Source organism: Citrobacter sp. CK202, assembly GCF_030333225.1.
GTDB classification, from domain to species: Bacteria; Pseudomonadota; Gammaproteobacteria; order Enterobacterales; family Enterobacteriaceae; genus Citrobacter_B; species Citrobacter_B koseri.
This window is the reverse complement of sequence record NZ_JAOWGI010000021.1, coordinates 1-461373: the sequence shown is the minus strand read 5'-3', so window position 1 is coordinate 461373 and position 461373 is coordinate 1. Positions and strand designations below refer to the sequence as shown.

Annotated in this window: 417 protein-coding genes, 2 tRNA genes, 1 riboswitch and 1 other annotated feature (1 of these 421 only partly in view); of the genes, 184 read left to right on the top strand and 235 right to left on the bottom strand. The window is 54.9% G+C overall.

Features of this window, described 5'->3' with window-relative positions; genetic code table 11:
* From tuf to fkpA, 9 genes are all read right to left on the bottom strand, one after another.
* Window positions 1-1030, bottom strand: part of the annotated coding region (gene tuf, locus OGX84_RS07820; protein WP_200103606.1) for an elongation factor Tu (this coding region is incomplete at its 3' end). Its footprint begins 118 nt before the window's first position; 1030 of its 1148 annotated nt are in view.
* Window positions 1031-1100: 70 nt separating this feature from the next.
* Window positions 1101-3215, bottom strand: a complete 2115-nt coding sequence (gene fusA, locus OGX84_RS07815) for an elongation factor G (protein WP_012135435.1) — start codon at window positions 3213-3215, stop codon at window positions 1101-1103.
* A 97-nt stretch (window positions 3216-3312) separates the two neighbouring features.
* Window positions 3313-3783: a 30S ribosomal protein S7 gene (gene rpsG, locus OGX84_RS07810; RefSeq protein ID WP_002920113.1), complete on the bottom strand. Its 471-nt coding sequence runs from the start codon at window positions 3781-3783 to the stop codon at window positions 3313-3315.
* 96 nt (window positions 3784-3879) lie between these two features.
* A complete protein-coding gene (gene rpsL, locus OGX84_RS07805; RefSeq protein ID WP_000246815.1) occupies window positions 3880-4254 on the bottom strand; it encodes a 30S ribosomal protein S12 in 375 nt (124 codons plus the stop codon).
* 125 nt (window positions 4255-4379) lie between these two features.
* Entirely contained in the window at window positions 4380-4667 is a 288-nt protein-coding gene (gene tusB / locus OGX84_RS07800) for a sulfurtransferase complex subunit TusB (RefSeq protein WP_024131005.1), read from the bottom strand.
* A 7-nt stretch (window positions 4668-4674) separates the two neighbouring features.
* Window positions 4675-5034: a sulfurtransferase complex subunit TusC gene (gene tusC / locus OGX84_RS07795; RefSeq protein WP_012135437.1), complete on the bottom strand. Its 360-nt coding sequence runs from the start codon at window positions 5032-5034 to the stop codon at window positions 4675-4677.
* Window positions 5034-5420, bottom strand: coding sequence for a sulfurtransferase complex subunit TusD (gene tusD, locus OGX84_RS07790; RefSeq protein WP_012135438.1), 387 nt, complete (start codon window positions 5418-5420; stop codon window positions 5034-5036). Before tusD ends, tusC begins: the two co-directional genes overlap by 1 nt.
* Complete coding sequence (locus OGX84_RS07785; RefSeq protein WP_012135439.1) at window positions 5420-6142, bottom strand: helix-turn-helix transcriptional regulator; 723 nt, start codon at window positions 6140-6142, stop codon at window positions 5420-5422. Before OGX84_RS07785 ends, tusD begins: the two co-directional genes overlap by 1 nt.
* A 166-nt stretch (window positions 6143-6308) precedes the next feature.
* A complete protein-coding gene (gene fkpA / locus OGX84_RS07780) occupies window positions 6309-7127 on the bottom strand; it encodes an FKBP-type peptidyl-prolyl cis-trans isomerase (RefSeq protein ID WP_012135440.1) in 819 nt (272 codons plus the stop codon).
* Between the two features lie 232 nt (window positions 7128-7359).
* On the opposite strand from fkpA, the gene OGX84_RS07775 reads away from it, so the two are divergent.
* The gene (locus tag OGX84_RS07775) at window positions 7360-7578 is read left to right on the top strand and encodes a protein SlyX (protein ID WP_012135441.1); all 219 of its coding nucleotides are present in this window, start codon (window positions 7360-7362) and stop codon (window positions 7576-7578) included.
* A gap of 112 nt (window positions 7579-7690) precedes the next feature.
* On the opposite strand, the gene slyD is transcribed toward OGX84_RS07775, so the two are convergent.
* The 4 genes from slyD to kefG all read right to left on the bottom strand — a co-directional run bounded on the left by slyD (window position 7691) and on the right by kefG (window position 10939).
* Entirely contained in the window at window positions 7691-8278 is a 588-nt protein-coding gene (slyD, locus tag OGX84_RS07770) for a peptidylprolyl isomerase (RefSeq protein ID WP_012135442.1), read from the bottom strand.
* 94 nt (window positions 8279-8372) lie between these two features.
* The gene (locus tag OGX84_RS07765; protein ID WP_047460809.1) at window positions 8373-8573 is read right to left on the bottom strand and encodes a YheV family putative zinc ribbon protein; all 201 of its coding nucleotides are present in this window, start codon (window positions 8571-8573) and stop codon (window positions 8373-8375) included.
* A 9-nt stretch (window positions 8574-8582) separates the two neighbouring features.
* Window positions 8583-10388 carry a glutathione-regulated potassium-efflux system protein KefB gene (kefB, locus tag OGX84_RS07760; RefSeq protein WP_012135445.1) on the bottom strand — a complete coding sequence of 602 codons (1806 nt, stop codon included), beginning with the start codon at window positions 10386-10388 and terminating at the stop codon, window positions 8583-8585.
* On the bottom strand, window positions 10388-10939 hold the full coding sequence (gene kefG / locus OGX84_RS07755) for a glutathione-regulated potassium-efflux system ancillary protein KefG (protein WP_024131006.1): 552 nt from the start codon (window positions 10937-10939) through the stop codon (window positions 10388-10390). Before kefG ends, kefB begins: the two co-directional genes overlap by 1 nt.
* A 128-nt stretch (window positions 10940-11067) precedes the next feature.
* On the opposite strand from kefG, the gene OGX84_RS07750 reads away from it, so the two are divergent.
* Both OGX84_RS07750 and OGX84_RS07745 read left to right on the top strand, forming a co-directional pair.
* Window positions 11068-12969 carry an ABC transporter ATP-binding protein gene (locus tag OGX84_RS07750; protein ID WP_286457665.1) on the top strand — a complete coding sequence of 634 codons (1902 nt, stop codon included), beginning with the start codon at window positions 11068-11070 and terminating at the stop codon, window positions 12967-12969.
* A 16-nt stretch (window positions 12970-12985) separates the two neighbouring features.
* Window positions 12986-13918 (top strand): LysR family transcriptional regulator, encoded by a 933-nt coding sequence (locus tag OGX84_RS07745; protein WP_024131007.1) that lies wholly within the window; start codon window positions 12986-12988, stop codon window positions 13916-13918.
* A gap of 149 nt (window positions 13919-14067) precedes the next feature.
* On the opposite strand, the gene mdcH is transcribed toward OGX84_RS07745, so the two are convergent.
* From mdcH to mdcA, 8 genes are all read right to left on the bottom strand, one after another.
* On the bottom strand, window positions 14068-14964 hold the full coding sequence (gene mdcH, locus OGX84_RS07740; RefSeq protein WP_047460795.1) for a malonate decarboxylase subunit epsilon: 897 nt from the start codon (window positions 14962-14964) through the stop codon (window positions 14068-14070).
* Window positions 14965-15582, bottom strand: coding sequence for a malonate decarboxylase holo-ACP synthase (locus OGX84_RS07735; RefSeq protein ID WP_112001464.1), 618 nt, complete (start codon window positions 15580-15582; stop codon window positions 14965-14967). It lies immediately after the preceding gene.
* A 3-nt stretch (window positions 15583-15585) separates the two neighbouring features.
* Entirely contained in the window at window positions 15586-16545 is a 960-nt protein-coding gene (locus OGX84_RS07730; RefSeq protein ID WP_012135451.1) for an AEC family transporter, read from the bottom strand.
* Between the two features lie 124 nt (window positions 16546-16669).
* Entirely contained in the window at window positions 16670-17470 is an 801-nt protein-coding gene (mdcE, locus tag OGX84_RS07725; protein WP_071259392.1) for a biotin-independent malonate decarboxylase subunit gamma, read from the bottom strand.
* On the bottom strand, window positions 17470-18303 hold the full coding sequence (locus OGX84_RS07720; protein WP_153257914.1) for a biotin-independent malonate decarboxylase subunit beta: 834 nt from the start codon (window positions 18301-18303) through the stop codon (window positions 17470-17472). Before OGX84_RS07720 ends, mdcE begins: the two co-directional genes overlap by 1 nt.
* Window positions 18296-18595, bottom strand: coding sequence for a malonate decarboxylase acyl carrier protein (gene mdcC / locus OGX84_RS07715; protein ID WP_047460783.1), 300 nt, complete (start codon window positions 18593-18595; stop codon window positions 18296-18298). Before mdcC ends, OGX84_RS07720 begins: the two co-directional genes overlap by 8 nt.
* A gap of 9 nt (window positions 18596-18604) precedes the next feature.
* Window positions 18605-19462, bottom strand: coding sequence for a triphosphoribosyl-dephospho-CoA synthase (locus OGX84_RS07710; protein ID WP_112001462.1), 858 nt, complete (start codon window positions 19460-19462; stop codon window positions 18605-18607).
* Window positions 19462-21117, bottom strand: coding sequence for a malonate decarboxylase subunit alpha (gene mdcA, locus OGX84_RS07705; protein WP_047460778.1), 1656 nt, complete (start codon window positions 21115-21117; stop codon window positions 19462-19464). The genes OGX84_RS07710 and mdcA overlap by 1 nt, the downstream gene beginning before the upstream one ends.
* Before the next feature lie 249 nt (window positions 21118-21366).
* Here mdcA and OGX84_RS07700 point away from each other — a divergent pair, with 249 nt between their 5' ends.
* The 3 genes from OGX84_RS07700 to OGX84_RS07690 are packed head-to-tail and all read left to right on the top strand — an operon-like array spanning window position 21367 to window position 23527.
* Window positions 21367-22389: a hydrolase gene (locus OGX84_RS07700; RefSeq protein WP_110493730.1), complete on the top strand. Its 1023-nt coding sequence runs from the start codon at window positions 21367-21369 to the stop codon at window positions 22387-22389.
* Entirely contained in the window at window positions 22386-22604 is a 219-nt protein-coding gene (locus OGX84_RS07695) for a YheU family protein (RefSeq protein ID WP_047460774.1), read from the top strand. The genes OGX84_RS07700 and OGX84_RS07695 overlap by 4 nt, the downstream gene beginning before the upstream one ends.
* Before the next feature lie 53 nt (window positions 22605-22657).
* Window positions 22658-23527 (top strand): phosphoribulokinase, encoded by an 870-nt coding sequence (locus OGX84_RS07690; RefSeq protein WP_012135460.1) that lies wholly within the window; start codon window positions 22658-22660, stop codon window positions 23525-23527.
* Between the two features lie 146 nt (window positions 23528-23673).
* Here OGX84_RS07690 and OGX84_RS07685 read toward each other — a convergent pair whose 3' ends face one another.
* Window positions 23674-24078 carry an OsmC family protein gene (locus tag OGX84_RS07685; RefSeq protein ID WP_012135462.1) on the bottom strand — a complete coding sequence of 135 codons (405 nt, stop codon included), beginning with the start codon at window positions 24076-24078 and terminating at the stop codon, window positions 23674-23676.
* Window positions 24079-24385: 307 nt separating this feature from the next.
* Between OGX84_RS07685 and crp the strand changes: the two genes are divergently transcribed.
* Both crp and OGX84_RS07675 read left to right on the top strand, forming a co-directional pair.
* The gene (gene crp, locus OGX84_RS07680) at window positions 24386-25018 is read left to right on the top strand and encodes a cAMP-activated global transcriptional regulator CRP (protein ID WP_000242758.1); all 633 of its coding nucleotides are present in this window, start codon (window positions 24386-24388) and stop codon (window positions 25016-25018) included.
* A gap of 51 nt (window positions 25019-25069) precedes the next feature.
* Entirely contained in the window at window positions 25070-27157 is a 2088-nt protein-coding gene (locus OGX84_RS07675) for a YccS/YhfK family putative transporter (RefSeq protein WP_012135464.1), read from the top strand.
* Window positions 27158-27269: 112 nt separating this feature from the next.
* Here the strand turns inward: OGX84_RS07675 and argD are convergent, their stop codons facing one another.
* The 5 genes from argD to ppiA form a co-directional block, all read right to left on the bottom strand.
* Window positions 27270-28487: a bifunctional acetylornithine/succinyldiaminopimelate transaminase gene (argD, locus tag OGX84_RS07670; protein WP_047460764.1), complete on the bottom strand. Its 1218-nt coding sequence runs from the start codon at window positions 28485-28487 to the stop codon at window positions 27270-27272.
* A gap of 73 nt (window positions 28488-28560) precedes the next feature.
* Window positions 28561-29124 (bottom strand): aminodeoxychorismate synthase component 2, encoded by a 564-nt coding sequence (pabA, locus tag OGX84_RS07665; RefSeq protein ID WP_286457657.1) that lies wholly within the window; start codon window positions 29122-29124, stop codon window positions 28561-28563.
* Window positions 29125-29155: 31 nt separating this feature from the next.
* A complete protein-coding gene (locus tag OGX84_RS07660; protein ID WP_047460753.1) occupies window positions 29156-29758 on the bottom strand; it encodes a putative adenosine monophosphate-protein transferase Fic in 603 nt (200 codons plus the stop codon).
* The gene (gene ficA, locus OGX84_RS07655) at window positions 29748-29915 is read right to left on the bottom strand and encodes a FicA/YhfG family antitoxin (protein ID WP_012135470.1); all 168 of its coding nucleotides are present in this window, start codon (window positions 29913-29915) and stop codon (window positions 29748-29750) included. Before ficA ends, OGX84_RS07660 begins: the two co-directional genes overlap by 11 nt.
* Before the next feature lie 106 nt (window positions 29916-30021).
* On the bottom strand, window positions 30022-30594 hold the full coding sequence (gene ppiA, locus OGX84_RS07650) for a peptidylprolyl isomerase A (RefSeq protein WP_012135471.1): 573 nt from the start codon (window positions 30592-30594) through the stop codon (window positions 30022-30024).
* Window positions 30595-30874: 280 nt separating this feature from the next.
* Here ppiA and tsgA point away from each other — a divergent pair, with 280 nt between their 5' ends.
* The 7 genes from tsgA to OGX84_RS07615 all read left to right on the top strand — a co-directional run bounded on the left by tsgA (window position 30875) and on the right by OGX84_RS07615 (window position 43894).
* The gene (gene tsgA / locus OGX84_RS07645; RefSeq protein ID WP_012135472.1) at window positions 30875-32056 is read left to right on the top strand and encodes an MFS transporter TsgA; all 1182 of its coding nucleotides are present in this window, start codon (window positions 30875-30877) and stop codon (window positions 32054-32056) included.
* A 370-nt stretch (window positions 32057-32426) separates the two neighbouring features.
* On the top strand, window positions 32427-34970 hold the full coding sequence (gene nirB, locus OGX84_RS07640) for an NADPH-nitrite reductase large subunit (RefSeq protein ID WP_115181044.1): 2544 nt from the start codon (window positions 32427-32429) through the stop codon (window positions 34968-34970).
* The gene (gene nirD, locus OGX84_RS07635) at window positions 34967-35293 is read left to right on the top strand and encodes a nitrite reductase small subunit NirD (RefSeq protein ID WP_012135476.1); all 327 of its coding nucleotides are present in this window, start codon (window positions 34967-34969) and stop codon (window positions 35291-35293) included. Before nirB ends, nirD begins: the two co-directional genes overlap by 4 nt.
* Window positions 35294-35462: 169 nt before the next feature.
* Window positions 35463-36272 (top strand): nitrite transporter NirC, encoded by an 810-nt coding sequence (nirC, locus tag OGX84_RS07630; RefSeq protein WP_012135477.1) that lies wholly within the window; start codon window positions 35463-35465, stop codon window positions 36270-36272.
* 11 nt (window positions 36273-36283) lie between these two features.
* A complete protein-coding gene (cysG, locus tag OGX84_RS07625; RefSeq protein ID WP_275165928.1) occupies window positions 36284-37657 on the top strand; it encodes a siroheme synthase CysG in 1374 nt (457 codons plus the stop codon).
* A gap of 327 nt (window positions 37658-37984) precedes the next feature.
* Window positions 37985-43513 carry a pectate lyase-fold domain-containing protein gene (locus OGX84_RS07620; protein WP_286457670.1) on the top strand — a complete coding sequence of 1843 codons (5529 nt, stop codon included), beginning with the start codon at window positions 37985-37987 and terminating at the stop codon, window positions 43511-43513.
* 210 nt (window positions 43514-43723) lie between these two features.
* The gene (locus tag OGX84_RS07615; RefSeq protein WP_112001458.1) at window positions 43724-43894 is read left to right on the top strand and encodes a YhfL family protein; all 171 of its coding nucleotides are present in this window, start codon (window positions 43724-43726) and stop codon (window positions 43892-43894) included.
* 221 nt (window positions 43895-44115) lie between these two features.
* On the opposite strand, the gene OGX84_RS07610 is transcribed toward OGX84_RS07615, so the two are convergent.
* The 20 genes from OGX84_RS07610 to OGX84_RS07515 form a co-directional block, all read right to left on the bottom strand.
* Window positions 44116-45198: a PLP-dependent aminotransferase family protein gene (locus tag OGX84_RS07610; protein WP_112001456.1), complete on the bottom strand. Its 1083-nt coding sequence runs from the start codon at window positions 45196-45198 to the stop codon at window positions 44116-44118.
* Between the two features lie 12 nt (window positions 45199-45210).
* Window positions 45211-46515 (bottom strand): YhfT family protein, encoded by a 1305-nt coding sequence (locus tag OGX84_RS07605; protein WP_024131010.1) that lies wholly within the window; start codon window positions 46513-46515, stop codon window positions 45211-45213.
* A gap of 11 nt (window positions 46516-46526) precedes the next feature.
* Window positions 46527-46880, bottom strand: a complete 354-nt coding sequence (locus OGX84_RS07600) for a DUF2620 domain-containing protein (protein ID WP_012135484.1) — start codon at window positions 46878-46880, stop codon at window positions 46527-46529.
* A gap of 10 nt (window positions 46881-46890) precedes the next feature.
* Window positions 46891-47769 (bottom strand): phosphotriesterase-related protein, encoded by an 879-nt coding sequence (locus OGX84_RS07595; protein ID WP_286457653.1) that lies wholly within the window; start codon window positions 47767-47769, stop codon window positions 46891-46893.
* Complete coding sequence (locus tag OGX84_RS07590; RefSeq protein ID WP_275165927.1) at window positions 47766-48992, bottom strand: phosphopentomutase; 1227 nt, start codon at window positions 48990-48992, stop codon at window positions 47766-47768. Before OGX84_RS07590 ends, OGX84_RS07595 begins: the two co-directional genes overlap by 4 nt.
* Window positions 48992-50155 carry a YhfX family PLP-dependent enzyme gene (locus OGX84_RS07585; protein WP_275165926.1) on the bottom strand — a complete coding sequence of 388 codons (1164 nt, stop codon included), beginning with the start codon at window positions 50153-50155 and terminating at the stop codon, window positions 48992-48994. Before OGX84_RS07585 ends, OGX84_RS07590 begins: the two co-directional genes overlap by 1 nt.
* Window positions 50156-50239: 84 nt before the next feature.
* Window positions 50240-50602, bottom strand: a complete 363-nt coding sequence (locus OGX84_RS07580) for a PRD domain-containing protein (protein ID WP_200075936.1) — start codon at window positions 50600-50602, stop codon at window positions 50240-50242.
* Between the two features lie 20 nt (window positions 50603-50622).
* Window positions 50623-51528, bottom strand: coding sequence for a GntR family transcriptional regulator YhfZ (yhfZ, locus tag OGX84_RS07575; RefSeq protein ID WP_024131011.1), 906 nt, complete (start codon window positions 51526-51528; stop codon window positions 50623-50625).
* A gap of 237 nt (window positions 51529-51765) precedes the next feature.
* A complete protein-coding gene (gene trpS, locus OGX84_RS07570; protein ID WP_012135491.1) occupies window positions 51766-52770 on the bottom strand; it encodes a tryptophan--tRNA ligase in 1005 nt (334 codons plus the stop codon).
* Window positions 52763-53521 carry a phosphoglycolate phosphatase gene (gene gph / locus OGX84_RS07565; protein ID WP_115181039.1) on the bottom strand — a complete coding sequence of 253 codons (759 nt, stop codon included), beginning with the start codon at window positions 53519-53521 and terminating at the stop codon, window positions 52763-52765. Before gph ends, trpS begins: the two co-directional genes overlap by 8 nt.
* Window positions 53514-54191: a ribulose-phosphate 3-epimerase gene (rpe, locus tag OGX84_RS07560; protein ID WP_012135493.1), complete on the bottom strand. Its 678-nt coding sequence runs from the start codon at window positions 54189-54191 to the stop codon at window positions 53514-53516. Before rpe ends, gph begins: the two co-directional genes overlap by 8 nt.
* Window positions 54192-54208: 17 nt before the next feature.
* Entirely contained in the window at window positions 54209-55045 is an 837-nt protein-coding gene (dam, locus tag OGX84_RS07555) for an adenine-specific DNA-methyltransferase (protein ID WP_012135494.1), read from the bottom strand.
* A 72-nt stretch (window positions 55046-55117) separates the two neighbouring features.
* Window positions 55118-56404 (bottom strand): cell division protein DamX, encoded by a 1287-nt coding sequence (damX, locus tag OGX84_RS07550; RefSeq protein WP_112001451.1) that lies wholly within the window; start codon window positions 56402-56404, stop codon window positions 55118-55120.
* 96 nt (window positions 56405-56500) lie between these two features.
* Entirely contained in the window at window positions 56501-57589 is a 1089-nt protein-coding gene (gene aroB, locus OGX84_RS07545; protein WP_047460717.1) for a 3-dehydroquinate synthase, read from the bottom strand.
* A 58-nt stretch (window positions 57590-57647) separates the two neighbouring features.
* On the bottom strand, window positions 57648-58169 hold the full coding sequence (gene aroK / locus OGX84_RS07540; protein ID WP_012135498.1) for a shikimate kinase AroK: 522 nt from the start codon (window positions 58167-58169) through the stop codon (window positions 57648-57650).
* Window positions 58170-58477: 308 nt separating this feature from the next.
* Window positions 58478-59716, bottom strand: a complete 1239-nt coding sequence (gene hofQ, locus OGX84_RS07535; RefSeq protein WP_101744202.1) for a DNA uptake porin HofQ — start codon at window positions 59714-59716, stop codon at window positions 58478-58480.
* On the bottom strand, window positions 59628-60029 hold the full coding sequence (locus tag OGX84_RS07530; RefSeq protein WP_012135501.1) for a DUF2531 family protein: 402 nt from the start codon (window positions 60027-60029) through the stop codon (window positions 59628-59630). Before OGX84_RS07530 ends, hofQ begins: the two co-directional genes overlap by 89 nt.
* Window positions 60022-60492 (bottom strand): HofO family protein, encoded by a 471-nt coding sequence (locus OGX84_RS07525; RefSeq protein WP_101744201.1) that lies wholly within the window; start codon window positions 60490-60492, stop codon window positions 60022-60024. The genes OGX84_RS07530 and OGX84_RS07525 overlap by 8 nt, the downstream gene beginning before the upstream one ends.
* Window positions 60476-61015 carry a PilN domain-containing protein gene (locus OGX84_RS07520; protein WP_180961902.1) on the bottom strand — a complete coding sequence of 180 codons (540 nt, stop codon included), beginning with the start codon at window positions 61013-61015 and terminating at the stop codon, window positions 60476-60478. Before OGX84_RS07520 ends, OGX84_RS07525 begins: the two co-directional genes overlap by 17 nt.
* On the bottom strand, window positions 61015-61794 hold the full coding sequence (locus tag OGX84_RS07515; RefSeq protein ID WP_101744199.1) for a type IV pilus biogenesis protein PilM: 780 nt from the start codon (window positions 61792-61794) through the stop codon (window positions 61015-61017). The genes OGX84_RS07520 and OGX84_RS07515 overlap by 1 nt, the downstream gene beginning before the upstream one ends.
* Window positions 61795-61914: 120 nt before the next feature.
* Between OGX84_RS07515 and mrcA the strand changes: the two genes are divergently transcribed.
* A complete protein-coding gene (mrcA, locus tag OGX84_RS07510) occupies window positions 61915-64467 on the top strand; it encodes a peptidoglycan glycosyltransferase/peptidoglycan DD-transpeptidase MrcA (protein WP_047460696.1) in 2553 nt (850 codons plus the stop codon).
* Window positions 64468-64559: 92 nt separating this feature from the next.
* Here mrcA and nudE read toward each other — a convergent pair whose 3' ends face one another.
* Complete coding sequence (gene nudE, locus OGX84_RS07505; protein WP_012135506.1) at window positions 64560-65120, bottom strand: ADP compounds hydrolase NudE; 561 nt, start codon at window positions 65118-65120, stop codon at window positions 64560-64562.
* A gap of 322 nt (window positions 65121-65442) precedes the next feature.
* On the opposite strand from nudE, the gene igaA reads away from it, so the two are divergent.
* From igaA to pckA, 5 genes are all read left to right on the top strand, one after another.
* On the top strand, window positions 65443-67575 hold the full coding sequence (igaA, locus tag OGX84_RS07500) for an intracellular growth attenuator protein IgaA (RefSeq protein ID WP_049012024.1): 2133 nt from the start codon (window positions 65443-65445) through the stop codon (window positions 67573-67575).
* A gap of 81 nt (window positions 67576-67656) precedes the next feature.
* On the top strand, window positions 67657-68325 hold the full coding sequence (gene yrfG / locus OGX84_RS07495) for a GMP/IMP nucleotidase (RefSeq protein ID WP_012135508.1): 669 nt from the start codon (window positions 67657-67659) through the stop codon (window positions 68323-68325).
* A gap of 10 nt (window positions 68326-68335) precedes the next feature.
* Window positions 68336-68737 carry a ribosome-associated heat shock protein Hsp15 gene (hslR, locus tag OGX84_RS07490; protein WP_012135509.1) on the top strand — a complete coding sequence of 134 codons (402 nt, stop codon included), beginning with the start codon at window positions 68336-68338 and terminating at the stop codon, window positions 68735-68737.
* A gap of 24 nt (window positions 68738-68761) precedes the next feature.
* Entirely contained in the window at window positions 68762-69640 is an 879-nt protein-coding gene (hslO, locus tag OGX84_RS07485) for an Hsp33 family molecular chaperone HslO (RefSeq protein WP_024131015.1), read from the top strand.
* A 417-nt stretch (window positions 69641-70057) separates the two neighbouring features.
* The gene (gene pckA, locus OGX84_RS07480; RefSeq protein WP_012135511.1) at window positions 70058-71677 is read left to right on the top strand and encodes a phosphoenolpyruvate carboxykinase (ATP); all 1620 of its coding nucleotides are present in this window, start codon (window positions 70058-70060) and stop codon (window positions 71675-71677) included.
* A gap of 206 nt (window positions 71678-71883) precedes the next feature.
* On the opposite strand, the gene envZ is transcribed toward pckA, so the two are convergent.
* Window positions 71884-73236, bottom strand: coding sequence for a two-component system sensor histidine kinase EnvZ (gene envZ, locus OGX84_RS07475; protein WP_012135512.1), 1353 nt, complete (start codon window positions 73234-73236; stop codon window positions 71884-71886).
* Entirely contained in the window at window positions 73233-73952 is a 720-nt protein-coding gene (gene ompR, locus OGX84_RS07470) for an osmolarity response regulator transcription factor OmpR (RefSeq protein WP_001157751.1), read from the bottom strand. The genes envZ and ompR overlap by 4 nt, the downstream gene beginning before the upstream one ends.
* Window positions 73953-74178: 226 nt before the next feature.
* Here ompR and greB point away from each other — a divergent pair, with 226 nt between their 5' ends.
* The 5 genes from greB (at window position 74179) to feoC (ending at window position 80318) form a co-directional block, all read left to right on the top strand.
* Window positions 74179-74652 carry a transcription elongation factor GreB gene (gene greB, locus OGX84_RS07465; protein ID WP_012135514.1) on the top strand — a complete coding sequence of 158 codons (474 nt, stop codon included), beginning with the start codon at window positions 74179-74181 and terminating at the stop codon, window positions 74650-74652.
* 97 nt (window positions 74653-74749) lie between these two features.
* On the top strand, window positions 74750-77080 hold the full coding sequence (locus OGX84_RS07460; protein WP_012135515.1) for a Tex family protein: 2331 nt from the start codon (window positions 74750-74752) through the stop codon (window positions 77078-77080).
* A gap of 425 nt (window positions 77081-77505) precedes the next feature.
* The gene (gene feoA, locus OGX84_RS07455; RefSeq protein ID WP_012135516.1) at window positions 77506-77733 is read left to right on the top strand and encodes a ferrous iron transporter A; all 228 of its coding nucleotides are present in this window, start codon (window positions 77506-77508) and stop codon (window positions 77731-77733) included.
* An 18-nt stretch (window positions 77734-77751) separates the two neighbouring features.
* Window positions 77752-80070, top strand: coding sequence for a Fe(2+) transporter permease subunit FeoB (feoB, locus tag OGX84_RS07450; RefSeq protein ID WP_112001449.1), 2319 nt, complete (start codon window positions 77752-77754; stop codon window positions 80068-80070).
* An 11-nt stretch (window positions 80071-80081) separates the two neighbouring features.
* Window positions 80082-80318 (top strand): [Fe-S]-dependent transcriptional repressor FeoC, encoded by a 237-nt coding sequence (gene feoC, locus OGX84_RS07445; RefSeq protein WP_012135518.1) that lies wholly within the window; start codon window positions 80082-80084, stop codon window positions 80316-80318.
* A gap of 83 nt (window positions 80319-80401) precedes the next feature.
* Here the strand turns inward: feoC and bioH are convergent, their stop codons facing one another.
* A complete protein-coding gene (bioH, locus tag OGX84_RS07440; protein WP_012135519.1) occupies window positions 80402-81172 on the bottom strand; it encodes a pimeloyl-ACP methyl ester esterase BioH in 771 nt (256 codons plus the stop codon).
* Between the two features lie 37 nt (window positions 81173-81209).
* On the opposite strand from bioH, the gene gntX reads away from it, so the two are divergent.
* The 3 genes from gntX to gntT all read left to right on the top strand — a co-directional run bounded on the left by gntX (window position 81210) and on the right by gntT (window position 84357).
* Window positions 81210-81893, top strand: a complete 684-nt coding sequence (gntX, locus tag OGX84_RS07435) for a DNA utilization protein GntX (RefSeq protein WP_112001448.1) — start codon at window positions 81210-81212, stop codon at window positions 81891-81893.
* Window positions 81894-81951: 58 nt separating this feature from the next.
* Entirely contained in the window at window positions 81952-82527 is a 576-nt protein-coding gene (gene nfuA, locus OGX84_RS07430; protein WP_012135521.1) for a Fe-S biogenesis protein NfuA, read from the top strand.
* Window positions 82528-83040: 513 nt separating this feature from the next.
* Complete coding sequence (gene gntT, locus OGX84_RS07425; protein WP_012135522.1) at window positions 83041-84357, top strand: gluconate transporter; 1317 nt, start codon at window positions 83041-83043, stop codon at window positions 84355-84357.
* A 131-nt stretch (window positions 84358-84488) separates the two neighbouring features.
* On the opposite strand, the gene malQ is transcribed toward gntT, so the two are convergent.
* Both malQ and malP read right to left on the bottom strand, forming a co-directional pair.
* Window positions 84489-86576: a 4-alpha-glucanotransferase gene (gene malQ, locus OGX84_RS07420; protein WP_112001447.1), complete on the bottom strand. Its 2088-nt coding sequence runs from the start codon at window positions 86574-86576 to the stop codon at window positions 84489-84491.
* A gap of 9 nt (window positions 86577-86585) precedes the next feature.
* Window positions 86586-88979 (bottom strand): maltodextrin phosphorylase, encoded by a 2394-nt coding sequence (gene malP, locus OGX84_RS07415; protein WP_071259349.1) that lies wholly within the window; start codon window positions 88977-88979, stop codon window positions 86586-86588.
* A gap of 617 nt (window positions 88980-89596) precedes the next feature.
* Between malP and malT the strand changes: the two genes are divergently transcribed.
* Complete coding sequence (gene malT, locus OGX84_RS07410) at window positions 89597-92302, top strand: HTH-type transcriptional regulator MalT (protein WP_012135526.1); 2706 nt, start codon at window positions 89597-89599, stop codon at window positions 92300-92302.
* Between the two features lie 44 nt (window positions 92303-92346).
* Here the strand turns inward: malT and OGX84_RS07405 are convergent, their stop codons facing one another.
* From OGX84_RS07405 to glpE, 3 genes are all read right to left on the bottom strand, one after another.
* Window positions 92347-93105: a DeoR/GlpR family transcriptional regulator gene (locus tag OGX84_RS07405; protein ID WP_012135527.1), complete on the bottom strand. Its 759-nt coding sequence runs from the start codon at window positions 93103-93105 to the stop codon at window positions 92347-92349.
* Window positions 93106-93220: 115 nt separating this feature from the next.
* A complete protein-coding gene (glpG, locus tag OGX84_RS07400) occupies window positions 93221-94051 on the bottom strand; it encodes a rhomboid family intramembrane serine protease GlpG (protein ID WP_012135528.1) in 831 nt (276 codons plus the stop codon).
* Window positions 94052-94126: 75 nt separating this feature from the next.
* A complete protein-coding gene (gene glpE / locus OGX84_RS07395; RefSeq protein WP_012135529.1) occupies window positions 94127-94453 on the bottom strand; it encodes a thiosulfate sulfurtransferase GlpE in 327 nt (108 codons plus the stop codon).
* Window positions 94454-94655: 202 nt separating this feature from the next.
* On the opposite strand from glpE, the gene glpD reads away from it, so the two are divergent.
* Window positions 94656-96164 (top strand): glycerol-3-phosphate dehydrogenase, encoded by a 1509-nt coding sequence (glpD, locus tag OGX84_RS07390; RefSeq protein ID WP_012135531.1) that lies wholly within the window; start codon window positions 94656-94658, stop codon window positions 96162-96164.
* Window positions 96165-96300: 136 nt separating this feature from the next.
* Here the strand turns inward: glpD and glgP are convergent, their stop codons facing one another.
* The 6 genes from glgP to asd all read right to left on the bottom strand — a co-directional run bounded on the left by glgP (window position 96301) and on the right by asd (window position 107139).
* Window positions 96301-98748 carry a glycogen phosphorylase gene (gene glgP, locus OGX84_RS07385; protein ID WP_071259344.1) on the bottom strand — a complete coding sequence of 816 codons (2448 nt, stop codon included), beginning with the start codon at window positions 98746-98748 and terminating at the stop codon, window positions 96301-96303.
* Between the two features lie 19 nt (window positions 98749-98767).
* Window positions 98768-100201 carry a glycogen synthase GlgA gene (gene glgA, locus OGX84_RS07380; protein ID WP_012135534.1) on the bottom strand — a complete coding sequence of 478 codons (1434 nt, stop codon included), beginning with the start codon at window positions 100199-100201 and terminating at the stop codon, window positions 98768-98770.
* The gene (gene glgC, locus OGX84_RS07375) at window positions 100201-101496 is read right to left on the bottom strand and encodes a glucose-1-phosphate adenylyltransferase (protein ID WP_024131017.1); all 1296 of its coding nucleotides are present in this window, start codon (window positions 101494-101496) and stop codon (window positions 100201-100203) included. Before glgC ends, glgA begins: the two co-directional genes overlap by 1 nt.
* Before the next feature lie 17 nt (window positions 101497-101513).
* On the bottom strand, window positions 101514-103487 hold the full coding sequence (gene glgX / locus OGX84_RS07370; protein WP_012135536.1) for a glycogen debranching protein GlgX: 1974 nt from the start codon (window positions 103485-103487) through the stop codon (window positions 101514-101516).
* On the bottom strand, window positions 103484-105670 hold the full coding sequence (glgB, locus tag OGX84_RS07365; RefSeq protein WP_058668214.1) for a 1,4-alpha-glucan branching enzyme: 2187 nt from the start codon (window positions 105668-105670) through the stop codon (window positions 103484-103486). The genes glgX and glgB overlap by 4 nt, the downstream gene beginning before the upstream one ends.
* A gap of 362 nt (window positions 105671-106032) precedes the next feature.
* The gene (asd, locus tag OGX84_RS07360) at window positions 106033-107139 is read right to left on the bottom strand and encodes an aspartate-semialdehyde dehydrogenase (RefSeq protein ID WP_012135538.1); all 1107 of its coding nucleotides are present in this window, start codon (window positions 107137-107139) and stop codon (window positions 106033-106035) included.
* Between the two features lie 191 nt (window positions 107140-107330).
* Between asd and yhgN the strand changes: the two genes are divergently transcribed.
* The gene (gene yhgN, locus OGX84_RS07355; protein WP_012135540.1) at window positions 107331-107924 is read left to right on the top strand and encodes an NAAT family transporter YhgN; all 594 of its coding nucleotides are present in this window, start codon (window positions 107331-107333) and stop codon (window positions 107922-107924) included.
* A gap of 89 nt (window positions 107925-108013) precedes the next feature.
* Here yhgN and gntU read toward each other — a convergent pair whose 3' ends face one another.
* The 5 genes from gntU to OGX84_RS07330 all read right to left on the bottom strand — a co-directional run bounded on the left by gntU (window position 108014) and on the right by OGX84_RS07330 (window position 113173).
* Window positions 108014-109354: a gluconate transporter gene (gene gntU / locus OGX84_RS07350; RefSeq protein ID WP_047460635.1), complete on the bottom strand. Its 1341-nt coding sequence runs from the start codon at window positions 109352-109354 to the stop codon at window positions 108014-108016.
* Window positions 109354-109884 carry a gluconokinase gene (gntK, locus tag OGX84_RS07345; protein WP_047460632.1) on the bottom strand — a complete coding sequence of 177 codons (531 nt, stop codon included), beginning with the start codon at window positions 109882-109884 and terminating at the stop codon, window positions 109354-109356. Before gntK ends, gntU begins: the two co-directional genes overlap by 1 nt.
* 139 nt (window positions 109885-110023) lie before the next feature.
* Window positions 110024-111019 (bottom strand): gluconate operon transcriptional repressor GntR, encoded by a 996-nt coding sequence (gene gntR, locus OGX84_RS07340; RefSeq protein ID WP_024131020.1) that lies wholly within the window; start codon window positions 111017-111019, stop codon window positions 110024-110026.
* A 296-nt stretch (window positions 111020-111315) separates the two neighbouring features.
* Window positions 111316-112011, bottom strand: a complete 696-nt coding sequence (gene yhhW, locus OGX84_RS07335; protein WP_012135544.1) for a quercetin 2,3-dioxygenase — start codon at window positions 112009-112011, stop codon at window positions 111316-111318.
* A gap of 124 nt (window positions 112012-112135) precedes the next feature.
* Complete coding sequence (locus OGX84_RS07330; RefSeq protein WP_286457668.1) at window positions 112136-113173, bottom strand: oxidoreductase; 1038 nt, start codon at window positions 113171-113173, stop codon at window positions 112136-112138.
* 527 nt (window positions 113174-113700) lie between these two features.
* On the opposite strand from OGX84_RS07330, the gene yhhY reads away from it, so the two are divergent.
* The 5 genes from yhhY to OGX84_RS07305 all read left to right on the top strand — a co-directional run bounded on the left by yhhY (window position 113701) and on the right by OGX84_RS07305 (window position 116513).
* The gene (gene yhhY, locus OGX84_RS07325) at window positions 113701-114189 is read left to right on the top strand and encodes an N-acetyltransferase (RefSeq protein ID WP_049012102.1); all 489 of its coding nucleotides are present in this window, start codon (window positions 113701-113703) and stop codon (window positions 114187-114189) included.
* A 208-nt stretch (window positions 114190-114397) separates the two neighbouring features.
* Window positions 114398-115651: a type VI secretion system tube protein TssD gene (gene tssD, locus OGX84_RS07320; RefSeq protein ID WP_112001445.1), complete on the top strand. Its 1254-nt coding sequence runs from the start codon at window positions 114398-114400 to the stop codon at window positions 115649-115651.
* Between the two features lies 1 nt (window position 115652).
* Window positions 115653-115910 (top strand): hypothetical protein, encoded by a 258-nt coding sequence (locus OGX84_RS07315; RefSeq protein WP_012135548.1) that lies wholly within the window; start codon window positions 115653-115655, stop codon window positions 115908-115910.
* Window positions 115911-115951: 41 nt separating this feature from the next.
* A complete protein-coding gene (locus tag OGX84_RS07310) occupies window positions 115952-116176 on the top strand; it encodes a YrhB domain-containing protein (RefSeq protein WP_286457638.1) in 225 nt (74 codons plus the stop codon).
* A gap of 76 nt (window positions 116177-116252) precedes the next feature.
* Complete coding sequence (locus tag OGX84_RS07305) at window positions 116253-116513, top strand: hypothetical protein (RefSeq protein ID WP_012135551.1); 261 nt, start codon at window positions 116253-116255, stop codon at window positions 116511-116513.
* A gap of 87 nt (window positions 116514-116600) precedes the next feature.
* On the opposite strand, the gene ggt is transcribed toward OGX84_RS07305, so the two are convergent.
* Window positions 116601-118346 (bottom strand): gamma-glutamyltransferase, encoded by a 1746-nt coding sequence (gene ggt / locus OGX84_RS07300; RefSeq protein WP_110493710.1) that lies wholly within the window; start codon window positions 118344-118346, stop codon window positions 116601-116603.
* Between the two features lie 120 nt (window positions 118347-118466).
* Here ggt and OGX84_RS07295 point away from each other — a divergent pair, with 120 nt between their 5' ends.
* A complete protein-coding gene (locus OGX84_RS07295; RefSeq protein ID WP_012135554.1) occupies window positions 118467-118847 on the top strand; it encodes a DUF2756 family protein in 381 nt (126 codons plus the stop codon).
* On the opposite strand, the gene ugpQ is transcribed toward OGX84_RS07295, so the two are convergent.
* From ugpQ to livK, 12 genes are all read right to left on the bottom strand, one after another.
* Window positions 118828-119577: a glycerophosphodiester phosphodiesterase gene (gene ugpQ / locus OGX84_RS07290; protein WP_112001443.1), complete on the bottom strand. Its 750-nt coding sequence runs from the start codon at window positions 119575-119577 to the stop codon at window positions 118828-118830. The genes OGX84_RS07295 and ugpQ overlap by 20 nt on opposite strands.
* Window positions 119574-120644 carry a sn-glycerol-3-phosphate import ATP-binding protein UgpC gene (locus OGX84_RS07285; protein ID WP_112001442.1) on the bottom strand — a complete coding sequence of 357 codons (1071 nt, stop codon included), beginning with the start codon at window positions 120642-120644 and terminating at the stop codon, window positions 119574-119576. The genes ugpQ and OGX84_RS07285 overlap by 4 nt, the downstream gene beginning before the upstream one ends.
* Before the next feature lie 8 nt (window positions 120645-120652).
* Entirely contained in the window at window positions 120653-121498 is an 846-nt protein-coding gene (ugpE, locus tag OGX84_RS07280) for a sn-glycerol-3-phosphate ABC transporter permease UgpE (protein ID WP_047460601.1), read from the bottom strand.
* The gene (gene ugpA / locus OGX84_RS07275; RefSeq protein WP_286457633.1) at window positions 121495-122382 is read right to left on the bottom strand and encodes a sn-glycerol-3-phosphate ABC transporter permease UgpA; all 888 of its coding nucleotides are present in this window, start codon (window positions 122380-122382) and stop codon (window positions 121495-121497) included. The genes ugpE and ugpA overlap by 4 nt, the downstream gene beginning before the upstream one ends.
* A gap of 100 nt (window positions 122383-122482) precedes the next feature.
* Window positions 122483-123799, bottom strand: a complete 1317-nt coding sequence (ugpB, locus tag OGX84_RS07270; protein WP_024131025.1) for a sn-glycerol-3-phosphate ABC transporter substrate-binding protein UgpB — start codon at window positions 123797-123799, stop codon at window positions 122483-122485.
* A gap of 200 nt (window positions 123800-123999) precedes the next feature.
* Window positions 124000-124368 carry a type II toxin-antitoxin system death-on-curing family toxin gene (locus tag OGX84_RS07265; protein ID WP_047460595.1) on the bottom strand — a complete coding sequence of 123 codons (369 nt, stop codon included), beginning with the start codon at window positions 124366-124368 and terminating at the stop codon, window positions 124000-124002.
* Window positions 124365-124586 (bottom strand): type II toxin-antitoxin system Phd/YefM family antitoxin, encoded by a 222-nt coding sequence (locus tag OGX84_RS07260; RefSeq protein ID WP_047460592.1) that lies wholly within the window; start codon window positions 124584-124586, stop codon window positions 124365-124367. The genes OGX84_RS07265 and OGX84_RS07260 overlap by 4 nt, the downstream gene beginning before the upstream one ends.
* Window positions 124587-124724: 138 nt before the next feature.
* The gene (livF, locus tag OGX84_RS07255; protein WP_047463875.1) at window positions 124725-125438 is read right to left on the bottom strand and encodes a high-affinity branched-chain amino acid ABC transporter ATP-binding protein LivF; all 714 of its coding nucleotides are present in this window, start codon (window positions 125436-125438) and stop codon (window positions 124725-124727) included.
* Between the two features lie 17 nt (window positions 125439-125455).
* The gene (gene livG / locus OGX84_RS07250) at window positions 125456-126223 is read right to left on the bottom strand and encodes a high-affinity branched-chain amino acid ABC transporter ATP-binding protein LivG (protein ID WP_047460588.1); all 768 of its coding nucleotides are present in this window, start codon (window positions 126221-126223) and stop codon (window positions 125456-125458) included.
* On the bottom strand, window positions 126220-127497 hold the full coding sequence (gene livM, locus OGX84_RS07245; protein ID WP_012135563.1) for a branched chain amino acid ABC transporter permease LivM: 1278 nt from the start codon (window positions 127495-127497) through the stop codon (window positions 126220-126222). The genes livG and livM overlap by 4 nt, the downstream gene beginning before the upstream one ends.
* Window positions 127494-128420 carry a high-affinity branched-chain amino acid ABC transporter permease LivH gene (gene livH, locus OGX84_RS07240; protein ID WP_012135564.1) on the bottom strand — a complete coding sequence of 309 codons (927 nt, stop codon included), beginning with the start codon at window positions 128418-128420 and terminating at the stop codon, window positions 127494-127496. The genes livM and livH overlap by 4 nt, the downstream gene beginning before the upstream one ends.
* Window positions 128421-128481: 61 nt before the next feature.
* Window positions 128482-129591 carry a high-affinity branched-chain amino acid ABC transporter substrate-binding protein LivK gene (gene livK / locus OGX84_RS07235; protein ID WP_012135565.1) on the bottom strand — a complete coding sequence of 370 codons (1110 nt, stop codon included), beginning with the start codon at window positions 129589-129591 and terminating at the stop codon, window positions 128482-128484.
* Between the two features lie 545 nt (window positions 129592-130136).
* On the opposite strand from livK, the gene panM reads away from it, so the two are divergent.
* Window positions 130137-130520, top strand: coding sequence for an aspartate 1-decarboxylase autocleavage activator PanM (gene panM / locus OGX84_RS07230; RefSeq protein ID WP_024131029.1), 384 nt, complete (start codon window positions 130137-130139; stop codon window positions 130518-130520).
* A 110-nt stretch (window positions 130521-130630) separates the two neighbouring features.
* Here the strand turns inward: panM and livJ are convergent, their stop codons facing one another.
* The 6 genes from livJ to ftsY form a co-directional block, all read right to left on the bottom strand.
* Window positions 130631-131734, bottom strand: coding sequence for a branched chain amino acid ABC transporter substrate-binding protein LivJ (gene livJ, locus OGX84_RS07225; RefSeq protein WP_112001441.1), 1104 nt, complete (start codon window positions 131732-131734; stop codon window positions 130631-130633).
* Between the two features lie 206 nt (window positions 131735-131940).
* Window positions 131941-133206: a 4-aminobutyrate--2-oxoglutarate transaminase gene (locus OGX84_RS07220; RefSeq protein WP_112001440.1), complete on the bottom strand. Its 1266-nt coding sequence runs from the start codon at window positions 133204-133206 to the stop codon at window positions 131941-131943.
* Between the two features lie 224 nt (window positions 133207-133430).
* Window positions 133431-134285 carry an RNA polymerase sigma factor RpoH gene (gene rpoH / locus OGX84_RS07215; RefSeq protein ID WP_012135571.1) on the bottom strand — a complete coding sequence of 285 codons (855 nt, stop codon included), beginning with the start codon at window positions 134283-134285 and terminating at the stop codon, window positions 133431-133433.
* 258 nt (window positions 134286-134543) lie between these two features.
* A complete protein-coding gene (gene ftsX / locus OGX84_RS07210; RefSeq protein ID WP_024131031.1) occupies window positions 134544-135602 on the bottom strand; it encodes a permease-like cell division protein FtsX in 1059 nt (352 codons plus the stop codon).
* Window positions 135595-136263, bottom strand: a complete 669-nt coding sequence (gene ftsE / locus OGX84_RS07205; RefSeq protein ID WP_012135575.1) for a cell division ATP-binding protein FtsE — start codon at window positions 136261-136263, stop codon at window positions 135595-135597. The genes ftsX and ftsE overlap by 8 nt, the downstream gene beginning before the upstream one ends.
* A gap of 2 nt (window positions 136264-136265) precedes the next feature.
* Window positions 136266-137768 carry a signal recognition particle-docking protein FtsY gene (gene ftsY, locus OGX84_RS07200; protein ID WP_112001439.1) on the bottom strand — a complete coding sequence of 501 codons (1503 nt, stop codon included), beginning with the start codon at window positions 137766-137768 and terminating at the stop codon, window positions 136266-136268.
* A gap of 136 nt (window positions 137769-137904) precedes the next feature.
* On the opposite strand from ftsY, the gene rsmD reads away from it, so the two are divergent.
* Window positions 137905-138501: a 16S rRNA (guanine(966)-N(2))-methyltransferase gene (gene rsmD / locus OGX84_RS07195; protein ID WP_112001438.1), complete on the top strand. Its 597-nt coding sequence runs from the start codon at window positions 137905-137907 to the stop codon at window positions 138499-138501.
* Window positions 138491-138760 (top strand): DUF1145 family protein, encoded by a 270-nt coding sequence (locus tag OGX84_RS07190; protein ID WP_012135579.1) that lies wholly within the window; start codon window positions 138491-138493, stop codon window positions 138758-138760. Before rsmD ends, OGX84_RS07190 begins: the two co-directional genes overlap by 11 nt.
* 88 nt (window positions 138761-138848) lie before the next feature.
* Here the strand turns inward: OGX84_RS07190 and OGX84_RS07185 are convergent, their stop codons facing one another.
* Window positions 138849-139208: a DUF2500 domain-containing protein gene (locus tag OGX84_RS07185; protein WP_112001437.1), complete on the bottom strand. Its 360-nt coding sequence runs from the start codon at window positions 139206-139208 to the stop codon at window positions 138849-138851.
* Window positions 139209-139349: 141 nt separating this feature from the next.
* On the opposite strand from OGX84_RS07185, the gene OGX84_RS07180 reads away from it, so the two are divergent.
* Window positions 139350-139976, top strand: coding sequence for a lysoplasmalogenase (locus OGX84_RS07180; protein WP_012135582.1), 627 nt, complete (start codon window positions 139350-139352; stop codon window positions 139974-139976).
* Window positions 139977-140052: 76 nt separating this feature from the next.
* Window positions 140053-142251: a Zn(II)/Cd(II)/Pb(II) translocating P-type ATPase ZntA gene (gene zntA, locus OGX84_RS07175; RefSeq protein WP_047460553.1), complete on the top strand. Its 2199-nt coding sequence runs from the start codon at window positions 140053-140055 to the stop codon at window positions 142249-142251.
* 90 nt (window positions 142252-142341) lie between these two features.
* Here zntA and OGX84_RS07170 read toward each other — a convergent pair whose 3' ends face one another.
* Both OGX84_RS07170 and tusA read right to left on the bottom strand, forming a co-directional pair.
* Window positions 142342-143325: a TRAP transporter substrate-binding protein gene (locus OGX84_RS07170; protein ID WP_012135584.1), complete on the bottom strand. Its 984-nt coding sequence runs from the start codon at window positions 143323-143325 to the stop codon at window positions 142342-142344.
* A 176-nt stretch (window positions 143326-143501) separates the two neighbouring features.
* Entirely contained in the window at window positions 143502-143747 is a 246-nt protein-coding gene (tusA, locus tag OGX84_RS07165) for a sulfurtransferase TusA (protein ID WP_012135585.1), read from the bottom strand.
* 170 nt (window positions 143748-143917) lie between these two features.
* Here tusA and OGX84_RS07160 point away from each other — a divergent pair, with 170 nt between their 5' ends.
* Window positions 143918-144583: a 7-cyano-7-deazaguanine/7-aminomethyl-7-deazaguanine transporter gene (locus OGX84_RS07160; protein ID WP_012135586.1), complete on the top strand. Its 666-nt coding sequence runs from the start codon at window positions 143918-143920 to the stop codon at window positions 144581-144583.
* A gap of 72 nt (window positions 144584-144655) precedes the next feature.
* Window positions 144656-145213, top strand: a complete 558-nt coding sequence (locus tag OGX84_RS07155; RefSeq protein ID WP_024131033.1) for a DcrB family lipoprotein — start codon at window positions 144656-144658, stop codon at window positions 145211-145213.
* A gap of 3 nt (window positions 145214-145216) precedes the next feature.
* Here the strand turns inward: OGX84_RS07155 and OGX84_RS07150 are convergent, their stop codons facing one another.
* Window positions 145217-146434, bottom strand: a complete 1218-nt coding sequence (locus OGX84_RS07150) for an MFS transporter (protein WP_012135588.1) — start codon at window positions 146432-146434, stop codon at window positions 145217-145219.
* Between the two features lie 131 nt (window positions 146435-146565).
* Here OGX84_RS07150 and OGX84_RS07145 point away from each other — a divergent pair, with 131 nt between their 5' ends.
* The 26 genes from OGX84_RS07145 to nikR all read left to right on the top strand — a co-directional run bounded on the left by OGX84_RS07145 (window position 146566) and on the right by nikR (window position 169915).
* Window positions 146566-147615: an AI-2E family transporter gene (locus OGX84_RS07145; RefSeq protein ID WP_286457625.1), complete on the top strand. Its 1050-nt coding sequence runs from the start codon at window positions 146566-146568 to the stop codon at window positions 147613-147615.
* 324 nt (window positions 147616-147939) lie between these two features.
* On the top strand, window positions 147940-148317 hold the full coding sequence (locus OGX84_RS07140) for a hypothetical protein (protein WP_123907531.1): 378 nt from the start codon (window positions 147940-147942) through the stop codon (window positions 148315-148317).
* A gap of 151 nt (window positions 148318-148468) precedes the next feature.
* On the top strand, window positions 148469-149530 hold the full coding sequence (locus tag OGX84_RS07135) for a class I SAM-dependent methyltransferase (RefSeq protein ID WP_286457623.1): 1062 nt from the start codon (window positions 148469-148471) through the stop codon (window positions 149528-149530).
* 57 nt (window positions 149531-149587) lie between these two features.
* Window positions 149588-150310, top strand: a complete 723-nt coding sequence (locus OGX84_RS07130; protein WP_110493698.1) for a beta-ketoacyl synthase chain length factor — start codon at window positions 149588-149590, stop codon at window positions 150308-150310.
* A 41-nt stretch (window positions 150311-150351) separates the two neighbouring features.
* Window positions 150352-151122 (top strand): lysophospholipid acyltransferase family protein, encoded by a 771-nt coding sequence (locus tag OGX84_RS07125; RefSeq protein ID WP_228096617.1) that lies wholly within the window; start codon window positions 150352-150354, stop codon window positions 151120-151122.
* Entirely contained in the window at window positions 151103-151360 is a 258-nt protein-coding gene (locus tag OGX84_RS07120; RefSeq protein WP_024131035.1) for a phosphopantetheine-binding protein, read from the top strand. The genes OGX84_RS07125 and OGX84_RS07120 overlap by 20 nt, the downstream gene beginning before the upstream one ends.
* A 12-nt stretch (window positions 151361-151372) precedes the next feature.
* Window positions 151373-151624, top strand: coding sequence for an acyl carrier protein (locus OGX84_RS07115; RefSeq protein WP_012135597.1), 252 nt, complete (start codon window positions 151373-151375; stop codon window positions 151622-151624).
* A 6-nt stretch (window positions 151625-151630) separates the two neighbouring features.
* Window positions 151631-152212 carry a COG4648 family protein gene (locus OGX84_RS07110; RefSeq protein WP_024131036.1) on the top strand — a complete coding sequence of 194 codons (582 nt, stop codon included), beginning with the start codon at window positions 151631-151633 and terminating at the stop codon, window positions 152210-152212.
* Window positions 152209-153570: a class I adenylate-forming enzyme family protein gene (locus tag OGX84_RS07105; RefSeq protein WP_110493695.1), complete on the top strand. Its 1362-nt coding sequence runs from the start codon at window positions 152209-152211 to the stop codon at window positions 153568-153570. Before OGX84_RS07110 ends, OGX84_RS07105 begins: the two co-directional genes overlap by 4 nt.
* Window positions 153557-153910 (top strand): ApeI family dehydratase, encoded by a 354-nt coding sequence (locus OGX84_RS07100; RefSeq protein WP_049011356.1) that lies wholly within the window; start codon window positions 153557-153559, stop codon window positions 153908-153910. Before OGX84_RS07105 ends, OGX84_RS07100 begins: the two co-directional genes overlap by 14 nt.
* Window positions 153901-155592: a glycosyltransferase family 2 protein gene (locus OGX84_RS07095; protein ID WP_275165913.1), complete on the top strand. Its 1692-nt coding sequence runs from the start codon at window positions 153901-153903 to the stop codon at window positions 155590-155592. Before OGX84_RS07100 ends, OGX84_RS07095 begins: the two co-directional genes overlap by 10 nt.
* A 3-nt stretch (window positions 155593-155595) precedes the next feature.
* A complete protein-coding gene (locus OGX84_RS07090; RefSeq protein ID WP_012135602.1) occupies window positions 155596-156018 on the top strand; it encodes an acyl-CoA thioesterase in 423 nt (140 codons plus the stop codon).
* The gene (locus tag OGX84_RS07085) at window positions 156015-156620 is read left to right on the top strand and encodes a LolA family protein (protein WP_047460500.1); all 606 of its coding nucleotides are present in this window, start codon (window positions 156015-156017) and stop codon (window positions 156618-156620) included. The genes OGX84_RS07090 and OGX84_RS07085 overlap by 4 nt, the downstream gene beginning before the upstream one ends.
* Window positions 156589-158913 carry an MMPL family transporter gene (locus OGX84_RS07080; RefSeq protein ID WP_286457621.1) on the top strand — a complete coding sequence of 775 codons (2325 nt, stop codon included), beginning with the start codon at window positions 156589-156591 and terminating at the stop codon, window positions 158911-158913. Before OGX84_RS07085 ends, OGX84_RS07080 begins: the two co-directional genes overlap by 32 nt.
* A gap of 122 nt (window positions 158914-159035) precedes the next feature.
* Window positions 159036-159587: a DUF3261 domain-containing protein gene (locus OGX84_RS07075; RefSeq protein WP_286457667.1), complete on the top strand. Its 552-nt coding sequence runs from the start codon at window positions 159036-159038 to the stop codon at window positions 159585-159587.
* Window position 159588: 1 nt separating this feature from the next.
* Entirely contained in the window at window positions 159589-160758 is a 1170-nt protein-coding gene (locus OGX84_RS07070; RefSeq protein WP_012135606.1) for a beta-ketoacyl-[acyl-carrier-protein] synthase family protein, read from the top strand.
* Entirely contained in the window at window positions 160755-161231 is a 477-nt protein-coding gene (locus OGX84_RS07065) for a hotdog family protein (RefSeq protein ID WP_286457619.1), read from the top strand. Before OGX84_RS07070 ends, OGX84_RS07065 begins: the two co-directional genes overlap by 4 nt.
* Entirely contained in the window at window positions 161228-161959 is a 732-nt protein-coding gene (locus OGX84_RS07060) for a 3-ketoacyl-ACP reductase FabG2 (RefSeq protein ID WP_012135608.1), read from the top strand. Before OGX84_RS07065 ends, OGX84_RS07060 begins: the two co-directional genes overlap by 4 nt.
* Window positions 161956-163185, top strand: a complete 1230-nt coding sequence (locus tag OGX84_RS07055) for a beta-ketoacyl-ACP synthase (protein ID WP_058668238.1) — start codon at window positions 161956-161958, stop codon at window positions 163183-163185. Before OGX84_RS07060 ends, OGX84_RS07055 begins: the two co-directional genes overlap by 4 nt.
* A gap of 1 nt (window position 163186) precedes the next feature.
* Complete coding sequence (gene acpT, locus OGX84_RS07050) at window positions 163187-163774, top strand: 4'-phosphopantetheinyl transferase AcpT (protein ID WP_012135610.1); 588 nt, start codon at window positions 163187-163189, stop codon at window positions 163772-163774.
* 818 nt (window positions 163775-164592) lie between these two features.
* On the top strand, window positions 164593-166167 hold the full coding sequence (gene nikA / locus OGX84_RS07045; protein WP_114848084.1) for a nickel ABC transporter substrate-binding protein: 1575 nt from the start codon (window positions 164593-164595) through the stop codon (window positions 166165-166167).
* Window positions 166167-167111 (top strand): nickel ABC transporter permease subunit NikB, encoded by a 945-nt coding sequence (gene nikB / locus OGX84_RS07040; RefSeq protein WP_012135612.1) that lies wholly within the window; start codon window positions 166167-166169, stop codon window positions 167109-167111. The genes nikA and nikB overlap by 1 nt, the downstream gene beginning before the upstream one ends.
* Complete coding sequence (nikC, locus tag OGX84_RS07035) at window positions 167108-167941, top strand: nickel ABC transporter permease subunit NikC (protein WP_012135613.1); 834 nt, start codon at window positions 167108-167110, stop codon at window positions 167939-167941. The genes nikB and nikC overlap by 4 nt, the downstream gene beginning before the upstream one ends.
* On the top strand, window positions 167941-168705 hold the full coding sequence (gene nikD / locus OGX84_RS07030) for a nickel import ATP-binding protein NikD (protein ID WP_104868071.1): 765 nt from the start codon (window positions 167941-167943) through the stop codon (window positions 168703-168705). Before nikC ends, nikD begins: the two co-directional genes overlap by 1 nt.
* Window positions 168702-169508, top strand: a complete 807-nt coding sequence (gene nikE, locus OGX84_RS07025; protein WP_286457617.1) for a nickel import ATP-binding protein NikE — start codon at window positions 168702-168704, stop codon at window positions 169506-169508. Before nikD ends, nikE begins: the two co-directional genes overlap by 4 nt.
* Window positions 169509-169513: 5 nt before the next feature.
* Window positions 169514-169915 carry a nickel-responsive transcriptional regulator NikR gene (gene nikR, locus OGX84_RS07020; protein ID WP_012135616.1) on the top strand — a complete coding sequence of 134 codons (402 nt, stop codon included), beginning with the start codon at window positions 169514-169516 and terminating at the stop codon, window positions 169913-169915.
* A 161-nt stretch (window positions 169916-170076) separates the two neighbouring features.
* On the opposite strand, the gene OGX84_RS07015 is transcribed toward nikR, so the two are convergent.
* The 3 genes from OGX84_RS07015 to OGX84_RS07005 are packed head-to-tail and all read right to left on the bottom strand — an operon-like array spanning window position 170077 to window position 175012.
* The gene (locus tag OGX84_RS07015; protein WP_286457614.1) at window positions 170077-171201 is read right to left on the bottom strand and encodes an ABC transporter permease; all 1125 of its coding nucleotides are present in this window, start codon (window positions 171199-171201) and stop codon (window positions 170077-170079) included.
* Entirely contained in the window at window positions 171201-173948 is a 2748-nt protein-coding gene (rbbA, locus tag OGX84_RS07010) for a ribosome-associated ATPase/putative transporter RbbA (protein WP_286457612.1), read from the bottom strand. The genes OGX84_RS07015 and rbbA overlap by 1 nt, the downstream gene beginning before the upstream one ends.
* Window positions 173945-175012 (bottom strand): HlyD family secretion protein, encoded by a 1068-nt coding sequence (locus tag OGX84_RS07005; RefSeq protein WP_012135621.1) that lies wholly within the window; start codon window positions 175010-175012, stop codon window positions 173945-173947. Before OGX84_RS07005 ends, rbbA begins: the two co-directional genes overlap by 4 nt.
* Before the next feature lie 413 nt (window positions 175013-175425).
* Window positions 175426-175609: riboswitch (M-box (ykoK) riboswitch) on the top strand.
* Window positions 175610-175665: 56 nt separating this feature from the next.
* Between OGX84_RS07005 and OGX84_RS07000 the strand changes: the two genes are divergently transcribed.
* Window positions 175666-176679, top strand: coding sequence for a magnesium transporter (locus OGX84_RS07000; protein WP_104868068.1), 1014 nt, complete (start codon window positions 175666-175668; stop codon window positions 176677-176679).
* Between the two features lie 37 nt (window positions 176680-176716).
* On the opposite strand, the gene OGX84_RS06995 is transcribed toward OGX84_RS07000, so the two are convergent.
* Complete coding sequence (locus tag OGX84_RS06995) at window positions 176717-177910, bottom strand: BaiN/RdsA family NAD(P)/FAD-dependent oxidoreductase (protein WP_214143560.1); 1194 nt, start codon at window positions 177908-177910, stop codon at window positions 176717-176719.
* A 230-nt stretch (window positions 177911-178140) separates the two neighbouring features.
* On the opposite strand from OGX84_RS06995, the gene pitA reads away from it, so the two are divergent.
* Window positions 178141-179637: an inorganic phosphate transporter PitA gene (gene pitA / locus OGX84_RS06990; RefSeq protein WP_012135626.1), complete on the top strand. Its 1497-nt coding sequence runs from the start codon at window positions 178141-178143 to the stop codon at window positions 179635-179637.
* A 142-nt stretch (window positions 179638-179779) separates the two neighbouring features.
* Here the strand turns inward: pitA and uspB are convergent, their stop codons facing one another.
* Window positions 179780-180115 (bottom strand): universal stress protein UspB, encoded by a 336-nt coding sequence (uspB, locus tag OGX84_RS06985; protein ID WP_012135627.1) that lies wholly within the window; start codon window positions 180113-180115, stop codon window positions 179780-179782.
* Between the two features lie 391 nt (window positions 180116-180506).
* On the opposite strand from uspB, the gene uspA reads away from it, so the two are divergent.
* From uspA to nadS, 4 genes are all read left to right on the top strand, one after another.
* The gene (gene uspA, locus OGX84_RS06980; protein ID WP_000323571.1) at window positions 180507-180941 is read left to right on the top strand and encodes a universal stress protein UspA; all 435 of its coding nucleotides are present in this window, start codon (window positions 180507-180509) and stop codon (window positions 180939-180941) included.
* 299 nt (window positions 180942-181240) lie between these two features.
* Window positions 181241-182713: a dipeptide/tripeptide permease DtpB gene (gene dtpB, locus OGX84_RS06975; RefSeq protein ID WP_047460450.1), complete on the top strand. Its 1473-nt coding sequence runs from the start codon at window positions 181241-181243 to the stop codon at window positions 182711-182713.
* Between the two features lie 110 nt (window positions 182714-182823).
* Window positions 182824-183165: a type II toxin-antitoxin system RelE/ParE family toxin gene (locus OGX84_RS06970; protein ID WP_048902455.1), complete on the top strand. Its 342-nt coding sequence runs from the start codon at window positions 182824-182826 to the stop codon at window positions 183163-183165.
* A complete protein-coding gene (gene nadS / locus OGX84_RS06965; protein ID WP_058668245.1) occupies window positions 183162-183449 on the top strand; it encodes a NadS family protein in 288 nt (95 codons plus the stop codon). The genes OGX84_RS06970 and nadS overlap by 4 nt, the downstream gene beginning before the upstream one ends.
* Before the next feature lie 65 nt (window positions 183450-183514).
* On the opposite strand, the gene OGX84_RS06960 is transcribed toward nadS, so the two are convergent.
* On the bottom strand, window positions 183515-184018 hold the full coding sequence (locus OGX84_RS06960; protein ID WP_012135633.1) for an RrF2 family transcriptional regulator: 504 nt from the start codon (window positions 184016-184018) through the stop codon (window positions 183515-183517).
* A gap of 233 nt (window positions 184019-184251) precedes the next feature.
* On the opposite strand from OGX84_RS06960, the gene OGX84_RS06955 reads away from it, so the two are divergent.
* The gene (locus tag OGX84_RS06955) at window positions 184252-185454 is read left to right on the top strand and encodes an NAD(P)/FAD-dependent oxidoreductase (protein ID WP_012135635.1); all 1203 of its coding nucleotides are present in this window, start codon (window positions 184252-184254) and stop codon (window positions 185452-185454) included.
* Between the two features lie 74 nt (window positions 185455-185528).
* Here OGX84_RS06955 and rsmJ read toward each other — a convergent pair whose 3' ends face one another.
* Both rsmJ and prlC read right to left on the bottom strand, forming a co-directional pair.
* Entirely contained in the window at window positions 185529-186287 is a 759-nt protein-coding gene (rsmJ, locus tag OGX84_RS06950) for a 16S rRNA (guanine(1516)-N(2))-methyltransferase RsmJ (protein WP_286457611.1), read from the bottom strand.
* Window positions 186288-186295: 8 nt separating this feature from the next.
* A complete protein-coding gene (gene prlC, locus OGX84_RS06945) occupies window positions 186296-188338 on the bottom strand; it encodes an oligopeptidase A (RefSeq protein ID WP_286457609.1) in 2043 nt (680 codons plus the stop codon).
* 206 nt (window positions 188339-188544) lie between these two features.
* Here prlC and OGX84_RS06940 point away from each other — a divergent pair, with 206 nt between their 5' ends.
* Both OGX84_RS06940 and gorA read left to right on the top strand, forming a co-directional pair.
* Entirely contained in the window at window positions 188545-189387 is an 843-nt protein-coding gene (locus OGX84_RS06940; RefSeq protein ID WP_047460439.1) for a 23S rRNA (adenine(2030)-N(6))-methyltransferase RlmJ, read from the top strand.
* Between the two features lie 104 nt (window positions 189388-189491).
* Window positions 189492-190844 (top strand): glutathione-disulfide reductase, encoded by a 1353-nt coding sequence (gorA, locus tag OGX84_RS06935; RefSeq protein WP_047460436.1) that lies wholly within the window; start codon window positions 189492-189494, stop codon window positions 190842-190844.
* Window positions 190845-190998: 154 nt separating this feature from the next.
* Here the strand turns inward: gorA and OGX84_RS06930 are convergent, their stop codons facing one another.
* Window positions 190999-192393, bottom strand: a complete 1395-nt coding sequence (locus tag OGX84_RS06930) for a cytochrome-c peroxidase (protein ID WP_112001430.1) — start codon at window positions 192391-192393, stop codon at window positions 190999-191001.
* 427 nt (window positions 192394-192820) lie between these two features.
* Here OGX84_RS06930 and OGX84_RS06925 point away from each other — a divergent pair, with 427 nt between their 5' ends.
* Complete coding sequence (locus tag OGX84_RS06925; protein WP_112001429.1) at window positions 192821-194470, top strand: alpha,alpha-trehalase; 1650 nt, start codon at window positions 192821-192823, stop codon at window positions 194468-194470.
* 5 nt (window positions 194471-194475) lie between these two features.
* Here OGX84_RS06925 and OGX84_RS06920 read toward each other — a convergent pair whose 3' ends face one another.
* Window positions 194476-196065, bottom strand: coding sequence for an STY4199 family HEPN domain-containing protein (locus tag OGX84_RS06920; protein WP_104868064.1), 1590 nt, complete (start codon window positions 196063-196065; stop codon window positions 194476-194478).
* A gap of 281 nt (window positions 196066-196346) precedes the next feature.
* Complete coding sequence (locus OGX84_RS06915) at window positions 196347-197105, bottom strand: SDR family NAD(P)-dependent oxidoreductase (RefSeq protein WP_024131041.1); 759 nt, start codon at window positions 197103-197105, stop codon at window positions 196347-196349.
* 119 nt (window positions 197106-197224) lie between these two features.
* Here OGX84_RS06915 and OGX84_RS06910 point away from each other — a divergent pair, with 119 nt between their 5' ends.
* The 3 genes from OGX84_RS06910 to OGX84_RS06900 all read left to right on the top strand — a co-directional run bounded on the left by OGX84_RS06910 (window position 197225) and on the right by OGX84_RS06900 (window position 200825).
* Window positions 197225-198124 (top strand): LysR family transcriptional regulator, encoded by a 900-nt coding sequence (locus OGX84_RS06910; protein WP_012135645.1) that lies wholly within the window; start codon window positions 197225-197227, stop codon window positions 198122-198124.
* A gap of 47 nt (window positions 198125-198171) precedes the next feature.
* Window positions 198172-199200, top strand: coding sequence for an inner membrane protein YhjD (gene yhjD, locus OGX84_RS06905; protein WP_012135646.1), 1029 nt, complete (start codon window positions 198172-198174; stop codon window positions 199198-199200).
* A gap of 302 nt (window positions 199201-199502) precedes the next feature.
* Complete coding sequence (locus OGX84_RS06900) at window positions 199503-200825, top strand: MFS transporter (protein ID WP_049011539.1); 1323 nt, start codon at window positions 199503-199505, stop codon at window positions 200823-200825.
* A 59-nt stretch (window positions 200826-200884) separates the two neighbouring features.
* On the opposite strand, the gene OGX84_RS06895 is transcribed toward OGX84_RS06900, so the two are convergent.
* Window positions 200885-202945: an AsmA family protein gene (locus OGX84_RS06895; protein ID WP_286457604.1), complete on the bottom strand. Its 2061-nt coding sequence runs from the start codon at window positions 202943-202945 to the stop codon at window positions 200885-200887.
* A gap of 121 nt (window positions 202946-203066) precedes the next feature.
* On the bottom strand, window positions 203067-203834 hold the full coding sequence (gene pdeH, locus OGX84_RS06890; RefSeq protein WP_012135651.1) for a cyclic-guanylate-specific phosphodiesterase: 768 nt from the start codon (window positions 203832-203834) through the stop codon (window positions 203067-203069).
* A 232-nt stretch (window positions 203835-204066) separates the two neighbouring features.
* On the opposite strand from pdeH, the gene kdgK reads away from it, so the two are divergent.
* Entirely contained in the window at window positions 204067-204996 is a 930-nt protein-coding gene (gene kdgK / locus OGX84_RS06885) for a 2-dehydro-3-deoxygluconokinase (RefSeq protein ID WP_012135652.1), read from the top strand.
* 85 nt (window positions 204997-205081) lie between these two features.
* Here the strand turns inward: kdgK and OGX84_RS06880 are convergent, their stop codons facing one another.
* The 9 genes from OGX84_RS06880 to bcsR all read right to left on the bottom strand — a co-directional run bounded on the left by OGX84_RS06880 (window position 205082) and on the right by bcsR (window position 221116).
* Window positions 205082-206575, bottom strand: a complete 1494-nt coding sequence (locus OGX84_RS06880; RefSeq protein ID WP_112001427.1) for a M16 family metallopeptidase — start codon at window positions 206573-206575, stop codon at window positions 205082-205084.
* Between the two features lie 219 nt (window positions 206576-206794).
* Window positions 206795-208081 (bottom strand): C4-dicarboxylate transporter DctC, encoded by a 1287-nt coding sequence (dctA, locus tag OGX84_RS06875; RefSeq protein ID WP_012135654.1) that lies wholly within the window; start codon window positions 208079-208081, stop codon window positions 206795-206797.
* A gap of 157 nt (window positions 208082-208238) precedes the next feature.
* Window positions 208239-210245, bottom strand: coding sequence for a biofilm formation regulator HmsP (hmsP, locus tag OGX84_RS06870; RefSeq protein ID WP_024131042.1), 2007 nt, complete (start codon window positions 210243-210245; stop codon window positions 208239-208241).
* Between the two features lie 277 nt (window positions 210246-210522).
* Complete coding sequence (gene bcsC / locus OGX84_RS06865) at window positions 210523-214107, bottom strand: cellulose synthase complex outer membrane protein BcsC (RefSeq protein ID WP_112001426.1); 3585 nt, start codon at window positions 214105-214107, stop codon at window positions 210523-210525.
* Complete coding sequence (gene bcsZ, locus OGX84_RS06860) at window positions 214089-215198, bottom strand: cellulose synthase complex periplasmic endoglucanase BcsZ (protein WP_080975444.1); 1110 nt, start codon at window positions 215196-215198, stop codon at window positions 214089-214091. The genes bcsC and bcsZ overlap by 19 nt, the downstream gene beginning before the upstream one ends.
* 3 nt (window positions 215199-215201) lie before the next feature.
* Window positions 215202-217544 carry a cellulose biosynthesis cyclic di-GMP-binding regulatory protein BcsB gene (gene bcsB / locus OGX84_RS06855; protein WP_112001425.1) on the bottom strand — a complete coding sequence of 781 codons (2343 nt, stop codon included), beginning with the start codon at window positions 217542-217544 and terminating at the stop codon, window positions 215202-215204.
* Between the two features lie 10 nt (window positions 217545-217554).
* Window positions 217555-220161 carry a UDP-forming cellulose synthase catalytic subunit gene (gene bcsA / locus OGX84_RS06850; protein ID WP_012135661.1) on the bottom strand — a complete coding sequence of 869 codons (2607 nt, stop codon included), beginning with the start codon at window positions 220159-220161 and terminating at the stop codon, window positions 217555-217557.
* Entirely contained in the window at window positions 220158-220910 is a 753-nt protein-coding gene (gene bcsQ / locus OGX84_RS06845) for a cellulose biosynthesis protein BcsQ (protein ID WP_012135662.1), read from the bottom strand. The genes bcsA and bcsQ overlap by 4 nt, the downstream gene beginning before the upstream one ends.
* Window positions 220911-220921: 11 nt before the next feature.
* Window positions 220922-221116, bottom strand: coding sequence for a cellulose biosynthesis protein BcsR (bcsR, locus tag OGX84_RS06840; protein WP_012135663.1), 195 nt, complete (start codon window positions 221114-221116; stop codon window positions 220922-220924).
* 290 nt (window positions 221117-221406) lie between these two features.
* On the opposite strand from bcsR, the gene bcsE reads away from it, so the two are divergent.
* The 5 genes from bcsE (at window position 221407) to OGX84_RS06815 (ending at window position 227723) form a co-directional block, all read left to right on the top strand.
* Window positions 221407-222966 carry a cellulose biosynthesis c-di-GMP-binding protein BcsE gene (gene bcsE / locus OGX84_RS06835; protein ID WP_112001424.1) on the top strand — a complete coding sequence of 520 codons (1560 nt, stop codon included), beginning with the start codon at window positions 221407-221409 and terminating at the stop codon, window positions 222964-222966.
* Complete coding sequence (bcsF, locus tag OGX84_RS06830; RefSeq protein WP_012135666.1) at window positions 222963-223154, top strand: cellulose biosynthesis protein BcsF; 192 nt, start codon at window positions 222963-222965, stop codon at window positions 223152-223154. Before bcsE ends, bcsF begins: the two co-directional genes overlap by 4 nt.
* Window positions 223151-224830, top strand: a complete 1680-nt coding sequence (bcsG, locus tag OGX84_RS06825; protein WP_049009740.1) for a cellulose biosynthesis protein BcsG — start codon at window positions 223151-223153, stop codon at window positions 224828-224830. Before bcsF ends, bcsG begins: the two co-directional genes overlap by 4 nt.
* A gap of 282 nt (window positions 224831-225112) precedes the next feature.
* On the top strand, window positions 225113-226309 hold the full coding sequence (gene megL / locus OGX84_RS06820; protein WP_012135669.1) for a methionine gamma-lyase: 1197 nt from the start codon (window positions 225113-225115) through the stop codon (window positions 226307-226309).
* Between the two features lie 115 nt (window positions 226310-226424).
* A complete protein-coding gene (locus tag OGX84_RS06815; protein WP_012135671.1) occupies window positions 226425-227723 on the top strand; it encodes an aromatic amino acid transport family protein in 1299 nt (432 codons plus the stop codon).
* Between the two features lie 33 nt (window positions 227724-227756).
* On the opposite strand, the gene OGX84_RS06810 is transcribed toward OGX84_RS06815, so the two are convergent.
* The 10 genes from OGX84_RS06810 to OGX84_RS06765 form a co-directional block, all read right to left on the bottom strand.
* Window positions 227757-228959: a sigma-54 interaction domain-containing protein gene (locus OGX84_RS06810; protein WP_058668255.1), complete on the bottom strand. Its 1203-nt coding sequence runs from the start codon at window positions 228957-228959 to the stop codon at window positions 227757-227759.
* A 154-nt stretch (window positions 228960-229113) separates the two neighbouring features.
* Window positions 229114-230118: a dipeptide ABC transporter ATP-binding subunit DppF gene (gene dppF / locus OGX84_RS06805; RefSeq protein ID WP_049009744.1), complete on the bottom strand. Its 1005-nt coding sequence runs from the start codon at window positions 230116-230118 to the stop codon at window positions 229114-229116.
* On the bottom strand, window positions 230115-231098 hold the full coding sequence (gene dppD, locus OGX84_RS06800; RefSeq protein WP_012135675.1) for a dipeptide ABC transporter ATP-binding protein: 984 nt from the start codon (window positions 231096-231098) through the stop codon (window positions 230115-230117). Before dppD ends, dppF begins: the two co-directional genes overlap by 4 nt.
* Before the next feature lie 10 nt (window positions 231099-231108).
* Entirely contained in the window at window positions 231109-232011 is a 903-nt protein-coding gene (dppC, locus tag OGX84_RS06795) for a dipeptide ABC transporter permease DppC (protein WP_012135676.1), read from the bottom strand.
* A 9-nt stretch (window positions 232012-232020) separates the two neighbouring features.
* Complete coding sequence (gene dppB / locus OGX84_RS06790; protein ID WP_012135677.1) at window positions 232021-233040, bottom strand: dipeptide ABC transporter permease DppB; 1020 nt, start codon at window positions 233038-233040, stop codon at window positions 232021-232023.
* Window positions 233041-233236: 196 nt separating this feature from the next.
* Window positions 233237-234844, bottom strand: coding sequence for a dipeptide ABC transporter periplasmic-binding protein DppA (gene dppA, locus OGX84_RS06785; RefSeq protein ID WP_012135678.1), 1608 nt, complete (start codon window positions 234842-234844; stop codon window positions 233237-233239).
* A gap of 1106 nt (window positions 234845-235950) precedes the next feature.
* A tRNA-Pro gene (locus OGX84_RS06780) sits at window positions 235951-236027 on the bottom strand.
* A 91-nt stretch (window positions 236028-236118) separates the two neighbouring features.
* Complete coding sequence (eptB, locus tag OGX84_RS06775; RefSeq protein WP_112001422.1) at window positions 236119-237810, bottom strand: kdo(2)-lipid A phosphoethanolamine 7''-transferase; 1692 nt, start codon at window positions 237808-237810, stop codon at window positions 236119-236121.
* Between the two features lie 213 nt (window positions 237811-238023).
* Window positions 238024-239226 (bottom strand): L-lactate MFS transporter, encoded by a 1203-nt coding sequence (locus tag OGX84_RS06770; protein WP_024131048.1) that lies wholly within the window; start codon window positions 239224-239226, stop codon window positions 238024-238026.
* Between the two features lie 252 nt (window positions 239227-239478).
* Window positions 239479-240183 (bottom strand): autotransporter outer membrane beta-barrel domain-containing protein, encoded by a 705-nt coding sequence (locus OGX84_RS06765; protein ID WP_112001421.1) that lies wholly within the window; start codon window positions 240181-240183, stop codon window positions 239479-239481.
* Window positions 240184-240341: 158 nt separating this feature from the next.
* Between OGX84_RS06765 and tag the strand changes: the two genes are divergently transcribed.
* Window positions 240342-240923, top strand: coding sequence for a DNA-3-methyladenine glycosylase I (gene tag, locus OGX84_RS06760; RefSeq protein ID WP_012135682.1), 582 nt, complete (start codon window positions 240342-240344; stop codon window positions 240921-240923).
* Window positions 240901-241332, top strand: a complete 432-nt coding sequence (locus OGX84_RS06755) for an N-acetyltransferase (RefSeq protein ID WP_112001420.1) — start codon at window positions 240901-240903, stop codon at window positions 241330-241332. The genes tag and OGX84_RS06755 overlap by 23 nt, the downstream gene beginning before the upstream one ends.
* On the opposite strand, the gene OGX84_RS06750 is transcribed toward OGX84_RS06755, so the two are convergent.
* Window positions 241310-243643: a molybdopterin guanine dinucleotide-containing S/N-oxide reductase gene (locus OGX84_RS06750; protein WP_112001419.1), complete on the bottom strand. Its 2334-nt coding sequence runs from the start codon at window positions 243641-243643 to the stop codon at window positions 241310-241312. The two genes, OGX84_RS06755 and OGX84_RS06750, sit on opposite strands and share 23 nt — an antisense overlap.
* 166 nt (window positions 243644-243809) lie before the next feature.
* On the opposite strand from OGX84_RS06750, the gene OGX84_RS06745 reads away from it, so the two are divergent.
* The 6 genes from OGX84_RS06745 to ghrB all read left to right on the top strand — a co-directional run bounded on the left by OGX84_RS06745 (window position 243810) and on the right by ghrB (window position 249775).
* The gene (locus OGX84_RS06745; RefSeq protein ID WP_012135687.1) at window positions 243810-244472 is read left to right on the top strand and encodes an OmpA family lipoprotein; all 663 of its coding nucleotides are present in this window, start codon (window positions 243810-243812) and stop codon (window positions 244470-244472) included.
* A gap of 148 nt (window positions 244473-244620) precedes the next feature.
* Window positions 244621-245637 carry a LacI family DNA-binding transcriptional regulator gene (locus OGX84_RS06740; protein ID WP_024131050.1) on the top strand — a complete coding sequence of 339 codons (1017 nt, stop codon included), beginning with the start codon at window positions 244621-244623 and terminating at the stop codon, window positions 245635-245637.
* Between the two features lie 100 nt (window positions 245638-245737).
* The gene (locus OGX84_RS06735; RefSeq protein WP_104868045.1) at window positions 245738-246487 is read left to right on the top strand and encodes a sugar phosphate isomerase/epimerase family protein; all 750 of its coding nucleotides are present in this window, start codon (window positions 245738-245740) and stop codon (window positions 246485-246487) included.
* A 3-nt stretch (window positions 246488-246490) separates the two neighbouring features.
* On the top strand, window positions 246491-247429 hold the full coding sequence (locus OGX84_RS06730) for a sugar kinase (protein WP_286457597.1): 939 nt from the start codon (window positions 246491-246493) through the stop codon (window positions 247427-247429).
* 68 nt (window positions 247430-247497) lie between these two features.
* Window positions 247498-248778, top strand: a complete 1281-nt coding sequence (locus OGX84_RS06725; RefSeq protein ID WP_286457596.1) for an MFS transporter — start codon at window positions 247498-247500, stop codon at window positions 248776-248778.
* 22 nt (window positions 248779-248800) lie between these two features.
* A complete protein-coding gene (ghrB, locus tag OGX84_RS06720) occupies window positions 248801-249775 on the top strand; it encodes a glyoxylate/hydroxypyruvate reductase GhrB (protein WP_047460360.1) in 975 nt (324 codons plus the stop codon).
* A 93-nt stretch (window positions 249776-249868) separates the two neighbouring features.
* On the opposite strand, the gene OGX84_RS06715 is transcribed toward ghrB, so the two are convergent.
* The gene (locus tag OGX84_RS06715) at window positions 249869-250579 is read right to left on the bottom strand and encodes a DUF3053 domain-containing protein (protein WP_024131051.1); all 711 of its coding nucleotides are present in this window, start codon (window positions 250577-250579) and stop codon (window positions 249869-249871) included.
* A gap of 356 nt (window positions 250580-250935) precedes the next feature.
* On the opposite strand from OGX84_RS06715, the gene OGX84_RS06710 reads away from it, so the two are divergent.
* Window positions 250936-251226: an HTH-type transcriptional regulator gene (locus tag OGX84_RS06710; RefSeq protein WP_012135694.1), complete on the top strand. Its 291-nt coding sequence runs from the start codon at window positions 250936-250938 to the stop codon at window positions 251224-251226.
* 280 nt (window positions 251227-251506) lie between these two features.
* Complete coding sequence (cspE, locus tag OGX84_RS06705; RefSeq protein WP_000014594.1) at window positions 251507-251719, top strand: transcription antiterminator/RNA stability regulator CspE; 213 nt, start codon at window positions 251507-251509, stop codon at window positions 251717-251719.
* 115 nt (window positions 251720-251834) lie between these two features.
* Here the strand turns inward: cspE and glyS are convergent, their stop codons facing one another.
* From glyS to OGX84_RS06690, 3 genes are all read right to left on the bottom strand, one after another.
* Window positions 251835-253904 carry a glycine--tRNA ligase subunit beta gene (gene glyS, locus OGX84_RS06700; RefSeq protein ID WP_058668264.1) on the bottom strand — a complete coding sequence of 690 codons (2070 nt, stop codon included), beginning with the start codon at window positions 253902-253904 and terminating at the stop codon, window positions 251835-251837.
* A gap of 9 nt (window positions 253905-253913) precedes the next feature.
* On the bottom strand, window positions 253914-254825 hold the full coding sequence (gene glyQ, locus OGX84_RS06695; RefSeq protein ID WP_001168544.1) for a glycine--tRNA ligase subunit alpha: 912 nt from the start codon (window positions 254823-254825) through the stop codon (window positions 253914-253916).
* Window positions 254826-254920: 95 nt separating this feature from the next.
* A complete protein-coding gene (locus OGX84_RS06690; protein WP_012135698.1) occupies window positions 254921-255223 on the bottom strand; it encodes a YsaB family lipoprotein in 303 nt (100 codons plus the stop codon).
* Between the two features lie 189 nt (window positions 255224-255412).
* On the opposite strand from OGX84_RS06690, the gene OGX84_RS06685 reads away from it, so the two are divergent.
* Window positions 255413-256408 (top strand): acyltransferase, encoded by a 996-nt coding sequence (locus OGX84_RS06685; RefSeq protein ID WP_112001418.1) that lies wholly within the window; start codon window positions 255413-255415, stop codon window positions 256406-256408.
* 7 nt (window positions 256409-256415) lie between these two features.
* Here OGX84_RS06685 and OGX84_RS06680 read toward each other — a convergent pair whose 3' ends face one another.
* From OGX84_RS06680 to xylA, 3 genes are all read right to left on the bottom strand, one after another.
* Window positions 256416-256769: a YiaA/YiaB family inner membrane protein gene (locus tag OGX84_RS06680; protein WP_112001417.1), complete on the bottom strand. Its 354-nt coding sequence runs from the start codon at window positions 256767-256769 to the stop codon at window positions 256416-256418.
* A gap of 174 nt (window positions 256770-256943) precedes the next feature.
* On the bottom strand, window positions 256944-258398 hold the full coding sequence (gene xylB / locus OGX84_RS06675; protein WP_112001416.1) for a xylulokinase: 1455 nt from the start codon (window positions 258396-258398) through the stop codon (window positions 256944-256946).
* Window positions 258399-258452: 54 nt separating this feature from the next.
* Window positions 258453-259775, bottom strand: coding sequence for a xylose isomerase (xylA, locus tag OGX84_RS06670; RefSeq protein ID WP_110493665.1), 1323 nt, complete (start codon window positions 259773-259775; stop codon window positions 258453-258455).
* Between the two features lie 366 nt (window positions 259776-260141).
* Between xylA and xylF the strand changes: the two genes are divergently transcribed.
* From xylF to xylR, 4 genes are all read left to right on the top strand, one after another.
* On the top strand, window positions 260142-261134 hold the full coding sequence (xylF, locus tag OGX84_RS06665) for a D-xylose ABC transporter substrate-binding protein (protein WP_012135703.1): 993 nt from the start codon (window positions 260142-260144) through the stop codon (window positions 261132-261134).
* Between the two features lie 77 nt (window positions 261135-261211).
* Complete coding sequence (locus tag OGX84_RS06660) at window positions 261212-262753, top strand: xylose ABC transporter ATP-binding protein (RefSeq protein WP_012135704.1); 1542 nt, start codon at window positions 261212-261214, stop codon at window positions 262751-262753.
* Window positions 262731-263912, top strand: coding sequence for a xylose ABC transporter permease XylH (gene xylH, locus OGX84_RS06655; RefSeq protein WP_012135705.1), 1182 nt, complete (start codon window positions 262731-262733; stop codon window positions 263910-263912). Before OGX84_RS06660 ends, xylH begins: the two co-directional genes overlap by 23 nt.
* Before the next feature lie 82 nt (window positions 263913-263994).
* Complete coding sequence (gene xylR / locus OGX84_RS06650; protein WP_012135707.1) at window positions 263995-265173, top strand: D-xylose utilization transcriptional activator XylR; 1179 nt, start codon at window positions 263995-263997, stop codon at window positions 265171-265173.
* A 94-nt stretch (window positions 265174-265267) separates the two neighbouring features.
* Here xylR and OGX84_RS06645 read toward each other — a convergent pair whose 3' ends face one another.
* Window positions 265268-266092: a protein bax gene (locus OGX84_RS06645; protein WP_024131053.1), complete on the bottom strand. Its 825-nt coding sequence runs from the start codon at window positions 266090-266092 to the stop codon at window positions 265268-265270.
* Window positions 266093-266409: 317 nt separating this feature from the next.
* Here OGX84_RS06645 and malS point away from each other — a divergent pair, with 317 nt between their 5' ends.
* Together malS and avtA are read left to right on the top strand one after the other, a co-directional pair.
* Window positions 266410-268440 (top strand): alpha-amylase, encoded by a 2031-nt coding sequence (gene malS / locus OGX84_RS06640; protein WP_112001415.1) that lies wholly within the window; start codon window positions 266410-266412, stop codon window positions 268438-268440.
* Window positions 268441-268615: 175 nt separating this feature from the next.
* Window positions 268616-269866, top strand: coding sequence for a valine--pyruvate transaminase (avtA, locus tag OGX84_RS06635; RefSeq protein ID WP_024131054.1), 1251 nt, complete (start codon window positions 268616-268618; stop codon window positions 269864-269866).
* 35 nt (window positions 269867-269901) lie between these two features.
* Here the strand turns inward: avtA and OGX84_RS06630 are convergent, their stop codons facing one another.
* Entirely contained in the window at window positions 269902-270375 is a 474-nt protein-coding gene (locus OGX84_RS06630; RefSeq protein ID WP_112001414.1) for a 4Fe-4S dicluster domain-containing protein, read from the bottom strand.
* 117 nt (window positions 270376-270492) lie between these two features.
* The gene (gene yiaJ, locus OGX84_RS06625) at window positions 270493-271308 is read right to left on the bottom strand and encodes an IclR family transcriptional regulator YiaJ (protein ID WP_012135713.1); all 816 of its coding nucleotides are present in this window, start codon (window positions 271306-271308) and stop codon (window positions 270493-270495) included.
* Between the two features lie 218 nt (window positions 271309-271526).
* On the opposite strand from yiaJ, the gene yiaK reads away from it, so the two are divergent.
* The 8 genes from yiaK (at window position 271527) to araD (ending at window position 279175) form a co-directional block, all read left to right on the top strand.
* Entirely contained in the window at window positions 271527-272525 is a 999-nt protein-coding gene (gene yiaK / locus OGX84_RS06620; RefSeq protein ID WP_071259234.1) for a 3-dehydro-L-gulonate 2-dehydrogenase, read from the top strand.
* An 11-nt stretch (window positions 272526-272536) separates the two neighbouring features.
* Window positions 272537-273001: a YhcH/YjgK/YiaL family protein gene (locus tag OGX84_RS06615; protein ID WP_012135715.1), complete on the top strand. Its 465-nt coding sequence runs from the start codon at window positions 272537-272539 to the stop codon at window positions 272999-273001.
* A gap of 22 nt (window positions 273002-273023) precedes the next feature.
* The gene (locus tag OGX84_RS06610; RefSeq protein ID WP_049011082.1) at window positions 273024-273953 is read left to right on the top strand and encodes a DUF4862 family protein; all 930 of its coding nucleotides are present in this window, start codon (window positions 273024-273026) and stop codon (window positions 273951-273953) included.
* Window positions 273954-274058: 105 nt separating this feature from the next.
* A complete protein-coding gene (locus OGX84_RS06605) occupies window positions 274059-275378 on the top strand; it encodes an MFS transporter (RefSeq protein WP_047460323.1) in 1320 nt (439 codons plus the stop codon).
* 90 nt (window positions 275379-275468) lie between these two features.
* Window positions 275469-276974 carry an FGGY-family carbohydrate kinase gene (locus OGX84_RS06600; RefSeq protein WP_112001413.1) on the top strand — a complete coding sequence of 502 codons (1506 nt, stop codon included), beginning with the start codon at window positions 275469-275471 and terminating at the stop codon, window positions 276972-276974.
* Window positions 276971-277633, top strand: a complete 663-nt coding sequence (gene ulaD / locus OGX84_RS06595) for a 3-keto-L-gulonate-6-phosphate decarboxylase UlaD (RefSeq protein ID WP_058668274.1) — start codon at window positions 276971-276973, stop codon at window positions 277631-277633. The genes OGX84_RS06600 and ulaD overlap by 4 nt, the downstream gene beginning before the upstream one ends.
* Window positions 277626-278486, top strand: a complete 861-nt coding sequence (locus OGX84_RS06590) for an L-ribulose-5-phosphate 3-epimerase (RefSeq protein ID WP_112001412.1) — start codon at window positions 277626-277628, stop codon at window positions 278484-278486. Before ulaD ends, OGX84_RS06590 begins: the two co-directional genes overlap by 8 nt.
* Window positions 278480-279175, top strand: coding sequence for an L-ribulose-5-phosphate 4-epimerase (gene araD / locus OGX84_RS06585; RefSeq protein ID WP_012135722.1), 696 nt, complete (start codon window positions 278480-278482; stop codon window positions 279173-279175). The genes OGX84_RS06590 and araD overlap by 7 nt, the downstream gene beginning before the upstream one ends.
* An 85-nt stretch (window positions 279176-279260) precedes the next feature.
* On the opposite strand, the gene OGX84_RS06580 is transcribed toward araD, so the two are convergent.
* From OGX84_RS06580 to OGX84_RS06545, 8 genes are all read right to left on the bottom strand, one after another.
* Window positions 279261-279674, bottom strand: a complete 414-nt coding sequence (locus OGX84_RS06580) for a winged helix-turn-helix domain-containing protein (RefSeq protein ID WP_012135723.1) — start codon at window positions 279672-279674, stop codon at window positions 279261-279263.
* A 579-nt stretch (window positions 279675-280253) separates the two neighbouring features.
* A complete protein-coding gene (aldB, locus tag OGX84_RS06575) occupies window positions 280254-281792 on the bottom strand; it encodes an aldehyde dehydrogenase AldB (protein ID WP_047460312.1) in 1539 nt (512 codons plus the stop codon).
* A 210-nt stretch (window positions 281793-282002) separates the two neighbouring features.
* Window positions 282003-283154: an L-threonine dehydrogenase gene (gene yiaY / locus OGX84_RS06570; RefSeq protein WP_112001410.1), complete on the bottom strand. Its 1152-nt coding sequence runs from the start codon at window positions 283152-283154 to the stop codon at window positions 282003-282005.
* 186 nt (window positions 283155-283340) lie between these two features.
* Complete coding sequence (gene selB / locus OGX84_RS06565; protein WP_286457591.1) at window positions 283341-285188, bottom strand: selenocysteine-specific translation elongation factor; 1848 nt, start codon at window positions 285186-285188, stop codon at window positions 283341-283343.
* Window positions 285185-286576, bottom strand: coding sequence for an L-seryl-tRNA(Sec) selenium transferase (gene selA / locus OGX84_RS06560; protein WP_112001409.1), 1392 nt, complete (start codon window positions 286574-286576; stop codon window positions 285185-285187). The genes selB and selA overlap by 4 nt, the downstream gene beginning before the upstream one ends.
* A gap of 99 nt (window positions 286577-286675) precedes the next feature.
* Complete coding sequence (locus tag OGX84_RS06555; RefSeq protein ID WP_047460300.1) at window positions 286676-287284, bottom strand: glutathione S-transferase; 609 nt, start codon at window positions 287282-287284, stop codon at window positions 286676-286678.
* Window positions 287285-287458: 174 nt separating this feature from the next.
* Window positions 287459-288595: an HlyD family secretion protein gene (locus OGX84_RS06550; RefSeq protein ID WP_012135732.1), complete on the bottom strand. Its 1137-nt coding sequence runs from the start codon at window positions 288593-288595 to the stop codon at window positions 287459-287461.
* A 2-nt stretch (window positions 288596-288597) separates the two neighbouring features.
* Window positions 288598-288981 carry a DUF3302 domain-containing protein gene (locus OGX84_RS06545; RefSeq protein ID WP_071259218.1) on the bottom strand — a complete coding sequence of 128 codons (384 nt, stop codon included), beginning with the start codon at window positions 288979-288981 and terminating at the stop codon, window positions 288598-288600.
* 531 nt (window positions 288982-289512) lie between these two features.
* On the opposite strand from OGX84_RS06545, the gene mtlA reads away from it, so the two are divergent.
* From mtlA to mtlR, 3 genes are all read left to right on the top strand, one after another.
* Window positions 289513-291426: a PTS mannitol transporter subunit IICBA gene (mtlA, locus tag OGX84_RS06540; protein ID WP_012135735.1), complete on the top strand. Its 1914-nt coding sequence runs from the start codon at window positions 289513-289515 to the stop codon at window positions 291424-291426.
* Window positions 291427-291653: 227 nt separating this feature from the next.
* Window positions 291654-292802 (top strand): mannitol-1-phosphate 5-dehydrogenase, encoded by a 1149-nt coding sequence (mtlD, locus tag OGX84_RS06535; protein WP_024131058.1) that lies wholly within the window; start codon window positions 291654-291656, stop codon window positions 292800-292802.
* The gene (gene mtlR / locus OGX84_RS06530; RefSeq protein WP_012135737.1) at window positions 292799-293389 is read left to right on the top strand and encodes a mannitol operon repressor MtlR; all 591 of its coding nucleotides are present in this window, start codon (window positions 292799-292801) and stop codon (window positions 293387-293389) included. The genes mtlD and mtlR overlap by 4 nt, the downstream gene beginning before the upstream one ends.
* 12 nt (window positions 293390-293401) lie before the next feature.
* Here the strand turns inward: mtlR and OGX84_RS06525 are convergent, their stop codons facing one another.
* Window positions 293402-293611, bottom strand: a complete 210-nt coding sequence (locus OGX84_RS06525; RefSeq protein WP_012135738.1) for a hypothetical protein — start codon at window positions 293609-293611, stop codon at window positions 293402-293404.
* Window positions 293612-293901: 290 nt separating this feature from the next.
* Here OGX84_RS06525 and OGX84_RS06520 point away from each other — a divergent pair, with 290 nt between their 5' ends.
* From OGX84_RS06520 to trmL, 5 genes are all read left to right on the top strand, one after another.
* Window positions 293902-294264: a YibL family ribosome-associated protein gene (locus tag OGX84_RS06520; protein ID WP_012135739.1), complete on the top strand. Its 363-nt coding sequence runs from the start codon at window positions 293902-293904 to the stop codon at window positions 294262-294264.
* Window positions 294265-294534: 270 nt separating this feature from the next.
* The gene (gene lldP / locus OGX84_RS06515; RefSeq protein ID WP_012135740.1) at window positions 294535-296190 is read left to right on the top strand and encodes an L-lactate permease; all 1656 of its coding nucleotides are present in this window, start codon (window positions 294535-294537) and stop codon (window positions 296188-296190) included.
* A complete protein-coding gene (lldR, locus tag OGX84_RS06510; RefSeq protein WP_012135741.1) occupies window positions 296187-296963 on the top strand; it encodes a transcriptional regulator LldR in 777 nt (258 codons plus the stop codon). Before lldP ends, lldR begins: the two co-directional genes overlap by 4 nt.
* On the top strand, window positions 296960-298150 hold the full coding sequence (gene lldD / locus OGX84_RS06505; RefSeq protein ID WP_047460285.1) for a quinone-dependent L-lactate dehydrogenase: 1191 nt from the start codon (window positions 296960-296962) through the stop codon (window positions 298148-298150). Before lldR ends, lldD begins: the two co-directional genes overlap by 4 nt.
* A gap of 143 nt (window positions 298151-298293) precedes the next feature.
* Window positions 298294-298767, top strand: coding sequence for a tRNA (uridine(34)/cytosine(34)/5-carboxymethylaminomethyluridine(34)-2'-O)-methyltransferase TrmL (gene trmL, locus OGX84_RS06500; RefSeq protein ID WP_012135744.1), 474 nt, complete (start codon window positions 298294-298296; stop codon window positions 298765-298767).
* Between the two features lie 81 nt (window positions 298768-298848).
* On the opposite strand, the gene cysE is transcribed toward trmL, so the two are convergent.
* The 5 genes from cysE to OGX84_RS06475 all read right to left on the bottom strand — a co-directional run bounded on the left by cysE (window position 298849) and on the right by OGX84_RS06475 (window position 301992).
* Window positions 298849-299670, bottom strand: a complete 822-nt coding sequence (gene cysE / locus OGX84_RS06495; protein WP_012135745.1) for a serine O-acetyltransferase — start codon at window positions 299668-299670, stop codon at window positions 298849-298851.
* Window positions 299671-299747: 77 nt separating this feature from the next.
* Window positions 299748-300767 carry an NAD(P)H-dependent glycerol-3-phosphate dehydrogenase gene (gene gpsA / locus OGX84_RS06490; protein ID WP_101744172.1) on the bottom strand — a complete coding sequence of 340 codons (1020 nt, stop codon included), beginning with the start codon at window positions 300765-300767 and terminating at the stop codon, window positions 299748-299750.
* Complete coding sequence (gene secB / locus OGX84_RS06485; protein WP_003024155.1) at window positions 300767-301234, bottom strand: protein-export chaperone SecB; 468 nt, start codon at window positions 301232-301234, stop codon at window positions 300767-300769. Before secB ends, gpsA begins: the two co-directional genes overlap by 1 nt.
* Window positions 301235-301281: 47 nt before the next feature.
* Window positions 301282-301533, bottom strand: a complete 252-nt coding sequence (gene grxC / locus OGX84_RS06480) for a glutaredoxin 3 (RefSeq protein WP_047358806.1) — start codon at window positions 301531-301533, stop codon at window positions 301282-301284.
* A gap of 27 nt (window positions 301534-301560) precedes the next feature.
* Entirely contained in the window at window positions 301561-301992 is a 432-nt protein-coding gene (locus OGX84_RS06475) for a rhodanese-like domain-containing protein (RefSeq protein ID WP_012135748.1), read from the bottom strand.
* Between the two features lie 247 nt (window positions 301993-302239).
* Between OGX84_RS06475 and gpmM the strand changes: the two genes are divergently transcribed.
* Genes gpmM through OGX84_RS06460 form a run of 3 tightly spaced genes read left to right on the top strand, consistent with a single transcriptional unit; the run spans window position 302240 to window position 306046 of the window.
* Window positions 302240-303784 carry a 2,3-bisphosphoglycerate-independent phosphoglycerate mutase gene (gene gpmM, locus OGX84_RS06470; RefSeq protein ID WP_115608707.1) on the top strand — a complete coding sequence of 515 codons (1545 nt, stop codon included), beginning with the start codon at window positions 302240-302242 and terminating at the stop codon, window positions 303782-303784.
* A 33-nt stretch (window positions 303785-303817) separates the two neighbouring features.
* Window positions 303818-305077: a murein hydrolase activator EnvC gene (gene envC / locus OGX84_RS06465; RefSeq protein ID WP_230032335.1), complete on the top strand. Its 1260-nt coding sequence runs from the start codon at window positions 303818-303820 to the stop codon at window positions 305075-305077.
* Window positions 305078-305080: 3 nt separating this feature from the next.
* Window positions 305081-306046 (top strand): divergent polysaccharide deacetylase family protein, encoded by a 966-nt coding sequence (locus OGX84_RS06460; RefSeq protein ID WP_200024271.1) that lies wholly within the window; start codon window positions 305081-305083, stop codon window positions 306044-306046.
* On the opposite strand, the gene OGX84_RS06455 is transcribed toward OGX84_RS06460, so the two are convergent.
* Complete coding sequence (locus tag OGX84_RS06455) at window positions 306033-307067, bottom strand: glycosyltransferase (protein WP_114848115.1); 1035 nt, start codon at window positions 307065-307067, stop codon at window positions 306033-306035. The two genes, OGX84_RS06460 and OGX84_RS06455, sit on opposite strands and share 14 nt — an antisense overlap.
* 179 nt (window positions 307068-307246) lie before the next feature.
* Between OGX84_RS06455 and rfaY the strand changes: the two genes are divergently transcribed.
* A complete protein-coding gene (rfaY, locus tag OGX84_RS06450; protein ID WP_110493650.1) occupies window positions 307247-307933 on the top strand; it encodes a lipopolysaccharide core heptose(II) kinase RfaY in 687 nt (228 codons plus the stop codon).
* Window positions 307934-307986: 53 nt separating this feature from the next.
* Here rfaY and tdh read toward each other — a convergent pair whose 3' ends face one another.
* Together tdh and kbl are read right to left on the bottom strand one after the other, a co-directional pair.
* Window positions 307987-309012, bottom strand: a complete 1026-nt coding sequence (gene tdh, locus OGX84_RS06445) for an L-threonine 3-dehydrogenase (protein ID WP_012135756.1) — start codon at window positions 309010-309012, stop codon at window positions 307987-307989.
* A gap of 9 nt (window positions 309013-309021) precedes the next feature.
* The gene (kbl, locus tag OGX84_RS06440; protein ID WP_012135757.1) at window positions 309022-310218 is read right to left on the bottom strand and encodes a glycine C-acetyltransferase; all 1197 of its coding nucleotides are present in this window, start codon (window positions 310216-310218) and stop codon (window positions 309022-309024) included.
* A 215-nt stretch (window positions 310219-310433) separates the two neighbouring features.
* Between kbl and rfaD the strand changes: the two genes are divergently transcribed.
* Genes rfaD through OGX84_RS06405 form a run of 7 tightly spaced genes read left to right on the top strand, consistent with a single transcriptional unit; the run spans window position 310434 to window position 317703 of the window.
* Window positions 310434-311366, top strand: a complete 933-nt coding sequence (gene rfaD / locus OGX84_RS06435; RefSeq protein WP_012135758.1) for an ADP-glyceromanno-heptose 6-epimerase — start codon at window positions 310434-310436, stop codon at window positions 311364-311366.
* Between the two features lie 8 nt (window positions 311367-311374).
* Window positions 311375-312421, top strand: a complete 1047-nt coding sequence (rfaF, locus tag OGX84_RS06430; RefSeq protein ID WP_058668282.1) for an ADP-heptose--LPS heptosyltransferase RfaF — start codon at window positions 311375-311377, stop codon at window positions 312419-312421.
* Between the two features lie 3 nt (window positions 312422-312424).
* On the top strand, window positions 312425-313393 hold the full coding sequence (gene rfaC / locus OGX84_RS06425) for a lipopolysaccharide heptosyltransferase RfaC (protein ID WP_275165897.1): 969 nt from the start codon (window positions 312425-312427) through the stop codon (window positions 313391-313393).
* A gap of 18 nt (window positions 313394-313411) precedes the next feature.
* A complete protein-coding gene (locus tag OGX84_RS06420; RefSeq protein ID WP_181574528.1) occupies window positions 313412-314695 on the top strand; it encodes an O-antigen ligase family protein in 1284 nt (427 codons plus the stop codon).
* Window positions 314688-315701, top strand: coding sequence for a glycosyltransferase family 2 protein (locus OGX84_RS06415; RefSeq protein WP_047460269.1), 1014 nt, complete (start codon window positions 314688-314690; stop codon window positions 315699-315701). Before OGX84_RS06420 ends, OGX84_RS06415 begins: the two co-directional genes overlap by 8 nt.
* A 1-nt stretch (window position 315702) precedes the next feature.
* Window positions 315703-316758 carry a lipopolysaccharide core heptosyltransferase RfaQ gene (rfaQ, locus tag OGX84_RS06410; RefSeq protein ID WP_112001405.1) on the top strand — a complete coding sequence of 352 codons (1056 nt, stop codon included), beginning with the start codon at window positions 315703-315705 and terminating at the stop codon, window positions 316756-316758.
* Window positions 316759-317703 carry a glycosyltransferase family 8 protein gene (locus OGX84_RS06405; protein WP_112001404.1) on the top strand — a complete coding sequence of 315 codons (945 nt, stop codon included), beginning with the start codon at window positions 316759-316761 and terminating at the stop codon, window positions 317701-317703. It abuts the gene before it with no gap.
* 25 nt (window positions 317704-317728) lie between these two features.
* On the opposite strand, the gene OGX84_RS06400 is transcribed toward OGX84_RS06405, so the two are convergent.
* Genes OGX84_RS06400 through OGX84_RS06385 form a run of 4 tightly spaced genes read right to left on the bottom strand, consistent with a single transcriptional unit; the run spans window position 317729 to window position 321724 of the window.
* Window positions 317729-318721, bottom strand: coding sequence for a glycosyltransferase family 8 protein (locus tag OGX84_RS06400; protein WP_047460263.1), 993 nt, complete (start codon window positions 318719-318721; stop codon window positions 317729-317731).
* A gap of 37 nt (window positions 318722-318758) precedes the next feature.
* Window positions 318759-319778 (bottom strand): glycosyltransferase family 8 protein, encoded by a 1020-nt coding sequence (locus OGX84_RS06395; RefSeq protein WP_012135766.1) that lies wholly within the window; start codon window positions 319776-319778, stop codon window positions 318759-318761.
* A 31-nt stretch (window positions 319779-319809) separates the two neighbouring features.
* A complete protein-coding gene (gene rfaP, locus OGX84_RS06390) occupies window positions 319810-320607 on the bottom strand; it encodes a lipopolysaccharide core heptose(I) kinase RfaP (RefSeq protein WP_112001403.1) in 798 nt (265 codons plus the stop codon).
* Window positions 320600-321724 (bottom strand): glycosyltransferase family 4 protein, encoded by a 1125-nt coding sequence (locus tag OGX84_RS06385; RefSeq protein WP_112001402.1) that lies wholly within the window; start codon window positions 321722-321724, stop codon window positions 320600-320602. Before OGX84_RS06385 ends, rfaP begins: the two co-directional genes overlap by 8 nt.
* A gap of 422 nt (window positions 321725-322146) precedes the next feature.
* Here OGX84_RS06385 and waaA point away from each other — a divergent pair, with 422 nt between their 5' ends.
* Together waaA and coaD are read left to right on the top strand one after the other, a co-directional pair.
* Window positions 322147-323424, top strand: a complete 1278-nt coding sequence (waaA, locus tag OGX84_RS06380) for a lipid IV(A) 3-deoxy-D-manno-octulosonic acid transferase (protein WP_012135770.1) — start codon at window positions 322147-322149, stop codon at window positions 323422-323424.
* Between the two features lie 8 nt (window positions 323425-323432).
* Window positions 323433-323912 carry a pantetheine-phosphate adenylyltransferase gene (coaD, locus tag OGX84_RS06375; protein WP_112001401.1) on the top strand — a complete coding sequence of 160 codons (480 nt, stop codon included), beginning with the start codon at window positions 323433-323435 and terminating at the stop codon, window positions 323910-323912.
* 51 nt (window positions 323913-323963) lie between these two features.
* Here the strand turns inward: coaD and mutM are convergent, their stop codons facing one another.
* From mutM to radC, 4 genes are all read right to left on the bottom strand, one after another.
* Entirely contained in the window at window positions 323964-324773 is an 810-nt protein-coding gene (gene mutM, locus OGX84_RS06370) for a bifunctional DNA-formamidopyrimidine glycosylase/DNA-(apurinic or apyrimidinic site) lyase (RefSeq protein ID WP_071259180.1), read from the bottom strand.
* A 98-nt stretch (window positions 324774-324871) separates the two neighbouring features.
* Entirely contained in the window at window positions 324872-325039 is a 168-nt protein-coding gene (rpmG, locus tag OGX84_RS06365) for a 50S ribosomal protein L33 (protein WP_001051798.1), read from the bottom strand.
* 20 nt (window positions 325040-325059) lie between these two features.
* Complete coding sequence (gene rpmB / locus OGX84_RS06360) at window positions 325060-325296, bottom strand: 50S ribosomal protein L28 (protein WP_003024071.1); 237 nt, start codon at window positions 325294-325296, stop codon at window positions 325060-325062.
* Window positions 325297-325512: 216 nt separating this feature from the next.
* On the bottom strand, window positions 325513-326175 hold the full coding sequence (gene radC, locus OGX84_RS06355; RefSeq protein WP_047460249.1) for a RadC family protein: 663 nt from the start codon (window positions 326173-326175) through the stop codon (window positions 325513-325515).
* Between the two features lie 173 nt (window positions 326176-326348).
* Here radC and coaBC point away from each other — a divergent pair, with 173 nt between their 5' ends.
* The 3 genes from coaBC to slmA all read left to right on the top strand — a co-directional run bounded on the left by coaBC (window position 326349) and on the right by slmA (window position 328711).
* Window positions 326349-327569: a bifunctional phosphopantothenoylcysteine decarboxylase/phosphopantothenate--cysteine ligase CoaBC gene (gene coaBC, locus OGX84_RS06350; protein ID WP_112001689.1), complete on the top strand. Its 1221-nt coding sequence runs from the start codon at window positions 326349-326351 to the stop codon at window positions 327567-327569.
* Window positions 327547-328005, top strand: coding sequence for a dUTP diphosphatase (dut, locus tag OGX84_RS06345; RefSeq protein ID WP_006687626.1), 459 nt, complete (start codon window positions 327547-327549; stop codon window positions 328003-328005). The genes coaBC and dut overlap by 23 nt, the downstream gene beginning before the upstream one ends.
* A 109-nt stretch (window positions 328006-328114) precedes the next feature.
* The gene (slmA, locus tag OGX84_RS06340; RefSeq protein WP_012135776.1) at window positions 328115-328711 is read left to right on the top strand and encodes a nucleoid occlusion factor SlmA; all 597 of its coding nucleotides are present in this window, start codon (window positions 328115-328117) and stop codon (window positions 328709-328711) included.
* Between the two features lie 75 nt (window positions 328712-328786).
* On the opposite strand, the gene pyrE is transcribed toward slmA, so the two are convergent.
* Together pyrE and rph are read right to left on the bottom strand one after the other, a co-directional pair.
* Window positions 328787-329428, bottom strand: a complete 642-nt coding sequence (gene pyrE / locus OGX84_RS06335; protein WP_112001400.1) for an orotate phosphoribosyltransferase — start codon at window positions 329426-329428, stop codon at window positions 328787-328789.
* A 64-nt stretch (window positions 329429-329492) separates the two neighbouring features.
* The gene (gene rph / locus OGX84_RS06330) at window positions 329493-330209 is read right to left on the bottom strand and encodes a ribonuclease PH (protein ID WP_012135779.1); all 717 of its coding nucleotides are present in this window, start codon (window positions 330207-330209) and stop codon (window positions 329493-329495) included.
* A gap of 125 nt (window positions 330210-330334) precedes the next feature.
* On the opposite strand from rph, the gene OGX84_RS06325 reads away from it, so the two are divergent.
* Both OGX84_RS06325 and OGX84_RS06320 read left to right on the top strand, forming a co-directional pair.
* Window positions 330335-331198, top strand: coding sequence for a YicC/YloC family endoribonuclease (locus OGX84_RS06325; RefSeq protein ID WP_012135780.1), 864 nt, complete (start codon window positions 330335-330337; stop codon window positions 331196-331198).
* Between the two features lie 257 nt (window positions 331199-331455).
* On the top strand, window positions 331456-332073 hold the full coding sequence (locus OGX84_RS06320) for a trimeric intracellular cation channel family protein (protein ID WP_012135781.1): 618 nt from the start codon (window positions 331456-331458) through the stop codon (window positions 332071-332073).
* Here the strand turns inward: OGX84_RS06320 and ligB are convergent.
* Window positions 332070-333752, bottom strand: a complete 1683-nt coding sequence (gene ligB, locus OGX84_RS06315) for an NAD-dependent DNA ligase LigB (protein ID WP_112001399.1) — start codon at window positions 333750-333752, stop codon at window positions 332070-332072. The genes OGX84_RS06320 and ligB overlap by 4 nt on opposite strands.
* A gap of 256 nt (window positions 333753-334008) precedes the next feature.
* Here ligB and gmk point away from each other — a divergent pair, with 256 nt between their 5' ends.
* From gmk to OGX84_RS06275, 8 genes are all read left to right on the top strand, one after another.
* Complete coding sequence (gmk, locus tag OGX84_RS06310; RefSeq protein ID WP_112001398.1) at window positions 334009-334632, top strand: guanylate kinase; 624 nt, start codon at window positions 334009-334011, stop codon at window positions 334630-334632.
* Window positions 334633-334686: 54 nt separating this feature from the next.
* Entirely contained in the window at window positions 334687-334962 is a 276-nt protein-coding gene (rpoZ, locus tag OGX84_RS06305) for a DNA-directed RNA polymerase subunit omega (protein ID WP_000135058.1), read from the top strand.
* Window positions 334963-334980: 18 nt separating this feature from the next.
* Window positions 334981-337092, top strand: coding sequence for a bifunctional GTP diphosphokinase/guanosine-3',5'-bis pyrophosphate 3'-pyrophosphohydrolase (gene spoT, locus OGX84_RS06300; protein WP_047460231.1), 2112 nt, complete (start codon window positions 334981-334983; stop codon window positions 337090-337092).
* A 4-nt stretch (window positions 337093-337096) separates the two neighbouring features.
* Window positions 337097-337786: a tRNA (guanosine(18)-2'-O)-methyltransferase TrmH gene (trmH, locus tag OGX84_RS06295; protein WP_049011031.1), complete on the top strand. Its 690-nt coding sequence runs from the start codon at window positions 337097-337099 to the stop codon at window positions 337784-337786.
* A gap of 4 nt (window positions 337787-337790) precedes the next feature.
* Window positions 337791-339872, top strand: a complete 2082-nt coding sequence (gene recG / locus OGX84_RS06290; RefSeq protein ID WP_286457577.1) for an ATP-dependent DNA helicase RecG — start codon at window positions 337791-337793, stop codon at window positions 339870-339872.
* Between the two features lie 103 nt (window positions 339873-339975).
* Entirely contained in the window at window positions 339976-341367 is a 1392-nt protein-coding gene (gene xanP / locus OGX84_RS06285; protein ID WP_024131065.1) for a xanthine/proton symporter XanP, read from the top strand.
* 121 nt (window positions 341368-341488) lie between these two features.
* On the top strand, window positions 341489-343198 hold the full coding sequence (locus OGX84_RS06280) for an AsmA family protein (RefSeq protein WP_112001397.1): 1710 nt from the start codon (window positions 341489-341491) through the stop codon (window positions 343196-343198).
* 249 nt (window positions 343199-343447) lie between these two features.
* A tRNA-Sec gene (locus OGX84_RS06275) sits at window positions 343448-343542 on the top strand.
* Window positions 343543-343825: 283 nt separating this feature from the next.
* On the opposite strand, the gene OGX84_RS06270 is transcribed toward OGX84_RS06275, so the two are convergent.
* Window positions 343826-344734, bottom strand: a complete 909-nt coding sequence (locus OGX84_RS06270) for a LysR family transcriptional regulator (protein ID WP_112001396.1) — start codon at window positions 344732-344734, stop codon at window positions 343826-343828.
* A gap of 111 nt (window positions 344735-344845) precedes the next feature.
* On the opposite strand from OGX84_RS06270, the gene OGX84_RS06265 reads away from it, so the two are divergent.
* The 3 genes from OGX84_RS06265 to OGX84_RS06255 all read left to right on the top strand — a co-directional run bounded on the left by OGX84_RS06265 (window position 344846) and on the right by OGX84_RS06255 (window position 348065).
* Window positions 344846-345853 carry a zinc-binding alcohol dehydrogenase family protein gene (locus tag OGX84_RS06265; RefSeq protein WP_071259159.1) on the top strand — a complete coding sequence of 336 codons (1008 nt, stop codon included), beginning with the start codon at window positions 344846-344848 and terminating at the stop codon, window positions 345851-345853.
* A gap of 127 nt (window positions 345854-345980) precedes the next feature.
* The gene (locus OGX84_RS06260) at window positions 345981-347069 is read left to right on the top strand and encodes an AAA family ATPase (protein ID WP_012135794.1); all 1089 of its coding nucleotides are present in this window, start codon (window positions 345981-345983) and stop codon (window positions 347067-347069) included.
* A gap of 93 nt (window positions 347070-347162) precedes the next feature.
* Window positions 347163-348065 carry a carboxylate/amino acid/amine transporter gene (locus OGX84_RS06255; RefSeq protein WP_024131066.1) on the top strand — a complete coding sequence of 301 codons (903 nt, stop codon included), beginning with the start codon at window positions 347163-347165 and terminating at the stop codon, window positions 348063-348065.
* 44 nt (window positions 348066-348109) lie between these two features.
* Here the strand turns inward: OGX84_RS06255 and OGX84_RS06250 are convergent, their stop codons facing one another.
* The 14 genes from OGX84_RS06250 to dagR all read right to left on the bottom strand — a co-directional run bounded on the left by OGX84_RS06250 (window position 348110) and on the right by dagR (window position 363778).
* Window positions 348110-348748 carry a helix-turn-helix domain-containing protein gene (locus OGX84_RS06250; RefSeq protein WP_012135796.1) on the bottom strand — a complete coding sequence of 213 codons (639 nt, stop codon included), beginning with the start codon at window positions 348746-348748 and terminating at the stop codon, window positions 348110-348112.
* A 16-nt stretch (window positions 348749-348764) separates the two neighbouring features.
* Window positions 348765-349496, bottom strand: coding sequence for a fimbrial biogenesis chaperone (locus tag OGX84_RS06245; RefSeq protein WP_012135797.1), 732 nt, complete (start codon window positions 349494-349496; stop codon window positions 348765-348767).
* Window positions 349497-349506: 10 nt separating this feature from the next.
* Window positions 349507-350592 carry a fimbrial protein gene (locus tag OGX84_RS06240; protein WP_049008083.1) on the bottom strand — a complete coding sequence of 362 codons (1086 nt, stop codon included), beginning with the start codon at window positions 350590-350592 and terminating at the stop codon, window positions 349507-349509.
* A 14-nt stretch (window positions 350593-350606) separates the two neighbouring features.
* Window positions 350607-353027, bottom strand: coding sequence for a fimbria/pilus outer membrane usher protein (locus OGX84_RS06235; RefSeq protein ID WP_286457575.1), 2421 nt, complete (start codon window positions 353025-353027; stop codon window positions 350607-350609).
* 106 nt (window positions 353028-353133) lie between these two features.
* Window positions 353134-353868, bottom strand: coding sequence for a fimbria/pilus periplasmic chaperone (locus OGX84_RS06230; protein ID WP_286457572.1), 735 nt, complete (start codon window positions 353866-353868; stop codon window positions 353134-353136).
* Window positions 353869-353920: 52 nt separating this feature from the next.
* A complete protein-coding gene (locus OGX84_RS06225) occupies window positions 353921-354478 on the bottom strand; it encodes a fimbrial protein (RefSeq protein ID WP_112001393.1) in 558 nt (185 codons plus the stop codon).
* 901 nt (window positions 354479-355379) lie between these two features.
* The gene (gene nlpA, locus OGX84_RS06220; RefSeq protein WP_024131067.1) at window positions 355380-356198 is read right to left on the bottom strand and encodes a lipoprotein NlpA; all 819 of its coding nucleotides are present in this window, start codon (window positions 356196-356198) and stop codon (window positions 355380-355382) included.
* Between the two features lie 159 nt (window positions 356199-356357).
* Complete coding sequence (gene dagF, locus OGX84_RS06215; RefSeq protein ID WP_112001392.1) at window positions 356358-357101, bottom strand: 2-dehydro-3-deoxy-phosphogluconate aldolase; 744 nt, start codon at window positions 357099-357101, stop codon at window positions 356358-356360.
* Window positions 357088-358197: a D-glucosaminate-6-phosphate ammonia lyase gene (dgaE, locus tag OGX84_RS06210; RefSeq protein WP_112001391.1), complete on the bottom strand. Its 1110-nt coding sequence runs from the start codon at window positions 358195-358197 to the stop codon at window positions 357088-357090. Before dgaE ends, dagF begins: the two co-directional genes overlap by 14 nt.
* A 3-nt stretch (window positions 358198-358200) precedes the next feature.
* Entirely contained in the window at window positions 358201-359061 is an 861-nt protein-coding gene (locus tag OGX84_RS06205; RefSeq protein WP_181574527.1) for a PTS system mannose/fructose/sorbose family transporter subunit IID, read from the bottom strand.
* Complete coding sequence (locus OGX84_RS06200; protein WP_012135807.1) at window positions 359058-359807, bottom strand: PTS mannose/fructose/sorbose/N-acetylgalactosamine transporter subunit IIC; 750 nt, start codon at window positions 359805-359807, stop codon at window positions 359058-359060. Before OGX84_RS06200 ends, OGX84_RS06205 begins: the two co-directional genes overlap by 4 nt.
* Window positions 359808-359830: 23 nt before the next feature.
* Complete coding sequence (locus tag OGX84_RS06195) at window positions 359831-360316, bottom strand: PTS sugar transporter subunit IIB (protein WP_042323421.1); 486 nt, start codon at window positions 360314-360316, stop codon at window positions 359831-359833.
* Between the two features lie 11 nt (window positions 360317-360327).
* Window positions 360328-360753: a PTS sugar transporter subunit IIA gene (locus OGX84_RS06190; protein ID WP_024131069.1), complete on the bottom strand. Its 426-nt coding sequence runs from the start codon at window positions 360751-360753 to the stop codon at window positions 360328-360330.
* 226 nt (window positions 360754-360979) lie between these two features.
* Window positions 360980-363778: a transcriptional regulator DagR gene (dagR, locus tag OGX84_RS06185; protein ID WP_071259145.1), complete on the bottom strand. Its 2799-nt coding sequence runs from the start codon at window positions 363776-363778 to the stop codon at window positions 360980-360982.
* Window positions 363779-363966: 188 nt separating this feature from the next.
* Between dagR and OGX84_RS06180 the strand changes: the two genes are divergently transcribed.
* Window positions 363967-364260 carry a YicS family protein gene (locus OGX84_RS06180; protein WP_024131070.1) on the top strand — a complete coding sequence of 98 codons (294 nt, stop codon included), beginning with the start codon at window positions 363967-363969 and terminating at the stop codon, window positions 364258-364260.
* Between the two features lie 39 nt (window positions 364261-364299).
* Here the strand turns inward: OGX84_RS06180 and nepI are convergent, their stop codons facing one another.
* The 3 genes from nepI to OGX84_RS06165 form a co-directional block, all read right to left on the bottom strand.
* Window positions 364300-365493 (bottom strand): purine ribonucleoside efflux pump NepI, encoded by a 1194-nt coding sequence (gene nepI, locus OGX84_RS06175; protein ID WP_024131071.1) that lies wholly within the window; start codon window positions 365491-365493, stop codon window positions 364300-364302.
* Between the two features lie 152 nt (window positions 365494-365645).
* Entirely contained in the window at window positions 365646-366098 is a 453-nt protein-coding gene (locus OGX84_RS06170) for a DUF1198 domain-containing protein (RefSeq protein WP_012135814.1), read from the bottom strand.
* An 11-nt stretch (window positions 366099-366109) separates the two neighbouring features.
* Window positions 366110-366865, bottom strand: coding sequence for an IclR family transcriptional regulator (locus tag OGX84_RS06165; protein ID WP_012135815.1), 756 nt, complete (start codon window positions 366863-366865; stop codon window positions 366110-366112).
* 243 nt (window positions 366866-367108) lie between these two features.
* On the opposite strand from OGX84_RS06165, the gene OGX84_RS06160 reads away from it, so the two are divergent.
* From OGX84_RS06160 to OGX84_RS06140, 5 genes are all read left to right on the top strand, one after another.
* Complete coding sequence (locus OGX84_RS06160) at window positions 367109-368008, top strand: dihydrodipicolinate synthase family protein (protein ID WP_024131072.1); 900 nt, start codon at window positions 367109-367111, stop codon at window positions 368006-368008.
* A 21-nt stretch (window positions 368009-368029) separates the two neighbouring features.
* Window positions 368030-369547 (top strand): UxaA family hydrolase, encoded by a 1518-nt coding sequence (locus OGX84_RS06155; RefSeq protein ID WP_172958463.1) that lies wholly within the window; start codon window positions 368030-368032, stop codon window positions 369545-369547.
* A 63-nt stretch (window positions 369548-369610) separates the two neighbouring features.
* Complete coding sequence (locus OGX84_RS06150; protein WP_012000761.1) at window positions 369611-370921, top strand: MFS transporter; 1311 nt, start codon at window positions 369611-369613, stop codon at window positions 370919-370921.
* A gap of 54 nt (window positions 370922-370975) precedes the next feature.
* Window positions 370976-371878 carry a 2-dehydro-3-deoxygalactonokinase gene (locus OGX84_RS06145; RefSeq protein ID WP_049008034.1) on the top strand — a complete coding sequence of 301 codons (903 nt, stop codon included), beginning with the start codon at window positions 370976-370978 and terminating at the stop codon, window positions 371876-371878.
* The gene (locus OGX84_RS06140; protein WP_012000764.1) at window positions 371865-372479 is read left to right on the top strand and encodes a 2-dehydro-3-deoxy-6-phosphogalactonate aldolase; all 615 of its coding nucleotides are present in this window, start codon (window positions 371865-371867) and stop codon (window positions 372477-372479) included. Before OGX84_RS06145 ends, OGX84_RS06140 begins: the two co-directional genes overlap by 14 nt.
* A gap of 43 nt (window positions 372480-372522) precedes the next feature.
* Here OGX84_RS06140 and uhpT read toward each other — a convergent pair whose 3' ends face one another.
* From uhpT to ivbL, 8 genes are all read right to left on the bottom strand, one after another.
* Window positions 372523-373914: a hexose-6-phosphate:phosphate antiporter UhpT gene (uhpT, locus tag OGX84_RS06135; RefSeq protein WP_012000765.1), complete on the bottom strand. Its 1392-nt coding sequence runs from the start codon at window positions 373912-373914 to the stop codon at window positions 372523-372525.
* Between the two features lie 144 nt (window positions 373915-374058).
* Entirely contained in the window at window positions 374059-375387 is a 1329-nt protein-coding gene (locus OGX84_RS06130) for an MFS transporter (RefSeq protein WP_012000766.1), read from the bottom strand.
* A 9-nt stretch (window positions 375388-375396) separates the two neighbouring features.
* Window positions 375397-376899: a signal transduction histidine-protein kinase/phosphatase UhpB gene (gene uhpB / locus OGX84_RS06125; protein ID WP_071259134.1), complete on the bottom strand. Its 1503-nt coding sequence runs from the start codon at window positions 376897-376899 to the stop codon at window positions 375397-375399.
* Window positions 376899-377489, bottom strand: a complete 591-nt coding sequence (gene uhpA, locus OGX84_RS06120; protein ID WP_112001389.1) for a response regulator transcription factor UhpA — start codon at window positions 377487-377489, stop codon at window positions 376899-376901. Before uhpA ends, uhpB begins: the two co-directional genes overlap by 1 nt.
* Before the next feature lie 167 nt (window positions 377490-377656).
* Window positions 377657-378658 carry a glycosyltransferase family 52 protein gene (locus OGX84_RS06115; protein WP_112001388.1) on the bottom strand — a complete coding sequence of 334 codons (1002 nt, stop codon included), beginning with the start codon at window positions 378656-378658 and terminating at the stop codon, window positions 377657-377659.
* 251 nt (window positions 378659-378909) lie between these two features.
* On the bottom strand, window positions 378910-379200 hold the full coding sequence (ilvN, locus tag OGX84_RS06110; RefSeq protein WP_012000771.1) for an acetolactate synthase small subunit: 291 nt from the start codon (window positions 379198-379200) through the stop codon (window positions 378910-378912).
* Between the two features lie 3 nt (window positions 379201-379203).
* Window positions 379204-380898, bottom strand: a complete 1695-nt coding sequence (ilvB, locus tag OGX84_RS06105; protein WP_112001387.1) for an acetolactate synthase large subunit — start codon at window positions 380896-380898, stop codon at window positions 379204-379206.
* 107 nt (window positions 380899-381005) lie between these two features.
* Window positions 381006-381104 carry an ilvB operon leader peptide IvbL gene (gene ivbL / locus OGX84_RS06100; RefSeq protein ID WP_047460165.1) on the bottom strand — a complete coding sequence of 33 codons (99 nt, stop codon included), beginning with the start codon at window positions 381102-381104 and terminating at the stop codon, window positions 381006-381008.
* A gap of 530 nt (window positions 381105-381634) precedes the next feature.
* Here ivbL and tisB point away from each other — a divergent pair.
* From tisB to emrD, 3 genes are all read left to right on the top strand, one after another.
* Complete coding sequence (gene tisB, locus OGX84_RS06095) at window positions 381635-381724, top strand: type I toxin-antitoxin system toxin TisB (protein ID WP_047460159.1); 90 nt, start codon at window positions 381635-381637, stop codon at window positions 381722-381724.
* Between the two features lie 119 nt (window positions 381725-381843).
* Window positions 381844-382677: an EamA family transporter gene (locus tag OGX84_RS06090; RefSeq protein ID WP_112001386.1), complete on the top strand. Its 834-nt coding sequence runs from the start codon at window positions 381844-381846 to the stop codon at window positions 382675-382677.
* Between the two features lie 246 nt (window positions 382678-382923).
* Window positions 382924-384108, top strand: a complete 1185-nt coding sequence (gene emrD, locus OGX84_RS06085) for a multidrug efflux MFS transporter EmrD (RefSeq protein WP_071259123.1) — start codon at window positions 382924-382926, stop codon at window positions 384106-384108.
* On the opposite strand, the gene OGX84_RS06080 is transcribed toward emrD, so the two are convergent.
* Together OGX84_RS06080 and dsdC are read right to left on the bottom strand one after the other, a co-directional pair.
* Complete coding sequence (locus OGX84_RS06080) at window positions 384035-385096, bottom strand: cellulase family glycosylhydrolase (RefSeq protein WP_181574526.1); 1062 nt, start codon at window positions 385094-385096, stop codon at window positions 384035-384037. The genes emrD and OGX84_RS06080 overlap by 74 nt on opposite strands.
* Window positions 385097-385185: 89 nt before the next feature.
* Window positions 385186-386112 (bottom strand): DNA-binding transcriptional regulator DsdC, encoded by a 927-nt coding sequence (gene dsdC / locus OGX84_RS06075; RefSeq protein ID WP_024130072.1) that lies wholly within the window; start codon window positions 386110-386112, stop codon window positions 385186-385188.
* A 227-nt stretch (window positions 386113-386339) separates the two neighbouring features.
* On the opposite strand from dsdC, the gene dsdX reads away from it, so the two are divergent.
* Together dsdX and dsdA are read left to right on the top strand one after the other, a co-directional pair.
* Window positions 386340-387677 (top strand): D-serine transporter DsdX, encoded by a 1338-nt coding sequence (dsdX, locus tag OGX84_RS06070; protein ID WP_112001383.1) that lies wholly within the window; start codon window positions 386340-386342, stop codon window positions 387675-387677.
* A gap of 17 nt (window positions 387678-387694) precedes the next feature.
* Window positions 387695-389023: a D-serine ammonia-lyase gene (dsdA, locus tag OGX84_RS06065; RefSeq protein ID WP_112001382.1), complete on the top strand. Its 1329-nt coding sequence runs from the start codon at window positions 387695-387697 to the stop codon at window positions 389021-389023.
* A 12-nt stretch (window positions 389024-389035) separates the two neighbouring features.
* Here the strand turns inward: dsdA and OGX84_RS06060 are convergent, their stop codons facing one another.
* The 5 genes from OGX84_RS06060 to OGX84_RS06040 all read right to left on the bottom strand — a co-directional run bounded on the left by OGX84_RS06060 (window position 389036) and on the right by OGX84_RS06040 (window position 394142).
* On the bottom strand, window positions 389036-390148 hold the full coding sequence (locus OGX84_RS06060) for an anaerobic sulfatase maturase (RefSeq protein ID WP_181574525.1): 1113 nt from the start codon (window positions 390146-390148) through the stop codon (window positions 389036-389038).
* Window positions 390145-390507: a DUF202 domain-containing protein gene (locus OGX84_RS06055; protein ID WP_012000783.1), complete on the bottom strand. Its 363-nt coding sequence runs from the start codon at window positions 390505-390507 to the stop codon at window positions 390145-390147. Before OGX84_RS06055 ends, OGX84_RS06060 begins: the two co-directional genes overlap by 4 nt.
* On the bottom strand, window positions 390497-390844 hold the full coding sequence (locus OGX84_RS06050) for a YidH family protein (protein WP_049010188.1): 348 nt from the start codon (window positions 390842-390844) through the stop codon (window positions 390497-390499). Before OGX84_RS06050 ends, OGX84_RS06055 begins: the two co-directional genes overlap by 11 nt.
* Window positions 390845-390936: 92 nt before the next feature.
* Window positions 390937-392430 (bottom strand): sulfatase-like hydrolase/transferase, encoded by a 1494-nt coding sequence (locus OGX84_RS06045; RefSeq protein ID WP_058668309.1) that lies wholly within the window; start codon window positions 392428-392430, stop codon window positions 390937-390939.
* Window positions 392427-394142, bottom strand: a complete 1716-nt coding sequence (locus tag OGX84_RS06040; RefSeq protein WP_112001688.1) for a solute:sodium symporter family transporter — start codon at window positions 394140-394142, stop codon at window positions 392427-392429. Before OGX84_RS06040 ends, OGX84_RS06045 begins: the two co-directional genes overlap by 4 nt.
* Before the next feature lie 167 nt (window positions 394143-394309).
* Here OGX84_RS06040 and OGX84_RS06035 point away from each other — a divergent pair, with 167 nt between their 5' ends.
* Window positions 394310-395203 carry a helix-turn-helix transcriptional regulator gene (locus tag OGX84_RS06035; RefSeq protein WP_112001379.1) on the top strand — a complete coding sequence of 298 codons (894 nt, stop codon included), beginning with the start codon at window positions 394310-394312 and terminating at the stop codon, window positions 395201-395203.
* Here OGX84_RS06035 and OGX84_RS06030 read toward each other — a convergent pair.
* Window positions 395200-396522: a 6-phospho-alpha-glucosidase gene (locus OGX84_RS06030; protein WP_047460135.1), complete on the bottom strand. Its 1323-nt coding sequence runs from the start codon at window positions 396520-396522 to the stop codon at window positions 395200-395202. The genes OGX84_RS06035 and OGX84_RS06030 overlap by 4 nt on opposite strands.
* The gene (locus OGX84_RS06025; protein ID WP_112001378.1) at window positions 396519-398138 is read right to left on the bottom strand and encodes an alpha-glucoside-specific PTS transporter subunit IIBC; all 1620 of its coding nucleotides are present in this window, start codon (window positions 398136-398138) and stop codon (window positions 396519-396521) included. The genes OGX84_RS06030 and OGX84_RS06025 overlap by 4 nt, the downstream gene beginning before the upstream one ends.
* A 222-nt stretch (window positions 398139-398360) precedes the next feature.
* Between OGX84_RS06025 and OGX84_RS06020 the strand changes: the two genes are divergently transcribed.
* Window positions 398361-399083 (top strand): GntR family transcriptional regulator, encoded by a 723-nt coding sequence (locus OGX84_RS06020; protein ID WP_071259106.1) that lies wholly within the window; start codon window positions 398361-398363, stop codon window positions 399081-399083.
* On the opposite strand, the gene OGX84_RS06015 is transcribed toward OGX84_RS06020, so the two are convergent.
* From OGX84_RS06015 to ibpA, 3 genes are all read right to left on the bottom strand, one after another.
* On the bottom strand, window positions 399080-400741 hold the full coding sequence (locus tag OGX84_RS06015; RefSeq protein ID WP_101744157.1) for a putative transporter: 1662 nt from the start codon (window positions 400739-400741) through the stop codon (window positions 399080-399082). The two genes, OGX84_RS06020 and OGX84_RS06015, sit on opposite strands and share 4 nt — an antisense overlap.
* 234 nt (window positions 400742-400975) lie before the next feature.
* Window positions 400976-401404, bottom strand: a complete 429-nt coding sequence (gene ibpB / locus OGX84_RS06010; protein WP_047460126.1) for a small heat shock chaperone IbpB — start codon at window positions 401402-401404, stop codon at window positions 400976-400978.
* A gap of 112 nt (window positions 401405-401516) precedes the next feature.
* Window positions 401517-401930 (bottom strand): small heat shock chaperone IbpA, encoded by a 414-nt coding sequence (ibpA, locus tag OGX84_RS06005; RefSeq protein ID WP_006687722.1) that lies wholly within the window; start codon window positions 401928-401930, stop codon window positions 401517-401519.
* Window positions 401924-401996 (bottom strand) — a sequence feature (ROSE (Repression Of Heat Shock gene Expression) occurs in the 5'-region of heat shock genes and acts as an RNA thermometer to modulate expression.). Its footprint overlaps the gene before it by 7 nt.
* 240 nt (window positions 401997-402236) lie before the next feature.
* Between ibpA and OGX84_RS06000 the strand changes: the two genes are divergently transcribed.
* Window positions 402237-402569 (top strand): YceK/YidQ family lipoprotein, encoded by a 333-nt coding sequence (locus OGX84_RS06000; protein WP_012000796.1) that lies wholly within the window; start codon window positions 402237-402239, stop codon window positions 402567-402569.
* Window position 402570: 1 nt separating this feature from the next.
* Here the strand turns inward: OGX84_RS06000 and OGX84_RS05995 are convergent, their stop codons facing one another.
* The 11 genes from OGX84_RS05995 to dnaA form a co-directional block, all read right to left on the bottom strand.
* Window positions 402571-403797 (bottom strand): YidR family protein, encoded by a 1227-nt coding sequence (locus tag OGX84_RS05995; protein ID WP_024130078.1) that lies wholly within the window; start codon window positions 403795-403797, stop codon window positions 402571-402573.
* 51 nt (window positions 403798-403848) lie between these two features.
* Complete coding sequence (locus OGX84_RS05990) at window positions 403849-405186, bottom strand: MFS transporter (protein ID WP_075203724.1); 1338 nt, start codon at window positions 405184-405186, stop codon at window positions 403849-403851.
* A 78-nt stretch (window positions 405187-405264) separates the two neighbouring features.
* Window positions 405265-406413, bottom strand: coding sequence for a galactonate dehydratase (dgoD, locus tag OGX84_RS05985; protein ID WP_049008765.1), 1149 nt, complete (start codon window positions 406411-406413; stop codon window positions 405265-405267).
* Entirely contained in the window at window positions 406410-407027 is a 618-nt protein-coding gene (locus tag OGX84_RS05980) for a 2-dehydro-3-deoxy-6-phosphogalactonate aldolase (protein WP_112001376.1), read from the bottom strand. The genes dgoD and OGX84_RS05980 overlap by 4 nt, the downstream gene beginning before the upstream one ends.
* Window positions 407011-407886 (bottom strand): 2-dehydro-3-deoxygalactonokinase, encoded by an 876-nt coding sequence (locus tag OGX84_RS05975; protein ID WP_049008769.1) that lies wholly within the window; start codon window positions 407884-407886, stop codon window positions 407011-407013. The genes OGX84_RS05980 and OGX84_RS05975 overlap by 17 nt, the downstream gene beginning before the upstream one ends.
* Window positions 407883-408572, bottom strand: coding sequence for a D-galactonate utilization transcriptional regulator DgoR (gene dgoR, locus OGX84_RS05970; protein WP_049008770.1), 690 nt, complete (start codon window positions 408570-408572; stop codon window positions 407883-407885). Before dgoR ends, OGX84_RS05975 begins: the two co-directional genes overlap by 4 nt.
* A 265-nt stretch (window positions 408573-408837) precedes the next feature.
* Window positions 408838-409650, bottom strand: coding sequence for a sugar-phosphatase (yidA, locus tag OGX84_RS05965; RefSeq protein WP_012000803.1), 813 nt, complete (start codon window positions 409648-409650; stop codon window positions 408838-408840).
* Between the two features lie 201 nt (window positions 409651-409851).
* A complete protein-coding gene (gyrB, locus tag OGX84_RS05960; RefSeq protein ID WP_012000804.1) occupies window positions 409852-412266 on the bottom strand; it encodes a DNA topoisomerase (ATP-hydrolyzing) subunit B in 2415 nt (804 codons plus the stop codon).
* Between the two features lie 28 nt (window positions 412267-412294).
* Window positions 412295-413368 (bottom strand): DNA replication/repair protein RecF, encoded by a 1074-nt coding sequence (recF, locus tag OGX84_RS05955; RefSeq protein WP_012000805.1) that lies wholly within the window; start codon window positions 413366-413368, stop codon window positions 412295-412297.
* The gene (dnaN, locus tag OGX84_RS05950; protein ID WP_012000806.1) at window positions 413368-414468 is read right to left on the bottom strand and encodes a DNA polymerase III subunit beta; all 1101 of its coding nucleotides are present in this window, start codon (window positions 414466-414468) and stop codon (window positions 413368-413370) included. Before dnaN ends, recF begins: the two co-directional genes overlap by 1 nt.
* A gap of 4 nt (window positions 414469-414472) precedes the next feature.
* Window positions 414473-415876, bottom strand: coding sequence for a chromosomal replication initiator protein DnaA (dnaA, locus tag OGX84_RS05945; protein WP_060815936.1), 1404 nt, complete (start codon window positions 415874-415876; stop codon window positions 414473-414475).
* 608 nt (window positions 415877-416484) lie between these two features.
* Between dnaA and rpmH the strand changes: the two genes are divergently transcribed.
* The 9 genes from rpmH to OGX84_RS05900 all read left to right on the top strand — a co-directional run bounded on the left by rpmH (window position 416485) and on the right by OGX84_RS05900 (window position 424126).
* Window positions 416485-416625, top strand: coding sequence for a 50S ribosomal protein L34 (rpmH, locus tag OGX84_RS05940; RefSeq protein ID WP_000831330.1), 141 nt, complete (start codon window positions 416485-416487; stop codon window positions 416623-416625).
* Window positions 416626-416642: 17 nt separating this feature from the next.
* Entirely contained in the window at window positions 416643-417002 is a 360-nt protein-coding gene (gene rnpA / locus OGX84_RS05935) for a ribonuclease P protein component (RefSeq protein WP_012000809.1), read from the top strand.
* The gene (gene yidD / locus OGX84_RS05930; protein ID WP_001307474.1) at window positions 416966-417223 is read left to right on the top strand and encodes a membrane protein insertion efficiency factor YidD; all 258 of its coding nucleotides are present in this window, start codon (window positions 416966-416968) and stop codon (window positions 417221-417223) included. The genes rnpA and yidD overlap by 37 nt, the downstream gene beginning before the upstream one ends.
* Window positions 417224-417225: 2 nt before the next feature.
* Complete coding sequence (gene yidC / locus OGX84_RS05925) at window positions 417226-418872, top strand: membrane protein insertase YidC (protein ID WP_012000810.1); 1647 nt, start codon at window positions 417226-417228, stop codon at window positions 418870-418872.
* Between the two features lie 101 nt (window positions 418873-418973).
* Complete coding sequence (gene mnmE / locus OGX84_RS05920; RefSeq protein WP_112001687.1) at window positions 418974-420338, top strand: tRNA uridine-5-carboxymethylaminomethyl(34) synthesis GTPase MnmE; 1365 nt, start codon at window positions 418974-418976, stop codon at window positions 420336-420338.
* A 180-nt stretch (window positions 420339-420518) separates the two neighbouring features.
* Window positions 420519-421691, top strand: a complete 1173-nt coding sequence (locus OGX84_RS05915) for an MFS transporter (protein WP_012000813.1) — start codon at window positions 420519-420521, stop codon at window positions 421689-421691.
* Entirely contained in the window at window positions 421660-422619 is a 960-nt protein-coding gene (yidZ, locus tag OGX84_RS05910; protein WP_012000814.1) for an HTH-type transcriptional regulator YidZ, read from the top strand. The genes OGX84_RS05915 and yidZ overlap by 32 nt, the downstream gene beginning before the upstream one ends.
* Window positions 422620-422766: 147 nt before the next feature.
* Entirely contained in the window at window positions 422767-423519 is a 753-nt protein-coding gene (locus OGX84_RS05905) for a 4'-phosphopantetheinyl transferase family protein (RefSeq protein ID WP_049008775.1), read from the top strand.
* Between the two features lie 40 nt (window positions 423520-423559).
* Window positions 423560-424126: an NADPH-dependent FMN reductase gene (locus tag OGX84_RS05900; RefSeq protein WP_012000816.1), complete on the top strand. Its 567-nt coding sequence runs from the start codon at window positions 423560-423562 to the stop codon at window positions 424124-424126.
* 125 nt (window positions 424127-424251) lie between these two features.
* Here OGX84_RS05900 and adeP read toward each other — a convergent pair whose 3' ends face one another.
* Entirely contained in the window at window positions 424252-425589 is a 1338-nt protein-coding gene (gene adeP, locus OGX84_RS05895; protein WP_112001375.1) for an adenine permease AdeP, read from the bottom strand.
* Between the two features lie 164 nt (window positions 425590-425753).
* Here adeP and yieH point away from each other — a divergent pair, with 164 nt between their 5' ends.
* The gene (gene yieH, locus OGX84_RS05890; protein WP_049008777.1) at window positions 425754-426419 is read left to right on the top strand and encodes a 6-phosphogluconate phosphatase; all 666 of its coding nucleotides are present in this window, start codon (window positions 425754-425756) and stop codon (window positions 426417-426419) included.
* A 121-nt stretch (window positions 426420-426540) separates the two neighbouring features.
* Here the strand turns inward: yieH and phoU are convergent, their stop codons facing one another.
* The 20 genes from phoU to asnC form a co-directional block, all read right to left on the bottom strand.
* Entirely contained in the window at window positions 426541-427266 is a 726-nt protein-coding gene (gene phoU, locus OGX84_RS05885) for a phosphate signaling complex protein PhoU (protein WP_012000820.1), read from the bottom strand.
* Between the two features lie 13 nt (window positions 427267-427279).
* Window positions 427280-428053 (bottom strand): phosphate ABC transporter ATP-binding protein PstB, encoded by a 774-nt coding sequence (pstB, locus tag OGX84_RS05880; RefSeq protein ID WP_012000821.1) that lies wholly within the window; start codon window positions 428051-428053, stop codon window positions 427280-427282.
* Between the two features lie 110 nt (window positions 428054-428163).
* A complete protein-coding gene (gene pstA, locus OGX84_RS05875) occupies window positions 428164-429054 on the bottom strand; it encodes a phosphate ABC transporter permease PstA (RefSeq protein WP_012000822.1) in 891 nt (296 codons plus the stop codon).
* Entirely contained in the window at window positions 429054-430013 is a 960-nt protein-coding gene (gene pstC, locus OGX84_RS05870) for a phosphate ABC transporter permease PstC (protein ID WP_012000823.1), read from the bottom strand. The genes pstA and pstC overlap by 1 nt, the downstream gene beginning before the upstream one ends.
* A 144-nt stretch (window positions 430014-430157) precedes the next feature.
* Window positions 430158-431198 (bottom strand): phosphate ABC transporter substrate-binding protein PstS, encoded by a 1041-nt coding sequence (gene pstS / locus OGX84_RS05865; protein ID WP_024130085.1) that lies wholly within the window; start codon window positions 431196-431198, stop codon window positions 430158-430160.
* Between the two features lie 319 nt (window positions 431199-431517).
* The gene (gene glmS / locus OGX84_RS05860) at window positions 431518-433347 is read right to left on the bottom strand and encodes a glutamine--fructose-6-phosphate transaminase (isomerizing) (protein WP_012000825.1); all 1830 of its coding nucleotides are present in this window, start codon (window positions 433345-433347) and stop codon (window positions 431518-431520) included.
* 241 nt (window positions 433348-433588) lie between these two features.
* Complete coding sequence (gene glmU / locus OGX84_RS05855) at window positions 433589-434959, bottom strand: bifunctional UDP-N-acetylglucosamine diphosphorylase/glucosamine-1-phosphate N-acetyltransferase GlmU (RefSeq protein ID WP_058668322.1); 1371 nt, start codon at window positions 434957-434959, stop codon at window positions 433589-433591.
* Window positions 434960-435271: 312 nt separating this feature from the next.
* Window positions 435272-435691 carry a F0F1 ATP synthase subunit epsilon gene (locus OGX84_RS05850; RefSeq protein ID WP_012000828.1) on the bottom strand — a complete coding sequence of 140 codons (420 nt, stop codon included), beginning with the start codon at window positions 435689-435691 and terminating at the stop codon, window positions 435272-435274.
* A gap of 20 nt (window positions 435692-435711) precedes the next feature.
* The gene (gene atpD, locus OGX84_RS05845; protein ID WP_012000829.1) at window positions 435712-437094 is read right to left on the bottom strand and encodes a F0F1 ATP synthase subunit beta; all 1383 of its coding nucleotides are present in this window, start codon (window positions 437092-437094) and stop codon (window positions 435712-435714) included.
* 26 nt (window positions 437095-437120) lie between these two features.
* Window positions 437121-437984, bottom strand: a complete 864-nt coding sequence (atpG, locus tag OGX84_RS05840) for a F0F1 ATP synthase subunit gamma (RefSeq protein WP_047460091.1) — start codon at window positions 437982-437984, stop codon at window positions 437121-437123.
* A gap of 50 nt (window positions 437985-438034) precedes the next feature.
* The gene (gene atpA, locus OGX84_RS05835) at window positions 438035-439576 is read right to left on the bottom strand and encodes a F0F1 ATP synthase subunit alpha (RefSeq protein WP_012000831.1); all 1542 of its coding nucleotides are present in this window, start codon (window positions 439574-439576) and stop codon (window positions 438035-438037) included.
* 12 nt (window positions 439577-439588) lie between these two features.
* Complete coding sequence (gene atpH, locus OGX84_RS05830) at window positions 439589-440122, bottom strand: F0F1 ATP synthase subunit delta (protein ID WP_012000833.1); 534 nt, start codon at window positions 440120-440122, stop codon at window positions 439589-439591.
* Between the two features lie 14 nt (window positions 440123-440136).
* Entirely contained in the window at window positions 440137-440607 is a 471-nt protein-coding gene (atpF, locus tag OGX84_RS05825; protein WP_003827022.1) for a F0F1 ATP synthase subunit B, read from the bottom strand.
* A 59-nt stretch (window positions 440608-440666) separates the two neighbouring features.
* Window positions 440667-440906: a F0F1 ATP synthase subunit C gene (atpE, locus tag OGX84_RS05820; protein WP_000429386.1), complete on the bottom strand. Its 240-nt coding sequence runs from the start codon at window positions 440904-440906 to the stop codon at window positions 440667-440669.
* 47 nt (window positions 440907-440953) lie between these two features.
* A complete protein-coding gene (atpB, locus tag OGX84_RS05815; RefSeq protein ID WP_047460083.1) occupies window positions 440954-441769 on the bottom strand; it encodes a F0F1 ATP synthase subunit A in 816 nt (271 codons plus the stop codon).
* 8 nt (window positions 441770-441777) lie between these two features.
* Window positions 441778-442158: a F0F1 ATP synthase subunit I gene (atpI, locus tag OGX84_RS05810; RefSeq protein WP_012131096.1), complete on the bottom strand. Its 381-nt coding sequence runs from the start codon at window positions 442156-442158 to the stop codon at window positions 441778-441780.
* Window positions 442159-442773: 615 nt separating this feature from the next.
* Window positions 442774-443397, bottom strand: coding sequence for a 16S rRNA (guanine(527)-N(7))-methyltransferase RsmG (rsmG, locus tag OGX84_RS05805; protein WP_047460080.1), 624 nt, complete (start codon window positions 443395-443397; stop codon window positions 442774-442776).
* 102 nt (window positions 443398-443499) lie between these two features.
* Window positions 443500-445389: a tRNA uridine-5-carboxymethylaminomethyl(34) synthesis enzyme MnmG gene (mnmG, locus tag OGX84_RS05800; protein ID WP_112001374.1), complete on the bottom strand. Its 1890-nt coding sequence runs from the start codon at window positions 445387-445389 to the stop codon at window positions 443500-443502.
* Between the two features lie 372 nt (window positions 445390-445761).
* Complete coding sequence (gene mioC / locus OGX84_RS05795) at window positions 445762-446211, bottom strand: FMN-binding protein MioC (RefSeq protein ID WP_012131099.1); 450 nt, start codon at window positions 446209-446211, stop codon at window positions 445762-445764.
* Between the two features lie 88 nt (window positions 446212-446299).
* Window positions 446300-446758, bottom strand: a complete 459-nt coding sequence (gene asnC / locus OGX84_RS05790) for a transcriptional regulator AsnC (RefSeq protein WP_012131100.1) — start codon at window positions 446756-446758, stop codon at window positions 446300-446302.
* Between the two features lie 151 nt (window positions 446759-446909).
* Between asnC and asnA the strand changes: the two genes are divergently transcribed.
* Window positions 446910-447902, top strand: a complete 993-nt coding sequence (gene asnA, locus OGX84_RS05785) for an aspartate--ammonia ligase (RefSeq protein WP_112001373.1) — start codon at window positions 446910-446912, stop codon at window positions 447900-447902.
* Between the two features lie 4 nt (window positions 447903-447906).
* Here asnA and viaA read toward each other — a convergent pair whose 3' ends face one another.
* The gene (gene viaA / locus OGX84_RS05780; protein WP_012131102.1) at window positions 447907-449358 is read right to left on the bottom strand and encodes an ATPase RavA stimulator ViaA; all 1452 of its coding nucleotides are present in this window, start codon (window positions 449356-449358) and stop codon (window positions 447907-447909) included.
* Window positions 449352-450848 (bottom strand): ATPase RavA, encoded by a 1497-nt coding sequence (ravA, locus tag OGX84_RS05775; protein WP_112001686.1) that lies wholly within the window; start codon window positions 450846-450848, stop codon window positions 449352-449354. Before ravA ends, viaA begins: the two co-directional genes overlap by 7 nt.
* 304 nt (window positions 450849-451152) lie before the next feature.
* On the opposite strand from ravA, the gene kup reads away from it, so the two are divergent.
* The 7 genes from kup (at window position 451153) to rbsR (ending at window position 459083) form a co-directional block, all read left to right on the top strand.
* Window positions 451153-453021 (top strand): low affinity potassium transporter Kup, encoded by a 1869-nt coding sequence (gene kup, locus OGX84_RS05770; RefSeq protein WP_012131104.1) that lies wholly within the window; start codon window positions 451153-451155, stop codon window positions 453019-453021.
* A gap of 171 nt (window positions 453022-453192) precedes the next feature.
* Entirely contained in the window at window positions 453193-453612 is a 420-nt protein-coding gene (gene rbsD, locus OGX84_RS05765) for a D-ribose pyranase (protein ID WP_058668327.1), read from the top strand.
* 7 nt (window positions 453613-453619) lie between these two features.
* On the top strand, window positions 453620-455125 hold the full coding sequence (gene rbsA / locus OGX84_RS05760; RefSeq protein WP_012131106.1) for a ribose ABC transporter ATP-binding protein RbsA: 1506 nt from the start codon (window positions 453620-453622) through the stop codon (window positions 455123-455125).
* A 5-nt stretch (window positions 455126-455130) separates the two neighbouring features.
* Window positions 455131-456096 carry a ribose ABC transporter permease gene (gene rbsC, locus OGX84_RS05755; protein ID WP_012131107.1) on the top strand — a complete coding sequence of 322 codons (966 nt, stop codon included), beginning with the start codon at window positions 455131-455133 and terminating at the stop codon, window positions 456094-456096.
* A gap of 24 nt (window positions 456097-456120) precedes the next feature.
* The gene (gene rbsB / locus OGX84_RS05750) at window positions 456121-457011 is read left to right on the top strand and encodes a ribose ABC transporter substrate-binding protein RbsB (RefSeq protein ID WP_012131108.1); all 891 of its coding nucleotides are present in this window, start codon (window positions 456121-456123) and stop codon (window positions 457009-457011) included.
* A gap of 140 nt (window positions 457012-457151) precedes the next feature.
* Complete coding sequence (gene rbsK, locus OGX84_RS05745; RefSeq protein ID WP_112001372.1) at window positions 457152-458081, top strand: ribokinase; 930 nt, start codon at window positions 457152-457154, stop codon at window positions 458079-458081.
* 3 nt (window positions 458082-458084) lie between these two features.
* Window positions 458085-459083: a ribose operon transcriptional repressor RbsR gene (gene rbsR / locus OGX84_RS05740; RefSeq protein ID WP_080975464.1), complete on the top strand. Its 999-nt coding sequence runs from the start codon at window positions 458085-458087 to the stop codon at window positions 459081-459083.
* Here the strand turns inward: rbsR and mdtD are convergent.
* Together mdtD and OGX84_RS05730 are read right to left on the bottom strand one after the other, a co-directional pair.
* Window positions 459049-460476, bottom strand: coding sequence for a multidrug transporter subunit MdtD (gene mdtD, locus OGX84_RS05735; RefSeq protein WP_058668330.1), 1428 nt, complete (start codon window positions 460474-460476; stop codon window positions 459049-459051). The two genes, rbsR and mdtD, sit on opposite strands and share 35 nt — an antisense overlap.
* Window positions 460477-460487: 11 nt before the next feature.
* Entirely contained in the window at window positions 460488-461192 is a 705-nt protein-coding gene (locus OGX84_RS05730) for a FadR/GntR family transcriptional regulator (RefSeq protein WP_012131112.1), read from the bottom strand.
* Window positions 461193-461373: the final 181 nt, after the last annotated feature.

Below are 461373 nucleotides of genomic sequence, written 5' to 3'. Positions count from 1 at the left end.
GTTCGATGGTGCCAGTCACGTCAGTTGTACGGAAGTAGAACTGCGGACGGTAGCCTTTGAAGAACGGAGTATGACGGCCGCCTTCGTCTTTGGACAGGATATAAACTTCAGATTCGAACTTGGTGTGCGGCTTGATGGAACCCGGCTTAGCCAGTACCTGACCACGTTCGATTTCTTCACGTTTGATACCACGCAGCAGAACACCTACGTTCTCACCAGCACGGCCTTCGTCCAGCAGTTTGCGGAACATTTCAACGCCAGTACAGGTAGACTTCGCAGTCTCTTTGATACCAACGATTTCAACTTCTTCGCCCACTTTGATGATACCGCGCTCTACACGACCGGTAACAACGGTACCACGACCGGAGATGGAGAATACGTCTTCGATCGGCAGCAGGAACGGCTTGTCAATCGCACGCTCTGGTTCCGGGATGTAGGAATCCAGGTAGCCAGCCAGTTCGATGATTTTCGCTTCCCACTCAGCTTCGCCTTCCAGCGCTTTCAGAGCAGAACCACGAACGATCGGCGTGTCGTCGCCCGGGAAATCGTACTGAGACAGCAGTTCACGCACTTCCATCTCAACCAGTTCCAGCAGCTCTTCGTCATCAACCATGTCGCATTTGTTCAGGAACACGATGATGTACGGAACACCTACCTGACGACCCAGCAGGATGTGCTCACGGGTCTGCGGCATCGGGCCGTCAGTCGCAGCAACAACCAGGATCGCGCCGTCCATCTGCGCAGCACCGGTGATCATGTTTTTAACATAGTCGGCGTGGCCCGGGCAGTCTACGTGCGCGTAGTGGCGAGTCGGGGTGTCGTATTCAACGTGAGAAGTGTTGATGGTGATACCACGAGCTTTTTCTTCCGGCGCGTTATCGATCTGGTCGAATGCACGAGCAGCACCGCCGTAGGTTTTAGCCAGTACGGTAGTGATTGCAGCAGTCAGAGTAGTTTTACCATGGTCAACGTGGCCGATGGTGCCGACGTTAACGTGCGGTTTTGTACGTTCAAATTTTTCTTTAGACACGGCTATATTCCTTACTATAGTGCTCTCCCCTTCAGGAGAGAGCACGGGACTTAGGTTTTAATCCTGTGGATTATTTACCACGGGCTTCAATAACGGCCTGAGCAACGTTGCTCGGTGCATCATCATACTTCAGGAATTCCATAGTGTATGATGCGCGACCTTTGGTCAGAGAACGCAGCTGAGTTGCATATCCGAACATTTCAGACAGCGGTACTTCAGCGTGGATCTTAACGCCAGTAACTTCGGATTCCTGACCGCGCAGCATACCGCGACGACGGCTCAAGTCACCAATTACGTCACCGGTGTTCTCTTCCGGCGTTTCTACCTCAACCTTCATGATCGGCTCAAGCAGAACAGGTTTCGCTTTCTTAAAGCCTTCTTTAAAGGCAATAGACGCAGCCAGTTTAAACGCCAGTTCAGAGGAGTCAACGTCATGGTAAGAACCGAAGTGCAGACGGATACCGATGTCAACAACCGGATAGCCAGCCAGCGGGCCTGCTTTCAGCTGCTCCTGGATACCTTTATCAACGGCCGGGATGTATTCGCCAGGGATTACACCACCCTTGATGTCGTTGATGAACTCGTAGCCTTTCGGGTTGGAACCCGGCTCCAGCGGGTACATGTCGATAACAACATGACCGTACTGACCGCGACCACCAGACTGCTTGGCGTGTTTACCTTCGATATCGGTAACTTTCGAGCGAATCGCTTCGCGGTAAGCAACCTGAGGTTTACCGACGTTCGCTTCAACGTTGAATTCACGCTTCATACGGTCAACGATGATGTCGAGGTGCAGCTCACCCATACCGGCGATAATGGTCTGGTTAGATTCTTCGTCAGTCCATACGCGGAAAGACGGGTCTTCTTTAGCCAGACGGCCCAGAGCCAGACCCATTTTTTCCTGGTCAGCTTTGGTTTTCGGTTCTACTGCGATGGAGATTACCGGCTCAGGGAATTCCATACGTTCCAGAATGATCGGCGCGTCCGGGTCACACAGGGTGTCACCCGTAGTTACGTCTTTCAGACCGATAGCAGCAGCGATGTCGCCCGCGCGAACTTCTTTGATCTCTTCACGTTTGTTAGCGTGCATCTGAACGATACGACCGAAACGCTCACGTGCAGATTTCACGGAGTTCAGTACGGTATCACCAGAGTTAACCACACCAGAGTACACACGGAAGAAGGTCAGGTTACCCACGAACGGGTCGGTAGCGATTTTGAATGCCAGTGCAGAGAAAGGCTCATCATCGCTAGCATGACGCTCAGCCGGAGTATCTTTACCGTCGTCCAGGATACCGTTGATCGCAGGTACGTCAACCGGGGATGGCAGGTAATCAATTACCGCATCCAGCATCGCCTGAACACCTTTGTTCTTAAATGCAGAACCACAGGTTACCAGGATGATTTCGTTGCTCAGAACACGCTGACGCAGAGCTTTTTTGATCTCTTCTTCAGTCAGTTCTTCGCCACCCAGGTATTTTTCCATCAGCTCTTCAGAAGCTTCCGCAGCGGACTCGATCAGGTTCTGGTGCCATTCTTCAGCCAGTTCCTGCATGTCAGCCGGGATATCTTCGTAAGTGAAGGTAACGCCTGCATCTGCTTCGTTCCAGTTGATGGCTTTCATTTTCACCAGGTCAACAACACCGGTGAACGCTTCTTCAGCGCCAATCGCCAGTTGCAGCGGAACAGGGTTCGCGCCCAGACGGCTTTTGATCTGACCAACAACTTTCAGGAAGTTCGCACCCATACGGTCCATTTTGTTAACGAACGCAATGCGCGGAACTTTATATTTGTTTGCCTGACGCCATACGGTTTCAGACTGCGGCTGAACACCACCAACTGCGCAGTAAACCATTACTGCACCATCAAGAACACGCATGGAACGTTCTACTTCGATAGTGAAGTCAACGTGCCCCGGGGTGTCGATGATGTTTACGCGATGCGGTTCATACTGCTTAGCCATACCAGACCAGAATGCAGTAGTCGCTGCGGAGGTGATGGTAATACCACGCTCCTGCTCCTGCTCCATCCAGTCCATGGTAGCTGCGCCGTCATGAACTTCACCGATTTTATGGTTTACACCGGTGTAGAACAGAATACGTTCGGTAGTAGTGGTTTTACCGGCGTCGATGTGCGCACTGATACCGATGTTACGGTAGCGTGCGATGGGTGTTGTACGAGCCATTTGATTCCTCGTTTTATCTTCTAGGCGTTCAATTTAAGTAGCCCAAAGCGGGCTGCTTGCTGGAAGCGCCCGCCTGGTGACTAAAATTCCGAAGGGATTACCAACGGTAGTGTGCGAACGCCTTGTTGGCTTCTGCCATACGGTGAACGTCTTCACGTTTCTTAACTGCAGTACCTTTGTTGTCTGCAGCATCAGTGAGTTCGTTCGCCAGGCGCAGAGCCATGGATTTATCACCGCGTTTACGAGCAGCTTCAACGATCCAACGCATTGCCAGAGCATTACGACGAACCGGACGGACTTCAACTGGTACCTGATAAGTAGAACCACCAACGCGGCGAGACTTAACTTCGACAGTCGGGCGCACGTTTTCGAGAGCTACTTCGAAAGCTTCCAGTTCAGATTTACCAGAACGCTGAGCCAGGGTCTCCAGCGCGCTGTATACGATAGTTTCGGCAGTAGATTTTTTACCATCTACCATCAGGATATTTACAAATTTAGCCAGCAGTTCTGATCCGAACTTCGGATCCGGAAGAATTTTACGCTGACCAATGACGCGACGACGTGGCATGGAAATACTCCGTTGTTAATTCAGGATTGTCCAAAACTCTACGAGTTTAGTTTGACATTTAAGTTAAAACGTTTGGCCTTACTTAACGGAGAACCATTAAGCCTTAGGACGCTTCACGCCATACTTGGAGCGAGCTTGCTTACGGTCTTTAACGCCGGAGCAGTCAAGCGCACCACGTACGGTGTGGTAACGAACACCCGGGAGGTCTTTTACACGACCGCCACGGATCAGGATCACGGAGTGCTCCTGCAGGTTGTGACCTTCACCACCGATGTAGGAAGTCACTTCAAAACCGTTAGTCAGACGAACACGGCATACTTTACGCAGCGCGGAGTTCGGTTTTTTAGGGGTGGTAGTATATACACGAGTACATACGCCACGTTTTTGCGGGCATGCTTCCAGCGCAGGCACGTTGCTTTTCGCAACTTTGCGAGCACGTGGTTTGCGTACCAGCTGGTTAACTGTTGCCATTAAATAGCTCCTGGTTTTAGCTTTTGCTTCGTAAACACGTAATAAAACGGCCTCACACAATATGAGGACGCCGAATTTTAGGGCGGTGTCGAAAAGGTGTCAAGAAATATACAACGATCCCACAATCACCAGGCCATCTGGCTGGGATGCTTAACCGCAAGTCTGACGAAGTCAGTATAGTCAACCCTGACGACACTGTCTGAAATTTGACCGCTCAAACCGCGAGCATCGATATCTTCTTTCAGTGCGTAAACCGTTATGGGGGCGTTACGCAAACTTTCAAGGAAACGGCTACCTTCGATGGCCGCCGTAACGCCATCCTGTAGCAATAAAAGCGCATCGCCTTCTTTGCACACGCGAAGAAGCGCGGAAACGTCACTGAGCCATGCGGAACGATGTAATGTATGCAGGATAGTCACGTCAGAACCTCAGGATAACATCATAATTGTCCAGTTCACCGCGCAACGCTTCAGGTTCAAGCGGCGTCGCATCCACAATGAAACTCGCCCCCGTCTCCAGACCGCGCTCACGCAACGAGGCGGCGCACAGCCAGCATTGCTCGATATCGTACAGCCCCAGCAGTTTGAAGGTGGCGATGTAATCCCGCGCCAGCACGACGTCAGGCGTTTGTCCCGAAAGAATCTGAAAAACGCCGTCGCCGATAAAAAAGACGCCAGTCTCTTCCGTCAGCGCCGACGTCGCCAGTAACGCATCCAGTCCTTCGCGGCCCGACGCGCTGCCGTGCGGCGTGGTGGAAAATACAAAAGCAATACGTTTCATCAAAACTGCACCACGCGATCGCAGGTCAGGGAGGCTTCCGCCAGCGCGCCAAGCCCGCTCAACGAAAACCCTGGCTGTAAGTTGGCTGATGCCAGCGCCAGCCTTTTTGCTTCGGTCTCATCCACAATGCCGCGACGCAGCGCCGCCGCAACGCAGATATTCAACGCGACGCCATGCTGCGCGCCCAACTGCTGCCATGCGCGCACCAGGTCGAATTCATCGCTGGCCGGAGAGGTCAACTGGTTGGCGTTATACACGCCTTCCCGGTAGAAAAAGACGCTGCTCAACTCATGCCCTTCGTTAACTAAGGCATGCGCAAACTGCAACGCGCTGCTCGCTTGCTGCGTTCCGTACGCTGGCCCCGTCACCACAATGGCAAAACGCATTACTTATCTTGCCCCTGGAAGTCGCCACTTTTGAACTGACGAATATAGAGGTAGACCGTATGTTTGGAGATGTTCAGGCGGTCAGCCACCTGGTTAATCGCATCTTTAATATCGAAGATCCCCTTCTCATACAGATTCAGCACAATCTGACGATTCTTCGCGTTATTAGAGACATTGCGATCGGCGTTCACCTCTTCAATGGTGAATTCCAGCGTCTGAGTGACCAGATCCTCCACCGAGGAGGCAAAGTTCACGGCGGAACCCACTTCCGGCGTTTCCGGCGGAATAAAGGTATTCATAATCTGCGAGAACGGCACATCAAGGTTCATGTTGATGCACAGCAGACCAATTACGCGATGCTCGCGGTTGCGAATGGCAATCGTCACTGACTTCATCAGGACACCGCTTTTCGCGCGTGTGAAGTAACACTTCGATACGCTGCTATCCGCACCCGTCATATCATGCAGCATGCGCAATGCAAGGTCAGTGATCGGCGAGCCAATTTTGCGCCCCGTGTGTTCACCGTTGGCAATGCGAATGGCTGAGCATTTCAAATCCTGCAAAGAGTGCAATACGATTTCACAATGGGAACCAATGAGCATCGCTAACCCGTCCACCACCGCTTCGTAGGATTTCAGAATATCAAAGTCGGTTTGATCGAAAGGACGTTGATCCAGTAAGTCAAGCTCACTGGTTTCGTTGGTTAAAAGCGACCTGGTCATGAAAAAAAACACTCCTTTTCAGGAGCCTGTCGTTATGTTTTCAGGGCAGGCTCATTATTTACGCGGATGATTAAATTAATACAGCGGGGGTTCCGCTTTCCAGTATTAATTATATCCGGCCTGCAATAAAAAAACCGCCGCCATGACAGGCGGCGGTTCTCAGTTTTTATTTTTTAGCAGCATCTGTCGATTTGGCGTCGGCCGCTGCGTCTGGTTTCGCATCGGCTTTCGGCGCCGGTTTGATGTCCAGCAGCTCTACATCGAATACCAGCGTGGAGTTAGCCGGAATACCCGGAACGCCCGTTTTACCGTAGGCCAGATCCGGTGGGATAACCATCTGGATCTTACCGCCTTTCTTAATGTTCTTCAGGCCTTCAGTCCAGCCCGGGATCACGCCGTCCAGACGGAAAGAGAGCGGTTCGCCACGGGTGTAGGAGTTATCGAACTCTTTACCGTCGATCAGCGTACCTTTGTAGTTAACCACAACGGTGTCGCTGTCTTTTGGCGCTTCGCCAGTACCGGCTTTCTCTACTTTATAAACCAGACCTGTTGAAGAGGTTTTCGCCCCTTTCTCTTTAGCAAATTTCTCGCGGAACGCTTTACCTTTCGCTTCGTTATCAGCGGCGTCTTTTTCCATCTTCGCCTGAGCGGAGGTCTTCACGCGCGCTTCAAATGCCTGCAAGGTCTGCTCGATTTCCTGGTCAGACAGTTTGCTCTTGTCTGCAAATGCATCCTGGACACCCGCGATCAGCTGATCTTTATCCAGTTTGATCCCCAGTTTTTCTTGTTCCTTCAGGGAGTTTTCCATGTAACGACCCAGCGAAGCGCCCAGCGCATAAGCAGATTTCTGGTCGTCATTCTTGAACGCGGCTTTGCTGTCAGCAGTTGCAGCTGGTTTCGCGGCGTCCGCAGCGAAAGTGAGCGGTGCATGCAGAGCAACGGCCATCGTGGTCGCCAGCAGCGTTACTTTAAACAGTGATTTCATCCATATCTCCAGGGCCGGGGCATCTCACCCCAGGGTTAACTTACATGAGAAGCGTACTATAAAACGTTGTAGAACAAATCAACATACGGACACGCCCTATTATCACCCCTTTTCAGACTCTTTTTGTTTAAATTAGTTTCGTAGAGGGCGAATGAGTGCTGTGTAATCCGATAAAGTTCAGTAGAATCCGCCGCGACCCAAGAAGTGCCGGAGACAACAAGAGAGGTGAATCATGCAAGATATAACGATGGAAGCTCGCCTGGCTGAACTGGAGAGCCGTCTGGCGTTTCAGGAGATCACCATTGAAGAACTCAACGTAACGGTGACCGCGCACGAGATGGAGATGGCGAAACTACGCGATCATCTGCGCCTGCTGACGGAGAAGCTTAAAGCCAGCCAACCGTCGAATATCGCCTCGCAGGCCGAAGAGACGCCGCCACCGCATTATTGAGACGTAAAAAAAGCGGGATATTCCCGCTTTTTTGTGCCAGATGACGGCGTAAACGCCTTATCCGGCCTACTGTAGCCCTGATAAGCGCAACGCCATCAGGCATTACAGACGATTAATGGCAACCGCAGCCGCCGTTACCGCCACAACCACCTTTGCCATGCTCATGACCGTGGTCATGATCGTGGCCGTGGCCGCCGCAGCAACCGTCGTGACCGTGGTCGTGGTCGTGACCGTGCGCGCCGTGAACGTGGCCATGAGCCAGTTCTTCTTCGGTCGCTTCGCGGATCGCCACAACTTCCACGTTAAATTTCAGGTTCTGGCCAGCCAGCATGTGGTTACCGTCAACCACAACGTGGTCGTCTTCCACTTCGGTAATTTCTACCGGTACCGGGCCCTGGTCAGTTTCCGCCAGGAAACGCATGCCAACCTGCAACTCGTCAACGCCCATGAAGACGTCTTTAGGCACGCGCTGCACCAGGTTTTCGTCATACTGACCGTAAGCGTCGTTCGCGCCAACAGCCACATCGAATTTGTCGCCAACGTCGTGACCTTCCAGCGCTGTTTCCAGGCCAGAGATCAGGGAACCGTGACCATGCAGGTAGTCCAGCGGCGCACTCACCGGAGACTCATCAACCAACACACCGTCTTCTGTACGTACCTGATAGGCCAGGCTGACCACCAGGTCTTTTGCTACTTTCATGATATCTCCTGAGCATGGGAAGAATAGTGGCGCAGATTGTAGCGGAATTCTGCACCCGTGTACCCACTAGCTTAAAAAAACCTGCGGCATATCGCTAGTCTGGATGAAAAATCCCGATCACTTGCTCTTCTTTGCGAACGTGCTCGCGGGCCGCTTTATCGGCTTCACGCATCTGATGGCCGCACTTAACACACTCAACAATATCGACATTATTTTCGCGCCACATCGCCATTGAATCCTGCGCCTGGCAGGCCGGACACGTCGCCCCTGCAATAAAACGTTTACGAATCGCCATACCTACCCTCTACTCAAACTCATCCCAGCCATCCAGCTGGCGCCGCTCTTGCTGCATCTCTCGCTGGAAAATCTCCTCCAGTTCGCGTCTGGCTTCTCTGGCACGAGAAATTTGCACCATGTCGGTATGCATCGGAATAAGCTCCCTTAGCATACGCATATCCAGCCGACGGAAATGCAGTTGCGCACGCTGCGCCTGGTGTGGGTGCATCCCTAACGACACCAGCGTCTTACGCCCCAGCTCCAGCGCGCTGGAAAACGTCTCGCGGGAAAACTGCGTGACACCCGCCTGTAATAACTCATGCGCTTCCACACGTCCGCGCGCTCGCGCAAGAATATGCAAATGCGGGAAATGCTGCCGGCATATCTCCACCAGCTTCATGGTGTCTTCCGGTTCATTACAGGTAATGACGATAGACTCCGCCGCTTCCGCTCCTGCCGAACGCAGTAGCTCCACCTGAGTCGCATCGCCGTAATATACTTTGTAGCCGTATTTTCGCATCAGGTTAACGGCGCTGATATCGCGCTCCAGTACGGTGATGCGCATTTTATTCGCCATCAACAAACGGCCAATTACCTGACCAAAACGCCCGAATCCCACGACAATCACCTGCGGTTTATCATCATCCACCCAGGGCTTTTCATCTTCCTCTTCCGGGCCGTTAAGCTGTCTGGAGAGCCATTTATCGACGAGCTTCATCAGCAGCGGCGTGGTCATCATCGACAGCGTTACGGTGACCAGCAGCAGCGACATCTGGTCGCCCTGAAACAGCCGCTGGGACGAGGCGGTGGAAAAGAGCACAAACGCGAACTCGCCCCCCTGACTCAGCACGCCCGCAAACTGCATCCGCTCCGAACTCCGAATCCCGTACAGACGCGCCAGCAGATAAAGCACCAGCGTTTTCACCGCCACCAGCACGATGACGCTCACCGCTACCCACAACAGGTGGGTATAGAGCACACCAAGGTTTAACGACATCCCCACGGAGATAAAGAACAACCCCAGCAGCAGCCCTTTGAACGGATCGATGGCCGTTTCCAGCTCATGACGGTATTCGCTTTCCGCCAGCAGCACGCCTGCGATAAACGTACCGAGCGCCATCGACAGCCCCAGCGCATCCATAAATAAAGCAGACCCCAGCACCAGCAACAGCGTGGCGGCAGTAAACACCTCGCGCACGCCGGAATCGGCGATAAAACGGAACACCGGGCGCAGCAAATAGCGACCGCCAATCAGCATCCCGGCAAAGGCCAGCACCTTCATGCCGACCTTAATCCAGTCAAAATGTTCATCTGCCGAGCCAGCCAGCAGCGGCACCAGCGCCAACGCGGGGATCACCGCCAGATCCTGAAACAGCAGCACCGAAAAACCCAACTGGCCGGATTCGCTGCGGTTCATCCCCTTTTCCCGCATCAGTTGCAGCGCCATCGCGGTCGATGACATCGCCAGACCAATCCCGCCGATCACCGCCGCCTGCCACGAGAAATCGGTAAGCATCAGCAGCCCGGCCAGCACGACAGCGCTCAGCATCACCTGGGCCGCCCCGACGCCAAAGATAGAGCGACGCAGTTGCCAGAGTTTGGAAGGGTTGAGTTCCAGGCCGATGATAAACATCAGAAAGACAACGCCCAGCTCAGAAAAGTGGAGGATTTCATCAACGTCGCTGATAAATCCCAGCCCCCAGGGGCCAATCGCAATCCCTGCCAGCAAATATCCCAGTACCGCGCCAATACCCAGCCGCGATGCCAGTGGCACCGCAGCGACCGCCGCGAAGAGAAACATCACCCCCGCCGTCAATAAATCAGAACCTTCCATTAGCGACCTCCCGCCAGAACAGGGTTTGCCAGCCATTCGCCGTAGGCTTTCGCGTGGCTGGCCAGTTCCTGCTCACTTTGTCGCCTGGCCCAGTAGATAATAATCGGACTCATCCAGTGCATCCGGCACATCGCCGCCGTCAGCTCAAACGGCCGCAGCACATCGGTCATCGGATAGCGGTTCAGCGCATCGTAGCGATACGCGCTTTCCGGTTCACCGGTGGTAATCACGCTCCGCCAGTACTTTCCCGCCAGTTGGTTCCCCCCTGGGCCACTGGCGAAACCACGGCTGAGCACGCGGTCTAACCACTCTTTAAGCAACGCCGGACAGCTATAGGTATACAGCGGATGCTGGAAAACAATCACGTCATGTTCACGCAATAGCGCCTGCTCATGCGCGATATCGATAAAAAAATCAGGGTAGTGCGCGTAGAGATCGTGCACCGTCACATTACTGAGTTGCATGGCCGGTTTAAGCAGCACCCGGTTCGCGACCGAGTCCTGAGATTCTGGATGGGCATACAGCAGCAGTACCTTTGCTGGCTGGGACATCATCCCCCTCCCGGTTATTTTGTGTATCGTTATTGTTTTGGGCTACCATTGCGCTCCGGCGCGGCAGAATGCCCGCATATTACATTATCATAATGATAAATTAACATAGTCTGAACATACGGCGCCTTATGATTGTTTTCTCCTCGTTACAAATTCGTCGCGGCGTGCGCGTCTTGCTGGACAATGCCACCGCCACCATCAACCCGGGACAGAAGGTCGGCCTGGTGGGTAAGAATGGCTGCGGTAAATCTACCCTGCTGGCATTGCTGAAAAATGAAATCAGCGCCGATGCAGGCGGCGTGACCTTTCCCGGTAACTGGCAGCTGGCGTGGGTGAATCAGGAAACACCCGCGCTTGCACAACCTGCGCTGGAGTACGTGATTGATGGCGATCGCGAATACCGCCAACTGGAAGCGCAGTTGCACGACGCCAACGAACGTAACGACGGGCACGCCATCGCCACCGTACACGGCAAGCTCGACGCCATCGACGCCTGGACCGTGCGCTCACGCGCCGCCAGCCTGCTCCACGGCCTCGGTTTTAGCAACGAACAGCTTGAACGTCCGGTCAGCGACTTCTCCGGTGGCTGGCGCATGCGCCTTAACCTGGCCCAGGCGCTGATTTGCCGTTCTGACCTGCTGCTGCTCGATGAACCGACCAACCACCTCGATCTTGATGCCGTTATCTGGCTGGAAAAATGGCTGAAGAGCTATCAGGGCACTCTGATTCTGATTTCGCACGACCGCGACTTCCTCGATCCGGTGGTAGACAAAATCATTCATATCGAACAGCAAACCCTGTTCGAATACACCGGCAACTACAGCGCATTTGAAGTGCAGCGCGCGACCCGGCTGGCCCAGCAGCAGGCGATGTACGAGAGCCAGCAGGAGCGCGTGGCGCATCTGCAAAGTTATATCGACCGTTTCCGCGCCAAAGCGACAAAAGCGAAGCAGGCACAGAGCCGTATCAAAATGCTGGAGCGTATGGAGCTTATCGCCCCCGCGCATGTCGATAACCCGTTCCACTTCAGCTTCCGCGCGCCGGAAAGCCTGCCTAACCCGCTGCTGAAAATGGAGAAAGTGGGCGCCGGGTATGGCGATCGCATCATTCTGGACTCCATTAAGCTGAATCTGGTGCCCGGTTCACGCATCGGGTTGCTGGGGCGCAACGGCGCCGGTAAATCAACGCTCATCAAGCTGCTGGCGGGCGAGCTTGCGCCTGCCAGCGGTGAAATCGGTCTGGCGAAGGGTATTAAACTCGGTTACTTCGCTCAGCATCAGCTGGAGTATTTGCGAGCGGATGAATCGCCGCTGCAACATCTGGCGCGGCTGGCGCCGCAGGAACTGGAGCAGAAGCTGCGCGATTACCTCGGCGGGTTTGGCTTCCAGGGCGATAAGGTCAGCGAAGAGACCCGTCGCTTCTCCGGTGGTGAAAAAGCGCGCCTGGTGCTGGCATTGATCGTCTGGCAGCGCCCTAATCTGCTGCTGCTTGATGAACCGACCAACCACCTTGACCTCGATATGCGCCAGGCGCTGACCGAAGCGCTCATCGAATTTGAAGGCGCGCTGGTGGTCGTCTCGCACGACCGTCACCTGCTACGCTCCACCACCGACGATCTCTATCTGGTTCACGACCATAAAGTCGAGCCGTTCGATGGCGATCTGGAAGACTATCAGCAGTGGCTGAGCGACGTGCAGAAACAGGAAAACCAGCCTGATGACGCCCCGAAAGAGAATGCCAACAGCGCCCAGGCGCGTAAGGATCAGAAGCGTCGCGAAGCCGAACTGCGTGCCCAGACCCAGCCGCTGCGTAAAGAGATCGCCCGTCTGGAAAAAGAGATGGAAAAGCTGAACGCAAAACTGGCGCAAGCGGAAGAAAAACTGGGCGACAGCGAACTGTACGACCAGAGCCGCAAAGCGGAACTGACAGAATGCCTGCAACAGCAGGCCAGCGCCAAATCCGGGCTGGAAGAGTGCGAGATGGCCTGGCTGGAAGCGCAGGAACAGCTTGAGCAGATGCTGGCCGACTAACTTCGGGAATATGACGATGAATCCGCTGATAACCAACGATATCACCTTTCGCAAGTTAAGCATCTTCATGACGTTTATGGAGAAAGGCAATATTGCCCGGACGGCGGAGGCGCTGGATATCAGCGGGGTCAGCGTTCATCGCGCACTGCATACGCTGGAAGAGAATGTTCGCTGTCCGCTGTTCGTGCATAAAGGACGTAATCTGATCCCGCAACCGGCGGCGTGGACGCTGCTGGAGTATTGCCAGGAGGTCAGCCAGTTGATGGCGCGCGGGCTGGAAGAGGCGCGCAAAACGGCAGGGATCGGCCAGGGGCGTCTGCGCGTGGGTACGCTCTACTCTCTGACGCTGGAAACCGTCCCGCATCTGATCATGGGGATGAAACTGCGCCGACCGGATCTCGAACTGGATCTGACAATGGGCTCCAACGAAGCGCTGCTGAGAATGCTGGAAGACGGAATGCTGGATGCGATCCTGATCTCCATTTCAGAAAGCGCTATCGATCGCAACAGTCTGGAAGTGCTGCCGCTGTTTCATGACGATATTTATCTCGCCGCACCGGCGACGGCGACGCTTGACACCTCCTCGCCCGCCGATCTGCGTGATTACCGGGATCAGAAGTTTGTCTCACTGGCGGAAGGCTTTGCCACCTATGCGGGCTTCCAGGAAGCCTTTCATATTGCCGGGTTTGAACCAGAGATTGTCACCCGTGTGAACGACATCTTTTCGATGCTCAGTCTGGTGCAGGCGGGCGTCGGTTTCACTCTGATGCCGGGACGCATGAAGAAGATGTACGAGAATTCCGTACAGTTGCTGAAGCTGTCGCAGCCGTACCAGATGCAGCAGCTCATCGCCATTGTCTTCGCCCGCAACCGCGAGCGCGACCCTAATCTGCTGGCGCTGGCCGCCGAAGGGCGCATGTACGCGCGTAGCCTTAATCCGGGCGCCTGATCGCCGGATGGCGACGCTGCGCGCCTTATCCGGCCTACGGGGGTTGCATGTTGACCGGGATCGCCGGATGGCGACGCTACGCGCCTTATCCGGCCTACAACGGGTGCGAGCCGTAGGCCCGATAAGCGCAGCGCCATCGGGCAACCGCACTAGCCTCTAAGCCGTTTTGCCAGATGCACCGCGACATCCACCCCGCTGCGCTCCAGCGAAACAGACTCACCTTCCCACTCCGCCTGTCGCGTTAAGCAGGTCAACACGCCGCCGGGCGGCATTTCAATCGCCAGCCGCGCCTCGCGCTCGTTGGCGGAGATCGCCGCGTCCTGCCAGCGCACCGTCCGCGCCATGTTCATCGCCAGATCGTCAGCAATACGTTCCGGCTGCCACAGCACGCGCCCGGTACTACCGCTGAGGTATGCACAGCGCGGACGGGAGAGCGTCACATGACGGAACGCCTCCACCAGCCGCTGCGCCGGTTCCGCCAGCAGAGCGCAGTGCGACGGCACGCTCACCGCCAGACGGTGGGCTTTACTCGCGCCTTTATCCAGCGCCCGCTTCGCAACATCCGCCATCGCCTCATCGCTACCGGCAATCACAATCTGGGTTTCCGCATTCAGGTTAGCGATAAAGGTTCCACTGCCTGCAACCAGCGACTCCACCTGCGGCAAGGTCAGCCCCATAATCGCCGTCAGGCCGTAACCGTGCGGATACGCCTGCTCCATCAAATCACCGCGCAGGGCCACCAGCGTCAGCGCGTCGGTAAACTCCAGCGCTCCGGCGATCACCGCCGCTGGATACGCGCCGATGGACAGGCCGCTGACAATATCCGGCGCGACGCCGCGACGTTCCAGCTCGCGCGCCCACGCCACCCCGGCAATCAGCAAAGCAAGCTGTACCGCCCGGGTGTGTTGCAGCGCGTCCGGGGTATCAAGCGTATTCGCCTCCGCCCCCAGCACCTCGCGCGCCAGCGCTAACTCCGTTCCCGGAAGGTTTTGCAGCATACCTGCATGCTGCGTCCCCTGCCCCGGAAAGGTAAACAGGATTTTCATTTACTCCTCCCTGCGCCACGGGTCGCTGACCAGCCGCGGCCCCTGCGGCGTTTTTAACAGCGCTTTGCCATCGCGCAGCCATTCGTTCAGCGCAAACGCGCCGTACGGCGTTTCCACCTGGGTATCCGCACGGCAAAGCCCGCCCATCAGTTGCTGCCGCCATTTCTCCAGCAGCTCGCGAGAGAGCGGCTGCCGGGCGCGAATCAGCAAATCCAGATCGCTTGCGGCGTGGATCACCGGGAGCCCGGTCGCCAGCGCGTAGCCGGTACTGCCGGTAATCCCCCACGTCCACGGCCATGCCTGTTGCGTCAGTAATAAAGCCACCTGAACCGGTGGCTGCGAGATAAAGGGCGAGCGCAGCAGCATCTGTGGGTCAACCAGCGATTCCGGTGTACAGACGCGAGTAATGGCGTCCGGTTGAGCCCAGCCCGCCGCGCGCTGGTCGCGCTTTATGCCGCGAACGCCGACGGGAATGCGCCCCTGCGCATCAACATCACGCCGTACCACCACCGGCAGGCGGGTATGCCAGACGTCATCCACCCAGGATTCCGTGACACCTTCCAGCGCGCTCCGCGCGTTAAGCCAGATAAGATCGTGGGGGCGTAATGTTGTGTTCATGCTTTAGAGTCCTGAAGTCAGCGAGATAAACAACGGCAACGACAGGATACACAGGACCGAGCTTAACAGCAGCACGGCTTCTGCATCCGGCGACTGCACGCCGAAGCGATTACCGAACACCACGCCGAAGAAACCGGCAGACAGCGCAATCATCAGGATAGCGGTGATCGCCACCGAGCCATGCAGGCCGAAAATCAGCACGATCCCCCAGGCAATCGCCGGTTGAATCAGCAGCTTGGCAATGGTGGAGGTAATAACCATCGTGTTGATCTGCAACTTACGCGCAGAAAGGATCACCCCGGTCAGGAACAGCGCCGCCGCAGTAGCGGCCAGGCCCAGCGGTTTGATCGCCGCCAGCACCAGCTCCGGCATCTTGATACCGATAGCGGAGAGAATAACCCCCAGCAGCGGCCCCATCACGATCGGTTTCTTGATTGAACGCCACATCAGCACCGGCAGCATAGACAGAGTAGAACCTGAGTTACCGCCTTCCGCACGCGCTTTCTCACGCTCCAGAATCAGCAGGCAGAACGGCGTCATCAGCACAGAACCGCAGGCGATGGAAACCGCGACGGAGAGCGACGTTGACGGCCCTTCGCCCAGCACGCTACCGAGAATCGGCAGGCCAAGCGCGGCATAGTTTGGCAGAGCGACGGTCAGGGTCAGCACGGCCGCATCCTGCGGTGATTTTTTAAATACCTTCGTTGCCAGAAAATAGATAGCGGCGTAGGTGATCCACATCGCCAGCGTCAGCACCAGAATCAGCGGCGACTGCGCGACAATACCCGTCCAGGGCGTTTGTACCGTGGCGCTAAACAGCGCAGCGGGGAGTGCAAAATCCATGACGAAAATGTTGAGCAGGGAAACATTCTTGTTATCAACCATTTTGGCCTTCCCGGCCCAGAACCCCAGCAACATGATGACAAAAATCGGTGCAAGAGCATGAACAATCACGTAAGTCATAAATCACCTGTAATGAATAAAAAAGTTAGCACGGACGCGATGATTATTATTTTCAGGATGCAGGTCGCCTCACGGACGCAACGAGCGCGCCCGTGGGGTTATGCATCTGGCAGGTCTCTTTTACTTACCAGCTCGCCCGCATACGTTCGCGTACAAGAGCAGAACTACGACGATTGTCGGCACCCAGACGATTTTTCAGCGTCGGCTCTTGACGAGCATCGCTGATGGCCTGTTGCAGAGTGGCCGTCACCAACGTCAGATCGTTTGCCGAAGGAGCATCTGGATTACTGATATCCAGCAGACTGGAGAGCAGTCCCAGCGTGGCGTAGTTACTGATGTCGTACGCCATCGGCGGAATAGTGGCCGCCAGTTTTTCCAGCGACTCGACGGTACGCAGGGTGATACGTGCCGCAGACTCTTTACCCATCGCGTGGATCAGCACGCCTTTGTCGTTGAAGGCAATCAGACGGTTGGCCTGATAACCGTGCGCCAGAAACGCGCCGGACATCGCCTTGCCGACGATAAGGCCAATCACCGGATGCCCAGCCAGACGTGCATTGGCATACGCCGCTGCCGCACCGGCCAGCGCCTGGTGAATACCAAATCCCTCTTCACGGCGACCGTAGGCCTGGCTGGGCACATCAATCACTGCCACGATCGGGCGCTTAACAGCGTTATCAGCATCGGCAGCCACGGTTTCGCTGACCACTTTTGCAAGCGTCCAGCCTTCCAGCAGACCAACCTCGCCTTTTGCGGCGCGTGGGTAATGGTTGTTAGCATCCGGCACTACCGCGATAAAGCGCGCCGTTTCACCGTTCAGCTCACCGTCTGCGGCCTGCACGGAGGGGCACAGCCCTTCGAGCCGTCTGGCGTTCGGTACGAGGGCTTGCAGCCATAACTCGCCACGGCTTATTGCGTTACTCATTATTTCACCTCCCGGGCAAAGAGCGCGTTAATCTGTTCTGAATCGGCCTGTTTGCGGGTGTCGAAATGGCTCAGACGGTTCAGATAATCGTCGTAGTTATCGGTGCGGTGTTTTGCCGGAACGCCTTTCGCCAGCGCATCGTTCATCGCCGCTTTCACCGCGTTGACGCCATCGCCAACCAGCGCATCCACCAGCCCGCTTTGATAGCGCACTTCGCCACCGGTCATGCTCCAGATAAACGGGCGGTCACGGGAGTCATATTCTTCAATCCCGGCTTCCTGTTCGATAACCTGCGGGCCGTTCAGACCCAGACGCGCTTCGCGGGTGACAATCAGATAGCTACACAGCGCAGCGGCGATAGACATCCCGCCGAAGCAGCCGACAGTCCCGGCCACAATGCCGACCACCGGGGTATAACGACGCAGGTCAACAATCGCCGCGTGGATGTCGGCAATCGCCGCCAGGCCGAGGTTGGCTTCCTGCAAACGCACGCCGCCGGTTTCCAGACTCAACACCGCCTGCGTCGGAATGCCGTTACGGTTATCTTCCGCCGCTAGCTCCAGCGCCGACGCCATTTTAGCGCCGGACACTTCGCCCATACTGCCGCCCTGGAATGCGCCCTCAATCGCCACAACCACCGCCGGTTTGCCGTTAATAGTGCCTTTCGCCACGACCATGCCGTCATCGGCCTGCGGCACGATGCCCTGCGCGCCCAGCCACGGCGACATCACACCTTCAAACGGGTCGAGCAGTTCGCGGTAGCTGCCTTCATCCAGCAGCGCATGCGCGCGCTGACGCGCTTTTAATTCGATAAAACTGCGGTCATCACGCATAGCTCACCTCTTCAAATACCTGTTCGATACGAATGCGCGCTACGCCCGGCGTCGCGCCGAAGTCGTGGATGGTCAGTTTGCCTGCCGGCAGGCTGCTGACCGTTTGCAGACGGGTAAACAGCGCTTCCCAGCGGCTGCGGCTGTTATCGACGGAAGTGGTGATATCAATGGTTAACGTCTGGCCCTGGTCGGCGGTGAATAACACCTCCATATCCCCGGAGCCGACAACCCCTGCCAGCGCCCTGCCGCGTAACGCGCGGCTGGCTGGCACGGTCAATGTGATTTTTTCCATAACATCCTCTTAATGCTTTGAATAAGACGTTTCGACGCGATCGAGAAACAGGGTGGCGGCGAGCAAGTCCGCCGCGCCGCCCGGCGAGGCGTTCAGCGCCAGCATCTGACGGTCTAAACGGGCCAGCGCCTGCGCCCCTGCCGGGTGCGCGCTGCCGCCCGCATGGAGAACGGCGCGCGCCCCGTGCTGCATGGCATCCAGCCCTTCCATCCCGGCGCGAGAAAGTACGCAGGTGTCGGTCAGCGAGGTCATGATGGCCATCAGCGCATCCAGCCGGGCGTGCATTTCGCTGCTGCCGTTCTGTCGGCTTAGCCGAAGCTGCGGCAGCGCACGCTGCATAATGTGTGGAAACGCCTGCTGCGCTTCTTCTCTGGCGCCCGGTACGCGATAACGGTGGGTGGCGCGCAGCCCTTTACTGAAGACTTTCGGCGCGGCGTCATCCGGCAGTTTTGCCAGTTCAGCGGCGGTTGCCGCCACCTGCTGCGCCCTGCCCGCGCCGCCGTGCATCGCCACGGCGCTCACCAACAGCCCCAGCGCCCAAATCGCGCCACGGTGGGTGTTCACGCCGCCCGTTGCCGCCATCATCTGCTGCTCGCCTTCGCGACCGAGTCGCCCTATGGTTTGTCTGAGCGCAATATCAGCCGGACGCCGCCAGCTTTGTTGCGCCAGCGCCTGAAACGTGGAGGTCAGGCTGTGCGCCGAGCGCTCCATCAGCGCAAGCGATAAATCGTGGTGCGCGCCGTTCCCCCGACTGTCCACCAGACCGGGCTTCGGGCTTAATCGTGCTTCGTCGATCAGACACTGCGTGGCGGTTCGCGCCAGCCATTCGGCGCCGCCTTCAACCTGAATCCGGGGCAGAAGTTTCATTACCAGCTCCGAAATTTCGCAGGTGGGTTGTAGAGCCCCCCGGACCATTCCACCAGGTCGGCAACGCTACCGGCCGCCAGCAGAGAACGGGTGGCGTCGGTACGACGAATGCCCATATCTTCCGGGTAAACCACCTTGCCGCTCTGACGCAGTTCGGCGACGCGCCGGGCGTCTACACCCAGACCGATGTCGGTAATACCAGCCACCGCCGCAACCATCGCGCGACGCTCCTCCAGACTTTCCGCCCGGTAGAGATAAGCGATACCTTCTTCGGTCAGAACGTGGGTCACGTCGTCGCCGTAGATCATCACCGGCGCCAGCGGCATACCGGAGGCTTTCGCCACGTCAACCGCGTCCAGTTTTTCCACGAAGGTCGGTTTCACGCCTGCCTGGAAGGTTTCCACCATCTGCACCACCAGCTTTTTACCGCGCTGCATGGGGTCAGGTTCGGTGATCATGTTCAGCCAGGCCGGGGTAGCGTGACGGCGACCGTGCGGGTCGTGGCCCATGTTTGGCGCGCCGCCGAAGCCGGACAGACGACCGCGAGTCACCGTTGAGGAGTTAGCCAGGCCATCAACCTGCAACGTGGAGCCGATAAACATATCGACCGCGTACTGACCCGCCAGCTGACAGAAGGCGCGGTTAGAACGCATGGAGCCGTCGGCGCCGGTAAAGAACACGTCAGGACGGGCGCGGATGTACTCCTCCATCCCCAGCTCGCCGCCGAAGCAGTGCACGCTTTCCACCCAGCCGCTTTCAATCGCCGGGATCAGCGTCGGATGCGGGTTCAGCGTCCAGTGTTTACAGATTTTGCCGCGCAGACCGAGTTGCTCGCCCCAGGTCGGCAGCAGCAGTTCAATAGCGGCGGTGTTGAAGCCGATACCGTGGTTCAGCGACTGCACCTGATGCTCTGCGTAGATGCCTTTAATGGCCATCATCGCCATCAGGATATGTTCCTGTTTGATCAGGCGCGGGTCGCGAGTGAACAGCGGTTCGATAAAGAACGGTTTGTCGGCAACCACCACGTAGTCGATCCACGAGCCCGGAATATCGACGCGCGGCAAGTCGCACTCGTCATCCACCAGTTCGTTCACCTGTGCGATAACGATGCCATCGTGGAATGCGGCGGCTTCCACCAGCGCCGGGGTATCTTCGGTACTCGGCCCGGTGTAGAGGTTGCCTTTGCGGTCAGCTTTGTAACCGGCAATCAGCGCCACGTTTGGCGCCAGGTCGACGTAAAGACGGGAATAAAGCTCGATGTAGGTGTGGATGGCGCCAATTTCCAGCAGGCCATCTTCCAGCAGTTGCGAGATGCGCAGACTTTGAGTGCCGGAAAAAGAGAAGTCCAGCTTGCGGGCGATACCCTTTTCGAAGATATCGAGATGCTCGCTGCGCCCAACGCTTGGCATGATCATATGCAGGTCATGCACTATCTGCGGGTTGACCTCCGCCAGCATGCGGGACAGGAAATCTGCCTGCTTCTGGTTATTCCCTTCTAATACCACGCGGTCACCCGGCGCGATCAGTTTTTCCAGCATTGCGGTCAGGTCTGCGGTTGGCAGCACCTTGCCCTGCACCGGAACAGAAGCCAGACGCCGCTGCTTCTCGGTGCGGCGCGTGTTCCAGACTCGTGCTGGCGTTTGCCCAGATAACATTATTAACCTCCTGATTCAGCTAATCATTTTGATTGCTTAACACTGGAAAGAGTGTGCGCCCTGGTGAGAAAGTCATCAATTAAGCGTAGAGAGGAATCATTAGCCTGAGAGTAATAATTTGAGTAATGAATTGTGATTAAGATCAGCGTCAGGAAGGTGTAAATCCGCTCCCCCTGCCTCATTTTCATAAACACCAGGGGAAAGTGACGGTATAGTAGGCGGCAGATTTAAAAAAACATCGCATAATTTATGACTCAAATAACCTCCCCCGACCTTGATATCACCGGTCACGATAGTGCGGAGTTCGTGCCAATGCGCGGTATCCGCAACCGCCACCTGCAAACCATGCTGCCGCGACTCATCCGCCGCAAGGTGAAGTTCGATGCGCACTGGCAACGTCTGGAATTACCGGACGGCGATTTTATCGATCTGGCCTGGAGTGAAGATCCGCAGCACGCGAAGCACAAACCGCGTCTGGTGGTTTTTCACGGCCTGGAAGGCAGCCTGAACAGCCCGTACGCTCACGGGCTGATTGAAGCGGCGCAAAAGCGCGGCTGGCTGGGCGTGGTCATGCACTTTCGCGGCTGTAGCGGCGAACCGAACCGGCTGAACCGCATTTATCACTCCGGCGAAACGGAAGACGGCACCTGGTTTTTACACTGGCTACAGCGCGAGTTTGGCGCCGCCCCCACCGCCGCCGTCGGCTATTCGCTCGGCGGAAATATGCTGGCGTGTCTGCTGGCGAAAGAAGGCCGCGAGATCCCGATTGACGCGGCGGTCATCGTTTCCGCCCCCTTCGTGCTGGAAGCGTGCAGCTATCATATGGAAAAAGGGTTTTCCCGCGTTTATCAGCGCTATCTGCTCAATCTGCTGAAGGCCAACGCCGCGCGCAAGCTGGCGGCATACCCCGGCACACTGCCGATTAATCTGGTACAGCTCAAATCCGTGCGCCGGCTCCGTGAATTTGACGATCTGATCACCGCGAAAATTCACGGCTTTGCCGACGCGATAGACTATTATCGTCAGTGTAGCGCCATGCCGATGCTCAACCAGATCGCCAAACCGACGCTCATCATCCACGCGAAAGACGATCCGTTTATGGATCATCATGTGATCCCGAAACCGGAAAATCTGCCGCCGCTGGTGGAGTATCAGCTCACCGAGCATGGCGGGCATGTTGGATTTATCGGCGGGACGCTGCGTCGCCCGGAAATGTGGCTGGAGTCGCGGATTCCCGACTGGCTGACAACGTATCTGGAGGCGTCATCATGATGATCCCCTGGCAAGAGCTGTCTTCTGAGACGCTGGACAATTTGATCGAAAGCTTTGTGTTGCGTGAAGGCACCGATTATGGTGAACATGAACGTTCGCTTGAGCAAAAGGTCGCCGACGTCAAACGACAGCTACAGTGCGGAGAAGCTGTTCTGGTGTGGTCTGAACTGCACGAGACGGTCAACATTATGCCGCGTGGACAGTTTCGCGAATAATCCGCCGCTGACGGCCGACTATACTAAAACTTTTGTTGATTCATGGAGTTGTTATGTCTGCCAAACATCCGGTGATTGCGGTAACAGGGTCCAGCGGCGCGGGGACCACGACCACCAGCCTCGCGTTTCGAAAAATTTTCGCGCAGTTAAATCTGCGCGCAGCCGAGGTGGAAGGCGACAGTTTTCATCGTTACACACGCCCCGAAATGGACATGGCGATCCGCAAAGCGCGCGACGCCGGGCGGCATATCAGCTATTTCGGCCCTGAAGCCAACGACTTCAGTCTGCTGGAACAAACTTTTATTGAATACGGACAGACGGGCAAAGGCCAGGCGCGTAAGTATCTTCATACCTACGATGAGGCCGTGCCGTGGAATCAGGTGCCGGGGACGTTTACCCCGTGGCAACCACTGCCGGAACCCACCGATGTGCTGTTTTACGAAGGGCTGCACGGCGGCGTGGTAACGCCGCAGCATGATGTCGCGCGTCATGTCGATCTGCTGGTCGGCGTGGTGCCGATCGTCAACCTGGAGTGGATTCAAAAGCTGATTCGCGATACCAGCGAGCGCGGCCACTCCCGCGAGGCGGTGATGGATTCCGTTGTCCGCTCAATGGATGACTACATTAATTTCATTACGCCGCAGTTTTCCCGCACCCACATTAACTTCCAGCGCGTGCCCACCGTTGACACTTCCAATCCCTTCGCCGCGAAAGGCATTCCTTCGCTGGACGAAAGTTTTGTGGTCATTCATTTCAGAAATCTGGAAGGGATTGATTTCCCGTGGCTGCTGGCGATGTTGCAAGGGTCGTTTATTTCCCATATCAATACGCTCGTGGTGCCGGGCGGCAAAATGGGGCTGGCGATGGAACTGATCATGTTGCCGCTGGTTCAGCGACTGATGGAAGGGAAGAAGATCGAATAATCTGTTCGATGTTTGCCGGATGGCGGCTAACGCCTTATCCGGCCTACAGAGTGCGTTTGATATATGCCGGATGGCGCTACGCTTATCCGGCCTACAGGGTGCGAATTCGTAGGCCTGATAAGCGTAGCGCCATCAGGCAACCGGCATCACGCCGCAATCACTTCATATGAATGGGTAATATTCACCGCTTTTTCCAGCATCAGCGCCACTGAGCAATACTTCTCAGCCGAAAGATCGACCGCCCGCGCAACCGCCGCGTCTTTCAGGTCATTGCCGGTCACAATGAAATGCAGATTAATATGCGTAAACAGGCGCGGCGCTTCTTCACGACGTTCGGACGTCAGTTTCACTTCGCAATTCGTCACATCCTGACGCCCTTTCTGCAAAATAGAAACCACGTCGATTGCGCTACAACCGCCTGCGGCCATCAGCACCATTTCCATCGGGCTTGGCGCTTTATCACCGGAGTTGCCATCCATTAAAACCTGGTGGCCGGAGGCAGACTCTCCCAGAAAGGTTAACCCTTCAACCCACTTTACACGCGCTTGCATATTCGGAACTCCAATGTGTCAATTTTCCTGACAGATTACGCGCACATAACAAATCTCGCAACGGAAGGCGACCTGCGTCATGCTGAAGCGAGACACCAGGAGACACACGGCGAAAGCTATGCTAAAACAGTCGGGATGCTACAGTAATACATTGACGTACTGCATGTATGCAGAGGACATCACATTCAGGCTGCAGTACATTTTCGACAGCCCCCTTCCCAGGAATTCGGGAAACCTATTTTTGCAAACCCAGAGGCAGTGTCGTGTTCTGGCTCTGGAGACAGCTTATAACAGAGGATAACCGCGCATGGTGCTTGGCAAACCGCAAACAGACCCGACTCTCGAATGGTTCTTGTCTCATTGCCACATTCATAAGTACCCATCGAAGAGCACGCTGATTCACCAGGGTGAAAAAGCGGAAACGTTGTACTACATCGTTAAAGGCTCAGTGGCAGTGTTGATCAAAGATGAAGAAGGGAAAGAAATGATCCTTTCTTATCTGAATCAGGGCGATTTTATTGGCGAACTGGGCCTGTTTGAAGAGGGTCAGGAACGCAGTGCCTGGGTACGTGCCAAAACGGCCTGTGAAGTCGCTGAAATTTCTTACAAGAAATTCCGTCAGTTGATCCAGGTAAACCCGGATATTCTGATGCGCCTGTCTTCCCAGATGGCTCGCCGTCTGCAAGTGACATCTGAGAAAGTCGGTAACCTCGCCTTCCTCGACGTAACGGGCCGTATCGCTCAGACCCTGCTGAACCTGGCGAAACAACCTGACGCGATGACTCACCCGGATGGCATGCAGATCAAAATCACCCGTCAGGAGATCGGCCAGATCGTTGGCTGCTCCCGTGAAACCGTGGGGCGTATTCTGAAAATGCTCGAAGATCAGAATCTGATCTCCGCTCACGGTAAGACCATCGTCGTCTACGGCACACGTTAATCCCGTCGGAATGGCGCATTACCGGGTAATGCGCCATTTTTGTTTGCACCGATGTGGCGAAGACTGATTTACCATCCTGAGATCAACTACGCACTACGGCAAACGCTGGTGCTGTGCCTGCCTGTGGCTATCGGCCTGATCATCGGCCAGTTGCACCTGGGACTGCTGTTCTCGCTCGTTCCCGCCTGCTGCAACATTGCCGGTCTTGATACCCCGCATAAACGCTTTTTCAAACGCTTAATCATCGGCGGATCGCTGTTTGCCGGATGCAGCCTGATTACACAACTGCTGCTGGCGCGCGACATCCCCCTGCCGCTGATCCTCACCGGACTGACGCTGCTGCTCGGCGTCACGGCGGAAATCAGCCCGCTGCATGCAAGGCTGCTGCCCGCTTCACTGATTGCCGCCATTTTCACGCTAAGCCTGGCGGGGAACATGCCGGTCTGGGAGCCGCTGCTCATCTACGCGCTCGGCACGCTATGGTACGGGCTGTTTAACTGGTTCTGGTTCTGGCTGTGGCGCGAACAGCCGCTGCGCGAATCGCTCAGCCTGCTGTATCGCGAGCTGGCCGACTATTGCGAGGCCAAATACAGCCTGCTCACGCAGCATATCGATCCAGAAAAAGCGCTGCCGCCTCTGCTGGTGCGCCAGCAGAAAGCAGTGGATCTCATTACCCAGTGTTACCAGCAAATGCACATGCTGTCGGCCCAGCACAATAATGACTACAAGCGCCTGCTGCGCGCCTTCCAGGAAGCGCTGGACTTACAGGAGCATATCTCCGTTAGTTTGCATCAGCCGGAGGAGGTTCAGAAGCTGGTGGAGCGCAGCCACGCGGAACAGGTTATTCGCTGGAATGCGCAAACCGTCGCTGCCCGCCTGCGCATCATCGCGGATGACATCCTGTATCACCGTCTGCCCAGCCGTTTTTCGATGGAGAAGCAGACTGGCGCGCTGGAAAAAATCGCCAATCAGCACCCGGAAAACCCTGTCGGGCAGTTTTGCTACTGGCACTTTAGCCGTATTGCCCGCGTATTACGCACTCAGCGTCCGCTGTACGCACGCGACCTGATGGCCGATAAACAACGTCGCCTGCCGCTGCTGCCCGCGCTGAAAAGCTATTTATCGTTTAAATCGCCCGCGCTGCGCAACGCCGGGCGAATCAGCGTTATGTTAAGTATCGCCAGCCTGATGGGCAGCGCCTTACATCTGCCCAAGCCGTACTGGATTTTGATGACCATCCTGTTCGTCACGCAAAATGGCTACGGCGCGACGCGCGTGCGCATTCTGCACCGTTCGGCGGGTACGCTGGCCGGTCTGGTGGTGGCGGGCGTCACGTTGCACTTTCGCATTCCTGAAGGCTACACGCTGGCATTAATGCTGATCATTACGCTGGTGAGCTATCTGACCATTCGCAAAAACTACGGCTGGGCGACGGTTGGCTTTACGGTGACGGCGGTCTATACCCTGCAACTGCTGACGCTCAACGGCGAACAGTTCATCGTGCCGCGATTTATTGATACGGTCATTGGCTGCCTGATTGCTTTTGGCGGGATGGTCTGGCTCTGGCCGCAGTGGCAAAGCGGCCTTTTGCGTAAGAATGCCCACGACGCGCTGGAAGCGGACCAGGAGGCCATTCGGCTGATCCTCAGCAACGACCCGCAGCCAACGCCGCTTGCGTACCAGCGAATGCGGGTGAACCAGGCGCACAATACGCTGTTTAACTCGCTGAATCAGGCGATGCAGGAACCGGGGTTTAACACGCACTATCTGGAAGATATGAAACTGTGGGTAACGCACAGCCAGTTTATCGTTGAGCACGTCAACGCCATGACCACGCTGGCGCGCGAGCATACGATGCTGACGCCGGATCTGGCGCAGCGCTACCTGGAATCCTGCGAAATTGCGCTCCAGCGCTGTCAGCAGCGGCTGGAGTATGACGCGCCGGGCGGTTCCGGGGATGTGAATATTCTGGAGTCATCGGAGATGCTCTCCCACGGGCCGCTTAGCACGCTGGAACAGCATCTGCAACGCGTGCTGGGGCACCTGAATACCATGCACACCATTTCGTCAGTGGCATGGCGCCAGCGCCCGCATCACGGCATCTGGCTTAGTCGCCGGTTACGGGATATGAAGGGTTGACGTTGTTTGCTGTTTGTTGTTTGTTGTTTGCCGGATGGCGGCGCAAGCGCCTTATCAGGCCTACAGGGGAAACGCGATTTGTAGGCCGGATAAGCGTAGCGCCATCCGGCAATCAGCCAGCCACTTTCGCCACCGCCTGCGCAAAACGCTGCATCCCTTCGTCAATATCCGCCTCTTCCACCACCAGCGACGGAGCAAAGCGCATGACATCCGGCCCGGCATTCAGCACCATAACGCCTTCATGCGCGCCAGCGTAAAGGAAATCCCGCGCCCGGCCTTTATACTGCGGCTTCAGTTCCGCGCCAATCAGCAGCCCCATGCCGCGAATATCGCTGAAAATGTCATACTGCGCGTCAATCTTCTGCAAATGCTGAACAAACCGCTCGCGTTTAGTCTGAACACCGCTCAGCACGTCAGACGTATTGATGATATCGAACGCGGCCCCGGCAACGGCGCAGGCCAACGGGTTGCCGCCGTAGGTGGAACCGTGCGACCCAACGTGGAACGCGGACGCAATCTCCTGCGTGGTCAGCATAGCGCTGACCGGGAAGCCGCCGCCCAGCGCTTTCGCACTGGTAAGAATATCCGGCGTCACGCCGTAGTGCATATAGGCGAACAGATCGCCGGTGCGCCCCATACCACACTGAACTTCATCAAACACCAGCAGCGCCTGATGCCGATCGCACAGCTCGCGCAGGCCTTGCAGAAACGCTGGCGTTGCGGCGGTGACGCCGCCTTCTCCCTGGATCGGCTCCACCACCACCGCGCAGGTATGGTCATCCATCACCGCTTTCACTGCGTGCAGATCGTTGAAAGGAACATGGATGATATCCGCCGGTTTAGGGCCAAATCCGTCGGAATACTTCGGCTGACCACCAACGGAAACGGTAAACAGCGAGCGGCCATGAAAAGCGTTATGGAAGGCGATGATTTTGGTTTTAAACGGGCTATGACGCACGCAGGCATAGTGGCGCGCCAGTTTGAAGGCGGTTTCGTTGGCTTCGGTGCCGGAGTTCATAAACAGCACGCGCTCGGCAAAGGTCGCGTCGATAAGTTTACGCCCCAGACGCAGCGCAGGTTCGTTAGTAAAAACGTTGCTGGTGTGCCACAGCGTTTCACCCTGCGTTTTCAGCGCGTCCACCAGCGCCGGATGGCAATGCCCTAAGGCGGTAACTGCAATCCCACCCGCGAAATCAACGTACTCTTTACCCTGCTGATCCCAGACCCGGCTGCCCTTGCCTTTTACCGGAATAAACTCTGCCGGTGCATAAATCGGCAGGATAACTTCATCGAAAGTCGCGCGCGTAATTGCAGTTTGTTCAGTTGCCATCTTATGCCCATCCAGCTAAATGAAATTTCAGTCATAAAATATGCATAAAAAATCACTGGATAGCAACCACAAATCAGCGCGACAGGAAATTAGCCAGCAGTTGATGTCCCTGCTCGCTCAGAATACTTTCCGGGTGGAACTGCACCCCTTCCAGATCCCACTCCCGGTGGCGAATCCCCATAATTTCCTGCGTGTCGCTCCAGGCCGTAACGTCAAAGCAGGCGGGAAGCGTTGCAGGATCGATCACCAGCGAGTGATAGCGCGTGACGGTAAGCGGGTTCGATATCCCCTGAAAAACCCCCTGGCCGCTATGGGTGACGGGAGAGGTTTTACCGTGCATCACTTTGGCCGCCCGCACGATCGTCGCACCAAAGGCCTGCGCCATCGCCTGGTGTCCAAGACAGACGCCGAGCATGGGAAGGCGCCCGGCATAATGGCGGATTACCGCCAGGGAGATGCCCGCGTCATCCGGCGTACAGGGCCCCGGCGAGATCACGATTTTTTGCGGATTCAGCACGTCAATTTGCGCCAGCGTCAACGCGTCATTCCGCCTGACCAGGACATCAGCGCCCAGTTCGCAGAAATACTGATAAAGGTTCCAGGTAAACGAATCATAGTTGTCGATCAGCAGAATCATGGCGGCTCCGGTACGTAAGAACCGCGCTATTCTACTCAGTTTCCTGGGCTTCGCTTACCCCTTTACGAAATATTGCCTGTAATCCCGACAGGTCGCCCATCGCGCCGCTCTGGTTCGCCTGGCTCCATTCAGCCACCTGAATGCCGCTCCAGCTCAGGATATAACCGGCGTGGAGCGCCAGTTGCTCAAAGAAGATGCGCTGCGCCAGTCCGCTGCCGATGCGAAAAGGATGCAGCACATTAATTTCACAGTAGTAGTGCGCCAGACGATCGGCGAATTTCTCTTTCGTCAGCCCGACCAGATACCCCTCTTCTTCCAGATCCTGCATCAGGGCGTTACCCTCTTTTTCGATGTAGGCAAAATGGCAAAAACGGGTATCTCCCTGATATATATCGACCTCGCGCAGTTGTCCGGCCCAGTCAAAAACATCCTGATACAGCTGACGATGAATGGCGCGCAGGTGAGGCAGTCCGCGCACCAGGGGGCCAGCTTCAATCGTCGCGGCACGCAGTGCGGTCAGTTCATACGCCGCCTGCTCCAGACGCTGAACCTGCCGGATGCCTAAGCGGTTACGCATGATGTTCAGTCCGGGATACAGATAGGGGTCGCGTCCATCACCAAACTTATCGCTCATAGTGCCTCCTTAATTCTGCCAGGCGCACCAGTGCTTCTTCGGCGGTCAGGGTAACTAACGGGATGTCCACCCCTTCCAGACGTCGACTCTCCTGGAAATTGATATTTCGTCGTTGTTCCCAGAGGCGAGACTTTTGTTTATCGGTGAGTTTTTTCACGAGACCTCCCTGAATGTGCCTGCACTTGCCACAAGTATAAGCAGCAAATTCAGGTTACGCAGAGGTCAGGAATCGCGCGGGCATTGCTGGCCCGCGCAGAATGCCATTACGGCAGGACTTTGGCGGAAAGGATAACTATCGGTTTTGAAGGAACATTTTGGTAAGGGCCGACATCGTGCGTCTGCACCTGGGAGATTTTGTCAGCGACATCCATCCCTTTCACAACTTTACCAAATACGGCGTAGCCAAAATCGCGCTGGCCGTGATCCAGGAAGGCGTTGTCGGCAACGTTGATAAAGAACTGGCTGGTTGCGCTGTCTTTATCTGCGGTACGCGCCATCGCAATGGTGCCACGGGTGTTGCGCAGCCCGTTGTCCGCTTCGTTCTTGATCGGCGGGTTAGGTTTCTTTTGCTGCATCTGCTCGTTAAAACCGCCGCCCTGCACCATAAAGCCGGGGATCACACGGTGGAACGTGGTGTTGTTATAGAAACCGCTGTTGACATAATCGACAAAGTTTTGCACTGAAACTGGCGCTTTCTGGCTATTCAGTTCCAGTTCAATATTTCCGGCGGAGGTCGTCAGCAGAACATGTGGGTCACCTTTCGCTGCCAACGCTACAGGAGAGAGAGCAGAAAGAGCGAGAACAGCTGCAACAGCCGCCAGAGTCGATTTGAGCATGAGATTTCCTTAACGAGAGCAGTAACAAAAGCAAGTAGATTGATTCTAAAGAGCCTTCAAGGAGCAGGCCAGCCCTTTACCTAATTTTACGTATCTGAAACAAATGTAACCTTACGATTTTGTTGTGCTTTTCGGCATATTAATGTGATCACCATCACGTTAAAAAATGTAACGCTTACAGTAATTGCTAATAAACATTTAAATACATCACTAAAACGCCTAAAATCTGCCCGCTCACGGCGCTGTCAACGCGCTTTACACCTCTATACACAGGCCAGTCATGACTAACAGCAATCGCATCAAGCTCACATGGATTAGCTTTCTCTCCTACGCCCTGACAGGCGCGTTGGTAATTGTCACCGGGATGGTGATGGGAAACATTGCAGAGTATTTCAACCTGCCCGTTTCCAGTATGAGTAACACATTCACCTTTCTTAACGCCGGTATCCTGATCTCTATTTTCCTGAATGCCTGGCTGATGGAAATTATCCCGCTGAAAACGCAGCTGCGTTTTGGCTTTGTGTTGATGGTGCTGGCCGTGGCCGGGCTGATGCTCAGCCATAGCCTGGCGCTTTTCTCTGCGGCAATGTTTGTACTGGGTCTGGTGAGCGGTATCACCATGTCGATCGGTACTTTCCTGATCACCCAGATGTATGAAGGCCGTCAGCGTGGTTCTCGCCTGCTGTTCACCGACTCCTTCTTCAGTATGGCCGGGATGATCTTCCCGATGGTCGCCGCTTACCTGCTGGCGCGCAGCATTGAGTGGTACTGGGTATACGCCTGCATCGGTCTGGTCTACGTGGCGATTTTCATCCTGACCTTCGGCTGCGAATTTCCGGCGCTGGGTAAACACGCGCCGAAAACGGAAACGCCGGTGGTAAAAGAGAAATGGGGCATTGGCGTCCTGTTCCTGTCCATCGCCGCGCTGTGCTACATCCTCGGTCAGTTGGGTTTCATCTCCTGGGTGCCGGAATACGCCAAAGGTCTGGGCATGAGCCTGAACGACGCCGGTACGCTGGTCAGCGATTTCTGGATGTCGTACATGTTCGGCATGTGGGCCTTCAGCTTCATTCTGCGCTTCTTTGATCTGCAACGTATCCTGACGGTACTGGCAGGTCTGGCGGCGGTGCTGATGTACCTGTTCATTAAAGCCCAGCCGGAGCATATGGCGTGGTTTATTCTGACGCTCGGCTTCTTCTCCAGCGCCATTTACACCTCAATCATTACGCTGGGTTCGCAGCAAACCAAAGTGCCGTCGCCGAAGCTGGTTAACTTTGTGCTGACCTGCGGCACCATTGGCACCATGCTGACCTTCGTGGTGACAGGCCCGATCGTGGCGCACAGCGGCCCGCAGGCCGCGTTGCTCACCGCAAACGGTCTGTATGCCGTAGTGTTTGTGATGTGCTTTATCCTCGGGTTTGTTACCCGTCATCGCCAGCATAACGTGCCAGCAGCGCACTGATGATGATTTGCCCGGTGGCGCAAGCTTACCGGGCCTACATGTAACTTGTAGGCCGGATAAGACGCATAGCGTCGCCATCCGGCTTTTTAGCCCGGCTTTTTAATCCTGCTTTTTCGCGCAATTTCCCCCTCCTCCTGACGGCGTAGACCTCGCATTCTTTAGAGGTAGACCTTCTTACGCCAATAACCCCTCATTTTGTACGTTATTTGCACAACAACGAAATGTCTGACAATTCCGTGACTTATAAAAATGCTGACAAATCAGCAATATACCTCTTAAGGAGTATATAAGGCCGAATTTGATTTACATCAATAAGCGGGGTTGCTGAATCGTTAAGGTAGGCAGTAATAGAAAAGAAATCGAGGCAAAAATGAGCAAAGTCAGACTCGCTATTATCGGTAATGGTATGGTCGGCCATCGCTTTATTGAGGACCTTCTTGATAAATCCGACGCTGCCAATTTTGACATTACCGTGTTCTGTGAAGAACCCCGCAAAGCATACGACCGTGTCCACCTGTCTTCCTACTTCTCCCACCACACCGCTGAAGAGCTGTCTCTGGTGCGTGAAGGCTTTTATGAGAAGCACGGCGTTAACGTTCTGGTCGGCGAACGCGCCATTACGATCAACCGTCAGGAGAAGGTCATCCACTCCAGCGCGGGTCGTACGGTTTATTACGATAAACTGATCATGGCGACCGGCTCCTACCCGTGGATCCCGCCAATTAAAGGTTCCGAAACTCAGGACTGCTTTGTTTACCGTACCATTGAAGATCTCAACGCCATTGAAGCCTGCGCCCGTCGCAGCAAACGCGGCGCGGTGGTCGGCGGCGGCCTGCTGGGTCTGGAAGCCGCTGGCGCGCTGAAAAACTTAGGCGTCGAAACCCACGTTATCGAATTTGCCCCCATGCTGATGGCAGAACAGCTGGATCAGATGGGCGGCGAGCAGCTACGCCGTAAAATCGAAAGCATGGGCGTGCGCGTACACACCAGCAAAAACACCAAAGAGATCGTTCAGGAAGGCGCCGAAGCGCGTAAAACCATGCGTTTTGCCGACGGTAGCGAGCTGGAAGTCGACTTCATCGTTTTCTCTACCGGTATCCGCCCGCGTGACAAACTGGCCACCCAGTGCGGCCTGGACGTCGCTCAGCGCGGTGGTATCGTGATTAACGACGCCTGCCAGACGTCTGACCCGGATATCTACGCGATTGGCGAATGCGCCAGCTGGAACAACCGCGTGTACGGTCTGGTCGCGCCTGGCTACAAAATGGCGCAGGTTGCCGTTGACCACATCCTCGAAACCGAAAACGTGTTTGAAGGCGCAGACCTCAGCGCCAAGCTGAAACTGCTGGGCGTGGACGTCGGCGGCATTGGCGATGCGCATGGCCGCACGCCGGGCGCGCGTAGCTACGTTTACCTCGACGAAAGCAAAGAGGTCTACAAACGCCTCATCGTCAGCGAAGACAACAAAACCCTGCTCGGCGCGGTGCTGGTGGGCGATACCAGCGATTACGGCAACCTGCTGCAACTGGTGCTGAACGCGATTGAACTGCCGGAAAACCCGGACTCGCTGATCCTGCCGGCACATTCTGGCAGCGGTAAGCCTTCCATTGGCGTTGATAAACTGCCGGACAGCGCGCAAATCTGTTCCTGCTTTGACGTCACCAAAGGGATGCTGGTCGCCGCCATCAACAAAGGCTGCCACACCGTTGCGGCGCTGAAAGCGGAAACCAAAGCCGGTACTGGCTGCGGCGGCTGTATTCCGCTGGTTACTCAGGTTCTGAACGCCGAACTGGCGAAACAGGGTATTGAAGTGAACAACAACCTGTGTGAGCACTTTGCGTACTCGCGTCAGGAACTGTTCCACCTCATCCGCGTGGAAGGCATTAAAACCTTTGAAGAACTGCTGGCGAAACACGGTAAAGGCTACGGCTGCGAAGTGTGTAAACCGACCGTCGGTTCTCTGCTGGCCTCCTGCTGGAACGAATACATTCTGAAGCCACAGCACACCCCGCTACAGGATACCAACGACAACTTCCTGGCGAACATCCAGAAAGACGGCACCTACTCCGTGATCCCGCGTTCTGCGGGCGGCGAAATCACGCCGGAAGGTCTGGTGGCCGTAGGTCGCATCGCGCGTGAGTTTAACCTGTACACCAAAATTACCGGTTCTCAGCGTATCGGTCTGTTCGGCGCGCAGAAAGACGATCTGCCAGAAATCTGGCGTCAGCTGATTGAAGCGGGCTTCGAAACCGGTCACGCGTATGCCAAAGCGCTGCGTATGGCGAAAACCTGCGTGGGCAGCACCTGGTGCCGCTACGGCGTGGGCGATAGCGTCGGCTTCGGCGTCGAACTGGAAAACCGCTACAAAGGCATCCGTACCCCGCACAAAATGAAATTTGGCGTCTCCGGCTGTACCCGTGAATGTGCGGAAGCCCAGGGTAAAGACGTGGGGATTATCGCCACGGAAAAAGGCTGGAACCTGTACGTCTGCGGTAACGGCGGGATGAAACCGCGTCATGCAGACCTGCTGGCGGCGGATATCGACCGCGAAACGCTGGTTAAATACCTCGACCGCTTCATGATGTTCTACATCCGTACCGCCGACAAACTGACCCGTACCGCACCGTGGTTAGATAACCTGGAAGGCGGTATCGACTACCTGAAGTCGGTCATCATCGACGACAAACTGGGCCTGAACGCGCATCTGGAAGAAGAGATGACCCGCCTGCGTGAAGCGGTGGTGTGCGAGTGGACGGAGACCGTAAATACACCGTCTGCGCAGGTTCGTTTCAGACACTTTATCAACAGCGATAAGCGCGACCCGAATGTTCAGGTGGTGCCTGAGCGTGAACAGCATCGTCCGGCAACGCCGTACGAGCGCATTCCGGTAACTCTGGTGGAGGAAAACGCATGAGCCAGTGGAAAAACATCTGCAAAATCGATGACATTCTGCCGGAAACCGGCGTCTGCGCGCTGTTAGGCGAAAAGCAGGTCGCCATTTTCCGTCCATATCACAGCGACCAGGTGTTCGCGATCAGCAATATCGACCCGTTTTTTGAGTCCAGCGTGCTGTCGCGCGGATTGATTGCCGAGCATCAGGGCGAACTGTGGGTTGCCAGCCCGCTGAAAAAACAGCGGTTCCGTCTGAGCGACGGTCTGTGCATGGAAGATGAAAGCCATTCCGTCGCGCACTACGAAGCTCGCGTGAAAGACGGCGTGGTGCAACTGCGCGGTTGATGAATTTGGGGAGGCGCAACGCCTCCCTTTTTGACGTCTTTGTAGGCCTGATAAGCGCAGCGCCATCAGGCAAAAACACACCGCCGGATGGCGGCATAAATGCCTTATCCGGCCTACGGTTTTACGATTTCTTTTTTAATTTTATTGTTTTTACTTCAAGGATAATCAAATGTTTACAGACACTATTAACAAGTGTGCGGCTAACGCTGCGCGCATTGCACGCCTGTCGGCAAATAATCCGCTCGGTTTCTGGGTGAGTTCCGCAATGGCCGGCGCCTACGTCGGTCTCGGCATCATTCTTATTTTTACCCTCGGCAATCTGCTTGACCCTTCCGTTCGCCCGCTGGTGATGGGCGCTACCTTCGGCATCGCCTTAACGCTGGTGATCATCGCCGGTTCTGAACTCTTTACCGGCCACACCATGTTCCTGACGCTCGGCGTAAAAGCGGGCACCATCAGCCACGGTCAGATGTGGGCGATTCTGCCGCAAACCTGGCTGGGCAACCTGGTGGGCTCCGTGTTCGTCGCGCTGCTGTATAGCTGGGGCGGCGGCAGTCTGCTGCCGGTCGATACCAGCATCGTTCACACGGTTGCGCTGGCGAAAACCACCGCGCCCGCCACGGTACTGTTCTTTAAAGGCGCGCTGTGCAACTGGCTGGTTTGCCTGGCGATCTGGATGGCGATTCGTACCGAAGGCGCGGCGAAATTCCTCGCTATCTGGTGGTGTCTGCTGGCGTTCATCGCGTCCGGCTACGAGCACTCCGTCGCCAACATGACGCTGTTCGCCCTCTCCTGGTTCGGCCATCACGGCGACGCCTACACGCTGGCGGGAATTGGTCATAACCTGCTGTGGGTGACTCTCGGCAATACTTTGTCCGGTGTCGTATTCATGGGATTAGGTTATTGGTATGCTACGCCAAAAGCGGAGCGTCCGGCTCCGGCAAAAATCAATCAAACTGAAGCTACTGCCAATAATTAAGAGGTAATGTCGTGGACCATTTGCCTATATTTTGTCAATTACGCAATCGTGACTGTCTGCTCGTCGGCGGTGGCGATGTCGCAGAACGCAAAGCGCGGTTACTGCTGGAAGCAGGCGCTCGATTAACGGTCAACGCGCTGGCGTTTATTCCGCAGTTCACCGTATGGGCAAATGAAGGCATGTTGACGTTGGTTGAAGGGGCATTCGAAGAATCCCTGCTCGACGGATGCTGGCTGGCAATCGCCGCGACCGATGATGACGCCGTGAACCAGCAGGTGAGCGAAGCCGCTGAATCACGCCGCATTTTCTGCAACGTGGTCGATGCGCCAAAAGCCGCCAGTTTCATCATGCCCTCCATTATCGACCGTTCGCCGCTGATGGTGGCGGTCTCCTCCGGCGGCACCTCGCCCGTTCTCGCACGCTTGCTGCGCGAGAAACTGGAGTCCTTGCTGCCCCAGCACCTCGGCCAGGTCGCGCATTACGCCGGCCAGCTCCGCGCGCGGGTGAAAAAGCAGTTCGCCACAATGGGCGAGCGCCGTCGCTTCTGGGAAAAACTGTTCATCAACGACAGGCTCGCGCAGTCGCTGGCGAATGCCGATGCGAAAGCGGTGTCGGAGATCACCGAGCAGATGCTGAGCGAACCGCTGGATCACCGTGGTGAAGTGGTGCTGGTGGGCGCGGGCCCTGGCGACGCCGGGCTGCTGACGCTGAAAGGGTTACAACAGATCCAACAGGCGGATGTGGTGGTGTATGACCGTCTGGTCTCCGACGACATTATGAATCTGGTACGCCGTGACGCTGACCGCGTGTTCGTTGGCAAACGCGCGGGCTATCACTGCGTTCCGCAGGAAGAGATTAACCAGATCCTGCTGCGAGAAGCGCAGAAAGGCAAACGCGTGGTGCGTCTGAAAGGCGGCGATCCGTTTATCTTCGGTCGCGGCGGCGAAGAGCTGGAAACGCTGTGCCACGCCGGTATTCCGTTCTCGGTTGTTCCCGGTATTACCGCGGCCTCCGGGTGCTCGGCTTATTCCGGCGTTCCGCTGACTCACCGCGACTACGCGCAAAGCGTGCGTCTGGTCACCGGACACCTGAAAACGGGCGGCGAGCTGGACTGGGAAAACCTGGCGGCGGAGAAACAAACGCTGGTGTTCTATATGGGGCTGAATCAGGCGGCAACCATTCAGGAGAAGCTGATCGCGTTTGGTATGCAGGCCGATATGCCTGTGGCGCTGGTCGAAAACGGTACTGCCATCAAGCAGCGCGTGGTCAGCGGCGTTCTTGCGCAATTAGGCGAGCTGGCGAAACAGGTCGAAAGCCCGGCGCTGATTATTGTCGGTCGGGTGGTCGCGTTACGCGATAAGCTAAACTGGTTCTCAAACCATTAATAAATATAGATGCCCTATATCAGGGCATCTTTTTTTTAACACTTTAACGATCATTCATTCTTACATTACACTTTAAATAAGCTAAATCCATTCATTGCGTAAATATAAAAAAGAATAACGCCATAAAATACCGCACAAAACAGCCATTATCTCTTTTTTATTCGCCAAATAAATTCACCACGCAAATATCGACAGAATAAAGGCTGGATTGACGCCCCCTGGGTAGTCAGTGGCAAAATAGCGCCATTCATTAATTTTGCAAATAAAGGTTGTCTGTCAGGGCCGCCTTATATTTCTTATTTTATTTACAGGATGGCAACTATGTTTATGCAAAGGAAAAAACTCCTTGCAGTGGGTATTGCGATTGCACTGCAAACATATTACTGCCCGGCAATTGCGGCAGAGAATACAGAAGATGAGAAAGAATGTCCGGTAAATATTTCGTCGTTATCTCAGGCGGAGCGCAATAAGTTACCGGCGAAATGTCTGACGGCAGAGGCCGGGCAGGATAACCATTGGGCATGGGTCGCCAGTGGCGTAGCGGCTCTGGCGGCGGGCATCGCCATTGGCAATCACAGCGACGGCGATTCTCACCACCATTCAACAACGCCAGTCCCGCCAGACGACGGGGGCGACGTTACCCCAACGCCGCCGGATGACGGCGGAGATGTCACCCCAACGCCTCCCGATGATGGCGGCGACGTCACACCACCCGATGATGGCGGTGATACGCCAGTACCGCCTGACGACGCATCAGTGACGACCTTCAGCAATCAGGTGACGCTGGATAAAGGCACAGACACCCTGCACTTCGACGACATCAAGCTGGATAACGGCGAGCACCTCGGAGAAGCCACACTCAGTTATTCCGAACAAGACGCGCAGTGGCAGTTAACCACCCAGGACGGCAAAACGCTGGCGATTTCCGGCTGGAACGTTACCGACAGCAACGCGGCCGTGATTGAAGGCGCTCAGGCCAATGGCTTTTACTGGAAGTACGACAGCCGGGGCTATCTGATCCTCGCGGATAACAATACTCAGGTTGTCACCGGAGACGACAAAACGCACACCACCGATCGCGAACTGGATATCGGCGGGAAAAATCGTACCGGCGTCATTATCTCGGGCGATAACACCCGTAATACGCTGAACGGGGATTCCACCGTGACCAATGGCGCAGTTGGCCTGGTTATTAGCGGCGACGGCACCACTAACGCTATCTCAGGCAAAAGTACGGTAGATGGCGCTACCGGGGCGTTAATTTCCGGCAATGGCACCTCGACCTCGCTCTCCGGCGATATCACCATCAGCGGCGGCGGTACGGGCATCGTTATCGATGGTGATAACACCCTCATTGATAATGCGGGGACTTCCAGCATTAGCGGCGCAGGTTCTACCGGTTCCATCATTAACGGCAATGACATTCGCCTCATCAACGAAGGGGAATTAAACGTTTCTGACGGCGGCACCGGGGCCAAAATCACCGGTGACGATGCTATCGTCGATAACAAAGGCCATTCGACAACCCGCGGTGCCGGCTCTACGGGGTTGTACATTGAGGGTGATAATGCGCTGGTAATTAATGAAGGTAATCAGCTCATCGCCGATGGCGCGACGGGCGTACGCATCGATGGCGACAACGCCCGCGTACTCAATACCGGTAATATGGCCGTCGACGGCGCTGGCTCAACGATCGCCACCATTACGGGCAATAACGCTGACATGACGCAGAATGGCGACCTGCTGGTTATGAATGGCGCGACGGGCCTGACCATCAACGGCGAAGAAAGCGAACTCATAAACAGCGGCACCACCACCGTGCGTAACGACGGCTCTGTCGGCTTCGTTGTTGCCGGTACACAAAACACCTTCAACAACAAAGGTAATATCAACACCAGCCTTAACGGTACGGGAACGCTGATCAGCGGTACTGAATCGCAGGTCAGTCTGACGGGCGATATTAACGTGACTGCGGCTCAGGACAGCAGCGGCGTATTTCGTGGGGCAACCGGTCTTAACGTTTCTGGCGACACGAATACGACAACCATTCTGGGTAATGTGAACATTGAGGCTGGTTACGCGCAAGACGCTCAAATTAAAAGCGATGAGCAGTTACAAGGCATTACCGTCAACGGCAATCAAAATACGGTCAATCTGGATGGCGCGATGAATATCCATCTTGACAGTTCTGATGTCAGCTCTGGGTATTCGAGCGTTACCGGCCTCAATATCAGCGGCAGCGGTAACGCCGTGAATGTCGCCGGTGGTATAAACATCGACTTTTCCCAAAACGAAGCGTCTATTGGCTCTGAAGCTATCGGTATCAACATTGATGGTGACAACACGTTAACGCTAAGCGGTAAATCTACCGTGGATATGACCACTATCACAGGTGGCCAGGCCACGCTGGCAAACGTTAATAATGGCGGCTCTCTGCTCATTACCGATGACGCCACGATTGAAGTGAACGCCGACTATCTGAACTTAAATTACTCCACCGGAAGTAATGCCCTGCTGTCAGCGCATGGCCAGGGCTCGACAATTGAAAATCAGGGCGATATTACCACCCACGGAACAGTCAACGTTCTCCTTGCCGATAAGGGAGCGGAAGCGAGCAACAGCGGCAATATTCTCATCTACGGAAGCAGTGGCGATACGGGAGATGATCGTTCTGCCATCACCCGTGCAAATGGCGAAGATACGGTCGTACACAACAAAGCAGGGGCCGATATCACCCTCTTTTCTAACCAAACGCCAGAGTTCATTAACGGGATCAATATCTACCCGGAAAGATGGTATACCCACACGCTTTACGCCATGCTGGCGACCCAGGGCGGCAGCGTCGTTAATGATAAAGGAGCGACCGTCCATTTACAGGGCGCGGGAGCATATGGCGTCAGTGCCAGTGTAGGGACAGCGTTAAACGAAGGCGATATTTATCTGGACGGTTTTATCCCGACGCTGGACGATGAAAACAATATCATCAGCACAGACTACTGGCAGCCGACATACCTCTATTTGACCAGCTCGGCAATGGTTGCCGGTTCCTCAGACATCGGCTACGGTGACGCCACAGCCATCAACACCGGCACCATCACCGTCAACAACGCCGGGTTCGGTATGATGGCGCTCAGCGGCGGCACGGCCGTTAACCAGGGTACTATTACGCTGACCGCTGATGAAGGTGTGACCGGCGAGGAAAACCAACTGGTGGGGATGGCCGCATTAAACGGCGGCACCGTCGTGAACGACACCACTGGCACCATCAATATTGATGCCGACTACGGTCAAGCGTTCCTTAGCGACAGCAACAGCTACATCATCAATAACGGCGCCATCAACCTGAACGGCAGCCCGATGGACGAAAACGACCCACATATGGGTTCCATGCCAACCGACAAAATCTGGATACGGTCGCTGCCCGGCAGCGGCGACAGCGATAGCCAAACGTCAGAAGCGGGCTTTTTCACCACCGGAGCGCTGGCGAATTACGGCAATGAAACGCTGAACGGCGATCTCGATGTTAGCGGCTGGCTGTACAACGAAGCAGGCGCCACGCTGACCGTCAACGGCGATATGGCGATTAATAACGCTGGCAATATGGAAAACCACGGGACGATGCATGCCGATACGATCACCACGTATCACAGCCTGTTCAACCGCGCAGACGGCAGCCTGACCACTGACCTCCTGACGCTTAATGGCGATATCACCCTGTTCAACGAGGGCAGCTTTACCGGCTCAATTGCAGGAACCTCTTACGCCCAGGAAGTCGTCAATACCGGCAATATGACGGTGGCGGAAGATGGCAAATCGCTCATCAACGGCAGCTTTGCGTTTTATAACCAGGAAGGCGCAACGCTTACCAACAGCGGCAGCGCGGTAGAAGGCGGCGAAAACACCATCATCAACATGACGCGTACCAGCAGTTCCATCGCTCAGGTGAACAGCGGCACCATTACCGCCACCAACGGTTACAGCGCCATCACCACCGCGAATGCCAGCAACTCCCCGATGTGGATCTGGAACACGGAAACCGGCGTGATTAATGGTATTAACCCGGACGCCCCTCTGATCAACCTCAGCCGTGGCTATAGCTTTGGCAACGAAGGGACCATTAACGTCCAGGGCGACAATGCCGTGGCGATCAGCGGCGGCACCAGCAGTTATATCATCGACCTGGTCAACAGCGGCACCATCAACGTCGGCACCGAACAAGGGCAAATAGACGGAACCAACGGCACCGGACTTATCGGCATCAAAGGTAACGGCAACGCCACCACCATCAACAACACCGCTGATGGCGTGATCAACGTGTACGCGAATGACTCTTACGCGTTTGGCGGCCAGAGCAAAACCATCATCAATAATGGCGAAGTGAATTTGCTGTGCGACACCGGCTGCGGCATCTACGCCCCTGGCACTACGGGTACGCAGGACGATCACAACGGTACGGCGGATATCGTGATCCCGGATGCGATTGTCGCGCCGACGCAGGGTGATATTCCAGCACCTCCGGCCGATCCGAACGCGCCGCAGATGTTAAGCAACTACATTGTGGGCACCAATGCCGACGGCAGTTCCGGTACGCTGAAAGCGAATAACCTGATGATTGGCGACGACGTGAAGGTGAATACCGGCTTTACCGCAGGTACGGCAGAGACCACCGTCGTGGTCGATAACGCCTTTACCGGCAGTAATATCCAGGGCGCGGACAATATCACCTCCACCAGCGTGGTGTGGAACGCCCAGGGCAGCACCGACGGCGACGGTAACGTTGACATCACCATGACCAAAAACGCCTATGCGGATGTGGCGACGGAGAGTTCCGTCAGCGACGTCGCACAGGCGCTGGACGCCGGGTATACCAACAATGAGCTGTACAACAGCCTGAACGTTGGCACGACCGCAGAGCTGAACAACGCCCTGAAACAGGTCAGCGGCAGCCAGGCGAACACCGTCTTCCGCGAAGCCCGCGTACTCAGCAATCGCTTTACGATGCTGGCGGACGCCGCGCCGCAGGTGAAAGACGGTCTGGCGTTCAACGTGATGGCGAAAGGCGATCCGCGTGCCGAACTGGGTAACGACACCCAGTACGACATGCTGGCGCTGCGCCAGACGCTGGATCTGACCGCCAGCCAGAACCTGACGCTGGAATACGGTATTGCGCGTCTGGACGGCGACGGTTCGCAGAAAGCGGGCGACAACGGCGTGACCGGCGGCTACAGCCAGTTCTTCGGCCTGAAGCACAGCATGACCTTTAATGAGGGTCTGGCCTGGAACAACAGCCTGCGTTATGACGTGCATAACCTCGACAGCAGCCGCTCTGTCGCCTATGGCGATGTCAATAAAATGGCGGATTCTGACGCCCGTCAGCAGTACATGGAGTTCCGCAGCGAAGGGGCAAAAACCTTTAACCTGATGGACGATGCGCTGAAAATCACGCCGTATGCGGGCGTTAAGCTGCGTCACACAATGGAAGAAGGTTACAAAGAGCGCAGCGCCGGGGACTTCAACCTGTCGATGAACAGCGGCAGCGAAACGGCCGTAGATTCCGTGCTTGGCCTGAAAATGGACTACGCCGGGGAAAACGGCTGGAGCGCAAGCGCCACGCTGGAAGGCGGCCCGAACCTGAGCTACACGAAAAGCCAGCGTAGCGCCACGCTGGCGGGTGCAAGCGACCAGCGCTTTAGCGTTGACGACGGCCAGAAAGGCGGCGGTCTGAACGGTCTGGCAACGATGGGCGTGAAGTACAGCGCCCAGGACAGCAGCCTGCATCTTGACGCTTATCAGTGGAAAGAGGATGGCATCAGCGATAAAGGCTTTATGCTGAACTTTAAGAAAACATTCCGTTAATTAAATAAACACTACGGCCTGGAGAATATACATCCTCTCCAGGCCGTTTTTTATTATGCTGAATCTACGCAAAGCATATTACCCGCAGAATAAGAAGTCCTTATCTGGACTACCTCACTCCCTTATTAATTGATATGGTAACGTCCGCAAAATGGATTTTTCCATTTATCTCATACAATTAAAATTGTTTTATTTACAAGGATTTTTTTCATGTTTAAAATTGCAAAGATTGCCATTGTGGCAGGGATGCTGGCTACGCTCACCGCGTGTACGGGTCATATCGAAAACAAAAAGAATGATTGCAGTTACGATTATTTACTTCACCCGGCAATTTCTATTTCAAAAATTATTGGTGGTTGCGGCCCGGCTGCGGATCAATAATCGAAACCGTTGTCGCACGATACAAAAAAACCGGGGATTCCCCGGTTTTTTCATGTGTATCATTGTAGGCCTGATAAGCGTAGCGCCATCAGGCTTTCGTGCGCGCATACATGCCGGATGGCGGCGTACGGTGCTGTACGCTGTAGGCCTGATAAGCGCAGCGCCATCAGGCTTTCGTGCGCACATACACGCCGGATGGCGGCGTACGCGGTGCTGTGCCATCAGGCACACAGGCTTTCCCGCAAAATACGTAACACCGTTTCCTCGCCGCTGCGGTTGGGATTAATACGAATCGCATAACGCGCCAGACCCGGACGGGCCGCACGAAACGTACCGGAAAGGCGATAAAACAATGGCGGGATTTCATATTTGGACTCCGCGCCTACCGGGTAAGGCAACGCCCCGCGCTTTTGCGCCTCCTCCAGCACCTTTTCGGCAACGGGCTGGTGAAACTCCACAATCAACACTTTCGATTGCGCATTCGCAATCACCGCCTGCTTCACTTCCGGCACGACTCCACTGTTTAACAAGGCGAGTAAACGTTCCGTCACCCCGGCCTGCACTGCGTGCATCACTGGCGCGAAAACCAGGCCACGAAGCACCGCCAGCGCCTGTGCGCCCTGAATCTGGCTGCCGCCGGAATACATCGTCGCACGTATTCTGGCGATGGCTTCCGCCTCCCCCACCACCGCGCCGGTGCCTTCAGGCCCGAAGAGTTTAAAACAGGAAAACGTGGACAGCGTGGCCCCACATTCACAACCAATACGCGCCACTTTCATCACCGCATAATTATCGTCGGTCAGCGTGGGGACGACGCATCGCGCAAGCTCCGCCAGCACCCCAGCCAGAGAATAGCAATCCTGCGGTTGCTGACGCGTATGTTGCACCAGCGCCGCATGGGGCCGATGCTCTGCGATAACCTGCGTTATCGTCGCCAGATCGTTGAAATCCGCTCTGACAAGCACAATCCCCATCTGCTCGACGATCCCCTGCGTTGTGGGATAAACCGGCGCATCATGCACCAGAAGGCGTTGCCCCGGTTTCAGCAGCACAGCCAGCCCGGCCCGAATCGCGCCGGTTCCCGCGCCCTGCACCAGCACCGCGTCCTCAGCATGAAACGCCTCCGCCAGCACCTTTTCCACTTGTCGGGTGGTTCCCGGCTGGTTAAGCCCCGGACTTAACCCCAGATCGCCACCCTTTAAAAAATCCGCGCCCGGAAAATAACGACACACCGTGTCCACCAGCGCAAACTGCTTCTGCTGCGCCTCGGCGAGCGTCAGGCTTTGCAGGGGGAAGGTTTTCATTTAGACGCCTCCTCAGGCCGGAATAAACAGACCGAACCAGTAGAGAATATTCAACAAGATACCGGTAATCATCACGGCCACGACCGGCGCGGCCATCTTCTGCACCGGGCGCCCCAGCGACTCGTTGAGGAAGTAGATAGCAATCGCAATCGAGAAGCCGGTATAACCCGCCATCTTGATCGCCGCAAAAATAGAGCCGATCAGTAGCGCGGTTTCCATCAGCATATTCATCGCGTTACGGATATTGTCCGACGCATTGCGCACCGACGGGTAGCGTCCAAGCCACTTCCCAATCGAGCGCAACAGCAGCACTTCCGCAGAAATCACGACCGCCCCCAGGATGGCGGCAATCCACGGATTCGGCGCCAGATAGCCCACGGAATACACAAAGGTAAAACCGGCCACCGCATACACGCCCGTCGCCAGCGCCGTTGTGGCGATCATCGGCACAAAACCAAGCCCACGCATGAACTCCGCCAGCGCCGCCTGATGAAGCAAGGTCTGCGACTCTTCAGGCGTAACGCCAGCAGAATAGGCTTTCTCAAGGGTAAAGATCGACACCTCGCTGCCGGCAAAAATATTCATACTGGCGACCGCCGCAATCAACGCGCCGACGATCGCGATATACGGTAAGTTTTTAATAATGCGGGAGGTGCGCTCCTCAAAGACGGATAACCCACTGGTATCCATCTCCTCATCGCCACGGTGGCGCAGGTCGTGCGTAATCGCAATCGCCAGCAGCATCACCATGCCGATAAAAATCTCAATCGATTCCGGGTTCAGGTGCGGGAAGTAGCGCACCACCAGGACACGCGCCATCAGCACCACAACCGCAGCGATAAGACTGTGTTTCCAGCCGAATTGATAAAAAATCGCCACCAGCGGGAACAGCGCAAAACCGGCGACAACCGGGGAACTCAACTCGCCAAGGCTCCCCAGCACGTCAACCGGCAAGGCGGTAAGCAGATGGTTCACCGGCAGCAAACAGGTCAGAATCAGCACGCCCCAGGCAGCGCCAAGCCCAAACGCCAACAGGCTATTGATCGCCAGTACGCCAAGAATATCGGTAGGTAAAAACAGCAACCAGGCGTTAAGCAGCCCCGTTTTGAGGGTAAATGAGATCCCCACCGACGCCACAAAACCGATACTCAAACCAAACGCGATACTCCCCGCCTCCCGGCGGTTCATATAGCCTTCGATCAGCTGCGGTAAGATCGGGCGAATCCCGTCATGGAAAACGGCGGCTGAGCGATGCGCCAGTAGCGACGTCATCCCCGTCAGGCAGGCCACCACCAGAATCTGAATATACAGCTCCATAAGCATGCCTTTTATTTCAAGTGGTTAACCAGCATGGGAATCGCATGCTCAACATGTTCGACGGAGAGGCCAAACGCCACTTTCCCTTCCGCGACCATCTTTGCGATATGCTCGTCTTTCGCTTTAATACCCGGCTTAGCGATGGTGCAGCTTTTGTTGTAGCCAATCACCGCAATCGCTATCGACAACGCCGCGCCAGCGCCGGTATTACACGCGCCGATGTAATAATCCAGTTGCCCGGACTTCACTTTCATCGCCGCTTCCATATCGTTGTGAATGGACACGTCAAAGCAGCCGGGCGCCACGGTCTCGATGGTTTTTTTAATCTGCTCACGCTGTAAGCCAGCAACACCAATCTTTTTCATCTTTCTGTCCTTATTGGAAAAATTGTGAGGGGTTATCACGCAACATCGTGTCCACATCGGCCTGACTGAATCCTGACTGGCGCAGCTGTGGGATAAAGGTGGTTAACAGGTAGTCGTAGCCATTGCCGCCATTGGCTTTTAGATGGGAGCGGCGGGTAATATCCATCGAAAGCATCACGCGGTTGAGCAAACCACGCTGGCGCAGCGCATTCAGCATGTCGATGCGCTTTTCATCCGGGTAGTAGTTGTTTTTGCCGATGGTGTCGAACTGCACGTACGCGCCGAGATCGATCATCTGCAAAATGCCGTCGAGGTTATCTTTCAGATCGCAATGACCAACCACCACGTGGGAGAGATCGACGCCCTGCGCCTGCAACAAGGCCAGTTGCTCCAGCCCCATCGTACTGAACGAGGTATGGGTGGAAATGGGGCGTCCGGTTTCATTGTGGGCGCGCGCAGCGGCGATAAACACCTTCTCTTCCAGCGGCGTAATCACCCCTTCACTGGAGCCGATTTCCGCAATAATTCCGGCTTTCAGCGTCGTGTTATCAATACCGATGACAATCTCATCGATCATCTCCTGCGCAAGCTGTTCCACGCTGCGGGTCGCGACATGCTCAGGGAAAAATGCGTCCTGGTAGTAACCCGTGCAGGCCACCACGTTTATCCCGCTATCCCGCATCAAATCAAGCATGAATTGCGGGTTGCGCCCCATATAGCGGTTAGTCATTTCAATGATGTTGCGCACGCCCAACGCCCGCAGATCTTTCATCTCCTGACAAATGAGATCGTACTGATCTAACCGGCAGTCGAGGTTATTTTTGAACCCGGAGAGATCGATGTGCAGATGCTCATGGGCCCAGGTGTAGCCTGACGTATCAAAATTCATAAGGCGTCTCCTGTGAGCTGTAATGACGAAAAGAAAGAGGTGCCGTTTTGTGGCGCGGGCGCGCCAAAGAACTCACAGACCGTCGCGCCCACATCCGACAGCGTGGCGCGAAGGCCTAACTGAACAGGCTTCAGCCCCTGCCGGTAGACCAGAATCGGCACTCTTTCACGGGTATGGTGACTGTGACCTATCGTCGGATCGTTGCCGTGGTCGGCCATCACCAGCAGACAATCATCGGGTGTCATCTCGCTTGTCAGCCGCGCAAGATTACGGTCAACCACCTGCAAACGTTCCGCATAACGTGCGACATCCTGGGCGTGTCCCGCCAGATCGGTTTCCTGGATGTTGGTGCAGATAAACGCGTGCCGGGCGGCACTGAATTCATCGCGCGTGATATCCATGATGCGCTGGCTGTCCACCAAGTTTTGCCAGCTACGTCCGTGAGGGTTCGCCACGATATCCGCCACTTTGCCGATCAGCACGGTCGGCACGCCAACCTCATGCAGTTTTTGCGGCACCTGAACCCGCTCATCCACGCCATAGCCCATATGAACAACCTGAAAACCGCTCTCATATGCGCCGGATCGCGGCGAATTGATGCCAATAAAACGCCCCTCTTTCGTTTCTGCGACGTCCAGAATCCGCTGGCTGTCGTGAAGCGTGCCGCCGAATGCAATGACGCGCCCCACCTGCGCGTGTTCACGCACAATGCGGCCAATCTTCAGCACCTCGTCAAAGGCGATGGCGGAAAGGTTGGCGGTAATGTTGTAAACCTGCCCTAAATCCGCTTCGAGGTTATCGCCTATCGCCACCGACTCATTGACCCACAGGAACGCCAGTTCGCCGCCACGTCGCTCTACCTGCCAGCCCGCCGCCTTCAGCGCCAGCTCAACGCGATCAATCACCTCGCTAAACGGCATACGCAGCGGCGCCTGCGGACGCGTGCCTAAAATCTCCTGATGCCCCATGAAGGTATCCCCTCCTTCATGCTGCAATTCCGCGATCCCCCACACTGCCGATGCCGAGGGAGCCATAACGCCTGGCGCATAGCCCAGCGCGTTAATCAACCCCAGTTTCTCCAGCGTCGGCAGATGTAGCTGCGGGAGCTGACGCAGAATATGTCCGCAGGTATTCGCTCCGACATCCTGCGGGCGAACCTCCGCCACATCCTTCATTGCGCCAACGCCGAAGCTATCAATCACCAGCACCACAAAACGAGCCATTACGCCTCCAGTACGTTTCCGAGACTGTCATAACGGGCGACGATTTCCGCCGCGCCGCGCTGAATGCCAGACACCAGCACCACATCACTGCGCGTCACAAAAATTTGGGTACGAAAACAAAGCACCACGGCGCTGCTCACCGGAAACGTCCCTGCAAGCGGCAGGTAGTAGTCGATACTGCTGTCATCGACGGGTTCCAGCGTCGTCTTCGCGGGAACGTCGTTTTCCGGCGTAAAAACGAGCGCGTTGCGCGCATGTCCCCGGCGGTAATAGCCGCCGCCATAGCAGTAGCTGTTGCCACGAAAATGGTGCGAAATTTCACTCAGCCAGAGCATCGCAATGCGTTCAGGCTGATCGCCTTGCTGATTCGACGGAATAGTGCCGGTCAGCGCATGGCCCGGTTCGGCATGGGTGACGCCATACCGCGCCAACAGCGGCAAAGACGCGCAGCTGGTTGCAGAGGGCGCATTAAGCTGCTCAATGGCAATCTCCCGCTCTTCCAGTTGCTGCCTCGCCTTGACCAGAGAATGCAGATTGGGCGTCGGCCTGGTCTCGCCTGATGCGTCATCCCACAGCAGGCAGGGGAAATGCGTTAACCCCGTGACATGGAGCCCCGGCAGACAGCGAATGTCATTCACTGCCTCATCAAGGCGCGCCAGCGGGAAGCCGCTCTCCTGCCCCGGATAAAGAAAATCCTGCTCGCCGTAAATCTTCAGCATTACCGCCTGCACGCGCCCGGCCTTCACCGCCGCCGCCGATACTTCACGCGCCTTCTCCAGCGAAAAGAGCGTAATCACGTCCGTCCCTTGCTCCACCGCTTCGTCAATCTGCCGGGAGGGGATCTGCACTAAATGCCCCTGATGCGCCACCGGCAATCCGGCGCGGCGCATGACCCTGGCCTCTTTGTAATCCACCGTGACAATTCCGGCATATCCCAACGCCAGCAGCTTTTCCGCCAGCCAGGGATTGCGCCCAAGCTGTTTTGTCATCAGATACAGCGTGATGCCGTATTGATGAGCCGTATCAACCAGGCGCTTCCCGTTTTCCAGCACCTGATCAACATCAATCACCCAGCTGTCCGGGACGATCCTTCCCTGCTGCCAGAGTCGGATCGCGGCGGTAATCAGCGCCGGATTCTGGCGTTTCAATGCGTGTATAAACATCTTTGTGCCTCGGTTTCTAATCCCTGAATTAAATATTCATTTTTTTGAATATTTAAGGTGTGGTACGTTGATGTACGGTGTTCCTCACGACGCTTCGTGCGCCGCCATCCACAGCCCATATAGATTTGCCAACAAATAACCTTCCTCATTGGCATGAAGCGAAACCGCAAACTCCGCCAGCAGCGCCTGGTGCGCCAACAAAATCGCGGGCCAGTGGGGAGATTGCGTCAGTTCCGCCAACAGTTCGTGGTCCAGCGCGTCAATCACCTCTCCCCGGCGACTGCGCATTAACGCGCTGGCCATGTGGGTTATCGCCATCGTTCCCTGCTCGGTATGCACCGGCAGCTTCCACTCCTCGTCCAGTCGTCTGACGACCTGCAACATGCCACGGCAAATATCTTCGTCGATAACCCCTGCGTCACACAGCAGGCTGAGTCTGTTTTCCATTTACAATGCCTTTGATTAACTTAGTAACTGGGTTCCTGTTCACCGCTGACCACACGTTGCTGATGGGCGAGCAGCGCCTGTTTGTCCACCACGGCGCGCAGCAGTTGCTGCATCGGGTAATCGTCCGACCGGGTCAGCACCACGGCTTCGGTGGCCTGCAAGAATCGAGGATCGCGGGTGAGCGGCGTCGCTTCTAACCCCAGCAATGCCAGCTCCGCTTCCGCCACCACATTCCAGATCACCGCATCCACATCGCCTTTCACAATGCGCTGAAGACTTTCGTGATAAGAGAGGTCTATCAGCTCCACATCACTTTTGCCGAAACAGGCTTCAGTCATGATTTTCTGATCTGCCGAACGGTTATCCAGCCCCACTCGCTTCACCCGGTCGGATTCGCCTTTACGGCAGATCAACTGGTGCTCGCCGACATAGGTGTGTGGCCCCAGTTCCAGCGCGATGCGCAACCCGTTTTGCGCCAGGTAGCTCTCTGCGGCCAGACGCGACACCACGGCCATGTCGTAGACGCCATTCAGCAGGCACTCAACCCGGATATCCGCCCCACGCATGTGCGCGTAATAAAATGGAATCCCTTCAAACTGCGCTTTCAGCCCGCTCGCCAGCCCTTCATACAGACGGGTGTACGGCAGCGGCATCGCGCAAACAACGTTGCTGATGTCCACATGCGACAACAACGTTTTGTTATCCATCTCCACCAGGAAGCTGCCGTTGCGCCCACGACGCTCAATACGGATCGCCCCGGAGGACTCCAGCGTTTTTAATGCGGCCTGCGTTAACCCCACCGATGAGTGGCATTCATTAGCCAGTTCATCTATCGTTTTCAAACGGTTACCGCATTTCTCACCAAGCAGGTAGCGGGCCAGGGTCGTCAGCACGACCCCCTCTTTTTTGATAAATGTTCGACGCATCATAAATTTTCAGTAAAGTGAATATTTATATATTCATTAAAATGAAGATATCGCGCAATGACGATGTGCGTAAACGGCGAGACGCCTCACAGTTTTTCGTCACGGGTACGCAGAGAGACAAAAAAACCGGGAAATCCCCGGTTTTTTAATGTGTGGTGTCGCATCACTGTAGGCCCTCGCCGTGTTTACGCCGGGTGGCGGCGTAAACGCCTTATCTGGCCTACGGCGCGGTGCGCATTACGGCTTCGCGACAAAGCCGATCGCTTCGTAGACCGCTTTCAGCGTTTCGGAAGCACGGGCGCTGGCTTTTTCCGCCCCTTCTTTCATCACTTTCTGCAAGAAGGCTTCGTCGCTGCGGAAGCGATGATAACGCTCCTGCAACTCGGTCAGCATACCGGAAACGGCTTCAGCCACTTCACCTTTCAGATGACCATACATCTTGCCTTCGAAATGCTGCTCCAGTTCAGGGATGCTCTGGCCGGTTACGGCGGAGAGGATATCCAGCAGGTTAGACACCCCCGCTTTATTCTGGATGTCGTAGCGCACTACCGGCGGCTCGTCGGAATCCGTCACCGCACGTTTGATTTTTTTCACCACCGATTTCGGGTCTTCCAGCAGGCCGATGACGTTGTTACGGTTATCGTCCGACTTGGACATCTTTTTGGTCGGTTCCAGCAGTGACATCACGCGCGCGCCGGATTTTGGAATAAACGGCTCAGGAACGTTAAAGATATCGCCATACAGCGCGTTAAAACGCTGCGCGATGTCGCGGCTCAATTCCAGATGCTGTTTCTGATCTTCACCCACCGGCACCTGATTCGTTTGATACAGCAAAATGTCTGCCGCCATCAGAACCGGGTAATCAAACAGACCGGCGTTGATGTTCTCGGCATAGCGCGCGGATTTGTCTTTGAACTGGGTCATCCGGCTCAGTTCGCCGAAATAGGTGTAGCAGTTCAGCGCCCAGCCCAGCTGCGCGTGCTCCGGCACATGGGACTGAACAAAGATGGTGCTTTTCTCAGGATCGATACCACACGCCAGGTAGAGCGCCAGCGTATCCAGCGTCGCCTTACGCAGCTGCTGTGCATCCTGACGCACGGTGATCGCATGCTGGTCAACGATGCAGTAAATGCAATGATAGTCATCCTGCATGTTCACCCACTGACGCAGCGCACCCATATAGTTGCCAATGGTCAATTCACCTGAGGGCTGTGCGCCACTAAAAACGATGGGCTTAGTCATTTTTCGATTCCTGATTTTCGCTATGCGGAAGCCCGAGAGCGGGCAGAAGGTCATTAATAGTGTCGTAAATCACATCCGGCTGGCTAAGAGCGATTGATTCGCCATAGTTGTAGCCGTACGTGAGGCCGACCGACGGGCAGCCAGCCGCTTTTGCAGCCTGAATGTCGTTACGCGAATCGCCCACAAAGAGCATCTGTTCAGGCGCGACGCTCATCCGCTTTGCCACCAGCAGCAGCGGATCGGGATGCGGCTTTTTGTTCTGCACATCGTCGCCGCCAATAACCACGCTGAAGTATTTGGCGATATCCAGCGCTTCAAGCAGCGGCGCCACAAACGGCGTCGGCTTATTGGTCACCAGTCCAAGCGGCAGCCCTTTGGCATGCAGCGCGCCCAGCGTATCGGCTACGTGCGGGAACAGGAACGTCCCTTCTTCCGCCACATCGCCATAGTAGCGGTCGAACAGCTTACGCAAAATACGCACCTGCTCCTCGGCGGGGATCTCATCATCAACAGGCGGTTTGCCCATTGTTTTACGTAACGTAGCGCGTTCCTGTCGAGCCCAGGCGAGCGCACGCTCCATCAATACATCCGCGCCGTTACCAATCCAGGTAATTACGCGATCTTCGCCAGCGGTAGGCAGTTCCAGCGCGTATAACGCCATATCTACCGCAGCGGCTAATCCCGGCGCGCTGTCGACCAGCGTGCCGTCGAGGTCAAAGGCGACACCCCGAATATCCTGCAATTTATCCATGACTTACCTTTGCCAGTTCACTGCGCATTTCATCAATGACTTTTTTGTAGTCTGGTTGGTCGAAAATCGCGGAGCCTGCCACAAACATGTCTGCGCCCGCCGCGGCGATTTCGCCGATGTTGTTCACCTTGACGCCGCCGTCCACTTCCAGGCGAATGTCATAACCTGACTCATCAATACGACGGCGCACTTCACGCAGCTTCTCCAGCGTGTGCGGAATAAAAGACTGGCCGCCAAAACCCGGGTTGACGGACATCAGCAGGATCACATCCAGCTTATCCATCACGTAATCCAGATAACTCAGCGGCGTGGCCGGGTTAAACACCAGACCCGCTTTACAGCCGTTTTCTTTAATCAGCTGCAAGGTACGATCGACATGCTCGGAGGCTTCGGGATGAAACGTAATGATGCTGGCGCCCGCTGCGGCGAAATCCGGCACGATGCGGTCAACCGGCTTCACCATCAAATGCACGTCGATGGGTGCGGTAATACCGTATTTGCGCAGGGATTTCAGCACCATCGGGCCGATGGTCAGGTTCGGCACATAGTGGTTGTCCATGACGTCAAAATGCACGACATCCGCACCAGCAGCCAGCACTTTCGCGGTGTCCTCACCCAGGCGGGCAAAATCAGCCGACAGAATTGAGGGGGCAATCAAATACTGTTTCATCCGCTTCTCCTTGAGAATTATTTTTTCGCAGGCGTTACGACTCCTGGTTGGTACAGAGCCAGCAGTTCGTCCACCTTTTTACGTGTGCCGCCATTGCTGCTTATACTGCGACGCACTTTGACCTGAAAATGTTTCGCCGCTTTGTACCACTCGCGGGTATCGGGCGTGTCATGGTTCGAAATTAACACCGGGATCCGCTTGCTGACCAGCTTTTCTGCCATCTCCGCCAGGCGCGCCTGCTCTTTTGGGCTGAAGCTATTGGTATGATAAGCGGTGAAATTCGCCGTCGCAGAAAGCGGTGCGTAAGGCGGATCGCAATAGACCACAGAATTGCTATCAGCACGATCCATACACTCTTCATACGAAAGGCAATGAAACTCTGCATTCTGCGCTTTTTTGGCAAAATGGTACAACTCCGTTTCCGGGAAGTAGGGCTTTTTGTAACGGCCAAACGGCACGTTAAACTCCCCACGCAAGTTATAGCGGCACAGGCCGTTGTAACCATAGCGGTTCAGGTATAAGAACAGGACCGCTCGACGGAACGGCTCCCGGCTCGTATTGAACTCTTCACGGAGTTGATAGTAAACCTCGGCCTGATTCGTCTCAGGCGTAAACAGCTCGCGGGAAGCCCGCACATACTCTTCAGTACGCGACTTCACGATGTTATAGAGGCTGATAAGGTCACTATTAATATCGGCAAGAATATAACGAGAAAAGTCGGTGTTAAGAAACACCGACCCGGCCCCCACAAAGGGTTCAACCAAGCATTCACCTTTCGGTAAATGCCGTTTGATGTCATCAAGCAGGGGGTATTTCCCCCCTGCCCACTTCAGAAAAGCGCGATTCTTTTTCATGCTGACTAACTAATTACACCTTCTCCGGCTGTGGAGAAAGCTCCGACAGCATCCTGCGCTTTAACATGACTATTACTTCAGATCGGCCTGCACCTGATGCAACGGTTTTGCCCACGGGTTTTTCGCCTGCACATCGGCTGGCAACGTAGACACCGCACGTTTGGCATCATCTTTAGACGCATACACACCCGTTACCAGAACATACCACGGCTGGCCGTTACGCGTCGTCTGATACACCACATAGTTTTTCAGGTTTTCTTTCTTCGCCCAACCGTTCAGGTTGTCGTAGTTAGAAGAACTGCTGAGTTGCAGGGTGTAATGGCTGGAAGGCGCAGACTTCAGCGAACCCACGTTACCTGTGCTTTTCGTACCAGCCGCACTACCGGCTGCCGCTGTAGTTTGCGCTGGCGCTGCGGTTTGTGCAGGCGCAGCGGTGGCTTTCGGCGCGGTCGTTGCCGCTGGCGCGGAAGTTGCTGGCGCTTTCGTCGTCGCGACCGGCGCGGCAGGTTCGCTACGTTTCGGCTGCGTGGTCGGCTTCGGTTCCGCTGGCGTCGCTTTCGCGGTGGTCTGCGGTTTCTTCGGCTCAATCACAACCTGCTTACGTTCCGGGCGCGTAGTGGTCTGACGCTCGCCCGATTGCGTCGTCGCCGTCTGACGCGGCGCATTGCCGTTGCGGATTGGCGCAACGGTGGCAGGTTCCGTCGGCAGCGTGGAGTTCGCCACCACATTGTTAACCTGTTCCTGGCCCTGCGGCTGAGTCAGCGCATTGTTCAGATCGCCCTGAACTTCCACACGCTGTTGGCCTTCGGTCGCGGCAGGCGCCTGACCCTGCGTTGGCGTTGAGGCGATCGGCGGCAGAGAAACATCCTGCTGCGTGTTTCCGGCGGTCTGTTCAGCGTCTGGCGCAGACTGCGTGGCGCTTGCCTGATCGGTCGCGTTATTGCCGGAAAGATCGATGCTCTTCTCGGCAGACGCCGTTTGATCGCTGGAAGAGGAGGGTGAAGGAGCTTTCAGCGCGGAGCCAATACCGATGATCAGCAGCAGCAACACCAGAACGCCGACACCCATCATGATGTATTGACGGGAAGCGGGTTTGCTGGCGGCTTTCTTACGTTTGCGGGGACGACGCTCTACGCGTTCTTCATCCACTGCATCATCGGATTCATAATCGTCTTCGCTGTACTGCTCTTCCTCACGCGCCTTTCGCGCACGCCCTGGACGACGATCGTCCGTATCCAGGTCGACGTCATCGAAATTGATCTGTGGATCATTATCGCGTTCAGAAGATTGACGAGTACGACCAGTACGACGATCGCTGGGATCGGGTTTCAGCTCGTCTTCTGGTTTGAATTCATCCATTTAACACCCCACTCAAAGGTTAATGCTTACGACGTTGCAGTTAACCTGAATTTAAATGACCAATACCGTGCAGTATCAGTCCGACCTTTCTTGTTGTTACGCCTGCTGACAGTCAGCAATAGCGCTGAGAACGATTTCGTGCGGCACTCCGCCGCGTACTTCACTTTTCCCTATCGCCAGCGGGAGCACTAAGCGCATTTCGCCCGCCAGGACTTTCTTATCGCGCAGCATGTGTGGCAAATACGCCTGAGCAGACATCTCACGCGGCCCGTGTACAGGCAGACCTGCGCGCTGGAGCAGCGTAATAATGCGTTGCGTATCCGCAGCGCTAAACTGACCGAGACGCTCTGACGTGCGCGCCGCCATCACCATACCAGCGGCGACAGCTTCACCGTGTAACCAATTGCCATAACCCATTTCAGCTTCAATGGCATGACCAAAGGTATGTCCCAGATTCAGTAAAGCACGTAAGCCCGTTTCGCGCTCGTCTGCTGCGACAACTTCGGCTTTCAGCTCACAACAACGGCGGATACAGTACGCCATTGCCGGACCTTCCAGACGTAATAACGCGTCCAGATTGTCCTCAAGCCAGGTGAAAAATTCACCGTCAAGAATGATGCCGTATTTGATCACTTCCGCCAGACCCGATGCCAGCTCACGCGCAGGAAGCGTTTTCAGACAGTCGAGATCCACCACCACAGAAGCAGGCTGGTAGAACGCGCCGATCATGTTCTTGCCGAGGGGATGGTTTACAGCGGTTTTCCCGCCTACGGAGGAGTCGACCTGCGACAGCAATGTCGTCGGGACCTGGATAAAGCGCACGCCACGCTGATAGCTGGCGGCGGCGAAACCGGTAAGGTCGCCAATCACGCCGCCGCCGAGGGCAACCAGCGTGGTATCGCGACCGTGCGGTTTTTGCAGTAACGCGGTGAAAACCGTATCAAGTACCGTCAGGCTTTTATACTTTTCGCCATCGGGCAGGATAACGCTATCTACGTTAACCCCCGCCTGTTCAAGTACGCTACGGATCTTATCAAGGTAAAGGGGAGCCAGGGTTTCGTTGGTCACCAACATAACCTGATCGCCCGATTTCAGCGGTAAGAATGAAGCTGGTTCGTTAAACAAACCAGCCGCGATGGTGATAGGGTAACTACGTTCCCCGAGAGTAACTGTAATCCTCTCCATGACGCGACATCCACCTTAGTTACTTGTACCCGCTTACCGAGTATGTATTAAGCCAGAATCAGTTGCTTTCCAGCATATGAATAATCTGGTTTGCCACGACCTTAGCGCTCTGATCGTCGGTACGAATGGTCACGTCGGCAATCTCTTCATACAGAGGATTGCGTTCGTTGGCCAACGCTTCCAGAACTTCACGAGGCGGAGCTTCTACCTGCAACAGCGGGCGTTTCTTGTCGCGCTGCGTACGCGCAAGTTGTTTTTCGATTGTCGTTTCAAGATACACCACGACGCCACGCGCGGAGAGACGGTTACGCGTTTCACGTGATTTTACAGAGCCACCGCCGGTTGCCAGCACAATACCCTGTTTTTCCGTCAACTCGTTGATGACTTTTTCTTCGCGATCACGGAAGCCGTCTTCACCTTCTACATCGAAGACCCAGCCCACATCAGCTCCGGTTCGTTTCTCAATCTCTTGATCAGAATCGTAAAATTCCATATTGAGTTGTTGAGCTAACTGGCGCCCAATAGTGCTTTTTCCGGCACCCATAGGCCCAACCAGAAAGATATTGCGTTTCTCTGCCATTTTTTCGGTACTACTAAGACAATTCGTTAATGATAAACCCGCGTCGCAGACACCTTGCGCAGCAGGACATGAACTGAAACCTCATAAGATATTGCGAGAGTCAGACTGAAAATTATCTCAATACTCCAACGGGTTTGGCAACTGAATAAATTACCAAGACATATTGTAGACAACCCCGGAGGCAGCGTCGCCGGATAGCGACGAGAAGAACCAACTCTCAAATCGGTACTCCTTGTATGCTAAATACACCCCCACGTCAAATCCCTGAAACGTGTTCAGTGCAAAAACAGCGCGATTTCAGGCATAAATTATTCTGCCGCAACCAGTCTGGGGGTAATGAACACCACCAGTTCGCGCCGCTCGTTCTCTTTTCCATCATGGCTGAAAAGGGAACCAAGCCAGGGGATATCGCCTAACAGCGGGACGCTATCTTTAGCGGATTTGTTTTTGCGCGAAAAGATGCCGCCCAGCGCCAGCGTTTCGCCGCTTTTAACCTCGACCTGTGTGTCGATCTCCTGCTTATCGATCGCCAGCACTTCGCCATCCGCCTGCTGTAGCACCTGACCGGGAACGTTCTGGCTGATGTGAAGTTTCAGGCGAATGCGTCCCTTCGGCAAAACGGTGGGTGTCACCTCCATCCCCAGCACCGCTTCTTTAAACTCCACGGACGTCGCCCCGCTCTCGCCGCTGGAGACCTGATACGGGATTTCGCTCCCCTGCTTAATACTGGCGGGTTGCAGGTGCGAAGCCAGCAGTCGTGGGCTGGCGATAATATCAAGTTGCTGCTTCTGCTCCAGGGCGGAAAGCTCAAGATCCAACAAGCGACCGTTGATGCGCCCGATGTTAAACCCGACGCGAGACGTGGCGGCCGCGACGGACAGATCGCTGGCAAGCGACGTCACCTGCCCTGGCGACCCGGCCTGTTGCGCGTCCGCCAGCGTCCACTTTACCCCCAGCTCACGCAGGCTTTTTTCATTTATGGTGACGATATGCGCCGCCAGTTCAACCTGCTCAACGGGGAGATCCATTTGCGCCGCCCACTTTTCCAGCGCCGCCAGCGCGGCGTTGTTATCCCGAAGCAATAACCGGTTGGTGCGCTTATCTACCGTCATACTGCCTTTGGCGCTCAGCAGTTTTTCTCCCGCTTTTGCCAGTTCGGAGGCATCGGCGTATTGCAGAGAAATACTGCGATCCTCCAGCGGTAAGTTGGCCCGAAGCCTTGCCTGCTCGGCCTCCTGCCGCGCGGCGTTTTCGTTTTGCCAGTGAACCGAGTGAACATGCAGAATATTCCCCTCCTGGCGCAGCACCAGCCCGGCGCTTTTTATGACCGTCTGCACCGCCTGCTTCCACGGCACATTCGTCAGACTCAGCGACAGCGAACCGCTGACGTCAGGCGAGACCACCAGATTCTTCTTCTCCTGCGCGGCAAGCGCCTGCAACACCTGAACAACAGGAACATCATCCACCACCAGCGTCACGTTTTGCGCTTTCCCCGCCTGTACGGCGGGCATCACGGCGATCAACGCTGCGGCTATCCATCGCTTCATTCACTTCTCCTTGTCGTTGCCACCGCCACTGTGACGGTTCACAGCCTTTACCGGTCTCAAGCGTTATACTGTCTGCCGTCAGTCGGGAAATCGTCCAGCCGTTCTCCAGCACCTGATATTGTTCGACGCGCCGCCACTTCTGCTGGCTGTCTTTGAGAATGCCAGTCAGGCGCTCTCCCTGACTCACCACGCCCTGGTAACGCCACATCGGCAGTTCAGCGATCCGGCATCGGTCCTCCGGCGGTTTGAAGGGGTCGCGCATTCCGGTCAGCATCAGCAGGCAGCTACAGACCAACAGCCAGCGCTTAGTCATCAGTCAGCCGCTCCAGCTGTAGCGTCAACAGCAGCTCCGTCTCCTGCGGAACAAGCGAAAAGCGGTTAATGCGCATGCCACGCTCCGCCAGCCGACTGAACAGTTGCGGAACCGCCTCCCAGGTGGATGCCAGCGCCAGCTCGCCGCCCTGCGCGGAAGGCTGCCAGTGAAGAAGGCGTACCGGAGAGCGCTGAAAATCCAGAGGGGAAAAAGGCACGCGCTTGCTGGCCGACGCTAAACGAGACATATCCATTGATGCGGCGATCTGGCGCAGACCCCGCCACTGCCGGTCGATAGCCGCCCGCTGTTGCGCCAGCGCCGTTCGTTGCCGCTCCTGTTGCTGCGCGCCCGAAGAAAACGTGTATAAACAAACTAGTAATCCCAGCCCCAGGCTCCAGCCTAACCAGCAGAAGAGGCGGGTTCGCGGCAATAATCCGCACCAGAGGTCAAAAAGCGCGACCATCTGCGAGGCTCCTTTTTAACGGGTAATGAAATTGCCAGCGTCCCTGCGCATCCTGCTGCGTTGCCCCACTCCCGGCTAACGGGAAATCAGGATGATGACGCAACGCGGTTTCCAGCGTGTTTAACGCAAGAAATGTCGTCGCGTATCCCTCAAGTTCCAGCGTTCCCTGCTGCCAGGATAACCGGGTTAGCCACGCCTGCTCGGGCAACAGCGCCGCCATCCCTTCCAGCACGCTCTGCCAGCGCCGCGTCTGCTCATATTCCGTTTGCCGCTGCAACGCTTGCTGCCACGCGGTCTGCCGCTGCTGTAAGCGGGGTTGGATCGCCAGCAGCGCGGCGGCGCGCTCTTTTTCTGCGATCGACCACTGCGCATCCACCCGCTTTTGCGCCGTGAGCGTAACCTCATGGATGCACCCCAGCGCGATGGTCAGCAGCAGTGAACCGCTGAACATAACGCTCCAGAATCGCAGACATTCGCGCCGCCGGGACTGACGCCAGGGCAAAAAGTTGACCGGATGACTCATCAGCACGGCGCCCCCATTGCTAATCCCAGTGCGATGGCAAAGGTATGGCCTTCCGGCGGAACGGGAGGCTGGCGAATGGCAACCGCGCACCAGGGTTCGAAGCCGCCCGCGCCGCACACCGTCAGACTTTCCGGCTCAATGGACAACGTCGCGGCAAGACTGTCGGCGCAGGCCGCCTCTTGTAGCGGTTTTCGTCCCCACGCATAGCGCGTCGCCCACAGCCACTGTTCTTCGTCACGCCAGGCCAGACACTGCTGGTGCGCCAGCAGATAAGGAATAAAGCGCTGTAATGCGCAGGCATCCGGCGTAATCGCCGTCACCTGCATTTTCAGTTTTTGCGCCAGCGTTAATAAGGTCGCTACCTCCTTGCTTTGGGCGGCGGTCACGTTAAATGCCGGAGTCAGGGTATCTTCGCGATAGTCAAAGCACAGGGCGTCGGGGGGCATATCCAGCTCACGCGCCATCGCGCCGGTCAGCCACGCCGTTTGTTCACGTTCGCGCAGCGCCATTTCCGGGCGCGGAAAATGCTTTTGCAGCGTCCGGCAGGCAGGGAAAGAGAGATAAATATGATGCCGGTGAGGAAGCGAACGACGCCACGGAAGCAACGCATCGACGAGCTGTTCAGGCTCGCGAAGATGCCCGTCAACGAAGGTGCGTTCCGCCAGCGGCACCCGCCACCAGCGTTGTAAAGACCAGCCTGACGCGCCGCGAACCACGGCGACAGCCAGCGCCTCATGCTGCTGAATATGAAGGCCAATTTGCCAGAACCTGAAAGCCATTGCTTATGATCTCCTTATCAATGGTCGCTCTTACGGGTATATCAATGCGTCTGGCTTGCCTTTATACTACCGCGCGTTTGTTTATAAACTGCCCAAATGACACTAAATGGGAAATCTCCAGTGAAGTTCGTAAAGTATTTATTGATCCTTGCAGTATGTTGCATCCTGCTGGGAGCAGGCTCGATTTATGGCCTCTACCGCTATATCGAGCCGCAACTACCTGACGTCGCGACCTTAAAAGACGTGCGTTTGCAGATTCCGATGCAGGTTTACAGCGCGGATGGCGAGCTGATCGCGCAGTATGGCGAAAAACGTCGTATCCCGGTCACGCTTGACCAGATGCCGCCGGAAATGGTTAAAGCCTTTATCGCTACGGAAGACAGCCGCTTTTACGAGCATCATGGCGTCGATCCGGTAGGGATCTTCCGTGCGGCCAGCGTCGCGCTGTTCTCAGGCCATGCCTCACAGGGGGCAAGTACCATCACCCAGCAGCTGGCGAGAAACTTCTTCCTGAGCCCGGAACGCACGCTGATGCGTAAAATTAAGGAAGCGTTCCTGGCAATCCGCATTGAGCAGATGCTGAGCAAAGATGAGATCCTCGAACTTTACCTGAACAAGATCTACCTCGGCTACCGTGCCTACGGCGTCGGCGCGGCGGCGCAGGTCTATTTCGGTAAGACGGTCGATCAGCTCACCCTGAGCGAAATGGCGGTGATTGCCGGTCTGCCGAAAGCCCCTTCCACATTTAACCCGCTCTACTCGATGGATCGGGCGACGGCGCGTCGTAACGTGGTGCTGTCTCGTATGTTGAGCGAAGGCTACATCACCCAGGCGCAGTACGATCAGGCGCGCGGCGAAGCGATTGACGCCAATTACCATGCGCCGGAAATCGCGTTCTCAGCGCCGTATCTGTCGGAAATGGTGCGCCAGGAAATGTACAGCCGTTATGGCGAAAGCGCCTATGAAGACGGGTATCGCATTTACACCACGATCACCCGCAAAGTACAGCAGGCGGCGCAGCAAGCCGTGCGTAACAACGTGCTGGACTACGACATGCGCCACGGCTATCGCGGGCCGTCGAACGTGCTGTGGAAAGTAGGCGAAACCGCCTGGGACAACAAAAAAATCACCGACACGCTGAAAGCCCTGCCAACCTACGGGCCGTTGCTGCCCGCCGTCATTACCGGCGCGAATCCGCAGGAAGCCACCGCGATGCTCGCTGATGGCACCTCCGTGTCGCTGCGGATGGAAGGCGTACGCTGGGCGCGCCCTTACCGTTCGGATACCCAACAGGGCCCGACGCCGCGTAAAGTGACCGACGCCGTACAGACAGGCCAACAAATCTGGGTTCGCCAGATGGGTGATGCCTGGTGGCTGGCGCAAGTCCCGGATGTGAACTCGGCGCTGGTTTCCATCAACCCGCAAAACGGCGCGGTTCTGGCGCTGGTCGGCGGTTTTGACTTCAACCAGAGTAAATTCAACCGCGCCACGCAGGCGCTGCGTCAGGTCGGGTCGAACATCAAACCGTTCCTCTATACCGCCGCGATGGATAAAGGTCTGACGCTGGCGAGTATGCTGAACGACGTGCCGATTTCCCGCTGGGATGCTGGCGCCGGTTCCGACTGGCGGCCAAAAAACTCCCCGCCGCAGTATGCCGGGCCAATCCGCTTACGTCAGGGTCTGGGTCAGTCGAAAAACGTGGTGATGGTGCGGGCGATGCGCGCGATGGGCGTGGATTACGCCGCAGAGTATCTGCAACGCTTCGGTTTCCCGGCGCAGAACATCGTGCATACCGAATCGCTGGCGCTGGGCTCCGCGTCCTTCACCCCGATGCAGGTGGCGCGCGGTTATGCGGTAATGTCTAACGGCGGCTTCCTGGTAGACCCGTATTTCATCAGCAAGATAGAGACCGACCAGGGCGGCGTGATCTTCGAAGCGAAGCCGAAAATCGCCTGCCCGGATTGCGATATCCCGGTCATTTACGGTGATACCCAAAAATCCAACGTGCTGGAAAACAATAACGTTGAAGATGTCGCCATCTCTCAGGAGCAGCAAAACGCCACCGTGCCGATGCCAAAACTGGAGCAGGCTAACCAGGCGTTAGTGGCGCAAAGCGGAATGCAGGAATATGCTCCACATGTGATCAACACGCCGCTGGCCTTCCTGATTAAGAGCGCGCTGAACAGCAACATCTTCGGCGAACCCGGCTGGATGGGCACCGGCTGGCGCGCGGGTCGCGACCTGCAACGTCATGATATCGGCGGAAAAACCGGAACCACCAACAGCTCGAAAGATGCCTGGTTCTCCGGTTACGGCCCGGGCGTGGTGACTTCCGTGTGGATCGGCTTTGACGATCACCGTCGCGATCTGGGGCGCACTACCGCGTCCGGGGCGATCAAAGACCAGATTTCTGGTTACGAAGGTGGCGCGAAAAGTGCGCAACCCGCATGGGATGCTTACATGAAAGCCGTGCTGGAAGGGGTTCCTGAAGAGCCGTTGACGCCGCCTCCGGGCATCGTGACGATCAATATCGACAGAAGCACCGGGCAACTGGCAAACGGCGGTAACAGCCGCGCGGAATACTTTATCGAAGGCACTCAGCCAACGCAGCAGGCGGTGCATGAGGTGGGCACCACCATTATCGATAACGGTGAGACACACGAACTGTTTTGATCTTTTGCCGGATGGCGACGCCTGAGGCGTCTTATCCGGCCTACGTTTTGTTGTAGGCCAGGTAAAAGTCAGCCGCCATCCGGCAATATAAATTACAACCGCCCCTGCCCCTTCAGCCACTCACGGACCAGGAACAGCGCGCTGACGTTTCGCGCTTCACTGAAATCCGGTTCTTCCAGCAGATCCATTAAATGCGTCAGCGGCCAGCGCACCTGCGGCAGCGGTTCCGGCTCGTCGCCTTCCAGTGATTCAGGATAGAGGTCTTCCGCTATCACAATGTTCATTTTGCTGGAAAAATAGGACGGCGCCATGCTGAGCTTTTTGAGGAACGTCAGATCGTTCGCGCCAAACCCAACTTCTTCTTTCAGTTCGCGGTTCGCCGCTTCAAAAACGGTTTCGCCAGGGTCGATCAACCCTTTGGAGAACCCCAGCTCATAAGACTCCGTGCCCACGGCATATTCACGGATCAGAATCAGGTGATCGTCTACGATCGGCACAATCATTACCGCTTCACGAGTGGACGGACGCATACGCTCATAGACGCGGCGCACGCCGTTGCTGAATTCGAGATCCACACTTTCGACGTTAAACAGCCGGGATTTCGCGACAGTTTCAACTTTCAAAATGGTGGGTTTTTGTAATGATTTGCTCATCGTGAGAATCTATGCAGTGAAATCTGGTGCCATTGTGCGATATACAGCACGGTTTCGGCAATGTGAATTGCCGTTTATTTACATTTATGTAACGTGGTAAAAATTAATTCCCATTTAAAATTAAAAGTCAATAGGTTGAAATAACTCCAGGAATTTGCTGATATTCCGCTTTTGGTGGGTTTGCTATGATCCGCGTTCACTGGGATGCGCGTAAAAATGCTCAAGTTCAACTCCACGCTTGCCGATAGCCAACCACAGCATCACATTTATTCGACAGGGTGCGACTGACCACGCCTGACAGACTTAGTAAGATGGGGAAAGCATGAGCACCATTTTGATTTTCTTAGCTGCTTTGCTGGCCTGCTCTCTACTGGCAGGATGGCTACTCAGAGTAAGAGCCAGGCGGCAGAATCTGCCCTGGATCAGCGCCTTTTCAGACGCCGCGACGCGCAAGCTAACGCCGGAAGAGCGCAGTGCGGTTGAAAACTATCTCGACAACCTCAGTCAGATTCAGCAGGTGCCGGGGCCGACAGGCGCCAGCACCGCTCCCGTGTCGTTAACGCTGAATGCCCAGAGTAATAACGTCATTATTCTGACCCATTCCATTACGCGTTACGGCATTACGACCGACGATCCCAATAAATGGCGATATTACCTTGATTCCGTTGAGGTTCATTTGCCGCCGTTCTGGGAACAGTACATCAATGACGAAAATAACGTTGAGCTGATCCATACCGATACGCTTCCTTTGGTCATCTCGCTTAACGGCCACACGTTGCAGGAGTACATGCAGGAGACGCGCGGCTATGCGCTACAGCATACCTCCTCCACCCAGGCGTCGATTCGTGGCGAAGAGAGCGAGCAAATTGAACTGCTGAACATTCGTCAGGAAACTCACGAAGAGTATGCGCTCAGCCGCCCCGCGGGGCTGCGCGAAGCATCGCTGATTGTGGCCTCATTCCTGCTGTTCTTCTGTTGCTTAATTACGCCGGATGTCTTCGTGCCGTGGATTGCGGGCGGCGCAATTCTGCTGCTCGCCGCAGGTCTCTGGGGGCTGTTCGCTCCGCCATCTAAAACCTCGCTGCGGGAGATTCACTGCCTGCGGGGAACCCCGCGTCGCTGGGGGCTGTTTGGCGAAAACGATCAGGAGCAGATCAACAATATTTCGCTGGGGATTATTGACCTGATTTACCCTGCCCACTGGCAACCCTATATCGCACAGGATCTCGGGCAGCAAACGGATATTGATATCTATCTGGATCGCCACGTCGCGCGGCAAGGGCGTTTTCTCTCCCTGCATGACGAGGTGAAAAATTTCCCGTTGCAACACTGGCTGCGTAGCGCCGTTATTGCGGGCGGATCGCTGCTGGTGCTGTTTATGCTGCTCTTTTGGATCCCGCTGGATATGCCGATCAAATTCACTTTGTCGTGGATGAAAGGCGCGCAAACCATTGAGGCCACCAGCGTTAAACAGCTCCACGACGCCGGAGTTCGCGTGGGCGATACGCTGCATCTGAGCGGCAAAGGCATGTGTAATATCCATCAGTCTGGTAGCTGGACTGCGCAGCCGAACTCCCCTTTTATGCCGTTTGATTGCTCGCAAATCATCTGGAATGACGCGCGGACGCTGCCGCTGCCCGAGTCCGATCTCGTCAACAAAGCCACGGCGCTGACCCAGGCCATCAACCGCCAGCTGCACCCGAAGCCGGAAGATGACTCCCGCGTTAGCGCGTCGCTACGTTCGGCGATTCAAAAGTCCGGGATGGTATTGCTGGATGATTTCGGCGACATCGTATTAAAGACCGCCGATCTGTGCGCCGCCGAAGACGAATGCGTGCGCCTGAAAAACGCGCTGGTGAACCTCGGCAACAGCAAAAACTGGGCCGCGCTGGTCAAACGCGCGAATGCGGGCAAACTTGACGGCGTGAACGTTCTGCTGCGCCCTGTCAGCGCGGAGTCGCTCGATAACCTGGTGACGACCTCAACCGCGCCGTTTATCTCCCGTGAAACCGCGCGCGCCGCACAGGCGCTTAACAGCCCCGCGCCGGGCGGCTTCCTGATTATCAGCGATGAAGGCAGCGATCTGGTTGATCAGCCGTGGCCGTCGATGTCCCTGTACGATTACCCCGCTCAGGAACAGTGGGGCGCATTCCAGCGCCTGGCACAGATGTTAATGCAAACGCCGTTTAGCGCCGAAGGGATCGTCACCCGTGTCTACACCGACGCCAACGGCACGCAGCACATCGGCCTGCACCGCATCCCGGATCGTTCCGGTTTATGGCGCTACCTTGGCACGACGTTGCTGATGCTCACCATGCTGGGCTGCGCCGCTTACAACGGTATTCAGGCGTTCAGACGTTATCAGCGTAACCGCACCCGTATGGCGGAAATTCAGGAATATTATGAAAACTGCCTGAATCCAAAGCTGATCGCCTCCCCGGAAAGCCTCATCTGACAGCTCACGGTATGCTACCCTGTAGCGCATATCCGGCAAAAGCCGCCAGGATTTGGCGGCAATCTCATCTGGAGAATTCCCATGCATATTGATATTGCCTGGCAGGACGTCGATACCGTTTTGCTGGACATGGACGGCACACTGCTCGATCTGGCATTCGATAACTATTTCTGGCAGAAACTGGTGCCGGAAACCTATGGCGCACAGCAGGGAATCACTGCACAGGAAGCCCAGGACTATATTCGCCAGCAGTATCATGCCGTGCAGCATACGCTAAACTGGTACTGTCTTGATTACTGGAGCGAGCGGCTGGGTCTGGACATTTGCGCCATGACGACGGCACAGGGGCCGCGCGCCGTGCTGCGCGAAGATACCGTGCCGTTTCTGGATGCGTTAAAAGCCCGCGGTAAACGCCGCATTCTGCTGACCAACGCGCACCCGCATAACCTGGCGGTGAAGCTGGAACATACCGGTCTGGCATCACACCTTGATTTATTACTTTCCACCCACACATTTGGTTATCCCAAAGAGGATCAGCGGTTATGGCACGCAGTGGCTGAAGAAACGGGAATAAGCGCAGAGAAAACGCTGTTTATCGACGACAGCGAACCGATTCTCGACGCCGCCGCCCAATTCGGCATTCGTTACTGCCTCGGCGTGACCAATCCCGACTCCGGCATTGCGGAAAAGCAGTATGCACGCCATCCGTCGTTGAATGATTACCGCCGACTGATCCCCTCACTGATGTGAAGGAGACGCCATGAAAGAAAAGCCCTCTGTTGAGGTCCGACTGGATAAATGGCTGTGGGCCGCACGCTTTTATAAAACCCGTGCATTGGCCCGCGAAATGGTTGAAGGCGGTAAGGTGCACTATAACGGGCAGCGCAGCAAGCCGGGCAAGATTGTCGAGCTGAATGCGACGCTGACCCTGCGCCAGGGCAACGACGAGCGGACGGTAGTCATTAAAGGCATTACCGAGCAGCGCCGTCCGGCGAGCGAAGCCGTTACGCTGTATGAAGAAACAGCGGAGAGCGTGGAAAAACGCGAAAAAATGGCGCAGGCACGCAAACTTAACGCATTAACCATGCCGCACCCGGACAGGCGACCGGATAAAAAAGAGCGCCGCGACCTGTTACGATTTAAACACGGCGACAGTGAGTGACTGTCACCCGCAAGAGAGATGATTATGCCGCAACATGACCAATTACATCGTTATCTGTTTGAAAACTTTGCCGTGCGCGGCGAACTGGTGACCGTATCGGAAACCCTGCAACAGATCCTCGAAAACCACGCCTATCCGCAGCCGGTAAAAACCGTGCTGGCCGAGCTGCTGGTCGCCACCAGCCTGCTGACCGCCACGCTGAAATTTGCCGGTGACATTACCGTGCAGCTACAGGGCGACGGCCCGCTGAGCCTGGCGGTGATCAACGGCAATAACAACCAGCAGATGCGCGGCGTCGCTCGCGTACAGGGCGAAGTGCCGGAAAACGCGGATCTGAAAACGCTGGTGGGCAACGGCTATCTGGTGATCACCATTACGCCGGAAGAAGGCGAGCGTTATCAGGGCGTGGTCGGTCTGGAAGGCGACACGCTGGCAGCGTGTCTGGAAGATTACTTCCTGCGTTCCGAACAGTTGCCGACACGCCTGTTCATCCGCACTGGCGAGGTGGAAGGCAAACCGGCGGCGGGCGGAATGCTGCTACAGGTAATGCCCGCGCAGAACGCGCAGGCAGACGACTTCGATCACCTGGCGACGCTGACCGGAACCATCAAAACCGAAGAGTTGCTGACCCTTCCGGCTAACGATGTGTTGTGGCGTTTGTACCATGAAGAAGAAGTCACGCTCTACGACCCGCAGGACGTTGAGTTCAAGTGTACCTGTTCTCGTGAACGCTGTGCGGGCGCGCTGAAAACGCTGCCGGATGAAGAAGTGGACAGCATCCTGGCGGAAGAAGGCGAGATCGATATGCACTGCGATTACTGCGGCAGCCACTATCTGTTCAACGCGATGGACATTGCGGAAATCCGCAACAACGCCTCCCCTGCCGACCCGCAGGTGCATTAATCACTAGTAAAAAGCCTGATGGCGAATCGCTCATCAGGCTTACTCATTTACAGGTCGGATAAGACGCATCCGCGTCGTCATCCGGCCTGCCCCGCAAAATTCCGCACTTTTTGTTCATTTTTTCCTTCGTGGTGAATCGATATTTTATATGTAAGGGTTTCGTAAATTTCTTACATGAATGCGATTACACTCACAACATTCCCGCAGAATACACTCATTTTTAACGTTTTAAGAACATTTTCCACAACAAAAAAGGGTTCTCTGCCATAATAAGCGCCGCTTCGTGACAGGAGTCACAGCGTTTTCGGTCAATCGTGATTTTGTCCAGATACGTAAATCTATGAGCCTCGTCGCGGTTAACAAACCCTAAAAAACCCTACAATTTCAGGTAATACATATTGGCTAAGGAGTAGTGACATGCGCGTTAACAGCTTAACCCCGCAAGATCTCAAGGCTTATGGTATCAATGACGTTCAGGATATCGTTTACAACCCCAGCTACGACCTGCTGTACCAGGAGGAACTCGATCCTACTCTGGAAGGTTACGAGCGCGGCGTATTAACGAATCTGGGCGCCGTTGCCGTTGATACTGGTATCTTTACCGGACGTTCGCCGAAGGATAAATACATTGTCCGTGACGACACCACGCGTGACACGCTCTGGTGGTCCGACAAAGGCAAAGGCAAGAACGACAACAAACCGCTGTCCCAGGAAACCTGGCAGCACCTGAAAGGGCTGGTAACTCAGCAACTCTCCGGCAAACGCCTGTTCATCGTTGACGCCTTCTGCGGCGCTAACGCGGATACTCGTCTCTCCGTTCGCTTCATCACGGAAGTCGCCTGGCAGGCGCATTTTGTCAAAAACATGTTCATCCGTCCTGCGGACGAAGAACTGGTGGATTTCAAACCAGACTTTATCGTGATGAACGGCGCGAAATGCACCAACCCGCAGTGGAAAGAACAGGGGCTGAACTCTGAAAACTTCGTGGCCTTCAACCTGACTGAACGCATTCAGTTAATTGGCGGCACCTGGTACGGCGGCGAAATGAAAAAAGGGATGTTCTCCGTCATGAACTACCTGCTGCCGCTGAAAGGCATTGCCTCCATGCACTGCTCCGCCAACGTGGGCGAGAAAGGCGACGTCGCGGTCTTCTTCGGGCTTTCCGGCACCGGGAAAACCACCCTCTCCACCGACCCGAAACGCCGTCTGATCGGCGATGACGAACACGGCTGGGATGACGACGGCGTGTTTAACTTTGAAGGCGGCTGCTACGCGAAAACCATCAAGCTGTCTAAAGAAGCCGAACCGGAAATCTACAACGCTATCCGTCGCGATGCGCTGCTGGAAAACGTCACCGTTCGCGAAGATGGCTCCATCGATTTCGACGATGGTTCCAAAACCGAGAACACCCGCGTCTCCTACCCGATTTATCATATCGATAACATCGTTAAGCCGGTATCAAAAGCGGGCCATGCAACCAAAGTCATCTTCCTGACTGCCGACGCTTTCGGCGTGCTGCCGCCGGTTTCTCGCCTGACGGCTGACCAGACGCAGTACCACTTCCTGTCTGGCTTTACCGCTAAACTGGCCGGTACTGAGCGCGGCGTTACCGAACCGACGCCAACCTTCTCTGCCTGCTTCGGCGCAGCGTTCCTGTCGCTGCACCCGACGCAGTACGCTGAAGTGCTGGTCAAACGCATGCAGGCATCCGGCGCGCAGGCGTATCTGGTAAACACCGGCTGGAACGGCACGGGCAAACGTATTTCCATCAAAGATACGCGCGCGATTATCGACGCCATCCTGAACGGCTCTCTGGATAATGCGGAAACCTTTAATCTGCCGATGTTTGACCTGGCGATCCCGACCGAGCTGCCGGGCGTAGAGACACGTATTCTTGACCCGCGTAACACCTACGCGTCACCGGAACAGTGGCAGGAAAAAGCCACCGCGCTGGCGAAACTGTTTGTCGAGAATTTCGAGAAATACACCGATACCCCAGCCGGTGAAGCGCTGGTCAGCGCCGGGCCGAAGCTGTAAAAAAACACACCGGATGGCGGCTGCGCCTTATCCGGCCTACGGAGCATACGCTGTTGTAGGCCCGGTAAACGTAGCGCCACCGGGCGCAATGCCGGATGGCGGCTGCGCCTTATCCGGCCTACGGAGCACACGCTGTTGTAGGCCCGGTAAGCGTAGCGCCACCGGGCGCTGGGAAACAAAAAGGGAGGCATTTCGCCTCCCTTTTCTTATGCGTCTTTCGTCGAACCCGGTACGCGAGCGACCGGAATCGGCAGCCAGGCGCGAATAGAAAGCCCACCGCGCTCACTGGAGCCAATCTCCAGCATACCGTTATGGTTATCCACAATACGCTGCACAATCGCCAGCCCCAACCCGGTGCCGCTGGTGCTGCGCGCGCTGTCGCCACGCACAAACGGCTGGAACAGGTGCTTACGCTGTTCCGGCTTAATGCCCGGCCCATCGTCCTCAACCTGGAACCAGGCGCGATGCGGTTCCGTACCGCTGCTGACCTTGATCCAGCCATTGCCATAACGGGCGGCGTTGACCACCATATTGGCGATCGCGCGTTTAATCGACAACGGATGCATTTTCACCTGAATACTGCCCGGTTGCAGCGCGGTATCAATTTCCCGCTCGTAGCCGCTTTCCGCCGCAATAACCTCACCCAACACGGCATTCAGATCGGCCATCTCCATCGGCATTTCCTGACCGGTACGCAGGTAATCGATGAATTGTTCGATAATGGCGTTGCACTCTTCGATGTCCTTATTAATGGACTCCGCGAGATAGCCGTCCTCTTCACCCATCATTTCGGTAGCCAGGCGGATACGCGTCAACGGTGTGCGCAAATCGTGGCTCACCCCCGCCATCAGCAAGGTACGGTCATCAGCCAGTTGCTTCACGCCTGCTGCCATATGGTTGAAGGCGCGGGTCACAGAGCGCACCTCCGACGCGCCATACTCGCGCAGCGGCGGCGGAATCATGCCTTTCCCCACCTGCAACGCGGCATGTTCAAGATCGACCAGCGGTCGGTTCTGGATACGAATAAACAACCATGCGCCGCCTATCGCCAGCAGCATAATCGCCAGCGTATAGCGGAACAGCGGGGAGAAATCGCCCTGATGGATTTCCGTCAGCGGCACGCGCACCCAGATATTGGGCGACAGCCAGGTTTTCAGCCAGACCACCGGCGAGCTTTTGTTGACCTCAACGCGTACTTCCGTCGGGCCGCCCAGCTGCTGCGCCATCTGATGGCTTAAGAATTCATAGTGTTGCGCCCAACGCAGCCCGGCCTCTTCGGCAGCCTCGTTGGAATAGAGAGAAATCCCCAGCTCACGATAGATTTCCCGGCGGAACGCAGGCGGCACCACCAGTTGCGTGCCGTCCTCCAGTTGCAGCTTGTCGGTCATCAGCATACGAACTTCGTAGGCCAGAACCTTATTAAACTGCTGGAGGCTCGGCAGAATCGCAAAGTTCAGCACCACCAGATAAGTCGTCACCAGGCTGACGAACAGCAAGGTGACGATGAGCAGTAGCGTGCGGGCAAATGAACTTCGCGGTGAGAAGCGCATTCGCCTCATGCTTTAGAACCATCCGGTACAAAGACGTAGCCCAGTCCCCAGACGGTCTGAATGTAACGCGGATGCGCCGGATCTTCTTCCACCATGCGGCGCAGACGGGAGATCTGCACATCAATGGAGCGTTCCATCGCAGAGTATTCACGACCGCGCGCCAGGTTCATCAGCTTATCGCGGGAGAGCGGTTCGCGCGGGTGGCTGACCAGCGCTTTCAGTACCGCAAATTCACCGCTGGTGAGCGGCATCGGTTCGTCTTCGCGGAACATTTCGCGGGTGCCGAGGTTCAGCTTGAACTTACCGAAAGCGATTACCGCTTCTTCCTGCGAAGGCGCGCCCGGCAGTTCGTTCGCCTGACGGCGCAGCACAGCGCGAATACGCGCCAGCAGTTCACGCGGGTTGAACGGCTTCGGAATGTAGTCGTCAGCACCGATCTCCAGACCCACAATGCGGTCCACTTCTTCGCCCTTCGCCGTCACCATGATGATCGGCATAGGGTTGCTCTGGCTGCGCAGACGGCGGCAAATTGACAGGCCATCTTCGCCAGGCAGCATGAGGTCCAGTACCATAAGATGGAAGGACTCACGGGTCAGCAGACGATCCATTTGCTCGGCGTTTGCCACGCTTCGAACCTGGAAGCCCTGCTCGGTCAGATAACGTTCCAGTAGCGCGCGCAGGCGCATATCGTCATCCACCACCAGAATCTTATAATTCTCTTGCATTGTTTTACTCCCAAAGGTTCGCAACAATTGAATGTGTGTATTCTTAAAAAAGCTTACGTTCGTCACCAGCGAATTCTGGTATAAATTCCAGGCTAAATTGTTACAAAGCATATTTAACAGCAGCTTAAGTATACAATTAATCTTGCGACACATTATTTATTCTGCTGCGGCGATCACGTAATACGTATTGTGCGCATCGCCAAATAGTCAAAGGTAAATCAACGAGATGAAAACGCCCCTGATTACCCGGGAAGGGTACGAAAAACTCAAACACGAGCTGAATTATCTCTGGCGGGAAGAGCGCCCGGAAGTCACCAAAAAAGTGACCTGGGCTGCGAGTCTTGGGGACCGCAGCGAAAATGCCGACTATCAGTATAATAAAAAGCGCCTGCGTGAGATCGACCGTCGTGTTCGTTATCTGACCAAATGCATGGAAAACCTGAAAATCGTCGATTATTCCCCGCAGCAGGAAGGCAAAGTGTTCTTCGGCGCGTGGGTGGAGATCGAAAACGATGAGGGCGATATCCGCCGCTTTCGCATCGTCGGCTACGATGAAATTTTCGGTCGTAAGGATTACATCTCCATCGACTCGCCTATGGCGCGGGCGTTGCTGAAAAAAGAAGTGGGCGATCTCGCGGTAGTACACACGCCCGCCGGCGAGGCCAGCTGGTACGTTAATGAGATCGAATACGTAAAATAGCGCCGGAACAATCCGAAGCCCCCGCTGATGACTGGCAATTTTGCCAGTCAATCCGTATAACTATCCCCTGATTTTTTACTCAGATGAAACTAAATCCATGATGAATGATTCTTTCTGCCGCATTATCGCGGGTGAAATTCAGGCACGCGCCGAACAGGTAGACGCTGCCGTTCGCCTGCTTGACGAAGGGAATACCGTGCCGTTTATCGCACGTTATCGTAAGGAGATCACCGGCGGGCTGGATGACACGCAGTTGCGTAATCTGGAGACCCGTCTGGGATATCTGCGTGAACTGGAAGACAGACGTCAGGCCATTCTCAAGTCCATTTCCGAGCAAGGCAAGCTGACCGATGAGCTGGCTAACGCCATCAACGGCACGTTAAGTAAGACCGAACTCGAAGACCTCTACCTGCCCTACAAACCCAAGCGTCGCACGCGCGGGCAAATCGCCATCGAAGCCGGACTTGAACCGCTGGCTGACCTGCTGTGGACAGACCCGTCCCACACCCCGGAAACGGAAGCGGCAAAATACATCGACGCTGACAACGGCGTGGCGGATGCCAAAGCAGCCCTTGATGGCGCACGCTATATCCTGATGGAGCGTTTTGCCGAAGACGCAGCGCTGCTGGCGAAAGTGCGCGATTATCTGTGGAAGAACGCCCACCTGGTCGCGACCGTCGTAAGCGGCAAAGAGGAGGAAGGGGCGAAATTCCGTGACTATTTCGATCATCACGAACCGATCGCCACCGTCCCTTCACACCGTGCGCTGGCGATGTTCCGTGGCCGCAACGAAGGCGTGCTGCAACTGTCGCTGAATGCCGACCCGCAATTCGATGAGCCGCCCAAAGAGAGCCACTGCGAGCAGATCATCCAGGATCACCTCGGCCTGCGTCTGAACAACGCCCCGGCGGATAGCTGGCGCAAAGGCGTGGTGAGCTGGACATGGCGTATCAAAGTCCTGATGCATCTCGAAACCGAACTGATGGGCACCGTGCGTGAACGCGCGGAAGATGAAGCCATTAACGTCTTTGCCCGCAACCTCCACGATCTGCTGATGGCGGCGCCTGCTGGCCTGCGCGCGACTATGGGTCTCGATCCGGGTCTGCGTACCGGCGTGAAGGTCGCCGTAGTGGACGGCACCGGTAAACTGGTCGCCACCGACACCATTTATCCACATACCGGTCAGGCAGCTAAAGCTGCGGTGGCGGTTGCCGCGCTGTGCGAAAAACACAACGTTGAGCTGGTGGCGATTGGTAACGGCACGGCATCGCGAGAAACCGAGCGCTTCTTCCTCGACGTGCAGAAACAGTTCCCGAAAGTGACGGCGCAGAAAGTGATCGTCAGCGAAGCCGGAGCATCGGTGTATTCCGCTTCCGAGCTGGCGGCGCTGGAGTTCCCGGATCTGGACGTTTCGCTGCGCGGCGCAGTCTCTATCGCCCGTCGTCTGCAAGACCCGCTGGCGGAGCTGGTGAAAATCGATCCGAAATCCATCGGCGTCGGCCAGTATCAGCACGACGTCAGCCAGACCCAGCTTGCCCGTAAGCTGGATGCCGTTGTGGAAGACTGCGTAAACGCCGTCGGCGTCGATCTCAATACCGCGTCCGTACCGTTGCTGACCCGCGTGGCAGGATTAACGCGCATGATGGCGCAGAATATCGTCGCCTGGCGTGATGAAAACGGTCAGTTCCAGAACCGCCAGCAGTTGCTGAAAGTGAGCCGTCTGGGGCCGAAAGCCTTTGAACAGTGCGCGGGCTTCCTGCGCATCAACCACGGCGATAACCCGCTGGATGCCTCTACCGTTCACCCGGAAGCCTACCCGGTGGTCGAGCGTATTCTTGCCGCCACCCAACAGGCGCTGAAAGCGCTGATGGGCAACAGCAGCGAGCTACGCAATTTGAAAGCGGTGGATTTCACCGACGACAAATTCGGCGTGCCAACCGTTACCGACATCATCAAAGAGCTGGAAAAACCGGGCCGCGACCCGCGTCCAGAGTTCAAAACCGCGCAGTTTGCTGATGGCGTAGAAACCATGAACGATCTGCAACCGGGCATGATTCTTGAAGGCGCCGTAACCAACGTCACCAACTTTGGCGCGTTTGTGGATATCGGCGTACATCAGGACGGTCTGGTGCACATCTCTTCCCTGTCGAATAAGTTCGTCGAAGATCCACACACCGTGGTGAAAGCGGGCGACATCGTGAAGGTGAAAGTGCTGGAGGTTGACCTGCAACGTAAGCGCATCGCGCTGACCATGCGTCTGGACGAACAGCCGGGTGAAACCAACGCCCGTCGCGGCGGCGGCAACGATCGCGCCCAGGGCAACCGCCCGGCGGCAAAAGCGGCGAAGCCGCGTGGTCGTGACGCGCAGCCTGCGGGCAACAGCGCCATGATGGACGCGCTGGCGGCCGCAATGGGTAAAAAACGCTAATCAAGCCTTATGCTTGTAGGCCGGATGAGGTATCTATACCGCCATCCGGCCGTTATATTTGAAATTAACAATTAAATCTTACGAATTAAATTGCTTAATTCATTACCCGCCTGTTGCCAGCACTGGTAATTATCAATTCATTAACAGATGAAACCTTAATTAAACATTAGCAACGCTGAATAATGTTTAAATCAACACGTTCTTTTTAAGACGAATAAATGTTGAGCCATGTCAAAACTGACTCAATTTATTATCCATTTCTACATTCCGTCACATTTTAATCATTGATGATAAAAACCATTCTCATTATCATTGTCTTGTTGATTATTTAATCTTTCTTTCGTTGGCTAATCATCTGGTCTTATGCCGCCTCCTGAGCGCGCATGAGGTATACGTCCAGTTAGCGAGAAACAAGTAGGCCCCCTATGCAATTCATTCCAGACACGGCGTGGAAAATTACCGGCTTTTCCCATGAAATCAGCCCGGCATATCGTCAGAAACTGCTTTCACTCGGCATGTTGCCAGGTTCTTCATTTAACGTAGTGCGCGTCGCCCCATTAGGCGATCCTATTCATATCGAAACTCGCCGCGTGAGCCTGGTATTACGTAAGAAAGATCTGGCGTTATTAGAAGTGGAAGCGGTTTCCTGTTAATTCGGTGAGTCTATAAAAATGAAAAAATTAACCATTGGTTTAATTGGTAATCCAAATTCCGGCAAGACAACATTATTTAACCAGCTCACCGGCGCGCGTCAGCGTGTGGGGAACTGGGCGGGTGTTACCGTTGAACGCAAAGAAGGTCAGTTCGCAACAACCGACCATCAGGTCACGCTGGTCGATTTACCCGGCACCTATTCACTGACCACCATTTCGTCACAAACTTCCCTCGATGAACAAATCGCCTGCCATTACATTCTGAGCGGCGACGCAGACCTGCTGATCAACGTGGTGGATGCCTCTAACCTTGAGCGCAACCTCTACCTGACGCTGCAACTGCTTGAGCTGGGCATTCCCTGCATTGTGGCGCTCAACATGCTCGACATCGCGGAGAAACAGCAGGTTCGCATTGATATCGACGCGCTGTCCGCACGCCTTGGTTGCCCGGTTGTGCCGTTGGTTTCCACACGCGGCCGTGGGATTGAAGCCCTGAAACTGGCTATCGATCGCTATAAAGAAAACGAAAACGTTGAGCTGGTACATTATGCCCGGCCGTTGCTGCGCGAGGCCGAATCGCTGGCCAACGTCATGGCGGCGGATATGCCGGCGCAACAGCGCCGCTGGCTAGGCTTGCAGATGCTGGAAGGCGATATCTACAGCCGCGTTTACGCCGGTAATGCCGCGCAAAACCTTGAGGCGTCGCTCACTCGCCTGAGCAAAGAGATGGATGACCCGGCGCTGCACATCGCCGATGCGCGTTATCAGTGCATCGCCGCGATTTGCGACGTGGTCAGCAACACCCTGACGGCGGAACCCAGCCGTTTCACCGCAGCGGTAGATAAGGTCATCCTGAACCGTTTCCTCGGGTTGCCGATTTTCCTGTTCGTCATGTACCTGATGTTCCTGCTGGCCATTAACATTGGCGGCGCGCTGCAACCGCTGTTCGACGTGGGTTCCGTGGCGCTCTTTATTCACGGCATCCAGTGGATCGGCTACACGCTGCACTTCCCGGACTGGCTCACCATTTTCCTCGCGCAGGGGCTGGGCGGCGGTATCAATACCGTTCTGCCGCTGGTGCCGCAGATCGGCATGATGTACCTGTTCCTCTCTTTCCTGGAGGACTCCGGCTACATGGCGCGCGCGGCGTTCGTTATGGACCGTCTGATGCAGGCGCTGGGGCTGCCGGGTAAATCGTTCGTGCCGCTGATTGTCGGCTTTGGCTGTAACGTCCCGTCCGTGATGGGCGCCCGTACCCTGGACGCGCCGCGTGAACGTCTGATGACTATTATGATGGCGCCGTTTATGTCCTGCGGCGCACGTCTGGCGATTTTCGCCGTGTTTGCCGCCGCGTTCTTTGGGCAAAACGGCGCGCTGGCGGTTTTCTCGCTGTATGTGCTGGGTATCGTGATGGCGGTACTGACCGGCCTGATGCTTAAACACACGATTATGCGCGGCGAAGCCTCTCCGTTCGTGATGGAACTGCCGGTCTACCATGTGCCGCACATCAAAAGCCTGGTGATCCAGACCTGGCAACGCCTGAAAGGCTTTGTGCTGCGTGCCGGTAAGGTCATCATCATCGTCAGTATTTTCCTCAGCGCGTTTAACAGCTTCTCCCTGAGCGGAAAAATCGTCGATAACATCAACGACTCTGCGCTCGCGTCCATCAGCCGCGTGATTACGCCTGTCTTTAAACCGATTGGCGTTCATGAAGATAACTGGCAGGCGACCGTTGGCCTGTTCACTGGCGCAATGGCGAAAGAGGTGGTGGTAGGGACGCTGAACACCCTCTATACCGCTGAAAATATTCAGGAAGAAGAGTTTAATCCGGCTGACTTCCATCTCGGCGACGAGCTGCTGGGCGCGGTCGATGAAACCTGGCAAAGCCTGAAAGACACCTTCAGCCTTAGCGTACTGGCTAACCCAATCGAAGCCAGCAAAGGCGACGGTGAAATGGCGACCGGGGCGATGGGCGTGATGGACGCGAAGTTTGGCAGCGCCGCTGCCGCATACAGCTATCTGATTTTCGTTCTGCTGTATGTACCGTGCATCTCGGTGATGGGGGCTATCGCGCGTGAATCCAGCCGAGGCTGGATGAGCTTCTCGATTCTGTGGGGGCTGAATATCGCCTACTCGCTGTCTACCCTGTTCTATCAGGTTGCAAGCTTTAGCCAGCATCCGACCTATAGCCTGGTCTGCATTCTGGCGGTCATCCTGTTTAACATCGTGGTGCTGGGGCTGTTACGGCGCGCTCGCAGCCGGGTGGATATCGAACTGCTGGCGACGCGTAAAACGGCCAGCGCCTGCTGCGCAAGCCCTGCCGGTAACTGTCACTAAGGTTGAGAACAATGGCGTCACTTATTCAGGTTCGTGATTTACTGGCTTTGCAGGGGCGTATGGAGGCAATGCAGATTAGCCGCACGCTGCATACGCCGCAGCCGATGATCGACGCGATGCTGAATCAGCTGGAGAATATGGGCAGGGCCGTGCGGATTCAGGAAGATCCCGACGGCTGCCTGTCCGGTAGCTGCAAAAGCTGCCCGGAAGGAAAAGCCTGTCTCCGGGAGTGGTGGACGTTGCGTTAACGTTTTGCCGGATGGCGAACGGTAGCTAACCTGTAGGCCGGATAAGGCGTTTACGCCGCTATCCGGCACTGCATAGACAATAATTATATCTTCTGCTTTAACGCCATCAACGCCTGACAAAATTCGCCGGGATGCGAAATAAACGGCGCATGGGCGGCCTTTGCAAACACCTGCGATTCACTCTCCGGCCATGCGGCATCCAGCATCGGCACGACTTTGCGCGGCACCAGACCATCCAGATAACCATACAGACGCAGGAACGGCATGGTCAGCGATTTAAGCGGCTCGCGCAGGTCGGCCGTTTTCAATATCTCCAGCCCACCGTTCAGCACCGCAACCTCCGGCATCGGCAACGCCAGCACGGCACTTTTCAGCGTGCGGGCATCCTGACGCGCGGTTTCGGTGCCTAACGTTTGCAGCGCCAGAAAACGCTCCACCGTACGCTGGAAATCTTCGCTGAGCTGCTGTTGAAATCCCGCCAGGATATCCGGCTTAATACCCGGCCACGCTTCGCGAGCGCTGAAACAGGGCGATGACGCGACGGTCACCAGCGCCTGAACGCGTTCAGGATGGGTTAACGCCACCTGGCTCGCCACCAGCCCTCCCAGACTCCAGCCAAGCCAGACGGCTTTATCAGGCGCCTGTTTCAGCACATGCTTCGCCATCTGCTCCAGCGACATCGCGCCAAAACCCTGGCTGCGGCCAAATCCGGGTAAATCGACAAGATGCAGCGTGAAATGCGCGCTGAGTTCCTCACGAATGCAATTCCACACTTCCGCATTCAGTCCCCATCCGTGCAGCAGCACAAGATGGCAATTTCCCTGACCTTCAGTCTGCCACCAGATGTCATTCATCAGTTACTGTTCTCTTTTGGCTAACAAGGATGAACATATGCTAACAGTACCGGGATTATGCTGGCTATGCCGAATGCCGCTGGCGTTGAGTCACTGGGGGATTTGTTCGGTTTGCACGAGAGCGGCGCGTCGCCGCGTCAGTCTGTGCCCGCAGTGTGGATTACCCGCTGCGCACACCGCCATTCCCTGCGGGCGTTGTCTGCAAAAACCCCCGCCGTGGCAGCGTCTGGTGACGGTCAGCGACTACGTACCGCCGCTGAGTTTACTTATCCACCAGCTAAAATTCTCTCGCCGCAGCGACGTCGCCGCCGCCCTTTCACGCCTGCTGTTGCTGGAAGTCTTACACGCGCACCGCGCATCGACGCTTCCGCTACCGGATCGCTTAGTCAGCGTGCCGCTCTGGCAGCGCCGTCACTGGCGCAGGGGATTTAACCAAAGCGATCTGCTGTGTCGCCCCCTGGCGCGCTGGCTGGGCTGCGGCTGGGACAGCCGAAGCGTCACGCGCCTTCGCGCCACCGCCACTCAGCACCATCTCAGCGCCCGATTGCGCAAACATAACCTGAAAAATGCGTTTCGCCTTGAATTGCCGGTACAGGGACTCCATATGGTCATTGTGGATGATGTCGTCACTACCGGAAGTACCGTCGCGGAGATCGCGCAGCTGCTTTTGCGCAACGGCGCGGCGACTGTCCAGGTATGGTGCCTGTGTCGAACCTTGTAGAGCCTCGATGATGGGCGTATTATAACCAAGTAAAATAGTCAACTATTAGGCCATTACTATGATCCATATTTCCGATGCTGCACAAGCGCACTTTGCCAAACTGCTGGCAAATCAGGAAGAAGGGACACAAATCCGCGTATTTGTGATCAATCCCGGTACGCCTAACGCTGAATGCGGCGTTTCTTATTGTCCGCCGGACGCCGTGGAAGCAAGCGACACTGCCCTGAAATTTGACCTGCTGACCGCTTATGTTGATGAACTGAGCGCGCCGTATCTGGAAGATGCCGAGATCGATTTCGTCACCGATCAGCTGGGTTCTCAGCTGACGCTGAAAGCGCCAAACGCCAAAATGCGTAAGGTTGCTGATGATGCGCCGCTGATGGAACGTGTGGAGTACATGCTGCAATCGCAGATCAACCCGCAGCTTGCCGGTCACGGCGGTCGCGTCTCTCTGATGGAGATCACCGACGAAGGCTACGCCATTTTGCAGTTTGGCGGCGGCTGTAACGGTTGCTCGATGGTCGATGTGACCCTGAAAGAAGGGATCGAGAAGCAGCTGCTGAATGAATTCCCTGAGCTGAAAGGCGTTCGCGATCTGACCGAACACCAGCGCGGCGAGCACTCTTACTACTAAGATTCTGCCCGGTGGCGCGTCGCTTACCGGGCCTACAATGCATATCCCGTAGGCCGGATAAGGCGTTTACGCCGCCATCCGGCGTTTTGCCCGGTGGCGCGTCGCTTACCGGGCCTACAATGTATATCCCGTAGGCCGGATAAGACGTTTACGCCGCCATCCGGCGTTTTGCCCGGTGGCGCGTCGCTTACCGGGCCTACAATGTACATCCCGTAGGCCGGATAAGGCATTTACGCCGCCATCCGGCGTGATGATATCTTCCGCTTTTCCCCTTCGATAACATGACCTGCCTCTCATAATTTAAATTTTGCCTGCCAGGGTGATTCTCAATCGCTATATGTTACCCGTATCATTCATATGGGCACCAAACATCCCCATAACAGCCGACTAAACCAGATAGTGTTAAAGTCAATCAGTATTGGTGCCGTTACGCTTCTGTTCCCGGTTGGGACAAGCGGAATTTTTCGTCGACACACCGACGTTACCCATAACAAATGAAAGGCCAGGTAAATCATGCCATTAGTCATCGTCGCTATCGGTGTAATTTTGTTATTACTCCTGATGATCCGCTTCAAAATGAACGGTTTCATCGCTCTCGTCCTGGTGGCACTTGCTGTTGGATTGATGCAAGGAATGCCGCTGGATAAAGTCATTGGCTCTATTAAAGCTGGTGTTGGTGGTACTCTTGGTAGCCTCGCCCTGATTATGGGTTTCGGCGCCATGCTGGGTAAAATGCTGGCAGACTGCGGCGGTGCACAGCGCATCGCGACCACGCTGATTGCCAAATTTGGTAAAAAACACATCCAGTGGGCAGTGGTATTAACCGGCTTTACGGTAGGTTTCGCACTGTTCTATGAAGTGGGCTTCGTGCTGATGCTGCCGCTGGTATTCACCATCGCAGCGGCGGCCAGCATTCCTTTGCTGTATGTCGGCGTACCGATGGCGGCAGCGCTGTCCGTTACCCACGGCTTCCTGCCTCCGCACCCGGGCCCGACCGCTATCGCCACGATCTTCCACGCCGATATGGGTAAAACCCTGCTGTTCGGTACGATTCTGGCTATCCCGACCGTAATTCTCGCAGGCCCGGTATTTGCCCGCTTCCTGAAAGGCATCGATAAGCCGATCCCGGAAGGTCTGTACAGCGCAAAAAACTTTACTGAAGAAGAGATGCCTGGCTTTGGCGTCAGCGTCTGGACTTCTCTGGTGCCGGTTATTTTAATGGCCATGCGCGCCGTTGCAGAAATGGTGCTGCCAAAAGGTCATGCCTTCCTGCCGGTTGCTGAGTTCTTTGGCGACCCGGTAATGGCAACGCTGATTGCGGTACTGATTGCGATGTTCACGTTCGGTCTGAACCGTGGCCGCTCAATGGATCAGATTAACGACACGCTGGGTTCCTCAATCAAAATCATCGCGATGATGCTGCTGATCATCGGCGGCGGCGGCGCATTCAAGCAGGTACTGGTTGATAGCGGCGTAGACAAATACATCGCGTCCATGATGAACGAAACCAACGTTTCTCCGCTGTTCATGGCGTGGTCCATCGCAGCCGTACTGCGTATCGCGCTCGGTTCTGCCACCGTGGCCGCGATTACCGCGGGTGGTATCGTGGCGCCGCTGATTGCAACGACGGGCGTAAGCCCTGAGCTGATGGTTATCGCCGTCGGTTCCGGTAGCGTCATTTTCTCTCACGTAAACGATCCAGGCTTCTGGCTGTTCAAAGAATATTTCAACCTGACCATCGGCGAAACCATCAAGTCCTGGTCAATGCTGGAAACCATTATCTCCGTCTGCGGCCTGATTGGGTGTCTGCTGCTGGGAATGGTGGTGTAACCGAGACGGCCTGTAGGCCGGATAAGGCAAAGCCGCCATCCGGCAATGTGCGCCAGAATTGCCTGATGGCGCTGCGCTTATCAGGCCTACGTGTTGTCATCATAAAAAAGCCGGGAATTTCCCGGTTTTTTTTACTTCTTCTTCGCGGCCGCTTTTCGCCGCTTGTCCAAATCCTTAAGCAGTTTATTCACCTTGTCATCGGCAAACATCTTCTCAAGCGTCGTGGACAACTTGCGCCGCCAGTTCTTGTACTGGTCGCTGGTGCCTGGAATATTGACCGGCTCCGCCATGTCCAGCCAGTCTTCCGGCTGCAACCCCAGCAATGCGCTATGGCTGTCCGCGATATAACGCTGCATTCCACGGTTGAGGATCGGCGTCATCGACATCAGCGACGCCTTATGCCCCGCGCGTTTCGGCAGGCAACCGTATTTGTGCAGCGCGTCCAGCAGACCCTGCTTCGCCAGCTCACGATCCTGATACAGCCCACGCAATATCACTTCATCCGGGTAAAGCCCCAGCATTTTGCCGAGCGTCAGGTCGCCGCTGTCCCAGTAGCCACGCAGCGTAGGAAGGTCATGCGTCGTCGCGACTGCCATTGATTGTTCCGGGTACGCTTTCGGCGCGCGGAAGTTCTTCTCATGATCATTCTCGAAATAGAGCACTTTATACGAGTAAACGCCGCTGTCACGCAGTTTACCCACGATTTCCACCGGCACCGTCCCCAGATCTTCGCCAATCACCATGCAGCGATGACGTTTACTTTCCAGCGCCAGAATAGAGAGCAGGGCGTCCACCGGGTAATGCACATACGCCCCGTGATCCGCCGTTTCACCGTAAGGAATCCACCACAGACGCAGCATCGACATAACATGATCGATACGCAAAGCGCCGCAGTTCTGCATATTGGCGCGCAGCAGTTCAATAAACGGCTCATAGGCGCGAGCGGCGATGATGTGCGGGTCCATCGGCGGCAGTCCCCAGTTCTGCCCCAGCGGGCCGAGGATATCCGGCGGCGCGCCCACCGACGCTTTCAGGCAATACAGCTCACGGTCGCACCAGGTTTCCGCCCCGCCCTCCGCAACCCCTACTGCCAGATCGCGATACAGGCCAATCGGCATATCATAACCCTGGCATACCGCCCAACAGGCGGCAAACTGGGTATACGCCAGCCACTGTAACCAGAGGTAAAAGTCCACCTCATCGCGGTGATCTTCACAGAACTGTTTCACTTCCGGCGAGTTCACTGACTGATACGCTTCCGGCCAGACCGGCCAGCCCCAGCGCAACTCATCTTCCTTCACCTGATACGCGTGCAGCGCGTCAAATGCCGCCTGCCAGTACAGGCTGTCGCCTTCCTGGGCGACAAAGTGGCGAAACGCCGCCATCTGCTCGTCATCACGAAGCGCAAAACCTTTCCATGCCATCCGCAGGGCGGTCATTTTCAGCGCGGTAACAGCAGAATAATCAACCCATTCGGCGTCCCGTGCGCGCTGCAATGTCTGCTGCGTCGCCGGCATGTTCCACCAGGCCTGCGCCTCTTTGCTCAACCGGAAATCGTCAACGGCATTCACGTCGATATAAATGACATTCAGCCAACGGCGGGATGAGGGGCTGTACGGGCTGGCGCTCTCCGGGTTTGCCGGGTAGAGGGCGTGAATCGGGTTCAGGCCAATAAATGCGCCGCCGCGTTTCGCAACATCCGTCAGCATCGACTGGAGATCGCCAAAGTCGCCAATACCCCAGTTTTTTTCCGAACGCAGGGTATAAAGCTGAACGCACGCTCCCCATAGCTTCTGCCCGGTCAGCAGCGCCTGCGGCTCATAGCAGCGTTTCGGCGCCACGATGATCCGGCAGTGCGTGCGCTGTTCGCCCTGAGTCAGGGTCAGCGTGTGATACCCCTCCGGCAGCTTTGCCGGAAGCGTAAAGGCTTTACCGCCGGTGGCGTGCCCCTTGTGCTGTACGCCCTCCTCGGTGGTCAGCAGCCAGCTAAAATCGCCGCTGCCTTCTACCGCCAGCGGCATCTTCTTGCCTGCGGTATACACCATCACATTCGGCACTGGCGTTACCGCCACCTTCGTGGCGGCGGTGGCGCGGTGCATCGCATCAAGCAAACGCCGTTTGGTTTCGGCGCCAATCGACTGCGGTTTACCGTGGGCATTGATGTAATTGGGGCTGATCCCCGCCGCCAGCGCGGCATTATCCAGACGTTTGCGTTCCATGGCGCTTCCTTAGCGTTTTGCCTGCCAGATACGAGCCTGATAATCGCGGATGGAGCGATCCGAGCTGAACATCCCGCAACGCGCGGTGTTCAGGATCGTCGCCCGGGTCCAGGCATCCTGGTCGCGATACAGCACGTCCACCTGCTTTTGTGCCGCAACGTAGGCGGCAAAGTCCGCCATCACCAGGTACGGATCGCCCCCCTGTTTGCCAATGCTGTGCAGCATCTGATCAAAAGCGTGCTTGTCGCCGTTGCTGTATTTGCCGCTTTCCAGCTCCTTCAGCACCGCGTCCAGCACTTTGTCTTTCTTACGCCATTTCACCGGGTCGTAGCCCTTGGCCTTCAGCCGTTTCACCTCTTCCACGGTATGACCGAAGATAAAGATGTTCTCGTCCCCGACCTGTTCGGCGATCTCAACGTTCGCCCCATCCAGCGTACCGACCGTCAGCGCGCCGTTCAACGCCAGCTTCATATTGCCGGTGCCGGAGGCTTCTTTACCGGCAGTAGAGATCTGCTCAGAGACGTCCGCCGCCGGGATCAACATTTCCGCCGCCGAAACGCAGTAGTCCGGCAGGAAGACCACTTTCAGCTTATCGCCGACTTTCGGGTCGTTGTTGATGGTTTCCGCCACCTTGTTAATGGCGAAGATGATGTTTTTCGCCAGATAGTAGCCCGGCGCCGCTTTTGCGCCAAACAGGAACACGCGCGGCACGCGGTCTGCTTTCGGATTTTCGCGGATCTCTTTGTACAGAGCCAGAATATGCAGCAGGTTCAGGTGCTGGCGCTTATATTCGTGCAGGCGCTTAATCTGGATATCGAAAATCGCCTGCGGGTTGATTTCAATCCCGGTGCGCATTTTCACAAATTCGGCCAGGCGGACTTTATTCGCCTGTTTAATCTCACGATACGTTTTGCGGAACGCCGCGTCGTCGGCGAATTTCTCCAAGTTGATCAGCTGATCGAGGTCGTTAGCCCACTCTTTCTTCAACGACTTATCCAGCAGCGCCGCAAGTGCCGGGTTGCACTGTTTGATCCAGCGACGCGGCGTAATGCCGTTGGTCACGTTGTGGAATTTGTTCGGCCACAGCTGGTGATATTCCGGGAACAGATCCTTCACCACCAGATCGGAGTGCAGCGCCGCAACGCCGTTGACCGCAAAGCCGCTGACCACGCACATATTGGCCATCCGCACCTGCTTGTCGTGCACTACCGCCAGCTTCGCCCACACCTGCTTATCGCCCGGCCAGGTTTTATCAACCTGTTTCTTAAAGCGGTCATTAATCTCTTTGATGATCTGCATATGGCGCGGCAGCAGCGCTTTCACCAGTTTCTCATCCCAGCACTCCAGCGCTTCCGGCATCAGCGTATGGTTGGTGTAGGCGAACGTTTTACTGGTGATGGCCCAGGCGTCGTCCCAGCTTAGCTGGTGCTCATCGAGCAGCACGCGCAGCAGTTCAGGGATAGCGATGGTCGGGTGAGTATCGTTGAGTTGAATGACCTCATACTCCGCCAGCTCATGCAGTTTGCGCCCCGCCAGGTGGTGACGGCGCAGAATATCCGCTACCGAGCAGGCGCACTGGAAATACTGCTGCATCAGGCGCAGCTTTTTGCCTGCGGTGTGGTTGTCGTTCGGATAGAGGACTTTCGTCAGTTTTTCCGCGTCGATCCCCTGCTGCTCCGCGCGCAGGAAATCGCCGTCGTTGAATTTGGTCAGGTTAAACGGATGCGCATGCGCGGCCTGCCACAAACGCAGCGGCTGTGCGACGCCGTTCCGGTAGCCAAGCACCGGCAAGTCCCACGCCTGCCCGGCGATCACAAAACCCGGTTCCCAACGCCCGTCCTTCGTCACTTTACCGCCAATACCGACCTGAACATCAAGCTGTTCATTGTGACGGAACCACGGGTAGCTACCGCGATGCCAGTCATCCGGCGCTTCCATCTGTTGCCCATCGACAAAAGACTGACGGAACAGCCCATACTGGTAGTTCAGACCATAGCCCGTTGCGGACTGGCCTACCGTCGCCATAGAGTCCAGGAAACATGCCGCCAGACGTCCTAAACCACCGTTGCCCAGCGCAGGATCAACCTCTTCCTCCAGCAGGTCGGTCAGGTTGACGTCGTGCGTTTTCAGCACATCGCTCACCGCCTGATACCAGCCCAGATTCAACAGGTTGTTCCCGGTCAGGCGGCCAATCAGGAATTCCATCGAGATGTAGTTAACATGACGCTGGTTTTTAGCCGGTTTCGCCGCAGGTTGCGCGCTGAGCAATTCAGCCAGTGCGCCGCTAACGGCCTGCCACCACTGGCGAGATGTCATCTCATGAGCCGACAGTAAACCGAAACGCTGCCACTGACGCATCAGGGCAGCCTGAAAGTGATCTTTGTTGAAGGTAGGCTGTGACATAGAAATTCCGAATCCTCAGGTAATAAAACAACGTTATCGTTAGTTTGCCTGGCTCGATGTTGACCTTCCTCATCCCACCCGGGATTAGGCAGGGAGGAGTAGTGGGGATGAGCATAAAAGTGTGATCGCCGCCACTTGAAGGTAGTGGATTGCCGGTGAATACGTCGAATTACCGCACAGCATACCTGCGACTGCACGCCGTTTTACGCACGATGACACAAATAATTAAATCGCGGAGGTTTATTGAAAGTGAATATGTAAATGCGGAAATAGTTTCTAACCTGAAATATCAAACCCATTCAGTTATTTCCGTTCCTGAATAATTCCCTGAGTTCATTACTTCCTGACTTTCATTAAAAAGCACAGTAACCACACAGAGGAAATGGCATTATTTGGGGCAGGCAGGATCGGGCACTATCCCAGTCTCCACGCACACTCAGACCGTGCTAAACCGTTTCTTGCAATGGATATTTAGAATTGTGACAGAGTGCAAATTCAGACACACAAAAAACTTGCATAGCTTGCATTAAACCGGTTTCTGTCCGACCTTATATCTATTAATTACGAAGCGCAAAAAAAATCGCATTTCCCCATTTCCTCACAGTGAAGTGATTACTATGTTGATTCCGTCTAAATTAAGTCGTCCGGTTCGACTCGACCATACGGTGGTTCGTGAGCGCCTGTTGGCTAAACTTTCCGGCGCGAACAATTTCAGGCTGGCCCTGGTAACAAGCCCTGCGGGCTATGGGAAAACCACGCTTGTTTCACAGTGGGCAGCCGGGAAAAACGAGTTAGGCTGGTTCTCGCTGGATGAAGGCGACAACCAGCAGGAGCGATTCGCCAGTTATTTAATTGCCGCGCTTCAGCAGGCAACGGGCGGGCATTGCTCCACCAGTGAAGTCATGGTGCAAAAACGCCAGTACGTCAGCCTGACCTCCCTTTTCGCGCAACTCTTTATTGAGTTGGCTGAGTGGCATCGCCCGCTTTATCTGGTCATTGATGATTACCATCTGATCACAAACCCGGTGATCCACGACGCGATGCGCTTTTTCCTGCGCCATCAGCCCGAAAATCTCACGCTGGTCGTGCTGTCGCGTAATTTACCGCAGCTCGGCATCGCTAATCTGCGCGTTCGCGATCAGCTGCTGGAAATCGGCAGCCAGCAATTAGCCTTTAACCATCAGGAAGCAAAACAGTTCTTTGACCGCCGTCTGTCCTCGCCTATCGAAGCCGCCGAGAGCAGCCGGATGTGCGACGACGTCGCCGGTTGGGCAACCGCGCTACAGCTTATCGCCCTTTCCGCCCGCCAGAACAATAACTCCGCGCACCAGTCTGCGCGACGCCTGGCGGGAATCAACGCCAGCCATCTGTCTGATTACCTGGTCGATGAAGTGCTGGACAACGTGGACGTGAGTACCCGGCATTTTCTGCTGAAAAGCGCCATCCTGCGTTCGATGAACGATGCGCTGATCGTGCGCGTGACGGGCGAAGAGAACGGGCAGATGCGTCTGGAGGAGATTGAGCGTCAGGGGCTGTTCCTGCAACGCATGGACGATACGGGCGAATGGTTCAGCTATCACCCGCTGTTTGGCAGTTTCCTGCGTCAGCGTTGCCAGTGGGAACTGGCGACCGAGCTGCCGGATATCCACCGCGCTGCCGCCGAAAGCTGGATGGCGCAAGGTTTCCCCAGCGAAGCCATTCACCATGCCCTGGCGGCGGGCGATGCGCATATGCTGCGCGATATCCTGCTGAATCATGCGTGGGGGCTGTTTAACCACAGTGAGCTGGCGCTGCTGGAAGAGTCATTAAAGGCCCTGCCGTGGGAAAGTTTGCTGGAAAACCCGCGGCTGGTTCTGTTGCAGGCATGGCTGATGCAAAGCCAGCACCGCTACAGCGAAGTGAATACTCTGCTGGCGCGCGCTGAGCAAGAAATTCAGGGCATGATGGACGGTACGCTGCATGCGGAATTTAACGCCCTGCGCGCTCAGGTCGCGATTAACGACGGCAACCCGGATGAAGCGGAACGGCTGGCAAAACTGGCGCTGGATGAGCTGCCGATCGCCTGGTTTTACAGCCGTATTGTCGCCACCTCCGTACACGGCGAAGTGCTGCACTGTAAAGGCGATCTCTCCCGTTCACTGTCGTTGATGCAGCAAACTGAGCAAATGTCGCGTCATCATGACGTCTGGCATTACGCCCTCTGGAGCCTGCTCCAACAAAGTGAAATTCTCTTCGCCCAAGGCTTTTTGCAGGCCGCCTGGGAAACCCAGGAGAAAGCGTTCCAGCTGATTAAAGAGCAACATCTCGAACAGTTGCCGATGCACGAGTTCCTGATGCGCATTCGCGCGCAGCTTCTGTGGGCATGGGCGCGTCTTGACGAAGCGGAAGCCTCCGCCCGCAGCGGTATTGATGTGCTTTCCGCATTCCAGCCGCAGCAGCAATTGCAGTGTCTGGCGCTGCTGGTGCAGTGCTCGCTGGCGCGCGGCGATCTGGATAATGCCCGCACGCAGTTGAACCGTCTGGAGAACCTGCTGGGCAACGGCCAGTATCACAGCGACTGGATTTCCAATGCCGATAAGGTTCGCGTGATTTACTGGCAGATGACGGGCGATAAGAAGTCCGCCGCCAACTGGCTGCGTCATACGCCGAAACCAGAATTTGCCAACAACCACTTCCTGCAAGGCCAGTGGCGTAATATCGCCAGGGCGCAGATCCTGCTGGGTGAGTTTGAATCCGCAGAGATTGTGCTGGAAGAGCTAAACGAGAACGCCCGTAGCCTGCGTTTAATGAGCGATCTTAACCGTAACCTGCTGTTGCTTAATCAGCTGTACTGGCAGGCCGGACGTAAAAACGACGCCCAGCGGGTGTTGCTTGATGCGCTGCAACTGGCGAACCGTACCGGTTTCATCAGCCACTTTGTGATTGAAGGCGAAGCGATGGCGCAGCAACTGCGTCAGTTGATTCAGTTGAATACGCTGCCGGAGCTTGAACAACATCGCGCACAGCGCATCCTGCGGGAAATTAACCAGCACCATCGACATAAGTTCGCCCATTTTGACGAAGGCTTTGTGGAGCGGCTGTTAAATCACCCGGACGTACCAGAGCTGATCCGCACCAGCCCGCTAACGCAGCGTGAGTGGCAGGTTCTGGGGCTGATCTATTCCGGCTACAGCAACGAGCAAATCGCTGGCGAGCTGGCGGTTGCGGCCACAACCATCAAAACGCATATTCGCAATTTATATCAGAAGCTCGGCGTCGCGCATCGTCAGGACGCCGTACAACATGCGCAGAGGCTTTTGAAAATGATGGGGTACGGGGTGTGATGATTGCCCGGTGGCGCTTACGCTTACCGGGCCTACAATCACGATCAGCACAACTCTAACTGAATATGGTGGTCGGTAAGCACCTGCAATACCCCTGCTGGCGGCGTCATATCGGTATAGACGGCATCCACCAGGCTAATGCTGCCCATATTCACCATCGCATTACGACCAAACTTCGAGTGATCCACAACCAGCATCACATGGCGTGAATTTTCAATAATCGCGCGTTTCGTGCGTACTTCGTGATAATCAAATTCCAGCAGCGACCCGTCGCTGTCGATACCGCTGATCCCCAGAATGCCAAAATCCAGGCGGAATTGAGAGATGAAATCGAGCGTCGCTTCGCCAATAATGCCGCCGTCACGGCTGCGAAGCTCACCGCCAGCGAGAATAATGCGAAAATCCTCTTTCACCATCAGCGTGTTCGCCACGTTGAGGTTGTTGGTCACAATGCGCAGGTTACTGTGATCCAACAAGGCATGCGCCACCGCTTCCGGCGTCGTGCCGATATCGATAAACAGCGTTGAACCGTTGGGGATTTGCGTGGCGACTTTCCGCGCAATACGTTCCTTCTCCGCCGTTTGCGTCGCTTTACGATCGTGCCACGGCGTGTTTACCGAGCTGGAAGGCAACGCCGCGCCGCCGTGGTGGCGCAGGATCATATTCTGCTCCGCCAGGTCGTTGAGATCCCGACGGATGGTTTGTGGGCTGACGGAGAAATGTTCCACCAGTTCTTCAGTGCTGACGTATCCCTGCTTTTTTACCAGTTCGATGATAGCGTCATGACGTTGTGTCTGTTTCATTGTTATTCCCTGGAATTTTGCCGGATGGCGACGCCTGGCGTTTTATCCGGCCTACCGACCGTGCATTTTTAGTAGGCCGGATAAGGCGTTTCGCCGCCATCCGGCGCAACCCCAATCATGTTCGTTTTCGCGCATTCACCGTGTCAGCAAATGCCATCGCCAGCCCCACGGCCAGCCCGGCGATGTGCGCACCGTTCGCCATCGACATGCCAAACACATCAAACCACCCGGCAACAATCCAGATCAACGCAAAAGCAATAAGCCCACGCTGTAGATATATGCCGCTTTGCGGATCGCGTTCACCACGTAGCCAGGCGTAGCCCATCAGCGCGTAAACCACGCCGGAAAGCCCACCAAACCACGGGCCGCTGAACTTCTGCTGTACATAACCGCTCAGCAATGCGCTGATGACGGTAATAACGATCAGTTTTCCGCTGCCCAGACGTTTTTCCACCGCCCCGCCGATATACCACCACCACAACAGGTTGAAGAGGATATGCATTAACGAGAAGTGCATAAACGCATGGGTGAAATAGCGCCAGAACTCAAATTTCAGTGACGGATCAAACGGCCACGCCAGCCACACCATGACGCTCTGCGCGCCGACGATGCTCATCACAACGAACACCAGGATACAGGCGATCATAATAAGCCAGGTGACCGGGCCCGCCCTCTCGCGCAATGTGGCGATAAACGGGAAACGGCGATAGTGCAGCCCACTGCCGGTATGACCGGACTGCCAGCTTGCCGCCAGATAACGCGGATCGGCGGGATTTTCCAGAAAGCGCGCCAGCTCCGCCCGCACGCGCTCGGCCTGAGATTCGTCCGCCAGCCAGACATCGCTTTGATGATGTTGTTGAATCGTCAGGATAACGCCCTGCGTCGCCATGTAATCAACAAATGCCTGCGCCACGCGGGGGTTAGCAAAAGAGGTAATCATCAACATTGTTGCTGTCGCTTAGTCCACACAAAAGAGGACAGTATATAGGCCCTTCCGGCTTCAGGCTGCATCTTTGTGGGCTTATGCGCCAAATGCCACCTCTGAGGGGAAATGGCGGTGCCAGGCATCAAACCCGCCATCAATACTGTAAACCGCGTCATAACCCTGTTGTAGCAGGTACTGTGCCGCGCCTTTGCTGCTATTGCCGTGATAGCACATCACCATCACCACGGTATCGAAATCATGGTCGCGCATAAACGCGCCCAGCGTATCGTTGGTCAGATGGAACGCCTGCGGCGTGTGGCCCATCGCATAGCTTTGCGGATCGCGGATATCCACCAGCACCGCCGTTCCCTGGTGCAGCTTCTGGTGAGCTTCTTCGACATTAATACATTCAAACTGATCCATGAGTCTCTCTTTCTTTTATATGCAGGCTTTATATGCAGATGGCTATTTTACCGTTCAGTGTACGTCGCCGGGGTAAGTAAACGCCATAATGTTATATGTATCACTCTAAAATGTTTTTTCGATGTTACCACCAGCTCGTTTTTTTGCTATTATGCTCGATAACGAACATTTTTGAGCTTTAACGAAAGTGCAAGAGGGTAGCATGGAAACCAAAGATCTGATTGTGATAGGCGGGGGCATTAACGGTGCGGGTATCGCGGCAGACGCCGCCGGACGTGGTTTATCCGTGCTCATGCTGGAAGCGCAGGATTTGGCCTGTGCAACCTCTTCCGCCAGCTCTAAATTAATTCACGGTGGCTTGCGCTACCTTGAACACTACGAATTCCGCCTGGTCAGCGAAGCGCTGGCCGAACGTGAAGTGCTGCTGAAAATGGCGCCGCACATCGCCTTCCCGATGCGCTTCCGACTGCCTCACCGCCCGCACCTGCGCCCGGCATGGATGATCCGAATTGGTTTGTTTATGTACGATCATCTGGGCAAACGCACCAGTCTGCCCGGTTCAACCGGTTTGCGTTTTGGCGCAGATTCGGTGCTGAAACCGGAGATCGTGCGCGGTTTCGAATATTCTGACTGCTGGGTAGACGATGCACGTCTGGTTCTGGCAAACGCCCAAATGGTGGTGCGTAAAGGCGGGGAAGTGTTAACCCGTACCCGAGCGACCTCTGCCCGTCGTGAAAACGGTCTGTGGATCGTAGAAGCGGAAGATATCGATACCGGTAAAAAGCACACCTGGCAGGCGCGTGGTCTGGTCAACGCCACGGGGCCGTGGGTAAAACAGTTCTTCGACGACGGTATGCACCTGCCTTCACCCTACGGCATTCGTCTGATCAAAGGCAGCCACATTGTGGTGCCGCGCGTGCATACGCAGAAACAGGCTTATATCCTGCAAAACGAAGATAAGCGTATCGTATTTGTGATTCCGTGGATGGATGAGTTCTCAATCATCGGCACCACTGACGTGGAGTACAAAGGCGATCCGAAGGCAGTGAAAATTGATGAAAGCGAAATCAATTACCTGTTGAAGGTCTATAACGCGCACTTCAAGAAACAACTGGGCCGCGACGATATCGTCTGGACCTACTCCGGCGTGCGTCCGCTGTGCGATGACGAGTCCGATTCTCCGCAGGCGATCACCCGTGACTACACGCTGGATATCCACGATGAAAACGGCAAAGCGCCGCTGCTGTCGGTATTCGGCGGTAAGCTGACCACTTATCGTAAGCTGGCCGAACACGCAATGGAAAAACTGTCGTCCTATTACCAGGGCATTGGCCCGGCCTGGACTAAAGAGTGCGTGCTTCCTGGCGGGGATATCGGCGGCGATCGTGAAGATTACGCGGCCAAACTGCGCCGCCGCTATCCGTTCCTGACGGAGTCGCTGGCGCGTCATTATTCCCGCACCTACGGCAGCAATACCGAGTGGATACTCGGCGAAGCCACCTCCGTTGCCGAGTTAGGTGAAGATTTCGGTCACGAACTTTACGAAGCGGAGTTGAAGTATCTGGTGGATCACGAATGGGTACGTCGTGCGGACGACGCGTTGTGGCGCCGCACCAAAGAAGGGATGTGGCTCAACGCCGAGCAGCAGTCCCGCGTGAGCCAGTGGCTGGCGGAATATATTGGCAAACGTCAGTTGTCGCTGGCGTCGTAATGACAATGCCGGATGGCGGCTACGCCTTATCCGGCCTACAAAACAGTCCACAGGCCCGGTAAGCGTCAGCGCCACCGGGCCTTTTGCCGGATGGCCACTAACGTCTTATCCGGCCTACAGGTAGTCCTGTCCCTTGTTACAACCTTACCGAATCAATGTGCCAGATATTTTCGGCATACTCCTTGATCGTCCTGTCGGAGGAGAAATACCCCATATTGGCGATATTGAGCATCGCTTTCGCGGTCCACTCTTCGGGATGACGATACAATTCATCCACCTTATCCTGGCAATCAACATAGCTACGATAATCCGCCAGCACCTGATAGTGGTCGCCAAAGTTAATCAACGAATCCACCAGATCACGGTAGCGCCCCGGCTCTTCCGGGCTGAACACGCCGCTGCCGATCTGCGTCAGCACCTGGTGCAGCTCCGCATCTTTTTCGTAATACTCGCGCGGTTTATAGCCCTGCTTGCGCAGTTCTTCCACCTCTTCCGCCGTATTGCCAAAGATAAAGATATTCTCCGCCCCCACATGCTCCAGCATCTCGACGTTTGCGCCGTCCAGCGTACCGATGGTCAGCGCGCCGTTGAGCGCAAACTTCATATTACTGGTGCCGGACGCCTCCGTACCCGCCAGCGAAATCTGCTCAGACAGGTCGGCGGCAGGAATAATGACCTGCGCCAGGCTCACGCTGTAGTTCGGGATAAACACCACTTTCAGCTTATCGCCAATCTGCGGATCGTTGTTGATCACCTTAGCAACGTCATTGATCAGGTGAATAATGTGCTTCGCCATGTAATAGGCCGAAGCCGCCTTACCGGCAAAGATATTCACGCGCGGCACCCATTCCGCCTCAGGATCTTCCTTGATGCGGTTATAACGCGTAATCACATGCAGCACATTCATCAACTGACGTTTGTACTCGTGAATACGTTTAATCTGCACATCAAACAACGCCTTCGGATTGACCACCACGTTCAATTGCTGAGCGATGAGTATTGCCAGCCGTTTTTTGTTTTCCAGCTTCGCCTGGCGCACCGCGTGATTCACCAGCGGGAAATCGCAATGCTGCTGTAGTTCGCTTAGCTGGCTGAGATCCGTACGCCAGGTGCGCCCGATATTTTCGTCCAGCACCTCAGAAAGCGACGGGTTCGCCAGCGCCAGCCAGCGGCGCGGCGTCACGCCGTTGGTCACGTTGCAGAAGCGGGTCGGGAAGATACTCGCAAAATCAGCAAACAGCGACTGCACCATCAGGTTAGAGTGCAGCTCCGATACGCCATTCACTTTATGGCTCACCACCACCGCCAGCCACGCCATACGGACGCGGCGACCGTTGGACTCATCGATAATCGACGCCCGCCCCAGCAGAGCGGTATCGTTGGGATACTGCTCCTGCAACGTTTTCAGGAAATAGTCGTTAATCTCAAAGATGATCTGCAAATGACGCGGCAGGATTTTACCCAGCATATCCACCGGCCAGGTTTCCAGCGCTTCGCTCATCAGCGTGTGGTTGGTGTAGGAGAAGACCTGGCAGCACACCTCAAACGCATCGTCCCAGTTGAATTTGTGCTCATCAATCAACAAGCGCATCAGTTCCGGGATCGACAGCACCGGGTGGGTATCATTGAGGTGAATGGCGATTTTATCCGCCAGGTTGTCATAGGTTTTATGCAGCTGGTAGTGGCGGCTCAGAATGTCCTGTACCGTTGAGGAAACCAGGAAGTACTCCTGACGCAGGCGCAGCTCGCGTCCCGAATAGGTGGAGTCATCCGGGTAAAGCACGCGGGATACGTTTTCAGAGTGATTTTTGTCCTCTACCGCCGCGAAGTAGTCGCCCTGGTTAAATTTACCAAGGTTGATTTCGCTACTGGCCTGAGCGCTCCACAGGCGCAGCGTGTTGGTGGCGTCGGTATCATAACCCGGGATAATCTGGTCATAGGCCACCGCCAGAATCTCTTCGGTTTCAATCCAGCGGGCTTTCTTGCCTTCCTGCTGAATTCGCCCGCCGAAACGCACCTTGTAGCGCGTATTATGGCGTTTGAACTCCCACGGATTGCCGTATTCCAGCCAGTAGTCCGGGGACTCTTTCTGCCGCCCCTCGACAATGTTCTGCTTGAACATGCCGTAGTCGTAGCGAATTCCATAGCCGCGCCCCGGCAGGCCCAGGGTCGCCAGCGAATCAAGGAAGCACGCCGCCAGACGGCCAAGACCGCCGTTGCCAAGACCGGGGTCGTTCTCTTCATCAATCAGTTCTTCGAGATCCAGCCCCATCGCTTCCAGCGCCCCTTTAACATCGTCGTAAATACCCAACGATAACAAGGCATTGGAGAGGGTTCGGCCAATCAAAAATTCCATCGACAGGTAATAGACCTGACGGGTTTCCTGCGACAGTTGAGCACGGTTAGAACGCAGCCAGCGTTCCACGAGGCGATCGCGCACCGCGAACAGCGTGGCGTTCAGCCATTCATGTTTATTGGCAATGACCGGATCTTTACCAATCGTGAACATCAGTTTGTAGGCAATAGAATGCTTAAGCGCTTCTACGCTAAGAGTGGGCGATGCATAAGTAAATGGAGCATTCATATAGGTGATTCCTGGATAACTATTTCAAGCGATAGTAAAGCTCGCGGTAAGACTTCGCCGCGACTTGCCAGCTAAAATCCATGGCCATAGCCTGCCGTTGCACAAACCGCCAGAGCGAAGGTCGGGACCACAACACGAAAGCACGCCGGATCGCCCGTAACAGAGACCAGGCATTACTATCTTCAAATACAAACCCACTGGCGATGCCGTCCGCCAGGTTTTCCAGCGAACTGTCCGACACCGTATCAGCAAGCCCACCGGTACGCCGCACCAGCGGCAGCGTGCCGTACTTCAGTCCGTATAACTGCGTTAAGCCGCACGGCTCAAAGCGGCTGGGCACCAGAATGACATCCGCCCCGCCCATGATGCGGTGAGAGAAGGCTTCGTGATAGCCGATCTGCACGCCCACCTGGCCTGGGTGTTCCGCCGCCGCCGCTAAAAATCCTTCCTGCAATACCGGATCGCCCGCGCCCAGCAGCGCCAGTTGCCCGCCCTGCTCCAGCAATCCCGGCAACGCCTCCAGCACCAGATCCAGCCCTTTCTGGCTGGTCAGACGGCTGACCACGGCGAACAGCGGCGCTTTGTCATCCACTTTCAGCCCCATCGCAATCTGTAGCTGGCGCTTGTTCTCCGCTTTCTCCTCCAGCGAATCACGCGTATAGCGCGCCGCCAGCAGCAGATCCGTTTCAGGGCTCCAGATTTTCTCATCCACGCCATTCAGCACGCCGGACAGACGCCCTTCCTGATGACGCTGACGCAGCAGGCCTTCCATCCCGTACGCGAACTGCGGCTCGGTAATTTCACGCGCATAGGTCGGGCTCACCGCCGTAATATGGTCGGCGTAATACAACCCCGCCTTCAGGAATGAAATCTGCCCGTTAAACTCCAGACCATGCATGTTATAGAACGACCATGGCAGTTGGATGTCATCCATGTGATGTGCATAAAACATGCCTTGATAGGCCAGGTTGTGTACGGTAAACACCGATTTCGCCGGACGCCCGCGCGCAGCCAGATACGCAGGCGCCAGGCCTGCATGCCAGTCGTGCGCATGCACCACATCCGGGCGCCAGAATGGATCAAGCCCGCAGGCCATTTCACATCCCACCCATCCCAGCAGCGCAAACCGCAGGACGTTATCGGTATAGGCGAATAAATTCGTATCGTGATAAGGGCTTCCCGGACGGTCATACAGATGCGGCGCATCAATCAGGTAGATTCCCACGCCGTTATAATGCCCGAACAGGAGCGTAATTCTTCCCGCAAAGGTATCGCGCCGGGTCACTACCTGCGCATCCGGGATGCCCCGACGAATATCAGGAAATGCAGGAAGCAGCACACGAGCATCCACACCATCCGCAATCTGTGCCGCAGGCAACGCGCCAATCACATCCGCCAGACCACCTGTTTTTAGCAGGGGGAACATCTCTGAACATACATGTAAAACCTGCATTATCGCTCCTGTTTGACCTGCAATTTGCGCAGCATTTCACGCGTGACCAGCACAATGCCTTCCTCTGAGCGGTAGAAACGACGGGCATCTTCTTCCGCGTTTTCGCCAATCACCATACCTTCCGGGATTACGCAGGCGCGATCGATGATGCAACGACGCAAGCGGCATGAGCGTCCAACCCAGACCTCTGGCAGCAGGACTGCCGAATCGATGTTACAGAATGAGTTCACCCTCACGCGCGGGAACAGGACGGACTGCACCACCACCGAACCGGATATAATGCACCCGCCGGAGACCAGCGAGTTGAGCGTCATGCCGTGGCTGCCGGAGCGATCCTGAACAAATTTCGCAGGCGGCAGAGACTCCATGTGCGTGCGGATCGGCCAGTCTTGATCATACATGTCGAGTTCCGGCGTCACCGAGGCCAGGTCGAGATTGGCTTTCCAGTAGGCTTCCAGCGTTCCCACATCGCGCCAGTAAGGTTCAGATTCGGGATCGGACTGCACGCAGGACAGCGGGAATGGATGCGCATATGCCATACCGGCTTTGGTGATTTTTGGGATGATATCTTTACCGAAATCGTGGCTGGAGGTGTCGTCTTTGTCGTCCTCCTCCAGCAACTCATACAGATAATCGGCGTTGAAAATGTAGATCCCCATGCTGGCGAGAGATTTCGTCGCGTCGCCAGGCATGGCTGGCGGATTCGCCGGTTTTTCAACAAACTCGATGATCTTATCGCTCTCGTCCACCGCCATCACGCCAAACGCGGTGGCCTCTTCAATCGGCACCGGCATACACGCCACGGTGCAGCGCGCTCCTTTTTCGAAGTGGTCGATCAGCATGCGCGAGTAGTCCTGCTTGTAGATATGATCGCCCGCGAGGATCACCACATATTCCGCTTTATAGCGACGAATGATGTCCAGGTTCTGGGTCACGGCATCTGCCGTTCCACGATACCAGTTTTCGCCCTGCATCCTTTGCTGGGCGGGAAGCAGGTCGACGAATTCGTTCATCTCTTCGCTGAAGAATGACCAGCCGCGCTGAATATGCTGTACCAGAGTATGAGACTGGTATTGCGTGATCACGCCAATACGGCGGATCCCGGAGTTAATACAGTTGGATAAGGCAAAATCGATGATGCGGAACTTACCGCCAAAGTGCACGGCAGGTTTGGCACGTTTGTTGGTTAAATCTTTCAGGCGTGTACCACGGCCACCGGCCAGGATCAGGGCAACAGATTTTAATGGCAGCTGGCGCGCCAACATTACACGATCGTTCTTCTCTAAACTCACCATGACTAACTCCTTTTTTATCATCTCTGGAACACACACAGTCCGTGCGCAGGTCCCTGCCAGACAGCCGTAATCACCGGATTATCCTCTCCAGCGAATGGGGGAATAGCGTGCCACTCCCCTTCAGGTAAAACGATATCTGTCACCTCAAGCGTGGCGTTTATCGCGATAAGGAAGCGGTCTGAAAGCAGGATCTGCATCTGTTTCGGCCCGTTTTCCCACTCGCCCGCGCTTAAGGGCTCTGCATTTTTATTCAGCCAACGAACATTGCCGTCATTTTCTTCCCACCAGCGATTTCCCACTAATGCCGGTATCTGCTGGCGAAGATGAATCAATGCAGCGGTAAAGGTGGTTAGCCCACTGTTTGCCTGCTGCCAGTCCAGCCAGGTTAACGCGTTATCCTGGCAGTAAGCGTTATTGTTGCCGTGCTGGCTATGGCCGTGTTCATCGCCCGCCAGCAGCATCGGCGTTCCCTGAGAGAGCAACAACGTGGTCAGCAGGGCGTGAATGCTGTCGCGCCGCCGTTCAATCAGATCCAGCGTGCCGCCTAATCCCTCTTTACCATGATTATCACTGTAATTGTTGTTGGTGCCGTCCCGATTTTCCTCACCGTTCGCCTCATTGTGTTTCTGATTGAAACAAACACAGTCACGCAGCGTAAAACCGTCATGCGCGGTGATCAGATTGACGGACGCATTGGGCAGGCGATCGTGGCGTTTAAACACATCGCTGGAACCGGCGAAACGTCCGGCAAACTCACCGAGGGGCAGATTGCGTTGCAACCAGAAGCGGCGGGCCGCGTCACGGAAATGGTCGTTCCACTCGGCAAACGGCGGCGGGAAATTCCCCACCTGATAGCCGCCTTCGCCGATATCCCAGGGCTCAGCAATGAGCTTCACGCTCGACAATACCGGGCAATTGTTGATGGCGGTAAACAGCGGCGCATCCTGACGGAACGCCGGGGTGCGCCCCATCACGGAGGCCAGATCAAAACGAAAACCGTCCACATGGCATGTTTCAACCCAGTAGCGCAGGCACTCGCACGCAAACTCCACCACACCGGGATGGCTCAGATTGAGGGTGTTGCCGCAGCCGGTCCAGTTGTGATAGTCGCCATCCTCCTTGATCCAATAATAGCTACGGTTGTCGATTCCGCGCAGGGAGAAGAGCGGCCCATCGAGATCCAGCTCCGCACTATGGTTCAGCACAATATCAAGAATGACTTCAATACCGGCTTTATGCAGCGCTTTGATGGCATCGCGAAACTCATCCAGCGCCGTTTCCGGGGAGCAGGCATAAGCCGGATGCAGCGCGAACATCGCCACCGGGTTATAGCCCCAGTAATTCGACAGCCCCAGGCGCTGTAAGCGCGGTTCACTGGCAAAATGCGCCACCGGCAACAGCTCCAGCGCGGTAATGCCCAACTGCTTGAAATACGCGATCATCACCGGATGGCCCAGCGCCTTCCAGGTGCCGCGAATCTCTGACGGGATCGCCGGATGCAGGTACGTCAGCCCCTTCACATGCGCTTCGTAGATGACCGTGTTGCCCCACGGCGTGCGCGGCGCGGCGTCATCTTCCCAGTCATAGCGGTCGGCGGTGACAACGCACTTCAGGGCAACGGCGGCATTATCACGATGGTCCGGCTCGTCGTACCCGCCGTGCAGCAACGGGTTATCCTTCAGCTCTCCTTCAACGCGGCGAGCGCAGGGATCGATAAGCAGTTTTGCCGGGTTAAAGCGGTGCCCTTGCGCGGGTTGCCACGGGCCGTGTACGCGATACCCGTAGCGCAGGCCGGGTCTGGCGTCGGCAAGGTAGCCGTGCCAGACATCGCCGCTGCGCCCCGGCAGGTCATACCGCTGCTCATTGCCGAGCGCATCAAACACGCACAGTTCAACGCGCTCCGCATGTGCCGAAAAAAGCGTGAAGTTGACGCCATGACCGTCATACGTCGCGCCATGCGGTGTCGCTTTGCCGGTTGCCAGTTGCGTCATTCACCCTCCCGCACAAGCCAGATGGTGGCCAGCGGCGGCAGCGTCAGACTCAATGAGTGCTGGCGGCCGTGGCTGGCGATCTCGTCGCTGTGCACCACCCCGCCGTTGCCGGTATTGCTGCCGTGGTAGTGCATGGAATCAGTATTCACAATCTCCCGCCATTTCCCTGGCTGATTGATGCCAAAACGATAGTCATGGCGCGGCACCGGGGTAAAGTTGCTGGCGACGATGATTTCATTGCCGACTTTATCGCGGCGGACAAAAATCAGCACCGAACGTTCGTTATCATCCACCACCAGCCATTCAAAACCGTAAGCGTCAAAATCAAGTTCATGCAGCGCTTTATGGTGGCGATAGGTATGGTTGAGATCGCGCACCAGCCGTTGTACGCCGTGGTGCCAGTTGTCGCCGCCTTCCAGCAGATGCCAGTCAAGGCTGGCGTCGTGGTTCCACTCGCGCCCCTGGGCGAACTCGTTGCCCATAAACAGCAGTTTCTTACCGGGGAACGCCCACATCCAGCCGTAATAGGCGCGCAGGTTGGCGAATTTCTGCCAGGCGTCGCCAGGCATACGGTCGAGAATCGATTTTTTGCCATGCACCACTTCGTCATGCGACAGCGGCAGGACAAAGTTTTCGGTGTAGTTGTAGAGCATGCCGAAGGTCAGCTTATCGTGATGATACTGGCGATGAACCGGGTCCAGCTTCATGTAGTCCAGCGTGTCATGCATCCAGCCCAGGTTCCATTTGTACCAGAAACCCAGTCCGCCCATATCCTGTGGTCGGGACACGCCAGCGAAGTCAGTGGACTCCTCGGCCATGCTCACCGCGCCAGGCACCTGCTCTCCCAGAATACGGTTGGTATTGCGTAAGAACTCAATGGCTTCCAGGTTCTCACGCCCGCCGAACTCGTTGGGGATCCACTCGCCTTCTTTGCGGCTGTAGTCGCGGTAAATCATCGACGCCACGGCGTCTACACGCAGCGCATCAATGCCGAAACGCTCAATCCAGTAAAGCGCGTTCCCGACCAGATAGTTGCTGACTTCACGGCGCCCGTAGTTATAGATAAGCGTGTTCCAGTCCTGGTGATACCCTTCGCGCGGGTCGCTGTGCTCATACAGTTTGGTGCCGTCGAAATCCGCCAGACCAAAATCATCCGACGGGAAGTGGCCCGGCACCCAGTCAAGAATGACGTTCAGACCCGCCTGATGAGCGGCATTGATGAAATAGCGGAAGTCATCGCGCGTGCCGAAACGGCGGGTCGGCGCATACAGCCCGGTCGGCTGGTAGCCCCAGCTGCCATCAAAGGGATGTTCATTAACAGGAAGCAGTTCGAGGTGGGTAAAGCCCATCCATTTTACGTATGGAATAAGCTGATCCGCCAGTTCGCGGTAGCTCAGCCAGAAATTGTTATCGGTATGACGACGCCACGAGCCCAGATGCACTTCATAGATGGAGACTGGCGCATCGAACCGGTTGGCTTGTTTGCGCTCTTCCGTCTGCACCACTTTTTCCGGTAGACCGCAGATCAGCGAGGCCGTTTCCGGGCGCATTTGCGCTTCAAACGCATACGGGTCGGCTTTGATTCTCAGCTTGCCATGCGCATCGATCATCTCGAATTTGTACAACTGACCGTGTTGCGCGCCGGGAATAAACAGCTCCCAGATACCGCTCTCTTTGCGCAGGCGCATCGGGTGGCGACGGCCATCCCAGTAGTTGAATTGCCCAACGACGGAGACGCGCTGGGCATTCGGCGCCCAGACGGAAAAACGGGTTCCAGTAACGCCGTCCATTGTGTCGGCATGTGCGCCCAGCGTTTCATACGGGCGTAAATGCGTGCCTTCAGACAGCAACCAGGCATCCATTTCCTGGATCAGCGGGCCAAAACGGTAAGGATCGTCAATCAGATTCTGCTGCCCATGCCAGACAACAGCGAGCTGATAGCGAAAGAAATTTTTGCGTCGGGGGAGCACACCGCTAAAAAAACCGCGTGAGTCGATACATTCCAGTTTGCCGACTTTACGTCCGGTTTTTGGTTCAATCACCCACACTTCGGTGGCATCAGGCAATAGGGCGCGGACTTCCAGTCCCGCGGTGGTTTGGTGCATACCAAGTACGGAAAAAGGGTCCGCAAAATGGCCCGCAATTAGCGCATTAATCACGTCTCTATCGATACGATCGGACATGGCTGTCTTCCTGTTTTATGGTGTCACCCCTTCCAACTGATCTTCGACATCAGGTTGTGACACTTCTTTGACCTGAACGGCGCAGCACCAATGTGCATCCTCTCTGCCCCGTCCCACCTTCAGGCTAAGGCTTAATACCTCCGGTATTAAGACACCCTTAAAGAATAGCCAATGCTTTATCTTACTCCTGGTAAATATTGGAACATCTGCGCTTACTCCTGTATTACGCAAAAAAAAGGGTGACTCAGCACCCAACATTTAAACTCTGTTTTGTTTGCCGGATGGCGGCGATGCGTTATCCGGCCTGGTGATTCACGTTATTGGTGGGCCTGATAAGCGTCGCGCCACCAGGCCATCCACAATTACGCCAGCTGACGCAGCATACGACGCAGCGGTTCTGCCGCGCCCCAAAGCAGCTGGTCGCCAACGGTAAAGGCGGAGAGGAACTCCGGCCCCATGTTCAGCTTACGCAGGCGGCCAACCGGCGTGGTGAGCGTGCCGGTAACGGCAGCCGGGGTTAACTCACGCAGGGTAATGTCACGATCGTTGGGTACCACTTTCGCCCACGGGTTGTGCGCGGCCAGCAGTTCTTCCACGGTCGGAACAGACACGTCTTTTTTCAGTTTAATGGTGAACGCCTGGCTGTGGCAGCGCAGCGCGCCGACGCGCACGCACAGACCATCCACCGGGATCACGGAAGAGGTGTTGAGAATTTTGTTGGTTTCCGCCTGGCCTTTCCACTCTTCGCGGCTCTGGCCGTTATCGAGCTGTTTGTCGATCCACGGAATCAGGCTGCCCGCCAGCGGTACGCCAAAGTTATCAACCGGCAGGTCGCCGCTGCGGGTCAGGGTCGTCACTTTGCGCTCAATGTCGAGGATCGCGGAAGAAGGGGTCGCCAGCTCATCGGCTACGTGACCGTACAAGTGGCCCATCTGCGCCAGCAGTTCGCGCATATGACGCGCGCCGCCGCCGGACGCCGCCTGGTAAGTCGCAACAGAAACCCAGTCCACCAGGTCATTAGCAAACAGACCGCCCAGCGACATCAGCATCAGGCTGACGGTACAGTTACCGCCGACGAAGGTTTTAATGCCGTTGTTCAGGCCGTCGGTAATGACATCCTGATTAACCGGATCAAGAATAATGATGGCGTCGTCTTTCATGCGCAGCGAGGATGCCGCGTCAATCCAGTAGCCCTGCCAGCCGCTTTCACGGAGCTTTGGATAGATTTCGTTGGTATAATCGCCGCCCTGACAGGTCACAATGATATCAAGCGCCTTCAGCGCGTCGAGATCAAAGGCATCCTGAAGTGTGCCGCCGGGCGTACCGCCGAACGTCGGCGCTGCCTGCCCAAGCTGGGAAGTAGAAAAGAAAACAGGGCGAATGGCATCGAAGTCGCGCTCTTCAACCATGCGTTGCATGAGTACAGAGCCGACCATACCGCGCCAGCCGATAAAACCAACATTTTTCATAGCGTTTTTTTCCTGCAAAGATGTGTGCTGTGTATGCAAACCAGTGTCCTACTGGTTCTTCCTTCACCATACAAAAAGCAGCCAAAGTCGCAAGTGAAATTAATCAATGATAGCGAAGCCATCAGTAATGCGACTTATCCCGCTTCCTAAGCAAGCAGAAAGTCCGCAGTAATTATCAGGGAATTTGAGTTATGAATGAAATCATTTCAGCGGCAGTTTTATTGATCCTGATTATGGATCCACTCGGAAACCTGCCCATTTTCATGTCCGTACTGAAACATACCGAACCAAAGCGCCGCCGGGCGATTATGGTTCGCGAGCTGTTTATTGCGCTTTTACTGATGCTCATTTTCCTGTTTGCGGGCGAGAAAATTTTGGCCTTTCTCAACCTGCGGGCGGAAACCGTGTCGATCTCCGGGGGGATTATTCTGTTCCTGATCGCCATTAAGATGATTTTCCCCAGCGCATCAGGCAACAGCGCCGGACTCCCGGCGGGCGAAGAACCGTTTATCGTACCGCTGGCTATCCCTCTGGTGGCGGGCCCGACTATCCTGGCGACGCTGATGCTGTTATCGCATCAGTATCCGAACCAGATGGGGCATCTGGTCATCGCTCTGCTGATCGCCTGGGGCGGCACGTTTGTGATTCTGCTGCAATCGTCGCTGTTCCTGCGTCTGCTGGGCGAGAAAGGGGTTAACGCGCTGGAACGTCTGATGGGGTTGATTCTGGTAATGATGGCAACCCAGATGTTCCTGGACGGCATTCGGATGTGGATGAAAGGCTAGCCGGGTGGCGCTTACGCTTACCCGGCCTACGGTGTGGATATGTGCTCACTTGCAGGCCCGGTAAGCGGCGCGCCACCGGGCAACAAGACTCAGCTCAGAAGCTGGAACGCAATCATACCGACAATCGCGCCGACGGTGCCGAGAATAGTTTCCATCATCGTCCAGGTCTTCAGCGTTTGCGCTTCGGTCGCGCCAGTGAATTTACCGAACAGCCAGAAACCGGCGTCGTTTACGTGGCTGACCACGATAGAACCACCTGCGATACAGATAGACAATGCCGCCATCTGCGCGCCGGAGAAGTTCAGTTGTTCCACCACCGGCATCACCAGCCCCACCGCCGTTAAGCACGCGACGGTCGCGGAACCCTGAATGATACGCACCGCTGCCGCCAGCACGAAGCAGGTGATGGCAATCGGCAAGCCCATGCCGGTTAACGCTTCGCCCAGCGCCGGGCCAACGCCGGAATCCACCAGAACCTGCTTGAACACGCCGCCTGCGCCAATCACCAACAGAATAATGCCCGCCGGTTGCAGCGCCTGACCGCAGATCGCCATGACTTTATCTTTCGCCATCCCCTGACGCACCGCCAGGCCATAGATTGCCACCAGGCACGCCACCAGAATCGCGGTGAACGGGTGGCCGATAAACTCAAACCATTCGTAAGCGCTGGAACCTTCCGCGACAAAGCGCGCGGCGATCGTTTTCAGCCCTACCAGCACCAGCGGCAGCAGGATCAGCGAGAGACTGAAGCCAAACGACGGCATTTTACCTTCGCCCAGATGCGGTTCGGTAATGTCGTCCGGGACGTGCAGTTCCACATAGCGGCCAATGAAATTACCAAACAGCGGCCCGGCGATGATCATGCCAGGGATTGCCGCGCACAGACCAATCAGGATCATCCAGCCAAAATCAGCGTGCATTTGGGACGCCAGCAGCATCGGCGCAGGCCCGGGCAGCAGAAACGCCGCAGCCGCCGCCACGCCCGCAAACAGCGGAATGACCAGCTTCACAAGGTTTGTTCCGGTATGGCGCGCCATAGAGAATGCGACGCTGATCAGCAGCACAATGGCGACTTCAAAGAACAGCGGCAGCGCGCAAATCAGCCCCGCCAGACCAATCGCGTAATGCGCGCGGCTGTGGCCGAAAGATTTGAGCATTTTGACGGCAATCTGATCGACTGCGCCCGTCTCATGCAAAATTTTGCCGAACATGGCGCCCAGTGCGACGACAATCGCCAGGAAGCCAAGCGTACCGCCCATCCCTTTTTCCATCGTCGCCGCGATTTTATCGAGCGGCATACCGGAAAAAAGACCTGCGCCAATAGACACCACCATCAAAGCAACGAAGGCGTGCATACGCGCCTTCATCACTAAAAACAGCAGCAGTAAAACAGAACCTACTGCTGTTAAAACAAGCGTTAATGTACTCACTACTTACTGCCTTTGTTAATGACCTCAATGGTGCTTGCCACGACACCTTCCAGCGGCTGATCGATATTCACCACCAGTACATCGCTCTCGTCAGCGCCCGGCTCTTCCAGCGTGTCAAACTGAGTTACCAGCATCTGCGTTTTAAAGAAGTGGCCTTTACGTGCCTTCAGGCGGCTTTCGATAACGTCAAAATCCCCTTTCAGGTAGATGAAAGACAGGTTTGGGTTACCGTCGCGCAGCAGGTCGCGATAGTGTTTTTTCAGTGCGGAACAGACAATCAGCGATACCTTATTGGTTCGCTGCATCGCAAACGCCGCATCGTTCAGCGCCTGTAACCACGGCGTGCGGTCGTCGTCATTCAACGGCTCGCCGGAGGCCATTTTCATGATGTTGCAACGCGGATGGAGAAAATCGCCATCAAGAAACGCGGCATGCAGCTGATGCGCCACTTCGCTGGCGACAGCGGATTTGCCACTGCCTGATACGCCCATCAGAACGTAAATGTGGTGATCATGGTTAGTCGTGCTCAAAGTGGTGCCCCCACAGTACAAGGATCAGGAATTGTTACGGGTAACTGTTATCGGTAACATTGTCCGGCCGGACCAGAATAGAAGCAATATCCATTCGTGGCAGAAGTGAATAAGTGTGAGCTACTTCAAATTTGTTGGACTAAATAGATCCACCCGGTGACAAGGTGAAACCTAAATCTAACATTTTAGGCGTCACCGCTTCACCGCGTATGCGCGCCAGCAGGCGCTCTGCGCCGATACTGCCCATCCGCTCACGCGGCGTGAGTACGCTGGCCAGACGCGGTTCCATCACCTGACCAATGTCGTGGCCGTGGAAACCGGCAATCGCCATATCATCAGGAATTTTGAGCCCTAAACGCTGGCATTCGAACGCCGCCCCGACGGCAAGGTCGTCGTTGGTACAGAAAATACCGTCCAGCTGCGGGTATTCGCGTCTTGCCTGGCGGATCAGCTCAATCCCGGAAGAGTAAGACGACGATTGCTCCACCATCACGCTGTAGGGCACCAGCCCGGCGTCCAGCATGGCCTGTTCATAGCCCTTCTGTTTGATGATAGTACGTTCGTCGAGGCGCGCCCCCAGATAGGCGATATGACGATGGCCGCGCGCGATAATCGCGGCGGTCATCTGACGCGCGGCTTCAAAGTTGTCAAAACCGACGGCGATATCGAGGCATGGCGATTTGCTGTCCATCAGCTCCACCACCGGAATGCCCGCGACTTCAATCATTTTGAGCGTGCGCGGCGTATGGGTACGTTCAGTGAGGATTAACCCGTCAATGTTCCATGACAGCATCGACTCCAGACGTTCCTGTTCCATTTCCGGCTTATAGCCGTAGTGCGCCAGCATCGTCTGGTAGCCGTGGGCATCGGTGACGGTCTCAATTCCGCGTAACACCTCGGCGAAAACCTGGTTGGTTAACGACGGCAGCAGAACGCCCACCGCACGGCTGGTCGCGTTAGAAAGAATATCGGGAGCACGATTGGGAATGTAACCCAGTTCATCAAGTGCAGCAGCGATCTTGCCCCGCAGCGCGACGGAGACCTGCTCCGGGTTACGCAGAAAACGGCTGACCGTCATTTTGGTCACGCCTACGCGGTCAGCCACATCCTGAAGTACGGGTCTTTTCTTTTTCATCGTCCTGAAAGGCATAAAAGGGATAGATTTCCCCAGTTTACCACGGACGTGCATGAACCTTCGCAGAGAAAACTAAGGTTGTTTTTGTATTGTGAGAAATACACTAAATCATTCGAGTTGCATCAAGGCGGCGACGCAGTGACAAATTCGTCAGGAACGAATTTGAACAACCGAAGGTTGCCTCTGGTGAGGGACAAGGATGTCCCTCATTAAATCCCCGGAAGCGTACATCAAGTACGCGACCGGGGTAAGCCAGGAAGCCAACAAAGATGCGGCTTGAAGGATGACGTGTATTTTTAAACTGGCGGCAGGTCGAACAACAACACTTCGCTATCGCTGTCGGCATGGATGGAGATCGCCTGCTCATCCCAAATCGCCAGACCATCGCTGGTAGACGCTTTGGTGCCGTTAATGGTGACGTTACCTTTCACCACCTGAATCCAGATGCGGCGTTCGGCGGAGATCTGGTGTACCGACTGTTCGTCTTTCAGCAGCGCCCAACGGTACAGTTCCATGTCCTGATTCACTTTCAGCGAACCGTCGCGCGCATCCGGCGACAGCACCAGCTGTTTGCCCTGTACGGCGTCAAAACGACGCTGCTCGTAACGCGGCGTAATCCCGTTTTCCTGCGGCATGATCCAGATCTGATACAAACGCAGGCGGTCGGTATTGCTCGGGTTGTATTCCGAGTGACGAATGCCCGTCCCGGCGCTCATTATCTGGAACTCACCGGCAGGAACCTGCTCTTTGTTACCCATGCTGTCCTGGTGTTCCACTGCGCCTTCCAGCACATAGGTCAGGATTTCCATGTCTTTATGCGGGTGCGTCCCAAAGCCCTGGCCTGCTTCAATAACGTCATCGTTAATCACGCGCAGTGCCGAAAAGCCCATAAAGTTAGGGTCATAGTAGTTTGCAAAAGAGAAAGTATGCCAGGAATCCAGCCAGCCATGATTCGCATGACCACGGTCGTTTGCTTTGCGTAAGTAGATCATTGTATTCACCCCCCAGATGTTTTCGATGGAGTAAGTGTGAACCCAATCCAGACGGGATCATAGAGGGTGAAAATTGACTCCTCTGTTCAAAAATTATGAACAAGCCCAGAGGCGTTGATTTTGTTTATTTTGCAAGGGTTACTGTGGCCGGAGACGCCTGTTCAAACGCCCGCTCAAGGATCTCAAGGTTGGTGAGAACGTCAGATTCCTTGACGTAATTCGGCACGCCATGCGTAATGGTCTCGAACAGGGCGTCATAAACGCGGCCATAGTCGCCGACCTCCGGTTTCATCTCTTCTTTCACCGTCACGCCTTCGTCATTAACGTATTCCAGCAGGCCGACAGAATCATCCGCCGCAAACCCCGGTTCGCCGGGCATGATATTGGCCTTCAGACTGGTTTCCTGCTGGTCGATGCCGTACTTCACAAACGAGCCTCTGGTGCCGTGAACGATAAATTTCGGGTAATCGATCTTCACTAAATGGCTGGTTTTAACGATGGCTTTCAGATCGCCGTAAAACAGCTGCGCTTCGAACGTATCATCCGGGTTGGCTTTATTGCGCAGGCTGCGGATGTCATAGGCCACATGGTCCGGGCGTCCGAACAGCGAAATAATTTGATCCATCGTATGCACGCCGAGGCCGTAAAACGCGCCGTCCTGCGGCAGGCCAGGTTTGGTTTCCGCAACCGGTCGGTAGTAATCAAAGTGGCTTTCAACTTCAACAATCTCGCCCAGTTTACCGCTCTCAATCGCTTTTTTGGCAGTCAGGAAACAGGAGTCAAAGCGGCGGTTCTGGTACGGCGTGACGGTCAGCCCTTTGCTCCGCACCAGTTCGAACAACACTTTCGCCTCGGCAAGCGTTGGCGTAAACGGTTTTTCCACCAGCACGTTTTTTCCCGCCTCCAGCGCGCGCCGGGCGTAGTCAAAATGGCTGTCCGCATGGGTACAGACGATCACCAGTTTTACCTGCGGATCGTTCAGCACTTCATCAAGATCGCTGGTGAAGTGAATATGCGAGTAGATCGGCGCCTGCTCCTCCGGCTTCGCGTGACGGCGGAAGATATGCGCAACATGCCAGCTGCCTTTACGGTTAAGAACATACGGCAGATGGTAGCGGGTGGTGCTTTTACCAAAGCCAATAAATGCGCAGTGTAAGGTCATGGGAGTGTCCTTTTTGAAAGGTGATTGCATACACCATAGCGCAAACAACATGTGGGAAATAGCGGTGAAACGATCGTAGGCCGGATAAGCATAAGCGCCATCCGGCGTCACAAGAGCCATTGCCGGATGACGGCGTTGCCTTATCCGGCCTACAAAAGAAGAAGCCTCAAGATCGGTCGTCGGCGTCGCGGTCAGATCGTAGGCCGGATAAGCATAAGCGCCATCCGGCATCACAAGCGCCATTGCCGGATGACGGCTTTGCCTTATCCGGCCTACAAAACTGACCAGCAAACCAGCCCGAAACTGATCCAAAAAAAAAGCCAGCACCCGGCTGGCTAAAGTAATACTGGAAGCAATGTGAGCAATGTCGTGCTTTCAGGTTCTCCGCAAGGGTCTCCCTGAACGCAGAGCAATAATAATCATTCTCATTCGCACTTGTCCAATACTTTTTGCAAAAAAATGCAGTTGACTCCGTTTTTAAAGTCAATGATGTTTAAAAGGACTTTTAACCTGCTAAGGACACAGAAATGAGCGAGATAGTGATACGCCACGCGGAATCAAAAGATTACGACGCAATTCGTCAGATCCATGCCCAGCCGGAGGTGTATCACAACACGCTACAGGTTCCTCATCCTTCCAGTGCGATGTGGCAGGAACGGCTAGCCGACCAGCCCGGCATCAAACAGCTGGTCGCCTGTATTGACGATACTGTCGTTGGACATCTCACCATTGCGGTCATCCAGCGTCCGCGCCGCAGCCATGTCGCCGATTTTGGCATCAGTGTTGATGCGCGGTGGCAAAACCGTGGGGTCGCCAGCGCGCTGCTCCGTACCATGATCGACATGTGCGATAACTGGCTGCGCGTGGAGCGTATTGAGCTAACGGTATTTGTCGATAATGAACCCGCCGTGGCGGTCTACAAGAAGCATGGTTTTGAGATTGAAGGCACCGGCAAGAAGTACGCACTGCGTAACGGTGAGTATGTCGACGCATACTTTATGGCGCGGATGAAGTAATTTTCGCCTCCCCTCTATCCAGGAGAGGGGAATATCCCGTAATTAAAAGTAGTCCGGCCCAATTCAGAATATCCTCAATAATATTTGGCTAAAGTGAAAACATTTATTAACTCTGTATACGAATCTGAGAATAGAGCGTAAACAGATAATAAAGAAAGGATTCACGGCTAATACATTTAGCATGCCGTTATTAAAGGATAATGTAATAATGGGGAATATTGTCTACCTGACAATTGCAGGGGAGTTGCAAGGTGCTATTTCCGATGGATGTGGAACGATAGCCTCAGTGGGCAACCGCTGGCAAACCGGACACGAGGATGAAATTTTCGTATTTTCACTCTCGAATAGCATAACCAGTACTGGTAAAGGTTCTCATTTACACGGATTGCGATTTTGTAAACTGATCGATAAAAGTACACCGTTGTTTGTTAATGCTATTAACAACAACGAGCAGTTGTATATGGATTTTTATTTCTACCGCATCAATAGATTCGGTAGATGGGAGAAGTATTATTATATTCAACTGCGGGGAGCATTTCTATCAGGTATTCAACACCAATTCAGCGAAAATAATTTAGATACAGAAACAATAACCATCAGCTATGAATATATCCTCTGCAAACACCTTATTGCCAACACTGAGTTTAGCTACCTGGCCTTGCCCGAGAACTACAACCGTCTGTTTATCCCCCGTCCAAAAACACCCGCAGATAACAGCCTCAAAACGTTAAACAGCAAAGGGGTTGGCAGATTGCTTGCCGCCGGAGGTATCTACAACGGGAATATCGAAGGTTTCAGGGAAACGGCAGAAAAGTTGGGAGGAGATGCGATTAAGGGATATGATCACGTCCTGAATGATCAAACGAAAGGAACCATAATAGCCTTAGCATCAATCGCTTCTGTCTTTGGTATGGGGCGGTTAGGATTAGCTTCGGAGGTGGAAAAGTTCGGACAGGCAAAAGTCTGGAAGACACTATCAGTTCCAGATAGCATTGACACCATTACCATTGCAACAACAGGACAAAATTACCGCGCAATTGCCGCTGGTGCTGAAGACTTGAGTGTTGCACAAACAAAAACGCTGACACAATTGCCCAAAATGGGCTCAAGAATTATTGTAACCAAAGGCTTTGGGCAGAATGATTTAGCAGCGCTTAGTGCAGCTACAGGTGACGAGTTTGCAATGTTTACAACAGGTGGTAGAAGATTGATTATTCGCGGAAATGCAACCGGAGTACCAATAGGTATTGTTGAAGCTGAAGAGCTTGCTGCTAAAGGTTGGCGATGGTCCAGCCATGTTCATCCAGATGGAACATTAAGATCTTCTCTTGGTGATAGAGCGATTTTGAAGATATTTAAGGATCACAATTTGAATAGTAAGAGTTCTATATCTGATCCTTATGGACGCAGGTTCAACTTTTCACCTGATGGCGATTTAATTAGCCCAGAATGGAGACCATAGAATGAAAAAAATACCTTTAGACATTTTAGAACGAAAAGCAAAAGAAATTAGCAGAAAGACATTGGGTGATTATATATTGCCAGACAATATATTTTCACAATTGGCTTCAGGAGTAATTATTGATGGTGACGACAGAGTTTTTGTGCTGTTCATTCCTAAAGAGCTAGCAAAAGATACAATAGATATACTTAGAATAAGAATGAATATTTATTCAGGAGAAGGTTTTGTAGAATATATTGGGCTTGAGCGGAAAAAGTAGAAATCCAGATAATAAAGTTATGCGCTTTAAGGGGAATGCTAATGATCACTTACAAAGAAGCCATAAACAAAGCCAATAAGTATCTTCACGATGCAGATACTCCTGTCGTCATCACACTCCACGGAAGATTTACAGAAGGTTGGTTTTTTTGTTTCGAATCAATGGAGTATTTCAAAACCGGAGACAACGCTTCCCGTCTGGCAGGAAACACTCCTTTCATCATCGATAAAGATAGCGGTGAAATCTTTGATTTAGGTACTACCTAGCCGCTGGAGAAATATTTAAAAGACTACGAAGAGAGCAAAAAAGCACGAAGCTAAGCTTACCCGGATACAATTAACTATGATAACTGAAACTGAACTTAACGTACTAAAAGTTATGGCCGAAAAAGATATTAACTGGAACTGGATGAATCTGGATCGCACGCTTTCCATGAAAAGAATCCCGGGGTTCAGCAATGTCGTTAATATTGTGAATAAATTGGCTAGCGAGTGTCTGGTAAATATTGAAGATAGTGGGCATAAGTCCATGCCTTACTATCGCGTATCTGAAAAAGGATACAGGCTAATCAAGAATACTGATACTGACAATAACGTACCATAACCGCCGTGCAGAATAATGCTGTTGAAAAACAAGGTTACAGCCAGAACTCCCTGATAAGCCCCCTTCCACCGAAGAGGGCCGTTATCCTTAGTATCCCGCCGTTAAATCATCGACTGAGCGCGGGTCAGATGCGCCGTACAGCGAACCATCCGGCCCGACCATGATGCTCTGGGTGCTGCCCATCGCTTCTTTCAGCGCGACTTTTTGCCCACGCTGTTCCAGGAGTTTCAGCGTATCCGGGCTAAAGCCCTTTTCCACGCGCAGCTCATCCGGCAGCCACTGATGATGGAAACGCGGTGCGTTGGTCGCCTCAGCGACATTCATCCCGAAATCGATGCTGTTGACCACCATTTGCAGCACGGTAGTGATAATACGACTTCCGCCAGGGCTGCCTGTCACCAGCCAGGTTTTGCCGTCTTTCACCACAATGGTCGGCGACATTGACGACAGCGGACGTTTCTTCGGCCCTACAGCGTTAGCATCGCCGCCCACCAGACCGTAAACGTTTGGTACGCCAGGTTTCGCGGAGAAGTCATCCATCTCATTGTTGAGCAGAATTCCGGTGTTTCCCGCCACAATCCCGGTACCAAACGTGGTGTTCAGGGTGTAGGTGACGGCCACCGCGTTGCCGTCTTTATCCACCACCGAGAAATGGGTGGTCTGATTGCTTTCGTACGGCGCCAGTTTACCGGGGCGAATCTCGCTGGACGGTTTGGCTTTAGTGATATCTATCTGATCGGCAATGGATTTCGCATACGCTTTACTGGTCAGCGCCTGCCACGGCACCTTCACAAAATCCGGGTCGCCGAGATACTCCGACCGATCGGCATAGGCATATTTCTCCGCTTCAGCCATTATCTGCATGGCATCGGCGCTGCCAAACCCGTATTTCTTCATGTCGAAGTTTTCAAGGATATTGAGGATCTGCACGATATGAATGCCGCCGGAGGACGGAGGCGGCATCGAAAAGACCTGATACCCGCGATAGTCGCCGCTAATCGGCGTGCGTTCTACCGCTTTGTAAGCCGCCAGATCCTCTTTGGTGATAAGCCCCCCGTTCTTCTGCATCTCCTGTGCGATCTGGTCGGCTATTGCCCCTTTGTAGAAGGCATCCGGGCCATTCTCAGCAATCATCTCCAGACTTTTCGCCAGGTTTTTCTGCACCAGCTTGTCGCCCTTCTTCAGCGGTTCGCCGTCTTTCCAGAAAATGGCCTTGCTGTTTTCATAATTCGGCAGCACCTCACTACCGTAGGTTTTCAGGTCATCCGCCAGCGCATCGTTGACGACGAATCCCTCATCCGCAAGTTTCATCGCCGGGCGTATCACTTTGTTGAGCGGCAGGGTGCCGTATTTCTCCAGCGCCAGCGAGAATCCGGCCACGGTGCCCGGCGTACCGGTCGCCAGGTGCGACGTCAGCGATTTTTTACTGTCAGGATTGCCCTGATCGTCCAGGAACATATCGCGGGTGGCATTGGCTGGCGCCATTTCGCGGAAGTCGATCGCCGTGGTGTTCCCGTCTTTGGTGCGCAGCAGCATAAAACCCCCGCCGCCGAGGTTCCCTGCCTGCGGATGCGTCACCGCCAGCGCATAGCCAACGGCAACCGCCGCATCGACGGCATTTCCCCCTTGCTTAAGGATATCGACGCCAACCTGGGTCGCCATCGCATCCACGGATGCCACCATCCCCTGCTTCGCACGAACAGGGTGGAAAACATCCTCTTCAACACCGTATGACACCGGAGGTGGCGCAGGCGGCGCGGCAACAACACTAAAACAACTTCCTGAGAGCAGAGCAGCAATGGCTACCCGGCGCAAAAACGTCGGTTTCATCATCGTTATTCTCCAGAGATACGGGGTCAGCCCCCCACTAAGCCTGGTGCATAACTCTGAAATAATCATCGTTGCGGCGGGAAAGGAGTAAACTTAATAGATCCCCCCAGAGGAGGAAAGACGATGAAACGACTCTTAATTTTAGCGGCGCTACTGCCGTTTTCCGGCTTTGCGCAGCCCATCAACACCATGAATAACCCGAATCAGCCGGGGTATCAGATCCCGAGTCAACAGCGGATGCAAACCCAAATGCAGACGCAGCAGACCCAGCAGAAAGGGATGCTTAACCAGCAGTTAAAAACGCAGACCCAGCTTCAGCAACAGCATCTGCAAACGCAGATGAACAATAACGCGCAGCGGGTCCAGCAGGGCCAGGTGCGTGAGCAGGTTTTACCAAACAACAATGGCGGTATGTTAAGCGGTGGAACCCGCCAGAGCAGCGGTCAGCAACATCTGCTGCCCCAGCGACAGAGTGGCGATATGCTCAATAACTCGCCGCAGTAAAATCCGGCCCAATCACATCAATGGCATCGGTACAGATGCAGTCCACGCCCCAGCGCAGCAGTTCCGCCGCGCGCTGGGGTTTGTTGACGGTGTAAACCAGAATGCGCAGTCCCGCCGCCTTGAGCACTTTTACCCGCGCTTCATCAAGCAATTTATGGTTGAGATGAACAGAGACGCAGCCCAGCCGGGTCGTCAGCGTATGCCAGTCGTCACGCCAGTCATCCAGCAGTAAACCGCGCGGTAGCTCTGGCGCCGCCTTTTGCGCCGCTTCCAGCGCATCAATTTCAAACGATGAAAGCAAAGGCGCGGTCATTCCAGACCACAGCTCCCGCGCAGCCAGCGCCACCACTCTCCCCGTCAATGGCCCGGTGCCGGTCGTCGGTTTAATTTCAATATTCGCCATCATGCCGTGCTCGCGGCAGCGTTCCGCTACCTGAGACAACAGCGGCAACGGCTCGCCTTTAAACTTGCCGCTAAACCAGCTCCCGGCATCAACGCGCAGCAGATCCTGCCAGTTGACTTCCCCCGCCACGCCCCAGCCGTTACTGGTGCGCTCCAGGTTGTCGTCATGCAGCAGAAAGATCTCACCGTCTTTCGACAGCTTCACGTCAAACTCAACCATCGTGTGTCCGCACCGCGCCCCCACGTCAATCGCCGCCAGCGTGTTTTCCGGTGCGAGTTTTCCGCCACCGCGATGCGCGACGATGTGGGGATAAGGCCAGTTACTCATACTCGTTGTCCTGTTTCGCCATCGAAAAGATGCAGATGATTTTCCGGCAAATGCAGCCATAGCGTGCTGCCTGCCGTCGGGCGTTGCTGATGCGCCAGCCGCACGACCATTTTTTGATCGCCCCAGCGTCCGTGCGCCAGGTTATCCGCCCCCAGTATCTCCAACGTGTCCATCACCAGCGGTACGCCGCCTTCCGCCTGCGAGCTTAGCGCAATATGCTCAGGACGGATACCCAGCGTCATTTTCCGCCCGGCATAGCGACGATAGTTCCAGTTAACGGGCAGCGCCATCCCGCTCTCCAGCTCAAAATGGGTGCCTGCGGCGCTGATGCGCCCCTCCAGCAGATTCATCGCCGGGCTGCCGATAAAGCTCGCCACAAAGCGGCTGGCGGGTTTCTCATACACCTCTACCGGCGTACCGATTTGCTCCGCCACGCCTTTGTTCATCACCATCACCCGCTGGGCGAGCGTCATCGCTTCGACCTGATCGTGCGTCACGTACAGCGAGGTGGTTTTCAGGCGGCGATGCAGATGTTGTAACTCAAGGCGCATCTGGACGCGCAATTTAGCGTCAAGGTTGGACAGCGGCTCATCAAACAGGAAGACGGCCGGATCGCGCACAATCGCACGCCCCATTGCCACACGCTGGCGCTGGCCGCCGGAAAGCTCGCGTGGACGGCGTTTGAGCAAACCATCCAGCTCCAGAATCCGCGCCGCCTCTTTCACCCGTTCAGCAATATGCCCTTTGCCCATGCCGCGAATCTTCAGCCCCCACGCCATGTTCTCTTCTACGCTCATGTGTGGGTAGAGCGCGTAGTTCTGGAACACCATCGCAATGCCCCTGTCTTTCGGCTCCATCTCCGTAACGCGCTGGCGGTCAATCCAGATATCGCCGCTCGTTACCCGCTCAAGCCCGGCCACCATACGCAGCAGCGTCGATTTACCGCAGCCGGACGGCCCAACCATCACAATAAACTCGCCATCCGCCACATCCAGCGTTAACGGCTGTATGACCTGGGTTTTGCCGTCCCAGCTTTTGGTTACTGCCTGTAATTTCAAACCAGCCATAAAATTTCCTACTTCTCACTGTCCACCAGGCCGCGTACAAACGCGCGCTGCATGGCTAAAACGATAACGACGGGGGGAATCAGGGTCAGCAGCATCGCCGCCATCACCTGATTCCACTGAGTGGTGCCTTCCCCGGTGGCGATCATGCCTTTAATCCCCGCAACGGCGGTGCCGAGATCAACGTCGGTAATAATCAGCAACGGCCACAGGTACTGGTTCCAGCCGTAGATGAAAGTGATGACGAACAGCGCCGCGAGATTGGTTTTCGACAGCGGCAGCACGATGTCGCGGAAAAAGCGCATCGGTGAAGCGCCGTCGATGCGCGCCGCTTCAATCAGCTCGTCCGGCAGCGTCATAAAGAACTGGCGAAACAGAAAGGTGGCAGTCGCTGAGGCCATCAGCGGCAGGGTCAGACCCGCGTAGCTGTCGAGCATTTTCAGATTGGCGATCACTTCCACCGTCGGGAAAATACGCACCTCAACCGGCAGCATCAGGGTGATAAAGATCATCCAGAAAAACAGATTACGCAGCGGAAAACGAAACCAGACAATGGCAAACGCCGACAGCATAGAAACGGTAATTTTCCCCACCGTAATGCCAAAAGCCATGATGAAACTGTTAAGCATCATCAGCCAGAACGGCGCGCTGTTCACGCCCACGCCGTTAACCCAGATCGTTGCCATGTTTTCCAGCAGATGCGTTCCGGGGATGAGCGTCATCGGCGTATCGAACACCGCGCTGTTGTCCAGCGTCGCCGCCACAAAGGCGACGTACAAGGGAAACAGGATCACTACAATCCCCAGAATCAACATAGTGTGGCTGAATATCGTCAGCCCGCGACGGTTTTCAATCATTGGTAACGCACCTTACTTTCCACATAGCGGAACTGGATAACCGTCAGAATGATGACGAGGAACATCAGCACCACCGACTGTGCGGCAGAGGCGGAGAGATCCAGCCCGGCAAAGCCTTCGCGGTAGATCTTATAAATCAGCGTGGTCGTCGCCTGTACCGGTCCGCCTGCGGTAGCGGCGTCAATCACCGGGAAGGTGTCGAAGAAGGCATACACCAGATTGACCACCAGCAGGAAGAAACTCACCGGCGCAATTAGCGGTAGCGAAAGTTTAAAGAAGCGCCGAACCGGACCCGCCCCATCAATTGCTGCCGCTTCCGTCAGCGAGCGGGGAATGGATTGCAACGCGGCAAAAAAGAACAGGAAGTTGTAACTAATCTGCTTCCAGACTGAAGCGAACACCACCAGAAACATGGCCTGGCCGCTGTGTTGCGCATGGTTCCAGTCATAGCCGAACCCGGCAAGAAAATGGGTGATTAGCCCGCGCCCGGGGTTGAACAGGAAGATCCACAGTACGGCGGCCACCGCTGGCGCAACGGCGTAAGGCAGCAGCATCAGCGTTTGATACAGGCGGCTTGCGCGTACCACGTAATCCACCAGCGCGGCGAAAAACAGCGAGACCAACAGGCCGCTTACCGTCACCAGCGCACTGAATTTCATCGTCGTCCAGAAGGAGTCGAGGTAGTAGCTGTTATGGAATAAGGCGACAAAGTTATCCAGACCGACAAACTGGCTGGACAGCCCAAACGGATCGACGCTTTGCAGCGAATACCACAGCGCTTCGCCCGCAGGCCAGATAAAGAAAATGACGGTGATCGCCAGTTGCGGCGCAACCAGCAAATACGGCAGCCAACGCGAGCGAAACACCGGACGGGATGATGACATGAAGATTTGATTCCTGAACAGTGCCGGGTGGCGGCTTCGCCTTACCCGGCCTACGGTCTTGTAGGCCCGGTAAGCGCAGCGCCTCCGGGCATATCATGCGTTACGATTTCGTTGACTGCTCAAAGCGACGCAGCAGCTGATTACCACGTTCAACGGCGGCATCCAGCGCCTGCTGCGGGGATTTCTTCCCGGTCCACACGCTTTCCAGTTCCTCATCCACAATGGTGCGGATCTGCGGCATGTTGCCCAGACGCAGACCTTTGGTGAACGGCAACGGCGGCTTGTTCAGCATCTGGCGCGTGGCAATATCCGCGCCGGGGTTCTTATCATAGAATCCCTGCTCGCGGGTCAGATCGTAAGCCGCTTTGGTGATCGGCAGATAGCCGGTTTTCTGATGCCATTCAGCGGCATTTTCCGGCTTCGCCAGGAAGTCGAGGAATTTCGCCACGCCGGTGTAGGTCTCTTTGTCTTTACCCTGCATCACCCACAGGCTCGCCCCGCCGATAATGGCGTTTTGCGGCGCATCTTTGGCGTCTGCGTCATAAGGCATCATGCCTACGCCGTAATTAAATTTGGCATAGTGGCGGATATCCGCCAGAGAACCGGAAGAGGCGGTGGTGATGGCGCAATCGCCGTTGTAGAACTTCTCAGTGGATTCGTCTTTACGCCCGAAGTAGCTGAAATCACCCTTCTTGTTCAGTTCTTCCAGCAGCGCGATATGTTTCACCTGCTCCGGCTTGTTAAATTCCAGCACCGCGTCAGTACCGTCAAAGCCGTTATTTTGGGTGGCGACCGGCAGACCATGCCAGGCGCTGAAGTTTTCAATCTGAATCCAGCCCTGCCAGCCGCTAGCGTAGCCGCACTTCATTCCCGCCGCCTTCAGCTTCGCGGTGTACTCCGCCAGATCCTGCCAGGTTTTCGGCGGCTGCTCTGGATCTAAACCGGCTTTTTTGAAAGCGTCTTTGTTGTAGTACAGCACCGGCGTGGAGCTGTTAAACGGCTGGGACAACAGATGTCCGCTTTTGGAATCGGTGTAGTAACCGGACACCGTCGGTACAAACTGCGACTCATCGAAACTGATGCCCGCGTCGCTGAACACTTCATAGACCGGTTTAATCGCTTTCGACGCCATCATGGTCGCGGTGCCGACTTCATAAACCTGCAACAGCGCCGGAGCGTTGCCGGTACGAAACGCAGCGATACCTGCGCTCAGGCTCTGTTCATAGTTGCCCTTATACACCGGCACAATCTTGTAATCAGGATTGGCCGCATTGAAACGTTGCGCCAGAGAATCAACCTCTTTCCCCAGCTCGCCTTCCATAGAATGCCAGAATGGAATGGTGGTAACGGCCATGGCGTTTCCCACGAATGCCAGGCTTAACGCCAGTCCTAACGCTGTATGTCGTAACGATGTCATTCGCTTATCTCTCTTGTTGTGCCGGATGCGCGATATCACGCGTTTTATGCTCGCGAGGTAACATGACATGCGCGAATGACAGAAAAATAACTTTTTAGTTACAAATAAATGACAGCCAAACGTCAGCAGGATGATAAGAAGATGATGGAATGGTGAAGATAATATGTAGGCCCGGTAAGCGTCGCGCCACCGGGCGACGGCTACCGACGCAAACGCTGTACAATTTCCTCTAGCGACAGACGTCCTGCGGCAGCTTCGACTGTCATATCAACATAATCGGGATTAGCAGCCAGAAAGATACCGTTACGTTTGAGAAACAGCAATGTGATGAATAATGCTGTTCTCTTATTACCATCGTTAAAAATATGTCCACGAGAAATAGCGAGTAGATGCATCGCCGCAAGGATCCAGACATCGGTAATACTTTCGTATTCGTATTTATTTAAAACACGGTACAACAGCGCTTCAGCCCGCCCAGGGTCCGGCATTCCCGGAACGCCAGGCGTTACGCTCAATAATTTGTCATGAAAACGGATTATCTCTTCCGCTGAGATAAATTGAAGTGTCATTTATCGGCCAGTTCTCTTAATTCGTCGCCGTGAACGCCCATGATGGCATCAAATTCAGCATCCAGTTTTGCTGTCTGATAACGTTCAAACTCCTCTGCGCTGATGATAACCGCAGATTTATGCCCCCGACGCGTAATCGTCACCGGCGTACCCGTGGCAGCAGAATCAAGCACAGAGGCAAGGTTCTGCCGTACCTCACTATAGTTCATTGTACGCATATAGCCTCCTTTTAAGTACACATAAATTGTACAACTAAAACGTACAAAAAACAAAAAGCCGGGTGGCGGCTTCGCCTTACCCGGCCTACAGGATCGAGTAGGCCCGGTAAGCGTAGCGCCACCGGGCACACAGACGGTTTAACCTCCGAGGTATGCGCTGCGCACCGCTTCGTTGGCCAGCAACGCATCGCCGGTATCTTCCAGCACCACATGACCGTTTTCCAGCACATAGCCGCGATCCGCCAGCTTCAGCGCCTGATTCGCGTTCTGCTCGACGAGGAAGATGGTCATTCCCTGCTCGCGCAGCTGTTCGATGGTATCGAAAATCTGCTGGATAATGATCGGCGCCAGACCCAGGGACGGTTCATCCAGCAGCAGCAAACGCGGCTGGCTCATCAATGCACGACCAATCGCCAGCATCTGCTGTTCACCGCCGGACATGGTGCCCGCACGCTGGATACGACGCTCATGCAAACGCGGGAACAGCGCGTAAACCCACTTAATGCGCTCCTGAAACTGGTCGCGCTCGGCGAAAAAACCGCCCATCGCCAGGTTCTCTTCTACCGTCATACGAGAAAAAACGCGACGCCCTTCCGGGACAATCGCCACCGCTTCACGCATGATTTTCGCCGTCTGCCAGTCGGTAATGTCTTTACCATCAAACACAATCCGACCGCTGGTGGCGCGCGGATCGCCGCATAACGTGCCGAGCAGCGTGGTTTTACCCGCGCCGTTGGCGCCAATCAGGGTGACGATTTCTCCCTGACGAATATGCAGACTCACCTCGTGCAGCGCCTGGATTTTGCCGTAGTGGGCACTGACTTTGTCAAAGGACAACATGACTTTTTCCATCTTATGCGTCACCACCATTATGCTTCACCTAAATAGGCGCGGATCACGTCCGGGTTGTTGCGAACTTCTTCCGGCGTCCCGTTCGCCAGCGGCGTTCCCTGGTTCACCACGTAAATGCGATCGGAAATCCCCATCACCAGCTTCATATCATGCTCAATCAGCAGAATGGTGGTGTTGTGATGATTACGCAGCTCCGCAATTAATTCGTCCAGCTCTTTGGTCTCTTTCGGGTTCAGACCCGCCGCCGGTTCATCCAGCATCAGGATCTCCGGCTGCGTCACCATGCAGCGGGCGATCTCCAGACGACGCTGGTCGCCGTAGGCCAGGTTGCTGGCCTGGCGGTTGGCGTGCTCCAGCAGGCCGATACGCTCCAGCCAGGTAGCGGCGCGATCGAGCGCTTCACTCTGCGCCCGACGGAACGCCGGAGTCTTCAACAGACCCGAAAAGACGCCGGTTTTCAACTGCTGATGTTGCGCCACCAGCAGGTTTTCAATCACCGTCATCTCACGGAACAGGCGGACGTGCTGGAAGGTACGCACCACGCCCATACGGGCAATCTGCTGGCCCGGCAGCCCTTCCAGATGCTGATCGCGCAGCATAATGGTGCCGCCGGTCGGTTTATAGAAACCGGTCAGGCAGTTAAAGACCGTGGTTTTCCCGGCGCCGTTTGGCCCGATCAATGAGACGATTTCGCGTGGATGCAACTCCAGTTCAACGTTGTTTACCGCCAGCAGACCGCCAAAGCGCATCATCAGGCCGTTAACGGATAATAATGGCTGACTCATGCCTGCTCTCCTTTCGCTTCCCCGTTTTTCAGTTTCAACTGCGGACGGGTCATCGGCAGCAAGCCCTGCGGACGCCAGATCATCATCAGTACCATCAAACCACCGAGCATCAACATGCTGTATTCGTTGAAGTCACGCATTAGCTCGCGCGATACCACCAGCAGAATAGCGGCGAGAATAACCGCAAACTGCGAACCCATGCCGCCAAGCACCACAATCGCCAGTACAAAAGCGGATTCGGCAAAAGTGAACGACTCCGGGCTGACAAAGCCCTGGCGCGCGGCGAACAGCGTTCCGGCGAACCCCGCAAACGCGGCGCTGATGGTAAACGCCGTCAGCTTAATGCGCGTCGGGCTTAAGCCTAATGAACGGCAGGCAATTTCATCTTCACGCAGCGCTTCCCATGCCCGCCCCAGCGGCATACGCAGCAGACGGTTGATCACAAACAGCGAGAAGACGACCAGCAGCAACGCCACCAGGTAGAGCCAAATCACGCGGTCGGATGGATCGTATTTCACGCCGAAGAAGTTACTGAAGGTATCCCAGCCGCCTTCACGGGCGGTACGGCTGAACTCCAGGCCGAAGAATGTCGGTTTCGGGATCTGGCTGATACCGTTCGGCCCGCCGGTCACTTCGGTGTTATTGAGCAGCAGGATGCGCACAATCTCGCCAAATCCTAAGGTCACTATCGCCAGGTAGTCGCCGCGCAGGCGCAATACCGGGAAGCCAAGCAGGAAGCCCGCCGCCGCCGCAACCAGCCCCGCCAGCGGCAGGCAGGTCCAGAACCCCAGACCGTAATAGTGGTTCAGCAACGCGAAGGTATACGCGCCAATAGCGTAGAAACCGCCGTAGCCCAGCACCAGCAGACCAGACAGCCCCACCACCACGTTCAGCCCAAGACCGAGGATGATGTAAATCATGGTCAGCGTGGCGATATCAACGGTGCCGCGCGACACCATAAACGGCCACACAACGGCGATGACCAGCAGCGCAATCAGGAACAGCTTCTGCTTCACGGTTGAGCCATCAATCGCTGGCAGAACAAATTTAGGCCCGGAAATGCCCTTCAGGCTTTTCTGGAAAATCGGTCGCAGCAACTGGAAGAAAAAGACCACGGCAGTACCGATAAACACCCACTGCCAGCGAATATCCGCAGCAGTCCCCACCACCAGTTTGGTGCCATCGAGTTCCAGTTGAACGCCCATAAAGACGCCCGCCAGTACGAAGAACATGGCGGCAGAGAGCAGCGCCATCGCAAAATGCATCGGTTTCATACTTTCTCTACCTCCGGGCGGCCCAGGATACCGGTCGGCATGACCAGCAGCACCAGAATCAGCAGCGCAAACGACACCACATCTTTATATTCGGTACTCAGATACGCAGAGGAGAGCGCTTCGGCGACGCCCAGAATCAGGCCGCCAATCATCGCGCCAGGAATGCTGCCGATGCCGCCAAGCACCGCGGCGGTGAAGGCCTTCATCCCGGCCATAAAGCCAATATACGGGTTGATAACGCCATAGAACTGACCGAGCAGCACGCCCGCCACCGCCGCCATCGCCGCGCCAATCACAAAGGTCAGCGCAATCACGCGGTCGGTATTAATGCCCAGCAGACTCGCCATTTTCAGGTCTTCCGCACAGGCGCGGCAGGCGCGTCCCATACGGGAGTAACGGATGAACAGCGTCAGCGCCAGCATCGCCAGGAAAGTGACAATCCAGATGACCAACTGCATGGTGGTAATGCTGGCGGCGAAGTTCTCGCTGCTGCCGATAATCCACTGGCCGTTAAACAAACTGGGGAGCGCCACGTCACGCGAACCTTCGGTAAGACTGACGTAGTTTTGCAGGAAAATAGACATCCCGATCGCGGAGATGAGCGCAATCAGTCGCTTGGAACTGCGCACTGGCCGATAGGCCACCCGTTCAATACTCCAGCCATAGGCGCTGGCGATAATGATAGCCCCGACGAATCCGGCGGCGACCAGCAGCCAGCTGGTATCAATGCCCATCATCATCAGCGCGGCGATGATCATGAAAGAGACATAGCTGCCGATCATATAGACCTCGCCGTGGGCGAAGTTGATCATGCCGATAATGCCGTAAACCATCGTATAGCCGATAGCGATCAGCGCATAAGTGCTTCCCAGCGTGACGCCGTTAAACATCTGCTGCAAGAAATAGAGAAACTGCTCGGACATAAGGTAACCTTTCTCAACCCGCCCGTTTTGCGCGGGCGGAGGGATAACTTGTCTTCAGGCGTTATTTGGCAACGGTCGATGAGCCGTCGGCATGCCACTGGAAGACACCAAACTCAAATCCCTTCAGATCGCCTTTTTCATCCCAGTTCAGCGGCCCAATCACGGTATCAGCCCCGTGTGCTTTCAGATCTTTCACCAGATCGAGCGGCGCTTTGCTGCCGGTACGATCCATTGCGGTTGCCAGCGACTGCACCGCAGCGTAGGTGATCCACACGTAAGGGCCGGTAGGATCTTTTTTGTCGGCTTTAAGGGCATCGACAATGCCTTTGTTCGCCGGGTCCTGGTCATAGCGTTTTGGCATCGTCACCAGCATGCCTTCTGCCGCCGCGCCAGCGATGTTGGACAGTGAGGCATTGCCCACGCCCTCTGGCCCCATAAACTGGGTTTTCAGGCCGATAGCGCGCGCCTGGCGCAGCATCTGGCCCATTTCCGGGTAGTAACCGCCGTAATAAACGAAGTCGATATTCTCTTTTTGCAGGCGGGCAATTAGTGCGGAAAAGTCTTTCTCGCCAGCGGTAATCCCGTCAAAGAACACGATATTGGCGTTGCCCGCTTTCAGGCTGTCCTGTACGGAACGCGCCAGACCTTCGCCGTACTGCTGCTTATCATGAATAATGGCGATACGCTGCGGCTTCACTTTCTCAAGAATGTATTTCGCCGCCGTCGGCCCCTGGGAGGAGTCCAGGCCCGCCGTACGCATGATGTGTTCGTAGCCGCGCTGCGTCAGCTCCGGGTTTGTGGCACCCGGGGAGATCATCAGGATGCCTTCATCTTCATAGATATCAGACGCGGGCTGTGTGGAAGAGGAGCACAGGTGGCCGATAACGTACTGAATGCCGTCGTTGACGATTTTGTTCGCCACCGCGACAGCCTGTTTCGGGTCACAGGCGTCGTCATACTCAACGCCCACCAGCTTATCGCCTTTGATGCCGCCTTTGGCGTTGATGTCTTTAATGGCCTGACGCGCGCCGTTAAATTCCATATCGCCCCACTGCGCTACCGGGCCGGACATCGCCCCGACAACGGCGACTTTAATATCGTCCGCCATTGCCGTATGCGACATCGCCAGTGCAACCACTCCTGCGATGATCGTTTTCGCATTCCGTTTCATTTACTGAATCCCCATTCGTGACGTTATTACACTTCATCCTTCAAGCTACCCCGGTGTTAGCTACGTGCGTTCACCCCAGTCACTAACTTATGTAAGCACCTGGGGATTCACGCTCTTGCCGCCTTGATGCACCTTGAATGATTTTGTGTATATATTTTGTATTTATGTGGTTAAAAAGCAGACTGTGCTTTTTTTGAACTATGCTATTTTTACCTGTTGCATTAATGGTTTAGCACAGCTTTTTATACAAAATCAGAGTAAACACTCTATTTTTCAGTCGATTAAGAAAAGATAATATTCTGATTTCAGCTATAGATAAACAAAAAAAAGCGCGCTTGTCAGCATAAAATAACGGTACAAAGGGCGGAATAAAACGCTGCCTTCCAGGGGATTATCCTGCCTGTTTTTCATTCTCTGATGTTTCAAACTGTACTTATCGTTGCCAAAAAACTAATCGCCTGGTAAATGAAATAAAAAAGAGAAAGTGTCGGAACACATTATTTCGGTACACTGGTTCTCTCTTTGGTGATTTGGACATGCTGTCGATGAAGCTGACCATCGTTCGTTTAGAAAACTTTAGCGCCCAGGATCTCATCGATCTGGGTAAAATCTGGCCGGAATACTCCGCCTCGTCTTTAAGCGTAGATGATACTCACCGGATCTACGCGGCGCGTTTCAACGAGCGTCTGTTGGGCGCTGTGCGGGTAACGCTAAGCGGTACGCAAGGCGCGCTGGACTCATTGCGGGTTCGCGAGATCACGCGTCGTCGCGGCGTGGGGCAGTATCTGGTGGAAGAGGTGATCCGCAATAATCCGGGCGTTTCAGCCTGGTGGATGGCAGATGTCGGCGTCGAAGAGCGAGGCGTAATGGCGGCGTTTATGCAGGCATTAGGGTTTACGGCGCAGGCGGACGGCTGGGAAAAACGGTAATAAAAAAGCCGGATGGCGCTAACACTTATCCGGCCTACGTGTTTTGCAACTCTCACGCAATTTTCCAGGCATGCAGGCCGGGTAAGACGAAGCCGCCACCCGGCACTCAATTACCTGGCGTCGGTTGCCGTACCGTCGGCATGCCAGGTAAAGACGCCGAACTCAAAGCCTTTCAGATCGCCCTTCTCATCCCAGGACAACGGCCCCATAACGGTTTCCACGGTATTCGCTTTCAGGTATTTGGCGATTTCAGCCGGATCGTCGGACTGATTCAGACCCGCCTGCAATGACTGCAACGCCGCGTAGGTGGTCCACACAAACGCGCCGCTTGGATCCTGTTTCTTCGCTTTGATCGCGTCTACAATCGGTTTGTTCGCCGGAACCTGATCGTAGTTCTTCGGCTTGGTGACCAGCATCCCCTCGGCAGACTCACCGGCAATGTTAGACAGCGACACGTTCGCTACCCCTTCCGGCCCCATAAACTTCGTTTTCAGGCCAGCAGCGCGAGCCTGGCGCAGGATCTGCCCCATCTCAGGGTGGTAGCCGCCGTAATACACAAAGTCGATGTTCTCTTTCTTCAGGCGCGCCACCAGGGTGGAGAAATCTTTCTCGCCGGCGGTAATCCCGTCGAAGAACACCACGTTGGCGTTGCCTTTTTTCAGGCCATCCTGCACCGCGCGCGCCAGGCCTTCACCGTACTGCTGCTTATCGTGAATAATGGCGATGCGCTGCGGCTTCACGTTTTCCAGAATATATTTCGCCGCCGTCGGCCCCTGATCGGAGTCCAGACCGGTGGTGCGCAGGATCAGCTGATAACCGCGCGCGGTCAGTTCCGGTGCGGTCGCAGCCGGGGTAATCATCAGAATGCCTTCGTCTTCATAGATATCAGACGCAGGCTGCGTGGATGAGGAGCACAGGTGGCCGATAACATATTTAATGCCGTCGTTGACCACTTTGTTGGCTACGGCTACCGCTTGTTTCGGGTCGCAGGCATCATCATATTTCACGGCAACCAGCTTATCGCCCTTGATGCCGCCTTTCGCGTTGATATCGGCAATCGCCTGCTCCGCGCCGGTAAATTCCTGATCGCCGTACTGCGCTACCGGGCCGGACATCGCGCCGACAACGGCCACTTTGATATCCTTAGCAAACGCCATATTGCTCAAAGACAGGGCGATACATCCTGCCAATAACGCTTTACCCTTCATATTCATCCTGAGAATCCCCATTATTGTGGTTATTACGTATGTTGTGATGTTGTTGTTCAGCACTTTATTTCAATTAATGGTAAGCCGCCCGTGCTTTAGCAGCATACTCTGCTAAAACATACCCGATTTTTATGATTTTGGAATAGCTAATTTGACAGTCAGATAACAAGTTGATGACAAAACGGGACGCCGCCGCAACGGGCGGCGTCGGTTTATCGTGTCAGCGAACGCGTAATGATCTCCAGCGCTTTACGGAACTGCGCATCGGGGATCGTCAGCGGATAGAGGAAGCGGATCACGTTGCCGTAAACACCGCAGCTGAGCAGCAGCAGACCCTCCTGCAATGCGCGATCCTGCACCTGCCGGGTAAATTCCGGGGACGGCTGGCCGGTTTGCGGATTGGTAAACTCTACCGCCACCATCGAGCCCTGCGCGCGGATCTCGGCAATGGACGGGCAGGCGGCTTTCGCTTTGCTCAACACCTTAACCAGATGCTGACCAAGCTGCGCGGCGCGCGCGCAGAGATCGTCTTCTTCAATCACATCAAGCACCGCATGCGCGGCAGCCACCGCCAGCGGGTTTCCGGCGTAGGTGCCGCCAAGACCGCCCGGAGCAGGCGCATCCATCACCTCGGCGCGGCCGGATACCGCCGACAGCGGCATACCGCCGGCCAGACTTTTGGCCATCGTGATGAGATCCGGCTGAACACCGTGGTGTTCCATCGCAAACAGTTTGCCTGTACGGGCAAAACCGGTCTGCACTTCATCGGCGATCAGCAAGATGCCGTGGGTATCGCATAACGTACGCAGCGCCTGCATGAAATCCGTTGGCGCGACGTTAAAGCCCCCTTCCCCCTGCACCGGTTCCAGGATAATGGCCGCCACCTGGTCCGGCGCAATATCGGCTTTAAAAATCCGTTCGAGACTGTTCAGCGCATCCGCCGTGGTAACGCCATGCAAAGGATTCGGATATTGCGCGTGATAGACCGATCCCGGGAACGGCCCAAAGCCAGTTTTGTAGGGCGCGACCTTACCGGTGAGCGCCATCGTCATAAAGGTTCGCCCGTGAAACGCGCCGCCAAAGGTAATCAGCCCCGGTCGTCGGGTACAGGCACGCGCAATTTTCACCGCGTTTTCGACCGCCTCCGCACCGGTAGAGAAGAAAGCCGTTTTCGCCGGGCCGTTGACCGGCACGCGCTCGTTAATACGCTCGGCAAGCGTAACGTAGCTTGCATAAGGCACGATTTGATACGCGGTATGGGTAAATGACTGGAGCTGTTTTTCAATTGCCGCGATGACTTTTGGATGACGGTGCCCGGTGTTCAACACGGCAATTCCGGCGGCGAAATCAATCACCTCATTGCCTTCAATATCCCACAGCGTGGCGTTTTCCGCTCTGTCGGCATAGAAACCGCACATCACCCCAATGCCGCGCGGCGTCGCCTGCAACCGTCTTTCATTCAGTTCGTTATTTTTCACCTTCTCCCCCTAAGATGCGCACAACCCATCGGTAAGTGTTTGCCAGGGGGGAAGAATTCGCCAGAGCGGGGGAGAAAAAAAGCGTTATCCCCGTAGCCCGATAAGCGAAGCGCCATCGGGCATTTATGTTTGCCTGTTTGCCGGATGGCGGCGGTGCCTTATCCGGCCTGGAAAACAAAAAACCCCGGATTCTCATCCAGGGTTTTTCGGGCACTTCGCGGAAATTACGCTTCGATAGCGGCGCGCAGTTTCTTCATCGCGTTCTTTTCAAGCTGGCGTACACGTTCAGCAGAAACGCCATAGCGATCGGCCAGCTCCTGTAGCGTGGACTTATTGTCTTCGTCCAGCCAACGGGCGCGAATGATGTCCTGGCTACGCTCGTCCAGACCTTCCATTGCGTGGGTCAGTTTGTTTGCCGCCTGATCTTCCCAGTTATCCTCTTCAATGCCGTCGGCAAAGTTAGAGGTTTTATCCTGCAAATACAGCACTGGCGCCATCGGCTGGCTGTCAGACTCGTCGTCCGAAGACATGTCAAACGTCATGTCCTGCGCCGCCATACGGGATTCCATCTCGCGAACGTCTTTGCTGGTTACGCCCAGTTCGCGCGCCACCATTTCCACTTCATCCTGATTAAACCAGCCCAGACGCTGCTTGGTTTTACGCAGGTTAAAGAACAGCTTACGCTGTGCTTTAGTGGTTGCGACTTTAACGATACGCCAGTTACGCAATACGTATTCGTGGATCTCCGCTTTGATCCAGTGCACGGCGAAAGAAACCAGGCGCACACCCACTTCCGGGTTAAAACGGCGCACGGCTTTCATCAGGCCGATGTTACCTTCCTGAATCAGATCCGCCTGCGGCAGGCCATAGCCCGCATAGTTACGAGCAACATGAACAACAAAGCGCAGGTGAGACAGAATCAGCGTCTTAGCTGCTTCCAGATCGCCCTGGTAATGCAGCTTTTCAGCCAGTGCCCGTTCTTCGTCAGCCGATAACATCGGCCACGCGTTTGCAGCCCGGATGTAAGATTCCAGGTTACCAACAGGGGCTAAAGCTAAATTTTGCATTTCTTTGGTCATTCAAATCCTCTCAATTTATATCGTCTGGCACTGCAAATGAGCAACAAACGTGCCAGCGTTTATGAGCAACGAGAATAGCACTCACTCTTTTATCAGACAGTGATTTTATCCACAAGTTCAATGCAACGTTGTGAATAAATTACGCACAAAATGTGACACCGCTATGAAAAAACACTGTGGGCAGGGGGATGAGATGTTTTGATGCTCTTTCCCTGCGAACGGGAACTCATTGCAGGGAAAGAGTATACCACGCTTTTATTAATCGGGAGTAAAGTGACGTAAATGTTGCACAGTGGCAAGCCACGCCGCAACCCAGCCGATCATCGAGCACACCAGCAGCAGCAGCAGGCACTCATCGAACGATAAGCCATTGATATCAAACTTCGTGCCGAAAACCTGCGCCACTTCCGTCACCGCAGACGACAAGCGCATCACCAAAATTTCTGACAAAATCAGTGAAAGAAATGCCCCCGAAAAACCGAGCAGCGCGCCGCCGTACAAGAACGGTCGCAGGATAAATCCATCCGTCGCGCCAATCAGTTTCTGCACGTTGATGGTGTCACGGCGGGCGAAAATGCTCAGGCGCACGCTGTTGCCGATGACGAGGAACACCGCCGCCACCATCAGCACGCCGATCATCGCGGAAACGCGCCCTACCAGCCCGGTCAGCGCCGCCAGACGGGCAAACCAGCTGTCATCCATACGCACTTCATCAATGCCGTTAATCTGCGAGATGCGATCGCGTAGCGTATTCAGCGACTCCGTTCCCTGGAAATCCAGTTTCGGGATCACCACCGCCACTGCCGGAAGCGGATTCTCTTCCAGCATGTCCAGCGCGCCGCCAAAGCCAGACCAGTTGCGGAACTCGCCCAATGCATCGTCGCGGGAGAGATAGTTGACCTTCTCCACCCCCTGCTCGGCCTGGAGCTGTGCGACCACCCCGGCGGCCGCGTCGTCATCCAGCGTCTTTTGCAGATAAACGGTGATCTGCGGGGACGGATAGTACTGCGTCGCCGCTTGGTTGACGTTCTTATAGACCATGTAGCAGACGCTTGGCAGCGTCAGAGAGATGGCAATCACCATCACCGTCAGAAACGTCGCCAGCGGCTTGCTTTTCAGATCCTGTAACGCGCCCTGGAACGCATAGCGCACCTGCTCGTTAAAGACGTTGGTTTTACGCGAGTTCGGCTTTGGCGAGGGTTTTGCGCGTCTCGGCGCATTGCGGCCGCCGTCGCCGGACGAACCGCCAGATTTACGAAAACGATCCAGTCTGCCGCCAAACTGCCTGATTTGGTTGATAGCGTCACGCTTATTCACTGACCAGGCCTCCATGCAAATGACCTTCGCTCAGGGTGAGCATACGGTACGAACGACGGGAGATAAGCCCGATGTCGTGCGTCGCCATCAATACCGTCACCCCAACGCGGTTAAACTCTTCAAACAGACGTAAAATCCCTTCCGATAAGGCATCATCCAGGTTCCCGGTCGGTTCATCCGCCAGCAGCACCGCAGGCTTGTTCACCACCGCACGGGCAATCCCCACGCGCTGCTGCTCACCGCCAGAGAGTTGAATGGGAAAATTCCTCGCTTTGTCCAGCAGCCCGACTTTATCCAGCGCCGCCGACACACGACGACGGATGTCGTCCCCGCTGGCGCCAGCGATAATCAACGGGATCGCCACGTTGTCATAGACCGTACGATCCATCAGCAGGTGGTGATCCTGGAAAATCATTCCGATCTGACGACGCAGAAACGGCACTTCACGGTTTTTCAGGCGCGTAATGTCATGCCCGCTGAAGAAGATTTTCCCGGCGCTCGGCCGTTCAATCCCACAGATAAGCTTCAGCAGGGTACTTTTCCCCGCGCCTGAGTGGCCGGTCAGAAACGCCATCTCGCCTGGCTGCATGTGGAATGTGACTCCTTGCAGCGCTTGTCTCCCACCGAGATAGGCCTTGCTGACATGTTCAAAGCGAATCATTGTTAATCCTCTCGGGCAAAAAGTGCCTCTATAAAATCGTCCGCCTTAAACGGACGTAAATCCTCGATACGTTCGCCCACACCAATATAGCGGATAGGAATGCCAAACTGATCGGCAACCGAGAAGATAACCCCACCCTTCGCCGTGCCATCCAGCTTGGTCAGGGTGATACCGGTCAGGCCAACCGCTTCATGGAACAGTTTGGCCTGGCTTATCGCATTCTGCCCGGTGCTGGCGTCGATGGTCAGCATCACTTCATGCGGCGCATCTTCGTCGAGTTTCTTCATCACGCGAACGATTTTTTTCAGTTCTTCCATCAGGTGCGCTTTGTTCTGCAAGCGACCCGCGGTATCGGCAATCAGCACATCTACATTACGCGCTTTCGCCGCCTGGATGGCGTCAAAGATAACGGAAGCGGAATCCGCGCCGGTATGCTGGGCGATAACCGGAATGTTGTTACGCTGGCCCCAGACCTGCAACTGCTCTACCGCCGCCGCACGGAAGGTATCCCCCGCCGCCAGCATCACGGATTTGCCCTGCTGCTCGAACTGACGCGCCAGCTTACCGATCGTGGTGGTTTTCCCCACGCCGTTAACGCCAACCATCAGAATAACAAATGGCGTTTTGCCTTCAATATTAAGCGGTTCGTCAACTTTTGCGAGGATATCGCCCATCTCGTCTTTCAGCAGGCCATACAGCGCTTCGGCATCATGCAGCTGTTTGCGGCTGGCGCCCTCTGTCAGGTTAGCGATGATCTTGCGGGTGGTTTCCACGCCCACATCGGCAATCAGCAACTGCTCTTCCAGTTCTTCAAACAGATCATCGTCGATTTTCTTACCACGGAACAGACTGATAAATCCTGAACCGAGATTTTCTTTTGTTTTCAGAAGACTACGTTTCAGGCGCGCAAAGAAACCTTCTTTTGTCGGCTTATCTTGCTCCTGAATCACCTCCTCAACCGGCGTCTCTTCTTCTGCCGCCGGCACGACAACCACCGCGTCTTCCGCCGCTTCCACTGCCAGCGCCTGCGCTTCCCGTTCTTCGTCGGTCAGTTGCGGTTCGTTTTGCGCCTCTTCTTCTACCGCCTCCACGATCTCTACCGTTTCCGCTTCGGCCTGCCACTCTTCAGGCGACGTCTCTTCGACGTTCACCTCTTCCGGCAGCGGCAGTTCTTCATGTTCCACCACCGCCTGCGGCTCAACGATGTCTTCTTCAACCACGGGGTCAACAACAGGCTCTACGACAGGCTCTGGCTCAACCGGCTGCGGTTTTTCGCTTTCCTGAACCTGTTCGGTGACGTTCACCACGGCTTCGGCGAAAGCGTCGGTCTCCGCCTTGCCGTGGGCGTGCGTTTCCGCGTCGGCGTCTGCCGCCGTCTCAACCGGCGTCTCTGGCGCTAACTGTTCTTCAACACGCTGTTGTTCTTCGGTTTTTTGTTCCTGTTCCTGCTCTTTTTCACCAAAGCCCAGCCAGGAAAAGAAGCCACGTTTTTTCTGTTTTGCCATCTGCGACTGTACTCCTCGCGGTTAATATCTGGCGCTATATACATGGAAGCTAAAAAAATGATGAAATAGTCTACCACTTAACTTAATTCACATCACCGCCTGGAATGACACGTCAGCAGCGGATTGAGCAATAGAAATGAAAAAACCGAATCACTCTGGCAGCGGTCAAATCCGCATTATTGGCGGACAATGGCGGGGCCGTAAACTTCCGGTTCCCGACAGCCCAGGGCTGCGCCCGACAACCGACCGGGTTCGCGAGACGCTGTTTAACTGGCTGGCACCGGTCATGGTAGACGCCCACTGTCTGGATTGTTTCGCCGGAAGCGGCGCGCTGGGGCTGGAAGCGCTTTCCCGCTATGCGGCGGGCGCGACGTTGCTGGAGATGGATCGCGCCGTGTCACAGCAGTTACAAAAGAATCTTGCTACGCTAAAGGCAGGCAACGCCCGCGTGGTCAACGCCAATACGCTGGCCTTTCTGGCGCAGACCGGTACGCCGCACAACGTGGTGTTTGTCGATCCCCCGTTTCGCAAAGGGCTGCTGGAAGAGACGTTAAGCCTGCTGGAAACGTACGGCTGGCTGGCTGATGACGCGTATATTTACGTCGAAAGCGAAGTCGAAAACGGTCTGCCGCCCGTCCCGGCAAACTGGTCGTTGTATCGTGAAAAAGTGGCCGGACAGGTCGCATACCGCCTGTATCAACGGGAAGCACAAGGAGAAAGCGATGCTGATTAATCTGGGACGTCTGCTGATGCTGTGCGTCTGGGCATTTTTACTACTGAATATTTTCCAACCCTTTCCACGCCCGCTGAATATTTTCGTTAACGTCGCACTGGTCTTTATGGTGCTGATGCACGGTATGCAGCTGGCACTGTTAAAAAGCACCATGCCTAAAGATGGCCCGCAGATGACCACCGGCGAGAAAATCCGCATTTTCCTGTTCGGCGTCTTTGAGCTGCTGGTGTGGCAGAAGAAATTTAACGTTAAAAAATAACCTTTTGCCGGATGTCGGCTGCGCCTTATCCGACCTACAAACCCCTCAGACCGTAGGCCCGATAAGCAACACGCCATTGGGCGAAATCTTATGGCTGGGCGACAAAATCGACAAACCGCGAACCTTTGTAGCTCAGCGTGCCTTTATCCCCGACCGTTAACGCATGGTACTGTTGGGCATCCAGCCGGAACGTCTGCTCAAGCCCGCCGCGCTGCGGTTTAAAGCTAACTTCATAGCGCATACTGGTGCCCGCTGGCGTCACCTGCTGCTGACGCGAGCGCCGATCGTTGATCGGCTTTTCGCGCTTATTGCTCACCACTACCTGCTTTTGCTGCAATGGCGCAGCATCGTTATCGGCTTTTTCTCGCCGCTGCGAAACAAAGCGAAACGACGCGGCGATAACAATCAAGCCAATGATAACAATGAAAAAAAGTGGTGGTTTACTCATCATTTTAACCCATCAGAAAATGCGGAAATAAGCATACCCTGCCCGTTATGGTGTTGTCATCTGCCTGCGCCGACCTCTACACTGGACAACAGGGCCGTGAGCATACCGCTCGCGAAAAAATAACGAATTCAAGGAACTAAGATGCTTTGGTCGTTTATCGCTGTCTGTCTTTCCGCATGGCTATTTGTGGACGCATCGTATCGTGGGCCAGCGTGGCAGCGCTGGGTCTTTAAACCTCTCACCCTGATTCTCCTTCTTTTACTCGCCTGGCAAGCGCCGATGTTCGACGCGATCAGCTACCTTGTGCTGGCGGGCCTGTGCGCCTCGTTGCTGGGCGATGCGTTGACGCTGTTGCCGCGCCAACGTCTGCTGTACGCCATTGGCGCATTCTTCCTGTCGCACCTGCTGTACACCCTCTATTTCGCCAGCCAGATGACGCTGTCGTTCTTCTGGCCATTGCCGTTAGTGCTGCTGGTGTTGGGCGGGTTGCTGATTGCAGTGATCTGGACGCGTCTGGAAGAGCTGCGCTGGCCGATATGCACCTTTATCGCCATGACGCTCATGATGGTCTGGCTGGCCGGTGAACTGTGGTTCTTCCGCCCGACCGCCCCGGCGCTCTCTGCTTTTATGGGCGCATCGTTGTTATTCCTCGGCAACATCGTCTGGCTGGGCAGCCATTACCGCTGCCGCTTCCGCGCGGATAACGCTATTTCCGCCGCCTGCTACTTTGCCGGGCACTTCCTGATTGTCCGCTCACTTTATCTTTAATAACGCTTGACTCTGGAGTCGACTCCAGAGTGTATCCTCCGGTTAATGAGAAAATTATCATCAACCGGAGGATGCCATGTTGACACCCGATACTGATGGCAAAAAAGTCCCACAATTTTCATCCTTCAAACTGGCGCCAGCCCCCCGGAAGGTAGATGACTGCTGCTGTGAGGGTGCCTGCGCAACGGAAGCTCTCGTCCCCGACACCATCGAAGGGACGCGTTACACCTGGAAAGTCGCCGGTATGGACTGCGCCGCCTGCGCCCGTAAAGTCGAAAACGCCGTGCGCCAGGTCGGGGGCGTCAATCAGGTACAGGTGCTGTTCGCCACCGAGAAACTGGTGGTGGATGCGAATGCCGATATCCGCCAACACGTTGAACGCGCCGTACAAAAGGCGGGCTATACCCTGCGTGATGAACAGGCCACAGCAGAGGCGCGCGAATCCCGGCTGCAAGAAAACCTGCCGCTGATCACGCTCATCATTATGATGGCGATTAGCTGGGGGCTGGAGCAATTCAACCATCCGTTCGGCCAACTGGCGTTTATCGCCACCACGCTGGTCGGCCTGTATCCCATTGCCCGTCAGGCGCTGCGCCTGATGAAAACCGGCAGCTGGTTCGCCATCGAAACGCTGATGAGCGTGGCAGCAATTGGCGCACTGTTTATTGGCGCGACGGCGGAAGCGGCGATGGTGCTGCTGTTATTTCTGATCGGCGAACGCCTCGAAGGGTGGGCCGCCAGCCGCGCCCGCAAAGGGGTCAGCGCGCTGATGGCCCTCAAACCGGAAACCGCCACGCGCCTGCGCGATGGCGTGCGCGAAGAGGTGGCGATCAACACCCTGCAACCCGGCGACATTATCGAAGTGGCGGCAGGCGGGCGCTTACCCGCCGACGGCAGGCTGGTCTCCGGTTTCGCCAGTTTTGATGAGAGCGCGCTCACCGGCGAGTCGATTCCGGTCGAGCGCTCAACGGGCGAGAAAGTCCCCGCCGGCGCCACCAGCGTGGATCGGCTCGTCACACTGGAGGTGCTGTCAGAACCGGGCGCCAGCGCGATTGACCGTATCCTGAAGCTGATTGAAGAAGCCGAAGAACGCCGCGCGCCCATTGAGCGTTTTATTGACCGCTTCAGCCGGATTTACACCCCGGTGATTATGGCCGTCGCGCTGCTGGTCACGCTGGTGCCGCCGCTGCTGTTTGCCGCGTCCTGGCAAGAGTGGATTTATAAGGGGCTCACGCTGTTGCTGATTGGCTGCCCGTGTGCGCTGGTCATTTCCACTCCGGCGGCCATCACCTCCGGGCTGGCGGCGGCGGCACGTCGCGGGGCGCTGATTAAAGGCGGCGCAGCGCTGGAGCAGCTAGGCAGAGTCACTCAGGTGGCGTTCGATAAAACCGGCACCCTGACCGTAGGGAAACCGCGCGTCACCGCTATCCATCCGGCAAGCGGGATCGGCGAAGCGGAGCTGCTGGCGCTGGCGGCGGCGGTGGAACAAGGCGCGACGCACCCACTGGCGCAGGCCATTGTGCGTGAAGCGCAGACGCGTGAGCTGACCATTCCGCCAGCGCTGGAGCAGCGCGCGCTGGTCGGTTCGGGTATCGAAGCTCAGGTTAATGGCGAGCGCATCCTGATTTGCGCCGCAGGCAAACGCCCGGCGGAAGCCTTTGCCGGGCAAATCAGCGAACTGGAAAGCGCCGGACAGACGGTCGTGCTGGTGCTGCGCAACGACGACGTACTCGGCGTGCTCGCCCTACAGGATACGCTGCGCGATGACGCCCGCACCGCGATCGGCGAGCTTAATCAGTTAGGGGTGAAAGGCGTGATCCTGACCGGCGATAACCCACGCGCGGCAGCGGCCATTGCCGGAGAGCTGGGCCTGACGTTTAAAGCGGGCCTGCTGCCGGAAGATAAAGTCCGGGCGGTGACGGCGCTCAATCAGCACGCCCCGCTGGCGATGGTGGGTGACGGCATTAACGACGCCCCCGCAATGAAGGCCGCCGCGATAGGTATTGCGATGGGAAGCGGAACGGATGTCGCGCTGGAAACGGCAGACGCCGCCCTGACGCATAACCGCCTGCGCGGGCTGGTACAGATGATCCAGCTGGCGCGCGCCACCCACGCCAATATTCGTCAAAACATCGCAATTGCCCTGGGGCTGAAAGGGATCTTCCTCATCACCACGCTGCTCGGCATAACCGGTCTGTGGCTGGCCGTGCTGGCGGATACCGGGGCGACGGTGCTGGTGACCGCCAATGCGCTGCGGCTGTTGCGTAAAGGGTAGATTGTCGTCTGATGGCGCCAGGCTTATCAGGCCTACGGGGATCATGGTACGAACCCACGCAGGCCTGCTCATCCGGCGAAGCGAAGGCGCTTACTGCACGTCGGCAATCGCCTTCATCAACGCCTGGTGTTTTTCGCCATACTGCGCGCGTACCGGCTCGGTGGCCTTCACGAAATACGCTTTATCAATTTCGTGGAACTGCACGCCGCCAGCCTTCATCTTCGCTAATGCCTCCTGGTTGTAGGCATCCCACAATTTACGCTGCTCAAACTGCGCTTCGCGCGCCAGCGTCAGGATCTTCTGCTGCTCATCCGCAGTCAGCTTGTCCCACTTCACTTTGGAATAGAGCAGCATTTCCGGGGTGATAAAGTGCCCGCTGAGGGTGTAATTCTTCGCAACCGGCATGTAGTTATGCGCGACAAAAGTCGGCGGGTTGTTTTCCGCACCGTCAATCACGCCGGTCTGCATACCGCTAAACACCTCGCTCACCCCCATCGCCACCGAGTTCGCCCCCATGTCTTTCAGCGTATCCAGCGCCACCGGGCTTCCCTGCACGCGAATCTTCATACCGTGGAGATCTTCCGGCTTTTCCACCGGGTTTTTAGTAATCAGGTTGCGCGTCCCGGAGTCCATCCAGCCAAGAAACACCAGACGTGATTTCGGGTTGTTCGTCAGCTTATCGCCAATGCTTTTCCCGATATCGCCATCAATAATTTTGTGCATGTGGTCTTCGTCGCGGAACACATAGGGCAGCGTAAAGACTTCGATATCCGGCAGAATAGCCGCCACCGGCGCCATCGATACGCGAATCATATCAATCGCGCCGATTTGCGCCTGTTCAATCATCTGTTTCTCATCGCCCAGCACGCCGCCCGGGAACACTTTAATTTCCAGTTTGCCGTCGGTCTGTTGTTTGAGTTTTTCGCCCATTTTCTGCACGGCGACGACATTCGGGTAGCCCTGCGGATGGACATCCGCCGCTTTAATGACCTGCGCGAAAACGGAATGGGAAAACAGTATTGACGCGGTAGCCAGGCACAGGGAAGCCGCGAGCGGCTTGAGAGTCACTTTCATCGGGTCAGCTCCAGAGGTTGAGAGGGTAGCGTTAAAACATTGTTTTAGTTTTTACGCTTAAACCGTAGCCGATGCCCTGAAAGATGAAGGTGAAGTGCTTCACAAAAAAGCAGGAAAAATTGAAACGATGGTTTAAAAATGTCGCAGCGGTCACGCCGGTTTTATCCGGCTGAGACTCAATGCTTTTTACGCAGCAAATAGCGATACGGCAGCGAATCCGTCTCTTTCGCCATCAGCTCATGTTCCATAAACGTACAAAAGCCAGGAATATCGCGGGTTGTCGCCGGATCGTCGGCAATAATCAGCAGCGTTTCGCCCGTTTGCATGTTACGCACGGTTTTACGCACCATCATTACCGGTTCCGGGCAGCGTAGCCCCTGGGCATCAAGCGTATGGTCGGGGGAGGAAAACAGATCGGTCATCTTCGTCTCATTCACTAAAAAAACGGCTGTAGTTTACGCCCTGTTTGCCCGTAAGCAAATCAAGTTAACGATTGCGTGAAAAACAACCATTGCAATACGTTTTCAAAGCAGTATGATGCGGCGGTTTTATTGGGTTCCCTCACCCCAAATATCGATCAAAAAGGTACAATATGAACTCCTTTACTCAAATACAGCGCGTAAAAGCGTTGTTCTGGCTATCGCTATTCCACTTACTGGTGATCACCTCCAGTAACTATCTGGTACAGCTTCCGATCTCTGTTTTCGGGTTCCACACGACGTGGGGCGCCTTTAGCTTTCCCTTTATTTTTCTCGCGACCGACCTGACCGTGCGCATTTTTGGCGCGCCGCTGGCACGACGGATAATCTTTGCGGTGATGATCCCGGCGCTGCTCATCTCCTATGTCATCTCATCGCTGTTTTATATGGGCTCCTGGCAGGGATTTGGCGCGCTGCTGCACTTCAACCTGTTTGTCGCGCGTATCGCCACCGCCAGCTTTATGGCGTATGCGCTGGGCCAGATTCTGGATGTACACGTCTTTAACCGCCTGCGCCAGAATCGCCGCTGGTGGATGGCTCCTACGGCCTCCACGCTGTTTGGCAACGTCAGCGATACCCTCGCCTTCTTCTTCATCGCCTTCTGGCGCAGCCCCGATGCCTTTATGGCCGAGCACTGGATGGAAATCGCCCTTGTCGATTACTGCTTCAAGGTGCTCATCAGCATTATTTTCTTCCTGCCGATGTATGGCGTATTGCTGAATATGTTGCTGAAAAGGCTGGCAGATAAATCTGAAATCTCGGCATTGCAGACGAGTTAAAGGTTCATTTTCCGAGTTGTGATAAGATGGATGAATGAGCCGTTATGGCCGTTTATCGAAAGGAAGAAGTCAATGCGCAATCTGGTTAAATATGTCGGTATTGGCCTGCTGGTTATGGGGCTTGCGGCCTGTGATAACAACGATACCAATGCTCCGGCAGAGGGAACCTCTACGGAAAGCAACGCAACCGGACAACCTGTCAGCCTGCTGGACGGTAAGCTGACGTTCTCACTGCCAGCGGATATGACCGACCAGAGCGGCAAGCTGGGCACTCAGGCCAATAATATGCACGTCTACTCTGACGCGACAGGCCAGAAAGCGGTGATCGTGATTGTTGGCGATAACACCAATGAAGACCTCGCCGTACTGGCGAAACGTCTGGAAGATCAACAGCGCAGCCGCGACCCGCAGTTGCAGGTCGTGACCAATAAAGCCATCGAGCTGAAAGGCCACACGCTGCAACAGCTGGACAGCATTATCTCTGCGAAAGGCCAGACCGCGTACTCTTCCGTACTGCTGGGCAAAGTGGATAACCAACTGCTGACCCTGCAAATCACGCTGCCAGCAGACGATCAGCAGAAGGCGCAAACCGCCGCTGAAAACATCATTAACACACTGGTTATCCAGTAACGGTTAAGACGATGACACGGCCTCCTGCGATACCGCCGGAGGCCGTTTTTTTAACCGCCAGGTCAGCAACAGCGCAATCGCCACCAGACCCGCCGCCGCCAGATAGATAACCGGCACGCCCGCCCAGGTCATCAGCAGCCCCGCCAGCGGCCCGGTCACGCCCAACGATAAATCCATAAACACCGTATAGGTCGCCAGCGCCGCCCCTTGATTCTGCTGCGGCACCGCCTTTACCGCCACCACGCCCAGCGCCGGGAAGACCAGCGAGAACCCCGCCCCCGCCAGTAGCACGCCAATTTTCGCCATCCACGGCATCAGCGCAACGCCCACCAGCAGCAACCCGATAATCTCCACGCTAAAGCAGATCATCGCCACGTTTAAGCCGCCTAACCGATTGATGCCATTGGGGAACAATAAACGGGCGCCCACAAACGCACAGCTAAACAGCGTGAGCGCGAAGGCGGCGCCATCCCACCCTTTCGCGTCATAAAACAGCGTGATGAAGGTGGCGATAACGCCGAATCCCGCGGATGCCAGCGCCAGCGCCATTCCATACAGCCAGACGCGCCCAAGCACGGCGCGAAACGGCAGCGGTTTGCCCTTACTGGCTTTCACCGCCGGGCGCGGGAGCGCAAACAGCACGGCCAGCAGCGCCACGCCCATGATCGTCAACGCCAGCCCCTGTAACCCGCCCCAGGCGTAAAACAGCACGCCAAGCGGGGCGCCCATCGCCATCGCGCCATACGTGACAATACCGTTCCACGAAATCACCCGGCCAATATGCAGCGACCCCACCACGCCTACGCCCCAGAGCGTTGATCCGGTTCCGGCGAAGCTTTGTCCAATACCCAGAATGACACGCCCCAGGCATAACAGCAGCAGGCTTGCAATCGGCCAGCCGCTGGCGAATCCCGCCAGGAGATAGCTCAGGCCGCTCAGAAAGCAGCCGCACAAACCAAAGACGACAACCTTTTTTGGCCCCAGCAGGTCAGCGTAGCGCCCCGCATGAGGGCGGCTCACGAGCGTCGCAAAATATTGTAAGCTTATGACCAGCCCCGCCCAGAAGGCGCTAAACCCCATCACATCATGGACATAGCCCGGCAGGACTGCGAGCGGCAAACCGATCGTCAGATAACTGGCGAAGTTAAAAATCACAACAGAAACGATACGCAGATTGAGGCGCAATCCGCTAAGCGCCGGTTCAGCGACGGGTTCGGGCATGGGAGGTCACCACGTTTTTACAACAGTGTTTCATTTTTATCATGCTGAGTCGCGAAAATCAGTAGCAAGATTAAGAATATTGGTCTCAGGCCAGGCGCTACACTTAGAAAAAATGCAAAAAGGAAGATGACATGACAACCCCTCAACCCGACAAAACGGGGATGCATATTCTGCTCAAACTGGCGTCGTTGGTCGTCATACTGGCAGGGCTCCATGCCGCAGCAGATATTATTGTGCAGCTCTTACTGGCGCTCTTTTTCGCCATTGTCCTCAACCCGCTGGTAACCTGGTTTATTCGTCGCGGCGTTAACCGCCCGGTGGCGATTACCCTCGTGGTGGTCGTGATGCTTATCGTACTGACGGCGCTGATCGGCGTACTGGCTGCGTCAATCAATGAATTCGTCGCCATGCTGCCGAAATACAACAAGGAGCTGACGCGTAAGGTTCTGCATTTGCAGGAGATGCTGCCCTTCCTCAACCTGCACATGTCGCCGGAACGCCTGCTGCAACGCATCGACTCCGATAAACTGATGACCTTCACCACCACACTGATGACCGGCCTTTCCGGGGCGATGGCAAGCGTAGTCCTGCTGGTGATGACGGTGGTGTTTATGCTGTTCGAAGTCCGCCACGTTCCCTACAAACTGCGTTTCGCGCTGAACAACCCGCAAATTCACATTGCGGGTTTACACCGGGCGCTCAAAGGCGTGTCGCACTATCTGGCGCTGAAAACGCTGCTGAGCCTGTGGACCGGCGTGATTGTCTGGCTGGGGCTGGCGCTGATGGACATCCAGTTTGCGCTGATGTGGGGCGTGCTGGCGTTTTTACTCAACTATGTCCCTAATATTGGTTCGGTCATTTCGGCGGTGCCGCCGATGATTCAGGCGCTGCTGTTCAACGGTTTCTACGAATGCGTTCTGGTCGGCGCGCTCTTTCTGGTGGTGCATATGATCATCGGCAATATCCTGGAACCGCGCATGATGGGCCACCGCCTGGGAATGTCCACGCTGGCGGTGTTCCTCTCTTTACTGGTGTGGGGATGGTTATTAGGCCCGGTAGGGATGCTGCTTTCCGTTCCGCTTACCAGCGTCTGTAAGATCTGGATGGAGACCACCAAAGGCGGCAGCAAACTGGCGATTTTACTGGGGCCGGGTCGCCCGAAAAGTCGGTTGCCCGGATAATTAATTTACCTACCAACCAGGGTAGTTTTTATCTACGCACCTGCCCGGTAAACTGTCATGCGTTTTAAATATATGTGGCAGTTTACCTTAAATGAAATATGTCCTGCCGCCCGTTATTTAATAAATAAGAAACAGCATTCGCCGGAATAAAGCGACTTAACTCAAACAGATATAACAATATCGCATTCAGCCGGTTTTCGCGTGAAATGAAAAATGCATAAAATAAAAACCGACGCCATTATGGCTGGCGTTCGTTATTAATAAATTAATAAGCACATTATTAGTCAACTAGTTAATTGATAGGGAGTTTTCATGAAACAATTCATTAAATGGTTTGCCGCTATTGCGGTTGTGGGTGCTCTGGCGGGTTGCGCGCGTACTGCGCCTATCGATCAGGTTCACTCCAGCGTGAGCGCGGGCCATACTCAGGAGCAGGTCAAAAACGCCATTCTGAAGGCTGGCGTTCAACGCCAATGGATCATGTCTGAAGTCGGGCCTGGCGTTATCAAAGGACGTCAGCAGACGCGCAACCACGTCGCTGAAGTGCGCATTACCTACTCTGCAACCAGCTACGACATCAAATACGACAGCAGCCTCAATTTGCAGGCTTCCGGCGGCAAAATTCACAAAAACTACAACCGCTGGGTACATAACCTGGACAAAGACATCCAGGTTAACTTGTCCGCAGGCGCGGGTCTGTAATTCAGGCGGTACGCACTTTCATTCAGGCGGCATTGAGCTGAACGTTCACGCGTCAAAAGCGGCGGCCTGAAAGATGACGCGGATTATTAAAGTCGGGTCGAAGACGGCCCGATAACTCGCTTTTACCCCCTCTTAACAGGTTGTCCCCATTATGTACGAACAGGACTCGCTCAGCGCACTGGATGCCATCACGGAAGCACAACGTATCGCCTTCGCCCCCATGCTTTTCCAGGCCGCATTGTGTCTGCGTAACGCGGGTGTGCTGACATATCTGGATCGGCAGGGTAAACGCGGCGCAACGCTCGACGATATCACTGAAAACAGCAGCATCAATGAATATGCCGCCAGCGTACTGCTGGATATGGGATTAAGCGGACGTATTATTACTCACAAAGAGAGGCATTATTATCTCGCGAAGGTGGGGCATTTTCTTCTGCATGACGCCATGACCCGCATAAATATGGATTTCACCCAGGATGTTTGCTATCAGGGGCTGTTTTATCTGGAAAATGCGCTAAAGGAAGGCAAACCGTCAGGACTGAAAATATTCGGCGACTGGCCAACGATTTATCCCGCGCTGTCGCAATTACCGCAGGCGGCGCGTGACAGCTGGTTCGCCTTCGATCATTACTATTCCGACGGCGCATTTGACGCCGCGCTGCCTTATGTATTCGCCAGTCGCCCGGCAACCCTGTACGATGTGGGCGGAAATACCGGGAAATGGGCATTACGCTGCTGCCAGTACGATGAAAATATCGCGGTCACTTTATTAGATTTGCCACAACAAATTGCACTTGCCCGTAAAAATATCGAAAATGCAGGATTATCTCATCGCATAGATTTCCATGCAGTGGATATGCTGGGTGATACGCCTTTACCTGGAGAGGCCGATATCTGGTGGATGAGCCAATTTCTGGACTGCTTTTCACCGGAACAGATTATCACCATGCTCAGTAACGTTGCCCGCGTGATGAAACCCGGCGCAAGGCTGTGCATTATGGAGCTGTTCTGGGATGCGCAGAAATTTGAAGCGGCCTCTTTTAGCCTGAATGCGTCTTCGCTTTATTTTACCTGTATGGCAAATGGCAACAGCCGTTTCTACAGCGTAGAGAAGTTTTATCACTATCTGGACATGGCAGGGTTCCAGGTGGATGAACGCCATGACAACTTGGGCGTTGGGCATACTTTATTGATATGCCAAAAGAAAAAATAACAAAGTGACGTTAAAAAAACGTCACTGGTATCACCGGATTACCGCGGACGCGCGTTGATGAAATTTGCACTAAACATAACAGACTGGCAGGCCAGAGCCCCAGGACTTAGCGAAGCGACCCACTGGCAGCAGTGGTCGCGGGAGCCGTACGCCATCGATCCCGCCGCGCCGCAGGCAAAACTGCACGAACTCCCGATGATGACCGCCCGGCGGCTCAGTTCCGGCAGCAAACTGGCGGTAGAGTGCGGGCTGGCCATGCTGCGTCGCCACGATATCGACGCGGTGCTCTATACCAGCCGCCACGGTGAACTGGAGCGTAACTACCGCATCCTGCACGCGCTGGCGATGGAACAGGCTCTCTCTCCCACCGATTTCGCCCTGTCAGTACACAATTCCGCGGTCGGTAATCTGACCATTGCCGCAAAACAGCCAGTTGTCTCATCCTCGCTTTCCGCCGGGAGAGACACCTTCCAGCAAGGATTGTGCGAAGTGATGTGCCTGCTTCAGGCGGGTTATCAGCGGGTACTGATGGTCGATTTCGACGGCTTTCTGCCCGAGTTTTACCATCCGCGATTACCACCGCAGATGCCGACCTGGCCTTACGCCGTCGCCTTTATCATTGAAGCGGGGAATTCGCTGTCCTGCGCCACGCGTCCCGGCGCGCCTCAGGATGAAACACCGCTTCCGCAAAGCCTGCTGTTTTTACAGCGTTACTTACAAAACGCCGACGCCTTTACGCTACCGGGCGAGCGGGTAGAGTGGCAGTGGAGCCGCGCGTGAATACGCTTCTGGCGCGCCTGGATTGGGCATGGCGACTGGTGATGACCGGTTTTTGTTTTGCCCTGTTCGGCATCGGCGGGCTGTTGCTTTCTGTCGTGTGGTTCAACTTATTGTTACTATTGGTATGGAACCCCGTCAGACGCCGCCGCCTGGCCCGTCGCAGCATTGCGGCCAGTTTTCGCGCCTTTTTAACGGTAGCGAAAACGCTTGGCGTTCTGGACTACCGCATCGAGGGGAGCGACGTGCTGCGACAGGAGAAAGGGTGTCTGGTGGTGGCGAACCATCCCACGCTTATCGATTACGTGCTGCTGGCTTCCGTCATGCCCGAAACCGACTGCCTGGTGAAGAGCGCACTGCTGAAAAACCCGTTCGTCAGCGGCGTTATTCGCGCGGCGGATTACCTGATCAACAGCCAGGCCGACGCGCTGTTACCGGCCTGCCAGCAGCGTCTGGATCAGGGCGACACAATATTGATTTTCCCCGAAGGGACGCGAACGCGACCCGGTGAAAAAATGACGCTGCAACGCGGCGCGGCCAATATCGCCGTACGCTGCGGCAGCGATTTACGCGTAGTGACTATCCACTGTAGCGAGCATCTGCTGGATAAGCAGAGCAAATGGTATGACGTGCCTCCCGCGAAACCTCTGTTTACCGTAGAGGTGCGCGAGCGGATCGCGATCGACCCGTTTAACGATGCAAATTTACAAGAACCGGCGCTGGCGGCAAGGCAGTTGAACCGGCATCTTTTGCTTCAATTACAACCAGGTGCTACACCTCTTTCAGGAATTAATGATGCAAGCGCTCTACCTTGAAATTAAAAATCTCATAATAAATACGCTGAATCTGGACGAGCTGTCCGCTGACGATATCGATACCGAGGCAGCGCTCTTTGGTGATGGTTTAGGACTGGATTCGATCGATGCCCTTGAGCTGGGGCTGGCGGTGAAAAACCAGTATGGCGTGGTGCTCTCCGCAGAGAGCGAAGAGATGCGTCAGCACTTCTTTTCCGTCGCCACGCTGGCATCTTTCATTCACGCTCAACGAGCCTGAGGCGAGTCCGTTATGACAGAACAACATGCCATTTATGAAGAAGTCTCCGCGCTGCTGGTCAAACTGTTTGAAATCGACCCTCAGGACATCAAACCTGAGGCGCGCCTGTATGAAGATCTGGAGCTGGACAGCATCGACGCCGTCGACATGATCGTGCATCTGCAAAAGAAAACCGGTAAGAAAATCAAGCCGGAAGAGTTCAAAGCGGTGCGTACCGTGCAGGATGTCGTCGACGCCGTAGAACGCCTGCTGAAAGAAGCGTAATACGCCATGTCAGGCGCTCACGCGCGTATGGGTATTCAGTTGCTGACCGGCCTGATGCTGCTGGCCTGGCCATTTTTGATCTGGTTTGGGCTGACGCATAACAGCCTCCACTGGCTGCTGCCGCTGATGGCGTTGCTGCTCTTTTTACGCTTTCGTCAGACCCGGCGACAGGCGGGGCCGCTGCGCGTCGTCACTCAGGTGGCGGCGGTGGCGGGCATAGCGCTTTGCGTCGCCAGCTATCTGCTTAAAACACATCAACTGCTGCTGTTTTACCCGGTCGTTGTTAACGGCGTCATGCTTGCCGTTTTTGGCGGCTCGCTGTGGACATCCATGCCGATTGTCGAACGTCTGGCGCGACTGCGTGAACCTGCGCTGCCGGAAGCAGCAGTGCGCTACACCCGTCGCGTAACACAAATCTGGTGCGCCTTTTTCATCGGCAACGGCGGTATTGCGCTCTTTACCGCGCTACACGGCGACATGGCGCTATGGACTGCCTGGAACGGCATGATTGCCTATCTGCTGATGGGCGCGTTGATGGCGGGCGAGTGGCTGGTGCGCCGCCAGGTGATTAAACGAGAAACACAATGAAGCAGACCCTTCCGCTCTCCCGCTGGCTCACCGCGCCACGCCCGGATGAAACGCCTGTTGCCTGGCTGGGTGAGGACACCTGGACGCTGGGCCACCTGCGCCATGACGTCGCGCAGTTGGTGAAACACCTGCAACAGCAGGAGGGCGAGCGCTGGGCGCTGTGTTTTGAGAACAGCTATCTGTTTATTGTTGCGCTGCTGGCAACGCTGCATAGCGGAAAAACGCCCGTTATTCCGGGGCATAACCGCGTCTCTCTGCTGGATGAGCAGCGCGCGCTGTTCAACGGCGTGCTCAGCGATAAGACGTCTGGCTGGCACGGCCCGCTGCTGGTAGTCAATACATCACGACAGTTCAGCGCAGAAGCCTTCACATTCGACGATATTGCCGCCGATGCCTTCGTTGAATTGTTTACCTCTGGCTCCACCGGTCAGCCCAAGCGCATCATCAAACCCATCGCGCGGCTGGATTGCGAGGCCGAACTGCTGGCGATGCGTTTTGCCGACCGCCTGGCAGGCTGTCGCGTCGTGGCGTCAGTCGTTCCTCAGCATCTGTACGGTCTGACTTTCCGTATTTTCCTGCCGATGGCGCTCGGCCTGCCGCTTCATGCCGCAATGCTCTACTACGCAGAGCAGCTTGCCGCGCTAAGCCACGACCACCGCTATGCGTTTATCAGCAGTCCGGCGTTCCTGAAACGCCTCGACCACCGGCTCACGCCGCCGCCGGTCAACATGATCCTTTCCGCAGGCGGTATGCTGCCCTGGGGCGATGTCACGCAAACCGCCGCCTGGCTCAATATCTGGCCGGATGAAATCTATGGCAGCACCGAAACCGGCATTCTCGCCTGGCGCTACCGCCAGCAGGAGGAGATCGCCTGGCTCCCCTTCCCCGGCGTACATTTCCAGCCGGAGGGCGAAGCATTTCGCGCCTTTTCGCCGCTGATCGTGCAGCAGGACGGCCTGTTGCTCGACGATATCCTCCAGTTTGATGAGAACGGCCAGTTCCGCCTGATGGGACGCCGGGGGCGCGTCGTCAAAATTGAAGAGAAACGGATCTCGCTCAGCGAAGTTGAACAGCGGCTGCTGGAGCTGAAGGGCATCCGCGAGGCGGTCGCGCTGCCTGTTTCACGCGGCGGTCGTCAGGGCATTGGCGTTCTGCTGGTGCTGGATGACGAAACCCGCCAACAATGGCAGCGCTGCGGCGGCAAAGCCCAGGAACTGACCTGGCGTCGTTCGCTGCTGCCGTGGCTGGAGCCGGTTGCCGTACCTCGCTACTGGCGCGTGATCGACGAGATCCCGGTCAACAGTATGAACAAGCGTGTCTATGCGCAATTACAGGAGTTATTTCATGATACCCCATGAAATTGAGCGCCATCAGGCACAACCCCAACAGCTTGAGATCGTCCTGCATCTCGACCCTTCCTTGTTCTGGTTCAGCGGCCACTTTACCGTGCAGCCGCTGCTGCCCGGCGTCGCGCAACTGGACTGGGTGATGCATTATGCCACCACGCTGCTCACGCCCGGCTGGCGTTTTCACAGCATCCAGAACGTCAAATTCCAGGCGCCGCTGCTGCCTGAAACCACGGTGACGCTGACCCTGAGCTGGCAGGAAACCCGCCAGCTCCTGACGTTTAGCTATCAGCGCCACGATGGCGACGCGCGGCATACCGCCAGCAGCGGGAAGATCCGGTTATGCCGTTGACCTTCACTCCCTGCGTGCTCATCCCCTGCTACAACCACGGCGCGATGATGGCGCGGGTGCTGGCGCGGCTACAGCCGTTTAATCTGTCCTGCATTGTGGTGGATGACGGCAGTGACGAAACAACACGTCGGCAATTAGCGCAGCTGGCGGCTCAGGAACCGAACCTGACGCTGATCCGCCTGCCGGAAAACGCGGGCAAAGGCGCCGCGGTGATTCGTGGGCTACAGGCGGCCTCAGACGCGGGATTTACCCACGCGGTGCAGGTGGACGCCGACGGCCAGCATGCCATTGAAGATATTCCGAAGCTGCTCAAACTGGCGCAGGAAAACCCAGCCGCGCTGATCTCCGGGCAGCCGATCTATGACGATTCCATTCCCCGTTCGCGCCTGTACGGTCGCTGGATAACCCACGTCTGGGTATGGATTGAAACGCTTTCGTTCCAGTTGAAAGACAGCATGTGCGGGTTTCGCGTGTATCCGGTCGCCCCTGTGCTACAACTGGCGCAACGCGTCACGCTCGGCAAACGGATGGACTTCGACACCGAAGTCATGGTGCGCCTCTACTGGCAGGGCAACACCAGCTATTTTGTCCCGACCCGCGTTACCTATCCGCTGGATGGACTGTCCCATTTTGACGCGCTAAAAGACAACTGCCGAATTTCACTGATGCACACCCGCTTGTTCTTCGGCATGCTGCCGCGCATCCCGTCTTTGCTGTTTCGCCGCTCGTCGCCGCACTGGGCGCGCCAGCAGGAAGTTAAAGGGCTGTGGGGAATGCGTCTGATGCTGCTGGTCTGGCGTCTGCTTGGGCGTAAGGCGTTCTCGCTGCTGCTTTATCCGGTGGTCGGCGTCTACTGGCTGACGGCAGCGCACGCCCGCAAAGCATCGCAACACTGGCTGGCCCGCGTGCGAACGCAACTGACGTCACGCCAGCGCCCCGTTCCGTCCCGGCTGACCAGCTTCCACCACTTTCTGCGTTTTGGCGAGGCGATGCTGGATAAAATCGCCAGCTGGCGCGGGGAGCTACAGTTTGGCCGCGATGTGGTCTTTGCGCCGGGCGCAGAAGCGACGCTCAACATCACGGCGCCAACGGGCAAACTGCTGCTGGCCTCGCATCTGGGCGATGTCGAAGCCTGCCGCGCGCTGGCGCAATTGCAGGGCAGCAAAACCATCAACGCTCTGGTGTTCAGCGACAATGCCCAACGTTTTAAACAGATTATGGACGAGATGGCGCCGCAGGCCGGGCTGAACCTGATGCCCGTCACCGACATCGGCCCGGACACCGCCATCCTGCTGAAAGAGAAGCTGGAACGCGGCGAGTGGATCGCCATTGTTGGCGACCGTATTGCGGTTAACCCACAGCGTGGCGGCGAGTGGCGCGTCTGCTGGAGTCGTTTTATGGGTCAGCCCGCGCCGTTTCCGCAGGGGCCATTTATTCTGGCCTCCATCCTGCGCTGCCCGGTTCAGCTTATTTTCGCTCTGCGCCAGAACGGGAAACGGCATATCCACTGTGAACCGTTCGCCGACCCGCTGCTGTTGCCGCGCGCCGAACGCCAGCAGGCATTACAGCAGACCATCGACCGCTACGCCGAACGCCTTGAGCACTACGCGCTACAGTCGCCGCTCGACTGGTTTAATTTTTTCGATTTCTGGCAGTTGCCGGATGCCAAAAACAAGGAGTAAAGGGTGCTTAACGATCCCCGTTTTACTGCTGAAGTAGAGCTGACCATTCCGTTCCACGACGTCGATATGATGGGCGTCGCGTGGCACGGCAACTATTTCCGCTACTTCGAGATTGCCCGTGAGGCGCTGCTCAACCAGTTCGACTACGGCTACCGCCAGATGAAAGCGTCCGGCTACCTGTGGCCTGTGGTCGATACCCGCGTGAAGTACCGCAACGCGCTGACATTCGAACAACGCATTCGGGTGCGCGCCCGTCTTGAAGAGTACGAAAACCGCCTGCGCATCGGCTACGAAATTTTTGATGCGCAGACGGGAAAACGCGCCACGACGGGTTACACCATCCAGGTGGCGGTAGAAGAGAAAAGCCGCGAGATGTGCTTCGTCAGCCCGGATATTTTGTTTGAACGTATGGGAGTAACGCCATGAGATTCCTGCCGCTGCTGGCGCTGATCATCAGCCCGTTCGTGAGCGCTCTGACGCTCGACGATCTGCAACAGCGCTTTACCGAACAGCCGGTTGTCCGCGCCCACTTCGATCAAACCCGGACGATTAAGGATCTGCCGCAGCCGCTGCGATCCCAGGGCAGGATGCTGATCGCTCGCGACCAGGGGCTGCTGTGGGATCAAACCGCCCCGTTCCCGATGCAACTGCTGCTGGACGACAAACGGATGGTACAGGTGATCAACGGCCAGCCGCCGCAGGTCATCACCGCCGAAAACAACCCGCAGATGTTCCAGTTTAATCACCTGCTGCGCGCGCTGTTCCAGGCTGACCGCAGCGTGCTGGAGCAGAACTTCCGCGTCGATTTCGCCGATAAAGGCGAGGGGCGCTGGGCGCTGCGGCTAACGCCGATCACCACGCCGCTGGACAAGATTTTCGCCACGATTGACCTGGCCGGACAAACGTATCTGGAGTCAATCCAACTGAATGATAAACAAGGCGATCGCACGGATATCGCACTCACTCAACACCAACTGACGCCCGCTCAACTGACCGATGACGAACGCCAACGTTTTACCGCGCAATAACCGTAAAAGCCTCGCGCTGCTATGGGGTGTCGCCTGCCTGATTATGTTGGGCGCATTGCTGACGCTGCTGCCCCAGTCACGGCTGAACAGCAGCGTGCTGGCAATGCTGCCAAAACAGGCTTTAGGGAACATTCCGCCTGGCCTGAACGACGGTTTCATGCAGCGCCTCGACCAACAGCTGGTCTGGCTGGTAAGCCCGGGTAAACAGGCCGATCCGCAGGTGGCGCGCGACTGGCTCGCGCTGTTGCAAAAATCCCACGCGCTGGCGGACGTCAAAGGCCCGATGGACGCCGACAGCCAGCAGGCATGGGGCGCCTTTTTCTGGCAGCATCGCAACGGCCTGATCGATGAGGCCACCCGCGCTCGTCTGCAAAACGGCGGCGACGCGCAGGCGCAGTGGATTCTGTCTCAGCTGTATTCCGCCTTCTCCGGGGTGAGCGGTAAAGAGCTGCAAAACGATCCGCTGATGCTGATGCGCGGTTCGCAGCTGGCGATGGCGAAAAACGGCCAGCGTCTGCGGCTGATGGACGGCTGGCTGGTCACTCAGGATGAGCAGGGGCACTACTGGTATCTGCTGCACGGCGAGCTGGCCGGTTCGTCGTTTGATATGCAGCAAACGCACCAACTCGTCACCACGCTCAGCGCGCTGGAAGGTGAACTAAAAACGCGTTATCCACAGGCGCAGCTGCTGTCGCGCGGTACGGTTTTTTACAGTGATTACGCCAGCCAGCAGGCGAAACAGGATATCTCCACCCTTGGCGTGGCGACGGTTCTGGGCGTGATTCTGCTGATCGTGGCGGTCTTTCGCTCGCTGCGCCCGCTGCTGCTGTGCCTGATATCAATTGGCGTCGGCGCGCTGGCCGGAACCGTCGTCACCCTGCTGATTTTCGGCGAGCTGCACCTGATGACGCTGGTGATGAGCATGAGCATCATCGGCATTTCGGCCGACTATACGCTTTATTACCTGACCGAGCGCATGGTGCACGGCAACGACGCGTCGCCGTGGCAGAGCCTCGCCAAAGTGCGTAACGCCCTGCTGCTGGCGCTGCTGACCACCGTCGCGGCGTATCTGATCATGATGCTCGCCCCTTTCCCCGGCATTCGCCAGATGGCGGTATTTGCCGCCGTGGGATTAAGCGCCTCCTGCCTGACGGTCATTTTCTGGCATCCGTGGCTGTGTCGCGGGCTGCCTGTGCGCCCCGTTCCGGCAATGGTGCTGATGTTGCGCTGGCTGGCGGCGTGGCGGCGCAATAAAAAACTGTCCATCGGCCTGCCTGTGGCGCTGGCGATCTTCTCGCTGGCGGGCATCGCAACGCTGCATGTGGATGACGATATTTCACAGCTACAGGCGCTGCCGCAGCAAATACTGGCGCAGGAAAAAGCGATCACCGCCCTGACCGGGCAGAGCGTCGATCAGAAATGGTTTGTGGTTTACGGTCAGTCCGCACAGCAAACGCTGGAGCGGCTGGAAGCCTTTACCCCAGCGCTGGAACAGGCAAAGCGTGACGGGCTGCTCAGCGGCTATCGCACGCTTCCGATCAACTCGCTCGCCCGTCAGCAGCAGGATCTGAAGCTACTGAAAAACGCCGCTCCGGCGGTGAGCCGCGCGCTACAGAATGCCGGGCTTTCCACGGTTAACCCGGATCTGAACGCCATGCCGGTAACGGTGGACGCCTGGCTTGCCAGCCCGGCCAGCGAAGGCTGGCGGCTGCTGTGGCTGACGCGGGAGAGTGGCGAAAGCGGCGTGCTGGTGCCGGTAGACGGCGTGAAGCGGAGCGCCGCGCTGAACGCCCTCGCCACGCAATATTCCGGCGTGGCGTGGGTTGACCGAAAAAGCACCTTCGACACACTGTTCGCCCTCTATCGCAATGTGCTGACGGGACTGCTGTTTGTGGCGCTGGCGGTCATTGCCTGCGGCGCGATGATCAGGCTTGGCTGGCGCAAAGGACTGGTAAGCCTGGTGCCGTCAGTGCTGTCGCTGGGCTGCGGTCTGGCGGCGCTGACATTGAGCGGCCATGCGGTCAATCTGTTCTCGCTATTGGCGCTGGTGCTGGTGCTGGGGATTGGCATCAACTATACGCTGTTTTTCAGCAACCCACGCGGAACGCCGCTGACCTCGCTGCTGGCGATTACGCTGGCGATGATGACCACGCTGCTGACCCTCGGCATGCTGGTCTTTAGCGCCACCCAGGCCATCAGCAGTTTCGGTATCGTACTGGTCAGCGGGATTTTCACCGCATTTCTGTTATCGCCTCTGGCAATGCCCGGTAAAAAAGAGAAAAAAAGAAGATGATCAAACAAACAGCGCACTGGTTGAGACACCTTTTGCCGGATGGCGGCTTTGCCTTATCCGGCCTACGCCAGCGCACAAACCGCAGGCCGGATAAGCGTAGTGCCATCCGGCAGTTTTTGCTGATGACCGCAGCGCTCATTCTGACCGGATGCAGCCACTCGCAGAAAGCGCCGGAAGGCCGACCGCAGGCGTGGCTGGAACCCGGCGCGCGCGTCACGCTGCCTGCGCCGGGCATCTCTCCGGTGGTCAGTTCGCAACAACTGCTCACCGGCAGCTTTAACGGCAAAACCCAGTCGCTGCTGGTGATGCTCAATGCCGACGAGCAAAAAATCACCCTTGCCGGACTGTCGTCGGTTGGCATCCGCCTGTTCCTTGTCACCTATGATGAGAAAGGGCTGCACACCGAGCAGTCCATCGTGGTGCCGCAGTTGCCGCCCGCCAGCCAGGTTCTGGCCGACGTAATGCTCAGCCACTGGCCGATTAGCGCCTGGCAGCCGCAGTTGCCGACGGGCTGGACGCTCACCGACAACGGCGACAAACGCGAGCTGCGCAATGCCAGCGGTAAGCTGGTGACGGAAATTGTCTATCTGAACCGCAAAGGCAAACGCGAGCCGATCAGCATTGAGCAGCATGTGTTCAAATACCACATCACCATTCAATATCTGGGTGACTGATATGATCTATATTTCTGCGATCGGTATGATCAACGCACTGGGCAACGATACGGATGAGATCGCCACGAACCTGACACGCGGCGTGGCGCCTGGTATGCGCCCTCGCCCCGGCTGGCTACAGGGGCATCCACAGGCGGTGCTCGCCGGTGTTGACGGCGAACTGCCCGCCATCCCCGATGACTTTGCAGCTCACCGTTCGCGCAACAATCAGCTGCTGCTGGCCGCGCTCGCGCAGATCCAGCCCCGGGTGGATGAAGCCATCGCGCAGTATGGCCGCGATCGCGTCGCCGTGGTGCTCGGCACCAGCACCTCCGGCCTCGACGAGGGTGATGCCCATGTCAACCTGACGCTAAACGGCCAGGAAAGCCTCTCCTGGCAGTACCCGCAGCAGGAGCTGGGCGATCCGTCGCGCTTTCTCAGCCACTGGCTGGCGCTTGATGGCCCGGCGTTTACCCTTTCCACCGCCTGTTCCTCCAGCGCCAGAGCGATCATCAGCGGACGCCGACTGATCGAAGCTGGTCTGGCGGACGTGGCGATTGTCGGCGGCGCGGACACCTTAAGCCGGATGCCGATTAACGGCTTCCACAGCCTGGAGTCGCTCTCTCCAACGCGATGCCTGCCGTTCGGCCGGGATCGCAGCGGCATTACCATCGGCGAAGGGGCCGCGCTGATGCTATTGACCCGCGAACCGCAGCCTGTCGCGCTGCTGGGCGTCGGCGAGTCCAGCGACGCGTACCATATTTCCGCGCCGCATCCGCAAGGTGAAGGCGCGATTCGCGCGATTACCCAGGCGCTCAATGACGCAGGCATCACGCCGACGCAGGTGGGTTATATCAACCTGCACGGCACCGCCACGCCGCTCAACGACCAGATCGAATCGAAAGTCGTGAGTGAACTGTTTGGCGAGAATGTGCCCTGTAGCTCCACCAAACATCTGACCGGGCACACACTGGGCGCAGCAGGAATCACCGAAGCCGCCCTCAGCATGTTGATTCTGCAACGCGACTTGCCGCTGCCGCCGCAGGATTTCAGCGATTCGCCGCGTGACCCGGCGTTGCCGCGCTGCGGCATCATCGAACAACCGCGCGCGCTTGAACGCCCGGTGATCTTATCTAACTCGTTCGCCTTTGGCGGCAACAACGCCAGCATTCTGCTCGGGAGGGTTTCATGAGTCGCTATTTATCACCCGGCGAGTATCTGCCGCATGACGCCCCCATGTTGCTGCTCGAAGACGTCGAGTACGTCACGGACGAGTCCGCCGCCTGCCGCGTCACCGTGGCGCCAGGCAGCGTGCTGGCCCCGTTTCTTGACCCGCAGGGCAATCTGCCCGGCTGGTTCGCGCTGGAACTGATGGCGCAAACCGTCGGCGTCTGGTCAGGCTGGCATCGTCATCAACAGGGTCAGAGCGCCATCTCTTTGGGCATGGTGCTCGGCGCGCGTGAACTCGTCTGCGCCGCAGGCGCCCTCCCCGCCGGGGAAACGCTGACCATCAGGGCCACATTACTCATGCAGGATGAGCGTTTCGGCAGCTTTGAATGCACAATCGACGTGGGGGATAACACGCTGGCGACAGGCCGCGTAAATACGTTCCAGCCCACGCAGGAAGAACTCACCACGCTATTTCAACAGGGAGCTGCAACATGAGTCGTTCCGTTCTGGTTACCGGGGCCAGCAAAGGCATCGGTCGCGCCATCGCCCGTCAACTGGCGGCTGACGGCTTTGTTGTCGGGGTTCACTATCACCGTGACGCGCAGGGCGCGCAAGAAACGCTGGACGCCATTCTCGCCGTCGGCGGCGCAGGCCGTCTGCTCAGTTTTGACGTCGCCAGTCGCGAGCAGTGCCGCGAGGTGCTGGAGCAGGATATCGACGCGCATGGCCCGTGGTATGGCGTAGTCAGCAACGCCGGGATCACCCGCGACGCTGCCTTTCCGGCGCTGAGCGACGACGACTGGGATGCCGTGATCCACACCAATCTCGACAGCTTTTACAATGTGATTCAGCCGTGCATCATGCCGATGATTAGCGCACGTCAGGGTGGACGGATCATTACCCTGTCATCCGTTTCCGGCGTGATGGGCAACCGTGGTCAGGTTAACTACAGCGCCGCAAAAGCGGGCATTATCGGTGCGACAAAAGCGCTGGCGATTGAGCTGGCAAAACGTAAAATCACCGTCAACTGCATCGCGCCGGGGCTGATTGACACCGGCATGATCGCAATGGAAGAGGCCGCGCTGAAAGAGGCGATGTCCATCATCCCAATGAAACGTATGGGCCAGGCAGATGAAGTGGCAGGGCTGGCCAGTTATTTAATGTCGGATATTGCGGGTTACGTTACCCGCCAGGTCATATCCATCAATGGAGGGATGTTATGACGCGTCGCGTTGTGATTACAGGCATGGGCGGCGTCACCGCGTTTGGCGAGAACTGGCAGGACGTTTCCACCAGACTGAAAGCTTACGAAAACGCTGTGCGCCAGATGCCGGAATGGCAGGTTTATGACGGACTGCATACGCTGCTTGGCGCGCCAGTCGATGATTTCACCCTACCGGCACACTATACCCGCAAGCGTATTCGGGCGATGGGCCGCGTGTCGCTCATGTCCACCCGCGCCACCGAACTGGCGCTGGAACAGGCAGGGCTTATCGACGATGCGGTGCTGACCAACGGCGAAACCGGGATTGCCTATGGTTCTTCTACCGGCAGTACCGGCCCGGTGAGCGAATTCGCCACCATGCTGACGGAAAAACACACCAACAACATCACCGGCACCACTTACGTGCAGATGATGCCGCACACCACCGCCGTCAACACCGGGCTGTTCTTTGGCCTGCGGGGCCGCGTGATCCCGACGTCCAGCGCCTGCACCTCCGGCAGTCAGGCGATTGGTTATGCCTGGGAAGCGATTCGTCACGGCTACCAGACGGTGATGGTCGCCGGCGGCGCAGAAGAGTTATGCCCGTCTGAAGCGGCGGTTTTTGACACGCTGTTTGCCACCAGCCAGCGCAATGACGAACCGAAAACGACGCCTTCGCCGTTCGATGAAAAGCGCGATGGTCTGGTAATTGGCGAAGGCGCAGGGACGCTGATTCTCGAAGAGCTGGAACATGCCAAAGCCCGAGGGGCGACCATTTACGGCGAAATCATCGGCTTTGCCACTAACTGCGACGCCGCGCATATCACCCAGCCACAGCGTGAAACCATGCAGATTTGCATGGAACAATCGCTGAAAATAGCAGGCTTAAGCGCACGGGATATAGGGTACATTTCCGCCCACGGCACGGCGACCGATCGGGGCGATATCGCAGAAAGTCAGGCAACGGCCGCAATTTATAGCGATAATGTGCCGATCTCCTCGCTAAAAAGCTACTTTGGGCATACCCTTGGCGCCTGCGGGGCACTGGAAGCCTGGATGAGTCTGCAAATGATGCGTGAAGGTTGGTTTGCACCTACGCTAAACTTGAGTCAGCCGGATACCCAATGCGGCGCGCTGGATTACATCATGGGTGAAGCCCGCAAGATTGATTGTGAATTTTTGCAAAGCAACAACTTTGCGTTTGGCGGCATCAATACTTCTATCATTATTAAACGTTGGCCCTGATATGTACCGGATTGTTCTGGGAAAAGTTTCGACACTGAGCACAGGCGCGCTGCCGTCGCCACTGTACGCACAGGCGCCGCAGGGCGCTCGCCGCGCGCGCTGGCTGGCCGGTCGCGTACTGCTTTCCCATGCCCTTTCGCCATTGCCGGAGATTGTGTATGGCGAACAGGGAAAACCTGCTTTTTCTCCTGACACCCGGCTCTGGTTTAACCTGAGTCATAGCGGGGACGATATCGCCCTGCTGCTGAGCGACGAGGGCGAAGTCGGCTGCGACATTGAAGTGATCCGCCCGCGAGATAACTGGCGGTCGCTGGCCAACGCGGTGTTCAGCCTTGGCGAACATGCGGAAGTGGAAGCCGAACATCCCGAACAACAGCTGACGGCGTTCTGGCGCATCTGGACGCGCAAAGAGGCTATCGTAAAACAGCGCGGCGGCAGCGCCTGGCAAATCGTCAGCGTGGACAGCACGCTCAACTCGGCGTTGTCGGTCAGCCAGTGCCAGCTCGATACCCTGAGTCTGGCGGTCTGCACGCCGACACCGTTCACGCTGACCGCCGATTGCGTGCAGCGCCTGGAATCCATCGCGTAAATTTGTATGTCATGCCTGCCGTTAAATCTTTACGGAGAACATTTCATTCTGACGCGTGATTCCGTTCACTTTAGGTTCAGCATTTCTCTGGAATTTCATCACCCGTGAACGCGTTAAGGGGGCTATCGCTGCCCCCTTAACAATCCCCGCTCCCGGCAGGAAAATTGTTGCTTCGTAATACCCTCCGCTTATTCCTTCAGGCTACCGGGGCGGGCGCGAGGTAGCGTCCCTGCAAAACGCGCCCTGAACCCGCATCCATGCGGGTTCCTCCGGCCTTACGGAAACACGTCGGCAATTTTCAGCCGGACCCGCCCACACCTGACCATTTCCACGGTTTTTTTTTAACAGCAAAACCGGTGCGGCTGAAAATCAGAGCATTGCAGCAATGCCCCTGTTCCGGCTGAAAATCGATGAGACGTTGACGGCTGACCGGGTCCGCCCGCAGGGACGCGGGCGGAGGGGACGGCCTGCCGGGATGCAGGCTCGGCCCCGACCCGAAAGGCAGACGGAATAAGGCGAATAAACCGCGCAGCGGCGATTTTCCTTGCCGGAGAGCCAGGGTTGCAAGGGAGGCGGCGGCGAGCCTCCCTTGCACGTTCACAGGTGACGAGGCTCCAGATAAATGCTGAACCTAAAGTGAACGGAACAATATTTCAGAGTGAAATAATCTCCTCATAGAAAACATCCGCTACCATATGATTTTCGTATACCTTCCCCCTTTGACCGCCCAACTATTGATCCAGAACACGTCAAAAGTATGATGAATCTTTAGAATCGTCATACTCATTTAGTCGTACCTCTTTTTAATCGGGGCCACCATTTTGTCCAGACTACGCCGCACACTTTTTGCGCTGCTGGCCTGTGCGTCATTCCTCGCGCATGCCGCCGCACCTGACGAGATCACCACCGCATGGCCGGTAAACGTAGGGCCGCTAAACCCGCACCTTTATACGCCTAACCAGATGTTCGCCCAGAGCATGGTGTATGAACCGCTGGTGAAGTATCAAGCGGATGGTTCAGTAAAACCCTGGCTGGCAAAAAGCTGGACCCACTCAGCAGATGGCAAAACCTGGGTGTTTACGCTGCGCGATGACGTAACCTTCTCTAACGGCGAAGCATTTAACGCCCAGGCCGCAGCAGAGAACTTCCGCGCGGTGCTTGATAACCGCCAGCGCCATGCCTGGCTGGAGCTGACGAACCAAATCACCGACGTCAAAGCGCTGAGTAAAACCGAACTGCAAATCACCCTGAAAAGCGCCTATTATCCTTTCCTGCAAGAACTCGCCCTGCCGCGCCCTTTCCGCTTTATCGCCCCGTCCCAGTTTAAAAACAACGAAACGATGAACGGCATTAAAGCGCCTGTCGGAACCGGGCCGTGGGTTCTGAAAGCGTCGAAGCTCAACCAGTACGACGTGCTGGTACGCAATGACCACTACTGGGGCGAGAAACCCGCGATCCGCCAGATAACGATTAAAGTGATCCCGGACCCGACGACCCGCGCGGTGGCCTTTGAGACCGGCGATATTGACCTGCTGTATGGCAATGAAGGACTGCTGCCGCTCGATACCTTCGCCCGTTTCAGCCAGACGCCGGAATACCGTACCCAGCTTTCCGCGCCGGTTGAGACCGTCATGCTGGCGCTGAACTCCGCCAAAGCGCCAACCAACGAGCTGGCGGTGCGTGAAGCGCTGAACTATGCGGTAAATAAAAAATCGCTGATCGATAATGCCCTGTACGGCACCCAGCAGATCGCCGATACGCTGTTTGCCCCCTCCGTGCCTTACGCCGACATTGGCCTGAAACCACGCCAGTACGATCCCCAACAGGCTAACGCGCTGCTGGAAAAAGCGGGCTGGACATTGCCCGCCGGGAAAACCATTCGTGAAAAAGCCGGTCAGCCGCTGCACGTTGAGCTGGCCTATATCGGCACCGACGCGCTGAGCAAATCAATGGCGGAAATCATCCAGGCCGATATGCGCAAAGTGGGCGTCGATGTGTCGCTGGTAGGCGAGGAAGAGAGCAGTATTTATGCCCGTATGCGCGATGGCCGTTTCGGGATGATTTTCTCCCGCACCTGGGGCGCGCCGTACGATCCGCATGCGTTTATGAGCTCAATGCGCGTACCGTCCCACGCCGATTATCAGGCGCAGCTCGGGCTGCCGGACAAAGCGCAAATTGATAAAGAAATTGGCGAGGTGCTCACCACCACCGATGAGGCGCAGCGTAAGTCTCTGTATCGCGACATCCTGACGCGTCTGCATAACGATGCGGTGTATCTGCCCATCAGCTATATGTCGATGATGGTGGTGGCGAAACCCGAGCTGGGGAAAATTCCTTATGCGCCCATCACCTCCGAGATCCCATTTGAACAGATCAACCCGGTGAAACCCTGATGCTGCGTTATATTGTGCGGCGCATTTTGCTGCTGATCCCGATGATTTTCGCCGCGTCGGTGATTATCTTTTTGATGCTGCGCATGGGCACCGGCGACCCGGCGCTCGACTATCTGCGGCTCTCTAACTTACCGCCAACGCCAGAGATGGTCGCCTCCACGCGGGTTATGCTGGGGTTGGATCAACCGCTGGTCGTGCAGTACGGCTCCTGGCTGTGGAAAGCGCTGCATCTGGATTTTGGCATCTCTTTCGCCACTCAGCGCCCGGTGCTGGAGGACGTACTGAACTTTCTGCCCGCCACGCTACAGCTGGCGGGCGCGGCGCTGGTGCTGATCCTGCTCACGTCTGTACCGCTGGGGATCTGGGCGGCGCGCCATCGTGACCGTCTGCCGGACTTCATCGTACGGCTGATCGCGTTTCTCGGCGTATCAATGCCCAACTTCTGGCTCGCCTTCCTGCTGGTGATGTTCTTCTCGGTGTATTTAAAGTGGCTACCGGCAATGGGCTACGGCGGCTGGCAGCACATCATTCTGCCTGCGGTGTCGATTGCGTTTATGTCGCTGGCGATTAACGCCCGCCTGCTGCGCGCCAGCATGCTGGAAGTCGCCGGTCAGCGCCACGTCACATGGGCGCGTCTGCGCGGCCTGAACGCGAAACAAACCGAGCGCCGCCATATTCTGCGTAACGCGTCGCTACCCATGATTACCGCCGTCGGGATGCACATTGGCGAACTGATTGGCGGCACGATGATTATCGAAAACATCTTCGCCTGGCCGGGCGTCGGGCGCTATGCGGTGTCAGCCATTTTTAACCGCGACTACCCGGTCATTCAGTGCTTTACGCTCATTATGGTGGTGGTTTTCGTGGTCTGTAACCTGATTGTTGACCTGCTGAACGCCGCGCTGGACCCGCGCATTCGTCGCCATGAAGGAGCGCATTCGTGAATTTTTTTCTCTCTGCACGCTGGCCGGTGCGCCTGGCGCTCCTCATTATCGCTTTGCTGGCGATCATCGCGCTCACCAGCCAGTGGTGGTTGCCGTACGATCCGCAGGCGATTGATTTACCGTCACGTTTACTGTCGCCGGACAGCCAGCACTGGCTGGGCACCGACCATCTGGGGCGCGATATTTTCTCCCGCCTGCTGGCGGCAACCCGCGTCTCGCTCGGTTCCGTAATCGCCTGTTTGTTGCTGGTGTTAGCGCTGGGGCTGATCGTCGGCGGCAGCGCCGGGCTGATGGGCGGTCGCGTCGATCAGTTCACCATGCGCGTCGCGGATATCTTTATGACGTTCCCGACCTCCATCCTCTCTTTTTTCCTCGTGGGCGTGTTGGGGACGGGGTTGACCAACGTCATCATCGCAATCGCCCTGTCGCACTGGGCCTGGTATGCGCGGATGGTGCGCAGCCTGGTGATCTCCCTGCGCCAGCGTGAATTTGTGCTCGCCTCGCGCCTTTCCGGCGCCGGGCATGTGCGCGTGTTTATCGACCACCTGGCCGGGGCGGTGATCCCCTCCCTGCTCGTGCTGGCGACGCTGGATATCGGCCATATGATGCTGCACGTCGCCGGGATGTCGTTCCTCGGCCTCGGCGTCACTGCGCCAACGCCGGAATGGGGCGTAATGATTAACGATGCGCGCCAGTATATCTGGACTCAGCCGCTACAGATGTTCTGGCCGGGACTGGCGCTGTTTATCAGCGTGATGGCCTTTAACATGGTGGGTGACGCCCTGCGCGATCACCTCGACCCTCATCTGGTGACGGAGCATGCCCACTGATGCCACAACAAATTGAATTACAAAACATTGTGTTGCAAGCAGACAGACCGTTGGTGCACGGCGTGTCGTTAGCGCTCAGGCGCGGGCGCGTACTGGCGCTGGTGGGCGGCAGCGGCAGCGGTAAATCGCTGACCTGCGCGGCGACGCTGGGCATCCTGCCCGCAGGCGTGCGTCAGACAGCGGGCGCCATTCTGGCCGATGGTCAGCCGATTTCCCCCTGCAAGCTGCGTGGAATTAAGGTCGCGACCATCATGCAGAACCCGCGCAGCGCCTTTAATCCGCTGCACACGATGGCGGCCCACGCAAAAGAAACCTGCCTGGCGTCAGGTAAACCGGCGGATGACGCCACGCTTATCGCGGCGCTGGAGGCGGTAGGTCTGGAAAATGCCGCGCGGGTGCTGAAGCTTTACCCGTTCGAGATGAGCGGCGGCATGCTGCAACGCATGATGATTGCAATGGCGCTGCTGTGTGACGCGCCGTTCATCATCGCGGACGAACCAACAACCGACCTGGACGTGGTCGCCCAGGCACGAATCCTCGATCTCCTGGAAAGCATTATGCGCAGCCGCGCGCCCGGTATGCTGCTGGTCACTCATGATATGGGCGTCGTCGCGCGACTGGCGGACGATGTGGCAGTAATGGACAACGGCAAGATCGTAGAACTGGGTGACGTGGAAACGTTATTCCGCACCCCGCAGCATAGCGTGACGCGTAATCTGGTTTCGGCGCATCTCGCGCTGTACGGTATGGAGTTAGCCTCATGACGTTACTGACGGTAAGCGGTATTTCCCATCAATACGCGCACGCTAACCTCAGCGGCAAACATCAGCATCACACGGTGCTGAAAGAGGTATCATTAAGCCTGAAAAGCGGCGAAACCGTGGCGTTATTGGGGCGTAGCGGCTGCGGGAAAAGCACGCTTGCCCGCCTGCTGGTCGGGCTGGAATCGCCGACGCAGGGCCGCGTCTGCTGGCGGAACGAGCCGCTCTCCACGCTTAACCGGGCCAGACAAAAAGCGTTTCGCCGTGATATCCAGATGGTGTTTCAGGACTCAATCAGCGCGGTAAACCCGCGTAAAACCGTACGCGAGATCCTGCGTGAACCGATGCGCCATTTGCTGTCGCTTTCCAGAGCCGAACAAATCGCGCGCGCCAGCGAGATGCTGCGGGCGGTGGACCTGGACGACACGCTTCTGGATAAACGTCCGCCACAGCTGAGCGGCGGGCAATTACAGCGCGTCTGCCTGGCGCGGGCGCTGGCGGTCGAACCCAAATTACTGATTCTGGATGAAGCGGTCTCTAACCTCGATCTGGTATTGCAGGCGGGCGTCATTCGTCTGCTCAAAAAGCTGCAACAGCAGTTCGGCACCGCCTGTCTGTTTATCACCCACGATTTACGTCTGGTGGAACGTTTTTGCCACCGGGTAATGGTGATGGATGAAGGGCAGATTGTTGAGACGCGAACCGTAGGTGACACATTAACCTTTTCCTCTGACGCCGGGCGTGTGTTACAAAATGCGGTACTTCCCGCATTTCCCGTGCGCCGTCGCGCGACAGAAAAGGTTTAATTCAGATGCAACGTGTCACTATTACTCTCGATGACGATTTACTCGAAACGCTGGATAGCCTGAGCCAGCGCCGGGGCTACAACAACCGCTCCGAAGCGATTCGTGACATTCTGCGCGGCGCGCTGGCGCAGGAGGCCACGCAGGAGCACGGCACCCAGGGCTTCGCGGTGCTCTCGTATGTTTATGAGCATGAGAAACGCGATTTAGCCAGCCGCATCGTTTCCACTCAGCATCATCACCATGATTTGTCGGTGGCGACGCTGCATGTACACATTAATCACGACGACTGTCTGGAGATCGCCGTACTGAAAGGCGATATGGGCGACGTTCAGCATTTTGCCGATGACGTCATCGCCCAGCGCGGCGTGCGCCACGGTCATTTGCAGTGTTTGCCGAAGGAAGAGTGATTGCCTGTTTCGTTGCCGGGGGCGCTTCGCTTGCCCGGCCTACGTCCGTTTCCGTTGGTAGTTCACAGGCCGGATAAGGCGCTTCGCTTGCCCGGCCTACGTCCGTTTCCGTTGGTAGTTCGTAGGCCGGATAAGGCGCAGCCGCCATCCGGCAATAATGTTTACGCCATCGTGCCAATCGTCTTTCTGAAACGCAGTAGCGCTATCAGGAAGAAAGCGCTGCCGATCGCCAGCAGCGTCAGAAACTGTGGCCAGACGATGCCAAACCCGGCGCCGCGATAAAGTATCGCCTGCGCGAGGCTGACAAAGTGAGTGGTCGGCATCGTCAGCATGATGTCCTGCACCACCTGCGGCATACTTTCACGCGGCGTGGAACCGCCGGAGAGCATCTGCAACGGCAGCAGCACCAGAATCATCAGCAGCCCCAGTTGCGGCATCGAACGCGCCAGGGTGCCCATAAAAATGCCGATAGACGTGGTGGCGAACAGGCTTAACGCGACCCCCAGCATAAACAGCGGAATGGAGCCCTCAATCGGCACGCCGAGTGCCCCCTTCACCATCAGCATCAACGACAGCCCGGAAACCACCAGCACCACCAGCCCCATCGACCAGACCTTCGCCATCATGATCTCAAACGGGGTGATCGGCATCACCAGCAGGTGTTCAATCGTCCCGTGCTCCCGCTCGCGGATCAGCGCCGAGCCGGTCAGCACAATCGCCAGCATGGTGATGTTATTAATAATCGCCATTACGCCGCCGAACCATGCCGGGTCCAGATTCGGGTTGAAGCGCATCCGGGTTTCCAGCGAGACCAGCGGCTCGCTATTGTCGCGGTAACGCGCCACAAAGCTGTTCACCTCGCCGCTGATGATGTTCTGGATATAGCTGTTGCCGGTAAACGCCTGACTCATGCGCGTCGCATCGACGTTCACCTGAATATCCGGCTGCCGCCCCGCCAGCACATCCCGTTGGAAATTGGGCGGAATATTGACGGCAAAGGTGTAACGTCCGGCATCCAGTCCGGCGTCCATCTCATCGGCGGTGATCATCTCCGGCGGCAGGAACCACGGGCGATAGAAGCTGTTCACAATGCGATTCGACAGCTGAGACTGGTCCATATCGGCAATCGCGATTGGCGCAAGGTGCAGCGAGCCCGGCAGAACGGTGGCGGAGGAGTACACCGAAATCGAGAAGGCAAAGACAATCAGCGTCAGCATTGCCTTATCCCCCAGCAGGCTGCGTAACTCTTTGATGCCGAGGTTATAAATATTGCGTAATCGGCGCATCACCCCTCCTGTTTTTTCAGCAGCAATACGCTCAGGCCAATCACCAGCGGAATGGCGATCGCCAACGGCACGAACAGCGGCCAGAGATCCATCAGATCCAGCGCTTTCGAGAACGTACCGCGCGCGATCGTCAGAAAATGGCTGGTCGGGTAGATCTCGCCGATCCATCTCCCCGGCCCTTCCAGCGACGCCACCGGGTCGATCATCCCGGAGAACTGGGTCGCCGGGATCAGCGTAATGATCGAGGTGCCGAAAATCGCGGCGATCTGGCTTTTCATAAACGTCGAAATCAGCAGCCCCATTCCGGTGGCGATGGTGACGTAGAGCAGCGCCGCCAGGGTGAGCGTCAGGAAGCTGCCCTTATGCGGCACGCCAAAAACGAACACCGACAGCGCGCAGAGCAACAGGAAGTTCAGCATCCCCAGCGCGATGTACGGCAACTGTTTACCGAGTAAAAATTCGCTGCGGGTGGTCGGCGTCACATACAAGTTGATAATCGATCCCAGCTCTTTTTCACGCACCACGCTCAGGGCGCTGAGCATCGACGGGATCATCATCAACAGCAGCGGAATCACCGCCGGCACAATCGCTGGCAGGCTTTTCACATCCGGGTTGTAGCGATAGCGCGTTTCAATGGTCATCAGCCCGCCCTGGCTGCTGGCATTCGGCTGACGGCTCGCCACATCCTGTAGCCAGCTCTGGTGCATCGCCTGTACGTATCCCCTCACCGTTTCCGCACGACTGGGCATTGCGCCATCCACCCACACGCCAATCTGCACCGGCGTGCCGCGGGCGATATCCCGTCCAAAATTGGGCGGAAGTTCTATCGCGACCGCCACCTCGCCCGAGCGCATACGCCGGTCAAGATCGTCATAGCTGGTGAGCGGCGGCTGCTCGATAAAATAGCGAGACCCCGCCAGGTTCAACGACCAGGCCTGGCTGCTGACGGTCCGATCGCGATCGAGCACGGCAAAGCGCAGGTTTTCCACATCCATGCTGATACCGTAGCCCATGATCAGCATCAAAATGACCGTCCCCAGCAAGGCCAGCGTTGATCGTACCGGATCGCGGCGCAGCTCCAGCGCTTCACGGCGGCTGTAGCTAAACAGGCATCGCAGACTAAAACCCTGGCGCGGCGGTTTACCCGCTTTATGCACGTCTGGCGCGTCCGCTGGCGGCAGCGGTGATACTGGCGCTGGCCCTGCGGCTTCCTGTAACCAGGAGATAAACGCCTCTTCAAGACTGGCTGCGCCCCGCCGCTCTACCAGTTCCTGCGGCGTGCCGCTGGCAAGCACCTTTCCGGCGTGCATCAGCGACATGCGGTCACAGCGTTCCGCTTCGTTCATAAAGTGGGTGGAGATAAAAATGGTCACCTTATCCTGGCGCGACAGATCCACCATCAACTGCCAGAACATATCCCTGGCAACCGGGTCCACGCCGGAGGTCGGCTCATCCAGAATCAGCATTTCCGGGCGATGGATCACCGCCACCGCCAGCGACAAGCGCTGGCGAATACCGAGCGGCAGCGCCTCCGGCAGCATATCTTCGACGTCAGAGAGCATAAAACGCTCGCTCATCTGCGCTACGCGCTGCGGAATCTCTGCGTCCGGGATGTGGAACAGGCGGGCATGTAGCTCCAGGTTTTGCCGCACGGTCAGCTCGCTGTAGAGTGAAAACGCCTGCGACATGTAACCCACCCGGCGGCGGGTTTCGATATCCTTCGGGTCAACCGACTGTCCGAACAGCCAGGCTTCCCCTTCGCTGGCAGGCAGCATCCCGGTGAGCATTTTCATGGTGGTGGACTTGCCGCAGCCGTTCGAGCCCAGAAAACCAAAAATCTCTCCGCGCGGGATGCGGAAATTGACGTGATCGACGGCGACGAAATTGCCAAACCGCATGGTCAGATCTTTCGCCTCAATGGCGATCTCTTCCTGCGTCGCATCATAAGGCGGGATAACAACGGGTTTGTGCGCCTGGCGCTGCGCCTCTGGCAACAGGGCGATAAACGCCTGCTCCAGCGTGGCGCTGCCGGTTTTGTCCCGCAGTTCTTGCGCACTGCCCGTCGCCATCACTTCACCTGCGTTCATCGCCACCAGCCAGTCGAAACGCTCGGCTTCTTCCATATAGGCCGTGGCGACCAGCACGCTCATGTTAGTCTGGCGCTGACGAATGCTGTCGATCAACGCCCAGAACTGGGCGCGGGAAAGCGGGTCGACCCCGGTGGTAGGCTCATCAAGAATCAGCAGTTCCGGGTCATGGATCAGCGCGCAGCACAGCCCCAGTTTTTGTTTCATGCCGCCCGAGAGCTTCCCCGCCGGGCGATCGCGAAACGGCGCCAGCCCGGTGCTGTTCAGCAGATCGGTAATTCGCGCTTCACGCTCCGCTTTATCATGCCCGAAGAGACGCGCGAAGAAATCGACGTTCTCATACACCGACAGCGTATGGTAGAGGTTCTTTCCCAGCCCCTGCGGCATCCAGGCTATCCGTGGGCAGACATCGCGGCGGTGCGTCGCGTCGCGCATGTCGCCGCCCAGCACCCGCACATTGCCCTGTTCGATAACGCGCGCGCCGGAGATAAGCGACAGCAGGCTCGACTTACCGACGCCATCCGGGCCAATCAGCCCCACCATACAGCGAGCGGGGATATCCAGCGTGATGTTGTTCAGCGCCACCGTTGCCCCGTAATGCTGACTCACGCCGTCAAGGTGCGCCACGGGAGGAATGGGAAGACGCGCCAGGTTCGTCATTGCGGTAGCCTCACCGCCAGATCGTCAGGCCAGGGGCGCTGTTCATCCAGCCGCACCCATGCCATACCCGGCAAACCGGTTTTCACGTATTCCAGATGCTGCTGTAACAGCGCTGGCGGGATACGCGCCTTCACGCGGAACATCAGCTTCAGCCGTTCATCGCTGGTTTCGACGGTTTTCGGCGTGAACTGCGCGACGCTGGCGACAAAACTGATGGTGGCCGGAATGCGCAGGCTGGGCGCGGCATCCAGCACCAGGCGCGCTTCCCCGCCAATTTTCAGCAGGCCGGCCTGCTCGGTCGGCAGGAAGAAGGTCATGTAGACATCGCTGAGATCGACCATATTCAGCACCCGGCCGCCCGCAGACAGCACCTCTCCCGGTTCGGCAACGCGGTACTGGACGCGGCCATCTCGCGGCGCTTTTAATTCACTGTCATCGATGTCCGCCACAATGCGTCGTTCGGTAGCCTGCGCCGCGTCTACGCGGGTCTGCGCCTGAATAATGCTGGTGCGGGCCGCTTCAATCGCCGCTTTCGTCGCAGAGACCTGGGCTTTGGCGGATTCCAGCGCGGCGCGAGCGCTTTCGGCAGCGGCGCGATCGTCATCCAGCTGTTGAGCGGAAACCGCACCGCGCTGCGACAGCGAGCGGGAACGCACATGACGTTTGGAGACCGAATCCAGCTCGGCTTCACGCTGCTTCACCACCGACTGGGCGGCGCGCGTTTCGCTCTGGCGTTGCTCCAGCAGGGCGCGCGCGGCGGCAACCGCGCTTTCAGCCTCTTTGATTTGCGCGATGGCTTCCAGCCGCTGTTCCTGCAACACGCGGGTGTCCATCTTCGCCAGCACCTCGCCCTGGCGTACAAACTGCCCTTCCGACACCAGAATGGTGTCAATTCGACCGGCGATTTTGGTGGCAATATCGACTTCTGTTGCCTCAATTCTGCCGTTGCTGGCGGCAAAGCCATCCGGTACGCCAGCAGGACGTAGCATCCACCACGCTACGGCTGCTATTGCCACCAGGATGCCAACACTCCACCACACCAGATGACGCTTTATTTTGTCCATATCCGACCCGCCGTGATCCCTGTTAGCCAACAATGCGTGTCACAACACCCCCGAACACATGTTCAGCGGGATATTCCATCCGGGATAAGAAGGAAAAAAAGAAAATGGCCAGACGGCATGCAGGCGTCAGCGCGGCGCTCGCCGTAAAGGAAAGTGAATGACGGAAATGCTCGAAAAACGGGTACTAATGTTGTCATCATCAGCGTTCCTGGCCGTAAATGAAACACGCATACTCATATGTACTATCAATGAAATACTAACACCAATACCCGTGATGTCTATTCACTTCATTCTTTAATGGGTTTCGCTGGCTTTTATTGGCAGAGAGACGATGTGGTATATCAACCGTTGATAAACCATCTAAATTATAAACATTGTGAATGGTTAACATTCTCTATACTGGCGGCTCATTTTATCGATCTCGTTATGGCGAGGCTCCTGCACAAATATAAGTTACCGCCCTGCTGGTATCGAGAGAGACCACTCAGGGAAATACAGGCATCCATCGAATCAAGGTGTTGCCAAGGTAACTTCTGACGGCGTAAACACCGGACAGATACGTTGTGCAGTGCTAAAACCAGGACGTAGGGATCTGCCTGTGCTCATCCTGTCTTGTTCGCCCCTATGAGAGCTTTTTATAGGGAATTACATCAATGTCATCCATCCACGTTTGCAACGCACATCACCCGGCTCCGGCTTTTGACGGCGATGCTATCGCGCAATATATGCGTACCGATTTTATTACGCTGCCGGATCATCTCAGCGTTCATGAGGCGCGTGAATTCTTTGTGTCGCAACTCACCTCAGATGATATTCCCGGCCAGGTGTTTGTGGTTGCGGAAAAACAGCTGCGCGGGGTTTTATCCATCAAGAAACTTTTACAGGCAAGCGACACGGCGCAATCTATCCACGCCTTAATGGACAGTTGCCTGTTTCGCGTCAAACCTGACGACGAACGTCCACACATCATTGCCGAGCTGACCGAACGCCAGCTCGATCTGGTGCCGGTCGTCGATAAAGGCGAGCTGGTCGGCTGCCTGATGGAAAAAGAGATTGCCCATCTTCTGGAAGATGACGTCACTGAAGACGTGCAGCGCCAGGGGGCGACGCTGCCGCTGGAGAAACCGTATCTGGACATCAGCCCGTGGACGCTGTGGAAGAAACGTTCTGTGTGGCTGCTGTTGCTGTTTGTGGCGGAAGCCTATACCAGTAGCGTACTGCAACATTTCGAAGAGGCGCTGGAGTCAGCGATTGCGCTGGCCTTCTTCATTCCCCTGCTGATTGGCACCGGCGGCAACAGCGGCACGCAAATAACCTCTACGCTGGTGCGCGCAATGGCGCTGGGCGAAGTGCGACTGCGCGACATGGGGCGGGTCATTCGCAAAGAGGCGTCGACCTCGCTGCTGATCGCCATAACGCTGGGCCTGGCGGGTTGTCTGCGCGCCTGGATGATGGGTATCGGCGTGGAAATCACGCTGATCGTCAGCCTGACGCTGGTATGCATTACGCTGTGGAGCGCGGTGGTGTCATCGGTGATCCCGATGGTGCTCAAGCGCATCGGCATCGACCCTGCGGTGGTCTCCGCGCCGTTTATCGCCACGCTGATCGACGGCACCGGACTGATTATCTACTTTAAAATCGCCCAGTATTTTCTTGGCCTGAACTGACAACTGCGCCCGACCGCTCTCTGGTCGGGCAAACCCGTTATCCTTCGCTCAGCGCCTGCGCGCATGCCCACGCGCTCGACCAGGCCCACTGGAAGTTATAGCCCCCCAGCCAACCGGTGACATCCATCACCTCGCCGATAAAATAAAGTCCCGGCACTTTTCGGGCCTCCATCGTGCGCGAAGAAAGTTCATCGGTGTTCACGCCGCCAAGCGTCACTTCCGCCGTGCGATAGCCTTCCGTACCGTTAGGCTGTACGCGCCATTCGGTCAGCGTTTCAATCAGCACTTGCTGCTCGCGTGCGTTCAACTGTTTCAGGGAAACATCCGGGATCTGCCCAAGCTGCTGTAAACATTCCACCAGGCGCTTCGGCAACTGCATCGCCAGCGTATTTTTCAGGCTTTGATTCGGGTGCGCGCAACGTTGTTCATTGAGGAAATCATCAGGATCGACCTCCGGCAGCAAATTGATGCTGACAAATTCGCCGGGCTGCCAGAAACTCGAAATCTGTAAAACCGCCGGGCCTGACAGCCCACGGTGGGTAAAGAGCAGATTTTCACGGAATACCGTACCGTCCTGCGCCGCGATCACCGCAGGCACCGAAACGCCGGATAACACCTGAAGCTGCTCCAGCAGCGGTTTATGCAACGTGAAGGGCACCAGCCCGGCGCGGGTCGGCAGGACATCCAGACCAAACTGTTCAGCAATTTTATAACCCAACGGCGACGCGCCCAGACCCGGCATGGAGAGACCGCCCGTGGCGATCACCACTTTTTTCGCCGCGACCGTCATGCCGTTCAGTTCCAGGGTAAACCCTTCGTCATCACGCGCAATACTGAGCACTTCGCTGCGCAGGCGCATCGTCACGTTGCCCTTTTCGCATTCCTCCACCAGCATATCGACAATTTGCTGCGCAGAGTCGTCGCAGAACAGCTGGCCGAGCGTTTTTTCATGCCAGGCGATGCCGTGTTTGCCCACCAGATCGATAAAGTCCCACTGGGTGTAACGCGCCAGCGCCGATTTGCAGAAATGGGGGTTCTGGCTCAGATAGGCAGCAGGTTCGACATACAGATTCGTGAAGTTGCAGCGCCCGCCGCCGGACATCAGGATCTTACGCCCCGGTTTTTTACCATTATCGACGAGCAGCACGCGGCGCCCCGCCTGACCGGCCTGCGCCGCACAGAACATACCCGCCGCGCCAGCGCCTATAATAACGGCATCAAACCTTTCCACTTTGCGATCCTCTCTGAAAACAGGGCGTGAATTGTAAAGATTCCTCAGTGGTCGCACCAGCGACAAAATCGATGGATATGAGTATTTAATTGAATTCTATAAGATAATTCTTTAGTGGCATGACATTAAGCAGGCGTTATATCAAAAAAAGTCTATATTTCACTTTGCCCGCGCCGCGAAAGTCACTGATAATGCGCCGCGTTCATGTCCTCAAAATGGCGTAACGTCCTATGCTACATTTGTTTGCTGGCCTGGATTTACATACCGGGCTTTTATTATTGCTTGCTCTGGCTTTTGTGCTGTTCTACGAAGCGATTAACGGCTTCCATGATACAGCCAACGCAGTGGCAACCGTGATTTATACCCGTGCGATGCGTTCGCAACTGGCGGTTGTTATGGCTGCGGTCTTTAACTTCTTTGGCGTTCTACTGGGCGGTCTGAGTGTAGCCTATGCCATCGTGCATATGTTGCCTACGGATTTGCTGCTTAACATGGGTTCCGCACATGGCCTCGCTATGGTGTTCTCTATGTTGCTGGCGGCCATTATCTGGAACCTCGGTACATGGTACTTTGGTCTTCCTGCCTCCAGTTCCCATACGCTGATTGGCGCCATCATTGGTATCGGTTTAACCAATGCAATGATGACCGGCACTTCAGTGGTGGATGCGCTAAATATACCTAAAGTTATCAATATCTTTGGGTCATTGATTGTCTCCCCTATCGTAGGCCTGGTGTTTGCTGGCGGTCTGATCTTTTTGCTGCGTCGCTACTGGAGCGGCACTAAAAAGCGCGCACGTATCCACCTGACCCCTGCTGAACGTGAAAAGAAAGACGGTAAGAAAAAGCCGCCATTCTGGACGCGTATCGCACTTATCCTCTCGGCTATCGGCGTGGCGTTCTCTCATGGCGCTAACGATGGTCAGAAAGGCATTGGTCTGGTCATGCTGGTTCTGATTGGCGTGGCGCCTGCGGGCTTCGTCGTCAATATGAACGCATCCGGCTATGAAATTACCCGTACCCGCGACGCCATCAACAACGTCGAAACGTACTTCCAGCAGCACCCTGATCTGCTGAAAAAAGTCACCGGCGTGGATCAGTTGATTCCCGCACCGGAACCGGGCGCGACAGAACCCGCAGAGTTCCATTGCCACCCGGCGAATACCATCAATGCGCTTGATCGCGCGAAAGGTATGCTGGCAAATCTGGAAAGCTACGACACGTTAAGCGTTGACCAGCGTAGCCAGCTGCGTCGCATTATGCTGTGCATCTCCGACACGACCGATAAAGTCGTGAAGCTGCCTGGCGTAAGCAATGACGATCAGCGTCTGCTGAAAAAACTGAAAACCGATATGCTGAGCACCATTGAGTACGCGCCGATCTGGATCATCATGGCCGTCGCGCTGGCGCTGGGTATTGGCACCATGATCGGCTGGCGCCGCGTGGCGACCACCATCGGTGAGAAGATTGGTAAGAAAGGCATGACCTATGCGCAAGGGATGTCGGCGCAGATGACGGCCGCAGTCTCTATCGGTCTCGCCAGCTACACCGGTATGCCGGTATCCACCACGCACGTCCTTTCTTCCTCCGTCGCGGGGACAATGGTTGTGGACGGTGGCGGTCTACAGCGCAAAACGGTCACCAGCATTCTGATGGCCTGGGTGTTTACCCTGCCAGCGGCGATTATTCTGTCCGGCGTGCTGTACTGGATCTCGCTGAAGATTATCTAAGCGCGACCGTGCCGGATGGCGGCGATGCCTTATCCGGCCTACAAAAACGCAGCACGTAGGCCTTAAAGCGACGCGCCATCAGGCAAAGGAATGCAGAATCAACCGTATTGAGCGGGTCAGGAAACTGACCCGCTTTTTTTGCTCAGTGCCAAATCAACAGCGCAACCATACTGATCAGCACCAGACCGCATAATGCGCTGGTGAGGATGAACTGGCCGCGAACGCGTTCACAACGGCGGATGAATTCATCATCGTGGTGATCGCGATAACGTTGCGCGTAGATATACCACACCAGACGCATCTGTTTGTTGGGTTGACCATGCGAGGTAAAGAAGCCACCTCCATCCACATATTGGTAGAGCAATGGATCGCAACCACGCAGTACCACTAACAGCGCGCGTAACGATGAGAAATAGCGCGCCATATTAACAATGCAAACGACACATAAAGCCCAGAATAATGCGACGGTGCTTATCATACCTCCTCCCCGGCGACCCGCCCACGGAGCTCCTCTCCGGGACTACCGCTCCCCCGATACTCAGCCAGACAGTTCAGTGAAAGAGTCCTGCTAAACCGTTCACGCCAGTGCCCTGCATCCGAACGGCTCTATTAAATAGTGTAGGAGATCAGTTAATTTTTTTGCCAGAAGGTTAACCGCTATCAATGCAATTAACTGAAAATTTTGTTTAACTGATTGGCAAGCAAGGCGGATTGACGGATTATCCAGGTCGCTATAATGTAAGGATAGTCTTTACATTCACTTCTCGGCTGGGCTAGCCCCGCGCTGTAGTTCGCAGGACGCGGGTGACGTGGCGGCACAAGAAACGCTAGCTGGCTAGTCATCGACAACTTATGGAAGGAGTAACACTATGGCTTACAAACACATTCTCATCGCGGTTGACCTTTCCCCGGAAAGTAAAGTTCTGGTAGAAAAAGCGGTTTCAATGGCGCGTCCTTACAACGCGAAAGTCTCTCTTATCCACGTTGATGTCAATTACTCTGACCTGTACACCGGCCTGATCGACGTGAATCTGGGCGATATGCAAAAACGCATCTCTGAAGAAACACACCATGCGCTGACCGAACTTTCCACCAATGCCGGTTACCCTATCACCGAAACCCTGAGCGGCAGCGGCGATCTGGGTCAGGTACTGGTTGACGCGATCAAAAAATACGATATGGATCTGGTCGTTTGTGGTCATCATCAGGACTTCTGGAGCAAACTGATGTCTTCAGCACGCCAGCTGATTAATACCGTGCATGTCGACATGCTGATTGTTCCGCTGCGCGACGAAGAAGAGTAAGTTCCTGTTGTGCCGGATGGCGGCTGACGCCTTATCCGGCCAGACATTCATCAGCCCGATATACACAGCGCCCGCCAATGCGGGCGTTTTTGTTTATGCCTTCCCTCGAACACATTCCAGTACAACATTCCAGGCCACAAATCATAATTAGTGTGATCAACTAATTAGATCGAAAACCATCTCTATAATAATCTATTCATTCGGTTAATGACCGCAGTCTATAACAGAGTCAGACTTTTTCGGCGCGTTTTGGCATACGCGTTCATACTTTTCGGGATGGCATTGAAAGGCGAAGGAATATGAATACAACTGCACCTACGGGCTTGCTACAGCAACCCCGTCCGTTCTTCATGATCTTTTTTGTAGAATTATGGGAGCGATTCGGCTATTACGGCGTCCAGGGCATCCTGGCGGTTTTCTTTGTTAAACAGCTTGGCTTCTCTCAGGAACAGGCATTTATCACCTTTGGCGCATTTGCCGCACTGGTGTACGGCCTGATATCCATTGGCGGCTACGTTGGCGATCACCTGCTGGGAACTAAGCGTACCCTGGTACTGGGGGCGATTGTCCTGGCGATCGGCTACTTCATGACCGGGTTATCGTTACTGAAACCGAACCTGATTTTTATCGCGCTGGGGACGATTGCCGTCGGTAACGGGCTGTTTAAAGCCAACCCTGCGAGCCTGCTGTCCAAGTGTTACCTGCCCAAAGACCCCCGTCTGGACGGCGCGTTCACCCTGTTTTATATGTCGATTAACATCGGGTCGCTGCTGTCGCTCTCCCTCGCCCCGGTCATCGCCGACAAATTCGGCTATGCCGTTACCTATAACCTGTGCGGCGCCGGGCTGATTGTCGCGCTGCTGGTCTACTTCGCCTGTCGCGGCATGGTGAAAGATATCGGTTCAGAGCCGGACCATAAGCCGCTGAGCTTCCGTAATCTGCTCGCCGTACTGATCGGCACCGTCGCCATGATTTTCCTCTGCGCCTGGCTGATGCATAACGTAAAAATCGCCAACCTGGTACTGATCGTCCTGTCGATCGTGGTCATCATTTTCTTCTTCCGTGAAGCGTTTCGTCTGGATAAAACCGGACGCAACAAAATGTTCGTCGCTTTTATCCTGATGCTTGAAGCGGTGCTGTTTTATATTCTGTACGCACAGATGCCTACATCGCTGAATTTCTTCGCAATCAATAACGTACATCACGATATTCTCGGTTTTACCATTAACCCGGTCAGCTTCCAGGCGCTGAATCCGTTCTGGGTGGTGGTTGCCAGTCCGGTACTGGCGGCGATTTACACGCGTCTGGGGAGCAAAGGCAAAGATCTGACCATGCCGATGAAGTTTACGCTGGGCATGTTCCTCTGTTCGCTGGGCTTTTTGACCGCCGCCGCCGCAGGCATGTGGTTCGCCGATGCGCAGGGGCTGACTTCACCGTGGTTTATCGTGCTGGTGTACCTGTTCCAGAGTCTGGGTGAGTTGCTGATTAGCGCCCTGGGGCTGGCGATGGTTGCCGCGCTGGTGCCTCAGCACCTGATGGGCTTTATTCTCGGGATGTGGTTCCTGACGCAGGCGGCGGCTTTCCTGCTGGGCGGCTATGTCGCAACCTTCACCGCCGTACCGGAAAACATCACCGACCCGCTCCAGACGCTGCCTATCTACACCGGCGTGTTCAGCAAAATAGGCCTCGTCACACTGGCGGTCACCGTTGTGATGGCGATTATGGTGCCGTGGTTGAACCGGATGATTAATACGCCGGATAGCAGTAAATAAGCGTCAACTTTTAGTTCTGACCGCGAGTAACATCGCGGTTTTTTATCTGTTAACTCTTACAATGTAAGAGTATAATTTGAACAAACAGGTCATCATGGACGGACATGACCATGAACTACATTGAATTTATTGAGACTTCTGTCTTTGCCCGCCAGCGGGAAGCCCTGCTCACCGAGGATGAATATCGCGCATTTCAGGAAATGCTCATTATAAACCCGCTGGAAGGTGATTTAATTCAGGGTACAGGTGGTTGCAGGAAAGTTCGTTTTGCTCCAGCGAGCCACTGTAAGGGCAAAAGCGGCGGGATTCGTAGTATTTACTATTTTCAAAATAGCGAAGGGCGTATCTGGCTTTTCATGGCTTACCCTAAGAACAAAAAGGATAGTCTGAGCGGCGAAGAAAAAAACGCCCTCAAATCCATCATTCACCAACTAAAAGAGGGCTCGTTATGAACGATTTCTTTAAAGATCTGATGGAATCTGCAAGCGAGGCCGTTGAAATCAGCCAGGGTCGCAAACCTGCTGCCCGAATCACCCGATATGAACTTCCAGATGTCAAAGCTATCAGGAAGAAAGCCAATATGAAACAGAATGAGTTTGCACAGGCAATAGGCGTCTCATCTTCCCTGATTCAGGCCTGGGAGCAGAAAAGGCGTATCCCTACCGGAACTTATCTTAAGGTTCTTCGGGTGATAGAGCGTAATCCAGAGATGGTTAATCTTTTCAAAACAGTCTAATCGCAACATAGTCCGATAAGCACAGCGCTATCGGACATAGCCGCATCCGGCCTGCGCTTGGGCATTTACCCTTTACGCGCGTCAATCCATTCTTGCACTTCAACCACAAAGGTCTCTGGCGCTTTGCGGTACATCTTACGCGCCAGATCGAGAATGGTATGCTGCCCTAACGCTTCTTCCATACGCTGCTGCGCCATGTCCATTACCGAGCGCACGCCGCAGATACCTTCGCAGGCCCACGCCGGAGGCTGCTCATCAAAAACAGCCAGACGCTGGCGAATTTCACGGCATTCAAAGATGCGCTTGTCACCGTCAATGGCGTTGACCACATCCAGCACCGTGATGTGTTCGGCAGGCCTGGCGAGCTGAAAACCACCGCCTTTGCCTTCGATGCTGCGCACCAGGCCCGCTTTCGACAGACGGGTAAAAATCTTGGCCAGATAGTCGTAGGGCACGCTTTGCAGGTCAGCAATTTCGCGAACGCTCATATCGCGGGCGTCGCCTTTGCTGTCCACCATACACATCAGGCTATGGATGCCGTACTCAACCCCGGAACTGTAGAATGCCATGCTCTTATCTCAGCCAAAATAATTCTGAGTTATTGTAGCTTTTTCGACAGGCGCTTGCCAGACAGAGAACCACAGCACATTAGAAATTAAAATTTAATTCATTATTTATCATAATGATAACCAACAGATCTGGATCATTTTCCACTGGATCGCACAAATGACATTGCATTCATTAACTACGACAAATAAAATCCGAGTAAATAACTTCATCGTTAACATTGAGTGCAACCTAAATGCGTAAACAAATTCTGATCGTTGGTGCAGGTTTTTCCGGGATGTGGGCCGCGCTGAGCGCCGCCCGTCTGGCAGATAAACACCAGAATGACACAATTGATATCACCGTTATCGCCCCACAACCCGAACTTCGCGTACGCCCTCGCTTTTATGAAAATGCCGTCCAGACGCTGGTCGCTCCCCTGCAACCGCTGTTCGACGAAACCGGCGTCAACTTCCTGCGCGGGACGGTTGCGCAGATCCTTCCCGACTCAAAAGAGGTGAGCTGGGCAGATGCCTCCGGCAAAACGCACTTACATCGCTACGACCGTTTGATTCTGGCAAGCGGCAGCCACGTTAACCGTTCACTCGTAACGGGCGCAGATGCGCATGCGTTCGATCTGGATCAACTGGAAAGCGCCGCCGTACTGGAGCAGCACCTGAAGGATCTGGCGAACAAAGAAGAAAGCGACGCGCGCAATACCGTTGTTGTTTGCGGCGGCGGCTTTACCGGGATCGAGATGGCGCTGGAGTTGCCTGGCCGTTTACGTGATATTCTCGGCGCTGATGCTAAGACCAGAGTAGTCGTAGTTGAACGCGGCCCGCAGCCTGGCGCTCGCTACAGCGAAGAACTGCGCAACGTGATTATCGAAGCGTCGGCAGAGCTGGGCGTGGAGTGGCTGGTGAATACGGAAGTGGAAAGCGTGGACGCAACGGGCATCACGCTGAAAGACGGGCAAACCATCGCGTCGCAAACCGTCATCTGGACCGTCGGCGTTCAGGCGAACGATCTGACCGGGCAGATTGACGCTCCACGCGACCGTCAGGGGCGTTTACATGTGAATGCTCAGCTTCAGGTGGTGGGTCACGATGACATTTATGCCACTGGCGATGTGGCGTACGCCGCAACCGATGACAAAGGCAATCATGCGTTAATGACCTGCCAGCACGCTATTCTGCTGGGCAAGTTTGCCGGGAATAACGCGGCCGCTGACCTGCTGGAGGTCGCTCCTCTGCCGTATCGTCAGGAAAACTATGTCACCTGTCTGGATCTTGGCGCATGGGGCGCGGTCTACACCGAAGGCTGGGATCAGCAGGTAAAACTGACGCGTGCGGAAGCGAAAAAACTCAAGCTGTCGATTGTCAGCGAGCTGATCTATCCACCGAAGGCCGACAGAGCCGTGGCGTTTGAGATTGCCGATCCGCTGGCGCCATTTGTTTAGTCAGCCTTGCCGGATGGCGGCGTACCCTGCACTGAACCGTAGACCCGATAAGCGAAGCGCCATCGGGCAATTTGTTACTCCACCAACGCCGTACCGGCATAAATATCAAACCGGTGGCCTTTGGTGACAACCGCGTTCGGCGTGGCGACATTCGCTAACGGTGGCGCGTAATCCGGGCGCTTCACCACGACCCGTTTGGTCGCCAGCTGGCGCGCTGGCGCCAGCAAACCATCGGCATCAAGATCCGGCCCGACCAGCGACTGAAACACCCGCATCTCTTTTTTCACCAATGCGCTTTTCTGCTTATGCGGGAACATCGGATCGAGATAAACCACCTGCGGGCGCGGCGTGATATCCGTCAGCGCCGTCAGGCTGGAGGCATGGATCAACTGCAAGCGCTCCTGCAACCACGGGCCGATTTCCGGGTCGGCATACCCGCGCGCCAGACCGTCATCCAGCAACGCCGCGACCACCGGGTTGCGTTCCAGCATGCGCACTCGACACCCCACGGAAGCCAGCACAAAAGCATCGCGCCCCAGTCCCGCCGTCGCATCGACCACATCCGGCAGGTAATCGCCTTTAATGCCGACCGCTTTCGCGACCGCTTCGCCGCGACCGCCGCCGAACTTGCGGCGATGGGCCATCGCCCCGCCGACAAAATCGACAAAGATGCCGCCAAGCTTCGGCTCATCGCGCTTACGCAGCTCCAGATGCGCAGTCGTCAGCACCAGCGCCATCGGGTTGTTTTCGTCATGCTCTAACCCCCAGCGGGCGGCAAGAACAGATAAGGCGCCGTCTCCGGCGCCTGTTTCATCAACTAAGCAGATCTTCACGTACGCTATCAGCCTTTAATGCCGTAGTGCGTCAGCATCGCGTCCAGCTGCGGTTCACGACCACGGAAGCGCTTGAACAGCTCCATCGGCTCTTCCGAACCGCCGCGAGTCAGGATGTTGTCGAGGAACGACTGCCCGGTATCGCGGTTGAAAATGCCTTCTTCCTCAAAGCGCGAGAAGGCATCCGCCGCCAGTACATCGGCCCACAGATAGCTGTAGTAACCTGCCGCATATCCCCCGGCGAAAATATGGCTGAAGGCGTGCGGGAAGCGACCCCATGACGGCCCCGGCACCACGGCGACCTGTTTTTTGATCTCAGAAAGCGTCTCCAGAATTTTCGCCCCTTGTTCCGGGTTAAATTCCGCATGCAGACGGAAGTCGAACAGGCCAAACTCCAGCTGACGCAGAATAAACAGCGCCGCCTGGTAGTTCTTCGCCGCCAGCATTTTATCCAGCAGTTCCTTCGGCAGCGGTTCGCCGGTCTCGTAGTGACCGGAGATAAACGCCAGCGCGTCCGGCTCCCAGCACCAGTTTTCCATAAACTGGCTCGGCAGTTCGACCGCATCCCACGGCACGCCGCTGATGCCGGAAACGCCCGCCGTTTCGATGCGGGTCAGCATGTGGTGCAGACCGTGGCCGAACTCGTGGAACAGGGTGATCACTTCATCATGCGTGAACAGCGCCGGTTTACCGTTAACCGGACGGTTAAAGTTACAGGTCAGGTAGGCGACCGGTTTTTGCAGCGAGCCATCGGCTTTGCGCATCTGGCCGACGCAGTCATCCATCCACGCCCCGCCACGCTTGTGCTCACGCGCATACAGATCAAGGTAGAAGCTGCCGCGCAGTTCGTTGTTTTCGTCATACAGCTCGAAGAAGCGCACGTCGGGATGCCAGACATCCACATCGTTACGCTCTCTGGCCGTAATGCCGTAAATGCGTTGTACCACTTCAAACAGGCCGTTCACGGCTTTGTTTTCCGGGAAGTACGGGCGCAGTTGCTCATCGCTGATGCTGTAAAGGTGCTGCTTCTGTTTCTCGCTGTAGTACGCGATATCCCACGGTTGCAGTTCATCGACGCCGAACGTCGCTTTCGCGAAGGCGCGCAGTTGCGCCAGTTCTTTCTCGCCCTGCGGACGCGCGCGTTTCGCCAGGTCGGTTAAGAAATCCAGCACCTGCTGCGGGTTTTCCGCCATTTTGGTGGCGAGCGATTTAAAGGCATAGCTGCCGAAACCCAGCAACTGCGCCAGTTCATGACGCAGCGTGAGGATCTCTTCCATCACCGGGCTGTTGTCCCATTTACCCGCGTTCGGCCCCTGATCGGAGGCGCGCGTCACATAGGCGCGGTACATCTCTTCACGCAATGCCGGGTTGTCGCAGTAGGTCATCACCGGCAGATAGCTTGGAATATCCAGCGTCAGCAGCCAGCCTTCCTGTTCTTTCGCTTCTGCCTGCGCTTTCGCGGCGGCCAGAGCGCTTTCCGGCATACCCGCCAGTTCCGCGTCGTCAGTCACTAACTTCGTCCAGCCCATCGTAGCGTCGAGCACGTTGTTGCTGTACTGATTACCCAGCTCGGACAGGCGAGTGGCGATTTCACCATAGCGCTGCTGTTTTTCCTTCGGCAGACCAATACCGGAAAGCTCAAAATCGCGCAGCGCGTTATCAACCGCTTTTTTCTGCGCGAGGTTCAGGGTCGCGTAATGGTCGCCATCGCGCAGGTCGCGGTACGCATTGTACAGACCCTCGTGCTGACCAACCCAGGTGCTGTATTCAGACAGCAGCGGCAGCGTCTGCTCATAGGCTTCGCGCAGTTCCGGGCTGTTTTTAACGGAATTCAGGTGGCTGACCGGAGAGAAAATGCGCCCCAGCACGTCGTCCACTTCCGCCAGCGGCTGGCAGAGATTTTCCCAGGTGTACGGCGCGCCCTGCGCCACTACCCGCTCCACGTTTTCACGGCAGTCATTCAGCGCCTTTGTCACGGCAGGCACCACATGCTCAGGCTGGATTTGGGAAAACGGCGGTAGCGAGAAAGGCGTCAGTAATGGATTGGTCATAAGCGCTGTCCTGTTGAATGAGGTGAATGAAGCGCGCATCCGGCGCTGTGCATATTTTTTTCAGATGGGGGTAAGTGTAGTGAATTTCAATGGCGAGCGTAGCGGAAAAATACCCGGTAGCGCTGCGCTTACCGGCCTACGGGTAATCTGCCCTTTTCTGCTGTAAACTGTGACAAATCGTCTATTTCAGCGGAATTTAATTACCCATGCTCAGTTATCGCCACAGCTTTCACGCTGGCAACCACGCCGACGTCCTCAAACACACTGTTCAGAGCCTGATTATCGAGTCGCTCAAAGAGAAAGAGAAACCGTTTCTTTATCTGGACACGCACGCTGGCGCTGGCCGTTATCAGCTGAGCGGCGAACACGCCGAGCGCACCGGTGAATATATGGAAGGGATCGCCCGCATCTGGCAGCAGGACGATTTACCGACCGAGCTGGAGCCTTATATCGGCGTGGTAGAGCACTTTAACCGTAACGGGCAACTGCGTTACTACCCGGGTTCCCCGCTCATCGCCCGCCAGCTGCTGCGTGAGCAGGACAGCCTGCAACTGACGGAGCTGCATTCAAGCGATTTTCCGCTGCTGCGTTCTGAGTTTCAAAAAGACAGCCGCGCCCGCGTGGAGCGTGCCGACGGCTATATGCAGTTAAAGTCCAAACTGCCGCCGGTTTCACGTCGCGGCCTGATCCTCATCGACCCGCCTTACGAAATGAAAACCGATTATCAGGCGGTCGTCAGCGGCATCAGCGAAGGGTATAAGCGCTTTGCCACCGGCACCTATGCGCTGTGGTATCCGGTGGTGTTACGCCAGCAAATTAAACGCATGATTCACGACCTGGAAGACACCGGAATCCGCAAAATCCTGCAAATTGAGCTGGCAGTACGCCCGGACAGCGACCAGCGCGGCATGACCGCCTCTGGCATGATCGTCATTAACCCGCCGTGGAAGCTGGAACAGCAGATGAACAACGTGCTGCCGTGGCTGCACAGCAAGCTGGTTCCAGCGGGCACCGGGCACGCTTCCGTCAGCTGGATCGTGCCAGAGTAATCACAGCCATCGGTGGAACCTTTTAATTCCAGGTATACAATCGCGAATATTTTGGCGAATGGCATTGCGCTCATTCGCCCTACAATGAACATGAAGGAGCGGTCATGACCAAACACTATGATTACATCGCGATCGGCGGCGGAAGCGGCGGTATTGCCTCGATTAACCGTGCCGCTATGTACGGTCAGAAATGTGCGTTGATTGAAGCCAAAGAGCTGGGCGGCACCTGCGTCAACGTCGGTTGCGTCCCTAAAAAAGTGATGTGGCATGCCGCGCAGATTCGCGAAGCGATCCATATGTACGGCCCGGACTACGGCTTTGACACCACCATCAACGCATTCAACTGGGACACGCTGATTGCCAGCCGCACGGCCTATATCGACCGTATTCACACCTCGTACGACAACGTGCTGGGTAAAAATAACGTGGATGTGATCAAAGGCTTCGCCCGCTTCGTGGATGCCAGAACCCTTGAAGTGAATGGGGAAACGATCACCGCCGATCACATCCTGATCGCCACCGGCGGTCGCCCGAGCCATCCGTCCATTCCGGGTACGGAATACGGTATCGACTCCGACGGTTTCTTTGCGCTGCCTGCGCTGCCGGAGCGCGTTGCGGTGGTCGGCGCGGGTTACATCGCCGTAGAACTGGCTGGCGTGATTAACGGCCTGGGCGCCCAAACGCACCTGTTCGTGCGTAAACACGCGCCGCTGCGCAGCTTTGACCCGATGATCACCGAAACACTGGTTGAAGTGATGAACACGGAAGGCCCGACGCTTCACACCCACGCGATCCCGAAAGCGGTGGTGAAAAACGCCGACGGCAGCCTGACCCTGCAACTGGAAGACGGTCGCAGCGAAACGGTGGATTGCCTGATTTGGGCGATTGGCCGCGAACCGGCAACCGACAACGTTAACCTTGCCGCCACCGGCGTGAAAACCAACGAAAAAGGGTACATCGTCGTCGATAAATTCCAGAATACCAGCGTGGAAGGTATTTATGCGGTGGGCGATAACACCGGAGCGGTTGAGCTGACGCCAGTCGCCGTGGCCGCAGGTCGTCGTCTCTCCGAACGTTTGTTCAACAACAAGCCGAACGAGCATCTGGACTACAGCAATATTCCGACCGTGGTCTTTAGCCACCCGCCGATCGGCACCGTGGGCCTGACCGAACCACAGGCGCGCGAACAGTACGGCGACGACCAGGTGAAAGTGTACAAATCATCGTTCACAGCCATGTACACTGCGGTGACGTCTCACCGTCAGCCCTGCCGTATGAAGCTGGTGTGCGTCGGCGAAGACGAGAAGATTGTCGGTATTCACGGCATCGGCTTCGGGATGGATGAAATGTTGCAGGGCTTCGCGGTCGCGCTGAAAATGGGAGCCACCAAGAAAGACTTCGACAACACCGTGGCGATTCACCCAACGGCGGCGGAAGAGTTCGTGACAATGCGTTAATCGTCGATAAGCGCCGGATGGTGTGATGATCCTGTCGGCCGGATAGGCGTTTACGTCGCCATCTGGCGCCATGCCCGATGGCGCTATGCTTATCGGGCCTACGCGTGCGGTTTTCGTAGGCCCGATAAAACCTCAGCCGTCATCCGGCATTCTTTTATTTTCCTTGCATATACGGCGTATACACCCCGTTCAGGCTTTCCAGGAACGCGACGATATCATCAATGTCTTTCTGCGGAATCTCTTTCCCCACCTGATAACGCAACATCAGTTTCACCGCTCCGTCGAGGGTTGGCACATCCCCCCGGTGGAAATACGGCGCGGTCAGCGCAACGTTACGTAATCCGGGCACTTTCTGACGCAATTTATCGCGAACTTCATTGGTGACGTTCATACGTCCAATGTCCGCAGCGGTAATTTCGCCGAAATTAAAGTCTTTCTTCAGACCCAACGGCTCGAAGGAACGCCCACCGAGAATAATACCGCCGTGACAGGTCGCGCATTTATTCTCTTTGAACAGCTCATAGCCATGTTTCTGCTGCGCCGTCAGCGCATTTTCATCCCCTCGTAACCACTTATCGAAAGGCGAATTCGGCGTAATCAGCGTCTTCTCAAACTCGGCAATGGCATCCGTAATCGCTTCTCCGCTGAAGCCCTGCGGATATATCGCCGTGAACTGCTGTTTTAGCACCGGATCTTTATCGAGTTTCCCAATGATTTCATCCCAGGATTTAGAGGCCATTTCAATCGGGTTTAACGGCGGCCCACCAGCCTGCGCCTGCAACGTCGGCGCGCGACCATCCCAGAATTGCTCAACGTTAAAGATCGAGTTGAACACCGTTGGCGCGTTGATTGGCCCTACCGCGCCGCCCACGCCGATGGAGGTTTTCCTGCCGTCCACACCGCCCGCGTTCAGCGCATGGCAATGCGCGCAGGAGATGGTGCTGTCACCCGATAAACGGGCATCGTGGTAGAGGGTAAAACCCAGTGCGACTTTTTGATCGTCAACCGGCAGTTTTTCGGGGACAGGCTGAACCGGCTCATTACGATGCGCCGCCGCCGTATCCGCGCTGGCGTAGTAACGCTCGCGCTGTTTAGCGATCCAGCCGAGAATCTCCCCCCGCTCCGTATCACTGACCTTACCGGCCCAGTGCAGCGCGGTATAGCGCGTTGGCGGCATTGTTTCGTACTGCATCACCCATTCAATCTTATTCAGATCGCTTTGCGTGACGGGTTTATCCGCGACCAACGCGGCGCGTACTGCTTCAAGGTTGAAAGATTTATAGCCTAGTTGAATGTCATAATTCATCAACTGCTTAGCAACGGGAAAAGAGGAATAAAAAGGCAGTTCAGCAGAGGGGGTATGACAATAATCGCATCCCTTTTCCCGCAAAAAACCCAGGATTTTATTATTGTCTTCCAGCGTTGAGGCTTGCACATCAGCTTCTTTACTACGTTGATTATCGTGATACCAGACGTAACCAGATAATCCTAAATAACAAATCGCAATGCCTGCTATGGCTATCGCGGTAAGACGGGTAATGATTTTCATTATTTTACCCTCACTATAGTGAGATATTATGGCCCAGAAGATGAACATAAATCAGGCGTATGTCTTTATTAGACATAGCCATCATAGGAAATACAGGCGAAGGGTTTTTGATAAGTATCAAGCAATTACATGGGGATAAACTATCGATAAGATAGCTTTTCCCTATTATAAGAAGGGTCTTTCGGCGTCGGTATTCATAACTCGTTGCAATCGAATGTTCTGAAAGTGAAAATCTTCCTGTTACGGCTATTCCATATTTTTTATATTATTATCAGTAATCTATATTTAAAGACTCTTTTTCACGCATTAACAAAGCGTGATCTATCGCACAGTTTGCACCTCATATACCGAAGCGAATGTCTACGCTTAATAGACAGCCGGGCAACACCCGTATCATTTACGACGCAATCCGGAGGTCCTTCTCATTATGCTCAACCAGAAATTACACCCCGCCCCATCCGACGAATTAACGATCGAAATCGATCTGCTTTATGAAACGGATCCGTGCGAGTTAAAGCTGGATGAAATGATCGAGGCAGAACCGGAACCTGAGATGATTGAGGGGCTACCCGCCTCCGACGCCCTTACCCCAGCCGATCGCTATCTTGAGCTGTTCGAGCATGTGCAATCATCCCGGCTTTTTGCCGACAGTAAAACTTTCCCCGACTGCGCGCCGAAAATGGACCCGCTGGATATTCTGATCCGCTACCGTAAGGTCAGACGACACCGCGACTTTGACCTGCTGCGCTTTGTTGAAAATCACTTCTGGCTACCGGAAACCTGGTCCAGTGAATATGTCTCCAACCCGGAAAACTCACTGAAAGAGCATATTGATCAGCTCTGGCCGGTGCTGACGCGTGAGCCGCAGGATCACATTCCCTGGTCCTCGCTGCTGGCGCTGCCGCAATCCTATATCGTGCCGGGCGGACGTTTTAGCGAAACCTACTACTGGGACTCCTATTTCACCATGCTGGGCCTGGCGGAAAGCGGCCGGGAAGACCTGCTGAAATGTATGGCGGACAACTTCGCGTGGATGATTGAAAATTACGGCCACATTCCCAACGGAAACCGCACATATTATTTGAGCCGCTCGCAGCCGCCGGTCTTTGCGCTGATGGTCGAACTGTTCGAAGAGGATGGCGTGCGCGGGGCGCGGCGCTATCTGGATCATCTGAAAATGGAGTACGCCTTCTGGATGGACGGCGCGGAATCTCTGGTGCTCAACCAGGCCTATCGCCACGTCATCAGAATGCCGGACGGTTCCCTGCTCAACCGCTACTGGGACGATCGCGACACCCCCCGCGACGAATCGTGGCTGGAGGATGTGGAAACCGCCAAACATTCGGGTCGCCCGGCCAATGAGGTATACCGGGATCTCCGTGCTGGCGCGGCCTCCGGTTGGGATTACTCATCACGCTGGCTGCGCGATGCAAGCCGGCTGGCCAGCATCCGCACAACCCAGTTCATCCCCATCGATCTGAACGCTTTCCTCTACAAACTGGAGAGCGCGATTGCCAACATTTCCGCCCTGAAAGGCGACCGTGAAACCGAAGCGACATTTCGCCAGAAAGCCAGCGATCGCCGCGCCGCCGTAAACCGCTATCTGTGGGATGACGAGAATGGCTGCTATCGGGATTACGACTGGCGGCGCGAGCAAATGGCGCTCTTTTCCGCCGCCAGTATCGTGCCGCTGTACGTCGGCATGGCGACTCACGAGCAGGCAGACCGCCTCGCTAACGCCGTTCGCAGCCGTCTGCTGACACCTGGCGGGATCATGGCGACAGAGTATGAAACCGGCGAGCAATGGGATAAGCCTAACGGCTGGGCGCCGCTACAGTGGATGGCAATCCAGGGCTTCAAGCTGTACGGCGACGATATGCTGGGGGATGAAATTGCCCGCAACTGGTTAAAAACCGTCAATATTTTTTACCAGCAGCACCATAAACTGATCGAAAAGTACCATATTGCCTGCGGCACGCCGCGTGAAGGGGGCGGCGGGGAATATCCGTTGCAGGATGGGTTTGGCTGGACCAATGGCGTGGTTCGCCGTTTGATTGGTTTATACGGCGAACCATAGCGGCGTTACCGAATCACGTTATAAATGGCGGTCTGAATCTTTAACCATTTTTTGTTTTCCACGCTGGGCTCGGCCTGAACACGCAGCCGGGCCTGCTCCATATCATGCTGCTGGCGCATCACCACCGCCGGAACGGTACAAAAACTTTGCAGATACTTTTTATGCAGCGACGTCAGCGACGCTCCGTTCAGCATGGCGTGGCTCAGCGACGTCAGGAAGCGTCGGCAGGGTTTTACCTCATCCATCAGCGAAGGGTAGCGCAGCAGCAGCTGCAGCACATCGGCGTTGCCCGTCGAAAACGCCTGTTCGGTCCAGGCCAGCTGCCAGTTCATCCCGCCCTGTAAGAACAACGCCGTAACGCGCGTATCATTACGGTCGATCGCCGAGCGCATATTAAACGGGTCCCAGGTGATCCCCATGCGGCTCATGGTTTCCCGCGCGGAGGGCGCCTCAAGCCGGGCGTCATCCTGCATGACCTCGTCGCGTTGTACGGGCGCAGCAGAGGGAGGCGGTGAGCTGAACAACCAAAACGCCCCCACCAGAATCGCCAGCACCATTGCGCCAACCCCGCCCCACAACACCCCGGAAATCAGCTGCTCACGCTCTTCAGCCGTCCGCTGCTGTCGCTTGTGAGGCGGTTCAATACTCTCGCCAATTTCCTGGTTATCTCCCCCCGCCAGCGCGTCTTTTTCTCGCGCCTCCTCCCAGAATTTCTCCACCACGCCCTCATCGGACGCCATAAACGAAGCCGGATTTATGCGGGTGCGTTTTTCATTAAACGCCCGCTGTACCGAGCGGGTGATCTGGCGGAACTGACAATCCAGTAGCGACAACTGTACGGAACTGAGCGGCTGCCCGGCGATGATGCCGTTACGCGCCTGACGGCAATCCTCAAGGAACATACGCAGGGTCGTACGCGGCTCAACAAACAGCGTCAGCGCAGACGCGTCTTTGAAAAATGCGGAATAGTGACGGGCAAACGACTTTTTATCGACCACCATCAATGCCAGCTCGCTGAACAGCATCGCGCTGAGCGCATCCTGTCCTTCGCTGAGTTTTAACCAGCGTCGCAGACGATCGGCGCCAAAATGCAGCTTCAGGTAGCTATTCAACTGATGACGATCTGGCCACACCTGCGAAATAAGCGCTTTCAGCGTGAGTTCAATCGCCCGCAGCTGACGCCGGGCCTGTATTTGCGCGTCCTGATTGCCTGCATCAATATCAGTTTGATAAGTGAGAAGCGGCTGCCGCTGGCGCAGTTGTTCCAGCGACGCCACAAAACGCAGGGCGGCAAGCAGTTGGTTTTCACTGACATCCTTCCCGCTGTCATATTGCGGAACATACTGCTGGAGATGTCGCAAATGCAGCATAAACTGGCTCAGTTGCGCATCGTTTATATGTAATTTTTTTGCCACCACGCTCCAGCCGCCTAAATTAAGGCGGGCTTGATCCAGTTGTTCCATAAACCAGCGCGGTTCTTTTCCTTCCGCAACATGTACGCCCAGCAGCAGCAGGATCTCCACTGACGCCTGACGGATGATGCCCAGACAGTGTTCAAAAGGCGAATGCATCGCCTGCGAAGCGTTATTCGTCATGATCGTCCCTAAAAAAGCCCCTCCATAAAGAAGGCTTTTAATATTATTTTAATTATCTGTTTTGATAGATATAACAGATTTTTTTGGCATTACAGTGACTATAACGCAAAGGTTGAGAAATTTATTGTGGGCGGCGAGGGAAATAAAGAGGAGTCGATGAACAGTCATCGCGGAATATTAAAATTAACGTCAGGAATAAAACAGCGTTTCTGAAATAAGTTTATCCTTAATCTAAATTAATGTTGCGGGTGTAAACCACCCGCTTAATATTATCATCCTGATTATAAGAACATGCCGCCCGACACTTCGATACGCTGCGCGGTCATCCAGCCCAGTTCATCGCTGAGCAACGCGGCGATGGCATCACCAATATCGTCCGGCAAACCGACCCGTCCCAGGGCGGTTTGTGACGCGATATACGCATTCAGTTGTTCGTTGTCCCGCACATTGCCGCCGCCAAAATCAGTTTCAATGGCTCCCGGCGCAATAATGTTCACGCTAATGCCGCGCTCGCCCAGCTCTTTTGCCTGATAACGCGTCAGCACTTCCATCGCCCCCTTCATCGCGGCATAAGCGCTGTAGCCAGGCAACGCAAAACGGGCCAGCCCCGTCGACACATTGAGGATCCTGCCGCCATTCTTCAGCAGGGGTAACAGCCCCTGAGTCAGGAAAAACGGCCCTTTAAACTGAATGTTCAAAAGCTGGTCAAACTGCGCTTCAGTGAAGGTCGAATACGGCGCGTTGATGCCGATTCCGGCATTGTTCAATAAATAATCAAACGAATCACGCTGCCACTCCGTTTTCAGGGTTTCCCGCACCTTTTCAACAAACGCCGGGAATCCCGAAATATCCCCGACATTCAACTGCAATGCTGCGGCTTTCCCGCCTGATTGCGTAATTTCATGCACGACCTGCTGCGCCTCTTTTTCATTGCTGTTCCACGTCAGAATGATCCCGATTCCTCTGCTCGCCAGCTTAAGCGCCGCGTTTTTACCGAGCCCTCGGCTGCCGCCGGTCACTAATGCGATACGTTGCGTCATAAGAAACCTCATTTCAGGTGTTGTGAAGATTGAGAAAGAGCTTATTAGGTGTTAGAAAAACAATAAATGTAGCGAAATGCGCTTCACTGTTTCATTCAGAACAACACCGGGACCTCGCGATGGATAAAATTCACGCAATGCAGTTGTTCATTCGCGTCGCTGAACTGGAGAGTTTTTCCCGCGCCGCCGAAACATCAGGCCTTCCTAAAGGTAGCGTATCCCGCCAGATACAGGCGCTGGAAAACCACCTCGGCACGCAGTTGCTGCACCGCACCACCCGGCGGGTTCAGCTTACTCAGGACGGAATGGTGTATTACGAACGTGCGAAAGATCTGCTGACGAACCTGGACGAGCTGGACGGTTTATTCCAGCACGACCCGGCCAGCATCAGCGGCAAGCTGCGGGTCGATATGCCGGTTGGGGTCGCTAAGAACCTGGTGATACCGCGCCTGCCCGCGTTTTTACAGCAATATCCGGGTATTGAGCTGGAACTCAGCAGCAGCGATCGCCTGGTGGATTTGATACGGGAAGGGTTCGACTGCGTGGTGCGGGTCGGGGCGCTAAAGGATTCCGGGTTGATCGCCCGCCCGTTGGGAAAGCTGTCGGTCATTAACTGCGCCAGTCCGCAGTATCTGGCGCGTTTTGGCTACCCAGAAGGTCTGGACGATCTGGCCTCGCATGCGGTGGTTCATTATTCCGTCAATCTGGGCACGCGCCCGCAAGGCTTCGAAGTGGCAACGGCAAACGGCACGCAGTGGATTAAAACCGGCGGCATTCTGACGGTCAACAGCACCGAGACTTACCATGCCGCCTGCCTGGCGGGGCTGGGAATCATTCAGGTGCCGCGCATCGGCGTTCGCGAGGCATTGCGCGCCGGAACGCTCATCGAGATCCTGCCGCAGTATCGCGCTGACCCAATGCCGGTGTCCCTGCTCTACCCGCATCGCCGCAACCTCTCCCGCCGGGTGCACCTGTTTATGGAGTGGCTGACCGGCGTAATGAAAGACTACGTGGACTGACACGCTATACTGTTCTGAGAGTTAACAAAAGAAGGACTATCGACCTGATGACGCAGGAAAAAGACGTAAAACGCCCTATTCAGGAACTCGACCATGCGCCGGTGCCCAAAGTGGAGACGCACGATCGTGACGAACCAGAAACAAACAACAAGGCCACCCAGGCGCTCAAAACGGTCTCCACGACGGCAGCGAGAATCCAGCGTCAGCCGGTGATTGCCCACCTGATCCGCGCCGCAGAGCGTTTTAACGATCGGCTGGGCAACCAGTTTGGCGCCGCGATCACCTATTTCTCGTTTCTGTCGATGATCCCTGTCCTGATGGTGTCGTTTGCCGCCGCCGGTTTTATTCTCGCGTCGCATCCCACGCTATTAGAGGACATTTTCAATAAAATCCTGATGAACGTCAGCGACCCTACGCTGGCGTCCACGCTGAAAAGCACTATCAACACCGCCGTTCAGCAGCGAACCACCGTCGGCCTGGTGGGGCTGGGCATTGCGCTCTATTCCGGGATCAACTGGATGGGCAACCTGCGTGAAGCGATTCGCGCCCAGTCTCGGGACGTGTGGGAGCGCACCCCGCAGGATCAGGAAAAAATCTGGATAAAATACCTGCGCGATTTTGTCTCGCTGATTGGGCTGTTGGTTGCGCTGATTATCACGCTGTCCATTACCTCGATTGCCGGTTCTGCGCAGCAGATGATTATCTCCGCGCTGTATCTCGACAGCATTGAGTGGCTAAAACCCGCCTGGCGGTTGATTGGGCTGGCCATTTCGATTTTCGCCAACTACCTGCTGTTCTTCTGGATTTTCTGGCGGCTACCGCGCCACCGACCGCGCAAGAAGGCATTGATTCGCGGTACGTTTATCGCCGCGATCGGTTTTGAGGTGATCAAAATCATCATGACCTACACGCTGCCTTCCCTGGTGAAATCCCCGTCTGGCGCCGCATTCGGTTCCGTGCTTGGCCTGATGGCGTTCTTCTACTTCTTTGCCCGCCTGACGCTGTTTTGTGCGGCCTGGATAGCCACCGCCGAATACAAAGACGACCCGCGTATGCCAGGGAAAACCCACCGCTAGTTCATCATTTGATGCCGGATGGCGCGATGCTTATCCGGCCTACCGCCCGGCAGGTCGCTACGCCTTATACGGCACGCATTGCAGCATATAAATCCAGACCGTAACTTTTATTTAACCTAAAACCAGTTTTATCCTCTAAGTTTAAAATTGTGTGAAGCATTTCATAGACGTGAAATCACAGGTCTAAACATTATCCCCTTTTTGACCATTATTTGAGCGAAATCCCGCTTTGTTACAGATTGAAATGTCGCTTTTGCTGTGCGTAATATGGCCGTTCGTTCGCCAAAAAATAAGAAAATACTATGCAAGCAACCGCCACCACACTCGACAACGAACAGGAACACGTTCCGGTAAACTCGCGAAATAAAGTCGTCGTTGCCTCCCTCATCGGCACCGCCATTGAGTTCTTCGACTTCTACATTTACGCGACTGCCGCGGTAATCGTGTTCCCCCATATTTTCTTCCCGCAGGGCGATCCGGCAGCGGCAACGCTTCAGTCCCTCGCCACCTTCGCCATCGCCTTTGTCGCGCGTCCAATTGGCTCTGCGCTATTCGGCCACTTCGGCGACCGCGTCGGGCGTAAAGTGACGCTGGTGGCGTCATTGCTGACGATGGGGATCTCCACCGTCGTGATCGGCCTGCTGCCGGGCTATGCCACCATTGGCATTTTCGCCCCACTGCTGCTGGCGCTGGCGCGCTTTGGCCAGGGTCTGGGTCTCGGCGGAGAATGGGGCGGCGCGGCGCTGCTGGCGACCGAAAACGCCCCGCCGCGCAAGCGCGCGCTGTACGGCTCTTTCCCGCAGCTTGGCGCGCCTATCGGCTTCTTCTTCGCCAACGGCACGTTCCTGCTCCTCTCCTGGCTGCTGACCGATGAGCAGTTCATGACCTGGGGCTGGCGTTTACCGTTCATTTTCTCTGCGGTGCTGGTCATTATCGGCCTGTACGTCCGCGTCTCGCTGCATGAAACACCGGTATTCGCTAAGGTCGCTGCGGCGAAAAAGCAGGTGAAAATCCCGCTGGGCACCCTGCTGACCCGGCACGTACGCGTAACAGTACTCGGGACATTCATCATGCTGGCGACCTATACGCTGTTCTACATCATGACGGTCTATTCCATGACGTACAGTACCGCAGCCGCTCCTGCGGGGCTCGGTTTACCGCGTAACGAGGTGTTGTGGATGTTGATGCTGGCGGTGATCGGCTTTGGCGTGATGGTGCCAGTTGCGGGCCTGCTGGCAGACGCTTTTGGTCGCCGTAAGAGCATGGTCATTATCACGACAATGATCATTCTGTTCGCGCTGTTTGCCTTTAAACCGTTGCTCGGTTCCGGTAATCCGGCATTGATATTCGTTTTCCTGCTGCTGGGGCTGAGTCTGATGGGGCTGACCTTCGGCCCGATGGGCGCGCTGTTGCCGGAGCTGTTCCCGACAGAAGTTCGCTACACCGGCGCATCCTTCTCGTATAACGTGTCGTCAATTCTTGGCGCGTCCGTAGCGCCATATATTGCCGCATGGTTGCAGGGGAACTACGGTCTGGCGGCGGTCGGCACCTATCTGGCGTCAATGGCCGCCCTGACGCTGATTGCGCTGCTGTTGACCCACGAGACGCGCCACCAGTCGTTGTGATTTGACCGCCATCACCCGTAGGCCGGATAAGGTGTTTACACCGCCATCCGGCACTATCATCATTTCTTCATCTGCGACAAAATCGTCCGACACTGATTCGCATCGCCTTCTGACGGGGAAATCAACGCCAGAAGCGCGGCGGCTGGCGTGACTAACGTCGCCAGCGCCGCAGCGACCGCGCCTCGCGCGATCAGCGGCCCGGCTTTCACCCCCGCCTGCGGGTTTTTAAACGACCCGCGCACATACAGCGGCGAACGCAGCGTAATAATACGAATCCCTTTGCTCTCTGGATCGATGGTTAAATCCAGTTGCTCAGAGGCGAAACTCGCGGTTCCGGTGACGTTAACCAACGCATTTTCCGTATCAAAAGCAAAGATTTGCGGGCGCGCAACGCCATTAACGATGTCAAGATTAGCCGCCGCGCAGTTGACCCGTACCTCATCGTCGCCAAATATCTGCCCGACAATAAAGTTACCCACGTTCAGGCCGACAATCTCCATCAGGTTGCGGCTGATCACGCCATCGTTCATCAGCAACTTCAGGTTGCCATTACTGTTACCTAACAGCGCCGCCACTGAATTGCCGCTTCCCCGGATATCCGCGTCACCGTTCATTTCGCCCAATGTTTTCTGCACCAGTTCGACATCCGGCATCAGCGCTTTCAGTTTAAGACGACGCGCCTGGATATTCGCCCTTCCCTGCATCGGCTTTTTATCCCCTTCCAGATGAATGCTGGAGACAATGCTGCCGCCAGCCAGGCCAAACTTCAGCGGCTGCAAACCTAAATCGGCATTTTTCAGGATGATATGGGTAGAGAGATCGCTGACCGGCAGGCTGCTGCCGTGCTCAATACGCCCGCCCTTAAAACGCACGTCGGCATCCATCACGTCCCATTTATCGGTTTCAAAGCGGTCATAAGGCAGCACTTTGTCGGCAGGCTGAATGCTCTTTTCGCCCTTGCTTTGCTCGGCGCGTTTCGACTGTTGCGCCCCCTTCCCGGAATCCACGCCGATCAGCGGCCCCAGGTCAGCCAGGCGAAGCTGGCGCGACTCCACATCCCCTTCCAGTTTGGGGCGCGGCTTGCCGGTGGTGTAAGCAAGAGAGCCGTGAATATCGCTGTCGCCGATGCGGCCATTAAAATTGCGGTAGTCAAAAACCGAGGATGTCTCCGTATCGATTTTCGCCACCAGGCGACCGTCCGTTTCAAACGGCGGCGTGTCCGGCAGCAGTACGCCGGTCAGATCGTACAATTCGCCCAGCGAGTCGCCGGAAAACTTAAGCTGGAGATCGACGCCGCCCATGTTCAGCGGATCGTTGACCACCCCGGCAAAGGCCACGCGAGTATTGCCCGAGCGGAAGTCAGCCTGCACCGGGAAAGGCGCGCCTTCGCTGCGTAACGCCAGCATACCGCCAATTTTGCCCGTGCCGGTCAGCGGTTCCCCGTTATAACGCCCCTGCGCCTTAAGGCCGAAAACATAATCCCCCACGTTGTTGTTGTCGTTGTTGCTTTTGGCTCCCGTGACTTCGCTAAAAGGCAGCGGTTTACCCAGCGGATCAACCAGGATCTCGATATCGGCTTTGCTGACCTGATCGTCAATGGCGATGCGCCCCTGATCGAACAAAATCGTATCCAGACGGAACGACCAGGCAGACGGCTGCGCATTGGGATCGTTTTTCTCGTCAGCCGCAAGAGTGAAGGTCCAGTTATTGTTTTTCTCCGAGAGGCGGATAAGGCGGGCGTCAGGCTTCACCAGTTTGATCCACGGCAGCCAGACGGTTTTGGTCAGCAACGCCAGCGGCGCCAGCGTGGCTTCAACGCGCGGGAGATGCACCATCGTGACTTCGGGGATATCCGGCGGATTGCCGAGGATAATGTCTTCGGCATGAACGTGCGGCCAGGGCACCCAGCTTCGCCAGCCGGTTTCCTGTTTTTGACGTTCCCACACCACGCCCAGATCGCCGCGAATGGCGAATGGCCGGTTGAGTTCTGTAGAGACTTTCTGGTTGATGGTCGGTTTGAGGCGATTCCAGTCAAATGTCGCAATCAGGACGATGAGTACGACGATCAACAACAACAAAGTCCCTGATACGGCAGCGGTTATTTTGCCTGCTTTCGTCATGTTTTACTTCCTCACTTCTTTCCTTGCCAGTCCTAAAGATAGTCCAGCAAACGGAAAAGAGAGGCAGGCTGCGTCCTGGAATACCGCGTGAAAGACGCGCCATTCCGGGAAACAGCGGGTATTACAGCATCAGGATCACCTGTTCAAGGTTCTCCAGCGGAACAGGACGCGACAGAAAATACCCCTGCGCCGCGAAAGCGGGCGAACGTTGTACATCGCGCCACTCTTCCAGTGTTTCCACGCCTTCGACGATAACGCCGCGGCAATAGCGGTTCATCAGTTGCAGCAGCAGCGTAAAGAGGTTTCGCCCTTCCGGCGTCTGGCGCAGCATCACAAACAGATCCCGCGCCACTTTGATGTAGTCGTAACGCACTTCGCTCAGGGCAGAGAAATTCGCCATGCCGGTGCCGAAATCATCCAGCCAGAGCGGACCGAATTCACACATTGAGGCGAACGAAGAGTCTTTCGGTAAACGAATATGTTCCACCAGTTCGAATCGCAGCCAGGGCAGGCGCTCAATCGTTTTCAATACCTCTGGCTGCTGACGCATCGCGATCAGCGTCGGGCCATCGACATTGACCGAGGCCAGCAGGTCATGACGCATGAAAAAATCGGCTTTCTGCTCCAGAAACTGGAGCTGTTCTTTCACCACATCCACGCGGTGTCTTACCGCCAGTTCGGCAAAATAGCGATCCGGGGCAACGCGCCGGGAAGGGTTATCCGGGTGTACCACAACCGTCAGCAGTTCCACGGCCATCAATCGCCCGTTGGTCTGGTAGATTGGCTGATAAGTGTAAGCACGTTCGCACTGCAACCAAAAGCGCCGCTCCTGCAAGCTTTCAATGCTTGCCTCAGGAATGCTTAGCTGCTGGATAACCTGCTTTATCATCTCAGATGTCCTGTTAATGAGAGTGTGACTGCCCGGACTCGTCAAAGGTTATCGGCGCTCTGGCAAAGAACTTTATGTTCAGCGTCCCGCAAAATAGAAACAGCATGACAAAAATCAACACAGAATACGCGTTGGCTCAAAAAAATAATGGAACGATGTTTTAATATAGTTGACCGCTGAATACACCACAGCGCACACTAACGCTAATTTTTTTCAGAGCAGGTTCACGACTATGTCCAAAAAGATTGCCGTGATTGGCGAATGCATGATTGAGCTGTCACAGAAAGGCGCAGACGTTCAGCGCGGTTTCGGTGGCGACACGTTGAATACATCCGTTTACATCGCCCGTCAGGTCGATTCTGCGGCCTTGTCCGTACACTACGTGACGGCGCTGGGCACTGACAGCTTCAGCCAGCAAATGCTGGATTCATGGCAAGGCGAAAATGTCGATACCTCCCTCACTCAGCGCATGGAAAACCGTCTACCGGGCCTCTATTACATCGAGACGGACAGCACTGGCGAACGCACTTTCTATTACTGGCGCAACGAGGCGGCAGCGAAATTCTGGCTGGAGAGCGAGCAGTCTGCGGCAATCTGCGAAGAGCTGGCGACCTTCGACTACCTCTACCTGAGCGGGATCAGCCTTGCCATTTTAAGCCCGTCCAGCCGCGATAAATTACTGTCGCTGCTGCGCGAATGCCGCGCCAACGGCGGGAAAGTCATTTTTGACAACAACTATCGCCCGCGCCTGTGGGCAAGCAAAGAAGAGACGCAGCAGGTATATCAGCAGATGCTGGAATGCACGGATATCGCGTTCCTGACGCTGGATGATGAAGACGCGTTGTGGGGTGAAAAGCCGGTTGCCGAGGTCATTGCCCGCACGCACGACGCAGGCGTCCAGGAAGTGGTGGTGAAACGCGGCGCAGATTCCTGCCTGGTTTCCATCAAAGGCGAAGAGGTGATTGACGTTCCGGCGGTGAAATTGCCAAAAGAGAAAGTGATCGACACCACCGCAGCGGGCGACTCCTTTAGCGCCGGGTATCTGGCAATACGTTTAACCGGCGGCGACGCTGCCGGGGCCGCACAGCGCGGGCACCTGACCGCCAGCACGGTCATTCAGCATCGCGGGGCGATTATCCCACGCGATGCGATGCCGCAATAACCGCACTGTAGGCCGGATAAGCGTAGCGCCATCGGGCATGACATTCTCGCCGGATGGCGGCGTGACCGCCTTATCCGGCCTACTGCTACTGCGCAGCCGGGATATCCGTAACTTCCGGGTGGACATCATCGGTTTCTGCGCTTGTTGCTGCTGCTGTTACTGGCGCCATGATTTGATCCCACGTTGCCTGTAGGTCCTTCATATTCAGCTCCGGTTCGCCCTTCGGCTGAAGCAGAATCAACGCCATATCTTGCGATAGCTGCTGACGCAGGTTTTGATTCAACATCTCAACGGTCAGGTTATTCAGGAAGTTCTGCCGTAAACGCTGGTACTGTTCCGGGGCAATATCGACCACCTGATTTTGCAACGAGCGCATCCGTTGGCTGATCAAGATATCGGTATCGGTACGCGCATAAGTGGCGAACAGCTTCTGCAACTCCAGATTCTTCTGCGCCACCAGCGCGTTAAACTCCTCTTCCGGCAAGCCGTTATCACGGACTTTCGCCAGTTCACGCGCCACCAGCCCCAGGTTCAGATTCAGCTTATCGCCGGGAGATTCAACGTTGATCGCGCACTGCGCACGCAGGAACAGCACCCGGCAGTCAAAACCGAGACCAATCTCTTTGGCGTTGTTCTTGCTGAGCGCCTGCTGAACATGCCAGAACAGGGCTTCACGGGCTAAATCCGCCTGCCAGTAGCGCAGCAGCGCGGCGGACTCGCGAATGGGCTGCCACGGCGTATCCCACATGATGGAGAGACGATCCTGGCGCACGGCGTCAGTCATAATGCTGACCGCTTCGGCGCGCAGAGGGGAAAGCGTCGGCACCGGCGCAGGCGTTTCACGTTTGCCTTGCAACTCGCCGAAGGTTTTGTTGATCTGCTCAGAAACCGAACGCGCATCCACGTTGCCGACGATAATCAGCGTCATCGCGTCCGGGGTGTACCATTTCTGGTAAAACGCGTTAAGTTTCTCCACATCCACAGGCTGTTTCAGCGGCTCGGCCGGATCGTGGCCTAACAGCGCAGACCCTTTCAGACGATAGCGCCACCAGCCCTCTTTGGTGTCCATAGGCCAGGTGGTAACCATATCTTCACTATTGACTGCATGCGCAACCGTCTCTGGCGTGATGGACAGTTTGCCGGAGGTATGCGCCAGATAAGAGAGCGCCTCTTTTAGCAGATCGTTACGGGTGTTGGGCAGGCTGAGGTTATATAACGTGGAATCATAAGAAACGATAACGGGCGGCACAGGGCGTTTGGGGTCAAAGCCCTGCTGCCAGAGTGAACGTGCTTGCGCGGCGTCAAGGCCGCCGCTTTGCGTCAGCGCGATACGGGGAATGGCGTGGCTGAAACCGCTCTGTTGCGTACTTTCGGTGAGCGAACCGGTATTGACCAGCAGACGAACCTCAATACGATCGCTTGGGCGCTGCGGGGTAGCTAATACTTGCCACTGTAATCCATTTGCCAGCGTCCCCTGTTGCCATGCCGGGTCAGGCTGGAGCGCATCTGCCTGCACATAGCCGACAGTAGCCATCATCAGCAGACTGCCCGCTAAGAGTCGAATTTTTGTGCCCTGCATGTAAACCCCTGATCAACAATCCTGGTAATAAAAAGACAGCCTGGAAGGCTTATCTGAATATGACGTTAAAAACACTTCGTGTTAGACCGCGCGAACATAAAAATGTCACGCCAGAAGTGAAAAAATCCCGAAGCCACATGTTGAGTGATTCGGGTGCAGGGGTCAATTATGCGCAAACACCCGCAGTCCTGGAAGGGACTGCGGGCATAAGAGGTGAGATTAAGAGGATAATTCGTGCGTTTTGCCATCAGGCGCACGATTATTCAGCACATCATCCAGCTTTTTGTGGTCCAGTTCTTTCACCCACTTCGCCACAACGACCGTTGCCACGCCGTTACCGACCAGGTTGGTCAGCGCGCGGGCTTCAGACATAAAGCGGTCGATACCGAGGATCAGCGCCAGACCCGCAACCGGTAAGTGGCCCACCGCAGAGATCGTCGCAGCCAGCACGATAAATCCGCTCCCCGTTACCCCGGCCGCCCCTTTCGAGGAGAGCAGCAGCACCACCAGCAGGGTTACCTGATGGAAGATATCCATATGACTGTTGGTCGCCTGGGCGATAAACACCGCCGCCATCGTCAGATAGATCGAGGTTCCGTCCAGGTTAAACGAGTAGCCAGTGGGAATAACCAGCCCCACCACCGACTTACGGCAGCCCAGCTTTTCCATCTTATCCAGCATACGCGGCAGCACGGATTCGGAGGAGGACGTCCCCAGCACAATCAGCAGTTCTTCACGGATGTAGCGGATAAATTTAAAAATACTGAAGCCAGCTGCGCGGGCAATCGAGCCAAGCACCACCACCACGAACAGAATACAGGTGATGTAGAAGCAGACAATCAACTGCCCCAACTGCACCAGCGTACCCACGCCGTATTTACCGATAGTAAAGGCCATCGCACCGAAAGCACCGATAGGCGCCAGGCGCATGATCATGTTGATGATGCCGAAAATGACCTGCGAGAAGCTTTCAATCACGTTGAAAATCAGCTGGCCTTTGCTGCCCAGACGATGCAGCGCAAAGCCGAACATCACCGCAAACAGCAGAACCTGTAGGATATTACCGCTGGCGAACGCGCCGATGACGCTGCCCGGGATGATATCCATCAGGAAGCCCACGATTCCCTGGTCTTTTGCTTGTTCGGCGTAGATCGCCACCGCTTTAGCATCCAGCGTCGCCGGATCGACGTTCATCCCGGAGCCAGGCTGAACGACGTTGACGATAATGAGACCAATGATCAGCGCAATCGTACTGACAATCTCAAAGTAAAGCAGCGCAACCGCACCGGTGCGGCCCACCGCTTTCATGCTTTCCATACCTGCAATGCCGGTAACGACAGTACAGAAGATAACCGGTGCGATGACCATCTTAATCAGCTTAACGAACGCGTCGCCAAGCGGTTTCATTTGTGCGCCTAATTCAGGGTAGTAATGGCCAAGGAGGATACCAATGGCAATTGCTGTCAGGACCTGAAAGTAAAGGCTTTTGAACAGAGAGGTTTTCATAGGGTGTCCTTGAAGTAAAAACCACAGGTCTTGTAAGGTTATGGTTAACCTGCGGCCTTAAAATAACACCCACACAACATGACAGAAATGCACCTGGATCATAATTGAAACAAAAATGTTAAAAACTTTGAGCTGGCTCGCACAAGTCTGACCTTTTTTAAGTTTTGTAATCAGGCTGCGCGTTCTTCAGGTAACGTTCTTCAAACACATCCGGCGGAACCGCGCGGGCAAACAAGAAACCTTGCGCCACGTCCACCCCTGCCTGCGCCAGCCAGTCGCGCTGCGCTTCGGTCTCCACGCCTTCCGCAATCATTTTCAGGTTAAGGCTGCGCGCCATCAGGATAATCGCCGTAACCATGCTGTCATCCTCCGGCAATCCCTCAACAAACATTTTATCGATTTTTAGTATATCGACCGGCAGCGATTTCATGTGCTGAAGCTGACGCAACCCTGCGTATCCCATACCAAAGTCATCCAGCGCGATGCGTACGCCCGCGCTGCGCAGCGGGCGCAGGATGGCGACGGCGGCATGCGGGTCGTCGATGCGTCGGCTTTCCGTTACTTCCAGAATCAATGTATCCGGCTGAATACGATAGCGGCTTAGCAGCTCCAGCAGATCCGACACCATATTCGGGTGCATGAGCTGCAATGCGGAAAGATTCACCGAGAGCGGCATCATCACGCCACGCTCCTGCCAGGCGGAAAGCTGGCGACAGGACTCTTCCAGCACCCAGTACCCAACCGTCACCATCAGACCGCAGGATTCGATACGGTCAATTAACCCTTCCGGGAGTTCCCAACTGCCATCCGGCTGCTGCACGCGTAATAATGCTTCTGCGCTCAGGACCTTACCGCTGGACATCTCCACCTGCGGTTGCAGCCAGATAGCGAACTGGTGGTTATCCAGCGCGTTGAGAATATCGCTCTCTTCCGTCAATCTCTGCTGCGCGGCTTCCATCTGCGCCGGGTCAAAGAACTGAATCTGATTTTTACCTTTGCGGCGGGCGGTAAAGGCGGCGGAGACGGCGCGACCATAAAGCGCCTCGGCCGTCAGGTCGCCGTAAAACATCGCCACCCCAATGCTGCAACTGGGGCGTAGCTGGATGCTTTCGATCGGCAGCCGTTCATTAATGACAGTGAGCACTTGCTGACCTAACGTAATCGCGTGCCACGGTTCTTTTACGCCGTGCGCGATGATGGCGAAATCAAAGCCGCTCACCTGCGTCAGCACCATTCGCGGCGCCAGCACCGATTTCAGTTTTTCCACTAGCGTAAGCAACAGGATTTCCCGCTGCGTCTCTTTGAGCACGCCTGCGGTATCGCGCAGCGTTTCACAGGTGACAATCATTAACGCCGTCGTCTGTTGACGCGTCACAACCTGTTCCAGAAGCCCCATCAGAAAAGCCTTGTTGGGAAGCTCGGAAACCGGAAAGCGCATCGCATGATCGTTTTGCTCAATGCTGTGACGCTGGGCAATCTGCTGATTCAGGTTGTAGCTACGCACCAGCATACCGATCTCATCATCATGATGCAGACGCGGCAGCGCCAGCTGATGGCCTGTCAGCTCCTGCGGCGGGATATCGTTAAGCTCCCGGGCGATTTTGCGCAGAGGATGCACAATCAGGCGGTTCATACACCAGGTTATCGCCACCGTCAGCATCAGCGATAAAAGTAAGTAAATGGTCACTAACGTCGAGAGCGTGCTCATCACGAACTTATACATGCGGAACGAGTCCGCCTGGAGCACCAGATACGCCAGCGGCTGTGGGTTGGCTGGCCGCTCAAGGGAATAGACCGGCAGCGAGATCTGCACCGGCAGTTCAAACAGACGCGTCACCGTCACCGGGACGGAGCGCTCAGGAATAAAACTCATTCGTAGCGCCTGGAATTGGTTCGGCAGCACCACGTCGGCGCGGCTGACCACGCCCGCAGGCTGAATGCGCGCCAGGATGGTTTCCGCTTCAGGGATATCCGCTTTCAGGATTGCGGCAGACAGCGGTTCGCGGACAGAACGGGCGATACTTTCCAGTTGCGTAGCCGTGTTATAGCGGTTCTGCTGTACTAAATGAAACAGCAAAACGGTGCAAAAAATAAATACAAACACCAGGACAACGGCCGCAACCATTGCCATCTGCTTAATTGTTAACGAGCGGCTGACGCGCAAATTGACTCTCCATGACTATCCCCAGGCTGCCGCCAGAGTATACCCGATCGCGCAGACATAAAGAGAGGCCGTATCTGAAAAGGACTTTTCCGAATCATCAGTGCCGGATGGCGGCGTAACCGCCTTATCCGGCCTACAGAAAGCGCACACTGCCGGATGGCGGCGTGACCGCCTTATCCGGCCTACGAAAGAGCGCATTGCCGGATGACGGCGTGGCCGCAAGCGCGCGTTGTAGGCCTGATAAGACGCGAATGCGTCGCCATCAGGCGTTCGGCGCTTACCAGTCCGCGTACGGCACCAGCGGCTGCGGCGGTAAATCCATATCGCCCTGCCATCCCGCAGCGGAATAACGCACATACAGCAGGAAATGGCTCGGCGTATAATCCTTCGCTTCCTGAATATCAATTGCCGTTCCGAGGAACCAGTTAGACGTCACCCGTCGCTCGATCAGCGCCCGCGCCGTATAACCAAAGCCCTGACTGCTGCCGCCGCCATTCGTCTGCGTGGCCGCCTCTTCGCGGTAATCCGTCGGGATCAAATTCATCAGCGGATAACGCGGCATGGTTTTGGTGCGTGAATGCGACCAGGATACCGAACCGCCCAGCTCCCACGACCAGTTTTCCGTACGCTGCCGCCACATCACCGGCACGGCGAACGACACATACTCCTGCGGACTGTAATAACCGCCATGCCCCAGCGAATACCCGCTCAGGTCTTTGTCGTAGTGCCAGATCATATTGTTCAGGCCGACGGTGACGCGACGGTTATTCTCATTGATGATTTTATAGTAATAGCCCGTCATCCAGCGCACGCGCCAGTTATCCGCGACGTTCTTACCGGTCAGTTGATCGCCGCTCAGCGAAGCCCAGACGCCGTTGGCTTCACCTTTGTCATAGCTCAGGCTCACACCGCCGCCGTCCGCACGCACGCCGCCCCATTTTGTGCCCGTGTTGCTCGGCGCGTCTTTCTGCCCGCCGAAGGCCAGCAGAGAGCTGGAGATTGGCCGACGGTGCGCGTTCAGCGTATAGCCCAGCGGCCCGATATCATTGCTGTAGCTCACGCCGCCAACCACATCGACAACGTTAAAGCCCATCGGCGTGGTCCCGATATCCCAGCTCCAGGTCTCGTTTTTCCAGCCGACCGCCACGCTCGTGCCGGTATCAGACTGGCTGCGGTTGCCGCTACAGTCATGCAGCGTACAGGTGCCCCAGTTCTTGTCCCAGGTGCCGTCCGCATGGGTCGAGAAACTGCCGACATCCACGTTCACCAGGTCAGCACGGAAGAACATCCGGCCATCTGACAACGGCGCGTCAACCTGGAACATGGTGGTATGCGCTTTCAGATCGGAGTAGCCGCCGGTGCCGCTCGATCCCCAGTAATCATGCTCCAGCGTGACGTTCAGATCCTGCTGTCGGTATAAATCCGCCGCATCGCTGCGCACGCCGCGTTTTAACCAGTCATCTTTCGCGTCATTACGGGTCAGGCGAGTAAAGGTGTCATTATCCTGCGGGCGGGTCGGCGTAATGCCGGAAGCCACCATCGCGTCTTTGTACGTCTCAAGCGCCTGCTGCGGTTCGCCGTTTTGCGCCTGAAAACCCGCCGCGTCGCGCAGCACCATCGCAGTTTCCATAGAAGGCGGCTGTGACTTCGCCTGCGGCACAATCGTGTTGAAGGTCTGCTGCGCCGCGACGGTATCGCCCAGTTGCGCCTGGGCCCGCGCCATACGGCGCTGCATATTGATGGACAGCGGCTCCCCGGTTGCCGGGGCGGGAAGTTTCGCCAGTTCCGCCCGCGCCGCCGCGTTATCGCCCTGCGCAATATAGACTTCCGTCAGGCCAAGCCGGGCATCGACATTACCCGGCTCCCGCGCCAGAACCGCATCATAGGCGGCGCGCGCCGAAGAATAATCGCGCCGCTGCTGCGCCCAGTCGGCAAGGGTTAAATCAATGCGCGTAGAGGCGGGCTGTTGGCGAAGCAGCGTTTCCGCTTCCCGCTCTTTGCCGCTATCACGCAGGCGGCTGGCGGTTTCCAGCACCTGATTATTTTGCAGCCTGTCCGCCAGTTCCTGAATGTTACTGTTCCACTGGCTACGCGGCAGATTATTGATATGCGCCATCGCCGCGCGATCCTGATCGTTGCCCGCGAGGTACAGCCCATAGGCATACACCTGATCTGGGTCGTTCGGTTTCTGACGCGCCAGCGCGCGCATGTGCGCATCGGCCTGGCTGCGCTGCCCGGCGTTCCACAGATCGCGGGACAAACGATACGTTACCCAGACGCTGCCGGGATCCAGCGCCAGCCTGCGACGATGCAGTTCCGCCGCCTGCGCCCAGTTCCCCTGGTTTTCCAGCGCTTCGGCCTGCTGCGCCAGCCGGTCGTTTTCAAGGCTACGCTCAATATCATCAATACTTTGCCGCTGACGACTGGAGAGCGACGCGATAAACGCCGAGGCTTTCTCCGGGGACTGCTGACGATAGATATTCGCCAGGCCGCGCACGGCGTTGCTGTTGCCGCTGTCCATTCGCAGCGTCTGCTGATAGTAGCGCTCGGCGGCGGGATAATCTTTACGCGCCATCGCCACGTCGCCCAGCCCCAGCACGGCATAGCTGTCGGTATTGTCGATGCTCCTGGCCTGCCGGTAGAGGCGTTCCGCCTGGTCCGGGTTATTCGCTTTCAGCGCGGCGTCGCCCTGCTGAATCGCCAGCCAGTAGCGGTTTACCTTCAGCAGGCTTTCCCATTTACCGCGACTGCTGCTGTTCGGGTCCATCGCCAGCGCTTTCTGGAACTGCGCCACCGCACGGGCACGATCACCGCGCTGCGAATAGGCCTGCCCCAGCGCGCCGACGGCTTCGCTGTCGCGGTGATCCGCGCTTACCGCCTGCTGCAATTCCGTTACGGCTTTGCCGCCCTGTCCGGCCTCCACCGCCGCCAGGCCTTGCGCTCTGGCTCTGAACGCCGGGTCGGAAAGCTGTTGCTGCTGTTCACTCAACTTGCTGCGCGCGGCATTGACGCTGTCGCCTTCGCTAAACACCGTCAGGTATTTTTGCAGCGCTTTTACGCTGGCGTCGCTGGCAGGCAGATCTTTAATCTGCTGATACCAGAGAGCGGAAGCCGTCGTGCGCCCGGCGCTGGAATTCGCCATCTGCTCTAATACGGCAAATCCCTCATCGCGTCGCCCGCCGTCAAACAGCAACTGCGCCAGCGTGTTTTGCAGGGCGGTATTGCCCGGCGTACTGGCGTTAATTCTTTTAAGCTGATTAATCGCCTCGTTACGTCTCGCGGGAGATTTTGCCACCGTCGTCCAGTATTCCACCGCCAGATCGCCTTGCGGCGGATGACCTTTAAACAGCGCGTCGTAAGCGGCAATCGCTTCTTCGGTATGACCGGTGGTCGCCTGTAAACGCGCCTCCTGCAAGGACTGGCGCCCTTCCGGCGTGGAAAGCATCATCGTCGTGCGGGAGGACTGATACGCGCTGGAACTCGGCGCTAACTGGGAAAGCCTGTCGAGCTGTTTCTGCGCCCCGTCATTGTCGCCCTGGCGCAGCAGGTAGCGAAACCGGGCGGCGACCACTTCCGGGTTGTTCGGGTCGATCAGTTCCAGGCGATAAAGCGACTGGCGCACCAAATCCTCACGGTGCGAGGCTTCGCCTAACCGAACCTGTTGCAGCAACTGCTGTTGCGCGGAAGGCGCCGCCTCGGCAAACGGCATCCAGGCGATGCCGAGCGTCAGGCCGAGCACTGCCCGATGGCGACGCTTTAGCGTCTTATCCGGCCTACAATCAGCGGCATCCCGTAGGCCGGATAAGGCGTTACCGCCACCCGGCAAAAGGAGATGGATGAGACTTAATTTGAACTTGCGCATTCCTGGCCCCAGTCAGGTAGTAATTCACCTTTAGCGGTGAAGCGAAAACGATGCTGATCCCATCCTTGTCCGAAAAGCGTTAGCACATAGCTATAGTAGGCATCGCTACCGGGAAAATTGTCCGCCACGCGCTGTCGCTGCACCGCCTGAGCATCACGGTTTTGCAGGAAAGGCAATAAAGAAGCCGAAAAGCCCACCGGCCCGTCGCCCTGGGCTTTACCACTGGCGACATCCACCTTCTCTGGCGGAACGCCGTTTTTTGTCGTCAGCGTCGCCATCGGTTTCAGGCGCGTCAGCAGCCGCGCTTTTTGCGGATCGCCGTCGTGCATCATCCCCGCCCATAAATAAACGCGGATGGCATCGTAACTGCTGACCAGCGTTTTTTCCGGTTTCAGCTGCCAGCCTTTGTCTTTTTCATAGCGCACCCAGTCCGGCGAGAACCCTTTCGGGGCGGTTTCCATCAGCAAACGCATATTGGTTTCACGCAGCGTGGTCCAGGGCGCGCCAAAGCGGGTAAAATATTGCGCCAGCTGCGGGGGTAAATAGCTCGGGTTAAAGCGCCAGCGCGTCTTTTCCGCAAAACCCACGTTCCCCGGCAGCAGCATTGAACCCAGCCCCGGCACCGTTACCACCTCTTCACGCGCAATGCGTTTTAGCAGCGCGGCGCCAGTGTCGGTATAGCGCGACGTTTTCCATAAGCGCCCGGCTTCCAGCAGCGACCAGGCCATCCAGATATCGCCGTCGGAAGCGGAGTTTGCATCCAGCACCGCCCAGGTCGAGGGGTCTTTCTGCCCCCACAACCAGGCAGGCAGATGCGCCTGTAAGGAACCCTGCGCCAGGTTGTTTTGCGTCCAGTCGAGGATCAGGTCAAATGCCGGCCGATCGTTGGCGGCGAGGGCAAAGAACAGCGCATAGCTTTGCCCTTCCGACGTCGTGATTTTGCGCGCGTCGCTGGGGTCAATCACCCGTCCTTCCTGACTGATATAGTCCTTTTTGAACTGTATCCATGCCGGCCACGTACAGGCCGCCTGTACGCTGACGGTCGCCAGCATCAGGGCAGTTAACATCCATCCACGCAGCGCGTTCATCATCGATTACTCGTTATCGGGATCGAGTCGACGACGGCTGATAATGCGCAGCAGACGCCACAGAACCCAGGCCAACAGCACGACGCTAACCGCCGCCAGTACCGCCAGCAGCACCGGATGATTCGATAACGCGTACCAGAGGCGTTCGAACCACGGTAAATGCCCGACGTAGTAAATATCGCCCACCCGCAGGCTGTTGACGCCAGACTCGCGGATCACCGACACGGAGCCAAACATGGCGGCGCGTTTTCCGCTGTCGTTCATCGCTTCGGTCAGCAGTTCATACCCGCGCGGGCTGTCTGCCAGCAGCGCCACCACGCTACGCTGGTCGTTGAACGGCGACTGGAAGCCCACTACCGCCGCCATCGCGCCAGCAGAGGTGATGGTGGATTTCGCATCCGGCGCGCGGTCGGCCTCATCCGGCATGATGCTCGGGAAGGTCGTCTGGCGCATCGGCGTGTTCACCCAGCTTTGCGTCGCCTGTACCAGCAGGTCGATGCGTTTGTCATCTTTCAGTGCGTCGGGGATTGTCCCGATCACCATAATATCCGCGTCTTTACCCTGAATCTGGCGGCTATCGTCGGTGATATTCAGGTTAATCGACGGGAAACCGGTCTGCGCGCCAATCGTCCCGGTCACATCCAGCAGCGTTTCCATCTGCGCTTCGTTCGGGTTTTTCGGCATCACGGCAATGGTTTCTGAAAGGTCAGCCATCCGGCTGAACGGGAAGCCCGCATTGGCGAAGGCACGCAGATCCGGCATCGCGATAAAGTGATAATATTTCGAGAAATCAATGGTGGAGTCGTCGCCAATCACCACATGGTTTTGTACCGGCTGGAACGTCACGCAATTATCCACCGAGCCGCCCGGCATCGGGTTCATGTACTGGAAGTCAAAGCGCAGCTGGTTCATCGCCCCCAGCTTCAGCGCCGGGATCGACACGTCCGTTTTACCGTCAATCAGCCCCTGTAATACCGGCAAACGCAGCAGCAGGCGATTGCTTTCCTGGGTGCTGTTCAGGCTGAACGCTTGCAGGAACTGATCGTTCAGGCTGATATCCATACGCGAGCTGTCTTTGCTCGGCGGCGTGGTGTAACGGTAGTTGAGGTTCATATCAATACCGTTGCTGCGCAGCAAATAGAGATCCGGCGGCAGATTCAGCGACAGCGAAATCGCCGCAGGTTCCAGCCCGGTGGACTGGAGCTGCTCTTTATAGGTTTTCAGCTCGCCGAACGTCACCGCACGGTCAGTACGTACCCAGTTCGGCGCATCATAAGGTTTACGCGCCAGCAGAGGCTTCACCTCATCCACCACCACGCTGTCGCCACGGAACAGGATATTCCCTTGCGCAATGCCTTTCGCCGCCTGCAACAGATCGTTATCGTCGCGGCCAAAGACCACCAGCAGCTTCACATATGGGTTGTCCGGGTGGCTGATCATCTCAATCACCGGCGCTTTTACCGGCGGATGATCGCGCAGGAAATCAGGGCGCTTGTCGTTCGTGGCAAAGACGATGGCATTACGATCCGGCAGCGTGTTGTACATCACCGGGAAATGCTGGCCGCGCCAGCCTGCGCGCGAACCGAACCATGAAGAGACAATGGATGCCGCCTGCTGCTGCATCAGATCCGGCGAACCGGCAAAGACCACAGGCAGCGTAACCTGGCGGTTGTCCCGCGAATCAAAGAACGGCACCGGGAAGTGCGACAGATCGTTTTTCACCGGCAGGGTCTGGTACGTCAGATCCAGCACGCTGCTGCGGCCAACATCCAGCCAGAGCGTACTGCTGGCCGGGTTTTCGCAAACATCGCGATAGTGCCCGACGAACTCCAGCCGCACGCGGTTAAAATCGGTGATAAAGAGCGGGTTGATCGGCATCTGGGCCAGCGTCTTTTTGCCCAGTTGCTCTTTCGTGACCGGCAACACGCCCATCAGCTCATCATTGAGGTAGACCTTCAGCTGCGACTGGATCGGCAGCAACGACGGCGACGGGGTGTATTCCAGGTTCAGCATCGCTTTCGACACCACCTCATCGCTGCGCATACCGAACTCAATGCTGCCATTCGGGTTCACACCACGCAGCACCATGCTGCCCGGCGGCGGCGCGATTTGCGCGAAGGTCAGCTTCACATCGCGGGAAGGCCCGTTTTGCGCCACCACGGGCGCATCGGCGCCCGGCATTACCTGGCCGACCGGCTGCTCCGGCGTTTCTGGCGCAGGCGCTGTCGGCGCTTGCGCTGGCTCAGCATTGATCAATGGTTGCGTTGCAGGCGTCGCATTCGTCATGAAAGTGGGGAAAGCGCTTATCCCCATAGCCACTGCATAAACCCAGGAAAGTTTTCTTTTCATCGCGTTATCATCATTGTTGAGCCATCACCTGATCCGGCTGCCGCTCCGGGCGACGCGGAATAAACGACACAATCCAGGAAACCAGCGTCGTCAGAGAACGGAAAATTACTTTGACGGAAGACGGAGCAAATTCCGCAAGATGGCGGTAGCCACGGAAGCCCAGCTTCAGAATATCCAGCAGGCTTTCCAGCGGTTTGTCTTCCGGGAAGCTGTCCTGCCAGAGCGCCCACGTATCCGCGCGGGCAAATGTGCACTGCACAAAGTCGATATGTTGTTTCGTGGTCATCGGCAGCAATTGCAGCCCGACCTCATTGCCCAACACGCGCACGACCTGAGTAGGAAAGACGTACTCTTGCTGGCCGCGTTTAAGCAATAAATTAACCTTTTGCCCTTCCAGCACCTGCGCCTGCCCGTTGATCCGAATCCCCAGGCCGCCGTCGGAGAAGTCATGCACGGTGCATGAGAACAGGTGGCCATCTTCACGGGCAATGGCCGCCGGCATGGAGATTTCAACGCGGTGCGCCCGGCGTACCTGCTTACTTTCCACAGAGACCGCCACCGCGCCGCCCAGAATGATCAGGTTATAGAAAACCCACACCAGACTGACGATCACCGTAAGTATTTCGTTGGCGGGGCCGTAGTAGTAACGCCAGACGCCCACCACGACCCCCAGCAGGTTGAGCAGTACCAGGAAGATATAGGGCCGGGAAATCACCCAGTCGACATACTCTTCCTCTACCAGCCCGCCTTTCGCGGTAACGTTGAATTTCCCTTTATGCGGGTTGATCAGCGCCACCATCGTCGGCGGCGCGATATACCAGGCCAGCACCGTTTCGTAGATTTCACTCCAGAAGGAGTGGCGGTATTTCCCCTGAATCTTCGAGTTGGTGAGGCTGGCGTGAATCATGTGCGGCAACACAAACAGCGCAATCATCAGCGCGGGCGCATAGATGATATAGGCGTGCAGCAGCAGGAAAGCCAGCGGCGCCGTCAGGAAGATGAGCCGTGGAATACCCGATAAAAAGTGGAACATGGCGTTGACGTAACACAGACGCTGCGCCAGCTTTAAGCCTTTGCCGAACAGCGGGTTATCCAGACGGAAGATTTGCACCATGCCGCGCGCCCAGCGAATACGCTGCCCGATGTGCGCGGACAGGCTTTCCGTCGCCAGGCCTGCCGCCTGTGGAATGCGCATATAGGCCGAGGTGTAGCCGCGACGGTGCAAGCGCAGCGAGGTATGCGCATCTTCGGTCACGGTCTCAACGGCAATGCCGCCAATCTCATCCAGCGGTTTACGGCGAATCACCGCGCACGATCCGCAGAAGAACGTCGCATCCCACATGTCGTTGCCATCCTGCACCAGCCCATAAAACAGCGTGCCTTCGTTCGGCGTTTTACGGAAACGACCGAGGTTGCGTTCAAACGGGTCCGGCGAGAAAAAGTGGTGCGGCGTCTGCATCATGGCGAGCTTTTTCTCTTTCAGGAACCAGCCCATCGTCATTTGCAGGAACGAGCGTGTCGGTACATGGTCGCAGTCAAAGATCGAGACAAACTCGCCTTTCGCGTATTTCAGCGCGTTATTGATGTTGCCGGCCTTGGCGTGTTCATGCGTGGTACGGGCGATGTACTGTACGCCGACGGTCTGGGCAAACTGGCGGAACTCTTCGCGCCCACCGTCGTCAAGAATCCAGATGCTCAGCTTGTCTTTCGGCCAGTCGATGCCCAACGAGGCGTAAACGGTGTTTTTCACCACGCTGAGGTCTTCGTTGTAAGTCGGAATAAAAATGTCCACCGTCGGCCACTGCGCCATCTCTTTCGGTAGCGGCACGGGCTGGCGGTTAAGCGGCCAGACGACCTGGAAATACCCCAGCACCAGGACAATCCAGGCGTAGGTTTCCGCAAACAGCAAAATCAGCCCGCAAACCAGGCTCAGCGGGTCATCCCAGTTTAGCGTCGAGGTATAACGCCACCAGATATAACGGCATGACACCGTCAGCGACAGCACGATCAGCATCAGGGCGGAGAAACGCCCCGGTATCCGCCGCACTAGCAGCGCGACGCCCCACAGCAGTATCAGGAAGATAAACTGCGACAGCGGGTTAAACGGCTGGGTAATACAGATGATCGCCAGAATCAGGGAAAAAGTGACGATGACGCCGAGGATAAAGCGGCGCACCCCGTTGCTAAGATGGCCCAGCTCTTTTTCGCTTTCCAGGTGCGTGGTCTTTTTACTGACGCGGTCGGGCAGCGTGTCCATCCACTGATGATAGCGACCGCGCACGCCCAGCAGGCGGGAGAGCGATCGCCAGCGCGGTTCGACCTTCTTCTCTTTACGCGGCGAGAAGGCCATCAACCAGAGCGTTTGAATGGCATAGCGGGCCGGGTCCAGTGGACGCGGTCGGTTGGCGTTAATGTGCGGATAGAGCGCTTTATGCTGCGCGCGAATGCGCTGCCAGCGCGGATGCTCAAGCGGAATAAAAGTCCACGCCAGAATCACCCACAGGCAGCCCAGCATCGCACTGAACGGCGACGCGCCATGACGGCGATACCCTTGATAGCGCTCGCTCAGGCGTGCGCCGACCGGCGGAATGAGAAGCCACCGGGTCAGGATGTTCATGATGCGCTCCCGGCAGGGGCGCGATTACCCGCATAGTGCAGCAAACACCAGTTCGCCAGCGTCAGCACCTCTTCTGCCGCCAGCGAATCGCCACGGTACTCGCCCAGCGGCTGTTTCGAAGCCATACACTCCGCCATCGCTTCATCGCGATGGATCACCATCGGCAGCAAACGACGCTGGCTTTGCAGCCAGACCTGGTACAGATCGTCCTGCAACTGGCTGGCAATGCGTAAATCGTTAATCAGGATATGCGCGCCCGTGGGCAGCGCCTGTTGATGCAGCCGGATATGGCAATTGGTGTCCGCTTTTACCACCGCCAGCGTATGATCGCAGAGGCTGACCAACTGTTGCGTCAGCGGTGAGACGCCGTGGGGAAGATCCAGCAAAATCCACGAATAGCGTCGGCTCTCTTTCAGTTCGCGCAGGCCAGCGCAAATAGCTCCCAGCTTTTCCGCCCATTCCTGAGGATTCTCCCGCTCTTCCACCGTAAGCTGTCCGAACGGCAGTAGATCGAGCTGGGTGGTATAACGCAGTCCGGCATCGCGCCAGTCTTTACCGTCCAGCAGCGCCCTGGCCCAGCCGTCGCGATGGGCAAAATCGACATTGAATGACATACGCAGCAGGTTATCGGGGCTGGCATCAACGACCAGCACATTTTCCCCGAGTATTTGCAGCGCCCAGGCGAGCGCCGAAGTGATTGATGTGGTGCCTACACCGCCGCGCACGCCCTGCAATCCCAGAATGGACATCCCTGACTCCCTTATGATGGTTGTTGCGCAAATTCAGCCAATAAAGGCCAACGTTTAATCGCCGCAGCCAGCTGTTCGCGTTGGGAAATATCGGTATAGTCTATTTCGGGCAAGGAGAAAGCCTGACTTAACGCCAGAAAATCATTTTGAAAGGTATAGCCCAATGCTGAATCAAACTGAGAGTCAGGTTCGTTGTTGTTATACATTCTGTATTGTGTCCCTTTTGAATATACTCACCATGCTTCAGACAATTTTTCTGGCAGCATCCCCCCCTCTTCACTGTTAATCTTCAATGCAGGGGATCGTTCATTTCTCGCCTTTCCGTTACGCAAACTGTAAGAGTAAAGAAAACACCATGACCGAGGTCGCAAGGCTTCCTGCCCGCCGAATTGATTCATATGCTAAATCTGATGTGTTTTAATTTCAATGTTAGGTTTATTTCTGAGCTTTCGCTAGTAAACTGATAAACAGATAAAATAGCGACAAGAGGGACGCTGTGGACCCCGTATTTTCTATCGGCATCTCATCATTATGGGATGAACTACGCCACATGCCTGCCGGCGGTGTCTGGTGGGTTGACGCTGATCGCAATGAAGATGCCATCAGCCTGGTGAATCAAACGATTGCCTCGCAGGCAGGGAACGCGAAAGTCGCGGTCATTTGTATGGGCAGCGATCCGGGTGAATTAATCAAATTAGATGAATCTCACGGCCCGGAAAAAATCCAGTTATTTTCAATGCCGGATTCTGAAAAGGGGTTATACTTTTTGCCCCGCGATTTGCTTTGTTCTGTTGATCCTACACATTACTTTTTCATTCTTCTTTGCGCGAATAACGCCTGGCAAAATATATCAGGGGAACGCCTTCATCAGTGGCTGGAAAAAATGAATAAATGGACCCGGTTCCATCACTGTTCGCTTCTGGTTATTAACCCTGGAAATAATAATGACAAACAGTTCTCCCTGTTGATGGGGGAGTATCGTTCGCTTTTCGGCCTTGCCAGCTTACGTTTTCAGGGCGACCAGCATCTGTTCGACATCGCGTTCTGGTGCAGCGAAAAAGGGGTCAGCGCCCGGCAACAACTGACGCTGCGCCATAAAGATGCGCACTGGGAGCTGGCTCACAAGGAAGAGGCGAACATCCAGCCGCGCAGCGACGAAAAACGCATCCTCAGCAATATCGCCGTTCTTGAAGGCGCTCCGCCGCTGTCGGAACACTGGGCGCTTTTTGATAATAACCAAACCTTGTTCAACGAAGCGCGAACTGCACAGGCGGCGACGATCATCTTCTCCCTGACGCAAAATAGCCAAATCGAACCCATGGCGCGAAATATCCATACGCTGCGCCGCCAGCGCGGAAGCGCGCTGAAAATTATCGTCCGCGAAAATCTCGCCAGTTTGCGAGCGACCGACGAGCGACTGCTGTTAGGCTGCGGCGCGAATATGGTTATTCCGTGGAATGCGCCGCTTTCCCGCTGCCTGACGCTGATTGAAAGCGTGCAGGGACAGCAATTCAGCCGCTACGTCCCGGAAGAGATCGCCACACTCCTGTCGATGACGCAGCCCATGAAGCTGCGCGGTTTCCAGACATGGGACGTCTTCTGCGAAGCCGTACATAACATGATGAGCAACACGCTGCTGCCCGCTGACGGGAAAGGCGTGATGGTCGCATTGCGCCCGGTGCCGGGTATCCGCATCGAGCAGGCGCTGACGCTCTGCCGCCCAAACCGTACCGGCGATATCATGACTATCGGCGGCAACCGGCTGGTGCTGTTTTTATCATTCTGTCGGGTCAACGATCTGGACACTGCGCTGAACCATATCTTCCCGCTGCCGACCGGCGATATCTTTTCCAACCGCATGGTCTGGTTCGAAGATAACCAAATCAGCGCTGAACTCGTGCAAATGCGCCTGCTGTCGCCTGAACTGTGGGGCACACCGCTGCCGCTGACCCAGGGGCCGAACCCTGTGCTCAATGCCGAGCATGACGGGCGAGTCTGGCGACGTATTCCCGAACCCTTACGACTGCTGGATGACAGCGTGGAGCGCCCACAATGATGAACGTCAACGATATCATCCAGATCATCGTCTTTTGCGCGCTGATCTTTTTTCCTCTGGGCTATCTGGCGCGCCATTCGCTTCGCCGCATCCGTAACACAGCCCGACTGTTATTCGCCAGACCCCGTTATGTAAAACCCGCCGGAACCTTGCGCCGTGCAACAAACGTCAAGGCAGACAAAAAATGACTCAGCATACTCAAACCTCATCCATGCCTTCACCACTCTGGCAATACTGGCGCGGCCTTGCAGGCTGGAATTTCTACTTTCTGGTAAAGTTTGGCCTGCTCTGGGCGGGATATCTCAACTTCCATCCGTTGCAGAACCTGGTCTTCATGGCCTTTTTGTTAATGCCAGTCCCCAAACTCAGCCTGCACCGTCTGCGCCATTGGGTCGCTATCCCAATCGGCTTCGCGCTTTTCTGGCATGACACCTGGCTGCCTGGCCCACAAAGCATTATCAGTCAGGGCTCGCAGGTCGCGGGTTTTAGCGCGGACTATATGCTCGATCTGGTGACCCGCTTTATCAACTGGCAGATGATCGGCGCCGTGTTTGTGCTGCTCGTCGCCTGGCTGTTTTTATCGCAGTGGATTCGGGTCACTCTTTTTGTTGTCGCCATTATGATCTGGCTGAACGTGCTGACGCTGACAGGGCCAGTCTTTACGCTGTGGCCTGGCGGCCAGCCGACCGACACGGTGACGACCACCGGCGGCTCTGCGGCGGCGACGGTCGCAACGGCAGGAGACACCCCGGTGGTCGGCGATATCCCGGCGCAGACCGCGCCTCCAACCTCAGCCAATCTGAACGCATGGTTGAACACCTTCTATAACGCGGAAGAAAAACGAAAAACGCCGTTCCCGACGGCGCTGCCGGCCGATGCGCAGCCGTTTGAACTGCTGGTGATCAACATCTGTTCCCTCTCGTGGTCTGATGTTGAAGCCGCAGGCCTGATGTCACATCCGTTATGGTCGCATTTCGATATTCTGTTTAAGCACTTTAACTCCGCCACCTCCTACAGCGGCCCGGCGGCAATCCGCCTGCTGCGCGCCAGCTGCGGCCAGTCGTCGCACACGAATCTGTATCAACCGGCAGGCAACGACTGCTACCTGTTTGATAACCTGTCGAAGCTGGGCTTCACGCAGCATTTAATGATGGGTCATAACGGCGAATTCGGCGGCTTCCTGAAAGAAGTGCGTGAGAATGGCGGTATGCAGACGGAGCTGATGGATCAAAAAGGGCTGCCCGTCACGCTGCTGGGCTTTGACGGTTCTCCGGTTTATGACGACACCGCCGTGCTCAATCGCTGGCTGGAAACCACCGAGAAAGATCAGAACTCGCGTAGCGCAACGTTCTATAACACGCTGCCGCTGCACGACGGGAACCACTTCCCTGGCGTCAGCAAAACGGCGGATTACAAAATTCGCGCGCAAAAGCTGTTCGATGAGCTGGACGCCTTCTTTACCGAACTGGAGAAATCGGGCCGTAAAGTGATGGTGGTGATGGTCCCGGAACACGGCGGCGCGCTCAAAGGCGACAGAATGCAGGTTTCCGGGCTACGCGACATCCCCAGCCCGTCGATCACCAACGTACCGGCAGCGGTGAAATTCTTCGGCATGAAAACGCCTCATCAGGGCGCATCGATTGAGATTGACCAGCCGAGCAGCTACCTGGCGATTTCCGAACTGGTGGTGCGCGCCCTTGACGGCAAACTGTTTGTCGAAGACAACGTCAACTGGGATCAGCTCACCCGTGGGTTGCCGCAGACCGCGCCGGTCGCTGAAAACGCCAACGCGGTGGTTATCCAGTATCAGGGTAAACCGTATGTGCGTCTGAACGGCGGCGACTGGGTGCCTTATCCGCAGTAAACGAAAAAGGCCTGATGGCGCTACGCTTATCAGGCCTACAGGTCAGGCACAATCTCCTGAAATTATGCCGATTTGTAGGCCGGATAAGACGCTTTCGTCGCCATCCGGCAAAACTCGCGCAAGCGCCGCAACACGCTGGAAAGATTCTTGCCAGCTGGCAACTTTTCTGACGACCCGTAAAAAACGAAACCCACTAACTCTTTGATATATAAAAACTCCTTTTCTGGCACAGCGATTGCTATTTGAGTGTGAGCTGTTCTGTTCCGAATCAAAGGAGATATCATGTCTGACTGTCGTACTTACGGATTCAACACCCAGATCGTTCACGCGGGGCAACAACCCGATCCTTCAACTGGCGCGCTCAGTACGCCAATCTTCCAGACGTCGACGTTTGTTTTCGACAGCGCCGAACAGGGGGCCGCCCGCTTTGCGCTCGAAGAGTCCGGGTACATTTACACCCGCCTGGGCAACCCCACGACGGACGCGCTGGAGAAAAAGCTGGCGGTACTGGAAAGAGGCGAAGCGGCGCTGGCGACAGCGTCCGGTATTTCCGCCATCACCACCACGCTGCTGACGCTCTGTGAGCAGGGCGATCACATTGTCTCAGCCAGCGCGATTTATGGCTGCACGCACGCATTTTTGTCGCACAGCATACCGAAGTTCGGTATTGACGTGAGTTTCGTTAATGCCGCCAACCCGGATGAGATCCGCGAAGCCATCCGCCCGGAAACCAAAGTGGTGTACATCGAAACGCCCGCTAACCCAACGCTCTCCCTGGTCGACATCGAAACGGTCGCCGGGATCGCCCATCAGCGGGGCGTGCTGTTGGTTGTGGATAACACCTTTATGTCGCCGTACTGCCAGCAACCCCTGCTCCAGGGAGCCGATATCGTGGTTCACAGCGTCACGAAATACATCAACGGACACGGGGATGTTATTGGCGGGGTCATCGTCGGCAAGCAGGAGTTTATCGATCAGGCGCGGTTTATCGGGCTGAAGGATATCACCGGCGGCTGCATGAGCCCCTTTAACGCCTGGCTGACGCTGCGCGGCGTGAAGACGCTGGGGATTCGCATGGAACGCCACTGCGAGAACGCGCTGAAAATCGCCCGTTTCCTGGAAAGCCATCCGAAGATTACCCACGTCTGGTATCCGGGGCTTCCTTCGCACCCGCAGTATGAACTTGGCAGACGCCAGATGAGCCTGCCCGGCGGCATTATCAGCTTCGAAATCGCGGGTGGCCTGGAGGCTGGCAGACGCATGATCAATTCGGTAGAATTGTGCCTCCTCGCGGTCAGTCTCGGTGATACCGAAACCCTCATTCAGCACCCTGCGTCTATGACACATTCGCCTGTTGCGCCAGAGGAACGGCTTAAAGCAGGTATTACCGACGGGCTAATCCGTCTTTCTGTGGGTCTTGAAGATCCAGAAGATATTATTAACGACCTTGAACACGCCATCAGAAAGGCGACATTCTGACCATTACGGTCGGAGCTGGCCTGCGTCGGCTCCGGCTGTTGAGAATCAAGGCACAACGGCCTGGCTATACGCATCATCCTTCCCGGGGTGACGCGTATTTTGGGCAGGGGGCTCTATGCAGGACAACACATTACAATTAAGCAACAGTAAAGCGACCACCGCAGCGTTCTCAGGAAAACTACCGTTTACGAAATACGATTTTGGCTGGGTGCTGTTATGTATCGGCATGGCCATTGGCGCCGGAACGGTGCTAATGCCGGTACAGATTGGGCTAAAAGGAATTTGGGTCTTTATCACCGCGTTTATTATCGCCTACCCCGCAACCTATATCGTGCAGGATATTTACTTAAAGACGTTATCAGAAAGTGAAACCTGTAATGACTACACCGATATTATCAGTCATTACCTGGGGAAAAACTGGGGCGTCTTCCTCGGCGTGATCTACTTTTTGATGATTATCCACGGCATTTTTATCTACTCTTTATCCGTGGTTTTCGACAGCGCGTCGTACATTAAAACCTTCGGTCTGACCGATGCCGATCTCTCGCAGTCCATCCTCTATAAAGTGGCGATCTTCGCCGTACTGGTCGCTATCGCCTCCGGTGGAGAAAAGCTGCTGTTTAAAATCTCCGGCCCTATGGTGGTGGTGAAAGTAGGCATCATCCTGATCTTCGGTTTCGCGATGATTCCGCACTGGAACTTCAGCAATATTACGGCCTTCCCGCAGGCGTCGGTCTTCTTCCGCGATGTGCTGCTCACCGTCCCCTTCTGTTTTTTCTCGGCGGTGTTTATTCAGGTGCTAAACCCAATGAACATTGCCTACCGCAAACGAGAAGCCGACAGAGTGCTGGCGACGCGCATGGCCATTCGTACCCACCGCATCAGCTATATCACGCTGATTGCCGTGATCCTGTTCTTCTCGTTTTCGTTTACCTTCTCCATCAGCCACGAAGAAGCCGTTTCCGCCTTTGAGCAGAATATCTCCGCGCTGGCATTGGCTGCGCAGGTCATTCCCGGACAGATCATTCATTTCACCTCAACGGTACTGAATATCTTTGCGGTTCTCACCGCCTTCTTCGGTATTTACCTGGGTTTTCATGAAGCGATTAAGGGCATCATTCTCAACGTGCTGAGCCGGGTTATCGACGTGGAGAAGATCAATCCGCTGGTACTGACGCTTGGCATCTGTACCTTTATCGTTATCACGCTGGTCATTTGGGTATCGTTCCGCGTCTCGGTGCTGGTGTTCTTCCAGTTGGGCAGCCCGCTGTACGGCATTGTGTCGTGCATCATCCCTTTTTTCCTGATCTATAAAGTCACGCAACTGGAAAAACTGCGCGGCCTGAAAACCTGGCTGATTCTGCTGTATGGGATTTTGCTGTGCCTGTCGCCGCTCCTGAAGCTGATTGAATAACGCGTTCCGTGCGCCGTCGATTCCTGGCGGCGCTTAACTCACCCCTTCCAGTTGGTAGCTGCGTATTTTATTCAGCACCGTCGTGTGCGAAACCCCCAACGCTTTCGCGATATGCCGGGAGGAGACATTCTCTTCCACCATCTGCTCAATCAGCTGTCGCTCAGCATGTTGCACCTGCTCTTTGAAGGGACGGTCGGGATGCCCCGGCAACGCTTGTGACACCGTTGAAAGCCCCAAATCATCGCAGGTGATGACATCACTTTCTGACATCAGCATCAGACGGATAATGGTGTTCTCCAGTTCGCGAACGTTGCCCGGCCAGTGGTGGTGACGCAGTGACTCAAAACAGGCTTTGTCCAGTATCAGCCGCCGTTGAAACTCTTTGGCATATTTCTGTACAAAATGGCGAATCAGTAAAGTGATATCCGAAGGGCGCTCGCGCAACGGCGGAATCGTGAGCGTCAGTACGTTAATGCGATACCAGAGATCGGCGCGCAGCAGGCGCTGTTCGACCATCTCTTCCAGGTTCGCGTTGGTGGCGACAATAATACGCGCGTTAACCGGGATCACCTGCGCCCCGCCGACGCGGCGGATGCCGCCGTCCTGAAGCACCCGCAGCAGCTTGGCCTGTAAATTCAGCGGCATTTCGCCAAATTCATCAAGAAACAGCGTTCCCTTATCCGCCATTTCAAACAACCCTTTTTTCCCTCTGCCGTCCGCACCGCTGAACGCCCCTTTTTCATAACCAAAAAGTTCGCTCTCCATCAATGCCTCAGGCAGCGTTGAGCAGTTGACGGGGATAAACGGATAAAAGCGCCGCTGCCCGGAATTATGAATGGCGCGCGCCAGCAACTCTTTACCCGTGCCGGTCTCACCACGGATCAGGACGGTATATTTGCTGTCAGCGATTTTTAGCGCTTTTTCAATCAGCACCTGCATACTCTGGCTGCTACAGATAATGTCGGAGAAATAGCGCGGTCGCGTCAGTTCGGGCGTGGCCAGTTCAGAAAGATTCTCAGAGAGATAAGCGACATTAATAATGTCGGCATGTTGATTGAGGCAGGTCTGGACGCTGGAAATATCCTGCAAATGGCGGCACCAGGATTTAATCAGAATCCGACCCGGCGTGACCTTCATGGAGATAATATTAATATCGCGGCAGGAAAACTCCTTGAGGACATCCTCAACCATAGACAGACGATCGATTGTTTTAATATCCCAGCGTATCGTGACCACGTTGGCTCCAGATATTTCTGTGGCAATCAGAAATCTGCTTACATTCTAGTCGCTATGGGATAATGTTCTGCCGATGGACTCACATTGTGGAGCCAAAAAAGGATTATAAAAAAACCGGAGCACAAGGCTCCGGTTATGAGGCAATAACCAACAGTTATTGCTGTGGGTTCTCATCCTGATCGACGGCGAAACAGGCCACCAGTTGACCGCCGTAATCTTTAAGCTGCGGCTGCAACTGGGTGCAGGGGCCAAAGCGACGACGGCAACGGGCGTTGAAGGCGCAGCCCGGCGGCGGATTCAGCGGGCTTGGCAGCTCGCCGGTCAGCTTGATGCGCTCGCGGCGGTCATCCGGGTTCAAACGCGGCGTCGCGGAGAGCAGCGCCTGCGTATACGGATGGCGCGGGTTGGTAAAGATCTGCTCCTTCGTCCCTTTCTCCACGCAGCGGCCGAGATACATCACCATCACCTCATCGGCAATGTGTTCGACCACCGACAGGTCGTGCGAGATAAAGACGTAAGACAGCCCCAGCTCCTGCTGCAAATCCATCATCAGGTTCAACACCTGCGCGCGCACGGAAACGTCCAGCGCGGAGACCGGTTCATCGGCGATCACCACGTCCGGGTCAAGCATCAGACCGCGGGCGATAGCAATACGTTGACGCTGGCCGCCGGAAAACATGTGCGGGTAGCGATCGTAATGCTCGGTTTTAAGGCCGACTTTCGCCATCATCGCCAGCGCTTTTTCACGACGCTGCTCTTTGCTGAGCGAGGTGTTGATCAGCAGTGGCTCTTCCAGAATCTGCCCCACTTTCTTACGCGGGTTCAGCGAACCATACGGGTTCTGGAACACAATCTGGATTTTCTGCCGACGCAGTTTTTGCGCCTGCGGATCGTGCCTGAGCAGATCCTGCCCCTGATAATACAGTTCTCCGCCGGTCGGCGTTTCAATCATCGTCAGCAGGCGGCCCAGCGTGGATTTCCCGCAGCCGGACTCGCCCACGACCGCCAGCGTTTTGCCGCGCTCAAGGGTGAACGATACGCCATCCAGCGCTTTTACCAGGCGCTCGGGCGCAAACAGCCCCTTCTTCACCGGGTAGTGTTTTTTCAAATCGATGGCCTGCAACAGCGGCTGTTGCAAGGTGGCCTCGTGCGTACTCATAGTGTGGGCCTCCCGGCATCATCGAGTGGATAGTGGCATTTGGACTGGCGGCCGTCGCCGAGCAGATTCAGATCCGGCTCTTCGCTACGGCACTTATCCGTGGCATACGGGCAGCGCGGGTTCAACAGACAACCGTTCGGGCGGTCATATTTTCCCGGCACCACGCCCGGCAGCGACGCCAGGCGCGCTTTATCCTGCGCGAATTCCGGCAGTGCGCGCAGCAACGCCTGCGTATACGGATGACGCGGCGCGCGGAAGATATCGTGCGCCGCCCCTGTCTCTACCACCTGTCCGGCATACATTACGATGATTTTATGCGCGGCTTCCGCCACCAGCGCCAGATCGTGGGTAATCAGCACCAGCGCCATATTTTCTTTCTGCTGCAATTCCAGCAGCAGTTCGATGATTTGCGCCTGGATGGTCACGTCCAGCGCAGTGGTCGGTTCATCGGCAATCAGCAGTTTCGGACGACAGGCAATCGCCATTGCAATCATCACGCGCTGGCTCATCCCACCGGACAACTGGTGCGGGTAGACATCCAGACGCGACGCCGGATCGGGAATCCCCACCTGAGTCAGCAGGTCAATCGCCCGCTGCCGACGGGTTTTCCTGTTGCCGCCCTGATGCACCTTAATCGCTTCCATAATCTGGAAACCTACGGTGTAGCACGGGTTCAGGCTGGTCATCGGGTCCTGGAAGATCATCGCCACTTCCGCGCCCACCAGGTTGCGGCGCTCTTTCTCAGAGATGCGCTGCAAGTCCTGGCCGTTGAATTCCAGTTTTTCCGCCATCACGCGGCCCGGGAAGTCAATCAGCCCCATAATCGCCAGCGAGCTAACCGATTTACCGGAGCCGGACTCACCGACAATACCAACGACTTCGCCCTGATTTACGCTGTAGCTTACGCGGTCTACCGCGCGAAACGGCGTACCTTCGTCACCGAAGTGCACCGATAATTTATCTACGTTTAATAACGCCATCTCGAACCTCTTACTGCTTCAGTTTGGGATCGAGCGCGTCACGCAGACCGTCACCCATCAGGTTAAATGCCAGCACCGTCAGCAGGATCGCCAGACCCGGGAAGGTCACGACCCACCAGGCACTTTGTGCGAACTGCAACACGTCGGAGAGCATGGTGCCCCACTCCGGTGTCGGCGGCTGCGCACCCATGCCGAGGAAGCCCAGGGCGGCCATATCGAGAATGGCGTTAGAGAAACCGAGCGACGCCTGAACGATCAGCGGCGCAAGGCAGTTCGGGAAGATATTGACGAACATCTGGCGCATCGCGCCTGCGCCCGCCACGCGGGAAGCGGTAACGTAATCGCGGTTCACCTCCACCAGCACGGCGGCGCGGGTCAGACGCACATAGTGCGGGAGCGCCACGAAGGTCAGCGCCAGCGCGGCGTTACCGATAGAAGGGCCAAAGATCGCCACCAGCACCAGCGCCAGCAGCAGGCTTGGCAGCGCCAGCATGATATCGACGACGCGCATGATGATGTTATCAACAATGCCGCCGAAGTAACCCGCAACCAGGCCGAGCACAATCCCCATCACCAGCGACAGCACCACCACCAGGCAGCCCACCAGCAGCGACAGACGTGCGCCATACATCAGGCGCGACAGCACATCGCGACCGACATCATCCGTTCCCAGCAGGTGCGCGATACTGCCGCCTTCCTGCCACGCAGGCGGCGCCAGCAGCACATCGCGGAACTGATCTGCCGGGTTATACGGCGCGATGACGTTCGCGAACACCGCAATCAGGATCATGATGACGACATACGCCAGACCGACAACCGCACCCTTATTGCGTTTAAAATAGTGCCAGAACTCCTGCAACGGGGTCATCGGCACCGGTGCAGAGATAACTTTATTTTCAGTAACCTGTGACATGATGGCCCCTTACTTCTTATGACGAATACGCGGGTTCACCACGCCGTACAGCAGGTCGACCAGCAGGTTGACGAGAATAATCATCGTCGCTACCAGTAACACCCCGCCCTGTACAACCGGATAATCGCGTCGTTGCAGCGCATCAATCAGCCAACGGCCAAGGCCAGGCCACGAGAAGATGGTTTCGGTCAGGATCGCCCCTGCCAGCAGCGTCCCTACCTGCAAACCGATCACGGTCACGACCGGCAGCATCGCGTTACGCAGCGCGTGTACGATGATGACGCGCATCCTTGTGAGACCTTTGGCGCGCGCGGTACGGATATAATCTTCACCCAGCACTTCCAGCATGGAGGAGCGGGTCATACGCACGATAACCGCCAGCGGTATCGTACCGAGCACCATCGCAGGCAGGATCATGTGCGCGACAGCATCAATAAAGTTGCCCTCTTCGCCCCAGATAGCCGTGTCAATCAGCATAAAGCCGGTTAACGGATTGGAGTCATCAAGGAACACCATATCGCTGACGCGCCCGGAAACCGGCGTCAGGTTCCATTGCACTGATACCAGCATGATCAGCATCATGCCCCACCAGAAGATAGGCATAGAGTAACCGGTCAGCGCCAGGCCAACAGCGGTATGATCGAAAATGGAACCGCGCTTCACGGCGGCCAGCACGCCGACCGGAATCCCTACCGCAGTGGCGAAAATCATGGCGCAGACGCCAAGTTCCAGCGTCGCTTTAAAGCGAGGCACGAACTCGTCCCACACCGGCAAACGGCTTTTCAGCGAGATGCCCAAATCGCCATGCATCACCCCCCAGATGTAATGGAGGTACTGCTGCCACATCGGTTTATCCAGACCGAGTTCAGCCAGCAGTTGAGCATGACGCTCAGGAGAGATACCACGCTCACCTGCCATGATCATGACCGGATCGCCCGGGATCATATGGACGAAGGCAAAGGTGAGAAGGGTGATACCGATAAACGTGGGGATGACGAGTCCCAAACGTCGGAGGATGAACTGCAACATAACCCGGATTCTCTCTAATGACGCGCCGCCTGGTGACAGTGCGTCTGTATTGCTCACAAATCTTATCCCACGGCATACGCCGCCGTGGGGTAAAGCATTACGCCGGGTGGCGCTGCGCTTACCCGGCCTACGATCGTAGGTTCGTGCAAACGCAGCGCCGCCGGGCATGGGGTGCTCAGGCACCCCTGGCTTTTAATTATTCGACAGAGACGTTTTCGAAGTGGTGTTTGCCCAGAGGATCAACCACATAGCCTTTGACTTCTTTACGCACAGGTTCGTACACAGTGGAGTGAGCGATGATCAGCGCAGGCGCCTGGTCATGCATCACCACCTGAGCCTGTTTGTAGAGTTCAACACGCTTGTTGTGATCGTCAGTGGCGCGCGCCGGTTGAATCAAGTCTTCAAACGGCTTGTAGCACCAGCGAGAGTAGTTAGAACCGTCTTTCGCCGCAGCGCAGCTAAACAGGGTCGCGAAGAAGTTATCCGGGTCCCCGTTATCACCGGTCCAGCCCATCATCACCGCCTGATGTTCACCTGACTTCGCACGCTTGAGGTATTCACCCCACTCGTAGGTGACAATCTTGGCCTGTACGCCAATCTTCGCCCAGTCAGCCTGAATCATCTCAGCCATACGGCGAGCGTTCGGGTTGTACGGACGCTGTACTGGCATCGCCCACAGTTCAACGGTGAAGCCTTTATCCTGGCCCGCTTCTTTCAGCAGCGCTTTGGCTTTTTCTGGATCGTAGTTGTAGTCTTTAACGTCGTCGTTATAGCCCCACATGGTCGGCGGAATCAGGTTCTTGGCTTCAACGCCCGCGCCCTGATAAACCGCTTTAATGATCGCTTCTTTGTTCACCGCGTAGGTCAGCGCCTGACGGACTTTCACGTCATCAAACGGTTTCTTCTCGGTGTTGAAAGAGAGGTAGCCGACGTTCAGACCCGCCTGCTCCATCAGGTTGATGTTTTTGTCCTGCTTCATGCGCGCGATGTCCGCCGGGTTCGGGTACGGCATCACCTGGCACTCATTTTTCTGTAGCTTGGCGTAACGCACGGACGCGTCAGGCGTAATGGAGAACACCAGACGGTCGATCTGCGGCTTGGTGCCCCAGAAACCATCAAACGCTTTATACAGAATGCGGGAGTCTTTCTGGTACTGCAACAGCTGGAACGGCCCCGTACCGATTGGGTTCAGATCCACTTTCTCCGGCGTACCGGCTTTCAGCATGTTGTCAGCATATTCTTTAGAGAGGATGGAGGCGAAGTCCATCGCCAGGTCAGCGAGGAACGGCGCTTCTGGACGGGTCAGCACGAACTGAACGGTGCTATCGTCCACTTTCTTCACTTCGCTTATCAGGTCTGGCAGACCCATCCCTTCGAAGTATTCATAGCTGCCGCCAGACACTTTGTGGTACGGGTTTTCGGCATTTTTCTGACGATCGAACGAGAACACCACGTCATCGGCGTTGAAATCGCGCGTCGGTTTAAAGTCTTTGCTGTCCTGCCACTTCACGCCCTGACGCAGGTGGAAGGTGTAGGTTTTGCCGTCTTCGCTGACATCCCACTTTTCAGCGAGGCCTGGAATAACTTCGGTTGTACCGATTTTAAATTCCACCAGACGGTTATAGATAGGTACTGAGCTGGCGTCATAGGTGGTGCCGGAGGTAAACAGCTGCGGGTTGAAGCCTTCTGGAGAACCTTCTGAACAATAAACCAGAGTTTTAGCCTGTACACTTGCTGCGACGGTCATGGCCACCAGGCTCAGACCAAGCTTCAGCATCCCTGACTTCTTCAAGGAAATACTCATTCTTCTGCTCCAAATGTGATGTTGTTGTTTTACCCTTTGCAGTGGGTTTGCACCGCCTGGCCTTTTTTGTTTTTTACCCGGCCGGGTCGGCGTTAAGAGGATGGGGATTCCGTTCACATAAGCGCCTGAGTTGCAGTGCGGATTCTCCATGAAATGCCCCTCATGCCCTACAATCTGTCAACAGAATGTGAAAACGTCAATACAGGCAACCATGATTTACAACAACGGTGAGAATTCACAAACAAAGATTAAAAAAACTTCAAACGACTATTTTCAGCAGGGAAATTTGTGCTACTCCGTTAACACCAGAATTAATCGCTTCATATTTCGCAACATTTGGTGATTAACGTTTGTGCAGATTGTGAAAAATTTCTGACGAAATGCTGCATATCTGAGCGATTAATATCACGAACGCTAAAACGCACAGCGGAAAATGCTGGGCTCAGCCATAAGTAACGCAAAAAAAAATTTAAGCAAAGATAAAAAAAGACAATGGAATATGTCACAAAAACGTGAACAAACAGTGAGAAGTGATGCACATTTTTTGCCAATGGCGAAATCGCCGTAGGCCGGATAAGGCGCTTGCGCCGCCATCCGGCGTTACCGAAAATGAGCGACCGATCCTGCCTGATGGCGCAGGCCTACAATGCTGAGCCGTAGGCCGGATAAGGCGCCTGCGCCGCCATCCGGCATTGCCGAAAGTGGGCAACCGATCCCGCCTGATGGCGCTGCGCTTATCAGGCCTACAATGCTGAGCCGTAGGCCGGATAAGGCGCCTGCGCCACCATCCGGCGTTGCCGAAAGTGGGCTACCAATCCCGCCTGATGGCACTGCGCTTATCAGGCCTACAATGCTGCGCCGTAGGCCGGATAAGGTGCCTGCGCCGTCATCCGGCGTTGCCGAAAGTGAGCGACCGATCCCGCCTGATGGCGCTGCGCTTATCAGACCTACAATGCTGCGCCGTAGGCCGGATAAGGCGCTTGCGCCGCCATCCGGCGTTGCCGAAAGTGGGCGACCGATCCTGCCTGATGGCGCTTCGCTTATCAGGCCTACAATGCTGAATTCCAGACAGCAAAAAGCCAGCCCGTGGGCTGGCTTTTCTGAATTGGTCGGTGATAGAGGATTCGAACCTCCGACCCCTTCGTCCCGAACGAAGTGCGCTACCAGGCTGCGCCAATCACCGAATGCGGGGCGCATCTTACTGCTCAGGTGCGCGCCCGTCAATCCCTTAGTTTGAAAATGCCATTCAATCGGCGAGAAAGTCAGCAGACCGCTTACTGCACTACTGCATTCTGTTCAGCCGGAATATGGCACCAGTCGTTGTTTTCGTTAATTCCGCCATCTGGCGAGGTGTAGCCGAGACATCCCATCACCGTGTCATACAGCTCCACATGACGGCGCGGCGTTTTCATCGCCGCCGCCTGTTGCAGGCGCGCAAGCATCTGCGCATGCTGCGGGTTCTCCAGATACTTATCCGACATCCACACCAGCATTGGCACCCGGAACTGTTCTGGCGGCGCCATCTTGCGCGGCGTGCCGTGCAAATGCTCGCGCTCATTGATCGACTCGCCGTGATCGGCGGCGTAAAACACAATGGCTTTCTTATCGCGCAGCTGATCGAACACGCGGGTAATAAAGTGATCAACATAGCTCACCGAGTTATCGTAAGAGTTGATCATCTCCGCTTTTGTGCAACCATCGTCAACACCGACACACTCAGGCGTCCACTGCGCAAAGCTGCGGGGATACCGCTGCGTATAGTTATAATGCGACCCTTTGGTATGCATCACGATCAGGTGTTTCCCGTCAGGGGTTTGCGCTAACGAACGCTGCATTTCATCCACCAGCAACATATCATCAACCGTCTTACCCCGGTTGCGCGGCTCTGCGCCGATTTGCTCGCGGTAGGCAATGTTATCCGCCATCGTATTGCTGTAGAACCACATTTCGCTCTGCATCGCATACAGATCGGCGCTAAACCCTAACTGCTTCAGCACCGCAAAAATGTTTTGCTCTTTCAGCGTACGCTGCGGATTCTCCGACGCGCCACCCTCGCGCACAAACATACAGCGCAGCGAAAGTTTGGTCGCGGTATCACACGACTCACCCCGGAACGCCGCGAGATTTTTTTCCTGCGCCAGCTTCGGCGTCGTATTCCGCTCGTAGCCGAAGATGCCCATATGATCCCAACGCGTGGTTTCGCCGATGATAAACACAACGTACGTGTCATCAATGCCTTCTGGCGCAACATAGGTAAACTTCTTCGCCGGGTTCATCAGCGAGTTATTATCCGACGACTCATCCACCTGCGCCCAGGCGTACAGCCCTAAAGCCGACAGCCAGTTCGACGGTAAATAAGAGTTCGCCACCACGCCGCCATAGCTCGGCAAATCGATACCCGTTGTTCGTTCAACATTCTTTTGCTGAACGTCGAGCAGGCGAATCGGCGCCCACACCATCACCCCAGCCAGAACCACCGCCGCCACGCTGCGAACGCGCTGGCCCGGCGTGCGTAACTGCCGCAGCAGGGTGTAACGACAGCGGTTACTCCAGATAAAGACCAGCGGCAGAATACTCACCGCCACCAGCCACAAAATGAAGTGCCAGCCGACGACCTCTTTCGATAAATCGATATCCGTGGTCATCACGGAGGCAATAATGCCGTAGCCGATCACCACGTTCAGGAGGGTCATGTAATAGCTGGCGCTCGCGGAGAACAGCACCACCAGCGTAGCCAGAACCCGCCAGACGCGGCGACCAAACAGGGAAAGCAGACGGAGTAAGAAGAACGTGGCGAGAACCGTGGCCCCAAGTTCAACCACTGCCGAGAGGCCTTTCCAGACGGTAAATTCCTGCGCATAGCTGCCGAACCGGCGGTAAAACACTGCGCAATTCATAAACAGGCCGATATAGAGCGCAAGCAAGAAGCTCAGCTTCTGCTGCGTCATCGATTTAATGTATTTCATGCAAGCAAACCCTGGAAATCGGGATAAAAACCACCCGCAAAAGGCCATTCCAGACCGGGCAGGTGGATAAATGCGGTAACAGCAGATGTCAGACAGTCTACACGCGCGGGTATGTAGACCACAGGGAAGCGTAAAAGTGTCGGAAGAATAAGCAAGCGGCCCGGATATTTACAAAAATATCCGGGCCGGGAAGTGGTTAAATGATGAATAAAATCAGGCGTGAGCCTCTTTAAAGACGCGGCGCTGAGGCTGGCGAATCGTGGTCGAGAGCGCCAGAGAGAGGATCAGCAGAGCGAAAATAACGCAGAAGGTGACGTAGAATCCACCGAACAGCGAGGCGATAATCGACCCGCAAATACTGCCAATCCCAAAGCCCAGGTAAATCACGCCGTAGTTTTTCGCCAGGTTATTCAGGCCGAAGAACTCGCTCACCAGCGACGGGAACACCGTGATCGTACCGCCGAAGTTAAAGGCGACGCAGGCAATCGCGGCAAAGAACGTCACATCATTCAGCGGCGCGAACAGTAACGCTGCCATCCCGACCAGCGAGACAACCTGACCGAGGGTAATCACGCGGATACGGGCGATTTTGTCAGACAGAATGCCCAGCACCAGGCGGCCTGACAGGTTAGCGATGGAAATCACCGTGACCGCGTTGGCCGCCGAAGCAACATCCATATGCGCCAGCCCCTGAGCAATGTCTTTCGCCACGCCGATGACATACAGACCGCTCATGCAGGCCGTCAGGAACATCACCGCCAGCATCCAGTACTGCGGTTTACGCATGGACTGCGCCAGGGTGAAGTCGTTTTCCACCACCCCGTTTACCGCTTTAACATCCTGATTCGGCGCGTCTTTCATCAGCGTTGAACCAAAGACAATCATCACCAGCACAATCGCGCCCCAGATCATAAATGTCTTTTCCAGACCGACCGTCGCCAGCAGCTGGCTGTCGATGAATTTGAAGCCTAGGCTACCGAGGCCATAAGAACCAATCGCGAAGGCGGAAATCAGCCCTTTACGTTCCGGGAACCATTTTACGCAGTTAGACAGCGTTAACAGGTATCCCGCCCCGTCCGCCAGGCCAACCAGCACCCCGGCGCTCAGCCACAGCATCATAAGGTTGTTGGAATGCGCCGTTAAAAAGAAGCCGATGCCCAGTAAAACACCTGACGCCATCGTGACGCGTTTTACGCCGAAACGTTCCTGTAATTTACCCGCCACGGAAGAGGAGATCGCCAGTCCCAGGCTCAACAAGCCAAATGAAAAGGCCACCTGGCTGACGGGCTCATCCAGTTTCGCAGAGAGCGCGCCATTAAACAGGCTCCAGGTGTAAACAGAACCTAACGCAAATTGCGTGATGATGGTGCCGATAAGCGTCAGCCAACGGGTACGCTGATAATCAGAAGTTTTCATGGCAGTCTTCCTGCATAAACAAAGGAGAAATTCACTGCCGACAACAATAACGAAGTGCTTTTTATGCAGGGGAAAAACGGCATGAAATGCCATCAGAGCGGAATGAAATGCCTGGATTGAGGAATGAATGACGAGACAAAGACTGCGTGGCGTGATTTTTTTAAGGTCAGTTAGTACCTACTATCGCTGTATGTCTTGTTATTAAAGAGACTCAATTGTAAAAAACTTGTTTTTATTACGTGCGTATTCTCGTTAAAATCTGGCGCTAACGCCCAGGGTGTACAGGTAGTCGCTATTGCTTGCGCTGTTATCTGCCTGAGAGAGCGCCGCATACGCCGCGATATGCGGGTTCAGTAGCATATCCGCCCCCACCGTCACATCCAGCCAGTTGCCATTCTGATCCGCCGCCGTCATTCGACTCAGCCCCGACTGCGCTTTCCAGATGTTCTCGCCGTATTGCTGGTTATAGCTGATTTGCGCCCAGGGACGGATATCGCCAAACTGCGAATTCACCCGCCAGCCCAACGTACTGACGCTGGCATGCCACAGAGGGTCGGTCAGCGCCTGCGCCGTCACGCTGTCGCCAAATTCATTAAACATCGAGGTGGTTGAGCCGTCGTAATGCAGGCTGGCGACCGGCCCGGTCGTCACGCGCCCGGCAAGCGGAAAATTCCAGCCCACGCTCATGCCGCTGGCCGCATCCAGTGGCGTTTGATCGGCCAGACTCAGCACAGGGCCAGGCGCATTCTGGCTGGACCGAATCCGCTCCGCCAGAATATCGTTGTAACTTGGTTGGTGATCGCTGTCCCATGTATAGCGTTCTGTCGTATGACCCGATACGGCATCAGCGATATATTCTTGTTGCCAGGCATATGCTGTGTTAGTGAAAATTGCACAGACGATAACGCTCGCCAGGCAGCACCACACCTGGCGACCACTGCATTTTTTTATAATCATCAACGCGACTCCAGAGAAGAGCCGAATTCGGCGATATTATTGTCATTGTTTGGCGGTTCCAGGGCTTATTAGCCCTGTATTAAATATTGTCTTTTTAGCTGGCGCGTCAAGGCGGGCCGAATGAAATTTTTGCGGTAGTCAAAACAGCGAGGAAGAGTATGCAGCGTTGCGGATGGGTCAGTCAGGACCCACTATACATCGCCTATCACGACAAGGAGTGGGGCATTCCCGAAACCGACGGCAAAAAGCTGTTCGAGATGATCTGCCTTGAAGGCCAGCAGGCGGGGCTTTCCTGGATCACCGTGCTGAAGAAACGGGAAAACTATCGCGCAAACTTCCACCACTTTGATCCCGTTCGCGTCGCGGCGATGCAGGAAGACGACGTTGAGCGTCTGTTGCAGGATGCGGGCATTATTCGCCATCGGGGGAAAATTCAGGCCATCATCGGCAATGCCAGGGCATATCTCGCAATGGAGCAAAATGGCGAACCGTTTGCTGAATTCGTATGGTCTTTTGTCGAAAACCAGCCGCAGGTAACGCGCGCCGCCAGCCTGAGCGAGATCCCCACCTCAACCCCCGCGTCGGATGCGCTGGCAAAAGCGCTGAAAAAACGCGGCTTCAAGTTCGTCGGCACCACCATTTGCTACTCCTTTATGCAGGCGTGCGGGCTGGTCAACGACCATATCACGGGCTGTTTCTGCCATCCTGGAGGTCAGCATGATTCGCGAATCCCGGACTGAGGATATGGCGTCAATTTTGACGCTCTGGATGGAAAGCACGATCTATGCCCACCCGTTTATCGAAGCGCGCTACTGGCGCGAAAGCGAACCGATAGTGCGTGACGTGTACTTGCCCGCCGCGCAGACCTGGGTGTGGGAAGAAGCAGGTTTACTGAAAGGCTTTGCCAGCGTGATGGAAGCGCGCTTTTTGGGCGCGCTGTTTGTCACGCCGGACGCGATCCGCCGCGGGATTGGCAAGGCGCTGGTGCAGCATGTTCAGCAGCGCTTTACCGCGCTCAGCCTGGAGGTTTACCAGAAAAATCAGTCGGCGGTGAATTTCTACCATGCGCTGGGTTTTCGTATCGAAGACAGCGCATGGCAGGAAGATACACAGCATCCGACATGGATTATGGGCTGGCAGGCGGATTAAACGCCGTAAGCGTCAGCGAAGGGCCGGTATACTTTTCAATCCACGCCAGCGCGGTGTTGCCCGCACAGCCGTTCCCCAGTCGCGAGCTGGGGAGATCTTTGGTCAACACGTTTACCGCGCCATTTTTACAGATGCCGCCAGCCGACACCTCTAAATCCGGCCATGCCCCTTCATGAATGCAGATAACGCCGGGTCTAATGCCCTCCGTCACCACCGCGCCCGCCAGAATTTGTCCTCGGTGATTCCAGACCCGCACCGTGTCGCCGTCGGCAATGCCCCGCGTCTGCGCATCCTGCGGATGCAGAGTAATCGGTTCGCGCCCCGCCACCGCATACTGTTCACGAAGCTGGCTGTAGTTAAGCTGGCTGTGCAGACGATGCGCCGGATGGGCGGACAGCACCTGTAGCTGACCGGGTTCGGCATTGCCGTGCCATTCGTCCGGCTCCAGCCACATTGGGTGTCCTGGGCAGTCCGCATAGCCGTAGTCCGCAATTCGCCGGGAATAGATCTCTATCTTGCCGCTGTCCGTTTTCAGTGGATGCGCGTCGGGGTCGCGGCGGAAATCCGCAAAGCGGATAAACTGCGCGTTGGCCGCATTCTCCGGCATTTCAATCAGATCGTTGGCTTCCCAGAACTGTGCAAACGGCGGCAGCGTCACCTGCTGGCTGGCGCCGCGTTGCCCGGCGATGTTGTAGAAGGTTTCCAGCCACTCAAGCTCGCTTTTCCCTTCGGTGAAGCGCGCATGACCGCCCGTTTCCCAGCGCTCGCTCAGTTCGGCAAACACGTCAAAGTCATTACGGGCCTCATCACGCGGCGGCACAACCTGCTTCATCGGCACCAGATGCTGGTTGCTGTAGTCGCCGGTCATGGTTAAATCGTTACGTTCATAAGAGGTCGTGGCAGGTAACACGATATCGGCATGTTTCGCCGCGGCGGTCCAGAAACATTCGGAGATCACCACCAGTTCCGGCTTTTGCCAGGCGCGAATCAGACGGTTGGTATCCTGATGATGCGTAAAGTTCGCGCCGCCAGCCCACCAGACGAAGCGGATATCCGGGAAATGGCGGTTCATACCGTTGTGCTGATAGGGCGCGCCGGGATTCTCCAGCGCCTCGACAATGCGCGCCACCGGAATTTTGTCTACCGCATCGGTGCCGCCTGGCAGACTGCCCTGCATTGAAGCCAGTACGGCGGCGCGGCGCGTCGGGTTTCCCCCGTTGGCGAAATGGTACGAGAGGCCAAAACCGCCGCCGGGCGTGCCAATTTGCCCTAACATAGCGGCAAGCGTTACCAGCATCCAGTGTTTTTGCTCGCCGAACTGCTGACGCTGCATTCCCCAGCCAGACATCAACATAGTGGTGTTTTTATGGAAGAGTTCCGCCAGTTCGTGAATTTTAGCAGCGGATACGCCGCAAATATCTGCGGCCCATTCCGCCGTTTTCGCCACGCCGTCGCTCACGCCCAGCAGATAGTCGGCGAATGTCTCGTAACCGGTCGTGCAGCGCGCCAGAAACGCGTCATCATGCCAGCCGTTTTTCACCAGCGTATGCGCAATCCCCAGCATCAGCGCCACGTCAGTCCCCATATGCGGGGCGATCCACTCCATCTTATCGCCAAAGAACGCCGCGCTTTCCGATCGCATTGGATCGATGCAGATCAGCCGTTTCCCGCTGTTGCGCAGCGCGGCAAAGTAAGCAATGCCCTGCTCATCCGACGCATTCCAGGCAATTTTTAGCGTATTCAACGGGTTGGCGCTCCATAGCACCACCACGTCACTGTGCTCCAGCACAACCGGCCAGCTGGTCTGCTGCTGGTAGACTTCGTTTCCGCCCACCACATACGGCATGATGGCCTGCGCCGCCCCCGTAGAGTAATCCCCCAGATGCCCGGTATACCCGCCCGCCAGCGCCATATAACGCTGCAACAGGGTGGAAGCTTTATGCAGCACGCCATTCGAGCGCCAGCCATAAGAACCGGCAAAAATCGAGGACGGCCCATATGTTTCACGAATACGTTTGTGCTGGGTATGGATCAGATCCAACGCCTCATCCCAACTCACCCGCACAAATTCATCCTGACCGCGCACGCCCTGTGGCTTCTCTGGCGAGGCGAGAAATCCTTTACGCACCATCGGGAAACGCACCCGGGTAGGGCTGTGAACCTGGTCGCGCACGACGGTTTGCAGGGAATTGAGATGCGAAGTGGGCAGCGCCCCGCGAGACGCGAGAACCGTCTCGCCGTCAGTGTCGACCCGGACAGGTCCCCAGTGGGCGGCGGTTAATACCGAATAGTGCGATGGTGCGTTGATCAAAATGCGCTCCTGAATGCGATGCAGGTGTGACGGCTTATTTATTATGCCGCTCAATGTTACTTACAAATTTAAGAGTCTTCCCTGGAATTTTCTTCATGTTCGCACGTCATAATCAACCGCCACCGTCGCTGTGGCGAAAAAATAAAAAAGTCATTAAGGAACTAAGATGAAAAAACGTGTTTTGGTCATTGCTGCTATCGTGAGCGGCGCCCTGGCAGTATCTGGCTGCACAACAAACCCTTACACCGGCGAGCGCGAAGCGGGTAAATCCGGCATTGGCGCGGGCATTGGTTCTCTGGTCGGCGCAGGCGTCGGCGCACTCTCCTCTTCCAAGAAAGATCGCGGCAAAGGCGCGCTGATTGGCGCAGCGGCAGGCGCGGCGCTGGGCGGCGGCGCTGGCTATTATATGGACGTACAGGAAGCGAAACTGCGTGACAAAATGCAGGGAACGGGCGTGAGCGTGACGCGAAGTGGCGATAACATCATCCTGAATATGCCGAATAACGTCACCTTCGACAGCAGCAGCGCAACCCTGAAACCGGCAGGCGCCAACACGCTGACCGGCGTGGCGATGGTGCTGAAAGAGTACAACAAAACCGCCGTTAACGTAGTGGGCTACACCGACAGTACCGGCGGGCAGGATCTGAACATGCGTCTGTCGCAGCAGCGCGCGGACTCCGTGGCCAGCGCGCTGATCACCCAGGGCGTTGCCGCCAACCGCATCCGCACCAGCGGCATGGGCCCGGCGAACCCGATCGCCAGCAACAGCACCGCCGAAGGTAAAGCGCAAAACCGCCGCGTGGAAATCACCTTAAGTCCGTTGCAGTAATCGTTGTGCCGGGTGGCGACAGCGCCACCCGGCACATCGCCAGATGGCGGCTTCGCCTTATCCGGCCTACATTCTTATCCGGCATGAAGCGCTTGCCATCGTTGATTTTCGCGTTAAGGTGTTGTCACCAAATTCAGGGAAATCAGCGATGAGCAAATCAACACGGGCAACCATCAGCGATGTGGCGAAAGCCGCTAAAACCGGAAAAACCAGCATTTCACGCTATCTCAACGGCGAGAAGCATTTGCTGTCCGATGCCCTGCTGGCGCGCATTGAAAAAGCCATTGCCGAACTCGACTATCGCCCAAGCCTGATGGCCAGAGGCCTGAAACGCGGCCGTACCCGCCTGATTGGCCTGATCATCGCCGATATTACCAACCCCTATTCCGTTAACGTGTTGAGCGGCATTGAAGCCGCCTGCCGCGAGAAAGGGTTCACTCCACTGGTCTGTAACACCAACAATGAGGTGGATCAGGAACTGCACTATCTGGATCTGCTGCGTAGCTACCAGGTGGAAGGCATCGTGGTGAACGCCGTCGGGATGCGCGAGGAGGGGCTGAACCGCCTGCAACAGTCGGCGCTGCCGATGGTTCTGATTGACCGTAAAATCCCTGATTTCGCCTGCGATGTCGTGGGTCTGGATAACACCCAGGCGGCAACAACCGCCACCGAACATCTCATTGAGCAAGGGTTCGAGGCGATCCTGTTTCTCAGCGAACCGCTCGGTATGGTCAATACCCGCCGCGAGCGCCTGAACGCATTTCGTGCGACGCTGGCGCGTTATCCTGGCGTGGTGGCGGAAAACGCCGAGGTGCCGCTGGCGGAAAATACGCAACTGGATAACACCCTGCGCCATTTTCATCAACAGCACCGGGGGATGCGCAAAGCCGTGATCTCCGCTAACGGCGCGCTCACATTGCAGGTCGCCCGTTCGCTCAAACGCATTGGTCTTAACTGGGGCAGCGACATCGGCCTGCTCGGTTTTGACGAACTGGAATGGGCAGAGCTGGCAGGCGTCGGCATCACCACGCTGAAACAGCCGACCTGGCAAATTGGTTTTGCCGCTGTCGAGCAGGTTGTACGCCGCATTGAAGGGGGCAGCGACGCGATTCACGAGCAGGTTTTCTCCGGCGAGCTGATCGTTCGCGGCTCCACCGCCCGCTAATTTTCCTTCGTGATGGTGATCATAATTTCGACACACTGCACTTTTCTTTGGAACCGGTTCCATCTAGCGTAATAGCAAGAGCGATAGATTTGGAGTTCCCATGCAAAGAAAAATTATGGTGGTCACCGCCGCCTATGGCTACGACCAGGTGCGTGCCGCAGGCGGGCAAACCGCGATGCTGCCCATCATTGCCGGAGCGGGGGCGGATGGCGTCGAGATTCGCCGTGAAATGTTCACTGACGCCGAGCTTAACGCGCTCCCGCTGCTGGCGGCCGCCATTGACATTTTCGGCCTGCTGGCCTGCTATTCCGCGCCGGAACCGCTGTTCCTGGAGGATGGCAGCCTCAACCCCCACCTTCCCGACCTGTTACAGGAAGCCCGCACGCTGCAAGCGCGGTGGCTGAAAGTGTCGCTGGGTCATTTTGAACGCCAGGATCAGCTCGACACCCTGCGTGACTGGCTGGAGAGCAGCGGCATGGCGCTGGTGGTGGAAAATGATCAAACCGCCTGCGGGAAATTGCGCCCGATGCAACGCTTCAATGCCGCCTGTCAGGTACAGAACCTGCCCATCAGACTGACGTTTGATATGGGGAACTGGCTGTGGGTAGGCGACTCGCCGGAAGACGCCGCACGCTACCTGGCGCCCGCCGTCGGCTATATCCACGTTAAAGCCGCCACGCCCCATCACGACAGTTTCCGCGCCGTTGCGCCGGATGACGCCGATCCCCGCTGGCTGGCGCTGCTGAACGCGCTGCCTGTTGATGTACCGCGCGGTATTGAGTTCCCACTGGAAGGGCAAGATTTGACGGCGGTGACTCGTCGCTACGTCGATTTGTTACGTGAGGAGTAACGCATGAAAAATTCTCTGGATGTCATCACGATTGGTGAAGCAATGGCGATGTTCGTCGCCACGCAAACGGGCGATCTCGCGGACGTAGACGCATTTATCAAACGCGTCGCCGGGGCCGAACTTAACGTAGCGACCGGCCTGGCGCGCCTGGGGTTAAACGTCGGCTGGGTAAGCCGCGTCGGTGATGACAGTTTTGGCCGTTTTGTCCTTAAGTCGCTTGAAAAAGAAGGGATTGATGCGCAGGGCGTCACGCTGGACGGACGTTACGCCACTGGCTTTCAGCTTAAATCTAAAGTCGAAAATGGAACCGATCCCATTGTGGAATATTTCCGTAAAGGTTCTGCTGCAAGCCACCTTTCCGTGGACGATTACCACGATGCGTACTTCTCCGGCGCGCGTCATCTGCACTTAAGCGGCGTTGCGGCGGCGCTTTCCGCCAGCTCTTATGAACTGCTGGCGCATACCGCCCGAGCCATGAAAGCGCAGGGCAAAACGATTTCATTCGATCCGAATCTGCGCCCGGTGCTGTGGAAAAGCGAAGCCGAAATGGTGGAAAAACTTAACCGCCTCGCCTTCCAGGCCGACTGGGTGCTGCCCGGTCTGAAAGAGGGAATGATATTAACCGGACAGCAAACGCCTGAGGGCATTGCCGATTTTTATCTGCGCCACGGCGTGAAAGCGGTGGTGCTGAAAACCGGTGCGGATGGCGCCTGGTACAAAACCGCTGAGGGCGAGCAAGGCTGCGTCGCACCGGTGAAAGTGGACAACGTGGTCGATACGGTTGGTGCGGGCGATGGCTTTGCCGTGGGTGTGATCAGCGCCCTGCTGGAAGGCCGCACGCTGCATCAGGCAGTGACGCGAGGCAATAAAATTGGCGCGCTGGCGATTCAGGTTCAGGGCGACAGCGAAGGATTACCCACTCGTGAAGCGTTAGGCGAATAAACTTCACGCAATGATAACAGCCCCCTGTACCCTACATACAGCGGCGGCATAGTGACAGAGGCAGGCCTATGACAAGCTCAACAAATGCACCAAAACGCTGGTGGTACATCATGCCTATCGTGTTCATCACGTACAGCCTGGCGTACCTGGATCGCGCAAACTTCAGCTTCGCTTCCGCAGCGGGGATTAACGAAGACCTCGGCATCACGAAAGGGATCTCCTCCCTGCTGGGCGCCCTGTTCTTCCTCGGTTATTTCTTCTTCCAGATCCCAGGCGCGGTGTACGCCGAGCGTCGCAGCGTACGTAAACTAATTTTTATCTGCCTGATTTTATGGGGGGCATGCGCATCGCTGACCGGGATGGTGAGTAATATCCCAATGCTTGCCGCCATCCGCTTTATTCTCGGCGTCGTAGAAGCGGCCGTTATGCCCGCCATGCTGATTTACATCAGCAACTGGTTCACGAAGTCAGAGCGTTCGCGCGCCAATACGTTCCTGATTCTCGGCAACCCGGTGACGGTGCTGTGGATGTCCGTGGTTTCAGGCTACCTGATTCAGGCGCTCGGCTGGCGTGAAATGTTCATTATTGAAGGCTTCCCCGCCATCATCTGGGCGTTCTTCTGGTGGGTGCTGGTGAAAGACAAACCGTCACAAGCTGGCTGGCTGACGGAGTCAGAAAAAGCCGCGCTTCAGGCGCAGCTGGAAAAAGAGCAGCAGGGCATCAAAGCGGTACGCAATTACAGCGAGGCATTCCGCTCACGCAACGTCATCCTGCTGTGCATGCAGTATTTCACCTGGAGTATCGGGGTGTACGGGTTTGTTCTGTGGCTGCCGTCCATCATCCGCAGCGGCAGCGCGAATATGGGCATGGTGGAAGTCGGCTGGCTCTCTTCAGTGCCGTACCTGGCGGCGACGATCGCAATGATCGTTGTCTCCTGGGCATCCGATAAACTGCAAAACCGTAAACTGTTCGTCTGGCCACTGCTGTTGATTGCCGCCTTTGCCTTTATCGGCTCATGGGCCGTTGGCGCGAACAACTTCTGGCTCTCTTATACCCTGCTGGTTATCGCCGGTGCGGCGATGTATGCCCCTTATGGCCCGTTCTTCGCCATTATTCCTGAAATGCTGCCGCGTAACGTCGCGGGCGGCGCAATGGCGCTGATCAACAGTATGGGCGCGCTGGGCTCTTTCTTTGGTTCATGGTTCGTCGGCTATCTCAACGGCGCAACCGGCAGCCCGGCCGCCTCGTACATTTTTATGGGGGTGGCGCTTTTCGCCTCAGTATGGCTAACTTTAATTGTTAAGCCTGCTAACAATCAGCAATTACCGATTGGCGCACGCCACGCTTAAACCTTAACTCACGGAGATCCGCATGAAGCCGTCCATTATTCTCTACAAAGCGTTACCTGACGATTTACTGCATCGCCTGGAAGAACATTTCACCGTCACGCAGGTGCCAAATCTTCGCCCGGAAACGGTAGAACAACACGCCCAGGCTTTCGCCAGCGCGGAAGGTTTGTTGGGCTCCAGCGAAACCGTCAATAGCGCGCTGCTGGAGAAGATGCCGAAACTACGCGCGGCATCGACCGTCTCCGTGGGTTATGACAATTTTGATGTGGCTGCCCTCAACGCGCGCAGCGTATTGCTGATGCACACGCCGACCGTGCTGACGGAAACCGTTGCGGATACGGTAATGGCGCTGGTGCTAAGCACCGCCCGCCGCGTGGTGGAAGTGGCCGAACGCGTCAAAGTGGGGGAATGGACAAAAAGCATCGGGCCAGACTGGTTTGGCACTGATGTACACCACAAAACGCTGGGGATTGTCGGGATGGGGCGCATTGGTCTTGCGCTGGCGCAACGCGCTCACTTCGGCTTTAACATGCCGATTCTCTACAACGCCCGCCGCCATCATCCTGAGGCGGAAGAACGCTTCAACGCCCGGTACTGCGATCTGGACACCCTGTTGCAGACGGCGGATTTTGTCTGCCTGATCCTGCCGCTGACGGAAGAGACGCATCACCTGTTTGGCGCGGCGCAGTTTGCCAAAATGAAGTCCTCCGCCATTTTCATTAACGCAGGGCGCGGCCCGGTCGTGGATGAAAACGCGCTGATTGCCGCCCTGCAAAGCGGTGAAATTCATGCGGCGGGTCTGGATGTGTTTGAACAAGAACCGCTGCCGGTCGATTCGCCGCTGCTGTCGCTGCCGAACGTTGTGGCGCTGCCGCACATCGGCTCCGCCACCCATGAGACGCGCTACAACATGGCCGCCTGCGCGGTGGATAACTTAATTGATGCGTTACAAGGCAAGGTGGAGAAGAACTGCGTGAACCCGCAGGTCGCAGGATAATAAATGGCCGGGCGGCGGCGTTGCCCAGCCCGGCCTACAACGTTGCTTAGCCGTATGCCCGATCGACGCCAGCGCCATCGGGCATAAACAGCGTTACTGGATCGCGTTTACCGCAGTGGTCCAGGCCTGATTAAATGCCTGGTGCTGAGACGCCAGCGGCCCAATCAGCGTGTTGTACTGGCTGGCCTGCTGTGACGTCGGGAACTGAATGCCGTTCGCGACAAAGCTCACCTGCGTATCCTGCTGCGCCACAAAGTCGCCGACCTGCACCAGTTGCTGCGTGAAAATTTGCGCAGCCGGAATCAGCGGCTGTAACGCCTCCGAAGGCGCCGTCACCACTTTACTGTAAACCTGATCAAAGACCGGTTTCAGGTCGTCGGACTGTTTCAGCGCGCTGTGCGCGGCATCTGCCTGCAATTTCGCATTCTGCAACTGCTGACCCAGCACGCCCAGAGAACCATTTGCCTGACGCAGCGGCTCGCGCTGAGTGACATAGTCCTGAGGAACGCGGATCGCATTGACGCTATCCACAACCGGACGCAGACCGGAATCCATCGCCTGATTCACCTGCTGCGAATAGCCATACAGGATCGCATAATCAGACACGAACGGACCAAATTGTTTTTTCTGATCGGCGGTCAACGTCGGCAGACGCTCCCCGCTACGCATCGCAGTATTCTGCAGGAAATCAATAAACGCTTTACGCTGATCACCTTCTTTATCAAAACACCCGCTCAGGCTAACTACCATTAATAACGCCATAACAGGCGCAAACCAGCGAGAGCAGGACTTACCTGTCGCCATTTTAATACTCCTTTCACCCAAAAATGCGCACAACGATGCCGCGTGCCTGACGCTGACAAGGATAGTCCAGGACAGCCTTGCAAGATACCCTTTCTGCGTAATCTTGCCGTGGAATATTATACGAAGAAACGGCCAGCTTTTTTACGTGATAAAATTTTTGTTATCTTTACAATTGCGCGCCGTCGATCCGATATGTCGGCCTTTTTCAGATCCTTAGCCAACGCGCGATCCTGACCGGAATGCGCTGAAACGAATCCACTTCTTTGCCGCTTCCAACCGGCTTCACGTTTCCCGACTATTCTTAATGAGCTTCGATGAAATTCACGATCCCGCTGTGTGATTTATAGGAGTTCTCAATGGAATACAAAGATCCTATGTTTGAACTGCTGAGCAGTCTGGAACAAATTGTTTTTAAAGATGTATCGCAGACGATTATCCTGACAAACAAGCCCAACCCTTTTACAGAGTTTGAACAGTTACGAAGAGGAACCGGGCTAAAAACAGATGATTTTGCCCGGGCGATGGGCGTAACCGTTGCCACGGTGCAGGAATGGGAATCCAGACGGGTAAAACCGTCGAGTACCGAGTTAAATCTGATGCGCCTGATCCAGGCCAACCCAGGTTTAAGTAAGCAGTTGATGAAATAGATTATTGCCTGATTTTTTCGTTTAACGGTCCTGTTAAGGGGCCGTTTCCCGACGGACTTACCCGAAAGAAGTAAAATAAAAGTTGCATCCACAAGCGTTACATGAGTTAATGCGTCCAACGGTTTGACGTACAGACCATTAAAGCAGTTTAGTAAGGCAGTCCCCTTCAAGAGTTATCCGTTGATACCCCTCGTAGTGCGCATTTCCTTAACGCTTAAAAAATCTGTAAAGCACGCCATATCGCCGAAAGGCACACTTATTTTTTAAAAGGTAATACACTATGTCCGGTAAAATGACTGGTATCGTAAAATGGTTCAACGCTGATAAAGGCTTCGGCTTCATCACTCCTGACGATGGCTCCAAAGACGTGTTCGTACACTTCTCTGCTATCCAGAACGACGGTTACAAATCCCTGGATGAAGGTCAGAAAGTTTCCTTCACCATCGAAAGCGGCGCTAAAGGCCCGGCTGCTGGTAACGTAACCAGCCTGTAATCTTAGCTTTATAAGCTCAGAATTGAAGATCCCTGCCAATCGGCGGGGATTTTTTTTACCTTTTTCCCCATAAAAAAACCTGCCAGATGGCAGGTTTTATTTTATTGCGACAAACTTACTGCAACAGGGAAATATCCGCTACCTGCAGGAACAGCTCACGCAGTTTCGCCAGCATAGAGAGGCGGTTGATGCGCAGATCTTTGTCATCAACCATCACCATCACTTTTTCAAAGAACGTATCGACCGGTTCACGCAGCTCAGCCAGTTCGACTAACGCTTCCTGGTAACGACCTTCAGCAAACACGGGTTCAAGTTTGTCACGCAGAACCACAACTTGCAGAGCCAAAGCAATTTCCTCTGGTTCCTTCAACGTTGCCGCATTGACACGATCGTTCAGCACTTCGTCGGACTTCGCCAGAATGTTGGACACACGTTTGTTCGCCGCCGCCAGCGCGGAGGCTTCTTCCAGCGTGCGGAAGTGCGACACGGCCTTCATACGGGCATCGAAATCCGCCGGACGGGTCGGACGACGCGCCAGAACCGCCTGAATGGTGTCCACGGTGTAACCTTCATCCTGATACCAGGCGCGGAAACGACCGAGCATAAAGTCGATAACGTCATCAACCACATTCGCGTTGGTCAGCTTGTCGCCGTACAGACGCGCCGCTTCTTCGGTCAGCGTTTGCAGATCCAGATTCAGGTTCTTCTCAACGATGATACGCAGCACGCCCAGCGCGGCACGACGCAGCGCGAACGGGTCTTTATCGCCTTTCGGATGCTGACCGATACCGAAGATACCCGCCAGCGTGTCCATCTTGTCGGCAATCGCCAGCGCGCAGGCAACCGGGTTAGACGGCAGGTCGTCACCGGCAAAGCGCGGCTGATACTGCTCGTTCAGCGCGACAGCCACATCTTCCGCTTCGCCGTCATGGCGCGCGTAGTGCATCCCCATGACGCCCTGCGTGTCGGTGAACTCAAAGACCATGTTGGTCATCAGGTCACATTTCGACAGCAGGCCCGCACGGGTGGCGTGGTTAACATCCGCGCCAATTTGTTCAGCAATCCAGCCCGCCAGCGCCTGAATACGGTCGGTCTTGTCGCGCAGCGTACCCAGCTGTTGCTGGAACAGCACGGTTTGCAGACGCGGCAGGTTATCTTCCAGACGTTTTTTACGGTCGGTATTGAAGAAGAACTCGGCATCTGCCAGACGCGGACGCACCACCTTCTCGTTACCGGAGATGATTTGCTGCGGATCTTTGGATTCGATGTTCGCCACGAAGATAAAGTTCGGCAGCAATTTGCCGTCTGCGGCGTAAACCGGGAAGTATTTCTGGTCGCCCTTCATGGTGTAAACCAGCGCTTCAGACGGCACCGCGAGGAATTTCTCTTCGAATTTCGCCGTCAGCACCACCGGCCATTCCACCAGCGAAGTGACCTCTTCCAGCAGGCTCTCGCTCAGGTCAGCGTTACCGCCAATCTGACGCGCCGCTTCTTCTGCATCAGCTTTGATTTTCGCTTTACGCGCTTCGTAATCAGCAACAACTTTACCGCGCTCCAGCAGGATTTGCGGATACTGGTCAGCAGTGTCGATGGTGATTTCCGGCTCGCCCATAAAACGATGGCCGCGAATGACGCGATCGGACTGGATACCCAGAATCGTTGCCGGAATGAGCTTGTCGCCCAGCAGCAGCGTTACGGTGTGTACCGGACGCACGAAGTGAACGTCAGACGCGCCCCAGCGCATCAGTTTCGGAATCGGCAGTTTCGCCAGAGAGGTGGCAATCATGTTCGGCAGCAGCGCTTCTGCGCTTTCGCCTTTCACATGCGCACGATACAGCAGCCATTCGCCTTTGTCAGTGGTCAGACGTTCAGCCTGGTCCACGGTGATGCCGCAACCACGCGCCCAGCCTTCCGCCGCTTTGCTCGGTTTGCCTTCCGCATCAAACGCCTGGGCAATCGCCGGGCCGCGTTTTTCAACTTCGCGATCGGGTTGAGAAGCAGCAAGATTCGCCACTTTCAGCGCCAGACGGCGCGGTGCGGCGAACCACTCTACGTTGCCGTGTGCGAGGCCAGCGTTATCCAGCTCCGCAGTAACGTTCGCAGCAAAGGACTCCGCCAGGCTGCGCAGGGCTTTTGGTGGCAGCTCTTCAGTGCCGATTTCCACCAGAAAAGTTTTCTCAGACATGGCCGCCTCTTATTTGTCTTTGTTGCACATCGGGAAGCCAAGGGCTTCACGGGAAGCGTAGTAAGCTTCTGCCACTGCTTTGGTCAGGGTGCGAATGCGCAGGATGTAGCGCTGACGCTCGGTAACGGAGATGGCTTTACGCGCATCCAGCAGGTTAAAGCTATGGGCGGCTTTCAGAATACGCTCGTAAGCAGGCAGCGGCAGCGGGTTTTCCAGCGCCAGCAGTTGCTGTGCTTCTTTCTCATACTGTTCGAAACAGGTGAACAGGAAATCCACATCGGCGTATTCGAAGTTGTAGGTGGATTGCTCCACTTCGTTCTGATGGAACACGTCGCCATAGGTGGTTTTACCCAGCGGGCCGTCGCTCCAGACCAGGTCGTAAACGCTGTCTACGCCCTGAATGTACATAGCCAGACGTTCCAGGCCGTAGGTGATCTCACCGGTAACCGGCTTACACTCCAGACCGCCAACCTGCTGGAAGTAGGTGAACTGAGTCACTTCCATGCCGTTCAGCCACACTTCCCAACCCAGACCCCAGGCGCCCAGCGTCGGGTTTTCCCAGTTATCTTCCACGAAACGGATATCGTGGATAGTCGGGTCCATCCCCAGCTCTTTCAGAGAACCGAGATACAGCTCCTGGATGTTATCCGGCGATGGCTTAATCACCACCTGGAACTGATAGTAGTGCTGTAAACGGTTCGGGTTTTCGCCATAGCGACCATCGGTCGGACGGCGAGAAGGCTGCACATAGGCAGCCGCCATCGGCTCTGGCCCCAGCGCGCGCAGACAGGTCATTGGGTGAGAAGTCCCCGCGCCGACTTCCATGTCCAATGGTTGAACAATGGTGCAGCCCTGGCGAGCCCAGTAATCCTGTAAGGTCAGGATCAAGCCCTGGAAGGTCCTGGTATCAAACTTTTGCATATTATTTCGTGCTGGATACGTGTGGATTTAAAGGAAGGGATCAGTATACCCGCTGACCGCAAGATATACAGTACGAAACGGGAAAAAGGGGGAACTTAGCGCATGGAAAGATGTAAAAACTGCCCTTCTGCGTCAAAAGAGCAAACAAAACTCTCTTTGCGGAAAGTATTGCCGCGCATCTCATAGCTACCCTGGTATTGCTCAAAACCGGTCACATCAATTTTCTGCGTGCCGGTGTTATAACGCCGCGCCGCCTGCGCTTTGCACAATGCTTCCATATCCAGTGAGCGTTCCGGGTTTACGTTGACCTTCTGCGCCTTCTGAACCGGCTGCGCCGTTGTCGCGCATCCCACCAGCAGGAGGGTTAACAGCGCCGGAAAAACAGACTTCATCATCATTTTTATTACCGCCTTATTTGCCGGTCGCTCTTATTATTATTAAGGTTAGGGTTTAGCCCAAAAGACAGGCGCATTTTGCGAATCTCGCTGAGCCATCACAAGCTTTAGCGTAAAAACTCAGAATATTCCAGTGAGATACCGCGCCAATAAACAAGTCAGACCCTATTTAAAACGGAAGCAGAGGAACTGATGCAACCCAAAATATACTGGATTGATAATTTGCGAGGGATCGCCTGTTTAATGGTCGTGATGATCCACGCCACCACCTGGTACGTCACCAATGCGCAAAGCATCAATCCATTTAGCTGGGATTTTGCCAATGTTCTGAACTCTGCCTCACGCGTCAGCGTACCGCTGTTTTTTATGATCTCGGGCTATCTCTTTTTTGGCGAACGTAGCGCCCAGCCGCGACATTTCCTGCGCATTGCGCTTTGCCTGCTGTTCTATAGCGCCGTCGCGTTGGTATATATCACCCTTTTTACGTCGATTAACGCAGAGCTATCGCTGAAAAACCTGCTGCAAAAACCGGTGTTCTACCACCTGTGGTTTTTCTTCGCGATCGCGGTGATCTACCTGGTATCGCCGTTAATACAGGTTAAAAACATCAGCGGCAAAATGCTGCTGGTGCTGATGATCGTCATTGGCGTTGTCGCCAACCCCAATACCGTGTCGCAAAAAATCGGCGGATTTGAGTGGCTCCCCGTTAACCTGTATATCACCGGCGACACGTTTTACTACATCCTCTATGGCATGCTGGGCCGGGCGATTGGCATGATGGAGACACAAAAACATTCACTGACCTGGATAAGCGCCGCGCTTTTCATTACGGCGGTATTGATTATTTCGCGCGGAACGTTACATGAACTCAACTGGCGCGGAAATTTTGCCGATACCTGGTACGTCTATTGCGGCCCAATGGTGTTTATTTGCGCCGCGTCGCTGCTCACGCTGGTCAAAAATACCCTGAATACGCGCACGGTTCCCGGGCTGGCGCTGATTTCCCGCCACTCACTCGGTATTTACGGGTTTCACGCGCTGATAATCCATGCGCTACGGACGAATGGCGTGGAGTTTAAACGCTGGCCGCCGCTGGATATCGTATGGATTTTTACCCTCACCCTGGCCGGAAGTTTGCTGCTGTCGATATTGCTACAGAAGATTGATACGCGCAGGCTGGTCAGTTGACCGGCCCTTATTCGTCATCAGAATACGTGGCGTACATATCCGTACCCAACAGACTCACGCCCAGCCCCAGAAGGCACATCACTTTGACGGCGACCGGTAAATCAATATTCCATAGACCGACAAAAAGCATACCTGCGGCGAGAAGTAACAGATATTTGCACCGGGTGAGCAGACGCTCATTTCCCGTCGGCTCCTGGCGTATTAACAGGGGAAAACCACTCATCACCATTATCGCAAAAAAATAGCCCTTGTCGCTCAACGAGTGGCAAGCAGGCCACAGCCCTGTCAGATAGACCAGCGCACCGCCCGCCAGCATGATTAAACCGGCCAGACGCTTCCTGCGCACAACCTTATCGTCCATATCACTCTCCTTATGCTTTGCCGATTCACATTAAGACAAGAAATAAGAATGGAAAAGACGATAACCGGACAATAACGTGAAAATCAGAAAACACACATATTGATTTCGATATATATCGAGGCAATCAATAGGAAATAAGAATTCCTTCCGGCCACTGCCGGAAGGAATAGCGGATTAAGACATGAGCGGTAATAACTGCTGGTAAATGCGGCGGAACGTTTCGCGACGTTCAAGGTAACGCGCATGGCGTTCAGCATCAGGGAAATGCGCTTGCTCCAGCGGAAGCTGCGGTAATAAATCAGATAATGGTTGCTCTTTATTCATCGCAATTTGCGCCAGACGCGCGGCGCCCAATGCCGGGCCTACATCGCCGCCGGTACGGTAATCAAGCTGTAGCCCGCTGATATCCGCCAGCATTTGTCGCCAGTATTCACTGCGCGCCCCGCCGCCGATCAGCGTCACGCTGCCGGGTTTCACGCCACAGGCATGCACAACATCCATGCCATCCGCCAGCGCATAACCGACGCCTTCCAGCACCGCCCGCGCCAGCTCTGCGGGGCCATGCTGATGCGTAAGGCCAAAGAATACGCCCTTCGCCTGCGGATTATTATGCGGCGTGCGTTCGCCGGAAAGATAAGGCAGGAACCAGACGGCATCCGCGTTATCATCCGCCTGGCGTGCCGCGTCAATCAGCGCGGGAACAGACGCCTGACCGGTCAATTTTGCCGCCCAGTCCAGGCAGGATGCCGCGCTCAGCATGACGGACATCAAATGCCAGCGTTCGGGCAATGCGTGGCAAAAACTGTGTACCGCACTTTCTGGTTTACTGAGAAAACCGTCACTCACCGCAAAATAGACGCCTGATGTTCCCAGCGACAGCATGGCCTGACCCGCATTGATCATCCCCACGCCCACCGCGCCCGCCGCGTTATCTCCGCCCCCTGCAACAACAGGCACCGCAGGCATCCCCCAGGAGTGCGCCACCTCAGGCAACACCGTACCGGTGATGTCGCTGCCTTCGTACAGAGCGGGCATGTGCTCACGGGTTAGCTGACAAGCGTTGAGCATGATGTCGCTCCAGTCGCGCGCTGCGACATCCAGCCACATCGTTCCCGCCGCGTCCGACATATCGCTGGCAAAATCCCCCGTCATACGCAGACGCAGGTAATCTTTAGGTAGCAGCACCTTTGCAACCTGGCGGAAGATATCCGGCTCATGGCGCTGAACCCACAGCAGTTTTGGCGCGGTAAAGCCGGGCATCATCAGATTGCCGGTAATGGCGCGAGACTGCGGAACCTGCTGCTCAAGCAGCGCGCACTCTTCACCACAGCGTCCGTCATTCCATAAAATCGCCGGGCGTAGCACCTTCTGGTGTTTATCAAGCAACGTGGCGCCGTGCATCTGCCCGGCAATCCCCAGCGCCTTTACATCACGCAATGAATGCTCTCGCCCCAGCGCTTTTACGGCGCGATCCGTCGCCAGCCACCACTGTTCGGGATCCTGCTCCGACCATAATGGATGCGGGCGAGAGACGGACAGTTTCTCCGTCTGCGAGGCCAGCACGTCTCCCTGCTCATTCAGCAGGATGGCTTTCACACCGGACGTGCCCAGATCTATCCCGATATACATCGTGACCACTCCTTTATCGATGCGCCGCGTTGGCTAAACGCGGCGCAATGGCGATTACTTGTCGAACAGATAATGATTCACCAGATTTTCCAGCAGTTCCTGATGGCCGCTTTGATGCACCGGCGCCAGATTACGCTGTTCAGCATAGTGCGCGACGTCACTCAGGGATAACTGGCCTTTCAAAATTTGCTGGCCCAGTTCGCTATTCCAGCCGGAATAACGTTTCGCCACGCGTTTATCCAGTTCGCCATCTTCAATCATGCGCGCTGCCACTTTTAATGACAGCGCCATCGTGTCCATCGCGCCAATATGACCATAGAACAGATCGTATTTGTCGGTGCTCTGGCGACGAACCTTCGCGTCAAAGTTCAGCCCGCCGGTCGTGAAACCGCCCGCTTTCAGGATTTCATACATCACCAGCGCGTTCTCTTCGACGCTTACCGGGAACTGGTCGGTATCCCAGCCCAGCTGCGCATCGCCACGGTTGGCATCCACAGAACCAAAAATGCCCAGCGCAATGGCGGACGCAATCTCATGATGGAAAGAGTGGCCCGCCAGCGTAGCGTGGTTGGCTTCAATGTTCACCTTGATCTCTTTTTCCAGGCCGAACTGCTTGAGGAAGCCGTAAACCGTTGCCACATCGTAGTCATACTGGTGTTTTGTCGGCTCCTGCGGTTTTGGCTCGATCAGCAGCGTGCCCTGGAAACCTGTTTTATGTTTATGTTCCACCACCATCTGCATAAAGCGGCCAATCTGCTCGCGTTCCTGGCGCAGATCGGTATTCAGCAGGGTTTCATACCCTTCACGGCCCCCCCACAGAACGTAGTTTTCACCACCCAGTTTGTGCGTGGCGTTCATCGCGTTCACCACCTGCGTCGCCGCCCAACTGAAGACTTCCGGGTCCGGGTTCGTCGCCGCCCCGGCGCCGTAACGCGGGTTGGTAAAGCAGTTCGCGGTGCCCCATAACAGCTTCACGCCGCTCTGTTCTTGCTTCGACTCCAGCACATCGACCATTTGCGCAAAGTTGTTTTTATACTCTTTCAGCGAGGCGCCTTCCGGCGAAACATCCACATCGTGGAAGCAGTAGTAAGGCACGTTCAGCTTATGGAAAAATTCAAACGCCACATCCGCCTTGCGCTTCGCCAGTTCCAGCGCATCGCCGGGCTGTTGCCACGGACGGCTGAACGCGCCTACGCCAAACATATCCGCGCCGTTCCAGCAGAAGGTATGCCAGTAGCAGGCCGCAAAACGCAGATGATCTTCCATGCGTTTACCCAGTACGATTTCATCTGGATTATAATGGCGGAAAGCTAACGGATTAGTGCTTTTAGGGCCTTCATAACGAACACGATCGAGTTGGTCAAAATAAGCCTGCATAATGAACTCCATAATCAGGTAATACGGCGAGGGATGGGTAATGGCGTAATATTGGTTACTCGATTCACATTGCTCAATTATGTTATTTCACTCTGCTATTTAGATAATTCGTAAGTGTGCGCTGCCTCGCAAAATAAAAGTAACCGTCTGCAAAAAATGGTTATTCATCAACAACGAAATGTAACGGGCGTAATGCGTCATTAAAAGTACGATCTCGGTCATAATTCCCGAAATAAACCAAAAATCGTAACTGCAAGATAAAAATCTATAATTGCCTTCCGCGTATTAACTGCTAAAAATCTGCTACGTCTCACGCTGTGATTGTTACTTTTACCGCTGTTCCCTCTAACAAAAGGCATCACGATTATGAAGATAAAAAACATCTTACTCACCGTCTGCACTTCACTCCTGCTCACCAGCATAACGGGACATGCCAAAGAAGTTAAAATTGGTATGGCTATCGATGACTTACGTCTGGAACGCTGGCAAAAAGATCGCGATATTTTCGTGAGCAAGGCCGAATCCCTCGGCGCAAAAGTATTTGTACAATCTGCCAATGGTAATGAAGAAACCCAAATGTCGCAGATTGAAAACATGATCAACCGTGGCGTTGATGTTCTGGTCATTATTCCTTATAACGGACAAGTATTAAGCAATGTCGTAAAAGAAGCGAAACAAGAAGGAATAAAAGTATTAGCGTACGACCGTATGATAAATGATGCCGACATCGATTTTTATATTTCTTTTGATAACGAAAAAGTCGGCGAATTACAGGCTCAGGCGTTGGTCGATAAAGTGCCTGAAGGGAATTATTTCCTGATGGGCGGCTCGCCGGTAGATAATAATGCGAAATTGTTCCGCGCCGGGCAAATGAAAGTATTAAAACCTTATATCGATTCAGGAAAAATTAATGTCGTTGGCGATCAATGGGTAGACGGATGGTTGCCTGAAAATGCGCTGAAAATTATGGAAAATGCACTGACCGCAAACAATAACAAAATTGACGCGGTTGTCGCTTCCAATGACGCGACCGCAGGCGGTGCGATTCAGGCGCTCAGCGCTCAGGGATTATCAGGAAAAGTCGCTATTTCCGGCCAGGATGCCGACCTTGCGGGCATTAAACGTATTGTCGCAGGCACGCAGACCATGACGGTTTATAAACCCATCACGCTACTGGCGAATACCGCCGCCGAGATCGCCGTCGAGCTGGGTAACGGGCAACAACCTAAGGCCGACGCCACGCTGAATAACGGTCTGAAAGATGTCCCTTCCCGCCTGCTTACTCCAATTGATGTTAATAAAACCAATATTGACGAAACCGTGATTAAAGACGGGTTCCACAAAAAGAGTGATCTGTAAACGTTGCGCCCTCTACAACAGCGGAGGGCGTCAAACCCTCCATGCCGGGTTCTCGCATTGGCTTATGTGGAGTAGTTATGCCCTATCTACTTGAAATGAAAAACATTACCAAGACCTTCGGCGCAGTGAAGGCAGTTGATAACGTCAGCCTCAGGCTTAATGCCGGGGAAATCGTTTCATTGTGCGGTGAAAATGGTTCGGGTAAATCAACGTTAATGAAAGTGCTGTGCGGTATTTACCCTCATGGCTCTTATGAAGGTGAAATTCTGTTTGCGGGAGAAACACTGCAAGCCAGTCATATTCGTGATACCGAACGTAAGGGCATTGCTATTATTCACCAGGAGTTAGCGCTGGTTAAACACTTAACCGTGCTGGAAAATATCTTCCTGGGCAGCGAAATCACCCGTAACGGCATTCTTGATTACGACATGATGACGCTACGCTGCCAGAAGCTGTTAGACCAGGTCAGCTTGTCTATCTCACCGGATACCCGCGTGGGCGACCTGGGCCTGGGGCAACAACAGCTGGTAGAAATTGCCAAAGCGCTTAATAAACAAGTTCGGCTGCTGATTCTCGATGAGCCGACGGCCTCCCTCACGGAACAAGAAACCACCGTGCTGCTGGAAATTATTCGCGATCTGCAACAGCATGATATTGCGTGTATTTATATCTCACACAAGCTCAATGAAGTTAAAGCTATCTCGGACACAATCTGCGTGATCCGCGACGGCCAACATATTGGCACCCGCGCAGCCGCCGGAATGGAAGAAGACGATATCATCACTATGATGGTCGGTCGCGAGCTGACGGCGCTCTATCCTAATGAACCGCATGCTACCGGGGAGGAGATTTTGCGCGTTGAGCGCCTTACCGCCTGGCATCCCGTCAACCGTCACATCAAACGCGTCAATGATGTCTCCTTTTCTCTGAAACGGGGCGAGATTCTCGGCATTGCAGGGCTGGTCGGCGCGGGCCGCACGGAGTTAGTGCAATGCCTGTTCGGCGTCTGGCCCGGGCGCTGGGAAGGAAAGGTCATGATCGATAATCAGGCCGTGGATATTCGTCATTGCCAGCAAGCGATCGCCCATGGCATTGCAATGGTGCCAGAAGACAGGAAACGCGACGGCATTGTGCCGGTTATGGCCGTCGGGAAAAATATCACGCTGGCGGCGCTCGATCGGTTCACCGGGAAGATAAGCCATCTTGACGATGCCGCAGAGCAAAAATGCATTCTGGAATCGCTGCAACGCCTGAAAGTGAAAACATCCTCGCCTGATTTAGCGATTGGGCGCCTTAGCGGCGGGAACCAACAAAAGGCCATACTGGCGCGCTGTCTCCTGCTGAACCCGCGCATTCTCATCCTCGATGAACCCACCCGAGGAATCGATATCGGCGCGAAATATGAAATCTACAAACTCATTAACCAGCTTGTTCAGCAAGGTATTGCTGTCATCGTCATCTCGTCGGAACTCCCCGAGGTTCTTGGATTAAGCGATCGCATCCTGGTGATGCACGAAGGAAAACTGAAAGCCAACCTGGTGAATCATAACCTGACTCAAGAACAGGTGATGGAAGCCGCATTGAGGAGCGAATATCATGTCGAAAAACAATCCGTCTGAAGTGAAACTCTCAGCCCCTCTGACGGGCGGTTTTCCTGGGTTAAAATCACTGAACCTACAGGTGTTCGTCATGATCGCGGCGATTATTGTGATCATGCTGTTCTTTACCTGGACCACGGAAGGCGCATACCTGAGCGCGCGCAACGTCTCCAACCTGCTTCGTCAGACGGCGATCACCGGTATTCTGGCCGTGGGGATGGTTTTCGTGATTATCTCTGCGGAAATCGACCTCTCCGTTGGCTCAATGATGGGGCTATTAGGCGGCGTCGCGGCAATCTGCGACGTCTGGCTGGGCTGGCCATTGCCGCTTACGATTGTTGTCACGCTGGCGCTGGGTTTACTGCTCGGCGCCTGGAACGGGTGGTGGGTCGCCTACCGGAAAGTCCCTTCGTTTATCGTCACCCTGGCCGGGATGCTGGCTTTCCGTGGCATTCTCATTGGCATTACGAATGGTACAACCGTCTCGCCCACCAGCTCGGCGATGTCGCAGATTGGTCAGAGCTACTTATCCAACGGTCTGGGCTTCACAATAGGCGCCATCAGCTTAATGGCGTTTATCGGCTGGCAATGGCGCGGGCGTATGCGTCGGCAGGCTCTGGCGCTTAGCACCCCGGCTTCTACTGCGGTAGTCGGTCGCCAGGCGCTAACCGCCGTCATTGTCCTGGGCGCAATCTGGCTGCTGAACGATTATCGCGGCGTTCCAACGCCCGTACTGCTGCTGGTATTCCTGCTGCTTGGCGGTATGTTTATGGCGACGCGAACGGCGTTTGGCCGGAGAATTTATGCGATTGGCGGCAATCTGGAAGCCGCTCGTCTCTCCGGCATTAACGTTGAGCGAACCAAACTGGCGGTCTTCGCCATCAACGGCCTGATGGTGGCGATTGCAGGGCTGATACTCAGTTCGCGCCTCGGCGCCGGATCGCCTTCCGCCGGGAACATTGCCGAGCTGGACGCGATTGCCGCCTGCGTGATCGGCGGAACCAGCCTGGCGGGTGGCGTGGGTAGCGTCGCGGGCGCCGTCATGGGGGCGTTTATTATGGCCTCTCTTGATAACGGAATGAGTATGATGGACGTGCCCACATTCTGGCAGTACATCGTGAAAGGTGCGATCTTGTTACTGGCAGTATGGATGGACTCAGCAACTAAACGTCGTTCCTGAATTCCAGAAAAGGGGTCATGCTCAATGCCGGTCAACACGTACCGGCATTGTCCTTTATGACTGATTCAGCAGGGAAAGAACTATGTTTGAGAAACGCCACCGTATCACACTGTTATTTAATGCAAATAAAGCCTACGACCGTCAGGTAGTGGAAGGCGTGGGTGAATATTTACAGGCATCGCAATCGGAATGGGATATCTTCATTGAAGAAGACTTCCGCGCGCGAATTGATAACATCAAAGAGTGGTTGGGCGATGGCGTCATTGCCGACTACGATGACGATGACATTGCTCAGGCGCTTGCCGATGTGGATGTGCCCATTATCGGCGTCGGCGGTTCTTACCACCTTGCTGCACATTATCCATCCGTCCATTATATCGCCACCGATAACTACGCACTGGTGGAAAGCGCCTTTCTGCACCTGAAAGAAAAAGGGATCAATCGCTTCGCCTTTTATGGCCTGCCCGCCTCCAGCGGCAAGCGCTGGGCGGCCGAGCGTGAATACGCATTCTGCCAACTGGTTGCACAAGAAAAATACCGTGGCGTGGTCTATCAGGGGCTGGAAACCGCACCGGAAAACTGGCAGCACGCGCAAAACCGGCTGGCGGACTGGCTGCAAACCCTGCCGCCGCAAACCGGGATTATCGCCGTTACCGACGCCCGGGCAAGACATGTGCTGCAAGTTTGCGAGCATCTGCATATCCCGGTTCCCGAAAAGCTGTGCGTCATCGGTATTGATAACGAAGAACTGACCCGTTATCTGTCGCGGGTCGCGCTGTCATCGGTCGCTCAGGGAGCCAGGCAGATGGGCTATCAGGCGGCAAAACTGCTACACCGCCTGCTGGATAAGGAAGTGCTGCCGCTGCAACGTATTCTGGTTCCGCCTGTGCGCGTCGTTGAGCGTCGCTCGACGGACTACCGCTCATTGACCGACCCGGCCGTCATACAGGCGATGCATTTCATCCGTAACCATGCCTGCAAAGGTATTAAAGTCGATCAGGTGCTGGACGCGGTCGGTATCTCCCGCTCGAACCTGGAGAAACGGTTTAAAGAAGACGTCGGGGAGACCATTCACGCCGTTATTCATGCTGAAAAACTGGAAAAAGCGCGCAGCCTGTTAATTTCAACCACGCTGCCGATTAACGAAATATCACAGATGTGCGGCTACCCATCCCTGCAATATTTCTATTCTGTTTTCAAAAAGGAGTATGACACGACGCCAAAAGAGTACCGCGATCGGTACAGTGAGGTGTTGTTGTAGCGGGGTCTTTTGTAGGCCCGGTAAGCAAAGCGTCACCGGGCGTTTGTGCCGGATGGCGGCGCAAGCGCCTTATCCGGCCTACAAAATCGGGTCATTACATATGCGCGGCGATTAAACGCTGGTTATCCTGATACATCGCGAACAGATAGTTGTTGTAGCTCTGCCCTTTCGTCGAATAACCCTTCAGCTTATGAATCATCGCGCTTGCGGTAACTTCCTGATCCGCCTTACGCAACTGGGCGCGAGACTTACGGAAAGACGAGTAAGCAGGATGCGTGTTCAGGTTAATCACGTACGCGTTAACCGACTCTTTAACCGAGCCGAACTGCGAGTAACCTTTCACTTTACCCGGCGCATTGGTACAACGCCCTTTTCCGCATTTCATGCCGAACAGGTTATTGTTGTTGCGCGCCAGTTTAGAGGTTCCCCAGCCGCTTTCCGCCGCCGCCATCGTCGCCACCATACTGGTCGGGATGATGTCTACGCGTTCCAGCAAGGTATTCCACGGAATGTTACGCGTGTTGCCAGACCACTTTACCTTGTAGCGCGCTGCGATATCTTTCATACGCGTACGCTCAGAAGGCGACCAGCGATTCTGGTACTGTTTTGAAATCAGCCAGTTACGATCCGCAGTAATCGCAGCATTTTGACTGGTGATAAAAGGCATAACCGTCCGGAGAAACGCTTTTTTCCTTGGTGTTCCAGAAGGGTATTTTCGCAAATCAGGAAGTGAACTACTCTTTGCACTATTGCGAGAATACTCTTGTTTACTGCTTACCTGTTTATGACCTGTCTTGGTTACGTGGGACTTTTGACTCGTTGTTGTCGTGTGCGCCTTCGCCAGCACCTCACCCGAAAATACTACGGTGAGTAACATAAGAATCATTGCCCCATATCGTCGTATGGGCGTCAATATCATTAGGTCTCCTGGTCGGATTTATACATTCCAACGCCTTATATTTTTCAAAAAAAATGAGAGATGAATCTCAAATCATATCAAAAATAACCGTCAAGAGCACCCCAAGGAATAGTCCAATTCCGAAACCCTGTCACGCAATAATGGCGAAGAACGCTATTAATACGAAGAAAATGTGGTGGTTATCGCAAAACATGGCTATTTTCTGCGCACGATCGCTCACCCTCGCGCCTCAGCCTGGCGGAATACGCCAGAGGGATGAGTTATCCGCTATCTTTCAACGGCATACTGGCTAAAATCGCAGCAATAAGGAAAGCGTAATGAAACTTACCGCTTTTGTGCTGGCGCTCATGCCCGGCATCGTATTCGCCTCATCATGGACATCTCAGGGATTCCCGCCCTTTACGGCGGAAGGTACAGGTAAGTTTGTCAGCCATGCCGCGTTGACGAAAGGTACGCGCCCTTTGACGCTGCATATTGACCAACAGTGCTGGCAACCTGCTGATGCCATAAAACTCAATCAGATGCTGTCGCTCAAACCGTGTGAAGGCACGCCGCCGCAGTGGCGACTGTTTAAAGACGGCGACTATTCGCTGGAGATTGATACCCGCTCCGGTACGCCAACGCTGACGCTGTCGATAAAAAGCACCGCCGATCCCGTCGCCAGCACGGTGCGCCAGTGCCCGACGTGGAACGGCTCGCCGCTGACCCTGGAGGTGAGTCACACCTTCCCGGAAGGCGCGATCGTGCGCGATTACTACAGCCAGCAAACCGCTACCGTTAAGAACGGTCAGATTACGCTGCAACCCGGCGCGACCAGCAACGGGCTTTTGTTGCTTGAACGCGCGGAAACCAACGCGCCCGCCGCATTCAACTGGCATAACGCGACGGTCTACTTTGTGCTGACAGACCGTTTCCAGAACGGCGATCCGACGAATGACCAAAGCTATGGCCGCCACAAAGACGGCATGGAGGAGATTGGCACTTTTCATGGCGGCGATTTACGCGGGCTGGCAAACAAGCTGGACTATCTGCAACACCTGGGGGTGAATGCCCTGTGGATCAGCGCGCCGTTCGAGCAAATCCACGGCTGGGTCGGCGGCGGTACGAAAGGGGATTTCCCGCATTATGCCTACCACGGCTATTACACCCAGGACTGGACCACGCTGGACGCCAATATGGGCAGCGAGGACGACCTTCGCGCGTTAGTCGATGGCGCACACCAGCGCGGCATCCGTATTCTGTTTGATGTGGTGATGAACCACACGGGCTACGCCACGCTGGCGGACATGCAGACATTCCGGTTTGGCGCGCTGTATCTGCAAGGCGATGAGCTGAAAAAGACGCTGGGCGAACGCTGGACTGACTGGAAGCCCGCCGCCGGGCAAAGCTGGCACAGCTTTAATGACTACATCAACTTCAGCGACAAAGCGGCATGGGAAGCATGGTGGGGGAAAGAATGGATTCGCACGGATATTGGCGATTATGACAATCCAGGCTTTGACGATTTGACCATGTCGCTGGCCTTCCTGCCCGATATTAAAACGGAATCCACAACCCCTTCCGGCCTGCCGGTGTTCTATAAAAACAAACCGGATACCCGTGCAAAAGCCATTGAGGGCTACACGCCGCGGGATTATCTGACCCACTGGCTCAGTCAGTGGGTGCGTGATTACGGCATCGACGGGTTCCGCGTAGATACCGCCAAACACGTCGAACTTCCTGCCTGGCAGCAGTTGAAAACCCAGGCCAGCGCGGCGTTGACCGAGTGGAAACAGGCCAACCCGGAAAAGACGCTGGACGACACGCCTTTCTGGATGACCGGTGAAGCCTGGGGCCACGGCGTCATGCAGAGTGATTATTACCGCCACGGCTTTGATGCGATGATCAACTTTGACTACCAGGAGCAGGCGGCAAAAGCGGTCGATTGTCTGGCGGATATGGACGCCACCTGGCAGCAAATGGCAGAGAAATTACAGGATTTCAACGTGCTGAGTTATCTCTCCTCGCACGACACGCGCCTCTTTCGGGAAGGCGGCGATAAGGCCGCAGAGCTTCTGCTGCTGGCGCCCGGCGCCGTGCAGATCTTTTATGGCGACGAATCCGCACGCCCCTTTGGCCCGACGGGTTCCGATCCGCTGCAAGGCACCCGTTCTGACATGAACTGGCAGGATATCAACGGTAAATCCGCCGCCACCGTCGCCCACTGGCAGCGAATCAGCCAGTTCCGCGCCAGACACCCTGCCATCGGCGCCGGTAAGCAAACCACGCTCTCACTGAAGCAGGGGTACGGTTTTGTGCGCGAGCACGACGACGATAAGGTCATGGTCGTCTGGGCGGGTCGCCCTTAATCCTGCCTGACGTCCGGCGTGCCCATCCGCCGGACGTCTTATCAAAACAAAACACCAGCCAGATAAAAATCTTCAGCATAAAGCATCACCCACGGCGTTAACGCCTGATTTGCACCCTGCCATAGGTAGCGCTATGGTTAGCCACTTTGATAATGAGTTCGACAGACCACCTGCTATGACATTCTCACTTTTTGGCGACAAATTTACCCGCCATTCAGGCATTACCCGCCTGATGGAAGACCTCAATGACGGCTTACGCACGCCCGGCGCAATCATGCTCGGCGGGGGTAATCCAGCGCAAATCCCGGAAATGCAGAATTACTTCCATTCGCTACTGGGCGAAATGCTGGAAAACGGCAAAGCCACTGATGCGCTTTGTAATTATGACGGTCCGCAGGGAAAAACGGAGCTACTGACAGCGCTCGCGTCGCTGCTGCGTGAGAATCTGGGTTGGGATATCGAACCACAGAATATTGCACTAACAAACGGCAGTCAGAGCGCGTTTTTCTACTTGTTTAATCTCTTCGCCGGACGCCGCGCCGACGGGACGACTAAAAAAGTGCTGTTCCCGCTGGCGCCGGAATACATTGGTTATGCCGATTCCGGGCTGGAAGAGGATCTTTTCGTTTCCGCTCGCCCGAATATCGAGCTATTGCCGGAAGGTCAGTTCAAATACCACGTTGATTTTGAACATCTGCGCATCGGGGAAGAGACTGGCATGATCTGCGTGTCGCGCCCGACTAACCCAACAGGTAATGTGATCACCGACGAAGAGCTGATGAAGCTGGATACCCTTGCCAATCAGCACGGCATCCCGCTGGTGATCGATAACGCCTACGGCGTTCCCTTCCCGGGCATTATTTTCAGCGAAGCACGCCCGCTGTGGAATCCGAATATCATCCTGTGCATGAGCCTCTCCAAACTGGGGCTGCCCGGCAGCCGCTGCGGCATCATTATCGCCAATGAAAAAATCATCACCGCCATCACCAATATGAACGGCATTATCAGCCTGTCGCCTGGCGGTATTGGCCCGGCAATGATGTGCGAAATGATCAAGCGTAACGACCTGTTGCGCCTGTCGGAAACGGTAATAAAACCGTTCTACTACCAGCGCGTACTGGAGACAATCGCGACCATTCGCCGGTATTTACCGGAAAATCGCTGCCTGATCCATAAGCCGGAAGGCGCTATTTTCCTCTGGCTGTGGTTCAAAGATTTGCCGATTTCAACTGAATTGCTGTACCAGCGTCTGAAAGCGCGCGGCGTATTGATGGTTCCCGGCGACTACTTCTTCCCGGGGCTGGACAAACCCTGGCCGCATACGCACCAGTGCATGCGGATGAACTACGTTCCCGATCCGCAAAAAATTGAGGCAGGGGTGAAAATTCTTGCTGAAGAGGTTGAGCGCGCCTGGCGCGAAGGCTAACAGCCTCCCCGGTCATCGCCTGACCGGGGTGACACTCAGACGGGTTGCGCGTACAGTCGTTGTCGCTGCACGTTTTCCACATCAAGGCACTGCAACGCGTCAGTCGGGCAGGCCTCCACGCATGCCGGGCCCGTTGCACGGTGCCAGCAGAGATCGCATTTAATCGCCTGTACGCGTGAGGTTCGCGACACAACGTTCATCGCGCCGAACGGGCACGCCAGCATACAGCTTTTACACCCGATACAGCGCGCTTGTTCCACGAAGATGTGCCCATGATCGCGACGAATAGCCTGCGTTGGGCACACGTTCGCGCAGGGGGCATCTTCACACTGGCGACATGCCGCCGCCGTGGTAAACGCATCGTCTTTAATGACCCGGATGCGGGAGACAAATTCCCCGGACGACACCGCCGCACAGTCCTGGTTCTCCTGATGCGCCACTACGCAGGCAACCTCACAGGTACGACAGCCGATACATTTCGCCGCATCCGCCATGATAAATCGGTTCATTGCCCTCTCCACCTGCGTAAAACCCCAGAGTGCCAGAGAGGGCGCGATCGCTGCTTTGATCCGACGAGGGAAACGATTAAATTTTGTCAGATGCCCATCATCTTCCGGGCGCCTGCCTTAAGCGCGCACGGTAAAACCCAACTCATTCGAGATCGCCTGCGCGGTGTCACGCAGGGGCTTGAGCAGATTCTTCTCGCCAATTTGCTTAAGCCGGGACGTCGAAAGCGAAATAGAGATGGCGTATGGCACCCGATGGTGAATATCAAACACCGGCACGGCAATGCAGGAAACGCCCAGCTCATTCTCTTCGCGATCCATCGCCATACCGCTTTCACGAATTTGCGCCAGCTCGTCATACATCGCCGGCAACCCGGTAATGGTGTTACGGGTCAACGGCTGGATCTGATCCTTGTGGCTTTCCCAATAGGTTTCCACATAGTCAGGATGGCCGAACGCCATGTAAATCTTCCCCATCGCAGAGCAATACAGCGGCATATGCTGACCGATATAGGCGCGGGTGCGCAGCATGCCAGTGGTCGGCTCCAGCTTATAGATCAGGATGGCATGATCGTCTTCACGGCTGGAGAAGTTGACGGTCTCGCCAGTGGCGATATTCAGCGTCTCAAGATGCGGTGCAGCCACATGAATGATATTCAGCGATGACAGGGCTTTCTGCCCGACAGCGATAAATTTAGTGGTCAGACGATAGCTTCCGGCGGCAGGCGCGGGGGTAACATACCCGCAGGACTGCAATCCCTGTAGCAGTCGATGCACGGTACTTTTGTTCAGCCCTGCCAGTTCAGACAAGTGCGCCAGCGGGCATCCGTTCGGGTAGTTACTGAGGATCTCAATCAGCATCAAACCACGGAACAGGCTCTGACTACCGGCTGGCCTCTCTTTTTCTTGCGTCATTTCGCTCTCTTTTATGCCCATCGCTTCCGCTCCCCTTTTCGTCGCGCTCTGATGGTAGCGCAAAGTGTGTTTCAGTTCACGATCTGAACCGAAAAAACACAACTATTTGATTTTGATGATTTTAAAAAATAGACCACCCCGTTGATCTGTCAAAATTTGATCGCTATATTTGAAATCAGATTTCGCATAGTGAAATTTAAAGATAAAAAAGCGGTCAAAAATAAACGGGAGAAGCAGGAATGAAAGTGACTTTTGAGCAGTTAAAAGAGGCGTTCAATCGGGTGCTGCTGGCGCGCGGCGTTGCGGCGGAAACGGCTGACGCCTGTGCAGAGATGTTTGCCCGTACTACAGAATCCGGCGTCTATTCGCATGGCGTGAATCGCTTTCCCCGTTTCATTCAGCAACTGGATAATGGCGACATCATTCCTGATGCCAGACCGCAGCGCATCACCAGCCTTGGCGCCATCGAGCAGTGGGATGCTCAGCGATCCATCGGCAATCTGACGGCGAAAAAAATGATGGATCGCGCCATTGAACTGGCTTCCGACCACGGCATCGGCCTGGTGGCGTTACGCAATGCCAACCACTGGATGCGCGGCGGCAGCTACGGCTGGCAGGCGGCGGAAAAAGGCTACATCGGCATCTGCTGGACCAACTCTATCGCCGTGATGCCGCCGTGGGGGTCAAAAGAGTGCCGCATTGGCACGAACCCGCTGATCGTCGCCATCCCTTCATCGCCAATCACCATGATCGATATGTCGATGTCGATGTTCTCCTACGGCATGTTAGAGGTAAACCGGCTGGCGGGACGTGAGCTGCCGGTAGACGGCGGGTTCGACGATGAAGGCAATTTGACCAAAGAACCTGGCGTGATCGAAAAAAATCGCCGCATTTTGCCGATGGGCTACTGGAAAGGGTCAGGTCTGTCGATTGTGCTGGATATGATCGCCACCCTGCTTTCCGACGGCGCTTCCGTTGCCGAAGTTACCCAGGAAAACAGCGACGAATACGGCGTTTCGCAGATCTTCATCGCTATTGAGGTCGATAAGCTGATTGATGGCGCCACGCGCGATGCCAAACTCCAGCGCATTATGGATTTCGTCACTACCGCTGAGCGCGCCGATGAGAACGTGGCAATCCGTCTGCCAGGCCACGAATTTACCCGGCTGCGGGATGAGAATCGCCGCAACGGCATCACCGTCGATGACAGCGTATGGGCCAAAATCCAGGCGCTGTAAGGAGGCATAGCATGATATTTGGACATATCGCACAGCCCAATCCGTGTCGTCTGCCAGACGCGATTGAAAAGGCGCTCGATTTCTTACGTACCACCGACTTTCGCACGCTGGACCCTGGGGTGGTGGAAATCGACGGCAAAAATATTTTTGCCCAGATAATTGATTTAACCACCCGCACTGCGGCTGAAAATCGTCCAGAAGTTCATCGCCGTTATCTGGATATTCAGTTTCTCGCCTGGGGTGAAGAAAAAATAGGGGTTGCCATCGACACCGGTAATAACCAAATCAGCGAATCGTTATTAGAACAGCGCGATATTATTTTCTATCACGACAGTGAACATGAATCTTTCTTTGAAATGGTTCCGGGAAGCTACGCTATTTTTTTCCCGCAGGATGTTCATCGCCCTGGCTGCAATAAAACGGTCGCGACACCCATACGGAAAATCGTCGTTAAAGTGGCAATATCCGCTTTATAAAACGTTATCTTTGGAGCACAACATGAAAACGAACAATACCGGTTATATTATCGGTGCGTATCCCTGTGCACCCTCATTTCACCAAAAGAGTGAAGAGGAAGAGAAGGAATTCTGGCGGCAACTCTCCGATACTCCTGATATTCGTGGGCTGGAGCAACCCTGCCTTGAACATCTTCACCCACTCGGCGACGCGTGGTTATTGCGCCATACGCCAGGCAACTGGCAAATCGTCGTGACGGCGATTATGGAGACCATGCGCCGTCGCGGTGAAAACCGCGGCTTTGGGCTGGCCTCCAGCAATGAAGATCAGCGTCAGGCCTGTGTGGCGTACTATCGCCACCTTTACCAGAAGATCACGACAATCAACGCGGCAAGCGCCGGGAAAGTGATCGCGCTTGAGCTGCACGCCGCACCGCAGGCCGATAACCCAAACGTCGCACAGGCAACGGACGCATTTGCCCGTTCAGTGAAAGAGATCGCTGGCTGGGACTGGCCGTGCGACCTGGTGCTGGAACACTGCGACGCGATGACCAGCGCCGCGCCGCGCAAAGGATTCCTGCCTCTGGACAACGTGCTGGAGGTGATTGCCGACTACGACATCAGCGTTTGCATTAACTGGGCGCGTTCCGCCATTGAAGGACGCAACACCACCCTGCCATTGACCCATACGCAGCAGGTAAAACAGGCCGGTAAACTCGGCGCGCTGATGTTCTCCGGTACAACGCAAAGCGGTGAATACGGCGAATGGCAGGATTTACATGCGCCTTTCGCGCCTTTCTGCCCTGACAGCATGATGACGCAGGAACATGCCCGTGAATTACTGACCTGCGCAGGAACAGACGTTCTGCAATTCACGGGTATTAAGTTACTGGAAATTAACGCTAATGCCGACGTCAGTCACCGCGTAGCGATATTACGCGACGGCATTACGACATTAAATAACGCCAAATAATAAGACGTTGCCGGATGGCGGCGTAAGTCTGATAAGCAAAACGTCATCAGGCATTAAATAATTTACTTTTCATCGCCAGAATACTTACTTTACGAGAATACGAAGATGAATATGACCTCTCGCCCTACAGAAAAAGATATACCTCGTCAGCGTTGGCTGCGAATTATTCCGCCCATTCTGATTACCTGTATTATTTCTTATATGGACCGCGTGAATATTGCTTTCGCGATGCCTGGCGGAATGGATGCCGAATTAGGTATTTCCGCCACTATGGCCGGTCTGGCTGGCGGGATTTTCTTCATCGGCTATCTGTTCTTACAGGTTCCCGGCGGCAAAATCGCCGTTCACGGCAGCGGCAAGAAATTTATCGGCTGGTCGCTGGTTGCCTGGGCGGTTATTTCCGTCCTCACAGGCTTAATCACCAACCAGTATCAATTGCTTGCCCTGCGTTTCTTACTGGGTGTGGCGGAAGGCGGCATGCTGCCCGTCGTACTGACGATGATCAGCAACTGGTTCCCGGACGCTGAACGCGGTCGTGCGAACGCCATTGTGATTATGTTTGTGCCGATTGCCGGGATTATCACCGCCCCGCTCTCCGGCTGGATAATCACCGTACTCGACTGGCGCTGGCTGTTCATTATTGAAGGTCTGCTCTCTCTCGTCGTGCTGGTGCTGTGGGCGTACACCATTTATGACCGGCCGCAGGAAGCCCGCTGGATCTCCGGGGCGGAAAAAAACTATCTGGTGGAAACCCTCGCCGCAGAACAGAAAGCCATTGCCGGAAGCGAAGTCAAAAACGCCTCTCTCAGCGCGGTCCTTTCCGACAAAACCATGTGGCAACTTATCGCCCTGAACTTCTTCTATCAGACCGGGATTTACGGTTACACCCTCTGGCTGCCAACCATTCTCAAAGAGCTGACCCACAGCAGCATGGGGCAAGTCGGCATGCTCGCCATTTTGCCGTACGTCGGCGCGATCGCCGGGATGTTCCTGTTCTCTTTCCTTTCCGACCGCACGGGTAAACGCAAACTGTTTGTCTGCCTGCCGCTGATTGGCTTCGCCCTGTGCATGTTCCTGTCGGTGGCGCTGAAAAACCAAATCTGGCTGGCCTATGCCGCGCTGGTCGGCTGCGGCTTCTTCCTGCAATCGGCGGCGGGCGTTTTCTGGACGATCCCGGCACGTCTGTTCAGCGCCGAGATGGCGGGCGGCGCACGCGGCGTTATCAACGCGCTTGGCAACCTCGGCGGCTTCTGCGGCCCCTACGCGGTTGGCGTACTGATCACGCTGTATAGCAAAGATGCGGGCGTCTATTGCCTGGCGATCTCCCTGGCGCTGGCCGCGCTACTGGCGCTGTTGCTGCCCGCGAAATGCGATGCGGGTTCGACACCGGCAAAGACAATGAGTCCGCGTAAACACGCCGCGTAACACCATGCCCGGGGCGCTGCGCTTACCGGGCCTACAAAACCCGTAGGCCGGATAAGCGTGGCGCCATCCGGCAAAAATGAGACATGAAAGATGAGAGAGAAAGAGGCCTTCTGGCTGGGCATCGATTGTGGCGGTACTTATCTGAAAGCCGGTTTGTATGACGCCAAAGGTCATGAGCATGGGATCAACCGGCAGTCGTTACAGACGGCAACGCCACTGCCGGGTTACGCCGAACGCGACATGCACCAGCTCTGGCAACAGTGTGCAGCCACCATTGCCGGGCTTTTGCAGCGTACAGGCATCTCCGGCGAGCAAATTAAAGGCGTCGGTATCTCCGCTCAGGGTAAAGGACTGTTTCTGCTCGACAGGCAGGATCAGCCGCTGGGCAGCGCCATTCTCTCTTCCGACCGCCGGGCGCTAAAGATAGTCCAGCGCTGGCAGCAGGACGGCATTCCTGAACAGCTTTACCCCGTTACCCGTCAGACGCTGTGGACCGGGCATCCCGCCTCTCTGCTGCGCTGGATTAAAGAGAACGACCCTCAACGTTACGCACAAATTGGCTGCGTGATGATGGGGCATGACTATCTGCGCTGGCGCTTAACCGGCATAAAAGGGTGCGAAGAGAGCAACATTTCTGAGTCCAACCTCTACAACATGAGCAGCGGGCAGTATGACCCGCGCCTGACCCAATGGTTGGGCATCAGTGAAATCAACGATGCGCTGCCCCCCATTATGGGGTCAGCCGAAATATGCGGGGAGATCACTGCTCAGGCAGCCGCCATCACCGGTCTGAAGGCGGGCACGCCCGTCGTCGGCGGTCTGTTTGACGTGGTTTCCACCGCGCTCTGCGCCGGTATTGAAGATGAATTCACCCTCAACGCGGTGATGGGCACCTGGGCGGTGACCAGCGGGATCACCGAGGGGTTGCGCGACCACGAAGCGCACCCTTATGTCTATGGCCGCTACGTCAACGACGGGCAGTACATCGTTCACGAAGCCAGCCCTACCTCATCCGGCAATCTTGAATGGTTTACCGCCCAGTGGGGCGAACTCTCTTTTGACGAGATCAACCAGGCCGTCGCCAGCCTGCCGAAAGCGAGCGGCGAACTCTTTTTCCTGCCGTTTCTGTACGGCAGCAATGCCGGGCTGGAGATGACCTGCGGCTTTTACGGCATGCAGGCGCTGCACACCCGCGCGCATCTGCTACAGGCCATTTACGAAGGGGTGGTGTTCAGCCACATGACCCATCTCAACCGTATGCGCGAACGCTTTACTGAGGCGCACACCCTGCGCGTGACCGGCGGCCCGGCGCACTCCAACGTCTGGATGCAGATGCTGGCGGATGTCAGCGGCCTGCGCATCGAACTGCCGCAGGTTGAAGAGACCGGCTGCTTTGGCGCCGCGCTCGCCGCCCGCGTCGGCACCGGCGTATATCGCAGTTTCAGCGAGGCTCAGCACGCCTTACGGCACCCGGTACGCACGCTGATGCCCGACATGGCCGCGCACCGTCTTTATCAGCGCAAATACCACCAATACCAGGATTTGATTCAGGCATTACAGGGCTACCACGCCCGCATTAAGGAGCACGCATTATGAGCCGACCATTACTGCAACTGGCGCTCGACCACACCAACCTTCAGGCGGCGCTTCACGATGTCGCCCTGTTACAGGACCACGTCGATATCGTTGAGGCTGGCACCATCCTCTGTTTAACCGAGGGGCTGGGCGCGGTGAAAGCGCTGCGCGCCCAGTGCCCGGATAAAATCATCGTTGCCGACTGGAAGGTGGCCGATGCGGGTGAAACGCTTGCGCAGCAGGCTTTTGCCGCAGGCGCCAACTGGATGACGATTATCTGTGCGGCGCCGCTCGCCACGGTGGAGAAAGGCCATGCCGTCGCGCAATCCTGCGGCGGTGAAATTCAGATGGAGCTGTTCGGCAACTGGACGCTGGACGATGCCCGTGCCTGGTATCGCACCGGTGTACGCCAGGCGATTTATCACCGTGGGCGCGACGCGCAGGCCAGCGGACAGCAGTGGGGAGACGCGGATCTGGCGCGGATGAAGGCGCTTTCTGACATTGGCCTGGAGCTGTCGATTACCGGCGGCATTACGCCTGCCGATCTTCCGTTGTTTAAAGATATTCGCGTCAAAGCATTTATCGCCGGACGCGCGCTGGCAGGAGCGGCGCATCCGGCACAGGTTGCTGCCGGGTTCCACGCGCAAATTAACGCCATCTGGGGAGAGCAGCATGCGTAATCATCCGTTAGGTATCTATGAAAAAGCGCTGGCAAAAGACCTCAGTTGGCCGGAGCGCCTGGTGCTGGCGAAAAGCTGCGGCTTTGACTTTGTCGAAATGTCGGTGGATGAGACCGACGAACGCCTGTCGCGCCTGGACTGGAGCCCCACGCAGCGGGCGTCGCTGGTGACCGCCATGCTGGAAACCGGCGTGGCCATCCCGTCAATGTGCCTGTCCGCGCATCGTCGCTTTCCCTTCGGCAGTCGCGATGAGGCCGTACGCCAGCGGGCGCACGACATCATGACCAAAGCGATTCACCTGGCGCGCGATCTGGGTATCCGCACCATTCAACTGGCGGGTTATGACGTCTATTACGAAGAACATGACGAAGGTACGCAACAACGCTTTGCCGAAGGGCTGGCGTGGGCGGTGGAGCAAGCCGCAGCGGCGCAGGTGATGCTGGCGGTGGAGATCATGGACACCGCCTTTATGAACTCCATCAGCAAATGGAAAAAATGGGACGCGCTGCTCGCCTCGCCGTGGTTTAGCGTTTACCCGGATGTCGGCAATCTCAGCGCCTGGGGCAACGACGTCGCCGCTGAGCTGAAGCTCGGTATTGACCGCATCGCCGCCATCCACCTGAAAGACACGCAGCCGGTGACAGAGAACAGCCCCGGTCAGTTCCGCGACGTGCCGTTCGGCGAAGGGTGCGTGGATTTTGTAGGCATCTTCAAAACGCTGCATGAGCTGAACTACCGTGGCGCGTTTTTGATTGAGATGTGGACGGAAAAGGCCAAAGAGCCGGTGCTGGAAATTATCCAGGCGCGGCGCTGGATAGAAGCGCGTATGCAGGAAGGAGGATTCACATGTTAGAGCAGTTAAAAGCCGAGGTGCTGGCAGCCAATCTGGCGCTTCCGGCACACCATCTGGTGACATTCACCTGGGGTAACGTCAGCGCCGTAGATGAAACGCGAAAACTGATGGTCATTAAACCTTCCGGCGTTGAATATGACGTCATGACCGCCGACGATATGGTGGTGGTGGAGATCGCCAGCGGCAAGGTCGTTGAAGGCAGCAAAAAGCCCTCGTCCGATACGCCGACGCATCTGGCGCTCTATCGTCGTTATCCGCAGATCGGCGGAATTGTGCATACCCATTCCCGCCATGCAACGATCTGGTCACAGGCGGGTCTTGACCTGCCCGCCTGGGGCACCACGCATGCCGACTATTTCTATGGCGCAATCCCCTGTACCCGGCTGATGACCGTGGAGGAAATTAAAGGGGAATACGAATACCAGACGGGCGAGGTAATCATCAAAACCTTTGAAGAACGCGGTCTGAACCCAATGCAGATCCCGGCGGTATTAGTCCATTCACACGGGCCATTCGCCTGGGGGAAAGACGCCGCTGACGCCGTGCATAACGCCGTGGTGCTTGAGGAGTGCGCCTATATGGGGCTGTTTTCCCGCCAGCTCACGCCGCAGCTACCGGATATGCAGCCAGAATTGCTCGACAAACATTATCTGCGTAAACACGGCGCGAACGCCTATTACGGGCAATAAGACAATAAAAAAATCCCTGGGCGTAAAACGTCCAGGGTAAGAATCCGAAGGCGACATCACGCTACGGAATAAACGGTTACTGACCTCAGCGATATCGGTATTGATAATCTACATTGTCCACCACACTATAAAGCGGTTGAATATCATCCAGTGCCAGTATGTATCCACTTCCTTTCACGCAGACAATTGAATTCTTCGGTAGCCCCAGCAGACTTAATTTATTATTTAGATTTTTGACGACTTTAGATAAACGCTGCGTGGAAGCACATAATTCATTTTTTTCCCAAACGTTGATGAGTAATTCATCCTTTGAGACATATTGAGAACGTGCATTGACCAAAAGGTAAACAAACAGATGGAGCATTGTCCGATTAAAAAACACTCCACAGAAAGAGATGACGCTATCCATTTTATTAACCGGCAGCCGGAAAATTCGAGCTTCGTTAATATCAAGGAATATTTCCCTGCCAATCATAAATCCATGTAACTGATATTCCATACTTTAGATACTCACGTTGAGCTAAACCAGAGATACCTGCTCATGTTCACCTCCTCCTTGATTATTGTGTAAGCCTCAAGTGTAAAAAAAAGCAATTTATTTTCAATAGTTAACCGACACAACTCTTTTCCCACACCTTTCTGATGGGGTATAGGTTTAATAGCTGAAAAACATATTTGTATAAATTAATGTAATTACTAAAGACAAACGATTAGCAGTATAAGCTAAATAGACAGGGCCGGTGCATGTGACAATTAAATATTATATATTTATCTCAAATTACAGTTAATAATCCTGCGACGGGTTCCCTACGACCGAACAGCGGCTTCACTCTCCCCGGCAAATCTGCCCGATGGCGCTGCGCTTATCGGGCCTACATGTGCGATTTCCCGTAGGCCGGATAAGGCGAACCTCATGCCCGATGGCGCTGCGCTTATCGGGCCTACATGTGCAGTTTCCCGTAGGCCGGATAAGGCGAACCTCATGCCCGATGGCGCTACGCTTATCGGGCCTACATGTGCAGTTCTCCGTAGGCCGGATAAGGCGAAGCCGCCATCCGGCAACGTGGTTATACGGCGCTTAAAACAGCCCCAGCGGTTTATCGGAATAGCTCACCAGCAGACACTTAGTTTGCTGATAATGCTCCAGCATCATTTTGTGGGTTTCGCGGCCAATCCCCGACTGCTTATAGCCGCCGAACGCAGCATGCGCCGGGTAAGCATGATAGCAGTTGGTCCATACGCGTCCCGCCTGAATACCGCGCCCCATTTTGTACGCCAGGTTGCCGTTACGACTCCAGACTCCGGCGCCAAGCCCGTACTGGGTGTCGTTAGCCAGTTCCAGCGCTTCCTCCATCGTCCTGAAGGTCGTCACCGCCAGCACCGGGCCAAAAATCTCCTCCTGGAAGACGCGCATATTGTTCTTACCAAACAGGATGGTCGGTTCGAGGTAATAGCCCTCTTTCAGCTCTCCTTCCAGCTGCTTGCGCCGCCCGCCGGTTAACACATCCGCGCCTTCTTTCTTACCGATATCAATGTAGTTGAGGATGGTTTCCAGTTGGCCCTGGGAGACCTGCGCGCCCATCTGCGTAACGCTGTCGAGCGGGTTACCGCTGCGAATGCTTTCGACGCGACGAATGGCCCGCTCCATAAAGCGCTCATAAATGGACTCCTGTACCAGCGCGCGGCTCGGGCAGGTACAAACTTCGCCCTGGTTAAAGGCAAACAACGCAAAGCCCTCCAGCGCCTTGTCGAAAAACGCATCCTCTTCATCCATCACATCGGCGAAGAAAATATTGGGGGACTTACCGCCCAGCTCCAGCGTTACCGGGATAATGTTTTGTGTCGCGTACTGCATGATCTGTTGCCCGACTTCCGTCGAACCGGTAAACGCCACCTTCGCGATCCGCTTCGACGTCGCCAGATATTCGCCGATCTCTCCGCCCGCGCCGTTCACGACGTTGACCACGCCCGGCGGGAGCAGGTCGCCAACGATTTCCATCAGCAACAGAACCGAAAGCGGCGTCAGACGCGCAGGTTTGAGCACCACGCAGTTCCCCGCCGCCAGCGCCGGGGCCATTTTCCAGCTCGCCATCAGCAGCGGGAAGTTCCACGGGATGATCTGCCCCACCACGCCCAGAGGTTCATGGAAGTGATAGGCCACCGTTTCGCTGTCAACTTCGCTGATACCGCCCTCTTGTGCGCGGATACAGGACGCAAAATAGCGGAAATGGTCGATCGCCAGCGGCACGTCGGCGGCGCTGGTTTCACGGATGGGTTTGCCGTTATCCCAGGTTTCCGCCGTTGCCAGCAGTTCCAGGTTTTGCTCCATGCGATCGGCAATCTTAAACAGAATCGCGGCGCGATCCTGCACGGACGTATGCGCCCACTGTTCTTTCACGTTATGCGCGGCATCCAGCGCCAGATCGATATCTTTTTTGCCGGAAGAGGCGACTTCACACAGCAGTTGCCCGGTCACCGGCGTCAGATTCTGGTAATACTCGCCGTCTACCGGTGCGACCCAGTCTCCGCCGATAAAGTTGTCGTAGCGGGCTTTTAATTTCAGAGGAAAACCATACTCGCCGGGCTGAATACGCGTTGAAGGGGGATTATTGGTCATGACCGTCTCCTTACTGTAGGGGTACTACAAAGGTTAGACGGGACTGGCGAAATCTTCGCCAGCCTTTTACTGCTTTACGACTGCGGTCACGATATAGACAAGCGGATGTTTAAGCCGTTTCACCTTACCGCACAGTGTAGGCCCGATAAGCGCAGCGCCATCGGGCATGACGCCGGAATGACACGATGCGTATATCCGGCAATCACTCAATTACATCGCCGCGTGGTAAATCGCCATGATCTCGTCGTGGGTCGCCTGAATAGGGTTGGTCAGGCCACAGGCGTCTTTCAGCGCATTGGTCGCCAGCACCGAAATATCTTCTTCTTTCACATTCAGGTCGCGCAGACCCGCCGGAATGTTGACCTGCTGCGCCAGCTGACGGATAGCGTCAATGCACGCTTTCGCGCCGTCGGCTTCACTCATCCCGGTTACATTAACGCCCATCGCAGCCGCACAGTCACGCAGACGGCCTGCCGCGACCTGGCTGTTAAATACCTGAACGTGCGGCAACAGCACCGCATTACATACGCCGTGCGGCAGATTGTAGAAGCCGCCGAGCTGGTGCGCCATCGCGTGGACATAGCCCAGAGAAGCATTGTTAAACGCCATACCAGCCAGGAATTGCGCATAGGCCATCGCTTCGCGCGCCTGCGCGTTGCTGCCCTCTTCCACGGCAATCGCCAGGTTTTCCGCAATCATAGAGATGGCTTTCAGCGCGCATGCATCAGTAATCGGCGTTGCGGCAATAGAAACATAGGCTTCAATGGCGTGGGTTAACGCATCCATGCCGGTCGCGGCGGTCAGCGATTTTGGCATCCCCATCATCAACGAAGAGTCATTCACGGAGAGCAGCGGCGTAACGTGTTTATCCACAATCGCCATCTTAATATGGCGCGCTTCATCGGTAATGATGCAGAAGCGGGTCATTTCTGATGCCGTTCCCGCCGTCGTGTTGATGGCAATCATCGGTAGTTGAGGTTTCGCGGAGCGATCCACGCCTTCATAGTCGCGGATGTCGCCGCCGTTCGCCGCCACCAGCGCGATGCCTTTCGCGCAGTCGTGCGGGGAGCCGCCGCCCAGCGAAATTACGCTATCGCACCCGTGTTCTTTCAGGAGTTTCAGCCCGACAGCCACGTTTTCGGTGGTCGGGTTCGGCTGCGTGCCATCATAAATAACGCTGAAAATATCGCGTTCCTGCAACGCTTTCTGAATATCTCCAGCCATGCCTAATGTTGTTAACATGCTATCCGTGACAATTAATGTACGGCGAAAACCATATTCCGCCATAGTATTCATTGCTTCTTTTAATGCACCAGCGCCGATTACATTCACGGAAGGAATAAAAAATGTTGAAGCAGCCATTGTACCATCCTTAATTACTGAAATAAGGCTGGCAGCATACGGATGAACCTGTCGTGAAAATATGATCGCTGTTGTTATTTTCCCATTATAAAATATAAAAAAGCACATTAGGTTCATCGCCTGCTGTGCTTTATATAATTCAAGAAAACAATTGTATTAATTCATTTTCTATTTTAATAATTCGTATCATTCTTTTGCCGGAAATAATAACGCATCGCGTAATAAATGATCGTTTCCGCGACGGCGCGTGAATCCTGTCCGGTCAAAATACTCCAGAATCTGAATGGCGAGTTTTCGTCCAACATTCAGCCGATCGCGAAAATCAGCGGCGCAGGTCGAGCCTCTCTCCTGATCCAGTTCGCGGATCAGGTTCGCAAAAGCGACAATCCGATCGTTACGGTAATAACGATCTTTCACGATCGCGGTAATCATGCCCTGCTGTGCCGCCTGTCGCAGCACCTGCCGCATAACCTGCTCGTCCACGCCCTTTTCTTTCGCCAGATCGCGCACCCACCAGGGGTCGTCGCCAAACAGCGGCTCAATGTTTTGCCAGACGGCCTGCTGCTCGTCGCTGAAACCGGCTTTGTGATCCGGTAAATGCAACCAGCCGTGGTGGCTGTGAATCACGCCGCTTTCATGCATACGGTCGATGAGCAGCAGCACCAGCGCTTCGTCTTCCATCGGGAGCGCCATGCGCCGCAAACGCTCGCGCCCCGGGCCGGGTTCATCGCGATGGTGTTCGTGGTACATCGCGAGCGTATCCAGAATCTTACGCTGCCAGCGCGCGGCAACAGGGGCGTTCAACAGGCTGTAACCCGCCTGAATAAAACCATGCTGTTCAATAAGCTGGCGCATACCGTCGCCGTTGAGCTGCCGCGCCCACACGAAATCAGGAATATTCACCGCGCCGCGTTCGAGATGCGTCGCCAGCGCGGCGCTGTCATCCCTGGCGTTTTCCAGCGCCGACAGCCATTGCAGATATTCCGGTTTACGTTTACCGCGACGCGGCGAGTTGAGCGTCACCACACGTGCGCCAGCAAGCGTGGTTCGGGCAGAAATATCGCGTAGTACCAGCCGGTCGTTATCGGCAAGCCATAGCGGCGTATCGAACACCAGCTCCGCCAGCGTACCCTCCAGCAGGGAAATACGTCCGGTGACATGGCTGGCGGCGTGGTGAATATGCAGCGGTTGCCATTGCACGAGCGGCGCAGCATGTTCTAACGAAACGATGACGCGTGAAAAGGCATCCGGCGGTACGTCAGAGAGAAGCCAGTCGCCACGATTAAGCTGCTCTTTTTCCGCATCGCCCGCGATATTCAGCGCAATACGCTGTCCGGCATGAGCGTGTTCAGTCGCCTGATTCTGCGCATGCAGGCTGCGCACGCGCATGGGCTTATTCACACCGGTAAGCCACAGCGTATCGCCAACGTTCACTTCACCGCTGAGCGCCGTACCGGTCACCACCAGCCCTGCGCCTTTCACCGTAAACGCGCGATCGATCGCCAGGCGAAAGCTCTGATGGCCGGGATGCGCGCGGCCCGTCAACTGCCGTAAATGCTCGCGCAATGCCTCAATACCACGCCCTTCATTCGCGGCGGTGACAAACAGCGTCGCGTCGGCAAACCCGTAATGGCCCAGCGTCGCCAGAATCTCTTCCCGCACCTCTTCGATTCGCGCTTCGTCCACGCGGTCGGCTTTGGTCAGCGCAACCGTAAGCTGTGGATTGCCCGTCAGTTGTAAAATTTGCAGATGCTCGCGGGTCTGCGCCATCACGCCGTCATCGCAGGCGACAACCAGCAGCGCATGATCGATACCGCCCACGCCCGCCAGCATGTTGGAGAGAAACTTTTCATGACCGGGAACGTCGATAAATCCCAGTACGCGGCCATCCGGCTGCGGCCAGTAGGCATACCCCAGATCGATAGTCATACCGCGTTTTTTTTCTTCCGGCAGGCGATCGGCATTCACGCCGGTAATCGCCTGTAATAGCGTTGTTTTTCCGTGGTCAACGTGTCCGGCGGTTGCAATAATCATTTCAACATCATCTCCATAAACCGGGTCTCGTCTTCAAGGCAGCGGATATCCAGCCACAGGCGACCATCGTAAATTCGGCCAATGATCGGGACGGGCAGCGCGCGCCAGCGAGCCGCCAGCGCCTCAAGACGGCTTCCGCGCCCGTCATGCGGCGTAAAGGTCAGTGCCGCGCTGGGCAGCCGATCAACCGGCAGCGAACCGCTGCCGATCTGCGACAGGCAAGGCATCACGTTTACCGCGAACTCCGCGCTAAAGCGTGCGGCAAGCGCCGTCTGTAGCCGCTGCGCCTGCGCCTGAATCGCCGCTTCACTGCGGGTTAACAGCCGCAGCGTCGGCAGTTTCTCCGCCAGCGCTTCCGGGTGCAGATAAAGTTGCAGTGTTGCCTCCAGCGCCGCCAGCGTCATTTTGTCGGCACGCAGGGCCCGCTTCAGCGGGTGGCTTTGCAGTTGCGCAATCATCTCTTTCTTGCCGACAATGATCCCGGCCTGCGGCCCGCCCAGCAGCTTGTCGCCAGAGAAGCTGACCAGGCTGACGCCTGCGGCAATCAGCTGCTGCGGCATCGGTTCTTTCGGCAAGCCGTACTGACTGAGATCCACCAGCGAACCGCTGCCCAGATCCGCCACCACCGGGATATCCAGCTCCAGCCCAATAGCGGCCAGCTCTGCCTCATCCACCGCTTTGGTGAAGCCTTCAATACTGTAATTACTGGTATGCACTTTCATCAACAGGCCGGTGTTTTCATTCACCGCCTGACGATAATCTTTCGCGTGAGTCCGGTTGGTGGTGCCCACCTCATGCAGCGTACAACCCGCCTGACGCATCACATCAGGAATACGAAACGCGCCGCCAATCTCCACCAGTTCGCCACGCGATACCACCACCTCTTTACCGTTCGCCGTCGCCGCCAGCATCAGCAACACGGCCGCCGCGTTGTTGTTCACAATACAGGCGTCTTCCGCCCCGGTAATGCGACACAACAGATCCGCCAGCGCCCGATCGCGGTGCCCGCGCCCGGCGCCATCCAGATCATATTCCAGTGTGACCGGAGCGCGCATTGCCTGCGCCACTGCGTCAATCGCCTCTTCCGCCTGCTGCGCTCGCCCCAGATTGGTGTGCAGCACCGTTCCCGTCAGGTTAATCACCGGACGCAGCGCGCTTTGCGCCTCTTTCGCCAGCCGGATATTCACCTCTTGCGCCCAGTTCTCGCACCACGCGGGCAGCGCCTGCGTATCGCGAATCGCTTCCCTTGCTTCATCCAACATCTGGCGAAGCAGATCCACCACCCTGGTGTGCCCGTGGGTGTCACGTAAAGAGAGAAAAGTGCTGTCACGCAGTAAGCGATCGATAGCAGGAAGCTGGCTGTAGAGTGAACGCGTTTCGGTTGTCATGAAAAAGGCCTGGCTGTTGGTGGCCCCCTCCGGTGCGGAGAGGGATATCGACATGAGGGGGATTGTACCGTGAGTTTGCTCAGGCGGACATAATGCGCATCAAGCCTTTGGCGGTTCCGTGCGGGCAAAGCTTTCGCGTTGAAAGAGCGTTTCCACCAGTTTGACTAAGTGCGGTCTGTCCACACACCAGCCCGGCGCCACGCGGCGGAAATTGAGGTAGCCCACGGCGCAGGCAATGGCGATGGTTGCCAGATTCACGGTATCGGTCTTAATCGTCCCGTCCACCAGATAACCTTCCAGCGCGTCCAGACTACGGTTGATTTTCTCGCGCTGGCGCAACAGTTCCGTTTCAGACTGCTGCGCCGCCGGGCGCGCCTGTTCACGCACGGAAACCAGACCGGCATCCATAATGCCGTCCGCCAGCGCTTCAATCTGCCTTACTTTCAGTGAGGCCAGCGGTTCACGCGGAATCATCACCGGAGCAATATCCAGTAACTCAATATATTCGGCGATTATCGGGGAATCGAACCAGCACTCTCCCTTATCCGTCACCAGCGCGGGGACTTTGCCAAGCGGGTTGTACTGCGCCACGCCGTTTTCCGCGTTGTAGGGAAGTTCATTCACAAATTCGAAAGTGATGCCCTTTTCCAGCAATAAAACCGAAATCTTTCGCACAAAAGGGCTGGTATAGCTGCCGATGAGTTTCATGCCGTGTCCTTTTTGCCAACAAAAAATAAAGTGGTATCAATAAATCCTGCCTTAGTTTTGCCGGATGGCGGCGCAAGCGCCTTATCCGGTCTACACATTGCAGACATTGTTCCTGTCGGTCTGATAAGCATAGCGCCATCAGGCGTTTTTACTAAAAAGCAGGTGACGACCCGCTTAATGATCCAAATAAAGATAGTGCATCCAGCTGGTCATGCGCAGTAGCACCTTACGCATCACGGAGACATGGGCGAAGTGATCGGAGTAAACCGCAACCTGGGCGTAAATGCCGTCAGGCAGGGCATCCACATCGCTATTCGGCTCCAGCTCAATCAACGCAAGCACGCCGTCCATCCCCGGCGTTACGCTTAAGGACTGTAATGTTCCCTGCGCCTGGTAAGAACCGCCGGGCACGACCGGTAAAATACTCAACAACTTGCCCTGGAATACCTGGCCGGGCAGCGCATTGAACACCACTTCGGCCTCATCTCCCGCCTCAAGACGTAATAATGAGTTCTGCCGGAACTGGGCGACAATTTGCCGTTTTTGTTCGGGAATAAAAACCATTACCGGGCGCAGCGGCAGCGCGGCGGCATAGCTACCGGGCCGGATAAGCACCTGGGTCACATAGCCATTGCTCGGCGCGCGAATAACCGTCTGTTCAAGATTGTATTTCGCCTCGGCCAGTTGCGCCCGCAGGCTGACGATTTGCGACTGCTCGCCATCGACCATGCTGTCCAGTTGGCTCTGGATCTGCGTTTGCTCAGCAACAGAACCTTTTACCATCGCATCCTGCGCTAAATAGTTTTGCCGCGCGTTATCGATATCGCTTTCAGAAAACGGATTCACCCTCGCCTGACTGCCTTTCAGATAGCGCTGATAATCCTTATAGAGGCGGTCGCGTTCTGCGGACACCCGCGTGGTATTGGCCTGAGCCTCCGCTAATTGCGCCTTCAGGGTATGTATATTATGCGTGGCCGTGACCAGGTCAGCCTGTAACCTGTCGACCCGCGCCTGATACCGCACAGGATCGATTTTGAATAAAACATCGCCTTTTTTAATCAGCTGATTATTTTTATCCGTTACCTCACTCACAATACCTGTTACCTGCGGCGTAATGGGAATAGAAATAACCGCTTTCTGCGCCGTAAAAGTATAGGGGTGGTTATAGTTCATTAATAATATAAGTCCGCTAACTAAAAATACCCCGCCTAATGCCGCCGTGGAAAGTGTCCATTGATTCACCGGAATCCTGAATATTTTAAATACCGCCCAGGCTAATGCTACGTAGGTCAAAACAATCAACAGATCCATGATTAGCTCTCCGACGGGGGAATATCAGGGGACTGTACCTCAGCCAGCTTTCGCTCCAGCGCTTCCACACGTTTCGACAAGGCGATAAGTTCCGGGTCAGGCTCCGGTTCTGGCCCCGGCTCAGGTTCCTTTTCCTGCGGTGAAACATGCGCTTGCATGCCCCAGCCCCGTTCGGGCTGATAAAGCGTGGCCCAAATCCACAGAAACGGCCAAATAACATGCAGCGTAAACAGACTGACCCAACCAGCAGTATGAATAGCATCAGCATGGGGGTGGTTTCGTTTTTTAGCGATCAGATAAGGGATGTCATGAATCATGATGATTCCATAAAAAATCACCAGAAAAACAAAGATCAATACTCCTAACGCGAAATAATTTAGAAACATACCTGCTCCGGCTTCACGCTAATAAGAGTGTTAAATGACAGGCGGCGTATTACGATTCCACCGATATTTTGAACATAATTCGAGTCCGCCATTTTCGCCATCAAACCAAAAGATAATTTTGCACGGCGAGAGGTTGCTCAATTACACATCAGAATGAAGCATGAGGCGGAATCTGCTTAAGATCACACCACACAGGTTTCGGATGAAAATATCTTGTGATTTAGATCACAAAAATTCAACAAACCCTCAAATCAAAAATGTGAAACAGTTCACATTTAAACGCTATTTCCATCGGTGATTCCAGGTTTGTTGTTTTTTTACACAGCTGTTTTGTGATCAATATCACATCAATAACCACCATCTACCCTATATTCATGTGACCTAAATCACACAACAAGCCAGCAACTGGACAGTTGAACGATTCAGTGCCAGATTTCGCACTATCTACAGGGTCCGGCTACCTCTGCCGCTACATTAACAAACCTCGGGCTTCGAGCCTGCGCGACAGCAAACATAAGAAGGGGTGTTTTTATGTCATCCGATATTAAGATCAAGGTGCAAAGCTTTGGTCGTTTCCTCAGCAATATGGTGATGCCAAATATCGGCGCGTTTATCGCGTGGGGTATTATCACCGCATTATTTATTCCAACAGGGTGGTTGCCTAACGAAACGCTGGCAAAGCTCGTTGGTCCGATGATCACCTACCTCCTGCCGCTGCTGATCGGTTATACCGGTGGTAAGCTGGTAGGCGGCGAGCGCGGCGGCGTGGTCGGTGCTATCACCACGATGGGCGTTATCGTCGGTGCGGACATGCCGATGTTCCTCGGCTCAATGATCGCAGGCCCGCTGGGCGGCTACTGCATCAAGAAATTCGATAGCTGGGTAGACGGTAAGATCAAATCCGGTTTCGAAATGCTGGTGAATAACTTCTCCGCTGGCATCATCGGGATGATCCTCGCGATTCTGGCGTTCCTCGGCATTGGCCCGGCGGTTGAAGTCCTGTCCAAACTGCTGGCAGCCGGCGTTAACTTCATGGTTGTCCATGACATGCTGCCGCTGGCGTCTATCTTCGTTGAACCGGCGAAAATCCTGTTCCTTAACAACGCGATCAACCACGGTATCTTCTCGCCGCTGGGTATTCAGCAGTCCCATGAGCTGGGTAAATCCATCTTCTTCCTGATCGAAGCTAACCCAGGCCCGGGTATGGGCATCCTGATGGCGTACATGTTCTTCGGTCGCGGCAGCGCAAAACAGTCTGCTGGCGGTGCGGCAATCATCCACTTCCTGGGCGGTATCCACGAAATTTACTTCCCGTACGTGCTGATGAACCCGCGTCTGATCCTGGCCGTTATCCTCGGCGGTATGACTGGCGTGTTTACGCTGACCATCCTGAACGGCGGTCTGGTTTCTCCGGCGTCTCCGGGTTCTATCCTGGCGGTACTGGCGATGACGCCAAAAGGCGCCTACTTCGCTAACATCACGGCGATTATCGCTGCTATGGCGGTCTCCTTCATCATTGCCTCCATTCTGCTGAAAACCAGCAAAGTGAAAGAAGATGATGATATCGACGCGGCAACCCGTCGCGTGCAGGACATGAAAGCGGAATCTAAAGGCGCATCCGCGCTGTCCGCTGGCGATGTGACCAACGACCTGAGCCATGTACGTAAAATCATCGTTGCCTGTGATGCCGGTATGGGTTCCAGCGCAATGGGTGCGGGCGTACTGCGCAAAAAAGTTCAGGATGCGGGTCTGAGCCAGATTTCCGTCACCAACAGCGCGATCAACAACCTGCCGCCGGATGTCGACCTGGTCATCACTCACCGTGACCTGACCGAGCGCGCCATGCGCCAGGTTCCGCAAGCGCAGCACATTTCGCTGACCAACTTCCTGGATAGCGGACTGTACACCAGCCTGACCGAACGTCTGGTTGCCGCGCAGCGCCACAACACCAACGAAGAGAAAGTACGCGATCATCTGAAAGACAGCTTTGATGAAGGGGATAACAACCTGTTCAAGCTGGGCGCAGAAAACATCTTCCTGGGTCGTAAAGCCGCCACTAAAGAAGAAGCCATTCGCTTTGCGGGCGAGCAACTGGTGAAAGGCGGTTATGTTGAGCCAGAATACATCGACGCCATGCTGGAACGTGAAAAACTGACCCCGACTTATCTGGGTGAGTCTATCGCCGTACCGCACGGCACCGTGGAAGCCAAAGACCGTGTGCTGAAAACCGGTGTGGTGTTCTGCCAGTACCCGGAAGGCGTTCGCTTCGGTGAAGAAGAAGACGATATCGCCCGCCTGGTCATTGGTATCGCGGCGCGTAACAACGAGCACATCCAGGTCATCACCAGCCTGACTAACGCGCTGGATGATGAGTCCGTGATCGAGCGTCTGGCGCATACCACCAGCGTGGATGAAGTGCTGGAACTGCTGGCCGGTCGTAAGTAAGTCCGTTGCCCGGTGGCGCTCGCGCTTACCGGGCCTACGATGTGCAGTTCCCGTAGGCCGGATAAGGCGTTTACGCCGCCATCCGGCATCATGTCCGGTGGCGCTGCTACCAGGCCTGCGGTGTACGGTTTCCTCTCCCGCAAGGGAGAGGGTTTGGGTGAGGGGGGAAGCCATGCGGTCCCTCACCCCAGCCCTCTCGGGTAAAAACATTAATGAAGGTTAACACTATGAAAGCATTACATTTTGGCGCAGGTAATATCGGTCGTGGATTTATCGGCAAACTGCTGGCTGACGCGGGGATACAACTGACGTTCGCGGATGTAAACCAGGTCGTGCTCGACGCCCTGAATGCCCGTCATAGCTATCAGGTTCATGTGGTGGGTGAAAATGAGCAGGTTGATACGGTTTCCGGCGTTAATGCCGTGAGCAGCATCAGCGATGACGTGGTTGAGCTGATTGCGCATGTCGATTTGGTCACCACCGCCGTTGGGCCGGTGGTACTGGAACGCATTGCTCCGGCCATCGCCAAAGGCCTGGTTAAACGTAAAACGCAGGGGATTGAAGCGCCGCTTAACATCATTGCCTGCGAAAACATGGTGCGCGGCACCACGCAATTGAAAGGTCATGTGATGAACGCCCTGGCGGATGAAGACAAAGCCTGGGTTGAACAACATGTCGGTTTTGTCGATTCCGCCGTCGACCGTATCGTGCCGCCTTCCGCCTCCGCCACGAACGACCCGCTGGAAGTCACCGTGGAAACCTTCAGCGAGTGGATTGTCGATAAAACGCAGTTCAAAGGCGCGCTGCCAGATATTCCAGGTATGGAATTAACCGATAACCTGATGGCATTTGTCGAACGTAAACTCTTCACGCTGAACACCGGGCATGCTATAACCGCGTACCTCGGAAAATTAACCGGTCATCAGACCATCCGTGACGCGATTCTCGATGAGAAAATCCGCGCTGTGGTAAAAGGGGCGATGGAAGAGAGCGGCGCGGTGCTGATCAAACGCTACGGTTTTGATGCCGACAAACACGCGGCATACATTCAGAAAATCCTCGGTCGTTTTGAAAACCCGTATCTGAAAGATGACGTTGAGCGTGTTGGCCGCCAGCCGTTGCGTAAACTGAGTGCGGGCGACCGTCTGATCAAACCGCTGCTGGGCACGCTGGAATACGGCCTGCCGCACGTTAACCTGGTCAACGGTATCGCTGCCGCGATGCACTTTACCAGCGAAGACGATCCGCAGGCCCAGGAACTGGCTGCGCTGATCGCAGAGAAAGGGCCGCAGGAAGCGCTGGCGCAAATTTCCGGGCTGGATGTAAACAGCGAAGTGGTAGCGGAGGCGGTTAACGCATACAACGCGACCAAATGAGGCAAAATACGGCGCAGGTCATCCTGCGCCCGAATGACAGATTGTCAGATATGCAGGCAATAATGGAACAAACCCAGGCCTTTGAAAACCGCGTGCTTGAGCGTCTGAATGCTGGCAAAACCGTACGAAGTTTCCTCATCACCGCCGTAGAGTTACTCACCGAGGCGGTGAATATTCTGGTACTTCAGGTGTTTCGCAAAGACGATTATGCGGTGAAATACGCAGTGGAACCGTTGCTCGACGGCGATGGACCGCTGGGCGATCTCTCGGTACGTCTGAAACTGATCTACGGTCTGGGAGTACTCAGTCGCCCTGAATACGAAGATGCGGAACTGCTGATGGCGTTGCGTGAAGAACTGAATCATGACGGTAATGAATATGCGTTCACCGACGACGAAATTCTCGGGCCGTTTGGCGAACTGCACTGCGTGACGGCGTTACCGCCGCCGCCGCATTTTGAGACCTCTGACCCGGGTTTATACGCCATGCAAATTCAGCGCTACCAGCAAGCGGTACGCTCAACGATGGTGCTTTCCCTGACCGAGCTGATTTCTAAAATCAGCTTAAAAAAAGCCTTTCAAAAATAGACCGTCAACCACTTACTGTTTTTCTTCCGGCTGCGGCTGATAGAGCTGGCGATAATATTCCAGACGTTGCAGGTACATCTGCGCATTTGCCTTCGGCACCTCATCAGGAACCATATCGCGCGGCGGCGTTTTATTCAGATACTCCCGAAATGCCTGACTCGAAGCCATAAAATCTACAGCCTTATCAATAAGAAGCGGAACGTTGTCACCTATTTTAACCATGATGATATCTCCATGTATTCTCCGCGTCGGGGAATGCGCGGCCGCTAATTTTAGTTTAGGCTCAGACAGGGTTTTCTATTGGGGAAAACGTGCTTAATCGCAAACCGCCATACAGAAACCGTTAACATCACGTTTTGTTTATTAAATAAGTATTAAATCAATACGTTACATAATCTATTAGCATTATAATACTTGCTTTATTTGATTATTTTTATCCCATTAGTTGTGAATAATCCCGCTCTGCGCGCATACTATAGAAAATTCATCCTGGTTCCATCAGAAGCTATCCCATGAAAGAAGTCGAAAAAAACGAAATTAAACGTCTGAGCGATCGCCTGGACGCCATCCGCCACCAGCAGGCCTCGCTATCCCTTGTCGATGCCGCTGACAAATATGCCGAGCTGGAAAAAGAGAAAGCCACGCTGGAAGCCGAGATCGTGCGCCTGCGTGACGTTCACAGCCAGAAGCTGAGTAAAGAAGCGCAAAAGCTGATGAACCTGCCGTTTCGCCGCGCGATTACCAAAAAAGAACAGGCCGATATGGGCAAGCTGAAGAAAAGCGTGCGCGGTCTGGTTGTCGTCCACCCAATGACGGCGTTAGGCCGTGAAATGGGTCTGAAAGAGATGACCGGTTTCGCAAAAACCGAGTTTTAACCTTCTGCCGGGTACGCGCACGCTTGCCCGGCCCGCCCTTTCCCTCCCCTCCCCCAATTGGCCCAACCAATTATCCCTTAATCCGATCACTGGTTCACAGTTCATTAAAATTCACCTACACTAGCGTTGCCAATAAGCAACATTTAATTAACCATTCATTGTCATTACCCCTACATCCCAATATTGGCAGGGCCACTTTTACACATAATGTGACAAAGAGATGAGCAAAAGACTCATTGCATTATGCGTGTGACCCTCAGGAGACCTGCAATGAATCTCTGGCAACAAAACTACGATCCGGCCGGTAACATCTGGATTTCCAGCCTGATCGCATCGCTTCCGATCCTGTTCTTTTTCTTCGCGCTGATTAAGCTCAAGCTGAAAGGCTATATCGCCGCCTCCTGGACGGTCGCAATCGCGCTGGCTGTCGCGCTGCTGTTTTACAAAATGCCGGTGGATAACGCTCTGGCTGCGGTGGTGTATGGCTTCTTCTATGGTCTGTGGCCGATTGCCTGGATCATTATCGCCGCCGTCTTTGTCTATAAAATCTCTGTCAGAACCGGGCAATTCGATATCATCCGGTCATCAATATTGTCAATCACCCCTGACCAGCGTCTGCAAATGCTGATCGTCGGCTTTTCCTTCGGGGCATTCCTTGAAGGGGCAGCGGGCTTTGGCGCGCCAGTGGCGATTACTGCGGCTCTGCTAGTCGGCCTGGGCTTTAATCCGCTGTATGCGGCGGGTTTGTGCCTGATCGTCAACACCGCGCCGGTCGCGTTTGGCGCGATGGGGATTCCGATTCTGGTGGCCGGTCAGGTCACCGGGCTGGACAGCTTTGAGATCGGCCAGATGGTCGGCCGTCAGTTGCCGTTCCTGACCATTATCGTACTGTTCTGGATTATGGCGATTATGGACGGCTGGCGCGGCGTGAAAGAGACCTGGCCTGCGGTGATGGTGGCGGGTGGTTCATTTGCTATCGCCCAGTACCTCAGCTCTAACTTTATCGGCCCGGAACTGCCGGACATCATCTCGTCGCTGGTCTCGCTGGTCTGTCTGACGCTGTTCCTGAAACGCTGGCAGCCGGTACGTATTTTCCGCTTTGGCGATATGGGCGCTTCACAGGTCGATCAGACGCTGGACCGCACCCATTACACGGTTGGTCAAGTCGTTCGCGCATGGTCGCCGTTCCTGTTCCTGACAGCGACCGTTACCCTCTGGAGCGTTCCGCCGTTTAAAGCGATGTTTGCCCCAGGCGGCGCGCTGTACGACTGGGTGATTAATATTCCGGTTCCGCATCTCGATAAGCTGGTTGCCCGTATGCCGCCAGTGGTGCATGAGGCAACCGCCTACGCTGCGGTCTATAAGTTCGACTGGTTCTCCGCTACCGGTACGGCCATTCTGTTCGCTGCGCTGCTGTCCGTCGTCTGGCTGAAAATGAAACCGTCTGCCGCAATCCAGACATTTGGCAGCACGCTGAAAGAGTTAGCGCTGCCGATTTACTCCATCGGGATGGTGCTGGCATTCGCGTTTATCTCTAACTACTCCGGGCTCTCCTCTACGCTGGCGTTAGCGCTGGCGCATACGGGCAGCGCCTTTACCTTCTTCTCGCCGTTCCTTGGCTGGCTGGGCGTATTCCTGACGGGGTCTGATACCTCATCAAACGCGCTGTTTGCCGCCCTGCAGGCGACGGCCGCCCAGCAAATCGGCGTCTCTGACGTGCTGATGGTGGCGGCGAATACCACCGGCGGCGTAACCGGTAAGATGATCTCTCCGCAGTCTATCGCCATTGCCTGTGCGGCAGTGGGTCTGGTAGGGAAAGAGTCCGACCTGTTCCGCTTTACCGTTAAACACAGCCTGATTTTCACCTGCATGGTGGGTGTGATTACCACACTTCAGGCCTATGTCTTAACCTGGATGATTCCGTGATTGTGATGCCAAAACGCCTGTCAGACGAGGTCGCTTCTCGTGTGCGGGCGCTGATTGAAGAACAACAGCTGGAGGCGGGCATGAAGTTGCCCGCCGAGCGCCAGCTGGCCGTACAACTGGGCGTGTCGCGCAATTCTCTGCGCGAGGCGCTGGCGAAACTGGTCAGTGAAGGCGTGCTGATCAGCCGCCGGGGCGGCGGAACGTTCGTTCGCTGGCAGCATGAAACCTGGTCCGAACAGAATATCGTTCAGCCGTTGAAAACGCTGATGGCGGACGACCCGGACTACAGCTTCGACATTCTGGAAGCCCGCCACGCCATTGAAGCCAGCACCGCGTGGCACGCTGCAATGCGCGCCACACCCGCTGATAAAGAGAAAATTAAGCTCTGCTTTGACGCCACGCTCAGTGAAGACCCGGACCTCGCCTCTCAGGCGGATGTTCGCTTCCATCTCGCGATTGCGGAGGCCTCGCACAACGTCGTGCTGTTGCAGACCATGCGCGGCTTCTTTGATGTCCTGCAATCATCCGTGAAGCAGAGCCGCCAGCGTATGTATCTCGTTCCGCCGGTGTTTTCAAAACTGACGGAACAACATCAGGCGGTGATGGACGCCATTCTGGCCGGTGATGCCGACGGCGCACGTAAAGCCATGATGGCGCACCTCAGTTTCGTCCACACCACCATTAAACGATTTGATGAAGACCAGGCCCGCCAGGCGCGTATTACCCGCCTGCCCGGTGACCATAATGAGATTTCCAGGGAGAACAAAGCATGATCATTTCAGCAGCCAGCGATTATCGCGCCGCAGCCCAACGCATTCTGCCCCCTTTCTTGTTCCACTACATCGACGGCGGCGCCTATGCGGAATACACCCTGCGTCGTAACGTGGAAGACTTGTCAGAGGTGGCGCTCCGCCAGCGCGTGCTGAAGAATATGTCCGACCTGAGCCTGGAAACCACCCTGTTTAACGAAAAGCTGTCGATGCCGGTTGCACTGGCTCCGGTTGGCCTGTGCGGAATGTATGCGCGTCGCGGTGAAGTTCAGGCCGCCGCCGCCGCCGATGCGAAAGGGATTCCGTTTACCCTCTCCACCGTTTCTGTCTGCCCCATCGAGGAAGTCGCGCCGACGATTAAACGCCCGATGTGGTTCCAGCTGTACGTCCTGCGCGATCGCGGTTTTATGCGTAACGCGCTGGAGCGCGCCAAAGCGGCGGGCTGCTCCACGCTGGTCTTTACCGTCGATATGCCAACGCCTGGCGCGCGTTACCGTGACGCCCACTCCGGGATGAGCGGCCCGAATGCCGCCCTGCGCCGCTACTGGCAGGCTGCGACCCATCCGCAATGGGCCTGGGATGTCGGCCTGAACGGTCGTCCGCACGATCTGGGCAATATCTCCGCCTACCTTGGCAAACCGACCGGGCTGGAAGATTACATCGGCTGGCTGGCGAACAACTTCGATCCGTCGATTTCCTGGAAAGACCTGGAGTGGATCCGTGAATTCTGGGACGGCCCAATGGTGATCAAAGGGATCCTCGATCCCGAAGACGCCCGCGACGCGGTACGCTTTGGCGCTGACGGCATCGTGGTCTCTAACCACGGCGGCCGCCAGCTCGACGGCGTACTCTCCTCCGCCCGCGCCCTGCCCGCCATTGCCGACGCGGTGAAAGGCGATATCGCCATTCTGGCGGACAGCGGAATTCGTAATGGTCTGGACGTGGTACGCATGATTGCGCTTGGAGCCGATAGCGTACTGCTTGGCCGTGCGTATCTGTACGCGCTGGCGACGGCGGGTCAGGCTGGCGTGGCGAACCTGCTGGATCTGATCGAAAAAGAGATGAAGGTCGCCATGACGCTGACCGGCGCAAAATCAATCAGCGAGATCAGCCGTGATTCGCTGGTGCAGGAACTCGGTAAGTCTGTTCCGGCTGCGCTGGCGCCACTATCGCAGGGTGATGCGGCGTAGGCTGGATAAGGCGTCAGCCGCCATCCGACAATGTAATGTGCATCAGGGAGCCTGATGGCGCTACGCTTATCAGGCCTACTACAGGGTGAGGGTGAACGTATTTTCTGCTATTCTGCCCCCCGCACTTAAGGGGGCAGTTAAGCATGTTGAATATCGTATTATTCGAACCAGAAATCCCACCAAACACCGGCAATATTATTCGTCTTTGCGCCAATACCGGTTTTCGTCTGCATATTATCGAGCCGATGGGCTTCACATGGGATGATAAACGTCTGCGCCGTGCGGGGCTGGACTATCATGAGTTTGCCGCCGTACAGCGCCATCACGATTACGCCGCCTTTGTCGCCGCCGAAAACCCACAGCGTCTGTTTGCTCTGACCACCAAAGGCACCCCTGCCCATAGCGCGGTGAGCTATCAGGATGGGGACTACCTGATGTTTGGCCCGGAAACGCGCGGTTTACCGGCGACCATTCTCGACGCGCTGCCCGCAGAACAAAAAATTCGTATTCCAATGATGCCGGACAGCCGCAGCATGAACCTGTCGAACGCGGTGTCGGTCGTGGTGTATGAGGCATGGCGCCAGTTGGGGTATCCTGGCGCGGTATTGCGTCGTTGATTTTTGTCGGATGGCGGCTGACGCCTTATCCGACCTACGGATCTGGTAGGCCCGGTAAGCACAGCGCTACCGGGCATAAAGTCAGATGCCGTCGCCGTATTCGAACGTATGGTGAATCCCGTTAAAATGCTGATCCATATCCATTGACGGCTTATCGCTGTCGGGCTTGCCGACAATCCGCGCCGGAACGCCCGCTGCGGTGGTGTGTGGCGGTACAGGCTGCAAGACCACGGAGCCCGCGCCAATCTTCGCGCCGCGCCCCACTTCGATATTGCCAAGGATCTTCGCCCCGGCGCCAATCATCACGCCTTCACGAATTTTGGGATGACGATCGCCGCTGGTTTTCCCGGTCCCGCCAAGCGTGACCGATTGCAGGATCGAGACATCATTTTCGATTACCGCCGTTTCACCGACCACAATCCCCGTCGCGTGATCGAGCATAATGCCGCGTCCAATTTTCGCCGCCGGGTGAATATCGACCTGGAAGGTGACAGAAACCTGATTTTGCAGGAATATCGCCAGCGCGCGGCGGCCTTCATTCCATAACCAGTGGCCGATACGGTAGGCCTGGAGAGCATGGAAGCCTTTCAGATACAGAAGCGGCGTCGAGTATTTGTCTACCGCCGGGTCGCGGGTGCGTACCGCCTGAATATCACAGGCAGCAGAGGCGATCATTTCCGGGTCGGCGGCGTAGGCCTCTTCCACCACTTCACGGATGGCGATGGCAGGCATAATCGGAGATGCGAGTTTGTTCGCCAGCATATAGCTCAGCGCACTGCCCAGGTTTTCATGCTTGAGTAGCGTCGCGTGGTAGAAACTGGCCAGCATCGGCTCACAGTCCGCCAGAGCCCGGGCTTCGGCTTTAATATTGTTCCAGACGATATCCAGTTCTTCACATGACATTGCTGACTCCAGGTATCAGGCTAACGACCGGCCCGTTCTTCGCGGGCCGGGTCATTTAATAAAACAGATCCTTACGGCTAGTGGCGACTACGCTCGTCCTTGCGTGCACGACCTAATAACGTCAATGCTGCCTCGCGCGCGTTTTTTCCGCAATACAATACTTGATAAATTTCCTCGGTTATTGGCATTTCGACACCAAAACGGTGCGCCAACTCACGAACTTCTTTTGTATTACGGTAGCCTTCAACCACCTGACCAATTTTGTCCTGCGCGCCCTGAACATCCATGCCCTGACCGAGCATCATGCCAAAACGGCGGTTACGCGACTGGTTGTCAGTACAGGTCAGAACCAGGTCGCCCAGACCAGCCATTCCCATAAAGGTGGTCGGATCGGCCCCCAGCGCCGCGCCAAGACGCGACATCTCCGTCAGCCCACGCGTGATCAGCGCGGTACGTGCGTTTGCGCCAAAACCGATGCCGTCAGACATGCCTGCGCCAATCGCAATCACATTTTTCACCGCACCGCCCAGCTGCACGCCGATGAAATCGGGGTTGCTGTAGACGCGAAAACTCTTACCGCAGTGCAAAAGTTCCTGCAAATCATCCGCGAAGGTTTCGTCCGTCGACGCCAGAGAAATTGCCGTCGGCAAACCCGCCGCCAGTTCTTTAGCGAACGTCGGGCCGGATATCACCGCCAGCGGGATGTCATCGCCCAACGCTTCACGGGCGACATCCTGCAACAGGCGCCCCGTTTCCGCTTCCAGACCTTTGGTCGCCCAGACCAGGCGCGCATCAGGACGCATCAGCGGTTTAATCTGTCGCAGCACCTCGCCAAAGACATGGCTTGGTACCACCACCAGAATGTTACGGCTGGCCGCCAGCGCGGTGGCTAAGTCGCTTTCAAGGCGTAGCGTATCGGGAAAAGGCACATCAGGGAGGAACGCGACGTTGCAGCGGTCTCGCTCAAGGGTCGCGACATGTTTAGGATCGTGGCCCCACAGGACAACCTGGTGGCCGTTTCTCGCCAGGGTGATGGCAAGAGCGGTGCCGTACGAGCCAGCACCGATCACAGTCATTGAAGCATTACTTTGGTTCATCAGGCATCCTGATGTTCTTCAGTACCTTCGCCAGCCTGCTGCTGTAAATAGTTCATGAACAGCGCATCGAAGTTAACCGGCGCAAGATTCAGTTGCGGGAACGTGCCGCGTGAAACCAGGCTGGTGATGCATTCGCGGGCATACGGGAACAGAATGTTCGGGCAGTATGCACCCAGGCAATGCGCCATCTGAGTTCCTTCAATACCACTGATGGAGAAAATGCCGCCCTGCTGAACTTCGCACAGGAAAGCGGTCTCTTCGCCCAGGGAAGCCGTTACGGTAACACGCAGTACCACTTCGTATACGTCATCTGCCAGTTGAGTAGACGCCGTATCAAGATCAAGTTTAACCTCTGGCTGCCAATCTTTCTGGAAAACATGCGGCGCATTTGGCGCTTCGAAAGACACATCCTTGGTGTAGATACGTTGGATCTGGAAAGCCATTTCGGTGTTATTTTGTTCTGACATGTGTAGAAAACCCTTTAGTGTTGTCCTTAAAATACTTGCGGCATGTTTTAACGCAGCAGGGGATCCAGTCCACCACGCGCATCCAACGCATACAAGTCGTCACAGCCGCCAATGTGCTGTGCATCAATAAAAATCTGCGGAACCGTCGTGCGGCCACTACGCTTGATCATCTCTTCACGTTTTACGGCATCGCCGTCAATCGGAAGTTCCTGGAAACTCACACCCTTACTGCTCAACAGCGCTTTTGCACGATGGCAAAACGGGCAGGTTGCTTTGGTGTAGATCTCGATGTTGGCCATGACTTATCTCCCGTGTTGAGTAACGCGTTATTTCCCGCGCACTAATGGCAGGTTCTCACCGCTCCAGCCCGCAACGCCTTCTTTCAGCACAAAAACTTTCTCAAAGCCCGCTTTGATCAGTGCGTTTGCGGATTCCTGACACTGCATACCGGAACCATCAACCACGATCAGAGGCTTATCTTTGTGCTTTTCAAGCTCGCCAACGTTGTTGGCCTTGATTTCGCTCGGCAGCAGGTTAGTCGCGCCCGCGATATGGCCTTTGCGGAAGTCGTCACGCTGACGTAAATCCACCACAACGGCGTCTTCTTTGTTGATAAGACGCGTCGCTTCGCCGCGAGTAATAACCTTAACTTTAGACATCAGGCCTTTGAAAGTGGTGAACAACACCGCCACCAGTAACGCAATCCAGGCGATACTCAGTATGGGATGGCGGCCAACAAATTGCATAATTTCTTGCATGGGGGGTAACAACTCCCGACTCAGTGATTAAAAAACCAGGAAAGGAGTATACCTGCGCGTTGGCGCAAATACAGCCAGAGCGTGCAATGGATTGCATTTTTGCGGGGCGCTACGGAAAAAAAACGTCGATCCGCGCCGTCCCCGGCTCGCTCTCTGCCCCATTCTTTGATCTTCTGAGGCTATTTTATCGATTCAGCTGTAGTAAAATTACGCAATTATTTTGTCTATTGAGTGTGAGGTTGTCGCAATGTCGGTTTCTAAAAAACCTATGGTACTGGTGATTCTGGATGGCTATGGCTACCGTGAAGACAGCCAGGATAACGCCATTTTGAATGCCAAAACCCCGGTAATGGATGCTCTGTGGGCAAAACGTCCGCATACCCTGATCGACGCTTCCGGTCTGGAAGTGGGTCTGCCGGACCGTCAGATGGGCAACTCCGAAGTGGGTCACGTTAACCTGGGCGCGGGCCGTATCGTGTATCAGGATCTGACGCGCCTGGATGTTGAAATTAAAGAACGTACCTTCTTCGCTAACCCGGTACTGACGGCGGCGGTCGATCAGGCGAAAAATACCGGTAAAGCCGTGCACATTATGGGCCTGCTGTCTGCGGGCGGCGTGCACAGCCACGAAGATCACATCATGGCGATGGTCGAACTGGCCGCAGAACGCGGCGCAGAGAAAATTTATCTGCACGCCTTCCTTGATGGCCGCGATACCCCGCCACGCAGCGCGGAATCCTCGCTGAAAAAATTCGAAGACAAGTTTGCCGCGCTGGGCAAAGGCCGCGTAGCGTCCATTATTGGTCGTTACTATGCAATGGACCGCGACAACCGCTGGGATCGCGTTGAGCAGGCCTATGACCTGATGACGCTGGCGCAGGGGGAGTTCCAGGCCGATACCGCCGTTGCTGGCCTGCTGGCCGCTTACGCGCGTGACGAAAACGACGAATTTGTGAAAGCGACCGTCATTCGCGCGGAAGGTCAGGCCGATGCCGCGATGGAAGACGGCGACACGCTGATTTTCATGAACTTCCGTGCTGACCGCGCCCGCGAAATTACCCGCGCGTTCGTTAATGCTGATTTCGACGGCTTCACCCGTAAGAAAGTGGTTAATCTGAACTTCGTCATGCTGACCGAGTACGCCGCTGATATCAAAACCGCCGTAGCTTACCCACCGGCATCGCTGGCAAACACCTTCGGCGAGTGGATGGCGAAGAACGACAAAACCCAACTGCGCATTTCCGAAACGGAAAAATACGCCCACGTCACCTTCTTCTTCAACGGCGGCGTAGAAGAACCGTTTGCAGGCGAAGAACGCATCCTGATCAACTCGCCTAAAGTGGCGACCTACGATCTACAGCCGGAAATGAGTTCCGCAGAACTGACCGAAAAACTGGTTGCGGCTATCGGGAGCGGCAAGTATGACACCATCATCTGTAACTACCCGAACGGCGATATGGTCGGTCACACTGGCGTGATGGAAGCGGCGGTTAAAGCGGTTGAAGCACTGGATCACTGCGTTGAGCAGGTTGCTAAAGCGGTTGAGTCCGTTGGCGGCCAACTGCTAATCACCGCAGACCACGGCAACGCCGAGCAGATGCGCGATCCATCCACCGGCCAGGCGCACACTGCGCATACCAACCTGCCGGTTCCGCTGATTTATGTCGGCGCGAAAAGCGTAAAAGCGGTCGAAGGCGGCAAACTTTCTGATATCGCACCGACGATGTTGACGCTGATGGGTATGGAAATCCCGAAAGAGATGACTGGTAAGCCGCTGTTCATCGTGGAATAATCCTTCCCCATGAGGGGAAAGGCGTTTAATTCCATTACACGGGTCGTGAAACCACGCAGGTTTTCAGTCAGGCCCATGATTTACGCCAGCGTGTTGAGCGCTGGCGTATTGTTGTGCGCCTTTTCCGCCCATGCGGATGATCGCGATCAGCTCAAATCCATCCAGGCGGATATCGCCGCCAAAGAGCGCGCCGTGCGCCAGCAACAGCAGCAACGTTCCAGTTTGCTCGCACAGCTCAAAACGCAGGAAGAGGCCATCTCCGCCGCCGCGCGTAAACTGCGTGAAACCCAGAATACCCTTGCCCAGTTGAATAAGCAGATCGACGCGATGAACGCGTCTATCGCGAAGCTGGAACAACAAAAAGCCATTCAGGAACGCAGCCTTGCTGCGCAGCTGGATGCGGCGTTTCGCCAGGGCGAGCATACGGGGATTCAGCTCATTCTTAGCGGTGAAGAGAGCCAGCGCGGGCAGCGTTTGCAGGCCTATTTCGGTTATCTGAACCAGGCGCGCCAGGACACCATTGCCGAACTGAAACAGACGCGTGAAGAGGTGGCGTCTCAGAAGGCGGCGCTGGAAGAGAAACAGAGCCAGCAACAGACGCTGCTGTATGAACAACGCGCCCAACAGGCGAAGCTGGAGCAGGCGCGTAATGAGCGTCAGAAAACGATCGCCGGTCTTGAGTCGTCAATCCAGCAGGGGCAACAGCAGTTAAGTGAATTGCGAGCGAACGAATCCCGCCTGCGCAACAGCATCGCGCGCGCAGAGGCGGCCGCCAAAGCCCGGGCGGAGCGAGAAGCCCGCGAAGCGCAGGCGGTGCGCAATCGTCAGCAGGAAGCCACCCGCAAAGGCACAACCTACAAACCAACCGAAAGCGAAAAATCGTTGATGTCCCGTACCGGCGGTCTGGGTTCACCGCGCGGCCAGGCATTCTGGCCTGTTCGCGGCCCAACGCTGCATCGTTATGGCGAACAGCTGCAAGGTGAGCTACGTTGGAAAGGGATGGTTATCGGTGCGTCTGAAGGTACTGAAGTCAAAGCAATTGCGGACGGCAGGGTGATTCTGGCGGACTGGTTGCAGGGCTACGGTCTGGTCGTCGTCGTGGAACACGGTAAAGGCGATATGAGCCTTTACGGGTATAACCAGAGCGCACTGGTCAGCGTTGGCACACAGGTTCGCGCAGGCCAGCCTATTGCGCTTGTAGGCAGCAGCGGCGGTCAGGGCCGACCGTCACTCTATTTCGAAATTCGTCGCCAGGGTCAGGCCGTCAATCCACAGCCGTGGTTGGGAAGATAAGTTTTGCCTCACTTTCGTCGCACAATATTCTCACTCGCCAGCCTGCTGGCATTCGCCGCCCCTGTTTTTGCTGGCAAACTCGCCATCGTAATCGACGATTTTGGTTATCGTCCGCACAATGAAAATCAGGTGCTGGCGATGCCGTCCGCCCTCTCCGTTGCCGTCCTGCCCAATGCCCCACATGCCCGTGAAATGGCAACCAAAGCGCACAACAGCGGGCATGAGGTGCTGATCCATCTGCCGATGGCGCCGCTGAGCAAGCAGCCGCTGGAGAAAGATACGCTGCGCCCGGAGATGAGCAGCGACGAAATTGAACGCATTATTCGCGATGCGGTGAATAAGGTGCCGTATGCCGTGGGTCTCAACAACCACATGGGCAGCGCGATGACCTCCAGCCTGTTTGGCATGCAAAAAGTGATGCAGGCGCTGGAGCGTTATAACCTTTACTTCCTCGACAGCATGACCATTGGCAACAGCCAGGCGATGCGTGCCGCCTCCGGGACGGGCGTGAAGGTGATTAAGCGCAAAGTGTTCCTTGATGATACGCAGAACGAAGCGGATATTCGTCGCCAGTTTAATCGCGCCATTGAGTTAGCCCGTCGCAACGGGTCCGCTATCGCGATTGGGCACCCGCATCCATCAACGGTGCGAGTCCTTCAGCAGATGGTCTATAACCTGCCTGCGGATATTACGCTGGTGCGTCCGAGCAGCCTGCTCAACGAGCCGCAGACAGATACCTCTACGCCAAATCTGACGCCACCGAAAAACGGTACGCCGGATGCACCGCGAAATCCGTTCCGCGGCGTGAAGGTGTGTAAATCGAAGAAACCGTTAGAACCTGTCTACGCCAGCCGGTTCTTTAGCGTGTTAAGCGAAAGCATTACGCAGAGCACGATGGTGAACTACTTCCGGCATCAGTGGCAAGGCTGGGGCAAGATCGCTGCCCCCCAGAACGCTAACGCGGATTAATCGCTTTACGGGCAACGCGGTGGTGCGAGGCCGTTTTATCACGCCACCGGTATAACCGACCCGACCACAACAGCGCCTGATAAGCCGCCTTCGCGCTTCGTATGTTAAGCATCATGCGCTTATACATGCCGGAGGCAAATATTTCGGCGATCATCCGCTGGCGAATAAGCGTGTCCTGCTCCTTACGCACCGCATGACACACCCGCAGCGCTTCCCAGGTAATTTGTTGCTTAAATTCAGGATAGACGGGAATGCGATCCGCATAATCACTATTCAACTTTTCTAATAAACGCGTGATTTTAATGTAGTGTCGCTGGTAATGCAGATTACGCTCACCTTGTCGTTTCAGGCGGCTAACAGACTGATCGTGAAGAAAATATTTATACAACGCCTGTTCGGTATAGCGTACGCGCGTGGCATTGAACATCACTTCTGTGGTCCACAGAATATCCTGATGATGTAATCCTGGAACAAAGCTAATCGCGTGTTTTTCAATAAGGGCGCGCCGATAAACGCCCATCCAGACAACATGCGTCCAGCGGCGTGAAGCCAGCCCCATACGCAGCCAGTCCGGGCCGGTTAATACCCCTGTCGACCGAATGCGATCCGTGGGGATGGATGGCCAGGTATGCCCCGTCTCAAGAATGCACCAGTCTGCATTACACTGCGCCACATCCAGGTCATCCTGTAGCGCCATGGTCATCAGCGTTTCATACATGTTCGGATACACCAAATCATCGGCATCGACAAAAGCAACGTAGTCGCCGGTCGCCGCAGCCAACCCCCGGTTGCGGGCCACGGACGCGCCTGCATTATCCTGATGCAACAGGTGAACATGTGAATGGGTATCGGCAAAATGCCTTGCGATATCAACGGAGTTGTCGGTAGACCCGTCGTTAACAATGATGATCTCCAGCGCATTCCATGTTTGTGCAATCAAAGATTCCATGCATGCCTGGAAGCTATTACCCGCATTGTATAACGGAATAATAACACTCAGTGTACTTGTGCTGCTTTTCATAGAATGGCCCGTCAGTCTTTAATACATTGGCCTTTTCTACCGTGCTTTCATTAAGAAATTATTAAGTCCAGTGGAGATAATGGTTAAGGCGCACAAAACACCCTACAGATGAGAAGCCTCACCATGTATACTACGCCTTTGTATTATACGTATTTAGAATACTTATCTTGAGGGAAGTGATGACCATCAGTAAGACACATGAAAAGGGCTATACGGTCTATTACAAAGAGGAAAATAAAGACCTTAAGTCCCTGATGGATAAGTATATGAATAACGAAATCAGTGGCAAACCGCTGAACAGCGGCAACGAATTCCGCAGCGTAGAACTTGTTGAATACCAGTCACGGAAGTTCATCATCAAAAACGATCGCGAAATAGACCCACGATTTGAGAAAAAGATTCAGAATTTTCTCTCCGGGCCTTTTTATTCTCAGCTGATCCAAAAACTGGACAGCCTGGCGCCACAAGTGCGTGCCTGTACCGCCGATCTCTACTGTGTGGCCGAGAAAACACGTTTTCGCCAGTGCTATGATGTGTATACCCTTCATGAATATATTGAAGGGGAGCCATTAAATGATATTAATGAAAGCAATAAAGAAGATATTAAGGCGTGTATTCAGCAACTGCACCGGGCAGGTCTGGCCTCCAATGATATTCATGCCGGAAACTTTATCCGCACACCTTCCGGGGAATTGCGCATCATCGATTTATCCTGCAAAGGAAGTCTGAAAATTTGCCAGGCAAATGATATTTTAGTATTACAAAATAAATACCATATGAATATTGAAGGTCAGGGTCTGGTTTATAAGCTTATTCAGCTTAAAGAGAAATTCAGACGCTTATCCCGCAAGATGCGCGGAAAATAAAAACGCCATTTTACGGCCAGGTTCGGGAAAACCTGGCCGCCAGCAGGATGCTATCAGTCCCAGCTCAGAATCACTTTTCCTGACTGGCCTGAACGCATCGCATCAAAGCCTTTCTGGAACTCATCGATGGAGAAACGGTGGGTGATGATCGGAGACAGATCCAGACCAGACTGAATCAGCGCCGCCATCTTATACCAGGTTTCAAACATCTCACGACCGTAAATACCTTTAATAAACAGCCCCTTGAAGATCACCTTCGTCCAGTCGATAGACATATCCGAAGGCGGAATCCCCAGCATCGCGATACGACCGCCGTGGTTCATGGTATCCAGCATGGCGCGAAACGCAGGCGGCGCACCGGACATCTCCAGGCCGACATCAAACCCTTCAGTCATGCCCAGATTAGCCATCACGTCGGTCAGGTTCTCTTTCGCAACGTTCACCGTGTGGATGATGCCCATTTTACGCGCCAGTTCCAGACGGTACTCATTCACATCCGTGATCACGACATGACGCGCGCCCACATGTTTCGCTACCGCCGCCGCCATGATGCCGATCGGGCCGGCACCGGAAACCAGCACATCTTCACCGACCAGATCGAACGACAGCGCCGTGTGTACGGCATTGCCGAAGGGGTCGAAGATAGAGGCTAAATCATCGGAGATGTTATCCGGGATCTTAAAGGCGTTAAACGCCGGAAGTACCAGATATTCCGCAAAACAACCGGGACGGTTAACACCGACACCCAGAGTATTGCGGCACAAATGCGTACGGCCACCGCGACAGTTACGACAATGGCCGCAGGTAATATGGCCTTCGCCGGAAACGCGATCGCCAATCCTGAAGCCTTTAACTTCCTGACCGATACCGACCACCTCGCCGACATATTCATGCCCTACCACCATCGGAACTGGGATGGTTTTTTGCGACCATTCATCCCAGTTATAGATGTGAACGTCAGTGCCGCAGATGGCTGTTTTACGGATTTTAATCAGCAGATCGTTATGCCCGACTTCCGGTACCGGAACGTCAGTCATCCAGATGCCCTCTTCCGCTTTCAGTTTGGATAACGCTTTCATCTCACATCCTCAGGCAATAACGCCCAGTTGTTTACCAATACGTGTGAACGCCTCAACCGCACGCGTGATTTGCTCAGGGGTATGCGCCGCAGACATCTGGGTACGAATACGCGCCTGACCTTTCGGAACAACCGGATAGAAGAATCCGGTCACGTAAATCCCCTCTTTTTGCAGTTCGCGGGCAAATTGCTGCGCAACCACCGCATCACCCAGCATCACTGGAATAATAGCGTGATCGGCGCCAGCCAGCGTGAAGCCCGCAGCGGACATTTGCTCACGGAACTGACGCGCATTCGCCCACAGGCGATCGCGCAGTTCGCTCCCCGCCTCAACCATCTCCAGCACTTTAAGGGAGGCCGCCACAATGGCAGGCGCCAGGGAGTTAGAGAACAGATACGGACGGGAACGCTGACGCAGCCACTCCACCACCTCTTTACGCGCCGCCGTATAACCGCCAGATGCCCCACCCAGCGCTTTGCCTAACGTACCGGTAATGATGTCCACGCGTCCCATTACGTCACAGTATTCGTGAGAACCGCGACCGTTCTCCCCGACAAAACCGACAGCATGGGAGTCATCAACCATCACCAGCGCGCCGTAAATGTCTGCCAGGTCACAGACGCCTTTCAGGTTGGCGATAACGCCGTCCATCGAGAACACGCCGTCGGTGGCGATCAGCACATGACGAGCGCCAGCTTCACGGGCCTCTTTCAGACGCGCTTCCAGCTCCTGCATATCGTTGTTGGCATAACGAAAACGCTTCGCTTTACACAGGCGAACGCCATCAATAATCGAGGCGTGGTTTAACGCATCCGAGATAATCGCATCTTCTGCGCCCAGCAGGGTTTCGAACAAGCCGCCGTTGGCGTCGAAGCAGGAAGAGTACAGAATAGCGTCTTCCATACCGAGGAAGTCCGCCAGTTTTTGCTCCAGCTGTTTATGGCTGTCCTGAGTGCCGCAGATAAAGCGCACTGAAGCCATGCCAAACCCGTGAGAATCCATTCCCGCTTTTGCTGCCGCAATCAGTTCGGGATGGTTAGCCAGCCCCAGATAGTTGTTGGCGCAAAAGTTGATGACGTGGCTTCCGTCTGCCACGGTGATGTCCGCCTGCTGCGCAGACGTGATAATGCGCTCTTCTTTAAACAATCCTTCCGCACGGGCGGTTTCCAGATCGTTGGTTAACTGCTTATAAAAATCCCCACGCATTGCGATTCTCCAGACTGGGCAAATTTCAGCACATATTACCCAAAGCTATACATTGATACGAGATGACGCATCATCACTTCTTGAAAATGCAGCATAAATCACGCGTACCCGCACAGCTTATCGGTGAATGGCTGAAGCCTGGGCCGTGTAGTGATATGATAAGAAGTATTCGTGTCTGAGATTGTCTCTGACTCCATAATTCGAAGGTTACAGTTATGATCATCGTTACCGGCGGCGCGGGCTTTATCGGCAGCAACATCGTTAAGTCCCTGAATGATAAAGGCATCACCGATATCCTGGTGGTGGACAACCTGAAAGACGGCACCAAGTTCGTCAACCTGGTGGACCTGAATATTGCTGACTATATGGATAAGGAAGACTTCCTGATCCAGATTATGGCCGGAGAAGAGTTCGGCGATATCGAAGCGGTTTTCCACGAAGGCGCCTGCTCTTCCACCACCGAGTGGGACGGCAAGTATATGATGGACAACAACTATCAATACTCCAAAGAGCTGCTGCACTACTGCCTGGAACGTGACATTCCGTTCCTGTATGCCTCCTCTGCGGCAACTTACGGCGGTCGCACCTCTGACTTCATTGAGTCTCGGGAATATGAGAAACCGCTAAACGTTTACGGCTACTCTAAATTCCTGTTCGACGAGTATGTGCGCCAGATCCTGCCTGAAGCCAGCTCGCAGATTGTGGGTTTCCGCTATTTCAACGTTTACGGACCGCGTGAAGGCCATAAAGGCAGCATGGCGAGCGTCGCTTTCCATCTGAATACTCAGCTCAACAACGGTGAAACGCCGAAACTGTTTGAAGGCAGCGAAAACTTCAAACGTGATTTTGTCTACGTCGGCGACGTGGCTGATGTAAACCTGTGGTTCTGGGAAAACGGCGTGTCCGGCATCTTTAACCTGGGCACCGGGCGCGCGGAATCCTTCCAGGCCGTGGCGGATGCCGCGCTGGCTTATCACAAGAAAAGCGATCTTGAGTACATTCCGTTCCCGGAAAAACTGAAAGGCCGTTACCAGGCGTTCACGCAGGCGGATCTGACCAATCTGCGCGCCGCAGGCTATGACAAACCGTTCAAGACCGTTGCCGAAGGCGTAACGGAGTATATGGCCTGGCTGAATCGCGACGCGTAAGAAGAAACATGAAAATACTGGTGATTGGTCCGTCCTGGGTAGGCGACATGATGATGTCGCAAAGTCTCTATCGCACGCTCAAGGCGCGCTATCCCCAGGCGATAATCGACGTGATGGCGCCCGCGTGGTGCCGCCCGTTATTGTCGCGTATGCCGGAGGTCAACGACGCGATCCCCATGCCGCTTGGCCACGGGGCGCTGGAAATTGGCGAGCGGCGCAAGCTCGGTCATCGTCTGCGTGAAAAGCGCTATGACCGCGCCTATGTTTTGCCGAATTCGTTTAAATCCGCGCTCGTTCCTTTTTTTGCCGGCATCCCGCATCGCACCGGCTGGCGCGGCGAGATGCGCTACGGCCTGCTCAACGACGCGCGCGTGTTAGATAAAGAGGCCTGGCCATTAATGGTGGAACGCTATGTGGCGCTGGCCTACGACAAAGGCGTTATGCGTACTGCCCAGGATCTGCCGCAGCCTCTGTTATGGCCGCAGCTACAGGTGAGCGAGGGCGAAAAGTCCCTCATCTGCAACGAATTTTCTCTTTCCGCTGAACGTCCGATGATTGGTTTTTGCCCCGGCGCGGAATTTGGCCCGGCGAAACGCTGGCCGCATTATCACTATGCGGAACTGGCAAAGCAGCTCATCGATGAAGGCCACCAGATCGTCTTGTTTGGCTCAGCAAAAGATCATGACGCCGGAAATGAAATTCTGGCTACACTGAATACTGAGCAGCAGGCCTGGTGCCGCAATCTGGCGGGAGAAACGCAGTTGGAACAAGCTGTTATCCTTTTATCCGCCTGCAAAGCAGTTGTCACGAATGACTCTGGTTTAATGCATGTCGCCGCTGCGCTGAACCGTCCGCTGGTCGCGCTGTACGGCCCCAGCAGCCCGGACTTTACTCCCCCACTTTCGCATAAAGCGCGGGTTATCCGTCTGATTACGGGTTATCACAAGGTGCGCAAAGGGGATGCTGCGGAGGGGTATCATCAGAGCCTGATTGACATCACGCCGACGCGTGTCCTGGAAGAACTCAATAGTCTGTTATTACAAGAGGAAGCCTGACGGATGCGGGTTCTGATAGTCAAAACATCATCAATGGGGGATGTGTTACACACATTGCCCGCACTGACTGACGCACAGCAAGTCATCCCGGGTATTCAGTTTGATTGGGTGGTAGAAGAAGGATTCGCGCAAATTCCATCCTGGCACGATGCTGTCGATCGCGTGATTCCCGTCGCTATTCGCCGTTGGCGTAAGGCCTGGTTTTCCGCGCCCATCAAAGCTGAACGTAAAGCCTTTCGCGATGCCGTACAGGCACAGCAATACGATGCGATTATTGATGCCCAGGGGCTGGTAAAAAGCGCGGCGCTGGTCACAAGACTGGGACGCGGCATAAAGCACGGCATGGACTGGAGTACGGCCCGGGAGCCCCTGGCCAGCCTGTTTTACAACCGAAAGCATCACATCGCTAAAGCGCAGCATGCCGTTGAACGCACCCGCGAGCTGTTCGCTAAAAGCCTGGGGTACAGCAAGCCACAGTCCCAGGGCGATTATGCGATTGCGCAACATTTCCTGAGCAATCTGAATGCAGACGCAGGGCAATATGCGGTATTTTTACACGCGACCACCCGAGACGATAAGCACTGGCCGGAAGCAAACTGGCGAGATCTGATCGGCCAACTGCGTGATGCGGGTGTACGCATTAAGCTGCCCTGGGGTGCGCCCCATGAAGAAGCACGGGCAAAAAGATTAGCGGAAGGATTTGATTATGTGGATGTTTTACCACGAATGAGTCTGGAAGAGGTCGCACGCGAGTTGGCGGGGGCAAAATTTGTAGTGTCCGTTGATACCGGGCTTAGCCATTTAACCGCCGCCCTTGATCGACCTAATATCACGCTGTATGGCCCGACCGATCCGGGACTGATTGGGGGATATGGGAAGAATCAGTGCGCGCAAAAGAGTCATTCAGGGAAGATGTCAACTCTGAGTGCGGATGCCGTCAAAGTATCATTGCTTGATTTTAATTTGCTATAACTTTTAAAGAGATTAATCATGCTTCGTGGACACACGTTTTCTCGCTTTATCCGCAGCACGCAAAATAATCCGTTTAACGTTATCTATTTTTTATTTTATGCCGGGTGCCTGACGACCCTGGCGATGCTGCTGATCAATCCAGACGAAGCTTTAAAAGTTTTTATTGCATGTGCGGTTCTGTCGCTACCGATTATCGGTAAACACAGCAAGTCACTTCTGAGTGATAAGAAAAACCTGCTGTTACCCGTGATGCTGCTGCTCTTCGGTTTAGTACAAATTATTTGGGTTGAGATCTTTAAAGAACCGGGCTCATCCTTTACTGGCGCTTATCGCTCATACCAGAATGGCGGTAAAGTGATGATCTTTGCCGCACTGATTGTCACAGCCCTGCAATCGCCAATCGCATGTGCGATGAAAGATCGTATAACCCACTACTGGGTGATTGCGACGGCTGTTGGTTTGTATCTTTTTGCGGGTTATCAACTCCTCACCTCACCAGATCCGCTTAACTACCGTGTCGAACTGGGTTTTGAACATCCGACAGGAGCGGCTTATGCGTTGACGTTTGTCGCATTGCTCGCGTCACAGGCCATCATCAACTTGCGGCTGAAGCATACAATCCTGCTCTATTTATTACACTTTTTGGTATCACTGGCGGTTATCACTATAACGCAAACCCGCGCCGCCATTCTGGTCTATCCGGTTCTGAGCATAGGGCTATTTTTCTTACACTATCGGCATAACCGTACCGTTTTGCTGCGTACGTTACTGGCCTTTATTGTTCTCGCGGGGCTGGCGGCAATCCCTTTAAAATCGGTGATTGAAAAGCGCTATAACAGCTTCGTAACCGATATGCATTCTTACAGTAAGAAGAACAGTAATACCTCGATTGGCGCCCGACTCGCGATGCAAAGAGCGGGTATTGATGCTGGAAAAAACCACTACTGGGGCCAATCACTTGAACAACGCGATGCTGGAATGCGGGATTTTGCCCGACAGGATACCTCGTTAAGAGGAGCACTTGGGTTCGTCGACATCCATTTGCATAACGAATTCATTGATACTTTTTCTCTTAAAGGGATTTCTGGCGTCATCGCTCTGCTCTTTTTGTATCTGGCGATGTTTTTAAAAGCTTATACACAACGTAGCCCTCTGTTATTCATCATTTCCAGTGCTATAGTTATCTATGGTTTAAGCGACTTATTATTATACGCCAAAGGTGAAACTCTGAGCAGTATGCTGGCATTATGCGCGGCGATGATGCTGACACCAGGCACGATGAGAGAGTTATGCCATGATTAACGCTTCAGATTATTTGCTGAGCATTATTATACCGGCATACAACAATGCCGAATTCATTACGGATACGCTGGCGTCTTTACATCAGGGCATCACTAATGAGGTAGAAGTAATCATTATTAATGATGGCTCAACGGATTTGACTGAAGAACGCATAAATGCGTTTTATCGCGAACATCATTGCAACAACGTGAAATACATCTACCAGGAAAATCATGGTGTTGCGATTGCTCGCAACGTCGGGCTTTCACATGCGACAGGGAAGTATATTGGCTTTGTTGACAGCGATGACATTATTAGCCCGGATTATTTTTCGGTTCTTCTCCCTAAATTAAGAGAAGAGAAATATGATATCGTTGAATTCAACTTAACCCGTGACATTAATAATCTCTATCAATGCCAAAAAGATAAGCCGGACGCAGTAAAACAGAGTGAAATCACGTTAACGGATGAAAATTTAACGCAGTTATTACCCACTTTCCGTGCGGGTCAATGGCACCTTGTAACAAAATTCTTTCGCCGTGACATTATTGGGCAAGACCGCTTTGAAGAACATCATCGTTATGAGGACATTATTTTTTGTCCATTTCAATACTTTAAATGCCATAAGATCTTAAAAATAGATAACAAGCTATATTATTATCGAATAAACGATCGGAGCATTACCGAGAATATTCTTGAAAATGATGCGCAATATATTTTCTTCGCCATGCGTAAAATGTGTGACTATATAAAAGAAAATGATGAAAAACGAACTGTAGCCACATTAATGATCATTAACTGCTTCCTTGAGGGACGCAAGTTGCTGCGCAAGAAGAAAGGTTATTATCGCTACGAAGAAGATATGATCAGTGACATTCAAGATGCACTAACATGCTGTGATACAAGCATCGTTAAAAGAAAAGTTATTTATAAAATGAAGTACCCACACATTGATCGTTTTATTTCAAAAATACGATTTAAAGCCATAAACGCTTGCAAAATGTTATTTGTTAGCAAGGAAAGTTAATATGTTTGATAAAGTAGAAAGAATTCTTATTTGCAAGCTTAAGTTTTATGGCGATGTTCTGCTCATTACCCCTGTTATTGCCAGTCTCCAGGCACGTTATCCACACGCAAAAATTGATCTTCTTCTTTATAAAGACACCAGGGCAATTTTGGCTGCTGATGAGAGAATCAACAACTTTTACCTTATTGAAAAAAAGAAAGGTCTGCTGGAAACCATTAAAAATTATATATCGGTACGCCGCCAGCTGAAAAAAAACCACTATGACCTTATTGTCAACTTAACCGAGCAATGGCCTATTGGCGCACTTATCGCTTCCCTACGCCGCCCCTCTATTGCCTTTAAAAGGGACAAGAAGCAGTGGAATTGCCTTTTTACAAAAGTCACACCAACAACCGGAACTCATATTGTTGAGCAAAACTTATCCATTCTAAAAGGCCTCGACTTTAGTGAAAGCGAGCTCAAAAAAGAGATGTTGCTCTGCTATCGCGAGAGTGACTATCAATATTTACTAACTCAGCTTCCCGCGCTTCCCACGCAAAAATACGTTGTGATTCAACCCACTGCAAGACAGTCCTTTAAGTGCTGGGATGACGAGAAATTTGCGCATGTCATAGATTATTTGCAGCAACGCGGTCTGCATGTTTACCTGACCTGTGGGCCCGCAGTACAAGAACAGCAGCAGGTAGCGCGTATCGCCGGACTGTGTCAATCACCACCAGACCTGACGGTGGCAGGTAAAACGACCTTCCTGCAACTGGCGGCGTTAATCGATCATGCTGTGCTGTATATCGGCGTGGACTCCGCCCCCATGCATATGGCTGCCGCATTAGGTACGCCGCAGGTATGTTTGTTTGGCGCCACAAATTATCAACAGTGGAAACCCTGGTCAGATAAAGCTGCGCTGATCTGGGCAGGCGATTATCATCCAATGCCGACCCGGGCAGAACTGGACAGATCCCGGAAATACCTGACCTGGATACCAGAACACGCAGTTATTGACGCTATCGACACTGTGCTCCATGATAGCAACCCGGTTGAAGGAAATGAGACAGCGTAAATGGATAACAAAACTAACGTAATTAATATTGCCTACTGCACAGATGCTAATTATCTGGAGTATGTTGCCGTATCCATTATGTCTGTCATAATGAATAACCCTGAGCAATCTCTCGCATTTTTTGTCTTTGTCTATGATGTCAGTGATGAAGATATTGCGAAGCTACAGTCGACCAGCAATAAAATTCAGGTTATCACGATCGATAAGGCTGATATTGAAAAATATAACAATGATTTTGCGATAAAACATCTCAATCGCTCAACTTATATGCGTCTGGCTGTGCCCCGTTTACTTCAAGACAAAGTAGAACGTTTTATCTATCTTGATGCCGATACGCTATGCTTTGACTCACTCAGTGAGATTAACAGCGTTGATATTGATGATGTTGTTTGCGCCGTCAGCCATGACTCTCTCAACATTCATGATAATAAACACGCCCGGCGATTAGGGCTGAGCATCGATCACTATTTTAACGCTGGTTTCCTCTATATTAATGTCGCAAACTGGATTAAGCATGACATTGAACATAAAGCAAATACCGTGTTATTTGAGCAAGGAAAATCATTGCCTTACTTTGATCAGGATGCACTCAACATTGCAATGAACGGCAATATTACGTTTATTGATAACCGCTGGAATTTCCTGTTTAACTGGTTTACTGACGAACAGAAAGAAAATTTCTTCTATCACAGTGACACGCTGCCAAGAATCATTCATTTTACGGGCGGAAGAAAGCCGTGGTATAAAGAACATACGGGACTGTCGCAACAGCTTTATATTTTCTACCACCATTTCACGCCCTGGCGGAATGCAGAGTTACGCTCTTATGCCCCTCGTATGAGGCCTACCGATTATCGGGTGTACTCCCGTCAGGCGGCAAAAAAAGGTAATTATTTTACCGCCATAAAATGGTACGCAAAGTACCTCAAAACCAAGATTCATTAAAAAAAGCTCCCCGAGGGGAGCTTTTTTACTTACCTTTGACTTTTTCGGCCAGATAGCCTATGTAGCTGATAATTGAAGCAATATATTTACCCTGTAGCCTTTCATGACGTGACTTCTTCTTATACTGCTTTGGCGTTCTGGCAGGCAACAACGGCACATTCGCCCATGGTGAAGCCTTCCATGCCTCCACAAAATACTGTGCAGACGGATAATTTGCCCAGGAATTCCAGGGTTTAGTTACCCCAATATAGTGAATAAGAATGGTATCCGCCGTTATATATTCTTTATAGCGTGATATATCTTTGCTTTTTAACTCTTGTTTTATACCATATATCGCATTGTAGATACGCGGTAAAAAGATCACCTTATTTAAGAAAAGAATATTTAAAACATCCTGATCGGGGAAAGAGAGTTTCTGATTTTTATCCAGGAGGATATCAAATGCAGCACCAATAAAGTTCTGCTCTTTCCACTTTTTAAGATTCGCATAGATCACACCAGAGTTAAAATAATCACTATTTTTCTCAATATCTCTGGCAGGACTATCATCGACGTCCCTTACTACCGCAGCAACATGCTCATCAAGGTTGAGATGACTCAATTCAACAAGTGAGCCTTTGCATATCACGTCTGCATCAATGTACAGGAGTGAATCAACTTTTTCACCTAAATATTCAAATGCGATAAAACGGAAATACATCGCATGAGACCAGGCATTACCGCTGGGCAATACCTTTAGCCCCTCGGCATCCATAACATATATTGAGATGTTAGTAGAGAATTGCTGCGCCAGCATACTTATTTTCTGTTGATAATCATCATCCACATAATCAGTAAAAAGATGGAAATGGATATTGATGTCTTTATTATGTATCAACACTGATGTCATCGAAATCGCGGCGCCAAACATGAAATTTTTATCAACACCCCAGGCGATATTGAGCTGTGGGCTCTCCCCGGCTGGTGCTTGATTAAAATCAAGTATCTTTTTTATAGACTGATGGCAATCAAAAATCATTCACTACACCTATTTAAATTTATTTTCAACAAGCCACTCAATGCACTTTAGCGCCGTGTAGCTTATTTTTAATATACATTATATGGCTAAATATAGAACGAATATATTTTCGCTGTATCCTTTCATGGCGTGACTTGCGCTTATATAATTTTGCCGTATTTGCATTGAGTAACGATTTTTCTGCCCATGCCGATTTTTTATAAGCCTCAATAAAGTACTTAGAAACCGGATAGTTAGCCCACGTATGCCACGGTTTTGTCACGCCGACATAATGAATTAATACCGTACTCTCAGTGATAAAGTCCTGATAACGATATTCATTTTTATTCTTCAGCTCCTGGTCTACGCCATAAATACAATTAAAATCACGCCTCAGCAGGATCACATGCCCAACAAATAAGATATTCAGGATATCCTGGTCAAAATAAAGAAGTTCTTTCTGACGCTCATGCAAAACCTCAAAGGCTTTGGATAACAGTTTTTTTTCTCTCCAGACATGGAGATTAGCGAATACCACCCCTGAATTAAAATAGTCACGAGCTAACTCAGGAATACCCAGCCTCTGCCCGGATTTTAAACGTACTCGATCAATATCATTAACAACAGCCGCATATTCTCCGGCAAAATGAATATCCGTCAGTTCCCGCAGCGAATTTTTACAAACGATATCGGCATCCAGATACAGCACAGAATCCAGTTCACGACTTAAATACTCGAACGCAAAATAGCGATAGTACATCGCATAGGTCCATGCTTTAGTACTCGGCAACTTGCGAAACGCCTCATTATCGAAAACTAAGACCGTTACCGTTGTACCATACATTTGCGTGAGTCGTTCCACGCTTTCCAGGTACTCATCATCAACATAGTCCGTCACAACATAGAAATGGATATCAATATCAGGGTTGTTCACCAACACTGATGTCATTGAAATTCCAGAGCCAAATAAAAAATTTCGATCTACACCATATGCAATATTCAACTTTTTGCTTTTCTGGTGTGTAGCGTTGTCGATAACCTTTTTTTGAATTATTACGTTTTCAAAATCAATGTTCATGATGAGATCACCTCAAACCCTGTATGTGATTTTATAACGCTTTTCTTATCGTTCTTTGTTTGATTTTTTGTGCTTTCTCCGCCGCTTGCTCAAGCAAACTGGCTTCCTTGCGAAGAATTTCACGCAGTGGCATCGAGAAATAAACGCGTAAAAAACGATAAATATCTCTCGAGGTCAGGCCAATTTCGAGTGAGGAGAAATAGAGTCCAATCAGATCCTTATCACGCCAGCGACGCGGCACCCGGCGACGAATTTGCGCGCGATGCAGATCAATCACGGAAAGTTTTATATCAGCCACATCAGCCGGTAATGGTTGCTGTAGTAAAAAATGGCAAATATAACAATCCCGATGATTCACCCCACCACGATGCATTTTCCCCACCATCTCCGCCAGTCGGGTGATAATGGTTCGTTTTAAGGTAAGGTCAGGACGTTCTTCACTCCACCTGGCGCAAAAGTCTTCAAGGCTTATTGCCGGCGAGAGATCTTCCGTGATGATAAACGATGTCCGCTGCAACGGATTAAACCCTTTTTGCCCAAACGCGACGCCGGTCATGGTATCAACATTCAGTGATTGCAGACGGTGAATAGCCAGCCACTCGCGATCCGCGCCAAGAACGGGCATACGCAAGGAAATAAGGTTTTTTAGCACTTCTTTCAGCGTGGTTCCGTGATGGTATTTCAGGAAATACCCTTTACCCATCATCTCAAAACGCAGCGTCCGCCGGGTCTCCAGAGCGCGGAAAACCTCTCCGTCCAGTTTCGTTACTTCGACAAACGGATCTTTACCTTGCCACTGCGTAGCGAATGGCTCTTTTAATTCAATCATTCTCAAAACCTAAAATGATATCAGCCGCTTTATCAGCCAGACTGTAGAGATCTTCTGTATCGGCAAAGTGTCTTGCATGACTTGCCCATTCACTTCGCTGCTCACCTTTCTCCAGCGCATCGCAGAGGGAAGCATTCAGGACTTCCTGTGCAAAAGGCTCCGGTATAACAACGCCACACTGCGCAGCATTGATATAGTGCGCATATCCACAAACTTCGGTAGTCAGCACGGGTAGCCCGGCGACAATCGCCTCTAATAATACGATTCCGGCCGCTTCCTGAACGGCAGGATGAAGCAGCAAATCAGCAGCAGACATCAGCGCTGAAATATCATCGCGCCCTGAAAAAAACTGCACCTGCTTCTCAATCCCTAGTTGACGCGCCTGGGCCTGATACCGGTCGGCCTTGTCTTGCCCGACAACCATCAATTGCGTACATTGACGTATTGCTTCAGGTAAAGAAGCTACCGCCAGTAACGTTCTTGGTACGCCTTTGCGTTTAAAATCCGAACCTACCTGCAAAAGCAGGAACTGATCTAACCCAATGCCATTTTTTTCTCTGACAATCTGTCTGCTGTTTTCAGGTTGCTGGCTGTATTTCCTGTCCGGGTATATCCCTGGCGGCAAAATATGAAAACGACGATCCTCAGTATGATAATGATGCTTAAAGTCACCGATTTGCTTATTTGTTAACATCAAAAGCTCGGTATGAGCACCTTGCTGGAAGGTCGCTTTTTCAAAAGCTGCATAGTGCTTATAACGACTGGTCAGCTTATAAAAGAAACCCTTTTCACGGGCGACTTTTTCCGCGTAGCACACATCTGCCGCATAATAGACATCAAGCCCGGGCATTTTATTAAACCCAACGACGCGATCGACGGGATGTTGGCTCAGGAAACTCTGAACCCACTGATAATACTGTTCATTTTTTCCATGATTAGTTCTGGCAGTCACCGGAACAAGGATAATTTCAAGGTCGGAGGGACGTTCGCCCTGCCACTGCTGAGTCAATACCTGAACATGATGGCCACGCGCCGCAACCGTATGCGCTATTCGCAGGAAATCACGCTGCAACCCGCCATAGGGAAAATATTTGTACAAACAAAAAGCAATGGTCATGCAATAATATCCGCGTTACGTCGCCAAACATCCCAGGCCAGGCAGGTAAAAGCGCCGTAATCTTTGTCTGCAAACAAAGACTACCCTCCATATTCCCGGCGCCCTGAAGGCTGATGGCTGCCTGAATTTGCGCAGTAGTATACCATTGATTAGCTCCCGAACCGAAATGAATGTTTTTTAAGCAAAAAGTTAATTTTTAATTTCAAAACAATAAGATGTAAACCATTACTATTGAAGGACAGAGTACGATTTCACGCGTTATTCGGCGTTAACAGCCTGTTTTGATGTATCTGGAGAAAAACACCTACCGCAAATAATGTATTGTCAATTCAGGTGTTTTAGTGCAACAAGGATAAAAATGATGGTAAAGCCCAGGCTAAATACATAGAATCCCCAGCACATCCATCAGTCAGCTATTTACTATGCTCGAATTGCTTTACACCGCCCTTCTCTACCTTATTCAGCCCTTGATCTGGATACGGCTTTGGGTGCGTGGACGTAAAGCGCCAGCCTACCGTAAACGCTGGGGCGAACGTTACGGTTTTTACCGTCATCCGCTTAAACCTGGCGGGATCATGCTGCATTCCGTCTCTGTGGGTGAAACACTGGCGGCAATTCCTTTAGTTCGCGCCCTGCGACACCGTTATCCTGATTTGCCGATTACCGTCACCACCATGACGCCTACCGGCTCAGAGCGCGTACAGTCCGCATTTGGCAGCGATGTTCAGCACGTCTATCTTCCTTATGATTTGCCCGATGCGCTCAACCGTTTCCTGAATAAAGTTGACCCTAAACTGGTGTTGATTATGGAAACCGAGCTCTGGCCGAACCTGATTGCCGCACTGCATAAACGTCATATTCCGTTGGTTATCGCCAACGCGCGCCTTTCCGCCCGGTCGGCTGCTGGCTATACAAAGCTGGGGAAATTTGTTCGCAGACTGCTGCGCCGCATTACGCTAATTGCGGCGCAAAATGAAGAAGATGGCGCGCGTTTTATCGCGTTGGGTGCGAAAAATAACCAGCTCACCGTCACCGGCAGTCTGAAATTTGATATTTCCGTGACGCCACAGCTTGCAGCAAAAGCGGTTACGCTGCGTCGCCAGTGGGCGCCACACCGCCCGGTGTGGATCGCCACCAGTACGCATGACGGCGAAGAGAGTATTGTTATCGCCGCCCATCAGGCATTGCTGCATCAATTCCCTAACCTGTTGCTGATTCTGGTTCCTCGCCATCCAGAGCGGTTCCCGGATGCGATTAACCTCGTGCGCCAGGCAGGGCTCAGCTATACCACGCGTTCCTCAGGAGAGGTGCCGTCCGCCAGTACCCAGGTTGTTATTGGCGATACAATGGGCGAATTAATGCTACTGTATGGTATTGCGGATCTCGCATTTGTCGGCGGTTCGCTGGTTGAACGCGGAGGACATAACCCGCTGGAAGCTGCCGCACACGCGATACCGGTATTGATGGGCCCTCATACCTTTAACTTCAAAGATATTTGCGCCCGACTGGAGCAAGCAAGCGGGCTGATTACCGTAACCGATGCCACAACGCTGGTAAAAGAGGTTTCGTCTTTACTGACCGACGCGGATTATCGTAATTTCTACGGTCGACATGCCGTTGAAGTGCTGTACCAAAACCAGGGTGCGCTACAGCGTCTGTTACAACTGCTGGAACCTTACCTGCCACCGAAAACGCATTGAGGGCTGTCATGCAAAAACGGGCGATTTACCCAGGAACCTTCGATCCGATCACCAACGGCCATATTGATATCGTGACGCGCGCGACGCAGATGTTCGATCACGTTATCCTCGCCATTGCCGCCAGCCCCAGCAAAAAACCGATGTTTACCCTTGAAGAGCGTGTAGCGCTGGCGCAACAGGTGACGGCGCACCTCGGCAACGTGGAAGTCATGGGATTCAGCGATTTAATGGCCAACTTCGCGCGCATTCAGCAGGCAAATATTTTGATTCGCGGCCTGCGCGCCGTGGCTGATTTTGAATATGAAATGCAGCTGGCGCACATGAATCGCCATTTAATGCCGCAGCTTGAAAGCGTCTTCCTGATGCCTTCAAAAGAGTGGTCTTTTATCTCTTCTTCGCTGGTAAAAGAAGTGGCGCGCCATCAGGGCGACGTTACCCACTTCTTACCGGAGAACGTTCATCAGGCCTTGATGGATAAGCTGAAGTAAAACGCTTTTGCCGGATGGCGCGTCAGCGCGTTATCCGGCCTGCAATCCATCTTATTTCTGACACTGACGGCAGTAGAACGTCGCCCGTTGCGCGTGTTTAGTTGCAACGATCGGCGTACCGCAAACCCGGCACGGTTCCCCTTTACGTCCGTAAACCTGCAACTCCTGAGCAAAATAGCCCGGCTTACCATCGCTTTGCAGAAAATCTTTCAACGTTGTACCACCCTGCTCGATGGAACGCAGTAAAACGGCCTTAATCACGCGGGCCAGCAGCTCACACTCAGCCTGCGATAATGACGACGCCAGACGGTCAGGATGGATGCCAGCCGCAAACAACGACTCGCTGGCGTAGATATTTCCCACGCCCACCACCAGTTTGTTATCCATCAGCCAGGGTTTAATTGCCGTTTTCTTCTTCGCACATTTCTGCTGCAAATAAGCCCCGTTAAAATCGTCGCTCAGCGGCTCCGGGCCGAGATGCGCCAGCACGTTATGCCCTTCCAGCTCTTTCGTCCACAGCCAGGCGCCGAAGCGGCGAGGATCGGTGTAGCGCAGGACTTTGCCATTGCTCATCACCAGATCAACGTGGTCATGTTTTTCAGCGGGAAGTTCTTCAGGAAGGATACGCAAACTGCCCGACATTCCCAGATGAATGATGATCCAGCCATCCGGTAACTCCAGCAGCAAATATTTCGCACGGCGTTGAACGCTGAGAACGGGTTTATCGCTCAGGCGGTAGATCTCTTCCGATACCGGCCAGCGCAGACGTCCATTACGCACATTGGCATGCAGAATGGTTGCCCCAACCAGATGCGGTTCAATGCCGCGGCGGCTGGTTTCAACTTCAGGTAATTCAGGCATAACGTCTCCGGCTCTGTTTCAGGTCTCATTAATATGGGGACGGCCAGAAAACAAAAAACCCCGCCGAAGCGAGGTTTTTCACTACATCAAAGCGAGAATTATTTGATTTTCGCTTCTTTGTAGATAACGTGCTGACGGACAACTGGATCGAACTTTTTCAGTTCCAGTTTTTCCGGCTTAGTACGTTTGTTCTTCGTGGTGGTATAGAAGTGACCAGTACCAGCAGAAGAAACCAGCTTGATTTTCTCACGAATACCTTTAGCCATGATTTATTTCCTCTAAGTACTTAGTACTTTTCGCCACGGGCACGCAGTTCGGACAGAACTGTTTCGATGCCTTTCTTATCAATTACACGCATACCTTTAGCAGATACACGCAGGGTGACAAAACGCTTCTCGCTCTCAACCCAGAAACGGTGAGAGTGCAGGTTAGGCAGGAAACGGCGTTTAGTCGCGTTCAGTGCGTGGGAACGGTTGTTACCGGTCACCGGACGCTTGCCAGTAACTTGGCAGACTCGGGACATGTCTATTCTCCAAAAATCAAATTAGCTCGAGCTTCGTATGGGGTATTGGCGCCTCGTCAGGCTTCTCAGCCTGGTTATCGCAGTTCATTGTGAACTCTCGATTGCCAGGCCCAAATGCCAAACCCGAGATTCTCAAAGGTGGCGTAGTATACGCTGTGTAAGCGATGTGCTCAAGTCCCGAACAGACAAAGATCCCGATGGATCGCGCGAAGTGTTCTAAATCCAACCACGTTCGGCAAAAGAAACGTACTCTCCGCGCCCAATCACAAGGTGATCCAGTACTCGTATATCCATGAACTGACAACATTTTACGACACGTTCGGTGATGAGTTTATCCGCTTTGCTCGGTTCTGCACACCCCGAGGGGTGATTATGCGCAAGGATCACCGCAGAAGCATTTAATTTTATCGCCTCGCGGATAATCTCGCGCGGATGCACCTCGACATGATTCAGCGTGCCGGAAAAAAGACGGCTGTGTTTAATCACCCGGTGCCGGGCATCCAGAAAGATCACAAGGAAGATCTCCCGCTCTTCCCCCGCCAACTGGCTTTGCAGAAACTCACGCGTCATTTCCGGGCTCAACAACGCGTTTTCCTTCATCATGCGCGCCTTGTAATAGCGCCTTGCCAGTTCGGCAATCCCCTTAAGCTGCGCATACTTAGCGATACCGATACCTGTACCGCGAAATTGCGCGAAATCCGCAGACAGCAACCCATAGAGCGACCCACTGCGTTGCAGCGTTTCATGCGCCAGAGCCATCACATCTTTTCCTGGCACTCCTGTACGTAAAAAGAGCGCCAGCAGTTCAACATCCGTCAGCGAACCAATTCCTGACTTCAACATTTTTTCCCGGGGCATTAAACGTTCCGGCGCATCCATACGTTCACCTCCTTAAGCACGCCTCATGGTGGCATAGCTCCTGGGGTGAATCGACGCCCGTATTTCACTCCTGCGTAGCGCCTCGCAAAGTGAATTACGGGCAACTGCACGACGGGATTCAGGATTGTGATAAAATGTTCGCCTTCTGGTGCAATCCAACAGGAAAGATCATGATGAGCCTGGCTGGCAAAAAAATCGTTCTCGGCATGAGCGGCGGCATTGCTGCCTATAAAGCCCCTGAACTGGTGCGTCGTTTACGCGAACGTGGCGCCGACGTTCGCGTGGCGATGACCGAAGCGGCAAAAGCCTTTATCACGCCCCTGAGCCTACAGGCGGTGTCGGGTTATCCCGTCTCTGACAGTCTGCTTGACCCTGCCGCAGAAGCCGCGATGGGCCATATTGAGCTGGGGAAATGGGCGGATTTAGTTATCCTCGCGCCAGCCACGGCAGATCTGATCGCTCGCGTCGCTGCCGGTATGGCCAACGATCTGGTTTCAACGATTTGTCTGGCGACACCCGCCCCGATTGCCGTGCTTCCGGCCATGAATCAGCAAATGTATCGCGCCGCCGCCACGCAACATAATCTGGATGTACTCGCGTCACGCGGAATGCTTATCTGGGGGCCGGACAGCGGCAGCCAGGCGTGTGGAGACGTGGGGCCAGGACGCATGCTCGACCCGTTGACCATTGTGGATATGGCGGCAGCGCATTTCTCCCCTGTCAACGATCTGCAACATCTCAACATCATGATTACGGCGGGCCCGACGCGCGAGCCGCTCGATCCGGTGCGTTATATCTCTAACCACAGCTCCGGTAAGATGGGATTTGCCATTGCCGCCGCCGCCGCACGACGCGGCGCCAACGTTACGCTGGTTTCCGGCCCCGTTGCGCTGCCCACGCCACCTTTTGTTCAGCGCATTGATGTGATGACCGCGCTGGAAATGGAAGCGGCAGTCCAGGCAGCGGTTCAGAAGCAGCATATTTTCATCGGCTGTGCTGCGGTTGCTGATTACCGTGCAGCCGCCGTCGCCAGTGAAAAAATTAAGAAACAGGCGACGCAGGGCGATGAATTAACAGTAAAAATGGTCAAGAACCCTGATATTGTCGCCGGGGTCGCCGCACTCAAAGACAAGCGTCCTTATGTCGTTGGGTTTGCCGCGGAAACAAATAATGTGGAAGAATACGCCCGGCAAAAACGTATCCGCAAAAACCTTGATCTGATCTGCGCGAACGATGTTTCGCTTTCAACTCAAGGATTTAATAGCGACAGCAACGCATTACACCTTTTCTGGCAGGATGGAGATAAAGCCTTACCGCTCGAACGGAAAGCGCTCCTGGGCCAATTATTACTCGACGAGATCGTGACCCGTTATGATGAAAAAAATCGACGTTAAGATTCTGGACCCGCGCGTTGGGCAGCAATTTCCGCTTCCAACTTATGCCACCTCCGGCTCCGCCGGACTTGACCTGCGCGCCTGTCTCGATGACGCCGTAGAACTGGCGCCTGGCGCAACAACGCTGGTGCCGACCGGTCTGGCGATTCATATTGCCGATCCGTCTCTGGCGGCGGTAATGCTGCCACGTTCCGGCCTGGGCCATAAGCATGGTATTGTGCTCGGCAATCTGGTCGGCCTGATCGACTCTGACTATCAGGGTCAGTTAATGGTTTCCATCTGGAACCGTGGCCAGGACAGCTTTACCATTGAGCCAGGCGAACGTATTGCTCAGATGGTTTTCGTACCGGTTGTACAGGCCGAATTTAATCTGGTGGAAGAGTTTGAAGCCACCGACCGTGGTGAAGGCGGCTTCGGCCATTCTGGTCGCAAGTAAGACATTTACGCATCCTGATAACGACATAACATCGCCGCAAACGCTGAGTTTGCGGTCATAGTGTGGATGCTCGCCTGGCAAGTGCTTATTTTCAGGGGTATTTTGTAACATGGCAGAAAAACAAACTGCGAAAAGGAATCGTCGCGAAGAAATACTTCAGTCTCTGGCGCTGATGCTGGAATCCAGCGATGGAAGCCAACGCATCACAACAGCGAAACTGGCAGCCTCCGTCGGCGTTTCTGAAGCGGCGCTGTATCGCCATTTTCCCAGTAAGACTCGCATGTTCGATAGTCTGATTGAGTTTATCGAAGACAGTCTGATTACCCGTATCAATCTGATCTTAAAAGATGAGAAAGACACCAGCGCGCGTCTGCGTTTAATTGTGTTGTTGATTCTGGGCTTCGGCGAACGCAACCCAGGCCTGACGCGTATTCTCACCGGTCATGCGTTAATGTTTGAACAAGATCGCCTGCAAGGACGAATTAACCAGCTGTTTGAGCGCATTGAAGCGCAGCTGCGTCAGGTTCTGCGGGAAAAAAGAATGCGCGAAGGCGAAGGGTACGCCACGGATGAAACCCTGCTGGCAAGTCAGTTGCTGGCGTTTTGTGAAGGGATGTTGTCCCGCTTTGTACGCAGCGAGTTCAAATACCGCCCAACGGACGATTTCGACGCCCGCTGGCCGTTGGTTGCCGCGCAATTGCAGTAACAGCGTAGCCGGATGGCGGCGATGCCTTATCCGGCCTTACAGGCCCGGTAAGCGCTACGCCGCCGGGCAATTTACTTAAACCCCGTACGCTTCCCGATACGCGCGCACTGCCGCCAGATGTTCCGCCATCTCTGGTTTCTCTTCCAGATACGCAATCAGGTCTTTCAGCGTGATAATCGAGATCACCTGACACTCGTAATCGCGTTCCACTTCCTGAATTGCGGAAATCTCGCCACGGCCACGCTCCTGACGATCCAAAGAAATCAGCACCCCCGCCAGACTTGCGCCATTCGCCTGGATAATCTCCATTGATTCACGAATCGCAGTACCCGCAGTGATCACATCATCCACCAGCATCACGCGTCCCTGTAATGGGCTCCCGACCAGACTTCCGCCTTCACCGTGGTCTTTGGCTTCCTTACGGTTAAAGCAGTACGGCAGGTCTTTGTCATGGTGTTCCGCCAGTGCAACAGCGGTGGTCGTCGCAATCGGAATACCTTTATAGGCCGGACCAAACAGCAGATCGAAACCGATACCCGAATCCACCAACGCTTCGGCATAAAAACGTCCCAGCAGAGCCAGATCGCGCCCGGTATTAAACAGCCCGGCGTTGAAGAAATAGGGGCTTTTGCGCCCGGATTTCAGCGTAAATTCGCCAAACTTTAGTACCTGCTTGTTAAGCGCAAACTCAATAAACTGGCGCTGATACGGTTTCATGGATTCGCTCCTCATTTCACTTTATTACAGACAAAAAAAAGGCGACTCGCTGGTCGCCTTAAAATCAATTTTCTAACGCTGCTTTCTGCGTCGCTACAATGGATTCGATTCCCCCTCGGGCTAATGCCAACAAGGTAAGGAGTTCTTCGTGACTGAACGGCTCGCCTTCTGCCGTTCCCTGCACTTCAATAATTCGACCGTCTTCGGTCATTACCACGTTCATATCGGTTTCAGCCGCGGAGTCTTCAACGTACTCCAGATCGCAGAGCGCTTCACCATTCACGATGCCGACGGAAACCGCAGCCACCATCCCTTTCATCGGGTTGGTTTTCAGCTTACCGTTCGCGACCAGCTTGTTCAGCGCATCGGCCAGCGCAACGCAAGCCCCGGAGATAGATGCAGTACGCGTACCGCCGTCCGCCTGGATCACATCGCAATCCAGAGTGATAGTAAACTCGCCAAGCGTTTTAAGATCGACAGCAGCGCGCAGCGCGCGGGCGATCAGACGCTGGATTTCCATCGTGCGGCCGCCCTGCTTGCCTTTCGCCGCTTCACGCGCGTTACGAGTATGCGTAGCGCGTGGCAACATGCCATATTCTGCGGTGATCCACCCTTGGCCCTGCCCTTTCAAAAAGCGCGGTACGCCTTCTTCGATGGATGCCGTGCACAGCACTTTGGTATCTCCAAATTCGACCAGCACCGAGCCTTCAGCGTGTTTTGTATAGTTACGGGTCAGGGTTACGGGACGCACCTGATTAGCGCTACGGCCTGCTGGACGCATATTGAGATCTCCGGCTTGAAACGAATGTGGCTGCGCATTATACGGACTTCCGGCGGTTATTCCTATCCTGACAAGGCATGGATGGCTATAATCCTTCCATCTCTCCTTTAAAAACAGGAACGTCTATGATCCGCAGTATGACCGCCTACGCCCGGCGTGAAATCAAGGGTGAATGGGGTAGCGCTACCTGGGAAATGCGCTCGGTAAACCAGCGTTATCTGGAAACGTATTTTCGTCTGCCGGAACAGTTCCGTAGCCTTGAACCTGTTGTACGCGAACGCATTCGTACACGCCTGACGCGCGGAAAAATCGAATGTACTTTACGCTTTGAACCCGATGCCAGCGCGCAAGGCGAACTCATTCTGAATGAGAAGCTGGCAAAGCAGCTCGTTGCCTCCGCGAACTGGGTCAAAATGCAGAGCGATGAAGGGGAAATCAACCCGGTAGATATCCTGCGTTGGCCGGGCGTCATGGCCGCCCAGGAACAGGATCTGGACGCGATTGCCGCAGAGATCCTCGCCGCGCTGGACGGGACGCTGGATGACTTCATTGTCGCCCGGGAAACCGAAGGTCAGGCTTTGAAAGCGCTGATTGAGCAGCGTCTGGAAGGCGTCAGCGCTGAGGTAGTGAAAGTCCGCGCCCATATGCCGGAAATCCTGCAATGGCAGCGCGAACGTCTGGTAGCAAAACTGGAAGACGCACAGGTACAACTGGAAAATAACCGCCTGGAGCAAGAGCTGGTGCTGATGGCACAGCGCATTGACGTGGCGGAAGAGCTGGATCGTCTGGACGCGCACGTCAAAGAAACCTACAACATCCTGAAGAAAAAAGAGGCGGTTGGCCGTCGTCTGGACTTTATGATGCAGGAGTTCAACCGCGAGTCGAACACGCTGGCCTCCAAATCCATCAATGCTGATGTCACCAATTCTGCAATTGAGCTGAAAGTATTGATCGAGCAAATGCGCGAGCAAATTCAGAACATCGAGTAAACCTCATTCCCACGTAGCCCGTCGCGATGCGATGGTGCTACGTGCTTCCTTTACACTCCATACTGCCCTCGCCACTTTCGGATTACTTTTTCTTATCCATTTTCTAATCCATTAAAAATGAATAACGCATAAATAGCGGATGAATCGCAATATCAGCATAAAATATAGTTATTAAAATTGCTTCACCTTAGAAAATCTCAATCGTGATATTACGCACAAATCGTTAGTCTCTGCCCTCAGTAAACCAGGGGGAAGACATGCTGTTACACGTTCTCTACTTAATTGGCATTACTGCCGAAGCCATGACCGGGGCGCTCGCTGCGGGTCGACGCCGCATGGATACATTTGGCGTTATTATCATTGCCACCGCGACAGCAATTGGCGGCGGTTCCGTACGCGATATTCTGCTCGGTCACTATCCGCTCGGTTGGGTACAGCACCCTGAGTACGTGATTATTGTCGCTTCTGCTGCGGTTCTGACGACGATCGTCGCCCCTGTAATGCCTTACCTACGCAAACTGTTCCTTGTACTTGATGCGCTGGGCTTAGTGGTCTTTTCTATTATCGGCGCTCAGGTTGCGCTGGATATGGGGCATAGCCCGGTCATCGCTATTGTGGCGGCTGTCATTACCGGCGTATTTGGCGGCGTATTGCGTGACATGTTCTGCAAACGTATTCCGCTGGTCTTCCAGAAAGAGCTGTATGCTGGTGTTTCCTTTGCGTCTGCCGTGTTGTACATCGCGCTACAACACTACGTATCCAACCAAGACGTCGTGGTTATCTCCACGCTGGTTTTTGGCTTTACCGCTCGCTTGCTGGCGCTGCGTCTCAAACTTGGCCTGCCGGTGTTTTACTATCGCCACGAAGGTCACTAAGGGCTAAAGCCGTTAATATGCCGGGCAGCCAGCCAGTTGCCCAGCGCCCGTATTTCCGGGTTATCCCGCCACTGGATGACCCGCCTGGCGCGCCCCTCCCCTGTCGTCGGAAGCTGTTGCCAGTATTCTGCCGTGCGTGCCAGTAACTGCCCCCATGAACGATCGCCGTTGGCCTTAAGCGCCCCCTGCGTTAACGGTATGCCCATCGCCATCACCCAGCGGATAAATGGCCGATGCCGCACCAGGTTAAACTGATGCCACAACTGCTTGCTTTTTTCTTTACTAAACCCAGGTGTCGCCTGTAGTTGTTCCTGCGTTAACGCGAGCCAGGAGAAAATATGCTCGAAACGATGCGCCTGGTGAAGCACACGCCATCCTGCTTCCCCCATCCCGTCAACCTCCAGCGCCTCCTTCGACCCCAGCCAGACCAGCCTGGCGATGAACTGCTCCTGGCATACCTCGGTCGCATAAAAACAGGTTAATGCGTGATAGCGATTCCCGGGCGGTGCGGGCTTATCCCGTTGAGTGCTACGCCAGACAACCTTATCAATACGCGGAATCCCCTGTCCGGCAAGGCTGACAAGAATGTGGTCACCTGGCGCAATGTCCCACTCCTCCCAACGCCTGACAGACCCTACATTTACGCGCTTCACCCGTTTATCATCCAGCATTACTGGCGCAAGCGACGCCACAACCGAGATTTTCCCGCTCTTGCCGACAGCGAACTGAACCCCGGTGACTTCAGCTACTTTTGCGACCGGAGGATACTTCCAGGCAACCAGCCAGTCGCCCTGCCCGGGCATCCAGTGTCTGGCCTCAGGTTCTTTACCCGTTCTTACCACGACTCCATCAGTAACGAACGGTAATCCCGTTGTCCACCATGCTGTACGCACGCGTTCAACATCATCAGCGCTTTTCACCGGTTGAGAATATTGTTGTGCAAAGCCAAATCCTGCCCCGGACAGTTGACGCAAGCGCTCAGGCATCGTTGCCGGGCCATCAGGCCATGCCCAGATGAAAACAGACAGCGACTGGAGCGACGAGGTGTTATTCTGGCGCATCATCATTCCGGCGACCTTCGAGCGGGCATTCATTCCTCCCATCTGCCGCTGAATATGGTTGTCGCGCAGCAAAAAAATCTCACCCTGCAACGTGCTATTGGCAAGCGCGCCTTTTGTGCTTTGCGGTACTGCGGGTATTAAACGCACCTTCTGCGTCCAGTCCTCGCCTTTAAGCCCGCTTCCCCGGCTAATCGCGCTGACCAGGCGCCCATCCCGGTATACGAGAGTAACCGCCACTCCATCCACTTTCGGTTGCACCCACAAATCGCTGCGCTTACGCATCCACTGCTGCACCGCCTGTTTGTCCGCAAGCTTTCGCACACCCGTATGCGGAACAGGATGGGGCAATGAGCCGCTCACTGGCGGCGCCAGTTCTGCCCCGGTATCACCGCCAAAGCAGCGTTGCCACTGCACCAATTGCGCGCTGAGCTGATCGTAAACACTATCGTCTACCGCACTAACCCCCTGCTGCCAGTAACTGTCGTTCCACTGGGCGAGCTGCTGCTGTAGCCGGGCGATTTCGTCATTCGCTCTGGCTGGCGACCAGTCAGGGCAAGCCGCCCATACCGGGAAATGCCACAGCAACAGACTCAGCACGATACTTTTCCCTCTTCTCATCAGTACCTCCGCTGTAGATTGCGGGCCAGGTATAACGCGGGGCGTCATCAAAACCGAGAGGCAAAAAGCGATCGTGCGAACACGCTTCCAGACATTTTCATTGATTGCAGTAACTACACGGTAAATCAGGAAACAGGTACGCAAAACGCAATAAACTGACGCAAAAAGTGTGACAAAGGCTACGTCACATAGCGGCGACGTGTATAATAAGCTCGTATGTAGGCTCTCTTTCGATAATCACATACATAAGATACTCATGGCTCAAGGCACGCTTTATATTGTTTCTGCCCCCAGTGGCGCGGGTAAATCCAGCCTGATTCAGGCGTTGTTAAAAACCCAACCGTTGTATGACACCCAGGTTTCTGTTTCACACACCACGCGCGCACCGCGTCCGGGTGAAGTGCATGGCGAGCATTATTTCTTTGTCGATCATCATGAGTTCAAAACCATGATTGGCAGAGATGCGTTTCTGGAGCACGCTGAAGTGTTTGGTAACTATTACGGCACATCGAGTGAAACCATTGAGCAAGTGCTGGCAACGGGTGTGGATGTTTTTCTGGATATCGACTGGCAGGGCGCACAGCAAATTCGTGAGAAGATGCCGCAAGCGCGCAGTATCTTTATTTTACCGCCGTCCAAAATTGAGCTGGACCGCCGCCTTCGCGGGCGCGGTCAGGATAGCGAAGAAGTAATCGCAAAACGTATGGCGCAAGCTGTTGCAGAAATGAGCCATTACGCCGAATATGATTACCTTATTGTGAATGATGATTTCGACACCGCCCTGGGCGATCTGAAAACCATTATTCGCGCCGAACGTCTGCGCATGAGCCGCCAAAAGCAGCGTCATGACGCTTTAATCAGCAAACTGTTGGCAGACTGAACCCACTTTCAGTATTATGCCCAGTCATTTCTTCACCTGTGGAGCATTTTAAATATGGCACGCGTAACTGTTCAGGACGCTGTAGAGAAAATTGGTAACCGTTTTGACCTGGTACTGGTCGCCGCGCGTCGCGCTCGTCAGATGCAGGTAGGCGGCAAGGATCCGCTTGTACCGGAAGAAAACGATAAAACTACCGTAATCGCGCTGCGCGAAATCGAAGAAGGTCTGATCAACAACCAGATCCTCGACGTCCGTGAGCGCCAGGAACAGCAAGAACAGGAAGCCGCTGAATTACAAGCCGTTACCGCTATTGCTGAAGGCCGTCGTTAATCACAAAGCGGGTCGCCCTTGTATCTGTTTGAAAGCCTGAATCAACTGATTCAAAACTACCTGCCTGAAGACCAGATAAAACGTCTTCAGCAGGCGTATCTCGTTGCACGTGACGCTCACGAGGGTCAGACACGTTCAAGCGGTGAACCCTATATCACGCACCCGGTTGCGGTAGCCTGTATTCTGGCCGAGATGAAACTCGACTATGAAACGCTGATGGCTGCGCTGCTGCATGACGTGATTGAAGATACTCCTGCGACCTACCAGGACATGGAACAGCTTTTTGGTAAAAGCGTTGCAGAGCTGGTAGAAGGGGTATCCAAGCTTGATAAGCTTAAGTTCCGCGATAAGAAAGAAGCGCAGGCTGAAAACTTTCGCAAGATGATTATGGCGATGGTGCAGGATATCCGCGTCATTCTCATCAAACTTGCCGACCGCACTCACAACATGCGCACGCTGGGCTCATTACGCCCGGATAAACGTCGCCGCATCGCCCGTGAAACCCTTGAGATCTACAGTCCGCTGGCGCACCGTTTAGGTATTCATCACATTAAAACCGAGCTGGAAGAGCTGGGTTTTGAAGCGCTGTACCCAAACCGCTATCGCGTGATTAAAGAAGTGGTAAAAGCCGCTCGCGGCAACCGCAAAGAGATGATTCAAAAAATCCTCTCTGAGATCGAAGGGCGTTTGCAGGAAGCAGGCATTCCGTGTCGCGTGAGCGGGCGTGAAAAGCATTTGTACTCTATCTACTGCAAAATGGTGCTCAAAGAGCAGCGTTTTCACTCCATCATGGACATCTACGCCTTTCGCGTGATCGTGCATGATTCCGATACCTGCTATCGCGTACTCGGCCAGATGCACAGCCTGTATAAGCCGCGTCCGGGGCGCGTAAAAGACTATATCGCCATTCCAAAAGCGAACGGCTATCAGTCTTTACACACTTCGATGATCGGCCCGCACGGCGTTCCGGTTGAGGTACAGATCCGTACCGAAGACATGGACCAGATGGCGGAAATGGGGGTTGCGGCGCACTGGGCTTATAAAGAGCACGGTGAAACCAGCACCACCGCGCAAATCCGCGCCCAGCGCTGGATGCAAAGCCTGCTGGAGCTGCAACAGAGCGCCGGTAGCTCGTTTGAATTTATCGAGAGCGTTAAATCCGATCTCTTCCCGGATGAGATTTACGTTTTCACACCGGAAGGGCGCATTGTTGAGCTGCCTGCCGGTGCCACGCCGGTCGACTTCGCCTATGCCGTACATACCGATATCGGTCATGCCTGCGTAGGCGCGCGCGTCGACAGGCAGCCATACCCGCTGTCACAGCCGCTCACCAGCGGTCAGACCGTCGAAATTATTACCGCCCCTGGCGCACGCCCGAATGCGGCATGGCTTAACTTTGTCGTCAGCTCAAAAGCTCGCGCCAAAATTCGCCAGTTGCTGAAGAACCTCAAGCGTGATGATTCCGTCAGCCTGGGGCGCCGTCTGCTCAACCATGCCCTCGGCGGCAGCCGTAAACTGGCTGAAATCCCGCAGGAGAACATCCAGCGCGAACTGGAGCGTATGAAGCTCGCAACGCTGGACGATCTGCTGGCGGAAATTGGTCTGGGCAATGCGATGAGCGTGGTGGTGGCGAAAAATCTTCAGCAAGGCGAAGCCGCCGTACCTGCCACAACGCAGTCCAATCATGGGCATTTGCCGATTAAAGGCGCGGATGGCGTGCTGATCACCTTTGCGAAGTGCTGCCGCCCGATTCCAGGCGACCCGATCATTGCGCACGTCAGCCCAGGTAAAGGGTTAGTGATCCACCATGAATCCTGCCGCAACATCCGTGGTTACCAGAAAGAGCCAGAGAAGTTTATGGCTGTGGAATGGGACAAAGAGACGGAGCAGGAGTTCATCACCGAAATTAAGGTGGATATGTTTAATCACCAGGGGGCGCTGGCCAACCTGACGGCGGCAATCAACACGACGACCTCCAATATTCAGAGTCTGAATACGGAAGAAAAGGATGGTCGCGTCTATAGCGCCTTTATTCGCCTCACCGCGCGCGATCGCGTGCATCTGGCGAATATCATGCGCAAAATCCGCGTAATGCCGGACGTGATAAAAGTCACCCGTAACCGAAACTAGTTTTATGAACTTACAGCGTTATGCGCGTATCTGCGAGATGCTCGCCAGGCGTCAGCCTGATCTGACGGTCTGCATGGAGCAGGTCCACAAACCTCATAATGTCTCGGCGATCATTCGCACCGCCGACGCAGTAGGCGTACACGAAGTTCACGCCGTCTGGCCGGGCAGCCGTATGCGCACCATGGCGTCGGCGGCAGCGGGCAGCAATAGCTGGGTACAGGTGAAAACCCACCGTACCATCGGCGATGCAGTCAGCCACTTGAAGGGCCGGGGCATGCAGGTTCTGGCGACTCATCTCTCTGATAAAGCGGTTGATTTCCGCGAAATCGATTACACGCGCCCAACCTGCATCCTGATGGGGCAGGAGAAAACCGGCATCACCCAGGAAGCCTTAGACCTGGCGGATCAGGACATCATCATCCCGATGATCGGCATGGTGCAGTCACTTAACGTTTCCGTCGCTTCCGCTCTGATTCTCTACGAAGCGCAGCGCCAGCGGCAGAACGCAGGCATGTACCTGCGTGAAAACAGCATGCTGCCGGAAGACGAACAGCAGCGCCTGCTGTTTGAGGGCGGCTATCCGGTGCTGGCGAAAGTCGCCAAGCGCAAAGGTCTACCCTACCCTCATGTAAACATGCAGGGTGAGATCGAGGCCGACGCCGCCTGGTGGTCCACGATGCAGGCGGCAGGGTAATCACATGAAAGGCCGTTTGCTGGATGCCATCCCGCTCAATTCCTTGACCGGCGTTGGCGCGGCGCAAAGCAGCAAACTGGCGAAAATTGGCCTGCACACCGTGCAGGACCTCCTGTTACACCTTCCCCTGCGTTATGAAGATCGCACCCATCTTTACCCGATTGGCGAACTGCTGCCGGGCATTTACGCCACTGTTGAAGGCGAAGTGCTGAACTGCAATATCACCTTCGGCAGTCGCAGGATGATGACCTGTCAGATTAGCGACGGCTCCGGCATTCTCACCATGCGCTTTTTCAACTTCAGCGCGGCAATGAAAAACAGCCTGGCGACCGGGCGGCGCGTACTGACCTATGGTGAAGCCAAACGCGGGAAGTACGGCGCGGAGATGATTCACCCTGAATACCGCGTGCAGGGCGATCTCAGTACGCCGGAGCTTCAGGAAACGCTCACGCCCGTTTATCCGACCACCGAAGGCATTAAGCAAGCCACGCTGCGTAAGCTCACCGACCAGGCGCTGGACCTGCTTGATACCTGCGCCATTGCCGAGCTTCTGCCGCCTGAACTTGCGCAAGGAATGATGAGCCTGCCGGAAGCCTTGCGCACGCTGCATCGCCCACCACCGTCGTTACAGCTTAGCGATCTGGAAACCGGGCAGCATCCGGCGCAGCGACGCCTGATTCTGGAAGAACTACTGGCGCATAACCTGAGCATGCTGGCGCTGCGTGCCGGCGCGCAGCGTTTTCACGCCCAGCCGCTTAGCGCGAACGATTCACTGAAGAATCAGCTGCTGGCCGCATTGCCGTTCAAACCAACGGGTGCGCAGGCGCGCGTGGTGGCGGAGATCGAACGTGACATGGCGCTCGATGTGCCAATGATGCGTCTGGTGCAGGGCGACGTCGGTTCCGGTAAAACGCTGGTCGCCGCGCTGGCTGCGCTACGCGCCATTGCGCACGGCAAACAGGTGGCGTTGATGGCGCCGACAGAACTGCTGGCCGAGCAGCATGCCAGTAACTTCCGCAACTGGTTTGCACCGCTTGGTATTGAAGTGGGTTGGCTGGCAGGTAAACAGAAGGGGAAAGCGCGCCTGGCGCAGCAGGAAGCCATCGCCAGCGGGCAGGTACAGATGGTGGTCGGCACCCACGCGATTTTCCAGGAGCAGGTACAATTTAACGGGCTGGCGCTGGTGATTATCGATGAACAGCACCGCTTCGGCGTCCATCAACGTCTGGCGCTGTGGGAAAAAGGTCAGCAGCAGGGGTTCCACCCGCATCAGTTAATCATGACCGCAACGCCGATCCCCCGCACCCTGGCAATGACCGCCTATGCCGATCTCGATACCTCCGTGATTGATGAGCTACCGCCGGGTCGCACACCTGTCACTACCGTTGCCATCCCGGACACCCGTCGTAGCGATATTATCGATCGCGTCCGCAATGCCTGTACCCAGGAAGGCCGCCAGGCATACTGGGTCTGTACGTTGATTGAAGAGTCAGATTTGTTAGAAGCCCAGGCTGCGGAAGCGACATGGGAAGAGCTCAGGCTCGCCTTACCGGAGTTGAAGATTGGTCTGGTTCATGGGCGGATGAAACCCGCAGAGAAGCAGGCGGTGATGGCGGCCTTTAAGCAAGGTGAGCTGCACCTGCTGGTCGCGACAACGGTGATTGAAGTCGGGGTGGATGTCCCCAACGCCAGCCTGATGATTATCGAAAACCCGGAACGGTTAGGTCTGGCGCAATTACACCAGTTGCGTGGACGCGTGGGCCGTGGCGCGGTGGCCTCCCATTGCGTACTGCTCTACAAATCACCGCTCTCGAAAACCGCGCAGAAGCGCCTTCAGGTCTTACGGGACAGCAACGACGGCTTTGTGATTGCGCAAAAGGATTTAGAGATTCGCGGCCCCGGTGAACTGCTGGGCACGCGTCAGACGGGTAACGCCGAGTTCAAAGTGGCGGATTTGCTGCGCGATCAGGCCATTATCCCGGATGTTCAACGCATTGCCCGTCACATTCACGAACATTATCCGCAACAGGCAACCGCCCTGATTGAACGCTGGATGCCCGAAACCGAGCGTTATTCCAACGCCTGATAACCCCTGCCCGAGACCGTTTGTAAAATTTATAAATGCAATCGTTTGCTTTTACCATCTGGTCAGATAAAATCACCGCTTTTCCACCATGGGATTGCCTCTGATGTCTGTTAACACCGTCGAGTCGGCAAATGCGCAACCGGTTGCGCAGACGCAAAACAGCGAACTGATTTACCGTCTTGAAGATCGCCCGCCGCTCCCTCAAACCCTGTTTGCCGCCTGTCAGCACCTGCTGGCAATGTTCGTCGCGGTCATCACGCCAGCGCTGTTAATCTGCCAGGCGCTCGGTTTACCGGCACAAGATACTCAACACATTATCAGTATGTCGCTGTTCGCCTCCGGTGTGGCCTCAATTATTCAAATCAAAGCATGGGGTCCGGTCGGTTCAGGGTTGTTATCTATTCAGGGCACCAGTTTTAACTTTGTCGCCCCGCTGATTATGGGCGGCACCGCGCTGAAAACCGGCGGAGCGGACGTCCCCACCATGATGGCGGCGCTATTCGGCACGCTGATGCTGGCAAGCTGCACTGAGATGGTTCTCTCCCGCATACTGCATCTGGCGCGCCGCATTATCACACCGCTGGTCTCCGGCGTGGTGGTGATGATTATCGGTCTGTCGCTGATCCAGGTGGGTTTAACATCCATTGGCGGCGGCTATGCCGCAATGAGCGACAACACCTTTGGCGCGCCCAAAAACCTGATGCTGGCAGGCGTCGTACTGGCGCTGATCATCCTGCTTAACCGCCAGCGCAACCCCTACCTACGCGTGGCCTCGCTGGTGATCGCGATGGCGGCAGGCTATCTGCTGGCCTGGTTTATGGGGATGCTGCCGGAAAACACCACACCGGCAACACAAGACTTAATCATGGTGCCCACGCCGCTGTACTACGGTCTGGGCATTGACTGGAACCTGCTGCTGCCGCTGATGCTGGTCTTTATGATCACCTCACTGGAGACCATCGGCGATATCACCGCCACCTCCGATGTCTCCGAGCAGCCGGTCTCCGGGCCGCTGTATATGAAGCGTCTGAAAGGCGGCGTGCTGGCTAACGGCCTGAATTCCTTTGTTTCCGCCGTGTTCAATACCTTCCCCAACTCCTGTTTCGGGCAGAATAACGGCGTGATTCAGTTGACCGGTGTGGCCAGCCGTTATGTCGGCTTTGTGGTAGCGCTGATGCTGATCCTGCTCGGCCTGTTCCCGGCAGTAAGCGGCTTTGTGCAGCACATTCCTGAACCAGTGCTCGGCGGCGCCACGCTGGTGATGTTCGGCACCATCGCCGCTTCCGGCGTGCGTATCGTCTCTCGTGAACCGCTGAACCGCCGCGCTATCCTGATTATCGCGCTGTCGCTGGCTGTCGGCCTGGGCGTTTCTCAGCAGCCGCTGATCCTGCAATTTGCGCCAGACTGGGTGAAAAACCTGCTCTCCTCCGGCATTGCCGCTGGGGGCATCACCGCTATCGTTCTGAACCTGATTTTCCCGCCAGAGAAGCCGTAAGCGAAATGCGGCGATGATCGACAATCATCGCCGCTGTAACGCTCTTTCACCATTCCCGCCTTGAGGATTGCGCGTAAATCGTGCATAACTCAGATGTGTGCACTTCGCGGGATGGAAGACCATGAAATTTATTGGAAAGCTGATTCTCTACATATTGATTGCCCTTTTGGTGGTGATCCTCGGCCTCTATTTTCTGCTGCAAACCCGCTGGGGCGCGGAGCATGTAAGCGCCTGGATATCAGAGAACAGCGGGTACAGCCTGACATTTGATGTCATGGATCACCGCTTTTCCGCACCGTCCCACGTTTTGCTTGAGAACGTCACGTTTGGCCGGGATGGCCAGCCCGCCACGTTAGTCGCGAAAACGGTGGATATCGGCCTGAGCAGTCGCCAGATAACCGATCCCCTGCACGTCGACGCCATCCTGTTGCAGGACGGCACGCTCAATATCTCCCCGCAAACCGCACCGCTTCCTGTTCAGGCTGACCGCCTGCAATTACAGAACATGGCGCTTAACAGCCCGGGCGGTGAGTGGAACCTGAGCGCTCAGCGCGTTAACGGCGGCGTGGTTCCCTGGCGTCCCGAAGCGGGCAAGGTATTGGGGAATAAGGCACAGATCCAGCTCAGCGCCGGTTCACTCACGCTGAATGATGTTCCCGCGACCAACGTGCTGATTGAAGGCAGCATTGATAAGGAACAGGTAATCTTAAGCAACATTGGCGCAGACATTGCGCGCGGCGCCTTAACCGGCGTGGCGCGACGCAACGCGGACGGCAGCTGGGTGGTGGAAAATCTGCGTCTGAACGACATCCGGCTGCAAAGCGATAAATCGCTGACCGACTTTTTTGCCCCGCTCACCGCTATCCCGTCTCTGCAAATTGGCCGTCTTGAAGTGACCGATGCCCGCCTGCAAGGCCCGGACTGGGCAGTAACCGACCTCGATCTCAGTTTGCGCAACCTGACGTTCAGCAAAGATGACTGGCAGACGCAAGAAGGCAAACTGTCGATGAATGCCAGCGAGTTCATCTACGGTTCGCTGCATTTCTTCGATCCCATTCTGAATGCCGAATTCTCACCGCAGGGCATTGCGCTACGCCAGTTCACGACCCGCTGGGAAGGCGGTATGGTCAGAACATCCGGCAACTGGCTGCGTAACGGCAAAGCGCTAATCCTCGACGATGCCGCCATTGCCGGGCTGGAATACACGCTGCCGGAAAACTGGAAGCAGCAGTGGATGAAACCTCTGCCTGGCTGGTTAAACAGCCTGACGCTGAAAAAATTCAGCGCCAGTCGCAACCTGGTGATTGATATCGACCCGGCTTTCCCGTGGCAGCTCACCGCGCTGGATGGTTATGGCGCAAATCTGGGACTAGTGCAGAACCATCAATGGGGCGTATGGAGTGGGAACGCAACGCTTAACGCGGCAGCCGCGACGTTTAACCGAGTGGACGTGCGTCGCCCCTCCCTGGCGCTGGCGGCAAACAGCAGCACAGTTAACATCAACGAGCTGAGCGCATTTACGGAGAAGGGGCTGTTAGAAGCCACGGCCAGCGTTTCACAACTCCCCCAGCGCCAGACAAAAGTCAGCCTGAACGGACGCGGCGTGCCAATGAACGTCTTGCAGCAATGGGGATGGCCTGCGCTGCCCATTTCCGGCGACGGCAACATCCAGCTTACCGCCAGCGGTAATATCCAGGCGGACGCCCCACTGAAGCCAACGGTAAACGGCCAGTTGCACGCGGTAAACGCCGATAAACAGCAGGTGACGCAAACAATGCGGGCAGGCGTTGTGTCAGGAGCGGAAGTCACGCAACCACAGCCTGCGCAATAGTGTGTTTTGCCCGGTGGCGCTACGCTTACCGGGCCTGTGACAGGTTTTCTCACGAAACGTCGCATGGACGCTATATGAACTCATAATTCCCAAAAGATATGAAAACAGGTAACTCATGGATTTTGTGAAGATTTATATGAAACCGATCATAGTAAGGCGAAAGGCTGATGAAAAAAGTGAGTGGGGGGATGTGGAAACCTTGAGAAAGTAGCTATAATGCGCCCCGCCTCCATGTAGCAATGTGGGCGCGGAAGATCGTCGTCTCCGGTGAGGCGGCTGGACTTCAAATCCAGTTGGGGCCGCCAGCGGTCCCGGGCAGGTTCGACTCCTGTGATCTTCCGCCAAAGTTCCTCACTCTTCCCCTGGGTCTTAAGCCAATTCCCCAAATTCATTCCTTCATTGCGACCTGATCTTTAAATGCCCTCGCCCACTATCAAGAAATCGATCATAGCTGTATCGTCCTGACGGCCTGGAGCGAACGGGAGAAAACATTGCCTGGTGAACTAAAAGAAGCACAACCGCAGTTAAAAGGGATTAAGAGCGCGCTGATTCCCCTCGTTATATTGTGCGCCGGATGGCGCTTACGCTTATCCGGCCTACACACTACAAACGGCAACGCGTATCGCCTCACATCGGGGGGAGTTCCAGTCTTTCGCAGCGCGCTTTTACCGCTTCGTGCAGCAGGCGGACTGCCGTCGAAAGCTGTTTGCGGTGCGGGCAGATCATGTTCAGCGGGACTTTCTCTCCCTGATAATCTGGCATCAGGCGCTGCAATCGCCCGTCACGCACATCTTCAGAGACATCAAGCCAGGCTTTATACGCCATCCCCTCTCCGGCGATAGCCAGCCGCCGGATAACTTCAGCATCGTCGCTCATCATGGTGCCGTTGACCTGTACGCTGCTGACGTCACCGTTGCGGATGAACGTCCAGCGGTCATGCAGGCGTCCGCGCAACACGAACGTTAACGCATTCAGATTCGCTAAATCATCGGGATGACGTGGATCGCCGTGTTGCGCGACCCAGTCCGGCGAGGCCACCAGCACACGCCGGTTATCGGGGGAGACGGGCAGCGCGATGTAAGAAGCATCTTCCGTATTGCCGTAACGGAACGCGACATCAACCGGATCTTTAAATACATCGGCAACCTGATCGGAGAAAAACACCCGCAGGCGCAACGCAGGGTGGCGACGGCGAAACGACTGGAATACCGGGAGCAGTAAATTGCGCCCAAGATCGGAGGGCACGGCGATTTGCAGCGTACCGGAGATCTCATCTTCCGGCGTCTGAATTTTTTGCAGCCCGGCGTGCATCACCTCAAGCATCTGTCTGGCGTAAGGCAACCAGACCTCGCCTTCCGGCGTCAGCCGTAAGCTGCGGGTCGAGCGTGCGAACAGGCGAATGTTTAACGTAGACTCCAGCCGTTTGATGGCGGAACTGACCTGGGCAGGCTGTACCCCGGCTTCCCGCGCCGCATCGCTAAAACTGTTTAGCGCCGCCGCGCGAACAAACAACGTGAGATCTTCAAGCCGGAACATTTTCACTCCCCGAATATAAGTCCTGTCGTCGTGAGGCTATTTTTCCCGTTCTGCTGGCGGTTTACCATCGAATTATACAAACGATAAACCTGTTCCCACACCGGAGACATTATGAAAGCCATCGCAATTACCCGCGCCGCGCCAGAAGGCAGCAATATTGAGTTTTTACAGGACATTGACCTCCCTGTTCCGGTCGCCGCCGGACATGACCTGCTGGTTGAGGTGAAAGCCATCTCCGTTAACCCGGTCGATACCAAAGTACGCGCGGGTTTTAACGCAGAGACCCCGCGCGTGCTGGGCTGGGATGCCACAGGCGTAGTGAAATCAGTCGGCGAGGCGGTGACATTGTTCGCACCGGGGGATGAAGTCTGGTATGCCGGCGCGTTGGGCCGTCCGGGAAGCAACAGCGAGTTCCAGCTTGTTGATGAGCGCATCGTCGCGTTGAAACCCAAAACGCTGGATAATGCCGCCGCCGCAGCGCTGCCGCTGACCTCGATCACCGCATGGGAAATGTTGTTTGACCGCCTCGGCGTTGAAGAAGGCGGCAACGAAGGAGATACGTTGCTGATTGTCGGCGCCGCAGGCGGCGTGGGCTCCATCCTGACGCAGCTGGCCCGCAAACTCACCCGACTGACGGTGATCGGCACCGCGTCGCGCCCGGAAAGCCAGAAATGGGTACGCGAAGCCGGTGCGCATCATGTCATCGACCATAGCAAACCGCTGACGGAAGAGCTGGCGCGGATCGGCATCAACGCGGTGACGCACGTCGCCAGCCTGACCCACACTGATAAGCATTACCCGCAGCTCATCGAAGCCCTGGCGCCGCAGGGTAAGCTGGCGCTGATAGACGATCCAGCAACGCTCGACGCACGACCGCTGAAAACAAAGAGTATTTCGCTGCACTGGGAGTTTATGTTTACCCGCTCAATGTTTGAAACCGACGACATGATCGCCCAGCATCAGCTACTGACCCGCGTGGCGCAGCTCATTGATGCTAAGGTGATTCACACCACGCTGGGCGAGCATTACGGAGCCATCAACGCGGCAAATATTCAGAAAGCGCACGCACAGCTTGAAACGGGCCGCTCCGTCGGCAAGATTGTGCTGGAAGGCTTCTGATAAGCCCCCCAGGGGCGAGAAAGTCGCCCCTGCTTTTTTATGCGCCGCGTAAAACTATATGAACGGGTTGTCTCTTCCGGGACGAAATCGCTATGCTTGCCGCATCGCCCCTCTACCGCTAACGCCCATGATCAAAACGCTGCACATCGAAAACTACCGCTCGATTCGCCATCAGTCTCTGGAACTGGAACAGCTCAATATCGTCTTCGGCCCTAACGGCACCGGAAAGTCGAATATCTATAAGGCGATTCACCTGATGCACAGTGCGGCGCAGGGGCAGTTCTCACAGGCGCTGGCGAACGAAGGCGGTATTCTGAAGGTATTCTGGGCCGGGAAAACGCGCAGCGACCAGTTGCGGCGCATGACTCTGGCGGTAGAAACAGAAACCTATGAATACGAGTTACAGGTAGGGTTTGTCGAGAAGCTCCCCTACCCGTCGCAGTTCGATCTCGACCCGGTCATCAAAGAGGAGTCTGTCTGGTTGAGCGGGCACGCTCGCCGCCCCTCCTCACAGTTGATGAAACGTAAAAACCAGGTCGTATTCCTCAATAATATCCATCACGAGAAAGTCACCCACAGCGGCACGCTGTATGAGAACGAGTCGGTATTCGGCCAGTTGGGAGAGCCACACCTCTACCCGGAGGTATCGCAGATGCGAGAAATGCTGCGCAACTGGCGCTTTTATCATGAGTTTTCAGTCTCGTCTGGTTCTGCGATTCGTGTTCCGCAGGTGGGATTCCGCTCACCGGTTCTGGCCAGCGACGGAGCAAACCTGGCGGCAGCGTTCCAGACAATCGTCGAGATTGGCGATGAACTGCTGCTGATGCGGATTCTCGATCGGGCATTTCCCGGTTGCGTGTTCTACAGCGATAACAGCGGCGGCCGCTTTCGCCTGATGATGAAACGCGAAGGGTTGACCCGTCCGCTGGAACCTGCGGAGTTCTCGGATGGCACGCTACGTTTCCTGTGCCTGGCCGTAGCGCTGTTAAGCCCGCGACCGCCAGCTTTTATCGCGCTCAACGAACCGGAAAACAGCCTGCATCCGCAGATGTTGCCCGCCCTCGCCCAACTGATCGCCGAAGCCAGCCGCCATTCGCAAATCTGGCTCACCAGTCATTCGCCTGAACTGGCCAATCTGATCGAGAAACATGCCGCGTTTTCGCTGTATCAACTGGCGATGGAGGACGGTGAAACACAGCTTACCCGACTGTCGTAAAAGTGGGCGATGCTAACGCCCGTCTCGTTTGTGCCGCCATCTCTGCTATGATGCCTGCACATAAAAAAGACAAAACACCATGTTGAGGAAAAAATGGGGTCCACCAGAAGAGGGATGCTGAACGTCCTGATTGCCGCCGTATTATGGGGAAGTTCAGGAGTTTGCGCGCAGTACATTATGGAACAAAGCCAGATGTCGTCGCAGTTTCTGACCATGACGCGTCTGATATTCGCCGGGTTGATTCTGCTGATGCTCTCGTTTGTTCACGGCGACAAAGTATTCTCCATTTTCAAAAACCGCCAGGACGCCCTAAGCCTGCTGTTCTTTTCCATCATGGGGGCGCTTACCGTACAGCTCACCTTCCTGCTCACCATTGAGAAATCCAATGCCGCCACCGCAACGGTGCTGCAATTTTTATCGCCGACGATTATCGTGGCGTGGTTCTCGCTGGTACGGAAAGCGCGCCCCGGCATTCTGGTGCTGACGGCCATTCTCACCTCTCTTATTGGCACCTTTTTGCTGGTAACACACGGTAATCCGACATCGCTGTCTATCTCGCCTGCCGCGCTATTCTGGGGGATTGCCTCCGCGTTTGCCGCAGCGTTTTATACGACCTGGCCCTCTACGCTGATCGCGCGTTACGGCACGCTTCCTGTCGTTGGCTGGAGCATGTTGATCGGCGGCGTGATATTGCTGCCCTTCTATGCCGGGCAGGGAACGGATTTTGTGGTCAGCGGCAGCCTGATTCTGGCGTTTTTCTATCTGGTGGTCATCGGCACATCGCTGACTTTCAGCCTGTATCTGAAAGGGGCGCAAATGATTGGCGGGCCGAAAGCGAGCATTCTGAGCTGCGCGGAACCGCTAAGCAGCGCGTTGTTATCGCTGCTGTTGCTGGGCATCAGCTTCACCCTGCCGGACTGGCTTGGTACATTGCTGATCCTCTCGTCGGTGGTGCTGATTTCAATGGATTCCCGCCGTCGCGCCCGGGCGGCATAAGGCAAAAGAGTGGACTCCAATAATCTGGTCCACTCTTTTATCGCTTATAATGTCGCGTTAATGTTTATTAGCCTTTTGTATAATCTGCAATTTTTCTGGTCGATAAGCTTACGCGTCAGCGCCCAGCGCTCCCGATAAACCAGTTTATCGCTCACATTTAATTCCAGTGCGATTTCTTTAACCGACATGCCTTGTAAGAGATGAAACACAATTTGCTGCTCACGCAGCGTGAACAAGAAACTACTTGAACGGCATTTTCTATTACCATTAATCACCGCATTACAATGCACCATGAAAGCATCCATGCGCTCCCTGACCGCCGTAAGGCCATGCAGTCCGGCAACCGAAAGAAAAGAGGTATGGTCAGGGTTATACATATCGACAAAAAAGAGTATATGATTAAAACGCATTCGCTTTATCTCTTCCCCTTTTGCCGAGAGGGTAATATCGTGTTCGAGCGTGCGACTGCGTTGTTTATACGTCGCATCAAACCGCAATGAAAACGGAATAAAATTACTGTACTTATCGATCAGGTGAAAGGGTATATCTTCATTAAGCCCCATTTTCAATCCTGATTCATGCAGGGCATCTTCAAAAAGTGTATGAATGGCAATACCATCATAAATATTTTTCGTCAGGTAAATAAATTTAAAACGTAAGGATGAAGGGTTAAAATTAAGCATAACGTTATCCTTCGCATTAGTAGTTATAGGTATTGACCACGCCATAATCATCAATCCATGAGAGTGTTTTGACTGTGCCCTCCCCTTTTGTGTTTTTGGGTAAAACAACCGTTTTAGTTGACAATGGTGCCCAAAGACCATCATCAGGTAATTGCTTTATTTCTGTACCGTCATTCAACGTAAGATCCATTAATGTTACGTACAAAGGTGAGTTATTCTTTACTAACAGGCAGCGTTTTCCTCCACAATCAGATAAAGAGATGTGTAATTCTTTTATACTTTCCTCAAGGGTGATTGCTGCCAGTGCAGTGGGCCGCCAGAATAACTTCACCCGAGTACGAAAAGCGACCTGTAGCGCGCCCTTCTCCGCTTTACTATCAGCCACAGGAGGGACTTCCAGCGTGTTCAGCCAGAATAAAGATTCTCTGTCAGCAGGTAATGTATGCTGGTCGCCAGTAAACTGCACCCGCACCGCCCGGGATGTTTTTCCTTCAAGCCGAAAAATCGGAGGTAAAATGATAAACGGTGTTTTAATCTCCTCGGGACGATCAAAAATATTGTCTTTTTCAGTCCACAACTGCAATAAAACGGGTTTCAGCCCTTCATTGTAAATAGTAAATGATGTTTCGCGCGCCTTTTCATTAATTATCACTCGCGTGTAATTAATATACGTTGCCGACATAGCCGATGACGGCAATAAAAGTAAAATCAGGAAGTGGTTCAGAACATATTTTAGCCGTTTCGCCATGCCCCCTCCTCTATTTATAGACAAGGGTGAATGTCACTGCACCTCTGACATCGCCAGAAGAGACATTTGCCGCAGTCTGATATAAACCGGCACGTAGTGGCACGGTATAATTCGCATTGTCCTGAGCCGGATCATAATCCGTCAGGAGATATGCCGTATTAAACGACAGAGGGATATTCTGATCGTCCAACAACTGGATACCCACGCCACTCGCCGTTGAGGTGCTCGCCAGCGCAAAAACACCGTTGGCGTTATCAATAATGGCCGTGGTCGGCGTAAACAAATAGCTGATGCTCGATAACCCTGCCGGGCATTTTGTAAAGTTCAGATTAAAATCAGTACGCGCAGCGGTATAACCTATGCCACTAAAATCAGTTCGGCTAACAGCCGGTAAATTAACCGTAACATCCGACGTCGTACAGGTTCCCCCGGTGGTGGATATGATCAGCCCTCCCGCCAGAAAATCAGCGATCATATAGGTGCCGCTGCCAACAGACGTACTGCCCCCGTATGTCTGGTAGTGTCGCATATACATCGGGTCAAAGACGGAAGTGCTGCCTGCGGTTAACGATGTCGAGGTTTTTACAAAACGGATTTGGACATCCACGCCGAGATTCCATGAACTTCCATCGCCTGTCACCGTAAATAACTGCGAAGGCGTCTGCTGCCCTCCGGTCGCAATAGTAAGAGGATACCAGTCGCTGGTTTGCCCTTTTACCGTATAGCGCCAGCGAGCGATATACCCCAACCCGGTTTTTACCGTCGTGTTATAGACAGTATACGTTTGCCCATCGACCTGGGTAGTTCCCCAAACGGTGTAGGGGGGATACCCCTGTACCGCCATCGGGATGGCGTAGCTTTGATAATTGGTACGATGAGAGCAGGTCCATGCCGTCGGGTTGTAAGAGGTCGCCCAGGTCCCCAGCAAATCACCGACGGCAGCATCTTTACCCACCTGTACGGTCGTAGAGTCAAAGTACTGGTAGTAGCCATTGGTACGCTCACAGTTCACCCACGTCCCGTCCGCTCGCGCCACGCCGCACATCGCCGCCAGTGCCAGAAAAGAGAGGGCAATGCCCGTTACGATAGTTTTCATCTTTCACTCCTTAATTACTGGCATACCGCATCAGCCCGACGTAAGTCGGCGACATCTGCGCTTTTCTGCTCTGATAAGCGGTAACTGAACTGGCACTCCTGACCCGATCCACTTCCCCATTTCACGCGCAATTTGCCCGCCAGATTCTTAACGCGCGCAAAACTTTGCCCACCCTGGGCGATGTAACCGACAGTATTGCCGCTCTCATCGACCACATCGGCGCCAAAAGGCAGCACATCACCGGCATGGCGGAGAGTGAAAAGCACGGAATACCCTGTATCCGTGGCGTATTTCATCAACACCACGGCACCTGCGGTAGGGACGCTGTTCTGGCTGGTGACGTCCAGGGAGATATCATTCGATAGCCCCCGAGGGTCGAGCTCAATCGTGTTCTGGCGATAGGGTGAGAGGTAAGGCACTGCGGCATTACCATTGCGGTTAAGGCTAAGGCTGCTGTTGTTTGCCACCTTTGCGCCTCCCGCATGTTCCGCTTCAATGACCGCCATGGTGTCCCCCATGATCGGCGTCAGCACAACGCCATTTTGCCAGGCGACAACACCGCCAGAGAGGTTCATGCCGTATTGCTGGTAGCCCTGGCCTGCTGAGAAACTGCCGCCCATGCTGGTCCACGGCGAAGTCCAGTTACCACTGACGCCGCCCGTGGTTTTATTGCTGCTATGGTCGTAGTCATCCTGATTGACGAACGCGCCCCAGTTATACTGACGGTTCTCCCCGGAGGTGCCGGCGATTGAGTTTTGCAGCCCCCGATGCCCGCTTTCCTGAACATAGGTGGTACTGAGATAAGCCGAGCGCGCGCTGTTCCCTAACGGCAGGGAAATCCCTATCGCGATTTTGTTATCCCATTTGTCTTTCACTAAATCGCGGGTACGGCTGGCGTTGAGGTTAAAATTGAACCACTTGAACGCATTGGTGTAACCCAACTGATACTCGGTATCACGCCCGCTTTTGTTCCAGTAATCCTGAGTGCTGGCACTGAGATTAATGCTCCCAAGCGTCTCGGAAATAGTCTGCGTTGCGCTGAGTTGCAGACGATTCTTGCGGTTAATGCTGCTGGAATAAGCCCCTTTATTTGTCCGCTCTAAATCACGCATCAACATCGCATCGTCAATATCGTAATAACCGGAGCTGGAATAACGATAGCTCGCCAGGGTGATATTGGTATCAACGACGGGCAGAATCCTGGCAAATGAAAAGCGGATGCTCTGGCCTTCACGCTTACTGTTATCCGCAAGCGTCGTTCGCGCATGTGTTATGTCAGCAGAAAGCGCGCCAATGAGCGTATTGAGCGCGACGCCACCTGCGACCGATTGATAATCCTCCCCGCCCATCGCACCGGTGTAAGTGGTCAGTAAGTTAGTAAAACCATGACGGAATGTCCCCATCGCAATCTGTGGTTTCTCATTCACGGAGGTATTCCGATAGCGCCCCGCCATCAGCGAATAGCGACTGGTTCCCGGGCGGAGCAGTTCAGCGATGGAAGCATAGGTCACGGTAAAGCTGTGCTCACTCCCATCTGCCTCTTTAATCGTTACCAGCAGATCGCCGCCAGTGCCATTGGGGTACAGGTCATCAATACGGAACGCGCCAGGCGGAACCGTTGTTTGATAGATACGCGCGCCGCGCTGACTCACGCTGACGAGTGCGTTGGTGTTTGCAACACCGCTAATGACTGGCGCATAGCCTCGCTGGGAATCCTCATACATACGATCGTCAGAAGTCAGCATTACGCCCCGAAAACCAACGCTGTCGAAGACCTGGCCATCCGTGGTGGAATCACCCATCACCAGTTTGCTGCGCAGCGGAATAATGCCGCGCTCAAGATAAGTGCTGGTTGAGTCATAATGCCAACCCTGATCGTTGTTCCAGTTGAAAACACCGCGATAGCGTAAGCGCCAGGCATCCCAATTGAGCCCTCCCATCAGGCTCAGATACTGAGATGACATAGAGTCCGTTCCAGACATCTCTGCATGCCATGCGTTGTAATCATATTGCAACGTCGCAGCAGGAATACCGTTATCCCATAATTCAGGATTAACATAGCCGCGAACCTGGCGAAGCAGCCATATCTGAGGCGCCTGCACATTGATGCGCTGTGTCGTCACATCGTAATAAGCTGTTAAATCAGAAGATATATCACCAATACGCACACAACTTTCATTATTCTTTAACGACTGGCGCAGCATTGGATCAATTTTATCAATATCGATTCCCAGCGTTGATATCAGCTTCAGCGTAAAACACGGTTTGGCTACCACGGCATTGCTTTTATCATTTTCGAACTTAACTTCACCACGCCCTCGCCATTTGTCGTTCACATACAGATCGACATTATATTGTCCCTGCGGAACCGGGTTTCCCTGAGAATAGTTGCTAACATCAATCGCTGAGCGTAAAAAATCGCTATTAAATTGCACTTCATCATTTTCAGCGAAGGCAACCTGAACAGAAATAAAAGATAAAACAACGAATTGAGCAATGCGGGTTAATCTCAGAGGACAAGAAATAACGTTATGGGCTACTTTATAATTTTTGCTCATTTGTTGTTTCTCCACCATAATCATTTATTACACTGTAAAAAACTGAAGCACCGCTCAATTGCGTCGATTTTTTATTAGCGAGCGGAAATACTATTTCGCTTTTTGGCTTCACCATACGCTGGGGGAAGTTTTCTACAGCAGCTAATACAGCTGACCCTGTTGTTCGACGAATCTCAACCTTGCTGAAAGTGATGTAATAGGGAGAGTCGTTTACTACTTTTATGTTGTTCCCTTGTTGGAATATTTTTAATTCTTTATAAGACTGTAATGGTGTTGGTTGCAGATTATCCGGGCGGTAGAATAATTTTATTCGGGTACGAAATGCCAGTTGCATATGTGTTTTGCCCGACGTTGAATCCTGTGCTTTTGGCGGAATTTCCAGCATATTGAACCAAAACAAGGACTCCCTGTCCTGCGGCAATGACGGGTTCGTCGCCATGATTCGCACAGCTTGCCCTTTCGCCGGATCAATACGAACAACGGGAGGAGCAATGAGGAACGGAACCGTGATCTCCCCAGGCTTTGCATTTGGGTTACCATCATCCATCCATATTTGTAAAAGATAAGGATTATTCCCCCGGTTTTTTAACTGAACCGTTGATTCCTTGTCTTTTGCATTAAATACAATGCGTGTTCCGTTAATCACAACGTCAGCCATAGCATTCAGTGAGAACGCCGAAAATAACAATACCAGCCCGGAAGATAATATCTTTAACATCTCATCACCTCATAATCAGGAGTAAAGGACGCCGCCTTTACTCCTGTCTTTATTACTCGTAAACCATGGTGTAATCGACCTGAGTCGTTACAGAACCCGCAGTAGATGCGCCAGTAGCATAATATTGCGCAAAGTAATTCAGCGTACCGTTTCCAGAAGAGATATCGACAGGGATATCATTCTGGCCATTCGCTACTGAAGCCCCTGCAACAATGGCGTTACGATCGGCGTTTAATAATTGAACCTGCACGTTAGTCGCTGCATCTGCCGCTGCTGAATCAATGTTCAGACGACCGGTTGTGCTATCAACATAAGCGCCAGGTTCGAAGTAGGTGCTGGCGGTATTTAAAGATGTTCCTGAGCAGTTACTCAGCGAGATAGTGAACGGCGTAGCACCTGCCGTTGCGCCTGCTGCGCCGAGCGTAGTAGACGAAACGGTTGGCAGCGTTACCGTTGCATCATTACTGCCACCGTCGACAGAAATAGTACAAGTTGTATCAGTAATTTGTCCGTTAATTGTAATAGTTCCATCCACTGCAAATGCTGAAGCAGTAAATGCTGAAGTGATAACCATTGCTAACGCGGATAACGCATAATTATATTTACGCATAATAAATTCCCCTGGTGTTGTTGATATAAATGAACGACGTATTGAATGTGTTATTAAGGCAAAACAAACCTCACCCCATTATCAAAAATGAGTACTGAATAACACCTTCCGGTTCCATTGACATAATATACGCAAAACTTTCATCCGCAATATTAGGATTTTTCAACCAAAAGAAATCAAATCCAAATGCTTACAGGAAAATAAAGTACCGCATAATATCTGCGCTATTCACCATGCAAAATATATCGATAACCAGGTTTTTATAAGACAGTATCAGTTAAAAAAAGATAAAATTTTATAAATCAAATAAATTGATCCAGATCACTGCACGACCCAAAACAGTCGAAATTTAAACATATAAAAAACACAATAAAAACCAAATATCAAACAAACAGGAACAAAACGATCACATTTATTGCTGCATTATTAGCCAGAAAACACCACTTTTAGAATTACGAGAATAATCCTGACAATACGACTAAAGTATTTTATATAATTTATTAATAATTAATGAGTTATTACAAACAAATCATTTTTTTAATTTTTTGCAAGAATAATCCTATTTAGATTCTAAACGTAACTATTGTTAAGCCAAGGTTACAATACATACCATTTCCAGGAATTTTACCGGAACGATCTTTTCTTTTAATCACCTACTATTTCTCAGTATAAAAATCTAAAGATTGCTTACCACAACCTTACAAAAAAGGACAATCCACTATTAGAATCGGCTTTTTTGAGCACAAAAAAGAATGGAAGGGGAAAGTTTGTTGAAAACTCCGAACGGGGAAAAAAGAAGAGAAATTTCGCTATTGTCGTTAAGCGGGAAATACCATGCTGCATGTTATCGCCAGAAAAGAGTCTCTGGCGATAAAGTTCATTTAACTTAAAGCGTTACCGATCACCACCCCGGCACCGCGCCACCGTTAAAGATAGTCTCTGCGGCTTTCGCAACTTCCGGCGACTGATAAGACTGTAAAAACGCTTTCACATTTTCAGCATCTTTGTTGTCTTCCCGCGCCACCAGTATGTTCACATACGGCGAGTTTTTATCTTCGATAAAGACGCTGTCATGTACCGGCGAAAGTCCGGTTTGCTGGATGTAGGTGGTGCTAATGATCGCCACATCCACTTTCGCATCGTCCAGTACGCGCGGCAGCTGCGCGCCTTCCAGCTCCATAATATTCAGATGACGTGGGTTGTCGGTGATATCCAGCGCCGTTGGTAACAGACCTTTCCCCTCTTTCAGGGTAATCAACTTCTCTTTTTGCAGCAGCAGGAGCGCACGCCCGAGGTTAGTCGGATCGTTAGGAATGGCGATCGTCGCCCCGTCTTTCAGTTGATCAACCGTTTTAATTTTTTTCGAGTAGCCCGCCATCGGGAAAACAAAGGTGTTGCCTACCGCTACCAGCGTGTAGTTATGGGCTTTGTTATCTTGTTCGAGGAACGGTCGATGCTGGAACACGTTGGCGTCCAGTTCGCCGTGATTGGTCGCATCGTTAGGCAGCAATGAACCGCTGAATCCTACCAGTTCCACATCAAGACCGTACTTCTCTTTGGCGACTTTCTTCGCGACTTCCGCCACATCCTGCTCGGCGCCGTTAATCACGCCGACTTTGATGTGTTTCGCATCGCTGCTTTGCTGATCGCACCCCGCCAGCAATATGCCCGCCAACAGTACCGCCGCCCCTGCCCGTAAATGAGGTATCGTCAATTTCACGTTTTTATCCTTATTAAATAACCATCTGATGGGTAATGAAATGACTATAGCGGGAAGGCCGCTGCGGTTTAAAAAACGAAAAGGCATCAGCAAGAAGAAAAAGGCATATACAAAAGCCCGGTGGCGCGAACGCTTGCCGGGCCTACGTAAACTACGCCATCAAACCAGCGCTTTCACGATCTCCATTAACCTGACGATATCGTCAGGCCGGGTGTTTCCGGTTTGCGGATCGATAATCGAGCTGTAAACATGCGGCATCACGCGCGGCACGCCCGCCTCCAGACAGGTTTGCAAAATAACGCCGAAATTTTCCAGGGAAATGCCGCCGGTCGGTTCGATCAGCGTCATCCCGTTGCGGGCTGCGCTGGTTGCCAGCACATACAGCTCCGGTAACGACGTCTCGCCGCCCATCGGGAAAAACTTCGCCGCGTGCGCCCCCATATCCTGCATCATGCGTACCGCTGCATCGCAGGAAACGCGGGCCGGCGTCCCCTGGCTGCTGCAAACGCCAGTGGAGATAAGCACCTCGCCCGGCGTGCCTGTCGGGCTGACCAGCGCGTTGATATGCGTTTTCTCGCCGCCCGTTGCCGCCAGCGCGCCAGCGGCAAAACCACATCCGGTAAAGGTCTGGTTGACGTGCGCCGGGTGTACCTTTGCAGCAATCATCGCCGCCTTATAGTATTGCGCCGGATCGCCCGCTCCCAGCCCCACGGAGATGCACGGCACCTCTGCCATCCAGCGTTTTACCTCCTGAACACCGTCCTCCACTGAGGCAAACTGTGCGGAGAGGACGCCGATCGCCGCATGGCCTTCGGCAGCATCATAGATTTCCCTGGCATTGGCGATATCTTTCGCCAGTACGTTAATCGCCACACGATTACGATAAAAATTAATCTGCTGCATGGTCGGCAATCTCCTTCAGTCGCGCCACGATTAACGCCATTTCCCCTTCTGCGACCGTTCGCGGGTCGAGGCTGAAAACGCCCTGGTGGAGGTTATAGCGACGGGCATAAATGGCGATATCGCCGCCGCGCAGCTGAGCTTCGACTTCGCGGGCATCCCGCCCCAGTTCACGGGCATTCACCCGAATACGAATACGCCAGATCGCGCGCCCGGCCTCATCCTGCTCGATATCCGCACTCAACCCACGAATCGCTGAAATGGCGTCGGCTACCGGCTGAAGCTGTTCGGCGGTGACTATCGTCTGCCCCTGGTGATAATTCTCCAGCGCATATACCAGCCCGACCATATTCTCCTTACCGATCTTCATCGCTCTGGCGATGCCGTGATGCTGCGCTTTGCAGGCGGCGATCCACGTTCTCTTGCCGGTGATAAATCCAGAGGTTGGCGCATTGAAGGCTTTCGCGCCGCTGTAGACAACCATATCCGCGCCGCTCGCCACCCAGACGTGCAAATCCTCCTCCGCAGCAGCATCAACAATTAACGGCAGGTTGTGGATCTGCGCCACCTGGACGAAGTCTTCAATGCCCAACATCCCCTTTTGCACGCAGTGATGTGATTTCACATACAGCAGGGCAGCGGTGTCATCGGTAATCGCACTCTCCAGTTGCCAGCGCGCGGCCAGGTTGCTCGACCCCACTTCCACTACGCGCCCGCCACCCAGACGGATTGCGCTGGTGATCGGCGCGCCGTAATCCACATTATGCCCACGCAGCATCACCACTTCATTGGCCATACCGGAACTGTCCGGCATCTGCGTGACCCGGGCCCGATCGCCACGGGTAATAGCGGCGGCAACGGCAATCGCAATTCCCGCCGAGGCGCATGAGGTGACATAACTGTCTTCCGCGCCGGTATAGCGGGAGACCCGCTCACCGGTTTTTTCTACCAGCTTGTCGATCTCGACAAAAGCGGAGGCCGCACGCGCCGTGGCGTGCATCACCTCCGGCGCGACGCTGGAGACGCCAAGAATCGTCATCTTGCCGCAGGCGTTAATCACCTGCTTTAGCCCCAGCTGTTGATAGATATTCTGTGTCATGGCTTACAACACTCCCAGCAGCGAGCAGACCACGCTAAGCGCCACAATCGACAGCAGAATGGTGGTATAACGCGGCCCTTTCTTCACCAGAAAGATATAGATGGCAAATACTGCCGCCAGCGGCAGCAGGCCAGGCGCAATCGAATCGAGGATCTGCTGAACCACCACTTCAGAACCTTTCAGGGCGCTGATTTTCAGCGGGGTGGTGATCTTGACGTAGCTCGCCGACAGCGCCCCCATCATGATCAGCCCCAGCACGTTAGCGCCGTAGATCAGTTCCTTGATTCGCCCCCCTTGCAACAGCCCGACGATGGAATCACGTCCCAGCGTATAGCCTTTGTGAATCAGGCCGTAGCTGATCGCCAGCGTAATGGCCGGATAGAGAATCAGCGGCGCAATACCCCCGAATGCGCTGCCATTGGCGGCGAACGGAATAAAAATCGCAATCAACAGCGGCATCACCGCCGCCCAGACGATGGAATCACCCATCCCGGCCAGCGGCCCCATCAGGCCGGTTTTAATCCCGGTGATGGAGGCGTCGCTGATCGGTTCGCCACGCGTTTTCTGCTCTTCCATAGCGATGGAGATGCCCTGGATCACCGCGCCAAAGGTCTGTTCTGAGTTAAAGAAGTTCAGATGGCGCTTCAGCGCTTCCACCTGTTCCTCTTTTTGCGGGTAGAGTTTTTTGATGATCGGCGTCATCGAGGCGCAGAAAATCAGGCTCTGTAAACGTTCATAGGAGTTAGAAACCTCCGCGCCCAGCCAGTAGATAAACCACGCCCTGGTGATGTCCGCTTTGGTCAGCGATCCGGTTTCCCGCGCACGCTCAACCAGTTCATGTTGCATTACGTCGCTGCTCATCATGCTGCTCCTTCATTTTTCGCCAGGCCTTTAATCAGGAAGGCCACACAGGTGCCGAAGATTGCCATCGCCATGATGTCAACCTTGAGGTACAGCACCGCGAAGAATCCACCGATAAACCACGGCAGCAGACTCTTTTTGCCGATCACCATAATGGTGATGGCGAAGCCCAGCGCCGGGAGAATCCCGCCCATGATTTCAAAGGAGTGGGTCAGCCAGTGCGGCATCAGCTTGAGGAAGCTTTCCACTACGTTCTGGCCGAAATAGTTGGCGGCGAACACTACCGGGAAACGCAGCGCCAGACCGAGTAACGCCGGGTAAAGGAAAGCGCAGCGCATAATGCCCGCCATGTTTGCCGTTTCCGCGTGTTTGTCGGCCATATGTACCCAGGCGGCGTTCAGCGTACGGCGTAGCTGGTCGAGGAATACGCCGATCACGCCAAACGGAATCGCCAGCGCAATCGCCAGGTTGGGGTCCATTCCGGCTTTAACCGCAATGGGGATCGAGATACAGGCCGCCAGCGCCGGATCTGACGGCACATTCCCGCCCGGCGTCGAGGTCACGCCCAGATAGACGAGCTGCATACCCGCCCCGATGATCATCGCCGTCTGCATATTCCCGAGCAGCAGCCCCACAAAGACCGCGACAACCACCGGCTGAAGCAGCATGGCGGAGAAGGTGTAGCCAAGGCGTAATCGGGCAAACCAGTAATACAACCCCATCAGGCTTGCAAAGACTAAAGTATCCATAGTGTTATCCCATTATCAGAGGGTTAGAATTTTTTCAGGATATCGTCCAGCGACTGTGGTTTATCTTCCGGGATAGTCTGGAAGAACACCTGAATCCCACGACTTTTCAGGTCGTTAAGAATGCCAACGTCTTTTTCATCGAGCGTAATGTTCTGGAAAACCGCTTTGCGGTTTGGCCCGCCGCCTAAGCCCCCAACCTGAATGGTGGTGACATCAAATCCCTGCTGCACGGCCTGTTGAATGGCCGCCAGAGACGGGAACAACACCAGCACATTGCCGTCGCCGAGTTGGTTTTCTTTCCACGATGCCGCAAAGCTCTGGTTGCTGTAGCAATCCACTTTGATGTTTGGCGGCGCGGCCATCAGGTAGATGTTTTTCATAAACGGATCGGCGTCCAGTTCGTCACTGACCACGGCAATCCGGTTCGCCTGGGATTGTCCGACCCACTTCGTCACGACCTGCCCATGAATCAGACGGCTGTCGATGCGACATAACACGATGTTTGCCATAATGATTTTCCTTATTGTGATTGTTGTAATTGACGAACATGGGCGACGACATCCAGACAACTGCTGCGCCCGGCTTCCACCAGACCGCTCACGCAGGCGGTAAGCGGGCCGTGTTCGCGCCGATCCAGCGCCTCCAGCAGCAGCGAGGCGTTCAGCCCGGAAACCACCGCCACCGGATAATCCGCACTCAGTCGTGCCGCCACATTGGAGGTCGTGCCGCCAACAAAATCGGTCAGAATAAGTGAGCCTTCCGGCATGGTTTTCACCACGGCTTCGACACGTTGATAAAACTCGCCCAGCGTATCCACGGGCATGAGCGCAATTTCTGTTACGCCTTTAATTTCCCCCATCACCATGCGAAGGCTGTTGCAGAGTTGTTGTCCCCAGCCGCCATGCGTCAGCAGCAGGATCTGGGGCAAGGATTCAGTGGTAGTCAAAATGGCCTCCTGGCTCGATTACATGAGACTGGCAATGCCCGATAGCGCCATCCGGCACACATTGCCCGGTGGCGCTACGCTTACCGGGCCTACGAACCGGGCCTACGAATAGCAAACGCCATCCGGCAAAACTCATCAGAGTAAGAGCAAAGGCTGTGCCAGGATTAGTGTCACGCGAGGGGAGAAGAGAGGTCTGGCGAGGCGCAGCGCCACGCCAGATAAGGGATCAGCTATAGAGTAATTCGTAGATATAAAAATATTCCGCGTCCGATAAACGGATGGCATAAGCCTCTTCAATCGGCAGGAAAGCCGATTTGATGACACTAAACGCGCGGGCATCCAGATCCGGTTTGTTTTCCAGCGCCATCTGTAACGGTTTTCGGTTAATCACGATACGCTCGACCATGCAGCAGCAGTGGATCAGGAAGCGCAGTGTCACCTGGCGGCTTGGTTTCAGCGAAAGCGCGGTGGTCAGATGGTTAAGCACCCCTTCCATTTCTTTCAGAATGCGCTGCGGGTTAAGCACTGAAATATGGTTGATGATGCTCTCCATCGTCAGCGCGCTGATAAAGCGCATTGCGCTACGTTCCATTTCCAGGCGGCGTTCAGCGCTGGTGAGGTCCGGCGTTAACAGGCTCAACACCAGTTCCGGCCCTTGCTCAGAGAACAATTCCTCCAGCGAAATGAATGGAATATCCGGCAGCCCCGGCTGGAAAGTGCCAACAATACCCGCCAGTCGTTCACTGGCATGCAGCGACTGCTGGACGCGCTCCAGGCTGCGAACATCGTTGTAATCGAGGATCACCATCCGCGTGTCCTGCGACATCAGCTCGCCAAAACTCTCCTCCAGCACCTTTTTGATTTTTTCCGCCGTGCCCATGCCGGTAATACAGGAGATAACCAGCACTTTGCCGCCGTTTTCCTGCTGTGGCGTACAAAGCTGGCAGGGGATGCTTTTACCCTGCATTAACGCCGCCAGCTGCGGCAGGTCGCTGGTTTCATAGCTTAAATCCAGCCCCACCTCCAGCAGGCTGGTCAGGGTTATATTTGGCATCAGCAGAACGTCAATCTGGAATAATTTGCTGATCGTACTGCCAAAATGTACCAGCGAGCCGATGTCCACCATCAGGATCAACCGCTGATAACGTCGGGTCTGAATCATCTGGGTCAGGGTTTCCAGCGTGTCATGCACCGACTGCTCAAACGGCATATCGATAGCACTGAACAACTCGCGCTCCAGCACCCGATTCACATACTGCGCCATGCTTGTGGCCGTTGTTGCGCCGTGAGCAATCAGGATCACCCCGCAGTCCGGGCTGGCGTCGATACGCTGACGATAATGACGACACTCTTTGAGGAACAGACACAGCCAGACCACTTCCGTCGCCGGACACTGAATATGCAGCAATTCATTGATTTTTCGGCACAACAATGTGGCGTTGTCGTACTCATCTTTGCAACGATCGAGGATCAGGCTGGAAGAATAAAGCTGCGGGATCAGGCCGCGCTGAACGTAGCCAATCAGCGCCAGAAAATGTTTACGCAGCGGATTTACCAGGTTCTCCGGCAGCGTAAACGTAAGCACCTGCTCCACGCAGCCAATAAGCAGCGTCACGCGTTCCTCAATCTGGTCGCCATAACGCGGCGGATGCGCAATATTGTCGCGACTGTAGAGGCCATATTCAAAAATCGAGCTGAGCTTATTTTTCAGGATCGCCAGCGTTTCCGCCGGAGGCACGTTACTGTTGCGCAGATTGACGTATTCGCGGGTCAGGAAGCTGTAAAAAAGATCGCTCTCTTCAATCTCAGCGCCCGTCGCCAGCGACGTTTTCAAGGCGGGCAACGTGCGCGCGTCAACGTTCAAGCGCTCTTTGCCATCAAACAGCGTGTCCACCAGCAGACGTTGCTCCGGCGTGGCGTTAAACGGCATTTCCGCCAGCCGTTTATCCAGTTGCAGCGTATCGTTATGCTCCGTCATCCCCGACGCCCACGCCTGAGCGCAGAGGAACTGGATATCACTCTTGAGCTGGCCGATGTTGCCTTCCAGCGGCTTATTCAGCAGCCAGAGCAGCAGCGTCTTGTCGATACTCACCGTGCGCTCAATTTTGCGACTTTCACGTTGCAGAAAGCCGACAATCAGCTCCACCTGTTCTTCGATTGAACGCTGGCGAATGCCCGGCAGATCGATACAGACCTGAATACGCCGCTGAAAAGTACGCAACAACGCCGAACTTACCGGTTCTGTCGTCGCGCAAATCAGGCGTACCGATATCGAACGCGCCTTGCTGCTTGCCCCCAGCGGACGGTATTCACCTTTATCGAGAATGGAGAACAGCTTTTCCTGCCCTTCATATGGCAGACGGTGTACCTCATCCAGCAGCAGATAGCCGCCGTCCGCCTGCTCCACCAGGCCAGGTTTATTCTCGCTCGCTCCGGTAAACGCCCCCTGTCGATGACCGAACAAGTGCGAAGAGAGCAGTTCCGGGTTATGGGCATATTCCGCACAGTTAAAATAGACCAGCGGCGGCGGGGAGCCTGCGGCGTGCTCGCAGGCAAAGCGGTGCATCAGTTCAGCAAAGAAGGTTTTACCAACGCCGGAAGGTCCGGTCAGCAACACATGCAACCCGTGGGGGTAAAGCACTGCGGCGCGGCCTTTTTCTACTGCATCGCGCAGGCTGCGATCGTAGCCAATCAGACCGGTAAAGGGATCGTCGATTGTGTGCCCTTCCTGACGCGGCAACAGATCGGCAATCGTACGTACTTCACGTTCGGCGTCATCCAGCTTACGCCCCAGCAGCGTTTCCAGCGCCTGACGGTGCAGGAAAAACACCGGGCGGCCCCGGCTTTTGATCGCCAGACCATCATTGCAGAGTTGATTGAGATCTTTACTGACCGAGTTGCGCGCCAGCCCGAGGTTAAAGCCAATGGCTTCCGCCGTAAATGCCGTCTCCTGCGCCAGATCGGCAAGATTCAGCCCGCGCGTCAGCCGTTCGAGTTCCCCCAGTATTACCTCAATCCGTCTCATCTCTTTACCGCTTAAGAAATAAATGATTGTTCAGAACATACACTATTCTGCTGCGCAAGAAAGTGAGAGAGCGGGGAGAATCCGCCTACAACTTACAGACGAGACGGTTTTGCGAAGTAATGCGGACCGCTGAGAGAGTCGTGTTCTGTCTATACTTATGCTTAAACTTTGAATACTGGATGATGACGATGAAACAAACCGCTCTGCTGCTCTTTACCGCCCTTCTCGCGCTGCCAGGCATTGCGTTGGCTAACTCGCCTTATAGCTCGCTTCAGACCGCTAACGAAAAAAGCACCGTCCTGAAAGAGCTACGCAAAATGTGTACGCCGCAGGCATCGCTGTCGGATGAGGCATGGGAGAAAATGATCATGTCGAATGAGAGTAATCAACAGCACATCCGCGAAGCCATCGTGGCGATAGAAAGGAACAACCAGAATAACTACTGGGAAGCGCTCGGCAAAGTCGAATGCCCGGATATGTAAAACGTCATGGGTGACCGAATCGTCACCCCTTTTGATGTATTATCGCGTCGTTTGTATGCGAACTTTTACCGTCACCAGCAGCGCCGTCAGCAACATCAGGCTGCCGGAGAGCGCCAGCGGCGACAGCAGACCAAGGTTATCAAGCGCATAGCCGCCAACAGCCGCACCGCAGGTATTGGCAAGCTGGATCACCGCAACCTGAACGGACCCGGCTTTTTCCGCCTGATCGGCAAGCGTACGGGTGATCCACGTTGACCACCCTACCGGCACCAGCGCAAACGACAGCCCCCAGACAATCGCGATCCCTGCCGCCACCACTTTTTCGCTTCCCCACAACGTCAGCACCAGCGCGCTGACGGCCAGAACCAACGGCGCGCCTGCCAGCGCCAGTTTGACCGAGCGTTTAAGAATAAAAGAGGAGAGCGACGTTCCCACAAAACTGGCGATGCCAAAGCTCAGCAGCACCAGCGTCAGGCCATCGACATCAAAACCCGCCAGATTCATATACACCGGGCGGATGTAGGTAAAGAACGCGAACTGTCCGGCAAAGGACATAAAGATGGCGATCATCCCCGCCATTACGCCGGGACGTTGCAACAGACTGAAGATATTTTGTTTTTGGTGAGACGGTTCGCCAGGCAGCGAAGGTAACGATTTCACTACCCAAATAACACACAGTACGCCCATCACCGCCGCTGCGTTAAAAACATGACGCCAGCCAATAATCCCACCTAAAAAACTGCCCAGCGGCGCGGCGATCACCAGCGCGATGGAGACCGCGCCAAAAATAACCGACAACGCTTTAGGCACGGTACGCGGCGGCACCAGACGCATCGTCAACGAAGCCGACATCGCCCAGAATCCCCCCAGCGCCAGCCCCAGGCAGGCACGCCCGGCCAACAGCAGCGTGAAGGAAGTTGCAAACGAGACCAGCAAACAGGAAAGCGTTAATAAAACGGCAAACAGGATCACCACATAGCGACGATCGGTCGCCTGAATAATTTGGGTGATAAACAGGCTGGCAAACATGGCGACAAACGCCGTTACCGTTACCGACTGCCCGGCGACGCCTTCAGAGATTCCGAGGTCCTGCGCCATCGGCGTCAGCAGGCTGACGGGCAAAAACTCAACGGTGATCAGGCAGGCAACACAGAACGCCACAGCGAAAACAGCCGACCAGTTTGGCCGGATAATCGTCTCAGCATGGGATTGTTCTTCGATTCTTGCACTCATTTCGTTACCTGCGTCTTTCTCTGCCAGAAAAGCCGTGCAGTGTAACATCTAAAGTGTGACGCATTTAACGTTTTAGCAACTATATTAATAGCCGGATGGCGCTGACGCTTATCCGGCCTACAGATTCATCGTGCCTGCGGGAATGGACGACCTCAATGCAACCAGTGCACGCCATCTTCAGGTTGAAAAAGGGCGTTGTAGCGTATCTGGAAGGCGTTAATCTCTTGCATATCCGGTTCTATTTCGCGCAGAAACCCCAGCGCCAGGCGTACCTGCGCGTCAGTAATTGGCGCGGCCAGACGCGTTTTTTGCAGCTGACGATACCACTGTTGCAGGTTCTGATCGCTGCCATCCACAATCACGATCTGCCAGATCAGCAATATCTGGGCGGCATTTTGCAGATGTGATTCATCAGGACGATGCAGGTACTGTAAAAACGCCTCTCCAGGCGCTTTGCCCATCTGGTCGATCATTGATTCCACCGGCACCACGCTGATGCCCAGACGCTCGCTTAACCGACGAATCGCACGCCGGGCCCCCGAGGTGAGCACCCTGAAGCCAACAATAAACACCACGACCAGCGTGGCCAGCATGATCCAAATCATAACCTGCCCTGTTAAACCAACTTTGCAGAAAGCGCCTGACAGGCTTCACGAACCCACTGCGAATATTGTGGAATGCACTCTTTTGGCATTTGCAATTCAACACCGCTGATACTGATCGCAGCAATCACCTCATGATTACGATTAAACACCGGCGCAGCGATACAATAAATACCTGGGGAATCTTCCGCGTTATCAAAGACCCATCCTTGCTCACGGATTCTGGCAAACTCCTTTAGCAAGGCTTTCTTACTGGTGATGGTGGTCTCAGTGTATTGCGGTAACTGCTCATCCGGCAAAAGTTCGTCCATTTTGTCCTGCGGTAACCAAGCACAAAGCGCTTTCCCCACGCCGGAACTGTGCATCGGCAGCTTTTTACCGACCCAGGTACGAATACCGATTGGCTGAGTGTTCTCAAGCTTCATCAGGTAAATGGGCGCGACTTCATCCAGGATACCCAGATGGCAGGTCAGATCAGTTTGCTCACGCAATTTCTCCAGAACAGGCAGAGCAACGTTGCGGATATCAAATTGCTCCAGCGAACGATTACCCCATTCGTACAATTTCAGGCCCAGGAAAAAGCGCCCCTTTTCCAGACGCAAAAGGTGATGTTCGACCAATGCGTTTAACAATGATGACGTGCTGCTTTTAGGTAATGCTAAATCTTGTTGGATCTGGCTGAACGTCGCCCCTGGTGTATTGAAGAGGTAATTACAGATTTTTACCGTCTTATCCAGTGCGGGAACAGAGGTCGTAATATCCTGGCTCATACGAAATTAATCTTTTCTATTCATAGACTCCTCTCAGTATACCGCAATCACTTTCCTCAGGAATGCGGCTTTTTTGCGCATAGAGGAAGCACAGGCAATTCCTGAAATGTTAACCACCTAAATCAGATCGCTATCACAATTGTTCATTTGTTCTGCAAAAATCATTGACGAATGATTTGGATATTTGCTGTACTAATTTCAATATACAGAACATTAGTTCCATATACTGAACAAGAGGTAGCAATGTCGAACGTATTTAAAGGTATCTTTCCGCCAGTCCCAACCATTGTTGACAATCATGGCGAATTAGATCGCGCCGGAATGGCCACCATGATTGACCATGTCATTAACAACAGGGCTGACGGAATGCTGATTCTGGGCAGCGGCGGCGAGTTTTCACATTTTTCCACTGAGCAGAGAAAACAGATCGCCGAATTCAGTCTGCAATATGTTGCAGGAAGAGTACCAGTGTTAATTGGTATTGCCTGCGCCAGCACCGCAGAAACCATCCAGTTAGGTGAACACGCACAAAACGCAGGCGCTACGGGCGTACTGGTGGTGAATCCTTACTATGCGAAACTCAGTGATGACGCGCGTTTTACGCATTACAAACGCATTGCCGAAGCACTCAGTATACCTGTCTTTTTGTATAACTTCCCTGAGTTAACTGGCCAGGATATCGGTCTGGACGTGATCACCCGACTCGCCCGTGAAGTGCCTAATATTGTAGGAATTAAAGACACCATTGATAACATCAGCCACACCCGGGAAATTATTAATCGCGTCCACCCATTCCGCCCGGAGTTTATTGTCTTTAGCGGTTATGACGAATATTTGCTTGATACGCTATTGTTGGGCGGTCACGGTGGAATCCCTGCAACATTTAACTTTGCCCCACACATTACCAGAGGCATATATCAGGCATTTATTCGTGAAGACCTCACTACGGCTAAAGCACTACAGCAGCAACTGGCAACGCTTTCTCCTCTGTATGCATTAGAACAGCCTTTTTTTGGCGTCATCAAGACAGCTATCAAATTAACTGGAGTGGATATTTCAACTGCCGTAGTTCCACCAGCCTTACCACTCAATGAGGAAAAAACAGCCCTTGTTCGAAATATTCTGGCCCGTATTACTCTGTAAATCAGCATGAGAGCAATGATAATGAACATCAACCCTGTACTAAAACTCAATCCAAAAGATGATGTGGTTATCGCAAGACAGTGTGTTCCCGCTGGCACCTGGCTTGAAGAAGAACAAATTACAGTTATCAGCGACATTCCCGCAGGACATAAAATTGCCCTACGCTCACTAAACATCGGGGAGGCAGTGAAACGGTATGGGCAGATTATCGGTTTCGCTACCCAACCTATTCAAGCCGGCGAGCATATACATATGCACAACCTGGGCATGGGCGATTTTGAGCGTGATTACGCCTGGGGCGTGGATCGGCATTCCCCCACACCCGCCGAACATCAGGATATATTTCAGGGAATTCGTCGCGCTGACGGGCGTGCCGCCACGCGTAACTATATTGGCATTTTAAGTTCGGTTAACTGTAGCGCGACGGTCGTCAGAGCGATTGAGGATCATTTTCGTCTACACGGTCTGGCCGATTACCCAAATGTCGATGGCGTGGTGTCGCTTCCACAAAGTTTTGGTTGCGCGATTGGCTCTAAAAGTGAGTCCATGGCGGTCATGCGGCGCACGATGGCAGGTTACGCCACACACGCCAACTTTGCTGGTGTCATTATTATTGGGCTGGGTTGTGAGTCCAGCCAAATCAAAGACATGATGAATGCCCATGGGTTGGAAGATGGTCCAATGATGCACAGCTATACTATCCAGGACGTTGGCGGAACACGGCATGCCATTCAGAAAGGGATTGATCTGGTAAATCAAATGCTTCCCCTCGCGAACCAGGTCATCCGCGAACCCATTCCCGCCTCGGAAATTATTCTGGCGCTGGAATGCGGTGGCTCTGACAGCTATTCCGGTATTTCCGCCAATCCAGCGCTCGGCTATGCGGTGGATAAGCTGGTACAGCAGGGTGGCACGGCCATTCTGTCTGAAACATCAGAAATTTATGGCGCAGAACATTTATTGACCCGCCGCGCTGTCTCGCGCGAGGTTGGCGAAAAACTGATTGCGCGGATTCACTGGTGGGAAGACTACTGTCGTCGCAGCGGAAGCGAAATGAATAACAACCCTTCAGCAGGTAATAAGGTTGGCGGACTTACCACGATTCTGGAGAAATCCCTCGGCGGTATTGCCAAAGCCGGAACCACTAATCTGACAGAGGTTTATGAATACGCAGAACCAGTTACAGCAAAAGGGTTCGTCTTTATGGATACCCCCGGCTATGACCCTATTGCCGTTACCGGGCAAATCGCAGGCGGCGCGAATCTGCTTTGCTTCACCACTGGCCGGGGTTCGGCATTTGGATCCAAACCAACGCCCAGCCTGAAACTGGCTACCAACAACGCGCTCTGGCTGCGCCAACAGGAAGATATGGACATTAACTGCGGCACCATTGTCGAAGGTGAAGAGACGATCGCAGAAGTCGGTGAACGTATTTATCAAATGATCCTTGATATGGCATCCGGCAAAAAAACAAAAAGTGAAGAATTTGGCTATGGTAGTCAGGAATTTGTCCCCTGGACAATTGGCTCCATAATGTAACGCTCCACAATATAACAATACCTCGTACCGCCATGCTCACTATGAGCATGGCAAGGAGTTCCTATGTCTATTGTTAACGTAAATACTGAAGAAGAAAAATTAAAGGCTACAACAGTAAGATGGCGAATATTTATTATTATGCTTTTGTTGGGTGCGATTAATTATATTGATCGCACATCGCTTTCTATTGCCATGCCCTATATTACCGATGAATTTGGCATTACTGATACCCGGGTTGTCGGTGTTATCCATAGCGCTTTCTTCTGGGCTTATGCACTGATGCAAATTCCCAGCGGCGTGATTGCAGATAAGTTCAAAGCCAGAAATATTATCGCACTGGCTACCATCTTATGGGGAGCATTCCAGGCCGTTGCCGCCTTATGTCACTCCATTTTCACGCTTTCACTTTCCCGTCTTGGTCTGGGCGTCACAGAATCCCCTATCATGCCCGCAGGCGCAAAATTAATGGGGACATGGTTAACGCCAACTGAGCGTGGGCGCGGCTCAATGTTGCTCGATGGCGGCGCGCCATTAGGAACCGCGCTGGGTGCGGTCATCATCGCCGGGTTGATTGCCTTTTTCGACTCGTGGCGTATGGCATTTGTTGTCGCGGGGGTTGGCACGATGCTCGTCGGTTTACTGGCATGGTGGTATATCCGTACTTATCCGTCAGAACACCCACGTATTAACCAGGCGGAACTGGACCATATCACCGCGGCAAACGGCCCAGCCACCAACAGTAAAAAATACCGTCTCGCTGATATCAAACCTTACCTCAAGCAGCGCAATGTGCTTGCGTTGATCGGCGGATGGGTATGCTACAGCTTTGTGTTCTATGGCCTGATGACCTGGCTGCCGCTCTATTTCCAGGCCACTTATGGCTTTGATATTAAGTCGATGGGTGGCGCGATGGCGCTGATCTTCCTGCTGTGCTTTATTGGTCAGCTCACAGGCGGTTACATCATGGATAAATGGCGCAGTAAAGGCGCAAAAACCAGCCGCGTTATGCATACCATGTTGGCAATTTCCGCCACTACCGCAGGGGTAGGGATTTTTCTGTGCGCCCAAAGTTCAACACCAGCCATTGCGATTACGTTGCTGACAATCGCGCTCTTCCCGTTACGTTGGGCCAGTGTCTACTGGTCAATACCGGGTCTGCTGGGAGCACAATCGGTAGCAGGGACTATCTGTGGCACCATGAACTTTACCAGTAACCTGTTCGCTGCCATTTTGCCTATTTTTATCGGCTTCCTGGTGCAATCTACCGGTAATTACTATGCCGCGATGATGTTCTTTGCGCTGGCCGCAGTGGGTTACCTCATCTGCTCGCTGCTCATTAACTTCGATAAAAAAATGGATATTGCTGAAAAGTAATTACCCGTCTCCGGCCCGCTCGCGGGCCATTTTTTATGGCATCAGGAACGAAGTATGTTCAATTCAGAGAACTTTATTGCCGTCGACTGGGGCTCCAGCAACCTACGCCTGTGGGTTTACCAGAAGGGGAGCTGTGTCTGGCGTCACGCCAGTCATGATGGGGTGATCAATCACCATGCAGGGCAGTTCAAAGATATTTGGCTGACATTGCTCGAACAGTGCCCACACACTCTGGCAGATAATACGACGGTTATCATGAGCGGCATGATTGGCAGCAATATTGGCTGGGTAGACAGTCACTATTTACTCTGTCCGGTTTCCCTGCAAACCCTGTCGCAGCATCTCACTCAAGTTCATGACGCGGGCCATCTCCCTGTATTCATCATTCCTGGTTTGCAGTTAGCGGGATCTGAAACCTGTAACGTGATGCGCGGTGAAGAAACACAGCTTCTTGGCGCGTTATCAGAAAATAGCTGGTATGCCTTCCCTGGCACCCACAGTAAATGGGTACGCATGGAGAACGATACGGTCCGTGATTTTCAAACCATCATGACCGGCGAATTTTTCCACCTGCTGACCCGACACTCCATCGTGGGAAAACACGCAACGGTACAACAGCACAATGTCGATGCTTTTTTAGCGGGCGCAAAACGTGGTCAACATGAAAACTGCCTTTCTCGCGGCGTCTTTGATCTCAGAGCACGAACACTAAGTCATATCCTTCCTCAGGACGCGCTTTTTGATGCCTTATCCGGTCTGCTGATCGGCCATGAAATCGCACAAATGCTGCAACATTACGCAATCCCTGCACACGAAGAAATTGTACTGGTCGGCAGCGACGAGCTGCTCGTCCGCTACCAGACCGTATTCCAGCTTTTTGGCCAGCGCTGTCGCCTCCTCAACGGTGAAACAGCATTCATTAACGGCATCAGGAGTGTTTTACATGAACATCCGTAATCCTTTAGTCGCAATACTACGAGGTATAACGCCCGATGAAGTTCTGGCGCATATTGATGTACTCGCAACAGCAGGTTTTACCACCGTAGAAATTCCGCTGAATTCCCCCGACTGGCAAACCAGTATCGCCATAGCCGTTGCACACTATGGTCAGACGATACATATCGGCGCAGGAACCGTGACCGCCGTTAGCGAAGTTAACCTGTTATCCGCATTCAAGTGCTCGTTTATTTTGACGCCGAATACCGACCCGTCAGTTATTGACGCGGCACGAGATGCCGGAATGACGACCTGTATCGGCTGTCATACCGCCAGCGAAGCGTTTGTCGCGATCCATCACGGCGCCAGCGCATTAAAAATTTTCCCGGCAGGCGAACTGGGGCCAGGATACATCCGCGCATTAAAAGCCGTTCTACCGACGCATATTCCACTCTATGCCGTCGGTGGCATCCGTCCCGACAATCTGGCTGACTATCTGAATGCAGGATGCATTGGCGCAGGATTAGGCAGCGATCTGTACCGCGCCGGACAAACCGTAAACCAGACGGCAAAAAATGCCCAAGCCTTTATCGAGGCGTGGAACGCCTGTAAGCAGCAATAAAAAAGCCCGGCGCCAGGCCGGGCAAAACGTTACCAATACACACTTAAGCGACTTTCAGTTGCTGTATTTTTTTCTCGCGGCGAATTTTGCGTTCTTCCAGCACCGCGACCATCGCCATCAGGCAGATGCAGCTAATGGCAGCGGCATCCAGCGCGGCGAAGGTACCCGCCCAACCGGTCAGACCAAAGACTGGCGTACCGTCGGCAATCATCCCCAGCCCCAGCTTGGCGAAGCTGTCGCCGATCAGGTAAGCGAAGGTGCCTTTAATGCCGTCCGCCGCGCCGATCGCTTTTTTCGGAACGAAGCCGACAGCCGCCACGCCGATCAGCAACTGCGGGCCAAACACCAGGAAACCGAGCGCGAACAGGGACGCCAGGTAGACGTACTGGTTGCTGGCATGCTGGTAAACGCCGAGGGTGGCGATAATCAGCGCCAGCGCAACGCAGGCCACCAGCGCGCGACGACCGTTCGCCAGATCCGACAGCCAGCCCCACAGCAGCGTGCCGACCAGCGCGCCCACTTCAAACAGGGTAAAGCCCTGAATCGCCACTTCTTTTGAGAGTTTCAGTTCCTGGAACGCGTAAACGGTGGACCACTGGTCGATACCAATACGCACCACGTACAGGAAGATGTTGGAGAAGCACAGCAGCCAGATCACTTTGTTTTTCAGGACGTATTCCACAAAGATCTGCCACTTGGTCATCTCATTTTCTTCGGTCTCTTTGTCCTCTTCGCTGATCTCTTCGCCGAACAGCTCTTCCGCCTTACCAAGACCATAAGATTCCGGGGAGTCGCTGCCAAAGCGCAGGCCGATGAAGCCCACAATCAGCGCGATGATCGACGGGAAGATAAACATGCCGATCACATGGCCGTCGAACAGGTAGTTCGCGCCGAACAGCGCCACGCCTGCCGCGCCAGCGCCGCCGAGGTTGTGGGAGATATTCCAGAAGCCGAGGAAGGTGCCGCGCTTACGACGGGGCGTCCATTTGGTGATGGTGGAGTAACTGCACGACCCGCCGGTACTCTGGAAGAAACCGCTCAGCGCGTAGAAGGCGATCATCAGGAACAGGCTAACGGAACCGCTCCCCATGCTGGCGCTGAAACCCAGCATACAGATAGCGGAAAGAATCAGCATAAACGGCAGGAACTGCTTGGTGTTTTTGCCGTCGGCATAGTAGGAAACCAGCGTTTTGCCTACGCCATAGGTGATCGAGAAGCCCAGACCAATCATCCCCAGTTGCGTCATGCTCAGCCCGTAGGTGGAGATCATGTCGTTCTGGGCGATGTTGAAGTTTTTGCGGATCAGGTACATGGTCAGGTAGCCGATAAAGACCACCAGATAGGACTGCATGAACGGTTTGAACCACATTTTGCGCCGTACATCGAGCGGCAGATCCAGGGTCGGCTTACGCACCTGGTTTAAGAAGTTCAGCATGGGACGGGTATCTCCTGATTTTTTAAGCCTGCTTTATTGCAGGCATTGTAAAAATCAGTCGCCCAACCAGCCTGAGACAGCGTCCAGGCGAAACCGGGAAAATTTCTTAGTTTTGCCCCACTCGGGGTAAAAAGGTGAAGTCCGTCACGTAATGCTGGCCTCGCGCGGCGCCTGCGCGTTCAAAAACGGCAGCAGCAGCAGGGCGGAAATGCCCGCCGCAATGGCAATCACCACAAAGAACCCGGTCCAGTGCCAGGTTTCCATCACCTGCGCCAGCGGCCAGCCGGAGAGCGATGCGCCAAGATAGGCAAACAGACCGACAAAACCGGTTGCCGCCCCCGCCGCCTCTTTGTGCGAACATTCCGCAGCCGCCATGCCGATCAGCATCTGTGGGCCAAAGACAAAAAAGCCGGTGGTGAAGAAGCACGCCGCCTGCATCACGTAACTGGCGAACGGCATCAGCCATAACGAACCGACAGAGAGCAGTATTCCGGCAGCGAAAATCAGGTTCATTGGCCCACGGTTGCCGTTGAACAGTTTATCTGAGCCCCAGCCCGCCACCAGCGCGCCGATAAACCCGCCCAGCTCGAACATCGTGACCGCCGTGTTGGCGGTGACCAGATCGACACCCAGCGTCTCCGACATATACAGGTTGCCCCAGTCGTTGATCGCCGCGCGTACCACGTACACCAACACATAACACAGCGAGAGCAGCCAGATATAGGGATTCAACAGCACGTATTTGGTCAGGATCTCTTTGCGGGTCAGCCCCGCGCCCTCCTGCTGCTGAGCGATTTCCAGCTCATCATGCCGCCAGTCCCCGACCGCTGGCAAACCGATAGCCTGTGGCCTGTCGCGCAGCCGCCAGCAGAGAAAAATGCCGACGATAATCGCCAGCGTTCCGGCAATCATCATCCCGGCGCGCCAGCCGTAATGCAGAGCGGCAGCAGCCATGACGATCGGAATCAGCGCCCCACCGACGTTATGCGCGGTATTCCAGATAGCCCACCACCCGCCACGCTCATTACGCGAGTACCAGGACGTCAGCAGACGGGCGCACACCGGCGCTCCCCAGCCCTGGAAGAAGGCATTCAACGCCCACAGTAATGCAAAGGCCCACAGCGACGTGGAGAAACCGAACAGGATATTCACCACGCCGGTGGCGATCAGCCCAATGCCCATAAAATAACGGGCGTTGGAACGGTCGCTGACAATGCCAGAGACAAACTTCGACAGGCCATAGGTGATGTAAAACAGCGTCGCCAGCAGGCCGATATCACTGCGGGTCAGCACGCCGCTGACGAGGATCTCCGGCACGGCGGCATTAAAACTTTTACGGGTGAAATAGAACAGCGCGTAGCCAAGCCAGATGGTAAGTAAGATCTGTCGCCGCCAGTAGCGGTAACGCGCATCGACTTCGTGTTTATCGGTTATCAACGGCGCATTTGCCGGAGCTTTCAGAAACGTCAGCATCGCCGCTCCTTAAACGTAACGCAGAGGCAACGACACGCTAACGCGCGTGCCGTGCGTACAGGAGATGGCCAGCACGCCGCCAAGCGCCGTCACGCGCTCGCGCATCCCGGTCAGACCAAAGCCTTGCTGGCCGGAATCCGGCGGCAGGCCGCTGCCATCATCTTCAATCACCAACATCAGCCGCTCATCCTGCTGCCAGCCCTGTAGCGTAACCGCGCTGGCATTAGCGTGTTTCACAATGTTGTTCAGCCCTTCCTGACAGACGCGAAACAGCGTTACCCGCTGGCTTTCGCTGAGCGCAGACTCGTCTATTCGCCAGTCGAGATGGCTGATAATGCCGCGACTTTCCAGCTCCATTTCCCGCATCAGCGAACGGATAGCCTGTTCCAGCGTCAGGTCATCCAACTGGCGTGGACGCAAGCGCCCCAGCAGGCGACGCACCGCGTCATACACGCCCAGCGACAGTTGCTCAATGTGCGCCCCGCTCTGTTTTACGCCGCCATTATCCGCCGCCAGCCGCTGTACAATTCCCGCCTGAGTGCGAATGGCGGTGATGGTCTGACCGATGTCGTCGTGCAGTTCCCGCGCTACGTCGCGCCGCACGCTCTCTTCCGTTTCCAGCAGGCGTTCCGCCAGACGATGGTTGCGCGCCAGCTCATTTTGCAGCGACTGGTTGAGTTCGCGCAGGCGCTGAATCCCCGCGCCAAGCAGCAGCCCGGTCAGGCTTTGCGCCAGCAGAGAAAGCAGTAAATCAACGGGATGATCGTGCCAGGTCTGGCTGGCAATCAGCGCGATGGCGTTCATCAACGTCGCGATCAGCGCCCCTTGCCAGCCATAATGCCAGGCGAGCGCAATAATCGGCAGCGCAAGGCAGAACGGCGTAAAGCGTGACAGCTCAGCCGGTAGACCCAGCTGTAGCCACAGGCTGACGGTGAACAGCAGCAGATACCAGACCAGATGCCGCCCGCGCCAGTTCACCGGCTGCGAGACCAGCGCCGGGCCGAGCGGTAACCAGGTGGTGCTGGTCAGGTAATGCCAGAACACCAGACAGATGGGCGCCAGCGTCAACCCGCCGGTAAGCGTCAGCAGCAGCGCGTTTAACGTCTCTTCCCCCTGGCCTAACCAGGGCAGAGACTGTAACAATGCCGCCGCCGTCAAGGCCGCGCCCTGTAACAGCAGGGTGCGCCAGTCGCGCTGATGGCGATAGCGGGAGATTAATGCCACAGGCAGCAGCGTCAACAGGCTTCCGATCATCAAAAGCGGTAGATGCGCCAGCGCCACTTCCTGCGCCAGCCACCAGACCAGCAGCCATTCCGCGCCCAGCAATACCGGCCAGTAGCTGCGCGGACACTGCAACATCAGCCCCAGGCGTAAACCGAACGGGAACAGCAGTACCGCCAGCTCCGGGCGCTCAACCAGGTGCAGGCTGATGCTCCACAGGCAAAACCACGCGGCGGAGAAGATAAAAAAGCAGGCAATAACGGTAATTAACCGGGAGAGGATGGTTTTCATCACCAGCTATCAAACATGCGGCGCGCCAGTTCAACGTCGTTGCTGACGCCCAGTTTTTCCAGAAGATTGGCGCGATGTACGTGTACCGTTTTTGGCGACAGCCCCAGCTCGGCGGCGATCTCTTTCACCGCCATTCCCTGCGCCAGCTTTTCCGCCACCTGGCGTTCACGTCTGGTCAGCGGGTCCTGCCGTCCGGCCGCCAGTTTAACGGCGATATCCGGCGTCAGGTAACAGCCGCCCGTCGCCACCGTGTGTACCGCGGCAATCAGCTCGTCAGGGCTACAGCGCTTGGAAAGGAAGCCGCGCGCACCGGCGTTCAGCGCCTGTTCCACCAGCGCCGGACTGTCATGTACCGACAGCATTATCGTCGCCATCCCTTTAGGAAGCTGACTTAATAACTCCAGCCCGGAGATATCCGGCATGGAGATATCGCAGATGCAGACCTGCACGCCGCGCCCCGGTAATCCCGCCAGCGCCTCCTGCCCCGAGCCAAACTCGGCCACAACCTGTAAATCAGGTTCCAGCCCCAGCAGCTGCGCAAAGCCGGAGCGGACGATAAGGTGATCGTCAATAAGGGCGATGGTGATCATGGTTCTGTCCTGGTACTTGAAAGTGCCTGATGGCGCTGCGCTTATCAGGCCTACGGGCGGGAGCCGTTGTAGGCCGGCCATCCCACAAAGCGCTTACCTTAACGATAAGCGCATGGCTGTTCAAGCCGTGAGCAGTATTCAATGCGTCTGGCGGGCGTACGACTCCGTTACGGTTCCATACTGTCCAGGTCGCAGATACGCACTTTGTCGCTATCAGAAAAAAGCGCAAAGGAATCCCGAATATCGGGCCGGATCAGGGTGGTTTTGAGCAGTGTGATGTAAACATTCTCTAATTTCATCACATTAAGCTGGCAAGTGCTTGCAAACCCAAAGACATTCACTCTCTGGTAAGCCGAGGATAACTGGCAAATATAATCTTCAGAAATGGCGTTCAGCGTAATTTCCGTCATGCCAAACACCTGCTGGCTGTACTCTCTTGGGTGCCTGAGGTACTGGAGTGAAGGATAGTGCGCTGCGAGCGTCTTTATCTTATGAATCAACGCAATAAGGTTGGAATCATTTTTCACATCAAGGATATCTTTAAATTTCGAGCCCACAAAAACATTGATCTCCCCGGCATAGACAGGCGCACTGCGCTCAGCATGCAAGCGCAGTTTCTCCTCTGAGAGAACATCAATATAAACAATATCGCAGTCTACATTTCTACTTTTGCTTTTATGCTTTACGATAGAGAAATGCAGTTCACTTCTTTTCGCGATATCCCTGATATTATAATGCTGACCAAGCCACATCCGCGTTAACTTACGACCGGGGCCTTTTCGTAGTTTTATTTGTTTATCAAGATAGCCTGCGGAGTTGATACTCAGAATGCCATCATCAAACGTTCTAATCTTAACGTCATCAGACAACATTTTTAGAATGTATTGCACTGAAAGATGGCTGATATTTGCCATATAGACATAATGGATTGTCTTATGAGAAAGAAAGCGATTGATTTTCAGCATGTTAATAAAGCCATAATCCATACTGGCGACTAAGCCAGAAGAGAATTCATTATTAACTGTTTCATATATATAGGACTTTAACTCTACCTTTGTTTTAAGGTAGATGATATGAAAACGCGCGTGTTTATACCTCGCTTTAATCTTAGAAACAATTCTGAGCTGAAGCGGGGAGCAAACAATAAAAAGATGCTCAACGATTTCCATTAGTTATTCGCTCTGAATCACAGCAACCCGGCGCATAATATCATTGCAATATGACATCGTAAAGAAGCGCCCCAGACGCTCAGGCGAGTATTGGTCACTTTGTCCGAAAAGATACTTTCTATACTGCAAATAAGACAGTTCATAAACCGGATAATAAAGACACGTCACGTCCGAAAATATTACTTATAGTTATATAACACTCTCGAATAATTAACCTGAACAAGGGTTTCCCCTTGTTCAGATAGCCATTATTACTCAAAGAAAACCGAGATTTTATTAAACATTGACGGATCGGACTGATTGCGCGCCACTTTCACCACATCTTCCAGTTTATCGATCTGACTAATCATCTGCTCCAGACGCTGATCGTCGTTGACCAGTAGCCAGATGCGGCTCTGGTCGCTGCTCTGGATGGGTAGACACAGAATCCCTTCCACGTTGAAAGCGCGACGGGCGAACAGCCCGCAAACGTGCGTCATGACGCCGGGGTGGTTACGGACGGTGAGTTCCAGGATAACGTTCTCATGTGATTGTTTCTGCATGGTTTATTCCCCCACCATCTCAGTATTGGCCGCACCCGGCGGCACCATCGGATAAACTTTTTCGTCTGCATCAATACGTACATGGATCAGCGCCGGTCCTGGGCGGCTGATGATTTCCCGCAGCGCCGCTTGCGGATCGGCTTCATTATTTAAATCACAGGTTTCCAGACCAAAACCTGCGGCAATCTGCATAAAGTTGATCATCCCCGGATAGGTAGCAGCAAACACGCCCTGCTTGTAGAACAGGCTTTGTTGCTGATGCACCAGCCCCAACGCTTCGTTATTCATCAGGATAATTTTTACATCCAGTTGGTTTTCGCTGGCGGTCGCCATCTCCTGAATATTCATCATCAGGCTGCCGTCGCCGGAGAAGCACAACACTTTCTTGTCCGGGTTCGCCAGCGCCGCGCCAATCGCCGCAGGCAAGCCAAAACCCATCGTCCCCAGCCCGCCGGAAGTCAGCCACTGACGTGGACGGTTGAGCGGATAAGCCTGTGCGGCCCACATCTGGTGCTGGCCTACGTCGGTCGTGATAATCGCGCTGTCATCCACGCAGGCGGCAACGGCATTAATCAGCCCGTAATGGCTGAGCGGATCGCTGGCTTCAGGGATCGCGCACGGGAACTCGCGCTGCAAATCCGCCACCAGTTGATGCCACTCTTCGCGTGGCTGAGCCTCAATGTGCGGAATCAACTGCGCCAGAACGTCATCAACATCAGCCTGAATGGCAACGTGCGGTTGTTTAATTTTACCCAGTTCCGCGCGATCGATATCCACATGGATGATTTTGGCATTCGGGCAGAACTGTTCGGTTTTGCCAATCGCCCGGTCATCAAAACGCGCCCCCAGAACCACCAGCAGATCCGCCTCTTGCAGAATATAGTTTGTGCTGCGCGCGCCATGCATGCCCAGCATCCCCAGAGAAAGCGGATGCGCCTTCGGCAGTATGCCCAGCGCCATCAGAGTCATAGTGGTGGGCAGTCTGGCTTTTTCCGCCAGTTCACGCACGCGCGCAGGCGCGTTAATCACGCCGCCGCCAAGATACAGCACCGGGCGCTTCGCGGCGTTGATCATCGCCGCCGCATCACGAATGCTCTCAGCGCTGAATTCCGGCGCCGCCATTTTTTCAGCCGGAGCAGGCAACGCTTCAATGTCAAACACCGCCGTCTGTATATCCTTAGGAATGTCTATCCACACCGGCCCAGGGCGCCCGGACTGGGCAAGACGAAACGCATCGCACATTACCTGTGGCAACTCATTGATATCTCTGACCAGATAGTTATGTTTTGTGATGGGGATAGAGATGCCGTAGGTGTCGACTTCCTGAAACGCATCGGTGCCGATCATCGAGGCCGGAACCTGACCGGTGATGCATACCAACGGAATGGAGTCGAGACGCGCGTCGGCAATGGCGGTGACCAGGTTAGTCGCGCCCGGCCCGCTACAGGCCATACATACCGCGGGTTTACCGTCGGTTCGCGCCATCCCCTGAGCGATAAACCCCGCCCCCTGTTCATGGCGCGCCAGGATGTGGCGAATTTGCGTACTTTGGCTTAAGGCGTCGTAAACGGGGAGAATCGAACCGCCCGGAATGCCAGTGACGATGTTAATGCCCTGACGTTCCAGAAAATGAACGATAAACTCTGCGCCCGTAAAGCGCGTACGCAGGGATGTTGATGTTGTGCCCGAACTTGCCATGCTCCAGTCCTTTTATTCTGGGCCGACTTGCCGGGAAGGTATCTTAAACGAAAAACCCCGCCCGGTTTGCGCCGGCGGGGTTTTGGAATCGTGTGTTGTTCCAGTCCCTACGGCGCATTGCCGACCACCACCACCACACGCACGACGACCACTGCGGCAGGTTGCGCAGTTTTTAGTAGGGTCGCAGTCAGCATGGAAGGGTTCATTAGGGACCTTGTCTGTTTATGGATTAACAGGTTTTATACAAGCACAGCTTTTCAGGCATGACAACGGAAAATTTTTCATCTGCACAAAAATGCGTCGACGATCACGCTTTGCCAGATGCCGACGCAGGCCTGCAAAACAAAAAACCCCGCCGGAGCGAGGTTTTTATCAGCGTTATGCGGTTGGTTGCCGCAAAGCACACTGTGTTATATCAACATCAGAAGTATACGCGTTCCGCGAAGAACACGCAATTTCGGCACGAATTTTGACGCATTTGAGTATGGATCAGAAGTCGCGATCCGTCCACAAAACACTGTTCATTCATACAGTATTTATCTATAATATCACTGTACGCAATGTGTTATAGGGGGCCGCATCGTAACCGGCGCAACAAAGTCCTGGCTGAAACGGGTGGTGCCGTCAGCGCCTTAACCCCCGTGTGAGCACACTGTGTTATGTCAACAAAAGGTGCTGACAACAGGCGGCGGAGAGGTACGTCAGCACCGTGCTCCTTTTACCAGAAGGAGAGCGTATGAGCCTCGTGGATATCGCTATTCTTATCCTGAAACTCATTGTTGCTGCACTGCAACTGCTTGATGCCGTTCTGAAATACCTCCGGTAATTCAGATTCAAGCCGCACCGAAGGGGAGCGGGCAACCGCTCCCCTTTCATCATCTGCCTGGTGCTTGTCCATCGTCGATATGTTACGTTTTTATGACAACCACTGACGATACCTGAACCATGACCCTTTCCATTTTCTGCATTTTACTGTTCGCCGCGCTGCTGCATGCCAGCTGGAACGCCATCGTGAAGGCGGGAAATGACAAACTTTACTCCGCAATCAGCGTCAGTGGTTCCGCAGCGTTGATGGCGCTGGCGTGTCTGCCCTTCGCCCCGCCCCTTCCCGCCGCCAGCATCCCTTTTTTAGCCGCCTCCACCGCCTTACAGGTGGTTTATACCGTGCTGGTCGCCAAAACCTATCAGGTTTCGGATATGAGCCAGACTTACCCCCTGATGCGCGGCACCGCACCGCTGCTGGTGGCGATAATTAGCGTCCTGTTTCTTGGCGATAGCCTTTCCACAATGGCCTGGCTCGGTATCGCGGTAATTTGCCTGGCGATTCTCGGCATGGCCTGTAACGGTCGTGCCCGCTCCCGGCGGGGTATCACGCTGGCGCTGATCAACGCCTGCTTTATCGCTGGCTATACGCTGGTGGACGGCACGGGCGTGCGGGTGTCGGAAACCGCGCTGGGTTATACGCTGTGGACCTTCTTGTTGAACGGCACCTGTCTGCTTGGCTGGGCGATGATTGCCCGGCGGCGGGAAGCCTCGCGCTATCTGGCGCAGCACTGGAAGAAAGGCGTTTTTGGCGGTATCGGCACGATGGGTTCCTATGGGCTGGCGCTGTGGGCGATGACTCAGGCGCCGCTGGCCGTGGTGGCCGCACTGCGTGAAACATCCATTCTGTTCGGCGCGCTGATTGCCTGGCTGCTGCTCAATGAGAAAGTCGCCGGGCTACGGTTGGTCGCGGCTGGCGGGATTGCCGCCGGGGCGATATTGCTGCGTTTATCCTGATTGCCGGATGGCGGCTACGCCTTATCCGGCCTACGGGAGCCGCCGGGCACCATCAAACTGCGGTAAAATAATCTCTCGGCAACAATTGTTGCCGCTTTTTGTTTACATATCCTGCCGTTCGGCTCCCGCGCTATTCCCGCCGTGAATATGGCCTTCTTTTTTTAGTGTGGTAGATTCCACTCGCATTCATGGGAATGCGTAGCACCTTATTCTTATTTTTTTCTTTTTTTAAAAGTAATCAGCGAAATGAAAAGGCAGAGAAGCGTCAATTTGTTGTTGATGTTGGTATTACTGGTGGCCGTCGGGCAGATGGCGCAAACCATTTATATCCCCGCCATTGCCGATATGGCGCGTGAACTGAACGTTCGTGAAGGGGCAGTACAAAGCGTCATGGCCGCTTACCTGCTCACCTACGGCGTATCGCAACTGTTTTACGGCCCGCTTTCCGATCGGGTAGGGCGCCGCCCGGTGATCCTCGTCGGGATGTCCATTTTTATGCTGGCTACGCTGGTCGCGATTACCACCCACAGCCTGACGGTATTGATTGCCGCCAGCGCGTTGCAGGGCATGGGCACCGGCGTCGGCGGCGTGATGGCGCGTACGCTGCCGCGCGATCTGTATGAAGGCACGCAGTTACGCCACGCTAACAGCCTGTTGAATATGGGGATTCTGGTGAGTCCGTTGCTGGCGCCGCTGATTGGCGGACTGCTGGATACCGTCTGGAACTGGCGCGCCTGTTACGTTTTCCTGCTGGTTCTCTGCGCAGGCGTCACCTTCAGTATGGCGCGCTGGATGCCGGAGACGCGCCCCACAGGCGCACCACGTACCCGCCTGATCGCCAGCTACAAAACATTATTCGGCAACGGCGCATTTACCTGTTATCTGCTGATGCTGATTGGCGGACTGGCGGGAATCGCCGTCTTTGAAGCCTGCTCCGGCGTGCTGATGGGAGCGGTACTGGGTCTGAGCAGCATGGTGGTGAGCATCCTGTTTATTCTGCCAATTCCGGCGGCGTTTTTCGGCGCATGGTTTGCGGGTCGCCCGAATAAGCGCTTCTCAACGCTGATGTGGCAGTCGGTATTTAGTTGCCTGTTGGCGGGCGTCATGATGTGGGTCCCAGGTCTGTTTGGCGTGATGAACGTCTGGACGCTGCTGATCCCCGCCGCGCTGTTCTTCTTCGGCGCCGGAATGCTGTTCCCACTGGCGACCAGCGGCGCGATGGAACCTTTCCCGTTCCTCGCCGGAACGGCTGGCGCGCTGGTGGGCGGCCTGCAAAACATCGGCTCCGGCGTGCTGGCGTGGCTCTCCGCGATGCTGCCGCAAACCGGGCAGGGTAGCCTCGGCTTTTTGATGACGCTTATGGGGCTACTGATTTTACTGTGCTGGCTGCCGCTGGCGTCGCGTGTGCCGCATCAGGGGCAGACGATTTAATCGAATGATGGCCCGGTTTCCCGCCGGGCTTTTCACATACCGGCGAGATCATCGTGGTCAGGAGCGGCTCCAGCGCCGGGCGCCACGCCCCTTCTTCCCCGTCATAAAACTGCGTATCCGCGTTAATCGCATACGGAATATTCACCCTTTGCAACTCGCACGCCATAAATCGGGCAAACGCGAGCTGCGAAGCGGAAGGGCTATTTTTGATTGATTCGCCCGGCGCCCAGCCGCCAACCCAACTGACATGGCCGGTTTTTTGCTGCCAGCGCGCGGCGGCGTTAATTCGCGCGCGAATCGCCGCTTTCTCCGCCGCCGTGCCCGACGTCCACGGGTATTTACCGTTATTTTTCAATGGCCCCCACGGAAAGATATGCCACTCCGCCAGCACATAATTCTGGCTTTGCGGGGGCAGTTTTAGGGCCGACAACGCTTCCGGCGCGGCGCGCAGACGAGGCGCGACAAAAATCATGCGTTGGGGGTCAATCGCGTGAAGGGTGCGGATGGTTTTGTCATATACCCGGTTCAGGGAAGACTGGCTGTGGTTGAGTTTCTCCGCCGGTTCATAAATCAGGTCAAACCCCAGCAGCGGCGAACGTTGCGCAAAATAGTGCGCGACGGCTACCCACCAGTTGATCACCTCTTGTTCATTGCCGGGGCTGGGGTCGTTTTTATACTCATCGGCCTGATAAGCAATGATCGGAATCACGCCATACTGCTCACACGCCTCTACCAGTTTTCGCAGGTGGATGAGTCGCGCTTCCGTCGGCTCTCCCGCGACGCGTATGCGCACATGCTTAAATCCCTTCGCCTGAAAATCACGCACCACCAGAGGATCAAACTCCCGGATACCCCGTTCGGTGCGCGCCCAGTCAACGTCCATCCCCACACCAAGCTGCTGCGCATAGCGCGAAGCGGTCAACGGCGGCTGAGCCGCGCACACCGTGGCGCTGACGAGCAGGAAGAGAGAAGCAAGCGGCTTTAACACGATTGTCCTTAAGCAAATCATCAGGAGTCATATCACGTATTTAGCACGCTTTCTGGCTTTACATGCAATAAATCTTCGCGTGGCAAACGCTACGTCGCCTGCTCCTGCAACCAGCCGATAAACGCCTCGATTTTCGGCCACTGTCTGCCAGGCAGCGTGGTCACATAATAGTGCTGGTGGCATTTCAGCGTCATCTCGCCGAAAGGCGCAATCAGTTCGCCGCTATCAAGACGCTTTTGCACCAGCCGTTTACGCCCCATCGCCACACCGATATGGTTCATTGCCGCAATAACGGCTAAATCGGAACGATCGAAGCCAATGCCCGACGATGTCGGCAGATTCACGCCAAAATGCTGCGCCCAACTGTGCCATTCATCAGTGCCGGAGTCGTTGCTCCATGCCTGTCGGTCATGCAGGAGCGTACAGTGGCGCAGGTTAACCCGCGCATTCGTTAAGTCATGATGACGGGCATATTCGGGGCTGCACACCGGCAGAATGGCCTCATCCATCAGGAAGTGATGCGTCAGCTGCGCCGAGGGCGCATCATCAAAATAGATCGCTAAATCAATCCCTGCCCGCTGGAGATTCACGTTGTCATTACCGGTCAACATGGTCAGCGAGATGGACGGATAGCGGCGAGTAAAGTCTCCCAGCGCAGGCACCAGCCAGCACTGAGCAATCGAAGGCCGCGAATAGACGGTCAGCGTCCCTGACAACTCCTGATTTTTAATATCGAGGATTTCCTGATTCAGCGTATCCAGCGACGATTTCAACGCCCAGAATACCCGCTTGCCCTCATGGGTGAGTTCCACTTTGCGGTGCGAACGGACAAAGAGCTGAATCCCCAGCTCCTCTTCCAGTTGATTAATTCGATGGCTGACCGCGCTGGGACTTAGCGACAGCTCATCCGCCGCCAGCGCAAAAGACTGATGCCTGGCCGCCACTTCAAAGGTGTACAGCTTTGATAATTGCCAGCCGTTGAGTAAACGGTTTCTGCCGTCGCGTAAGGGTTCCATCGCCGCCTCTGTGACCTCTTTTTGGCTTTGCAGTGTAAAAAAATGCGCCTGGAAAATCAGCGCAAAGATGAATCAAAGTGAACCATATCGCATAAACAGACCATTATTGGATGCAAATCACCCTTTTGATTCAATCTGGCTCATGCGAAGGGCAATTTATATCGTTTGTCAGCAAGTGCCGTTTTTTCGTCCAATACGCCTATGTTAATCACAGGGTAAGGTGAGATATGCACTCTCAAATTTGGGTTGTGAGCACGCTGCTGGTAAGCATCGTGCTAATCGTGCTGACCATCGTGAAATTCAGGTTCCACCCGTTTCTGGCACTGCTGCTGGCCAGTTTCTTTGTGGGCGCGATGATGGGCATGGGGCCGCTGGAGATGGTCAATGCGATTGAAAGCGGTATTGGCGGCACGTTAGGCTTCCTCGCCGCCGTCATCGGTCTCGGAACCATTCTCGGCAAAATGATGGAAGTGTCCGGCGCGGCAGAACGGATCGGCCTGACGCTCCAGCGTTGCCGCTGGCTTTCCGCTGACGTGATCATGGTGCTGGTGGGGCTGATTTGCGGCATCACGCTGTTTGTGGAAGTGGGTGTGGTGCTGCTCATCCCACTGGCATTTTCGATAGCGAAGAAAACCAACACGTCGCTGCTGAAGCTGGCTATTCCGCTGTGTACCGCGCTAATGGCGGTGCATTGCGTGGTGCCGCCGCATCCGGCTGCGCTGTTTGTGGCGAATAAGCTGGGCGCGGATATCGGTTCCGTTATCGTCTACGGTTTGCTGGTTGGGCTGGTGGCGTCGCTGGTCGGCGGGCCGCTATTCCTGAAGTTCCTCGGCAACCGCCTGCCGTTTAAGCCGGTGCCGGGGGAGTTTGCGGATCTCGAAGTGCGCGATGAAAATACGCTGCCTTCTTTACGCGCGACGCTGTTTACCGTCCTGCTGCCGATTGGCCTGATGCTGGTAAAAACCGTTGCCGAACTGAATATGACGCAGGGCGGCACGCTGTATACGCTGCTGGAGTTTATCGGCAACCCGATCACCGCAATGTTTATCGCCGTTTTCGTGGCCTATTACATTCTCGGCCTGCGTCAGCATATCGGTATGGGTACGTTGCTGACCCATACCGAAAACGGCTTTGGCTCGATTGCTAACATCCTGCTGATTATCGGTGCAGGCGGCGCGTTCAACGCTATCCTCAAAAGCAGCGGTCTGGCGGATACGCTGGCGGTGATCCTCTCCAATATGCACATGCACCCGATTCTGCTGGCCTGGCTGGTGGCGCTGATTCTGCACGCCGCAGTGGGTTCCGCAACGGTCGCGATGATGGGCGCGACGGCGATTGTCGCGCCGATGCTGCCGCTCTACCCCAACGTCAGCCCGGAGATCATCGCCATTGCCATCGGTTCCGGCGCGATTGGCTGCACGATCGTGACCGACTCCCTCTTCTGGCTGGTGAAGCAATACTGCGGCGCCACCCTGAATGAAACATTTAAGTACTATACAACCGCGACATTTATCGCGTCGGTTGTTGCTCTGGCGGGCACATTCCTGCTTTCCTTTATCATCTAAGCGCAAAGAGACGTATTATGGAAAACGCTAAAATGACTTCACTCATCGCTCAGTATCCTCTGGTAGAGGATCTGATCGCCCTCAAAGAAACGACCTGGTTTAACCCAGGCACCACCTCTCTTGCGGAAGGTTTACCCTATGTTGGTCTGACAGCGCAGGATGTACAGGATGCGCATGCCCGCCTGGCCCGTTTCGCGCCGTATCTGGCAAAAGCCTTCCCGGAAACCGCCGCAACCGGCGGGATTATTGAGTCTGAACTGGCGATCATCCCCGCAATGCAGCAGCGGCTGGAAAAAGAGTACGGACAGAAAATCAGCGGCGAACTTCTGCTGAAAAAAGACAGTCACTTACCGATTTCCGGCTCGATAAAAGCCCGTGGCGGGATTTATGAAGTGCTGGCCCACGCGGAAAAACTGGCGCTGGAGGCGGGTCTGCTGACGACCGAAGATGACTACAGCGTAATGCTTTCACCGGAGTTCAGGCAGTTCTTCAGCCAGTACAGCATTGCCGTGGGTTCAACCGGTAATCTGGGGCTGTCGATTGGCATTATGAGCGCCTGTATCGGCTTTAAGGTGACGGTGCATATGTCCGCCGACGCCCGCGCCTGGAAGAAAGCCAAACTGCGCAGCCACGGCGTAACGGTAGTGGAATACGAAGAGGATTACGGCGTAGCGGTTGAGCAAGGGCGCAAAGCGGCACAGTCCGATCCAAACTGTTTCTTCATTGACGATGAAAACTCCCGCACGCTGTTTTTGGGCTATGCGGTGGCCGGGCAACGCCTGAAGGCTCAGTTTGCGCAGCAGGGGCGCGTGGTGGATGCCGACCATCCGCTGTTTGTCTACCTGCCGTGCGGCGTTGGCGGCGGCCCTGGCGGCGTGGCTTTTGGTCTGAAACTGGCATTTGGCGACAACGTCCACTGCTTCTTCGCCGAACCAACCCACTCTCCGTGCATGTTACTGGGCGTGTATACCGGCCTGCATGATGCCATTTCCGTCCAGGAGATTGGCGTCGATAACCTGACGGCAGCAGACGGCCTGGCGGTGGGGCGCGCATCCGGGTTTGTAGGGCGGGCAATGGAACGTCTGTTGGACGGGCTGTACACCCTCGACGATCGGACGATGTACGACATGCTGGGTTGGCTGGCGCAGGAAGAAGGCATTCGCCTGGAGCCGTCCGCACTGGCGGGAATGGCCGGGCCGCAGCGTGTTTGCCGTTCGACGGATTACCAGCAGATGCACGCCTTCAGCGCTGAGCAGCTTAATCACGCCACGCATCTGGTGTGGGCGACCGGCGGCGGTATGGTGCCGGAAGGAGAGATGGCGCAGTACCTGGCGAAAGGGCGCTAAACGTCACTAACCTTAACGCAGCATCGCCATCAGCTCCATCGGTGAGCGATGCTGTTTAATCAGATCCCGCATGACGCGCATATGCGGCGACGTGTGGTTAATAAACGCTTTATACCCGCCGCACAGCACGCTTTTCCCGCTTAAATCCCGATGCTTTGGACAATCACCGTTGCAGAATCGCAATAAGGCACAGTCCAGGCAATCCGCCCCCAGCGTTGATTTTTTCTGCTGTCCAAATTCACTCGCCTGCGGGCTGGCATTCAGCATATGTAGTGGCGTTTGATGGATATTACCCAGCCGGAACGCCGGGTAGACATAGTGATCGCACTGATAGAGATCGCCGTTTGCTTCCAGGGCGAACGCGTGACCGCAGGTTTCGCTAAGCGCGCACATTTGTGCCGGATGCCCGCTCCACACGCCCAGCATCGAATCAAACAGTTGCACAAAAACGCGCCCAATATCTTCCCGAACCCAGAGATCAAACACACCGTTGAGAAAACGCCCCCAGTCTTCCGACGTCACGGAATCAGCGGTCAGTTTGCCGCTATCGTCACGTTCAACCAACGGAATGAACTGAAGAAAAGGCGTGCCAAGCTGGCGAAGATAGCGATACATACGCGCAGGCTGCTGGCTGTTCAGCCGATTCACCACCACCAACAGGTTGAAGTCCACGCGATGGGCAACCAGCCTTGCTATCGCTTCCACCACCTTATGATGCGTTGGTTTTCCACTACGGCTAACGCGGTAAGCATCATGTAAATCGGCGGGGCCATCCAGTGAGATACCGACCAGCCAGCCGTTATCGCGTAAGAATCGGCACCACTCGTCACTGAGTAAAATGCCGTTGGTCTGGAAGGTATTCTGGATGCGTTTCCCCTCTCCATAGCGTTTTTGCAACGCGACCACGCGGTGAAAAAAATCGAGTCCACACAGCGTCGGCTCTCCGCCCTGCCAGGCAAACAGCACATCATCAACCGGCTGCGCGGCAATATGCTGGCAAATAAAAGCCTCTAAGGTCGCGTTATCCATAACGGGTTGAGAGGGTTTATCGATATAAAAACAGTAATGGCAATCAAGGTTACAACGTGAGCTGGCCGGTTTAGCCATGACCTGACATCCTGTCATGCAACATCCCTAATAAAGACGATAAGTTGACGAATATGCGTTACAGCAAACAGTATTGCGAGGGACAACACCGCGAGAGAGATCAAAAATTTGTCACGCACGGCGCGAGATTCGGAAAAATCACTGTGCGCCACATCCATCAGGTTACGGCTGCGGGTATAGCGCCAGAGGATGAGCGCGACAATCGCCAGCACGCCAATAGAAACCCAGAACAGAAACCCCGCCTGATGCCAGTTATGTTTCAGCGCCAGCGCCATCAATGCGCCATAGCCTAACAGGGTACGAAACCAGGCCAGCGACGTGCGCTCCGGCTGTAGACCGGGATCAACCTGACGGCGGGCTTTGCGGCTATCCGGCATACAGCACCAGCGCCATGACAATCACCGCAACAATCATCAGCATCAGGCTGATTATCAGCAGACTATGGGTGTACGGCAGGTCTTCTTTCAGACGCATCGCTTTTTCGTTGCGTAGCCAGCGCAGATAGCCATAAATCGCCAGGCCGCCCGCAAAGAGACACAGCAGCAGCGCCAGCAGTTCGCGAATTACCGGCGTGGCGAAGTCCGGCGCGAGTTGGTCAAGCCCGACGCCCGCCGCCAGAAACCCCAGCGCGGTGCGAATCCACGCCAGAAAGGTACGCTCATTTGCCAGCGAGAAGCGGTAATCCGGCGCTTCTCCGAGGCGGGAAATCTTCATGACGGCTCCTTTAAATTATTGCCGGATGGCGGCGTAAACGCCTTATCCGGCCTACGGTGTTGTGCTTTTGTAGCGCCACCGGGCATAACGCATCAAAACTTCTGCTTTTTCTCTTCTACTTTCACGCCTTGCGTGGGCAAACCGGTATCGTAATCACGTACCACCGGAGAATAACCGTCTTGCGGGCGTGGGCGGAATGCCCCCATCCAGCGCGGCCGGGCATCTTTACGCCACGGACGCAGGCTCCACTGGTACGTACGGAACGGGTCGCGGATTTTATCCATGTAATCCAGCAGCGCGTCGTGCATCTGACTGCGAACACCGGCAAATTCCGGCGCAGCAATCAGATTATGCAGTTCATCCGGGTCATTACGCCTGTCGTACAGCTCATCGCTGGTAAACAGGTTCAGCACCAGCTTCCAGTTATCCGTCACCCAGCAGCGCACCGGAATAAAGCCGCCAAAGCTGTCATGCTCGATCTCATAGCGGTTGAACTCCACCATCACCCCGCGCGGCGCTTCAACGGCCAGGATGTTTTCACCCGGAAGAATATCGGGCTTATCAATCCCCGCCAGCGCCATCATCGTAGGCAGCAGGTCAATATGGCTGACTGGCGTATCGATCTGCTGCGGCGCTCCCTGCGGCGGGCGCATAATCAGCGGGATGCGGGTAATGTCATCATACATTGCCGCCCCTTTGCTGATGAGTTTGTGCGCCCCCATCATTTCACCGTGATCGGAGGTATAAATCACCCAGGTATTCTCACGTTGTTCCGGGGTTAACGCATTGATCACCCGCCCAATCTGATCGTCAACAAAGTCATTGCAGGCAAAGTAGAGCGGATGATGATAACAGCCATCATCGCCCACCGGGGACGGCATCGCCTGCGCCCATAGCCGATGGTGCTCAGGTTTATTGCTCAGCGAATCCTGCGCCTTCGCGCCCAGGTCATAATAAAAATCCTGATACTTCTCCAGATACTCAACCGGACAGGTAAACGGATGATGCGGCTCATCATAAGAGACCACCATCAGGAACGGTTCGTCATCTCTCGCTGGCTGATGGAGAAAATCAACCGCCCGGTTGCTGATGCGATACGCCCAGGTAAAGGTCTCATCAATATTATTGGTCTGCAAATCCTCAATACTGTTCAGTCCGTTACGCCACAGGCTGATTTCATTCTCCGTCAGTTCAGAAAGGTAGTTCGCGCCGTCATACCAGTAGTCGGCATCCCACTCAGGCGGGCACTCGCCGGTGCCAAAGTAATCGTGCCCGTCGAGGTGCCATTTGCCGATATAGCAGGTGTGGTAGCCTGCATCCTTAAAATAACGCCCCATCGTGGAGATGTTCTTCCCCGGCGCGACGTTGTTCGTCCACGGGCCGGACTGATTGGCATAAATACCGGTAAAAAGCCCCGCGCGGGCTGGCGTACACACCGGCGAGCAGGTATACGCGGAGTTAAAGCGAATCCCTTCAGCGGCCAGACTGTCAATATGCTGCGTGTTCAGCGGCTTACCGCTATAGCAACCCACCATATTGGTCGCCTGTGTATCGGTCATAATGAACAGAAAATTCGGACGGGTCATGCTTTATCCTTAGCGTCAGAAACATAAACCACAGGCGCGGAATGGCGCGTCTGCCATGAGCTGTAAATCAGGTAAACAACCACCGCAGCGGTGATGGCGTAGCTGAGAATGGTCAGCCACCGGGTCTGATAGCCACCGAACTGCGCCAGACCAGAATAGACGCCAACCATCGCGAACAGGACGCCAACGGCGGCGATCTTCACGTTTTTCCACGGTTTCATGTCAACCGCAAACGCATCATGAAATTTAAACGGCGTTGCACGCGGCTTAATCACGCCAATGAGCAGCATCACCACGACGTTGATACAGAAGGTGCAGGCCAGCACATAGAGGAAATGAAAATCAAATTTCACCAGGTAGTTGATGGTGATGTAACTGACAATACCGAGTCCCATTGCGACCTTCGCGGCCAGCGCCGGAATACGCGGGAAGAAGAAGCCCATAATAACAATGGTCACCAACGGCACGTTATAAATCCCGTTGAGTTGTTTCATCCAACTGTAGAGCCCTTGCGGCGCATAGGCGATCCACGGCGCCACCAGCACGGAGATCACGGCCACAATAAAGCCAAAGCGACGACCAACAGTGACCAGTTTATCGGGGCTGGCCTGTTCATTAATCAGTCGGCGATAGATACCGAGGCTAAACAGGGTCGAAGCACTGTTCAAAAAACCGCAGAATGCGCTGATAATCGCGCCAAACAGCACCGCGCTAAAAAAGCCAATCAGCGGCAGCGGCATCACTTTGTTCACCAGCGCCGGGTAGGCCATGTCTGCTTTCGGTAGATCCTGAAAGAGATGAAAAGCGATAACGCCCGGCAGCACCAGAATCAGCGGGTCCAGCATCTTCAACACCGCCGTAAGCAGCGCCCCTTTTTGCCCTTCCGATAAACTCTTTGATGCCAGCGTACGCTGAACGATCCCCTGGTTGGTGCACCAGTAGAACGTATTGACCAGGATAAGCCCGGTCAACGCCGCGCCAATCGGCACCGGGTCGTTGCTGCCGCCAATCGAGTTCAGCATCTGGCTGTGATCCTGGGTTAAGCGCGTAATACCTTCGCTCAGACTGCCTTTCCCCATCGCCATCAGACCAAACAGCGGCACCATCAGGCCGCCAATCACCAGGCCGATACCGTTAATCACATCGGCAATGGCAATCGCCCGCATCCCGCCGACGACAGCATACAGGATGCCGCTAATCCCCAGCACGACAGCCATCAGCCAGATCGCCGTATGTTGTGAAATACCAAAGGTTTCAGTGACATGAAACATGCTGTTAAAGGCAAGCGCGCCGGAATACAGAATGATGGGTAAAAAACAGATTCCCGTCGCAATCAAAAAACAGCAATCAATAATGATGCGGGTGGTTTTGTCATAGCGCTCTTCAATAAAATCCGGGATCGTTGCAATGCCGCGTTGCAGATAGCGTGGCAGAAAGATCAGCGCCAGAAAAATAAGCGGAATTGCGGAGATGACTTCCCATGCCATTACCGACATACCGCTACGGTAAGCCTGGCCGGTTAATCCCACCAGTTGTTCCGTTGAGAGGTTAGTTAACATCAGCGAGGCGGCAATAACCGGCGCTTTTAATGAACGTCCCGCCAGAAAATATCCCTGCTGCGAACCGGTATCCGCTTTTCGTAACTTCCACCAGGTGATAACCGCCACCAGTAGCGTAAAACCAACAAAGCTCAAAATTTGTAGCGTATTCATCTCATAGCCCTTGTTTTTCATTATGTCCCGGCAGCGGTAGGGTCAACACGAGGTAAAGCGTGCCGGGTCAGGCAGTCAGATTTCTTAATTACAAACATCGCCTCCCTGAAGCATTCACTTTCTGTTATGTTCAGGTTGTGGGCATCATTCTCCGGCGAGAAAATAAAATGAATGGAAACTTGCTAAGTTCGCATGTAAAAAACGAAACTACGTACAATATTCCCCTGTTGATTAATGAAAATGTGATCTCCAGCGGAATTTCATTGATCTCGCTGTGGCATACCTACGCTGACGAAAATTACCGTGTTATATGGCCGCGAGATAAGAAAAAGCCGCTAATCGCCAATTCGTGGGTCGCGGTCTATACCGTACAGGGGTGCGGGAAAATCCTGCTGAAAGACGGTGAGCAAATTACATTAAACGGCAACTGCATTATCTTTTTAAAACCCACCGATATACAGTCTTACCATTGCGAAGGTTTATTGTGGGAGCAATACTGGATGGAGTTTACCCCAACCAGTATTATGGATATTCCTATCCGACAACAAAGCATTATTTATAATGGTGATGTTTATAATCAGGAACTGGCCGAAGTTTCACAATTAATTACCCGCCCGGAACCGATTAAAAATAATCTCGCCGTCGCGTTTCTCACGAAAATTATTTATCAGTGGATTTGTCTTATTGACTCAAACGGGAAAAAAGACCCACAACGCATACAGGTTGAAAAGTTAATTGCAGCGTTACATGCCAGCCTGCAACGCCGCTGGAGCGTGGCGGATATGGCAGCCACGATCCCCTGTAGCGAAGCCTGGCTGCGTCGTCTGTTTTTACGCTATACCGGGAAAACACCGAAAGAATATTATCTGGACGCCCGGCTGGAACTGGCATTATCGCTGTTAAAACAGGAAGGGAATACGGTGGGTCAGGTAGCGGATATGCTCAACTTCTTTGACTCATTTCATTTCAGCAAAGCATTTAAGCATAAATTTGGCTACGCGCCGTCGGCGGTGTTGAAACATCCTGACCGGCACCCGCTGGATGCCGGTCAACAAGATTAGTGCAGTTCAGGCCAGTATTCTTTGTTGGCTTCAATCAGATCATCAAGAATCGCTTTGGCGACAGACGCGCTCGGCACGGTTTTGGAGAGCGTAATCGCCTGCCACAGACGCTGATAGGAGCGATGCTCCCAGGCATCGACCACCAGTTTCTCGACGGCCACCTGCTGGCTCATCAGCCCTTTCTGGAACTGCGGAATATCGCCAACCGTCAGAGGCTCCGGCCCGTTATGCCCCACCAGGCAAGGGATCTCCACCATCGCTTCATCATCAAAGTTATGAATCGCCCCGTTGTTTGGCACAATCAGCAGCATCCGTTCCTGCGTATTAAAGGCGATTGCCGTTGCCAGATCGACGATATAAGACGCGTGTTCATCAATTTCCAGCTCGCCAGCGGAGGAGTGGCCCGCTTCAATAATCGCGCGGCAGGAGCCAAATACCTGTTTTTCACGGTGATCCATCACCTCATTAGCACGCGTGCGCGCCGGGTTCGAGTGCTGCACCACATAGTCTGGGAACAGATAGTATTTCAGATAGGTATTCGGCATGGTGTCCGGGTCCAGCGCCTGCACATCCTTCGCTTTGGCGAACGTGTCATTCCAGCTCGCTTCAGTATGCGGATCGTTAGATGGCGGAACATAACCGTGTTTCGCGACATATTCCCGCAGTTTCGGCATCAGGTCGTTACCCTGCAAGTCCTCAATCGACGTCCACCAGCCAAAGTGGTTCAGCCCGTAATAACGCACGCGCATTTGCTTACGATCTTGCAGGCCGACAATCTGCGCCATCCGCCCTTCAATGCCGATCGGCATATCACAGATATTGAGGATTTTGGCGTTCGGGCGCAGACGTCGCGTCGCCTCGGCCACTATCGCCGCCGGGTTGGAGTAGTTCAGCATCCACGCGTTCGGGGAGTATTTCTCCATGTAATCCACCAGCTCCAGCACGCCGCCAATAGAACGCATCCCATACGCAATCCCGCCCGGACCACAGGTTTCCTGGCCTAACACGCCGTGGCGCAGCGGGATTTTTTCGTCTTTTTCCCGCATCGGGTATTTGCCCACGCGGATATGCGCCATCACGAAATCAACATCGGTAAACGCTGCTTCGGGATCGGTGGTGTAACTAAACTCAATCTCCGGCGCCTGCTCTTTAAGGATGATTTTGCACGCTTCGGCAATCACTTCCTGGCGAGCGCCGTCGTTGTCATAGAATTTCAGCGCGCGAAGCGGAAAACGGTCCTGGTTTGCCAGCAACATCAATACGATGCCCGGCGTAAATGTGCTGCCGCCGCCTGCGATAACCACTGAGAATTTTTTCATGATACTGCCTCCGTCATGGGGATTTGTTCGGTCGATAAGGGGGATTTCATTAGCGTTTCAAGCTGGTCACGCACCTGGGGCACATGCAGGCCTACAATCACCTGGATGCCATTGCCACGGCGAACCACGCCGTGCGCACCCAGTGCTTTAAAGACGTCATCACTCTGGGTCTGCGCCATATCGTGGAGCGCGATACGTAAGCGCGTGGCGCAGTTATTAATGCTTTCGATATTGCCCGCGCCGCCCAGCGCCTGGAGGAACCCGGCTGCCTGCCCAAGTTTTGCGTCCGGCGCGGGCGCCGTTGTCTGTCCACGCGCGGCCTTGTAATCCGCTTTGCTGTAGAGTCTGACTTCACTCTCTTCACGACCCGGCGTTTTCAGATTGAAGCGCAGGATCAGGGTGCGGAAAACCACAAAATAGAGGGCGGTGAATGCCAGCCCGATGCCTATCTGGGTAAACATCATTCCGGCATGGTTGTGGAACATCGGGATCCAGTTTTGCGGTAAGAACTGATCCAGCAGTCCGCCGCCCATATTTCCTACCACGCCGCAGATATACATCACCGTCGCCATTGAGGCCGCCAGCACCGCGTGTACGACAAACAGCAGCGGAGAGATAAACAGGAAAGTGAATTCCAGCGGTTCCGTGATGCCCACCAGTACAGCGGTTAACGTGGCGGGGATCAGCAAACCGGCGACCTTCACCCGGTTTTCTGGCGATGCGGTGTAATAGAGCGCCAGCGCAATCCCGACGGAGCCAAAGATTTTTGAGTTACCGTGCAGGGCAAAACCGCCTTCCGGGAATAACGTCTTCAGCGATTCCGTGCTCTGGCTGAACGCCTGCATGTGTTGCGCCCAGTAAACCTGAATGCCACCTTCTACCGCCGCCGGGCCAAAAATGAAGGGGCCATAGACGAAGTGATGCAGCCCTGTCGGGATCAGAATACGTTCGAGGAAGGTGTAGACCCACACGCCCAGCGCGCCCGCTGAACGCAGGAAAGCCTGTAGGGATTCAATGCCCATCTGCACTTTTGGCCAGCCGAGCAGCGTCAGCCAGGCGCAGGGGATCATCACCAGGAACGCGATAATCACCACAAACGACGTGCCCTGAAAAATACCGAGGAACACGGGCAACGGCTTATCGAAATAGCGGTTGTGCAGCGCGGTGACGATGCCCGAAATCATAATGGCGCCGATAATGCTGGTATCGAGCGTTTTTATTCCGGCCATCATCGTCAGACCGCTGCCTGCCGTCGGGTCTACGCTGAAGTCCACGCCGAAGAAATGCCCCCAGGTCATGCCCATGGCATTAATGAAATAGTTCCATGTCAGGAAGCTGACCAGCACCGCCAGACAAGCTCGGCCTTGCGCCTGTTTAGCCAGGCCAATCGGCAAGCCGACGGCAAAAATCAGCGGCATATTACGGAAAACCGTCCAGCCGCCCTCTTCAATAATATGAACGAGTTGCGCGAATAAACTGTTGGGATCGGTCAGCGCTTCGCCAACAAAAAGCGGGTTGCGCAGCATGATGGCGATACCCACGACGATACCGGCGAACGGGAACAGCAGTACCGGGGTAAACATAGCGCCGCCAAAGCGTTGTATTTGACTGAGCATTTTTACATCCTCATATAACAACCAGTAGGGAGAGGCCTTTTTTGTAGTGATTGCTGGCCTGATACGAGAATAGGTAGTTGCGATTCTGAGAACATGACGCGCCGCTTCGATTCGTGATCGCATTCATGGTTTTAATTCAGTCAATGATGTCTACTTTTTACATAAAAGTTAGACATCAAAAGGTTCGTAGCGCGGAAATTAAAGGGAAAAAGAGGTCTGGTAGTGATCTATAAATCAATAGCGGAACGACTAAGAATCCGGCTCAACTCATCTGATTACAACATCGGTAGCCCGTTGCCTGGTGAAAAAAAGCTGGCGGAAGAGTTTGCTGTGTCACGAATGACCATCCGCAAAGCCGTCGATATGCTGGTGGGATGGGGACTGGTGGTGCGGCGGCACGGGAGCGGCACATACGTGGCGCGTAAAGACCTTCATCATGAAACCACCAACCTGACCGGATTGGCGGAAGTGCTGCGGCGTCAGGGAAAAGAGGTCACCAGCCAGGTGCTGGTATTTGAAGTGATGCCTGCGCCCCCCGCCATTGCCAGCCAGTTGCGGATTCAGATCAACGAACGTATCTACTTTTCCCGCCGCGTGCGCTATGTGGATGGCAAACCGCTGATGCTGGAAGACAGCTATATGCCCGTCAGGCTGTTCCGTAACCTCTCGCTGATCCACCTGGAAGGGTCGAAATTTGATTATATTGAGAAAGAGTGCGGCATCACCATCAGTGGCAACTATGAAAGCCTGACGCCTGTACTGGCCGATAAACAGCTCTCCGCGCAAATGAACGTCCCCGAGCAAACGCCGCTACTGCGGATCACATCGCTTTCTTACAGCGACAGCGGGGAGTTTTTGAATTATTCGGTCATGTTCAGAAATGCCAGCGAATACCAGGTGGACTACCATTTACGGCGCGTCCACCCGGATGCAAACCTGACCTAGCCTAACCCCCAGAAAAGCACCGCCAGCAGTTGCGGGGTGATAATCCGCAGGAACATTACCAGTGGATAAACAGTGGCGTAGGAGAGCGCCGCCGCACCGCTGGTGGCATGCAGGTTGTTAGCGAACGCCAGTGCAGGCGGATCGGTCATTGACCCCGCCAGCATCCCGCATAGCGTCAGGTAGTTCATTTTGGCAAAGATACGCGCCAGAAGACCGACGGTAATCAGCGGAATGGCAGTAATAAAGATGCCGTAACCAATCCAGCTCAGACCATCACCCTGAGTCAACGTATCAATAAAGTCACCGCCAGATTTCAGCCCGACCACCGCGAGAAACAGCACGATCCCCAGCTCACGCAGCGCCAGGTTGGCGCTTGGCGGCATAAACCAGTACAGCTTGCCGATGCTGCCGATACGTCCCAGAATCAGCGCCATGATCAGCGGCCCGCCCGCCAGTCCCAGCTTTAACGCTACCGGGAATCCAGGGACAAACAACGGAATCGACCCCAACAACACGCCCAGACCAATACCGATAAACACCGGTAACATCTGCACCTGTTGCAGTTTTTGCTGGGCGTTACCCACAACATTGGCCACCGCATCAATTGAAGAGGGACGGCCAACCAGATTGAGGATGTCACCGAATTGCAGGCTGGCGTCGCTACTGGCCACCAGCTCTACGCCCGCACGGTTCAGACGGGAGATCACCACGTCATAGCGCTCTTTAAAATGGAGGTCGCGAATGCGTTTTCCGAGCACTTTTTCGTTAGTGACCACGACGCGTTCAACGCGCAAATCCGTCCCTCGCGTTGAGAGCGAGGTGTCCACCTCCTGACCAATGACCAGCTGCGCGTTATGCAGATCGGCGGGCTGTCCCACCAGATGCAGCAGGTCGCCCGACTGGATGATCGTTCCCGGTGAAGGCACCATCAGCGTCTCGTCGCGTTTCAGACGCGAACAGATGATTTTATCGCTGTTCAGGATAGGCACATCCTGGATCGCCATATTGTTGAGATTCGGGTTCTCAACACGGATATTCATGGTCTGGATTAACGAGTGTCCATTGCTAAGCGTGTCTTCATGCTGCTTCGCTTCCGCCTCCACGTTGACGCGAAAAATCATCCGCATCAGCCACATGGTGAGCAAAATACCGCAAATCCCGAAAGGATAGGCCATCGCATAGCTCATCCCCATCTGGTCCACCGCTTCCATTGGCGTTCCCAGATCGCGCAGAATTTGCTGCCCTGCCCCCAGCGCTGGCGTATTGGTGACCGCGCCGGAGAAAATCCCCAGCACCACCGGTAGCGGGATAGCGAAGATTTTATGCAGAATGGCGGTAACCAGCCCACCGATAATGACAATCAGGATGGCAAAGAGATTAAGGCGCAACCCTGAGACGCGCAGAGAGGCAAAGAACCCCGGCCCCACCTGGATACCAATGGTGTAAACGAAGAGTATCAGGCCGAATTCCTGGATAAAGTGCAGCATGTCACTGCTCAGCGTCATCCCGGCCTGATCGACAAAGTGGCCGACGATAATCCCGCCGAACAGTACGCCGCCAATGCCAAAACCGACACCCCGCACCTTGATATTGCCGATCCACAACCCGACAACCGCCACCAACGCCAGAACGCTGACCGTCAATGCTATATCACTCATCTTCTTTTCCCTGTGAATAACATTATTAATTAAATGGATTCTCGCAGAGTACAAGCGGTATGTATGGGTGGTAAAGCACAAAAATGCCCCGTCATTGCTGGCGGGGCGGTTTGTTGAAAAGCATGATGCCGGACCTACAGGTTCGGCGTCGCTTTGTAGGCCCGGTAAGCATAGCGCACCGGGCGATTTGCCGGATGGCGGCTACGCCTTATCCGGCCTACAGGTAGTCCTGGATTAGCTATTTAATGCGGGACGTTCGCTAATGGCGATACGCTGCGGAGCGATGGTTTCCGGCTCGTTGCGGGTTAAATCAATGTGCAATAACCCATTGGTGAAGGTCGCGCCGCTGACCTCCATATTTTCTGCCAGAGTAAAACTCAGACTGAATGGCTGTGTCACCAACCCCTGATGCAACCATTTGGTTTCTTTTTCCGGCTGCGCTGGCGTGCCTTTTACGGTCAGGCGCGTGCCTTCCAGCTGAATATCCAGATCTTCCTGACGGAAACCGGCTAACGCGAGGGTAATGCGGTAGTGGTTGTCATCGCTTTTTTCAATGTTATAGGGCGGGAAGCTCTGGCTTTCGCCGGTGTTTTGCAGGGCGTTGGCCAGTTTGTCAAAACCGATCCATTGACGCAGCAGTGGGGATAAATCGTAATTACGCATGATAATAATCTCCTTCTAAGAAGCGAGTAATACCCAGCGAATCCTCAGATTCGCATATGCTCCCTGACGGCGAGCACGGGGATAACAGGCCGCCGACGGCGACCTGACTGAATCAGTTAATTTCGATACGGCGCGGTTTGTTCGCTTCTGGAATCACGCGCTCCAGGTCGATATACAGCAGACCGTTCACCAGGTTAGCGCCGCGAACATGAATGTTCTCTGCTAACTGGAATTTGCGTTCAAAGTTACGCTCTGCGATGCCCTGGTAGAGATAGGTACGTTCTTTTTGCTCATCCGCGTGAGCGCCTTTTACCACCAGCAGATTATCCTGAGCGGTAATTTCCAGTTCGCTTTCCGCAAAGCCTGCAACGGCAATCGCAATGCGGTAATGGTTTTCATCCACCAGTTCGACGTTATACGGAGGATAACCGCCATTACTCTGGCTCTGGTTGTTTTCTAAGAGGTTAAACAGACGATCAAAACCAATGGCAGAACGGTACAGCGGGGATAAGTCAAAGTTACGCATAATGAATAGCTCCTGAAATCAGCGAGAATAGTTGACCTTCCATCATGGACAGGTCAGGTAGCCAGAACACCCATCAGGCGTGCTCTTTATTTGCCTACACCCTAAAAATGGGTCTGGAAATGAACTTTTCAAGCGCTTGCAGGGGACTTTTTTTGCAGTTTGTTGTCTATCGCATAGACTGGGTGAACAGCACACATTGTTAAAGTGCGATAAGCGCCACAGTGCGACGTGATGGTGATGTTATTTTTCGCGACGGATCGCTATAACTCATCATGCAAACATCGATAATCAACAGATGAATAAATCATGATAAAAAATGTGTTGTTAACGCTGATGATGTGCAGTGGATTGGTTTTACTGGGTGGCTGCTCCAGCGTAATGTCACATACCGGCGGCAAAGAGGGGACCTACCCCGGCACACGCGCCAGCGCCGAAATGATCGGCAGCAGTGATACAAACTGGGGCACCAAATCGCTGGCAATCCTGGATATGCCCTTTACCGCCGTCATGGATACGATACTCTTGCCGTGGGACTTCTTCCGCACAGACAGCTCAGTGAAGTCGCGAGTGGAAAAGAGCGAGGAGAAAACGAAGATGACCAACGCCGTTATCCCCCCGGCAAGAATGCCCGCTCACTGATTTATCGTTCGGTTTCCGTCACCCAAAGCTGGCGGAAACCGTCAACCTCTTCCATCCACGCGATTAACGCCCCATCCGGCGAAAAAACAACGGCGTCCGCGGAAGGCGGGCTGTCATGACTCGCCGTTAAAAAGGCGATTGCTCCGCTCTGCGCGTCGCAGCAGGCAATGCGGTTTTCCAGCACAAACCCCAACCACCGGCCTGACGGGTGCCAGTTGAACGCTGACTGAATATCGGTCGCGTTATGCGTAAGCTGGCGCGGCTCTCCCCCCTGCGCCGGGATCAGCCAGAGCTGAACAATACCGCGATCATCGCGCATCAAAAACGCAATGTCCGTGGCTTGCGGGTTACTCCGCACCCAATGTCGCGGAACGTTTACCAGCCCAGGGAAAACGCGATCGTGCGTAAAGGTCAGACGGCGCTGAACAACGCCCGCAGGCGGCGCAGGCAGCGTTGATTCTGTTCCGGTCAGCGGCATATCGCCTGCCTGTTTCCAGCCTTTTTCATCCTGCGGCAACGCCACCAGAAACAGCTCCGGCACTTTTTCACCCTTCGCCGACAAGGTATCGCCAATAAACGCCAGCGCATGATCGCCTACCCAACCCTCTTCGTAGGCGCGGTTAATGTCATCGCTGCCTGGCCGTGGCGCCGGCGTGGTCTGGCTCACTAACACGCACCAGTGGCTGCCGCTGTACTCCCGAGGATGCTGAACCGCCACCGTAACCGGGCCATACGGCACCGCAACGCCGACGTTACGCAAGTCCAGCGCCGGATCGCGCTCACGCAGTACATGGTCGTTATAGGTGAAGCTGACACGCTCGCCGTTCGGACTGAATACATGCACATGGCTGCCGCCGCGCAGCGCGCCGGGCGTATACGGCACGGTGATGTCCATTGCATCCAGATTCGTCACGCGGTTTTGCGCCGCTATCACGCCGCGACGATGGTGGAAATCATAATGCCACGTCTCGTCCGGGTTCTCCGGGCCATGAATGAACACATAGCGATCGTCTTGTGGATGAACGGTCACCACGCCAACGTGCGCGCCCTGCGTAGCGCGATAAATGACCTCAATCTCGCCAGTCCGTACGTTGACGCGCTCAATCGTCTCACCGGTAAACGAGGCGCCTGACGGACGCACATCAAAAACCAGCCACTGGCTGTCCGCCGTCCAGGTGTTGGTATTCGTAAGCTGATGATGACGCGAAGCGAAAGTGATTTGTTTCATGGAGATACCCTGATGCGCGGTTTTCGCATCAGGGTATAGCATTGGAAGAAATTAGCCTACCCGTTTAACGTCGCCGACCAGCAGGATATAAGAGAGCGCGCCAATCAGGGCAACAGCGGAGATATAGACCAGCGCCGGGCCAAAGCCATAATCCTGCGCAAGGTAGCCAATCACCAGCGGCACGGTGATGCCGCCCAGTCCGCCAACAAAGTTAAACACGCCGCCGGTCAGGCCAATCAGACGCATCGGTGCGAGTGAAGAGACCAGTGACCAGGTGATAGACGCAAAACCATTGCCGAAGAACGCCAGCGCCATCAGAGTCATAATCCATACGGGATCGTTAGTGTAGTTCGCCCCCATGATGCAGGTAGAAATCAGCAGCCCGCAGATAATAGGCGTTTTACGCGCAACACCCAACGAGAACCCTTTTTTCACCAGCTTATCCGCCAGCCAGCCGGAGAGCAGCACCCCAAAGAAAGCGGCAAGGAACGGTACGGTCGTCATAAAACCCGCCTTCAGGGCGGTGATCCCTTTCTCCTGGGTTAAATAGTTCGGGAACCAGGTCAGGAAGAACCACAGCGTAGAAGTAACCGCAAATTGCCCCAGGTAGACCCCGACAAGTTTGCGGTGAAACACCAGTTTCCAGTCAGCTTTGGTCAGTGGCTGACGCGCCTCTTTTTTGACTGGCGCATCGCCGTCCACCAGACCGCCGCCATCGCGAATATAGTCCAGCTCAGCCTGGCTGATGCTTTTGGTCAGGCGCGGCGGCTGATAAACCTTGAACCAGATTAGCGACCAGATAATCCCGATTCCCCCGGTAACGATGAACACCCAGTGCCAGCTCAGCATCTCCTGAATCCAAATCAGCAGCGGCGTCAGAAACGCCAGGCCGACAAACTGCCCGGAGGTGTAGAAACCGACGGCGGAGGCGCGCTCATGTTCCGGGAACCAGCTGGTAACCATCCGGTTATTGGTCGGAAATGCGGGCGCCTCAAAAATCCCGGTGATGGCGCGAAGACCAATCAGCGACATTAATCCGGTGGCGAACCCCTGAAATAGCGTTGCAACAGACCAGCCCAAAATAGCGATAAAGTAGGTCAGTCGCGATCCCACACGGTCAAGGAACCAGCCGCCTGGAATCTGGCATAGCGTATAAAGCCACGCAAAAGCCGAAAAGACGTAGCCCATTTCCGCTTTGGTGATACCGAATTCTTCCTGAATATGCGCCGACGCCACGGCGAGGTTCGCGCGGTCAACATAACAAATAACCACGGTAATAAAGATCATAATCAGCGTCAGATAACGACGACGCCCTGGTTTTGCAGCTGTAACTGAAATATCCATCGCAATCTGTCTCCAGATTTTGGGCATAGCGAGACCGCTCACCATGCCCTGTAATTTACAGAGGGTTATATTTTTGTATGTAAGGTTTTTGCCCGGTGGCTTACCGGGTCTACGGGATGGCGATTACCATTCCGCTACGCTGCCATCTTCATGACGCCACAACGGGTTGCGCCAGTCCGGCGCGTTTTTACTCAGTTCAATGACTTTAGCTTCGTCAATGTCCACGCCAAGGCCCGGTTTAGTTAACGGTTTAAAGAAGCCGCCTTCCATACTGAAATCATCCTTGTTTTTCACGAAGTCGAGCAGCTCCGCGCCTTTGTTGTAGTGAATGCCCATGCTCTGCTCCTGGAATACCGCATTGCGCGATACGAAGTCGATATGCAGACAGGCTGCCAGCGCAATCGGCCCCAGCGGACAGTGCGGCGCCAGCGCCACGTCGTAGGCTTCCGCCATCCCGGCGATTTTGTAGCATTCGGTGATACCGCCAGCGTGCGACAGATCCGGTTGCAGAATCGCCAGCCCGCCCGCTTCCAGCACGCGTTTAAACTCAAAGCGTGAGAACATGCGCTCGCCTGCGGCAATCGGAATATGCGTCTGCGCCGCCAGCTTCGGATAATATTCCGCCTGCTCCGCCAGCACCGGCTCCTCAATAAACAGCGGACGATATTGTTCCAGCTCTTTAATTAAAACCTTCGCCATCGGGGCGCTGACACGACCGTGGAAGTCGAGACCAAATTCAATTTCGTTACCAAAAGCCTCACGGATTTGCGCTACGGTATTGACTGCCGCATCCACCGCGCGTGAATTATCAATCACGCCCATCTCTTCACAACCGTTCAGTTTGAAGGTGTCGAAGCCAATAGCGCGCAGTTTCCTGATGCCGTCGATCACTTCCGCCGGACGGTCGCCGCCCACCCAGCTGTAGGCTTTAATTTTGTCGCGAACCAGACCGCCCATCAGTTGCCATACCGGCGCGTTCAGCACTTTGCCTTTGATATCCCACAGCGCCTGGTCGATACCGGCGATGGCGCTCATCATTATTGGGCCGCCGCGATAAAAACCGGCGCGGTACATCACCTGCCACAGATCGTTGATACGCGCCGGGTCCTGACCGATCAGATAGTCGCCAAACTCATGAACCGCCGCTTCGACGGTACGCGCGCGCCCTTCTATAACCGGTTCGCCCCAGCCAACCACGCCTTCATCCGTTTCGATTTTCAGGAACATCCAGCGCGGGGGTAAACGGTACGTGGTGATTTTGGTTATTTTCATTTCACTGCCTCTCGATACGCTTTAACAAATGCCGTCGCCTGCTGCGCGGTACGCTCAACGGACTGCCCGGCGCAATAGAGATCGCTGCCCAGCCCGGCGCCTGCGCAACCCGCGCTAATCCATTGCGCCAGGTTTTCCGGCGTCACGCCCCCCACGGCAAACACCGGGACATCAGCCGGAAGCACCGCTTTCAGCGCTTTGATGTAGTCCGGGCCAAATGCCGATGAGGGGAATATTTTCAGCGCCTGCGCACCCGCATCCAGCGCGGTAAAGGCCTCGCTGGCGGTCGCGCATCCAGGGCATACGGTCATGCCATAACTCACCGCGCGACGAATCACCTCGGGCTGAATATTTGGCGTGACGATCAGCTTGCAGCCCATTTGCGCTAACAGGTCTACCTGATCGGGCTGAAGTACGGTGCCCGCGCCGATCAACGCCTTATCGCCATACACATCCACTATCGCCGGGATACTTTTTTCCCACTGCGGGGAGTTAAGCGGGATTTCCACCGCATCAAAGCCAGCCTCGATGACCGCGCCAACATGCGCCAGCGCTTCATCGGGCGTCACGCCACGTAATATCGCAATAAGCGGAAGATCAGTTTGCCACTGCATGAGCGATGCTCCTTATTCCTGCCTGAAATGCCTTCTCACCGGAAACGACGGTTGCATGACGGCCAATGGCGCTGAACGCCTGCTGGTAGCGTTCCGCCAGCGCGTCTCCGGCAACAATGGTGATCTGCCGGGCGTCAAAGCTTTCGCTAAGGGTGGCGACTTCAGCGCCAATCAACAGACCGGATAAAAATTCGCTCACCTGCGCGCGCGGGAGTGTTCCCAGGACGTGCGAGGCGCGAACCTCAAAAAGTTGCGGCAGGATGGCGGGGGTAGCGAGACCACGCTCCAGCCCGGCAGTAAAGGCGACAGGCGAGGTTTCCTGTTCAGGCAACCCTGCGCCCACCAGTGAATAACGCAGCAACAGATGGTGTAATTCACCCGTCATCACGGTGCGAAAATCGTGAATTTGCGCGTTATCAGCCCGTACCCATTTACAGTGCGTACCGGGCATCACATAGACAGAAGAAGGAGAAAGCGTGCGGGCGCCAAGCAACTGTGTCTCTTCGCCGCGCATCACATTGTGGTTATCGTCGCGTGAGACACAGAGTCCGGGAATAATCCAGATCTTGTCGCCAACGGAGGTTAACTGCTCGCCTATGGCAGAGAAATGGGCAGGAACCGGCAGGTAGGGGGCGATTTTCCAGCCCACATTGCTGCCGACCATTCCCGCCATAACCACGGGAGTGGCGCTGTCGCGCCAGTTTTGCGTCACTTCTGCTAACACCGCTTCAGGAGATTTACCCTTCAGACGCGTTACGCCTGCTTCTGATTGCCTGCTCTCCAGGCATTTGTCGCCCTGGTAAAGCCAGGCGCGCAAATTGGTCGATCCCCAGTCAATTGCGATGTAGCGAGCTGTCATGTGATTTCCTTGAGCCTTCGTGTCGAGCTGGCGATCATCGTTAAGGCCGCCTGCTCTGCCGCATCGCCATCCTGATGCCGTATCGCATCGAATAGCGCCTTATGTTCCTGGAGCGTTTTTGGCATGTTGGCCTCATCACCCATCCAGGTTCGTTCAAACACCGCTCGCTGTAGCGAACTGATCGCCACACTAAGCTGTTGTAAAACCGGGTTATGTACCGACTGCAATACCGCCTCGTGATAGCGAATATCCGCTTCGTTGAAGGCATCCCGGTTCTGGTTGTTGGCGATCATGTCATTGAGCGCCGACTCAATTTCGGCCAGATCGCTCGACGTCGCGCGTTCCGCCGCCCAGCGTGCAATAGCCGGTTCCACCAGGTTACGGACTTCACTCATCGCGCTGATCAGCCGCGGGTCATAATCGTTTTCCAGCACCCATTGCAGCACGTCGGTATCGAGGTAGTTCCACTGGTTTCGTGGTGCGACAAACGCTCCGCGATAACGCTTCATTTCAATGAGCCGCTTCGCCATCAGCGAACGGAACACTTCGCGAATGATGTTGCGCGAGGTTTCAAACTCCTCACACAGATCCGCTTCCGCAGGCAGTGCCGAACCCGGTACGTACTTGCCGCTGACAATCTGTTTTCCCAGCGTGATGACGATGCGATCGGTTTTATTGAGGGTCATGGAGAGTCCTTGTGCTCTGTATGTACCGCTCTACTTTACCGTTACCGCTGAAATTCGCCTCAACTTTGTAGTACTAACGTGATGTCATTCATCGTTGCTGTGTTGATAATGTAGTACAACACAAATGAGTTGTACTACAATTTAGATCACAAAAACGACAATCGGTAATGGGAATGTTATGAAGGGAAAATGAGGGCGTAAAAAAACCCGCAGCAGAGGCGGGTTACGGAACGTCTGTTTTGCCGGATTAATCCAGGCCAGCCACTTAATTCAGCACAAATTTCTCAATTGCGTATGCCACTCCGTCTTCCAGGTTGGATTTGGTGACAAAATTGGCCACCTCTTTCACCGACGGAATCGCGTTGTCCATCGCCACACCCATGCCTGCATATTCGATCATCGCGATGTCGTTTTCCTGATCGCCAATCGCCATGATTTCTTCCGGCTTGATCCCCAGCGCATCGGCCAGCGACTTCACGCCAGTGCCTTTATTGACGCGTTTATCCAGGATTTCGAGGAAGTACGGCGCACTTTTTAGCACGGTATATTTCTCTTTTACTTCCGCCGGAATACGCGCAATGGCCTGATCAAGGATGACAGGTTCATCAATCATCATCACTTTCAGGAACTGCGTTGCCGGGTCCATTTTCTCCGCTTCACAGAACACCAGCGGAATGGTGGCGACATAGGATTCATGTACGGTGTAGTAGCTGATATCACGGTTTGCGGTGTACAGCGTGTTGCGATCCAGCGCGTGGAAATGTGAGCCGACTTCGCGGGACAACTTCTCCAGAAAGCGGTAATCGTCATAGCTCAGCGCCGTTTGCGCAACGGTACTGCCATCGCCCGCTTTCTGCACCAGCGCGCCATTGTAGGTGATGCAGTAGTCGCCGGGTTGTTCCATGTGAAGCTCTTTCAGATAGCTATGGACACCCGCATACGGACGGCCAGTGGTCAGCACCACGTTAACGCCACGGGCGCGCGCGGCGGCAATCGCCGTTTTTACCGCAGGTGAAATGGTGTGATCGGGCAGCAAAAGGGTGCCATCCATATCGATAGCAATGAGTTTGATAGCCATGAGTTCCCCGGATTAAATGAGTCCGTCCTCATGCTAACGCGATTCCGCTCAAAAAACAGCAACGAAAAGGGGGATAGAAAGGGGAACCGGGATTCCCCTTTTGCAGATCGGTTGTAGGCCGGATAAGGCCTAAGCCACCATCCGGCAGATTAGGCTGATGAACTGCCTGATGGCGCTTCGCTTATCAGGCCTACAAGCTGATTAGATATCGATGTTTGCCGCTTTCAGGGCGTTCTCTTCGATAAAGGCGCGACGCGGTTCAACAGCATCGCCCATCAGCGTAGTGAACAGCTGGTCGGCGGCAATCGCATCTTTCACGGTGACGCGCAGCATACGACGGCTTTCCGGGTCCATCGTGGTTTCCCACAGCTGATCCGGGTTCATCTCGCCCAGACCTTTATAGCGCTGAATCGCCAGGCCACGACGGGACTCTTTCACCAGCCACTCCAGCGCCTGCTCGAAGCTCGCAACCGGCTGACGGCGCTCGCCGCGTTCAATGAACGCATCGTCTTCGATCAGACCGCGCAGCTTCTCGCCGAGCGTGCAGATGCGACGGTATTCGCCGCCGGTAACAAACTCGTGATCCAGCGGATAGTCGGTATCCACGCCGTGAGTACGCACGCGAACAATCGGTTCGAACTGCTGCTGTTCGGCGTTCTCGCGAACGTCAAACTTCCACTGGCTGCCGTGCTGCTCTTTCTCGTTCAGCTCGGTAATCAGCGCGTTCACCCAACGGGTGACAGCCTGTTCGTTGCTAAGATCGGCTTCCGTCAGCGTCGGCTGATAAACCAGCTCTTTCAGCAGCGCTTTCGGGAAGCGACGCTCCATACGGCCAATCATTTTCTGCGTCGCGTTGTAATCAGAAACCAGTTTTTCTAACGCTTCGCCCGCCAGTGCCGGTGCGCTGGCATTGGTGTGCAGCGTTGCGCCATCCAGAGCGATGGAGATCTGGTACTGATCCATCGCCTCATCGTCTTTAATGTACTGTTCCTGCTTGCCTTTCTTCACTTTGTACAGCGGCGGCTGCGCAATGTAGACGTGACCGCGCTCGACGATTTCCGGCATCTGACGATAGAAGAAGGTCAACAGCAGCGTACGGATGTGCGAGCCGTCGACGTCCGCATCGGTCATGATGATGATGCTGTGATAGCGCAGTTTATCCGGGTTGTACTCGTCACGACCGATGCCGCAGCCCAGCGCGGTGATCAGCGTCGCCACTTCCTGGGAAGAGAGCATCTTGTCGAAGCGCGCTTTCTCCACGTTGAGGATTTTACCCTTCAGCGGCAGAATCGCCTGGTTCTTGCGGTTACGACCCTGTTTAGCAGAGCCGCCCGCGGAGTCCCCTTCCACAAGGTACAGTTCAGACAGCGCCGGGTCGCGTTCCTGACAATCCGCCAGTTTACCCGGCAGACCCGCCAGATCCAGCGCGCCTTTACGACGCGTCATTTCACGCGCACGACGCGCAGCTTCACGCGCACGCGCCGCATCGATAATTTTGCCGACCACGATTTTGGCGTCGGACGGGTTTTCCAGCAGGTATTCGCTCAGCAGCTCGTTCATCTGCTGTTCCACCGCCGATTTCACCTCGGAAGAGACCAGTTTATCTTTGGTCTGGGAGGAGAATTTAGGGTCCGGCACCTTCACGGAAACCACGGCAATCAGGCCTTCACGCGCATCGTCGCCGGTGGCGCTGACTTTGGCTTTCTTGCTGTAGCCTTCTTTATCCATATAGGCGTTCAGGGTACGGGTCATCGCCGCACGGAAGCCTGCAAGGTGCGTACCGCCGTCACGCTGCGGAATGTTGTTGGTAAAGCAGTAGATGTTTTCCTGGAAACCGTCGTTCCACTGCAATGCCACTTCCACGCCGATACCGTCTTTTTCGGTGGAGAAGTAGAAGATATTCGGGTGGATCGGCGTTTTGTTCTTGTTGAGGTACTCAACAAACGCTTTGATGCCGCCTTCGTAGTGGAAATGGTCTTCTTTGCCGTCGCGCTTGTCTTTCAGACGAATAGAGACGCCGGAGTTCAGGAAGGACAGCTCACGCAGACGCTTAGCCAGAATTTCGTATTCAAATTCGGTGACGTTGGTGAAGGTTTCCAGGCTCGGCCAGAAACGCACCATCGTACCGGTTTTATCAGTTTCGCCGGTCACCGCCAGCGGCGCCTGCGGTACGCCATGCTCATAGATCTGACGGTGGATTTTGTTATCGCGCTGGATAACCAGTTCCAGTTTCTGGGACAGGGCGTTAACCACGGAAACACCCACGCCGTGCAGACCGCCGGACACTTTATAGGAGTTATCATCAAATTTACCGCCCGCGTGCAGCACGGTCATGATCACTTCCGCAGCAGAAACGCCCTCTTCCGGGTGAATACCGGTCGGGATGCCACGCCCGTCATCCTGCACGGATACGGAGTTATCGGCATGAATGGTGACGATAATGTCTTTACAGTGACCCGCGAGCGCTTCGTCGATAGCGTTATCTACCACCTCGAATACCATGTGGTGCAGACCGGTGCCGTCATCCGTGTCGCCGATATACATACCCGGGCGCTTACGCACCGCATCCAGCCCTTTCAGGACTTTGATACTGGAGGAGTCATAAGAATTCGACATCAACGTTTCTCGCTCAATTTATCTTGGGTTAATCCGTTATTTTACCCTTTTCCACGGTGAACATCTTCGAATTTTTGTCCGACATGTCCAGAACGTGTTCAGCGCTGATTGCGCTGACAAAGACCTGTGATTGCGTCGCTTTCAAGCGGCTGGCCAGCAGCCCGCGACGCGCATCATCAAGTTCAGAGGCAAAATCATCTATCAGGTAGAGACACCGCCGCCCGCTTTCACGGGTGAGGAACTCCCCTTGCGCCAGTCGTAAAGCGCACATCAGCAGTTTAAGCTGCCCACGCGATAAGGTATCTTCCACCGGCGCACCGTCAGCACGAATGCGGAAATCCGCTTTGTGCGGGCCATGCGCGGTGTAGGTCAACATGCGATCGCGTTCGAAGCTCCGCTCCAGCACCTCGGCATAATCCGTCTCTTTTTCCCAACCGCGCTGAAAAGAGAAGGTGAGGGAGAACTCCGGTAGAAATTGCTGGCAGGTATCCGCCATATCCTGCGCAATACCAGCACTGTACTCAGCACGCCAGGTACTGATTTGTTCCGCGAGAGGAATCAACTCCTTATCCCACGGACGCAATTGTTCATAACGGCTTACCTGGCGCAGCGCCGCGTTGCGCTGCTTGAGCAACCGCTTCAGGTTGCTCCAGGCGGTAAAAAAACCGACTTCGTTGTGAAAGCATCCCCAGTCAAGGAACGCTCTTCTGTATTTGGGGCCGCCGTTGAGTAAAGTAAACCCCTCAGGGGTAATCAACTGCATCGGCATCAGGTGCGCCAGCTCCGCCACTTTGTGACCGTCGGTGCCGTCGATGCGCACTTTGCTGTCGCCCAGCTTGTCTTTCGTCAGGCCGATGGCGGTTTCGCGCTCTTCCCCTTGCAAACGTCCGTGGAGGACAAACGACTCCTGCTCGTGACGAATGACGCGGCCAATCTGCAAACTGCGAAACGCCCGGCCGTGGCCGAGCGTATAGATGGCCTCCAGCACGCTGGTTTTGCCGCTACCGTTTGCGCCAACCAGGAAGTTAAAGCCGGGGGATAAAGCGAGATCCGCATTTTCAATATTGCGAAAGTCGCGGATCAACAGGCGGGTGAGCGACATTACAGTCTCATTGGCATCACAACATACGCAGCACTTTGAGACGCCGCATCTTCAATCTGTACGCTGGAAACGGAGTCTGTCAGCAGAATACGCACGGTTTCACATTTCAGCGCGTTCAGCACATCGAGCACGTAGCTGACGTTAAAGCCGATCTCCATCTCAGTACCGCCGTAGGTGACGTCCAGAATTTCTTCCGCTTCTTCCTGTTCCGGGTTGTTGGCGGTGATTTTGAGTTGGTTTTCGCTCACATACAGGCGTACGCCACGGAATTTCTCGTTGGAGAGAATCGCCGCGCGGGCAAACGCCTGCTTGAGAATATCGCAACCCGCTTCCAGCGTTTTGTCCGGGTTCTTCGGCAATACGCGGCGATAATCCGGGAAACGACCATCAACCAGCTTGGACGTAAAGATAAAATCACCGACGTGGGCGCGGATGTTGTTACTGCCGATCTGTACGCGCAGCGGGGTTTCGCCGCCGTCGAGCATACGCATCAGCTCAATCACGCCTTTACGCGGCACAATCACCGAATGGTTAGGCAGAGATTGCCCGACCGGCATAGAGCAGACCGCCAGACGGTGACCGTCGGTCGCGACGGTACGCAACTCTTCACCTTCAGTCTCAAACAGCATGCCGTTTAAGTAGTAACGAACGTCCTGATGCGCCATTGAGAACTGGGTGGCTTCAATCAGGCGCTTCATCGTTGCCTGCGGCAGAGTGAATTCGACTTCGCTCTGCCAGTCATCCAGATTAGGGAAGTCGGCGGCAGGCAGCGTGGAAAGCGAGAAACGGCTACGCCCGGAGCGCACCAGCATCCGATCGCCTTCCAGCTGGACGGCAATTTCAGCCCCTTCCGGCAAGCCACGGCAGATATCAAAGAATTTCCGCGCCGGGACGGTAGTTGCGCCTGGTTCATGAGGCTGAATCAACGCAACGCGCGCCACCATTTCCATTTCAAGATCGGTGCCCGTCAGCGACAGCGTACCGTCAGCCACCTGCAACAGCAGGTTACCGAGAATGGGCAGCGTAGGACGACCGCCCAGCGGGCCACTGACCTGCTGAAGCGGTTTTAATAAATGTTCACGTTCAACGGTAAATTTCATAGCGTCACGAAGATAATGTTCTGATTAAGTTTGAGAAATCTTCTTTAATATCATGGCTTTCTTCACGCAGCTGCTCAATCTTACGGCAGGCATGAAGTACGGTAGTGTGGTCACGTCCACCAAACGCGTCGCCAATTTCCGGCAGACTGTGGTTGGTGAGCTCCTTTGCCAGCGCCATAGCCATCTGACGCGGGCGCGCTACCGAGCGAGATCGACGCTTGGAAAGCAGATCCGCGATTTTAATTTTGTAATACTCCGCCACCGTCTTCTGGATATTGTCGATGGTGACCAGTTTTTCCTGCAACGCCAGCAGATCGCGCAGCGCTTCACGCACAAAGTCGATAGTAATAGCGCGTCCGGTAAAGTTAGCGTTAGCGATCACGCGGTTCAGCGCCCCTTCCAGCTCACGCACGTTAGAGCGTAGTCGCTTGGCAATAAAGAACGCCACCTCGCCAGGCAAACGAATATCATTTTCGTCCGCTTTTTTCATCAGGATCGCCACGCGGGTTTCCAGCTCAGGCGGTTCGATCGCCACCGTCAACCCCCAACCGAAGCGGGATTTCAGACGATCTTCGACGCCGTTGATCTCTTTTGGATAACGATCCGACGTCAAAATGATCTGCTGATTACCTTCTAACAGGGCGTTAAAGGTGTGGAAAAACTCTTCCTGGGATCGTTCTTTATTGGCGAAGAATTGAATGTCATCAATAAGCAGTGCGTCAACGGAACGGTAGTAGCGTTTAAACTCTTCGATCGCGTTGTTTTGCAAGGCTTTAACCATGTCCTGCACAAAGCGCTCGGAGTGCATATACACCACTTTCGCATTCGGTTTGCGCGCCATAATACCGTTGCCCACCGCATGCAACAGGTGAGTTTTACCCAGACCGGTGCCGCCGTAGAGGAACAAGGGATTGTAGGCGCCGCCGGGGTTGTCCGCCACCTGACGAGCCGCCGCGCGCGCCAGTTGGTTGGATTTACCTTCGACGAAGTTATCAAACGTGTGTTTCACGTTAACGTTAGAGCGGTAGGTCGGTTCTGCCGGAGCCGGCACGTTATCCCAGCCCGGGCGCGCCGCGGCTGGCGCCGCACGCTGTGGCTGCGCCTGAGCGACCTGCGCAGGCGCAACAACATTGTTGACCGGCGTTTTGAGCGTTTGAGTGACGGGTTTCGTCCCGACCTCAAAACGCAGTTGTGGGGCATCCGCTCCGCAGAAATTATTCAGCAGTCCATTGATATTATTGAGGTACTTGTCTCTTACCCAATCGAGCACAAAACGGTTTGGCGCATACAAAGCCAGCGTGTTATCGCTCAGTTCCGCCTGCAACGGGCGTATCCACATACTGAATTCTGTGGCTGGTAACTCATCCTGCAATCGGGCAAGACACTGCTGCCAAAGCGAAAGTGACACGGCGGACTCCACTCGAACAAAAGTCGATAAATGACAAAGGCTGAAACATTCATGATTGTTGACGCACGTCGAAAAGACCCTGTGCATAAAAGGGTGACGTGCGAATTGCTATCTGCAATTTTACCCGATCAGGATCCGTTGAAACGATCAGGACCGCGGATCATAGCCTAAACTGAGCAAGAGATCTTCTGTTTCTCACAGATTCTTCCCTATTTATCCACAGGATGATCCAGAACCGGGTAAGTGTAAACGATCCAGGCGAAGTGCTGCACGATTTCGCGCGCATATTGAAAAAATTAATGAGTAAAGACGCTATACTGCATAAACGATCTAATAAAGATCCCGTGCGATCCTTGCGCTTTGCCCGGCAGTCCGTATAATCCTCCACCCGTTGTACAATGCCCATCGTACGGCGTTAGCGCTGCTTGTTTTTCGCGCGAAAAGGTGCGGAAAAACGCAGGGTTTTAAGGAAAGAGAATTGACTCTGGAGTGTACAATTATTACAATCCGGCCTCTTTAATCACCCACGCTGAGGCGTAAGTCGTTCGATAATCGTTCGGGTATACGCAAAAGTCAGTGAATTTATTCAAGTTTAGGTAGAAATCGCCATGAAACGCACTTTTCAACCGTCTGTACTGAAGCGCAACCGTTCTCACGGCTTCCGTGCTCGTATGGCTACTAAAAATGGTCGTCAGGTTCTGGCACGTCGTCGTGCTAAAGGCCGCGCTCGTCTGACCGTTTCCAAGTAATAAAAGCTAACCCCTGAGTGGTTAAGCTCGCATTTCCCAGGGAGTTACGTTTGTTAACTCCCAGTCATTTCACATTTGTCTTCCAGCAGCCACAACGGGCTGGCACGCCGCAAATCACCATTCTCGGCCGCCTGAATTCGCTGGGGCATCCCCGCATCGGTCTAACCGTCGCCAAGAAAAACGTTCGACGCGCGCATGAACGCAATCGGATTAAACGTCTGACGCGTGAAAGCTTCCGTCTGCGTCAACATGAACTCCCTGCAATGGATTTCGTGGTGGTGGCGAAAAAAGGGGTTGCCGACCTCGATAACCGTGCTCTCTCGGAAGCGTTGGAAAAATTATGGCGCCGCCACTGTCGCCTGGCTCGCGGGTCCTGATAGCCCTTATACGGGTCTATCAACGCCTGATCAGTCCGCTGCTTGGGCCGCATTGCCGTTTCACGCCAACCTGCTCAAGCTACGGAATTGAGGCATTGCGCAGGTTTGGAGTGATAAAAGGCAGTTGGTTGACGGTGAAACGCGTATTAAAATGCCACCCTTTACACCCTGGTGGTGACGATCCCGTCCCGCCCGGACCATTTGATACCAGAGAACACTAACGATGGATTCGCAACGCAATCTTTTAGTCATCGCTTTGCTGTTCGTGTCTTTCATGATCTGGCAAGCCTGGGAGCAGGATAAAAATCCGCAGCCTCAGACCCAACAGACCACGCAGACAACGACCACCGCAGCGGGTAGCGCCGCCGACCAGGGCGTACCGGCCAGTGGCCAGGGGAAACTGATTACGGTTAAGACCGACGTGCTTGATCTGACCATCAACACCCGTGGCGGTGATGTTGAGCAGGCCTTGCTGCCAACTTACCCGAAAGAGTTGGGTTCTAAAGAACCGTTCCAGTTGCTGGAAACGACTCCGCAGTTTATCTACCAGGCGCAGAGCGGCCTGACCGGTCGTGACGGCCCGGATAACCCGGCTAACGGCCCGCGTCCGCTGTACAGCGTCGATAACGACACGTTTGTCCTCGCGGATGGCCAGAACGAACTGCATGTTCCGATGACCTGGACTGACGCCGCTGGCAACACCTTCACCAAAACGTTTGTCCTCAAACGCGGTGAATATGCGGTCAACGTCAACTACAGCGTGCAGAACGCCGGTGAGAAACCGCTGGAGATCTCCACCTTTGGTCAGTTGAAGCAATCCATCAATCTGCCGTCTCATCGCGACACCGGTAGCAGCAACTTTGCACTGCATACCTTCCGTGGCGCGGCGTACTCCACGCCGGATGAGAAGTACGAAAAATACAAATTCGACACCATTGCCGATAACGAAAACCTGAACGTCAGCTCCAACGGCGGTTGGGTCGCCATGTTGCAGCAGTACTTCGCAACGGCATGGATTCCGCGTAACGACGGCACCAATAACTTCTATACCGCTAATCTGGGTAACGGCATTGCCGCTATCGGCTATAAATCTCAGCCGGTTCTGGTACAGCCGGGTCAGACTGGCGCAATGACCAGCACCCTGTGGGTTGGCCCGGAAATTCAGGATAAAATGGCGGCCGTTGCACCGCACCTGGATCTGACCGTTGATTACGGTTGGCTGTGGTTCATCTCTCAGCCGCTGTTCAAACTGCTGAAATGGATTCATAGCTTCCTGGGTAACTGGGGCTTCTCCATCATCGTTATCACCTTTATCGTTCGTGGCATCATGTACCCGCTGACAAAAGCGCAGTACACCTCCATGGCGAAGATGCGTATGCTACAGCCGAAGATTCAGGCTATGCGCGAGCGTCTGGGCGATGACAAACAGCGTCAGAGCCAGGAAATGATGGCCCTGTACAAAGCTGAGAAGGTTAACCCGCTGGGCGGCTGCTTCCCGCTGATCATCCAGATGCCTATCTTCCTGGCGTTGTACTACATGCTGATGGGCTCCATTGAACTGCGTCATGCGCCGTTCGCACTGTGGATCCATGACTTGTCCGCACAGGACCCGTACTACATCCTGCCGATCCTGATGGGCGTGACGATGTTCTTCATCCAGAAGATGTCTCCGACCACCGTGACCGACCCGATGCAGCAGAAGATCATGACCTTTATGCCGGTCATCTTCACGGTATTCTTCCTGTGGTTCCCGTCAGGTCTGGTGCTGTACTATATCGTCAGCAACCTGGTAACCATCATCCAGCAGCAGCTGATTTACCGTGGTCTGGAGAAACGTGGCCTGCATAGCCGCGAGAAGAAAAGCTCCTGATTCCATGTAGGCCGGGTAAGCGTAACGCCACCCGGCAATCAGAACAGCGATGACAGGGCGGTCAATTGACCGCCTTTTTTATTAGCAAAAAAGAGAAGATCATGAGCCATAACGACACTATCGTCGCCCAGGCTACCCCACCGGGACGCGGTGGCGTCGGTATCCTGCGCATTTCCGGTCTCAAGGCGCGCGAGGTGGCCGAAGCCGTATTGGGCAAGCTACCAAAACCGCGTTACGCCGATTACCTGCCGTTTAAAGATGCCGATGGCACGGCGCTGGATCAGGGGATCGCGCTGTGGTTTCCCGGCCCGAACTCGTTCACTGGTGAAGACGTACTGGAACTGCAAGGGCATGGCGGCCCGGTCATTCTCGACCTGCTGTTAAAACGTATTCTGACGCTCCCCGGCCTGCGCATTGCCAGACCGGGCGAGTTCTCCGAGCGCGCGTTCCTCAATGACAAGCTCGACTTAGCCCAGGCAGAAGCGATTGCCGACCTGATCGACGCCAGTTCCGAGCAGGCGGCACGCTCGGCGCTGAACTCGCTACAGGGGGCATTTTCCGCGCGTGTGAATCATCTTGTGGAAGCACTCACTCACCTGCGCATCTATGTGGAAGCGGCCATTGACTTCCCGGACGAGGAGATCGACTTCCTCTCCGACGGCAAAATTGAAGCCCAGCTCAACGGCGTGATCGCCGATCTCGATGCGGTACGCGCCGAAGCACGTCAGGGCAGCCTGCTGCGTGAAGGGATGAAGGTGGTCATTGCCGGACGCCCTAACGCCGGGAAATCGAGCCTGCTGAACGCCCTGGCGGGCCGTGAGGCCGCCATTGTCACCGATATCGCTGGCACCACCCGCGACGTGCTGCGCGAGCATATTCACATCGACGGAATGCCGCTGCACATCATCGATACCGCCGGTCTGCGCGATGCCAGCGATGAAGTGGAACGTATTGGGATTGAGCGCGCCTGGCAGGAGATAGAACAGGCCGATCGCGTGCTGTTTATGGTAGATGGCACAACCACCGATGCCGTTGATCCGGCGGAAATCTGGCCGGACTTTATCGCCCGTTTACCGGCGAAACTGCCGATCACCGTTGTGCGCAACAAAGCTGACATCACTGGCGAGACGCTGGGTATCAGCGAGGTGAATGGTCACTCACTTGTCCGTCTTTCCGCCCGTACCGGCGAAGGCGTGGACGTATTGCGTAACCATCTCAAGCAAAGCATGGGCTTTGACACCAGTATGGAAGGCGGCTTCCTTGCCCGCCGTCGCCATCTTCAGGCGCTGGCAGAAGCCGCAGAACATCTCCAGCAGGGCAAATCACAGCTGCTTGGCGCCTGGGCAGGCGAACTGCTGGCGGAGGAGCTGCGTCTGGCGCAGCAGGCGCTGAGTGAGATCACCGGTGAGTTTACCTCCGACGATCTGCTGGGCCGTATTTTCTCCAGCTTCTGTATTGGTAAGTGATGTTGTTTTGCCCGGTGGCGCTACGCTTACCGGGCCGACTAAATCTGTAGGCCGGATAAGGCAAAGCCGCCATCCGGCAATAATAAATTTCCTCACAGGAAATCACCGTTGTCCAAATGGCAACTCGCGTCACAGAAAAGCTCCCCGTATTCTTAGCGCCACGCTTATTGTGAGGACGCTATGACCCGCTTTCTAATCTGTAGTTTTGCCCTTGTTTTACTCTACCCAGCCGGCATCGACATGTATCTGGTCGGTTTACCCCGTATTGCCGCCGATCTGAACGCCAGCGAGGCGCAGCTGCACATCGCGTTTTCGGTATACCTGGCCGGGATGGCTACCGCAATGCTGTTTGCGGGTAAAGTTGCAGACCAGTCAGGGCGCAAACCGGTGGCGATAGCGGGCGCGGTGATATTCATCATCGCCTCCATGCTTTGCTCACGAGCAACGGACGGGTCGCTGTTCCTGACCGGGCGCTTTATTCAGGGCATCGGGGCGGGGTGCTGTTATGTGGTGGCGTTTGCGATTTTGCGCGACACGCTTGACGATCGCCGCCGGGCAAAGGTGTTATCGCTATTAAACGGAATTACCTGCATTGTGCCGGTATTAGCGCCAGTGTTAGGGCATTTGATTATGCTTAAATTCCCGTGGCAAAGTCTGTTTTACACGATGATAGCGATGGGTATCGCGGTATGCCTGCTCTCGGTGTTTATCCTGAAAGAAACGCGCCCGGCAACATGCTCATCGACCTCGCGCCCTCAGCAAAATGCAGAGTCGCTGCTCAACCGCTTTTTCCTCAGCCGTCTGGCGATCACCACGTTGAGCGTGTCGGTGATCCTCACATTTGTAAACACCTCGCCGGTGTTGCTCATGGAAATGATGGGCTTTGATCGCGGTGAATACGCCACCACAATGGCGCTGACGGCAGGCATCAGCATGGCGGTGTCGTTCTCAACGCCCTTTGCGCTGAGCGTATTTAAACCGCGCACGCTGATGCTCACGTCGCAAGGGCTGTTTCTGGCTGCGGGCATCGTACTCAGCCTCTCATCCTCTCACGCCGTCACGCTCTTTGGCCTGACGCTCATCTGCGCGGGTTTTTCAGTTGGCTTTGGCGTGGCGATGAGCCAGGCATTAGGCCCATTCTCACTGCGTGCTGGCGTCGCAAGCTCTGTACTCGGCATTGCACAGGTCTGCGGGTCATCGCTGTGGATATGGCTGGCAGCAGTCATTGGCTTTAACGCCCTGAATATGCTGATCGGGATTCTGATTGGCTGTAGCATGGTCTGTATCCTGTTACTGATGACCATACAGCCCGCAGCGCACTATGAAAAAATCCATCACCAGTCTCGATCTTAATCTGTTGTTATGTTTGCAGCTTCTGATGCAGGAGCGCAGCGTCACCAAAGCGGCGAAGCGGATGAACGTCACGCCCTCGGCGGTGAGTAAATCTTTGTCAAAGCTGCGAACATGGTTTGATGACCCGCTGTTTGTGAACACGCCGCTGGGGCTGACGCCGACGCCGCTGATGGTCAATATGGAGCAAAGCCTGGCGGACTGGATGCAGATGAGCAATCAGCTGCTTGATAAACCGCATCACGAATCGCCACGCGGCCTGAAATTTGAACTGGCGGCAGAGTCGCCGCTGGTAATGATCATGTTCAATTCTCTGTCGCAGCAGATTTATCAGCGCTATCCGCAGGCCACAATCAAGGTGCGTAACTGGGATTACGACTCGCTGGATGCCATCACACGCGGCGAGGTGGATCTCGGCTTTACCGGAAGGGAGAGCCATCCCCGTTCGCGGGAGCTTCTCAGCCTGCTGCCGCTGTCTATCGATTTTGAAGTCCTGTTCAGCGACCTCCCCTGGGTCTGGCTGCGGGAAGATCACCCGGCGCTACAAGAAGAGTGGAATCTGGAAACATTTTTACGCTATCCGCATATCAGCATTTGCTGGGAGCAAAGCGACACCTGGGCGCTGGATGATGTATTGCAGGAGATGGGCCGCAAACGCAACATCGCCTTAAGTTTACCGGGGTTTGAACAATCGCTGTTTATGGCCGCCCAGCCGAACCACTCGCTGCTGGCGACCGCGCCTCTCTACTGCCAGCGTTATAACCAGCTCCACCAGCTACCGTTGGTCGCGCGTCCTCTCCCTTTTGACGCCGCCCAGCGAGAAAAGCTGATGGTGCCTTTTACCCTCCTTTGGCATAAACGTAACAGCCATAACCCTAAAATTATCTGGTTAAAAGAGACCATTAAAACGCTCTATAGCCACCTCTCCTGACGGTAAATTAACCACGACCGCATCAGAAATGTAAAAGTCGCGTAAGCGCCGCTGTTTTTGTCGAACTTTTGACCAGTAAAACCTGTCCATAATCTACGTAAATGTTACTCTCGTAATAATCACGGACCATTAATCACGGAGCGAAAAATGGCGACACATTTTGCCAGAGGGATTCTTACGGAGGGACACCTGATTTCAGTCCGTCTGCCTTCTCCATGCCACATCGAAGCCAGAAACCTTCCCGCTCACCGCCGGACACGTTTTTTGGCTTCACGCGGCTTACTCGCTGAACTGATGTTTATGCTCTACGGAACCAGCGAGCTGCCGGAAATTGCTATTCAGGCCAAAGGGAAGCCTGTCTTTCGCGATAAAAATCTGCCCGCGTTCTCCATCTCATATGCCGGGAATATGGTAGGCGTGGTGCTGACAACGGAGGGGGAATGCGGCCTGGATATGGAATTACAGCGAGCCATACGAGGATTCCATAGCCCACTTTCAGCCGAGAGCCCGGCGTTCTCCAGCAACGAAAATCTGTGGATCAACAATCAGAGCGATCCCAACGAAGCGCGCGCGCAACTGATCACCTTACGCCAGAGCGTGCTAAAGCTAACCGGTGACGTACTGAATGACGATCCGCGTGAACTCCAACTCCTTCCCGGCGCAGGCCGCCTGAAATGCGCCCACGTTACGCAGGTGGAGGCAATATGCGACGCGGAAGATATTCTGGTCTGGTCGGTGGCGGTTACGCCAGCCATTGAAAAACTGAATGTTTGGGAGTTTGATAGTAAGCAAGGATGGAAAAGCCTGGCCGATATCCAGACCCGGGCGAATGAACCCACTGGTCGCCTGATGCGATTCGCTCAATTATCCACAGCAAAGTCATCTTATACACTTAGCTGATTCGGCCCTGTCCCGGCCGCCATGATGAAAAGGAGTAATCATGTCCGAAACGTTGAATGTTGTTACGTTACTGGGGAGCCTGCGCAAAGGTTCATTTAACGGTATGGTCGCCCGCACGCTGCCGAAAATTGCCCCGGCAGGCATGGAGGTCAGCGCATTACCTTCGATTGGCGATATTCCGCTGTATGACGCTGATGTGCAGCAGGAAGAGGGGTTCCCGGCGAGCGTTGAAGCGCTGGCGGAGCAAATCCGTAAAGCGGACGGCGTCGTCATCGTCACACCGGAATACAACTACTCGGTGCCTGGCGGACTGAAAAACGCGATCGACTGGCTGTCCCGCCTGCCAGAACAGCCGTTAGCCGGGAAACCGGTGCTGATCCAGACCAGCTCAATGGGGGCAATCGGCGGCGCTCGCTGTCAGTATCATCTGCGCCAGATTCTGGTATTCCTTGATGCGATGGTAATGAACAAACCGGAGTTTATGGGCGGCGTGATTCAGAACAAAGTTGACCCGCAAACCGGGGAAGTGGTTGATCAAAGCACGATTGATCATCTTACCGGCCAGCTAACCGCGTTTGGCGATTACATTCAGCGCGTTAAAGCGTGATAACAGCGCGCGCGTAGAGCCGCAGGCCGGATAAGGCGTTTGGCCGCCATCCGGCTATCAAATTTGCCTGATGGCGCTACGCTTATCAGGCCAGGACACCTCGCGCAGCGCCGTATCAGCGGCAATTAGTGCGCGTCGATAAACACAATCTTCAGCACAAACAACAACGCCACAACCACCACGCAAGGGCTCAGCTCACGCAGACGTCCGGTGCCGATTTTCATCACACAGTAAGAGATAAAGCCCAGCGCGATACCTTCGGTAATCGAGAAGCTGAACGGCATCATCACGGCAGTAATAAACGCCGGAACAGACTCGGTAAGGTCCTGCCATTTCACGCGCGCCAGACTGGAAGTCATCAGTACGCCAACATAGATCAGCGCCCCGGCAGCGGCATAACCCGGCACCATTCCCGCCAGCGGCGACAGGAAGATAACCAGCAGGAACAGCAAACCGACAACAACGGCGGTCAGGCCCGTGCGCCCGCCGACGGATACGCCGGATGAGGACTCGATATAGGCAGTAACCGACGAGGTTCCAATAAACGCCCCGGTCACAGAAGAGACGCTATCGACAAACAGCGCCTGCTTCATCCGCGGGAATTTACCTTTCTCATCAGCCAGACCGGCTTTGTCGGTAACGCCAATCAGCGTACCGGAGGAGTCGAACAGGTTCACCAGCATGAAGGAGAAAATCACGCCAGCCAGACCAATGTTAAACGAGCCCGCCAGATCCACATGCCCGATCACAGAGCTAACGCTTGGCGGCGCAGAGACAATGCCGTTGTAATGCACATCACCCATCATCCAGCCGAGCAGCGTCGTTACAATAATAGAGACCAGCACGGCGGCATGAATGTTACGTGATGCCAGAATAGCGATGATGAAGAAGCCCAGCACGCCGAGCAGTACGCTGTGAGAGGTCAGATTACCGATGCTCACCAGGGTTTCCGGGTTCGCGACGATAACGCCTGCGTTTTTCAGCCCCATCATGCCGATAAACAGGCCGATACCGCTGGTGATGCCCACGCGCAGACTGACCGGAATGTTAGCAATCATCCAGTAACGCACGCGGAAGATAGTCAGCAGCAGCAGGCCGATCGCTCCCCAGAAGATTGCGCCCATACCAACCTGCCAGGACAGCCCCATCGCGCCAACGACCACGAAGGCGAAAAACGCGTTCAGACCCATAGCCGGCGCCAGCGCGACCGGTAAATTAGCAAACAGCCCCATCAGAATGCTGCCGAACGCCGCGATAAGACAGGTAGTAACGAAGACGGCGCTGGTGTCCATGCCAGCAACGCCAAGAATCTGCGGGTTAACAAAAACGATATAAACCATCGTCAGGAAGGTGGTAAAACCGGCGATCACTTCGGTTCGTGCCGTCGTGCCATGTTCGCGCAGTTTAAACACGCGTTCCAGCATACCCTGACCAGAAGCCTGGGTGGTGTGTTGTTGACTCATTATCTATTTCCGAACAAGGAGGGAAAATTCGTCGCTATCCTATACCAAAATGCGACAATAAGGGCAGTTGTGAGACACTTTTTTCATTGAATTTGCTTATACGGCAACGATTGCGTCGCACAATAAGGCATTACGAAAACGTTAAACTAGCGAGAAAAGAAAGCATGTCCCAGATTCAAGCGGTATTTTTCGACTGCGACGGTACGCTGGTCGACAGTGAAGTCATTTGCTCCCGCGCGTATGTCGCGATGTTCCAGGAATTCGGCATCACGCTCGATCTCGAAGAGGTGTTCAAACGCTTTAAAGGCGTAAAACTCTACGAAATCATCGATATCATTAACGAGGAGCAGGGTGTGTCGTTAGCAAAAGCGGATTTAGAACCCGTTTACCGCGCCGAGGTCGCACGCCTGTTCGACTCAGAACTGGAGGTGATCGCAGGGGCAAATGCGCTGCTGGACAGCATGACGGTGCCGATGTGCGTTGTCTCTAACGGCCCGGTCAGCAAAATGCAGCATTCACTGGGCAAGCTGGGCATGTTGCATCATTTTCCAGAAAAATTGTTCAGCGGCTATGACATTCAACGCTGGAAGCCCGATCCGGCTCTGATGTTCCACGCGGCGAAAGCCATGAACGTTAACGTGGAGAATTGCATTCTGGTGGATGATTCCAGTGCCGGCGCCCGGTCGGGAATCGATGCGGGAATGGAGGTGTTCTACTTCTGCGCCGATCCGCACAACAAACCGATCGATCATCCGAAAGTGACGACGTTTACCGATCTGGCGCAGTTGCCGGAATTGTGGAAGGCGCGGGGTTGGAATATCGTCGATTAAACCGTAGGCCTGATAAGCAAAGCGCCATCAGGCGAATGGCGCAGAATGCCGGATGCGGCGTAACGCCTTATCCGGCCTACAATAGCGACGCCGGGGGATCCCGGCGAACGCAACAAGCCGCTTATTCCTTCGGATCTTTGCCTGCCAGCAGTTTATCCAGCTCGTCACCGCCGACGTGGCGGAAATCCTGTCCCTTCACGAAGTAGAAGATGTACTCGCAGATATTCTGGCAACGGTCGCCGATGCGCTCAATGGAGCGTGCGCAGAACAGCGCGGTCAGCACGCTTGGAATGGTGCGCGAATCTTCCATCATGTAGGTCATCAGCTGACGCACGATACCTTCGTATTCCTGGTCAACTTTCTTGTCTTCACGGTAGATACGCACCGCTTCGTCAATATCCATTCGCGCGAACGCGTCCAGCACGTCATGCAGCATCTGTACGGTGTGACGCCCCAGCGACTCCAGGCTCACCAGCAGCGGCTGGTGCTGGTGGGAGAATTTCTCCAGCGCGGTACGACAAATTTTGTCCGCCACGTCGCCAATGCGCTCCAGTTCAGCGATGGTTTTGATGATCGCCATCACCAGGCGCAGGTCGCTCGCTGTCGGCTGGCGTTTGGCAATGATGCGCACGCACGCTTCATCGATCGCCACTTCCATCATGTTGACGTGCTTATCGCCGTCAATAACGCGTTTCGCCAGTTCGCTATCCTGATTATGCATCGCGGTGATCGCATCAGAAAGCTGTTGCTCCACCATGCCGCCCATGGTCATCACCTGGGTGCGGATGCTTTCCAGTTCTGCGTTGAACTGGCCGGAAATGTGTTTGTTAAGGTTTAGGTTGTCCATGGTTAGCTCCAAATCAACCGTAGCGGCCAGTAATATAATCTTCGGTTTGCTTTTTAGCGGGCTTAGTGAACAGATCGTCCGTGTTGCTGAACTCAATCAACTCGCCCAGATACATAAACGCCGTGTGGTCGGAACAACGCGCAGCCTGCTGCATGTTGTGCGTCACGATCACCACGGTGTAGTCCTGCTTCAGCTCAGTGATCAGCTCTTCAATACGCCCGGTGGAAATCGGGTCCAGCGCTGAACACGGCTCATCCAACAGCAGAACTTCCGGGCGAATGGCGATACCACGCGCAATGCACAGACGCTGCTGCTGACCACCCGAGAGAGAGTACCCGCTCTGGTGCAATTTATCTTTGGTTTCGTTCCATAATGCGGCTTTGGTCAACGCCCACTGAACGCGTTCGTCCATATCGGCGCGAGACAGTTTCTCAAACAGGCGCACGCCAAAAGCGATGTTGTCATAGATAGACATCGGGAACGGCGTCGGCTTCTGGAACACCATCCCCACTTTGGCACGCAGCAGAGCGATATCCTGGGTATTGGTAAGGATATTATCGCCATCCAACAGGATCTCGCCTTCCGCGCGCTGCTCTGGATACAACGAATACATTTTGTTAAAGGTACGCAGCAGTGTGGATTTACCACAGCCAGACGGCCCAATAAACGCCGTGACCTGGTTCTTCGCGATATCCAGGTTGATATCCTTCAGGGCATGGAATTTGCCGTAGTAGAAGTTCAAATCACGAACCTGAATCTTACCCGGAGCAGTATCAACCATACTCATTTCAATCTCTTCCTCATTCGGCGTCGCCGTTGGCCGCGCCGTAAAAAATTAACCGCTGTTCACATCTGTAGGCCAGATAAGGCGTTTACGCCGCCATCCGGCACCTGAAATTAACCGTGTTTACTCTTCGCAAAAATGATGCGCGCCAGAATATTCAGCAACAATACGCACAGGGTAATGATCAACACCCCAGCCCAGGCCAGTTGCTGCCACTCCGCGAACGGACTCATCGCAAATTTAAAGATAGTGACCGGCAGGTTAGCGATAGGCTGCATCATGTCGGTGCTCCAGAACTGGTTGGAAAGCGCAGTAAAGAGCAGCGGCGCGGTTTCACCCGCAATACGGGCAACCGCCAGCAGTACGCCGGTGATGATCCCAGAAATAGAGGCTTTCAGGGTAATCGCCGAGATCATTTTCCATTTCGGCGTCCCCAGCGCATAAGCCGCTTCACGCAGGCTATCCGGCACCAGTTTCAGCATGTTCTCTGTGGTACGAATGACGATAGGCACCTGTAGCAGCGCTAGCGCAATCACGCCCGCCCAACCGGAGAAGTGCTCCATTTGCGCCACCACGATGGTGTAAACAAACAGACCGACCACGATAGACGGCGCGGAAAGCAGGATGTCGTTAATGAAACGTATCACTTCCGCAAGCCAGGATTTACGACCATATTCCGCCAGGTAGATCCCCGCCATGATGCCAAGCGGCGTACCAAATACCGTCGCCCACAAAATTAACAGTCCGCTCCCCGCCAGGGCGTTCGCCAGACCACCGCCAGCGGTATTCGGCGGCGGCGTCATTTCGGTAAACAGCGCCAGCGACATGCCGTCGAAACCACGCGTAATGGTGGACATCAGGATCCAGATGAGCCAGAACAGCCCAAACGCCATCGTCGCCATTGAGAGCGTCAATGCGATGCGGTTTCTCGTGCGGCGCTTAGCCTGCATTTTACGGCGGGATTCCGCCAGTTCTGCGGTCGTTTGCATTTCAAGCGTAGCCATTAGCGTGCCCCCTCATTCTTCGCCAGACGCATAATCATCAGCTTAGAAATCGCCAGCACAATGAAGGTAATCACAAACAGAATCAGACCCAGTTCCATCAACGCGGCAACGTGCAGACCAGACTCCGCTTCGGCAAATTCGTTCGCCAGCGCAGAGGTAATACTGTTGCCCGGCATGTACAGCGAAACGCTGTCGAGCTGGTAGGTGTTACCGATGATAAAGGTCACCGCCATGGTTTCTCCCAGCGCACGACCCAGTCCCAGCATAACGCCGCCAATCACCCCATTTTTGGTGAACGGAAGGACGATACGCCAGATAACCTCCCAGGTGGTGCAACCGATGCCGTAGGCCGACTCTTTCATCATCACCGGGGTTTGTTCGAAGACATCGCGCATAACTGCCGCGATGTAAGGAATGATCATAATGGCGAGAATGACGCCCGCCGCCAGAATACCGATACCAAATGCCGGGCCGGAGAACAGTGCGCCAACAAACGGAATGTTGGAAAGAATATTCCCGACTGGTTCCTGGAACCAGGTGGCAAACAGCGGCGCGAAGATAAACAGGCCCCACATGCCGTAGACGATGCTGGGGATAGCCGCCAGCAGTTCGATGGCGATGCCCAGCGGGCGACGCAGCCAGCCCGGCGCCAGTTCCGTCAGAAACAGGGCAATACCGAAGCTCACCGGAACGGCGATCAGCAGAGCGATAAACGAGGTAACCAGCGTGCCATAAATGGGAACCAGCGCGCCGTAGATATCGTTTGGCGCGTCCCACTCTTTAGTCCACAGGAACGAGAAGCCAAACTTCTCAATGCTTGGCCAGGAGGAGATAATCAGCGAGACAATAATGCCACCCAACATCAATAGCACAATCAGCGCAGCCAGTTTTACCAGCGCGCTGAATATCATGTCACCCTTTTTACCCGGCGGGTTAAAAGCAGGCTTGGTTGCAGCCATAAATTACTCTTTCCATTAAACGCGTTTACGAAGTTGCCCATGCCGGATGGCGCTACGCTTATCCGGCCTACAAATCGGGCCTACAGTCGGAACTGTAGGGCGGATAAGCGTAGCGCCATCCGCCAGTTCGTTAAAGATATTCTATTAGTACAGCGCTTTACCGCTGCTGTCCTTCACATTGGTCTTCCATGCTGCACGAACCTGCTCAACAACGCTGTCCGGCAGGCTGGCGTAATCCAGGTCATTCGCCTGTTTGCCGCCATTTTTGTATGCCCAGTCGAAGAACTTCAGCACTTCGGCGCCCTGCTCAGGTTTCTTCTGCTCTTTGTGGACCAGGATGAAGGTGGTGGAAGTGATTGGCCACGCATCGTCACCTTGCTGGTTCGTCAGATCCTGAGCGAAAGAGGTGCTCCAGTCAGCGCCTTTCGCGGCGTTAGCAAAGCTCTCTTCGGTCGGGCTTACTGGTTTACCATCCGCTGAAATCAGTTTGGTGTAAGCCAGGTTGTTCTGCTTCGCATAAGCGTATTCAACATAGCCGATAGAGCCCGGCAGACGCTGTACGAATGCGGCGATACCGTCGTTACCTTTACCGCCCAGACCGGTCGGCCAGTTAACGGTAGAGCCAGCGCCGACTTTAGATTTCCACTCTTCGTTCACTTTCGCCAGGTAGCTGGTGAAAACGAAAGAAGTGCCGGAACCATCTGCACGACGCACAACGGCGATGTTCTGAGAAGGCAGTTTCAGACCCGGATTCAGTTTGGTGATGGCTTCATCATCCCACTTCTTAATTTTACCCAGGTAGATGTCACCCAGGGTTTTCCCATCCAGCACCAGTTCGCCAGACTTCAGACCCGGGATATTCACCGCCAGCACTACGCCGCCAATGACGGTCGGGAACTGGAACAGACCTTCCTGCTCCAGTTTTTCATCAGACAACGGAGCGTCGGATGCACCGAAATCAACGGTGTTAGCCGTAATTTGTTTTACACCACCGGAGGAGCCGATACCCTGGTAGTTTACTTTGCTACCGGTCTCTTTCTGATAGGTATCAGCCCATTTGGCATACACCGGCGCAGGGAAAGTTGCACCTGCACCTGTCAGGCTCGCTGCTGCGAAAGCAGAGAACGCGCTCATGGATAAAGTCGCGGCGACAACAGTTGCGACAGTGGTACGCATGACTTTCATAATGTCTCCTGCAAGATTTTCGTAAATCATTGTTAAGTGGCTACGATGAGCAAAATAGGACAAACAGGTGACAGTTAAATGTACGAAATATGACAGTTTTATGACAACGAAAACTGATGAAATAAATCACAGAAAAAACATTTTATAAACAATCAGTTAATTCACTTCATGACAATGTGATTTCATGAAAATTTTCTTTTTATGACACTGAAAACAGTAGCTGAAGATGACGGTTTGTCACATTAAAACGACGGGAGAATTGATTAAAAACAGAACAGCGCAGAAAAAAATGCCCCGCTTTCGCAGGGCATCGTCACGATTACTCAACGGTAACTGATTTCGCCAGGTTACGCGGCTGGTCCACATCGGTGCCTTTGATCAGCGCAACGTGATACGCCAGCAGTTGCAGCGGAACGGTGTAGAAGATCGGTGCAATCACCTCTTCCACATGCGGCATCTCAATGATGTGCATGTTGTCGCTGCTGACAAAACCGGCATCCTGGTCGGCGAAGACGTACAACTGGCCGCCACGGGCGCGGACTTCTTCGATGTTGGATTTCAGTTTTTCCAGCAATTCGTTGTTCGGCGCCACCACGATAACCGGCATATCTGCGTCGATCAGCGCCAGCGGGCCGTGTTTCAGCTCACCTGCCGCATACGCTTCTGCGTGAATATAAGAGATCTCTTTCAGCTTCAGCGCGCCTTCCAGCGCGATCGGATACTGATCGCCACGGCCCAGGAACAGGGCATGGTGTTTGTCAGAGAAATCTTCCGCCAGCGCTTCGATACGCTTGTCCTGAGACAGCATCTGTTCGATACGGCTCGGCAGCGCCTGCAAACCGTGAACAATATCGTGCTCGATAGACGCATCCAGACCTTTCAGACGCGCCAGCTTCGCCACCAGCATCAGCAGAACGGTCAGCTGAGTGGTAAACGCTTTGGTGGAGGCCACGCCGATTTCCGTCCCGGCGTTGGTCATCATCGCCAGATCGGATTCACGCACCAGGGAAGAACCCGGAACGTTACAGATGGCGAGAGAACCCAGATAGCCCAGCTCTTTCGACAAGCGCAGACCGGCAAGGGTATCCGCCGTTTCGCCAGACTGAGACAGGGTGATCATCAGGCTGTTACGACGCACGGCGGATTTGCGATAGCGGAATTCAGAGGCGATTTCGACGTCGCACGGAATACCGGCCAGCGATTCAAACCAGTAGCGAGAGACCATACCGGAGTTATACGACGTGCCGCAGGCGATAATCTGAATATGTTCAACCTGAGACAGCAATTCGTTCGCTTTTGGCCCCAGCTCGCTTAAATCCACTTCACCGTGGCTGATACGCCCGGTCAGCGTATTTTTAATCGCATTCGGCTGTTCGTAGATCTCTTTCTGCATGTAGTGGCGGTAAATACCTTTATCGCCAGCGTCATATTGCAGACTGGATTCGATATCCTGACGTTTCACTTCCGCGCCGGATTTATCGAAAATGGAGACCGAACGACGGGTCACTTCCGCAATATCGCCTTCTTCCAGGAAGATGAAGCGACGGGTTACCGGCAGCAGCGCCAACTGGTCGGAAGCGATAAAGTTTTCGCCCATACCCAGACCGATAACCAGCGGGCTGCCAGAGCGCGCCGCCAGCAGCGTATCCGGGTGACGGGTATCCATGATTACCGTGCCGTACGCGCCGCGCAGTTGCGGAATCGCACGCATAACCGCTTCACGCAGCGTCCCGCCCTGTTCCAGCTCCCAGTGCACTAAGTGAGCAATCACTTCGGTGTCGGTCTCAGAAACGAAGGTATAACCACGCGCTTTCAGTTCTTCACGCAGTGGTTCATGGTTTTCGATGATGCCGTTATGCACCACCACAATGTGGTCAGAAACATGCGGATGCGCGTTTGCTTCCGAAGGTTCGCCGTGGGTCGCCCAGCGGGTGTGAGCAATACCGGTGCCGCCAGACAGAGGATGGTCTTCTGCTGCCTGGGCCAGCATCTGTACTTTACCAAGGCGACGCAGACGGGTCATGTGACCTTCCGCATCAACCACGGCCAGACCGGCAGAGTCATAACCACGGTATTCCAGACGACGTAAACCTTCGAGAAGGATTTCAGCTACATCACGTTGCGCGATAGCGCCAACAATTCCACACATAGTATTTAATTCCGATTTTGGCATTAAGCCTGTCGTTGCCGCTGACCTGTTAATACCCGTATTCCGGGCGCCCCGAGCCTTGTAGAGAGTGGGGTTATTTTTATAGGTACTGCTTTTGGGCGAGCGATATATCTTTATCGCCTCATCCCTCATCTGCCGGATGGCGCTTACGCTTATCCGGCCTACAGAACGTCATCGAACGTAGGTCGGATAAGGCAAAGCCGCCATCCGGCAAAAAGACTTACTTCTTCTTCACCGGACGCTGCCAGCCCTGCTTATGCACCTGCGGCACGCGGCTTAATACCAGTTCGTTATCCGCGACATTGCGGGTAACGGTTGTGCCGGCAGCGATGGTCGCACCTTTACCCACGGTAACTGGCGCCACCAGCTGAGTATCAGAACCGACAAACACATCATCGCCAATAATCGTTTTGAATTTATTTGCGCCATCGTAGTTGCAGGTAATGGTGCCCGCGCCAATATTCACGTTGTCGCCAATTTCCGCATCACCCAGATAGCTCAGGTGGCCCGCTTTCGAACCTTTCCCCAGACGCGCTTTTTTCATTTCAACGAAGTTGCCGACATGAGCGCCTTCCCGCAGTTCCGCGCCAGGGCGCAGACGGGCAAACGGACCAATAGTACAGGCCGCTTCCAGGTGCGCATCTTCCACCACGCTGTACGGGCTGATGTCACAGTCATCGCCAATTACGCTGTTTTTAATAACGCAACCCGCGCCAATCTTCACGCGGTGACCCAGCGTGACGTTGCCTTCGATGATAACGTTAGTATCAATTTCAACATCGCGCCCGTGGGTCAGAGCGCCGCGCAGGTCAAAACGCGCGGGATCGCGCAGCATCACACCGGCCAGCAGCAGCTTTTCGGCCTGTTCGGACTGATAAACGCGTTCCAGACGAGAGAGTTGCAAACGGTTGTTTACGCCTTCCACTTCGCTTAAACGATCCGGGTGTACAGCAGCGATTTCGCGGCCTTCCTGATACGCCAGCGCAATGATGTCGGTAATGTAATATTCACCCTGAGCATTATTGTTGGTCAGTTTCGCCAGCCAGCGCTTCATGTCCGCACCATTAGCGATCAGGATACCGGTATTGATTTCCTGGATCTGACGCTGTTCGTCGGTGGCATCTTTATGCTCAACGATGCCGGTCACTTTACCGTTCTCACGCGTAATACGACCGTAACCGCTCGGATCGTCCAGCTTCACGGTTAACAAACCAATGCCGCCCTGCGGTTTGGCGTCACGCAGACGCTGTAAGGTTTCCACAGAGATCAGCGGCACATCGCCATAGAGCATTAAAATGTCTTCGTCATCGCTAAAGAACGGCGCCGCCTGCTGCATCGCATGACCCGTCCCCAGCTGCTCTGCCTGCAAAACCCAGTTCAGGTTGTCATTTTTAAGGGTGTTTTTAAGCAGATCGCCGCCGTGGCCATAGACCAGATGCACCTGAGATGCGCCTAATTCATTAGCGGCATCAATGACATGCTGAACCATCGCTTTTCCCGCAAGGGTATGCAGCACTTTAGGAAGATCGGAATACATACGCGTGCCTTTGCCTGCGGCAAGGATCACTACGCTCATAGCACTATTCAACATACGCGTCCTGACTGTAATTTGAGAACGAATTTATACCGTTTCACATTGAAAATACTACATTTTTTTCATCGTGAAATGGGCAGAAGAGAAAACGCTCAATGCGGGGTTTTCACCGCTTGTTAATGGGATATTTTCGTTCATCGCCCTGCCTTTTGTCTTCAGAAAAGTCAGACTTACCTTTCATTAAAGGCTTAGGTTAATGTTTTTGCTATTTTTTTGACCCATGAATAAAGATGAAAGAGCACGGAATAACATTCAGGCAAAAAAAAACCAGCCTGATTTCAGACTGGTTTTTATGCTTTCAAGCCGGTGTTACATCGCTTTTTTGGTCAACTCGATAACGCGCAGTTTGGCGATCGCTTTGGCCAGTTCCGCAGATGCCTGAGCGTAATCCACGTCACCATGAGAGCTCTTAATGCGCTCTTCAGCCTTACGTTTCGCTTCCAGAGCTCGCGCTTCGTCGAGATCCTGGCCGCGAATCGCGGTATCAGCCAGTACGGTCACGCTGCCAGGCTGCACTTCAAGAATGCCGCCAGACAGGTAGATAAACTCTTCATGACCGAACTGTTTAACGATGCGGATCATACCAGGCTTAATGGCGGTGAGCAGCGGCGCGTGGCCCGGGTAAATACCCAGTTCACCTTCACTACCCGTTACCTGGATTTTTTCGACCAGACCAGAGAACATTTGTTGCTCTGCGCTGACGACGTCCAGGTGGTAAGTCATTGCCATATCACCCTCCGATTAAGGCGTTAAAGTTTTTTGGCTTTTTCCACGGCTTCGTCGATGGAACCGACCATGTAGAACGCCTGCTCCGGCAGGTGATCGTATTCGCCTTCCATGATGCCTTTAAAGCCACGGATGGTGTCTTTCAGGGAGACGTATTTACCCGGAGAACCGGTAAATACTTCTGCCACGAAGAACGGCTGGGACAGGAAGCGCTGGATCTTACGTGCGCGAGCTACCACCAGTTTGTCTTCTTCAGACAGTTCATCCATACCCAGGATGGCGATGATGTCTTTCAGTTCCTGGTAACGTTGCAGGATAGACTGTACGCCACGCGCGGTGTCGTAGTGCTCCTGACCAACAACCAGCGGGTCCAGCTGACGGCTGGTGGAATCCAGCGGGTCAACGGCCGGGTAGATACCCAGAGACGCGATCTGACGGCTCAGTACCACGGTTGCGTCAAGGTGCGCAAAGGTGGTGGCTGGAGATGGGTCAGTCAAGTCATCCGCAGGTACATATACCGCCTGTACGGAGGTGATAGAACCGGTTTTGGTGGAGGTGATACGTTCCTGCAAAACACCCATCTCTTCCGCCAGGGTCGGCTGGTAACCTACCGCTGAAGGCATACGACCCAGCAGTGCGGATACTTCCGTACCGGCCAGGGTGTAACGGTAGATGTTGTCGACGAACAGCAGAACGTCACGACCTTCGTCACGGAATTTCTCCGCCATGGTCAGGCCGGTCAGCGCAACGCGCAGACGGTTTCCCGGCGGCTCGTTCATCTGGCCGTAAACCAGGGATACTTTGTCGATAACGTTGGAGTCGGTCATTTCGTGGTAGAAGTCGTTACCCTCACGAGTACGTTCACCTACGCCCGCAAACACGGAGTAACCGGAGTGTTCGATCGCGATGTTACGGATCAGCTCCATCATGTTTACGGTTTTACCTACACCCGCACCACCGAACAGACCCACTTTACCGCCCTTCGCGAACGGACACATCAGGTCGATAACTTTGATACCGGTTTCCAGCAGTTCCTGAGAGTTTGACAACTCTTCGTAGGACGGTGCCGCACGGTGGATAGCCCAACGCTCTTCTTCACCGATCTCGCCTTTCATGTCTACTGGTTCGCCCAGTACGTTCATGATACGACCCAGCGTTGCTTTACCTACCGGGACTTCGATCGGGTGCTCAAGGTCTTTCACATCCAGACCACGACGCAGGCCGTCGGAAGAACCCATGGCGATGGTACGTACGATACCGCCACCGAGCTGCTGCTGAACTTCCAGCACCAGATGTTCATTACCATTCTGCACCTCAAGGGCGTCGTACACGCGCGGTACGGCATCCTGAGGGAACTCGACGTCAACTACGGCGCCGATTACCTGGACAATTTTTCCAGTAGCCATCTTGAATCCTCTACGAATTAACCTGGTTATACCGCGGATGCACCACCGACGATTTCGGTGAGTTCCTGAGTAATGCTGGCCTGACGAGCTTTGTTGTATACCAACTGCAACTCTTTAATCAGGCTACCGCCATTGTCGGTCGCGGCTTTCATCGCCACCATACGTGCGGCCTGCTCGCTGGCCAGGTTTTCTACCACGCCCTGATAAACCTGAGATTCCACATAGCGACGCAGGAGGGTATCCAGCAGCGCTTTCGGATCGGGTTCGTACAGGTAATCCCAGGTTTTACGTTTCAGTTCATCATCCTCTGAAGCCGGTAACGGCAGCAGCTGAGTGATAGTCGGAACCTGAGACATGGTGTTAATAAATTTGTTGCTGACAATGTAAAGCTTGTCCAGACGGCCTTCATCATAGGCCTGCAACATCACTTTTACCGGGCCGATCAGTTCGGACAGGGATGGGTTATCCCCCATACCCGTCACCTGGGCGACAACATTGCCACCTACGGAACTAAAGAAAGACACGCCTTTAGAGCCGATCATTGCGAGGTCGCACTGAACGCCTTTATCGGACCATGCTTTCATATCCGCCAGCAGTTTCTTGAACAGGTTAATGTTCAAGCCACCGCACAGACCACGGTCGGTCGACACCACCAGGTAGCCCACGCGCTTAACGTCGCGTTCTTCCAGATAGGGGTGCTTATATTCCAGATTACCGTTCGCAAGGTGACCAATCACTTTGCGCATGGTATCTGCATAAGGACGGCTGGCCGCCATGCGATCCTGCGATTTACGCATTTTGGAAGCGGCGACCATCTCCATCGCTTTAGTGATCTTTTGCGTGTTCTGGACGCTTGCGATCTTACTACGTATCTCTTTTGCGCCGGCCATGAGCTTCTCCTCAATGCCTTGCGGCCTGCCTTAAGGCAGGCCACCAGACGTTACCAGGACTGGGTTGCTTTGAAGGAATCGAGGATGCCTTTCAGCTTGCCTTCGATTTCGTCGTTATAGCCACCGGACTGGTTGATCTCTTGCATCAACGGAGCGTGATCACGGTCGACGTAAGCCAGCAGAGCGGCTTCGAAGCTACCGATTTTCGCCAGTTCTACATCCGCCAGATAACCACGTTCTGCCGCGAACAGAACCAGAGACTGCTGCGCAACGGACATCGGCGCATACTGTTTCTGTTTCAGCAGTTCAGTCACTTTCTGACCGTGGTCAAGCTGTTTACGGGTTGCATCGTCAAGGTCAGATGCAAACTGGGAGAACGCCGCCAGTTCACGATACTGCGCCAGCGCGGTACGGATACCACCGGACAGTTTCTTCATGATCTTGGTCTGCGCCGCACCACCAACACGGGATACGGAGATACCCGGGTTAACCGCAGGACGAATACCAGAGTTAAACAGGTTGGTTTCCAGGAAGATCTGACCATCGGTAATAGAAATTACGTTGGTCGGAACGAACGCAGAAACGTCACCCGCCTGGGTTTCGATAATCGGCAGCGCAGTCAGAGAACCGGTTTTCCCTTTCACTTCACCTTTCGTGAAGGCTTCAACGTATTCAACGTTAACACGCGCAGCACGCTCCAGCAGACGAGAATGGAGGTAGAATACGTCGCCCGGGAATGCTTCACGTCCTGGCGGACGACGGAGCAGCAGGGAGATCTGACGATAAGCAACAGCCTGTTTGGACAGGTCATCGTAGATGATCAGCGCATCTTCGCCGCGGTCGCGGAAGTATTCGCCCATTGCGCAACCGGCATACGGCGCCAGGTATTGCAGTGCGGCAGATTCAGATGCGGTGGCAACCACAACGATGGTATTTTGCAGCGCGCCGTGTTCTTCCAGCTTACGAACCACGTTAGAGATGGTGGACGCTTTCTGGCCGATAGCCACGTAGACGCACTTGATGCCGGAATCACGCTGGTTGATGATGGCGTCGATTGCCAGAGCGGTTTTACCGGTCTGACGGTCACCGATGATCAATTCACGCTGACCACGACCGATTGGGATCATGGAGTCAACGGCTTTATAACCCGTCTGAACTGGCTGATCAACGGACTGACGTTCGATTACGCCCGGCGCGATAGCTTCAACAGCAGAGAAGCCGTCGTGCTCAACCGGACCTTTACCGTCGATTGGCGCGCCCAGGGTGTTAACCACACGGCCCAGCAGGCCACGGCCAACCGGAACTTCCAGGATACGGCCAGTACATTTAACCTTCATGCCTTCGGCAAGGTCAGCGTACGGACCCATCACAACCGCACCTACAGAGTCGCGCTCCAGGTTCAGTGCGATAGCGTAACGGTTACCCGGCAGGGAGATCATTTCACCCTGCATACAATCGGCCAGGCCGTGAATGCGGATAACACCGTCACTTACAGAAACAATAGTACCTTCGTTGTGAGCTTCACTCACAACATTGAACTGAGCAATGCGCTGCTTGATCAGTTCGCTGATTTCGGTGGAATTCAGTTGCATGCTCCAGTCCCCTTAAGACTGCAAGACGTCTGCAAGGCGTTCAAGACGGCCGCGTACGCTGCCATCAATGACCATATCACCCGCTCGGATGATAACGCCTGCCATTACAGACTTATCGATTTTGCAATTCAGCTTAACTTTGCGTGACAGACGTTTTTCCATCGCAGCGCTAATTTTCGCAAGCTGTTCTTCACTCAATGCGGTGGCGGAAGTTACCTCAACTTCAGAGGTGGACTCACTCGCGGCGCGCAGGTGAATAAACTGCTCCAGAACATCCGGGAGCGCGTTCAGACGATTATTTTCAGCCATCACCCGAATCAGGTTCTGACCGTTTTCGTCCAGCTGCTCACCGCAGACTGCGATAAACGACTCAGCGAGCGTTTCCGGCGCCAGCGCGCCAGAGAGAAGCTCTGCCATTTGTTCGTTCTTGGTTACCTCGGCGGCAAACGCCAGCATGTCCTGCCAGCGCTCTACACTTTGGTGTTCGACGGCAAAGTCAAAAGCTGCTTTGGCGTAGGGGCGAGCTACCGTAACAAATTCAGACATCAGCCCCTCCCTCCTTACAGTTCAGCGACAAGTTTGTCCACGATGTCGCTGTTAGCAGCTTCATCCACGGAACGTTCGATGATCTTCTCGGCGCCAGCAACAGCCAGGATAGCAACTTGCTTACGCAGCTCTTCACGGGCACGTTTACGCTCGGCGTCAATTTCCGCCTGCGCCTGGGCCACGATTTTAGTACGTTCCTGCTCTGCTTCAGTTTTGGCTTCATCCAGGATCTGAGCGCGACGTTTGTTCGCCTGCTCAATGATTACCTGAGCTTCCGCCTTCGCTTTTTTCAGCTGGTCGGTCGCGCTGGCCTTTGCAAGGTCAAGGTCCTTATGTGCTCGTTCTGCGGAAGCAAGACCGTCAGCAATTTCTTTTTGACGTTTTTCGATGGCAGCCATTAACGGCGGCCATACGTACTTCATGCAGAACAGAACGAACAGGACAAACGCGATGGCCTGGCCGAGGATTGTTGCGTTAAGATTCACAGCACAATGCCTCTATCTAGTTAACGTTCTGATATTGCTCTTAATTCAAGCAACGCTTACTACGCGACAGCGAACATCACGTACAGACCCAGACCTACAGCGATCATCGGGATAGCATCCACCAGACCCATAACGATAAAGAACTGAGTACGCAGCAGAGGAATCAGATCAGGTTGACGCGCTGCGCCTTCCAGGAATTTACCCCCGAGGATGCCGATACCGATCGCAGCACCGATTGCCGCCAGACCCATCATCACAGCGGCAGCCATGTACAGCAGATCCATATTCAGGTTTTCCATGACAGTCTCCAGTTTGTTTCAGTTAAAACGTAGTAGTGTTGGTAAAATTAATGCTCTTCAGACGCCATCGACAGATAGACAATCGTCAGAACCATGAAGATGAAGGCTTGCAGCGTAATGATCAGGATGTGGAAAATGGCCCACGGCACATTCAGAATCCACTGTGACCACCACGGCAACAGACCAGCAATCAGAATGAAAATCAGCTCACCGGCATACATGTTGCCGAACAGTCGCAGACCGAGTGATACCGGTTTGGACAGCAGACTTACCCCTTCAAGGATTAAGTTGACAGGGATGAACGCCCAGTGATTGAACGGCTGTAGCGTCAACTCTTTCGTGAAGCCGCCGATGCCTTTCATTTTGATGCTGTAGAACAGAATGAGGATAAATACGCCCAGCGCCATCGACAGGGTGATGTTCACGTCAGCGGACGGAACGACACGCAGTGCCGGCAGACCGAAGATATGCTCGCCGATATACGGCAGCAGATCGATAGGCAGTAAGTCCATCAGGTTCATCAGGAATACCCAGACGAAGATCGTCAGGGCCAGCGGCGCAATCAGCTTGCTTTTGCCATGGTACATGTCTTTCACGCTACCATGCACAAAGCCGATGACCAGCTCAATCGCGGTCTGAAATTTACCTGGTACGCCGCTGGTCGCCTTTTTGGCTACGCTGCGGAACATAAGCAGGAACAACAGACCCAGCACCACCGAGAAGAACATGGAGTCAATATTGAGCGTCCAGAAGGTGGCTGGGGGGTTATGCGGATCCACCAGCGAGAATGTACGCAGGTCCAGCTGAAGGTTGTTCAGATGGTGTCCTATGTAATCCTGCGGCGTCATATTTTCTGAAGCCATGATGCCTTTTACCCTTTGTTGTTAATTACAGCCGGCGCCAGTATCTGAACCACCAGCACCAAAACCCACGTAACGATCAGCGGCAAAAATACCGCCTTAAAAACCGCCAACGCCACCACCAGTAGAACCAGCATCGCTAACACCTTGAAGGCTTCGCCGAAGGCGAATGACCAGGCCACGCGGCCTTTCGCAGGTGTATGCGCCTGGTGACGCCAGGCAAATATCATAAACAACATGTTAGGCAGCAACACTGCCAGGCCTCCGCATAAGGCGGAAGCGCCCCAGAAGGGGTCTTTGAGGCTAAACAGCAATCCACTTGCTATTACCGCCAGAAGCTGAATGAACAGAAGCTTACGAGCAACGTTTCGACTCAAGAGCGACACAGACATCACGTTTTTACTCCTGCTCCCTTCGAGGTATGCCGCGTGTCGTATAAAACGTTCTTTAAGGCTTAGAGTCAAGCATCAAAAAGCGGTCAAATTATACGGTGCGCCCTCGTGATTTCAAACAATAAGTAGCTAAAAGGTGAATAAATGTTTAAATATTTTTCCCTGGTGCACATTTATCACTTTTCATCAAACTGTGAACGATCATGCAAAACTGCAAATGGCGCGTAAATACTGGTGATAAAGCGTGCTTCGGATCACATATTGAGCATATTCGCCCCGGCAGTATTTATTTACTTGGCAAATGATGCCTTTTCATCTTTCTGATATTTAAGCCTAAAATCACTCACTATTTAAAAAACACCCGGTTACAAGCTAAAAACCATTCATTGACATTTATAATAAAAATTCAACATACCTGAGTGATTCTTAGGTTCAATTTTTAGCAACCTGATATTTTCAATGTTGATTAATTCATTTTTTAATAAAGAGAGCCACGTTGTAGCAATGATACAAAATGGTGAACTCATGGTTAACGGTAACAAGGTATAACTATTCGTTACCTCGCGATTGTTAACACGCGAGCGCCCGTTTTTTTTCTATTTTTTTTGATAAAAATTAAATTTTGTTTGGCTTAATGACCACCAAATGACGTTCGCCTTCCAGCTGCGGGACACGCAGTTTAACCACGGACTCGACGCTGAACGCCGCAGGCAGTGAGGCGATTTCCTCTTCCGGCAACTGACCCTTTAACGCATAAAAGCGGCCATTTTCCCCCGGCAGGTGGCGACACCAGCTCAACATGTCATCGAGAGAGGCGAATGCACGGCTGATCACGCCATCAAACGGCGGCTCAGAAGGGAACTCCTCGACGCGGCTCTGCACTGGCGTAATATTTTCCAGCTTGAGTTCGTGCTGAACCTGGCGCAGAAAGCGTACCCGCTTGCCCAGGCTATCCAGCAGCGTGAAATGCGATTCAGGACGGACGATGGAGAGCGGGATCCCCGGCAGCCCCGGTCCCGTACCGACGTCAATAAAACGCTCCCCTTGCAGGTGCGGCGCCACAACGATGCTGTCCAGAATATGGCGTACCAGCATCTCGTTAGGATCCCGCACCGACGTCAGGTTGTAGGCTTTGTTCCATTTGTGCAGCATATCGACATACGCAATCAGCTGATTTTTCTGGTGATCGGTAAGCGAAATGCCTGCTTCATCCAGCAGACGGGAGAGTTTGTTAAGCACGGTCGTTACCTGTTAATAATCAAATGCCCGATGCGCTTTCGCTTATCGGGCCTACAAATTTGTAGGGCGGGCAAGCGAAGCGCCCCCGCCAAATTAGTGTTATCAAGCGCTGCGACGCAGCATTCCCTGTTTCTTCAGCCACACCAGCAAAATTGAAATCGCCGCGGGCGTAACGCCGGAAATGCGCGACGCCTGACCGATAGAGACCGGTTTGTGATCGTTCAGCTTGGCGATAACTTCATTCGACAGACCAGAAACCTGGCGATAATCCAGCGTTGCAGGCAGCAATGTGTTCTCGTTACGCTGCTGTTTTTCGATCTCATCCTGCTGACGGGCGATATAGCCTTCGTATTTTACCTGAATCTCAACCTGCTCAGCGGCCTGCGCATCATCAAGACCCGGAGCGAACGGCGTCAGCGAAGTCAGCTGCGCGTAGGTCATTTCCGGGCGACGCAGCAGATCTTCGCCGCTGGCTTCACGCGACAGCGGCGCAGTCAGGTGAGCATTCACTTCGCCGGCCGATTCCGCCGACGGCGTTACCCAGGTGGATTTCAGACGCTGACGTTCGCGTTCGATATTCTCCAGCTTCTCGTTGAAGCGCGCCCAGCGCTCATCATCCACCAGACCCAGCTCGCGGCCCATTTCCGTCAGACGCAGGTCGGCGTTATCTTCACGCAACATCAGGCGGTATTCCGCGCGGGAGGTAAACATACGGTACGGTTCTTTGGTGCCCAGCGTGCAAAGATCGTCCACCAGCACGCCGAGGTAAGCCTGAGAACGCGCAGGCGCCCAGCCTTCTTTGTCCGCAGACAGACGGGCGGCGTTCAGACCGGCGAGCAAACCTTGCGCGGCCGCTTCTTCGTAACCTGTCGTCCCGTTGATTTGCCCGGCGAAGAACAATCCCTGGATAAATTTGCTCTCCAGCGTTGGTTTCAGGTCGCGCGGATCGAAGAAATCGTACTCAATGGCATAACCAGGACGCACGATTTTCGCGTTTTCCATCCCCTGCATTGAGCGGACGATCTGCATCTGCACATCGAACGGCAGGCTGGTGGAGATACCGTTCGGGTAAATTTCGTTAGAGGTCAGTCCTTCCGGTTCCAGGAAGATCTGATGTTGGTTGCGATCGGCAAAGCGCATGACTTTATCTTCGATCGACGGGCAGTAACGCGGGCCGATCCCTTCGATCACACCGGCATACATTGGGCTGCGATCGAGGTTGTTGCGGATCACATCATGGGTTTTTTCGTTGGTATGCGTGATGTAGCACGGCACCTGCTGCGGATGCTGGGACGCGTTGCCCATGAACGAGAACACAGGCATCGGGTTATCGCCGTGCTGCTGCGCCAGTACGCTGAAATCAATGGTGCGCGCATCAATACGCGGCGGCGTACCGGTTTTCAGGCGGCTGACGCGCAGCGGAAGTTCACGCAGGCGACGAGACAGTGGAATGGATGGCGGATCGCCAGCACGGCCGCCGCTGTAGTTATCCAGACCAATATGAATTTTGCCGTCAAGGAAAGTCCCGACGGTGAGAACCACCGCTTTAGCCCGGAATTTCAGGCCCATCTGGGTAACAGCGCCCACGACGCGATCGTTTTCAACAATCAGATCTTCAACCGCCTGCTGGAAGATCATCAGATTGGGCTGATTCTCCAGCGCAGTACGCACCGCCTGGCGATATAGCACGCGATCCGCCTGTGCGCGAGTCGCACGAACGGCCGGACCTTTGCTTGCGTTTAGTATCCTAAACTGGATACCCGCCTGGTCGATCGCTTTCGCCATCAGCCCGCCGAGCGCATCCACTTCTTTTACCAGGTGTCCCTTCCCAATACCGCCAATGGCCGGGTTGCAGCTCATTTGCCCCAGCGTGTCGATATTGTGTGTCAAAAGCAGGGTCTGTTGCCCCATACGCGCTGCGGCCATTGCGGCCTCAGTGCCTGCATGACCCCCGCCAATGATGATGACGTCAAAAGGATCCGGATAAAACATGGTAATTGCCTCGCATACGGCGGTGTGAAAGTGGATTGAAGCCCGGGTCGTGGATTCTACTCAACTTTAGCCGCTGGAGAAAGTCCCGGGATCCTGGGTATTAAAAAGAAGATCTTTTTATTTAGAGATCTGTTTTATTGTGATCTCTTATTAGGATCGCGATTGTCTGTGGATAACCAGGATCCGCTGAATAAGATCAACAAGTTGTTGAGGATCATTAGCTGTGAATGATCGGTGATCCTGGCCCGTATAAGCTGGGATCAGAATGAAGGGTTATGCACAACTCAAAAACTGAACACCGGTTGTTCTTTGGATAACTACTGGTTTATCCAAGCTTCTTACCAGAGTTATCCACACTCGATCGCACGATCTTTACACTATTTTGAGTAAATTAATCCAGGATCCCAGCCAAACCTCTGCCGGATCTTCAGGAATATCGTGTTCAAGGATGTTGATCTTGAGGGTTTCCCCGATCGGTTTTGCGCCTGATGTCTTGAGCGCGGCCTCTATTTTATCGATGGCGCCGCAGAATGTGTCATATTCACGACTTCCGATGCCGATGGCGCCGAAACGAACCTGAGAAAGATCGGGGTTCTGCGACTGAAGCGCTTCATAGAAAGGAGCAAGGTTATCCGGGATATCGCCCGCGCCATGCGTGGAGCTGATAACCAGCCAGGTTCCTGACGCTGACAGATCCTCTAATAGCGGACCGTGCAAGGTTTCGGTTGAAAAACCTGCATCTTCCAGCTTTTCAGCCAGATGTTCTGCAACATATTCGGCACCGCCAAGGGTGCTGCCGCTGATAAGAGTAATGTCTGCCATACGAGCCCATCCTTATAAAGAGGGGCTATTGTACGCTGTGAGCGAGCTGGGATCTACCTGTGGAAAAATGTGGGATTAAAAAAGCCGATCACGGCCGGATAGTACGCATGATCGGGTTTTGCAGGGAGATCAATGTCTCGGTGGACTGAATTTCATCAATTGTTTGGATCTTGTTGATAAGTACCTGTTGCAGGGCGTCGATGGATCGACACATAACCTTAATAAAGATGCTGTAGTGGCCGGTGGTGTAATACGCTTCGGTCACTTCGTCCAGGCTTTCGAGCTTCGCCAGCGCGGATGGGTAGTCTTTCGCGCTTTTTAAAATAATGCCGATAAAGCAGCAGACGTCGTATCCGAGCTGTTTTGGACTGACGTCAATCCGCGCGCCGGTAATGATCCCCGCCTGCTTCATTTTTTCTACGCGAACGTGAATCGTCCCCGGGCTGACGCTAAATTGTTTGGCCAGTTCAGCGTATGCCGTACGCGCATTTGCCATTAACGCTTCCAGGATGCCGCGATCCAGATTGTCGATCTGATAATTTTCCATAGGTTTTTCTTATGTAGATTAGTGATTCACTCTATTTTAGCGTCTTATTTTATCGAATCAAAAGTGAAGTCGGCTTTTTGTTTGTGGATTATTGAATATCACCCTCAATCTGTTGCTTAATCATAGGCAACAGGACGCAGGAGTATACAAAATGAAAACCGCTTACATCGCCAAACAACGTCAAATTAGCTTCGTGAAATCTCACTTCTCTCGTCAACTGGAGGAGCGTCTGGGTCTGATTGAAGTTCAGGCGCCGATCCTTAGCCGCGTAGGAGATGGCACGCAGGATAACTTGTCGGGCTGTGAAAAAGCGGTACAGGTAAAAGTGAAAGCGTTGCCGGATGCCCAGTTTGAAGTGGTGCATTCACTGGCAAAGTGGAAACGCCAGACGCTGGGACAACACGACTTCAGCGCGGGTGAAGGGCTGTACACGCACATGAAAGCCCTTCGCCCTGACGAAGACCGCCTCTCCCCGCTCCACTCCGTCTATGTCGACCAGTGGGACTGGGAACGCGTTATGGGCGACGGTGAGCGTCAATTCGCCACCCTGAAAAGCACGGTAGAGGCTATCTGGGAAGGCATTAAGGCAACCGAAGCCGCGGTAAGCAAAGAATTTGGTCTGGCACCGTTCCTGTCGGAGCAGATCCACTTTGTTCACAGCCAGGAGCTGCTGGCGCGTTACCCGGATCTGGATGCTAAAAGGCGTGAACGCGCGATCGCGAAAGAGCTTGGCGCCGTTTTCCTGGTCGGTATCGGCGGGAAACTGAGTGACGGTAAACGCCACGACGTGCGTGCGCCGGATTATGATGACTGGAGTTCTGCTTCTGATCTGGGCCATGCTGGTCTGAACGGCGATATCCTGGTCTGGAACCCGGTACTGGAAGATGCGTTTGAGCTTTCCTCAATGGGGATCCGTGTCGACGCCGATGCGCTGAAACGCCAGCTTGCTCTGACCGGAGATGAAGATCGTCTGAGTCTGGAGTGGCACCAGGCGCTGCTGCGTGGCGAGATGCCGCAAACGATCGGCGGCGGTATTGGTCAGTCTCGCCTGACGATGCTGCTACTGCAACTGCCGCACATTGGTCAGGTTCAGTGCGGCGTGTGGCCTGCGCAGGTTCGTGAAAGCGTCGCTTCCCTGCTGTAATTCTCTAACGCCGCCAGCGTCGTAGCAGGCGGCTTCGCATCCCGGTATCAAAGCGCCAGATATGGTCGAAAATGCGCATGATGCCGGGTTTGCCATGTGCCGACATCGCCACCGCATGAAAACGGTGCTGGTGTACCCGCTGTAACTCCCCTACTTTATTCACAACATCGTCAGGTAAGCGCTGGGCGATAAAATCTGAAATGACTACCGCATCCGCATCAAACCACTCTCGCCCCTGCATCCGTTCAATAATGGCGCGAAAACAGCTGGCGATATCCGTGCCGCCGCGAAAGCGCTGGCTCAAAAAGCGGATGGCCTGCTCGATGCCTTCTGGGCCAGACAGTTCATAGCGCACGACCTCTGTGGAAAACAGCATGATGAAGCAGCGACGGTTATCCGCCAGCGCGACGCGCATCAGCGCCAGGCAAAAGGCTTTCGCGCACTGCTCGTTAAATCCGCCCATTGAGCCGGAGGTGTCCACGCAAACAATGAATGGCCCGCGCGGCTGTTCGTCAAAATCCTGATGAACGACCGGGCGCTCAGTCACTTTCTCACGCCACGCTTCGCCGTGCAGACGGTACGTGAGCAGCTGTTTTTCCACCAGCCGTCGGTAGAATTCATATTCCAGTTCGGTAATGCCGAGCGTTGCCAGCTCAGGCGGCAACAGGCGCAGAATGTCGTCGCTTTGCTGAATGCCGTCAACCTGTTCTGGAACGGTCGCCGGTTCGCGCACCAGCGTACGAAATGTCTCCATCGGCGCATCTTTGCGCGGCACCGATTTGGCTTCCCTGGAGCGGCCTAACTGTTCCGCCAGGCGTTTCAGTTCGGGTTGTTCTGCCAGGAAGTCGCCATATTTTACGATCAGCTGATAATCGCCGCGTTTGAGTTGCCCTGCGCTCATGTCCCACAGGCGGCCGGCTGCATGGTCATTTTCCGCCAGGACCGGCTCCAGTTGCCCGCTGAGCGTCATGCGTTCCTGCACTTCACTCAGCAACTGCTCGCGCTCCTCTTCCAGCAACTGGTGATTTAAGGCCGTGGTTTGCACGATCAGGCTTAAACGCCAGCGTTGCAGAAAAAGCGTGTGCAGCGCTGGCGTAAAAGTGGCGTTACTGTCCACCAGTTGCTGGGCTTGCCCGGCATAGGGCGAATGTAGCCGGTGCAGCAACGCTAATATCTGCGGCAATTGCACAATAAACTGCGTTGTTCCGAGAAGCTGGCTTTGTTGATAGCACATCACCTCTTCCGTGAGTTCCGGCGGCACGCGCGCGTCTTTAAGACGGCTGCGCAGCGCTTCGCGCCAGCGGGGAAGATCGTCGGAAATGGCCCTCTTTAATCGGGGGAATTTCTCGAAGAAGATAGCCAGCTGCGGGGAGGCCAGCAAAGTGAGGATAATCTCTTCGATAATCCCCTCTTCACTGACCGCCAGCATGACATTCAGCGTGTCCAGTGTCAGCATTGCTGCGCCTGGCGGATCTGCGCACCAACATCCTGTAGGCTGGCTTCAATACGACCTAACCAGTCGCTATGGATAAACAGACATTTTTGCTGTTCGCTGAACCGACTGTGCTGCTGGTGCCATTCGCTGTCCAGCGCCTCAAGCTGCTGTTTGATTTCGCCGGGCATTCCCTCTTCTAAACTGCCCGGTAGCGCCAGACGGCTGCCCTGTAGGCTGACGTCGCGCACCACCAGATGCTGAGCGCTATCAACTTCCATATTCAGCGTCTGGGCAAAACCGATCCCGTTGAGTTTGCCGCGGATCTCTCCGCCTTTTGCCAGCCACTGCTCAAGGGCGCTGCGTTCAAAAGCGATATGAATGACTTCCATATCATGCAGTTTAAGCGGTTGTTGCAAAAGCAAGGTTAGCACTGGCGCGCTCGCCTCTGGCGGCAGATCGTAATGGGGACGGCGGCTGAACATTCCTCCCTGACGAACAACGGTAAAGGCTGTTTTATCGCTTTGCTGCTGTTGCAACTGAAGGCGACGTTGCACAATGCCGCCGAGGCGCGTCAGCATTGCCTGTTGCTGCCAGGCGTGCCCGGTCATCAATATTTCAAGCTGTTGCTGCATCAGATTCAGGCTTTGCGCGTCATACCACAGGCAATCTTTCAGCAGGATAAGATCGATTGGCGCTACGGCGTCGCGTCCGCTAAAGAATGCGCTGGCCTGTAACAGACGAATGGCTTTTTTCCAGCGACGGTCGGAGACATAGGGGGCGTCTGGCAGCGCATCAAGCTGCTGGCGCAGCGTGAAAATCAGTTCAAATACATGATCGGGCAGCGTAATGGCGGAAATATCCTTCTGCCACTGATAATACTCTTCATCAGTCACCTGTAATGAGGCTGGCACCGGGTTGTCGCTTTCGTCCTGCTGGCTTACCAGCATGGAGCGGAAATTCGCCTTATCCTGTACTTTATCCAGCCACAGACGAATGAGCATACGGTCGTATAACGCCTCCAGACTGCTGTCTGCTTCGGGAAGCTCGTTTGAGGCCGCCACCAGCAGGCGCATCGGAATTTTTTCTTCGTGCGCGCCGTTACGGAAATGGCGTTCGTTAATGGCGGTCAGCAGAGTGTTCAGGATTGCCGGGCCCGCTTTCCAGATCTCATCCAGAAAGACGATTTCCGCTTCAGGAAGATAACCCGTGGTCAGACGTTCATAGCGACCTTCATCTTTTAGTGCCTGAATGGAGAGAGGACCAAAAACCTCCTCGGGCGTGGAAAAACGCGTCATCAGATACTCAAAGGCGCGGGCGTGCTGAAAGGCGAACTTCAGACGACGGGCTATCAGGCTTTTGGCAATGCCTGGCGGGCCAAGTAAAAAGACGCTCTCACCGCTCAACGCTGCCAACAGGCAAAGGCGAATGGCGTGGCTACGTTCATAAAGTCCCTTTTCCAGGGCGCTGCTCAGACGGGAAATTCTTTCCGCTAATAAATGTGGGTGAGCCATAATAAGGTGGCGTCCTTCCGCCAGATGTATCATGTTAACAGCGAGTATAGACGTTTCGCCACGAAGCAATAATAGACTGAAGCATCGTTTCTTTTTCTTTGCGCCAGGTTAATCTGACGTCGATTAGGGGTACGATTTTGCGATTAATCGTGCATACTGTGCGCCTTTTTTGTGGGCCAAGGGACTACGCACACATTTCATATATATACACTAAATCATTCAAACTGCATCAAGGTGGCAAAGGAGTGGATCCTCGGGAGCCTTGTCGTTTGAAAGATGCCATGTATAAACGAAAGACGAGTCTATGAGCACTGATAATAAACAATCATTGTCTGCGATCACTCTCGCAGCGATTGGGGTTGTCTATGGTGATATTGGTACCAGCCCACTTTATACACTTCGTGAATGCTTGTCCGGTCAGTTTGGTTTTGGTGTTGAACGTGATGCCGTATTTGGCTTTTTGTCGCTGATTTTCTGGCTGCTGATCTTTGTTGTTTCCATCAAGTATCTGACTTTTGTCATGCGCGCAGATAACGCCGGCGAGGGCGGGATTCTGACCTTAATGTCGCTAGCCGGGCGTAATACGTCGGCGAGAATGACGTCCACGCTGGTCATTATGGGGTTAATTGGCGGTAGCTTCTTCTACGGCGAAGTGGTAATTACACCCGCGATCTCAGTCATGTCGGCCATTGAAGGTCTGGAAATTGTGGCGCCGGAACTGGATACCTGGGTCGTCCCGCTTTCTATTATTGTGCTTACTCTGCTGTTTATGATTCAGAAACACGGGACGGGGATGGTCGGTAAGCTGTTTGCGCCGATTATGCTGACGTGGTTTTTGATTCTGGCCGGACTCGGCCTGCGCAGTATCATCGCTAACCCGGATGTGCTTCATGCCCTCAATCCCATGTGGGCGGCGAAGTTCTTCCTTGAGTACAAAACGGTGTCGTTTATTGCGCTGGGCGCCGTGGTGCTTTCGATTACCGGGGTTGAGGCGCTGTATGCGGATATGGGGCATTTCGGCAAGCTGCCGATTCGTCTGGCCTGGTTCTCGGTTGTTCTTCCTTCATTAACGTTAAACTACTTTGGTCAGGGCGCATTGCTGCTCAAACACCCGGAAGCGATTAAGAACCCGTTCTTCCTGCTGGCGCCGGAGTGGGCGCTGATCCCGCTGCTGATTCTTGCCGCGCTGGCGACGGTTATCGCCTCTCAGGCGGTGATTTCCGGCGTCTTCTCGCTGACGCGCCAGGCGGTGCGGCTGGGATATTTATCGCCCATGCGCATTATCCACACCTCCGAAATGGAGTCCGGGCAGATCTATATTCCGTTCGTGAACTGGATGCTCTATTTTGCGGTGGTTATTGTTATTGTCAGCTTTGAGCGTTCCAGCAACCTGGCGGCGGCATACGGTATTGCCGTTACCGGTACGATGGTGCTGACCTCGATTCTTTCTACCACCGTGGCGCGTAAAAACTGGCACTGGAATAAGTATTTTGTCGCGCTGATTCTGGTGGCGTTCTTGTGCGTTGATGTTCCGCTGTTCTCGGCAAACCTCGACAAGCTGCTGTCGGGCGGCTGGTTGCCGCTGACGCTGGGGATCGTGATGTTCATCATTATGACGACCTGGAAGAGCGAGCGTTTCCGTCTGCTGCGTCGTATGCATGAGCACGGTAACTCCCTGGAAGCCCTGATCGCCTCGCTGGAGAAATCGCCTCCGGTACGCGTCCCCGGTACGGCGGTGTATATGTCCCGCGCGCTGAACGTCATTCCGTTTGCGTTGCTGCATAACCTCAAGCACAACAAGGTGCTGCATGAACGCGTGATTCTGCTGACGCTACGCACGGAAGACGCGCCATACGTACACAATGTTCGCCGGGTGCAGATTGAGCAACTGTCGCCAACCTTCTGGCGCGTGGTGGCCAGCTACGGTTGGCGCGAAACGCCGAACGTTGAGGAAGTGTTCCACCGCTGCGGGCTGGAAGGGCTGAGCTGCCGGATGATGGAAACCTCTTTCTTTATGTCGCATGAATCGCTGATCCTCGGCAAACGCCCGTGGTATTTGCGTTTGCGCGGCAAGCTCTATCTGCTGTTGCAGCGTAATGCGCTGCGTGCGCCGGATCAGTTTGAAATCCCGCCGAACCGGGTTATCGAACTGGGAACGCAGGTCGAGATTTAAGCCTTTTAAAATGCCGGGCGGCGCAGCGTCGCCGGGCAATTATTCCCATCGCATTTCACTTAGCGAAACGTTTCGACCCCGATCACAATTCCGTTACGTCATGATGGTTTTCTGCTCACTTCCGGGAGTAAACTTATTACCAGCGAAACGTTTCGCTAGTGGGGAAAGAAAATGAAGAAAGGCGCGGTACTTAATTCTGATATTTCATCGGTCATCTCCCGTCTGGGGCATACTGATACGCTGGTAGTGTGTGACGCAGGTTTACCTGTTCCATCCAGTACAACGCGTATCGATATGGCGTTAACCCAGGGCGTACCTTCTTTTATGCAGGTACTGGATGTTGTGACCCGTGAAATGCAGGTTGAGGCGGCTATTCTCGCGACGGAAATCAAAGAACATAATCCGCAACTCCACGAAACGTTGCTCAGCCATATTGAGCAACTGCAACAACACCAGGGAAACACCATAGAAATTCGTTACACCACGCATGAACATTTTAAAAAACTAACCGCAGACAGTCAGGCGGTGATTCGCAGCGGGGAGTGCTCCCCGTATGCGAATATTATTCTCTGTGCCGGCGTCACGTTCTGAGGCCATCATGGACGCATTACTGCAACTCAAAGGGATCGATAAAGCGTTCCCGGGCGTGAAAGCGCTATCTGGCGCCGCGTTAAATGTCTATCCAGGCCGCGTAATGGCGCTGGTGGGCGAAAATGGTGCGGGCAAATCCACCATGATGAAAGTCCTGACCGGTATCTATACCCGTGATGCGGGATCGTTATTGTGGCTGGGTAAAGAAACGACCTTCAATGGCCCAAAATCCTCGCAGGAAGCCGGGATTGGCATCATTCACCAGGAACTGAACCTGATCCCACAGCTCACGATTGCCGAGAATATCTTTCTGGGGCGTGAGTTTGTAAATCGCTTTGGCAAAATCGACTGGAAAAAGATGTATGCCGAAGCGGATGTTCTGCTTGCCAGACTTAACCTGCGCTTCAAAAGCGACAGGCTGGTGGGCGAACTCTCTATCGGCGATCAGCAGATGGTCGAAATCGCCAAGGTACTGAGCTTCGAATCCCGAGTCATCATTATGGATGAACCCACGGATGCGCTCACTGATACCGAAACGGAATCGCTGTTCCGCGTCATCCGCGAGTTGAAATCGCAGGGGCGCGGCATTGTCTATATCTCCCACCGCATGAAAGAGATCTTCGAAATTTGCGATGACGTGACGGTTTTCCGCGACGGGCAGTTTATTGCCGAGCGTGAAGTGGCATCGCTGACCGAAGATTCGCTGATTGAAATGATGGTCGGACGTAAGCTTGAAGATCAGTACCCGCGTCTGGATAAAGCGCCAGGCGAGGTACGCCTGAAAGTCGATAACCTGTGCGGTCCCGGCGTTAATAATGTCTCCTTTACTCTGCGCAAAGGGGAAATTCTGGGGATCTCCGGTTTGATGGGCGCCGGGCGTACGGAACTGATGAAAGTGCTGTACGGCGCGCTGCCGCGCACCAGTGGTTACGTCACGCTCGACGGGCATGAAGTGATTACCCGTTCACCGCAGGATGGCCTGGCTAACGGTATTGTTTATATCTCTGAAGACCGTAAACGCGACGGCTTAGTGCTCGGCATGTCGGTAAAAGAGAATATGTCGCTCACCGCGCTGCGTTATTTCAGCCGCGCTGGCGGCAACCTGAAACATAAAGATGAACAGCAGGCGGTGAGTGACTTTATCCGTCTGTTCAATGTGAAAACGCCGTCGATGGAGCAGGCTATCGGGTTGCTCTCTGGCGGCAATCAGCAGAAAGTCGCCATTGCGCGTGGACTGATGACCCGCCCCAAAGTGCTGATCCTCGATGAGCCAACCCGCGGTGTGGACGTTGGCGCGAAGAAAGAAATTTATCAGCTTATCAACCAGTTTAAGGCCGATGGCCTGAGCATCATTCTGGTCTCATCTGAGATGCCAGAAGTATTGGGTATGAGCGATCGCATTATCGTTATGCATGAAGGGCATCTCGGCGGTGAATTCACTCGCGAGCAGGCCACCCAGGAAGTGTTAATGGCTGCCGCTGTGGGCAAGCTTAATCGCGTGAATCAGGAGTAAAAAAGATGACTATCCAGGCTGTTTCTGGTCGCCGTTATTTCACTAAAGCGTGGCTGATGGAGCAGAAATCGCTCATCGCTCTGCTGGTGCTGATCGCGATTGTTTCTACCATGAGTCCCAACTTTTTTACCGTTAATAACCTGTTTAACATTCTCCAGCAAACGTCCGTCAACGCTATCATGGCCGTCGGGATGACGCTGGTTATCCTGACGTCAGGCATCGATCTGTCCGTTGGTTCCCTGCTGGCGCTTACCGGCGCGGTTGCCGCTTCAATTGTAGGGATTGAAGTGAATGCACTGGTGGCCGTTGCGGCGGCGCTGGCGTTAGGCGCCGCCATTGGCGCAGTGACCGGCGTGATCGTGGCGAAAGGTCGCGTGCAGGCGTTTATCGCCACGCTGGTGATGATGCTTCTGCTGCGCGGCGTCACGATGGTGTACACCAACGGAAGCCCGGTGAATACCGGCTTTACGGATAACGCCGATCTCTTCGGCTGGTTCGGGATTGGCCGTCCGCTGGGCGTTCCGACGCCGGTCTGGATTATGGGCATCGTCTTCCTGGCGGCGTGGTACATGCTGCATCATACTCGCCTGGGTCGCTATATCTATGCGCTGGGCGGCAACGAAGCGGCAACGCGTCTGTCGGGTATCAGCGTCAGTAAAGTCAAAATCATCGTCTATTCGCTTTGTGGTCTGCTGGCCTCGCTGGCGGGCATCATCGAAGTGGCTCGTCTCTCCTCCGCGCAGCCAACGGCGGGTACGGGTTATGAGCTGGATGCCATCGCAGCGGTCGTGTTAGGCGGCACCAGCCTGGCAGGCGGTAAAGGGCGCATTGTTGGGACATTGATCGGCGCATTGATTCTCGGTTTCCTTAATAATGGTTTGAATTTGTTAGGTGTTTCCTCCTATTACCAGATGATCGTCAAAGCGGTGGTGATTTTGCTGGCGGTACTGGTAGACAACAAAAAGCAGTAACAACGACTACAGGACATCTTAAATATGAACATGAAAAAACTGGCTACCCTGGTTTCTGCTGTTGCGCTGAGCGCCACCGTGAGCGCGAATGCGATGGCGAAAGACACCATTGCTCTGGTGATCTCCACGCTCAACAACCCGTTCTTTGTCACCCTGAAAGAGGGGGCGCAGAAAGAAGCGGATAAACTGGGCTATAACCTGGTCGTGTTGGACTCCCAGAACAACCCGGCGAAAGAGCTGGCTAACGTTCAGGATTTAACCGTTCGCGGCACTAAAATTCTGCTGATCAACCCAACCGATTCCGACGCGGTAGGCAACGCGGTTAAGATGGCTAACCAGGCGAAGATTCCGGTTATCACCCTTGATCGCCAGGCAACCAAAGGCGACGTTGTCAGCCACATTGCTTCCGATAACGTGCTGGGCGGCAAAATCGCCGGTGATTACATCGCGAAGAAAGCAGGTGAAGGCGCGAAAGTGATTGAACTGCAAGGCATCGCCGGAACATCCGCAGCGCGTGAGCGTGGCGAAGGCTTCCAGCAGGCCGTTGCGGCACACAAATTTAATGTACTGGCCAGCCAGCCTGCTGACTTTGACCGCACCAAAGGTCTGAACGTCATGCAGAACCTGCTGACTGCGCATCCTGATGTGCAGGCGGTATTCGCACAGAACGACGAAATGGCGCTGGGTGCGCTGCGCGCTCTGCAAACCGCAGGTAAATCTGATGTGATGGTGGTTGGATTTGATGGTACGCCGGATGGCGAGAAGGCGGTAAATGATGGCAAACTGGCTGCGACTATCGCTCAGTTGCCGGATCAGATTGGCGCTAAAGGCGTTGAAACCGCTGATAAAGTACTGAAAGGCGAGAAAGTTCAGGCCAAATATCCGGTTGACCTGAAACTTGTCATCAAGCAGTAATAACGGCTCAGGCCGTTCGCGGTCTGATGGCGACATAAATACGCCATCCTCAGAGAGTTGTTTGAAGATGAAAGCGTAAAAAGAAAAGCAGGGCACGCGCCACCCTAACCCGGTGGCGCACTTTACTGGACATCCCGAACATGAAAACCGCAGGCAACCTTGTCGTCCTTGGCAGTATTAATGCCGATCACATCCTCAACCTCGAATCTTTTCCTGCGCCAGGCGAAACCGTAACGGGCACCCAATATCAGGTGGCATTCGGCGGTAAAGGCGCGAATCAGGCGGTGGCCGCAGGGCGCAGCGGCGCAAATATCGCGTTTATTGCCTGTACTGGCGATGACGATATTGGCGAGAGCGTGCGTAAACAGTTAGCCAGCGATAACATTGATATTGCTCCGGTCAGCGTGATTAACGGGGAATCTACCGGAGTCGCGCTGATTTTTGTTAATGGCGAAGGGGAAAATGTCATCGGCATTCATGCTGGCGCCAATGCCGCATTGTCGCCAGCGCTGGTGGAAGCGCAACGCGAGCGTATCGCCGGGGCTTCTGCGCTATTGATGCAGCTCGAGTCGCCGATTGAAAGCGTGCTGGCGGCGGCAAAAATTGCGCATCAGAACAACACTACCGTTGCGCTTAACCCGGCTCCGGCGCGTGAACTGTCTGATGAGCTGCTGGCGCTGGTGGACATCATTACGCCAAATGAAACCGAAGCGGAAAAGCTCACGGGGATTCGCGTCGAAAGTGATGAAGATGCCGCTAAAGCATCGCAGGTGCTGCATGATAAAGGCATTCATACCGTACTGATTACGTTAGGCAGCCGCGGCGTGTGGGCCAGCGTGAAGGGCGAAGGTCGTCGTGTGCCGGGGTTTAAAGTGAACGCCGTTGATACGATAGCCGCCGGGGATACTTTTAATGGTGCGTTAGTTACCGCCTTACTGGAAGAGACGCCGCTGCCGGAGGCCATTTGCTTTGCCCATGCCGCTGCTGCGATTGCGGTGACACGCAAAGGTGCGCAACCTTCTGTTCCGTGGCGTGAAGAGATAGAGGCGTTTTTAGGTCAGCAGAGGTAACGTTTGGCTACAATGAAGGATGTTGCCCGTCTGGCGGGCGTTTCCACTTCAACTGTTTCGCACGTTATTAATAAAGATCGCTTTGTCAGTGAAGCTATCACCGGGAAAGTGGAAGCGGCGATTAAAGAGTTAAACTACGCGCCTTCAGCGTTGGCGCGTAGCCTGAAATTAAATCAGACCCGCACAATCGGCATGCTGATCACCGCCAGTACCAATCCTTTTTATTCAGAACTGGTGCGCGGCGTTGAACGTAGCTGCTTTGAGCGGGGCTATAGCCTGGTATTGTGTAATACCGAAGGCGATGAGCAGCGAATGAACCGCAATCTGGAAACGCTGATGCAAAAGCGGGTCGATGGCTTATTGCTGCTCTGTACGGAGACGCATCAACCCTCCCGGGAGATCATGCAGCGTTATCCCTCTATTCCTACCGTGATGATGGACTGGTCGCCCTTTGATGACGAAGGGGATTGCGATCTGATCCAGGACAACTCCCTTCTGGGCGGCGATTTAGCGACGCAATACCTGATTGATAAAGGTTTTACCCGAATAGCCTGCATTACCGGCCCACTGGATAAAACGCCCGCGCGTTTGCGGCTGGAAGGGTATAGGGAGGCCATGAAACGCGCGGGGCTGGAAATTCCTGAAGGGTATGAGATCACAGGAGATTTCGAGTTTGGCGGCGGATTTGAAACCATGCAAATGCTGCTGTCCCATAAACAACGCCCACAGGCGGTATTTGCCGGCAATGATGCAATGGCAGTCGGTGCGTATCAGGCGCTTTATCAGGTAGGGTTGCGCATCCCGCAGGATATGGCGGTGATTGGCTATGATGATATTGAACTGGCGCGCTACATGACGCCGCCGCTGACGACGATTCATCAACCGAAAGATGAACTGGGTGAGTTGGCCATCGACGTGTTGATTCACCGTATGGCACAACCCACGCTACAACAGCAGCGTCTGCAACTTACTCCTGTTCTGATGGCGCGGGGGTCGGTTTAGGTTTGTGCCGTTCTTTGATCAGATTGCGGCCATCTTTGGCTTTCAGCAACATGAACATCAGCGCGGATACCACCGTAATAGCGCCCATCGTAATAAAGGTATAGTGGAACTGTTCAACCGTATTGGTTCCCTCAATCCCTTCATAGAGACGCAATACGGCGGCGCTGATCGCTACCCCTAAACTGATGGAAAGCTGCTGCGTGACGGCCAGCAGACTGTTGCCGCTGCTGGCGTTATCATCGGTCAGGTCCGCAAGGGTGATGGTGTTCATGGCGGTAAACTGCGTGGACATCGCCATCCCCAGAACAAACAGCGGCAGAATCAACATCCATACCGGCATGGCGGGGGATTGCAAAGAGAACTGCGCAATCATCAGGCCAATAAATACCGTAATGCCGACCAGCGTCGTCTTGTACCCCAGTTTGCGCAGCACCTGAGTGACCGCTGATTTCGCCAGAATAGAACCCAGCGCCGTCGGGGCCATCATGCAGCCGGCTATCAGCGCCGGGTATCCAAATCCTACCTGTATCATCAGCGGCATCAGGAAGGGAACGCATCCCGTTCCCAGACGCGTGGCGAGGTTTCCTGCTATCCCAACGGAGAACGTGCGCGTTCTGAACAGCGAAAGTGAAATCAACGGCGTTGGGTGTCGACGCGCATGGCGAATATAGGCCAGCAGCAGCACGATACTGCTCAGAATAATGGTTAATGCTATCCAGGTTGCGACGATCTTCTCGCCGAAAAGCTCCATTCCGCTGGAGAACAGCACCAGACTCAAACCAAAGAGGAAGAAGCCGGTCATGTCGAAACGGCGTCGCGGCGTGGTGAAGTTTGGCATGTACTTACGGGCATACAGGATACCGACAATGCCAATGGGAATATTAATCAGGAAGATCCAGTGCCAGCTTGCCCATGTCACCAGTATGCCCCCCAATACCGGGCCGAGGATGGGGCCGACCAGGCCTGGCATCGTCACAAAATTCAGAACCGGAAGCAGTTCACTTCGGGGGTAAGCGCGTAATAATGCCAGACGGGCGACCGGCATCATCATTGCGCCGCCGATCCCCTGCACCACGCGGAATACAACCAATTCAGCTAATGAGCCAGAAAGCGCGCATGCCAGCGAGCCGAGCGTAAACAGACTGACGGCAATAATAAAGACGCGACGGGTGCCAAAGCGATCGGCCAGCCATCCGCTTACCGGAATCAGCATCGCGACCGTCAGGGTATAACTGATAATAGCGGACTGCATGGCAAGAGGAGAACGGTTGAGGCTGTGCGCGATAGCGGGTAGAGCGGTATTAAGAATGGTGGCATCCAGCGCCTGCATAAAAAAAGCCATGGCCGCTATCCACGGCAACCCGGCCATACTGCGCGCTTTTTTCTCTGACATTCGGTATCCCGTTACTTGTCCGGTTGTTCGTTCGGCGCTATCAACAATGCCTGGCATGCTTTAAAGGCGCGATCGCCATCACTGTCGGCTATGGCATCTACAATAGCCTGGTGTAAATCCAGCTTCACCACATCGTTATAGGTAATAGAGGTGAAGTAGGTGTGATAGACCGAATGGAACAGCGAGGCAAAAGAGATTAAGAACGGATTCGCGCTCATTTCATAAATATGCTCATGCCACGCCATATCGACTTCAATCCAGCGTTCGCGTCTGAAGTTCTTCTTCAACGCCACCATCTCTTCCATTAAGGTATTCAGATGCGCTTTCTGTTCCGCTGACCCGATCGTCGCCGCCAGTGAACATGCCTGCGGTTCGAGACTGATACGCATCACCAGAAAATGATTAATAACCTGATGGAAGTTTTCTTCTGTCATCCACCAGGTGAGCAGTTCCTGATCGAGGAAGTTCCAGTTTGCCTGCGGCATAACCCGCGTACCAATACGAGGACGGGGCAACACCATGCCTTTTGCTGTTAGCGTCTTCACTGCCTCACGTACCGCCGTGCGACTCACGCCAAATTGCTCGCCCAGTTCGATTTCTCCGGGAAGAATGGTGCCGGGCGCGTATTCACCCTTTAAGATTCGCTGCGCCAGCTTCTCAGCCAGAACGTAGGAAAGATTTTTCTGTGCAGCTAACTGTTGTGCGCTTAAAGGCATAAATGTTTGTCCTTTCTCTTTTCTTATTCATTAGTATGCCATCAGGAAGTGTGATTAAGGTTGTAAAAACGGCAAATTGCTTATTTCATGGCATGTTAATAGTGGTTTTGCTTAAAAAGAAAGCAGTCGGAAAATAATTTTAAATTTCCCCTTGTCAGGCCGGAATAACTCCCTATAATGC

Bases quoted from the DNA above. Each gene is read 5' to 3' on its own strand.
- fusA (WP_012135435.1), bottom strand. From the start codon at position 3,215: ATGGCTCGTACAACACCCATCGCACGCTACCGTAACATCGGTATCAGT.
- rpsG (WP_002920113.1), bottom strand. From the start codon at position 3,783: ATGCCACGTCGTCGCGTCATTGGTCAGCGTAAAATTCTTCCGGATCCG.
- rpsL (WP_000246815.1), bottom strand. From the start codon at position 4,254: ATGGCAACAGTTAACCAGCTGGTACGCAAACCACGTGCTCGCAAAGTT.
- tusC (WP_012135437.1), bottom strand. From the start codon at position 5,034: ATGAAACGTATTGCTTTTGTATTTTCCACCACGCCGCACGGCAGCGCG.
- tusD (WP_012135438.1), bottom strand. From the start codon at position 5,420: ATGCGTTTTGCCATTGTGGTGACGGGGCCAGCGTACGGAACGCAGCAA.
- OGX84_RS07785 (WP_012135439.1), bottom strand. From the start codon at position 6,142: ATGACCAGGTCGCTTTTAACCAACGAAACCAGTGAGCTTGACTTACTG.
- fkpA (WP_012135440.1), bottom strand. From the start codon at position 7,127: ATGAAATCACTGTTTAAAGTAACGCTGCTGGCGACCACGATGGCCGTT.
- OGX84_RS07775 (WP_012135441.1), top strand. From the start codon at position 7,360: ATGCAAGATATAACGATGGAAGCTCGCCTGGCTGAACTGGAGAGCCGT.
- slyD (WP_012135442.1), bottom strand. From the start codon at position 8,278: ATGAAAGTAGCAAAAGACCTGGTGGTCAGCCTGGCCTATCAGGTACGT.
- OGX84_RS07765 (WP_047460809.1), bottom strand. From the start codon at position 8,573: ATGGCGATTCGTAAACGTTTTATTGCAGGGGCGACGTGTCCGGCCTGC.
- kefB (WP_012135445.1), bottom strand. From the start codon at position 10,388: ATGGAAGGTTCTGATTTATTGACGGCGGGGGTGATGTTTCTCTTCGCG.
- kefG (WP_024131006.1), bottom strand. From the start codon at position 10,939: ATGTCCCAGCCAGCAAAGGTACTGCTGCTGTATGCCCATCCAGAATCT.
- OGX84_RS07750 (WP_286457665.1), top strand. From the start codon at position 11,068: ATGATTGTTTTCTCCTCGTTACAAATTCGTCGCGGCGTGCGCGTCTTG.
- OGX84_RS07745 (WP_024131007.1), top strand. From the start codon at position 12,986: ATGAATCCGCTGATAACCAACGATATCACCTTTCGCAAGTTAAGCATC.
- mdcH (WP_047460795.1), bottom strand. From the start codon at position 14,964: ATGAAAATCCTGTTTACCTTTCCGGGGCAGGGGACGCAGCATGCAGGT.
- OGX84_RS07735 (WP_112001464.1), bottom strand. From the start codon at position 15,582: ATGAACACAACATTACGCCCCCACGATCTTATCTGGCTTAACGCGCGG.
- OGX84_RS07730 (WP_012135451.1), bottom strand. From the start codon at position 16,545: ATGACTTACGTGATTGTTCATGCTCTTGCACCGATTTTTGTCATCATG.
- mdcE (WP_071259392.1), bottom strand. From the start codon at position 17,470: ATGAGTAACGCAATAAGCCGTGGCGAGTTATGGCTGCAAGCCCTCGTA.
- OGX84_RS07720 (WP_153257914.1), bottom strand. From the start codon at position 18,303: ATGCGTGATGACCGCAGTTTTATCGAATTAAAAGCGCGTCAGCGCGCG.
- mdcC (WP_047460783.1), bottom strand. From the start codon at position 18,595: ATGGAAAAAATCACATTGACCGTGCCAGCCAGCCGCGCGTTACGCGGC.
- OGX84_RS07710 (WP_112001462.1), bottom strand. From the start codon at position 19,462: ATGAAACTTCTGCCCCGGATTCAGGTTGAAGGCGGCGCCGAATGGCTG.
- mdcA (WP_047460778.1), bottom strand. From the start codon at position 21,117: ATGTTATCTGGGCAAACGCCAGCACGAGTCTGGAACACGCGCCGCACC.
- OGX84_RS07700 (WP_110493730.1), top strand. From the start codon at position 21,367: ATGACTCAAATAACCTCCCCCGACCTTGATATCACCGGTCACGATAGT.
- OGX84_RS07695 (WP_047460774.1), top strand. From the start codon at position 22,386: ATGATGATCCCCTGGCAAGAGCTGTCTTCTGAGACGCTGGACAATTTG.
- OGX84_RS07690 (WP_012135460.1), top strand. From the start codon at position 22,658: ATGTCTGCCAAACATCCGGTGATTGCGGTAACAGGGTCCAGCGGCGCG.
- OGX84_RS07685 (WP_012135462.1), bottom strand. From the start codon at position 24,078: ATGCAAGCGCGTGTAAAGTGGGTTGAAGGGTTAACCTTTCTGGGAGAG.
- crp (WP_000242758.1), top strand. From the start codon at position 24,386: ATGGTGCTTGGCAAACCGCAAACAGACCCGACTCTCGAATGGTTCTTG.
- OGX84_RS07675 (WP_012135464.1), top strand. From the start codon at position 25,070: ATGTGGCGAAGACTGATTTACCATCCTGAGATCAACTACGCACTACGG.
- argD (WP_047460764.1), bottom strand. From the start codon at position 28,487: ATGGCAACTGAACAAACTGCAATTACGCGCGCGACTTTCGATGAAGTT.
- pabA (WP_286457657.1), bottom strand. From the start codon at position 29,124: ATGATTCTGCTGATCGACAACTATGATTCGTTTACCTGGAACCTTTAT.
- OGX84_RS07660 (WP_047460753.1), bottom strand. From the start codon at position 29,758: ATGAGCGATAAGTTTGGTGATGGACGCGACCCCTATCTGTATCCCGGA.
- ppiA (WP_012135471.1), bottom strand. From the start codon at position 30,594: ATGCTCAAATCGACTCTGGCGGCTGTTGCAGCTGTTCTCGCTCTTTCT.
- tsgA (WP_012135472.1), top strand. From the start codon at position 30,875: ATGACTAACAGCAATCGCATCAAGCTCACATGGATTAGCTTTCTCTCC.
- nirB (WP_115181044.1), top strand. From the start codon at position 32,427: ATGAGCAAAGTCAGACTCGCTATTATCGGTAATGGTATGGTCGGCCAT.
- nirD (WP_012135476.1), top strand. From the start codon at position 34,967: ATGAGCCAGTGGAAAAACATCTGCAAAATCGATGACATTCTGCCGGAA.
- nirC (WP_012135477.1), top strand. From the start codon at position 35,463: ATGTTTACAGACACTATTAACAAGTGTGCGGCTAACGCTGCGCGCATT.
- OGX84_RS07620 (WP_286457670.1), top strand. From the start codon at position 37,985: ATGCAAAGGAAAAAACTCCTTGCAGTGGGTATTGCGATTGCACTGCAA.
- OGX84_RS07615 (WP_112001458.1), top strand. From the start codon at position 43,724: ATGTTTAAAATTGCAAAGATTGCCATTGTGGCAGGGATGCTGGCTACG.
- OGX84_RS07610 (WP_112001456.1), bottom strand. From the start codon at position 45,198: ATGAAAACCTTCCCCCTGCAAAGCCTGACGCTCGCCGAGGCGCAGCAG.
- OGX84_RS07605 (WP_024131010.1), bottom strand. From the start codon at position 46,515: ATGGAGCTGTATATTCAGATTCTGGTGGTGGCCTGCCTGACGGGGATG.
- OGX84_RS07600 (WP_012135484.1), bottom strand. From the start codon at position 46,880: ATGAAAAAGATTGGTGTTGCTGGCTTACAGCGTGAGCAGATTAAAAAA.
- OGX84_RS07595 (WP_286457653.1), bottom strand. From the start codon at position 47,769: ATGAATTTTGATACGTCAGGCTACACCTGGGCCCATGAGCATCTGCAC.
- OGX84_RS07590 (WP_275165927.1), bottom strand. From the start codon at position 48,992: ATGGCTCGTTTTGTGGTGCTGGTGATTGATAGCTTCGGCGTTGGCGCA.
- OGX84_RS07585 (WP_275165926.1), bottom strand. From the start codon at position 50,155: ATGTTTATACACGCATTGAAACGCCAGAATCCGGCGCTGATTACCGCC.
- OGX84_RS07580 (WP_200075936.1), bottom strand. From the start codon at position 50,602: ATGGAAAACAGACTCAGCCTGCTGTGTGACGCAGGGGTTATCGACGAA.
- yhfZ (WP_024131011.1), bottom strand. From the start codon at position 51,528: ATGCGTCGAACATTTATCAAAAAAGAGGGGGTCGTGCTGACGACCCTG.
- trpS (WP_012135491.1), bottom strand. From the start codon at position 52,770: ATGACTAAGCCCATCGTTTTTAGTGGCGCACAGCCCTCAGGTGAATTG.
- gph (WP_115181039.1), bottom strand. From the start codon at position 53,521: ATGGATAAATTGCAGGATATTCGGGGTGTCGCCTTTGACCTCGACGGC.
- rpe (WP_012135493.1), bottom strand. From the start codon at position 54,191: ATGAAACAGTATTTGATTGCCCCCTCAATTCTGTCGGCTGATTTTGCC.
- dam (WP_012135494.1), bottom strand. From the start codon at position 55,045: ATGAAAAAGAATCGCGCTTTTCTGAAGTGGGCAGGGGGGAAATACCCC.
- damX (WP_112001451.1), bottom strand. From the start codon at position 56,404: ATGGATGAATTCAAACCAGAAGACGAGCTGAAACCCGATCCCAGCGAT.
- aroB (WP_047460717.1), bottom strand. From the start codon at position 57,589: ATGGAGAGGATTACAGTTACTCTCGGGGAACGTAGTTACCCTATCACC.
- aroK (WP_012135498.1), bottom strand. From the start codon at position 58,169: ATGGCAGAGAAACGCAATATCTTTCTGGTTGGGCCTATGGGTGCCGGA.
- hofQ (WP_101744202.1), bottom strand. From the start codon at position 59,716: ATGAAGCGATGGATAGCCGCAGCGTTGATCGCCGTGATGCCCGCCGTA.
- OGX84_RS07530 (WP_012135501.1), bottom strand. From the start codon at position 60,029: ATGACTAAGCGCTGGCTGTTGGTCTGTAGCTGCCTGCTGATGCTGACC.
- OGX84_RS07525 (WP_101744201.1), bottom strand. From the start codon at position 60,492: ATGGTCGCGCTTTTTGACCTCTGGTGCGGATTATTGCCGCGAACCCGC.
- OGX84_RS07520 (WP_180961902.1), bottom strand. From the start codon at position 61,015: ATGAGTCATCCGGTCAACTTTTTGCCCTGGCGTCAGTCCCGGCGGCGC.
- OGX84_RS07515 (WP_101744199.1), bottom strand. From the start codon at position 61,794: ATGGCTTTCAGGTTCTGGCAAATTGGCCTTCATATTCAGCAGCATGAG.
- nudE (WP_012135506.1), bottom strand. From the start codon at position 65,120: ATGAGCAAATCATTACAAAAACCCACCATTTTGAAAGTTGAAACTGTC.
- igaA (WP_049012024.1), top strand. From the start codon at position 65,443: ATGAGCACCATTTTGATTTTCTTAGCTGCTTTGCTGGCCTGCTCTCTA.
- yrfG (WP_012135508.1), top strand. From the start codon at position 67,657: ATGCATATTGATATTGCCTGGCAGGACGTCGATACCGTTTTGCTGGAC.
- hslR (WP_012135509.1), top strand. From the start codon at position 68,336: ATGAAAGAAAAGCCCTCTGTTGAGGTCCGACTGGATAAATGGCTGTGG.
- hslO (WP_024131015.1), top strand. From the start codon at position 68,762: ATGCCGCAACATGACCAATTACATCGTTATCTGTTTGAAAACTTTGCC.
- pckA (WP_012135511.1), top strand. From the start codon at position 70,058: ATGCGCGTTAACAGCTTAACCCCGCAAGATCTCAAGGCTTATGGTATC.
- envZ (WP_012135512.1), bottom strand. From the start codon at position 73,236: ATGAGGCGAATGCGCTTCTCACCGCGAAGTTCATTTGCCCGCACGCTA.
- ompR (WP_001157751.1), bottom strand. From the start codon at position 73,952: ATGCAAGAGAATTATAAGATTCTGGTGGTGGATGACGATATGCGCCTG.
- greB (WP_012135514.1), top strand. From the start codon at position 74,179: ATGAAAACGCCCCTGATTACCCGGGAAGGGTACGAAAAACTCAAACAC.
- OGX84_RS07460 (WP_012135515.1), top strand. From the start codon at position 74,750: ATGATGAATGATTCTTTCTGCCGCATTATCGCGGGTGAAATTCAGGCA.
- feoA (WP_012135516.1), top strand. From the start codon at position 77,506: ATGCAATTCATTCCAGACACGGCGTGGAAAATTACCGGCTTTTCCCAT.
- feoB (WP_112001449.1), top strand. From the start codon at position 77,752: ATGAAAAAATTAACCATTGGTTTAATTGGTAATCCAAATTCCGGCAAG.
- feoC (WP_012135518.1), top strand. From the start codon at position 80,082: ATGGCGTCACTTATTCAGGTTCGTGATTTACTGGCTTTGCAGGGGCGT.
- bioH (WP_012135519.1), bottom strand. From the start codon at position 81,172: ATGAATGACATCTGGTGGCAGACTGAAGGTCAGGGAAATTGCCATCTT.
- gntX (WP_112001448.1), top strand. From the start codon at position 81,210: ATGCTAACAGTACCGGGATTATGCTGGCTATGCCGAATGCCGCTGGCG.
- nfuA (WP_012135521.1), top strand. From the start codon at position 81,952: ATGATCCATATTTCCGATGCTGCACAAGCGCACTTTGCCAAACTGCTG.
- gntT (WP_012135522.1), top strand. From the start codon at position 83,041: ATGCCATTAGTCATCGTCGCTATCGGTGTAATTTTGTTATTACTCCTG.
- malQ (WP_112001447.1), bottom strand. From the start codon at position 86,576: ATGGAACGCAAACGTCTGGATAATGCCGCGCTGGCGGCGGGGATCAGC.
- malP (WP_071259349.1), bottom strand. From the start codon at position 88,979: ATGTCACAGCCTACCTTCAACAAAGATCACTTTCAGGCTGCCCTGATG.
- malT (WP_012135526.1), top strand. From the start codon at position 89,597: ATGTTGATTCCGTCTAAATTAAGTCGTCCGGTTCGACTCGACCATACG.
- OGX84_RS07405 (WP_012135527.1), bottom strand. From the start codon at position 93,105: ATGAAACAGACACAACGTCATGACGCTATCATCGAACTGGTAAAAAAG.
- glpG (WP_012135528.1), bottom strand. From the start codon at position 94,051: ATGTTGATGATTACCTCTTTTGCTAACCCCCGCGTGGCGCAGGCATTT.
- glpE (WP_012135529.1), bottom strand. From the start codon at position 94,453: ATGGATCAGTTTGAATGTATTAATGTCGAAGAAGCTCACCAGAAGCTG.
- glpD (WP_012135531.1), top strand. From the start codon at position 94,656: ATGGAAACCAAAGATCTGATTGTGATAGGCGGGGGCATTAACGGTGCG.
- glgP (WP_071259344.1), bottom strand. From the start codon at position 98,748: ATGAATGCTCCATTTACTTATGCATCGCCCACTCTTAGCGTAGAAGCG.
- glgA (WP_012135534.1), bottom strand. From the start codon at position 100,201: ATGCAGGTTTTACATGTATGTTCAGAGATGTTCCCCCTGCTAAAAACA.
- glgC (WP_024131017.1), bottom strand. From the start codon at position 101,496: ATGGTGAGTTTAGAGAAGAACGATCGTGTAATGTTGGCGCGCCAGCTG.
- glgX (WP_012135536.1), bottom strand. From the start codon at position 103,487: ATGACGCAACTGGCAACCGGCAAAGCGACACCGCATGGCGCGACGTAT.
- glgB (WP_058668214.1), bottom strand. From the start codon at position 105,670: ATGTCCGATCGTATCGATAGAGACGTGATTAATGCGCTAATTGCGGGC.
- asd (WP_012135538.1), bottom strand. From the start codon at position 107,139: ATGAAAAATGTTGGTTTTATCGGCTGGCGCGGTATGGTCGGCTCTGTA.
- yhgN (WP_012135540.1), top strand. From the start codon at position 107,331: ATGAATGAAATCATTTCAGCGGCAGTTTTATTGATCCTGATTATGGAT.
- gntR (WP_024131020.1), bottom strand. From the start codon at position 111,019: ATGAAAAAGAAAAGACCCGTACTTCAGGATGTGGCTGACCGCGTAGGC.
- yhhW (WP_012135544.1), bottom strand. From the start codon at position 112,011: ATGATCTACTTACGCAAAGCAAACGACCGTGGTCATGCGAATCATGGC.
- OGX84_RS07330 (WP_286457668.1), bottom strand. From the start codon at position 113,173: ATGACCTTACACTGCGCATTTATTGGCTTTGGTAAAAGCACCACCCGC.
- yhhY (WP_049012102.1), top strand. From the start codon at position 113,701: ATGAGCGAGATAGTGATACGCCACGCGGAATCAAAAGATTACGACGCA.
- tssD (WP_112001445.1), top strand. From the start codon at position 114,398: ATGGGGAATATTGTCTACCTGACAATTGCAGGGGAGTTGCAAGGTGCT.
- OGX84_RS07315 (WP_012135548.1), top strand. From the start codon at position 115,653: ATGAAAAAAATACCTTTAGACATTTTAGAACGAAAAGCAAAAGAAATT.
- OGX84_RS07310 (WP_286457638.1), top strand. From the start codon at position 115,952: ATGATCACTTACAAAGAAGCCATAAACAAAGCCAATAAGTATCTTCAC.
- OGX84_RS07305 (WP_012135551.1), top strand. From the start codon at position 116,253: ATGATAACTGAAACTGAACTTAACGTACTAAAAGTTATGGCCGAAAAA.
- ggt (WP_110493710.1), bottom strand. From the start codon at position 118,346: ATGATGAAACCGACGTTTTTGCGCCGGGTAGCCATTGCTGCTCTGCTC.
- OGX84_RS07295 (WP_012135554.1), top strand. From the start codon at position 118,467: ATGAAACGACTCTTAATTTTAGCGGCGCTACTGCCGTTTTCCGGCTTT.
- ugpQ (WP_112001443.1), bottom strand. From the start codon at position 119,577: ATGAGTAACTGGCCTTATCCCCACATCGTCGCGCATCGCGGTGGCGGA.
- OGX84_RS07285 (WP_112001442.1), bottom strand. From the start codon at position 120,644: ATGGCTGGTTTGAAATTACAGGCAGTAACCAAAAGCTGGGACGGCAAA.
- ugpE (WP_047460601.1), bottom strand. From the start codon at position 121,498: ATGATTGAAAACCGTCGCGGGCTGACGATATTCAGCCACACTATGTTG.
- ugpA (WP_286457633.1), bottom strand. From the start codon at position 122,382: ATGTCATCATCCCGTCCGGTGTTTCGCTCGCGTTGGCTGCCGTATTTG.
- ugpB (WP_024131025.1), bottom strand. From the start codon at position 123,799: ATGACATCGTTACGACATACAGCGTTAGGACTGGCGTTAAGCCTGGCA.
- OGX84_RS07265 (WP_047460595.1), bottom strand. From the start codon at position 124,368: ATGACACTTCAATTTATCTCAGCGGAAGAGATAATCCGTTTTCATGAC.
- OGX84_RS07260 (WP_047460592.1), bottom strand. From the start codon at position 124,586: ATGCGTACAATGAACTATAGTGAGGTACGGCAGAACCTTGCCTCTGTG.
- livF (WP_047463875.1), bottom strand. From the start codon at position 125,438: ATGGAAAAAGTCATGTTGTCCTTTGACAAAGTCAGTGCCCACTACGGC.
- livG (WP_047460588.1), bottom strand. From the start codon at position 126,223: ATGAGTCAGCCATTATTATCCGTTAACGGCCTGATGATGCGCTTTGGC.
- livM (WP_012135563.1), bottom strand. From the start codon at position 127,497: ATGAAACCGATGCATTTTGCGATGGCGCTGCTCTCTGCCGCCATGTTC.
- livH (WP_012135564.1), bottom strand. From the start codon at position 128,420: ATGTCCGAGCAGTTTCTCTATTTCTTGCAGCAGATGTTTAACGGCGTC.
- livK (WP_012135565.1), bottom strand. From the start codon at position 129,591: ATGAAACGGAATGCGAAAACGATCATCGCAGGAGTGGTTGCACTGGCG.
- panM (WP_024131029.1), top strand. From the start codon at position 130,137: ATGAAGCTGACCATCGTTCGTTTAGAAAACTTTAGCGCCCAGGATCTC.
- livJ (WP_112001441.1), bottom strand. From the start codon at position 131,734: ATGAATATGAAGGGTAAAGCGTTATTGGCAGGATGTATCGCCCTGTCT.
- rpoH (WP_012135571.1), bottom strand. From the start codon at position 134,285: ATGACCAAAGAAATGCAAAATTTAGCTTTAGCCCCTGTTGGTAACCTG.
- ftsE (WP_012135575.1), bottom strand. From the start codon at position 136,263: ATGATTCGCTTTGAACATGTCAGCAAGGCCTATCTCGGTGGGAGACAA.
- ftsY (WP_112001439.1), bottom strand. From the start codon at position 137,768: ATGGCAAAACAGAAAAAACGTGGCTTCTTTTCCTGGCTGGGCTTTGGT.
- rsmD (WP_112001438.1), top strand. From the start codon at position 137,905: ATGAAAAAACCGAATCACTCTGGCAGCGGTCAAATCCGCATTATTGGC.
- OGX84_RS07190 (WP_012135579.1), top strand. From the start codon at position 138,491: ATGCTGATTAATCTGGGACGTCTGCTGATGCTGTGCGTCTGGGCATTT.
- OGX84_RS07185 (WP_112001437.1), bottom strand. From the start codon at position 139,208: ATGAGTAAACCACCACTTTTTTTCATTGTTATCATTGGCTTGATTGTT.
- OGX84_RS07180 (WP_012135582.1), top strand. From the start codon at position 139,350: ATGCTTTGGTCGTTTATCGCTGTCTGTCTTTCCGCATGGCTATTTGTG.
- zntA (WP_047460553.1), top strand. From the start codon at position 140,053: ATGTTGACACCCGATACTGATGGCAAAAAAGTCCCACAATTTTCATCC.
- OGX84_RS07170 (WP_012135584.1), bottom strand. From the start codon at position 143,325: ATGAAAGTGACTCTCAAGCCGCTCGCGGCTTCCCTGTGCCTGGCTACC.
- tusA (WP_012135585.1), bottom strand. From the start codon at position 143,747: ATGACCGATCTGTTTTCCTCCCCCGACCATACGCTTGATGCCCAGGGG.
- OGX84_RS07160 (WP_012135586.1), top strand. From the start codon at position 143,918: ATGAACTCCTTTACTCAAATACAGCGCGTAAAAGCGTTGTTCTGGCTA.
- OGX84_RS07155 (WP_024131033.1), top strand. From the start codon at position 144,656: ATGCGCAATCTGGTTAAATATGTCGGTATTGGCCTGCTGGTTATGGGG.
- OGX84_RS07150 (WP_012135588.1), bottom strand. From the start codon at position 146,434: ATGCCCGAACCCGTCGCTGAACCGGCGCTTAGCGGATTGCGCCTCAAT.
- OGX84_RS07145 (WP_286457625.1), top strand. From the start codon at position 146,566: ATGACAACCCCTCAACCCGACAAAACGGGGATGCATATTCTGCTCAAA.
- OGX84_RS07135 (WP_286457623.1), top strand. From the start codon at position 148,469: ATGTACGAACAGGACTCGCTCAGCGCACTGGATGCCATCACGGAAGCA.
- OGX84_RS07130 (WP_110493698.1), top strand. From the start codon at position 149,588: ATGAAATTTGCACTAAACATAACAGACTGGCAGGCCAGAGCCCCAGGA.
- OGX84_RS07125 (WP_228096617.1), top strand. From the start codon at position 150,352: ATGACCGGTTTTTGTTTTGCCCTGTTCGGCATCGGCGGGCTGTTGCTT.
- OGX84_RS07120 (WP_024131035.1), top strand. From the start codon at position 151,103: ATGCAAGCGCTCTACCTTGAAATTAAAAATCTCATAATAAATACGCTG.
- OGX84_RS07115 (WP_012135597.1), top strand. From the start codon at position 151,373: ATGACAGAACAACATGCCATTTATGAAGAAGTCTCCGCGCTGCTGGTC.
- OGX84_RS07110 (WP_024131036.1), top strand. From the start codon at position 151,631: ATGTCAGGCGCTCACGCGCGTATGGGTATTCAGTTGCTGACCGGCCTG.
- OGX84_RS07105 (WP_110493695.1), top strand. From the start codon at position 152,209: ATGAAGCAGACCCTTCCGCTCTCCCGCTGGCTCACCGCGCCACGCCCG.
- OGX84_RS07100 (WP_049011356.1), top strand. From the start codon at position 153,557: ATGATACCCCATGAAATTGAGCGCCATCAGGCACAACCCCAACAGCTT.
- OGX84_RS07095 (WP_275165913.1), top strand. From the start codon at position 153,901: ATGCCGTTGACCTTCACTCCCTGCGTGCTCATCCCCTGCTACAACCAC.
- OGX84_RS07085 (WP_047460500.1), top strand. From the start codon at position 156,015: ATGAGATTCCTGCCGCTGCTGGCGCTGATCATCAGCCCGTTCGTGAGC.
- OGX84_RS07080 (WP_286457621.1), top strand. From the start codon at position 156,589: ATGACGAACGCCAACGTTTTACCGCGCAATAACCGTAAAAGCCTCGCG.
- OGX84_RS07075 (WP_286457667.1), top strand. From the start codon at position 159,036: ATGACCGCAGCGCTCATTCTGACCGGATGCAGCCACTCGCAGAAAGCG.
- OGX84_RS07070 (WP_012135606.1), top strand. From the start codon at position 159,589: ATGATCTATATTTCTGCGATCGGTATGATCAACGCACTGGGCAACGAT.
- OGX84_RS07065 (WP_286457619.1), top strand. From the start codon at position 160,755: ATGAGTCGCTATTTATCACCCGGCGAGTATCTGCCGCATGACGCCCCC.
- OGX84_RS07060 (WP_012135608.1), top strand. From the start codon at position 161,228: ATGAGTCGTTCCGTTCTGGTTACCGGGGCCAGCAAAGGCATCGGTCGC.
- OGX84_RS07055 (WP_058668238.1), top strand. From the start codon at position 161,956: ATGACGCGTCGCGTTGTGATTACAGGCATGGGCGGCGTCACCGCGTTT.
- acpT (WP_012135610.1), top strand. From the start codon at position 163,187: ATGTACCGGATTGTTCTGGGAAAAGTTTCGACACTGAGCACAGGCGCG.
- nikB (WP_012135612.1), top strand. From the start codon at position 166,167: ATGCTGCGTTATATTGTGCGGCGCATTTTGCTGCTGATCCCGATGATT.
- nikD (WP_104868071.1), top strand. From the start codon at position 167,941: ATGCCACAACAAATTGAATTACAAAACATTGTGTTGCAAGCAGACAGA.
- nikE (WP_286457617.1), top strand. From the start codon at position 168,702: ATGACGTTACTGACGGTAAGCGGTATTTCCCATCAATACGCGCACGCT.
- nikR (WP_012135616.1), top strand. From the start codon at position 169,514: ATGCAACGTGTCACTATTACTCTCGATGACGATTTACTCGAAACGCTG.
- OGX84_RS07015 (WP_286457614.1), bottom strand. From the start codon at position 171,201: ATGCGCCGATTACGCAATATTTATAACCTCGGCATCAAAGAGTTACGC.
- rbbA (WP_286457612.1), bottom strand. From the start codon at position 173,948: ATGACGAACCTGGCGCGTCTTCCCATTCCTCCCGTGGCGCACCTTGAC.
- OGX84_RS07005 (WP_012135621.1), bottom strand. From the start codon at position 175,012: ATGGACAAAATAAAGCGTCATCTGGTGTGGTGGAGTGTTGGCATCCTG.
- OGX84_RS07000 (WP_104868068.1), top strand. From the start codon at position 175,666: ATGTCATCCATCCACGTTTGCAACGCACATCACCCGGCTCCGGCTTTT.
- pitA (WP_012135626.1), top strand. From the start codon at position 178,141: ATGCTACATTTGTTTGCTGGCCTGGATTTACATACCGGGCTTTTATTA.
- uspB (WP_012135627.1), bottom strand. From the start codon at position 180,115: ATGATAAGCACCGTCGCATTATTCTGGGCTTTATGTGTCGTTTGCATT.
- uspA (WP_000323571.1), top strand. From the start codon at position 180,507: ATGGCTTACAAACACATTCTCATCGCGGTTGACCTTTCCCCGGAAAGT.
- dtpB (WP_047460450.1), top strand. From the start codon at position 181,241: ATGAATACAACTGCACCTACGGGCTTGCTACAGCAACCCCGTCCGTTC.
- OGX84_RS06970 (WP_048902455.1), top strand. From the start codon at position 182,824: ATGAACTACATTGAATTTATTGAGACTTCTGTCTTTGCCCGCCAGCGG.
- nadS (WP_058668245.1), top strand. From the start codon at position 183,162: ATGAACGATTTCTTTAAAGATCTGATGGAATCTGCAAGCGAGGCCGTT.
- OGX84_RS06960 (WP_012135633.1), bottom strand. From the start codon at position 184,018: ATGGCATTCTACAGTTCCGGGGTTGAGTACGGCATCCATAGCCTGATG.
- OGX84_RS06955 (WP_012135635.1), top strand. From the start codon at position 184,252: ATGCGTAAACAAATTCTGATCGTTGGTGCAGGTTTTTCCGGGATGTGG.
- prlC (WP_286457609.1), bottom strand. From the start codon at position 188,338: ATGACCAATCCATTACTGACGCCTTTCTCGCTACCGCCGTTTTCCCAA.
- OGX84_RS06940 (WP_047460439.1), top strand. From the start codon at position 188,545: ATGCTCAGTTATCGCCACAGCTTTCACGCTGGCAACCACGCCGACGTC.
- gorA (WP_047460436.1), top strand. From the start codon at position 189,492: ATGACCAAACACTATGATTACATCGCGATCGGCGGCGGAAGCGGCGGT.
- OGX84_RS06930 (WP_112001430.1), bottom strand. From the start codon at position 192,393: ATGAAAATCATTACCCGTCTTACCGCGATAGCCATAGCAGGCATTGCG.
- OGX84_RS06925 (WP_112001429.1), top strand. From the start codon at position 192,821: ATGCTCAACCAGAAATTACACCCCGCCCCATCCGACGAATTAACGATC.
- OGX84_RS06920 (WP_104868064.1), bottom strand. From the start codon at position 196,065: ATGACGAATAACGCTTCGCAGGCGATGCATTCGCCTTTTGAACACTGT.
- OGX84_RS06915 (WP_024131041.1), bottom strand. From the start codon at position 197,105: ATGACGCAACGTATCGCATTAGTGACCGGCGGCAGCCGAGGGCTCGGT.
- OGX84_RS06910 (WP_012135645.1), top strand. From the start codon at position 197,225: ATGGATAAAATTCACGCAATGCAGTTGTTCATTCGCGTCGCTGAACTG.
- yhjD (WP_012135646.1), top strand. From the start codon at position 198,172: ATGACGCAGGAAAAAGACGTAAAACGCCCTATTCAGGAACTCGACCAT.
- OGX84_RS06900 (WP_049011539.1), top strand. From the start codon at position 199,503: ATGCAAGCAACCGCCACCACACTCGACAACGAACAGGAACACGTTCCG.
- OGX84_RS06895 (WP_286457604.1), bottom strand. From the start codon at position 202,945: ATGACGAAAGCAGGCAAAATAACCGCTGCCGTATCAGGGACTTTGTTG.
- pdeH (WP_012135651.1), bottom strand. From the start codon at position 203,834: ATGATAAAGCAGGTTATCCAGCAGCTAAGCATTCCTGAGGCAAGCATT.
- kdgK (WP_012135652.1), top strand. From the start codon at position 204,067: ATGTCCAAAAAGATTGCCGTGATTGGCGAATGCATGATTGAGCTGTCA.
- OGX84_RS06880 (WP_112001427.1), bottom strand. From the start codon at position 206,575: ATGCAGGGCACAAAAATTCGACTCTTAGCGGGCAGTCTGCTGATGATG.
- dctA (WP_012135654.1), bottom strand. From the start codon at position 208,081: ATGAAAACCTCTCTGTTCAAAAGCCTTTACTTTCAGGTCCTGACAGCA.
- bcsC (WP_112001426.1), bottom strand. From the start codon at position 214,107: ATGCGCAAGTTCAAATTAAGTCTCATCCATCTCCTTTTGCCGGGTGGC.
- bcsZ (WP_080975444.1), bottom strand. From the start codon at position 215,198: ATGATGAACGCGCTGCGTGGATGGATGTTAACTGCCCTGATGCTGGCG.
- bcsB (WP_112001425.1), bottom strand. From the start codon at position 217,544: ATGAAAAGAAAACTTTCCTGGGTTTATGCAGTGGCTATGGGGATAAGC.
- bcsA (WP_012135661.1), bottom strand. From the start codon at position 220,161: ATGAACATCCTGACCCGGTGGCTTCTCATTCCGCCGGTCGGCGCACGC.
- bcsQ (WP_012135662.1), bottom strand. From the start codon at position 220,910: ATGTCCATTCTGGGATTGCAGGGCGTGCGCGGCGGTGTAGGCACCACA.
- bcsR (WP_012135663.1), bottom strand. From the start codon at position 221,116: ATGTATAACAACAACGAACCTGACTCTCAGTTTGATTCAGCATTGGGC.
- bcsF (WP_012135666.1), top strand. From the start codon at position 222,963: ATGATGAACGTCAACGATATCATCCAGATCATCGTCTTTTGCGCGCTG.
- bcsG (WP_049009740.1), top strand. From the start codon at position 223,151: ATGACTCAGCATACTCAAACCTCATCCATGCCTTCACCACTCTGGCAA.
- megL (WP_012135669.1), top strand. From the start codon at position 225,113: ATGTCTGACTGTCGTACTTACGGATTCAACACCCAGATCGTTCACGCG.
- OGX84_RS06815 (WP_012135671.1), top strand. From the start codon at position 226,425: ATGCAGGACAACACATTACAATTAAGCAACAGTAAAGCGACCACCGCA.
- dppF (WP_049009744.1), bottom strand. From the start codon at position 230,118: ATGAGTACGCACGAGGCCACCTTGCAACAGCCGCTGTTGCAGGCCATC.
- dppD (WP_012135675.1), bottom strand. From the start codon at position 231,098: ATGGCGTTATTAAACGTAGATAAATTATCGGTGCACTTCGGTGACGAA.
- dppC (WP_012135676.1), bottom strand. From the start codon at position 232,011: ATGTCACAGGTTACTGAAAATAAAGTTATCTCTGCACCGGTGCCGATG.
- dppB (WP_012135677.1), bottom strand. From the start codon at position 233,040: ATGTTGCAGTTCATCCTCCGACGTTTGGGACTCGTCATCCCCACGTTT.
- dppA (WP_012135678.1), bottom strand. From the start codon at position 234,844: ATGAGTATTTCCTTGAAGAAGTCAGGGATGCTGAAGCTTGGTCTGAGC.
- eptB (WP_112001422.1), bottom strand. From the start codon at position 237,810: ATGAAATACATTAAATCGATGACGCAGCAGAAGCTGAGCTTCTTGCTT.
- OGX84_RS06770 (WP_024131048.1), bottom strand. From the start codon at position 239,226: ATGAAAACTTCTGATTATCAGCGTACCCGTTGGCTGACGCTTATCGGC.
- OGX84_RS06765 (WP_112001421.1), bottom strand. From the start codon at position 240,183: ATGATTATAAAAAAATGCAGTGGTCGCCAGGTGTGGTGCTGCCTGGCG.
- tag (WP_012135682.1), top strand. From the start codon at position 240,342: ATGCAGCGTTGCGGATGGGTCAGTCAGGACCCACTATACATCGCCTAT.
- OGX84_RS06755 (WP_112001420.1), top strand. From the start codon at position 240,901: ATGATTCGCGAATCCCGGACTGAGGATATGGCGTCAATTTTGACGCTC.
- OGX84_RS06745 (WP_012135687.1), top strand. From the start codon at position 243,810: ATGAAAAAACGTGTTTTGGTCATTGCTGCTATCGTGAGCGGCGCCCTG.
- OGX84_RS06740 (WP_024131050.1), top strand. From the start codon at position 244,621: ATGAGCAAATCAACACGGGCAACCATCAGCGATGTGGCGAAAGCCGCT.
- OGX84_RS06735 (WP_104868045.1), top strand. From the start codon at position 245,738: ATGCAAAGAAAAATTATGGTGGTCACCGCCGCCTATGGCTACGACCAG.
- OGX84_RS06730 (WP_286457597.1), top strand. From the start codon at position 246,491: ATGAAAAATTCTCTGGATGTCATCACGATTGGTGAAGCAATGGCGATG.
- OGX84_RS06725 (WP_286457596.1), top strand. From the start codon at position 247,498: ATGACAAGCTCAACAAATGCACCAAAACGCTGGTGGTACATCATGCCT.
- ghrB (WP_047460360.1), top strand. From the start codon at position 248,801: ATGAAGCCGTCCATTATTCTCTACAAAGCGTTACCTGACGATTTACTG.
- OGX84_RS06715 (WP_024131051.1), bottom strand. From the start codon at position 250,579: ATGGCGACAGGTAAGTCCTGCTCTCGCTGGTTTGCGCCTGTTATGGCG.
- OGX84_RS06710 (WP_012135694.1), top strand. From the start codon at position 250,936: ATGGAATACAAAGATCCTATGTTTGAACTGCTGAGCAGTCTGGAACAA.
- cspE (WP_000014594.1), top strand. From the start codon at position 251,507: ATGTCCGGTAAAATGACTGGTATCGTAAAATGGTTCAACGCTGATAAA.
- glyS (WP_058668264.1), bottom strand. From the start codon at position 253,904: ATGTCTGAGAAAACTTTTCTGGTGGAAATCGGCACTGAAGAGCTGCCA.
- glyQ (WP_001168544.1), bottom strand. From the start codon at position 254,825: ATGCAAAAGTTTGATACCAGGACCTTCCAGGGCTTGATCCTGACCTTA.
- OGX84_RS06690 (WP_012135698.1), bottom strand. From the start codon at position 255,223: ATGATGATGAAGTCTGTTTTTCCGGCGCTGTTAACCCTCCTGCTGGTG.
- OGX84_RS06685 (WP_112001418.1), top strand. From the start codon at position 255,413: ATGCAACCCAAAATATACTGGATTGATAATTTGCGAGGGATCGCCTGT.
- OGX84_RS06680 (WP_112001417.1), bottom strand. From the start codon at position 256,769: ATGGACGATAAGGTTGTGCGCAGGAAGCGTCTGGCCGGTTTAATCATG.
- xylB (WP_112001416.1), bottom strand. From the start codon at position 258,398: ATGTATATCGGGATAGATCTGGGCACGTCCGGTGTGAAAGCCATCCTG.
- xylA (WP_110493665.1), bottom strand. From the start codon at position 259,775: ATGCAGGCTTATTTTGACCAACTCGATCGTGTTCGTTATGAAGGCCCT.
- xylF (WP_012135703.1), top strand. From the start codon at position 260,142: ATGAAGATAAAAAACATCTTACTCACCGTCTGCACTTCACTCCTGCTC.
- OGX84_RS06660 (WP_012135704.1), top strand. From the start codon at position 261,212: ATGCCCTATCTACTTGAAATGAAAAACATTACCAAGACCTTCGGCGCA.
- xylH (WP_012135705.1), top strand. From the start codon at position 262,731: ATGTCGAAAAACAATCCGTCTGAAGTGAAACTCTCAGCCCCTCTGACG.
- xylR (WP_012135707.1), top strand. From the start codon at position 263,995: ATGTTTGAGAAACGCCACCGTATCACACTGTTATTTAATGCAAATAAA.
- OGX84_RS06645 (WP_024131053.1), bottom strand. From the start codon at position 266,092: ATGATATTGACGCCCATACGACGATATGGGGCAATGATTCTTATGTTA.
- malS (WP_112001415.1), top strand. From the start codon at position 266,410: ATGAAACTTACCGCTTTTGTGCTGGCGCTCATGCCCGGCATCGTATTC.
- avtA (WP_024131054.1), top strand. From the start codon at position 268,616: ATGACATTCTCACTTTTTGGCGACAAATTTACCCGCCATTCAGGCATT.
- OGX84_RS06630 (WP_112001414.1), bottom strand. From the start codon at position 270,375: ATGAACCGATTTATCATGGCGGATGCGGCGAAATGTATCGGCTGTCGT.
- yiaJ (WP_012135713.1), bottom strand. From the start codon at position 271,308: ATGGGCATAAAAGAGAGCGAAATGACGCAAGAAAAAGAGAGGCCAGCC.
- yiaK (WP_071259234.1), top strand. From the start codon at position 271,527: ATGAAAGTGACTTTTGAGCAGTTAAAAGAGGCGTTCAATCGGGTGCTG.
- OGX84_RS06615 (WP_012135715.1), top strand. From the start codon at position 272,537: ATGATATTTGGACATATCGCACAGCCCAATCCGTGTCGTCTGCCAGAC.
- OGX84_RS06610 (WP_049011082.1), top strand. From the start codon at position 273,024: ATGAAAACGAACAATACCGGTTATATTATCGGTGCGTATCCCTGTGCA.
- OGX84_RS06605 (WP_047460323.1), top strand. From the start codon at position 274,059: ATGAATATGACCTCTCGCCCTACAGAAAAAGATATACCTCGTCAGCGT.
- OGX84_RS06600 (WP_112001413.1), top strand. From the start codon at position 275,469: ATGAGAGAGAAAGAGGCCTTCTGGCTGGGCATCGATTGTGGCGGTACT.
- ulaD (WP_058668274.1), top strand. From the start codon at position 276,971: ATGAGCCGACCATTACTGCAACTGGCGCTCGACCACACCAACCTTCAG.
- OGX84_RS06590 (WP_112001412.1), top strand. From the start codon at position 277,626: ATGCGTAATCATCCGTTAGGTATCTATGAAAAAGCGCTGGCAAAAGAC.
- araD (WP_012135722.1), top strand. From the start codon at position 278,480: ATGTTAGAGCAGTTAAAAGCCGAGGTGCTGGCAGCCAATCTGGCGCTT.
- OGX84_RS06580 (WP_012135723.1), bottom strand. From the start codon at position 279,674: ATGGAATATCAGTTACATGGATTTATGATTGGCAGGGAAATATTCCTT.
- aldB (WP_047460312.1), bottom strand. From the start codon at position 281,792: ATGACCAATAATCCCCCTTCAACGCGTATTCAGCCCGGCGAGTATGGT.
- yiaY (WP_112001410.1), bottom strand. From the start codon at position 283,154: ATGGCTGCTTCAACATTTTTTATTCCTTCCGTGAATGTAATCGGCGCT.
- selB (WP_286457591.1), bottom strand. From the start codon at position 285,188: ATGATTATTGCAACCGCCGGACACGTTGACCACGGAAAAACAACGCTA.
- selA (WP_112001409.1), bottom strand. From the start codon at position 286,576: ATGACAACCGAAACGCGTTCACTCTACAGCCAGCTTCCTGCTATCGAT.
- OGX84_RS06555 (WP_047460300.1), bottom strand. From the start codon at position 287,284: ATGAAACTCATCGGCAGCTATACCAGCCCTTTTGTGCGAAAGATTTCG.
- OGX84_RS06550 (WP_012135732.1), bottom strand. From the start codon at position 288,595: ATGGATCTGTTGATTGTTTTGACCTACGTAGCATTAGCCTGGGCGGTA.
- OGX84_RS06545 (WP_071259218.1), bottom strand. From the start codon at position 288,981: ATGTTTCTAAATTATTTCGCGTTAGGAGTATTGATCTTTGTTTTTCTG.
- mtlA (WP_012135735.1), top strand. From the start codon at position 289,513: ATGTCATCCGATATTAAGATCAAGGTGCAAAGCTTTGGTCGTTTCCTC.
- mtlD (WP_024131058.1), top strand. From the start codon at position 291,654: ATGAAAGCATTACATTTTGGCGCAGGTAATATCGGTCGTGGATTTATC.
- mtlR (WP_012135737.1), top strand. From the start codon at position 292,799: ATGAGGCAAAATACGGCGCAGGTCATCCTGCGCCCGAATGACAGATTG.
- OGX84_RS06525 (WP_012135738.1), bottom strand. From the start codon at position 293,611: ATGGTTAAAATAGGTGACAACGTTCCGCTTCTTATTGATAAGGCTGTA.
- OGX84_RS06520 (WP_012135739.1), top strand. From the start codon at position 293,902: ATGAAAGAAGTCGAAAAAAACGAAATTAAACGTCTGAGCGATCGCCTG.
- lldP (WP_012135740.1), top strand. From the start codon at position 294,535: ATGAATCTCTGGCAACAAAACTACGATCCGGCCGGTAACATCTGGATT.
- lldD (WP_047460285.1), top strand. From the start codon at position 296,960: ATGATCATTTCAGCAGCCAGCGATTATCGCGCCGCAGCCCAACGCATT.
- trmL (WP_012135744.1), top strand. From the start codon at position 298,294: ATGTTGAATATCGTATTATTCGAACCAGAAATCCCACCAAACACCGGC.
- cysE (WP_012135745.1), bottom strand. From the start codon at position 299,670: ATGTCATGTGAAGAACTGGATATCGTCTGGAACAATATTAAAGCCGAA.
- gpsA (WP_101744172.1), bottom strand. From the start codon at position 300,767: ATGAACCAAAGTAATGCTTCAATGACTGTGATCGGTGCTGGCTCGTAC.
- secB (WP_003024155.1), bottom strand. From the start codon at position 301,234: ATGTCAGAACAAAATAACACCGAAATGGCTTTCCAGATCCAACGTATC.
- grxC (WP_047358806.1), bottom strand. From the start codon at position 301,533: ATGGCCAACATCGAGATCTACACCAAAGCAACCTGCCCGTTTTGCCAT.
- OGX84_RS06475 (WP_012135748.1), bottom strand. From the start codon at position 301,992: ATGCAAGAAATTATGCAATTTGTTGGCCGCCATCCCATACTGAGTATC.
- gpmM (WP_115608707.1), top strand. From the start codon at position 302,240: ATGTCGGTTTCTAAAAAACCTATGGTACTGGTGATTCTGGATGGCTAT.
- OGX84_RS06455 (WP_114848115.1), bottom strand. From the start codon at position 307,067: ATGAAAAGCAGCACAAGTACACTGAGTGTTATTATTCCGTTATACAAT.
- rfaY (WP_110493650.1), top strand. From the start codon at position 307,247: ATGACCATCAGTAAGACACATGAAAAGGGCTATACGGTCTATTACAAA.
- tdh (WP_012135756.1), bottom strand. From the start codon at position 309,012: ATGAAAGCGTTATCCAAACTGAAAGCGGAAGAGGGCATCTGGATGACT.
- kbl (WP_012135757.1), bottom strand. From the start codon at position 310,218: ATGCGTGGGGATTTTTATAAGCAGTTAACCAACGATCTGGAAACCGCC.
- rfaD (WP_012135758.1), top strand. From the start codon at position 310,434: ATGATCATCGTTACCGGCGGCGCGGGCTTTATCGGCAGCAACATCGTT.
- rfaF (WP_058668282.1), top strand. From the start codon at position 311,375: ATGAAAATACTGGTGATTGGTCCGTCCTGGGTAGGCGACATGATGATG.
- rfaC (WP_275165897.1), top strand. From the start codon at position 312,425: ATGCGGGTTCTGATAGTCAAAACATCATCAATGGGGGATGTGTTACAC.
- OGX84_RS06420 (WP_181574528.1), top strand. From the start codon at position 313,412: ATGCTTCGTGGACACACGTTTTCTCGCTTTATCCGCAGCACGCAAAAT.
- OGX84_RS06415 (WP_047460269.1), top strand. From the start codon at position 314,688: ATGATTAACGCTTCAGATTATTTGCTGAGCATTATTATACCGGCATAC.
- rfaQ (WP_112001405.1), top strand. From the start codon at position 315,703: ATGTTTGATAAAGTAGAAAGAATTCTTATTTGCAAGCTTAAGTTTTAT.
- OGX84_RS06405 (WP_112001404.1), top strand. From the start codon at position 316,759: ATGGATAACAAAACTAACGTAATTAATATTGCCTACTGCACAGATGCT.
- OGX84_RS06400 (WP_047460263.1), bottom strand. From the start codon at position 318,721: ATGATTTTTGATTGCCATCAGTCTATAAAAAAGATACTTGATTTTAAT.
- OGX84_RS06395 (WP_012135766.1), bottom strand. From the start codon at position 319,778: ATGAACATTGATTTTGAAAACGTAATAATTCAAAAAAAGGTTATCGAC.
- rfaP (WP_112001403.1), bottom strand. From the start codon at position 320,607: ATGATTGAATTAAAAGAGCCATTCGCTACGCAGTGGCAAGGTAAAGAT.
- OGX84_RS06385 (WP_112001402.1), bottom strand. From the start codon at position 321,724: ATGACCATTGCTTTTTGTTTGTACAAATATTTTCCCTATGGCGGGTTG.
- waaA (WP_012135770.1), top strand. From the start codon at position 322,147: ATGCTCGAATTGCTTTACACCGCCCTTCTCTACCTTATTCAGCCCTTG.
- coaD (WP_112001401.1), top strand. From the start codon at position 323,433: ATGCAAAAACGGGCGATTTACCCAGGAACCTTCGATCCGATCACCAAC.
- mutM (WP_071259180.1), bottom strand. From the start codon at position 324,773: ATGCCTGAATTACCTGAAGTTGAAACCAGCCGCCGCGGCATTGAACCG.
- rpmG (WP_001051798.1), bottom strand. From the start codon at position 325,039: ATGGCTAAAGGTATTCGTGAGAAAATCAAGCTGGTTTCTTCTGCTGGT.
- rpmB (WP_003024071.1), bottom strand. From the start codon at position 325,296: ATGTCCCGAGTCTGCCAAGTTACTGGCAAGCGTCCGGTGACCGGTAAC.
- radC (WP_047460249.1), bottom strand. From the start codon at position 326,175: ATGGATGCGCCGGAACGTTTAATGCCCCGGGAAAAAATGTTGAAGTCA.
- coaBC (WP_112001689.1), top strand. From the start codon at position 326,349: ATGAGCCTGGCTGGCAAAAAAATCGTTCTCGGCATGAGCGGCGGCATT.
- dut (WP_006687626.1), top strand. From the start codon at position 327,547: ATGATGAAAAAAATCGACGTTAAGATTCTGGACCCGCGCGTTGGGCAG.
- slmA (WP_012135776.1), top strand. From the start codon at position 328,115: ATGGCAGAAAAACAAACTGCGAAAAGGAATCGTCGCGAAGAAATACTT.
- pyrE (WP_112001400.1), bottom strand. From the start codon at position 329,428: ATGAAACCGTATCAGCGCCAGTTTATTGAGTTTGCGCTTAACAAGCAG.
- rph (WP_012135779.1), bottom strand. From the start codon at position 330,209: ATGCGTCCAGCAGGCCGTAGCGCTAATCAGGTGCGTCCCGTAACCCTG.
- OGX84_RS06325 (WP_012135780.1), top strand. From the start codon at position 330,335: ATGATCCGCAGTATGACCGCCTACGCCCGGCGTGAAATCAAGGGTGAA.
- OGX84_RS06320 (WP_012135781.1), top strand. From the start codon at position 331,456: ATGCTGTTACACGTTCTCTACTTAATTGGCATTACTGCCGAAGCCATG.
- ligB (WP_112001399.1), bottom strand. From the start codon at position 333,752: ATGAGAAGAGGGAAAAGTATCGTGCTGAGTCTGTTGCTGTGGCATTTC.
- gmk (WP_112001398.1), top strand. From the start codon at position 334,009: ATGGCTCAAGGCACGCTTTATATTGTTTCTGCCCCCAGTGGCGCGGGT.
- rpoZ (WP_000135058.1), top strand. From the start codon at position 334,687: ATGGCACGCGTAACTGTTCAGGACGCTGTAGAGAAAATTGGTAACCGT.
- trmH (WP_049011031.1), top strand. From the start codon at position 337,097: ATGAACTTACAGCGTTATGCGCGTATCTGCGAGATGCTCGCCAGGCGT.
- recG (WP_286457577.1), top strand. From the start codon at position 337,791: ATGAAAGGCCGTTTGCTGGATGCCATCCCGCTCAATTCCTTGACCGGC.
- xanP (WP_024131065.1), top strand. From the start codon at position 339,976: ATGTCTGTTAACACCGTCGAGTCGGCAAATGCGCAACCGGTTGCGCAG.
- OGX84_RS06280 (WP_112001397.1), top strand. From the start codon at position 341,489: ATGAAATTTATTGGAAAGCTGATTCTCTACATATTGATTGCCCTTTTG.
- OGX84_RS06270 (WP_112001396.1), bottom strand. From the start codon at position 344,734: ATGTTCCGGCTTGAAGATCTCACGTTGTTTGTTCGCGCGGCGGCGCTA.
- OGX84_RS06265 (WP_071259159.1), top strand. From the start codon at position 344,846: ATGAAAGCCATCGCAATTACCCGCGCCGCGCCAGAAGGCAGCAATATT.
- OGX84_RS06260 (WP_012135794.1), top strand. From the start codon at position 345,981: ATGATCAAAACGCTGCACATCGAAAACTACCGCTCGATTCGCCATCAG.
- OGX84_RS06255 (WP_024131066.1), top strand. From the start codon at position 347,163: ATGGGGTCCACCAGAAGAGGGATGCTGAACGTCCTGATTGCCGCCGTA.
- OGX84_RS06250 (WP_012135796.1), bottom strand. From the start codon at position 348,748: ATGCTTAATTTTAACCCTTCATCCTTACGTTTTAAATTTATTTACCTG.
- OGX84_RS06245 (WP_012135797.1), bottom strand. From the start codon at position 349,496: ATGGCGAAACGGCTAAAATATGTTCTGAACCACTTCCTGATTTTACTT.
- OGX84_RS06240 (WP_049008083.1), bottom strand. From the start codon at position 350,592: ATGAAAACTATCGTAACGGGCATTGCCCTCTCTTTTCTGGCACTGGCG.
- OGX84_RS06230 (WP_286457572.1), bottom strand. From the start codon at position 353,868: ATGTTAAAGATATTATCTTCCGGGCTGGTATTGTTATTTTCGGCGTTC.
- OGX84_RS06225 (WP_112001393.1), bottom strand. From the start codon at position 354,478: ATGCGTAAATATAATTATGCGTTATCCGCGTTAGCAATGGTTATCACT.
- dagF (WP_112001392.1), bottom strand. From the start codon at position 357,101: ATGCAGCAGATTAATTTTTATCGTAATCGTGTGGCGATTAACGTACTG.
- dgaE (WP_112001391.1), bottom strand. From the start codon at position 358,197: ATGACACAGAATATCTATCAACAGCTGGGGCTAAAGCAGGTGATTAAC.
- OGX84_RS06205 (WP_181574527.1), bottom strand. From the start codon at position 359,061: ATGATGAGCAGCGACGTAATGCAACATGAACTGGTTGAGCGTGCGCGG.
- OGX84_RS06200 (WP_012135807.1), bottom strand. From the start codon at position 359,807: ATGGATACTTTAGTCTTTGCAAGCCTGATGGGGTTGTATTACTGGTTT.
- OGX84_RS06195 (WP_042323421.1), bottom strand. From the start codon at position 360,316: ATGGCAAACATCGTGTTATGTCGCATCGACAGCCGTCTGATTCATGGG.
- dagR (WP_071259145.1), bottom strand. From the start codon at position 363,778: ATGAGACGGATTGAGGTAATACTGGGGGAACTCGAACGGCTGACGCGC.
- OGX84_RS06180 (WP_024131070.1), top strand. From the start codon at position 363,967: ATGAAACAAACCGCTCTGCTGCTCTTTACCGCCCTTCTCGCGCTGCCA.
- nepI (WP_024131071.1), bottom strand. From the start codon at position 365,493: ATGAGTGCAAGAATCGAAGAACAATCCCATGCTGAGACGATTATCCGG.
- OGX84_RS06170 (WP_012135814.1), bottom strand. From the start codon at position 366,098: ATGATTTGGATCATGCTGGCCACGCTGGTCGTGGTGTTTATTGTTGGC.
- OGX84_RS06165 (WP_012135815.1), bottom strand. From the start codon at position 366,865: ATGAGCCAGGATATTACGACCTCTGTTCCCGCACTGGATAAGACGGTA.
- OGX84_RS06160 (WP_024131072.1), top strand. From the start codon at position 367,109: ATGTCGAACGTATTTAAAGGTATCTTTCCGCCAGTCCCAACCATTGTT.
- OGX84_RS06155 (WP_172958463.1), top strand. From the start codon at position 368,030: ATGAACATCAACCCTGTACTAAAACTCAATCCAAAAGATGATGTGGTT.
- OGX84_RS06150 (WP_012000761.1), top strand. From the start codon at position 369,611: ATGTCTATTGTTAACGTAAATACTGAAGAAGAAAAATTAAAGGCTACA.
- OGX84_RS06145 (WP_049008034.1), top strand. From the start codon at position 370,976: ATGTTCAATTCAGAGAACTTTATTGCCGTCGACTGGGGCTCCAGCAAC.
- OGX84_RS06140 (WP_012000764.1), top strand. From the start codon at position 371,865: ATGAACATCCGTAATCCTTTAGTCGCAATACTACGAGGTATAACGCCC.
- uhpT (WP_012000765.1), bottom strand. From the start codon at position 373,914: ATGCTGAACTTCTTAAACCAGGTGCGTAAGCCGACCCTGGATCTGCCG.
- OGX84_RS06130 (WP_012000766.1), bottom strand. From the start codon at position 375,387: ATGCTGACGTTTCTGAAAGCTCCGGCAAATGCGCCGTTGATAACCGAT.
- uhpB (WP_071259134.1), bottom strand. From the start codon at position 376,899: ATGAAAACCATCCTCTCCCGGTTAATTACCGTTATTGCCTGCTTTTTT.
- uhpA (WP_112001389.1), bottom strand. From the start codon at position 377,489: ATGATCACCATCGCCCTTATTGACGATCACCTTATCGTCCGCTCCGGC.
- OGX84_RS06115 (WP_112001388.1), bottom strand. From the start codon at position 378,658: ATGGAAATCGTTGAGCATCTTTTTATTGTTTGCTCCCCGCTTCAGCTC.
- ilvN (WP_012000771.1), bottom strand. From the start codon at position 379,200: ATGCAGAAACAATCACATGAGAACGTTATCCTGGAACTCACCGTCCGT.
- ilvB (WP_112001387.1), bottom strand. From the start codon at position 380,898: ATGGCAAGTTCGGGCACAACATCAACATCCCTGCGTACGCGCTTTACG.
- ivbL (WP_047460165.1), bottom strand. From the start codon at position 381,104: ATGAACCCTTCCATGCTGACTGCGACCCTACTAAAAACTGCGCAACCT.
- tisB (WP_047460159.1), top strand. From the start codon at position 381,635: ATGAGCCTCGTGGATATCGCTATTCTTATCCTGAAACTCATTGTTGCT.
- OGX84_RS06090 (WP_112001386.1), top strand. From the start codon at position 381,844: ATGACCCTTTCCATTTTCTGCATTTTACTGTTCGCCGCGCTGCTGCAT.
- emrD (WP_071259123.1), top strand. From the start codon at position 382,924: ATGAAAAGGCAGAGAAGCGTCAATTTGTTGTTGATGTTGGTATTACTG.
- dsdC (WP_024130072.1), bottom strand. From the start codon at position 386,112: ATGGAACCCTTACGCGACGGCAGAAACCGTTTACTCAACGGCTGGCAA.
- dsdX (WP_112001383.1), top strand. From the start codon at position 386,340: ATGCACTCTCAAATTTGGGTTGTGAGCACGCTGCTGGTAAGCATCGTG.
- dsdA (WP_112001382.1), top strand. From the start codon at position 387,695: ATGGAAAACGCTAAAATGACTTCACTCATCGCTCAGTATCCTCTGGTA.
- OGX84_RS06060 (WP_181574525.1), bottom strand. From the start codon at position 390,148: ATGACAGGATGTCAGGTCATGGCTAAACCGGCCAGCTCACGTTGTAAC.
- OGX84_RS06055 (WP_012000783.1), bottom strand. From the start codon at position 390,507: ATGCCGGATAGCCGCAAAGCCCGCCGTCAGGTTGATCCCGGTCTACAG.
- OGX84_RS06050 (WP_049010188.1), bottom strand. From the start codon at position 390,844: ATGAAGATTTCCCGCCTCGGAGAAGCGCCGGATTACCGCTTCTCGCTG.
- OGX84_RS06045 (WP_058668309.1), bottom strand. From the start codon at position 392,430: ATGACCCGTCCGAATTTTCTGTTCATTATGACCGATACACAGGCGACC.
- OGX84_RS06040 (WP_112001688.1), bottom strand. From the start codon at position 394,142: ATGAATACGCTACAAATTTTGAGCTTTGTTGGTTTTACGCTACTGGTG.
- OGX84_RS06035 (WP_112001379.1), top strand. From the start codon at position 394,310: ATGAATGGAAACTTGCTAAGTTCGCATGTAAAAAACGAAACTACGTAC.
- OGX84_RS06030 (WP_047460135.1), bottom strand. From the start codon at position 396,522: ATGAAAAAATTCTCAGTGGTTATCGCAGGCGGCGGCAGCACATTTACG.
- OGX84_RS06025 (WP_112001378.1), bottom strand. From the start codon at position 398,138: ATGCTCAGTCAAATACAACGCTTTGGCGGCGCTATGTTTACCCCGGTA.
- OGX84_RS06015 (WP_101744157.1), bottom strand. From the start codon at position 400,741: ATGAGTGATATAGCATTGACGGTCAGCGTTCTGGCGTTGGTGGCGGTT.
- ibpB (WP_047460126.1), bottom strand. From the start codon at position 401,404: ATGCGTAATTACGATTTATCCCCACTGCTGCGTCAATGGATCGGTTTT.
- ibpA (WP_006687722.1), bottom strand. From the start codon at position 401,930: ATGCGTAACTTTGACTTATCCCCGCTGTACCGTTCTGCCATTGGTTTT.
- OGX84_RS06000 (WP_012000796.1), top strand. From the start codon at position 402,237: ATGATAAAAAATGTGTTGTTAACGCTGATGATGTGCAGTGGATTGGTT.
- OGX84_RS05995 (WP_024130078.1), bottom strand. From the start codon at position 403,797: ATGAAACAAATCACTTTCGCTTCGCGTCATCATCAGCTTACGAATACC.
- OGX84_RS05990 (WP_075203724.1), bottom strand. From the start codon at position 405,186: ATGGTGAGCGGTCTCGCTATGCCCAAAATCTGGAGACAGATTGCGATG.
- dgoD (WP_049008765.1), bottom strand. From the start codon at position 406,413: ATGAAAATAACCAAAATCACCACGTACCGTTTACCCCCGCGCTGGATG.
- OGX84_RS05980 (WP_112001376.1), bottom strand. From the start codon at position 407,027: ATGCAGTGGCAAACTGATCTTCCGCTTATTGCGATATTACGTGGCGTG.
- OGX84_RS05975 (WP_049008769.1), bottom strand. From the start codon at position 407,886: ATGACAGCTCGCTACATCGCAATTGACTGGGGATCGACCAATTTGCGC.
- dgoR (WP_049008770.1), bottom strand. From the start codon at position 408,572: ATGACCCTCAATAAAACCGATCGCATCGTCATCACGCTGGGAAAACAG.
- yidA (WP_012000803.1), bottom strand. From the start codon at position 409,650: ATGGCTATCAAACTCATTGCTATCGATATGGATGGCACCCTTTTGCTG.
- gyrB (WP_012000804.1), bottom strand. From the start codon at position 412,266: ATGTCGAATTCTTATGACTCCTCCAGTATCAAAGTCCTGAAAGGGCTG.
- recF (WP_012000805.1), bottom strand. From the start codon at position 413,368: ATGTCGCTCACCCGCCTGTTGATCCGCGACTTTCGCAATATTGAAAAT.
- dnaN (WP_012000806.1), bottom strand. From the start codon at position 414,468: ATGAAATTTACCGTTGAACGTGAACATTTATTAAAACCGCTTCAGCAG.
- rpmH (WP_000831330.1), top strand. From the start codon at position 416,485: ATGAAACGCACTTTTCAACCGTCTGTACTGAAGCGCAACCGTTCTCAC.
- yidD (WP_001307474.1), top strand. From the start codon at position 416,966: ATGGCGCCGCCACTGTCGCCTGGCTCGCGGGTCCTGATAGCCCTTATA.
- yidC (WP_012000810.1), top strand. From the start codon at position 417,226: ATGGATTCGCAACGCAATCTTTTAGTCATCGCTTTGCTGTTCGTGTCT.
- mnmE (WP_112001687.1), top strand. From the start codon at position 418,974: ATGAGCCATAACGACACTATCGTCGCCCAGGCTACCCCACCGGGACGC.
- OGX84_RS05915 (WP_012000813.1), top strand. From the start codon at position 420,519: ATGACCCGCTTTCTAATCTGTAGTTTTGCCCTTGTTTTACTCTACCCA.
- yidZ (WP_012000814.1), top strand. From the start codon at position 421,660: ATGAAAAAATCCATCACCAGTCTCGATCTTAATCTGTTGTTATGTTTG.
- OGX84_RS05905 (WP_049008775.1), top strand. From the start codon at position 422,767: ATGGCGACACATTTTGCCAGAGGGATTCTTACGGAGGGACACCTGATT.
- OGX84_RS05900 (WP_012000816.1), top strand. From the start codon at position 423,560: ATGTCCGAAACGTTGAATGTTGTTACGTTACTGGGGAGCCTGCGCAAA.
- adeP (WP_112001375.1), bottom strand. From the start codon at position 425,589: ATGAGTCAACAACACACCACCCAGGCTTCTGGTCAGGGTATGCTGGAA.
- yieH (WP_049008777.1), top strand. From the start codon at position 425,754: ATGTCCCAGATTCAAGCGGTATTTTTCGACTGCGACGGTACGCTGGTC.
- phoU (WP_012000820.1), bottom strand. From the start codon at position 427,266: ATGGACAACCTAAACCTTAACAAACACATTTCCGGCCAGTTCAACGCA.
- pstB (WP_012000821.1), bottom strand. From the start codon at position 428,053: ATGAGTATGGTTGATACTGCTCCGGGTAAGATTCAGGTTCGTGATTTG.
- pstA (WP_012000822.1), bottom strand. From the start codon at position 429,054: ATGGCTACGCTTGAAATGCAAACGACCGCAGAACTGGCGGAATCCCGC.
- pstC (WP_012000823.1), bottom strand. From the start codon at position 430,013: ATGGCTGCAACCAAGCCTGCTTTTAACCCGCCGGGTAAAAAGGGTGAC.
- pstS (WP_024130085.1), bottom strand. From the start codon at position 431,198: ATGAAAGTCATGCGTACCACTGTCGCAACTGTTGTCGCCGCGACTTTA.
- glmS (WP_012000825.1), bottom strand. From the start codon at position 433,347: ATGTGTGGAATTGTTGGCGCTATCGCGCAACGTGATGTAGCTGAAATC.
- glmU (WP_058668322.1), bottom strand. From the start codon at position 434,959: ATGTTGAATAGTGCTATGAGCGTAGTGATCCTTGCCGCAGGCAAAGGC.
- OGX84_RS05850 (WP_012000828.1), bottom strand. From the start codon at position 435,691: ATGGCAATGACTTACCACCTGGACGTCGTCAGCGCAGAGCAACAAATG.
- atpD (WP_012000829.1), bottom strand. From the start codon at position 437,094: ATGGCTACTGGAAAAATTGTCCAGGTAATCGGCGCCGTAGTTGACGTC.
- atpG (WP_047460091.1), bottom strand. From the start codon at position 437,984: ATGGCCGGCGCAAAAGAGATACGTAGTAAGATCGCAAGCGTCCAGAAC.
- atpA (WP_012000831.1), bottom strand. From the start codon at position 439,576: ATGCAACTGAATTCCACCGAAATCAGCGAACTGATCAAGCAGCGCATT.
- atpH (WP_012000833.1), bottom strand. From the start codon at position 440,122: ATGTCTGAATTTGTTACGGTAGCTCGCCCCTACGCCAAAGCAGCTTTT.
- atpE (WP_000429386.1), bottom strand. From the start codon at position 440,906: ATGGAAAACCTGAATATGGATCTGCTGTACATGGCTGCCGCTGTGATG.
- atpB (WP_047460083.1), bottom strand. From the start codon at position 441,769: ATGGCTTCAGAAAATATGACGCCGCAGGATTACATAGGACACCATCTG.
- atpI (WP_012131096.1), bottom strand. From the start codon at position 442,158: ATGTCTGTGTCGCTCTTGAGTCGAAACGTTGCTCGTAAGCTTCTGTTC.
- mnmG (WP_112001374.1), bottom strand. From the start codon at position 445,389: ATGTTTTATCCGGATCCTTTTGACGTCATCATCATTGGCGGGGGTCAT.
- mioC (WP_012131099.1), bottom strand. From the start codon at position 446,211: ATGGCAGACATTACTCTTATCAGCGGCAGCACCCTTGGCGGTGCCGAA.
- asnC (WP_012131100.1), bottom strand. From the start codon at position 446,758: ATGGAAAATTATCAGATCGACAATCTGGATCGCGGCATCCTGGAAGCG.
- asnA (WP_112001373.1), top strand. From the start codon at position 446,910: ATGAAAACCGCTTACATCGCCAAACAACGTCAAATTAGCTTCGTGAAA.
- viaA (WP_012131102.1), bottom strand. From the start codon at position 449,358: ATGCTGACACTGGACACGCTGAATGTCATGCTGGCGGTCAGTGAAGAG.
- ravA (WP_112001686.1), bottom strand. From the start codon at position 450,848: ATGGCTCACCCACATTTATTAGCGGAAAGAATTTCCCGTCTGAGCAGC.
- kup (WP_012131104.1), top strand. From the start codon at position 451,153: ATGAGCACTGATAATAAACAATCATTGTCTGCGATCACTCTCGCAGCG.
- rbsD (WP_058668327.1), top strand. From the start codon at position 453,193: ATGAAGAAAGGCGCGGTACTTAATTCTGATATTTCATCGGTCATCTCC.
- rbsA (WP_012131106.1), top strand. From the start codon at position 453,620: ATGGACGCATTACTGCAACTCAAAGGGATCGATAAAGCGTTCCCGGGC.
- rbsC (WP_012131107.1), top strand. From the start codon at position 455,131: ATGACTATCCAGGCTGTTTCTGGTCGCCGTTATTTCACTAAAGCGTGG.
- rbsB (WP_012131108.1), top strand. From the start codon at position 456,121: ATGAACATGAAAAAACTGGCTACCCTGGTTTCTGCTGTTGCGCTGAGC.
- rbsK (WP_112001372.1), top strand. From the start codon at position 457,152: ATGAAAACCGCAGGCAACCTTGTCGTCCTTGGCAGTATTAATGCCGAT.
- mdtD (WP_058668330.1), bottom strand. From the start codon at position 460,476: ATGTCAGAGAAAAAAGCGCGCAGTATGGCCGGGTTGCCGTGGATAGCG.
- OGX84_RS05730 (WP_012131112.1), bottom strand. From the start codon at position 461,192: ATGCCTTTAAGCGCACAACAGTTAGCTGCACAGAAAAATCTTTCCTAC.